The organism is Sphingomonas sp. P4_G2 (genome assembly GCF_056401155.1).
Window position 1 is genome coordinate 57,354 of record NZ_JBFUJY010000004.1, and the last position, 429,320, is coordinate 486,673.

General features: G+C 64.4%; 419 protein-coding genes and 5 tRNA genes (1 of these 424 only partly in view). 211 read left to right on the forward strand and 213 right to left on the reverse strand.

Annotation, left to right across the window (positions count from 1 at the left end; translation table 11 throughout):
- The 6 genes from AC1DRD_RS12360 to AC1DRD_RS12385 all read right to left on the reverse strand — a co-directional run.
- A protein-coding gene (locus AC1DRD_RS12360) for a class I SAM-dependent methyltransferase (RefSeq protein ID WP_478041592.1) crosses the window boundary here: on the reverse strand, positions 1-702 show its 5' portion. 525 nt of this gene lie to the left of the window's left edge; 702 of the gene's 1,227 nt are visible here — the first part of the coding sequence; its start codon is at positions 700-702; its stop codon lies off the left edge, out of view.
- 50 nt (positions 703-752) lie between these two features.
- Positions 753-2,126: a cryptochrome/photolyase family protein gene (locus AC1DRD_RS12365; RefSeq protein WP_478041593.1), complete on the reverse strand. Its 1,374-nt coding sequence runs from the start codon at positions 2,124-2,126 to the stop codon at positions 753-755.
- Between the two features lie 173 nt (positions 2,127-2,299).
- Positions 2,300-3,337, reverse strand: coding sequence for a 2-oxoacid:ferredoxin oxidoreductase subunit beta (locus tag AC1DRD_RS12370; RefSeq protein WP_478041594.1), 1,038 nt, complete (start codon positions 3,335-3,337; stop codon positions 2,300-2,302).
- Complete coding sequence (locus AC1DRD_RS12375) at positions 3,334-5,202, reverse strand: 2-oxoacid:acceptor oxidoreductase subunit alpha (RefSeq protein ID WP_478029078.1); 1,869 nt, start codon at positions 5,200-5,202, stop codon at positions 3,334-3,336. Before AC1DRD_RS12375 ends, AC1DRD_RS12370 begins: the two co-directional genes overlap by 4 nt.
- Before the next feature lie 175 nt (positions 5,203-5,377).
- On the reverse strand, positions 5,378-7,696 hold the full coding sequence (locus AC1DRD_RS12380) for a TonB-dependent receptor (protein ID WP_478041595.1): 2,319 nt from the start codon (positions 7,694-7,696) through the stop codon (positions 5,378-5,380).
- A 198-nt stretch (positions 7,697-7,894) separates the two neighbouring features.
- Entirely contained in the window at positions 7,895-8,821 is a 927-nt protein-coding gene (locus AC1DRD_RS12385) for a histone deacetylase family protein (RefSeq protein ID WP_478041596.1), read from the reverse strand.
- A gap of 52 nt (positions 8,822-8,873) precedes the next feature.
- Here AC1DRD_RS12385 and AC1DRD_RS12390 point away from each other — a divergent pair, with 52 nt between their 5' ends.
- From AC1DRD_RS12390 to AC1DRD_RS12415, 6 genes are all read left to right on the forward strand, one after another.
- Entirely contained in the window at positions 8,874-9,848 is a 975-nt protein-coding gene (locus tag AC1DRD_RS12390; protein ID WP_478041597.1) for an alpha/beta hydrolase, read from the forward strand.
- A gap of 31 nt (positions 9,849-9,879) precedes the next feature.
- A complete protein-coding gene (locus AC1DRD_RS12395) occupies positions 9,880-10,362 on the forward strand; it encodes an RNA pyrophosphohydrolase (protein WP_478041598.1) in 483 nt (160 codons plus the stop codon).
- A 79-nt stretch (positions 10,363-10,441) separates the two neighbouring features.
- Positions 10,442-11,338 (forward strand): DUF481 domain-containing protein, encoded by an 897-nt coding sequence (locus tag AC1DRD_RS12400; protein ID WP_478029083.1) that lies wholly within the window; start codon positions 10,442-10,444, stop codon positions 11,336-11,338.
- Between the two features lie 54 nt (positions 11,339-11,392).
- Positions 11,393-12,595 (forward strand): hydrolase, encoded by a 1,203-nt coding sequence (locus AC1DRD_RS12405; RefSeq protein WP_478029084.1) that lies wholly within the window; start codon positions 11,393-11,395, stop codon positions 12,593-12,595.
- Positions 12,592-13,608, forward strand: a complete 1,017-nt coding sequence (locus AC1DRD_RS12410) for an arginine N-succinyltransferase (RefSeq protein ID WP_478029085.1) — start codon at positions 12,592-12,594, stop codon at positions 13,606-13,608. The genes AC1DRD_RS12405 and AC1DRD_RS12410 overlap by 4 nt, the downstream gene beginning before the upstream one ends.
- Complete coding sequence (locus tag AC1DRD_RS12415) at positions 13,608-14,864, forward strand: N-succinylarginine dihydrolase (RefSeq protein ID WP_478029086.1); 1,257 nt, start codon at positions 13,608-13,610, stop codon at positions 14,862-14,864. Before AC1DRD_RS12410 ends, AC1DRD_RS12415 begins: the two co-directional genes overlap by 1 nt.
- A 9-nt stretch (positions 14,865-14,873) precedes the next feature.
- On the opposite strand, the gene AC1DRD_RS12420 is transcribed toward AC1DRD_RS12415, so the two are convergent.
- Positions 14,874-17,078, reverse strand: coding sequence for a S9 family peptidase (locus AC1DRD_RS12420; RefSeq protein ID WP_478029523.1), 2,205 nt, complete (start codon positions 17,076-17,078; stop codon positions 14,874-14,876).
- Between the two features lie 197 nt (positions 17,079-17,275).
- Between AC1DRD_RS12420 and AC1DRD_RS12425 the strand changes: the two genes are divergently transcribed.
- Positions 17,276-17,656 (forward strand): VOC family protein, encoded by a 381-nt coding sequence (locus AC1DRD_RS12425; protein WP_478029087.1) that lies wholly within the window; start codon positions 17,276-17,278, stop codon positions 17,654-17,656.
- A 49-nt stretch (positions 17,657-17,705) separates the two neighbouring features.
- Here the strand turns inward: AC1DRD_RS12425 and AC1DRD_RS12430 are convergent, their stop codons facing one another.
- A complete protein-coding gene (locus AC1DRD_RS12430; protein WP_478029088.1) occupies positions 17,706-18,257 on the reverse strand; it encodes a DNA-3-methyladenine glycosylase I in 552 nt (183 codons plus the stop codon).
- A 134-nt stretch (positions 18,258-18,391) separates the two neighbouring features.
- On the opposite strand from AC1DRD_RS12430, the gene AC1DRD_RS12435 reads away from it, so the two are divergent.
- The gene (locus AC1DRD_RS12435) at positions 18,392-19,600 is read left to right on the forward strand and encodes a serine hydrolase domain-containing protein (protein ID WP_478041599.1); all 1,209 of its coding nucleotides are present in this window, start codon (positions 18,392-18,394) and stop codon (positions 19,598-19,600) included.
- A gap of 143 nt (positions 19,601-19,743) precedes the next feature.
- Here AC1DRD_RS12435 and AC1DRD_RS12440 read toward each other — a convergent pair whose 3' ends face one another.
- The 4 genes from AC1DRD_RS12440 to AC1DRD_RS12455 form a co-directional block, all read right to left on the reverse strand.
- Positions 19,744-21,291 (reverse strand): N-acyl-D-amino-acid deacylase family protein, encoded by a 1,548-nt coding sequence (locus AC1DRD_RS12440; protein WP_478041600.1) that lies wholly within the window; start codon positions 21,289-21,291, stop codon positions 19,744-19,746.
- A gap of 191 nt (positions 21,292-21,482) precedes the next feature.
- On the reverse strand, positions 21,483-21,863 hold the full coding sequence (rplS, locus tag AC1DRD_RS12445; RefSeq protein WP_066806226.1) for a 50S ribosomal protein L19: 381 nt from the start codon (positions 21,861-21,863) through the stop codon (positions 21,483-21,485).
- Between the two features lies 1 nt (position 21,864).
- On the reverse strand, positions 21,865-22,596 hold the full coding sequence (gene trmD / locus AC1DRD_RS12450; RefSeq protein ID WP_478041601.1) for a tRNA (guanosine(37)-N1)-methyltransferase TrmD: 732 nt from the start codon (positions 22,594-22,596) through the stop codon (positions 21,865-21,867).
- Positions 22,593-23,321 carry a metallophosphoesterase family protein gene (locus AC1DRD_RS12455; RefSeq protein ID WP_478041602.1) on the reverse strand — a complete coding sequence of 243 codons (729 nt, stop codon included), beginning with the start codon at positions 23,319-23,321 and terminating at the stop codon, positions 22,593-22,595. Before AC1DRD_RS12455 ends, trmD begins: the two co-directional genes overlap by 4 nt.
- Before the next feature lie 197 nt (positions 23,322-23,518).
- Between AC1DRD_RS12455 and AC1DRD_RS12460 the strand changes: the two genes are divergently transcribed.
- Positions 23,519-24,814: an Hsp70 family protein gene (locus tag AC1DRD_RS12460; RefSeq protein WP_478041603.1), complete on the forward strand. Its 1,296-nt coding sequence runs from the start codon at positions 23,519-23,521 to the stop codon at positions 24,812-24,814.
- A 22-nt stretch (positions 24,815-24,836) separates the two neighbouring features.
- Here the strand turns inward: AC1DRD_RS12460 and rimM are convergent, their stop codons facing one another.
- From rimM to ffh, 3 genes are all read right to left on the reverse strand, one after another.
- Positions 24,837-25,376: a ribosome maturation factor RimM gene (gene rimM, locus AC1DRD_RS12465; protein WP_478041605.1), complete on the reverse strand. Its 540-nt coding sequence runs from the start codon at positions 25,374-25,376 to the stop codon at positions 24,837-24,839.
- A gap of 141 nt (positions 25,377-25,517) precedes the next feature.
- On the reverse strand, positions 25,518-26,171 hold the full coding sequence (rpsP, locus tag AC1DRD_RS12470) for a 30S ribosomal protein S16 (protein WP_478041606.1): 654 nt from the start codon (positions 26,169-26,171) through the stop codon (positions 25,518-25,520).
- A gap of 72 nt (positions 26,172-26,243) precedes the next feature.
- Complete coding sequence (gene ffh, locus AC1DRD_RS12475; RefSeq protein ID WP_478029095.1) at positions 26,244-27,749, reverse strand: signal recognition particle protein; 1,506 nt, start codon at positions 27,747-27,749, stop codon at positions 26,244-26,246.
- A 246-nt stretch (positions 27,750-27,995) separates the two neighbouring features.
- Between ffh and AC1DRD_RS12480 the strand changes: the two genes are divergently transcribed.
- Entirely contained in the window at positions 27,996-29,606 is a 1,611-nt protein-coding gene (locus AC1DRD_RS12480; protein WP_478041607.1) for a putative bifunctional diguanylate cyclase/phosphodiesterase, read from the forward strand.
- Here AC1DRD_RS12480 and AC1DRD_RS12485 read toward each other — a convergent pair.
- On the reverse strand, positions 29,581-30,159 hold the full coding sequence (locus AC1DRD_RS12485) for a DUF924 family protein (protein ID WP_478041608.1): 579 nt from the start codon (positions 30,157-30,159) through the stop codon (positions 29,581-29,583). The two genes, AC1DRD_RS12480 and AC1DRD_RS12485, sit on opposite strands and share 26 nt — an antisense overlap.
- On the opposite strand from AC1DRD_RS12485, the gene mtaB reads away from it, so the two are divergent.
- The 6 genes from mtaB to AC1DRD_RS12515 all read left to right on the forward strand — a co-directional run bounded on the left by mtaB (position 30,158) and on the right by AC1DRD_RS12515 (position 35,027).
- Positions 30,158-31,387, forward strand: a complete 1,230-nt coding sequence (mtaB, locus tag AC1DRD_RS12490; protein WP_478041609.1) for a tRNA (N(6)-L-threonylcarbamoyladenosine(37)-C(2))-methylthiotransferase MtaB — start codon at positions 30,158-30,160, stop codon at positions 31,385-31,387. The genes AC1DRD_RS12485 and mtaB overlap by 2 nt on opposite strands.
- Positions 31,384-32,319 (forward strand): signal recognition particle-docking protein FtsY, encoded by a 936-nt coding sequence (gene ftsY, locus AC1DRD_RS12495; RefSeq protein ID WP_478041610.1) that lies wholly within the window; start codon positions 31,384-31,386, stop codon positions 32,317-32,319. The genes mtaB and ftsY overlap by 4 nt, the downstream gene beginning before the upstream one ends.
- Positions 32,316-33,002, forward strand: coding sequence for an inner membrane-spanning protein YciB (locus AC1DRD_RS12500; protein ID WP_478041611.1), 687 nt, complete (start codon positions 32,316-32,318; stop codon positions 33,000-33,002). Before ftsY ends, AC1DRD_RS12500 begins: the two co-directional genes overlap by 4 nt.
- 135 nt (positions 33,003-33,137) lie before the next feature.
- Complete coding sequence (locus tag AC1DRD_RS12505) at positions 33,138-33,440, forward strand: hypothetical protein (protein ID WP_478029101.1); 303 nt, start codon at positions 33,138-33,140, stop codon at positions 33,438-33,440.
- 52 nt (positions 33,441-33,492) lie between these two features.
- A complete protein-coding gene (locus AC1DRD_RS12510; protein ID WP_478041612.1) occupies positions 33,493-34,431 on the forward strand; it encodes a cation diffusion facilitator family transporter in 939 nt (312 codons plus the stop codon).
- A 2-nt stretch (positions 34,432-34,433) separates the two neighbouring features.
- Complete coding sequence (locus AC1DRD_RS12515) at positions 34,434-35,027, forward strand: hypothetical protein (protein WP_478041613.1); 594 nt, start codon at positions 34,434-34,436, stop codon at positions 35,025-35,027.
- Between the two features lie 64 nt (positions 35,028-35,091).
- Here the strand turns inward: AC1DRD_RS12515 and AC1DRD_RS12520 are convergent, their stop codons facing one another.
- Entirely contained in the window at positions 35,092-35,703 is a 612-nt protein-coding gene (locus tag AC1DRD_RS12520; protein WP_478041614.1) for a superoxide dismutase, read from the reverse strand.
- Between the two features lie 121 nt (positions 35,704-35,824).
- Positions 35,825-36,832, reverse strand: a complete 1,008-nt coding sequence (gene pspF, locus AC1DRD_RS12525; RefSeq protein WP_478041615.1) for a phage shock protein operon transcriptional activator — start codon at positions 36,830-36,832, stop codon at positions 35,825-35,827.
- A 169-nt stretch (positions 36,833-37,001) separates the two neighbouring features.
- On the opposite strand from pspF, the gene AC1DRD_RS12530 reads away from it, so the two are divergent.
- The 12 genes from AC1DRD_RS12530 (at position 37,002) to AC1DRD_RS12585 (ending at position 41,092) form a co-directional block, all read left to right on the forward strand.
- Positions 37,002-37,151, forward strand: a complete 150-nt coding sequence (locus tag AC1DRD_RS12530) for a hypothetical protein (RefSeq protein ID WP_157093879.1) — start codon at positions 37,002-37,004, stop codon at positions 37,149-37,151.
- Between the two features lie 93 nt (positions 37,152-37,244).
- Positions 37,245-37,910 (forward strand): phage shock protein PspA, encoded by a 666-nt coding sequence (gene pspA, locus AC1DRD_RS12535; RefSeq protein WP_478029105.1) that lies wholly within the window; start codon positions 37,245-37,247, stop codon positions 37,908-37,910.
- 14 nt (positions 37,911-37,924) lie between these two features.
- Complete coding sequence (gene pspB / locus AC1DRD_RS12540; RefSeq protein WP_478029106.1) at positions 37,925-38,194, forward strand: envelope stress response membrane protein PspB; 270 nt, start codon at positions 37,925-37,927, stop codon at positions 38,192-38,194.
- Position 38,195: 1 nt separating this feature from the next.
- Positions 38,196-38,573 carry an envelope stress response membrane protein PspC gene (gene pspC / locus AC1DRD_RS12545; protein WP_478029107.1) on the forward strand — a complete coding sequence of 126 codons (378 nt, stop codon included), beginning with the start codon at positions 38,196-38,198 and terminating at the stop codon, positions 38,571-38,573.
- A gap of 28 nt (positions 38,574-38,601) precedes the next feature.
- Positions 38,602-38,919 carry a hypothetical protein gene (locus AC1DRD_RS12550; protein WP_439646753.1) on the forward strand — a complete coding sequence of 106 codons (318 nt, stop codon included), beginning with the start codon at positions 38,602-38,604 and terminating at the stop codon, positions 38,917-38,919.
- 104 nt (positions 38,920-39,023) lie between these two features.
- On the forward strand, positions 39,024-39,230 hold the full coding sequence (locus tag AC1DRD_RS12555; RefSeq protein WP_478029524.1) for a hypothetical protein: 207 nt from the start codon (positions 39,024-39,026) through the stop codon (positions 39,228-39,230).
- 12 nt (positions 39,231-39,242) lie between these two features.
- Positions 39,243-39,518, forward strand: coding sequence for a hypothetical protein (locus tag AC1DRD_RS12560; protein ID WP_066806263.1), 276 nt, complete (start codon positions 39,243-39,245; stop codon positions 39,516-39,518).
- 23 nt (positions 39,519-39,541) lie between these two features.
- Entirely contained in the window at positions 39,542-39,670 is a 129-nt protein-coding gene (locus AC1DRD_RS12565) for a hypothetical protein (protein ID WP_478029108.1), read from the forward strand.
- Positions 39,671-39,697: 27 nt separating this feature from the next.
- A complete protein-coding gene (locus AC1DRD_RS12570) occupies positions 39,698-39,988 on the forward strand; it encodes a hypothetical protein (RefSeq protein WP_478041616.1) in 291 nt (96 codons plus the stop codon).
- A gap of 34 nt (positions 39,989-40,022) precedes the next feature.
- A complete protein-coding gene (locus tag AC1DRD_RS12575; protein ID WP_478029110.1) occupies positions 40,023-40,271 on the forward strand; it encodes a hypothetical protein in 249 nt (82 codons plus the stop codon).
- Between the two features lie 146 nt (positions 40,272-40,417).
- Positions 40,418-40,825 carry a SufE family protein gene (locus AC1DRD_RS12580; protein WP_478041617.1) on the forward strand — a complete coding sequence of 136 codons (408 nt, stop codon included), beginning with the start codon at positions 40,418-40,420 and terminating at the stop codon, positions 40,823-40,825.
- Positions 40,826-40,918: 93 nt separating this feature from the next.
- Positions 40,919-41,092, forward strand: a complete 174-nt coding sequence (locus AC1DRD_RS12585) for a hypothetical protein (RefSeq protein WP_478029112.1) — start codon at positions 40,919-40,921, stop codon at positions 41,090-41,092.
- Positions 41,093-41,132: 40 nt separating this feature from the next.
- Here the strand turns inward: AC1DRD_RS12585 and AC1DRD_RS12590 are convergent, their stop codons facing one another.
- Positions 41,133-41,453, reverse strand: coding sequence for a DUF2218 domain-containing protein (locus tag AC1DRD_RS12590; RefSeq protein WP_478041618.1), 321 nt, complete (start codon positions 41,451-41,453; stop codon positions 41,133-41,135).
- 85 nt (positions 41,454-41,538) lie between these two features.
- Entirely contained in the window at positions 41,539-42,132 is a 594-nt protein-coding gene (locus AC1DRD_RS12595) for a PadR family transcriptional regulator (protein ID WP_478041620.1), read from the reverse strand.
- A gap of 195 nt (positions 42,133-42,327) precedes the next feature.
- On the opposite strand from AC1DRD_RS12595, the gene AC1DRD_RS12600 reads away from it, so the two are divergent.
- The 5 genes from AC1DRD_RS12600 (at position 42,328) to AC1DRD_RS12620 (ending at position 45,709) form a co-directional block, all read left to right on the forward strand.
- The gene (locus AC1DRD_RS12600) at positions 42,328-43,650 is read left to right on the forward strand and encodes a replication-associated recombination protein A (protein ID WP_478041621.1); all 1,323 of its coding nucleotides are present in this window, start codon (positions 42,328-42,330) and stop codon (positions 43,648-43,650) included.
- On the forward strand, positions 43,643-43,996 hold the full coding sequence (locus AC1DRD_RS12605; protein ID WP_478041622.1) for an MmcQ/YjbR family DNA-binding protein: 354 nt from the start codon (positions 43,643-43,645) through the stop codon (positions 43,994-43,996). The genes AC1DRD_RS12600 and AC1DRD_RS12605 overlap by 8 nt, the downstream gene beginning before the upstream one ends.
- Positions 43,986-44,858 carry a hypothetical protein gene (locus AC1DRD_RS12610; protein ID WP_478041890.1) on the forward strand — a complete coding sequence of 291 codons (873 nt, stop codon included), beginning with the start codon at positions 43,986-43,988 and terminating at the stop codon, positions 44,856-44,858. Before AC1DRD_RS12605 ends, AC1DRD_RS12610 begins: the two co-directional genes overlap by 11 nt.
- A gap of 44 nt (positions 44,859-44,902) precedes the next feature.
- Positions 44,903-44,978: transfer RNA gene (locus AC1DRD_RS12615), tRNA-Thr, on the forward strand.
- Between the two features lie 146 nt (positions 44,979-45,124).
- The gene (locus tag AC1DRD_RS12620) at positions 45,125-45,709 is read left to right on the forward strand and encodes a hypothetical protein (protein WP_478041623.1); all 585 of its coding nucleotides are present in this window, start codon (positions 45,125-45,127) and stop codon (positions 45,707-45,709) included.
- Positions 45,710-45,751: 42 nt separating this feature from the next.
- Here the strand turns inward: AC1DRD_RS12620 and AC1DRD_RS12625 are convergent, their stop codons facing one another.
- Together AC1DRD_RS12625 and AC1DRD_RS12630 are read right to left on the reverse strand one after the other, a co-directional pair.
- Positions 45,752-46,345: a hypothetical protein gene (locus AC1DRD_RS12625; RefSeq protein ID WP_478041624.1), complete on the reverse strand. Its 594-nt coding sequence runs from the start codon at positions 46,343-46,345 to the stop codon at positions 45,752-45,754.
- 117 nt (positions 46,346-46,462) lie between these two features.
- Positions 46,463-47,251, reverse strand: a complete 789-nt coding sequence (locus AC1DRD_RS12630; RefSeq protein ID WP_478041625.1) for a class I SAM-dependent methyltransferase — start codon at positions 47,249-47,251, stop codon at positions 46,463-46,465.
- Positions 47,252-47,380: 129 nt separating this feature from the next.
- On the opposite strand from AC1DRD_RS12630, the gene pdxR reads away from it, so the two are divergent.
- From pdxR to AC1DRD_RS12645, 3 genes are all read left to right on the forward strand, one after another.
- Positions 47,381-48,880, forward strand: a complete 1,500-nt coding sequence (gene pdxR, locus AC1DRD_RS12635; RefSeq protein WP_478041626.1) for a MocR-like pyridoxine biosynthesis transcription factor PdxR — start codon at positions 47,381-47,383, stop codon at positions 48,878-48,880.
- 206 nt (positions 48,881-49,086) lie between these two features.
- A complete protein-coding gene (locus AC1DRD_RS12640) occupies positions 49,087-49,869 on the forward strand; it encodes a DUF3108 domain-containing protein (RefSeq protein ID WP_478041627.1) in 783 nt (260 codons plus the stop codon).
- Positions 49,870-50,034: 165 nt separating this feature from the next.
- The gene (locus AC1DRD_RS12645; protein ID WP_478041628.1) at positions 50,035-52,104 is read left to right on the forward strand and encodes a S9 family peptidase; all 2,070 of its coding nucleotides are present in this window, start codon (positions 50,035-50,037) and stop codon (positions 52,102-52,104) included.
- 39 nt (positions 52,105-52,143) lie between these two features.
- Here AC1DRD_RS12645 and AC1DRD_RS12650 read toward each other — a convergent pair whose 3' ends face one another.
- The gene (locus AC1DRD_RS12650; RefSeq protein ID WP_478041629.1) at positions 52,144-54,537 is read right to left on the reverse strand and encodes a penicillin acylase family protein; all 2,394 of its coding nucleotides are present in this window, start codon (positions 54,535-54,537) and stop codon (positions 52,144-52,146) included.
- A 469-nt stretch (positions 54,538-55,006) separates the two neighbouring features.
- Between AC1DRD_RS12650 and AC1DRD_RS12655 the strand changes: the two genes are divergently transcribed.
- The 5 genes from AC1DRD_RS12655 (at position 55,007) to AC1DRD_RS12675 (ending at position 61,832) form a co-directional block, all read left to right on the forward strand.
- Positions 55,007-58,015 (forward strand): TonB-dependent receptor plug domain-containing protein, encoded by a 3,009-nt coding sequence (locus AC1DRD_RS12655; RefSeq protein ID WP_478041630.1) that lies wholly within the window; start codon positions 55,007-55,009, stop codon positions 58,013-58,015.
- Between the two features lie 227 nt (positions 58,016-58,242).
- Positions 58,243-59,127: a LysR family transcriptional regulator gene (locus AC1DRD_RS12660; RefSeq protein ID WP_066804118.1), complete on the forward strand. Its 885-nt coding sequence runs from the start codon at positions 58,243-58,245 to the stop codon at positions 59,125-59,127.
- Positions 59,128-59,221: 94 nt separating this feature from the next.
- Complete coding sequence (dgcN, locus tag AC1DRD_RS12665; protein ID WP_478041631.1) at positions 59,222-60,253, forward strand: N-acetyltransferase DgcN; 1,032 nt, start codon at positions 59,222-59,224, stop codon at positions 60,251-60,253.
- A gap of 8 nt (positions 60,254-60,261) precedes the next feature.
- Positions 60,262-61,254 (forward strand): N-acetyl-D-Glu racemase DgcA, encoded by a 993-nt coding sequence (gene dgcA, locus AC1DRD_RS12670; protein WP_478041632.1) that lies wholly within the window; start codon positions 60,262-60,264, stop codon positions 61,252-61,254.
- Between the two features lie 179 nt (positions 61,255-61,433).
- Positions 61,434-61,832, forward strand: a complete 399-nt coding sequence (locus tag AC1DRD_RS12675) for a response regulator (RefSeq protein WP_478041633.1) — start codon at positions 61,434-61,436, stop codon at positions 61,830-61,832.
- A 140-nt stretch (positions 61,833-61,972) separates the two neighbouring features.
- Here the strand turns inward: AC1DRD_RS12675 and AC1DRD_RS12680 are convergent, their stop codons facing one another.
- The 3 genes from AC1DRD_RS12680 to AC1DRD_RS12690 all read right to left on the reverse strand — a co-directional run bounded on the left by AC1DRD_RS12680 (position 61,973) and on the right by AC1DRD_RS12690 (position 63,464).
- Positions 61,973-62,548: a hypothetical protein gene (locus AC1DRD_RS12680; RefSeq protein ID WP_478041634.1), complete on the reverse strand. Its 576-nt coding sequence runs from the start codon at positions 62,546-62,548 to the stop codon at positions 61,973-61,975.
- Positions 62,549-62,773: 225 nt separating this feature from the next.
- Complete coding sequence (locus AC1DRD_RS12685) at positions 62,774-63,031, reverse strand: hypothetical protein (protein WP_478041637.1); 258 nt, start codon at positions 63,029-63,031, stop codon at positions 62,774-62,776.
- Between the two features lie 55 nt (positions 63,032-63,086).
- Positions 63,087-63,464 carry a ribose-phosphate pyrophosphokinase gene (locus AC1DRD_RS12690; RefSeq protein WP_478041638.1) on the reverse strand — a complete coding sequence of 126 codons (378 nt, stop codon included), beginning with the start codon at positions 63,462-63,464 and terminating at the stop codon, positions 63,087-63,089.
- Between the two features lie 354 nt (positions 63,465-63,818).
- Here AC1DRD_RS12690 and AC1DRD_RS12695 point away from each other — a divergent pair, with 354 nt between their 5' ends.
- Together AC1DRD_RS12695 and AC1DRD_RS12700 are read left to right on the forward strand one after the other, a co-directional pair.
- Positions 63,819-64,514, forward strand: coding sequence for an endonuclease/exonuclease/phosphatase family protein (locus tag AC1DRD_RS12695; protein WP_478041640.1), 696 nt, complete (start codon positions 63,819-63,821; stop codon positions 64,512-64,514).
- Positions 64,511-66,796 (forward strand): patatin-like protein, encoded by a 2,286-nt coding sequence (locus AC1DRD_RS12700; protein ID WP_478041641.1) that lies wholly within the window; start codon positions 64,511-64,513, stop codon positions 66,794-66,796. The genes AC1DRD_RS12695 and AC1DRD_RS12700 overlap by 4 nt, the downstream gene beginning before the upstream one ends.
- A gap of 55 nt (positions 66,797-66,851) precedes the next feature.
- Here the strand turns inward: AC1DRD_RS12700 and AC1DRD_RS12705 are convergent, their stop codons facing one another.
- The gene (locus AC1DRD_RS12705; RefSeq protein ID WP_478041642.1) at positions 66,852-67,013 is read right to left on the reverse strand and encodes a hypothetical protein; all 162 of its coding nucleotides are present in this window, start codon (positions 67,011-67,013) and stop codon (positions 66,852-66,854) included.
- Between the two features lie 5 nt (positions 67,014-67,018).
- The gene (locus AC1DRD_RS12710) at positions 67,019-68,029 is read right to left on the reverse strand and encodes a threonine ammonia-lyase (protein WP_478041643.1); all 1,011 of its coding nucleotides are present in this window, start codon (positions 68,027-68,029) and stop codon (positions 67,019-67,021) included.
- 150 nt (positions 68,030-68,179) lie between these two features.
- Between AC1DRD_RS12710 and AC1DRD_RS12715 the strand changes: the two genes are divergently transcribed.
- Both AC1DRD_RS12715 and AC1DRD_RS12720 read left to right on the forward strand, forming a co-directional pair.
- On the forward strand, positions 68,180-69,397 hold the full coding sequence (locus tag AC1DRD_RS12715; RefSeq protein WP_478029135.1) for a type III PLP-dependent enzyme domain-containing protein: 1,218 nt from the start codon (positions 68,180-68,182) through the stop codon (positions 69,395-69,397).
- A 154-nt stretch (positions 69,398-69,551) separates the two neighbouring features.
- Entirely contained in the window at positions 69,552-70,631 is a 1,080-nt protein-coding gene (locus AC1DRD_RS12720) for a 1,9-bis(guanidino)-5-aza-nonane synthase (protein WP_478041644.1), read from the forward strand.
- A 205-nt stretch (positions 70,632-70,836) separates the two neighbouring features.
- On the opposite strand, the gene AC1DRD_RS12725 is transcribed toward AC1DRD_RS12720, so the two are convergent.
- Positions 70,837-71,049 carry a tautomerase family protein gene (locus tag AC1DRD_RS12725; protein WP_478041646.1) on the reverse strand — a complete coding sequence of 71 codons (213 nt, stop codon included), beginning with the start codon at positions 71,047-71,049 and terminating at the stop codon, positions 70,837-70,839.
- A gap of 10 nt (positions 71,050-71,059) precedes the next feature.
- Positions 71,060-71,830 (reverse strand): SDR family oxidoreductase, encoded by a 771-nt coding sequence (locus AC1DRD_RS12730; protein WP_478041647.1) that lies wholly within the window; start codon positions 71,828-71,830, stop codon positions 71,060-71,062.
- Between the two features lie 104 nt (positions 71,831-71,934).
- Between AC1DRD_RS12730 and AC1DRD_RS12735 the strand changes: the two genes are divergently transcribed.
- The 3 genes from AC1DRD_RS12735 (at position 71,935) to AC1DRD_RS12745 (ending at position 73,012) form a co-directional block, all read left to right on the forward strand.
- A complete protein-coding gene (locus AC1DRD_RS12735; protein WP_478029139.1) occupies positions 71,935-72,333 on the forward strand; it encodes a winged helix-turn-helix transcriptional regulator in 399 nt (132 codons plus the stop codon).
- A 75-nt stretch (positions 72,334-72,408) separates the two neighbouring features.
- Entirely contained in the window at positions 72,409-72,840 is a 432-nt protein-coding gene (locus AC1DRD_RS12740) for an MAPEG family protein (protein ID WP_478041648.1), read from the forward strand.
- Positions 72,833-73,012 (forward strand): hypothetical protein, encoded by a 180-nt coding sequence (locus tag AC1DRD_RS12745; RefSeq protein ID WP_478041649.1) that lies wholly within the window; start codon positions 72,833-72,835, stop codon positions 73,010-73,012. The genes AC1DRD_RS12740 and AC1DRD_RS12745 overlap by 8 nt, the downstream gene beginning before the upstream one ends.
- Positions 73,013-73,129: 117 nt before the next feature.
- Here AC1DRD_RS12745 and AC1DRD_RS12750 read toward each other — a convergent pair whose 3' ends face one another.
- The 12 genes from AC1DRD_RS12750 to AC1DRD_RS12805 all read right to left on the reverse strand — a co-directional run bounded on the left by AC1DRD_RS12750 (position 73,130) and on the right by AC1DRD_RS12805 (position 88,560).
- On the reverse strand, positions 73,130-75,010 hold the full coding sequence (locus AC1DRD_RS12750) for an XrtA/PEP-CTERM system amidotransferase (protein WP_478041891.1): 1,881 nt from the start codon (positions 75,008-75,010) through the stop codon (positions 73,130-73,132).
- A 111-nt stretch (positions 75,011-75,121) separates the two neighbouring features.
- Positions 75,122-76,657: an exosortase A gene (gene xrtA, locus AC1DRD_RS12755; protein WP_478041650.1), complete on the reverse strand. Its 1,536-nt coding sequence runs from the start codon at positions 76,655-76,657 to the stop codon at positions 75,122-75,124.
- A complete protein-coding gene (locus tag AC1DRD_RS12760; protein ID WP_478041651.1) occupies positions 76,654-77,877 on the reverse strand; it encodes a TIGR03087 family PEP-CTERM/XrtA system glycosyltransferase in 1,224 nt (407 codons plus the stop codon). The genes xrtA and AC1DRD_RS12760 overlap by 4 nt, the downstream gene beginning before the upstream one ends.
- Positions 77,877-78,944, reverse strand: a complete 1,068-nt coding sequence (locus AC1DRD_RS12765; protein WP_478041892.1) for a FemAB family XrtA/PEP-CTERM system-associated protein — start codon at positions 78,942-78,944, stop codon at positions 77,877-77,879. Before AC1DRD_RS12765 ends, AC1DRD_RS12760 begins: the two co-directional genes overlap by 1 nt.
- Before the next feature lie 2 nt (positions 78,945-78,946).
- Positions 78,947-79,789, reverse strand: a complete 843-nt coding sequence (locus AC1DRD_RS12770) for an XrtA system polysaccharide deacetylase (protein ID WP_478041653.1) — start codon at positions 79,787-79,789, stop codon at positions 78,947-78,949.
- 20 nt (positions 79,790-79,809) lie between these two features.
- Positions 79,810-80,940, reverse strand: a complete 1,131-nt coding sequence (locus tag AC1DRD_RS12775) for an AAA family ATPase (protein WP_478029145.1) — start codon at positions 80,938-80,940, stop codon at positions 79,810-79,812.
- Positions 80,941-80,978: 38 nt separating this feature from the next.
- Positions 80,979-82,601 (reverse strand): hypothetical protein, encoded by a 1,623-nt coding sequence (locus AC1DRD_RS12780; protein WP_478041654.1) that lies wholly within the window; start codon positions 82,599-82,601, stop codon positions 80,979-80,981.
- Positions 82,601-83,605 carry an AAA family ATPase gene (locus tag AC1DRD_RS12785; RefSeq protein ID WP_478041656.1) on the reverse strand — a complete coding sequence of 335 codons (1,005 nt, stop codon included), beginning with the start codon at positions 83,603-83,605 and terminating at the stop codon, positions 82,601-82,603. Before AC1DRD_RS12785 ends, AC1DRD_RS12780 begins: the two co-directional genes overlap by 1 nt.
- Positions 83,602-85,122 (reverse strand): XrtA system polysaccharide chain length determinant, encoded by a 1,521-nt coding sequence (locus AC1DRD_RS12790; protein ID WP_478041657.1) that lies wholly within the window; start codon positions 85,120-85,122, stop codon positions 83,602-83,604. Before AC1DRD_RS12790 ends, AC1DRD_RS12785 begins: the two co-directional genes overlap by 4 nt.
- A 16-nt stretch (positions 85,123-85,138) precedes the next feature.
- Positions 85,139-85,780, reverse strand: a complete 642-nt coding sequence (locus AC1DRD_RS12795) for an XrtA/PEP-CTERM system exopolysaccharide export protein (protein WP_478041658.1) — start codon at positions 85,778-85,780, stop codon at positions 85,139-85,141.
- 111 nt (positions 85,781-85,891) lie between these two features.
- Entirely contained in the window at positions 85,892-87,079 is a 1,188-nt protein-coding gene (locus tag AC1DRD_RS12800; protein ID WP_478041659.1) for a pyridoxal-dependent decarboxylase, exosortase A system-associated, read from the reverse strand.
- Positions 87,076-88,560: an acyl-CoA ligase (AMP-forming), exosortase A system-associated gene (locus tag AC1DRD_RS12805; RefSeq protein ID WP_478041660.1), complete on the reverse strand. Its 1,485-nt coding sequence runs from the start codon at positions 88,558-88,560 to the stop codon at positions 87,076-87,078. The genes AC1DRD_RS12800 and AC1DRD_RS12805 overlap by 4 nt, the downstream gene beginning before the upstream one ends.
- 258 nt (positions 88,561-88,818) lie before the next feature.
- Here AC1DRD_RS12805 and AC1DRD_RS12810 point away from each other — a divergent pair, with 258 nt between their 5' ends.
- The 4 genes from AC1DRD_RS12810 to AC1DRD_RS12825 are packed head-to-tail and all read left to right on the forward strand — an operon-like array spanning position 88,819 to position 91,002.
- Positions 88,819-89,106, forward strand: coding sequence for an acyl carrier protein (locus AC1DRD_RS12810; RefSeq protein ID WP_478041661.1), 288 nt, complete (start codon positions 88,819-88,821; stop codon positions 89,104-89,106).
- Positions 89,103-89,801 carry a hypothetical protein gene (locus AC1DRD_RS12815; RefSeq protein WP_478041663.1) on the forward strand — a complete coding sequence of 233 codons (699 nt, stop codon included), beginning with the start codon at positions 89,103-89,105 and terminating at the stop codon, positions 89,799-89,801. Before AC1DRD_RS12810 ends, AC1DRD_RS12815 begins: the two co-directional genes overlap by 4 nt.
- The gene (locus tag AC1DRD_RS12820) at positions 89,789-90,559 is read left to right on the forward strand and encodes a hydrolase 1, exosortase A system-associated (protein ID WP_478041664.1); all 771 of its coding nucleotides are present in this window, start codon (positions 89,789-89,791) and stop codon (positions 90,557-90,559) included. Before AC1DRD_RS12815 ends, AC1DRD_RS12820 begins: the two co-directional genes overlap by 13 nt.
- A gap of 56 nt (positions 90,560-90,615) precedes the next feature.
- Positions 90,616-91,002 carry a nuclear transport factor 2 family protein gene (locus AC1DRD_RS12825; protein ID WP_478029155.1) on the forward strand — a complete coding sequence of 129 codons (387 nt, stop codon included), beginning with the start codon at positions 90,616-90,618 and terminating at the stop codon, positions 91,000-91,002.
- A gap of 2 nt (positions 91,003-91,004) precedes the next feature.
- Here the strand turns inward: AC1DRD_RS12825 and trxB are convergent, their stop codons facing one another.
- On the reverse strand, positions 91,005-91,973 hold the full coding sequence (trxB, locus tag AC1DRD_RS12830) for a thioredoxin-disulfide reductase (protein ID WP_478029156.1): 969 nt from the start codon (positions 91,971-91,973) through the stop codon (positions 91,005-91,007).
- A gap of 146 nt (positions 91,974-92,119) precedes the next feature.
- Here trxB and AC1DRD_RS12835 point away from each other — a divergent pair, with 146 nt between their 5' ends.
- A complete protein-coding gene (locus tag AC1DRD_RS12835; protein WP_478041666.1) occupies positions 92,120-93,121 on the forward strand; it encodes an alpha/beta hydrolase in 1,002 nt (333 codons plus the stop codon).
- A gap of 116 nt (positions 93,122-93,237) precedes the next feature.
- On the opposite strand, the gene AC1DRD_RS12840 is transcribed toward AC1DRD_RS12835, so the two are convergent.
- Positions 93,238-94,434: an acetyl-CoA C-acyltransferase gene (locus AC1DRD_RS12840; protein WP_478041668.1), complete on the reverse strand. Its 1,197-nt coding sequence runs from the start codon at positions 94,432-94,434 to the stop codon at positions 93,238-93,240.
- A 105-nt stretch (positions 94,435-94,539) separates the two neighbouring features.
- On the opposite strand from AC1DRD_RS12840, the gene AC1DRD_RS12845 reads away from it, so the two are divergent.
- On the forward strand, positions 94,540-95,412 hold the full coding sequence (locus AC1DRD_RS12845; RefSeq protein WP_478041669.1) for an HpcH/HpaI aldolase/citrate lyase family protein: 873 nt from the start codon (positions 94,540-94,542) through the stop codon (positions 95,410-95,412).
- Between the two features lie 44 nt (positions 95,413-95,456).
- On the opposite strand, the gene AC1DRD_RS12850 is transcribed toward AC1DRD_RS12845, so the two are convergent.
- The 4 genes from AC1DRD_RS12850 to AC1DRD_RS12865 all read right to left on the reverse strand — a co-directional run bounded on the left by AC1DRD_RS12850 (position 95,457) and on the right by AC1DRD_RS12865 (position 100,287).
- Positions 95,457-97,505 (reverse strand): S9 family peptidase, encoded by a 2,049-nt coding sequence (locus AC1DRD_RS12850; RefSeq protein WP_478041670.1) that lies wholly within the window; start codon positions 97,503-97,505, stop codon positions 95,457-95,459.
- Positions 97,506-97,576: 71 nt separating this feature from the next.
- The gene (locus AC1DRD_RS12855; protein ID WP_478041671.1) at positions 97,577-98,041 is read right to left on the reverse strand and encodes a DUF2497 domain-containing protein; all 465 of its coding nucleotides are present in this window, start codon (positions 98,039-98,041) and stop codon (positions 97,577-97,579) included.
- A 46-nt stretch (positions 98,042-98,087) separates the two neighbouring features.
- Positions 98,088-99,593 (reverse strand): TolC family outer membrane protein, encoded by a 1,506-nt coding sequence (locus tag AC1DRD_RS12860; protein WP_478041672.1) that lies wholly within the window; start codon positions 99,591-99,593, stop codon positions 98,088-98,090.
- Between the two features lie 34 nt (positions 99,594-99,627).
- The gene (locus AC1DRD_RS12865; RefSeq protein ID WP_478041673.1) at positions 99,628-100,287 is read right to left on the reverse strand and encodes a protein-L-isoaspartate O-methyltransferase family protein; all 660 of its coding nucleotides are present in this window, start codon (positions 100,285-100,287) and stop codon (positions 99,628-99,630) included.
- Between the two features lie 203 nt (positions 100,288-100,490).
- On the opposite strand from AC1DRD_RS12865, the gene AC1DRD_RS12870 reads away from it, so the two are divergent.
- Positions 100,491-100,564, forward strand: a tRNA-Cys gene (locus AC1DRD_RS12870).
- Positions 100,565-100,589: 25 nt separating this feature from the next.
- Here the strand turns inward: AC1DRD_RS12870 and AC1DRD_RS12875 are convergent.
- The 9 genes from AC1DRD_RS12875 to AC1DRD_RS12915 form a co-directional block, all read right to left on the reverse strand.
- Positions 100,590-101,405, reverse strand: coding sequence for an aldo/keto reductase (locus AC1DRD_RS12875; protein ID WP_478041674.1), 816 nt, complete (start codon positions 101,403-101,405; stop codon positions 100,590-100,592).
- A 114-nt stretch (positions 101,406-101,519) separates the two neighbouring features.
- On the reverse strand, positions 101,520-101,906 hold the full coding sequence (locus tag AC1DRD_RS12880) for a response regulator (RefSeq protein ID WP_478029166.1): 387 nt from the start codon (positions 101,904-101,906) through the stop codon (positions 101,520-101,522).
- A 66-nt stretch (positions 101,907-101,972) separates the two neighbouring features.
- Entirely contained in the window at positions 101,973-104,402 is a 2,430-nt protein-coding gene (locus AC1DRD_RS12885) for an ATP-binding protein (protein ID WP_478041675.1), read from the reverse strand.
- Positions 104,403-104,449: 47 nt separating this feature from the next.
- Complete coding sequence (locus AC1DRD_RS12890; RefSeq protein WP_478029168.1) at positions 104,450-105,655, reverse strand: EAL domain-containing protein; 1,206 nt, start codon at positions 105,653-105,655, stop codon at positions 104,450-104,452.
- 597 nt (positions 105,656-106,252) lie between these two features.
- Entirely contained in the window at positions 106,253-107,722 is a 1,470-nt protein-coding gene (locus AC1DRD_RS12895) for an efflux transporter outer membrane subunit (RefSeq protein WP_478029169.1), read from the reverse strand.
- Between the two features lie 2 nt (positions 107,723-107,724).
- Positions 107,725-109,350 (reverse strand): DHA2 family efflux MFS transporter permease subunit, encoded by a 1,626-nt coding sequence (locus tag AC1DRD_RS12900; RefSeq protein ID WP_478041676.1) that lies wholly within the window; start codon positions 109,348-109,350, stop codon positions 107,725-107,727.
- Between the two features lies 1 nt (position 109,351).
- The gene (locus AC1DRD_RS12905; protein ID WP_478029171.1) at positions 109,352-110,476 is read right to left on the reverse strand and encodes an HlyD family secretion protein; all 1,125 of its coding nucleotides are present in this window, start codon (positions 110,474-110,476) and stop codon (positions 109,352-109,354) included.
- Positions 110,473-111,105, reverse strand: a complete 633-nt coding sequence (locus AC1DRD_RS12910) for a CerR family C-terminal domain-containing protein (protein ID WP_478029172.1) — start codon at positions 111,103-111,105, stop codon at positions 110,473-110,475. Before AC1DRD_RS12910 ends, AC1DRD_RS12905 begins: the two co-directional genes overlap by 4 nt.
- Positions 111,106-111,198: 93 nt before the next feature.
- Positions 111,199-112,854, reverse strand: coding sequence for an inorganic phosphate transporter (locus AC1DRD_RS12915; RefSeq protein WP_478041677.1), 1,656 nt, complete (start codon positions 112,852-112,854; stop codon positions 111,199-111,201).
- A 131-nt stretch (positions 112,855-112,985) separates the two neighbouring features.
- On the opposite strand from AC1DRD_RS12915, the gene AC1DRD_RS12920 reads away from it, so the two are divergent.
- Positions 112,986-113,276 carry a hypothetical protein gene (locus tag AC1DRD_RS12920; RefSeq protein WP_478029174.1) on the forward strand — a complete coding sequence of 97 codons (291 nt, stop codon included), beginning with the start codon at positions 112,986-112,988 and terminating at the stop codon, positions 113,274-113,276.
- Here AC1DRD_RS12920 and AC1DRD_RS12925 read toward each other — a convergent pair whose 3' ends face one another.
- A complete protein-coding gene (locus tag AC1DRD_RS12925) occupies positions 113,277-114,524 on the reverse strand; it encodes an MFS transporter (RefSeq protein ID WP_478041678.1) in 1,248 nt (415 codons plus the stop codon). It abuts the gene before it with no gap.
- 237 nt (positions 114,525-114,761) lie between these two features.
- Positions 114,762-115,919 (reverse strand): aspartyl protease family protein, encoded by a 1,158-nt coding sequence (locus tag AC1DRD_RS12930; RefSeq protein ID WP_478041679.1) that lies wholly within the window; start codon positions 115,917-115,919, stop codon positions 114,762-114,764.
- Positions 115,920-116,234: 315 nt separating this feature from the next.
- On the opposite strand from AC1DRD_RS12930, the gene AC1DRD_RS12935 reads away from it, so the two are divergent.
- The 3 genes from AC1DRD_RS12935 to AC1DRD_RS12945 are packed head-to-tail and all read left to right on the forward strand — an operon-like array spanning position 116,235 to position 121,553.
- Positions 116,235-117,632 carry a class I SAM-dependent methyltransferase gene (locus AC1DRD_RS12935; RefSeq protein ID WP_478041680.1) on the forward strand — a complete coding sequence of 466 codons (1,398 nt, stop codon included), beginning with the start codon at positions 116,235-116,237 and terminating at the stop codon, positions 117,630-117,632.
- Between the two features lie 39 nt (positions 117,633-117,671).
- On the forward strand, positions 117,672-120,047 hold the full coding sequence (locus AC1DRD_RS12940) for an ATP-dependent helicase (RefSeq protein ID WP_478041681.1): 2,376 nt from the start codon (positions 117,672-117,674) through the stop codon (positions 120,045-120,047).
- 3 nt (positions 120,048-120,050) lie between these two features.
- Positions 120,051-121,553 carry a hypothetical protein gene (locus AC1DRD_RS12945; protein ID WP_478041682.1) on the forward strand — a complete coding sequence of 501 codons (1,503 nt, stop codon included), beginning with the start codon at positions 120,051-120,053 and terminating at the stop codon, positions 121,551-121,553.
- A 97-nt stretch (positions 121,554-121,650) separates the two neighbouring features.
- Here AC1DRD_RS12945 and AC1DRD_RS12950 read toward each other — a convergent pair whose 3' ends face one another.
- A complete protein-coding gene (locus tag AC1DRD_RS12950; protein ID WP_478041683.1) occupies positions 121,651-122,406 on the reverse strand; it encodes a phosphatase PAP2 family protein in 756 nt (251 codons plus the stop codon).
- A 218-nt stretch (positions 122,407-122,624) separates the two neighbouring features.
- Between AC1DRD_RS12950 and AC1DRD_RS12955 the strand changes: the two genes are divergently transcribed.
- Positions 122,625-122,981 carry a hypothetical protein gene (locus tag AC1DRD_RS12955; RefSeq protein WP_478029181.1) on the forward strand — a complete coding sequence of 119 codons (357 nt, stop codon included), beginning with the start codon at positions 122,625-122,627 and terminating at the stop codon, positions 122,979-122,981.
- A 42-nt stretch (positions 122,982-123,023) separates the two neighbouring features.
- Here AC1DRD_RS12955 and AC1DRD_RS12960 read toward each other — a convergent pair whose 3' ends face one another.
- From AC1DRD_RS12960 to AC1DRD_RS12980, 5 genes are all read right to left on the reverse strand, one after another.
- Positions 123,024-123,395, reverse strand: coding sequence for a GFA family protein (locus tag AC1DRD_RS12960; protein ID WP_478041684.1), 372 nt, complete (start codon positions 123,393-123,395; stop codon positions 123,024-123,026).
- Positions 123,396-123,474: 79 nt separating this feature from the next.
- Entirely contained in the window at positions 123,475-124,143 is a 669-nt protein-coding gene (locus AC1DRD_RS12965; protein ID WP_478041685.1) for a hypothetical protein, read from the reverse strand.
- Between the two features lie 84 nt (positions 124,144-124,227).
- Complete coding sequence (locus AC1DRD_RS12970; RefSeq protein WP_478041686.1) at positions 124,228-124,563, reverse strand: WYL domain-containing protein; 336 nt, start codon at positions 124,561-124,563, stop codon at positions 124,228-124,230.
- 77 nt (positions 124,564-124,640) lie between these two features.
- Entirely contained in the window at positions 124,641-125,027 is a 387-nt protein-coding gene (locus AC1DRD_RS12975) for a DUF427 domain-containing protein (RefSeq protein WP_478041688.1), read from the reverse strand.
- Positions 125,028-125,077: 50 nt separating this feature from the next.
- The gene (locus AC1DRD_RS12980) at positions 125,078-127,411 is read right to left on the reverse strand and encodes a GH92 family glycosyl hydrolase (RefSeq protein WP_478041689.1); all 2,334 of its coding nucleotides are present in this window, start codon (positions 127,409-127,411) and stop codon (positions 125,078-125,080) included.
- A gap of 293 nt (positions 127,412-127,704) precedes the next feature.
- Between AC1DRD_RS12980 and AC1DRD_RS12985 the strand changes: the two genes are divergently transcribed.
- The gene (locus tag AC1DRD_RS12985) at positions 127,705-128,103 is read left to right on the forward strand and encodes a cupin domain-containing protein (protein WP_478041691.1); all 399 of its coding nucleotides are present in this window, start codon (positions 127,705-127,707) and stop codon (positions 128,101-128,103) included.
- Positions 128,100-129,539, forward strand: a complete 1,440-nt coding sequence (locus AC1DRD_RS12990; RefSeq protein ID WP_478041693.1) for an MFS transporter — start codon at positions 128,100-128,102, stop codon at positions 129,537-129,539. The genes AC1DRD_RS12985 and AC1DRD_RS12990 overlap by 4 nt, the downstream gene beginning before the upstream one ends.
- A 157-nt stretch (positions 129,540-129,696) precedes the next feature.
- On the opposite strand, the gene AC1DRD_RS12995 is transcribed toward AC1DRD_RS12990, so the two are convergent.
- The 3 genes from AC1DRD_RS12995 to eno all read right to left on the reverse strand — a co-directional run bounded on the left by AC1DRD_RS12995 (position 129,697) and on the right by eno (position 133,370).
- Positions 129,697-131,466, reverse strand: a complete 1,770-nt coding sequence (locus tag AC1DRD_RS12995; protein ID WP_478041695.1) for a DUF885 domain-containing protein — start codon at positions 131,464-131,466, stop codon at positions 129,697-129,699.
- An 88-nt stretch (positions 131,467-131,554) separates the two neighbouring features.
- A complete protein-coding gene (locus AC1DRD_RS13000; protein ID WP_066827655.1) occupies positions 131,555-131,872 on the reverse strand; it encodes an FtsB family cell division protein in 318 nt (105 codons plus the stop codon).
- A gap of 217 nt (positions 131,873-132,089) precedes the next feature.
- A complete protein-coding gene (eno, locus tag AC1DRD_RS13005; RefSeq protein ID WP_478041697.1) occupies positions 132,090-133,370 on the reverse strand; it encodes a phosphopyruvate hydratase in 1,281 nt (426 codons plus the stop codon).
- 189 nt (positions 133,371-133,559) lie between these two features.
- Between eno and AC1DRD_RS13010 the strand changes: the two genes are divergently transcribed.
- From AC1DRD_RS13010 to AC1DRD_RS13030, 5 genes are read left to right on the forward strand one after another with little or no spacing between them, the layout of a single operon-like run.
- Entirely contained in the window at positions 133,560-134,033 is a 474-nt protein-coding gene (locus AC1DRD_RS13010) for a hypothetical protein (RefSeq protein WP_478041699.1), read from the forward strand.
- Between the two features lie 15 nt (positions 134,034-134,048).
- Complete coding sequence (locus AC1DRD_RS13015) at positions 134,049-134,405, forward strand: phage holin family protein (protein ID WP_478041701.1); 357 nt, start codon at positions 134,049-134,051, stop codon at positions 134,403-134,405.
- Positions 134,402-134,689: a DUF3618 domain-containing protein gene (locus AC1DRD_RS13020; RefSeq protein ID WP_478041703.1), complete on the forward strand. Its 288-nt coding sequence runs from the start codon at positions 134,402-134,404 to the stop codon at positions 134,687-134,689. Before AC1DRD_RS13015 ends, AC1DRD_RS13020 begins: the two co-directional genes overlap by 4 nt.
- Before the next feature lie 31 nt (positions 134,690-134,720).
- Positions 134,721-135,188, forward strand: coding sequence for a hypothetical protein (locus AC1DRD_RS13025; RefSeq protein ID WP_478029194.1), 468 nt, complete (start codon positions 134,721-134,723; stop codon positions 135,186-135,188).
- A 41-nt stretch (positions 135,189-135,229) separates the two neighbouring features.
- Positions 135,230-135,460 (forward strand): DUF4170 domain-containing protein, encoded by a 231-nt coding sequence (locus AC1DRD_RS13030; protein ID WP_066810542.1) that lies wholly within the window; start codon positions 135,230-135,232, stop codon positions 135,458-135,460.
- Positions 135,461-135,504: 44 nt separating this feature from the next.
- On the opposite strand, the gene AC1DRD_RS13035 is transcribed toward AC1DRD_RS13030, so the two are convergent.
- The 5 genes from AC1DRD_RS13035 to carA all read right to left on the reverse strand — a co-directional run bounded on the left by AC1DRD_RS13035 (position 135,505) and on the right by carA (position 141,551).
- The gene (locus AC1DRD_RS13035) at positions 135,505-136,140 is read right to left on the reverse strand and encodes a rhomboid family intramembrane serine protease (protein ID WP_478041704.1); all 636 of its coding nucleotides are present in this window, start codon (positions 136,138-136,140) and stop codon (positions 135,505-135,507) included.
- Between the two features lie 5 nt (positions 136,141-136,145).
- Positions 136,146-136,622, reverse strand: coding sequence for a transcription elongation factor GreA (gene greA / locus AC1DRD_RS13040; RefSeq protein ID WP_478029196.1), 477 nt, complete (start codon positions 136,620-136,622; stop codon positions 136,146-136,148).
- An 83-nt stretch (positions 136,623-136,705) separates the two neighbouring features.
- A complete protein-coding gene (carB, locus tag AC1DRD_RS13045; RefSeq protein ID WP_478041705.1) occupies positions 136,706-140,029 on the reverse strand; it encodes a carbamoyl-phosphate synthase large subunit in 3,324 nt (1,107 codons plus the stop codon).
- Positions 140,029-140,391, reverse strand: coding sequence for a hypothetical protein (locus AC1DRD_RS13050; RefSeq protein WP_478041706.1), 363 nt, complete (start codon positions 140,389-140,391; stop codon positions 140,029-140,031). The genes carB and AC1DRD_RS13050 overlap by 1 nt, the downstream gene beginning before the upstream one ends.
- On the reverse strand, positions 140,388-141,551 hold the full coding sequence (gene carA, locus AC1DRD_RS13055) for a glutamine-hydrolyzing carbamoyl-phosphate synthase small subunit (protein WP_478041707.1): 1,164 nt from the start codon (positions 141,549-141,551) through the stop codon (positions 140,388-140,390). The genes AC1DRD_RS13050 and carA overlap by 4 nt, the downstream gene beginning before the upstream one ends.
- A gap of 105 nt (positions 141,552-141,656) precedes the next feature.
- Between carA and AC1DRD_RS13060 the strand changes: the two genes are divergently transcribed.
- Complete coding sequence (locus AC1DRD_RS13060; protein WP_478029200.1) at positions 141,657-142,109, forward strand: GatB/YqeY domain-containing protein; 453 nt, start codon at positions 141,657-141,659, stop codon at positions 142,107-142,109.
- Positions 142,110-142,231: 122 nt separating this feature from the next.
- The gene (locus AC1DRD_RS13065; RefSeq protein ID WP_478029201.1) at positions 142,232-142,624 is read left to right on the forward strand and encodes an endonuclease domain-containing protein; all 393 of its coding nucleotides are present in this window, start codon (positions 142,232-142,234) and stop codon (positions 142,622-142,624) included.
- Between the two features lie 39 nt (positions 142,625-142,663).
- Here the strand turns inward: AC1DRD_RS13065 and AC1DRD_RS13070 are convergent, their stop codons facing one another.
- The 3 genes from AC1DRD_RS13070 to AC1DRD_RS13080 are packed head-to-tail and all read right to left on the reverse strand — an operon-like array spanning position 142,664 to position 144,094.
- The gene (locus tag AC1DRD_RS13070) at positions 142,664-143,290 is read right to left on the reverse strand and encodes an ATP-dependent Clp protease proteolytic subunit (RefSeq protein ID WP_478041708.1); all 627 of its coding nucleotides are present in this window, start codon (positions 143,288-143,290) and stop codon (positions 142,664-142,666) included.
- A gap of 46 nt (positions 143,291-143,336) precedes the next feature.
- On the reverse strand, positions 143,337-143,696 hold the full coding sequence (locus tag AC1DRD_RS13075; RefSeq protein ID WP_478041709.1) for an SRPBCC family protein: 360 nt from the start codon (positions 143,694-143,696) through the stop codon (positions 143,337-143,339).
- Positions 143,693-144,094 carry an ArsR/SmtB family transcription factor gene (locus AC1DRD_RS13080; protein ID WP_478041710.1) on the reverse strand — a complete coding sequence of 134 codons (402 nt, stop codon included), beginning with the start codon at positions 144,092-144,094 and terminating at the stop codon, positions 143,693-143,695. The genes AC1DRD_RS13075 and AC1DRD_RS13080 overlap by 4 nt, the downstream gene beginning before the upstream one ends.
- Positions 144,095-144,114: 20 nt before the next feature.
- On the opposite strand from AC1DRD_RS13080, the gene dnaG reads away from it, so the two are divergent.
- Together dnaG and rpoD are read left to right on the forward strand one after the other, a co-directional pair.
- The gene (gene dnaG / locus AC1DRD_RS13085) at positions 144,115-145,962 is read left to right on the forward strand and encodes a DNA primase (protein WP_478041711.1); all 1,848 of its coding nucleotides are present in this window, start codon (positions 144,115-144,117) and stop codon (positions 145,960-145,962) included.
- A 34-nt stretch (positions 145,963-145,996) separates the two neighbouring features.
- Positions 145,997-148,030, forward strand: coding sequence for an RNA polymerase sigma factor RpoD (gene rpoD / locus AC1DRD_RS13090; RefSeq protein ID WP_478029206.1), 2,034 nt, complete (start codon positions 145,997-145,999; stop codon positions 148,028-148,030).
- 293 nt (positions 148,031-148,323) lie between these two features.
- On the opposite strand, the gene AC1DRD_RS13095 is transcribed toward rpoD, so the two are convergent.
- From AC1DRD_RS13095 to AC1DRD_RS13110, 4 genes are all read right to left on the reverse strand, one after another.
- Positions 148,324-149,208, reverse strand: coding sequence for an AraC family transcriptional regulator (locus tag AC1DRD_RS13095; RefSeq protein ID WP_478041712.1), 885 nt, complete (start codon positions 149,206-149,208; stop codon positions 148,324-148,326).
- Positions 149,205-150,689 (reverse strand): DUF3443 family protein, encoded by a 1,485-nt coding sequence (locus AC1DRD_RS13100; RefSeq protein ID WP_478041713.1) that lies wholly within the window; start codon positions 150,687-150,689, stop codon positions 149,205-149,207. The genes AC1DRD_RS13095 and AC1DRD_RS13100 overlap by 4 nt, the downstream gene beginning before the upstream one ends.
- Positions 150,686-151,165 (reverse strand): DUF2844 domain-containing protein, encoded by a 480-nt coding sequence (locus tag AC1DRD_RS13105; RefSeq protein ID WP_478041714.1) that lies wholly within the window; start codon positions 151,163-151,165, stop codon positions 150,686-150,688. Before AC1DRD_RS13105 ends, AC1DRD_RS13100 begins: the two co-directional genes overlap by 4 nt.
- A 154-nt stretch (positions 151,166-151,319) precedes the next feature.
- The gene (locus tag AC1DRD_RS13110; protein WP_478029210.1) at positions 151,320-153,014 is read right to left on the reverse strand and encodes a M28 family peptidase; all 1,695 of its coding nucleotides are present in this window, start codon (positions 153,012-153,014) and stop codon (positions 151,320-151,322) included.
- Between the two features lie 214 nt (positions 153,015-153,228).
- Between AC1DRD_RS13110 and AC1DRD_RS13115 the strand changes: the two genes are divergently transcribed.
- The 5 genes from AC1DRD_RS13115 (at position 153,229) to AC1DRD_RS13135 (ending at position 157,744) form a co-directional block, all read left to right on the forward strand.
- Positions 153,229-153,894, forward strand: a complete 666-nt coding sequence (locus tag AC1DRD_RS13115) for a DUF6975 family protein (RefSeq protein ID WP_478029211.1) — start codon at positions 153,229-153,231, stop codon at positions 153,892-153,894.
- Between the two features lie 67 nt (positions 153,895-153,961).
- Positions 153,962-154,819 (forward strand): AAA family ATPase, encoded by an 858-nt coding sequence (locus AC1DRD_RS13120; RefSeq protein WP_478041893.1) that lies wholly within the window; start codon positions 153,962-153,964, stop codon positions 154,817-154,819.
- A 190-nt stretch (positions 154,820-155,009) separates the two neighbouring features.
- A complete protein-coding gene (locus tag AC1DRD_RS13125) occupies positions 155,010-155,885 on the forward strand; it encodes a DUF817 domain-containing protein (RefSeq protein ID WP_478041715.1) in 876 nt (291 codons plus the stop codon).
- A 50-nt stretch (positions 155,886-155,935) separates the two neighbouring features.
- The gene (locus tag AC1DRD_RS13130) at positions 155,936-156,505 is read left to right on the forward strand and encodes a CHAP domain-containing protein (RefSeq protein WP_478041716.1); all 570 of its coding nucleotides are present in this window, start codon (positions 155,936-155,938) and stop codon (positions 156,503-156,505) included.
- Between the two features lie 60 nt (positions 156,506-156,565).
- Positions 156,566-157,744 (forward strand): vWA domain-containing protein, encoded by a 1,179-nt coding sequence (locus tag AC1DRD_RS13135; RefSeq protein ID WP_478041717.1) that lies wholly within the window; start codon positions 156,566-156,568, stop codon positions 157,742-157,744.
- A 27-nt stretch (positions 157,745-157,771) separates the two neighbouring features.
- Here the strand turns inward: AC1DRD_RS13135 and AC1DRD_RS13140 are convergent, their stop codons facing one another.
- From AC1DRD_RS13140 to AC1DRD_RS13150, 3 genes are all read right to left on the reverse strand, one after another.
- The gene (locus AC1DRD_RS13140; RefSeq protein ID WP_478029215.1) at positions 157,772-157,984 is read right to left on the reverse strand and encodes a hypothetical protein; all 213 of its coding nucleotides are present in this window, start codon (positions 157,982-157,984) and stop codon (positions 157,772-157,774) included.
- A 72-nt stretch (positions 157,985-158,056) separates the two neighbouring features.
- Positions 158,057-159,253, reverse strand: coding sequence for an exo-beta-N-acetylmuramidase NamZ family protein (locus AC1DRD_RS13145; RefSeq protein WP_478029216.1), 1,197 nt, complete (start codon positions 159,251-159,253; stop codon positions 158,057-158,059).
- Positions 159,250-159,774 (reverse strand): DOMON-like domain-containing protein, encoded by a 525-nt coding sequence (locus tag AC1DRD_RS13150; RefSeq protein WP_478029217.1) that lies wholly within the window; start codon positions 159,772-159,774, stop codon positions 159,250-159,252. The genes AC1DRD_RS13145 and AC1DRD_RS13150 overlap by 4 nt, the downstream gene beginning before the upstream one ends.
- A gap of 98 nt (positions 159,775-159,872) precedes the next feature.
- Between AC1DRD_RS13150 and rimO the strand changes: the two genes are divergently transcribed.
- Positions 159,873-161,201, forward strand: coding sequence for a 30S ribosomal protein S12 methylthiotransferase RimO (gene rimO / locus AC1DRD_RS13155; RefSeq protein ID WP_478041718.1), 1,329 nt, complete (start codon positions 159,873-159,875; stop codon positions 161,199-161,201).
- Positions 161,202-161,263: 62 nt separating this feature from the next.
- Complete coding sequence (locus tag AC1DRD_RS13160) at positions 161,264-162,265, forward strand: hypothetical protein (RefSeq protein ID WP_478041719.1); 1,002 nt, start codon at positions 161,264-161,266, stop codon at positions 162,263-162,265.
- On the opposite strand, the gene AC1DRD_RS13165 is transcribed toward AC1DRD_RS13160, so the two are convergent.
- A complete protein-coding gene (locus AC1DRD_RS13165; RefSeq protein WP_478041720.1) occupies positions 162,262-163,104 on the reverse strand; it encodes a LysR family transcriptional regulator in 843 nt (280 codons plus the stop codon). The two genes, AC1DRD_RS13160 and AC1DRD_RS13165, sit on opposite strands and share 4 nt — an antisense overlap.
- Positions 163,105-163,189: 85 nt before the next feature.
- Here AC1DRD_RS13165 and AC1DRD_RS13170 point away from each other — a divergent pair, with 85 nt between their 5' ends.
- The 3 genes from AC1DRD_RS13170 to AC1DRD_RS13180 are packed head-to-tail and all read left to right on the forward strand — an operon-like array spanning position 163,190 to position 166,747.
- Positions 163,190-163,849 (forward strand): VOC family protein, encoded by a 660-nt coding sequence (locus AC1DRD_RS13170; RefSeq protein WP_478041721.1) that lies wholly within the window; start codon positions 163,190-163,192, stop codon positions 163,847-163,849.
- 59 nt (positions 163,850-163,908) lie between these two features.
- Positions 163,909-165,312: a serine hydrolase domain-containing protein gene (locus tag AC1DRD_RS13175; protein ID WP_478029222.1), complete on the forward strand. Its 1,404-nt coding sequence runs from the start codon at positions 163,909-163,911 to the stop codon at positions 165,310-165,312.
- A 46-nt stretch (positions 165,313-165,358) separates the two neighbouring features.
- A complete protein-coding gene (locus AC1DRD_RS13180) occupies positions 165,359-166,747 on the forward strand; it encodes a leucyl aminopeptidase family protein (protein ID WP_478041722.1) in 1,389 nt (462 codons plus the stop codon).
- A 134-nt stretch (positions 166,748-166,881) separates the two neighbouring features.
- Here the strand turns inward: AC1DRD_RS13180 and AC1DRD_RS13185 are convergent, their stop codons facing one another.
- The 3 genes from AC1DRD_RS13185 to tpiA all read right to left on the reverse strand — a co-directional run bounded on the left by AC1DRD_RS13185 (position 166,882) and on the right by tpiA (position 168,886).
- Complete coding sequence (locus AC1DRD_RS13185; RefSeq protein WP_478041723.1) at positions 166,882-167,514, reverse strand: DUF937 domain-containing protein; 633 nt, start codon at positions 167,512-167,514, stop codon at positions 166,882-166,884.
- Positions 167,515-167,579: 65 nt separating this feature from the next.
- On the reverse strand, positions 167,580-168,137 hold the full coding sequence (locus AC1DRD_RS13190; protein ID WP_478041724.1) for a cupin domain-containing protein: 558 nt from the start codon (positions 168,135-168,137) through the stop codon (positions 167,580-167,582).
- A complete protein-coding gene (gene tpiA, locus AC1DRD_RS13195) occupies positions 168,134-168,886 on the reverse strand; it encodes a triose-phosphate isomerase (protein WP_478029226.1) in 753 nt (250 codons plus the stop codon). Before tpiA ends, AC1DRD_RS13190 begins: the two co-directional genes overlap by 4 nt.
- Positions 168,887-169,007: 121 nt before the next feature.
- Between tpiA and AC1DRD_RS13200 the strand changes: the two genes are divergently transcribed.
- Positions 169,008-170,984, forward strand: coding sequence for a peptidylprolyl isomerase (locus AC1DRD_RS13200; protein ID WP_478041725.1), 1,977 nt, complete (start codon positions 169,008-169,010; stop codon positions 170,982-170,984).
- Positions 170,985-170,988: 4 nt separating this feature from the next.
- Complete coding sequence (locus AC1DRD_RS13205; RefSeq protein ID WP_478041726.1) at positions 170,989-172,497, forward strand: anthranilate synthase component I family protein; 1,509 nt, start codon at positions 170,989-170,991, stop codon at positions 172,495-172,497.
- 3 nt (positions 172,498-172,500) lie between these two features.
- Here AC1DRD_RS13205 and AC1DRD_RS13210 read toward each other — a convergent pair whose 3' ends face one another.
- Positions 172,501-172,923, reverse strand: a complete 423-nt coding sequence (locus tag AC1DRD_RS13210) for a hypothetical protein (protein ID WP_478029229.1) — start codon at positions 172,921-172,923, stop codon at positions 172,501-172,503.
- 143 nt (positions 172,924-173,066) lie between these two features.
- On the opposite strand from AC1DRD_RS13210, the gene AC1DRD_RS13215 reads away from it, so the two are divergent.
- The 4 genes from AC1DRD_RS13215 to moaC are packed head-to-tail and all read left to right on the forward strand — an operon-like array spanning position 173,067 to position 175,991.
- Positions 173,067-173,651: an anthranilate synthase component II gene (locus AC1DRD_RS13215; protein ID WP_066824862.1), complete on the forward strand. Its 585-nt coding sequence runs from the start codon at positions 173,067-173,069 to the stop codon at positions 173,649-173,651.
- Positions 173,648-174,643, forward strand: coding sequence for an anthranilate phosphoribosyltransferase (gene trpD, locus AC1DRD_RS13220; protein ID WP_478029230.1), 996 nt, complete (start codon positions 173,648-173,650; stop codon positions 174,641-174,643). Before AC1DRD_RS13215 ends, trpD begins: the two co-directional genes overlap by 4 nt.
- Entirely contained in the window at positions 174,640-175,428 is a 789-nt protein-coding gene (trpC, locus tag AC1DRD_RS13225) for an indole-3-glycerol phosphate synthase TrpC (RefSeq protein ID WP_478041727.1), read from the forward strand. Before trpD ends, trpC begins: the two co-directional genes overlap by 4 nt.
- Before the next feature lie 47 nt (positions 175,429-175,475).
- Positions 175,476-175,991: a cyclic pyranopterin monophosphate synthase MoaC gene (moaC, locus tag AC1DRD_RS13230; RefSeq protein WP_478041728.1), complete on the forward strand. Its 516-nt coding sequence runs from the start codon at positions 175,476-175,478 to the stop codon at positions 175,989-175,991.
- Here the strand turns inward: moaC and AC1DRD_RS13235 are convergent.
- Complete coding sequence (locus tag AC1DRD_RS13235; protein WP_478029232.1) at positions 175,988-176,413, reverse strand: hypothetical protein; 426 nt, start codon at positions 176,411-176,413, stop codon at positions 175,988-175,990. The two genes, moaC and AC1DRD_RS13235, sit on opposite strands and share 4 nt — an antisense overlap.
- A 196-nt stretch (positions 176,414-176,609) precedes the next feature.
- Between AC1DRD_RS13235 and AC1DRD_RS13240 the strand changes: the two genes are divergently transcribed.
- The 3 genes from AC1DRD_RS13240 (at position 176,610) to lexA (ending at position 179,067) form a co-directional block, all read left to right on the forward strand.
- Positions 176,610-177,089, forward strand: coding sequence for a hypothetical protein (locus tag AC1DRD_RS13240; RefSeq protein ID WP_478029233.1), 480 nt, complete (start codon positions 176,610-176,612; stop codon positions 177,087-177,089).
- Between the two features lie 62 nt (positions 177,090-177,151).
- Positions 177,152-178,339, forward strand: coding sequence for a molybdopterin molybdotransferase MoeA (locus tag AC1DRD_RS13245; protein WP_478041729.1), 1,188 nt, complete (start codon positions 177,152-177,154; stop codon positions 178,337-178,339).
- A 56-nt stretch (positions 178,340-178,395) separates the two neighbouring features.
- The gene (gene lexA / locus AC1DRD_RS13250; protein ID WP_084238460.1) at positions 178,396-179,067 is read left to right on the forward strand and encodes a transcriptional repressor LexA; all 672 of its coding nucleotides are present in this window, start codon (positions 178,396-178,398) and stop codon (positions 179,065-179,067) included.
- On the opposite strand, the gene AC1DRD_RS13255 is transcribed toward lexA, so the two are convergent.
- Complete coding sequence (locus AC1DRD_RS13255; protein ID WP_478041730.1) at positions 178,958-181,294, reverse strand: ComEC/Rec2 family competence protein; 2,337 nt, start codon at positions 181,292-181,294, stop codon at positions 178,958-178,960. The genes lexA and AC1DRD_RS13255 overlap by 110 nt on opposite strands.
- A 28-nt stretch (positions 181,295-181,322) precedes the next feature.
- On the opposite strand from AC1DRD_RS13255, the gene gltX reads away from it, so the two are divergent.
- The 3 genes from gltX to AC1DRD_RS13270 are packed head-to-tail and all read left to right on the forward strand — an operon-like array spanning position 181,323 to position 184,239.
- Positions 181,323-182,759 carry a glutamate--tRNA ligase gene (gene gltX, locus AC1DRD_RS13260; protein WP_478041731.1) on the forward strand — a complete coding sequence of 479 codons (1,437 nt, stop codon included), beginning with the start codon at positions 181,323-181,325 and terminating at the stop codon, positions 182,757-182,759.
- A gap of 17 nt (positions 182,760-182,776) precedes the next feature.
- On the forward strand, positions 182,777-184,054 hold the full coding sequence (locus AC1DRD_RS13265; RefSeq protein ID WP_478029237.1) for a citrate synthase: 1,278 nt from the start codon (positions 182,777-182,779) through the stop codon (positions 184,052-184,054).
- Entirely contained in the window at positions 184,054-184,239 is a 186-nt protein-coding gene (locus AC1DRD_RS13270; RefSeq protein ID WP_478041732.1) for a hypothetical protein, read from the forward strand. Before AC1DRD_RS13265 ends, AC1DRD_RS13270 begins: the two co-directional genes overlap by 1 nt.
- Positions 184,240-184,504: 265 nt before the next feature.
- Here the strand turns inward: AC1DRD_RS13270 and AC1DRD_RS13275 are convergent, their stop codons facing one another.
- The 4 genes from AC1DRD_RS13275 to AC1DRD_RS13290 form a co-directional block, all read right to left on the reverse strand.
- Positions 184,505-185,875, reverse strand: a complete 1,371-nt coding sequence (locus tag AC1DRD_RS13275) for a PAS domain-containing sensor histidine kinase (RefSeq protein WP_478041733.1) — start codon at positions 185,873-185,875, stop codon at positions 184,505-184,507.
- Complete coding sequence (locus tag AC1DRD_RS13280; protein WP_478041734.1) at positions 185,872-186,954, reverse strand: DUF2336 domain-containing protein; 1,083 nt, start codon at positions 186,952-186,954, stop codon at positions 185,872-185,874. The genes AC1DRD_RS13275 and AC1DRD_RS13280 overlap by 4 nt, the downstream gene beginning before the upstream one ends.
- Positions 186,955-187,020: 66 nt before the next feature.
- A complete protein-coding gene (locus AC1DRD_RS13285; RefSeq protein ID WP_478029241.1) occupies positions 187,021-188,199 on the reverse strand; it encodes a hypothetical protein in 1,179 nt (392 codons plus the stop codon).
- Positions 188,200-188,275: 76 nt separating this feature from the next.
- On the reverse strand, positions 188,276-188,566 hold the full coding sequence (locus AC1DRD_RS13290; RefSeq protein WP_478029242.1) for an Hpt domain-containing protein: 291 nt from the start codon (positions 188,564-188,566) through the stop codon (positions 188,276-188,278).
- A gap of 81 nt (positions 188,567-188,647) precedes the next feature.
- Between AC1DRD_RS13290 and AC1DRD_RS13295 the strand changes: the two genes are divergently transcribed.
- Positions 188,648-190,444: a coiled-coil domain-containing protein gene (locus AC1DRD_RS13295; protein ID WP_478029243.1), complete on the forward strand. Its 1,797-nt coding sequence runs from the start codon at positions 188,648-188,650 to the stop codon at positions 190,442-190,444.
- Between the two features lie 85 nt (positions 190,445-190,529).
- Here the strand turns inward: AC1DRD_RS13295 and secD are convergent, their stop codons facing one another.
- From secD to AC1DRD_RS13430, 27 genes are all read right to left on the reverse strand, one after another.
- Positions 190,530-193,028 (reverse strand): protein translocase subunit SecD, encoded by a 2,499-nt coding sequence (gene secD, locus AC1DRD_RS13300; protein ID WP_478041735.1) that lies wholly within the window; start codon positions 193,026-193,028, stop codon positions 190,530-190,532.
- A gap of 861 nt (positions 193,029-193,889) precedes the next feature.
- Positions 193,890-194,168, reverse strand: a complete 279-nt coding sequence (locus tag AC1DRD_RS13305; RefSeq protein ID WP_478029245.1) for a DUF1467 family protein — start codon at positions 194,166-194,168, stop codon at positions 193,890-193,892.
- Positions 194,169-194,177: 9 nt separating this feature from the next.
- Positions 194,178-195,818: a ribonuclease J gene (locus AC1DRD_RS13310; protein WP_478029246.1), complete on the reverse strand. Its 1,641-nt coding sequence runs from the start codon at positions 195,816-195,818 to the stop codon at positions 194,178-194,180.
- Positions 195,819-195,941: 123 nt separating this feature from the next.
- On the reverse strand, positions 195,942-196,718 hold the full coding sequence (locus AC1DRD_RS13315) for a type III pantothenate kinase (RefSeq protein WP_478029247.1): 777 nt from the start codon (positions 196,716-196,718) through the stop codon (positions 195,942-195,944).
- Between the two features lie 26 nt (positions 196,719-196,744).
- Positions 196,745-197,440: a biotin--[acetyl-CoA-carboxylase] ligase gene (locus AC1DRD_RS13320; RefSeq protein ID WP_478029530.1), complete on the reverse strand. Its 696-nt coding sequence runs from the start codon at positions 197,438-197,440 to the stop codon at positions 196,745-196,747.
- Between the two features lie 20 nt (positions 197,441-197,460).
- On the reverse strand, positions 197,461-198,918 hold the full coding sequence (gene nuoN / locus AC1DRD_RS13325) for an NADH-quinone oxidoreductase subunit NuoN (RefSeq protein WP_478041736.1): 1,458 nt from the start codon (positions 198,916-198,918) through the stop codon (positions 197,461-197,463).
- Positions 198,918-200,435, reverse strand: a complete 1,518-nt coding sequence (locus AC1DRD_RS13330) for an NADH-quinone oxidoreductase subunit M (RefSeq protein ID WP_478041737.1) — start codon at positions 200,433-200,435, stop codon at positions 198,918-198,920. Before AC1DRD_RS13330 ends, nuoN begins: the two co-directional genes overlap by 1 nt.
- Complete coding sequence (nuoL, locus tag AC1DRD_RS13335) at positions 200,432-202,480, reverse strand: NADH-quinone oxidoreductase subunit L (protein ID WP_478041738.1); 2,049 nt, start codon at positions 202,478-202,480, stop codon at positions 200,432-200,434. Before nuoL ends, AC1DRD_RS13330 begins: the two co-directional genes overlap by 4 nt.
- 106 nt (positions 202,481-202,586) lie before the next feature.
- Positions 202,587-202,892 carry an NADH-quinone oxidoreductase subunit NuoK gene (gene nuoK, locus AC1DRD_RS13340; protein WP_066592512.1) on the reverse strand — a complete coding sequence of 102 codons (306 nt, stop codon included), beginning with the start codon at positions 202,890-202,892 and terminating at the stop codon, positions 202,587-202,589.
- The gene (locus AC1DRD_RS13345; protein WP_478041739.1) at positions 202,889-203,500 is read right to left on the reverse strand and encodes an NADH-quinone oxidoreductase subunit J; all 612 of its coding nucleotides are present in this window, start codon (positions 203,498-203,500) and stop codon (positions 202,889-202,891) included. Before AC1DRD_RS13345 ends, nuoK begins: the two co-directional genes overlap by 4 nt.
- Before the next feature lie 132 nt (positions 203,501-203,632).
- Positions 203,633-204,118, reverse strand: coding sequence for an NADH-quinone oxidoreductase subunit NuoI (gene nuoI, locus AC1DRD_RS13350; protein ID WP_066804838.1), 486 nt, complete (start codon positions 204,116-204,118; stop codon positions 203,633-203,635).
- Positions 204,115-205,167 (reverse strand): NADH-quinone oxidoreductase subunit NuoH, encoded by a 1,053-nt coding sequence (nuoH, locus tag AC1DRD_RS13355; RefSeq protein ID WP_478041740.1) that lies wholly within the window; start codon positions 205,165-205,167, stop codon positions 204,115-204,117. Before nuoH ends, nuoI begins: the two co-directional genes overlap by 4 nt.
- Positions 205,164-205,442, reverse strand: a complete 279-nt coding sequence (locus AC1DRD_RS13360) for a hypothetical protein (RefSeq protein WP_478041741.1) — start codon at positions 205,440-205,442, stop codon at positions 205,164-205,166. Before AC1DRD_RS13360 ends, nuoH begins: the two co-directional genes overlap by 4 nt.
- Positions 205,439-207,439, reverse strand: a complete 2,001-nt coding sequence (nuoG, locus tag AC1DRD_RS13365; protein ID WP_478041742.1) for an NADH-quinone oxidoreductase subunit NuoG — start codon at positions 207,437-207,439, stop codon at positions 205,439-205,441. The genes AC1DRD_RS13360 and nuoG overlap by 4 nt, the downstream gene beginning before the upstream one ends.
- Before the next feature lie 9 nt (positions 207,440-207,448).
- The gene (locus tag AC1DRD_RS13370) at positions 207,449-208,054 is read right to left on the reverse strand and encodes a hypothetical protein (protein WP_478041743.1); all 606 of its coding nucleotides are present in this window, start codon (positions 208,052-208,054) and stop codon (positions 207,449-207,451) included.
- Complete coding sequence (nuoF, locus tag AC1DRD_RS13375; protein WP_478029257.1) at positions 208,051-209,355, reverse strand: NADH-quinone oxidoreductase subunit NuoF; 1,305 nt, start codon at positions 209,353-209,355, stop codon at positions 208,051-208,053. The genes AC1DRD_RS13370 and nuoF overlap by 4 nt, the downstream gene beginning before the upstream one ends.
- Before the next feature lie 99 nt (positions 209,356-209,454).
- Positions 209,455-209,625 (reverse strand): hypothetical protein, encoded by a 171-nt coding sequence (locus tag AC1DRD_RS13380; protein ID WP_157082223.1) that lies wholly within the window; start codon positions 209,623-209,625, stop codon positions 209,455-209,457.
- A complete protein-coding gene (locus AC1DRD_RS13385) occupies positions 209,625-210,290 on the reverse strand; it encodes a complex I 24 kDa subunit family protein (protein ID WP_478041744.1) in 666 nt (221 codons plus the stop codon). The genes AC1DRD_RS13380 and AC1DRD_RS13385 overlap by 1 nt, the downstream gene beginning before the upstream one ends.
- A 333-nt stretch (positions 210,291-210,623) precedes the next feature.
- Positions 210,624-211,859 carry an NADH-quinone oxidoreductase subunit D gene (locus AC1DRD_RS13390; protein ID WP_478041745.1) on the reverse strand — a complete coding sequence of 412 codons (1,236 nt, stop codon included), beginning with the start codon at positions 211,857-211,859 and terminating at the stop codon, positions 210,624-210,626.
- On the reverse strand, positions 211,852-212,778 hold the full coding sequence (locus tag AC1DRD_RS13395; RefSeq protein ID WP_478041746.1) for an NADH-quinone oxidoreductase subunit C: 927 nt from the start codon (positions 212,776-212,778) through the stop codon (positions 211,852-211,854). The genes AC1DRD_RS13390 and AC1DRD_RS13395 overlap by 8 nt, the downstream gene beginning before the upstream one ends.
- 9 nt (positions 212,779-212,787) lie before the next feature.
- Positions 212,788-213,315 (reverse strand): NuoB/complex I 20 kDa subunit family protein, encoded by a 528-nt coding sequence (locus AC1DRD_RS13400; protein ID WP_478029531.1) that lies wholly within the window; start codon positions 213,313-213,315, stop codon positions 212,788-212,790.
- A 41-nt stretch (positions 213,316-213,356) separates the two neighbouring features.
- A complete protein-coding gene (locus AC1DRD_RS13405) occupies positions 213,357-213,731 on the reverse strand; it encodes an NADH-quinone oxidoreductase subunit A (protein ID WP_066804807.1) in 375 nt (124 codons plus the stop codon).
- 102 nt (positions 213,732-213,833) lie between these two features.
- Positions 213,834-215,030 carry a GGDEF domain-containing protein gene (locus AC1DRD_RS13410; RefSeq protein ID WP_478041747.1) on the reverse strand — a complete coding sequence of 399 codons (1,197 nt, stop codon included), beginning with the start codon at positions 215,028-215,030 and terminating at the stop codon, positions 213,834-213,836.
- A gap of 133 nt (positions 215,031-215,163) precedes the next feature.
- On the reverse strand, positions 215,164-215,976 hold the full coding sequence (locus AC1DRD_RS13415; protein WP_478029263.1) for an inositol monophosphatase family protein: 813 nt from the start codon (positions 215,974-215,976) through the stop codon (positions 215,164-215,166).
- A gap of 162 nt (positions 215,977-216,138) precedes the next feature.
- Positions 216,139-216,702 (reverse strand): elongation factor P, encoded by a 564-nt coding sequence (gene efp, locus AC1DRD_RS13420; protein ID WP_478029264.1) that lies wholly within the window; start codon positions 216,700-216,702, stop codon positions 216,139-216,141.
- Between the two features lie 35 nt (positions 216,703-216,737).
- Complete coding sequence (gene thiE / locus AC1DRD_RS13425) at positions 216,738-217,436, reverse strand: thiamine phosphate synthase (protein WP_478041748.1); 699 nt, start codon at positions 217,434-217,436, stop codon at positions 216,738-216,740.
- Positions 217,437-217,489: 53 nt separating this feature from the next.
- The gene (locus AC1DRD_RS13430) at positions 217,490-218,173 is read right to left on the reverse strand and encodes an O-methyltransferase (protein WP_478029266.1); all 684 of its coding nucleotides are present in this window, start codon (positions 218,171-218,173) and stop codon (positions 217,490-217,492) included.
- 149 nt (positions 218,174-218,322) lie between these two features.
- Here AC1DRD_RS13430 and AC1DRD_RS13435 point away from each other — a divergent pair, with 149 nt between their 5' ends.
- Positions 218,323-218,796, forward strand: coding sequence for an SRPBCC domain-containing protein (locus AC1DRD_RS13435; RefSeq protein WP_478041749.1), 474 nt, complete (start codon positions 218,323-218,325; stop codon positions 218,794-218,796).
- A 4-nt stretch (positions 218,797-218,800) separates the two neighbouring features.
- Positions 218,801-219,118 carry an ArsR/SmtB family transcription factor gene (locus AC1DRD_RS13440; protein WP_478029268.1) on the forward strand — a complete coding sequence of 106 codons (318 nt, stop codon included), beginning with the start codon at positions 218,801-218,803 and terminating at the stop codon, positions 219,116-219,118.
- Here the strand turns inward: AC1DRD_RS13440 and AC1DRD_RS13445 are convergent.
- Positions 219,115-220,014: a fructose bisphosphate aldolase gene (locus AC1DRD_RS13445; RefSeq protein ID WP_478029269.1), complete on the reverse strand. Its 900-nt coding sequence runs from the start codon at positions 220,012-220,014 to the stop codon at positions 219,115-219,117. The genes AC1DRD_RS13440 and AC1DRD_RS13445 overlap by 4 nt on opposite strands.
- Before the next feature lie 245 nt (positions 220,015-220,259).
- Between AC1DRD_RS13445 and AC1DRD_RS13450 the strand changes: the two genes are divergently transcribed.
- A complete protein-coding gene (locus AC1DRD_RS13450) occupies positions 220,260-220,757 on the forward strand; it encodes a TlpA family protein disulfide reductase (protein ID WP_478041894.1) in 498 nt (165 codons plus the stop codon).
- Between the two features lies 1 nt (position 220,758).
- Positions 220,759-221,229: a TlpA family protein disulfide reductase gene (locus AC1DRD_RS13455; RefSeq protein ID WP_478041750.1), complete on the forward strand. Its 471-nt coding sequence runs from the start codon at positions 220,759-220,761 to the stop codon at positions 221,227-221,229.
- Here AC1DRD_RS13455 and AC1DRD_RS13460 read toward each other — a convergent pair.
- Positions 221,226-222,416 carry a phosphoglycerate kinase gene (locus AC1DRD_RS13460; RefSeq protein ID WP_478041751.1) on the reverse strand — a complete coding sequence of 397 codons (1,191 nt, stop codon included), beginning with the start codon at positions 222,414-222,416 and terminating at the stop codon, positions 221,226-221,228. The genes AC1DRD_RS13455 and AC1DRD_RS13460 overlap by 4 nt on opposite strands.
- A 150-nt stretch (positions 222,417-222,566) precedes the next feature.
- Positions 222,567-223,574 (reverse strand): type I glyceraldehyde-3-phosphate dehydrogenase, encoded by a 1,008-nt coding sequence (gene gap / locus AC1DRD_RS13465; RefSeq protein ID WP_478041752.1) that lies wholly within the window; start codon positions 223,572-223,574, stop codon positions 222,567-222,569.
- A gap of 267 nt (positions 223,575-223,841) precedes the next feature.
- On the opposite strand from gap, the gene AC1DRD_RS13470 reads away from it, so the two are divergent.
- The 6 genes from AC1DRD_RS13470 to AC1DRD_RS13495 all read left to right on the forward strand — a co-directional run bounded on the left by AC1DRD_RS13470 (position 223,842) and on the right by AC1DRD_RS13495 (position 225,727).
- Positions 223,842-224,015, forward strand: a complete 174-nt coding sequence (locus AC1DRD_RS13470) for a hypothetical protein (protein WP_169804179.1) — start codon at positions 223,842-223,844, stop codon at positions 224,013-224,015.
- Complete coding sequence (locus AC1DRD_RS13475) at positions 224,008-224,316, forward strand: cell division protein ZapA (protein ID WP_478041753.1); 309 nt, start codon at positions 224,008-224,010, stop codon at positions 224,314-224,316. Before AC1DRD_RS13470 ends, AC1DRD_RS13475 begins: the two co-directional genes overlap by 8 nt.
- A 180-nt stretch (positions 224,317-224,496) precedes the next feature.
- Positions 224,497-225,045, forward strand: coding sequence for a 5-formyltetrahydrofolate cyclo-ligase (locus AC1DRD_RS13480; RefSeq protein ID WP_478041754.1), 549 nt, complete (start codon positions 224,497-224,499; stop codon positions 225,043-225,045).
- On the forward strand, positions 225,042-225,266 hold the full coding sequence (locus AC1DRD_RS13485; RefSeq protein WP_478041755.1) for a DUF2842 domain-containing protein: 225 nt from the start codon (positions 225,042-225,044) through the stop codon (positions 225,264-225,266). The genes AC1DRD_RS13480 and AC1DRD_RS13485 overlap by 4 nt, the downstream gene beginning before the upstream one ends.
- 15 nt (positions 225,267-225,281) lie before the next feature.
- A complete protein-coding gene (locus AC1DRD_RS13490; RefSeq protein WP_478041756.1) occupies positions 225,282-225,470 on the forward strand; it encodes an antitoxin in 189 nt (62 codons plus the stop codon).
- Positions 225,458-225,727 (forward strand): type II toxin-antitoxin system RelE/ParE family toxin, encoded by a 270-nt coding sequence (locus AC1DRD_RS13495; RefSeq protein WP_478041757.1) that lies wholly within the window; start codon positions 225,458-225,460, stop codon positions 225,725-225,727. The genes AC1DRD_RS13490 and AC1DRD_RS13495 overlap by 13 nt, the downstream gene beginning before the upstream one ends.
- 21 nt (positions 225,728-225,748) lie before the next feature.
- Here the strand turns inward: AC1DRD_RS13495 and AC1DRD_RS13500 are convergent.
- Positions 225,749-225,825, reverse strand: a tRNA-Asp gene (locus AC1DRD_RS13500).
- 59 nt (positions 225,826-225,884) lie between these two features.
- Positions 225,885-227,117 carry an AI-2E family transporter gene (locus tag AC1DRD_RS13505; protein ID WP_478041758.1) on the reverse strand — a complete coding sequence of 411 codons (1,233 nt, stop codon included), beginning with the start codon at positions 227,115-227,117 and terminating at the stop codon, positions 225,885-225,887.
- Positions 227,118-227,170: 53 nt separating this feature from the next.
- Here AC1DRD_RS13505 and AC1DRD_RS13510 point away from each other — a divergent pair, with 53 nt between their 5' ends.
- The gene (locus AC1DRD_RS13510) at positions 227,171-228,655 is read left to right on the forward strand and encodes a glycerol kinase (RefSeq protein WP_478041759.1); all 1,485 of its coding nucleotides are present in this window, start codon (positions 227,171-227,173) and stop codon (positions 228,653-228,655) included.
- Between the two features lie 20 nt (positions 228,656-228,675).
- On the opposite strand, the gene AC1DRD_RS13515 is transcribed toward AC1DRD_RS13510, so the two are convergent.
- On the reverse strand, positions 228,676-229,401 hold the full coding sequence (locus AC1DRD_RS13515; protein WP_478029281.1) for a Crp/Fnr family transcriptional regulator: 726 nt from the start codon (positions 229,399-229,401) through the stop codon (positions 228,676-228,678).
- 81 nt (positions 229,402-229,482) lie between these two features.
- On the opposite strand from AC1DRD_RS13515, the gene AC1DRD_RS13520 reads away from it, so the two are divergent.
- Positions 229,483-230,172, forward strand: coding sequence for an aspartate/glutamate racemase family protein (locus tag AC1DRD_RS13520; protein ID WP_478041760.1), 690 nt, complete (start codon positions 229,483-229,485; stop codon positions 230,170-230,172).
- A 44-nt stretch (positions 230,173-230,216) separates the two neighbouring features.
- Here AC1DRD_RS13520 and AC1DRD_RS13525 read toward each other — a convergent pair whose 3' ends face one another.
- On the reverse strand, positions 230,217-231,752 hold the full coding sequence (locus AC1DRD_RS13525) for a hypothetical protein (protein ID WP_478041761.1): 1,536 nt from the start codon (positions 231,750-231,752) through the stop codon (positions 230,217-230,219).
- Between the two features lie 315 nt (positions 231,753-232,067).
- Here AC1DRD_RS13525 and AC1DRD_RS13530 point away from each other — a divergent pair, with 315 nt between their 5' ends.
- Together AC1DRD_RS13530 and AC1DRD_RS13535 are read left to right on the forward strand one after the other, a co-directional pair.
- The gene (locus tag AC1DRD_RS13530) at positions 232,068-233,573 is read left to right on the forward strand and encodes an MFS transporter (RefSeq protein WP_478041762.1); all 1,506 of its coding nucleotides are present in this window, start codon (positions 232,068-232,070) and stop codon (positions 233,571-233,573) included.
- A gap of 44 nt (positions 233,574-233,617) precedes the next feature.
- On the forward strand, positions 233,618-235,312 hold the full coding sequence (locus AC1DRD_RS13535; protein WP_478041763.1) for a hypothetical protein: 1,695 nt from the start codon (positions 233,618-233,620) through the stop codon (positions 235,310-235,312).
- Positions 235,313-235,338: 26 nt separating this feature from the next.
- Here the strand turns inward: AC1DRD_RS13535 and AC1DRD_RS13540 are convergent, their stop codons facing one another.
- Positions 235,339-237,093 (reverse strand): class I adenylate-forming enzyme family protein, encoded by a 1,755-nt coding sequence (locus AC1DRD_RS13540; RefSeq protein WP_478041764.1) that lies wholly within the window; start codon positions 237,091-237,093, stop codon positions 235,339-235,341.
- Positions 237,094-237,224: 131 nt separating this feature from the next.
- Between AC1DRD_RS13540 and AC1DRD_RS13545 the strand changes: the two genes are divergently transcribed.
- The 6 genes from AC1DRD_RS13545 to AC1DRD_RS13570 all read left to right on the forward strand — a co-directional run bounded on the left by AC1DRD_RS13545 (position 237,225) and on the right by AC1DRD_RS13570 (position 245,354).
- On the forward strand, positions 237,225-238,451 hold the full coding sequence (locus AC1DRD_RS13545) for a serine hydrolase domain-containing protein (RefSeq protein ID WP_478041765.1): 1,227 nt from the start codon (positions 237,225-237,227) through the stop codon (positions 238,449-238,451).
- 103 nt (positions 238,452-238,554) lie between these two features.
- The gene (locus AC1DRD_RS13550) at positions 238,555-240,591 is read left to right on the forward strand and encodes a 3-hydroxyacyl-CoA dehydrogenase NAD-binding domain-containing protein (RefSeq protein ID WP_478041766.1); all 2,037 of its coding nucleotides are present in this window, start codon (positions 238,555-238,557) and stop codon (positions 240,589-240,591) included.
- A gap of 112 nt (positions 240,592-240,703) precedes the next feature.
- The gene (locus AC1DRD_RS13555) at positions 240,704-242,038 is read left to right on the forward strand and encodes an amidase family protein (protein ID WP_478041767.1); all 1,335 of its coding nucleotides are present in this window, start codon (positions 240,704-240,706) and stop codon (positions 242,036-242,038) included.
- Positions 242,035-243,219, forward strand: coding sequence for an acyl-CoA dehydrogenase family protein (locus AC1DRD_RS13560; protein ID WP_478029290.1), 1,185 nt, complete (start codon positions 242,035-242,037; stop codon positions 243,217-243,219). Before AC1DRD_RS13555 ends, AC1DRD_RS13560 begins: the two co-directional genes overlap by 4 nt.
- A 96-nt stretch (positions 243,220-243,315) precedes the next feature.
- Positions 243,316-244,443: an acyl-CoA dehydrogenase family protein gene (locus AC1DRD_RS13565; RefSeq protein WP_478029291.1), complete on the forward strand. Its 1,128-nt coding sequence runs from the start codon at positions 243,316-243,318 to the stop codon at positions 244,441-244,443.
- Positions 244,443-245,354 carry an acyl-CoA thioesterase gene (locus AC1DRD_RS13570; protein WP_478041768.1) on the forward strand — a complete coding sequence of 304 codons (912 nt, stop codon included), beginning with the start codon at positions 244,443-244,445 and terminating at the stop codon, positions 245,352-245,354. The genes AC1DRD_RS13565 and AC1DRD_RS13570 overlap by 1 nt, the downstream gene beginning before the upstream one ends.
- A 3-nt stretch (positions 245,355-245,357) precedes the next feature.
- Here the strand turns inward: AC1DRD_RS13570 and AC1DRD_RS13575 are convergent, their stop codons facing one another.
- The 8 genes from AC1DRD_RS13575 to AC1DRD_RS13610 form a co-directional block, all read right to left on the reverse strand.
- Complete coding sequence (locus AC1DRD_RS13575; RefSeq protein ID WP_478041769.1) at positions 245,358-246,080, reverse strand: TonB-dependent receptor; 723 nt, start codon at positions 246,078-246,080, stop codon at positions 245,358-245,360.
- A 17-nt stretch (positions 246,081-246,097) separates the two neighbouring features.
- Positions 246,098-246,871 (reverse strand): hypothetical protein, encoded by a 774-nt coding sequence (locus AC1DRD_RS13580; protein WP_478041770.1) that lies wholly within the window; start codon positions 246,869-246,871, stop codon positions 246,098-246,100.
- Between the two features lie 60 nt (positions 246,872-246,931).
- On the reverse strand, positions 246,932-247,231 hold the full coding sequence (locus tag AC1DRD_RS13585) for a putative quinol monooxygenase (RefSeq protein ID WP_478041771.1): 300 nt from the start codon (positions 247,229-247,231) through the stop codon (positions 246,932-246,934).
- A 12-nt stretch (positions 247,232-247,243) separates the two neighbouring features.
- Positions 247,244-248,044, reverse strand: a complete 801-nt coding sequence (locus AC1DRD_RS13590) for an SDR family NAD(P)-dependent oxidoreductase (protein WP_478041772.1) — start codon at positions 248,042-248,044, stop codon at positions 247,244-247,246.
- Between the two features lie 91 nt (positions 248,045-248,135).
- On the reverse strand, positions 248,136-248,900 hold the full coding sequence (locus AC1DRD_RS13595) for an SDR family oxidoreductase (RefSeq protein WP_478029297.1): 765 nt from the start codon (positions 248,898-248,900) through the stop codon (positions 248,136-248,138).
- Positions 248,901-249,002: 102 nt separating this feature from the next.
- The gene (locus AC1DRD_RS13600; RefSeq protein ID WP_478041773.1) at positions 249,003-250,067 is read right to left on the reverse strand and encodes a phosphotransferase family protein; all 1,065 of its coding nucleotides are present in this window, start codon (positions 250,065-250,067) and stop codon (positions 249,003-249,005) included.
- A gap of 10 nt (positions 250,068-250,077) precedes the next feature.
- The gene (locus tag AC1DRD_RS13605) at positions 250,078-251,160 is read right to left on the reverse strand and encodes a Zn-dependent alcohol dehydrogenase (RefSeq protein ID WP_478041774.1); all 1,083 of its coding nucleotides are present in this window, start codon (positions 251,158-251,160) and stop codon (positions 250,078-250,080) included.
- Between the two features lie 90 nt (positions 251,161-251,250).
- On the reverse strand, positions 251,251-252,534 hold the full coding sequence (locus AC1DRD_RS13610) for an acyl-CoA dehydrogenase family protein (RefSeq protein WP_478029300.1): 1,284 nt from the start codon (positions 252,532-252,534) through the stop codon (positions 251,251-251,253).
- Between the two features lie 161 nt (positions 252,535-252,695).
- On the opposite strand from AC1DRD_RS13610, the gene AC1DRD_RS13615 reads away from it, so the two are divergent.
- Positions 252,696-253,943, forward strand: coding sequence for a TetR/AcrR family transcriptional regulator (locus tag AC1DRD_RS13615; protein ID WP_478041775.1), 1,248 nt, complete (start codon positions 252,696-252,698; stop codon positions 253,941-253,943).
- A 73-nt stretch (positions 253,944-254,016) separates the two neighbouring features.
- Here the strand turns inward: AC1DRD_RS13615 and AC1DRD_RS13620 are convergent, their stop codons facing one another.
- The 4 genes from AC1DRD_RS13620 to AC1DRD_RS13635 all read right to left on the reverse strand — a co-directional run bounded on the left by AC1DRD_RS13620 (position 254,017) and on the right by AC1DRD_RS13635 (position 261,180).
- Positions 254,017-255,339 (reverse strand): spinster family MFS transporter, encoded by a 1,323-nt coding sequence (locus tag AC1DRD_RS13620; protein WP_478041776.1) that lies wholly within the window; start codon positions 255,337-255,339, stop codon positions 254,017-254,019.
- 94 nt (positions 255,340-255,433) lie between these two features.
- Positions 255,434-258,523: a TonB-dependent receptor domain-containing protein gene (locus AC1DRD_RS13625; protein ID WP_478041777.1), complete on the reverse strand. Its 3,090-nt coding sequence runs from the start codon at positions 258,521-258,523 to the stop codon at positions 255,434-255,436.
- A gap of 203 nt (positions 258,524-258,726) precedes the next feature.
- Positions 258,727-259,800 (reverse strand): acyl-CoA dehydrogenase family protein, encoded by a 1,074-nt coding sequence (locus AC1DRD_RS13630; protein ID WP_478041778.1) that lies wholly within the window; start codon positions 259,798-259,800, stop codon positions 258,727-258,729.
- 165 nt (positions 259,801-259,965) lie between these two features.
- On the reverse strand, positions 259,966-261,180 hold the full coding sequence (locus AC1DRD_RS13635) for an acyl-CoA dehydrogenase family protein (protein ID WP_478041779.1): 1,215 nt from the start codon (positions 261,178-261,180) through the stop codon (positions 259,966-259,968).
- 48 nt (positions 261,181-261,228) lie between these two features.
- On the opposite strand from AC1DRD_RS13635, the gene AC1DRD_RS13640 reads away from it, so the two are divergent.
- From AC1DRD_RS13640 to AC1DRD_RS13660, 5 genes are all read left to right on the forward strand, one after another.
- Positions 261,229-261,948 carry a DNA alkylation repair protein gene (locus AC1DRD_RS13640; RefSeq protein WP_478041780.1) on the forward strand — a complete coding sequence of 240 codons (720 nt, stop codon included), beginning with the start codon at positions 261,229-261,231 and terminating at the stop codon, positions 261,946-261,948.
- Positions 261,945-262,352 (forward strand): GFA family protein, encoded by a 408-nt coding sequence (locus AC1DRD_RS13645; RefSeq protein WP_478041781.1) that lies wholly within the window; start codon positions 261,945-261,947, stop codon positions 262,350-262,352. The genes AC1DRD_RS13640 and AC1DRD_RS13645 overlap by 4 nt, the downstream gene beginning before the upstream one ends.
- 313 nt (positions 262,353-262,665) lie before the next feature.
- A complete protein-coding gene (locus AC1DRD_RS13650) occupies positions 262,666-263,001 on the forward strand; it encodes an ArsR/SmtB family transcription factor (protein ID WP_478041782.1) in 336 nt (111 codons plus the stop codon).
- Positions 263,002-263,460 (forward strand): SRPBCC family protein, encoded by a 459-nt coding sequence (locus tag AC1DRD_RS13655; RefSeq protein WP_478041783.1) that lies wholly within the window; start codon positions 263,002-263,004, stop codon positions 263,458-263,460. It abuts the gene before it with no gap.
- Positions 263,461-263,604: 144 nt separating this feature from the next.
- Positions 263,605-264,831, forward strand: coding sequence for an MFS transporter (locus AC1DRD_RS13660; protein ID WP_478041784.1), 1,227 nt, complete (start codon positions 263,605-263,607; stop codon positions 264,829-264,831).
- A 128-nt stretch (positions 264,832-264,959) separates the two neighbouring features.
- On the opposite strand, the gene AC1DRD_RS13665 is transcribed toward AC1DRD_RS13660, so the two are convergent.
- Both AC1DRD_RS13665 and AC1DRD_RS13670 read right to left on the reverse strand, forming a co-directional pair.
- Entirely contained in the window at positions 264,960-265,757 is a 798-nt protein-coding gene (locus AC1DRD_RS13665; RefSeq protein WP_478041785.1) for an SDR family NAD(P)-dependent oxidoreductase, read from the reverse strand.
- Positions 265,754-266,368, reverse strand: a complete 615-nt coding sequence (locus AC1DRD_RS13670) for a glutathione S-transferase family protein (protein ID WP_478041786.1) — start codon at positions 266,366-266,368, stop codon at positions 265,754-265,756. The genes AC1DRD_RS13665 and AC1DRD_RS13670 overlap by 4 nt, the downstream gene beginning before the upstream one ends.
- Before the next feature lie 91 nt (positions 266,369-266,459).
- On the opposite strand from AC1DRD_RS13670, the gene AC1DRD_RS13675 reads away from it, so the two are divergent.
- The 5 genes from AC1DRD_RS13675 (at position 266,460) to AC1DRD_RS13695 (ending at position 271,711) form a co-directional block, all read left to right on the forward strand.
- A complete protein-coding gene (locus tag AC1DRD_RS13675; protein ID WP_478041787.1) occupies positions 266,460-267,992 on the forward strand; it encodes a class I adenylate-forming enzyme family protein in 1,533 nt (510 codons plus the stop codon).
- Positions 267,993-268,021: 29 nt separating this feature from the next.
- The gene (locus AC1DRD_RS13680) at positions 268,022-268,798 is read left to right on the forward strand and encodes a thioesterase family protein (protein WP_478029314.1); all 777 of its coding nucleotides are present in this window, start codon (positions 268,022-268,024) and stop codon (positions 268,796-268,798) included.
- 133 nt (positions 268,799-268,931) lie between these two features.
- Positions 268,932-269,489, forward strand: a complete 558-nt coding sequence (locus AC1DRD_RS13685) for an EF-hand domain-containing protein (protein ID WP_478041788.1) — start codon at positions 268,932-268,934, stop codon at positions 269,487-269,489.
- A gap of 126 nt (positions 269,490-269,615) precedes the next feature.
- Positions 269,616-270,335, forward strand: coding sequence for a response regulator (locus AC1DRD_RS13690; protein ID WP_478029534.1), 720 nt, complete (start codon positions 269,616-269,618; stop codon positions 270,333-270,335).
- Positions 270,332-271,711 (forward strand): sensor histidine kinase, encoded by a 1,380-nt coding sequence (locus tag AC1DRD_RS13695; RefSeq protein ID WP_478041789.1) that lies wholly within the window; start codon positions 270,332-270,334, stop codon positions 271,709-271,711. The genes AC1DRD_RS13690 and AC1DRD_RS13695 overlap by 4 nt, the downstream gene beginning before the upstream one ends.
- Here the strand turns inward: AC1DRD_RS13695 and AC1DRD_RS13700 are convergent.
- A complete protein-coding gene (locus AC1DRD_RS13700; protein ID WP_478041790.1) occupies positions 271,695-273,191 on the reverse strand; it encodes an MFS transporter in 1,497 nt (498 codons plus the stop codon). The two genes, AC1DRD_RS13695 and AC1DRD_RS13700, sit on opposite strands and share 17 nt — an antisense overlap.
- The gene (locus tag AC1DRD_RS13705) at positions 273,188-274,249 is read right to left on the reverse strand and encodes a LacI family DNA-binding transcriptional regulator (RefSeq protein WP_478041895.1); all 1,062 of its coding nucleotides are present in this window, start codon (positions 274,247-274,249) and stop codon (positions 273,188-273,190) included. Before AC1DRD_RS13705 ends, AC1DRD_RS13700 begins: the two co-directional genes overlap by 4 nt.
- 569 nt (positions 274,250-274,818) lie before the next feature.
- Between AC1DRD_RS13705 and AC1DRD_RS13710 the strand changes: the two genes are divergently transcribed.
- From AC1DRD_RS13710 to AC1DRD_RS13755, 10 genes are all read left to right on the forward strand, one after another.
- Positions 274,819-277,524 carry a TonB-dependent receptor gene (locus AC1DRD_RS13710; RefSeq protein WP_478041791.1) on the forward strand — a complete coding sequence of 902 codons (2,706 nt, stop codon included), beginning with the start codon at positions 274,819-274,821 and terminating at the stop codon, positions 277,522-277,524.
- Between the two features lie 59 nt (positions 277,525-277,583).
- Complete coding sequence (locus AC1DRD_RS13715; RefSeq protein ID WP_478029319.1) at positions 277,584-279,101, forward strand: tryptophan halogenase family protein; 1,518 nt, start codon at positions 277,584-277,586, stop codon at positions 279,099-279,101.
- Entirely contained in the window at positions 279,098-280,933 is a 1,836-nt protein-coding gene (locus tag AC1DRD_RS13720) for an alpha-amylase family glycosyl hydrolase (RefSeq protein WP_478041792.1), read from the forward strand. The genes AC1DRD_RS13715 and AC1DRD_RS13720 overlap by 4 nt, the downstream gene beginning before the upstream one ends.
- Positions 280,930-282,549, forward strand: coding sequence for an alpha-glucosidase (locus AC1DRD_RS13725; protein WP_478041793.1), 1,620 nt, complete (start codon positions 280,930-280,932; stop codon positions 282,547-282,549). Before AC1DRD_RS13720 ends, AC1DRD_RS13725 begins: the two co-directional genes overlap by 4 nt.
- Before the next feature lie 638 nt (positions 282,550-283,187).
- Complete coding sequence (locus AC1DRD_RS13730; RefSeq protein WP_478029322.1) at positions 283,188-283,844, forward strand: hypothetical protein; 657 nt, start codon at positions 283,188-283,190, stop codon at positions 283,842-283,844.
- Between the two features lie 47 nt (positions 283,845-283,891).
- Complete coding sequence (locus AC1DRD_RS13735) at positions 283,892-284,554, forward strand: hypothetical protein (protein ID WP_478029323.1); 663 nt, start codon at positions 283,892-283,894, stop codon at positions 284,552-284,554.
- 61 nt (positions 284,555-284,615) lie between these two features.
- A complete protein-coding gene (locus AC1DRD_RS13740) occupies positions 284,616-285,050 on the forward strand; it encodes a MauE/DoxX family redox-associated membrane protein (protein WP_478041794.1) in 435 nt (144 codons plus the stop codon).
- Positions 285,051-285,406: 356 nt separating this feature from the next.
- Positions 285,407-286,069, forward strand: coding sequence for a hypothetical protein (locus AC1DRD_RS13745; protein WP_478041795.1), 663 nt, complete (start codon positions 285,407-285,409; stop codon positions 286,067-286,069).
- Positions 286,066-286,917, forward strand: a complete 852-nt coding sequence (locus AC1DRD_RS13750) for a glycosyltransferase family protein (protein WP_478041796.1) — start codon at positions 286,066-286,068, stop codon at positions 286,915-286,917. The genes AC1DRD_RS13745 and AC1DRD_RS13750 overlap by 4 nt, the downstream gene beginning before the upstream one ends.
- A gap of 1 nt (position 286,918) precedes the next feature.
- Positions 286,919-287,638: a class I SAM-dependent methyltransferase gene (locus AC1DRD_RS13755; protein WP_478029327.1), complete on the forward strand. Its 720-nt coding sequence runs from the start codon at positions 286,919-286,921 to the stop codon at positions 287,636-287,638.
- A 123-nt stretch (positions 287,639-287,761) separates the two neighbouring features.
- Here the strand turns inward: AC1DRD_RS13755 and AC1DRD_RS13760 are convergent.
- Together AC1DRD_RS13760 and AC1DRD_RS13765 are read right to left on the reverse strand one after the other, a co-directional pair.
- A tRNA-Leu gene (locus AC1DRD_RS13760) sits at positions 287,762-287,846 on the reverse strand.
- Positions 287,847-288,095: 249 nt separating this feature from the next.
- The gene (locus tag AC1DRD_RS13765; protein WP_478041797.1) at positions 288,096-289,172 is read right to left on the reverse strand and encodes an aldo/keto reductase; all 1,077 of its coding nucleotides are present in this window, start codon (positions 289,170-289,172) and stop codon (positions 288,096-288,098) included.
- A 116-nt stretch (positions 289,173-289,288) separates the two neighbouring features.
- Here AC1DRD_RS13765 and AC1DRD_RS13770 point away from each other — a divergent pair, with 116 nt between their 5' ends.
- Positions 289,289-290,185, forward strand: coding sequence for a LysR family transcriptional regulator (locus AC1DRD_RS13770; protein ID WP_478029329.1), 897 nt, complete (start codon positions 289,289-289,291; stop codon positions 290,183-290,185).
- A gap of 155 nt (positions 290,186-290,340) precedes the next feature.
- Here the strand turns inward: AC1DRD_RS13770 and AC1DRD_RS13775 are convergent, their stop codons facing one another.
- The 3 genes from AC1DRD_RS13775 to AC1DRD_RS13785 form a co-directional block, all read right to left on the reverse strand.
- A complete protein-coding gene (locus tag AC1DRD_RS13775; RefSeq protein WP_478029330.1) occupies positions 290,341-290,889 on the reverse strand; it encodes a DUF805 domain-containing protein in 549 nt (182 codons plus the stop codon).
- A gap of 45 nt (positions 290,890-290,934) precedes the next feature.
- Positions 290,935-291,348, reverse strand: a complete 414-nt coding sequence (locus AC1DRD_RS13780; RefSeq protein WP_478029331.1) for a DUF805 domain-containing protein — start codon at positions 291,346-291,348, stop codon at positions 290,935-290,937.
- Positions 291,349-291,581: 233 nt separating this feature from the next.
- Positions 291,582-293,090 carry a YifB family Mg chelatase-like AAA ATPase gene (locus AC1DRD_RS13785; RefSeq protein WP_478029332.1) on the reverse strand — a complete coding sequence of 503 codons (1,509 nt, stop codon included), beginning with the start codon at positions 293,088-293,090 and terminating at the stop codon, positions 291,582-291,584.
- A 229-nt stretch (positions 293,091-293,319) separates the two neighbouring features.
- Between AC1DRD_RS13785 and rpmH the strand changes: the two genes are divergently transcribed.
- From rpmH to AC1DRD_RS13820, 7 genes are all read left to right on the forward strand, one after another.
- Positions 293,320-293,454, forward strand: a complete 135-nt coding sequence (gene rpmH, locus AC1DRD_RS13790; protein ID WP_066589281.1) for a 50S ribosomal protein L34 — start codon at positions 293,320-293,322, stop codon at positions 293,452-293,454.
- A gap of 80 nt (positions 293,455-293,534) precedes the next feature.
- The gene (gene rnpA / locus AC1DRD_RS13795) at positions 293,535-293,858 is read left to right on the forward strand and encodes a ribonuclease P protein component (RefSeq protein ID WP_478041798.1); all 324 of its coding nucleotides are present in this window, start codon (positions 293,535-293,537) and stop codon (positions 293,856-293,858) included.
- Positions 293,855-294,067, forward strand: a complete 213-nt coding sequence (gene yidD, locus AC1DRD_RS13800) for a membrane protein insertion efficiency factor YidD (RefSeq protein ID WP_478029334.1) — start codon at positions 293,855-293,857, stop codon at positions 294,065-294,067. Before rnpA ends, yidD begins: the two co-directional genes overlap by 4 nt.
- 26 nt (positions 294,068-294,093) lie before the next feature.
- Positions 294,094-295,800 carry a membrane protein insertase YidC gene (yidC, locus tag AC1DRD_RS13805; RefSeq protein WP_478041799.1) on the forward strand — a complete coding sequence of 569 codons (1,707 nt, stop codon included), beginning with the start codon at positions 294,094-294,096 and terminating at the stop codon, positions 295,798-295,800.
- Position 295,801: 1 nt separating this feature from the next.
- A complete protein-coding gene (gene yihA / locus AC1DRD_RS13810) occupies positions 295,802-296,440 on the forward strand; it encodes a ribosome biogenesis GTP-binding protein YihA/YsxC (RefSeq protein WP_478029336.1) in 639 nt (212 codons plus the stop codon).
- A gap of 55 nt (positions 296,441-296,495) precedes the next feature.
- On the forward strand, positions 296,496-297,845 hold the full coding sequence (locus tag AC1DRD_RS13815; RefSeq protein ID WP_478041800.1) for a M28 family metallopeptidase: 1,350 nt from the start codon (positions 296,496-296,498) through the stop codon (positions 297,843-297,845).
- 65 nt (positions 297,846-297,910) lie between these two features.
- Positions 297,911-299,041 carry a zinc-binding dehydrogenase gene (locus tag AC1DRD_RS13820; protein ID WP_478041801.1) on the forward strand — a complete coding sequence of 377 codons (1,131 nt, stop codon included), beginning with the start codon at positions 297,911-297,913 and terminating at the stop codon, positions 299,039-299,041.
- Positions 299,042-299,048: 7 nt separating this feature from the next.
- Here AC1DRD_RS13820 and AC1DRD_RS13825 read toward each other — a convergent pair whose 3' ends face one another.
- Positions 299,049-299,681 (reverse strand): SH3 domain-containing protein, encoded by a 633-nt coding sequence (locus AC1DRD_RS13825; protein ID WP_478041802.1) that lies wholly within the window; start codon positions 299,679-299,681, stop codon positions 299,049-299,051.
- A 230-nt stretch (positions 299,682-299,911) separates the two neighbouring features.
- Here AC1DRD_RS13825 and AC1DRD_RS13830 point away from each other — a divergent pair, with 230 nt between their 5' ends.
- From AC1DRD_RS13830 to AC1DRD_RS13845, 4 genes are all read left to right on the forward strand, one after another.
- Complete coding sequence (locus AC1DRD_RS13830) at positions 299,912-301,393, forward strand: ATPase domain-containing protein (protein ID WP_478041803.1); 1,482 nt, start codon at positions 299,912-299,914, stop codon at positions 301,391-301,393.
- A gap of 7 nt (positions 301,394-301,400) precedes the next feature.
- On the forward strand, positions 301,401-303,923 hold the full coding sequence (locus AC1DRD_RS13835; RefSeq protein ID WP_478041804.1) for an ATP-binding protein: 2,523 nt from the start codon (positions 301,401-301,403) through the stop codon (positions 303,921-303,923).
- Between the two features lie 80 nt (positions 303,924-304,003).
- Positions 304,004-304,675: a glutathione S-transferase family protein gene (locus AC1DRD_RS13840; RefSeq protein ID WP_478041805.1), complete on the forward strand. Its 672-nt coding sequence runs from the start codon at positions 304,004-304,006 to the stop codon at positions 304,673-304,675.
- Between the two features lie 49 nt (positions 304,676-304,724).
- Positions 304,725-305,156 (forward strand): globin domain-containing protein, encoded by a 432-nt coding sequence (locus AC1DRD_RS13845; protein WP_478041806.1) that lies wholly within the window; start codon positions 304,725-304,727, stop codon positions 305,154-305,156.
- 14 nt (positions 305,157-305,170) lie between these two features.
- On the opposite strand, the gene AC1DRD_RS13850 is transcribed toward AC1DRD_RS13845, so the two are convergent.
- The 4 genes from AC1DRD_RS13850 to AC1DRD_RS13865 form a co-directional block, all read right to left on the reverse strand.
- Positions 305,171-306,184, reverse strand: a complete 1,014-nt coding sequence (locus AC1DRD_RS13850) for an inorganic phosphate transporter (RefSeq protein ID WP_478029344.1) — start codon at positions 306,182-306,184, stop codon at positions 305,171-305,173.
- 9 nt (positions 306,185-306,193) lie between these two features.
- Positions 306,194-307,297, reverse strand: a complete 1,104-nt coding sequence (locus AC1DRD_RS13855) for a DUF47 family protein (protein WP_478041896.1) — start codon at positions 307,295-307,297, stop codon at positions 306,194-306,196.
- Between the two features lie 126 nt (positions 307,298-307,423).
- Positions 307,424-307,873, reverse strand: a complete 450-nt coding sequence (locus AC1DRD_RS13860; protein ID WP_478029345.1) for a cupin domain-containing protein — start codon at positions 307,871-307,873, stop codon at positions 307,424-307,426.
- A 2-nt stretch (positions 307,874-307,875) separates the two neighbouring features.
- Positions 307,876-308,220, reverse strand: coding sequence for a hypothetical protein (locus tag AC1DRD_RS13865; protein ID WP_478041807.1), 345 nt, complete (start codon positions 308,218-308,220; stop codon positions 307,876-307,878).
- A gap of 89 nt (positions 308,221-308,309) precedes the next feature.
- On the opposite strand from AC1DRD_RS13865, the gene dapE reads away from it, so the two are divergent.
- Positions 308,310-309,422 (forward strand): succinyl-diaminopimelate desuccinylase, encoded by a 1,113-nt coding sequence (dapE, locus tag AC1DRD_RS13870; RefSeq protein WP_478041808.1) that lies wholly within the window; start codon positions 308,310-308,312, stop codon positions 309,420-309,422.
- A 178-nt stretch (positions 309,423-309,600) separates the two neighbouring features.
- Positions 309,601-310,344 (forward strand): helix-turn-helix domain-containing protein, encoded by a 744-nt coding sequence (locus AC1DRD_RS13875; protein ID WP_478029348.1) that lies wholly within the window; start codon positions 309,601-309,603, stop codon positions 310,342-310,344.
- Here the strand turns inward: AC1DRD_RS13875 and AC1DRD_RS13880 are convergent.
- Genes AC1DRD_RS13880 through glmU form a run of 7 tightly spaced genes read right to left on the reverse strand, consistent with a single transcriptional unit; the run spans position 310,341 to position 316,246 of the window.
- On the reverse strand, positions 310,341-311,711 hold the full coding sequence (locus AC1DRD_RS13880) for a cytochrome P450 (RefSeq protein ID WP_478041809.1): 1,371 nt from the start codon (positions 311,709-311,711) through the stop codon (positions 310,341-310,343). The genes AC1DRD_RS13875 and AC1DRD_RS13880 overlap by 4 nt on opposite strands.
- A gap of 56 nt (positions 311,712-311,767) precedes the next feature.
- Positions 311,768-311,959: a hypothetical protein gene (locus tag AC1DRD_RS13885; RefSeq protein WP_478029350.1), complete on the reverse strand. Its 192-nt coding sequence runs from the start codon at positions 311,957-311,959 to the stop codon at positions 311,768-311,770.
- Positions 311,956-313,779, reverse strand: a complete 1,824-nt coding sequence (glmS, locus tag AC1DRD_RS13890) for a glutamine--fructose-6-phosphate transaminase (isomerizing) (protein ID WP_478041810.1) — start codon at positions 313,777-313,779, stop codon at positions 311,956-311,958. Before glmS ends, AC1DRD_RS13885 begins: the two co-directional genes overlap by 4 nt.
- A 15-nt stretch (positions 313,780-313,794) precedes the next feature.
- Positions 313,795-314,175 (reverse strand): PIN domain-containing protein, encoded by a 381-nt coding sequence (locus AC1DRD_RS13895; protein ID WP_478041811.1) that lies wholly within the window; start codon positions 314,173-314,175, stop codon positions 313,795-313,797.
- The gene (locus tag AC1DRD_RS13900) at positions 314,172-314,549 is read right to left on the reverse strand and encodes a ribbon-helix-helix protein, CopG family (protein ID WP_478041812.1); all 378 of its coding nucleotides are present in this window, start codon (positions 314,547-314,549) and stop codon (positions 314,172-314,174) included. The genes AC1DRD_RS13895 and AC1DRD_RS13900 overlap by 4 nt, the downstream gene beginning before the upstream one ends.
- A 33-nt stretch (positions 314,550-314,582) precedes the next feature.
- The gene (locus AC1DRD_RS13905; RefSeq protein WP_478041813.1) at positions 314,583-314,897 is read right to left on the reverse strand and encodes a hypothetical protein; all 315 of its coding nucleotides are present in this window, start codon (positions 314,895-314,897) and stop codon (positions 314,583-314,585) included.
- Positions 314,894-316,246: a bifunctional UDP-N-acetylglucosamine diphosphorylase/glucosamine-1-phosphate N-acetyltransferase GlmU gene (glmU, locus tag AC1DRD_RS13910; protein WP_478041814.1), complete on the reverse strand. Its 1,353-nt coding sequence runs from the start codon at positions 316,244-316,246 to the stop codon at positions 314,894-314,896. The genes AC1DRD_RS13905 and glmU overlap by 4 nt, the downstream gene beginning before the upstream one ends.
- A gap of 77 nt (positions 316,247-316,323) precedes the next feature.
- Between glmU and AC1DRD_RS13915 the strand changes: the two genes are divergently transcribed.
- Positions 316,324-316,998 (forward strand): HAD hydrolase-like protein, encoded by a 675-nt coding sequence (locus AC1DRD_RS13915; protein ID WP_478041815.1) that lies wholly within the window; start codon positions 316,324-316,326, stop codon positions 316,996-316,998.
- Here the strand turns inward: AC1DRD_RS13915 and AC1DRD_RS13920 are convergent.
- From AC1DRD_RS13920 to AC1DRD_RS13945, 6 genes are read right to left on the reverse strand one after another with little or no spacing between them, the layout of a single operon-like run.
- On the reverse strand, positions 316,991-317,389 hold the full coding sequence (locus tag AC1DRD_RS13920; protein WP_478041816.1) for a hypothetical protein: 399 nt from the start codon (positions 317,387-317,389) through the stop codon (positions 316,991-316,993). The two genes, AC1DRD_RS13915 and AC1DRD_RS13920, sit on opposite strands and share 8 nt — an antisense overlap.
- A 53-nt stretch (positions 317,390-317,442) precedes the next feature.
- Positions 317,443-318,351, reverse strand: coding sequence for a tetratricopeptide repeat protein (locus AC1DRD_RS13925; protein WP_478029358.1), 909 nt, complete (start codon positions 318,349-318,351; stop codon positions 317,443-317,445).
- A gap of 49 nt (positions 318,352-318,400) precedes the next feature.
- Positions 318,401-319,411, reverse strand: a complete 1,011-nt coding sequence (locus AC1DRD_RS13930; RefSeq protein ID WP_478041817.1) for a nucleotidyltransferase domain-containing protein — start codon at positions 319,409-319,411, stop codon at positions 318,401-318,403.
- Positions 319,396-320,253, reverse strand: coding sequence for an HprK-related kinase A (locus tag AC1DRD_RS13935; protein ID WP_478041818.1), 858 nt, complete (start codon positions 320,251-320,253; stop codon positions 319,396-319,398). The genes AC1DRD_RS13930 and AC1DRD_RS13935 overlap by 16 nt, the downstream gene beginning before the upstream one ends.
- Positions 320,250-320,522: an HPr-rel-A system PqqD family peptide chaperone gene (locus tag AC1DRD_RS13940; protein WP_478041819.1), complete on the reverse strand. Its 273-nt coding sequence runs from the start codon at positions 320,520-320,522 to the stop codon at positions 320,250-320,252. The genes AC1DRD_RS13935 and AC1DRD_RS13940 overlap by 4 nt, the downstream gene beginning before the upstream one ends.
- A gap of 17 nt (positions 320,523-320,539) precedes the next feature.
- Entirely contained in the window at positions 320,540-320,944 is a 405-nt protein-coding gene (locus AC1DRD_RS13945) for a hypothetical protein (protein WP_478041820.1), read from the reverse strand.
- A 114-nt stretch (positions 320,945-321,058) separates the two neighbouring features.
- On the opposite strand from AC1DRD_RS13945, the gene AC1DRD_RS13950 reads away from it, so the two are divergent.
- From AC1DRD_RS13950 to AC1DRD_RS13990, 9 genes are all read left to right on the forward strand, one after another.
- Positions 321,059-322,309, forward strand: a complete 1,251-nt coding sequence (locus AC1DRD_RS13950) for an ATP-binding protein (protein WP_478041821.1) — start codon at positions 321,059-321,061, stop codon at positions 322,307-322,309.
- Positions 322,310-322,354: 45 nt separating this feature from the next.
- Positions 322,355-323,401, forward strand: a complete 1,047-nt coding sequence (locus AC1DRD_RS13955; protein ID WP_478041822.1) for a substrate-binding domain-containing protein — start codon at positions 322,355-322,357, stop codon at positions 323,399-323,401.
- Between the two features lie 4 nt (positions 323,402-323,405).
- The gene (pstC, locus tag AC1DRD_RS13960; RefSeq protein WP_478041823.1) at positions 323,406-324,782 is read left to right on the forward strand and encodes a phosphate ABC transporter permease subunit PstC; all 1,377 of its coding nucleotides are present in this window, start codon (positions 323,406-323,408) and stop codon (positions 324,780-324,782) included.
- On the forward strand, positions 324,775-326,052 hold the full coding sequence (gene pstA, locus AC1DRD_RS13965) for a phosphate ABC transporter permease PstA (protein WP_478041824.1): 1,278 nt from the start codon (positions 324,775-324,777) through the stop codon (positions 326,050-326,052). Before pstC ends, pstA begins: the two co-directional genes overlap by 8 nt.
- A 29-nt stretch (positions 326,053-326,081) precedes the next feature.
- Entirely contained in the window at positions 326,082-326,828 is a 747-nt protein-coding gene (pstB, locus tag AC1DRD_RS13970; protein ID WP_478029544.1) for a phosphate ABC transporter ATP-binding protein PstB, read from the forward strand.
- Between the two features lie 13 nt (positions 326,829-326,841).
- Positions 326,842-327,537 carry a phosphate signaling complex protein PhoU gene (phoU, locus tag AC1DRD_RS13975; RefSeq protein WP_478029367.1) on the forward strand — a complete coding sequence of 232 codons (696 nt, stop codon included), beginning with the start codon at positions 326,842-326,844 and terminating at the stop codon, positions 327,535-327,537.
- Positions 327,537-328,229 (forward strand): phosphate regulon transcriptional regulator PhoB, encoded by a 693-nt coding sequence (gene phoB / locus AC1DRD_RS13980; RefSeq protein ID WP_066809495.1) that lies wholly within the window; start codon positions 327,537-327,539, stop codon positions 328,227-328,229. Before phoU ends, phoB begins: the two co-directional genes overlap by 1 nt.
- 88 nt (positions 328,230-328,317) lie before the next feature.
- On the forward strand, positions 328,318-328,665 hold the full coding sequence (locus tag AC1DRD_RS13985; protein ID WP_478041825.1) for a hypothetical protein: 348 nt from the start codon (positions 328,318-328,320) through the stop codon (positions 328,663-328,665).
- Between the two features lie 487 nt (positions 328,666-329,152).
- Positions 329,153-330,052, forward strand: a complete 900-nt coding sequence (locus AC1DRD_RS13990) for an SDR family NAD(P)-dependent oxidoreductase (protein WP_478041826.1) — start codon at positions 329,153-329,155, stop codon at positions 330,050-330,052.
- A gap of 163 nt (positions 330,053-330,215) precedes the next feature.
- Here AC1DRD_RS13990 and AC1DRD_RS13995 read toward each other — a convergent pair whose 3' ends face one another.
- Positions 330,216-331,109 (reverse strand): LysR family transcriptional regulator, encoded by an 894-nt coding sequence (locus AC1DRD_RS13995; RefSeq protein ID WP_478041827.1) that lies wholly within the window; start codon positions 331,107-331,109, stop codon positions 330,216-330,218.
- Between the two features lie 73 nt (positions 331,110-331,182).
- Here AC1DRD_RS13995 and AC1DRD_RS14000 point away from each other — a divergent pair, with 73 nt between their 5' ends.
- The 7 genes from AC1DRD_RS14000 (at position 331,183) to AC1DRD_RS14030 (ending at position 341,135) form a co-directional block, all read left to right on the forward strand.
- Positions 331,183-331,623 carry a nuclear transport factor 2 family protein gene (locus tag AC1DRD_RS14000; protein ID WP_478041828.1) on the forward strand — a complete coding sequence of 147 codons (441 nt, stop codon included), beginning with the start codon at positions 331,183-331,185 and terminating at the stop codon, positions 331,621-331,623.
- Between the two features lie 68 nt (positions 331,624-331,691).
- Positions 331,692-332,723, forward strand: a complete 1,032-nt coding sequence (locus AC1DRD_RS14005; protein WP_478041829.1) for a hypothetical protein — start codon at positions 331,692-331,694, stop codon at positions 332,721-332,723.
- Positions 332,724-332,890: 167 nt separating this feature from the next.
- The gene (locus AC1DRD_RS14010) at positions 332,891-334,645 is read left to right on the forward strand and encodes an aspartyl protease family protein (protein WP_478041830.1); all 1,755 of its coding nucleotides are present in this window, start codon (positions 332,891-332,893) and stop codon (positions 334,643-334,645) included.
- A 98-nt stretch (positions 334,646-334,743) separates the two neighbouring features.
- Positions 334,744-335,097, forward strand: a complete 354-nt coding sequence (locus tag AC1DRD_RS14015; protein ID WP_478029375.1) for a YciI family protein — start codon at positions 334,744-334,746, stop codon at positions 335,095-335,097.
- The gene (locus AC1DRD_RS14020) at positions 335,097-336,305 is read left to right on the forward strand and encodes an RNA polymerase sigma factor (RefSeq protein WP_478041831.1); all 1,209 of its coding nucleotides are present in this window, start codon (positions 335,097-335,099) and stop codon (positions 336,303-336,305) included. Before AC1DRD_RS14015 ends, AC1DRD_RS14020 begins: the two co-directional genes overlap by 1 nt.
- 96 nt (positions 336,306-336,401) lie before the next feature.
- Positions 336,402-338,405 (forward strand): hybrid sensor histidine kinase/response regulator, encoded by a 2,004-nt coding sequence (locus tag AC1DRD_RS14025; protein ID WP_478041832.1) that lies wholly within the window; start codon positions 336,402-336,404, stop codon positions 338,403-338,405.
- A gap of 210 nt (positions 338,406-338,615) precedes the next feature.
- Entirely contained in the window at positions 338,616-341,135 is a 2,520-nt protein-coding gene (locus AC1DRD_RS14030; RefSeq protein WP_478041833.1) for a TonB-dependent receptor, read from the forward strand.
- An 85-nt stretch (positions 341,136-341,220) separates the two neighbouring features.
- On the opposite strand, the gene AC1DRD_RS14035 is transcribed toward AC1DRD_RS14030, so the two are convergent.
- From AC1DRD_RS14035 to AC1DRD_RS14050, 4 genes are all read right to left on the reverse strand, one after another.
- On the reverse strand, positions 341,221-342,249 hold the full coding sequence (locus AC1DRD_RS14035; protein ID WP_478041834.1) for a hypothetical protein: 1,029 nt from the start codon (positions 342,247-342,249) through the stop codon (positions 341,221-341,223).
- A gap of 432 nt (positions 342,250-342,681) precedes the next feature.
- Positions 342,682-344,094, reverse strand: a complete 1,413-nt coding sequence (locus tag AC1DRD_RS14040; protein WP_478041835.1) for a coniferyl aldehyde dehydrogenase — start codon at positions 344,092-344,094, stop codon at positions 342,682-342,684.
- A gap of 22 nt (positions 344,095-344,116) precedes the next feature.
- On the reverse strand, positions 344,117-344,611 hold the full coding sequence (locus tag AC1DRD_RS14045; RefSeq protein ID WP_478029381.1) for a hypothetical protein: 495 nt from the start codon (positions 344,609-344,611) through the stop codon (positions 344,117-344,119).
- Positions 344,612-344,661: 50 nt separating this feature from the next.
- Positions 344,662-344,916 (reverse strand): hypothetical protein, encoded by a 255-nt coding sequence (locus AC1DRD_RS14050; protein WP_478029382.1) that lies wholly within the window; start codon positions 344,914-344,916, stop codon positions 344,662-344,664.
- 115 nt (positions 344,917-345,031) lie between these two features.
- Here AC1DRD_RS14050 and AC1DRD_RS14055 point away from each other — a divergent pair, with 115 nt between their 5' ends.
- A complete protein-coding gene (locus AC1DRD_RS14055; RefSeq protein WP_478029383.1) occupies positions 345,032-346,219 on the forward strand; it encodes an acetyl-CoA C-acyltransferase in 1,188 nt (395 codons plus the stop codon).
- A gap of 42 nt (positions 346,220-346,261) precedes the next feature.
- Here AC1DRD_RS14055 and AC1DRD_RS14060 read toward each other — a convergent pair whose 3' ends face one another.
- From AC1DRD_RS14060 to AC1DRD_RS14080, 5 genes are all read right to left on the reverse strand, one after another.
- Positions 346,262-347,761, reverse strand: a complete 1,500-nt coding sequence (locus tag AC1DRD_RS14060; protein ID WP_478041897.1) for a tryptophan halogenase family protein — start codon at positions 347,759-347,761, stop codon at positions 346,262-346,264.
- A gap of 21 nt (positions 347,762-347,782) precedes the next feature.
- A complete protein-coding gene (locus AC1DRD_RS14065; RefSeq protein WP_478041836.1) occupies positions 347,783-349,825 on the reverse strand; it encodes a hypothetical protein in 2,043 nt (680 codons plus the stop codon).
- Between the two features lie 67 nt (positions 349,826-349,892).
- The gene (locus AC1DRD_RS14070; RefSeq protein ID WP_478041837.1) at positions 349,893-352,535 is read right to left on the reverse strand and encodes a TonB-dependent receptor domain-containing protein; all 2,643 of its coding nucleotides are present in this window, start codon (positions 352,533-352,535) and stop codon (positions 349,893-349,895) included.
- A gap of 334 nt (positions 352,536-352,869) precedes the next feature.
- Positions 352,870-353,325, reverse strand: coding sequence for a GNAT family N-acetyltransferase (locus AC1DRD_RS14075; RefSeq protein WP_478041838.1), 456 nt, complete (start codon positions 353,323-353,325; stop codon positions 352,870-352,872).
- Positions 353,325-353,825 carry an SH3 domain-containing protein gene (locus AC1DRD_RS14080; protein WP_478041839.1) on the reverse strand — a complete coding sequence of 167 codons (501 nt, stop codon included), beginning with the start codon at positions 353,823-353,825 and terminating at the stop codon, positions 353,325-353,327. Before AC1DRD_RS14080 ends, AC1DRD_RS14075 begins: the two co-directional genes overlap by 1 nt.
- A 102-nt stretch (positions 353,826-353,927) precedes the next feature.
- Between AC1DRD_RS14080 and AC1DRD_RS14085 the strand changes: the two genes are divergently transcribed.
- Positions 353,928-354,920 carry a 2-hydroxyacid dehydrogenase gene (locus tag AC1DRD_RS14085; protein ID WP_478041840.1) on the forward strand — a complete coding sequence of 331 codons (993 nt, stop codon included), beginning with the start codon at positions 353,928-353,930 and terminating at the stop codon, positions 354,918-354,920.
- A 212-nt stretch (positions 354,921-355,132) separates the two neighbouring features.
- Here AC1DRD_RS14085 and AC1DRD_RS14090 read toward each other — a convergent pair whose 3' ends face one another.
- The 6 genes from AC1DRD_RS14090 to AC1DRD_RS14115 form a co-directional block, all read right to left on the reverse strand.
- Positions 355,133-355,831, reverse strand: coding sequence for a glutamine amidotransferase (locus tag AC1DRD_RS14090; protein WP_478041841.1), 699 nt, complete (start codon positions 355,829-355,831; stop codon positions 355,133-355,135).
- Positions 355,832-355,906: 75 nt separating this feature from the next.
- Entirely contained in the window at positions 355,907-357,310 is a 1,404-nt protein-coding gene (locus AC1DRD_RS14095; protein ID WP_478029390.1) for an NAD(P)H-dependent flavin oxidoreductase, read from the reverse strand.
- Positions 357,311-357,377: 67 nt separating this feature from the next.
- Positions 357,378-358,514, reverse strand: coding sequence for a glycosyltransferase family 4 protein (locus AC1DRD_RS14100; RefSeq protein WP_478041842.1), 1,137 nt, complete (start codon positions 358,512-358,514; stop codon positions 357,378-357,380).
- A gap of 120 nt (positions 358,515-358,634) precedes the next feature.
- Positions 358,635-359,777 carry a glycoside hydrolase family 130 protein gene (locus AC1DRD_RS14105; RefSeq protein WP_478041843.1) on the reverse strand — a complete coding sequence of 381 codons (1,143 nt, stop codon included), beginning with the start codon at positions 359,775-359,777 and terminating at the stop codon, positions 358,635-358,637.
- The gene (locus AC1DRD_RS14110) at positions 359,774-360,565 is read right to left on the reverse strand and encodes an SDR family oxidoreductase (protein ID WP_478041844.1); all 792 of its coding nucleotides are present in this window, start codon (positions 360,563-360,565) and stop codon (positions 359,774-359,776) included. Before AC1DRD_RS14110 ends, AC1DRD_RS14105 begins: the two co-directional genes overlap by 4 nt.
- Positions 360,566-360,597: 32 nt before the next feature.
- Entirely contained in the window at positions 360,598-361,485 is an 888-nt protein-coding gene (locus AC1DRD_RS14115; RefSeq protein ID WP_478041845.1) for an alpha/beta fold hydrolase, read from the reverse strand.
- A 38-nt stretch (positions 361,486-361,523) separates the two neighbouring features.
- On the opposite strand from AC1DRD_RS14115, the gene AC1DRD_RS14120 reads away from it, so the two are divergent.
- The 3 genes from AC1DRD_RS14120 (at position 361,524) to AC1DRD_RS14130 (ending at position 365,134) form a co-directional block, all read left to right on the forward strand.
- Complete coding sequence (locus AC1DRD_RS14120; protein WP_478041846.1) at positions 361,524-362,921, forward strand: protein adenylyltransferase SelO; 1,398 nt, start codon at positions 361,524-361,526, stop codon at positions 362,919-362,921.
- A gap of 12 nt (positions 362,922-362,933) precedes the next feature.
- On the forward strand, positions 362,934-364,346 hold the full coding sequence (astD, locus tag AC1DRD_RS14125; RefSeq protein ID WP_478041847.1) for a succinylglutamate-semialdehyde dehydrogenase: 1,413 nt from the start codon (positions 362,934-362,936) through the stop codon (positions 364,344-364,346).
- Positions 364,347-364,489: 143 nt separating this feature from the next.
- Positions 364,490-365,134 carry an RHS repeat domain-containing protein gene (locus AC1DRD_RS14130; protein ID WP_478041848.1) on the forward strand — a complete coding sequence of 215 codons (645 nt, stop codon included), beginning with the start codon at positions 364,490-364,492 and terminating at the stop codon, positions 365,132-365,134.
- Positions 365,135-365,225: 91 nt separating this feature from the next.
- On the opposite strand, the gene AC1DRD_RS14135 is transcribed toward AC1DRD_RS14130, so the two are convergent.
- The 3 genes from AC1DRD_RS14135 to AC1DRD_RS14145 all read right to left on the reverse strand — a co-directional run bounded on the left by AC1DRD_RS14135 (position 365,226) and on the right by AC1DRD_RS14145 (position 370,765).
- Positions 365,226-365,897 carry an REP-associated tyrosine transposase gene (locus tag AC1DRD_RS14135; protein WP_478041849.1) on the reverse strand — a complete coding sequence of 224 codons (672 nt, stop codon included), beginning with the start codon at positions 365,895-365,897 and terminating at the stop codon, positions 365,226-365,228.
- A gap of 425 nt (positions 365,898-366,322) precedes the next feature.
- Positions 366,323-370,561: an RHS repeat domain-containing protein gene (locus AC1DRD_RS14140; protein WP_478041850.1), complete on the reverse strand. Its 4,239-nt coding sequence runs from the start codon at positions 370,559-370,561 to the stop codon at positions 366,323-366,325.
- A 45-nt stretch (positions 370,562-370,606) separates the two neighbouring features.
- Positions 370,607-370,765, reverse strand: a complete 159-nt coding sequence (locus AC1DRD_RS14145; RefSeq protein ID WP_478041851.1) for a hypothetical protein — start codon at positions 370,763-370,765, stop codon at positions 370,607-370,609.
- Between AC1DRD_RS14145 and AC1DRD_RS14150 the strand changes: the two genes are divergently transcribed.
- The 7 genes from AC1DRD_RS14150 to AC1DRD_RS14180 all read left to right on the forward strand — a co-directional run bounded on the left by AC1DRD_RS14150 (position 370,764) and on the right by AC1DRD_RS14180 (position 375,734).
- Positions 370,764-371,522 (forward strand): AAA family ATPase, encoded by a 759-nt coding sequence (locus AC1DRD_RS14150; protein WP_478041852.1) that lies wholly within the window; start codon positions 370,764-370,766, stop codon positions 371,520-371,522. The genes AC1DRD_RS14145 and AC1DRD_RS14150 overlap by 2 nt on opposite strands.
- 54 nt (positions 371,523-371,576) lie before the next feature.
- The gene (locus AC1DRD_RS14155; protein WP_478041853.1) at positions 371,577-371,765 is read left to right on the forward strand and encodes a hypothetical protein; all 189 of its coding nucleotides are present in this window, start codon (positions 371,577-371,579) and stop codon (positions 371,763-371,765) included.
- Between the two features lie 81 nt (positions 371,766-371,846).
- Positions 371,847-372,635: a uroporphyrinogen-III C-methyltransferase gene (gene cobA / locus AC1DRD_RS14160; RefSeq protein ID WP_478041854.1), complete on the forward strand. Its 789-nt coding sequence runs from the start codon at positions 371,847-371,849 to the stop codon at positions 372,633-372,635.
- A complete protein-coding gene (locus AC1DRD_RS14165) occupies positions 372,632-372,928 on the forward strand; it encodes a DUF2849 domain-containing protein (protein ID WP_478029403.1) in 297 nt (98 codons plus the stop codon). The genes cobA and AC1DRD_RS14165 overlap by 4 nt, the downstream gene beginning before the upstream one ends.
- On the forward strand, positions 372,928-374,559 hold the full coding sequence (locus tag AC1DRD_RS14170) for a nitrite/sulfite reductase (RefSeq protein ID WP_478041855.1): 1,632 nt from the start codon (positions 372,928-372,930) through the stop codon (positions 374,557-374,559). The genes AC1DRD_RS14165 and AC1DRD_RS14170 overlap by 1 nt, the downstream gene beginning before the upstream one ends.
- On the forward strand, positions 374,552-374,983 hold the full coding sequence (locus AC1DRD_RS14175; RefSeq protein ID WP_478041856.1) for a DUF934 domain-containing protein: 432 nt from the start codon (positions 374,552-374,554) through the stop codon (positions 374,981-374,983). The genes AC1DRD_RS14170 and AC1DRD_RS14175 overlap by 8 nt, the downstream gene beginning before the upstream one ends.
- Positions 374,976-375,734 (forward strand): phosphoadenylyl-sulfate reductase, encoded by a 759-nt coding sequence (locus AC1DRD_RS14180; protein ID WP_478029409.1) that lies wholly within the window; start codon positions 374,976-374,978, stop codon positions 375,732-375,734. The genes AC1DRD_RS14175 and AC1DRD_RS14180 overlap by 8 nt, the downstream gene beginning before the upstream one ends.
- Positions 375,735-375,920: 186 nt before the next feature.
- On the opposite strand, the gene AC1DRD_RS14185 is transcribed toward AC1DRD_RS14180, so the two are convergent.
- On the reverse strand, positions 375,921-377,429 hold the full coding sequence (locus tag AC1DRD_RS14185) for a replicative DNA helicase (protein ID WP_478029410.1): 1,509 nt from the start codon (positions 377,427-377,429) through the stop codon (positions 375,921-375,923).
- Between the two features lie 83 nt (positions 377,430-377,512).
- Here AC1DRD_RS14185 and AC1DRD_RS14190 point away from each other — a divergent pair, with 83 nt between their 5' ends.
- From AC1DRD_RS14190 to AC1DRD_RS14200, 3 genes are read left to right on the forward strand one after another with little or no spacing between them, the layout of a single operon-like run.
- On the forward strand, positions 377,513-377,995 hold the full coding sequence (locus AC1DRD_RS14190) for a UPF0262 family protein (protein WP_478029412.1): 483 nt from the start codon (positions 377,513-377,515) through the stop codon (positions 377,993-377,995).
- Positions 377,995-378,666 carry a GH25 family lysozyme gene (locus AC1DRD_RS14195; protein WP_478041898.1) on the forward strand — a complete coding sequence of 224 codons (672 nt, stop codon included), beginning with the start codon at positions 377,995-377,997 and terminating at the stop codon, positions 378,664-378,666. The genes AC1DRD_RS14190 and AC1DRD_RS14195 overlap by 1 nt, the downstream gene beginning before the upstream one ends.
- Positions 378,663-379,106: a cytidine deaminase gene (locus tag AC1DRD_RS14200; protein ID WP_478041857.1), complete on the forward strand. Its 444-nt coding sequence runs from the start codon at positions 378,663-378,665 to the stop codon at positions 379,104-379,106. The genes AC1DRD_RS14195 and AC1DRD_RS14200 overlap by 4 nt, the downstream gene beginning before the upstream one ends.
- 40 nt (positions 379,107-379,146) lie before the next feature.
- Here the strand turns inward: AC1DRD_RS14200 and AC1DRD_RS14205 are convergent, their stop codons facing one another.
- The gene (locus AC1DRD_RS14205) at positions 379,147-379,836 is read right to left on the reverse strand and encodes a hypothetical protein (RefSeq protein WP_478041858.1); all 690 of its coding nucleotides are present in this window, start codon (positions 379,834-379,836) and stop codon (positions 379,147-379,149) included.
- 96 nt (positions 379,837-379,932) lie between these two features.
- On the opposite strand from AC1DRD_RS14205, the gene dcd reads away from it, so the two are divergent.
- The 3 genes from dcd (at position 379,933) to AC1DRD_RS14220 (ending at position 381,652) form a co-directional block, all read left to right on the forward strand.
- Positions 379,933-380,487, forward strand: a complete 555-nt coding sequence (dcd, locus tag AC1DRD_RS14210) for a dCTP deaminase (RefSeq protein WP_066824368.1) — start codon at positions 379,933-379,935, stop codon at positions 380,485-380,487.
- Positions 380,488-380,597: 110 nt separating this feature from the next.
- On the forward strand, positions 380,598-381,371 hold the full coding sequence (locus AC1DRD_RS14215) for a nuclear transport factor 2 family protein (RefSeq protein ID WP_478041859.1): 774 nt from the start codon (positions 380,598-380,600) through the stop codon (positions 381,369-381,371).
- A 71-nt stretch (positions 381,372-381,442) separates the two neighbouring features.
- Positions 381,443-381,652, forward strand: a complete 210-nt coding sequence (locus AC1DRD_RS14220) for a hypothetical protein (RefSeq protein WP_478029419.1) — start codon at positions 381,443-381,445, stop codon at positions 381,650-381,652.
- A gap of 120 nt (positions 381,653-381,772) precedes the next feature.
- On the opposite strand, the gene AC1DRD_RS14225 is transcribed toward AC1DRD_RS14220, so the two are convergent.
- From AC1DRD_RS14225 to AC1DRD_RS14240, 4 genes are all read right to left on the reverse strand, one after another.
- Positions 381,773-382,201, reverse strand: coding sequence for an ExbD/TolR family protein (locus tag AC1DRD_RS14225; protein WP_066806755.1), 429 nt, complete (start codon positions 382,199-382,201; stop codon positions 381,773-381,775).
- 29 nt (positions 382,202-382,230) lie between these two features.
- Positions 382,231-382,716 (reverse strand): ExbD/TolR family protein, encoded by a 486-nt coding sequence (locus AC1DRD_RS14230; RefSeq protein ID WP_478029421.1) that lies wholly within the window; start codon positions 382,714-382,716, stop codon positions 382,231-382,233.
- An 89-nt stretch (positions 382,717-382,805) separates the two neighbouring features.
- A complete protein-coding gene (locus AC1DRD_RS14235; RefSeq protein ID WP_478029423.1) occupies positions 382,806-383,603 on the reverse strand; it encodes a MotA/TolQ/ExbB proton channel family protein in 798 nt (265 codons plus the stop codon).
- An 80-nt stretch (positions 383,604-383,683) separates the two neighbouring features.
- Positions 383,684-384,364, reverse strand: coding sequence for an energy transducer TonB (locus AC1DRD_RS14240; protein WP_478041860.1), 681 nt, complete (start codon positions 384,362-384,364; stop codon positions 383,684-383,686).
- A 371-nt stretch (positions 384,365-384,735) separates the two neighbouring features.
- On the opposite strand from AC1DRD_RS14240, the gene AC1DRD_RS14245 reads away from it, so the two are divergent.
- Entirely contained in the window at positions 384,736-385,431 is a 696-nt protein-coding gene (locus AC1DRD_RS14245) for a hypothetical protein (RefSeq protein ID WP_478029427.1), read from the forward strand.
- Positions 385,432-385,488: 57 nt separating this feature from the next.
- Here AC1DRD_RS14245 and AC1DRD_RS14250 read toward each other — a convergent pair whose 3' ends face one another.
- Positions 385,489-385,860: a dihydroneopterin aldolase gene (locus tag AC1DRD_RS14250; protein WP_478029429.1), complete on the reverse strand. Its 372-nt coding sequence runs from the start codon at positions 385,858-385,860 to the stop codon at positions 385,489-385,491.
- A 293-nt stretch (positions 385,861-386,153) separates the two neighbouring features.
- Between AC1DRD_RS14250 and AC1DRD_RS14255 the strand changes: the two genes are divergently transcribed.
- From AC1DRD_RS14255 to AC1DRD_RS14270, 4 genes are all read left to right on the forward strand, one after another.
- Entirely contained in the window at positions 386,154-386,666 is a 513-nt protein-coding gene (locus AC1DRD_RS14255; RefSeq protein ID WP_478029431.1) for a GNAT family N-acetyltransferase, read from the forward strand.
- Positions 386,667-386,884: 218 nt separating this feature from the next.
- Positions 386,885-387,451: a DUF1285 domain-containing protein gene (locus tag AC1DRD_RS14260; RefSeq protein WP_478029433.1), complete on the forward strand. Its 567-nt coding sequence runs from the start codon at positions 386,885-386,887 to the stop codon at positions 387,449-387,451.
- On the forward strand, positions 387,448-388,035 hold the full coding sequence (locus AC1DRD_RS14265) for a CoA pyrophosphatase (protein WP_478029434.1): 588 nt from the start codon (positions 387,448-387,450) through the stop codon (positions 388,033-388,035). Before AC1DRD_RS14260 ends, AC1DRD_RS14265 begins: the two co-directional genes overlap by 4 nt.
- Positions 388,023-389,222 (forward strand): CCA tRNA nucleotidyltransferase, encoded by a 1,200-nt coding sequence (locus AC1DRD_RS14270; protein ID WP_478041861.1) that lies wholly within the window; start codon positions 388,023-388,025, stop codon positions 389,220-389,222. The genes AC1DRD_RS14265 and AC1DRD_RS14270 overlap by 13 nt, the downstream gene beginning before the upstream one ends.
- Before the next feature lie 117 nt (positions 389,223-389,339).
- Here AC1DRD_RS14270 and AC1DRD_RS14275 read toward each other — a convergent pair whose 3' ends face one another.
- From AC1DRD_RS14275 to AC1DRD_RS14285, 3 genes are all read right to left on the reverse strand, one after another.
- Positions 389,340-391,049 (reverse strand): putative bifunctional diguanylate cyclase/phosphodiesterase, encoded by a 1,710-nt coding sequence (locus tag AC1DRD_RS14275; RefSeq protein ID WP_478029436.1) that lies wholly within the window; start codon positions 391,047-391,049, stop codon positions 389,340-389,342.
- A 237-nt stretch (positions 391,050-391,286) separates the two neighbouring features.
- The gene (gene parC, locus AC1DRD_RS14280) at positions 391,287-393,536 is read right to left on the reverse strand and encodes a DNA topoisomerase IV subunit A (RefSeq protein WP_478041862.1); all 2,250 of its coding nucleotides are present in this window, start codon (positions 393,534-393,536) and stop codon (positions 391,287-391,289) included.
- 76 nt (positions 393,537-393,612) lie between these two features.
- Positions 393,613-395,379, reverse strand: a complete 1,767-nt coding sequence (locus tag AC1DRD_RS14285; RefSeq protein WP_478041863.1) for a chloride channel protein — start codon at positions 395,377-395,379, stop codon at positions 393,613-393,615.
- A 75-nt stretch (positions 395,380-395,454) separates the two neighbouring features.
- On the opposite strand from AC1DRD_RS14285, the gene AC1DRD_RS14290 reads away from it, so the two are divergent.
- From AC1DRD_RS14290 to AC1DRD_RS14300, 3 genes are read left to right on the forward strand one after another with little or no spacing between them, the layout of a single operon-like run.
- On the forward strand, positions 395,455-395,865 hold the full coding sequence (locus AC1DRD_RS14290) for a MarR family winged helix-turn-helix transcriptional regulator (RefSeq protein WP_478029439.1): 411 nt from the start codon (positions 395,455-395,457) through the stop codon (positions 395,863-395,865).
- Positions 395,866-395,923: 58 nt separating this feature from the next.
- A complete protein-coding gene (locus tag AC1DRD_RS14295) occupies positions 395,924-396,232 on the forward strand; it encodes a hypothetical protein (protein ID WP_478029440.1) in 309 nt (102 codons plus the stop codon).
- Positions 396,233-396,433, forward strand: a complete 201-nt coding sequence (locus AC1DRD_RS14300) for a hypothetical protein (protein ID WP_478041864.1) — start codon at positions 396,233-396,235, stop codon at positions 396,431-396,433. It abuts the gene before it with no gap.
- Between the two features lie 27 nt (positions 396,434-396,460).
- Here the strand turns inward: AC1DRD_RS14300 and AC1DRD_RS14305 are convergent, their stop codons facing one another.
- Both AC1DRD_RS14305 and gcvA read right to left on the reverse strand, forming a co-directional pair.
- The gene (locus tag AC1DRD_RS14305; RefSeq protein WP_478041865.1) at positions 396,461-396,775 is read right to left on the reverse strand and encodes a hypothetical protein; all 315 of its coding nucleotides are present in this window, start codon (positions 396,773-396,775) and stop codon (positions 396,461-396,463) included.
- Between the two features lie 122 nt (positions 396,776-396,897).
- Positions 396,898-397,794, reverse strand: coding sequence for a transcriptional regulator GcvA (gene gcvA / locus AC1DRD_RS14310; RefSeq protein ID WP_478029445.1), 897 nt, complete (start codon positions 397,792-397,794; stop codon positions 396,898-396,900).
- 115 nt (positions 397,795-397,909) lie between these two features.
- Between gcvA and AC1DRD_RS14315 the strand changes: the two genes are divergently transcribed.
- Complete coding sequence (locus AC1DRD_RS14315; protein ID WP_478029447.1) at positions 397,910-398,095, forward strand: hypothetical protein; 186 nt, start codon at positions 397,910-397,912, stop codon at positions 398,093-398,095.
- A 142-nt stretch (positions 398,096-398,237) separates the two neighbouring features.
- Positions 398,238-399,083: an alpha/beta hydrolase gene (locus tag AC1DRD_RS14320; RefSeq protein WP_478041866.1), complete on the forward strand. Its 846-nt coding sequence runs from the start codon at positions 398,238-398,240 to the stop codon at positions 399,081-399,083.
- On the opposite strand, the gene AC1DRD_RS14325 is transcribed toward AC1DRD_RS14320, so the two are convergent.
- On the reverse strand, positions 399,080-400,003 hold the full coding sequence (locus AC1DRD_RS14325) for a LysR substrate-binding domain-containing protein (RefSeq protein WP_478041867.1): 924 nt from the start codon (positions 400,001-400,003) through the stop codon (positions 399,080-399,082). The genes AC1DRD_RS14320 and AC1DRD_RS14325 overlap by 4 nt on opposite strands.
- Before the next feature lie 111 nt (positions 400,004-400,114).
- Here AC1DRD_RS14325 and AC1DRD_RS14330 point away from each other — a divergent pair, with 111 nt between their 5' ends.
- The 3 genes from AC1DRD_RS14330 (at position 400,115) to purC (ending at position 402,429) form a co-directional block, all read left to right on the forward strand.
- Complete coding sequence (locus AC1DRD_RS14330; RefSeq protein WP_478041868.1) at positions 400,115-400,447, forward strand: UrcA family protein; 333 nt, start codon at positions 400,115-400,117, stop codon at positions 400,445-400,447.
- A 194-nt stretch (positions 400,448-400,641) separates the two neighbouring features.
- Positions 400,642-401,550 carry a DUF4349 domain-containing protein gene (locus AC1DRD_RS14335; protein WP_478041869.1) on the forward strand — a complete coding sequence of 303 codons (909 nt, stop codon included), beginning with the start codon at positions 400,642-400,644 and terminating at the stop codon, positions 401,548-401,550.
- Between the two features lie 99 nt (positions 401,551-401,649).
- Entirely contained in the window at positions 401,650-402,429 is a 780-nt protein-coding gene (gene purC / locus AC1DRD_RS14340) for a phosphoribosylaminoimidazolesuccinocarboxamide synthase (protein ID WP_478029454.1), read from the forward strand.
- A 65-nt stretch (positions 402,430-402,494) separates the two neighbouring features.
- Here the strand turns inward: purC and AC1DRD_RS14345 are convergent, their stop codons facing one another.
- Positions 402,495-402,761 (reverse strand): hypothetical protein, encoded by a 267-nt coding sequence (locus AC1DRD_RS14345; RefSeq protein WP_478041870.1) that lies wholly within the window; start codon positions 402,759-402,761, stop codon positions 402,495-402,497.
- A gap of 40 nt (positions 402,762-402,801) precedes the next feature.
- Between AC1DRD_RS14345 and purS the strand changes: the two genes are divergently transcribed.
- Together purS and purQ are read left to right on the forward strand one after the other, a co-directional pair.
- Positions 402,802-403,029, forward strand: coding sequence for a phosphoribosylformylglycinamidine synthase subunit PurS (gene purS, locus AC1DRD_RS14350; RefSeq protein ID WP_066824307.1), 228 nt, complete (start codon positions 402,802-402,804; stop codon positions 403,027-403,029).
- The gene (purQ, locus tag AC1DRD_RS14355; protein ID WP_478029457.1) at positions 403,026-403,694 is read left to right on the forward strand and encodes a phosphoribosylformylglycinamidine synthase subunit PurQ; all 669 of its coding nucleotides are present in this window, start codon (positions 403,026-403,028) and stop codon (positions 403,692-403,694) included. The genes purS and purQ overlap by 4 nt, the downstream gene beginning before the upstream one ends.
- A gap of 49 nt (positions 403,695-403,743) precedes the next feature.
- Here purQ and AC1DRD_RS14360 read toward each other — a convergent pair whose 3' ends face one another.
- The gene (locus tag AC1DRD_RS14360) at positions 403,744-404,508 is read right to left on the reverse strand and encodes a hypothetical protein (protein WP_478041871.1); all 765 of its coding nucleotides are present in this window, start codon (positions 404,506-404,508) and stop codon (positions 403,744-403,746) included.
- 140 nt (positions 404,509-404,648) lie between these two features.
- Positions 404,649-405,392 carry a queuosine precursor transporter gene (locus tag AC1DRD_RS14365; protein WP_478041872.1) on the reverse strand — a complete coding sequence of 248 codons (744 nt, stop codon included), beginning with the start codon at positions 405,390-405,392 and terminating at the stop codon, positions 404,649-404,651.
- A gap of 88 nt (positions 405,393-405,480) precedes the next feature.
- On the opposite strand from AC1DRD_RS14365, the gene AC1DRD_RS14370 reads away from it, so the two are divergent.
- From AC1DRD_RS14370 to AC1DRD_RS14390, 5 genes are all read left to right on the forward strand, one after another.
- Positions 405,481-405,557: transfer RNA gene (locus AC1DRD_RS14370), tRNA-Arg, on the forward strand.
- Between the two features lie 23 nt (positions 405,558-405,580).
- The gene (locus AC1DRD_RS14375; RefSeq protein ID WP_478041873.1) at positions 405,581-405,817 is read left to right on the forward strand and encodes a hypothetical protein; all 237 of its coding nucleotides are present in this window, start codon (positions 405,581-405,583) and stop codon (positions 405,815-405,817) included.
- Positions 405,818-405,896: 79 nt separating this feature from the next.
- Positions 405,897-407,777, forward strand: coding sequence for a M1 family metallopeptidase (locus AC1DRD_RS14380; RefSeq protein WP_478041874.1), 1,881 nt, complete (start codon positions 405,897-405,899; stop codon positions 407,775-407,777).
- 23 nt (positions 407,778-407,800) lie between these two features.
- Positions 407,801-408,019: a hypothetical protein gene (locus AC1DRD_RS14385; RefSeq protein WP_478041875.1), complete on the forward strand. Its 219-nt coding sequence runs from the start codon at positions 407,801-407,803 to the stop codon at positions 408,017-408,019.
- A gap of 50 nt (positions 408,020-408,069) precedes the next feature.
- The gene (locus AC1DRD_RS14390) at positions 408,070-409,149 is read left to right on the forward strand and encodes a PLP-dependent cysteine synthase family protein (RefSeq protein ID WP_478029516.1); all 1,080 of its coding nucleotides are present in this window, start codon (positions 408,070-408,072) and stop codon (positions 409,147-409,149) included.
- 10 nt (positions 409,150-409,159) lie between these two features.
- Here the strand turns inward: AC1DRD_RS14390 and AC1DRD_RS14395 are convergent, their stop codons facing one another.
- The 4 genes from AC1DRD_RS14395 to AC1DRD_RS14410 all read right to left on the reverse strand — a co-directional run bounded on the left by AC1DRD_RS14395 (position 409,160) and on the right by AC1DRD_RS14410 (position 413,548).
- On the reverse strand, positions 409,160-410,320 hold the full coding sequence (locus tag AC1DRD_RS14395) for an alpha-hydroxy-acid oxidizing protein (protein WP_478041876.1): 1,161 nt from the start codon (positions 410,318-410,320) through the stop codon (positions 409,160-409,162).
- Between the two features lie 22 nt (positions 410,321-410,342).
- Complete coding sequence (locus tag AC1DRD_RS14400; RefSeq protein WP_478041877.1) at positions 410,343-411,398, reverse strand: CaiB/BaiF CoA transferase family protein; 1,056 nt, start codon at positions 411,396-411,398, stop codon at positions 410,343-410,345.
- Between the two features lie 102 nt (positions 411,399-411,500).
- On the reverse strand, positions 411,501-412,283 hold the full coding sequence (locus AC1DRD_RS14405; protein ID WP_478041878.1) for an SDR family NAD(P)-dependent oxidoreductase: 783 nt from the start codon (positions 412,281-412,283) through the stop codon (positions 411,501-411,503).
- 89 nt (positions 412,284-412,372) lie between these two features.
- Entirely contained in the window at positions 412,373-413,548 is a 1,176-nt protein-coding gene (locus tag AC1DRD_RS14410) for an acetyl-CoA C-acetyltransferase (RefSeq protein WP_478041879.1), read from the reverse strand.
- Positions 413,549-413,680: 132 nt separating this feature from the next.
- Here AC1DRD_RS14410 and AC1DRD_RS14415 point away from each other — a divergent pair, with 132 nt between their 5' ends.
- The 5 genes from AC1DRD_RS14415 to AC1DRD_RS14435 all read left to right on the forward strand — a co-directional run bounded on the left by AC1DRD_RS14415 (position 413,681) and on the right by AC1DRD_RS14435 (position 422,512).
- Entirely contained in the window at positions 413,681-415,780 is a 2,100-nt protein-coding gene (locus AC1DRD_RS14415; protein WP_478041880.1) for a malate synthase G, read from the forward strand.
- Positions 415,781-416,010: 230 nt separating this feature from the next.
- Positions 416,011-416,349, forward strand: coding sequence for a hypothetical protein (locus AC1DRD_RS14420; protein ID WP_478032687.1), 339 nt, complete (start codon positions 416,011-416,013; stop codon positions 416,347-416,349).
- 147 nt (positions 416,350-416,496) lie between these two features.
- A complete protein-coding gene (locus AC1DRD_RS14425) occupies positions 416,497-417,222 on the forward strand; it encodes an ImuA family protein (RefSeq protein ID WP_478041881.1) in 726 nt (241 codons plus the stop codon).
- Positions 417,176-418,702, forward strand: a complete 1,527-nt coding sequence (locus AC1DRD_RS14430) for a Y-family DNA polymerase (protein ID WP_478032695.1) — start codon at positions 417,176-417,178, stop codon at positions 418,700-418,702. Before AC1DRD_RS14425 ends, AC1DRD_RS14430 begins: the two co-directional genes overlap by 47 nt.
- A 237-nt stretch (positions 418,703-418,939) precedes the next feature.
- On the forward strand, positions 418,940-422,512 hold the full coding sequence (locus AC1DRD_RS14435) for an error-prone DNA polymerase (RefSeq protein WP_478041882.1): 3,573 nt from the start codon (positions 418,940-418,942) through the stop codon (positions 422,510-422,512).
- A gap of 22 nt (positions 422,513-422,534) precedes the next feature.
- Here AC1DRD_RS14435 and AC1DRD_RS14440 read toward each other — a convergent pair whose 3' ends face one another.
- Both AC1DRD_RS14440 and AC1DRD_RS14445 read right to left on the reverse strand, forming a co-directional pair.
- Entirely contained in the window at positions 422,535-424,091 is a 1,557-nt protein-coding gene (locus AC1DRD_RS14440) for an alpha-amylase family glycosyl hydrolase (protein WP_478041883.1), read from the reverse strand.
- Positions 424,088-424,894 carry a phytanoyl-CoA dioxygenase family protein gene (locus tag AC1DRD_RS14445; protein ID WP_478041884.1) on the reverse strand — a complete coding sequence of 269 codons (807 nt, stop codon included), beginning with the start codon at positions 424,892-424,894 and terminating at the stop codon, positions 424,088-424,090. The genes AC1DRD_RS14440 and AC1DRD_RS14445 overlap by 4 nt, the downstream gene beginning before the upstream one ends.
- A 155-nt stretch (positions 424,895-425,049) precedes the next feature.
- On the opposite strand from AC1DRD_RS14445, the gene AC1DRD_RS14450 reads away from it, so the two are divergent.
- Both AC1DRD_RS14450 and AC1DRD_RS14455 read left to right on the forward strand, forming a co-directional pair.
- On the forward strand, positions 425,050-425,508 hold the full coding sequence (locus tag AC1DRD_RS14450; RefSeq protein ID WP_478041885.1) for an N-acetyltransferase family protein: 459 nt from the start codon (positions 425,050-425,052) through the stop codon (positions 425,506-425,508).
- Positions 425,508-425,960, forward strand: a complete 453-nt coding sequence (locus AC1DRD_RS14455; RefSeq protein WP_478041886.1) for a MaoC family dehydratase — start codon at positions 425,508-425,510, stop codon at positions 425,958-425,960. Before AC1DRD_RS14450 ends, AC1DRD_RS14455 begins: the two co-directional genes overlap by 1 nt.
- A gap of 240 nt (positions 425,961-426,200) precedes the next feature.
- Here AC1DRD_RS14455 and AC1DRD_RS14460 read toward each other — a convergent pair whose 3' ends face one another.
- The 4 genes from AC1DRD_RS14460 to AC1DRD_RS14475 form a co-directional block, all read right to left on the reverse strand.
- Complete coding sequence (locus AC1DRD_RS14460) at positions 426,201-426,554, reverse strand: HesB/IscA family protein (RefSeq protein WP_478041887.1); 354 nt, start codon at positions 426,552-426,554, stop codon at positions 426,201-426,203.
- Positions 426,555-426,668: 114 nt separating this feature from the next.
- A complete protein-coding gene (locus AC1DRD_RS14465) occupies positions 426,669-427,133 on the reverse strand; it encodes an SUF system Fe-S cluster assembly protein (RefSeq protein ID WP_478041888.1) in 465 nt (154 codons plus the stop codon).
- A gap of 10 nt (positions 427,134-427,143) precedes the next feature.
- Complete coding sequence (locus tag AC1DRD_RS14470; protein WP_478041899.1) at positions 427,144-428,301, reverse strand: cysteine desulfurase; 1,158 nt, start codon at positions 428,299-428,301, stop codon at positions 427,144-427,146.
- 188 nt (positions 428,302-428,489) lie between these two features.
- On the reverse strand, positions 428,490-429,242 hold the full coding sequence (locus tag AC1DRD_RS14475) for a SufD family Fe-S cluster assembly protein (RefSeq protein ID WP_478041889.1): 753 nt from the start codon (positions 429,240-429,242) through the stop codon (positions 428,490-428,492).
- Between the last annotated feature and the right edge of the window lie 78 nt (positions 429,243-429,320).

The window sequence follows — 429,320 nt, forward strand, 5'->3', positions numbered from 1 at the left end:
CATCCGCGCCTCGGCATAGGTCTTCTGCTCGGTTGACAGCGTGATGCCGTGGACGCCGATACCCGCTTTCGCCGCGGTCTCGGCGAACGATCCCCAGCCGCACCCGATCTCGAGGATGCGGTCGCCGGGATTGGTCGCGGTGCGATCGAGAATCGCCTTGAGCTTGACGTGTTGTGCGTCCTCGAGGCTTTGGCCAGGCGCGTCGAACATCGCGCTCGAATAGGTCATCGTCGGGTCGAGCCATAATTCGTAGAACTCGTTGCCCAGATCGTAATGCTCGTGGATGTTGCGCCGCGCGCCGGCGCGATCGTTGCGATGCGCCCTATGCCACAACCGGCGGAGCAGCCGCGACAGACCGTGCGCGCGCCCTGTGCCGGCAAGGCCATGGCGATTGAGCGAAAAGACCTCGAACAGCGCCACCGGGTCGGAGCTTTCCCATTCGCCGGCCGCCCAGGCCTCGTACCAGCCCGACGACCCGCCGGTCACCAGCCGCCACAGCGCCCGCCAGCTCGTGAGGATGACGACCGCCTCGGGCCCCGGCCTGCGGCCGCCAAGCCGCGTGGGTGCCCCGCCTTCGGGCAGCGAAACGGTGATCGCGCCCTGATCGAGGCACTTGTCGATATGCGCCAGCAAGGGCCGTCCGATCAAAGAGAACGGTTCCCTGCGGCTGCGCTGCCCCCGGTCAATTGTCGGCGCATCCATAGGCTATCTCAAAGCACGTCATGCGCGGTTCGCCAAGCGATTCGGGCAGATCATCGCACCTTTTTTCCCGCCGCCAGGGCCCGATCGCGCGCCTCGCGATGACCGATCAGCTTTGGGGGATAGCCGTTGGGGCGGCAGCCCGCCGCCTCGGGATCGTGGATCGCAGGATCGGGGATGCCGGTCAATTCGGGCACCCATTGGCGGATATAGGCACCCGCGTCGAACTTCTCCGATTGTACGAGCGGCGCCATGATCCGGCCCCACATATTGGCGTCGATTCCGGTGCCGGCGACCCATTGCCAATTGACCGAATTGTTGCCGTAATCGGCGTCGACCAGCGTGTCCCAGAACCAGCGCTCGCCCTCCCGCCAGTCGACCAGCAGATGTTTGATCAGGAATGAGGCCGCGATCATCCGCACGCGATTGTGCATCCACCCAGTTGCCCAAAGCTGACGCGTCCCGGCATCGACGATCGGATAGCCGGTTTCGCCGCGCTGCCATGCCCGCAGGTCCTCCTTGGCCGCCCTTCCCGAGCGCCAGGGAAGGTCATCGAACCGCTCACGCCCGTTCCTGGCACCGTAATCGGGCAATTGCAGGATCACGTTCTGGGCATAATCGCGCCAGGCAAGCTCGCTGAGGAAAACGTGGGTCGCCCCACCCTTCCCAGCCATGCGATGCCAGACATAGCCCGGCGACACCTCACCGAAATGCAGGTGCGGCGACAGCCGCGAACTGCCCTCGATCGACGGCAGGTTGCGCGTGTCGTCATAGCGCGCGACGTCATCGGCGAAATCGTCGACCCGATCGTGCGCGCCAGCCTCGCCCGGAGTCCATTCCTTCGCAAAACCCGTTGCCCAATCGGGCTTGGTCGGCAGCAAATCCCAGTCGGCCAGCGCCTCGCTTGCCGGCCAGGAAGCAGGCGCCGGAATCTCATGCGGTCGGGACAGCGGATGTGGTGGCGGCATGACGTCACGCAATGCGCGCCAGAACGGCGTGTAGATCTTATAAGACGCGCCGCTCCCGCTCGTGATCGATCCAGGCGGCGCGAGATAATTGCCGTCGTGGCAGACGAGATCGAGCCGCTTCGCCACCGCGCGCTCGGCGTTGCGCCACCATGGCTCGTAATGGCGAATAGCATGGACGGTGCCGGCGCCGACTTCTTGCGCGACCTTGGCCAGCTCCTCATCGCATTTTCCGCGCCGCAGGATCAGTCGCGCCCCCTTCTCGCGCAACGCTTCGTCAAGCGACTTCAAACTGTGATGCAGCCACCAGCGCGAGGCCGCGCCCATCCTGCGATGCTTGGGGGTTTCATCATCGAGCACATAGACGGGGATGACCGGCCCATCGCGCACCGCAGCGAACAGCGCTGGCTGATCTGTGAGCCTGAGGTCCCGGCGAAACCAAAGGATCGTTGGCGTGGTCACCGCAGCCAAGTCAGGATGTGGTTGTTCACGCGGAGGCGCGGAGGCGCGAAGTGCGTTTTACGGCGTAGCATGATCCAACAACGCCATCGTTCCAGCCGTGCCGAAGTAACCAACTAGGAGCGCGCGACCGCACCCCTTCTTCGCGCCTCCGCGCCTCCGCGCGAATCAACAAATCACTCCGGTCGCGGCTCTTTCTCGACCTGCCAGGTTTGCCCCTGGCTGAGCAGCTTCTGCAGGTCAGGCTTCTTGCCCTCGCTCGCTTGCTTGTTCTGCGCGATCACCGCGCTGTCGAAGGTCGGGGCGGGATCGTCGTAGAGCACGCCAAGCGCCATCGGGAACGGGCCGAACGGCATCTCGACCAACATGTGAGCCAGGCCGCGATTGGTCTGATCATGGACCGCGACATGCGCGCCTTGCCAGTCGCCATCGACGACATCGACCACCTTGAGCACCAGCCGGTCGATATCCATGGTCAGGCCCTTGGTCCCGCCCGCGAACAGTAGCGGCTGGCCGTGCTCGACCCACAATTGGTTGCCCGAGGCGTTGGCCTTTTCGGTGAACGACGCGAACACGTCGTCATTGTAGACGATGCAATTCTGGAAGATTTCGACGAATGCCGCGCCCTGATGCGCATAAGCCGCCTTGAACACCGACGGCAGGTTCTTGTGCACGTCGATCCCGCGTGCAACGAACCGCGCGCCCGACCCCAGTGCGAAGGCGCACGGCTGCGCCGGGCGGTCGACCGAGCCGAACGGCGTCGAGGGGCTGCGCGTCCCGACGCGGCTGGTCGGCGAATATTGGCCCTTGGTCAGGCCGTAGATCTCGTTGTTGAACAGCAGCACCTGGCAATTCAGGTTACGGCGCAGCAAGTGCATCGTGTGGTTGCCGCCGATCGACAGCGCATCACCGTCGCCGGTGATGATCCACACGTCGAGCTCGGGATTGGCGAGCTTGACCCCTGTCGCCACCGCCGGCGCACGGCCGTGGATCGTGTGGAAGCCATAGGTTTCCATGTAATAGGGAAAACGCGACGAGCAGCCGATGCCACTGACGAACACGGTGTTTTCGGGCCGCGCGCCGATTTCCGGCATGGTCCGCTGCACGGCTTTGAGGATCGCATAGTCGCCGCAGCCTGGGCACCAGCGCACTTCCTGGTCGGTTTCCCAGTCTTTGGGCGAGCTCTTCACCACTTGGGGCGTCATGTCGTTCATGCGAGAATTCCTTCGATCGCCGCCTCGATCTCCGCGATACGGAAAGGCTGGCCCGACACTTTGTTGAGCGGCTTGGCATCGACCAGATACTGGTCGCGCAGCACCGTCTTGAGCTGGCCGGTGTTCATCTCTGGTACGAGGATCTTTTCGTAACCCTTGAGCAACGCACCAAGATTTGCTGGCATCGGCCAGATGTGGCGCAGATGAATGTGGCTGACGTCGAGCCCCTTGCGGCGCGCGCGCCTCACCGCCTGGTGGATCGGGCCAAAGGTCGATCCCCAGCCGACCACGACCAGCTTGCCGCCCGGATTGCCCAGCTCGATCGCCTGGTCGGGGATTTTAATCCCGTCGACCTTGGCCTTGCGGATGTCGGTCATCGCCTGGTGGTTGGCGGGGCCGTAATCGATATTGCCGGTGCCCTGCTGCTTCTCGATCCCGCCGATGCGGTGGAGCAAGCCCGGCGTGCCCGGCTTGACCCAGGGACGCGCGAGCTTTTCGTCGCGGGCATAGGCCTGGAACCCGCCCTCCGGCACCGTATCGAGATATTCGACCGGGAACGGCGCATAGTCGCTGACCTCGGGCACTTTCCACGGCTCGGCGGCATTGGCGATATAGCCGTCGGTCAGCACCATCACCGGCGTCATATATTGCGTGGCGATCCGCACCGCCTCGATCGCGACCTCGAACGCGTCCGACGGGCTGCGCGCGGCGATCACCGGCATCGGCGCGTCGCCATTGCGGCCATAGACCGCCTGATAGAGGTCCGATTGCTCGGTTTTGGTTGGCAGTCCGGTCGAGGGTCCGCCGCGCTGAGAATTGATGATCACCAGCGGCAGCTCGGTCATGATCGCAAGCCCCATCGCCTCTCCCTTGAGCGCGATGCCCGGCCCCGACGAGGAAGTGACACCAAGCTGGCCGGCATAAGACGCGCCGATCGCGCTGGCGATCGCGGCGATCTCATCCTCGGCCTGGAAGGTGGTGATGCCGAACTCCTTGAGCCGACTGAGATGGTGCAGGATCGCCGAGGCGGGCGTGATCGGATAGCCGCCGAAGAACATCGGAATGTTGGCGAGCTGCGCACCCGCGACCAGGCCCATCGAAATCGCCTCCGCACCTGTCACGGTGCGGTACAGGCCCGGTTCGGCTGGGGCTGCGGGGACATGATGCTGCTTGAGCGGACCCGAAATCTCCGCGGTCTCGCCGTAAGCATGCCCCGCGTTGAGCGCGGCGATATTGGCTTCCGCCAGTGCCGGAGCCTTGGCGAACTTGTTCTTGAGCCAATCGACCAGCGGCTGGCGGTCGCGGTCGAACATCCAGAGCGCGAGGCCCAGGGTCCACATGTTCTTGCAGCGCAAAGCTTCCTTGTTGCCCAGCCCGAACGGTTTCACCGCCGCCACTGTCAGCGCGGAAATGTCGAAGGCCAGCACTTGCCATTTGGCGAGGCTGCCATCCTCGATCGGGTTGGACTCGTACTTCGCCTTGGCGAGGTTGCGCTCGGTGAATTCGCCGGTGTCAGCTATGATCAGCCCGCCGGTCTTGAGCTCGTTGACATTGGTCTTGAGCGCCGCCGGGTTCATCGCGACCAGCACGTCGAGCGCGTCGCCCGCGGTCTCGATCGAGGTCGACCCGAAATTGATCTGGAACGCCGACACGCCGAACAGCGTGCCCAAGGGCGCGCGGATCTCAGCCGGGAAATCGGGAAAAGTCGACAGATCGTTGCCGGCCAGCGCGGTCGACAGCGTGAACTGTCCCCCGGTCAGCTGCATGCCGTCGCCGGAATCCCCGGCGAAACGGACAACGATCGATTCTGCTTGTGGGTGGGCCGACGCCTCGGTGGGCGTCACTTCGTGGACGGCGGTCGCCATGTCAGCACTAAATCCTGCGGTCTTGTTCGGAGGTCTCTCTAGGCTCGGGGACCCCTTATGGCCAACGTAGATCGGTTACGCTTCCGTGAAAACCGTTCTTTAGCATACCCGCGATGCGAAAACGGCCCGGCGTGCCCTTGGCAGCCGGGTCGTATCGTATCGGATCGGGAATGGCTTAACGGAATTTGCCGCTCAGCTGGATGCCGACGATGCGCGGTTCGTTGAACACCGCCGCCATATAGTTCTCGATCACGCCCTTCAGATTACGCTCGTCGGTCAGGTTGCGCGCGAACACCGCAATCTCCCATTTGTCGCCGGGCGCGGCATAGCCGAGCTTGGCGCCAAGTTCGAAATTACCGTTCGAAGTGAATTCCTTGGTCCGATAGAGCACATACTGAGTGTAGCCCTGGATGTTGAAATCGCCCGCCAGAAACACCTTGCCGTCGCCGACCGGCTGGTCGTAGCGCGCGGTCAGGTTGATATTGTACTGCGGGGCGTTCGGCAGCGGCTCACCGTTGATCTGCGCGAAATAGTTCGCTCCGATCTTGGTCAGCGGATCCTCGACCGTGCAGACCACCACGCCGTTGAGCGCGCAGACCTGTGCATAGACGCGCTTGTCCTTGATCTCGCTGTGCAGCAGGCTGAGGCCCGCCGAGAGCGTCAGGTTGCGCACCGGGCGCCAATCGGCCTCGAACTCGGCGCCATAGGCGACCGCCTTGTCAGCGTTGAACAGCACGCCGTTGCCGTTCGAGTCGTTGCCGTTGAGCTGGATGTCATGCATCCGCCAGGCGAACACCGAGCCGTTGAAGCGCAAAGTGTCGTTGAACAGGCTGGTCTTGAAGCCGACTTCGCCCGAAAGGATCTTCTCCGAGTTCGCCGTGGTGAAGTCCGAGTTGAACACCGCTGAGCGGCCCTGGATGGTCGGGCCACGGAAGCCGGTCGCGACGCGGGCGTAGAAGCTCACGTCGTTGCTGGCTTCGTATAGAGCCGACACATCGAAGCTCGGCTGCGTGTCCGCCAGGCGGACGCGGCGGCGACCGGTATAGGTGCTCACATTCGCGATCGTGTTGGCGGTCTTGAGCAGACGGGTCGTCTTGGTATCGTTGCTCAGTCGGCCGCCCAGCGTGAAGGTCAACTTCGGCGCGACCTTGTAGCTGACCTGGCCGAACACGCCCCAGGACGTGTTGAGATTGCGCAAGCGGACCCAGTTGTTCGGGTTCTGCGCCGCGGTCTTCAAGAAGAAGGCGCGCTGGTAGAAATCGGTCGTATCGGCCGAGTTGAAATAGAGGCCACCGACCTGCCACTTGAAATCGCCGCTATTGGCGCTGGCCAGGCGAAGCTCCTCGGTGAACTGGTCGAGATCGCGGACCTGACCCTGCGATTCGCCGAATCCGTTGGGAACGCCGTTGACCGGGAAATTGGCCGCGGCGCCGCCGTCGGTTTCGCCCCTGCTATAGCCGAACAGCGATTCATAGCCGGAGATCGAGGTCAGCGTGACGCCCCCGAAATCATAGGCCATGTTCACCGACCCGCCATAGGTGGTGTATTCCTGCGGGTTGTTGGCGCCCTCGTCATACGCAACCTGGCTGCGCTTCACGCTGTCGATGATCTGGTTCGATCCCTTCACCAGAGCGGCGCGGCGGAACAGGGTCGCGGTGCCGTCATAGGCGCGGACATGAGCCGAGGTCAGGATCGAGAAGTTGCTCGACGGCTGGAACAGCAACTGCGCGCGGACGTCGCGCTCGTTAAAGCCACCCATCGCCTTCTTCTTGGGCGTGATCGTGCCGTCGGCGCTGGTGCCGGCAAAGGTATTGTCGACCCAATCGTCGCGGTGCTGGTACAGCGCCGACAAGCGGAACGCGACCTTGTCACCGATCAGCGGACCGCCCACGCCGCCGTCGAACGTGACGGTGTTGTAGCTGCCATATGACGCCGAGGCGCGGCCGTTGAAATCGAACGACGGCTTGATCGAGTCGAACTTGATGATACCCGCCGGGGTATTACGTCCGAACAAGGTGCCCTGCGGACCGCGCAGCACTTCGATCTGCGCGTTGTCGAACACCGGGTTCGACTTCATCACGACATGCTCGAGCACGATGTCGTCCTGGATGATCGACACCGGCTGCGACGCGCCGAGATAGAAATCGATATTGCCGAGACCGCGGATATAGAAACGCGGGAAGATGCGGCCCGTCGTGCTTTCGGCGTAGACGCCGGGCACACGGCCAGAGATCGACAGGATGTCGTCGCCGCCAGCCTGGACCGAGCGGAACGCATCGCCATCGACCACGGCGACCGAGACCGGGACCTTGAGCTGGTTTTCCTGGCGGCGGTTGGCGGTGACGACGATCTCGCCGAGCCCGTCATCCTGGGAAGCACTCGCCGCGGTCGGCGCGGCGGGCGTTTCCTGTGCCGCGGCGGCGCCGCTCCACATCGCGCCCAGCGCAACGCCGGCCAGCAACATTGTGGTCTTGGTCAATCGATTCACGAGCATATCCCCATGCTGAAAATTGGATTCCTCCCCGTCGGACGCACGGCAACACGCGGCGCTCGCAGTGGAGGCCGTGCCGAGGGTGATTATTGGTGCGGGCTGAGTGTCCGACTCCCGCGCCGGTACGGGCGCATTATTTCGCCTTTGTGACGAAAGCACCCCCTGCCGGTCGCGTAATCGCGGCGCCGGTCGAAAAGCCGCTCAGCGTTGCCCGAAAGCCTCACTCTCACGGGCCGCGCCCGCAAACGCCCTGCCCAAGGTGATAATCGCGGCGACGTGGCGGCGCGCGATCGCCAGCACATCGTCGCCATAGCCGCCGCCGACCGTGCTCGCGAGCGGCAGGCCGCGCTCGATCGCCAGTCGCGCGACGAGCTGTTCGCGACGCATCAGGCCCTCATCGCTTAGGTCGAGCCGGCCGAGCCGGTCGCCACCGAACGGATCGACGCCTGCCTGATAAAGGATCATATCGGGCCGCTCGGTATCGAGCATCGGCGCCAGCGTCTCCTCCAGCGCCGCGAGATAGGCATCGTCGCCCACGCCGTCGGCCAGTGCCACGTCGAGCGTCGAGCGCGCTTTGCGTGCCGGAAAATTCTTCTCGGCATGGATCGAATAGGTCGCGATATCCGGGTGACCGGCGGTCAGCGCGGCGGTGCCGTCGCCCTGGTGCACGTCGCAATCGACGATCAGCACGCGGCGACCCTCGTCCGCCAGCCTGATCGCCGCAATGGCGAGATCGTTGAACACGCAATAGCCCGCGCCGGTATCCGCCAGCGCATGATGGCTGCCGCCCGCGCTGTTGGCGGCGAACCCGCGCTCTAGCGCGAGTTGCGCCGCAAGATAGGTGCCGCCGGGCACGATCTGGGCGCGACGTGCGACAGTCGCATTGACCGGGAACCCGATCCGCCGCTCCTTGGCGCGCGGTACGCGTGCCTCGATCACCTCGGCGACATAATCGGGATCGTGCGCCGCCTCGATCCAGTGCCGCGGCATCGCTTCGGGCTCGAACCAGGCGATCGCATCGCCAGCTTGATGGAGCAAGTCGCGGATCGCGCCGTTCTTGTTCCACTGATAGCCCGATTTGGGCTGTCCCGGCGCAACATAGTCGGGATGATGGACGACCGCGATCATAGGTTTTAGTTAAGGACTGAAATCGACAGAGACCAGTGAGAGGAATAACTGAATGACCGAGCCTTTCGTCCGCCCCGACGTTCGCGGATTCCTCGATTTTCTCAACAATATGCCCGGGCCGAAGATGCACGAGCTCGACGCGGCGACCGCGCGCCAGATGTTCCTGGCAATGAAGGATGTCGGCGATCCGGCCGTGGGCGAACTCGGCACGCTGCTCGACCTCTCCATCCCCGGCCCGGCCGGCGATATCCCGGCGCGCCTCTATGACCCGCGCGCCAGCCGCGAGCCGGGGCCGGCGGTGGTGTTCTTCCATGGTGGAGGGTTCGTGATCGGCGATCTCGATAGCCATGGCAGCTTTACGGCCGAAATGGCGCGTATGCTCGATTTGCCGGTGATCGCGGTCGACTATCGCCTCGCCCCCGAATTCCCCTGGCCCGCCGCGCCGGACGATTGCGAAGCGGCGGCGCGATGGGTCGCGAGCAGCCCAACCGAGCTGGGCCGCTCGATCACGTCGCTGATCTTGTCTGGCGACAGCGCCGGCGGCAATCTGACGATCGTCACCGCCGCCGCGCTGCGCGACCAGGCCGCCAAGGTCCCGGCAATCGCGCAATTGCCCTTCTATCCCGCGACCGACGCCAGCAAGGAATATCCGTCCTATTCCGAATTCTCCGAAGGCTATCTGCTGACGCGGGACAGTATGGAATGGTTCATGGCGGCCTATAAGAGCGAGGCCGACCATATCCGCAGCTCGCCGTTGCTCGGCGACCTGGCCGGCATGCCGCCCGCTGTGGTGGTGACTGCCAGCCTCGATCCGATCCGCGACCAGGGCCGCGCTTATGCCGCCGCACTGGCGCTGGCCGGGGTGCCGGTGGTGTTCCGCGAGGCCAAGGGCAATATCCACGGCTTCATCACCCTGAGGAAAGCGATTCCGTCGAGCGTCGGCGACGTGATGGGCGCGTTCGCAGCACTGAAGGACATTATCACGGAAGCTGAAGGCGAACGCACGATGGCGCAGGCGGCGGAATGAATGGTCGAGACCGTGCGTTGAGCAATTTCTTATGAGCGCCAAGGCCGACCTCCCCTACCGCCCCTGCGCGGGTGTCATGCTGCTCAACCGCGACGGGCTGGCGTTTGCGGGGCAACGGATCGATACGACGATGGAAGCCTGGCAGATGCCGCAGGGCGGGATCGATCCCGGCGAGACCGCGGGACAGGCAGCGATTCGCGAACTCGGCGAAGAGATCGGCGTCGGGCACGACAAGGTCGAGCTGATCGCCCAGACGCCAGGCGAATTCTATTACGATCTGCCCGACGATCTGGTCGGCAAGGTATGGAAAGGCAAATGGCGCGGGCAACGCCAGACCTGGTTCCTGTATCGCTTCCTGGGCGAGGATCTGGATATCAACCTAGCGACCGAGCACCCCGAGTTCAGCACCTGGCGCTGGGTCGACCCGCACGAGCTTCCCGCGCTGATCGTGCCGTTCAAGCGCAAGCTGTACGAGGACGTAATCGCCGCATTCTCGCCCCATCTGAAGCGCTAGGAACCGTTTCGCAACAATCCCTCAACGGATCGTCGCGTAACGGTTTTAATGGCAGGATCGCTGTATTATGGGGCGCGCCATGCGCCTCCCCCTGCTTCTCGCCACAGCAGCGCCGATGCTGCTCGCCAACACCGACCCGGCCTCTATACCCCCGCAGATCAAGACGATGATCGACGCGGCGATCGCGTCTGGCAACGAAAGCGAAGTGGCGACGATCGTCAAATATGCCGGCACCGCCGCGCCCGACAGCAAGGAAGCGATCGCCAAGCTGGTCGATGACTGGAAAAGAAAGCGTAGCGACGAAAAGACTGCGAAACTGCAAAATGCCAGCTTCTTCGACTTATGGTCGGGGCGCGCCGAGCTTGGCGGGTACATCTCCACCGGCAACAGCAATAGCGAAGGCATTTCGGCTTCGCTTGCGCTGACCCGCGATGGGCTCGATTGGCGTCAGAAATTCAAGGCTCAGCTCGACTATCAGCGCAGCCTGGGCGTCACCTCGCGCGAACATTATCTGGCGGCGTGGGAGCCCAATTGGAAACTCGACGACCGGTCATACATTTACGGATCGGCACAGTTCGAAAGTGACCGCTTCCTCGGTTACACTACTCGCTATTCCGTATCGACCGGAGCGGGCTATAGCGCGCTCAAGGGCAACAGGCTGAAGCTCGATCTCGAACTCGGCCCGGCCTATCGCTCGACCAGCTTCACCGACGGCGAAACCGAACGCAGCATCGCCGCCCGCGGCAGTGTCGATTTCGCCTGGAAACTCTCGCACGGGCTGCAATTGACGCAGAATGCGTCGGCCTATGTCGAGCGCTACAATTCGACGGTTACTGGGACGACCGCGCTCAATGCCAAGGTGCTGGGCCCGCTATCGGCGCAGTTTTCCTACAACGTCCAATATGAAAGCATGCCGCCGGAAGGCCGCGTGACGACCGACCAGATCAGCCGGGCCGGATTGGTCTACGCTTTCTGATCCGTTCCCGGGTCACGGCTTCACCAATCGATCGCGACCGCCTAGAGCGGTGGCATGACGGAGACGACAGAGGCCGCGATCCTCGAGCGCGTGCGCGACGAGCCGATGCTCGATCACACAAGTGCCTGGGCCGCGATCAATAGCGGGACGCGCAATCTCGCAGGCCTGAAGACGATGGCAGCGACGCTGGCTGATGCATATTCGGCGCTGCCCGGAGAGGTGGCGTTGATCGACCCCGCTCCCGCCACCAGCGTCGCTTCGGACGGCAATGTCAGCACGCTCGACCATGGCCGGCATCTCGTCGTCCGCGTACGGCCTGACGCCCCGGTCAGGATGCTGTTCACCGGGCATATGGATACGGTCTATCCGGTCGATCACCCATTCCAGAATCAGACGTTCCTCGATCCCAATACGCTCAACGGCCCCGGCGTCGCCGATATGAAGGGTGGGTTGGCGTTGCTGCTCGCGGCGTTGAAGGCGGTCGAGATATCGCCGCTGGCGAGCCGGATCGGCTATGACGTGATGATCAATTCGGACGAGGAGACCGGGTCGTTCTCGTCCTCCGCGCTGATCGCCGATCTGGCGCACGGCAAGGTCGCCGCCTTGACCTATGAGCCCGCGCTGGCTGACGGCACGCTGGCCGGCGCGCGCGGTGGCACCGGCAATTTCTCGCTCGTCGTCCATGGCAAGAGCGCGCATGCCGGGCGCAATCCCGACGATGGCCGCAATGCGATCGTCGCGGCGAGCGACCTCGCGGTGCGCCTATTCGCGGCGAAGGAAGAAGGGTTGGCGGTCAATCCCGCGCGGATCGAGGGCGGCGGCCCCAACAATGTCGTTCCCGACCTCGCCATCCTGCGGATCAATTTCCGGCCGTCCTCGCCCGAGGCGATCGCCCGCGCGCAGGCCGCGATCGACGCCGCCGTCGCCGAGGTCGGCACTGCGCGCGACGTGAGGATCGAGGCGCATGGCAGCTTCAACCGCCCGCCCAAACCGATCGACGACGGCGCCGCCAAATTGTTCGACCTGGTCAAGCAGGTCGGCGCCGGGCTCGGGCTCGCGATCGGTTGGAAAGCGACCGGTGGCGTGTGCGACGGCAATAACATCGCCGCCGCCGGCGTGCCCGTGGTCGATACGATGGGCGCACGCGGCGGCGCGATCCATTCGGCGGACGAATTCCTGCTGGTCGACAGCCTGGCCGAACGCGCGGCCTTGTCCGCGCTCACCATCATGCGCATCGCCGAAAAGGGGGGATTGTGAATTTCCGTATCCGAGCCGCGAACGACGAGGATCTCGACCATCTCTATGAGATGGCGAAACTGACCGGCGGCGGGTTCACCAACCTGCCCGCCGACCGCCGCGCGCTGCGCCGCCGCCTTGCCCAGAGCAGCACCGCTTTTGGCCGCGCCGATGAGACGCTAGGCGACGATATCTTCGTGTTGATGCTCGAAAATGTCGAGACCGGCGAGGTCCGTGGCACGTGCCAGATGTTCAGCCAAGTCGGGCAGCATCACCCCTTTTACAGCTATCGTATCGGCACGCTGTCGCAGAAGAGCGAGGAGCTCGACCGCACCTTCCGCGCCGAGATGCTGACGCTGTCGACCGACCTGGAAGGTGCAAGCGAAGTCGGCGGGCTGTTCCTTCATCCCGGCGAACGTGCCGGGGGCCTGGGCATGCTGCTCGCACGCAGCCGTTATCTGTTCATCGCGATGCACCGCCCGCGCTTCGCCGACCGCATCCTGGCCGAATTGCGCGGGATCATCGACGAAGCCGGCGGATCGCCCTTCTGGGACGGGCTGGCGGGTCGTTTCTTCGGAATGAATTTCCAGGATGCCGACCGCTTCAACGCCACCCATGGTCACCAATTCATCGCCGACCTCTTCCCCAAGCATCCGATCTATGTCGCGATGCTGACCGAGAGCGCGCGAAGCGTGATCGGGCTGCCCCACCCGTCGGGCCGTGCGGCGATGCGAATGCTGGAAAATGAAGGGTTTGCATTCGAGAATTACATCGACATCTTCGATGGAGGGCCGACCATGACCGCGCGTACCGACAAGGTGCGAAGCATCGCCGAAGCGGTGACGAGCAAGGTGGTCGCGATCGATGACGATGGCGGCGAACGCGCGCTCGCGGCCGCCGGGCATTTGTCGAGCTTCCGCTGCGCCTTCGCTCAATTGCGCACCGCCGCCGGCGGAATCGTGATCGACCGCGCCGGGGCCGCCGCGCTCGGCGTCGGCGAGGGCGACAACGTCACGCATATCGGCCGCTTCTGATGCCGCTGGTCGAGATCAATTTCGATGGCGTGGTCGGCCCGAGCCACAATTATGCCGGCTTGAGCCTGGGCAATCTCGCCGCGACCGGCAATGCCGGCCTGACTTCGCGCCCGCGCGAGGCGGCGCTCGAAGGCGTGGAGAAAATGCGCGCCAATCTCCGGCTCGGTTTGACCCAGGGGCTTCTGCCGCCGCACGACCGGCCCGACGATCGCTGGCTAGCCGCGCTGGCGACCGATTATGCCGCGGCGGCAACCCATTTGAAGGCGCAGGCCTTATCGGCCTCGCCGATGTGGGCGGCGAATGCGGCAACCGTGTCCCCTGCCCCCGACGCGGCTGATGGCCTATGCCATCTGACCGTCGCCAATCTGGTGACGATGGCGCATCGCAGCCATGAATGGCCAGAGACACTGGCGCAGCTCCGCCTCGCCTTCGCCGATCCGGCATTCTCGGTGCACCCGCCCGTCCCCGCTCCGTTCGGCGACGAGGGCGCGGCCAACCATGTGCGGCTGTGCGAGCAACATGGCGCGCCGGGCGTCGAGATCTTCGTCTACGGCGAAAGCGGCGGACCCTTTCCCGCTCGCCAGCGCCGCGAAGCGTCGGAGGCGGTTGCGCGCGCGCATCGCCTCGATCCGGCGCGGACCATCTTCGCCCAGCAATCGGTCGAAGCGATCGCCGCCGGCGCCTTTCACAACGACGTCGTCGCGGTCGCCAATCAACGCGTGCTGTTCGCGCACGAACTCGCGTTCGAAGACAAAGCCGGCCTATATGCGGAGATCGCCTCAAAAGCGCCCTGGGCCGAGATCGTCGAGGTGCCGGCGCATCGTGTCAGCCTTTCCGACGCGATCCAATCCTATCTGTTCAACGCGCAGCTGGTGACGCTGCCCGATGGCACGATGGCGCTGATCCTGCCCGGCGAGGCGCGTGGCAATGCCGCGGTCTGGTCCTGGCTCGGCGAGATGATCGCCGGCAACGGGCCGATCCGGCGCCTCGAAGTAGTCGATGTCCGCCAGTCGATGCGCAACGGCGGTGGCCCGGCCTGCCTCAGGCTGCGCGTGGTCTGCGACCCCGCGACGGTCGATCCCCGTTTCCTGGTCGACGAGGCGAAGCTCGATCGCATCGCCGCCGTGATCGAAGCCCATTGGCCCGAGGAAATCGCGATCGCCGAGATCGGCGAGCCGGCATTGCTCGATCGCATTCGCACCGCGCGCCGCGCCTTGCTCTATGCGCTCGGCCTGATCGAGCTTATCGACCGGTAAACCGGCCGCCTACTGGGCCGGCCGGTTCTTCACCACGCGATCGAAATAATTGAAGATCGTCGTCCAGACATGGATATCCTTGCCCGCGGCATGGGTCTTGCCGGGGTAGAACATCATTTCGAACGGGCGATTGGTCGCCTGCATCCTCGCGGCGAACGCAGTCGAGTTTTCGAACACGACATTATCGTCGGACATTCCGTGGACCAGCAACAGCGGGTCGTTGATCTTCGGCGCATCGTCGATCGCGTCCGAGGTCGCATAGGCTTTGGCGTCCGCCTTGGGGTTGCCCATGTAACGCTCGGTATAGTGCGTGTCGTAGAGTTCCCACTTAGTCACCGGCGCGCCGGCGACACCGCCAGCATAGACGCCGGGATTGGCCTCCAGCATTTTGAGCGTCATGTAACCGCCATAGGACCAGCCATAGATGCCGATCCGGTCGGGATCGACATAGGCCTGCTGCTTGAGCCATTTGGCCCCAGCCAGTTGATCCTGCACCTCGATCGATCCCATCGCGCGATAGATCTTGTCCTCGAACGCCTTGCCGCGATTGGGCGAGCCGCGATTGTCGAGCTGGAAGAAGATATAGCCCTTGCCGACGATCAATTGCTCGAGCGGGCTTTCCCAGCCACGCGTCACGGTCTGGCTGTGCGGCCCGCCATAATGCTGGAAGAACACGGGATAGCGTTTGCCCGGTTCCATCTGCGGAGTGATCATCTCGTAATAGAGATCGGTGCCGTCGGCCGCCTTGATCGTGCCGAACGTGCGCTGCCGATGTGCGCCGAGATAGGGGTAATAAGGATGCCCCGGCTTGACCGCATTTTCGTTGATCCAGCCGAGCCTCTTGCCGCTGGTGTCGGCGAGATAGGACTGCGGCGGCTGGTTCGGGTTGGAGCGTGTGACGATCAGCCGCGTCGCGGCGTCATCCATCACCGCCTTGTTGGTCCAGCCGCGTTCGGTCAGCCGTGTCACCGCATTGGGATGGGCGATATCGACCGCATAGAGCTGTTGCTCCAGCACATCGTCCTTGTTCGCCATGAAATAGAGCCGCCCGCGCGCTTCATCGACGCCGACCAGGTCGGTGACTTGCCACGCCCCCTTGGTCAGCTGCGTCCACTTGCCCTTGGCGAAGCGATAGAGATGGCCGAAGCCGTCGCGCTCGGACCACCAGATCAGGCTGCCGTCCTTCATCGCGTGGTAATTGTCGCTGAGATTGACCCAGGAGTCCGGGCCGGACTTCTCGCTGAACCAGGTTTTGGCTTTGCCCGTCGCCGGATCGACCGCGAGCATGTCGAGCTCGGTCTGTGCGCGGTTCTGGCGCTGGACGAGCAGGGTCTTGCCGTCGGGCGTCCAGTCTACCCGGGTGAGATAAATGTCTGGATCGCTGCCCAGGTCGACCTTGACCTTGCCACCCGTTGCCGGGTCGATGACATAGAGCTCGACCGTGACGTTGGGCGTGCCGGCAGACGGGTAGCGCTGGTCGAACACCTTGGTGCCCTCGGCGCCGATCGCGGCACGGGTGACGACGCCGACCGGCGCCTCATCGAACCGTTCGACCGCCACCAGCCGGTCGCCCGGCGCCCACCAATAGCCGGTGTCGCGGTCCATTTCCTCCTGCGCGACGAACTCGGCTTCGCCCCAATGGACGGTACCGCCGCCGTCCGAGGTCAACGCCTTGGCCGCACCGCCACCGAGCGGCTGGGCGAACAGATTCTGGTCGCGGACAAAGCTGACGAAACCGCCCGCCGGGCTGATCACCGGGTTGAGCTCGCCGCCCGGGGTGTTGGTCAGGCGCTCGACCTTGCCATCCAGGTGCGCGAGATAGAGGTCGCCGTCGAGCGGGACCAGGATCGACTTGCCGTCGGGCGCCCAGTCATAAGCGACGATGCCCTTGTCGCCGGCGATGCGCGCGCGTTCGCGCTGCATCTTCTCCGCCTCGGACAATTCCGCACCGGTGCCGACTTTCTTCGAATCGACCAGCATCCGTTCCTCGCCGGTCGTGGTATCACGCGCCCAGAGGTCGAAACGGTTCTTCTCGTCGGCCCTGGGCTTGAGCAACGTCAGCAATTTGCCGTCGGGCGAGAGCTTCATCGCACGCGGCTGCGATCCGGACAGATCGGGGCTAGCGAACACCCGATCGAGCGTCAGCGTGCGCTGCGCATCGTCAGCAGCCATGGCATGCGTCCCGATCGCGAGCGCCGCCGCCAGCCCGATCATTCCACCGGTCAACCATGTCCGCATGTCCTTCGCGACTCCCGCATCACCCGGCTGATCGCGGGCGTTGCCGCGGCTTATCGCGGGACCGGAACGTTCCGTAAAGGGCTGCGCGTCGATCGATATCCCTCTTGACCTCAACTATAGTTGAGGAACTATCTCTCCGCGCAGGGAGCAAATTCAGTCGAAAGGACATATCCATGCCCGGCGCTTTCATCGAGCACGTCAACATCACCGTTCGGGATCCGGCGCGCAGCGCGAAGCTGATGCACGATCTGTTCGGCTGGAACATTCGCTGGCAGGGCCCGTCGCTCAATGGCGGCCACACGATCCATGTCGGCGACGACCAATTCTACCTGGCGTTATACACCAGCCAGGGCGCGGAAACGCCCGACGACGCCTTTCGCAAGGGCCGCCCGCTCAACCATGTCGGCATCGTCGTCGACGATCTCGACGATGCCGAACGCCGCGTCGTCGCCGCAGGGCTCGAGCCGTTCAATCACGGCGATTACGATCCCGGCCGGCGGTTCTATTTCTTCGATTTCGACGGCACCGAGTTCGAGTTGGTCAGCTACGGCTGACGCCGACGCGCCTCCCGCCTCCCCGGTCTTCGCCGCGGAGGTGGGAAAATTACGAAGCGCTCCAGCGGAAACAGCCCTTCAAATGGTCGTCGACCAGCCCACAGGCTTGCATCCAGGCATAGACGATCACCGGGCCGACGAACTTGAACCCGCGTTTGCGGAGTTGCTTCGAGACTTCCTCGGATAATTCGGTCTTCGCCGGCAGGTGCACACCATCGCCCTTGAGCGGCACGCCATCGACGAACGACCAGCAGAAGTCGGCGAAGTCCTCGCCGGCGTCGCGCATCGCCAGATAGGCGCGCGCATTGCCGATCGTCGCCTCGATCTTGGCGCGCGAGCGGATGATCCGGGCGTCGCCGAGCAGCCGCTCGACATCGGATGCGTCGAACCGGGCGACCTTCTCCGGGTCGAAGCCGGCGAACACCTCGCGAAACGCCTCGCGCTTCTTGAGGATGGTCGACCAGGACAGGCCCGCCTGGAAGCCGTCGAGCTGCAGCTTTTCCCATAAGGCCCGACCGTCGCGTTCGGGCACGCCCCATTCGGTGTCATGATAGGCTTGCATCTGCGGGTCGGCGCCCGCCCAGGGACAACGGTTGGTCATTCACGCGAGATAGCGCGCGACGACGCGCTTAGCGATCCCGCAAGCTATACCGGCCGCAACCCATTTGCATTGCGCTATCGAAAACCGGCCAGCAGGATCGGCGTCGTTCGCGCGAAAGAGCAAGGAAGATCGCCATGTCCCGCTGGATCCCCGCTTGTCTACTGCTCGCCATCTCCGCGGCCGTCAGCCCGGCGGCGGCTAGCGAGCGCGCGTTCGACAAGGCGTTGACCGACTTTCGTGCGCTCCACCGAGCCGAAATCAAGCGCGCGGGCATCGTCGGCAGCAGCTTCTACGTCGTGCGCGACGGTCGTGTCGTCGTTGCCGATCATCTCGGCGATCAGGACGCCGATGCCAAGGTACCGGTGGACGCGCAGACCATCTATCATTGGGCGTCGATCACCAAAACGATGACCGGAATCGCGATTATGCAATTGCGCGATCGCGGCTTGCTCAGGCTCGACGACCCGATCGTCCGCTACGTCCCCGAGCTTGCCGGCGTGCACAATCCGTTCGGCGATACCGGCGCGATCACCATCCGCGAGCTGATGAGCCACAGCGCCGGGTTCGGCGGCGCGACCTGGCGCTGGCGCGACCGCGACTGGCAGCCGTTCGAGCCGCCGCGCTGGGAACAACTCAAGGCGATGATCCCCTATACCGAGGTGAAGTTCAAACCCGGCAGCCGGTTCAGCTATTCCAATCCCGGCATCGTCTATCTCGGCCAGGTGATCGAGCGGCTCTCGGGCGAGGATTTCGAAGTCTATATCGACAAGAACATCCTCCGGCCGCTCGGCATGTTTTCGAGCTATTTCGACCGCACGCCGCTTTATCTGCTGCCGCACCGGACGCACAGTTATTACATCCGCAATGGCAAGCGGGTCGAGGCGCCGTTCGACGTCGATACCGGCGTGACCGTATCCAATGGCGGGCTCAATTCGCCGCTGCCCGATATGGCGAAATATGTCGCCTTCCTGCTCGGCGATCCGGCGCGCCAGGGCGAATATGATGTGGTGCTCAAGCGGTCCTCGCTCGAGGAAATGTGGAAGCCGCAAATCTCGGCGGGCGAGGATTATACCCAGGGGCGGATGGCCAAGACGACCTGGAGCGGGCTGTCCTTCTTTCTCGACCAGACCGACGGTATCCGCATCGTCGGCCATAATGGCGACCAGAATGGGTTTCGCGCTTATCTGAGCCTGTGCCCCGACCAGCACATGGGAAGCTTGCTCACGTTCAATACTGAGACGCGTGAGGTGGAGAACGATCCCGGCAATCGTGACATGCCGGAATCGCGGATTGCGCTGGCGACGGACAGTCTGTGCAAGGCTGTGGCAGCGGCGGGTCGTTAAATCCTCCCCGTTTACGGGGAGGGGGACCAAGACGCGCAGCGGCTTGGTGGAGCGGGCGCGCCACAAGCGATATAGGTGCGGAGGGCCCCCTCCACCACCGCCTTCGGCGGCGGTCCCCCTCCCCGTGCCGGGGAGGATTTTGCCTATCGCGCCCTCAACAGCTTCCCCGAAAACCCAACCCTTTTCCCGCCCTCGAACGCCCGCTGGCCGTTCACCATCACCAGGTCGAACCCCTCGGCCATCGCGAAGGGATCGACATAGGTCGATCGCGCTTTGACCTTATTCGGATCGAACAGGACGAGATCGGCCTTCGCCCCAGCCCGCACCACGCCGCGATCTGACAGGCGCAGCGTCTGGGCGGGAAAGCCGGTTGCCTTGCGGACCATTTCCTCGATCGTCAGTTTCTTGTCGCGAACGACATATTCCTCGACCAATTTGGCGTAGGTGCCGGTCGCGCGCGGGTGCCGCATGCCAGGGCCGCCATCGGTCGAGAACGAGACGTTAGGATCGACCAGCAAGGTATCCTGCAACACCTTGTCCATCGTGAAATGCGCGCCTGATCCGCCGTCCGGCCCGAGTTTGATGAGCAGGTCGGCGTAGTGCATCCCCTCCCGCTGCGCCGCCTGGGCCAGGGTCCTGCCGGCATATGGCGCGGTGCCGATCAGCAACGCCTCCGGTCCGCCGCGCCGCGTCATCCGAGCGATCAGATAATCACGCAATTCCTGCCGTCGCCGTGCCAGAACAGCGGCATAATCGGTCGGCGGCAGCGCCCATTTCGGAAACAGGATCGCGATCCCGGTATAGCCGGCCTCATAAGGATATTCGTCGGCGGTGAGATCGATCCCGCGGCGGCGGAAATCGGCGACGAACGCGAGCAACTCGCGGCCGCGCTTCTCGCCTTTGCCGAACACCGACTTGAAGTGCGAGATATGCGGCCGCGCGGGCAGCGACGAGGCAACCAGTTCGTTGATCGACGCCTCGATCTCGTCATCATTCTCCGACCGCATATGGCTCATGCAGACGCCGCCATAGCGCGCGACGACCTTGCCGAGATTGCTTAGCTCGGGCGTCTCCGAATAGATTCCGGGCACATATTCAAGGCCGTAGGAAATTCCGAACGCGCCCATCCGCAGTTCGGAATCGAGTTGCGCCGCCATCCGATCGAGTCCGGCCGCATCGGGACGGCGCACCGAATCCGCCACACCGGCCGCGCGTCGTAATGTGCCATGGCCGGCCAGCAGCGCGACGTTGATATCGATCCGAGCGCTATCGACGGCCTGCATCCAGCTTCTAGGGTCGAGGTCCTTGCCGACCCTGGGGCCTTCGCCGTCTTGGCCGAGGGTAACGGTGGTGACGCCCATCGCCAGGAACGTCTCGTAGGAATCGTGCAGCGGATCGCCATGGCTGTGCATGTCGATAAACCCGGGGGCGAGCACCCTGCCCTCGCCCGCGACAACCTGCGCTTTCGACCCAAGCGCTTTACCGCTCGCCGGCAGGATCCGCGCGATCCGGTCGCCGGTTACGAGCACATTGGCGAGACGCCCCGGTGCCCCGGTCCCATCGACCAGCATGACCTCGCGAAACAGCGTCGCTGGTTCATCCAGAGCTGCGGCGCAAACCGCCCAGTTCGCCAATCCTCCGGCCGCGACCGCTCCGCCGATCAGCTGCCGCCGCGTCAGGCGCTGGGACATGGGCTCTCCCTCTCTCATTCTCGATCCCGAGAGGGCAGACTAATCGCGATCTCCTCGTTTCCGCCATAGATTGAAAGGGAGCAGCCATAGCCCGCCGGCATAGGCGTTAGACCGCCTCGCCGCGCGTCAGCGCAAAAAAGGCGCGGAGGATGACCTCCGCGCCCTTTCTGTTTCTCGCGAGACTTCGTCGCTTACGCGGCGTTGTCGCCACGCGTGTCGCGGCGCTCGGCGATACGCGCCGACTTGCCGGTACGACCGCGCAGATAATAGAGCTTGGCACGACGCACCGCGCCCTTGCGGACCACTTCGATGCTGTCGATGTTCGGCGAATAGAGCGGGAAGACGCGCTCGACGCCCTCACCGAACGAAATCTTGCGCACGGTGAAGTTGCTGCCCATGCCCTTGTTCGAACGCGCGATGCACACGCCTTCGTAATTCTGGACGCGGGTGCGTTCGCCTTCGACCACCTTCACGCCGACCCGCAGCGTGTCGCCGGGGCGGAATTCCGGAATCTTCTTGGCCTCTACGAACTTCGCAATGTTCTCGGCCTCGAGTTGCTGGATGATGTTCATCTCAGTCGTCCTTCTTTCGTCGCCGCGCGCCAGAGGGAGGCTGGACCCGAGCGCCCTCGTGGCGCTCCCAAAGATCCGGTCTCCGTAACCGTGTATCTGCCTCGGCCATCGACTTTCGCCAGGCCGCGATCTTCGCATGATCCCCCGATCGCAGCACTTCGGGGATCGTGCGCCCTTCCCATTCAACAGGTCGGGTATAATGCGGATATTCGAGAAGGCCGCTTTCGAAGCTCTCTTCATCTCCGCTGGAAGGCGCGCCCATTACGCCGGGAAGCAGCCGAATGCAAGCGTCCAGCAGCACCAGCGCCGCCATCTCTCCGCCCGACAGGACATAGTCGCCGATCGACACCTGTTCGACTGGCCGTGCGTCGAACAATCGTTCGTCGAATCCCTCGAACCGCCCGCACAGCACGATGGCGCCGGGACCGGCCGCAAGATCGCGAACACGCTCTTGAGTGAGCGGCCTCCCCCGCGGCGTCATCGCCAGGATCGGCCGCCCGTCCGCCACGCTGTCCAACGCGCTCGCCACCACATCGACGCGGAGCACCATCCCCGCACCGCCACCGGCCGGCGTTTCGTCCACCGTACGATGCTTGTCGATTGCGAAGTCGCGAATGTTGACCGCGTCGAGGCTCCATTTTCCCTCGCCCAGCGCGCGTCCCGCCAGCGACGTGCCGAGCGGGCCCGGGAACATGTCAGGATAGAGAGTGAGGACGGTGGCGGCGAACGTCATGCCATCCGCCCCGTTCTGAGCGCGATGGCCCAATCGTAGCTGCCGTTCATTTCCGCGCGCCGGGCGGCGCCCTCGTGATCATAGTCAATCGCCCGGAGCGTTACCGCCGTTCGATCGACAATGGCATAGCGCGCGCAAGGATCGCCTACCTCCACGCGATAGGCGACCGGATGATCATCATCATAGGCCTGCAGCCCGACCGAGCCGGGATTGGCGATGGTCCGGCCGTCTTCCAACGTCACGATACGTGGCACGTGGGTATGCCCGCACAGGATCAACGCTTCGCCGCGATCCGCCGCTCGCTCCGATGTCTCTGCCTCGGTCGCTTCGCGGGCCGCGCCGCCATCGACGGTATGGAGGAAATGTTCGACGTCATCGGTCGGTGTGCCGTGGCACAGCAGCACATCCGGCGACAATTGCAGCGTCGGCGGCAGGCTTGCCAGCCATTGGAGGTGCCGGTCGTTCAGGGCATCGCTGGCAAAAGCGTCGCTCGCGCCCATCCGCGCGCGGTCGATGGTCAGCAATTGGCGCTCATGATTGCCTGCGATCGTCGGCCAGACACGCTCGATCAGGAGATCGGCGGTTTCCGCTGGCCAGAGCGGCCCGGACAGAGAGTCGCCGAGATTGACGAATCCGGTGCAGCCTTGCGCCTCGGCATCGGCGATCACAGCCTCCAATGCGGCCAGATTGCCATGGATATCAGTCAGCACCGCCAGCCGGGTCATGCGCACCTCGCGTAACCGAAGGTAGCAGGCGTAAAGAGAGGAAAATCGGCGAGCGTCATCTATCGACCATTGCCTGCGCCGTCCGAGACGGCAAGGGGCGCCTCATCCGCCGGCACGAAAAGGGCTGCGTACAGAAATGCGTGATCACGTCTTCCCTTTTGCCGCTCGCCGTCATCCCGGCTAGAGGCGCGCGCGCCATGAGTGACGCTGCCTTCTCCGCGCTGGGATTCGATTTCGGCACCACCAATACTGTAATCGCCGCAGCACAGGCCGATACCGCCGAGCTGGTGATGCTCGACGGGCCCGAAGGCCGCGATGCGGTGTTCCGTTCGGCCTTGTGCTTCTGGGAAGAGGGCGATGCTCGGGTCGCACTCGGTGCCGATGCCGGCCCTTGGGCGATCCGCGACTATCTCGATTTCCCGCAAGGCAGCCGCTTCATCCAATCGTTCAAGTCGGTCGCGGCGAGTACGAGCTTCGAGCACGCCACCATCTTCGAACGCCGCATGCGGTTCGAGGATCTCGGCCAGTTGTTCCTGCGCAAGCTGGCCGCGCGATCGGACGGGCGATTGGCGCAGACCGCATCGCGCGTCGTCGTGGGACGGCCGGTCGAATTCGCCGGCAGCCGACCCGATGAGGCACTCGCCAGGCAACGTTACGACTTGATGTTCGCCGCCCTCGGCACCGATATCCATTATGTATACGAGCCGCTCGGCGCCGCATTCAGTTATGCATCGCGGGTCACCGACCCAGCCACGATTCTGGTCGCCGATTTCGGCGGCGGCACCAGCGATTTCTCGGTAGTGCGGATCGAGGCGCCGGGCGCGCCGCGCCGCTGCACCCCGCTGGGTCATGCTGGTGTCGGCATCGCCGGCGACCGGTTCGATGCGCGGATCATCGACAATCTGGTGATGCCATTACTCGGCAAGGGCGGGTCCTACCGATCGTTCGACAAAATCCTCGATATTCCCGGTGGTTATTTCAGCGACTTCGCGGATTGGTCGAAACTGGCGCTGATGCGCAATCGGCGCACCCTGGCGGATCTCGAAAAGCTTCGCCGCGCCGCGCTCGATCCCGCCGCGATCGGTCGGATGATCGCGGTGATCGACCAGGAACTCGGCTATCAATTGTACGATGCTGTCGGCCAGCTCAAGCGCGCGCTGTCGGCATCCGACCATGCCCATTTCCATTTTGCCGGCGCCGGTCTTGCGATCGAGGCCGACGTCACGCGCGACGCGTTCGAGACCTGGATCGCACCCGATATCGCGCGGATCGAAGCCGCCGCCGATCGCGCGCTAGCGGCCGCCGATATCGCCCCGGCCGATGTCGATCGCGTCTTCCTGACCGGCGGCACCTCATTGACCCCGCGCATCCGGCGCTTGTTCGCAGACCGTTTCGGCGAGGAGCGGATCGCGTCAGGCGGCGAGCTGACCTCGATCGCGCATGGATTGGCGTTGATCGGGCAACAGGAGGATCTCGCCGCCTGGGCAGCGTGAGCCGTGGAATGCCAAGCCGGCGTCAGCCCTGATCGACGAACGCCGCGGCGACGACCAGCCGCTCGCTATCCCATTCGGGAACCGCCTCGGGGCGCATCGGCACCATGAAGCGCTTGCCGGGTTTGCCGCCCTCGGCCGGCCGCTCGATCTCGATCACATCGCCGGCACCGAAATTCTCGATCAGCACGACGCGCCCAAGCGGCTCTCCGGCATCGGACACCACCGCCAGGCCGAGCAGATCGGCGTGGTAATATTCGCCCTCGCCCAGCGGCGGCAGCGCCGACCGCGGTACGGTGAGCTCGGTGCCGCGCAGTTTCTCGGCGGCAGTGCGATCAGGGATTTCGGTGAAACGCGCGATCGCGCCCTGCGGCGTGATGCGCAGCGCCTTCAGCGTCAACGCCCCGGCGTTGAAGCTTTTGTGCGGCTTCAGGTCCTCGGCGAAGACCTTAAGGCGGACTTCCCCCGTCACGCCATGCGCGCCGGTGACGACCGCGAGCGTGACGGGTAAGTCTCCCCTCCCGTTTACGGGAGGGGTCGGGGGAGGGTCTGTTTTTTGCGGCATCGCTGTCGACATGCCCTCCCAGTGACCATCGTGCAATCGGGTCGAAATGCGCCCCGCGCATTTCTCAATCATGCCGGGGGCATGATTGACCCGATCGCGCGATGTCACTCCCCTCCCGCAAGCGGGAGGGGAAAATAGGCATCAGCCCTCGGCGGGAGCCTGAGCGCTCTTGGCCTCGTCGGCGCCGGTATCGCCGGCGTCGCTGTCGGGTGTCGCTTCGTTGGCGGGCGCTTCCTCGGCAGCGGCTTCGACCGCGGGAGCCTCCTCCGCCGCGGGAGCTTCCTCAGCGGCAGGAGCCTCTTCAGCAACCGGCGCTTCAACCGGCGGCGTTTCTTCGGCGACCGCCTCGGCAACGGCTTCGGCCTCGGGCGTCGGTTCTTCGGTCGCGGCTTCGACCTCGGCGGCAATCACGGCCTCGGCTTCGTTCTGCTTGGCGGTTTCCGCGGCCTCGGCGGCTTCGGCGGCCTTCGACGCACGCTCTTCGACGCGCTCCTTGGCCTTCTCGCCCGGCTCACCCTTCTTCGGGTTGTTGCGGGCAGCGCGCTCCTTGACGCCGGCGACGTCGAGGAAGCGGGCAACGCGGTCGGTCGGCTGCGCGCCGACACCCAACCAATGCTTGGCGCGATCGGCGTCGAGGACGACGCGCTTCTCGTCGTCCTTGGCGAGCAGCGGATTGTAATTGCCGATCTTCTCGATGAACTTGCCATCACGCGGGCTGCGTGCGTCGGCAACGACGATACGGTAATACGGACGCTTCTTTGAACCGCCGCGCGAAAGACGAATGCTTAGTGCCATTTTAGTTCAACTTCCTTCTTCAGATTCTTTGATAACTGGATCCCGGCCTGCGCCGGGATGACGGCTTCGCCGTCACTTCTTTTTCACGTTCATGAAATTCTGGAACCCGGGCGGCAGCTTGGCCCCCGTGCCGGGCAGGCCGGGAAGCCCGCCCATCTGGTTCATCGCATCACCGAGCTCGGGCCCGCCCATCGCGTTGCCGAGCCCACCGAGGCCGCCGCCTGGGCCGCCTTTGCCGAGCATCGCCATCATGCCCTTCAGCCCGCCCATCTTCTTGATGCGCTTCATGGCGGTGGCCATTTCCTGGTGCATCTTGATCAGCTTGTTGACGTCCTGAACGGTCGTTCCCGATCCGTTGGCGACGCGGATCTTGCGCTTGGCGTTGAGCAGTTCGGGCTTGGTCCGCTCCTTTGGCGTCATCGAGGTGATGATCGCGTCCATCCGCAGCAGGATGCGGTCGTCCATACCGGATTGCGACATCGCGGCTTGCGCTTTCTTCATACCGGGGATCATCCCCGCCAGCGCGCCGATGCCGCCCATCTTCTTCATCTGCTGCAACTGGCTGCGCAGGTCATTCATGTCGAACTGACCCTTGGACAGCCGCTGCGCCATGCGCTCGGCATCTTCCTGCTGGATCGATTCGGCGGCGCGCTCGACCAGGCTGACGACGTCGCCCATACCGAGGATGCGGCCGGCAACGCGGCTGGGGTGGAAACCCTCGATCGCGTCGAGCTTTTCGCCGGTGCCGGCGAACTTGATCGGCTTGCCGGTGACCGCCCGCATCGACAAAGCGGCGCCGCCACGGGCATCGCCGTCCATGCGGGTGAGCACGACACCAGTCAGCGGCACCTGGTCGGAGAAAGCACGCGCGACGTTGACCGCGTCCTGACCGGTCAGACTGTCGACGACGAGCAGGATTTCCTGCGGCTTGGCGATGTCGGCGACCGCCTTCATCTCGTCCATCAGGCCCTGATCGACGTGCAGACGGCCCGCCGTGTCGAGCATCAGTACGTCGAAGCCCTGCAGCTTCGCCGCCTGGATCGCGCGCCGGGCGATATCGACCGGCTGCTGCCCCTGAACGATCGGCAGAGTCGCAACCTCGGTCTGCTCGCCGAGAATCGCCAGCTGTTCCTGCGCGGCCGGACGATTGACGTCGAGCGACGCCATCAGCACCTTCTTGCGATCGCGCCCGCCCTGGCCGCTGGTCAGCCGCTTGGCGATCTTGGCGGTGGTCGTGGTCTTGCCCGAGCCTTGCAGGCCGACCATCATCACGACGGCGGGCGGCGTGACGCCGAGATTGAGCTCGCTCTCGTCGGCGCCGAGCATTTCGACCAGGCCGTCATGGACGATCTTGACGACCTGCTGTCCCGGCGTGATCGAGCGCAGGACTTGCTGGCCGACCGCTTGCTCGGTGATCTTGTCGACGAAATCGCGCGCCACCGGCAGAGCGACGTCCGCCTCGAGCAGCGCAACGCGCACTTCGCGCATCGCCGCGCGCACATCCGCCTCGGTCAGCGCGCCACGGCCACGCAACCGGTCGAATACACCGCCAAGACGATCGCTCAGGCTGTCGAACATAAACAAATCACTCCCATCCGAACCCTAAAACGCACAAAGCGCCGGCGGACGAAACCTCGTCGGCCGGCGTCACCACATGGGTGCTCCTTGTCGCGTTCGCAAAGGGAACGGTGCCGGCCCGATAGCGACACCTCGCGAAAAACGCAACCCGGCGCCGGCCCCTTAACATCTTCTTGACCTCGCGGTGCGATCAGCAGGGCTGGACAGAGCCGCGGACGCGCGGTTTCGAAGAAGGGGATACGGGGCATGAGCGAACCGGCCGCAGCCCGGCGCGATCTGTTGAGCGGCGCGATCACCGTCGCCGCGATCCTGATGTTCATCGGCACCGGCAGCCAGGTGCTGTCGATGGTCCTGAGCAACTGGATGCACCATGACGGTGGCACCGACCAGACGCTGATCATCGCCCTGCTCCTCAATGTCGCCCTGATCCTGTTCGGCTGGCGTCGTCATCGCGATCTGGCCAACGAAGTCACGGTGCGCACCGCGGCCGAGGAACGTGCCAACGTCCTCGCCTCCAGGGACCCGCTCACCGGCTTCCTCAATCGCCGCAGCCTGGCCGAGGAAGGCGCCGCGATGCTGGTTCGCGCCGACCGCCGCCATAAGGCGATGGCGCTGATGATGCTCGATCTCGACCATTTCAAGACGATCAACGACATGCATGGCCATACCGTCGGTGACGCGCTGTTGCGCGCCGTGGCTGACGAAATGGCGACCGCATTGCCCGAAAGTGCGCTGCTCGCGCGGTTCGGCGGCGACGAATTCGCCTGCGCGATGCTGTTCGATCCGGAAAATCCCGACAGCGTCGAGCGCGTCGCCGAACGGCTGGTGTCGCGGATGAGCCAGCCCTTTCACGTCGAAGGGCTCAACCTTCATGTCACCTGCTCGATCGGCATCGCCCGCAGCGATCGCGACGCGGCGACGATCGACGCTTTGCTGCGCTCGGGCGATATCGCGATGTACGCGGCCAAGAACGCTGGGCGGAATCGCCATGCCTGGTTCGACGTCTCGATGGAGCGCGAGCTCCAGTCGCGCAACGAGCTCGAGAGTTCACTCCGCGTCGCCATTCCGCGCGGCGAGATCGTCCCTTATTTCGAGCAGCAGATCGACTTGGTCACCGGACGTCTGACCGGCTTCGAGGTGTTGGCGCGCTGGGAGCATCCGCAGCGCGGGGTGATGATCCCCGACCAGTTCATCCCGATCGCCGAGGAAACCGGCATGATCGCGGATTTGTCGCTGTCCTTGATGCGCCAGGCCTTCCTGTCGGCACGCGACTGGCATCCGCAGCTGCAATTGTCGGTCAACATCTCGCCGTGGCAGCTCAAGGATCCCTGGCTGGCGCAAAAGATCATCAAACTGCTCACCGAAACCGGCTTTGCGCCGAGCCGGCTCGAAATCGAGATCACCGAAAGCTCGCTGTTCGACAATCTGGCGATGGCGCAGTCGATCGTCGCCAGCCTGAAGAACCAGGGTATCAAGCTTGCGCTAGACGATTTCGGCACCGGCTATTCCAGCCTCGCCCACCTTCGCGCGCTGCCGTTCGACCGTATCAAGATCGACCGCAGCTTCGTCATGTCGGTCAACCAGAATCCGGAGAGCGCCGCGATCGTCAACGCGATCGTCGGCCTTGGCGAAAGCCTCAATCTGCCGATCACCGCGGAAGGGATCGAGGACAAGGCAATTGAAGAGCGCCTGCGTGGCCTGGGTTGCGCGCGCGGCCAGGGCTATGTCTATGGCCGCCCGCTGACCGCCGGCAATGCTCGCCGCCTGCTCGCCGAGCGCCGCTTGCTGATCGCGCCCGACGCGGTTGACGCCCTCTCAGATTCCGATCCCGCTACCAGCCGACGCCTGGCTGGCTGAGATATTCGCGCTCGATCACGGTAGAGCGCCGACCCAATGCACGATTACGCGACGGGAACCGTCCGAATCGCTCGATCACCGCTGCGTGATCGTGCGCGAACCCCAGATTCTGCTCGTCGCCGAGCGCGGTGAAGCGCTCGACGCTGAGTTGCTGCAGCTCCGGATCCTCGGCATGCATCAACGGCATATAGAGGAACGCGCAGCGCTCCGCCGGCAGCTTGCGGTCGAACCCGCGTAACAATCCATACAAAGTCAGTTCGCGCGCCAGCCCGTCATGTTCGAATGCCGCGCCCTCGTCGCGGAACATATTGCGCGAGAATTGGTCGATCAGGATGGTAGCTGCAAGCAAGGTGTCGGGCGTGCTGCGCCACCCCCAGGCCGCGCTCTCGACCACTTTCAACCTCAGCGGTCCGAACCGTTCGGCGATCGCCTCGTCGAGCGTGATCGACTTGACCCAATGCTGCTCCTCGCTCAGCTCCTCGAACCAGAAGTGCAACACGCGCGCCGCCTCGTCGTGGACTTCCCCGCGCTTCGCTCCTAGATCGTCGCCCATGTCATCCCTTCCGCAGCCCGAGGTAATCAGTCTCGGGTGCCGCCTCAACATCGCAGAGAGCGAGACGATCCAGCGCATGCTGGACGGCCGCGATGTCGTCGTGATCAATAGCTGCGCCGTAACCAATAGCGCGGTCAAGCAGACCCGCACCGCGATCCGCCGCGCCCGCCGTGCCCGCCCCGGGGCGATGCTCGCGGTGACTGGCTGCGCTGCGCAGATCGACCCGGCGAGTTTCGCGGCCATGCCCGAAGTCGATCGTGTGATCGGCAATGGCGAGAAATTGCTGCCCGAGGCCTGGGCATCAAACGACGCGCTGATCGTCGGCGACATGACGCGCGTGACCGAAATCGCGCCGCACCTCGCCATTGCGGTCGATCAGGCGCGCGCGTTCGTCGAGGTGCAAAACGGATGCGACCATCGCTGCACCTTCTGCGCGATCCCGTTCGGACGCGGACCGAGCCGCTCGGCGCCCGCCGGAGCCGTGATCGAAGCGATTGAGCGCGTCGTCGCGGCAGGCAAGAACGAGGTCGTGCTGACCGGAGTCGACTTGACCAGTTACGGCCACGATCTGCCGGGCAGCCCGACGCTGGGCAGCCTGGTCGAGCGTATCCTGACGCGTGTTCCCGCCCTTCCCCGCCTGCGCCTGTCCTCGATCGATGCGCCGGAGATTGATGACCGCCTGTTCGAGTTGCTGACGCAGGAAGCGCGCGTGATGCCGCATCTCCATCTCTCGCTCCAGGCCGGTGACGACATGATCCTCAAGCGGATGAAGCGCCGCCACTCGCGCGCGGATGCGGTACGGCTGGTCGAGCGGCTCAAGACGGCACGGCCCGACATCGCGATCGGCGCCGACCTGATCGCGGGCTTCCCGACCGAGGACGAGCCAATGGCGGCGAACAGCCTTGCGCTGATCGACGATTGCGACATCGTCCACGCCCATATCTTTCCTTACAGCCCGCGCGCCGGGACGCCGGCGGCTCGGATGCCGCAGGTTGACCTCGAGTTGCGCCGCGAGCGTGCGGCCAGGCTTCGTTCGGCCTCGGCGCGGCACAAGGCGGTTTGGCTGGACCGCTTAGTCGGAACCGAACAACAGATCTTGGTCGAGGCACCTGGGAACCGCGGGCATTCGACAGGTTTTGCCGACTTCCGGCTGGACCAAAACCATCGCACAGGCGACATCATCTCCGTGACCATCACCAAGGACCATTTTTTCGGACGCGCCGCATGAGCACCACCCCATCCTGGCATCAGCGCCTGCTCGGCGGGTTCAAGCGGACGTCCGACCGCCTGGTCGGCAACCTCGCCGGTCTCGGCACCGCGCGGCTCGACGATGCGACGCTCGACGATATCGAGGAAGCGCTGATCGCGTCCGACCTTGGCCCCGCCACTGCCAAACGCATCCGCGACCGGCTGGCCGAAGGCAGCTTCGAGCGCGGCATGGAGGAGCTCGGCATTCGTCTGGTTGTCGCCGAGGAGATCGAGAAGGTCCTCGAAAAGGTCGCCAAGCCGCTCGAGATCGAAGCGTTTCCCCGGCCACAGGTCATCCTGGTGATCGGCGTCAACGGATCGGGCAAGACCACCACCATCGCCAAGCTCGCGCATTGGCTGGTCGAACAGGATTACGGCGTCATGCTGGCGGCGGGCGATACGTTCCGCGCGGCGGCGATCGGCCAGCTCGCGACCTGGGCCGAGCGTGTCGGGGTACCGATCGTCAAAGGTGCCGAGGGCGGTGACGCCGCGGGGATCGTGTTCGAAGGGGTCAAGCAGGCGACCGATAAGGGTATCGATGCGCTGATCGTCGACACTGCCGGGCGCCTGCAGAACAAGCGCGAGCTGATGGACGAGCTCGCCAAGATCCGTCGCGTGCTCGGGCGCATCAACCCGGCGTCGCCGCATGACGTGATCCTGGTGCTCGACGCCACCACTGGCCAGAACGCGCTCAGCCAGATCGAGGTATTCAAGGAAGTCGCGGGCGTGACCGGGTTGGTGATGACCAAGCTCGACGGCACCGCGCGCGGCGGCGTGCTGGTCGCGGCCGCCGAGCAATTCGGCCTGCCGATCCATGCCATCGGAGTGGGCGAGACGCTGAGCGACTTGCGCCCGTTCGACCCCAAGGAAGTTGCCCGGATCATCGCGGGCGTCGAGGAGCTGGTGCGATGAGCGCGACGAGCAAGAACGGAACCGCCGGCCTGCGCCTGGCGATAGATTATGCGCCGCTGATGATCTTTTTCCTCGTCAATTTCCTCGCGCCCCAGGCGCTGACGATGAAGCTTGTATCGAGCTTCAGCCACTCGCTGTCGGACCTCGACCAGATGTCGGCGCTGGTAGTGTCACGCGCCATCGTCGCGACGTCCGCCTTCATGCTGGCGACGGTGATCGCGCTGGTGGTGTCGCGGATCAAGCTGGGCAGCATCTCGCCGATGCTATGGATTTCGGGCGCATTGGTGCTCGTGTTCGGCGGGCTGACCATCTATTTTCACGATCCCAAATTCATCCAGATGAAGCCGACCTTCGTCTATGCGGTGTTCGCCGCGATCCTGGGGTTCGGCTTGCTGACCGGCAAACCGCTGCTCGAGCAATTGCTCGGCACCGCTTATCCCGGTCTGTCGCCGCTTGGCTGGCAGAAGGTGACGCGCAACTGGGCGCTGTTCTTCCTCGGCATGGCGATCCTCAACGAACTGGTGTGGCGCAACACCAGCTTCGATTTCTGGACTGCGTTCAAATTGTGGGGCGCGATCCCGATGACCTTCATCTTCGCGCTCGCCAACGTGCCGATGATGATGAAACACGGCCTGATGAGCGAGGTCGGCGACGCGGCGGCGAAAGAACTGCCGCCGGAATGAATATCACGGCGATTTAGTGTTTTTCGGCAGGAACGTTGGCGCGCGTCGCGCCGTTCTAGGACGACCTTGAGCCGCCATCATGCCCATTGGAGCGCGACGCGATATGATACACCCCAACCTGCCGACTAAATCCTCTTGAGTGCGCGGTCGCCGATAGCGGCATGGAGCGGGCTGGCGTTCGATAGCTGGGCTTTGGCCTGGGAAGCGTCGGCCGTGGTCGGCTTGCGTCTTGCAGAAATCGCACGCGGCGACGGCACATTGGCGGAAGCCTCGCTGATGACGTCCGAAAAGATTGCCGCCGCGATCGAACTGCAGGCGTCCTTGGTCGCCGGCGGGCTGACCATGACTCCGTTGCAGGGCGCCGAACGTGCCGTGCGACTTTACCGCCGAAAGGTCCGGGCCAATCGTCGCCGATTGAATGCCTCCGCGCGGAAATAGAAGCGCTCTCCAGGACTAGCCCGACCGACCGCTTCATGCTTAGGCGCAGTTCATGAAAGCCGATAACAACCGGGTCTTGATCATCGCATTGGCCGCCAATGTCGGCATCGCGGTCGCCAAGTTCGTCGCGGCGGCGATCACCGGATCGTCGGCGATGCTGACCGAAGGCGTGCACAGCCTGGTCGATTCGACCAACCAATTGCTGCTGATGTACGGCCAGAAGCGCGCCGCCAAGCCGGCCGACGCGCTCCATCCCGCGGGATATGGCCGCGAACTCTATTTCTGGAGTTTCGTCGTCGCTCTGCTGGTGTTCGCGCTGGGCGCGGGCGTGTCGGTCTACGAAGGCGTGCTGCACTTCCTCGAGCCGGAGCCGGCGGTGTCGCCGCTGATCGCTTATGGCGTGCTGGCGATCGCGTTCGCGCTGGAAGGCGGCTCGACGATCGCGGCGTTTCGCGAATTCAACGCAGCGCGCGGCGGTCAGTCGTGGCTGCGGGCGCTGACCTCGACCAAGGACGCGACCACCGTGATCGTGCTGCTGGAGAATGGCGCGGCGATGGCAGGTATCCTTATCGCGGCGGTTGGACTGGCGCTGTCGCAAGTGACCGGCGACCCGCGCTTCGATGGCATCGCGTCGGTCCTGATCGGCCTGTTGCTCGGCGTCGTCGCGATCTTCCTCGCGCGCGAGGCGAAGGGCCTGCTGATCGGCGAAGCCGCCGATCCCGAACTCATCGCCGGCATTCGTCGCGCGGCGACGCGCGAGGGCATCATGGGCGTGGGCGAGATCATGACGATCCACAACGCCCCGACCCAGATCGTCGCGGCGGTCAATGTGGATTTCGACAACCGGCTGAGCGCGGGCGATGTCGAGCGGATCGTCGATGCGATCGAACGCGATTTGCAGGCCGAGTTTCCCAGCATCCATCGAGTCTATGTACGGCCGCACGAGGATGCCGGGATGAAATTGGACGCGCGTGGGCTGATCAGGACGTGACGGTGTACGACCATCGCGCCGACCCCGGCCGAGCGATGACCGAAGAGATGCGGCACGCATCCTCGACCCTGTTCCGCGGCGCGACCTTCCTTGGCGCGTGCCTGCGGACGCCGATCGCGCACGATGTCGAAAGCGGATTGCCCGCGATCGTCGGCCGCCACCGCGCGAAGGTGATCGGCAACGGGCTGCGCGAACTCGACCGCTTCCTCAACCTGTTGATTGACGCCGCTTCGACCGCGGAGGGGCTGCCCGTCCACCCCGGCCAACGCAACACGGCGAACAAGCTATCCGCATATCGCGCTGCAAAATCGCTCCCTAACGATGACGACGCGCGGTTGCGCGCGCTGGGGCGATCGCGCGACTGCCTGTTCCACTGCGGCGGGCGCGTCCGTCGCGGCGATCGTCGCGACGCGCTAGCGATGACCGTGGGATGGCCCGCACGGGCCGGATACGGCGCGCCGCTCGATCGCGTGATGGTGGGCCAGGATTTGCACGTGACGCGCAGCGATCTCGACGATGTCTGTCTTTTTTATCGCGAGATCGCGCGCGATCTGTGCAGCGGGGTTGGTCGAGTGCCAGTCGCGGCGTTGCGCTGAGGTTCTCCCAACGAAAAAGGGCCCCGCCAACGCGGAGCCCTTCGTTATTCGATCGTAGCGGGGATCAGCCGGCGACGCTGTCGTAGATCCGCCCGGCTTCGTCCCAGTTCACCACGTCCCACCAGGCCTTGAGATAGCCGGGACGGTCGTTCTTGTAGGTGAGGTAATAAGCGTGTTCCCACACGTCGTTACCCAGGATCGGCGTGCCCTTGTCCTTGGCATCGTCCATCAGCGGATTGTCCTGGTTGGGGGTCGAGACGACCTTCAGCGCGCCCGACGAATCCGCGATCACCCAGGCCCAGCCCGAGCCGAACTGGCCCGCGCCCTTGCCATTGAAGTCTTCCTTGAGCTTGTCGAGCCCGCCATAAGCATCGATCGCCGCGGCGAGCTTGCCCGACGGCTGGGTGGTGCCGGCCGGCGCCATGATCCGCCAGAAGAAGGCGTGGTTCCAGAACCCGCCGCCGTTGTTGCGGACCAGCGGCGGCTGCGACGAGATCACGCCGAGGATTTCCTCGATCGTCTTGCCTTCCAGCTTGGGATCGGCGGCGACGCCCTCATTGAGCTTGGCGGTATAGGCCGCGTGATGCTTGTCGTGGTGGAACGTCATCGTCTCCTTGGAGATGGTCGGCTCCAGGGCGTCATAAGCGTAAGGCAGCGGGGGGAGTTCGAAAGCCATGGGGAAGCTCCTTCTTCTATGAACGGCTTTTAAGAGAACGTCGCGAAGCGAACGCCCATGCCCGCCAAATGGGTCCGCGCTTGTCGTTGCGCAAGCGATTCCATCGCTCTCGCGGCGCTTTCTATCCCGGCAACAGGTCGTGGCGCCTGAGCGCATGGCGCAACTGGTCGTAACTCAACCCCAACGCGTCCGCGGTCTGGCGCTGATTGAAACGGTTGGCGGCGAGCGCCTTGGTCAGCACGTCGCGTTCGAACCGCGCCACCCGGCTCTTGAAATCGCCCGGCTCGTTTTCGCCCGGCGGCGGTGGCGGGGCGGCGACATGGTCGACCATCGGCGCGGGCTGCGTGCTGGCACCCGGACGATGCGGTGACTGGAACGGATCGAACTCGATATGCGCGATCGGCACATCCTGTTCCCAGCGATAGACCGCGCGCTCGATCACGTTGCGCAGTTCGCGAACGTTGCCGGGCCAACGATAGTCGATCAGCGAATCTAGCGCTTCGGGCGAGAAGCCATGCCAGTCACGGTTCATTTCCGCCGCCATGCGCCGTCCGAAATGGTCGGCGAGCACCGGGACGTCCCCTGGCCGTGCGCGTAACGGCGGCAAGGTCACCACCTCGAAGCTCAACCGGTCGAGCAAGTCGGCGCGAAACTGGTGCCGCTCGACCTTTTCGGGAAGATGTTCGTTCGTCGCCGCGACGATGCGGACGTCGACGCGGATCGGGTGCGACGAGCCGATCCTCGTGACTTCGCCATATTCGACCGCGCGAAGCAATCGCTCCTGGGCCGCCATGCTGAGCGTGCCGAGTTCGTCGAGGAACAAGGTGCCGCCATCGGCTTCCTCGAACCGCCCCGCCCTCGCCTTGGTCGCGCCGGTGAACGCGCCCGCTTCATGGCCAAACAATTCCGCTTCGATCAGCGTCTCGGGCAGTGCCGCGCAATTCATGATGATCAGCGCCTGGTCCCAGCGCGGACTGAGGCGATGGAGACGCTCCGCAACCAGCTCCTTGCCGGTCCCGCGCTCACCGATCACCAGCACGGGACGGTCTAGCGCGGCGGCGCGGCTAGCGCGCTCCAGCGCGTCGAGAAAGGGTCCCGATTGCCCGATGACCTGCGTCGTCCGTTCCATGCCCACGACTTGGTGTATTTTGCCAATGTTTGGCAAGTGTAAATCGCTAAACGACCTCCACTTCCGAGCAGAAACGGCAGATTTCCGCCGTTTTTAGGAATTGGCACGGCATCTGCAATTGAGTTGGCATCGCCGGATGTCCGGCACGAAACACTAGGGAGTAAGAACAATGCAGTCGGTTTCAAATGGTCTGGGTCGCACTTTGGTGGTGGTCGCCAGCACCTTCGTTTGCGGTTCGGCGCTGATGCTCGCGGCCGTTGGCCCGGGCCTGGCGCAGGCCAATCCGGCTCCGCAGGTTCCCGTCGCGCTGAAGGCGTGACGGCCAACCGCCGGGGCGGGTTTCCCCCTTGCTTCCCGCCCCGGCGGTCCCACCAATCCGAGTAAAGCGTAAAATCCGAGGAGTAATTTCAACATGGGCATTTTTTCGCGCACCCGCGACATCATCGCCGCCAACTTCACCGACCTTTTGGACAAGGCGGAAGATCCGGCGAAGATGATCCGCATGATCATCCTGGAGATGGAAGAGACGCTGGTCGAGGTTCGTGCCTCCGCCGCGCGCACCATCGCCGACCAGAAGGAAATGCGTCGCCATATCGCCAAGCTCAGCCAGCTCGAGGAAAGCTGGACCGAGAAGGCGGAACTGGCGCTGTCGAAGGATCGCGAGGATTTGGCCAAAGCGGCCCTGGTCGAGCGCCAGAAGGCGACCGACATGGTCGTCGAGCTGAGCCAGCAGATCAGCGTGCTCGACGAGGCGCTCCGGGGTTCGGAAGAGGATATCGCCAAGCTTCAAAAGAAGCTGAGCGAGGCGCGCAACCGCCAATCCTCGATCGCCACCCGCCTGGAAAGCGCGAACAACAAGTTTAAGATCCGCGAGGTCTATTCGGCCGGCCGCACCCAGGACGCCTTCTCGCGGTTCGACGTGCTCGAACGCCGCGTCGATCTGGCCGAGGGCCGCGCCGAAGCGCTCAACCTGGGCGGCGAGCCCAAGACCCTTGAGGAAGAGATCGCCGAACTGAAAGCGTCCGAAAAGGTCGACGCCGAACTCGAAGCGCTCAAAGCTCGCCTCGGCAAGAAATAGGGAAGGACTGAAACATGGAAGACGTCCTTGTCCCGATCATGATCGTGGGGATGCTCTTTATCGGGCTCCCGTGGATCATCCTCCACTACGTGACCAGATGGCGCCAGGCGCCGAAGATCACCAACGAGGACGAGAAACTGCTGGATGAGCTCTACTCGCTCGCCCGCCGCCTCGAGGATCGCGTTTCGACGGTCGAGCGCATCGTCGCTGCCGACCACCCAGACTGGAAAGCGAGCATGCCGCTCGCCGAACCGGCCGACCAAATCGCTTCACGGAGCAACTGACATGTCCGCAAGCCGCACCAAATTCTACCTGGACAAGCAGAACAAGAAGTTCCTGGGTGTCTGTGCCGGTGTCGCCGACTATACCGGGATCGACGTCACCGTTGTCCGGGTCGGCACGGTAATCCTCGCGCTGATAACCTCGGGCTGGGTCATTCCCGCTTATTTCATCACCGCCTGGCTGGCGCCGAGCAAGCCGTTCGGCCTGTATGACGACGCCGAGGATGCCAAGTTCTGGCAAGGCGTGCGATCGAACCCGAGCCGCTCGGCTTCCGAGGTCCGCTCGAAGTTCCGCGACCTCGACCGCCGGCTCGCCGACATCGAGACGCTCTACACCAGCCGCAACACCCGCCTGGCCGACGAGATCGACGCACTGCGCTGATCCGGCCGAACGATAGGGGAGAATTTACGTGGATAAAGGTCAGATCTTCGTCCTGATGATCATCGCAATCGCGACGATCGGCGGCATCATCAAGATGTCGATCAAGGCAAAGCACGGCTATCCGCTGGAAGACCGCAATAACCGCCGCGCCATGCGCCGGGGTTTCGTGGATACCAGCGGCGACCTGGAAGCGCAGCGCAAGATCGAGTTGCTGTCGAACGAGAATGACAAGCTCGTCAGCCAGATCGGCCGCCTGGAGGAGCGCCTGCGCGTCCTCGAACGCATCGCAACCGATCCCGGCGAGCGTGTCGCTCGCGAGATCGACGAACTTCGCAACCGCGACTGAGGAAGCACGAGATGACCGAGTTTTTTGCCACCAACGGCTTCACCATCTTCATGCTTGCCCTGGTGGTCGTGGGTATCCCCGCCGCGCTCGGCATCGGCAGTGAGATGCTCAAGACTTGGGCCCAGCACCGCGAAAAAATGGCGGAGACACTGAACGCCCAGGCCGCCGAGAAGGCCGCGCAATACGCCGCCCATACCGAGCGGCTCGAGCAGCGGATGCGCGTCATGGAGCGGATCGTCACCGACCGCGGCCTGGATGTCGCGGAAGAGATCGAAAAGCTGCGCGACGCCCCGTCGCAGCCGCTGAACTAAGGAACCAATGCGGTGATCAACCCTCTGCTCATTCCGATCCTGGGCATCAGCTGCGGCCTGCTCGCGATCTTCGGCGGCGTCTTCGTCAAGCCCTGGCTCAAGCTACGCGAACGCCAGCTCGAACTCGAAGCCGACAAGGTGGCCGAAAAGGCAGCACAATATGCCGCCCAGACCGAACGCCTGGAGCAACGGGTGCGGGTGCTGGAGCGGATCGTGACCGACCGCGGCATCGCAGTCGCCGACGAAATCGACAAGCTGCGGGGCGACGAGCCCCAGCCGCTGAACTGAACAGAAGAGATAGGATAAGAACAATGATCGGCTTAGCAATCTTCGTCGTGATCCTGGCGATCCCCACCGGCCTCGGTGTCTGGCTCGCCGAGCGGGTCGACCGGCCACGCCGCCGCGCCATGCGCGAGGCCGGCCTGCAGCCCGCCGAATAATCCAACGCCTGACAGGAGCCTCCCCAGATGAACCCCTTTGAAATGGTCATCGGCATCGTCCTGATCGTCACGGTCGGCAGCATCATCCGCGCTCGGATGGGCGTCACCCGTGCAAGACTGGGCGTCGGCCGCGACATGATGGGCAACGACATACCCCTGCGCGATCCAGCCCTTGGCGAGGAAAATCGCCAGCTTCGCCAGGAGATCACTGGCTTGAAGGACCGCATCGCCGTCCTCGAGCGGGTGATCACCGACACCAACAGCAGCAGTGCCAACCTCGACCGCGAGATCGAGTCGCTGCGCAACCGCGACCGCTGAGGGCGGCCGGGATAATCGAATGGAGACGTCAATCATGACCGACCCCAATCTCTATTTCACCATGGCGGGTGCCGGCCTGGCCGGTCTGGGTATGATCTGCATGGCCTCGCTCGCCGGTTGGCGCGGGTGGCTGGCGCTCAAGGAGCGCGAGATCAACGCTTATGCCGATCATGCCGGGCATGACGGCCCCACGCTTCCCAATGCCAGCGCGCGGATCGAGATCGCGGACCTCAAGGAGCGGATCCGCAAGCTCGAGGCGATCGCGTCCGGGGTGGATCTCTGAGGTCCGCCCCGCCGGCCCCCTGAGCTTGTCTCAGGGCCCGGGTCCGATGGAGATCGCCGCGGCGCGGTCGCGGCGAAGGACCCGGACCTTGAAACAAGTTCAGGGCGACGGTTGGATTGAGTGGCAGGAGCGCTATAGCGCGGACCATGCCGAGTCTTTCCGACCTGCACGACGAATATGAATTCCTCGACGCCGACGATCGCTATCGCCTGCTGATCGATCTCGGCCGCGCGCTCGAACCGATGCCCGACCCGCTCAAGACGGATGCTACGCTGGTGCGGGGATGTTCGGCGTCGGTATGGGTCTATCCTACCATCCGCGACGATGGCGCGCTGCACTTCCTCGCGGATTCGAACGCGGCGATCACCAAGGGCATCATCGCGCTGGTGCTGCTGACCGTGCAGGACCGCCAGCCCGCCGACATCCTGGCGATCGATATCGATGCCGCGCTGGCGCCGTTCGATCTGCGCAACCAGCTCAGCTCGAATCGCACGCAAGGGATCCCGAACATGATCGCGCTGATCAAGGCGACGGCGGAACGGTACGCGGGTTGAACGCGGCAGACCGACGTCGGCTCACGCCGGGATTCTCGTGATGGATTTTCAATGAAGACGATCTAGGGAGCCCGGGAACCCGGGAGATCCATCGTGAAATTCATTCTGCTCAAGTCACGCGGCGGCGACTATCTCGTGGTCGCGGCCAACATTGCCTATCTGCGTGCCGATGAGAACGGCCAAACCAAAGTCGGCATGGTCGGCGGTGACTCGCTACTCGTCGTCGGCAGCATCGAGGAAGTGGCGGAGAAGATCTTGGCGGGCTGATAAAAAAGTCCTCCCCGTCCCGGGGAGGACTTTTGGAACCTCACGCCGCCTGCCAGTCGAAACTCAACGGCGCTTCGCGGAAGGCGAAGCGATCGAGATGGCGTGCGACGGCGCCCTTCAACCCTTCAAGCTGGCCATCGACGCTGGCATCGATGCGGACGTCGAGCGCATCGGCCGATGCATCGAACGTGACCAGCGCATCGCCCGGCCAGTCGGCGCCGCGAGCATCTTTGGGAAAAGTCACGGTGCCGTGATCGGCAGTGAATTCAACCGTCAGATTGTGCTGCCAATGTTTGCACAATTGCTGGAGATATTTGTTGGCGCTCGCGGTCGGCACCTTGACGGTCGCGGAAACGGTCATGGGAGTCTTTCGATAAGGGGCCGGCGGCCGGGTCGATGCCCAGCCGCCGGCGGAGGATCTGCAAGCGGGTAATGCCGCTCACGCCTTACAGCCGCTCGATCTTCTGCGCCGCCTCGTCGAGCAAGGCGACGACCTGGTGCAAGACCTCGTCATCGACCTCGCCAGAGTCGAGGCGGTTGACCAGCACCTCGCGAAGATTGCCCATGGCGCGGCGGATCGAGGTGGCGTCGACCTTCTGCCGCTCTTCGCCGATCGCGCTCAGCCGGGCGATCAGCGCCGCAACCTGCTCGGCATTGGCCTCGAGCTCGGCAGTGCCGGCCTCGGTGACCGCGAACAGCTTCTTGGCGCCCTCGCTTTGTTGCGCCTCGATCAGACCCATATCGTCGAGCAGGGTGATGGTCGGATAGACCACGCCTGGGCTCGGCGCATAGGCACCGCCGGTCAACTCTTCGACCTGGCGGATCAGGTCATAGCCATGGCGCGGCTCGTCGGCGATCAGCTTGAGCAGGACGAGACGAAGCTCGCCGCCGTCGAACATGCGCCGCGAGCGGCCTTCGCCGCGACCCTCACGGCCGCCGCCGAAACCGCGGCCATGCCAGCCGCGATGCCCCCAGCCACCGCGCATTGCGTGATGTCCGGGATGGCAGCCGCGGCCGCCGTGATGATGATGGAAAAACATGGATTCTTGATTCCTTGGGTGTTTCATGATGAACTCAAGATATATCTTAAGCAGAATACGTCAAGATATATCTTAGAAATTATTCTGCTCGACGGCTTTATGCGCCCTCGATCGTCAGGCCGGCCTCGTGCCGTATCCCCCTGCTGGCTTGCCGAAGCACTGGGATTTCCGTCCGTCCCGCCCTATGTTCCCGTTATGGCCGATCTCTTCGCTGGCTTCGAACCCGAAGCCTCTTCCCAGGATATTCCGAGCGAGAACGCGCCGCTCGCCGACCGGCTGCGCCCGCGCCGCCTTGAGGATGTCGTCGGCCAGGAGCATCTGACCGGGCCAGAAGGCGCGATCGGGCGAATGGTCGCCGCCGGCCGACTGTCGTCGATGATCCTGTGGGGGCCACCCGGCACCGGCAAGACGACGATCGCGCGGTTGCTGGCGGACGCGGTCGGCTTGCGCTTCGTCGCGATCTCCGCGGTATTCTCTGGCGTCGCCGACCTCAAGAAAGCCTTCGCCGAAGCGCGCGAGCATGCCCGGATCGGCAAGCGCACCTTGCTGTTCGTTGACGAGATCCACCGCTTCAACCGCGCGCAGCAGGACGGCTTCCTGCCTTATGTAGAGGACGGCACGGTTACATTGGTCGGCGCGACCACCGAAAATCCCAGCTTCGAACTCAATGCCGCGGTGCTCAGCCGCGCGCAGGTGCTGATCCTCCATCGCCTCGATGCCACGGCGCTCGGCAAATTGCTCGATCGCGCCGACGAGCTGATGGAGCGCCCCCTCCCTCTCACCCCCGATGCGCGCGCGGCGATGATCGCCAGCGCCGATGGCGACGGGCGCTTTCTGCTCAACCAGGCCGAGACGCTCTATTCGGTCGATCTTCCCGAACCGCTCGACCCCGCCGGACTGTCGGCGTTCCTGCAGCGTCGCGTCGCGGTGTACGACAAGGATCGCGAGGGCCATTACAATCTGATCTCGGCACTGCACAAAGCGGTGCGCGGCAGCGATCCCCAGGCGTCGCTTTATTATCTCGCGCGGATGCTCACTGCAGGCGAAGAACCGCTCTACCTGCTGCGCCGGCTGGTGCGCATGGCGATCGAGGATATCGGCCTCGCCGATCCGCAAGCGCTGGTCCAATGCATCGCCGCCAAGGATACTTACGATTTCCTCGGCTCGCCCGAGGGCGAACTCGCGCTGGTGCAGGCGTGCCTCTATCTGGCGACCGCGCCCAAGTCGAACGCCTCGTACAAGGCGATGGGTGCGGCGTGGCGGTCGGCGAAGGAAACCGGCTCGCTGATGCCGCCACAGAACATCCTCAACGCGCCGACGAAGCTGATGAAGGATATCGGCTACGGCAAAGGCTATGCCTATGACCATGACACCGAAGAAGGTTTCTCGGGGTCGAACTATTGGCCCGAGGAAATGAGCCCGCAGACCTTCTATACGCCGACCGATCGTGGGTTCGAAAAGCGGATTCAGGAGCGGCTCGACTATTGGGACAGCCTGAGGCGCAAGAACGATGGCTGAGAGCCTCGACAACTGGGATGAGGTCGTCGCCTTCGCGCTGACGCTGCCCGACAGCTACATGGAAAGCTTCTACGGCACTCCCAGCCCCAAGGTGAACAAGAAGGCGTTCGTCTCGCTTTCGCGCGAGGCGGACAGCTTTCACGTGATGAGTCCGCACGACGAAAAGGCGGTGTTGCTCGACACCGACCCGGACACGTTCTGGCAGACACCGCATTACGAAGGCTGGCCGGGCTTGCTCGTGCGCTACGGGTCGAACGATCCCGAGCGTGTCCGCACCGTGATCACCCGCGCCTGGTGGGATCGCGCGAGCAAGGCGCAGCGAGCGGGTTTTGGCGATCGTCCCTGATCATTTCCGTCATTTCGCCGCGATCGACTGGTCGGGCGCGGTCGGCCCGGTGCAGCGCGGCATCGCGGTGGCGATCTGCGCTCGCAATGGCGGTGCCCCGGAGCTGATCGCGGCGCCGGGTGGCTGGTCGCGAACCGCCGTCCTCCATTGGCTGCGCGGCGAGATGCCCGACGGGACACTGGTCGGGCTCGATCTCGGCCTGTCGCTGCCGTTCGCCGATCGCGGCGCGTTTTTCCCCGGTTGGGAGGAAAGCCCGGCGGATGCGCGGGCTTTGTGGGCATTGGTCGACCGCATATCGGCCGACGACCCGCATCTGGCAGCCTCGACCTTTGTCGATCACCCCCAGGCGTCGCGCCATTTCCGCCGGCATGGCGGGCGCGAGGGCGACCAATATGGCGGCGGCCGTGGCCGGCTGCGCCTCAGCGAGGTCGAGCAGCGGCTTCAGGGACTGAACCCGTACAGCAACCTCAACCTGGTCGGCGCGGCGCAAGTCGGGAAGTCGAGCCTGACGGGGATGCGCGTGATGCACCAGCTAGCAGGAAAGCTTCCGATCTGGCCGTTCGACGCGGCACCGGCACAAGGATCGCTGATCGTCGAAATCTACACCAGCCTGGCCGCGATCGCCGCCGGGCGGGCGAAGGGACGTACCAAGATGGCGTCGATCGAGGCGCTCAACACCGCGCTGGAGGCAATCGGCAGTGCTTCGGTGGCGGGGAGCGGCGCGATCGACGACCATAGCGCCGACGCGCTGCTGACCGCGGCATGGCTGCGCGCCTACGCGCCTCGCCCGGAATTATGGTCGCCCGCCGGACTGACTCCCGAGATCGCGCGAACAGAGGGCTGGACCTTCGGCATCACCTGACGCATGGGAGCGCGCAGCTGATTTGTCGGGGTCGCGCCCCGAGGGCCGGTTTAGCTCAGCTGGTAGAGCAGCGGTTTTGTAAACCGAAGGTCGCGGGTTCGATTCCTGCAACCGGCACCATCCCAACCTACGTCACGACCAAGCCGACACGGCGTACCCGTGGGCGCGAGCCTTCCGATGGGTGGCCCAGGCAGATTTCCCGCAAGCGGCTCTTCGAAATCCCGACGGGCGCGGCGTAATCGCGCTCGCACTTGGGAGATGGTTTCATGAACATTCGCGCTCTGCTGGCCCTCGGCCTGGCCCTGACGCTCGGCGGTTTGCCGATCGACGCCGGCCGCGCCGCCGACATTGTCGTCGCGCCACCTGCACCGCACGACGGAACGCGCGACTTCGATTTCCACATGGGCGTGTGGAAGACGCATATCTCGCGGCTGATCCATCCGTTGAGCGGGTCGTCGGAGTGGACGGCCTATGATGGCGTGTCGACGGTCCGGTCGGTGTGGAACGGCAAGGCCAGCCTGTTCGAGCTCGAGGCGAGCGGACCGGCCGGACATCTCGAAGGCGTGGGTCTCCGCCTCTATGATCCCACCGCGCGCCAGTGGAACCTCAACTGGACGAACAGTAGTACCGGAAAGCTCGACGCCCCTATGGTCGGCGAATTCCGCGACGGCCGGGGCGAGTTTTACGGGCCGGACACGCTCAACGGACGGACGATCCTCGTGCGCAACGGCTTTTACGACATCAAAGCGAACTCGTCGCGCTTCGAGCAGGCCTTTTCCGCCGATGGCGGCAAGACCTGGGAAACCAACTGGATCATGACCTTCGATCGCGCGACGCCGGCGGACAAATGACACGGCGGCCGCACAATGCCCACCGCGCCAGCGGAGCCGAGGTCAGGAAGCCGTCCGCGTGTCGTCGGCGATCCAGTTCACTTCCCAGGTCTTGCCGCCGTCGGCGGAAAAGGCCTGTTCGAAATGGATCGCGTCCTTCGATCTTATGGTGATGACGAAGCGCACGAAAATCGCGCGGCCGCCCAGCGTATCCTGCTGGTAGAATTCGCCGCGACCGTCGCGGAAACCACCCACCGTCGGTGCGACCATCTGACCGTCGGCCCGGTTGGAAAAGTTCAACCCCCATTGCCGGGTCTGCGGGTTGTAGAGGCGCAACGACAGCCCCTCGAAATGGCCGGCCGGCCCATCGGCCACCAGCTCGACCAGATTGGCCGCGCCGCCCCAGACCGGCCGGACAGTCGTCGTGCCGTCATAATCGACCCAGGTCTGCGACCCGGTCAGCGGGCGAAGGCGGCGAGTCAGATGCGTCTTCCACACGCCAATTTCGAAGTCGAAATCGTGTTCGCCCGCGGTCAGCACCGCCGCGGTCACCGCCGGCGGCCGCGTATCGGACTCGCCAGTAGCATCGGCAGGTGACGCATAACCCGGCGTCGCGGCGCAGAGCATCGCGGCGACACCTATTCCAAGCTTCGACATCGACCTCTCCTCGCTGATCACGCCACCGAATCCGCTCTCGCTCGGCGTTTATCCCTGACATCATGGGAGAAATTATGCCGGATGCCCAGATGCCTATGGCTGCCAAACCAGCTCCCGTCAGCGCAGTGGGCGCCTGAACTTGAAGATGAACTGATCGGTGTGCCCGCGGATGGCCGCGTTGAACGGGCCGGCGGTATGCGGATCGGCGGGATTGGCGAGCAGGTCGCTGCTCCCAACGAATTCGAAGCCGGCGCCTTCGACTTCACGCCGCACCGTGGATGGCTCGATACGATGCAGCGTGTCGGTGACATTGGCCGGCGATCCCGTCGCGGCGACATGATCGAGCACGATATAGACACCGCCGGGCTTGAGCGCGGCATACACCGCGCGGTTGAACGCCTTCATGTCGACGGGGCCCATGAAGGAGTCGTGGAGATCGTGATAGTTTTGCGAAATCCAGAACAGGTCGAGCTTCTCTGGATAGCGCGCCACGTCGATCGCCGATCCCGCCGTCACCGAGACGTTGGGATGCGTCACGATATAGGCCTGGATATCGGCAATCCCTTTGACGATATTTTCATATTGGAAAAGGCTGGCCGGCACGCTCGCATATACATGCCCCTGCGCGCCCACGACCCCGCAAAACAGCCGGGTGAAATAGCCATTGCCCGCGGCATAGTCCGCTACCCGATCGCCAGGCTTGACCCCGGCAAAGGCGAGCACCTCTCCTGGCTTGCGGTTCGCGTCGCGGTCGACATCGGCCGCCGGGCGCGCAGGGTCGGCGACCGCTGTAGCGATATAGGCCGGCGGCCCGCCACCTTCACGTGCGTCGACCGCAGCAGCGGAAGCGATCATCACCGCGAGTCCGGCGGCGAATCCAATTCGCCGAACAACTTGCACCAACATCCGGAAATTCTCCGATCGATTGTCTTCGAGTATCTCGCCCAAGCCTCTATGCCGCCGGCGCATCGGAATTGAGGGCCGGTCGGGACAAAATTGGTTGGTCCACTTGGCCAAGTCCGGCAAAAGGCTGCAATGAATCCATTGTTTGAGCTGCGGCTCGAACGTGTCGGTGACGGCACGCGCAATTCGGCCCGCAGCATCTACGCGCAATTGAAGACCGCGATCGTCGAGGGCCGGCTCGCGCTGGGCGCGCGGCTGCCAGGCACCCGGCAATCGAGCGAGTTTTTCGGTGTTTCGCGCAATACAGCGACCGACATTTACGAACGGCTGATCAACGATGGCTATGCGATCAGCCGGCTGGGCTCGGGAACCTATGTCGTCGACGCCTTGCCGCAGGCGGTCCCCTCCGACCAGGACGAGGATATCCCGACCGACGATCCGAGGCTCAACGGCTTCTGGCTAAGCGAGGAGACCCGCGCGGCAATCGGATTTTGGCGCGACCAACCCGCCACCGGCAAGCGTGCCAGCAAGGGCATCGCCGTGGATTTTCGTCCTGCGATGATCGACACACGGCTCTTCCCGATGGATCTGTTCCGACAGATCAGCGTCAAGCAACTGCGGCAGCTCGAGACCCAGCCGCCGAGCTTCAAGAGCGCGCAAGGCAACCAGGGAAACTTCCGGCTTCGCGAAGCCATCGTCCGCCACATCGCGCTGACCCGGGCGGTGCCATGCCGACCGCAGGACGCGCTCGTCACGTCGGGCGCACAACAGGCGTTCGATATCCTGGCCCGGACGCTGGTCACGCCGGGCAAGACCGTCGTGGCGATCGAAGATCCCGGCTATCCGCCGATGCGCGTTGCGTTTGCCGCGGCCGGCGCGACGATCGTTCCGGTCGAGGTCGATGACGAAGGGCTGGTCGTCGATCAGCTGCCGGCGAACACCAACATCATCTGCGTCTGCCCGTCGCATCAATTCCCGATCGGCGTGACGATGTCGGCACAGCGCCGCACGGATCTGGTGGCGTTTGCACGCGCCAATGGCGCGGTAATTGTCGAGGACGATTACGATGGCGAATTCCGCTACGAAGGCAGCCCGCTCGAGGCGCTGAGGACCGCCGATGCCGCCGACCTCGTCTTCTATGTCGGCACCTTTTCGAAATGCATGCTGCCCTCGCTGCGGCTGGGCTTCATCGTCGCGCCGCCCTGGGCGATGCAGACTCTCATCGCAGCCAAGAACTGTCTCGATTGGCATTGCCCGATACCCACCCAGTTGGGTGTCTCAGGGTTCATTGCCGAAGGGCACCTGACGCGCCACGTGCGCAAGATGCGCGGCGTGTACGACCGCCGGCGACGACTGATCATGTCATTCCTGACCCAGCATCTCGGCGAATGGCTCGACCCCATCCCGCCACCTTACGGCATGCACATCGCGGCACTGGCGAGCGATACCACCGATCTGGAGGCGGTGACCGCCAGCCTGCTGACGAGCGACGTCAAGATACACACGCTCCACCGCTATCACCTTGGGCAGCCCAAGCGGCGCGGGATCGTGCTTGGCTATGGCGTGGTCGACCTTCCCGAGATCGAGCGCGGGCTGTCGCTCCTGCATAACGCGCTGCTCCGGTCGCACTAGGCGCGAGCAGCGACAAGGCCGATCGCGACAAGCGGCCCAGCGCACTTTCCCGCAACCCGCGCTGGGCATCGTCGCGCGGGCCTCGCGAGCCTTCACTCATCCCATTCGATTTCATCGCGAATATCTTGACACGGACGCAATGTCTTGGTGGTGTACCACCTCTATACAACACCCCTCCCAACTGCGGAAAGGCCTATATGCGCGCGATGAAAGCTCTCACCATCCTTGTCATGAGCTCGGCCTTCTCGGTGCCGGCGCACGCCGACACGATGCGCCTCAAGGTCGGCGAGCCGCTCGCCCGTTTCGCCAAGCTGCGTCCCGGTGTGCATCGCTACGTGCGCTATATGGTCGGCGCGGATGGCAGTCGTAAAGCGATCGATATCTGGCAGCGCACGGTCAGCTTCGGCCCCGACGCGCAAGGCCGGCCCAACGCACTGCACATCGCGCAGCGCTGGGATCGGGCCGATGGCAGCAGGGTATTGATCCAGGACAGCTGGTTCGACGCACGCACCTTCACGCCGAGCACCCACGTCCGTCACACCGTACAGGACGGCAAGGACGACTATGCCGGGTACCGGTTCGACACCGCTCAGGTGGTCGGCATGGCGGACCTCGCCAATAACAACCGCAAGGACTTCGTCATGGCGCTGCCCGAGCCCTCGTACAATTTCGAAACCGACATGGAGTTGTTTCAGACGCTTCCGATGGCGAGCGGACGGACGTTCAACATGCCCTTCTACGATGCCGGTATCGGTAAACCCGGCCGCTACAATTTCGTCGTGGCGGGGTCGGAGACGATTCCTGGGCCCGATGGGCGTCCGATCGACTGCTGGCTGGTCACCGCCGACTATAACACGGGCAAGATCGGTGCGCGCTTCTGGTTCGCCAAGTCGAACCAGCTGCTGATCCATGAAGAGGCGCCGATGGATGGCGGCGCGACCCTGGTCAAAACATTGCTCCCGCAGGAGGCAGGAGACGCAAAGTCCTAACCGCACCAATACCCGCGATATCGAGGCGAGCTGCTCGTCGATTGAACGAGTCCGCTTGGTGACAACATCGCGGGTATGCGTCGGGGAAGAAGAGCCATAACCGCTTGGCATAAGCGCCGAATCGAATGCTTGCCCGGCGCGCTTTTCTGTTTCTAGCCTGTGCACATGACGCTGCATCCCGCCTGGCTGGCCTCCGCGCTGCTCGCTCTTTCCCTAGCCGGTGCGCCGGCACTTGGCGGGCCATCCTCTCCAAGCTCCGGCGACAGCCGGCCGGCCGACGCGCTGGCCGCCAACCTCGCGCTGCCGTTCGCCAGCGATCTTACCGGCGCTCGCCAGGCCCGGCTGTTCGCCTGGATCGAGGATGAAGCCGGTTCACGCAATGTCTGGGTAGCCGGACCGGGTGTCCCGGCTCACGCGCGCACCGCCTTTACCGGCGACGACGGCGTCGAACTCTCCGAGCCGCAGCTGAGCCAGGACGGCCGTCGGCTGCTGTTCGTGCGCGGCGGAGACGCCGAGTTTCCCGAAGCGAACGCGCCCAATACCGGGATCGCGCTCGAAGCGCCCGAGCAGGCGCTGTTCGTCGCCGACGTCGCGGGATCGCGGGCGCCAGTCAAGATCGGGCTCGGCCATGGCGCGGCGTTCAGCCAGGACGGCATGCGCGTCGCATATACGCGCAAGGGCGAGATCTGGCTGTGGAGCGGCGATGCTGCCTCACGTCGGCTCGCCACCGTCGCCGGCTCGGTGGAGGATTTACAATGGTCGCCGGATGGTGGGCAATTGCTGTTCACCGAACAGCGCAAGGGCCATAGCTTTATCGGCCTGCTCGATATCGCGCGGCGCTCGTTGCGCTATCTCGGGCCGACTTTGGGCCAATCGAGCGATCCGATCTTCTCGACCGACGCCCGGCAAGTCGCGTTCCTGCAATTCCGCAATCCGCCTGCGGACGTGCCGGACAGCAGCGCCTCGTTCTGGTCCGTGCGCATCGCCGATCTGACCAGCGGCGTCACCCGCACGATCTGGTCGGCGCCCAGCGGTGAAGGTGGGCAGTTCGCGGGGACGCGCGGGCGCAATCTATTCTGGACCGCGTCCGGCCATCTGCTGTTCCCATGGGAACGCACCGGCTGGATGCACATCTATGCGTTGCCGGTTGCGACCGGCGGCACGCCGCGCGACCTGACCCCCGACGCCAATGAGGTCGAGACGTTCACGCCAACGCCGGACGGCCAGGCGATCGTCTATGCCGCCAATGCCGGCAACCTCGATACGCGCCAACTCTGGCGCGCGGAGATTGCGAGCGGCAAGCCCATCCGGCTGACGCAGGATGACACCTTCGTTTTTCGCCCGGTGTTCGGCGGCGACCGGTTGGCGGCTACAGCGACCGATGCCCAGCGTCCGGCGCATATGGTGCTCGTCGAAGGCATGGAACCGCTAGGCCCGGTGGCGATCGCGTCCTCTTATTCCAAACCCGAGACGATCGTCTTCACCGCCACGGACGGCATGCAGGTCCATGGCCAGTTGTTCCGCGGCAAGGGATCCGGCCCCCACCCTGCCCTGATCTTCGTCCATGGCGGACCTCGCCGCCAGATGCTGCCGGCGTTCAACCCGATGCATTATTATTCAAACGCTTATGTCCGCAATCAGCGGTTCGCGACGCTGGGCTATACGGTGCTGTCGGTCAATTATCGCAGCGGCACCAATTATGGCCGGGCCTTCCGCGAAGCACCCGAAACCGGGCGTGACGGCGCCTCCGAATATCGTGACGTGCTGGCCGGCGGGCGTTGGCTGGCGAAGCAGCCGGACGTCGATCCCAAGAGGATCGGCATCTGGGGCGGAAGCTGGGGTGGATATCTCACCGCGCTGGCGCTGGCGCGCGACAGCGACCTGTTCGCCGCGGGTGCCGATTTTCACGGGGTTCACACCTTGGTTCGGCCTGGCGATGCGTCGCTGTCGCCCGATGCCGAGATCAAGGCACGCGAGCTGCAATGGCAGTCGTCGCCGATGGGATCGATCTCGCGCTGGCGCTCGCCCGTGCTCATCGTCCATGGCGACGACGACAAGAATGTCGATCATGACCAGTCGCTGCTGCTCGCCCGCGAGCTGACCGCGCGCGGCGTGCCGTTCGAGGAATTGAGCCTGCCCAACGAGCGGCACGATTTCTTCCGCTATGGCGACTGGCTGGCGAGCTATCGCGCGACCGAGGCGTTCTTTGCGCGGACGTTGAAGGGCGGGAAGTAGAGGGGCTGACCTAAATCCTCCCCGTGCCGGGGAGGATTTTTACCCTTTGGCCGGCGCGATCATCGTCCGTGTCGCGGCGTGCGCATCGACCGCGGCTTTGCTGAACCATAGAGGTTGCGTGTTGGCCGTCAGCCACTCCTGATACCAGTCGCGATAATGCGGCGAACGTGGGTCGCCGGATTGGCCCGGCAGCAGCAGAACGCGCGAGTTATCCCAGGCGCCGACGTCCGCCACGAGCAGATAGCTCGCGCCGTGCATCACGTTGAAGGTCTTGCGCCCCAGGTTCACGCCGCGCGCCATGACGGTGTAGCCGTCGCCGCCCGACCTCCCGCCATCGATCCTGGGGAACGCCGCGGCGATCGCAGGCGAGGCCGATAGCGGGTGCGCGATCGATACCTGATGCAGATCGCCCCAGCGCCATTGCGCCGGATCGGGGCCGGCAAGCTTGACCGCTTTGGCCCATCCTGCCGCCAACGCCTTGTCGAGCAGTGCGTCACGCGCCGCGATCGGATTGTCGCCGAGATAATGGTCGGGATTGGCCAGCAGGCGCATCATCTCCGACAGGTTCATCGTCTTGAGGAGATCGCGCGCGGCCTTGGGAATGACCAGGTCGCGGAACGCCGAGGACAGTTCCGGCATGATCTGCTCATACAGCAAGGCTGCCGCGCTATCCGCCGCTATCCCGCAATTCCATTGCCGCAACAGCGCCGCTGCCGGAGCCGCTTCGGGCGACAGGGTCGCGGGCAGCAGCTTAACCAGCGCGCGCGCCGGCAAAGATTGCACGTCATGCTGGAGCGCGACACTATCCTCGACGCGGTGCTTGGACTGGCTGCTCAGCACCTCGGCGATGCGATCGTAGCGATAAGAATCGCTCCAGCTGAAGCTGATCTTGCGATCCTTGTATGGGTAGTCGGATGGCAGATTCATCTGGTTAGCCGAGGCGAACCAGCCGGCTTTGGGATTGTAGCTGTTGGGCATTTCCTCGACCTTGAGGATTCCCGTCCAGTCGTAGCTGCCGTCGCCCGGTGCCGGGAACAGACCGTCATGCTTGGGCCGCTTGGGGGTGAACCCGCTCGCCTGCCACCCGGTATTGCCATGCACGTCGGCGTAATGATGATTGGTCGGCGAGACGTGGATCTTGAGCGCCTGACGCAGCGACGCCCAATCGTGCGCCAGATTAATCGCGATGATCGCGAACCGCATGTTCGCGCCGGGCAACAGCGCCACGCTGGCCTGGACGACTGCGCGGTGACGCGCCGGATCCTGCGAGATGACGGGCCGGCCTTGCGAATAACGCAAAGTCACACGCTCGGAGGGGCCGGCCTTGACCGCGATCTCCTCCTCGACCGTCTCAAAGCGCTTCCACTGGCCGTTATGCCAATATTGCTCGGGATCGTCCTCGCGCGTCTTGAGGATGAACAAGTCGGTCTGGTCGATATGGAAGTTGGTCCGGCCGAACGCGAAGCGGTCGGTATGGCCTTGCATGATCCCGGGCAGTCCGGGATCGCCGCCGCCAATCACGTCGAGGCCCGGCGCGGTCAGGTGCGCGATGTGCCGCGGGCTGAGCCCGCCGATCCCGAGATGCGGATCGTTGGCCAGGATCGGGCGGCCGGTTGCTGTACGACTGCCGGCGACGGTCCAGGCGTTGCTGCCTTGCGCGATGCGATCGATACGATCGAGGTCGCGGTCATAGGCCGCGATCTTCTGGCCGAACGGCAGTGGCGTCGATCCTTCGAGCAGGATGCCGAGATCGGCATCGCTGACCGCCGCGCAATCGAGCCCGTCGGGTACGGTGAATTGCCACGCCGGGCGCAGCGGATCCATGAACCGGTCGAATTCGAGCAGCCCGCGCGCCTGGAGCTGAGCGTGGCGCACTTCGTCATCGGCATCCCCGATCCCGCCGCCGCGCATGCGGACGAGATCGCGCACATCCCAGCGCAGCGGTGTGATGCCCAATATGCCATATTCGAGCGGCAACTGGCTGGGATCAGCCTCGAGCTCGTCGATCCGCGCGTTGATCCCGGCGACATAACCGCGCGCGCAATCGAGCACTTCGGGCGGCAGCGAGCTGAGTTCGGCGTCCACATCGCCGCGATAGAGGAACAGCCGCGCCGCGCTATCGGCAGACACGAAGCGCGAGCCGAACACTTCCGCCATGCGTCCTAGCTCGCGGCGATAGTCCCAATCGATCTGGAACATCCGGTCGCGCGCGACGACGTAACCCTGGCCAAAGAACGCGTCATGCTTGGATTTCGCGCGGATATGCGGGACGCCCATGGCGTCCTCGAGAATCTCGATCGGCGCCCGCGCCCCTGCCAGGCGAATGGTGCGGCCCCGGCCGGGGCTGGACCTACTCACCTCCGCGGCCAAACTCGTGCCCGGCAAGGCGAGCATCGCGACCGAGCTCAACAGGAACGCGCGACGCTGAATCATCAAGGGCCCCAATCGTTATCACCCAATCGTCATCCCAATGAATCGAGACCCTATCGCAGTGGGTTGAGCAAGGCTGCATAGCAAGCCGGGCGTCCCCTATAGCCATGAGTTATCGGCGCATGCGCAACTGAGCGCCGATACCCTCACCGCGAACCCTATTCCCTCAGGCTATACCCAAGCAAAATCATAGTAACCCCGCTTCTATTGACCCCCTTTAGGCGCCCTGTAACCTCCCGTCTCGGAAGTGACATGTTTCCGCAACACAGCGGGCAGTCGCCCTTCCAAAAAGGCAGGGATGGCGGGAGCAAGCCAATCGGCACTCCGGTACGTTCCGCCGACATTGCAGGTGGGACACATGGGCTGGTCGGCAGCCACATGGTCCAAGCTACGAAATCGGGTCTCGACGCGCCATGCACGTCGGAGGAGTTCCTCCATATCGGCCCGATCGCAAGCCAAAGGGGTTGTTTGAATGTCTATTTTCGGGCGTATTAATCCGCGGATCGACCGCCGTTACGCGGCGGGTCTGGCCATGACGGCGCTGGCCATCGTCCATAGCGCGCCGGCCTTCGCGCAAGCGAGCCCGGCCGCGCCGCAGGACGCCCAGGCGACGCCGCAAAATGCGCCAGCCGCGGCGCCGACCGACGATTCGGATATCGTGGTCACAGGCTCGCGCATCGTGCGCAGCGGATTTCAGTCGCCACAGCCGCTGACCGTACTGACGCAGAAAGAGATCGAGACGCAGTCGCCGACCAACAACTTGGCCGACTTCGTCAACAGCCTCCCCGCGCTTGCGGGCTCGACCCGGCCTGCGAATTCGCGGCTCAACCTTTCGAGCGGCCAGGCGGGCATCAACGCGCTCAACCTGCGCAATCTCGATAACCAGTCGACCGGCACGCGAACACTGGTGCTGATCGACGGCCATCGCTCGGTCGGCTCGACGGTCAACGACATCGTCGATATCAACACCATCCCGCAAGGTCTGGTGAAGAGCGTCGAAATCGTCACCGGCGGCGCCTCGGCGGCCTATGGCTCCGACGCGGTCGCCGGCGTGGTCAACTTCATCCTCGACAAGAAGTATGAAGGCCTCAAGGTCTCGGCCGATAGCGGCGTCACGACTTATGGCGACGGCAGCAATTACAGGTTCACCATCACCGCCGGCACGTCGTTCGCGGGCGGCCGCGGCCATGTCGTCGTAAACGGCGAGCTCGCTCACCAGGATGGCATCTTCAGCGTCGATCGCGCCTGGAACGCCACCGGCTATGTCCGCATCACCAACCCTGCTTGGTCGACCAACAGCACCACGGCACCGCAATTTCTCACCACGTTGCGGCAGGTCGGCGCCTCGAACTCGACGCCGGGTGGCCTAATTACCGGGTCGTCCTTCGGCGGCGTCGCGACGAACACTCTCCGTGGCATCTATTTCGGCCAGGGTGGGTCGGTGAACCACTTCAACTTCGGCACGTACACTTTCCCGGCGGTAACGGGGGCGTCCGGGCCTTCGCTCACCCAGGGCGGAGACTGGCGGGTCAACGATTCGGGCCGCCGCATCGGCCTGATGCCCGAAGAGAACCGGTACGGCGTCTTCGGCCGGTTGAGCTACGACATCACGGACAATGCCGAGATCTACTTCGAGGGATCGTACAATCGCGGCAAGTCGGTATTCAACGCCGGCCCGAACCTGTCCACCGGCATCAACTATAAGCCGGATAACGCCTATCTGATCCAGGCACTCGGCGCGGCACAGCTTGCGGGCATCACCAGCGTGACGGTCGCTACGACCGCTGTCGACTTGCCCTATCGCGGCGTCAACAACGAGCGGAAGGTCCAGCGTTACGTGATCGGCGCTGACGGCAAGTTCCAGGCATTCGGCAAGGACGCGCACTGGGATGTCTACGCCCAGTACGGCCGCACCGACATGCGTGAACAGCTGACCAACATCATGAACACGCAGAACATGCTGAATGCGACCGATGCGGTGTTCGCACCCGCCGGCAACGCGCTCGGCGTAGCGGCGGGCACGATCGTGTGCCGTTCATCGCTGACCAGTCCGACCAACGGCTGCATCCCGCTCAACCGCCTGGGTATTGGTGTCGCCAACCCGGCCGCCTTCGCTTATGTGCTCGGCAATCCCGAGCGCAACGAAATCGCCGAGCAGAAGGTCGCTGGCGCCAACCTGGCGCTGACCCCGTTCGCCACTTGGGCGGGTGATGTCAGCGTGTCGGTCGGCGCCGAATGGCGGGAAGAAAGCATCAAGGGATCCGTGCCGGCACAATTCCAGCCGATCATCAACCTCGACGCGAACGGGCACGCAATCTCCACGACGAACCGCTGGTCCGTCGGCAATTACCTGCCGACCAACGGCCGGTACAACGTGAAGGAAGCCTATCTCGAAACCGTCGTGCCGCTCGGGCTGGGGCTCGAATTCAACGGCGCGGTGCGGGCGACCGATTATTCGACCGCAGGCTACGTCACGACCTGGAAGGCAGGCGCGACCTGGCAACCGATCAGGGACATCCGTTTCCGCGTGACGCGGTCGCGCGATATCCGGGCACCCAACCTCAGCGACCTCTACCAGGCTGGCGGCTCGAACAGCGATTCGGTGCGTAACCCGTTCTACGATGCCAACGACCCGTCGAAGGGGCCGGCCTCCTATTCCTATTCGGCAACGGTCATCGGCAATCCCAATCTGAAGCCCGAAAAGTCGGATTCGTGGAATATCGGCGCGGTCATCACGCCTCGGTTCCTCCCGGGTTTCAACGCCTCGATCGATTACTTCCGAATCGAGATCAAGGATGCGATCGGATCGTTCGGCGCGCAGGACATCATCAACCTGTGCTCGCTCGGCAATCAGGACTTCTGTTCGAGCTATACGGTCGATCCGACAAATGCTTCGAAGCTGTTATTCCGCAGCCAGCCGTTCAACTTCTCGCGGCAACTCGTCCGCGGCATCGATTTCGAAGCCGCATATCGCGTGCCTCTGGGCAATGCGAGCAGCTTCACCCTGCGTGGCACAGCGACCAACTATCTCGACAATTTGCTTTACGCAGGCGTCCAGGGATCGGTCGCCGTCAACACCGCGGGCGTGAACGGTGGCCAGGGCAGCACGCCGAGCTGGATATTCCACTTCAGCGGCACGCTCGATTTCCCGACCACGTCGATCACCGCGGTGGCGCGTGGCGTGAGCTCGGGCAAATACGCCTCCAACGGCATCGAGTGCTCGACCAGTTGTCCGGTCTCGACCACGAATTTCCCGACCTACGACAACAACCATGTGTCGGGGCTGTTCTACGTCGATCTCAACCTGACGCAGCGGGTGAAGATCAACAACACGTCCGACGCCGAGTTCTTCGTCAACGTGACTAACATCTTCAACCGTTGGCCGCTGCTGGTCCCCGAAACCGGGCTTGCCGCCAACACCACCTATTCCGACATGCTCGGACGTACTTTCCGCGTCGGCGTTCGCATCAAGCTGCGCTGATCCAGAGTCCCTCCCCTGGGGCGTCGCGTGGCCGAAAGCCGTGCGGCGCCCTCCCCTTTTCGGGCCGGACTTCCGAGCGGACTTTGCAATCCATAGCTTTAGGGAATAGGTACGAGAAACCGCTCCATTCCCAGCTCGTTAGCGTCCGTCATCGACGCCATGATGGGCAATTCAGAGCGCCGTTCGATGACCGGGCGTTTCGGCGCGGCTATCAAGAGGGCCAAGACATGAACCTGCGCCAGCTCGAAGTCTTCCACGCTGTCTATCTGCACGGCACCGTCAGCGCGGCGGCGCGCTCGCTCAACGTCTCGCAACCCTCTGTCACCAAGGTGCTCCGGCACGCCGAAGATTCGATCGGGCTGCCGCTGTTCGAGCGCGCCCGCGGGCGGCTGATCCCGACCCAGGATGCGCGTGCCCTGTTCGGCGAAGTGTCGGAAATCCAGGACCGCGTGCGATCGCTGCGTCAGGCGTGCCACAATATGCGGCTCGGACGGGGCAGTCTGTTACGCATCTCCGCGCTCCCGTCACTCGGGCTCGGCGCCATTCCCGACGCGGTCGCCGAATTCCTGCGCGGGCATGAGGACATCTTGTTCGACCTGCAGACGCTGCATCATGACGAGATGGTGCGCAAATTGTACGAGCGCGAGACGGATATCGCGATCAGCTACGAAGTGCCGCCTGCCGCGCCCGTGGGGCATCAGGTGATCGGCGAAGGCGAATTGGTCGTGCTCTATCGCGAGCAGGATTTCCCGGACGCACCGTCACGCATCCATCTTACCGATTTGCGCGAGCACAAGTTCATCAGCCCGGTCCAGTCGGGGCCGATCGGGCGCATGTTGTCGAGCGAACTCAACCAATTGGGCGTGGTGCTCGACGAAGTGGTGTCGGCGCGCACTTATTATGTCGCCGCCGCGTTGGTCCGCGCCGGCGTCGGCATGGCGATCGTCGACAATTTCACCGCGCAGGCATCGGTAGCAACGGGGCTGGCGTCACGCCCACTCCAGCCGGCGATCACCTTCGACATCAACGCGGTCTATATGCAGGACCGCCCGCCAACCCATACCGCCTCCGAGTTTCTCGACCTTCTGGCGGACGTGATCGATAAGCTATAGCCTTACGCTATAGGGGCCGTGGTGTTAAATATTGGGGCTCCTCCGGGCGCGGCGATACAGTTTGGCTTCCCTGGAAATTTGCAGCCGAACCGACATGATCGCCACGCCTTATCTTCTGTATCTCGGTCACTCGAACGACCATGCCGGCATCAAGACGTCGCGCGGGCTGGCCGTGTTCCGGCCGGAAGTGTGCGTCGGCGAATTCCGCCACGACGATTGCCGGCTCACGCTCGACCTGCCGCGGATGGATTTCGCGACCGCGGTGGCGGCCGGCGCCAGGACGCTGATCCTGGGCGTCGCCAATGCCGGCGGCACGCTGGGCAAGGACATGGTCGCCGACGCGATCGCGGCGATGGAAGCGGGGCTCGACATCGCCTCGGGTCTGCACCAGCGCTTGAAGGACGAACCGCGGCTGGTCGAGGCGGCGAGCCTGCTCGGCCGCGCATTGCACGACGTGCGCGACCCGCAACCGGGCATCCCGGTCGGCAACGGCAAGCCGCGCGCGGGCAATCGCCTGCTGACCGTCGGCACCGATTGCTCGGTCGGCAAGATGTACACCACCTTGTGCCTGACACGCGGGCTGACCCAGCGCGGCGTCAAGGCGGATTTCCGCGCGACCGGCCAGACCGGCATCCTGGTAGCGGGAAGCGGCGTGCCGCTCGATGCGGTGATCGCCGACTTCATCTCGGGCGCGATCGAGCAATTGTCGCCCGCGCGGAGCGACGACGGCTGGGATCTGATCGAAGGTCAGGGATCCTTGTTCCACCCGTCCTTCGCCGGGGTTTCCACCGGCTTACTGCACGGCGCCCAGCCGGACGCGATCGTGATGTGCCATGACCCGGTGCGCAAGCACATGCGCGGTCTGCCGCATTTCGGCCTGCCTGGGATCGCCGAATGTCTGGAAGCCAATCTCCAGGTAGCCCGGCTGACCAATCCCAAGGTGCGGGCAGTCGGCATCGCGCTCAACACCTCCGCCATGCCCGAGGATGAGGCACGCGCGCTCTGCACCCGGACTTCGGACGAAATGGGCCTGCCCTGCTCCGATCCGTTCCGGTTTGGAGCCGACGCCATTCTCGACACATTGCTCGGCGAGCCCGCCCGCGCCGGCGCCAGACAAGTCGCCTGATCGCCGCCATGCGCCGCACGATATCGATCCAGCCCGAAACCTTTCCGCTCAGCACGCCGTTCCGCATCTCGCGAGGGACCAAGACCGCCGCCGAGGTCGTGACCGTCCGGATCGAACAGGATGGCGTGGCCGGGCGCGGCGAATGCGTTCCCTATCCGCGCTATGGCGAGACGATCGACAGCACGATCGCCGCAATCGGCGCGGCACGCGACGCCCTTGAAAGCGGTACGGGACGCGAGGAGCTGTTGCGGCTGATGCCGGCTGGTGCCGCACGCAACGCCGTGGATTGTGCGCTATGGGATCTGGAGGCACGGCTCGCGGGCAGCGACGTCGCAACGATGATCGGCCTCAAGCAACCGATCGGCCCCATGCCGACGGCCATGACCGTCGGGCTTGACACGCCAGACCGCATGCGCGTGGCGGCGGCGGCGCTGGCCGATGTGCCGCTGATCAAGGTCAAGGTCGACCGCAGCGATCCCGCCACACAATTGCGCGCCGTCCGCGACACGGCGCCCCTGCCTCGCCTGATCGTCGATCCCAATGAGAGCTGGACGATCGACGAGGTGAGCTCGCTCCAGCAATTGCTGATCGAGCTGAGGGTCGACCTGCTCGAGCAACCGCTACCGGCGGCTGACGATGTCGCGCTGGCTGGGTTCGTCTCGGCGATTCCCATCGCCGCCGATGAATCGGTGCATGAAGCATCGAATCTCGCGGCGTTGCCCGACGGCTATGCCGTGGTGAACATCAAGCTCGACAAGGCCGGCGGCCTGACCGCCGCGCTCGACCTGGCGAAGGAAGCGCGCCGGCGCGGGCTGGGCGTGATGACTGGCTGCATGATCTGCTCTTCGCTGTCGATCGCGCCAGCCCTGATGGTCGCCGTCAACAGCATTTTCGCCGATCTCGATGGCCCCTTATGGCTGGCGAATGATCGGGAAGGCGGAGTCGAATGCGTCGGCGGGATGCTGAGCGCGCCACGGCGGGGATTTTGGGGCGACCGCTAGAGGCGCGCGCGATCAAGTCTGAAAAGGTGGCTATTATCGCTACGGCGGCGATGCACCTAGAATAGTTTTCGGTCGATCCATCACCGTACCCCACGGCAGATGCCGCAGAAGGCGCGACAGTGCGCCACTCATTCCGAACTAAAGCGTTGTCCCTTCCGTGCCGGTCAAGGGAGAAGGTCATGTTCAATGTACTTGTCATCGACGACTCGCTCACTGTGAGGGCGATCATCGAGCAATTACTGGAAGGTGAGAAAGATTTCCGGGTCGTGGGATCCGCCGACAGCGTGATTGCGGCGCGAGAGATGATCGAGAAGTTCGTGCCGAGCGTCATCATACTTGACCTCGCTATGCCAGGTGTTGACGGCTTCACCTTCCTCGATGAGCTGGCTGGCCATCCGCACGCACCCGTACTTGTGGTATCGTCGCACACCACATGGGGATCGGCCGCCGAGACCGAGGCGATCGAGCGCGGCGCCAAGGCGTGCTTCGACAAGGCTCAGTTGGTACGCCACGGAAAGAGCTTCGTCGCGTTGGTCAGGAAAGCAGTGAGCAGCACGGCAACATTGGATAGAGCGTAGCGAACCCCAGCCCTCCGGGCGTCGTTGATCACAAGGAACGGTGGCTCGGATCGGCGGCCATGGAATTATGGTGACCGCTGCAACAACTCCGGAATTTAGCTTCGGGGTTGATGCGCCCGTCCCCGTAAACCCCAGTCGACCTACTTCACGCGGGTCAGATAGGCCTTGAAGACGGCAGCCCAAGTGCGCCCGCCGTCCTGCGAGTAAAAGATTTCATAGCGGTGCGAATCTGCCGTGATGTCCGACCAAACCCCACGCACCATGACGCTGCGCCCCTTGTATTTCTGGGTCGCGTAAAACTCACCCCGCCCGTCCTTGAATTCACCAATGCCTGGCGTGTCTACCTCGCCGGTTTCGCTGTCGATATATGACTGGCTCCATTGGCGGGCCTTCGCGTTGTAGAGAAAGACCGTCGCTCCTTGCCAATGTCCGTCCTGGCCATCGACATCGAGCTCCTCGATCCAGCCGCGGCCACCCCAGATCGGCGTAGCGGTCTTGGTGCCGTCGGAAGTGGTGATATGGGTTCCGCCGTCGAACGGATCGAGCACACGGGTGATATGCGTGTGCCAGACGCCGCGCGCGAAATCGAAATCATGCGACCCGTCATGCAGCATCTGAGGCACAGCATTGGTGTCGGCGGCGCGGCCGATGCCGACCGGTAGACCGAACGCGAGGGTCAAGGCTAAACCGAAGGCCAGTGGGGCGCGAATGTTCATCCGTACATCTCCGAGAGCATCATCGCGGCACATGTGATCGGACATGCAGTCGGATCGAAGTGCCGGTTGCCGGAAATCTTTCTGGTCCACTCCACCAGATGCTTCACTCGACCGGCGCGCCCGCGCGGGTGGACACGATCCGGAGCGTGGCGTCGATTTTGCCGATGGCATGGTAAGCGCGCCGCGGCGGGGTTCTGGGGCGGAAATTAGGCCCCGGATCGAAGTCTAGAAACATCGTCCGAAAAGCGAAATTCTTCGATGCATCTCCTCTTTTAACGCTGGCTGAGCTGCTTCGATCGGAGTCACCAGCGTATCCATTATATCGAAGATGACGGCTGCGGCCGCTTGGGCCACATCTTTATGTCTATCTTTCGTTTCGTCGTCGATGCCGGCGATGTCGATGATGCCCTGCAACTCGCGGATCGCCCTCATGGCGGAAGCGATTGCCAGCACTGAGAAGTCCTTACCGTCTTGATCGTTCATCTGAAGGTGCCTTGATTGAATAGGAATTCGTGGGTCGACGCCTCATCCGTGATTATCAGTCCCGACCGCGCCAATAGTCGAACGCGATCTGTTGCTGCTCGCGAACCAGCTTCATCGCCATGGGCCCTGTCCACGGCCCGTCATACCCCAGCACGAATGCTCTCGCTCCGCCCCACCAGCCCTGGCCCGGCAACCCGTCCGATTCGCGGACGACAAGCACGGCGAGTTCGGGTTCACCAGCGACGACGGCTGCCTGGTCGATCACGTCGAGCGTCTTGCACACCGCGCGCATCTTGGGGCGGGTGAAGCGGTGCCCCAATTGGGCCAGCAGGTGCGAATAGCTGATCGCCTCGCCCGCCTTCGCCGCCTCGATCAGCAGCGCGCGGACGCGGGCGACATCGGCGATCGAATTGGCGGAGTTCTGGTCGATCATGACGCCTTCGGGATGACACGCACCGGTCAATTGGGCTAGTCCGCTGCAACTCGCACCATGTCAGGGGCGTTGCGGAACCCTAGGGTGCAGACCCGCTACTAATGAGGATCGAGACAGCCATGTCCGGGATGCTGTGGGAGGAGGAGTGCGAAGAACGGGGGGGTTCCCCGGTTCAAGCGTTCCGACGCGCCACAGCGCCCGGACATGGCTGCCGCGAAGCGGTGGGACGAAAAAGGCCGCTGGAGCGGTCGGACGCTTGCCAGATAGACACCGCTATCTGGCGGCGCGCCCTCTCTCCCAGCAGCCTTTTTCGTCTCCATCTCGACCTCACTAGTAGCGGGTCTGCCCCCTAAAATGATCAAGGTCGCGAGCTACAATATTCGCAAAGGGGTCGGCACCGATCGCATCCGCAGTCCGGAGCGGATCATGGCGGTGCTGCACGAAATCGATGCCGACATGATCGCCCTGCAGGAGGCCGATCGCCGGTTCGGCCGGCGCGCGGCGATCCTGGGACCCGATCATTTGTCCGATCACGGCGCGTGGAAGGCGCTGCCATTCGGATCGCGGCCGTTGTCGAGCGGATGGCATGGCAATGTCCTGCTGGTCCGGCGCGACGTGCAAGTGGTCGATTGCGAGGCGATCCATTTGCCGACGCTGGAGCCGCGCGGCGCGGTGATGGCCGATCTGCGCATCCGCGGCCAGGCGATCCGCGTGGTGGGCATGCATCTCGATCTGTCGGGACTGATGCGGCGGCGCCAGGCCGACGCGATCCTGGCGCATCTCGACGCCAGCACGCAGCAATTGCCGACGGTAATGATGGGCGACCTCAACGAATGGACCCGCGCCTCGGGTTGTCTCAAGGACTTCGGCGCGCGCTTCCACTTCGCGGCGACCGGACCCAGCTTTCACGCGCGGCGGCCGGTCGGGCGGCTCGACCGCATCATGGCCTCGCCCGACCTCGCGATCACCGATTGCGGTGTGCATGTCAGCCACGCATCGCGCTGGGCATCCGACCATCTGCCGATCTGGGCCAAGGTCGCGACGGCATGACGCGCGAAAAGGAACTGCGCATGGCGCTGGTCTGCTACGGCGGGATCAGCCTGGCGGTCTATATGCACGGCATCACCAAGGAGATCTGGCGCCTGGCCCGCGCCAGCCGCGCTTATCATTCCGGGCAGGCGCCAAGTGTCGAGTCGACCGAACACATTTATTGCGGCCTGTTGAGCGAGATCGAGAAGGAAGCCGAGGTGCGGCTGCGCGTGCTGCCGGATATCATCGCGGGCGCCAGCGCGGGCGGGATCAACGGCGTGTTCCTGGCGCAGGCGATTGCGACCGGGCAGAGCCTGGAGCCCTTGACCCAATTGTGGCTCGACGTCGCCGATATCGAAGCGTTGCTCGATCCAAAGGCAGCCCCGTCGCATCGGTTCGCCAAGGCCTGGGCATTGCCGATCGCCTGGATGGCGCAACGGCGCGGCGCGGTGCGGGTCGACGAATTGGTCGAGGCCGGAGCACGCGCCGAGGTCGAGCGGAAATTGTCGCATTTCGTCCGCTCGCGCTGGTTCGAGCCGCCGTTCGGGGGAGAGCGTTTCACCAATCTGGTGCTCGACGCGCTGGCGGCGATGGCTGCGGGCGGCGGCGACGGGCGATTGCTGCCCGCCGGGCAGCCGCTCGACCTGTTCGTCACCGTCACCGATTTCCGCGGCCATCCCGAGCGGCTCGAACTCAATTCCCCGCCCGAAGTGCTGGAAACCGAGCATCGCCTGGTCATCCCGTTTACCGACCACGGCACGGGCTGGTTCGCCGACCCTGCCGAGCTCGTTTTCGCCGCGCGCGCGACATCGAGCTTCCCCGGCGCGTTCCCGCCCTTCACCGTCGCCGAGCTCGACAAGGTGCTGGCCGACCGGGAAATGACCTGGCCGACGCGCGAGACATTCCTCGAACGCGCACTGCCGCGGCAATATGCCGTGAATGCGATCGACAGCGCCGTGCTGATCGACGGGTCAGTGCTGGTCAACGCGCCGTTCCGACCGGCGATCGACGCGCTGCGCGAACGCCCGGCGCGGCGCGAGATCGACCGGCGGTTCATCTATATCGACCCCTCGCCCGGCGCCGGTTTCCATTTCGGCACGACCGCGGCGCCCTCGCCGGGCTTTTTCCAGACGATCATCGGCGCGATCTCCGAAATCCCCCGGCAGCAACCGATCCGCGACAATCTCGAGGAAATCCAGGAACGCAGCCAGCGGATCGAGAATATGCGCGCGATCACGCGATCGATCCGACCGGAGGTCGAGACGCAGATCGAAAGCCTGTTCGACTATACGTTGTTCATGGACTCGCCGACCGCGACCCGACTCAAGAACTGGCGCGCCAAGGCGCAGAATGCCGCCGCGGCGAAATCGGGCTACGCTAATGCGGCCTACGGTCATCTCAAGGTGGCGGGCGTCATCGACCTGATCAGTAACCTGCTCCAAGCGGTCGGCGGAGAGCCCGGGGCCGATCGACTGACGCGCATCCGCCAGGCCGTCGAAGCCGCGGTGCAGGCCAGCGACGGCGGACTGACCTTCGCCGGCAAGGCTAGCGAATCGGCGATCCTGTTCCTGCGCTCGTTCGACCTCGGCTTCCGTATCCGCAGGCTGCGGCTAGTCGCCCGCCGGCTCGCCGAGCTGGAAGACGTTCTGTCAGAGGAGCAGCTCACCGCCGCACGCGATGCGATCTACGATGCGCTGGCCGCTTATCTCGAGGCCAAGCGGACGGACACCCATCTCGCCTTGCGCCGCGATGTGCGCAGTTTGTACAATGACGCCGCGCCATTGCTCGAAAAGCTGGCGGCATCGCTCAACCTTAAAGAACTCGACGACGACACCGACGCCAAGCTCGCCGACGCCTTTGCCGGCATGGCGAAGGATGTGAAGCGGCCGCTCTTGCTCAGTTATCTCGGCTTTCCGTTTTTCGACGTCGCCACCTTGCCGCTGCTCCAGGGCGAAGGGCTCGACGAATTCGACCCGATCAAGGTCGACCGCATCGCACCGGAAGACGCCACAGCGATTCGCACCGGCGGCGCTGAAGCGACGTTGAAAGGCATTCAGTTCAACAGCTTCGGCGCGTTCTTCAGTCGCGCCTATCGCGAGAACGATTATCTCTGGGGCCGGCTGCACGGCGCCGAGCGGATGATCGACATCATCGTGTCCGCGCTCCCGCCGCGCGTGCGGATGAAGCCGGGACGCGTCGCCGCGATCAAGCGCAATGCGTTCCATGCGATCCTGAACGAAGAGGAAGCGCGGCTGACCGCGGTTCCGGGCATGATCGACGCGCTCAGGCGGGAAGTGGGTTAGGATTACAACCTAGACCCGCTTGGCTAGGCTGAGCGTTGTCCGTCTCAAATGGGCTCTACAGCGTCGTCGCAATCAGCACGTTCCCGACGAGGACAGCGGCCATGACGACCATCAACACGCCCTTGAGCCGCGTATCCGGTCGGCGGCACAGCCGTACCCCGAAATAGACGAGGATCGCCGCCGCGATCATCGCTACGGCATAGATCATCTCCAACATCGCGCTCAGGACTCGCTTTCGCTCAGCGCCGGGAAAGCCGGCGCCTCGGCCGGTTCGGGGGCCAGTGCCTTGGCATAAGCGTCGATATCGACATTGCCGCCCGACAGTATGACCAGCATTCCCGCCTCGGCGGCGACCTTGCCTGCGAGTAGCGCCGCCAGCCCGACCGCGCCGCCTGGCTCGACCACAAGATGCAGTTTCGCCGCAGCCCAACGCTGCGCCGCGCGAACCTCGACCTCGCTGACCGCCACACCTTTGGCATCGCGCCGCGCCAGCACCTCGAAGGTCAACGGCGAGACGACCGGCGTCTGCAGCGCATCGCACGCGGTCGGCGGCGGGTTGGGGCCGACGGGCTCGATCCAGCTTGCCTCGAGGCTGTGGCGCATATCATCCCAGCCTTCGGGCTCGACCACGGTGATCCTGGCCTCGGTCAGGCCAAGCGCGATTCCCGCAGCGAGTCCGCCGCCGCCACAAGGGATCACGACATGGGTCGGTTCGCCCAGCCCGATCGCCTCCATCTGCCGCCGCGCCTCGATTCCCGCGCTGCCCTGACCCTCGATGATCCAGGGGTCGTCGAAGCTCGGCACCAGCACCGCGCCGCGCGCTTCGGCCAGCTCGGCGGCGATTCGCACCCGGTCCTCGGTCATGCGATCATAGGGAACGACTTCCGCCCCGAGCGCGAGCGTGCCGTCGCGCTTCGCCTTGGGTGCATCCGACGGCATTACGATCGTCGCCGGAATGCCCAACCGCTTCGCCGCCCAGGCGACTCCCTGGGCGTGATTACCCGATGAGAAAGCGACCACGCCTTTCGTGCGCTGATGATCGTCCAATGCGGTCAGCCGATGCCACGCGCCGCGCAGCTTGAACGCGCCGATCGGCTGCAGCGATTCGGCCTTGAAGGCGATCGTCACGCCATTGATTTCGTGAGTGAAAAGCGGCGATGGCGCCAGGATCGCCGTGATCTTCGCCGCTGCGTCCCTGACCCCTGCCCGTGTCGGCTGTCTTACGATCGTCACTTTTCGCCTCCGCTCACCAAATTCGGTTCCAAAAAGTCTTTACTTGGTAACCTTTGGACCTTATCTGCCCGCTTCCCGCTGCCCCATGGGACTTCCAACCGCAAGGCAGCATTTCACCGTACGGCGCAAGCCACTTGGAGGTCCCTTGAGTTGCACAAGCATCATAGCGCGCTGGGGCTAGCGAAAGCCCCTGGTAATTCCGCCCGCGGAATTGCTCTTGATCAGCGGCCGGTTGCTCCGGTCACGCTCATTCGCCCGCATGCGGCAGCCCGCGCCGCCCGATTCTTCGTCGAGAAGTTTCCGGGCCGCTCGATGTATGCCGTCAAAGCGAATCCATCGCCCGAGTTGATCCAGATCCTCTGGGACAACGGCATCACGCATTACGACGTCGCCTCGATCGCCGAGGTGCGGCTGGTGCGGCGCACGTTGCCCGACGCGACCCTGTGCTTCATGCACCCGGTCAAGGCCGAGGAAGCGATCCACGAGGCGTATTTCAAGCACGGCTGCAAGACGTTCAGCCTCGATTCGATCGAGGAACTGGACAAGATCGTCCGCGCCACGCACGGCGCGAGCGACCTGACGTTGTGCGTCCGCCTGCGCGTGTCGTCAGAGCATTCCAAGCTCAGCCTCGCGTCGAAATTCGGCGTGGCGCCGGGCGAATCGAAGGAACTGCTGTTCCAGGCGCGGCAGATCGCCGACGCTTTGGGCATCTGCTTCCATGTCGGCAGCCAGGCGATGACGCCCGCGGCTTATGCCGAGGCGATGGAGCGCGTGCGGCAGGCGATCGTCGAGGCCGGCGTGACCGTCGATGTGGTCGATGTCGGTGGCGGCTTTCCGTCGACCTATCCCGGCATGGAGCCCCCGCCGCTCGAACATTATTTCGAGACGATCCATCGCGCGTTCGAGAGCCTGCCGATTTCCTATTCGGCGGAACTCTGGGCCGAACCGGGTCGCGCGCTGTGCGCCGAGTACAGCTCGATCATCGTGCGCGTCGAAAAGCGCCGCGGCGACGAATTGTACATCAACGACGGTGCCTATGGCGCGCTGTTCGACGCCGCGCACATCGCCTGGCGGTTTCCGGTCACGTTGCTGCGCGAGCCCGACAGCCACGCCAAGGACATGGCGTACAGCTTCTACGGCCCGACCTGCGACGATCTCGACCATATGCGCGGGCCGTTCATGCTGCCGGCGGATGTGCGCGCGGGCGATTATCTCGAGATCGGGATGCTTGGCGCCTATGGCTCGGCGATGCGGACCGCGTTCAATGGTTTCGGATCGGACGAGACGGTGATCGTCGACGACGAGCCGATGGCGTCGCTTTACCTGAGCGAGGACCGCGAGGTCGCGTCGAACGTCGTAAAGCTGTAATGACAACCATTCAAAGCCGTCATGCCAGCGAAAGCTGGTATCTCGGGCGGTATTCGTGCTGCCTGAGACCCCAGCTTTCGCTGGGGTGACGGCTGTTTTTACGGGTTTCCGCGTCCCCATAATGACGGCGGCATGAGAAAACGGGAACAGACCCATGACCGACACCCTGACCAAGACCGCGGCCGCCAACGCGCCGATCAACGACACCCGCAAGGCGGAATTGCTGTCGAAGACGGTCAAGCATATCGACATCAAGTCGTTCGACGCGCGCCCGATCGTCGATGCGATGAGCGACATGAGCTTCACCAGCCGCGACCTCGGCCGCGCGACCAAGATCTACAACCAGATGTTGGCGGACAAGGATTGCACCGTCGTCCTGGTGATCGCCGGCTCGACCTCGGCCGGCGGCTGCATGGACCTCTATGCTGAGCTGATCCGCAACAACATGGTCGACGTGGTCGTCGCGACCGGCGCGACGATCGTCGACATGGATTTCTTCGAAGGTCTTGGCCACAAGCACTATCAAGCGCTTGAAATTCCTGACGACGATACGCTGCGCTCGCTCTATATCGACCGCATCTACGACACCTATATCGACGAGGAGCAGCTTCAGGATTGCGACCACACGATCCTGCAGATCGCCGACAGCCTGGAGGCCAAGCCCTATTCGAGCCGCGCCTTCATCCGCGAGATGGGCAAGTATCTCGCCGAGCATGGCAAGAAGGACAACAGCCTGGTCAAGCTCGCCTATGAGCATGACGTGCCGATCTTCTGCCCGGCGTTCGTCGACTCGTCGGCGGGATTCGGCCTGGTCAAGCATCAGGTCGACCGCGCCAAGGCCGGCCAGCCCTATATGGTGCTCGACGCCATCGCCGATTTCCGCGAGCTGACCGAGATCAAGATCCAGGCCGGGACCACCGGCCTGCTGATGATCGGCGGCGGCGTGCCCAAGAATTTCGTCCAGGACACCGTCGTCTGCGCCGAAATCCTCGGTCACGAGGATGTCGAGGTGCACAAATATGCGGTGCAGATCACGGTTGCCGACGTGCGCGACGGCGCCTGCTCGTCCTCGACGCTGCAAGAGGCGGCCAGCTGGGGCAAGGTCAACACCGGCATCGAGCAGATGGTGTTCGCCGAAGCCGGCTCGGTGATGCCGCTGTTGGCGAGCGACGCCTATCACCGGGGCTTGTGGAAGGACCGGCCGGAGCGTCGTTGGGCGAAGCTTTTCGCGTAAGCGCTGAAGCCTGTCGAGATAACAAAGCGGCGTCCGGTCCATCGGGCGCCGCTTTTCTTTTCTCCTTCTCCCCTTGTGGGAGAAGGAAGGGGCCCACTCGCGCAGCGAGTGGGAAGGATGAGGGGCAGCGCTCATGCCTCCCCCTCACCCTTCCGCCGATTGCATCGGCTCCCTCCCTCTCCCACAAGGGGAGAGGGAGATCGAATTAGTCCCTAACCCGATAAGCCTCGGGCACGACGAACACCTCGTCGGCGCGGGTATAGCCGCCATCCCGCACCTCCTCGATCAGCACCATCGTATGCGCCCGCGCGCCTTCGCCGAAATATTCGACGAGCAGGTCGGTCGTGCGATGTGCGAGGTCGGCCTTTTGCGCCTTCGAGAGCGCGGCTTCGGGGAGCTTGAAATTCGCGAATGGCATGTTGGCGTCCTTAATTCTGATTGCCGCGCGCCTGGCGGGCGAACTGGTTGAGTTGTTGGAAAGTCTCATCGAACCGGCCTTCGCGCTCGGCATTGCGAAGGAAGGCCACGCGCTGGACCAGTATCTCCGGCGGCGTGGGCTGCTGGGCGAACAATGCCATCACTTCGTCGGCGAATTCGTCGAGCGGTTGATAGCCTTCACGCGATTCCTGCCCGGGGGTCAGCCCCGTCTGCACCGCGGGCGGCGCGAGTTCGATCACCTCGACCTTGCCGTTGAGCGCGTCGCGCATCGCGACGGTGTAGGAATGGATCGCCGCCTTGGTCGCATTGTAGGTCGGCGTATCGACTAGCGGCACGAACGCCAGCCCCGAGGTCACGTTGACGATCGCCGCGTCGGGCTGCGCGACAAGATGATCGATCAGCGCATTGGTCAGCCGGATCGGGCCAAGCAGGTTGGTGGTGATCGTCGCCTCGGCATCCGACAGATCGCGGGCATGATCGAGCGCCTCGAACCGCATGATTCCGGCATTGTTGATCAGCACGTTGAGCGCCGGGAAACTCGCGAGGACGCGCGCCGCGAAATCGGCCACGCCTTCGGCGCTTTCGACATCGAGCGTCACCGTATGGATATTCGGCCGGCCCGCCGCCGCCGCGTCGAGCGCGTCCTGGCGGCGGCCTGCGATGATGACGACATTGCCGGCGTCGTGGAACCGGTGCGCCAGCGCTTCGCCGATGCCCGACCCGCCGCCGGTGATGAGGATGGTGTTGCCGCTGCTTTTCATCGGATCGCTCCTACCTGGGGTTGATGGCCGCGATGTACGCTCCTACTCTCCATATGAAAGAAGGCACCGAAAAGATTTATACTTACCCGAAAGAGAGTGACGGCATGAACGCCCCTGCCCCCAATCATCTGCCCTGGCCGACCGACATAGATCCGCGCGTCGAGGCGCTGGTCACCGAGGTGATCGGCCGGGTGGCGGACAAATGGACGATGCTGATCCTCGATGTCCTCGCCGAGCGGGGCGAGTTGCGATTCACCCAGGTCGGCCGTGAGGTACCCGGGATCAGCCAGAAGATGCTGACCCAGACGCTGCGCCAGATGGAACGCGACGGGTTGGTCGTGCGCACTGTCCATCCGGTGATCCCGCCGCGGGTCGAGTACCGCCTGACCGATCTCGGCTTCTCGCTCGGCGAAGCGTTTTGCGGCGTGTGGATCTGGGCGAAGGACAATCTCGAGCGTATCGACGCCGCGCGCGCGTCCTTCGATTCCCGACGGCCGGGCTGAGCGCCGCGCAATCCGTTGCAATCGCGGACCGGTTGATGCAGCGTCCCCGGCATAGCAGTCTGGGGGAGGCTCTTCATGCATAGCGAGATCCTGAAACCGGTCGTCGTTCTGATCGCCTGGACATTGGTGATGTTCGTCTGGATGATCGCGGTGCGCTTGCCGGCGATGAAGGCCGCCGGAATCGATATAACCAAGCTGAGGGGCGGCAAGGGCAGCGACGCCGACGGCGTGCTTCCTGCCAAGGCGCAATGGAAAGCGCATAATTACAATCACTTGCTTGAGCAGCCGACGTGCTTTTACGCCGTATCTTTCGTGATCGCCTTCACCGGCACCGGTGACGGGATCAATGCCTGGATCGCCTGGGCCTATGTCGCGCTGCGCATCGTACACAGCCTGTGGCAGGCGACGGTCAACAAGGTCTCGATCCGCTTCACGATCTTCATCCTGGCCACCCTTTGCCTGATAGCGCTTACTCTGCATGCCGCGATGGCGGTGTTCCATGGCTGAGAAATTCGAGCGCCATCGTCAGCCCTGGCGGCAGGACGAAATCCAGAAGCTCCACACGCTGGCCAAGAAGGGCATGGCGCTGAAGGCGATCGCCAAGGCGCTGACGCGGAGTGAGGAATCGGTCAAGCAGCGCGCGAAGGAAGACGGGTTGGCGATTGCGAAATTGCGGTGAGCGTTACTCCCCTCCCGCTTGCGGGAGGGGTTGGGGGAGGGCCTGTTATGTGGAGAGCGCTGTCTTCCGACACGCCCTCCCCTAGCCCCTCCCGCAAGCGGGAGGGGAATCCACCGCCTACCCGAACAATCTCGCCAAACTCCGGTCGAGCGTCACCAGCTGCCACAAGGTCCGCCCATGCTCCGCACGGCCCGCTTTGTGTTCCGCCGCGATCCGTTCGATCGCGGGCCCATCGAACCATTGCAGCAGCCGCGGTGAGCGCGCCAAGTCGGCCGCCTCGTCGGCTAGCGCGCCGCGGAACCAGGCGCTGATCGGGGTGACGAACCCCATTTTCGGGCGATAGAGGATGTCGTCGGGCAGATAACGCTGCATCGCCTTCTTCATCAGCCATTTGCCCTGGCCGCGCCGCAACCGCATCGACACCGGCAAGGTCGCGGCGAATTCCATCAACCTATAGTCGAGCAGCGGCTCGCGCGCTTCCAGGCTGACCGCCATGCTGGTACGGTCGACCTTGGTCAGGATGTCGCCGGTCAGCCAATGCTGGATATCGGCATATTGCGCGCGATCGAGTGCGTCGCGCGCCGGCGCGTCACGCATCGTCGCGATATAGCGATTCTCGGCGCGGTGACCGCCAAGCTGGCGCCAAGCCTCGGCGGTGAACAATTTCTCGCGCAACCCGGGCGTGGTCACCCCGACCGAGCGTGCATAGGCGGTCGCGCCATCCTCGGCGAGCGCAAGCAAGGTCGTCTTGGCGCGTAGCGGACGCGGTGCCCAGTCGGCCTTGGGATAGAACCGCCCGAGCGTGCGGAACACATTGGCCGACATATCGCGCGGCAAGAGCGAACGGATGCGCTCCTCGGCCGCCTGGAACTTGTATCGGCGATAGCCGGCAAACGCCTCGTCCGCGCCATCGCCGGACAAGGCCACTGTCACCTGTTCGCGCGCCAGCTCGCAGACACGAAACGTCGCCAGCGCCGAAGCATCGGCGAAAGGCTCGTCGAAGGCGCTGGTCAGCCGGTCGATCAGCGCGAAATCGTCGGCGGCGACGACGCGTTCGCGATGATCGGTATGATAGCGCGCGGCGATAGCGTCGGCATAAGCGCGCTCGTCATGCCCGGTTTCCTGGAAGCCAATCGTGCACGTCTTGACCGCGCCTTTCGACAATTCGGCCATCAGCGCAACCACCGCCGAGCTATCGACGCCACCCGACAGGAACGCGCCGAGCGGCACGTCGGACACCATGCGCAGCTTCACCGCGGCACGCATGCGGTCGACCAATTCGGCCTCGAGATCCTTGAGGGACCCGCTCGCGCGGTTGGTGAAGTCGAGATCCCACCAGCGGCGCGGCATCGGCACCGGCCGCCCACGCTCGAGCATCAGATAATGCGCGGCGGGCAGCTTCTTCACGCCGGCGACGACGCAGGCATCGTCGGGGACGTAGCCCAGCCCCATGAAATCCTCGATCGCGGCGAGATCGGGCGCGCGGCGGAGCAGCGGATGCGCGAGCAGCCCCTTCAGCTCGGAGGCGAACGCGACCGATCCGTCCGACAGCACGACGTAATGGAGCGGCTTCACCCCGAGCCGGTCGCGCGCCAGGAACAGGCATTGCCGCCCCGCATCGTGCAGCGCGAAGGCGAACATGCCGTTGAGGCGATCGAGCATCGCTGGACCCCATTGCCGCCAGCCATGGAGCAGCACTTCGGTATCGCCATTGGTGACGAACTTCGCGCCCATCGCTTGAAGCTCGGCGCGGACCTCGGCGAAATTGTAAATCTCGCCATTATAGGTGACCGTCAGGTCGCCATCGTGCATCGGCTGCGGGCTGCCCGCGACGTCGATGATCGCCAGGCGGCGATGCGACAGGCCGACACCCGACGCGGTCCACACGCCGGCGCCGTCGGGGCCGCGATGCGCCTGGGCATCGGCCATCGCCAGCACGCGGGCGCGATCGACCGGCTTGGGAGTTCCGGGATGATAGATCCCGGCGATGCCGCACATATTATTGACCAACCCCCGTGTTCGTGCTCGTCACCCCAGCGCAAGCCGGGGTCTCAGGCAATGTCGCCATAACTCTAGAGATCCCAGCTTTCGCTGGGATGACGGGAGTTGTCACCGGATCATCCCCGCCGAACGATCGGCCAAAACGTCGAGCGACCCCAAAGCCGCGAGGAATTTCGCCATCGCCGCGCGCGAGTCGTGGCCGGGCAGCGTTTCAGCTGAAACATGGATCGCAACCGCACGCTGCGGCCCGCCCAGCAGCTTGGCCTTGAGCGTTTCGAGCTTCACGATTTTGGGGTCGGATGTGAGGACATTGCCGATCCGGTACCACGTCGCGACCTGACGCTCCACCGGCCCCGGCACGGTGATGCGCATGACCGTACCGCCGTTGAGATCGTCGAGATCCTCGACCCGCACCCAGCGGTCATCCTGTTGCATGACGCCGATCCCGAAGCCCACCATCTCCTTGCCCTGATGCTGGCTGCCATAGACCGCGATCGCGAGATCGACGGCGTTACCCGCATCATCGACATAGCGGCCGAATAACTGATGATCGGCGCCTGGATAGGTCGGCATCCAGGGCGCACGCGTGCTGACCGGCGCGCGGGTCCAACCGGCGACCTGCGGCAAATCGATATGCTGCGGCAATGCCTGCGCGCGACCGGCGATCGCCGCCGACCACCCGGGGAACGCCGCCGCGACAGCGAGCACCAGCAACGCCGCGACGATCGTGTCGAGCGGCCAGCGAACCGGGCCTTGCAACCGCGCCGGATCGAACGCCGGCGCATCGGGCGCGCGGTCGAACCATTTCCAGCCGATCGCCAGCACCGCCGCCATTACCAACCCGAAGAACACCCAGCCGAACACGATATGATCGTAGCCGGTCGCCTGTTCGACGCTGGTCAGCACCGCGGCATAGATCGTCCCGAACGCGCGAACGCCATTGGCCAGCACCGGCACGATGATCGCCATCGTCATGAAGGCGATGCGCCGCGGCCAGGTGCGGTAGCAGAGGTTGGCGACCAGCACGCCATAAGCGATCATCGCGATGACGAACTTGGAGCCCGAGCACGCCTCCGCCACTTCGAAATACTTATCGCCCGCGGTGATCAGCACGCCGTCGACCGTCGCCGCGACGCCGACCAGATGGAGCAGATGCATCGTGATCCACACGGTGATCGTCTGGAGCGGCGGCTCGAGGAATTCGCCGAACGGCACCAGGAACAGCGCATAGGCGATCGGGAAGAGCAGCCCGCGCGCGACATTGGGCCCGAATATCGTCACCACCGCGCCCTGCAGCATCATCACCACGCCGAGATGCCGCGCGAACGATACCCCCCCGGCATCGCCGAGCAGCCAGCCGAATCCGCCCGCCGCAACCAGCGTGAGCCCGGGCGCCCAGGCTTGGGGAGTCAGTTGCGCCAACTCGCTCCGCCTGATCCATACCAGCCAGCCGACCACCGGAGCGATGAACAGGCAATGCCCGAAGGTAGTGTTGGTCCAATAGAGCTCTGCCAATGCCGCAACGTCCCGCCGGAACATCAGCAAGATCATCGCCATCGCCGCGGCAAGCGCCACCACCGGGCGGCGCCAGGCAGGAGCGATGGCGAGATCGGGACGAGGCGCGGAACCGGCAACGCTGGTCATGCCGCGGCCCGTCCCTTCGCCTTTGGCGGCACACCCTTCGCACCCCAGCCGATCAAGGCATCGAGCGGCGCCAGCCTGGCGTTCCAACCATAGCGCGCCTGGACCCGCTCGCGTGCCTTGCGCCCCATCGCCGCTGCGCCCTGTACGTCCGAAAGCAACCCGTTCACCGCGTCCGAAACTTCCGCCACGGTGTCGCCGCTCAGGATCGTGCCGTCATGGTCGATTCCCTCGGCGGCAGGCCTACTCGCGACGACCGGGCGCGCCATCGCCATCGCTTCGAGCACCTTGTTCTGGATACCGCGCGCGATCTTCAGCGGTGCGACCACGCAGGCCGCCGCCTCGATCCACGGCCGTACGTCCGCGACTTCGCCAGTCACCCGCACGCCATCCTGCTTCGCCAGTGCGGTAACCGCGTCGGTCGGGTTGCGTCCGACGATGACGAAGACCGCATCGGGATGAACGACGCGGATATGCGGCAGCACCGTTTCGGCGAACCAGGTCACCGCCTCGACATTGGGACGATAGTCCATCTGGCCGGTGAACACGATCAGCTTGCCGGTCGTATCGATGCGACGAAACGACGCGGCGGGATCGAAGAAGTCGGTATCGATTCCATTCTCGACCACCTGCACATTGACGGAGCCGGTGCGCTTGCGGAACAGATCGGCTTCGGCCTCGCTGACGAACACGCTGGCATCGACGCGCCGCGCGATTTGCCGTTCGAATTGGAACAACAGATTCGCCTCGCGCCGCATCAGCCAGCGCATCGGTCCGCGCGAGCCCTTTGCGTAATCCGCGAACTTGAGCGAATCCATATCGCAAAAGTCCATGATCACGCGAGCGCGAGTCTTGGCGGGCAGATATTGCGCCATCTGACCCGAAAAGACGTAGATCGTGTCGATCGAGCGGCGCTCCAACAGGTCGGCGATGACCTCGCGCATCGCGTGATTGTCGAACGCGGTCAGCGATGCCGGCCTGCGCTGGACCAGCGCCTCGACGAGCGCGCGCCGTCGCGATTTGCCGCGCCACAGGATCGACCGGCTGGCGGTGAATGGCACTAGCCCCTTCTTCGCCTTGAGGTCGCGGGGATCGTCGGCGAAGGCGACGAGATGCACGCGATGTCGCGCGGCAAGATGTTTAAGCACGTTGAACGCGCGGATCTTGTCGCCGCGATCGGGTGGAAAGGGCGATCGATGCGCGAGGAACAGGATATCCGCCATCAGCCGAGGCCTTTGGCGATCACCGGTCCCATCGCATTGGCGAGCCACAAGGGCAGTTTCTTCCACACCGCTACTTGCAGCCGATATTTCGGGCTCATCGGGTTCATCTCGCGCGGCGTTTCGCCAGCGGCGACACGCTTGGCGTAGCGCAGCGGGACGCCCTCGAATCCCCAATTCTTCTTGAACGCGGCGACTCCCGTCCCCGCTTTCGAGCGGCCAAAATCGTAGCGCGTGCACCCGCGTCCACGCGCATGGCGCATCAGTTCGTAATAAAGCCGGTCATTGGCCTTGAGCGCCCTCGCCTCCCGCGTGCCGCCGCCCCAGAACGGATAGACGGTGCCGTTGAGGTAGAGGCTGAACACGCTGGCATGCGGCTTGCCGTCTTTGGATACCGTCACGACGTCGGCATGCTCGCCCAACTCGGTGGCGACCGCGCGAAACAGCTTGGCGGGGAATACCGGCGTGCCGAGGTTGCGGACGGACTCCGAGAACACCGCGTAATGCATCGCCAGATCTTGCGGCGTGCTGCCGATCGCGATGTCCAAATCGGCGTCGAGCGACTTGCGGACATCGGCGCGCTGCTTGCGCGGGATCGCGAGCAGTTCGGCTTCGTCGTCCTTGGCGAGATCGCGCGAGAAACCGAGATAGGTCGTCTCGTCGACGATCCATCCCTCGCCCGGCGCCGGTCCGCCACGCAGTTCGAGGCTGGGACAGCCCAGCCGTTCGGCCATCGCCCAGGCCGACGCGGCGAGAGCGTCGGCAATCGCGTCGCGGCTCGTCAGGATACCGCCATCGACGGCGAACCCGGCCGAGACCAAAGCCTTGCCGAACAGCGGTGAGCGGATTTCGGTCAGTGGCAACACGCCGGCGAGCGTGCCATCGGCGTGCTCGGCGATCAGGCAATGCGCGGTCTGACCGCAGGCGAGCGCGACCGCGACGTTCCAGCCGGTCAGGTGGAACGGCGTGGCATCAGGATGCGCGCGGACATAGGAATCGATCCGCGCGCGCTCGCTCGGATTGCCCAAGTCTGCGGCGTTGATCGCCACCGGGGTCGAGACCAAAGGCATCGTCACTGCAGGCGCTCCGCTTCGATGGCGACGACGGCGTCGACGCGGCCCCAGTCGTGGCGCTTGACCAGCCCGCGCAATTTGCCCGCCATCGCGCCGAGCCGGCTATAATGGCGCAGCCGCGACTTGAGCGGCGCGCGCGCGACGCGCGGCTGGTCGGGGTCGACTTCCCAGGGATGGAAATAGAAGACCGCCGGGCGATGCTCGTCGCGATTGGCGCGCGCCACCGCCCGATCGGTGATCGCCGCCGGGAACAACCGGAAGAATCCGCCGCCGGTGGTGATCTTGCGCCCCGCGACCTCGGCGAGCGTGATCGGCAGTTCGATCAGGTCCGATCCGGCCACCGGACGATAAGCGTATTTGGGCGCGTCGGCCCAGCCATAATGGTCGTGGACGAGCGGCGCGACGCTCGACGAATAGGCATAACCTTCCTCGGCTAGCACCTGATGCGCCCAGGGTGTGCGCTGGTCGATCGAAAAGCTCGGTGCGCGATAACCGGTCACGCGCTGGCCCGATGCATCTTCCAGCGCGATGCGCGCTCGCTTGAGGTCGGCGCGGAACGCGTCGGGGGTCATCGTGAAGACGCGATCGTGGTCCCAGCCATGGCTCGCGACCTCATGGCCCTCATCAGCGATGCGGCGGATCAGCGCAGGGTTTCGCTCGGCCACCCAACCCAAGGTGAAGAAGGTCGCCTTGACCCCTGTCTCCCCGAACAGGTCGAGCACCATGTCGGTATTGTAAGCGACGCGGCTGTCCAGGCCGTCCCAATCGGCCTTGGCGATCACGCGTTCAAAGGCGCCGACCTGGAACCACTCCTCGACGTCGACGGACAGGCCGTTGCGCATGATGCCGCTCCCGTCGCGCGTCAGGCCGCGCGGCCACCGCGCGCTGCCGCGGCCTCGTTACCTTCGACCCAATCGACCAGCAATGCCAGCACGCGGCGCAACGCCGCATCTTGTTCCTCGAGCCGCGCCTCGATCGCCGCGAAGCGATCATGCGCAATCTCGATCGGCGCGGGCCTGGGGTCGTTCGCTGGTGCCGCAGGTTCCACCGCCGCGAGCGGTTCGCGCGTTGCGACCGGCTCAGGGGCCTTGATCGGCTCCGGCACCGCGAAGATTTCGGGCTCGGGCTTGGGTTCGGGCGCAGCAACGACCGGCCGCGGCGCGGGCGCGCTTGGGGCGGGCATGTCGCCGGTGATATCGGCGATCACTGCATCGACCACCTTGGCGTCGATCACGTCGACCTGCTCGATCGCGCCGAACAGCAACACGCGTCCCGCCAGCTGGTTGAGCCGGCGCGGCACGCCGTCCGACCCGCGATAGAGCGCAGCAAAGGCGTCGGGCGTGAATTTGGGACGGCCGTTCCAGCCGACCAGCGACATGCGGTGCAGCACATAGGGCTCGACCTCTTCGGCGCCCATCGGATCGAGATGATGCATCGCGATCACGCGCTGGCGGAGCTGTTCGAGCCGGTCGCTGCCATGCAGCGCAGCGCGGAATTCGGGCTGGCCGAGCAGGAATATCTGCAGCAGTGCGTGGCCGCCGGCCTGGAAATTGGACAACATGCGCAATTCTTCGAGCGCGCCAGTGTGCAGTGCCTGCGCCTCGTCGACGATCAGCAAGGTGCGGCGACCCGCGCGTGCGATCGAATGCAGGCCGCGTTCGATCGCGACGAGCAATTGCGCCTTCATCAGGCCCGCGGTCTCGACCCCCAGGCCAGTCGCGACGATGCGCAACAAATCGTCGCCATCGACCTGGCTCGACACCAATTTGATCACGTGCAGCCGCTCGCGGTCGATCGTCGCCATCAGATGGCCGACAAGCGTGGTCTTGCCCGCGCCGACATCGCCGGTGATGACGATGAAGCCCTCGCCCTGGCTCAGGCCATAGCCGAGATACGCCATCGCCTTGCGGTGGGTGGCGGTATCGAACCAGAATTTCGGATCGGGCGTCAGCGCGAACGGGCGTCCGCTCAATCCGTAATGGTCGTCATACATCGTCTTCGTCTCCGGGCGGGGAACCCCCGCCTCTCCGGTCAGAACTGGTAACGTGCTCCCAACGACGCCTGCGCGCTCGTCTGGTCCTCTTGCCCCTTCTGGCTGAAGGTATAGGCCCCGACCGAGACGGTCGTGCCGAGGCGGCCAAAGCTGCGCGAGACCGATCCGGTCGCGCCCAGACTGTAGATGCCCGGCGCAAGGCCGCTGTCGTAATAATTGGCGAACAGGTCGGCGTTGAACGACGTGTGCTCGCCGATCGAGGTCGAGTAGAAGAGCTGTGCGTAATAGCTCTCGTCGCTGGTGCCGATGATCACCACGCCCGGGCTGTTGGGCGCATAGAATTTGCGATTCGAATAACCCACGCCGAAGCCGAGCGTTGACGTGCCGCGAGTCAGCGTGGCCACCGCATCGACGCCGCGTGAGCGATAGGTCGCGGTCGACACCGACTGGAACACCGAATTCATGCACGCGCCCGCGGCGCCGCCGCCGGTCGTGCCGAAGGTGCATCCGGAGAATTGCTGAGCGAGCAAGTCGCGCGTCGCGGTGAACTGGGCGGGGAGCCCGCGCAAGCTGCGCTGCAACTGGCCGCCGAAGGTCTCGACCGTATCATAGACGCCGACCTGAACGCCGACGCTTCTGCTCGGGGCGTAGCTGAGCGAGCCGGTATAGCTCCACGACCCGTAACGGCGGCCGACATGCGCCTCGACCGCAGTGCGCGGGCTCGGACGCCAAATGACGCCGGCATCCCAATAGATGCCGTCGGTCTGATAGGCGATGCGGCGCGGCGAATTGGGATCGGTCACGAACCGCCCACGGCTGTCGGTGACCGGCACGCCGGCCGTGTCGAGCAACGGATCGCGTGCGCTCGAGGTCAGCTTTTCATAACCGACGCCGCCGACGACCGCGACATTGCCCGACAGCGGCATCACCGCGTCGACGCGGCCATAGAGATCGTCGAACCGGTTGCCGAGCTGGCTCTGGTCGTCGCGCGTCCAGCCGCCACTTGCGGTCAGGCCGACCGGGAGCACGGTGCCCGATTTGAAGCCAACCGAGGCGGTCGCGATCTGCGTCTTCGAATCGTCGAAATAATCGAGCCGCGGGCTGCCCGGGGCGACCCCGGTCGGACCCGGCTCGGTCACCTTGGTATAAGCGAAGCGATAGGCCGCATTGATCGCGACCGGACCGCTGCCGGTAGAGAGCGTCGGACCGACATAGCCCGAATAAACGTTGCTGACATTGTCACGGTCGTTGCCGAAGAACACGGGCGCCGCGCCGCGAATGTCGTTGCGCGAGCGCGTGGCGATACCGCCCGCGTCTAGCGACAGCCCGCGCGCGACGCGGACCTGCGCATTGGCCAGGCCAGTGACGACATCCGCGTCGCCGCTATTCTTGTCCCAGGCGAACTGATGCTCGTAGCGCGCCGATACATTGATCGACACGCGCCGCGTCTCGACCGACGCGTCGATCCCGGCCGCGGCCGAGCTATAGGTCAGCACGTCGCCAGACTGGACGTCGGCGGTGAGCACCTGGCTTAACTCGATATACGGCGCGATCGAGACCTTGCGGTCCCTGCCTCGACTCTTACCGCCATCGTCCTGCGCCGCTGCCGGCATTGCTGCCAGCAGCGTCGCAAGCGCGACCCCCGCGGAAAAAACGCGCATCATTGGCCCTCGTCCTCCTGGCCGTAATAACTGCCGAAACGAGCCCCCCCCGGGGCGAACGCAACGCTGTTCAACAAAAGCTGGATGTGCTCGCAGCCTTCCAGTCGCTGCACGGTGTCGCGGATCTCGCCTTCCGTCGTCTTGTCGGCGCGGACCACGAGCATGACTTGGCCGACATGCAGCGCCAGCACCGAAGCGGGCGACGCCGACAAAGCAGGCGGAGAATCGAAGATCACCATGCGATCCGGATCGGCAGCGAGCAGCCGCGCGATCAGATCGGGGGTGCGGCCGCTGGCGACCAGCTCGGTATCCGAAATGGTCTGGGTGCCGGCGGGCAGCAGACTGAGATTGGGAATATCGGTGCCGACCACGCATTTCTCGATGTCGATCGAGGGATCGTTCAGTGCATCGAGCAGCCCCGGACCATCCTCGACGCCAAGCCGGCTCATGATCGCCGGCTGAGCGAAATCGGCATCGACCAGCAGCACGCGGGTGTCGCGCTCCGCCGCCATCGAGATCGCCAGGTTGATCGCGCAATAGGTCTTGCCGTCGCCGGGCTTGGCCGAGCAGACCAGGATCGTCCGCGCCTTGTCGGGCTCGTGCTTGTTGAGCTGGCGCGCGGTGAGCAGCAGGTGGCGTTTGGCGAGGCGGAATTCCTCGGCGAGCACGCCGATCGCCGCACCCGGGATGAGCAACTGGTTTTCCACCAGCAGATCGCGGTCGACTTTGGCCTGGCGGCCCGCCACGGGCAGAGCCGCCGGCGGTACCGGCGTCGGCCGAGCGACGGGCGCGGCGGGTGTTTCCGCCGGCGCCGCAACCGCCAGGGGCGTTTCCGCCGGCTTCGGTGCCTCGGCGACGGGCACAGGCGCGACCGGCTTGAGAACCGGCGGTGCCTGCAAGTCGCTTTCGGGAATCGCGCGGGCGTTCAAGCGGGCCGAAAAGTCGTAGACTTCGGCAGCACGCTCGAGCAGCGATCCCTTGTTGGTGATGATCGGCTTGTTCATGCCGCGAGCCCCCGCATCAGCATTTCGACGCCAAGCAGGCCGACGAACGCCACCGGCAATGCGGCCGCCGCGCCCGCGAACATGCGCAGCTTGCGTTTCCTGAATTCGACTTCGACCCTGGACACGCGCTCGCTGATCGACCCGATCACCGGCAGTCCGGTCGCCTTTTCGAGGCGTCCGGCAGTGGCAAAGGTCGCTTTGAGCTGTGACAGCGCGAACGCACCGCCGACGCCGGCGAAGATCGCCGCGAGCAGCACCCCGGTCAGCAACAACGGCCGGTTGGGCGCGGTCGGCGCACGCGGCGCCACCGGCGGATCGATGACCTTGAACTTGATCGAGTCGGTCTGCGCCTGCGCCTGCGCCCGGACGCGAACGTCCTCGCGGTCGCTCAGCAATTTGTCATATTGGTCCTTGAGCACCTGGTAATCGCGGTCGATCTGGCTCTGCTCGTTGGCCGCCGCGGGATCGCCGTTCAGCTTGCTGGTGATCGCGTCCATGTCGTGCTGCAGCTGTTGCTTGCGCGCCGACAAAGCCGCGACTTGGGACTGCTTATCGACCTGCATCGACTTGAGCGAGAGATATTGCGGGTTGGGCTGGCCGTTGCCGGCAAAGCTGCCGACCGCCGGCTCACGCGCCGCCGCCGCACGCGCGGCACCGAGTTGGCTGTTGAGCGCGATCACGTCGGGATGCCTGTCGGTATAGCCCTTGGCCCGGGCATCGGCGAGCTGCCCCTCGATCGCGGCAAGGCGCGCGCGCGCTGGCCCGGCGCTGCCGGCACCGCCAACCCCTGGAATGCTCACGGCGGTTCCCGACATCTGGCCGTTGATCGACGCCAGGCTGGTCTGCGCGGCGGCGAGGTCGCCATCGATCTGCGCCATTTGCGTGCGCGCCGCCGACATGCGGTCGGACAGCGAGCCGGTACCGGGCAGCGATCCGAGATATTGCGTCTGGAACTGTGCGCGCTTGGCATCTGCATCGCCCAGCCTGCGCTGCAGATCCTCGACCTGGCTGTCGAGGAAACGCAACGTGCTCTGAGTGTCATTGCGGCTATCGGCCAGGTTCTGGTCGACGAAGATCGAGATCAATTTCTGGTTGATCTGCGCGGCGAGCTTGGGGCTCGACGAGGTCACGCTGATCTCGAACAGATTGTTCTGTTGAGCGACGATCTTGACGGCCTGCTGCAGGCCGGCGACGCGGTCGGCGATCTCCTGCGGCGTCGAGACGGTGTTGGCCAGGTCGGTGCCCCGCACGACCTTTTCCAGATTGACTGCGCTGGTCAGCGTCTGGCGGATCGTATCGACATCGTTCTGCTGCTCGGCCGCGCTGATGCCGATCTTCGACGGCAGCACCTGGCCCATCTGGACGAACACGCGCGCTTTCGATTCGTAGCGATTGGGCATCTGGCTGACCGCCAGCCAGCCCAGAATCGCGACGGCCCAGGCCGCCGCCAGGGCAATCCAGCGGCGGTTCCAGATCGCGTGGAGCGCGACGCGAAATTCGTCATAAAGGCCGTTCACGGTTTCAGGGCCTCCGTCAGAACATCGATTCGGGGATGATGATCACGTCGCCCGGCTCGAGCTTGACGTTCGCCGACGGGTCGCCGTCCTTGAGCAGCTTGCCGAGCTTGACGTTATACTGGCGCTGCTGGCCGGTATTGCGGTCCTGGCGCACCAGCCGCGCGCGGTTGCCCGCGGCATATTGGTTGAGCCCGCCGACCGCGATCATCGCGTCGAGCAGGGTCATGTTGGCGCGATACGGGATCGATGCCGGCTTTTCAGTCGCACCGACGATGCGGATTGACTGGCTGTACGTGCTCTGCGGGCTCTCGACGATGACCGAGACGATCGGGTCCTTGATATAGGTGCCCAGCGCGATCTTCATGTCGTCGGCGAGCATCGCCGGGGTCTTGCCGACCGCGGGCATATCGTTGACCAGGGGTGTGGTGATGCGGCCATCGGGGCGCACCTGAACCTTCGCCGACAATTCGGGGTTGCGCCAAACGAAGATGTTGAGCTGGTCCATCGGACCGATCACATATTCCTCGCTCGGCTGTTCGCGCGTTCCGACGAACGACGCGGGCGGCAATTGCGCACCGCCGCCGCCGGCACATCCCGTCAGCACGCTGGCGCTCGCACCGACGAGCATCAAGGCATTGGAAAACTTCACGAAACTCATAATCAGCCTCCCGTCTGCGCACGGCTGGACCGGTGACGTCACTCCGGCACGCGCAGACTTCGGGCTTGGCTATGGGGTCGAGGGGGTAAAGATTGCGTTAGGAGTAATCGGTCACACCAGTATTTCCCCGGGTCTGGGGTGGCCCAGGAATTCCCAGGGACTGGCGGTAAGTCCATATGCTCCCGCTATGAAGATCGCGATGACGTCACCCGGACCGGCCCGCGGCAGTTCGACCTGGTCGGCGAGGCGATCGAGCGGGGTGCACAGCGGACCGACCACGCTCACTGTTTCGCGCGGCGCGTCGGCCGACGCCGTGGCGACGGCAAGGGGATAGTTGCGACGCACGACGGTGCCGAGATTACCGGTGGCGGCGAGTTGATGGTTGAGGCCGCCGTCGCACACCAGGAAGGTCTCGCCCCGGCTTTCCTTGCGATCGATGATGCGGGTCAGATAGACGCCCGCTTCACCCACCAGCCAGCGCCCGAGTTCGATCGCGAATCGCGTGTCGGGGAGCGCCTTCAGCCTGAGCGTCAGCGCGGCACCAATCGCTTCGATATCAAGCACCTGCTCGCCCGGGAAATAGGGAATGCCGAACCCGCCGCCGAGATTGACGAGTGGCGGCGTTGCCCCCGCTGCCTCGGCCAGCCGGGCTGCAAGGTCGAGCGTATGCGCCTGGCTGTCGATGATCGCCGCGGGATCGAGCGCCTGCGACCCCGCGAAGATGTGGAATCCGCGCCAATCGGCGCCGGCCTTCAGGAGTCGTTTCACCAGCGCCGGGACGCGTTCGGCATCGACCCCGAAGGGCGAGGCGCGCCCACCCATCCGCATCCCCGACCCCCGCAGCTCGAATTCGGGGTTTACGCGCACCGCGAGGCGCGGTGCCGCACCCCGCCGATCAGCGATAGCCAACGCACGATCGGCTTCGTTTTCGCTCTCCAGATTGATCGTGACCTCGGCTGCAATGGCGGCGTCGAGCTCGGCATCGGTTTTTCCCGGCCCGGCGAAGCTGACTGCTTTGCCAAGCGTGGCAACCCGCGCCAGCTCGCCTGCGGATGCGACGTCGAACCCGTCGACCAGCGGAACCATCGCGGCGAGCAACGGTGCGAAAGGATTGGCCTTAACCGCGTAATGGAGGTCGATGCCCGGAAAAGCTGCGCGGAACCGCGTGATCCGGCTTCGGATCACTGCTGAATCGTAGACGAATAGCGGCGAGGAGCTGAGCAATTCTTCCACCGACCGGCCGCCGATCGTCAGCGGAAGCGACTGAAATTCCAGAGGGATCGCGCCCATCGGCTTCATGACGTCATCCCCCTCAATCCCGCGCGATCGAGCTTGCCGTTGGCATTGCGCGGCAGCTCGGCCAGCCAGATATAGCGCGCCGGATGCATGAAATTGGGTAGATCGCGGCGCAGACGCTCCCGCAAGACCGGTTCGGCGGAGCCGTCACCCTTCGCCACCACCACGATCGCCTGGCCTTGGCGTTCGTCGGGCACGCCGATGGCGACCGCCTCGCTGGTCTCGCCACCGGCGGTGATCGCTTCCTCGATTTCGTTGGGGCTGATGCGGTTGCCGGCCGATTTGATCATCTCGTCATCGCGGCCGACGAAGCGCAGCAGCCCGACGGCGTCGCGTACCGCCGTATCGCCGGACCATACCGCCATGCCGCCCGCTTGCGACCAAGCCGGTGCCGGGCGGAAGCGCGCCGCGGTCCGTTCGGGGTCCTGCCAATAGCCTTGGGCGACGAGCGGTCCGGCATGGACCAGTTCGCCCGGCTCATCGACGGCAGCCTCGGTCCCGTCGGGCCGCACGATCATGATTTCGGCGAAGGGAATCGCTCGACCGATAGAGTCCGGGTGGTCGGCGACCAAGGCGGGATCGAGATAGGTCGAACGAAACGCCTCGGTCAGCCCGTACATCGGATAGATATCGGTCTGCGGGAAATGCTCGCGCAGTCCGCCGATCAGCCGCCGGGTCAGAGTGCCTCCTGAATTCGTAATTCTTTTCAAAGATCTCGTGTCTATTTCCTGAGGATCGATATCAAGTAACTGCGCCCAGAGTGGCGGCACGCCGGCCAGCGTCGTGATCCGCTCGCGCTCGATCGCGCGGTAGACGTCGCGCGGCAGCAGATAGTCAAACGGCACGACACACGCCCCCGCCGCCCAGGTCGAGAACAGCTGGTTCTGGCCGTAATCGAAGCTGAGCGGCAGCACGCCGAGCACGCGGTCGGCAGGAGCGAGCCCGAGATAATGCGCCACGCTGATCGCCCCGAGCCACAAATTGGCGTGGCTGAGCATCACCCCCTTGGGCCGCCCGGTCGATCCCGAGGTGTAAAGAAGCGCCGCCAAGGCGTCCGGGTCGGCGTCCGAGGGCGGCAGGACCGGTCCGTCGAGCGGCGGATCGTCGGTCACGATCCTCGCACTCTCCGCATCGAGCGTCTCGGCGCGCGCCCTTTGCGTGATTAACAAGCGCGCGCCGCTATCGGCAAGAATATGCTGCACTTGTAAATGTTTGAGCTGTGGATTTACAGGAACATGGACGAAACCAGCACGCGCCGCCGCTAATGGCATCAGGCACGTGGTGCGCGTCTTGGGCAGCCAGGTCGCGACGCGATCACCCAGGGCCAGCCCCTGCCCCGCAAGCCATCCGGCCAGCGTTCCAACCGCCGCTTCCAGGCCAGCGAAATCGAGCATGCCATCGCGCGTCGCCAGCGCCGGATCGCCAGCGCGCCCACGCAACGTCAGGTGATCGAGCGGCCGCGGCACTGGATCGAGTGGGATCATGGGACCTTGATAGCGAGGCGCGACGCTTCCCCCAAGACTGGACTACCCTCGCAGCTGAAGCTCAACTCCCAACATCACTCCGGCCTCGTGCCGGAGTCCGCCTTGCGACGACGGAAGCCGTGACCCGTTACGCGGCGGACGCGCCCGGCATGACGAACTGAATGTATCGTGCTGAGGCATCGGCTTAGCCACAACGGCGAAGCGCACCGCCCCGACACCCTTCCCAACGCGCTTCCCTATCGGTAACGCGCCGAAACGATGACCACGCACCACGCTCCGTCGACGGTCGGCCAGACCGTGCGCGCCGTTCTCAAGGATATCCTGGCGCTCGACGCCGATCGCGTCGCCGCGTTCGACGACGATACGGCGCTGTTCGGCGCCCTGCCCGAACTCGATTCGATGGCGGTCGCCGGCGTGCTGACCGAGATCGAGGATCGGCTGCACATCCTGATCGAGGATGACGAGGTGGATGGCGAGATGCTCGAAAGCTTCGGCGCGCTTCGCCGCTTTGCCGAGGCCAAGGTCGCGGCAAGGGATTCCGCATGATCGATCACTACGACTGGGCCGGTGGGCGCGAGGCGATGATGCGCTTCGGCCCCGCCACCGGCCCGGTCGTGGTCGCGATGCTGCCGCTGTTCGAGGAAGCCAATCGCACGCGCACGTTCCTGAGCGGCGTGTTGCGCCGGCTTGCCGAGCGCCATATCGCAAGCGCACTCCCCGACCTTCCCGGTCAAGGCGAGAGCCTGGTGCCGACCGAAAATGCCATGCTCGCCGGCTGGCGCACCGCGCTGGCGTCCGCCGCAAGCGCTGCCGCGGGCGAGCGTCCTATTCATATTTTATCCTGTCGCGGCGGGGCGTTAGTCGATCATGACGTCAAGGCGGTATCGCGCTGGCAACTCGCGCCCGCCAAAGGCGAGGCGCTGGTCCGCGAGCTGCTCCGCACCAGCGCTGCCGCGGGCGAGCGGATCGAAATCGACCTCGGCAATTACAACGACGAGGGCAATCCGGTGACGATCGCCGGCAATGCATTGTCGCGCACGTTGCTCCGCGATCTCAACGCCGCCGATTGCGTGCGCGACGGCGCCGTCCGCGTCGTCCGGCTCGAGACCGACCCCGCTGTCGCCGATCGCAAGGTCGCCGGCGCACCGCTCTGGCGCCAGAGTGAACCAGGCGACGATCCCGCGCTCGCCGACGTGCTCGCGGACGATATCGCCGACTGGATCGCGCGATGCGCGAGCTGACCAATTTTCCCTGCGATGGCGACGCGCTGATCGGCACGCTCGATGACGCGCCGGGGACGACCGGCCTGTTGATCGTATCGGGCGGCAACGAACTGCGCTGCGGCGCGCATCGCGGCATGGCGCTGCTGGCCGCCGATCTCGCCGCCGCCAGCATTCCGGTGTTCCGCTTCGACCGGCGCGGGATCGGCGATTCGGACGGTACTAATCACGGCTATCAGGATAGCGGGCCGGACATCGCTGCCGCAGTTCGCGCTTTCCGCACGCTGGCACCGCAACTGACTCGCGTCGTCGGCTTCGGCAATTGCGATGCCGCCACCGCGCTCGCCTTGTTCCATCGCGGTGCCGGGATCGATGCGCTGGTGCTCGCCAACCCCTGGGTCGGCGACGAAGACGATTCTTTGCCCCCCGCCGCCGCCATCCGGTCGCATTATGCCGATCGCGTGCGCGATCCGCGCGCATGGCTTCGCGCCTTGTCGGGAGGGATCAATATAGGAAAAGCGATCAAGGGGTTACGCAAGGCTTCTTCCAAATCGAAAGAAGCTACAAATCCGATCGCCGCACGGATGGCGGTGGCGATGGTCGATACGCCACGCACCATCCTGCTCGCCCAGCGCGACAATACCGCGATCCGCTTCCAGCATGCGTGGCGCGAGTCGGATACGATCCGTCGCCGCGAAACCGACAGCCACAGTTTCGCGCGGCCGGGCGATGGCGACTGGCTGCGCGAGCAGATTCTGGTGGCGATCCGGAGCGCCTGACGCGGGAACGCCCCGCTCGCCTTCGCGTTTAGCCGTGACGTGACGGGAGCTACCGCATGTTTTCCAACCAAGATGTCGTCCGCGGAGCGCTGCAAGCTTATGTCGACAAGGACCGCGAGGCGATCGAGCAGTTGATCGCTGAAGACTTCCACTTCTCCAGCCCGCTCGACAACCGGATCGACCGCGACACCTATTTTCGCCTCTGCTGGCCCAACAGCGGCAACATGGAGGATTTCAAGATCGTGCGCATGGCGACCGACGGGGACGCGGTGTTCGTCACCTATATCGGCACGGTCAGCGGCAGGCGTTTCCGCAACACCGAAGTCCATACCGTACGCGACAGCAAGATCGTCGAGGTCGAGGTCTATTTCGGCTGGAACGTCCCCCATGACGTCGCCGAAGGCGAGCATGCCGACCCGAAGGCCGAGCCGGCAACCGCCTGACCTCACTCGGCCGCTTCGGCGACCTTCTCGAAATCCGCCTCTGCCAGGAACCGCTCGGCGTCGAGCGCGGCCATGCAGCCGGTCCCCGCGGCGGTGACCGCCTGGCGATAGACCTTGTCCATCACGTCGCCGCAAGCGAACACGCCGGGGACGCTGGTCCGCGTCGTGCCGGTTTCGACCTTAATATAATGGTCGGCGTCGAGTTCGAGATGTCCGCGGAACAATTCGGTCGCCGGATGATGCCCGATCGCGACAAACCCGCCCTCGACATCGAGCCGCGACAATTCGCCGGTCACCGTATCGCGCAATTCGAGCGCAACCAGCCCGGATGTGCCGCCGCCGTCGACAAAGGTCTCTACTTCCTTGTTCCACAGCACCTTGATCCGCTCATTGGCAAACAGCCGCTGTTGGAGGATTTTCTCTGCCCGGAACGAATCGCGGCGGTGGATCAAGGTCACGTCGGGCGAGTGGTTGGTCAGGTAGAGCGCTTCCTCGACCGCGGTGTTGCCGCCGCCGATCACCGCGACCTTCTTGCCGCGATAGAAGAAGCCGTCGCACGTGGCGCAGGCGCTGACGCCTTTGCCCTTCAACGCTTCCTCACTGTCGAGCCCCAGCCATTTGGCCTGCGCGCCGGTCGCGATCACCAGCACGTCGCCGACATAGACGTCGCCGCTATCGCCGATCAGCCGGAACGGACGCCGGGTCAGGTCGACCTCGACGATCGTGTCCCACATCATCCGCGTGCCGACATGCTCGGCCTGCGCCTGCATCTCCTGCATCAGCCAGGGGCCCTGGATCACCTCGCGGAAGCCGGGATAATTCTCGACATCGGTGGTCGTGGTCAGCTGGCCACCGGGCTGGATGCCCTGGACGACGATCGGCTCCATCCCGGCGCGCGCGCCATAGATCGCGGCAGACAGGCCGGCCGGGCCCGAGCCGAGGATGAGCATGCGAGTGGTATGCGTAGTCATGCGGGACGTCCTAAGGGCGAAGGGCCCTTTCGCGCAAACATGGGTTGAGATTTATCCACAACAAGCTGCGTGGAGACGGAGAAAAGCTTGCACCTGCCCAAGTGCGGCAGGATGCTGGGCCGATCAATTTTCGAGCAAGGAATGCGATGGTGCGACGTCTCGGATCGCCGATTCTCTGTGCGTTGACCCTGACCAGCCTCGCTTGTAGCGCGCAGAGTATATCGCAGTCGGACAAACAGCCCGCCCCCGCCAAGAGCGCGCCGCCGGTGCGCACCATCGGAGTCTGGCAACCCGCGGCAGGGCAAACCCAGTTGCCAATCTGGCCCGGCAGCCCACCCGATGGCACGCTCAGGCCACAGCCGCCCGAAAGCGTGAATACCTACAAGGAACCGCTCGAATTCGGCGGCAAGTCCGAAGCGGTGCTCGACATCGCGATCCCGACGATGACGATCATCCCGCCCAAAGGACGCAGCAACGGCACCGCCGTCATCGTCTTCCCCGGCGGCGGGTTTCAGATGGTGTTCGTCACGCTCGAGGGCACCGAGATCTGCGACTGGCTGGTCACCAAAGGCATCACCTGCATCGTCTCGAAATATCGCGCGCCCGGTGGCAATGAATATTGGGACGACGGGCTTCAACGTCACATCACGCCCAAGATCATGCGCGCGTTGCAGGACGCGCAGCGGACGATCCGGCTGGTTCGCTCCAAGGCGAAAGAGCTGCACATCGACCCCAACAAGATCGGCGTGATGGGCTTTTCGGCGGGCGGCTATCTGGTCGCGCAGACCAGCAATATTCTGACGCCCGCGTACAAGCCGGTCGATGCGATCGATCGCATCAGCAGCCGACCCGACTTCGCCGTCGCACTCTATCCCGGCCATATCTGCCGCGACGGTAAGTTCGACCCCACGCTGCCGATCATCAAGACTGCGCCGCCCACCTTCATCGCGCAGGCCTGGAACGATCCGATCGACCCGGTCTGCAATAGCTTGATGTACGCCAGCGCGCTCGACAAAGCCGGCGTGTCGACAGAACTGCACCTGTTCGCGAAAGGCGGCCACGCTTTCGGACTACGCAAGAAGAATGAACCGGTCGGGGTCTGGCCGCAATTGGTCGAGCGCTGGATGACGCAGATCGGGATGCTGTAGGCGAGCATCCAACCCATATCGTCACCCCGGCCTTGTGCCGGGGTCTACCGTCCCCCAAGCTGAGGCGCCAGCGGCTCCGTGGATGCCGGCACAAGGCCGGCATGATGGAGGTAGCTTCACGGAATCTCGAACAGCCCCGCCGCGCCCATGCCGCCGGCGGTGCACATCGACACGACGACATATTTCACGCCGCGCTTACGCCCCTCGATCAGGGCATGGCCGGTCAGGCGCGACCCGGTCATCCCGAACGGATGCCCGACAGCGATGGCGCCGCCATTGACGTTGAGCTTGTCGGGATCGATCCCCAGCGTATCGCGGCAATAGAGGCATTGCGACGCGAATGCTTCGTTGATCTCCCACAGGCCGATATCCTCGATCTTGAGCCCGGTCCGCTTGAGCAGCTTGGGGATCGCGAAGACCGGGCCGATGCCCATTTCGTCGGGCTCGCACCCCGCGACCTGGAAGCCGCGATAGATGCCGAGAATATCCTTGCCTTCGGCCTCGGCCGCCTTGCGCTCCATCAGGATCTGCGCCGCCGCGCCGTCCGAGAGCTGCGAGGCATTGCCGGCGGTGATGTACTTGCCTTCCTTGATCACCATGCCGTCCTTGAACACGGTGCGCAGCCCCGACAGGATTTCCGCCGTCGTGCCGCCGCGAATGCCCTCGTCCTGGGTGACAGTGACCTGTTCGGTGCCGGTCTGGTTGCCTTCCTTGTCGAACACTGCTTTTTCGACCATGATCGGCACGATCTCTTCGGCAAAGGCGCCTTTCTGCAGGCCATCATAGGCACGCTGCTGGCTCATCGCGCCGAACTCGTCCTGTGCCTGGCGAGAGATGCCATAACGTTCGGCAACGACCTCGGCGGTCTCGATCATCGGCATATAAGCATAAGGCTTCTTCGCGATCACCGACTGGTTCTGGAACGGCTTGCCTGCCTGTTTCGCGGTCAAGGTGATCGATTCCATCCCGCCGGCGAGCGCGACGTCGAGCTCGTCGCACATGATCCCGCGCGCGGCGAGGGCGATCGCGGTCAGGCCCGATCCACATTTGCGATCGAGCGTGAAGGCCGGGACGCTGGTCGGCAAGCCGGCGGCAAAGATCGTGTTGCGCGCAACGTTGTAGCCCTGCGTCCCCCATTCGTTGCCCGCGCCGTAGAACACGTCGTCGATCCGCGCCGGGTCGATGCCGCCGCGTTCGACCGCGGCGTTCATGACATGCGCGCCGATCACCGGCGCCTCGGTGATGTTGAAATAGCCCCGATTGGCCTTGCCGATGCCGGTGCGGGCGGTGGAGACGATGACGGCTTCGCGCATGTTCTATCCTCTCATTTATCGAATATCGGGTATGGCGCTTAATCTGGCCGCGCGGGAAAAGCGAGAGGGCTGGCGCACGCCCCTCACCTGCGCCAGAACGCCGCCATGACGATCATCCCACTTGCCGCACGCTCCTTGCTGTTTGCTCCTGGCGATTCGCCCCGCAAGCTTGAGAAAGCCGGCCTGAGCGCCGCCGACCTGGTGATTATCGACCTGGAGGACGCCGTCGCCGAAAGCGCCAAGCCTGACGCGCGCAAGGCAGTCGCCAGCCACCTCAAGACGACGCATCGCCGCCAACCGCATTGGGTACGGATCAATCCGCTCGATACGCCCCACGCGCTGCCCGATCTCGCCGCGATCGTGCCCGCCCGTCCCGACGGCATTGTCTTACCCAAGGCGACGCGCGCCGACGCCGAGCGGCTGAACAATTATCTGTCGGCGCTGGAGACCGCCGCCGGCCTTCCGCTCGGCGATATTCCGGTGTTCGTGCTCGCGACCGAGACCGCGGCGGGCGTGTTTGACGTCGGCAATTACGCCGGCTGCCCGCGCCTGGCCGCATTGAGTTGGGGCGCCGAGGACAGCGCCACGGCGCTCGGCGCGACCAGCAACCGCGACGACAATGGCGATTACGACTTCCCCTATCAGCTATTCCGCGCGCTCTGCCTGACCGGCGCCGCCGCCGCCTCGGTCAGCGCGATCGAGACGATCCATGGCGATTTCCGCGATGCCGAAGGACTCGACAAGATGGCCCGCCGCGCGCGCCGCGCCGGCTTTCGCGGCATGCTCGCGATCCACCCCGACCAGGTCCCGGTGATCAACGCTGCCTTCACCCCTTCGCCCGACGAAATCGCCCATGCGGAGAAAGTCCTGGCCGCATTCGATGCCAATCCCGGCGCCGGCACGGTGGGCCTCGACGGTGCGATGCTCGACATGCCGCATCTGAAGCGCGCGCAAGCGTTGCTGGCGATGAAGCGATAGCGCAACTCGGTCTTGATCCGCCGCTAGGGAGGATAAAAAGGGGCCTAGTTCGCGCCCTTCCCCGTCCACTTGCCCATCCAGCCAAGCACCTCGCGATACCATTGGCGACTTTCCTTGGGATTGAGCACCCAGTGGCTGCCGCCCGGGAAGACGATCAGGCGCGACGGGATGTCGCGGCGCTGGAGCGCGGTGAAGGCGGCGATACCCTGGGTATAGGGAATGCGGTAATCGCCCTCGCTGGTGATCACCAGTTGCGGCGTCTTCCACTTGTCGACCAGATTGACCGGGTTCCATTTCTCGAACGCGGCCGGATCCTCGTAATAAGGATGCCCGCCATGCTCCCATTCGTCGAACCAGAGTTCTTCGGTTTCGTAGGCCATGGCGCGGGCGTCGAACACGCCGTCATGCTGGACGATGCACTTGAAGCGATCCGGCCAATTGCCCTCGATCCAGTTCATCATATAGCCGCCATAGGACGCGCCAAGCGCGCAGGCATTGTTGCCGTCGAGCCAGGTTAACTTGGTCGTCGCAGCGTCGAGGCCTTTCTTCAGGTCCTCGAGCGGCCAGCCACCCCAATTGTTGCGGATCGCGTCGCTGAAGCCCTGGCCGTACCCGGTCGACCCATGGAAATCGACCGCGACCAGGCCATAACCCGCGCCGGCGAACAAAGCGGGGTTCCAGCGGTAGGACCAGCTGTTGTTGCTCGATCCCTGCGGCCCACCATGCACCATTAAGGCAACCGGCGCCTTGGCGCCCGTAGCGAGCCCGGCTGGCTTGACCGCATAGCCCCACACCTTGTCGTTATTGGCGCCGGTGAAGCTGAAGCGCGTGACCGTCGGCATGTCGATCCCGGCGAACTTGTCGGCATTGACGCTGGTCAGCCGGGCGCTCTTCTTGCCCGCCAGCCAGTAGAAATCGTCGGGCGCGGTCAGCGAGTTCATCGCATAGACCAAGCCCTTGGCGGTCGGCACCACCGCGGAGACCGACCCTTCCTGGGTCAGCCGAGTCGGCTTGCCCGACTTGAGGTCGACCGCGAAGATCGGCACTTCCTGCGTATCCTCGGCAGTGACGTAGACCGTCTTGCTGTCCTCGCTCCACGCGATCGAGCCGACCGAGCGGTCCCAGCTTTCGGTCAGCGCGCGCACCTGCCCGCTTGCCAGATCGCGAACCATCAGCACCTGACGGTCGGCTTCGTAGCCCGGACGCTTCATCGCGAACCAGGCGAGATATTTGCCGTCGGGCGACGCGGTGGGCAAATTGTCCATGCCGTCATTGGCGTCGGTCAGATTGATCGGCGCGGCGGATCCGTCCGCAGGCGCGGCGAAGATGTCGAGATTGGTCGATAGCGGTTCGGTCCGCCCTGCCTCGCGCAGCGCGAAGAACACCGTCTTGCCGTCCGCCGACCACGATACTTCCTCGCCACCACCGAACGGCTTCGAGGGAGAATCGCCGACCAGCCCGCCTTCGATCGCCTTGCCGTAACCGCTCGCCTTGCCGTTCGCCATCGGCAGCACGAACAGCTGCGACCGTGTCCCGTCCGACCAGCTTGCCCAATGGCGGATGAACATCTGATCGAAGGTGCGGCCATTGCCGGCATCGTCGCGCTTCTTGACCATCGCCGGCTCGCTCGACGGCGCGCCGGGCAGGCGATCGGCCCAGATCAGCATATTGTCCTCGGTCGGCGCGACCTTGAACCCGCCGATCCCGCCTTTGAGGTCGGTGACCTGGGTCGGGGCGCCGCCGGTGACGGCGATCGCCCAGACATTGTCCTCGCCGCCCTTGTCGGACTGGAACCAGATGGTCTTGCCGTCATGCGAGAATTGCGGGCTGGTCTCGTTGACCGCCCATTCGCCGATCAGCTTTTCGGGTTTGGCGCCCTTGGTGGTCAGGTCGAGCCGCCACAGATCGTAGCGGCCCTTGTCGCCCGCCAGATCGGTCTCACGCTGCTGCCAGACCAACCAATGCCCGTCGGGCGACACGGCCGGCGACGAGACGCGGCTGAGCATCGTCACATCCTCGATGGTCAGTTGGCGCGCGGTAGCAGGAAAGGCGAATGAAACGAGCGCGACGCTCGCGAGGAGGAGCTTCTTCATGCAGCGAGATAGAGCAGAAGGTGGTTGCCCGAGCAACTACCCGTCGCACCGAAAACTCGCTTCGTCCCGGATCAGCGCTGGCCGGTGATCCGCGCGATTTCCTTGGCGACCATCGCTTCGACCAGATCGGGCAGGTTCGCGTCGAGCCAGTCGCGCAGCATCGGCTTCAGCATCTCGCGGACCAGCCCTTCCAGCGTGTCGCTTCCCGCGACTTCGGGCTTGATGACGAGCCGCGACAGGCTGGCGAGCCTCGCGCGGCTGGCTTCCGCGGCCTCATCGGAGATGATCTTTTCGGCGGGCGTGGCCGGCGCAGGTGCCGCGGCAGCGGGCGCCGCCATCGACGGTGCTTCCGAATCGGGCATGGCTTCGCTCAATTCGAGCACGTCGTCCTCTTCGGCGACCTGGGCCGGAGTCGGCTGCGACGTCGGGCGACGGCGCGCGCGCGATACCCCGCCGGTCTCGACATCCTCGGCGATGATCCGTTTGATCGAGGACAGGATGTCCTCCATCGACGGTTCGGCGCTTACATCCCCCATAGGCGGCCTGCTTCCTGACGACGCACGAACCCGCGCAAATCGCGAGTTATTTGGTCTCGTTTGCGGGACGATCGGGGGCCGTGTCAACCGGGGCGTTCAACTGAGGGTCGAGCGGACGCTTCTGCGACGAGTCCTGCGGGGGCGTATCGCGCGTGCTGGTACCGGTCGGTTTGTAGGCCGGATCCACATCCCAATCGCTCCACTTGCCCTTGACGCGGTTGTAATTGGTCAACGGATCGTAGAGCGCGCCGCCCTCAAGTCCGAGGTCGCGCGCCTCGGCCTGCCCCATCGCCGCGAGCAGCGCGAAACCGGCGACATAAGCGTCGCGCTGCGCGGTCACCAAGGTCACCTGGCTGTTGAGCAATTCCTGCTCGGCGTTGAGGATGTCGAGGATCGTGCGGTTGCCGACGCTATTCTCGGCGCGCACGCCCTCGAGGCTCAGTTTGTTGGCCTCGACCGCGCGCTGCGACGAGGCGATCACCTCGAGCGAGGACTTCCAGATGGCATAAGCCGAGCGGGTCTGCGCGATCACGCCGCGTTCGGTATCCGTCGTCTGTTCGAGCGCCTGGGCGCGGCGCGCCTGCGCCTGGCGCACCTGCGCCGACGGGCCGCCGCCCTGATAAAGCGGGACCGAGAATTGCAGACCGACGGTGCCCGCCGACCCGGTCTGGCCCGGCTTGGGGCTGGTACCGGCGCCGTAGGAACCGAGATAGTTGAAGTAATTGCCGCCGACGACGCCGCTCAATGTCGGCAGCCGCGCGCCCTTGGCCGCATCGATGTCGAAACGCGTCGCGTCGCTGTTCCGCTGTGCCGCGAGCAGCACCGGGTTGTTCTTGAGCGCCACGTCGACCGCGTCGTCGGGCGCATTGGGCAGGTTCGGCAAAGCGGGCGGATCTTCCAACTGCCCCGGAGGCGAACCGACCACCCGAATGTAGCTTTCCTTGCTCGAGATGAGCTGCGCCTGGGCCTGTTCGAGTTGGCCGCGCGCGACGGACAGACGCGCGTCGGACTGCGCGACGTCGGTGCGCGTCAGGTCGCCGACCTGGAAACGATCCTTGGCCGCCTGGAGATTGACCTCCAGCACCTTAACGTTTTCCTTGTTCAGCCCGACGATCGCCTCGTCGCGGATCACGTCCATATAGGCGCCGACCACACCAACGAAGGTATCCGATTCGGTGCCGCGCAATTGCATCCGGCTCGCATCGACCCGCGTTTCGGCGCCCTTGATCGAGTTGCGGACGCGACCGCCGCTATACACCGGAACCGCGAGTTGCGCGCTCGCCTGAAGCTGGCGGTCAGGCGACAGCAAGCTGTTCTGGCTGCTGTTGAGTGCGTTCTCGGTATAATTGCCGGTGACGCCGACATTGGGACGACCCTGCGCCTTGGCGATCGGAACGTTCTCGTCGGACGCGCGAACATTGGCGCGCTCGGCGGCCAATCCCGGATTGGTGTTGTACGCTTTGACGAGCGCGTCGCGTAGTGTGTCGGCTGCTGCCGGCACAGCCGCGACGGCGACCATGGCGACACCAGCGAGTAGGACGGAAACGCGCATCAAATCCCCATTTCTTTTAAAACGCCCATTGCTTTCAAAAGACGAAGCTCCGCGGCGCCGCAAAACCTGGCAGCGCGACGCAATCCACATCGGCGAAAGCGCGCAGCCCGAACGCCCCCTTGATCGTGCGCCCCGACGCGAGGCGCGATACGCCACGTTCGCGCAGCCCCGTCACGACACGCCCTCCAGGAGCAATTTGGCCGACCAGCGATTCGGACAGCGCTTCGACGCAGCCATCGACGACCAGCACGTCGTAAGGCGCGCCCGCTTGATGGCCCTGATCGAGCGGTCCCTCCACCATCTCGACATTGCCGCAACCCACCAGCGCCGCGCGGGCGTGCGCGGCAAGGTCGGTATCGCTTTCGACCGCGACGACCGAGCGGACCAAACCGGACAGCACCGCCGCTGTATAGCCGCCGGCGGCGCCGATCAGCAGCACCTTGTCGGTCGGCTCCAGATAGGCCTCGGTCAATAGCTTGCCGGTCGCGATCGGCAGGTTGAGGTACCGGCCATTGCCGATCGCCACGGCGGTGTCGCGATAAGCCAGACGACGCGCGCCTTCGGGAACGAACTGCTCGCGTGGGACCCTGGCCATTGCGGTCACCACCCGCGGGTCGTTGACCGCGTTGGTGCGCAGCTGGCTCTGCACCATGGCATGGCGCATCGCCTCGAAGCTGATGTCGTCGCCGATCATGTCTGGCGCCAAATTGTTCATAGCCCGCCCAATCGCATAACTGTTTTACGTATGCAACACACTTCATGCCGCTCGGCTGCTATATGGTGCGCCGCGCCGCACGCCAACCCGCAATAGCGCATTAAATTATAGGCATCATATAAAGCCGCTGTTGACTTGGGGCGGTCCGATGCGCAAAGCCCCGCGCCTTACCACGCCTACGAGGCCCGTTGGCGGAGTGGTTACGCACCGGACTGCAAATCCGTTTACGCCGGTTCGATTCCGGCACGGGCCTCCATCGTCGCGCCTTTGCGGCCGCGCGGTCAGGGTAGTTTTTTTCCCATCGATGCCTGCAGGACGGCGTACCATTCGGCGCGCGTCCATTCGACCTTGAAGGCATCGCGCGCCTCGCGAATTCGCTCGACGCGCTGACTGCCGACGATCGGGATGACCCGCGCCGGATGCGCCATCAGCCACGCATAGGCCGCCGCCGCTGCGGAGACGCCGTAGTGAGCGCCCTTCCCCGCCAGCAGCGCGGCAACCGGCCCATCCTGGCCCACCCGCCCTCCGCCCAGCGGCGACCAGGCAAGGACCGCGTGATCGCGTGCCATCGCCAGGTCGAGCGTGCCGTCCCACAGGGGATCGGTGTGGAGCGGCGAGAATTCGGGCTGCGTGCTTGCCAACGGAACCGTGAGGAAGCTTTCCAACGCCGCGACCTGCGCCGGCGTGAAGTTGGACACACCGATCGCGCGCGTCTTCCCGCTGGCGATCATCTTCTCGAGCGTCGCCGCGAGCTCCTGCGGATGTGCGAGCAAATCGGGACGATGGACCTGCCAGAGATCGACCTGTTCGACGCCCAGACGTCGTAGCGACGCATCGAGCGCGCGATCGAGATAGCCGGGGCTCGAATCGTACGGCACGCCAGGGATGATCCCTCCCTTGGTTGCCACCACCATATGCGCGCGCAATTCGGGCGCCTCGCCCAACACGCAGCCGAGCGCCGCTTCGGCATCGCCAAATCCGTCGGCGCCGTTGAAGCCATAGATATCGGCTGTATCGAACAACGTGATCCCGCTGTCGAGCGCCGCCTCGATCAGCGCCCGGGCGCCGATGACGTCGGCGCCACGCAGCCGCCACATGCCCCAGGCAATGGGTGAGACAAGGATGCCACTTTTACCAAGCGGGCGTGATTCAACGGAAAGATGTTCGATCATGGCAGCGCTCTTGCCACGGCTATGGGCCAGCTGAAATGGCTAAAGGATCACGTCGCCTTCGCCACCGGCGAGAATGCGCCCCATCGCCTCGAACAGAGCGTCCATCGCCACCGGCTTGAACAATACCTCGTTGGCGCCCGCTGCGATGCAGCGTTCGCGAAGGTCGATCGCGGTATCGGCGGTGACCACGATGATCGGCAGCTTGGCCTTGGCATCGGGACGTGCGCGAATGCGCCGAATCGCGGTGATGCCGTCCATCCCCGGCATGCGCAGGTCGACCAACGCCATGTCGAAATCGCGCTCTTCGATCAGTTTGAGACCGATCTCGGCGCTTTCCGCCTCGGTCATTGCCGCCCCGGCCACGTCGAGCATGTCGGCGACGACCCGCCGATTCATCGGATCGTCCTCGATGAAAAGCACATTCATCGCAGCGACCCCATCCGGACCGTCGGGCAAAGCATATCAGATAGCATGGTTGGTCCCCCTATCCGCCTATGCAGCCCGACTATCAACATCTTCATTTTGCGCTACCGAAACGATCGTCTGGACCAGTGTCGCCCCGGCAATCGGCTTGGCAATCAGTTGATCTACGCCCGCCGCGGTTAACCGGGTGCGGTCAGCCGCATCCGGGTTTGTCCATAGCAACGACACCGGCGCGCCGGCGAGGCGCCCGATCGCGGCGTCCACGTCCCCGTCCATGGCAATCGTCGCTTCATCGGTGACGATCCGCTGGACGCCGCCCGCTGCGATCATCTCCGCCGCTTCGTCGATCGAGCCGGCCGCGATCAGCGTCGGGAAACGCGGCGCGAACAAGGTCTTCAGCATCGCGCGGCTGATTGGGTTCTTGTCGACGATGAGCAGTGCCTTGCCATGCTCGTGCTCGACCGCCGCGGCTTGATCCTCCTCGACGCGAACCAGCGGGACGGCCAGGGTAAAGGTCGATCCCTCACCCGGAACACTCGCCACCGTGACGTCGCCGCCCATCGCCCGTGCGATGTTGCGGCAGATCGCCAAGCCCAGACCGGTGCCGCCGAACTGACGCGTGGTGCCGGCGTCAGCCTGACGGAACGACTCGAAGATGAGTTCGAGCTTGTCCGGCGGGATGCCAATCCCAGTATCGTGGATTTCGATGGTCACGAGTTCGTCGTCGGCCCCCTGAATCACCCCCGACCGGACGTGAATATGTCCATTCTGGGTGAATTTCAGTGCATTGGAAAGTAGGTTGAATACAATTTGTCGCAAACGCGCCGGATCGCTTTCGATCAGTGGTGGTGCCTCGCTGACGTCGAGTTCGAATTCGACACCCTTCGCGGCGGCCTGATCCTGCCACATGCGAGACACGTCGCGCAGCATCGCCGCCAGATCGACGGGTGCGCGTTCGATCGTCAGATTGCCCGTCTCCATCTTGGCGACGTCGAGAATGTCGTCGACCAGTGCGCGCATCGACACTCCGGCACCGTGCACCACGCCGATCCGGTCGCGCATCGCGGGATCGAGCCGTCGGTCGGCCAGCATCACCTGAGTCATCCCCAAAATGCCATTGAGCGGGGTGCGAATCTCATGACTGGTGGTGGCCAGGAATTCGGTCTTGGCGGCCAGCGCCTTGCCCAAGGCCGCATTGCTCGCTTCGAGATCGATGTTCGCCGCGCGAACCTCGTTCCGACTGCGACGGATCGTGACGAGGCCAAAGCCGAGCATCCCAACGATCACCACCGCGGTCACGCCCGATCCGATGAAAATCCAGAATTGTGTATTGGCCCGCGCCTTTTCGTATTCCGCGCGCCGGTTGGCTTCGTCACGCTGCAGCTTGGCGATCTTGAGGCTTTGATTGGCCGAATCGAATCGCGCCGCCATCAGCGCCGTTGAGTGCGACGACACCAGCTTGGCATTATCGTCGTCGAGCTTCTTCAACGCCACCAGGTGGATCAGCGCGTGCTGCGAATCGCCCAAGCGCTCGTAGATCGCAAACGCGGTTTTATGCGCGCGCCACCAGACCATGGTCGGGTTGCCGATATCAACCCCGGCAAAGGCACGCTCGATCATCGTTCGCGCCTGATCGACTTTGCCGCGTTGCAGCGCTGCTTGCGCCGCCACCGCCCAGAATTGTGCGGCGGACCCGTCGCTATCGCCCTTGCGCAACAACTGAAATCCCTGGGCGATCGTGCGATCGGCGGCATCCAGGTCGCCGGCGAGCAATTCGTTGCGCGCCGCGTTGCGGAGGATCTGTGCTTCGAGCACCGGGCTGTCCATCGTCTCGGCAAGCTTGTAGGCGGCGCGGAAATCGCGTTCGGCATCGGGATAGCGCGCCAATTCCATCAACGCGTCGGCGCGATTGTTGTAGATCGATACCAGCAGTTGCGGATCGCCCTGATAGATATCGAGCGCCTGCCCGTAATATTTGAGCGCCGTATTATAGTCGTTCGCCTCCTGATAGAGCGCGGCGATGCTCAGCAGTGCGATCGATTGGCTGCGCGTGTCGTCAATCGTGCGATAGATCAGGAACGCTGATTGATAGTCAGCCAACGCCGTGGCCACGCTAGCCGACGCAGCGTGATAGCCTGCGCGCGACCGCAACACGTCGCCCTTGAGCTTGCTGGCCTTCGCGTCCTTGAGCGCGGCGAACGCGGCGTCGAGCAGCGGCCCCGCCGTCACGATATCATTCAGGCGAAGGTGCGCCTCACCTTCCAGCCATTGCGCGGTGGCGATATCGATCACACGATCCTGCCCGGTGAGCCGTTCGGCTATCGCCCGCGCTTGCTTGGCTTTGGCGATGGTCTTCGCCGGATCGGTGAGCATCGTCGCCTTGGCGTCGCCGATAGCGCTGTCGAATTGTGCGGCCGGATCTCCTTGCGCGAACGCGGAGACGGGCATCGCCAGAAAGGCGACGATGACCAACAAAAGTGCGGCAAACCGACGAGTCATGACGCGGCAGTAATGACCTCCGCAGCGTTAAAACGGCTTTAAGCGCGTCACGCCAGGCGGCGGAACGCGGTCGCGCGGAAACTGGCGCGCGCCGAATCGACCAAGGCGGCATCCTTATGGTCCCGCAGGAACTGGCGGAACGCCTCGATCTCGATGGGACGGCTGATCAGATAGCCCTGGATGATGTCGCATCCCATCACGCTGAGCAGCGCCAACGCTGCCGGCGTCTCGACCCCCTCAGCAGTCACCTCCATCTCCAGCGCGTGCGCGAGGTCGATGGTCGACCGAACGATCAGCGGGTCGCGGTTGCTGCTGGTCAGCTGGAGGACAAACATTTTATCGATCTTGAGCTCTCGCGCCGGAAGCTGCTTGAGATAGGCGAGGCTCGACAGGCCGGCGCCGTAATCGTCGATCGCGATCGCAATGCCGTGGTCGGCAAAGATATTCAAATTGGCGATCGCGCTGACCGGGTCGCGAATCACCGAGGTCTCGGTGATCTCGAAGCCGAGCGGGACGCCCCCCTTGCTGACCATCTCGCACGCGCGTTTCACGAACGAGGCATTGCTCAGCAATTGGCCGGAGATGTTGACGAAAATCGTGATCTCCTGCCCATCGGCCCGGAGATAATGCTGGTCGGTGATGACCTGTTCGATCGTCCACAGCGTCAGCCGGTCGATGTCGCGCGACGTTTCGGCCAGAGGGATGAAGTCGCTCGGCAGGATCAATCCGCGCGTGGGGTGACGCCAGCGCACCAACGCCTCCGCGCTCGCAATCTCCTGGCGGCGGACATGCACCTTGGGTTGATATTGCAGGAACAGCTCGCCGCGATCGATCGCGCCCTTCAGCTCGCGCTTCAGCGTGATTTTGTCGACCATCGGATCGACCAGCGACAAATCGCGCAATACTAACTGGCTCTCATTACGCGACTGGACCAGCGCATCCTCGGCCTCCTCCGCCAGACGGACATCGTCCAGCGTCCCTGGCGGCCCGGCGGCGATACCGATCGCGAGATCGATGTGATGCCGTTCGCCGTCCAGGTCGAACGGGTCCGCCAGCGCCGCGGTGAGGCTGTCCGAGAATTGCTGAAGTTCGGCCGCGTCGGCAACGCAGGTTTCCACTTCGACCGTCCAGCGGCCGATCACCGTCGCCACGACGCCGGGCATTGCACCCGCGATTCGGTCGGCGATGTCGAAGGCGATGTCGTTCGACCGCGCGACGCCAAGGTGCCGGCGCAGGAATGCCTGATTGGTCATTTGCGCAAGCGCCTGAACGGCCCAGGGTTTCGTGGGGGAAACCTGCGCGAACGGCGTCGCGGCGCCGCGCATACGGCTCCGCGATGTCGACGAAAGGCCGGTTTGGCCAACCGGTTCTTCGACCGGGCTGATCGGGGTGTGGTCGCGCGCCATCATCGCCCTGCTACCCCAAGGGCCTGAAAGAACTCTTAAGCTCGCAAGCCTGAAGCTCAGGGAAAACACGTAACTGCCCGGAATCGCGATTGCTTTTGAGTTAAAAAACTATTAAGAATTCGCTCGTGCCCGGGGTGGGCGCATTAGGAGTAAATCAATGCTCGCGTTTCTCATTGCGCTCGTCCACGGCGAACTCATTCGTCCCTGGTAAAGCGATTTTAGACGGCCCGCTTCCCACCGATTAATTTGTTGATTCAACAAGTTGACGGTGGAAGCGGGTCGCTCTGTATCTGGCCGGTTCGCTCTCTTGCGCCGCCGCCATCGCGACCGAAAATCGCGCTAAATTAACCTTTTATTAACTTTTCCGAATCGGGCGCTAACCATTACGCGCCGTGGCAACCCCCTGCGCGAAAAAAATGGCCTGCCTGTTGCGCAACGCGCTCGTTAGCCGGCGCTCGGCGCACCTTCCGACCATCCGCCACCAATCGCCTTGAACAAGGCAACCGACAGCTGTCGCAGCTGTGCATCGCTGTCCGCCAGGTTTTCTCGCGCGCGTAAGACGTCAACCTGCGTGTTGATGACCGTATCCTGAGCGACCAAGCCTGCCTGGTACCGCGCCAGATCGGCGGCGGCGGTGCGGTCGGCGTCGGCCAACGCCTGACGCAGCAGAGCATTGCGACGGCGCTCGGCATCGATCCGGCTCAACGGATCCTCGACGTCGCGTAGCGCCCGCAGCACCGTCAGGCGATAATCCTGATAGGCTTGCTCGCGCTGCTCCTTGCGGATGTTCACCGTCGCCTTGCGCTTTCCCCAATCCAACAGCGGAAAGGTCGCCTGTCCGGTGCCGGTCAACTGCAGGCTATCGCCCGCAAACAGGCTGCCCAGCGAGGTGGAAATGAGCTGTGCCATCCCGGTCAGGCTGAACTTCGGGTAGAGATCGGCGACGGCAACGCCGATATCGGCGGTCGACGCGGCAAGGTTGCGTTCGGCGGCGCGAATGTCCGGGCGGCGGCGTAGCAGGTCGCTGGGCAATCCGGCTGGAATTTCCGGGGTGGGAACCAGCGCAGGCAACGGCCCGGACAGTTCCGCCATCAAAGCCTCTGGCGGTTGTCCGACGAGGACACCGAGCGCGTGCTTGCGCACGTCGAGATCGGCCTTGAGCGGTTCCAATCGCGCGCGTGTCGCAGTGATGTTGCCGTTCTGCCGGGTGACGTCGATCGATGGCGTCAGCCCGACCTTGGCGATGTTCGAGGCGATCTGTAGCGCCCTGCTCTGCCGTTCGACCTCGCTCTCAATCACGGCGATCTGTTCCTGATCGAGGCGAAGCGCGAAATAGGCGTCGGCGACTTCGGCCGCGAGCGTCACCGCGGCGTCGCGCCCGTTCCACTCGGCTGCCTCCGTTCGCGCCAGCGCCGCCTCGACGCCGCGACGGCCGCCACCGAACACGTCAAGCTCCCAGCTCGCGTCGAAACCGACCGCGAAGGTCTTGATACTGTCGCCGGGCAAAGCGACGCCGGAAGGCGGTCCGCTATTGCCGCCTCCCGAAAAGGCCCGCGCTAGCGTCGCGAAGCCGGCATTCTTGCTGAACTTGACGTCGGTCGCGTTGGCGTCGGCGTTGACCACCGGCTTGTACTGCGCGCGCGCCTGGATTTCGCCCAACCGCGCCTGACGCACGCGGCTGGCCGCGGACGCCATGTCCGGATTGTCCTTCAGCGCGCGATCGATCAAGTCGGTCAGTTTGGGATCGTTGAACGCCTCCCACCAATGCCCCGGATCGATCGCCTGGCCGGGAGGCGGCGCGCCTTGCGGGCCGGCATAGGTCGCAGGGGCTGCCAGATCGGGCTTGGTATAGTTCGGACCGACGGTGCAGGCGGCAAGCGCCAGCATGGAGACGAGCAAAATCGGTTTCTTCATCATCAATGTCCCATTCCGCCGCTCGCGCCCTTGCCCGAGTTCATGAAGATGATCACCGGCAGCAAGATCAGGATCAGCACCATCAGCGACCGGAAGACGTCGAGGAACCCGAGCATCGCCGCCTGCCGCTGCACTTGTTGATAGAGGATCGCCTGGGGCAGCGTGGTCGGATCGCCCAAGCCGGCGAACGCGCCCTGCGCCCTAGCCAGCCAGTCGGTGTAATTGGGATCGAGCGGATTGAGTTTCTGGACCAGCTCTGTCTGGTGCCGCTGCATCGAACCGGCGAGCATCGATTGCGCCGCCGAGATACCGATCGACCCGCCAAGGTTGCGCGCGACGTTGAGCAGGCTCGACGCTTGCGCGGTCTTGTTGCGCGGCAGCCCCTGATAGGCGACCGCGTTGATCGGCACGAACAGGAATGGCAGCGCCATCGCCTGATAAAGCCGCCCCATCGCGGCATCGGCGAAGCTGATATCGACACTGAAATGCGACATGTTCCACAGCGCCGCCGCTTGCACGAGCAAGGCCCCGCCGAGCAGAATCCGGGCGTCGACCTTGCCGACCATTCGGCCCGCGAACGGCACGGCGACCAATGTCGCGAGACCGCCGAGCGTCAGCGCCAGCCCGGCGTCGAACGAGCTGTAGCCCATCACCTGCTGCAACATCTGCGGGATCAGCTGAGTCGTACCGAACAGGATCAGGCCGGTGATGCCCATGATCAGCGTGGTGATCGCGAAACTTCGATTCTTGAACAATTTGAGGTCGACCACTGGGTCCTTGTGGTTGAGTTCCCAGAAGACCAGCGCGACCAGCGATACCGCCGATATCGTCGCGGTGGCGACGATCAGCCCGCTGGCGAACCAGTCCTCGCGTTCACCGCGGTCGAGCGTCAGTTCGAAAAAACCGAGGCCAAGCGCGACCAGGATCACGCCGATATAATCGATGCGAAGCCCGCCCTCGAGCCGCTTGGCGCGATCGTCCTTCACTTGCTTGGGCTCGTCGACGAACAAATCGGCCAGGATCCAAGCGCCAATACCGATCGGGACGTTGATCAGGAACACCCAATGCCAGCTCGACGTTTCGGTGATCCAACCACCGAGCGTCGGTCCAAGCACCGGACCGACCACGACGACGATAGCGAAGGCCGCCATCGCCATGCCGCGCTGCCTGGGCGGGAAAGTGTCGACCAACATCGATTGCTCGACCGGCGCCAGCCCGCCGCCGCCTATCCCCTGGAAGACGCGCGCGATGACTAAGGTCGTAAGATTGGGCGCGATCCCGCAAACGAACGACGAGATCGTGAACAAGGCGATCGAGATCAGGAAATAGCGTTTGCGCCCGATCGCGTCGGACAGCCAGCCCGAGATCGGGATGACGATGGCGTTGGCGACCAGATAGCTGGTCAGCACCCAGGTCGCCTGATCAATGGTGATCGACAGGCCGCCGGCGATATGGTCGAGGCTGACGTTGGCGATCGAGGTGTCGAGCACCTCCATGAAGGTCGGCAGTGAGATGATCGCGACGATCAGCCAGGGATTGAACCGCCCCGCCGCCGACCTGCCGTCATCCCAGCCATCCTCGCTCGGCGCGGGTTTCGCCGCGCCGGCCGGAGCCGCGGCACTCGCCATCTCAGCGGACCTTGACCGACGGGGTCACCGACATGCCGGGGCCGATCGGGTAATTGCGCGGATCTGGATTGCCGTTGCCGGTGATGAAGTTGATCCGCACCGGCACGCGCTGGACCACTTTGACGTAATTGCCGGTCGCGTTCTGCGGCGGCAGGATGGCGAAGGCCTGACCGGCGCCGCGCTGGATCGAATCGACCCGCCCCTTGAACTCGACATCAGGATAGGCGTCGACCTTGATCGTCACCGGCTGCCCGATCCGCATGTTCTTGAGCTGGGTTTCCTTGAAGTTCGCGGTGACCCACATCGTATCGGGCACGATCGCCAGCAACTGGCTGCCCGGCGCGACGTACGAGCCCTTGTTGACCTGGCGATTGACCACCTGGCCCGAGACCGGCGCGACGAGGCGGAGATTGCCCAAGGTGACATTGGCCTGCGCGACCTGCGCACGCTTGGCGGCGATGACCGCGCCGGCGGCATCGACCTGCCTGCGCGCGACGGCGATCTGCGCGTCCGAGCTCGCGATCTGGCGCTGGGCAGCATCGGCCTGCGCCCGGGTCGAATTGGCGTTGGCGCGCGCCTGGTCGAGCTGGGTCGAGGCGACCGCCGAGCGATCGATCCTCGCCAGATTCTGATAGCGGGCGAGATCCTGTGCCGCCTTGACCGCGGCGGCCATTGGGGCTTGCGCTTCCGCCGCCGACTGGTTGCGCGTGGCGATCGCGCTGCTGACCTGCGCCTGCGCCTGTTGCAGCTGCGCGAGGGCCTGATCGACCCCGGCGCGGGCTTCGTCGAGCTGCGCTTCGGGACCCGTGGGCTTGATCACCGCCAGCAACTGGCCGGCATTGACGTGGCGATTGTCTAAATCGGCGACATCGATCAGCGTTCCGGCCACTTCGGGTGCGATGCGGACGATGTGCGCGTCGACGAACGCGTCATCGGTCGCTTCGAACTGACGCGAGTGCAGATAATAGAGCGTGCCGCCAATGACCGCGACCCCTGCCACCAGGATCAATACCCAGAAGAACGGCCGGCGATAGATCGGGGTCGTGTCCTTAGCGTTCTTGCCATCGTCGTGCGCGCCGGCGTCGGGCTGATCGGCTGCGGGCTCGGGCTTGGTATCGTCGCTCATCGGCTTTCCTTTGCTTCCGCCGTCAGGGCATCGAGAATGGCGTTGGTGTTGATCCGGATTCGCGCGCGGATTCGTTCGGCGAGCGCTGCATCAATCACCTCGACGTCGAGCACACGCAGCACTGAGGCGCGTGCCGATCGCACGACCAACACCTGGCCGAACAACGTCATCGTCGCGATTCGTGCCGCCTCGCTGTCGTCGATCCCGGCCGCGGTGCAGACGAACCGCACCAGCCTCCGCAGCATCTGGCCCATCGGTCCGTCGAACAGCCGGGCAAAGGCGGCGGTTGGGTGCATCTGCTCCCGCACGATGAACAGGCTCCAGTTCCGGACCTGCTGGTCGAGCATCTTGTCGAGCAACGCGCCCAGCACACGGTGAATGGCCTCGCGCGCCGCGACCTGATCTCCGTCGGCCACTTCTATCGCGAACGCGGGCGACATCGTCTCACCCATTTGCTGCGCGATATAATCGGCTGCGGCCAGATAAAGCCCCTCCTTGCCACCGTAATGATAGGTGATCGAAGACATCGCCGTCCCGGCGGCCGCGGCGATTTCGCGCGTGCTGGCCCCTTCCAGCCCATGCCTTCCGAAGGCATCGACCGCGATATCGAGGAGTCGCTGCTGGACCATGTGCCGCCCATTAGTTCGTTCGAACGAACAAGCAACCTTTAAATGAAAGGAGAGAGCAAAATCCGCTCTCCCCTCCCCGCGATCAGATGGTCGTCAGCTGACGAATTGCAACAGGATCCAATATAGGCCGCCCGACAGGATCATTGCCGCCGGCAGCGTCAACACCCAAGCAAGCACCATGTTCCGTATCGTGCGGAATTGCAGCCCGGCGCGATTGGCGAGGCTGGCTCCGGCGACGCCCGACGTCAGGATGTGCGTGGTCGACACCGGCACCGCCATTCTGTCCGCGAACGCGATTGTAACGCCGGCGACCAGTTCCGCCGCCGCGCCCATGCCATAGGTCAGATGCGTCTTGCCGATCCGCTCGCCCACCGTCTTCACGATGCGCCGCCAGCCGACCATCGTGCCAAGTCCGAGCGCGATCGCCACCGCCAGCTTCACCCAGATCGGGATATAGCGCGTGCCCTGTTCGAGGTTCTTCTGATAACCGTCGATCGCCTTGAGTTCGTCTGGGCGGAACCGCGAGCCGGCGTCCTTCGCCTTGGTGATCAGCTTCGACGTGTCGAGCACGAGGTACATGTCGTTGCGCAGGTTTCCGGTCGCCGCCGCGGGAACGTTGGAAATCGTGCCATAGCCCTGGATGCGCTGGCTGATGTCGCCCGACAGCGTGGTGATTGCGCCATAGACGCGAGCATCGTCTGCCTTGCGTTGTTGCAGCGCGGCGACCAAGGTCGCGCGGGCATTGTCGGCATTCGGATCCGCGGCACCGGCGCGTGCCGCGAACGGCGCCACCCCGCTCTTCGCAGTCTCAATGAACGCCGCGCTGGCGCTGGCCGGCATCGTCCGATTGAGCGCATAAGCGGTCGGCGCGCAGCCGATCAGGATGAGCATGATCAGGCCCATGCCCTTTTGCCCGTCATTCGAGCCGTGGAAGAAGCTGACGAGCGTACAGGTAAAGATCAGCAACGCGCGGATCGGCCCCGGCGGCGGCGCGTCACCCTGGGGCGCCTCGTAGAGGCTGGGCGTACGGATCACCTTTTTCATCAGCGAGAGCAGAAGGAACGCGCAGGCGAATCCGATCAACGGGCTCCAGAACAGGCCGGACAGCACGCCATAGGCCTGGCTCCAATCCACCCCCGCGGTGCCGCCCTTCGAGCCCGAGGAGATCAACTGATTGGCGAGACCGACGCCGAGCACCGACCCGATCAGCGTGTGGCTCGACGAATTGGGCAGCCCGACATACCAGGTCGCCAGGTTCCACAGCACCGCCGCCAGCAACAAGGCGAAGATCATCGCATAGCCGGCATTGGATCCGACATGCAGGACCAGGTCGACCGGCAACAATGTAACGATCGTATAGGCAACCGCGCCCGAAGACAGCAGCACGCCGAGGAAGTTGAACGCCCCCGACCACATCACCGCGAGTGGCGCCGGCATCGAATTGGTATAGATGACCGTCGCCACCGCATTGGCGGTGTCGTGAAAGCCATTCACGAATTCGAAGCCTAGCGCGATCACCAAGGCAACGATCAGGAACGCAAAGACGTGCGTCGCCATCTGTTCGCCGACATGGTTAGTGTCGACCAGGATCGAATAGCCGGCATAGCCCAGCGCGCCGATGATCAGCGCGACGAACACGAATTTCGCGATCGGATGGTTCGGCTGATCGAGTCGTGGGCCTCGCACATCCTGGCCGGACTCGGCCGCGAGAAGCACTTGGCCTGAATCAGCCGTCAAATCGGTAGCCATGCCGCCGCCCTGCACGGATCGTGTGACAGGCTTGTTACAGCCCTGTCCCAACGCGGGGCGGCATTGCCGATTTCTTCATAGTCGCGCGGCTAAGCCGCCTCCGATCGACATCGATTCGCCAAGGGACGCGCATGAAGGAGAATAGGTCATTCGTGATCACGCTGGCGCTTGCGATAATGTCGGGCGCGATGATCGGATTGTTCGCGTTCGGCGTTAGCGGCAAGGGCGCTCAGCCGGCCCCCGCGATAGAGGCCTCCCCGGATGCCAATGTCAACGCCAGCGCGGCGCCTTCAGCGCCTTCGCCTTCGAGCCCTACGCCCGAATCGATGGCGCCGGTCCAATATGACGATCCCAATGCCGGCGGCACTCCCGCAGCGACGCCGACGCAAGAGTCTCCGGTCCGCCGCCCCGTCTTGTTGTGATCAGCGGCGGCGCGACGCGGCCAGCCCGATCCAGCTCAGCACTCCCGCCGCCGCCAGATACAGACCGACCCAACCGAGCCCGCGCGCCGACAATGCCTGCGCCGCAAATGGGGTCAGCGCGCCTCCAATCACGCCGCCGACATTGAACGCGATCGACGCCCCGGTATAGCGCACGCGCGCCGGGAATTGATCGGGCAGCCATGCGCCGACGGGCCCATAGACGAACCCCATCACGAACAGCGCCAAGGCGAGAAACACACCTGCCAGTAGCAGCGGCCCCGCCATCAGCGGCGCGAGCAAGATGCCCGCGACGACCGTCCCGGCGCATCCCCACATCAACACTGCGCGCGGGCTCGACCGGTCGCTCCACCAGCCGGCGATCGCGATGCCCGCGGCCATGAACAGGATCGCGACGAGCTGGACGCCGAGAAACGCCTGTTTGGGGTGGCCGAGCTTGGTCGTGCCGTAGCCCAATGCGAACGCGGTCGCGATGTAGAAGATCGCGAAACACGCCACCACCGCCAGCGTCCCGCGCGCGACTGCGCCGAGATGCTCGCGCGCCATTTCGCCCAGCGGAACGCTCGGCGGCGGCCCTTCCGCGAGGACGCGCTTGAACGCCGGCGTCTCGCTCACCTTGAGCCGCACCCACAGCCCGAGCCCGACCAGGATCGCGCTCGCCAAGAACGGCAGCCGCCATCCCCAGTCGCGAAACTGCTCGGGCGTCAACGTCACGCCGAGGATCAGGAACAGGCCGTTCGCCGCGATGAACCCGATCGGCGCGCCCATTTGCGGCGCGGTGCCGAACCTGCCACGCCATCCCTCCGGCGCATTCTCGACCGCGAGCAAGGCCGCTCCGCCCCACTCGCCGCCCAGCCCGAACCCCTGGCCGAACCGCAGCACGCACAGCAATAACGGCGCCCACCAGCCGATCTGCTGATAGGTCGGCAGGAACGCGATCAGCAATGTCGACGCGCCCATCAGCATCAGGCTGGCGACCAGCGTCGACTTGCGGCCGATGCGATCGCCGAAATGGCCGAACACAGCGGCCCCTACCGGGCGCGCGACGAAGGCGAGCCCGAAACTGGCATAAGCCGACAGCAATTGCGCGGTGTCGGAGGTCGACGGAAAAAACAGCGGCCCGAGCACCAGGGCGGCGGCGGTCGCGTAGATATAGAAATCGTAAAACTCGACCGAGGTGCCGACGAGCGCGGCGAGCAGGATACGGCGATTGGCAATGATCGGGTGCATGCGCCCACTGCACGCAGCCTGAGACAATTTGCAACAATTGCGACATTGCGCTGCGACAAAGTGCGCCTACCTATGCGTTGCCGCGGAGAGTTCTTCCCCTTGCTTGCCGCGGTTTGTACCGGTCGCCTCCCCTGTCGGCCGGTCCTCCCTGAACTACGGGGCGGTTCCACCTGCGAACCGCCCCCTTTTTTGCCTAGGGAAGCTTCGCCACGCTCCTCATGCGCGGCTGCCGGCCGCTCACAGAAAATCGCTGAGCGTGAACGCAACATCCAGCGATTGCCCGCCTCGCTCTATCTTCAGCACAACGCGACTGCCGACCGATGAACTGATCGTCCTCAGTACATCGCTCCATTCTCCGACGACGCGGTCGCCCGGCTGGATGCCTGCTTTGGCCGCGGGACTGCCATTGCCCACCGACGCGACAAGGATCCGCGAACCGGCGCGATCGAGCCAGAGACCCGACGGGCCATAGCGGTCGGGCGGCGAAACCTGGCGGCTGGGCTTGATCCACAATCTGCGACCGCGGGAATCGATCGACGTGTTGAACAGCCGGATGAACGACAAGCCGACAATGCCGTCCAGATCGCTGTCAAGATCGTTGCCGAGCAACGAAATCAGCGGGCGATCGAGCCGCACGTCGCCGAGCGTCATCTCGTCGACCCGCACCGTCCGCGCGATCGGCCCGGCCCCGCCGATGCCGTTGGGGCGGCTGGGAGCGAACGGGCGATTGTCCCACAACCCGAGGCGTCGCGCCGCCGCTTGGTAGAGCGACAGCGTGTTGGGAGACCCGGTGTCGAGCGCGCAACGCAGCGGACGGCCGTTAACGAGGATCGTCGCGACTATCTTGCGCGAACCTCGGTCGGGCTGGTTCGCGCGGGGAATTTCCGAGTCGACCGCGACATAGCCGGCCCGGTCGCCGCGGCCATCGGGATAGATGCGCAACTCGCCCGCATCGAAATCGAGATCGGTGTCGCTCGCAGTCAAGATCCCCGCGGCCAGCGCCCCGTATATGTCCTGCTGATAGCCGAACCTGAACGAATCCTCGAGCACCACCGACGATTGGCGAATCCCGCCGCCGATAATGAAATCGCGCGCGAGATAGATTGCGTACCGGTCGCCCTTACCGCCGATCCCGCGCGAGGCTTCATAGCCCTGAACCGGCAAGTTGAGTTTCTTGGCAAGATCGGGGCGGACAATGCTCACATACGTGCCGGTATCGATCATGAAGATGAACGGCCCCTGCCCGTTCATCCCCACGGCGATCAGCACGCGGTTACCCTCGAGCGAGATGCTCGCCTTGAACACCCGCCCTTGCGCTGCGAATGCGGGCAGCGATCCGACCATGATTCCGCCGGCCACCGTCGCGATCGCAGTCCGCCTGTCAAACTCGACCATGCCTGATTCCCCGCTTCTCGCCGCATCCTATCGGGCACGGTAGTGGAGGAAAACCGTTTGCCGAAAAATCAGTCGCTTGCGACATTTTGATACAGCCGTGACACGCGCGTGCGACAAATGGCGCTCAGAGCGCCGCTCGCGGTAGGCCCCTTGCGTGCCGCGAGCGCCGGTCCATCCCCATGTGCCGGCTCTTCCCGAACTGCGGGGCGGTTCTTCCCCGAACCGCCCCGATTTTTCGGCGGCGATATCGCGGCCAGGTCATAGCGCCGCTCCGCCGGCTTGCCGCTCCGCGGCCGCCACGCCATGGTCGCGGCGATGACCGATACACCCTCCGTCAAGCGCCTCGCCGCCGCGGCCAGCGCCTGGCGAGCGTCCCCCGATGATGCGGCCGCGCGTACCCGACTGGCGGCGCAGCTGTCGCGCCGGCCCGATCTGGCCGATGCGTCGCACCTGACGGCAATTGCAGCGATGATCCGCGATCCGGGGATCGATCCCGCCCAGTTCGAACGTTCAGGCTGGATTGCGCTAGGCTCCGCCCTGCCCGACCCCGGCGATCCGCAGGCCGCTGCGCGCTGGCTCGACCGCGACGATCTCGCGATCGCGCTGGTCGAGGAAACCCAGGTCGCCGATGCCGCCGCCGAGCGCGTGTTGAGCGCGGTGCGCCGCTGGCTGCTGCTCGACCGCAAGACTGCCGCTTTTCCTCGCCTCACGGCGGCGTTGCTCCGGCAAGCGACGATCAATGGTGGTGCCTGGCCGTTCGATGCCGAAGAGCGAGCGGCGCTCTCCACGGCGCCCGATTTCCGCTCCGCCTATTTGCCCGAACCACCGGCCGCCATCGGCGCGGACTTCGCCGCGCCAGTGACGCGCGCGGTGGCGGCGCAATATGGTCGCTGGCCCTATCCGGTGTGGCAACGACCGAACGCCGTCACGCTACGATCGCTTGCCGACACGTTGCGCACGTGCGGCCCGGACGCACCGATCCTGCCCGAGCGGCCCAATATCCTGGTCGCCGGGTGCGGCACGGGACGCGAAGCGATGAGTCTCGCTCGCCTGGCGCCCGATGCGGCGGTGACGGCGATCGAGCTCAGTGAGACCTCGCTGGCCGTCGCGCGGGCGCGTTGCGCCGGGCAAGCCAATTTGCGGTTGCTGCGCCACGATCTCCATGCCGTCGCCGAGCTTGGCCAGCGGTTCGACTATATCGTCTGCTCCGGCGTGCTTCATCATCTGCCCGATCCTGAAGCCGGCTGGGCGGCGCTGGTCGGCGTATTGGCGCCCAGCGGCGCGATGCAGGTCGCGCTGTACAGCCGGATCGCGCGGTTGTCGGTCGCCGCCGCGCGGATGCGGCTCGGCGCGCTGATGCGCGAGCCGGTCAGCGACGACCTGATCCGCGAGGCACGGCGCCGGCTGATCGCCGCGCCGGTGCCCGGCGTCACCAACTCGCGCGATTTCTTCAGCACAGCGGGCGTCCACGATTTGCTGTTCCACGTTCATGAGGATTGCTTCGACGTGCCGAGGATCGAGCGGGCGATCGATGCGCTGAGGCTGAAATTGCTGCGCTTCGGGCTGCCGGCGCCGGAGGACGCTACGCGGTATCGCAAAATGGCGCCGCACGACCCGCTGCACCGCGATCTCGCTGCCTGGCATGCTTATGAAATGCGCAATCCGTCGACCTTCGCGGCTATGTACAAGATGACGCTCGCCCGCGCGTCCTGACGGTTGCCCCGCCGGGCGCCGTTCCCTAAGTGTTCACGCGTGACCGACCCTGCCCCCGCCTCTCTTCCCGACGATCCGCCCTATCTGCGCGGCCTCAATCCGCCGCAGCGTGAAGCGGTGCTGACCACCGACGGCCCGGTGTTGGTGCTGGCCGGTGCGGGCACCGGCAAGACCGCGGCGCTGACCGCGCGGCTCGCGCATCTGTTGTGGACGCGCAAAGCCTATCCGTCGGAGATCCTCAGCGTCACTTTCACCAACCGCGCCGCGCGCGAGATGAAGGAGCGCGTCGGCCGGCTGGTCGGCGACGCGGTCGAGGGGATGCCGTGGCTCGGCACCTTCCACGCGATCGGCGCCAAGATGCTGCGGCGCCATGCCGAACTGGTCGGATTGCATCCCAATTTCACCATCCTCGACACCGACGACCAGCTCCGCCTGCTCAAGCAATTGATCCAGGCCGAGGATCTCGACGAGAAACGCTGGCCGGCGCGCCAATTGGGCGGCCTGATCGACGAGTGGAAGAATAAGGGCCTGACCCCCAAGGACGTCGATGCCGGCGAGGGCGAGCGCTACGCCAATGGCCGCGGCGCGCAGCTTTATGCCGCCTATCAGGACCGGTTGCGCGCGCTCAACGCCTGCGATTTCGGCGACTTGCTGCTCCACATGCTGACCATCCTGAAGACCGATCGCGAGGTGCTGCAGCTTTATCAGCAGCGCTTCCGCTACATCATGGTCGACGAATATCAGGACACCAACAGCGTCCAATATCTCTGGCTGCGGCTGCTGGCGCAAGAGCGCAAGAACATCTGCTGCGTCGGCGACGACGATCAGTCGATCTATTCGTGGCGCGGCGCCCAGGTCGAGAACATCCTGAAGTTCGAGAAGGACTTCCCCGGCGCCAAGGTGATCCGGCTCGAACAGAATTATCGCTCCACCCCACACATCCTCGCCGCCGCGTCGGGGGTGATCGCCAACAATTCGGGCCGGCTCGGCAAGACCTTGTGGACCGAGCATAATGACGGCGAGAAGGTCAAGGTACTCGGCGTCTGGGACGGGCCCGAGGAAGCGCGCCGCGTCGGCGACGAGATCGAGGCCGCGCAACAGATCCGCAAGGGCAGCCTGGACGACATCGCCATCCTGGTCCGCGCGCAGCACCAGACGCGCGAGTTCGAAGACCGCTTCATCTCGATCGGCATGCCCTATCGCATCGTCGGCGGTTTTCGCTTCTACGAGCGGCAGGAAATCCGCGACGCGCTCGCCTATCTCCGCGTCGTCGCCCAGCCGGCCGACGATCTGGCGTTCGAGCGCATCGTCAATACCCCCAAACGCGGCCTGGGCGACAAGGCGCTGGCCAAGGTCCACCAGCTCGCCCGCGCCGAACAGGTGCCGCTGACGACCGCGGCAGCGCGCATCCTCGACACCGACGAACTCACCCCGCAAGCCCGCCGCGCGCTCGGCAACCTCGTCATCGACATCGCCCGATGGCGAGACATGCTGAACTCCTCCGCGCTTCGCGGCGAGGGCGACCAGTTAGCGGAGCTAACTGGTGGAGGGGGCGTGCCGCACTCGGAACTCGCCAGAGTGATCCTCGACGAATCCGGCTACACCGCCATGTGGCAAGCGGAGAAATCCGCCGACGCCGCCGGCCGCCTCGAAAACCTGAGCGAACTCGTCCGCGCGATGGAGGAATATGAAACGCTCGGCGCGTTCCTCGAACATGTCAGCCTCGTCATGGACAATGAGGCCCAGGCCGACGAGGCCAAGGTCACGATCATGACCATCCACGCCGCCAAGGGGCTCGAATTCGACACCGTGTTCCTGGTTGGCTGGGAAGAAGGCCTGTTCCCCTCGCAACGCGCGCTCGACGAAGGCGGGCTAACCAGCCTCGAGGAGGAACGCCGCCTCGCTTATGTCGCGATCACCCGCGCGCGGCGCCGCGCGATCATCATCCACGCCGCCAACCGCCGCATCTACGGCCAATGGACGTCGAGCATCCCCAGCCGCTTCGTCGCCGAACTGCCCGACGCGCATATCGAGAGCGAAAGCAGCATGTCGGGCGGCGAAAGCCTGTGGCGCGCGAACTGGAGCGAGCGCGCGGATCCGTTCGCGGATGTCGGGCGCGGGACCGGGCGTGGGCCTGGGTGGCAGCGGGCCGCAGGGACGCTCAACGCGGCCAAGCCGGGTGGGGAATGGCAGAGCCGGACGTTCACGCGCGAACCGGCGCGGGTGGTGGAGAGCCGCGCGAGTGCGGTGAGTTTGGGGAATAAGGGTCGGTCCGATTTGAACATAGGAATGCGAGTATTCCATCAGAAGTTCGGTTACGGACTGATTGCTGAGATCGAAGGGAATAAGCTCGAGATTGATTTTGAGCAGGCTGGGCGGAAGCGTGTAATGGATAGTTTTGTGACAGTGGGGTAAATAGTGCCGAGCACAGTTTTTTGGTCATGGCAGAGCGATCGTCCGGCCCGCGTAACGCGAGATGTAATCCGTGACGCTCTGTGTATAGCCATAGGAAGGTTAGCTGCTGATTTCGATGAGGCGGAACGCCCAGAGATAGATCACGACACTTTAAATACCCCAGGGTCGCCAGAAATAGTGGCTACGATATTCGAGAAGATCGACGAATCATCGGTCTTCGTCGCCGACGTAACTCCGATAGCCGTCAGTGCGGAGGGCAAGCATATCGCCAACCCCAATGTTCTCATCGAACTCGGATACGCAAAAAAATCACTTGGACCTGAGCGCGTTGTATTGGTTTGGAATCCGACATTTACGAGCGCCGAACCCGAAGACTTGCCGTTCGACATGCGACATCGGCGCGCACCGATAAAGTTGAACCTCGCTGAGGACGCATCAAGATCCGCGTTACGCCAAGCGCGAGAGAATTTAACAGAGAAACTAGAAGAAGCGCTAAGGTTATGTATTGATAATGCGCCTCTCCGCCCTAAAGAATCCCAGAAATCCGAACGCCAACGAACTGCTCGCCCAGAAATAGTTGCAAACTTTGTATCTGAGGACGGAGACATCCTCGACAAGCTCGATTTTGAGCGAATCGTTTTTGAGCCTCTATCCGTTGGAGAAATTGATGCGTTCGTCGAACGGATTCGGGAGGCCTTTCCTATCGAAACCGATTTTGGCACTGCCGCTTCAACGTCACGGCCACCAATTCCCCAGGACGCCATAGGCCGTCCGTTCATTAGTGAATTTATATCGGCGAAAGATACCGAAATATCGACCTATCGCGAGAAATCCTATCCCGATTGGCTAGAAGAGTGCAGGAAATACTTTTCCGAACTAGCCGGCCGAATAACATTTTTGAAATTTTGCCCGACATTGCGCGTTAGAGTTCAAAACATTGGCACCCAACCCGCCACAAATACCCTTGTTCGATTCTCCAGTAGCTCTATGGTTTTTTTACCCTCAGAACCCGGCACGCCCCTATTGAAATTGGCCCACACTGACCAAGAAATAGCTGCGGCTTTGCCGCCGCTTCCGGATCGCCCCAAAGCACCCCGGGGATATTGGAAAACTAGTAGGTTTAGTGATCTCACTCCGCTCTTTAGCGGTCCGCTCAGTCCAGCCTTCGACCCTTCTCGCAATGTGAGGGATTATTCTGAACTTTTAAGCAAGAGAGATCCCGACAGATTCTACTGGAAGGACGACAAGCCGATAACACCATCAAATAATATGGCCATGACTTGCGGCAATTGGCGGCACGGCGTAGATGAAAAATTTTTTCAGTTTAGATTATTTCCGCGAGTATCGACGGACAATATATACGACGAGATGGTCTGTCGTATTCATGCTGACAATCTTACCGAGTCCATAACAATATCATGCCCGGTGTTAGTCGAAAATACTCCCCATTCTACAAAAGATATTGCTGAATATCTGTTAAATTCTCTACTAAAAAACATAAACTAGAACGCGATCTATTTATGGGCGATCCAGAATAAACTGATGCGCGATCTCGTTATTTCAATTTAATGATTCGCCGCCGTCGTAAATAGAAATCACCGAATTAGGATGACCTGGATACATCACTACTGGCGGAACGTTTGACCCTCACCCGCCGCCCCAACCACCGATCCCCCATCCACACCAGCAACGCCCAGGCCGTCCCGAAACACCAGCCCGCCAGCACATCGCTCGGCCAATGCACGCCGAGATACACCCGGCTCATCCCGATCAGCACCGCGAGCAGGCTGAAGAACGCGACCACCGCGACGCGCCCCGCTCTGCCCCGCCAGCCGTCGCGCGGCATGCCCTCGGCCAGCATCAGCGCCAGCGTCAAATAGACCGCGGATGAGATCATCGCGTGGCCGCTGGGGAAGCTGGCATTGGTCACCTGAACCAGATGCGGGACGAGATCGGGCCGCGGGCGGGCGATCCAGCTCTTGAGCAGGCCGTCGATCACCGAACTGCCGATCAGCGACAGCGCGATCCCCGCCGCCTCCGACCTTTTACCCGCGCCGATCAGCCAGGCGATGCCGGCGACGCCGAACAGCCACAGCAAGGTGTAGCCGCCGAGCGCGCTGATATCGACCGCCGACTGCAACAGCCAGGACGGCCCGATCGGCGTCTGCGGATGGCCAGGCACGCGGAGAGCGAGCAGCAAGCGGGTGTCGAACGAGAAGCCCTCGCCCTCGATCAGCTCGTCGGCAAGATGGACGCCGAGCAATATCAGCGAGACGGCGAACAAGGCGAGCGCGGGCCACGCCCAGCTGCCACGCCGGGCGGGGGCGGTTACCCGTTCGATATCGTCCGCTTCGGCCATCGCTCCTCCAACGCGCGAACTCTCGCACGGTCCTGGCTTGTGGACCAGACGAAGGGTGCTCTCCGCTCCCCTCCCGTTTTACGGGAGGGGAACATCTGCGCGATCGCGCCTCCAGCACTGAAGCCAATGTGAACCTGCCAGAGACGGGTCGTTCAGGAACCATAACGGCTGCGAATCGTATCGTTCGGAACGGCTCATATCGGGCCAGGAGAGGTTACATGAAGACGTTCCTGATAGCGGCTGGCCTGATGGCCACCATGCTGGGCGTTACGCCAGCGGTCGCGGCGCCTGTTGCCGGCAACGCGCCGGGGATCGAAGCACCGCAGTCGCGTGGCGACGTGCGTGACGATCGCCGCGATGATCGCGGGATGGATCGGCGCGATGATCGCGGCGACCGCCGGATGGACCGTCGCGACGATCGTCGTGGCGATCGCTGGGACAATGGCCGTCGCGACGGTCGCCAGGATCGTTGGAACAACGGTCGCGGCAATCGCTGGGGCTGGAACAGCCGCCGTTGCCACAATGAGCGCCGTCATCACCGTTGGGTGCGCGTCTGCGGTCGCAACTGGCGCTGAACGAACAAAAGAGGGGCGGCCGGTCGGTCGCCCCTTTTCATGTCACCACAAATTCTTGCCGTCCAACACCGTCACTGGCCAGTCGGCCGCTTCGAAATCGTCGAACAGCCGCGCGTTGACCGCGATCCGCCGCGTCTTGCCGTCCCAGCTGCCGTCGCGCTGGAAATCCGGGCTGTCGGCGTAGAGATCGCACCCGCACGCCGAGCAGAAGTGATTGTGCACCATGCGGCTGTTCCAGCGATAGATCGCATCGCCGTCCGCCTGCGTGACCTTGAACTGCTCGGGCGGATAATAGGCGTAGAGATGCCCGCGCTTCGAGCAGAACGAGCAGGTGCAGCGGGTCAGCTTTTCGGGTAGGTCGCCATCGACCTCGAACGCATTGCGCCCGCAATGGCATCGGCCGGTCAGTGTCATCAATGCTCTCCCTTCCGATACTAGCTACGCTCGACTGCGTGGGAGGTTGCTGCCTCCGCCCGCGGACGCGCTCAACCGCTCAGGAAAACAGCGCCGCCACGAGCGTGACCAGCGCCAGCGATTGGATCATCGCGATATTGGCTTCCCACCAGCCGCGCAGCAGGGAAACGCCGAGGTGTCGCGCGAACCAGCGCGTCTGCAGCAATCCATACCACAGCAAGGCAATCGCCCCGAGCACGAGCCCCGCTACCCCGCACCATAAAGGCTTGAGGGTGAGGAGGATCCCCGCAATGCCGAGCACCAGGGCGAACGGCGCGGTGACATAGCATTGGCTGTAAAATGGTGGCCTGAGCGTATCGCGGTCGAGTCGTTGCTTCTGCTGCCGCACCAGCCGCGCCGCCATGATCAGCGGAAAGACGCTGAACGTCGCCAGCCGCAGCACCAGCAGATTGGTATCGTCGCCGACCACCGCATCGAGCCCGACCTTGCTCGCGACGATCGGGCTCTGCCCCACGGTCGCGAGTTCGATGCCGTGGCTGAGGATCAAGGTCAGCAGCAGGAATAGCGGCGGCGTGAGCGTGTCAGTATATTGCTGGTCGGGCCGGTCGCCGAGCTCGATATCGGCGTAGTTCATCATCTCCTGCGGCCGCGCCACCGAGCGCCACAAGGTGACCGGATAGAAGATCAGCCACGACATCACTTCGTAGAGAAGCTCGTCGAGCGACTTCAGCAGCGTGAAGAACCCCATGGCCGACCCCCTGTCAGGCGACCGGGGGAGTTGAGCATGAAAAAGCGTTTCAGGCCAGCGCGATGGCGCGGGCGATGCGGTGGATCAGCCCTCTACCGCCATCAGCGTCGAGCCGACGAAGCGCTCGTCCTCGGGCTCGTAGACCGAGCTGGTCACGAAATCGCGCTCGTCGAGCCGCAGCCCGACCAGCCCGTCGAGCTTGAACAGCCCGACTTTCTCCTCACGCGGGCGCTGCCCGTCGCGCTCGATCGTCACCGCGGCGACGTAAAGCGCGCCGTTCTTGGTGAACAAGGCGTGCGGCGCCAGGATCACCGCCATGCGGTTATAGGTCGCCGCAACGCACTTCTTGCGGACGATCCCTTCCAGGATGACGGGGGCACCGCCATTCGGCGCGGGATCGGTTTTCTCAGCGAGGTACATGACTCGGGTTATAGCGTATATGCTGCATTGCAGCAAGAACGTCGGGCCGAAATGTGCTCGCCCATCGGTCAGCCGCGTCAGTCGTCGCGCTGTTCGATCGTCACGCGGTCTGGATAGAAAGCGAGGTGATCGCGGATGTCGGCGACCGCCTCGTGCGGCTGCTCATAGGTCCAGATCCCATTCTCGCCGCGCTCGATCCCGGGAATCGAGAAATAGGACGCCTCGCCTTTATACGGGCACCAGCTGTGGTGATCGGTCCGCTCGAGCGCCGCCAGATCGGCATCGGCGCGCGGAATATATTGCACCGCGGGGTAGCTCGCTTCCTGCAAGATCAGAGCGCTGCGCGTGTCGGCGAGCACCTTGTCGCCCGCCATTACAACGACGCGCTTGGCGTTGGGCGTCACGGTAATCGGATGGTCGGGACCCGGTATCAGCGTAGGGCGGGCGGTGGCGGTATCGGACATGGCGATCCTCCTTGGGACTGCCAGTCAGATGGGTCCGCCCCCTGCCCTACTCAATAGCCGCTCATCGAATAAGGCCGCGACGCGATGCTCGCCCCCCACGTCTTGTTGGGCGTCGCCGTCATCGTGAACCGCAACGTGCCGCCGCGCATGATCTCGTCATGCCCGATCCACACACGGTCGAGCGGTTTGCCGTTGAGCGTCACCGCACCGACATAGCGGTTGGCGGCCGACAGACTGTCGGCGAGGATGGTGAAGCGCTTGCCATTGGGCAGGTTGAGCGTCGCGCGGTCGACGAACGGCCGGCCGATGACATATTGCCCGCTGCCCGGCGCGACCGGATAGAAACCGAGCGACGTGAACCCCAGCCAGGCCGACATCTGACCGAGATCGTCATTGCCCGCCAGGCCGTCCGGCGTCGGCTTATACTGGCTGTCGACGATCTGCTTGAGCCGCTCCTGGGTGCGCCACGGCGCGCCGGCATAGGCATAGAGATAGGCGACGTGGTGGCTTGGCTCGTTGCCATGGATATATTGGCCGATCAGCCCGGCAATGTCCTCGGCATGACTGTAATCGACCTTCGAATTGTCGAAATCGAACATCGCGTCGAGCTTCTTGACGGTCGCCGTGTCGCCGCCGAGCAGCTTGATCAGCCCGCCCTGGTCGTGCGGCATGAACCACGAATATTGCCAGGCATTGCCCTCGGTATAATCCGATCCGTAGTTGATCGCGGTCGGGTCGAACGGCGTGCGATAGCTGCCGTCGGCCTTGCGCGCGCGCAGCCAGCCGGTCCGGGTATCGAAGCTGTTGCGCCAGAAGGCGGCGCGCTTCTCGAACGTCTCGGCGACATCGTTGCGGCCGAGCTTCCGCGCCATCCGCGCAATCGTCCAGTCGTCGAACGCATATTCGACCGTCTTCGATGCCGCCTCGGGCTCGCGGTCGATCGGGACGTAGCCGAGCTTCATATAGTCGCCGAGCCCGCCATACGGCGCATAGGTCGCGCTCGCGACCATGGCGTCGAGCGCCTTGTTGGCGTCGAACCCCTTGATGCCCTTCAGATACGCGTCGGCGATGACCGGCACGGCGTGATAGCCGATCATGCACCAGGTCTCCTGCCCCTGGAACTGCCAGATCGGGAGAATACCGTATGGGCTCTGGTCACGGCTCACCATCAGCGAGCGGACGACATCGGTCGAGGTCTGTTGCGGCTGGACGATCGTCAGCAGCGGATGTTCGGCGCGGAACGTGTCCCAGAGCGAAAAGGTCGAGCGGAAAGTGAAGCCCTCCGCCTTGTGAACCTGATCGTCGGGCCCGCGATAGCGGCCATCGGCATCGCCGGCGATGCTCGGCGCCATCATCGAATGATAGAGCGCGGTATAGACCGACTTGCGGATCCCCGGCTCGGCCTGGATGTCGATGGCGCCCAGCGCCTTCGCCCAGGCCGCCTCGGTCTTTGCCCGGATCGCGTCGAACCCGCCGGGCTCGCTGTCGAGGTTGCGGATCGCGCCGTCCTCGTCGACGCTGGATATCGCCACCCTGACCTCGAGCGGCGCGTCGAGCCGGCCGAAATCGAGCCGCGCGACCAATGCCCTGCCCTTGATCTCGGCGATGTCGCTGCCGGTGCGGCCCGGGCCCTTGAAGCCCTTGTACGGAATGTCGGTCTCGCGATTGACGAACTCATGGCCGGCGAGCGGTCGCGAGAAGCGCATCGCGAAGAACAATTTGCGCCCCGGCGCCCAGCCGCGCGTCTCGCGACCCCCGGTCAGGGTGCCGTCCGCGCGCAGGCGGACCGACGACCAGGAGACCTTGCCTGGGTAATTGTAGAGGCTCGACCGTAGGTCGAACACGAGATGCGCGGGCTTGCCGCCCGCGAACGTATAGCGATGGACGCCGATCCGCGTGCCCGCGGTCAATTCGGCGCGGACGCCGGCGTCGGTCAGGTTGACGGCATAATAGCCGGGCGACGCGACCTCGCCCTGATGGGTGAAGCGCGAGCGGTAGCCGCTGCCGGGTTTGGCGGGATCGCCCGGCTCGAGCGGCACCGCGTCGCCCGCCACCGGCATGACCAGGAAATCGCCGAGGTCCGAATGGCCCGAGCCCGAGAAATGCGTCTGGCTGAAGCCCTGGATTGTGGGATCGTCATAGCGATAACCGGCGGCATGGCCGTAACAGGTGCGGATCACGCAAGTCGCGTCGGTGTCGGGTGACACCTGCATCATCCCGAACGGCGACACCGCGCCGGGGAAAGTATGCCCTTCTCCGCCGGTGCCGATGAACGGATCGACCGAAGCGACGGCGCCCGACGGCGCGGCCTGGGCGATCGGCGAGAGGACCAGCCCGCATACGGCGAGTAGGGCGGGAAGGCGGCGCGGGGGGAGGATCGGCATATTGTGCTTCAAGCACAGCGGGGGCCTTGCGCCAAGGTTGTCGGCGAAATCAGCTCATTAGAACTCCCCTCTCCCGCTTGCGGGAGAGGGAGGGGCCCGCGCAGCGGGAGGGTGAGGGTCTTTTTTTCTTTTTGGCTTCGGCCGCTCGGAAGAAGGAAGAAGACCCTCACCCTCCCACCGCTTCGCGGCGGGTCCCTCCCTCTCCCGCAAGCGGGAGAGGGCTAGCGATGTTCGTGACTAAGTCCCTATTTTGGGGTTGTCCTCCCCTGATTCCCGGGAGCATGAGCCTCCCCATGCCGCATCCGCTCGTCGCTCGCCTGAACCTCGCCCCGCATCCCGAGGGCGGGTGGTTCAGGGAAACGATGCGCACCCCCGACCCGCGCGGCGGCCGCGATCTCGCCACCGCGATCCTGTTCCTGCTCGATGTCGGCGAGCGATCGCACTGGCATCGCGTCGATGCCGCCGAATTGTGGATCTGGAACGATGGCCATCCGCTCACCTTGCTGATCCATGAAGACGGCGAGACGCGCGACCATCGCCTGGGTCCGGACAACCCGCAGGTGCTGGTCCCGGCGGGCGCTTGGCAAGCGGCCGAACCGCGCGACGGCTGGACCTTGGTCAGTTGCGTGGTGACGCCGGGCTTCGATTTCGCCGGCTTCGAACTGGCGGCGCCAGGATGGAGCCCGGCATGAGCGCCGACCATCACCTCGAACCGGAAATCGAACCGGCGCGCAGCGATGGCCTGCCGCTGCCCAAGCGCTACCTCGCGATCGGTGCGCTGTGCGCCGGCACGGCCCTGGTCATCATCGACGGCGGCATCGCCAATGTCGCGCTGCCGTCGATCGCGCGCGACCTGAAGGTCGATTCGAGCTCGGTCGTCGCGATCGTCACCGTCTATCAGTTGATGCTCGTCATGCTGCTCCTGCCCTTTGCCGGGCTCGGCGAGCGGATCGGGCTGAAGCGAATGTACCAGGTCGGGCAGATGATCTTCACCGTCGCGACCCTGCTGTGCTTCTTCGCCAAGAGCCTGCCGTTCCTGCTGGTCGTCCGCGCGGCGCAGGCGATCGGTGCGGCGGGCGCGCTCAGCGTGTCGTCGGCGCTGATCCGCTCGACCTATCCGTCGAAGCAATTGGGCCGCGGATTAGGGATCAACTCGGTGATCGTGTCGAGCTCGGCCGCCGCCGCACCGACGATCGGCGGCCTGGTGCTGGCGATCGCGCCCTGGCCCTGGGTCTTCGCTTGCGCCATTCCCTTTGCGTTGCTCAGCCTGGTGCTCGGTCGTGCATTGCCCGACCCCAAGCCACGCCATGCGCATTTCGACCTGCTCGGCGCCGTCATGTGCGCGGCGATGTTCGGGCTGGTGATCGGCGGCGCGGAAAGCGCGGTCCATGGCAATAGCCCGGTTGTCTCGGCGGCGATCGTCGCGACCGGTGCGTTGATCGGTTATTATTTCGTCCGTCGCGAACGGGGCGACGCCAACCCGATCCTGCCGCTCGATCTGCTCGAACGCCCCGTCATCGCGCTGTCGGTGATCGGCGCTTATACCGCATTCATCGCGTCGATGACGTTGCTGCTGTCGACCCCGTTCCGACTGACCCAGGAATTCGGCTTCAGCGCGGCGATGGTCGGCGCAGCGATCGCACCCTGGCCGCTGACCAACATGATCGTCGCGCCGATGGCCGGCTGGCTGTCCGACCGCATTCCGGCGGGTCTGCTCGGCGGGATCGGTATGTGTGTCAGCATCGTCGCGCTGCTGCTGATCGCGTTCCTGCCCGATCACCCGACCTATTTCGACATCGCCTGGCGGATGGCGCTGTGCGGATCGGGCTTCGGCACCTTCCTGCCGCCCAATGCCCGCCTGATCATCGGCAGCGCCCCGCGCGACCGCGCCGCGGCGGCGGGCGGGCTGATCTCGACCGTGCGCCTAACGGGGCAGACTACCGGTGCGACCGTCGTGGCGCTGTTGCTCGCGCTCGGTATCGGCGCTGGGCGCGTGCCGCCGCTGGTGTCGGTTGGATTGGCGGTCGTCGCCGGCCTGTGTAGCATCGCTCGCCTGCGTCCGTCGATCCGCAATCCCACGCGGACCGAGGTTCAAGGGGACGTGCCGACGCTCAAGACGACGCGGTAGTTTTTAGCCCTCTCCCGCAAGCGGGAGAGGGTTAGGTGAGGGTCTTCTTTCTTCTTCGAAGCGGCGAGTACCAAAAAGAAGAAAGAAGACCCTCACCCTCCCACCGCCTTCGGCGGCGGGCCCCTCCCTCTCCCGCATGCGGGAGAGGGATAACGGCTCAAAACACCGACTTCGACTCTGTCCCCATCATCGCCCCACGCACCAGCGGGATCGGCGGGCCGCCATAGGACAGGAACTGGTCGTGGAACTGCTTCCACGCCTTGCGTCCGCCGCGGGTCGTGGTCCAGTCGTCGCGCAGCTTGCGGATCATCAGCTTGCCGAGCGTGTAGTTGAGATAGGCCGGATCATAGGTCCCGCGCGCCGCTTGCTGGTCCGAATTGCCTTCGTCCTGATAGCATTGCTCGCGGAACATCTTGAACGAGTCCGCCTGAGTCATGCCGCGCGCATGCATGCCGATCGCCGACAGGAAGCGGCAATCGCGCAGCAAGGCGTTGGACAGTTCGCCGATATGCGTCTCGGGATCGCCATTCCCCAGCCCGGCATCCCACATCATCTCCTCGGCATAATGCGCCCAGCCCTCGGCATAGGCATAGCCGACGAACAACTGGCCGAAGAGCGAGGGCGAGCGGTTGGCGTGGAGGAACTGGACGAAATGCCCCGGCATCACTTCGTGCACCGAAGTGAAGAGCAGGTCCATCTTGCCCGGCACGAAGCCGAGTTGCTTGGCCTTGGGCCAGCTCGGGTCGGGCGGCGAGATGTAATAGACCGATGGGATGCCTTTATCGAACGGCCCCGGCGGATCGATATAGGCCGAATTCTGCCGGTTATAGGGCGGACTTTCCTCGACCAAAGCCTGTTCGGTGCCGGGGATCGAGACGATGTCGTGCGACACCACGAACTGGCGCAGCATCGGGATCTGGCGCCGCGCCTCGGCGACCGGATCGTTGCCGGCGGGCTTGTTGGCGGACATCTTGTCCATGCACGCCTGGATTGTCTTCTTCGGCGCATATTTGGCGCAGGCTTGCTTGAGCGCCTCCTGGTTCTTGGCCAGGTCCGCCTTGCCCGCGGCCTCGAGCTGATCGAGCGGGGTATCGACGCCCTCCGTTTCGGCGAGCATGCGCTGGAACTTCTCCGGCCCCAGCGCGAAATCCTTGGTCGCGGTCTTCTTCTGATTGCCGAGCCATTTGGCCAGGTCGCCCGTCACCACCGCGGCGGCTTCGGAGGCGTCCTTCAGATCCTTCTGCATCTTCTTGTCGTGGACGCTCGCAAACGCTTTACGCGCGTCGCCGCGATAATAGTCCGCGAATCCGCTGAACGCCGCGACGCCGTATTTGATGAAGCTCTCGGGCATCGGCGTGCGCAGATTGGTTCGGATGTTCCACACCGCCGACGGCACCTGGCGGAAGAACTTGATCAGCGCTTCCATCCGCACTTTCGCTGGCGCGTAAGGCCGCGCGATATAGGTGTTGGGATCGAGGCCGTTGCCGACATAATAAGCCGGGTTGGTGTGCGGCTGATCGGCATCCTCCAGCCAGAACAGCTTGCCGCGCGCGACCTGGACCAGATAGTCGCGCTCGAACGCATCCTCCTTGGACAGCTTGGCCTTGTCGAACGCTTGGGCGTCGGTGATCGCCTTGTGCAGGAAGTCTGCCTGTGCCTTCAGCCCCGACGGGCTCCAGTCGGGCATCACGCCGTCAAATTCATGCTTGCCCTGATAGACCGCAAACGCGGGGTCGAGCTTGAACCAGCCGTTGATGAAGCCGTCGCGGAATTGTGCCCATTGCGGCGAGGGGGCCGTAGGCACTGCCGTCGTGTTGACGACACTGGTTTCGTTGACGTTGGTCGCGTTGACATTGGTGGAGTTGGTGGACGAATGACACGACGCCAGCGCGATGCAGGCGACCGCGCCCAGCAGCTTGAACTTCATTGGACTCTCCGAACCTTATCGGTGGGAGTGCTGCCAGATTGCGCGGCGCGACGCCAGTGCGCTTGCTCCACATCAACCCCGCGGGCGCTTATTTGAGCGGAACGACGACCTCGTTGGGATTAACCACGTTAAGCTGCTTGCGCGTCAGTTCGTCGGCCATGTCCGGATCGACCTTGTTTGGGTCGAGCAACTGGACGCGGTTGGCGAGCACCGTCTGCTTCTGCTTGAGCTCGGCAAGCTGCTGCTGCTTCTTGGCGAGCAGGCGCTGGTAGTCGCCATAGGCCAGCGCGCCATTGCTGCCGACGACCGCATAGGTGCCGAAAAACGCCATGATCCCCAGCGCGAGCGCGGGAAAGGCGGCACGACGAAAAACGGAACCGAAGGTGGTGCGGCGGCGGGACGACATCTTGGGATAGCCTTGTCGCTCACCACGACTCGCGGATCAAGCTAGTATTTAACCATAAATCGCCGAATCGAATCGGATTGGCGATGAATTGAATCGCGAGTGGCTGGCGAGCAACAGGCCAAGTCGTCACGCCGCTCTTTCCGGCTCCAACCCCACAACGGAACATAGCCGTCGCCGCAAGTTGGATGCCGACGAGCCCGGCATGACGACGCAGGTCTTACTTCCCGCGGATCACACTCCGCCCCGCAAACACCGCGACGTCGCCCAGTTCCTCTTCGATCCGGATCAGCTGGTTGTACTTGGCCAACCGGTCCGACCGCGCCAGGCTGCCGGTCTTGATCTGTCCGCAATTGGTGGCGACCGCGAGGTCGGCGATCGTCGAATCCTCGGTCTCGCCCGAGCGGTGCGACATCACCGCGGTGTAGGAATTGCGCTGCGCCATCGACACCGCCACCAGGGTTTCGGTCAGCGTGCCGATCTGGTTGACCTTGACCAGGATCGAATTGGCGAGGCCGCGCTCGATCCCGTCCGCCAGCCGCTTGGGATTGGTCACGAACAGATCGTCGCCAACCAATTGGACCTTGTCGCCGACCATGTCGGTCAGCGCCTTCCAGCCCTCGAAATCGTCCTCGGCCATGCCGTCCTCGATCGAGATGATCGGGTATTTGGCGACCAGGTCGGCATAATAGCCGGCCATCTCCGCCGGGGTCAGCACCTTGCCCTCGGCCGAGATGTGATATTTGCCGTCCTTGAAGAACTCGGTCGAAGCCGGATCGAGCGCCAGCATGACGTCGTCGCCGGGCGTGTACCCTGCCCCTTCGATCGCCCGCATGATGAAGTCGAGCGCGTCGGTCGTGTTGGCGATGTCGGGCGCGAAGCCGCCTTCGTCGCCGACTCCGGTCGACAGGCCCTTTTCGTGAAGCATCTTCTTGAGCGTGTGGAAGATTTCCGACCCGGTGCGCACCGCCTCGAACAGCGACGAAGCGCCGACCGGCATGATCATGAATTCCTGGAAGTCGATCGGGTTGTCGGCATGCTCGCCGCCATTGATGATGTTCATCATCGGCACCGGCAGGACATGCGCGTTGACGCCGCCGACATAGCGATAGAGCGGCAGCCCGCGCGCATCGGCCGCGGCCTTGGCGGTCGCCAGGCTGACGCCCAGGATCGCGTTGGCGCCGAGCCGGGCCTTGTTGGGCGTTCCGTCGAGCGCGATCATCGCGGCGTCGACCTCGGCCTGATCCTCGGCATCGAACCCGAGCAACGTGTCGGCGATCTCGTTATTGACTGCGTCGACTGCTTTCTGGACGCCCTTGCCCGACCAGCGGCTCTTGTCGCCGTCGCGCAGTTCGACCGCCTCGTGCGCGCCGGTCGAGGCGCCCGAGGGCACTGCCGCGCGACCGAACGACCCGTCCTCGAGCATCACTTCGACCTCGACCGTGGGATTGCCGCGGCTGTCGATGATCTGGCGGCCGTGAATGTCGATGATTGCGGTCATGGAACGGTCTTCCTAGATTGGGGGTAATAGGAATTGGATTGGGGCGTCGCGGCGGCGCTCTAACGGCTTCGCGCGCGGGCGGCAAATCGCTTGTCCCGCCTGACGGAACCGGCAAGCGTCGCCTTGGTTGTCGATATGGAACAAGGATTGTCGACGTCCGTCGACAACGAACCAGTAAGGAAGAGTACCATGGCCGATACCGCATCGAACGAGACGCCGAACGGGACCGCCGGCGGGACGACTGGTGACAAGCCCAACGCGACCCAGGCACTCAAGGACAATGTGATCAAGTTCGCCAACGACGCGGGCGAAAAGGCGAAAGGCTATGCCGAGGATGGCAAAAGCCGCGCCGGCACCGCGCTCGACGAGCTGGCGAAGATGCTCCAGGAGGCCGCGGGCACGGTCGATGAGAAGGTCGGCGAGCAATATGGCCAATATGCCCGCTCCGCCGCCGACGCGGTCGCCAATTTCTCCGGCGCGCTCAAGGAAAAGCAGGTCGACGACATTATCGACGATGCGCGCGAATTCGTGAAGAAGAGCCCGGCGGTCGCGATCGGCACCGCCGCCGCGATCGGTTTTGTCCTGGCACGGTTGGTCAAGGCAGGGCTCGACGGCCAGGCCGACAAAGCGTCGGACAAGCCGTCGAACGACACCAAAGCCTGATTCGAGCGGCCGCGCGTGGAGGGGGAACCGCAGCCCGACGACAGCATCACGTCGCTGGTCAGCCGACTGATCGACGATGGCGAGAATTTCGTTCGGGCGGAGGTCAAACTCTATCGCGCGCGGCTGTTCTCGCGGCTGGACGAGGCGCGCAACGCGATCCTGCTCGGGATCGGCGCGCTGGTGCTGGCCCAGGCGGTGCTGGTGGCAGCGCTGGTCGGGTTGCTGATGACTCTGCGCTGGCTGGTCGGCCCCGGCTGGGCGACGTTGATCGTCGTCGGTGGCGGCGCGCTGGTCACCGCGATCATGGCCTGGAGCGCCTGGCTGCTGGTCAAGAAGGCGACCGAGATCAAGGACAAGGACGAGCGGCCGTGAATTTGATCGACGACGAACTGGTGAAGGCGGAGGCCAATTCCATCGATGCGCGGCGTCAGCTCGCCCAAACGGTCGTCGCGCTGCAATCCAGACTCAAGCCCAGCGCCCTTGCACGCGACGCGGTCGAGGAACTGAAAGAAGTCGGTGGCGAAATGGCGCGGTCCGGAATCGAGTCGGTGAAGCGCAATCCCCTGCCCGCCGTCGGCGTCGCCGCGCTGTTGACCGCATTTTTCGCGCGCAAACCGCTCGCACGGCTGCTCCGAAGGCAACCGACCGACGCATGAAGAGTTCGACCCCATTGAGAGGGACATGACTATGACCGAGACAGCAGAACCGCAGGGCACAGTGAACAAGCAAGGTGGCCGTATGGAAAATGCATTGGCGACGGCACGTGGCGCGACCAACGACGCGCTCCATGAAACGCGCAAGGCCGCAGAACGCGCCGGCAAGGCGATCGAGGCCAACCCGCTGGCGGTGATCGCCGGCGGGATCGCGATTGGCCTGGCGGCGGGCGCGTTGCTGCCCAAGACCAAACGCGAGACCGAGTTGCTCGGCTCCGTCGGCAAGCGCCTGACCGGTGTCGCGGCCGGCGCCGCCGAAGCCGCGCGCGACGCGGCCAAGGCAGAGCTCGGCTCGCTGCCGCTCAGTAAGGACGCGGCAAAAGCGCAGGTTTCGAAGCTGATCGACCAGGTGGCCAAAGCGGTGTCGAGCGCGGGAGAAGCGGCGCTCAACGGCAGCCCTGTCGCGGCCGCGGAGATCAAGCCGGCGAAGAAGTCCAAATAGGCGCTTCAACGCTGCAGCGCAGCGCGTTATGGGGTGGAGCCATGAGCAAGCTCCACCTCGTGTTCGGCGGTCGCGTCAAGGATCCGCGAACGCTCGACTTCGATCAAACGACCGTCGAGGTCGTCGGCATCTTTCCCGATTACGCCAGCGCCGAAAAAGCTTGGCGCGCCGCCGCGCAGCGGACGGTCGACGATGCCGAAATGAAGTTCGTGGTCGTCCACCTCCACCGCTTGCTCGAGCCCGATCCAGAGTTGCAGGCGCCGCACGCTTAAGAACGATTGCCAGATGTTATCGGCTTCTAGCTGAGGTTGCCCCCTTACGCCTTGCGATATCGCCACAGCAGCAACGGGCGCGCCAGAATCAGGCCGACGATGAACCCGCCGATATGCGCGCCGATCGCAACCGGCTGGCCCATCATGGTGGTGAACCCGATCAGCAGATTGATGCCCGTCCAGGCCACTCCGAGCCACAAAGCATGGATCAGGCCGGCAGGTAGCGGGCCGACGCCTGGCGTGCGGCTCCCGCCGTACAGCATCGCATAGGCCGCCACGAGCGCGGAGATTGCTCCGCTCGCGCCGATCATCGGCATGACCGCGCCCGGATCCTGCGCCCATTGCCCCGCCGCTGCGGCATAGGCGCCGATCACATAGAGCGCCGCAACGCTGACCGATCCAAGCGCACGCTCAGCCTCGCGTCCGCAATAGACCAGCATCACCATGTTGAAGAACAGATGCATCCACCCGCCATGCAGTAAGGTGGCGCTGAGCGGAGTCAGCCAGACGGGCACGAGCCAGCCGGCATAATTGGCGATCGGCACGTCGGGAACGCGGCCGGGAATGAACCCGCCAGTCACCGCCGCCACGTCGGGCGCGACGAACAGGATCGCGCACACCGACACGGCGACGGTCAGGATCGCGATCCCGTGCGTCGCCGGCGCGTCGCGGAATTGCATCTGGTTTAGATGAACTCGATCTTGGCGACGACGTAATAGCGGTCGCCGGCCGGCACCGATACTTCGACCTCGTCATCGACCTTGCGGCCGATCAGCGCGCGGCCGAGCGGCGAATTGTACGAGATGCGGCCACTCTTGGCGTCCGCCTCGGTCTGGCCGACGATCTGGTACTTAACCGGCTTCTCGTCGTCGTCGAGCAACGTCACCGTCGCGCCGAACACGACCTTGTCGCCCGACAATTCGGTCGGATCGATGATCTGCGCGCGGCTAAGCTTGTCCTCGATATCGGCGATCGATGCCTCGATCTGGCCCTGCCGCTCCTTGGCGGCATGGTATTCGGCGTTTTCCGACAGGTCGCCGTGCGCACGCGCTTCCTCGATCGCATCCACGATGTGGGGGCGTTCGTCTTTGAGACGGCGCAGATCCGCAGTGAGCTTTTCATAGCCCTCTTGCAGCATCGGCATCTTCTCAACAGTCGCCATAACCCCTGGTCCCTCGTTCCAAATATCCATCCCCAAGCGACCCCTTCCCGGAACCGCCCGCACCTGTTTCTCTTGTGAGGGGATCAATTGTGCGAGTGCGAATGATAGGATTGCAACGGCCGAACTTCAAGTGACCGTGTTGCAAGCGCGACAATAGCCTTCGCAGCTTCGACCGATGCCGAGGCCGTGGTGAAGTGCGGAATCTTCTGCGCGACCGCCGCCTGGCGGATCGGCTGCGAGTCCTTGAGCGACTGCCAGCCCTCGGTCGTGTTGAAGATCATGTCGATCCCGCCGTCCTTGATCCGGTCGACGATATGCGGACGTCCCTGCGCGACTTTGTTGACGCGCTCGACCGGCACGCCATGCTCGCTGAGATAATCGGCCGTGCCGCCGGTCGCGACGACGGTGAAGCCGAAATCGGCCAGCGCACGGGCGCCCGGCAGGATGACCGGCTTGTCGCTGTCCTTGACGCTGATGAACACCGTACCGCTCTCGGGCAGGATGGTTCCTGCGCCGAGCTCGGCCTTGCCGAACGCCGCGGTGAAATCCTGATCGATTCCCATGACTTCGCCGGTAGACTTCATTTCCGGTGAGAGGACTGGATCGATCCCCTGGAAGCGATTGAACGGGAACACGGCTTCCTTGACCGCGAAATAGCCGATGTTGCGATCGATTACCGGCAGGTCCTTGAGTTTCTCGCCCGCCATCACCCGGCTGGCGATCTTGGCGATCGGCGATCCGATCGCCTTGGCGACGAACGGCACGGTGCGGCTGGCGCGCGGATTGACCTCGATCAGATAGACTTTGCCGTCCTTGACCGCGAACTGGATATTCATCAGGCCGACGACGTTGAGCGCGCGCGCCAGCAGGTCGGTCTGGCGCTCGATCTCGGCGATGATGTCCGCGGGCAGGCTATAGGGCGGGATCGAGCAGGCGCTGTCGCCCGAATGGACCCCGGCTTCCTCGATATGCTGGAGCACGCCGGCGACCACGACGTCGGTGCCGTCGCAAATCGCATCGACATCGACCTCGATCGCGTCGCGCAGATATTGGTCGATCAGCACCGGCGAATCGCCCGATACCTGGACCGCGGTCTGGATGTAATCGTCGAGCTGCTGGGTGCCGTCGACGATCTCCATCGCGCGGCCGCCGAGGACATAGCTCGGGCGCATGAGCACCGGATAGCCAATGCGTTCCGCCACCGCGACCGCCTCGTCGCGGCTGCGCGCGATGCCGTTGGCGGGCTGGTGCAGGCCAAGCTTGTTGACCAGGGCGGCGAAGCGCTCGCGGTCCTCGGCCAGGTCGATCGCGTCTGGGCTGGTGCCGAGGATCGGGATGCCGGCCTTTTCCAGCGCGCGCGCCAGGTTGAGCGGGGTCTGCCCGCCGAACTGGACGATCACGCCGACCAGTTCGCCCACCTGCTGCTCGGTATAGAGGATCTCGAGCACGTCCTCGGCGGTCAGCGGCTCGAAATAGAGCCGGTCCGAGGTGTCGTAATCGGTCGACACCGTCTCCGGGTTGCAATTGATCATGATTGTCTCGAACCCGGCATCGGCCAGCGCGAAACAGGCATGGCAACAGCAATAGTCGAACTCGATCCCCTGCCCGATCCGGTTCGGACCGCCGCCCAGGATGACGATCTTGCGCCGCGTCGACGGCTGGCTCTCATCCTCGGGCTCACCGAAGCTCGGCGCCTCATAGGTGGAGTACATGTACGGCGTCTTGGCGTCGAACTCGGCCGCGCAAGTGTCGATGCGCTTGAACACCGGGCGCACGCCCAAGCGATGGCGCAGCGCCCTCACCTCGTCTTCGTTGACCCCGCCGGCCATCGCCTTGACTGCTTCGTGGATCAGCCCGCTGCGCGCCGGGAAACGGTCGCGTAAACCCACCGACTGCACAGCGAGATAGGCGAGCCGCTTGTCGCTGAAGCCCATCGACTTGAGCCGGCGCATGCCTGGCGCGTCCTGCGGTAGGCCGTTGGCGATCACTTCGCTTTCGGCGGCAATGATTTCTTCGATCCGTTCGAGGAACCAGGGATCGTATTTGGCGATCGCGTGGATCTCGGCGACGGTGAAGCCTTCGCGCAGTGCCTGCGCCGCGACCAGCAGCCGGTCCGGAGTCGCGACCGCCAGCGCCGCCTCGATCTCGTCGCGCGGCGCACCGATCAGCCGGTCGACGGTGTTGAACCCCGACAGCCCGGTCTCGAGCCCACGCAATGCCTTTTGCAGCGATTCGTGGATGTTGCGGCCGATTGCCATCACTTCGCCGACCGACTTCATCGCGGTCGACAGCACGGCTTCGGCGCCCTTGAACTTCTCGAAGGCGAAACGCGGGATCTTGGTGACGATATAGTCGATCGTCGGCTCGAAGCTGGCCGGGGTCGCCCCGGTGATGTCGTTGATGATCTCGTCGAGCGTATAGCCGACCGCCAGCTTGGCCGCGACCTTGGCGATCGGGAAGCCGGTCGCCTTCGACGCCAGCGCCGACGAGCGCGACACGCGCGGATTCATCTCGATGACGACGAGGCGGCCGTCCTTCGGATTTACTGCGAACTGAACGTTGGAACCACCTGTTTCAACACCGATTTCACGCAGCGTCGCGATCGACGCGTTGCGCATGATCTGATATTCCTTGTCGGTCAGCGTCAGTGCGGGCGCGACGGTGATCGAGTCGCCGGTGTGGACGCCCATCGGATCGATATTCTCGATCGAGCAGACGATGATGGCATTGTCCTTGCGGTCGCGAACGACCTCCATCTCGTACTCTTTCCAGCCGAGCAACGATTCCTCGATCAGCACCTCGGTGGTCGGGCTGGCGTCGAGCCCCTTACGGACGATGTCGATGAACTCGTCCTTGTTGTAGGCGACGCCGCCGCCAGTGCCGCCTAGCGTGAAGCTCGGGCGAATGATCGCCGGCAGACCGACTTTCTCCAGCCCTTCCAGCGCCTCGGCTTCCGAATGCGCGATCGCCGAACGCGCGCTTTCGAGACCGATCTTGGTCATCGCGTCCTTGAACTTGAGCCGGTCCTCGGCCTTGTCGATCGCCTCGGCATCGGCGCCGATCATGATCACGCCGAATTTCTCGAGCGTGCCGTCCTGCGCGAGCGCCAGCGCGGTGTTGAGCGCGGTCTGCCCACCCATCGTCGGCAGCACCGCGTCGGGCCGCTCCTTCTCGATGATCTTGGCGACGACGCCAGGCGTGATCGGCTCGATATAGGTCGCATCGGCCAGATCGGGATCGGTCATGATCGTCGCCGGGTTCGAATTGACCAGGACGATGCGATAGCCCTCTTCGCGCAGCGCCTTGATCGCCTGTGTGCCCGAATAATCGAACTCGCACGCCTGGCCGATGACGATCGGCCCGGCGCCGATGACGAGGATCGAGGAAATGTCAGTGCGTTTGGGCATTAGTGAGCGAACTCGATAAGGGTCTGAAAGGCTGAGCCACCGACGTTCGAACTTGTGTCCAGGTCGACGTGGAGCATCTCGATCGATCTAGGTTCGCACACGGAGCGGAGGTCCTCGATCTGCCGGGCAATATCGTCGGATTTCGGAATGCACGCCTGCTTCGGGTAGAGAAAGCCGCTCTCCCAGCCGTCTAGGTTGACATATCCGTGCTTGCCGAGAGTGCCCGCGAGTTCGCGCAACGCCGTAGGCGCACCGTTCAGATAATAGGTCAACCACAAGCTTGCGCTGGAGAAATCCGGTTTTTCCAAGGACACCGCCAGCTCCTGCTCAATTTTGGAGTGCTGGGCGGCATCAAGGGTCACTTCAGTCCCCCGACAAACTTCTCGAACAGATAGAAGCTGTCCTGCGGCCCCGGGCTCGCCTCGGGGTGGTATTGCACGCTGAACGCCGGGTGGTCGGTCAGTTCGAGCCCAGCATTCGAGCCGTCGAACAGCGACACATGCGTCTCGCGGGCATTGGCCGGCAGGCTGTCACGTTCGACCGCGAAGCCGTGGTTCATGCTGGTGATCTCGACCCGGCCGTCGCTGAGGCGCTTGACCGGATGGTTGGCGCCGCGATGGCCCTGGAACATCTTGGTCGTGCTCGCGCCCACGGCTAGCCCGAGCAATTGGTGGCCGAGGCAGATACCGAACAGCGGGATGTTGGTTTCGAGCAATTGCTGGATCACCGGCACGGCGTACTCGCCGGTCGCGGCGGGATCGCCCGGGCCGTTCGACAGGAACAGGCCGTCGGGCTTGAGCGCCATCACCTGATCGAACGTCGCGGTGGCGGGGACGACGCTGACCTTGGCGCCGGCCTTGACCAAATTGCGGTAGATGTTGCGCTTGGCGCCGTAATCGATCGCGACGACGTGGGGGCGGTCATCCTCGCGTCCTTCGTCGCCATAGCCGAATCCCAACCGCCAGACGCCGCCTTCCCAGCCGTAATCCATCTCGGTGGTGACCGCGATCGCGAGGTCCATGCCCTCAAGCCCAGGCCAGGCGCGCGCCATGTCGAGCAGCAAGGGCACGTCGAACTTGCCGTCGGCAGCATGCGCGATGACGCCGTTGGGCGCGCCACCGGTGCGGATCCGCTTGGTCAGCGCGCGCGTGTCGATCCCCGACAGACCGACCCGCGCATGGCGCTTCATCCAGTCATCGAGCCGCTCGACCGAGCGGAAGTTCGACGGCGCGGTGACATCCTCGCGCACGATCATGCCGAGCGCGTGGGGCATGTCCGCCTCGATATCGTCGGGATTGGCGCCGACATTGCCGATATGCGGGAAGGTGAAGGTGATGATCTGACCGGCGAAGCTCGGGTCGGTCATGATCTCCTGATAGCCGGTCATCGCGGTGTGGAAACACACTTCGCCGACCGCCTGTCCCTCGGCACCGAAGCCGCGGCCCCACACTATTTCCCCGGACGCCAGAACTAGGCATCCAGTCGCTCCTGCGGGCACGTCGAAAGGCTTGGCGTCGGCCATTGCGGGCGGGCACTCCGTTTGGTTTGGGCAGCGATGTCGCTAAGGCCCGGCAGCTAGACCCCCCACCCCCTCGCGTCAACCGGCTCGCGTCGCTATGTGGGCTCCATGATAAGAGATGACATCAAAACAGCGCTGATCACCGCCATGAAAAGCGGCGACAAGCAGGGCACAGCGGCGATCCGCCTGATCCAGAGCGCGATCAAGAACCGCGACATCGAGGAGCGCGTCAAAGCGCAACCGACCGAGGACGACACACTCGTCACCGAAGTCCTGCAGAAAATGGTCAAGCAGCGCCGCGAATCGATCGAGATGTACGTGAAGGGCGGTCGCCAGGAACTCGCCGATGTCGAGCAAGGCGAGATCGACATGATCGAGCGGTTCCTGCCCGCGCAGATGAGCGAGGCGGAGACCAGCGCGGCGATCGAGGCGATCAAGGCCGAGCTGGGCGCGTCGGGCATGAAGGACATGGGCCGCGTGATGGCGGAGCTTAAGGCTCGGCATGCACAGAATCTGGATATGTCCAAGGCGAGTGGGCTGGTGAAGGCGGCGCTGTCGTAACTAGCTCCAATTTGGAGACATCCCCTCCCCTAGCCCCTCCCGCAAGCGGGAGGGGAATAGTAGGTTAGCGGCCTGGGAAAACTTAACTCCCCTCCCGCCTGCGGGAGGGGTTGGGGGAGGGCATGTCGGACAAAAACTATCAACGTCCCACGCGACGGTCGCGCGAACTCCGCGCCAATATGACGCCCGCGGAACGCAAGCTTTGGGCGCGGCTTAGCGCCCGCAAGGTCGCCGGCGTCCGCTTCAACAGGCAGTTCCCGATCGGCGAGTTCATCTGCGATTTTGTGTCCCGGGGCGCCAAGCTTGTGATTGAAGTCGATGGCGCCACCCACGGGGAAAGCGAGCGAGCGGACGCCGAGCGAACCCGCTTCATCGAAGGACACGGCTATCGCGTGATTCGGTTCTGGAACAACGAGGTCATGGGCAACGTCGAAGGAGTCGTTTCTGAGATCGAGCAAGTCCTTCGTGACATGCCCTCCCCTAACCCCTCCCGCAAGCGGGAGGGGAATTGCTAGCGCCGCCCTCCACAACGACCCGCACGCCAATCCCGCAATTCAGACACCTCCATCGCCCCCCATCGTACCCGCCTCCCGTTCGGTCAGGATGCGGTCGATCAGGCCCCATTGCATCGCTTCTTCCGCCGTCATGAAGCGATCTCGGTCCATCGCGGCCTCGAACTCCTCATAGGTCCGACCGCAATGCTCGGCATAGAGCCGGGTCATGCGCTGCTTGGTGCGAAAGATTTCCTCGGCGTGGATCAGCATGTCCGACGCCTGTCCCTGGAAGCCGCCCGACGGCTGGTGGATGAGGATACTGGCATTGGGCAAGGCGGCGCGTTCGCCGGGTTCGCCGGCCATCAGCAGAAACGAGCCCATCGATCGCGCCGTCCCCATGCAGAGCGTGTGAACCGGTGCGCGGATATATTGCATGGTATCGTACATCGCGAGGCCGCTGGTCACCACGCCGCCGGGTGAATTGATGTAGAGCTGGATCGGCTTCCGGGGGTTTTCGGCCTCCAGGAACAGCAATTGCGCGCAGACGAGCGCGGCCACGGCGTCGTTCACTTCCCCGTTGAGGAAGATGATCCGCTCGCGCAGCAGGCGTGAATAGATATCGAACGAGCGTTCGCCGCGACTGGATTGCTCGATGACCATGGGGACGAGTTGCATCGCTTCGCGCATCGGCGAACTCCTAAATGCTGGAATTTTTTGCTGGCGGGCCGAGGCGTCAGGCGGCGAGCATCATCAAAGGGCCGTTATTGTTCGCCGCCGGCACCTTGCGTGGCGCCAACCGCGCATCCGTCAGGCCGTGAACCACCCTGAGGATCGAGCCGCCGTCCGTGCCGGGCCTGACGTGGAAGGTGACAATGCTTTCGAGGAACGGCGGTTCGCCGTCGCGAATCGCATAGCGGATTTCCTCGCCAGGGGCGGTGGAGACCGGATCGGCATCGGCCAGATCCTCCTCGGGCAGCCATTTGTCCCGAAAGCCGGGGATACTGATCGCTCGCCAGACCTTTTCGGGCGGAGCATCGAGTTCGTATTCGAACACCAGAATCTCGGCCTGCTTTTCGGGCTCGGTACCGCTCATTGATCCATGTCCTTCAGCAAGATCTTCAACGCATCGATCCGCGCGGGCCAATAAGCGCGGTATTTGGTCAACCATGTAGCGATCAGCGCCAGCCCCTCCGGGTCGACCTCATAGTTCACGAAACGCCCCCGCCGCTCTTCGCGAACGAGCCGTGCGGTGCGCAGCACGGCAAGGTGCTGGGACATTGCCGGCTGGCTGATCTTCATGCCGTCCCGCAAGGCGCTGGCGTTCATGCTGCCGCTCGCCAGCTTCTCGAAGATCGCGCGGCGGGTAGGGTCGGCCAGAGCCTTGAACAGCTCATTCTCAATCATGTCGACAGATAAGCGCATACTTATCTGATTGGCAATGCCGAAATCGAGATTTCGCCGCAGTTGCCAAACCCCACGGCTATGCGCCAATAGCGTGATATAATGCGCGGGTGAGTCTTACCCCCGCCTTTCTCGACGAACTCCGCGCGCGAACCCTGCTGTCCGCGCTGGTCGGAAAGACCGTCAAGCTCACCAAGGCGGGTCGCGAGTTCAAGGGCTGCTGCCCGTTCCACAGCGAAAAGACGCCGAGCTTCTACGTCAACGACGACAAGAGCTTCTATCACTGCTTCGGCTGCTCGGCGCATGGCGATGCGATCCGCTGGATGACCGAACAGCAGGGGCTGCCGTTCATCGATGCCGTCAAGGAACTCGCCCAGGCCGCCGGCATGGAAATGCCCGCGCAGGACCGCCAGTCGGTCGAACGCGCCGAGCGCGCCAAGGGCCTGCACGACCTGATGGCCGACGCCGCGCAATTCTTCACCGACCAATTGAACGGCATCGCCGGTGCGGAAGCGCGGTCGGTATTGGAGAAGCGCGGCATCAAGGCGGAGACCGCGCGCACCTTCGGCATGGGCTATTCGCCCGATTCGCGGGGCAAGCTGCGCGAGGAGCTCAAGAGCTATGGCGACCCCGCGCTGATCGAATCGGGTATGTTGATCAAGGTCGACGACAAGGAGCCGTACGATCGTTTCCGCGGGCGATTGATGATCCCGATCCGCGACGCGCGCGGGCGCGTGATCGCGTTCGGCGGGCGCGTGATTGGCCAGGGCGAGCCCAAATATCTCAATTCCCCCGACACGCCGCTCTTCGACAAGGGCCGCACGCTCTACAATCTCGACCGCGCCGCACCCGCCAGCCGCAAGTCCGGCCGGATCATCGTGGTCGAGGGCTATATGGACGTGATCGCGCTCGCCCAGGCCGGGTTCGGCGAAGCGGTGGCGCCGCTCGGCACCGCGCTGACCGAGCACCAGTTGGAGCGGCTGTGGCGGCTGGCTGACGTGCCGATCCTCTGCTTCGACGGCGATTCGGCCGGGCAGAAGGCCGCGATCCGCGCGGCGTTGCGCGCCCTGCCCGGCCTCGCCCCCGGACGCAGCCTGCGATTCGTGACCTTGCCCGAGGGACAGGATCCGGACGACCTGGTCCGCGCTCGCGGTCCCGCGGCGTTCGAGGCGTTGCTGGAAAAACCCGAGTCGCTGGTCGACCGATTGTGGGCGCACGAACATGCCGCCGAGCCGCTCGACACGCCCGAACAACGCGCAGGGCTCAAGCGCCGGCTGATGACTCATGCCGAGACGATCGCCGATCCCGACGTGCGCCACGAATATCAGGCCGAATTCCGCCGCCGCATCGATGACCTGTTCGCCCGCCCGCAACGCGATTTCACCCCGCGCCAGTTCACGCCACGCAAGCCAGGCACCAAATGGGTGCCTCCCTTGCCCCCGGCCACATCCCAGGCCAAGGCGGTGCGTGCCGCCGGGATCGACCGGCTGCTGGCCAAGGCCGTACTCGCGGGATTGATCCGCCATCCCACGGAAATCGCTCGCCATATGGAAGTGCTCGGCAGCCTGAAACTGGCCGACGGCGCACTTGGACGATTGTTCGAAGCCGTGGTCGATCTGGCGCTCGAGGACCGAGCGCTTGATAGCCAGCGCCTGATCACCATATTGGGCTCATCAGGACTTGGTCAGATAACCACAGATCTGCTGAGAGCCGATGCCACTCCCTATTCGTTTACCCAGGATGGTGCAGAGCCCGAACGGGCCAGCGCCGATCTTGACGAGGCGATAGCGATCATGGTGGCGCGGCCCGAAGTCGATGCGGCGCTGGCGCAGGCGACATCCGAACTGGAAATTTCCGCGTCGGATGAAGCTTTCCAACGGCAAATGGAACTGTTGCGCGAGCAACGAGCTTTGGAACTGCGGCTTGCAAATCTGATACAAGCGAACAATGACGCGTAAAATTACGCATCGAGCGTAAAACCGAGGGCATTTGATGGTGAAGACGACTATGGCGGAAGCGGCAGAACCGGCTGAGACGGGCGACGCTCCGCTGATCGATCTCAACGATGCGGAAATCAAGAAGCTGGTCGCCCGCGCCAAAAAGCGCGGGTACATAACCGTCGACCAGCTCAACGAGATGTTGCCGCAGGACCAGATGTCCTCCGAGCAGATCGAGGACGTGATGTCCGCGCTCAACGAAATGGGCGTCAACGTCGTCGAGAATGACGAGGGCGGCGAGGACGGCGAGGATCAGAAGGACGAGGACGAAGATATCGATCCGGTCGATTCGTCCGAGGAAAACGCCCCCGCGCTCGAGACCAAGAAAAAGGAAACGATCGACCGCACCGATGACCCGGTGCGGATGTACCTGCGCGAGATGGGCGCGGTCGAATTGCTCAGCCGTGAGGGTGAGATCGCAATCGCCAAGCGGATCGAGGCCGGCCGCGACACGATGATTCTCGGCCTGTGCGAATCGCCGATCACGTTCAACGCGATCATCGACTGGTCGACCGCGCTCAACGAAGGCACGATGCAGTTGCGCGAGATCCTCGATCTCGACGCGATGCTGTCCAAGGGCCCGTCGGCCGAGCAGGTCGAAAGCGCCGAGGACGACGATTCGGGCGAGATCAGCGAGAAGACCGCCGGCGCCAGCTTCAAGGAAGAGGAAGAGCCCGAGGAGGTCCAGGCGGCCGACGAGGACGAGGACGACATGACCGAGCGTCGTGCGCCGCGCATCTCGGACGACGAGGAAGAGGACAACACGCTCAGCCTCGCCCAGATGGAAGAACAGCTCAAGCCATTGGCGCTCGAGCGGTTCGCCAACATCACCTCGATCTACAAGAAATTCTCCAAGATGCAGGGGCAGCGCCTCGACGCGATGGGCGCCGGTGGCGAACTGTCGGCAGCCGAGGAGCGCAAGTACCAGAAGCTGCGCGAGGACCTCACCGCCGAAGTCGAGAGCGTCCAGTTCCACCAGGCGAAGATCGAATATCTGGTCGACCAGCTCTACAGCTTCAACCGGCGCCTGACTGCGCTGGGCGGGCAGATGCTGCGTCTGGCCGAGCGCCACAAGGTCGCCCGCGCCGATTTCCTCAATCGCTATCAGGGTCACGAGCTCGACGATTCGTGGCTGACGACGGTGGGCAGCCTCGACAAGAAGTGGACCGCCTTCGCTACGAACGAGGTCGGCGCGGTCGATCGCATCCGCGGCGAGATTTCGGAAATCTCGCAGCAGACCGGCATGGCGCTTCCCGAGTTCCGCCGCATCGTCAACATGGTGCAAAAGGGCGAGCGCGAGGCGCGGATCGCGAAGAAGGAGATGGTCGAGGCCAATCTCCGCCTCGTGATCTCGATCGCCAAGAAATACACCAACCGCGGGCTGCAATTCCTGGATTTGATCCAGGAAGGCAATATCGGTCTGATGAAGGCGGTCGATAAGTTCGAATATCGCCGTGGTTACAAATTCTCGACCTATGCGACCTGGTGGATCCGCCAGGCGATCACCCGCTCGATCGCCGACCAGGCGCGGACCATCCGCATCCCGGTCCATATGATCGAGACGATCAACAAGCTGGTGCGGACCAGCCGCCAGTTCCTCCACGAGCAGGGCCGCGAGCCGACGCCCGAGGAAATGGCCGAGCGCCTGTCGATGCCGCTCGAAAAGGTCCGCAAGGTGATGAAGATCGCCAAGGAACCGATCAGCCTCGAGACGCCGATCGGCGACGAAGAGGATTCGCATTTGGGCGATTTCATCGAGGACAAGAATGCGGTCATCCCGGTCGATGCCGCGATCCAGGCCAACCTCAAGGAAACGGTGACCCGCGTGCTCGCATCGCTCACCCCGCGCGAGGAACGCGTGCTGCGCATGCGCTTCGGCATCGGGATGAACACCGACCACACGCTCGAGGAAGTCGGCCAGCAGTTCAGCGTGACCCGCGAACGTATCCGCCAGATCGAGGCGAAGGCGCTGCGCAAGCTCAAGCACCCGAGCCGGTCGCGCAAGATGCGGAGTTTCTTGGACCAGTAAGTTCAAGCACCGAACGAAAAAGAGGCCGCGACGGGAAACCGCCGCGGCCTTTTTATTGGCCGTTATCGCTCAAAACCCCTCTCCCGCTCGCGGGAGAGGGAGGGGCCCGCCGCCGAAGGCGGTGGGAGGGTGAGGGTCTTCTTACTTCTTCTGTCCCGGCACCCGCGCCTCGAAGAAGAAAGAAGACCCTCACCCAACCTGCACCGGGTGAACAGCGCCCCGCGCTGTTCAGGTCATGCCGGGGGCATGACCGACCCGGTACACCCGAAAGCGGGAGAAGGCTATGAGCCCCACTATTTCAACGGCAGGAACAGCTCCGCGACCGCGTCGTGGACCGGCTCGTCCGGAGAAAAGGTAAGATACCGCCGGCAATAGATCGGAAAGTCCCGCACGTCCTCGCCACTCGCCGGCAACCAATCGCGATAAAGGAACAGCGCGGCGGGCTCCATATTGTTCGTGGCGCCGACGACGCGCAGCACCGCGCAACGTCCGCCGGGGATCACACCGGCCTTCATCCCCTCATCATTCGGCGCGATCGGCTGGTCGGTTCCGACACACAGATCCATGCTGTAATCGGCCGCGACCGCGGGCGTTCGCTCGGACCGGAAGACGTTGATGGTCGGGCTGGTCGCGGGCGACAGGCCGGCGGCTTTACGCCAGGCGATGAACCGCTGGATGGTGTCGCCCAGCGTCGCCCGGTCGCCCCGGTGCTCCATGATCGCCACCGGCATCGGCGGCACATCGCGGATCGTCACGTCGTCATGGGTAAAACTATGTTGCATGAGCTTGCTCCTCGCATTGTCGAGAGGCCCGAAGGCCGCAAGCCACGGCTCCCAATCGGGAGATTTCCGGAACGACGATGGCGATTGCCCGAACCGTTGCCGAAAGGCGCGGGCAAAGGCGTCGGGCGCGTCATAGCCGGCGTCCATCGCGATGTCCGTGACGCTGTCCGCACTGCAATGGGCGAGTTGGTGCGATGCACGCTTCATCCGGGCAAGCTGGACATAGCGATGCAGGGACAGTTCGAACGTCGCCATGAACTGACGGTGGAAATGGAATTTCGAGAAAGCCGCGACGCGGCTCACCGTTTCCAGATCGAGATCCCCGTCGAGATGCTGGTCGATATAGTCCAGCACGCGCTGCATCCGGTCCTGATAATTCTGAAGCGCCGCCTTCATCGTCCTTCCTCCGTGGCGGCACCAGCTAGTCGCTCATGGCTCTCGCTTGCTCGACCGATCTTGCGGTTCGGGATGGATCGATCGCAAGTGCGTAACGCGCCCGGGGCGCTCGCGATCACGCCCGCTTCAAAACGCCACGTATGGTCCGCCAACGCCTCCGGCGGGCCGGCCCTCGATCGCGGTATAGACCGTTCGTCCAAAGAAGAACGGCACGCCGAAATCGAAGCTGTTGGCGAACGGGAGCGGCGGTTTGACCAGCGTCGGATTGACGCCGAGCCCGGGGCGACGGTCGATGACCCGGACACGTTCAGCGGGCTGTACAGCTCGAACGCCCCACTCGCGGTCACGCCGTTGGTCGCGGTCAGCAAAGGCGACAGCGGCGTCGGCATCGGCGGACAGTAAAAGGCGATCAGGCCAGCGTCGGTGCAGGGGTTCAGGCTGGTGTCGATGAAATAATAATCGTTGCTGCCGCTGTCGACGAAGCTCTGAGTCAGCTTCTTGCCATTATAGGTTGCGGCGAGCGTCCCCGGCCCCAGCTGGCTCGTCGAGGTAGTCAACGGCAACACATTGGCCGCGCTCAAGCTGTTATCGGCCTGCGTTCCGATGCCGAAGGTCACAGTGCCGGTCAGCGAGGTCGCGCCGGACTGCGCCACCGCCGGCAGCGATATGATCGTTCCGTTATTGTCGGAGGCGAAAGCCGCGACCGGATTGGGCAATTGCTGGAACGGCGCGGCAGCGTTCGCCGCGCGCGCGATCACGCTGCTGCAGCCACTGCTTGGGCAATCATAATAGATCGCGCCCGACGAGCCGCCATTGACCGTGCAAAAGCTGCCGCAATCGGTGGTGGTCGTACCGACGCCGATAATCCCGTTGGCGCCGAAATCCTGCACCGTCTGGATCGCGGTGCCGCCACCCGAGGAGCAGCTCGAGGGCACGCTGGCGAAGGTCCCGCTGTCGCCGATCGCCTGAAACGGCATGTTGGCGACCTTCTCCCCCGCGATCGAGAAATCGGCCGTTCGCACCGAGCCGAAGGCATAGGAATTCACGTACTGATAGCATTCGCCGACCGGATTGCTCGACGCGTCGGTTTCGGTCGGCAGCGCGGCGAGCAGGCCCGCGTTGAGCACGGGCTTGATGATACGCAAGCCGACCGAGCCGGTGTCGAGGATGACATGGTCGATCGTCTGGCAATTGATCGTCGAGCCCGGTGCACAGATGGTGACCGAGACATAGGGCTCGTTGAACGCGGTATACGCGCCGGTCCCGGTATTGAGCGCGGCCGGACCCGCATCCAGCGTGACCGTGGCGGTGTTGGCCGTGGGAGTCGGTGTCGGCGTGGGAGTCGGCGTTGGTGTGGGTGACGGCGTGGGGCTCGGCGTCGGCGCGGCGGCGATGGGCGTCGAGGATCCGGTGCCTCCCCCGCCGCACCCGACGAGCGCCAATGCGATCATCAGCCCGCCGAGATGTTTGCGGACCTTCACGGTTGTGTCGCCAGATCGTCGATTGAGAAGCCGGCCGGCGCCAGCGAGGGCACGAACGCCACTCCGTGGAACCAGCCCATATGGCCGCCGGCCTGGATCTGCAGATCGCGCTGCGCGACCTGCGGAGGACGGCGCAGCGAGTGCATTTGTCGCGCCGTCGCGACGCTATTAGACTGGAAGGTCGAGAAATACGGTCCGAACAGAGTCTTGAGATCGGGCTTGCCCGGGCCGGACCAGGTCACCGCGAAGACCGTTCCGGCGGCATTGGTGAACTCGCGCACCGAACCGCCATTCGGACGCGTCATTTCATGGCGCGTGTAGCGACCCATAGCGACCGACTTCATGCTGACGGCCATTCGCCCGCGATCCTCGGTGACGCTGGACATCGCGCCCCCGAGCTTCGCCGATGCAGCGGTGGAGAGAAACAGGCAGCTTGCCGCGAGGCCGAGGGCACCAACGCGATGGATCAGAGACACGGTCGAACAACCCTCCAAACGCAACATCGCTGCGCACGTTGATCTCGCCGCGAACGATCGGCAGCGTATTCCTCGCCGGTGGCGAGTCAACGTCCATTTGGGTGGCGAATCTCGGCCGCCGCCCAAGCCAGGAGGCTGTTGTTTTCTGCCGGTCTTATGTCTTCACGTCGCTGTACACCGCGACGCTTGGCGCCACCGGGTCGAGCAGTATCCATAGAGCGATACCGGTCGCAACGACCAGCAATGCCGCCACCATCGTCAGCGCGCGTCGCGGTTCGGGCATCAGCGGCAAGAGCAACACCGCGCTGATCGCTAGCGGAATCGCGGCAACCATCGGCATGCCAGGACCCACCGCCTGCAGCAGGAAGAATCCGAACCCGAGCATATAGCCGACACCCAGCGTCGCCGCGACGATCGTCGCAGCGATGCCAACGCTCCTTCCAGCGTAACGATCGATCGCCAGCGCCATCCCGCCAAGCATCAAGGGCATCGCGAAGGGGTAGGATGCCGTGGGCGCCAACGCCTGCATGACGACGCCGAGCGCCAGCAACGGAATCGCCGCCCCGGCGATGCTCCCCACCCCCGACGGAAGCCAATGGCGGATTGTCAGGAATGTGGCGAGACAGACGAGCAAGGCCTGAACCTGAAGCCGGGGAATCGCCGCGAGCCTGTCGTAATAATGGTTGTTTGCGCCGAACCCGATCGACACCATGTTGACGAGATACAACCACGCCATCGCGATAACGATCAGCGCGAGCAGCATACCCGTCCCCTTGGCGACCTCTCCGATCGTCGCACGCCGCCACGCTGCCGCGCCATAACCCAGCCCGCCGATCCCCAGGAACACCCAGCCCAGCGCCGCCGGATAGCTGACGAAGAACAGGCCGTAAGCGTCGAAGAACGTGCGGTCGGCCGCCCTGCCCGGCAGCACCGGCGCATCGGCCAGCGCGCGCGTCAAATCGAGCGTCTGGCGTCCCATGTCCTGCAACGCACCCTGGTCAAGCGCGTCGGGAGTTGCCAGCGGCGAATGATAGAGACCCGCGCGGCCGATGAACGCGAAATTGAATCCCGGATAGCCGAGTTTCTTGGCCACGGTCAGGTCGGTCGAATTGGGCAGTTTCTTGTAGATGAACACGCTGAGCGACGTCGCCACCGGCCGGCGCACAGCCTGTCCGAACAGGTCCATCATCGCGCCATTGTCGCTGCCCGTCTCGAACATCGATGCGCGCCCGCCGCCTCCGCGCGTCTCGAGATTGACGATCACGCCGACATGCGCGCGGCGCGAATCGGTGGCGAAGAACGCTTTCGCGCCTTCCAGCCCGAGTTCCTCGCCGTCGGTCAGCAGCACCATCACGTCTCGGCGCGGCTGGCCGCCCGCCTTGATCGCACGAATCGTCTCCAGCACCGATGCCACGCCCGCGCCGTCATCGGCAGCGGCGGGCGATCCCCAGACGCTGTCGTGATGGGCCATCAACAGGACCGCGGGTTGCGCGCGATCGCGACCGGGCAGGATCGCGATGATATTGGTAAGCGGCGGCGCGGGCGCGACTGCCTTGCTCCAACCATCGAGGCGCTTTTTGGCCGCGGTGCTCATCGTGCCGGTGGCGGTGGCGACTTCCAGGCCCATGCCTTTAAGACGTGCGACCAAATAGGCACGGACTTGCGCGTCCTCGGCGCTGCCAGTCGGATGCGGCGCGCGGCCGATCACGCGAACGTCCGTCATTGCCCGAATCGCCGAGAAAAGTGTGGTGGGCGCATCGGCGGGCACCGGCCCCGGCGGCGTTGTCGCCACGATCGCCAGGATCACCGCACCGGCCAGCGCGATCACCGCCGCCCACCATCTCGTCATGGCGTTCCTCCCCCGTCTCGACGCAATTGCTACAGGCGACCGGCGGGACCGGCAAGAATGCGCGCCGGCAAAGGGGCTGCCAAGGGGCTGCGCCGAAGTGCCCCGCTCCTGCGGCGGTTGCGACATACTTAAGGGCACATAAACCGCGTCTTTACGTGGTTCGGTATATCCCTCTGCCCCAAGAGTGCGCGGAGCCACATTGCATTGGGGAACCATGTCAGTCGAAACACTATCATTTGATCGTCGCGGTGGCGGGTGGAGCGTGCTCGCCGCGCTCGCCGATGCCGACGGCAGCGCGCGCCACCCGTTCATTCGCGCCATATGTGCGCCGGGTGCCGCGACGCGCGACCTCGCTGACGCGATCCACTTGCTGTGCGCATTGCACGGGCGCCATCCCGGGGTAATCGATCATGCGGTCGGCCATGGGCACAGCCAGACGGCCCAGCCGTGGCTGGAAGCCGCGGCCGAATCATTCGCCGACGAACGCGCCTTGCTCGCGCGCCTGACCGCCGCGGCCGGACCGATCCCCTCCACGCCGGGCCAGGCCGAATCGGAAGCCGCCGTCAATGCGCAGCGCCACGCGCTCGACATGCTGGCGCAGTCCGACCGCGCCGGGTGCGCGGTAGGCGCCTCGATCGCCCTGGTGCTCGACTGGCACGCGGTGCGCGCGCTGATGAGTGCCGCCGCCGATCGCGCGGGGTTCGCGCCGCTGCCGTCCAACCTGCCGATCGATGCCGAGACGCAGACGATCGCGGTGACATTGGCCTCCGAAGCGCCGGTCGAGCGCGCGATGAGCTTTGGCGCCCAACAGCTGCTCGCCCAGCATCGCGCACTTTGGGATCTGGCCGAAGCCCGCAAGAGCGCGCGCGACCGGAGCTGAGCTTGCGTTTTCCCTTTGGGCAGTTCTAAGCAAACCCGAGTTTCGAAAAAATTCGGGGACAGCAATGATTCGCTTCGAAGGCACCCAGAGCTATGTCGCGACCGATGACCTGAAGGTCGCGGTCAATGCCGCGGTGACCCTTCGCCGTCCGCTACTGGTCAAGGGCGAGCCCGGTACCGGCAAGACCGTTCTGGCCTATGAGATCGCCAAGGCGGTCAACGCGCCGCTGATCGAGTGGAACGTCAAATCGACCACCAAGGCGCAGCAGGGCTTGTACGAATATGACGCAGTCGCCCGCCTGCGCGACGGCCAGTTGGGCGACGAGCGCGTCCACGACATCTCCAACTATATCCGCAAGGGCAAATTGTGGGAGGCGTTCACAGCGCCCGAGGTCCCCGTCCTGCTGATCGACGAGATCGACAAGGCCGATATCGAATTCCCCAACGACCTGCTCCAGGAACTCGATCGCATGGAATTCCATGTCTACGAGACCAAGGAGACGGTGCGCGCGGCCGAGCGGCCGATCGTCGTCATCACCTCGAACAACGAGAAGGAATTGCCCGACGCATTCCTGCGCCGCTGCTTTTTCCATTATATCAAATTCCCCGACCGCGACACGATGCAGGCGATCGTCGACGTCCACTTCCCCGGCATCCAGAAGATCCTGGTGTCGAAAGCGATGGACATTTTCTACGACGTCCGCGACGTCCCCGGCCTCAAGAAGAAGCCGTCGACCAGCGAGTTGCTCGATTGGCTGAAGCTGCTGCTCCACGAGGACATGCCGCTCGACGTGCTGCAGAATCGCGACCCGACGAAGGCGATCCCGCCGCTCCACGGCGCCTTGCTCAAGAACGAGCAGGACGTGATGCTGTTCGAGCGGCTGGCGTTCATGGCCAAGCGTCAGCAGGGCGGCGGCCCGCGCTGATTGCGGCAGCAGATGGCGGCCCGCCCTACCGCTCTGAACGACAAGCGCCTCAGATCAAATACCGTCACCCCAGCGCAAGCTGGGGTCTCAAGCCTCTTGAGATGAGCATCTGGTCGGATCGTCCCCCGGACGATCCTTAAGCATGCGGGGCATGCTTAACCTGATGCTCTTTCGCTGGCATGACGGGTAGATGAGCGATCATCCCTTGCAGCCCGGCGCCACCCGCTTCGCCCGCGTCCGCGCCAAGCTCGAGGCGGCGCAGCCGAGCAGCGGGTGGAAGTCGTGGGTCTACGAATTCCTGCTGTTCGGCTTCAAGCAAGGCTGGGCGTGTCTGTTCGGCGCGCTGATGCTCGTGCTGCTGCTCGGCGCGCACCTCTTCTACCCCGATGACGCGCCACTCGCTCGTAACGACTTCGTGACCTTGACGGCGATCGCGATCCAAATCGGCATGCTCGCCTTCCGGCTGGAGAATTGGGAAGAGGCTAGGGTTATCCTGGCGTTCCACGTCACCGGTACGATCATGGAGCAGTTTAAGACACAGGCCGGCTCGTGGAATTATCCGGCCGGCGGCGTGCTCCATATCGGGCTGGTCCCGCTCTATTCCGGATTCATGTACGCCGCGGTGGGCAGCTATATCGCGCGCATCTGGCGCATCTTCGGGATTCATTTCGATCATTGGCCGTCCCGGCGCGCGCTGATCGCGCTTGCCGTCGCGATCTACGTCAATTTCTTCTCCCATCACTGGCTTCCCGATATCCGCTGGCTCTTGTTTGCGATCATCGCGCTGATGTTCTGGCGCTCGCGCTTCTATTTCACGCCGTTCCGCCGCGAACGCTGGATGCCGGTGCTGCTCGGCTTCTTTCTGGTCGCCCTGTTCATCTGGTTTGCCGAGAATCTGGCTACCTTCGCCCATGCCTGGTCCTACCCCAACCAGCGTCACGGCTGGGCGATGGTGAGCCCCGCCAAGCTCGGTTCCTGGTATCTGCTGATGATCATATCGGTCGTGATGGTGTCGCTGATCCATCACGACGATCGCGAAATGAATTTACGGTCACCAGCTAATTAACCCCGTCCGCCAACCATCCGGTCAGTCCACACTCCCTATGGCAGGCGGGCATGAGGAGATATCCCCCCCATCTCCGCGTGCTGGCGGCTGCTCTTTCCCTGTTGGCGGGAATAGCCGCCCCAGCGCGCGCCGGAACATTGCTCGACTATGTCGGGCAGTGCGTGCCGTTCGCACGAGCGGCGTCCGGCATCCAGATCTATGGCGACGCCTGGACCTGGTGGGATCAAGCCGAAGGTCGATATCGCCGCGGCCAGACCCCGCGCGCTGGAGCGGTCGTCGTCTTCCGCAAGACCGCGCGGCTGCCGCTCGGCCATGTCGCGGTGATCAGCCGGGTGGTCGACAGCCGGGTGGCGATGGTCACCCACGCCAATTGGTCGCGGATGAACGGCGAGCGCGGCCATGCCGAGCAGGACGTCACGCTGACCGATGTCAGCCCCGACAATGACTGGAGTGAAGTGCGCGTCTGGTATCGCGACGCCGAAGGGCTCGGATCGACCACTTTCCCACTTTACGGCTTCATCTATCCCTTGGCGCTGGACGGCCATAAGGCGAAGCCCGCGCCCGAATTGACCGGCCGCGATCCGGATTATGTCGGCGCGCTGATCGACGCCTATCGCTGAAACCTGGTCACGGCCCGGTGCTATTGAGTACAGGCCCTTGGCTGCGTTAAGACCATACCCATGTTTCTGAACTTCCTCGACGAGCTTCGTGCCGCTGGCATTCCTGCGAGCATGAAGGAGCATCTCATCCTGCTCGAGGCGCTCGACAAGAACGTGATCGATCGCACGCCGGAGGATTTCTATTATCTCAGCCGCGCCGTGTACGTGAAGGACGAAGGCCTGCTCGATCGCTTCGACCAGGTGTTCGCCAAGGTCTTCAAGGGGATCGCCACAACTTATGGCACCCAGCCTGCGGAAATCCCCGCAGACTGGCTGAAGGCGATCGCCGAGAAATATCTCTCGCCCGAGGAAATGGAGCAGATCAAGTCGCTCGGCTCGTGGGACGAGATCATGGAAACGCTCAAGAAGCGTCTGGAGGAGCAGGAAAAGCGCCATCAGGGCGGCAACAAGTGGATCGGCACGGGCGGCACGAGTCCGTACGGCAATTCGGGCTACAATCCCGAAGGTGTGCGGATCGGCGGCGAATCCAAGCATGGCCGCGCGATCAAGGTGTGGGATCAGCGCGAGTTCAAGAATCTCGACAGCACGCGCGAGCTCGGTACCCGCAACATCAAGATCGCGCTCCGCCGCCTGCGCCGCTTCGCGCGCGAAGGCTCGGCCGACGAACTCGATCTCGACGCGACGATCGAGGGCACGGCGCGCCAGGGCTGGCTCGACATCCATATGCGCCCCGAGCGGCATAATGCGGTCAAATTGCTGCTGTTCCTCGACGTCGGCGGATCGATGGATCCCTGGGTCAAGCTCTGCGAAGAATTGTTCTCGGCGGCGACGTCAGAGTTCAAGAACATGGAGTTCTTCTATTTCCACAACTGCCCGTATGAAGGCGTGTGGAAGGACAATCGCCGCCGCTTCACCGAGCGCACGCCCACCTGGGACGTGCTTCGTAAGTTTGGCCACGATTATAAGCTGGTGATCGTCGGTGACGGATCGATGAGCCCCTACGAGATCACGCACCCGGGCGGTTCGGTCGAACATTTCAACGAGGAATCGGGGGCGGTGTGGCTGCACCGGATGACGACCACTTACCCCGCCGCGGTCTGGCTCAACCCGATCAAGGAAGAGCAATGGGGCTATTCGCAATCGATCAAGATCGTCCGCGAGCTGATGAACGACCGCATGTACCCGCTGACGCTGGCGGGGCTTGATGACGCGATGCGCGAGCTGACGCGCAAAAGGTGAGGGTCAAGCTCTAGAAGAAGTCGAGCTTCAGCACGCCTCTAACTGCGTGAGTTTTTCCTGAAACTTCTCGGCGAGTTCGAGCCGTCGTGCGCGCGCTTCCGCTGTCACGGCGTTCTTCGCGGCGATGCGCTCCTGGGCGACCCGGCGCGCATAAAAACGAATATCTGATTCCATAGCTGCGATCCCGATCCCCGCGATTCGGTTATCCACAGACCATGTCACGCTGATGACGCGATGCATCCCTTTTGGGATCAAAGGGGAGCGACTCGCGATAGAATGCGGGTTTCGCGTCGTTTTCGGCCAATCCAACGGTCAATAGAGCAAATGCGGCCGCCGTACCTCCGCCCAAACAGCCTCATCGGGAACGGTCAGCGAATCGAGATCGCCCGGCAGGGCGGCCGCATCGTCGACCCATTCACGCAGGTCCGTGCCGCCATTGATGACGTCGATCGCCAGTTTGTCGAAGACATATTCATAGGCGAAATCGCGCCATAGGTCGTAGTCGCCATAAATCGTGCGAACCGCCTTGAACGCCAGCGCCTGAAGCCGCCACGGGCGAAACGCGTCATGGTCATAGGCAGCGCCCTCGGCATGGATGAACACGCCGTTGCACAACCGCCCGACATGCTTGTGAAAGGTCGGCTGGAACCAGAGATCGCGCAGCGTGCAGCCGTCGAGCCATCGCGGTGCGATCCGCCTCATCTCGGCGATGACCGCGCGCGCGTCGATATCGGGGGCGCCGAACAGTTCGAGCGGGCGCGTCGTCCCGCGTCCCTCGCTCAAATTCGTGCCTTCGAGCATCACCGTCCCGGCATAAGCGCGCGCCATATTGATGTTGGCGGCATTGGGACTGGGATTGATCCAGGGGCGTTCGGGCGGCCAGCCGAAGCCGGGCGCCGCGTCGGGTTGCCATCCCTCCATCGCGATCACCCGATAATCGACGTCGAGCTTGTAATGATCGATGAACCAATGCCCCATCTCGCCCAGGGTCATGCCGTGCCGCATCGGCATCGGCCCCGCGCCGACAAAGCTTTCCCAACCGGGGCGCAAGGTTAGCCCTTCGATCGGCCGTCCCGCGGGGTTGGGTCGATCGAGCACCCACACCGACTTGCCGTGCGCCGCCGCCGCTTCGAGCACGTAGAGCAATGTCGTGACGAAGGTATAGATGCGGCAGCCGACGTCCTGAAGGTCGATCAGAATCGTGTCGAACGTGCCCATCGACTGGCCGGTCGGACGCCGCACTTCGCCGTACAGACTGAACACCGGCATGCCGTAGGTCGGATCGGTGAAGTCGGGCGACTCCATCATATTATCCTGCAGATCGCCGCGCACACCGTGCTGCGGACCGAACACCGCGGAGACGTTGAGCCCCGTCGCGACCAATGCGTCGATCGAATGCGTCAGGTCCGCGGTGACCGAGGCCGGGTGCGCGAGCAACGCGACACGCTTGCTCTCGAGCGGTTTCCTCAGGTCTGGCTCGTCGAGGAGCCGGTCGATACCGAATTTCATGCGCGATCAGGTGCCGGGAGCCGCGCGACAAAGCAATCCGCGTTGTGAAAATCGGGCGGCCCGGCGGGGTGTTCCAGCGCCCAAAAGCTCTTCGACCCGTCGACCGCTTCGATCACGGCGGTAAGGCCGAGCCGCCAGTCCATGTCGGCGATATCGCCCAGGTCAATCCTGGCGGTGAGCGCGGGCGATCGCCATGACAGATCGGGAACCGCCGCAGCGTTGCGCATGCCGACGCGGTGCCCATCGAAGTGATAGGTCGCCCAGCGCCCCGAGGGCGACAGGTTGAGCTCGGTATAGCCCGCCTCCCCCGTCGGCTGGACGAACGCTTCTAAACAGGTGTGCGTCCATAATTCATCGGTCCGAGCCGATGCCATCGGCTCGGGCCAGAGGACGCGATCCAGCGCACCTTCAACCGAGTAGCGCAAGGACAGACGAGCGCCATCACGGGCGATCGCGACGTTGATCGCGATGACTGCCGTGCTCTTGAAATCGGGATGCGGCCGCAGCCAATAATCGGGCAAATCGACCTCTCTCGCTCAGTAGCGCTCGACGGCGAAGGATAGGCGCGCAGCCCTACCCTGTTCAAGCGGCACCAAAACGCTTATGTGCGCGCGCAATCATGGCAACCAAACTTCCCGAACCGCCCCGCGTGGGTATGGTGTCCTTGGGCTGTCCCAAGAACCTGGTCGACAGCGAGCGCATCCTGACCAAGCTGCGGTCGGACGGCTATCAGCTGTCGCCCGATTATGCCGGCGCGGACGTCGTGCTGGTCAATACCTGCGGCTTTCTCGACTCCGCCAAGGAGGAAAGCCTGGAGGCTATCGGCGAGGCGATCGCCGAGAATGGCCGCGTCATCGTCACCGGTTGCATGGGTAAGGAAGCCCAGGTCATCCGCGACCGCTTCCCGGCCGTGCTCGCGATCACCGGCGCGCATGAATATGAGCAGGTCGTCGGCGCGGTGCACGAGGCGGCGCCGATGCCGCCCAACGCGTTCCTCAACCTTGTGCCCGAAAGCGGGCTCAAGCTGACCCCGCGCCATTACAGCTATTTGAAGATTTCGGAGGGCTGCAACCACCGCTGCGCTTTCTGCATCATCCCAAGCTTGCGCGGCGACCTGGTCAGCCGCCGCCCCGACGCGATTCTACGCGAGGCGGAAAAGCTGGTCGAAGCGGGCACCAAGGAACTGCTGGTCATCAGTCAGGATACGTCGGCCTATGGTGTCGATATCAAGCATTTCCCACGCATGTGGCACGGCAACGAAGTCCGCGCCCACATGACCGACCTGGCGCGCGAACTCGGCAAGATCGCGCCCTGGGTCCGGCTCCATTACGTCTACCCCTATCCGCATGTCGATCAGGTCATCCCGCTGATGGCGGAGGGGTTGGTGCTCCCCTATCTCGACATTCCGTTCCAGCACGCGAGCCGCAACGTGCTCAAGCTGATGCGCCGCCCGGCCAACGAGGCGAAGGTACTTGAGCGCATCAAGTCATGGCGCTCGATCGCGCCCGATATTGCAATCCGCTCGACCTTCGTGGTCGGCTTCCCCGGCGAAACCGAGGAGGATTTCGAATATCTGCTCGACTGGCTCGACGAGGCCCAGCTCGACCGCGTCGGCGCCTTCCGCTTCGAACCGGTAGAGGGCGCGGCGGCGAACGCTTTACCCAACCATGTGCCGGAAGACGTCAAGGAAGAGCGCTACGCCCGGATCATGGAAAAGACCGCAGCGATCAGCGCGGCCAAGCTTCAGGCCAAGATCGGCCGCACACTGCCGGTGATCATCGACGCGGTCGACGAGGACGGCGGCGCCACCGGGCGCAGCCAGGCCGACGCGCCCGAGATCGACGGAGAGGTATTCCTGCGCGATGCCGGTCACCTGACAGTCGGCGACATCACGCCGGTGCTCATCGAAGACGCCGACGAGCACGATTTGTTCGGTGTCCCCGCCTGATCTGTCCCGATCTCGGACAGCACTATTGCCAGACGCCGCGCGCCACCTAACAGAGTGGCGTCATGAAAATATGGGCGATCGTTCTGGGGCTGACCGTGGCGCTAATCGCGCCTGCAGCGTCGGCGCAGATCGTGTCCGCGCCGCTACAGAAGATCGTCACGCCGGTCGATCCGATGGTGATGGCGACCGACGATTTCACGCGCCTCGCCAATCCCGCAATCTGGGACGGATTGTCGGTCAATCGGATCGAATTCCGCGAAGATCGCGCCTTTTGGCGTCTCTATCGCATCGTCAATCTGCGTCATCCCGGCGGGCCATTATGGTTCGTGCCGCACGATAACGAGAATGCCGCATTCCAGGCCGCGATATTCGCGGTGCGATCCTATGGCGGCGTGGTGATCGCGATCGAGGAAGCGCGCTCGATCGATGGGCCCGACAGCCGGATGAACCCCGACGTCGCTTATGGCCGTTCGATCGACCCCAATCGCAATTTTCGCGACGATACGCCCAATTACGCCGCGACGGTGCTGGCGGATCTGGGCAGTCCGACGCGGCTGATCGTGGCGCTGCACACCAACGAGCCCGGCTATAGCGCCTCGGAATCGACCTGCACGCCGCCCGATGCCGGCTATACCGGCAAGGGCGAGATTTCGGTGCTGTTGTGCAGCGACCTCTATTCGCCGCGCCCGTCGATCCGCGCGGCCTGGCCCTATGACGACACCGACAGCGTCGCGATCGTCTCCTATCTCGGCGACCGCAGCCCGGCGAGCGGCTTTTGCGCGCGGCCGCTGTCCGATGCCGACATGAACATCATGTTCGAGCATGTCGTGACTAGCGACGGGTCGCTGTCGAATTATGCGCTGTTCCGCGGATTGCCTTATGTGAATCTGGAAACGCAGGATCGCGGCACCGACCCGATCGGGCTCGGCAATGCGCGATCGCGGCTGCTGGCGATGATCGGCACGGTGATGACGCGCTGTGCGCCGGTCGAAGGCATTGCGCTGCGACCACCAGCAGTTCCGGTCCGCACGCCGGCACCGGCCAAGCGCAAGAAACGCCGTTAGGCGAGCAATTCCCGGATCTGCGCTGCCTCGGGCGAAGTCAGCGCTCCTCCGATCCCGCAGAGATACAGCGTGTTGGGCGCGCGTCCCGCCGTCGCCGGTTCGAGGCCGGCCGCAAGGCAGGCATCGAGCGGCGCGATCGTCGCACCGCGCCCGGCGCGGACGCTGATCAGCGCCTCTTCGAGTTCGGTGCAATGGTCATGACGGATCAACGACGCCGGTTGGCGGCCGAACACGCGATCGAACCAATGGCCGAACACATAGTCATATTCGTCATAGGTGATGAAACGCAGCCGCTCGATCGCATCGAGACTGCCGACATCGCCGATGGCGCCCACCAGCACCGCTTCTTCGCCCGCCAATTCGACCGATTCGACCGGCACCGCGGTCACCGCGCGATAGGTCACGGCCAGATCGATCTCCCCTGCCAGCAACGCCGCGAGCAGGTCTTCGTGCGATCCGGTGCGAAACAGGATCGGCCGCGCATCCGGCATGCTCGCGAACAGAAGTGGCGCGAGCCGGTAGCGGCCGAACCCAGTCACCGCACCGATCCTGAGCGGCGTGACGAACCCGTCGTCGCGATTGAGATAGACGCGCACCCGGTCGATCTCGTCGAGCGCGCGGCCGATCGTATCGAACAGCACCCGTCCTTGCGGAGTCAGCCGAAGCGCCCGGCCCGATCGCTCCATCAAGGTCACGCCGACATCGCGCTCGAACCGTCGAAGATCCGCATGGACCGCTGGCGCCGATTTGCCGATCACCCGTGCCGCCGCGGCGATGCCGCCGGCCCGCGCGACCGCGTGGAATATAGCCGCCCGCCGCAGGTCCGCACCCTCAAACATTCTGCATTGCCTAACGATTCCATTCCAACTTCCGAATTACGGAATTACCGACGCGAGTCTAGAGTGCGAGTGAAGGAGAAATCCGATGCTTGTCCGACTGTTGCTCGCCTGCCTGCCGATTGTCGTTCCCGCCGTCGCGACCGCGCAATCCGGCGGCACCGCCCATCTCTATGCCTACACGGTGAAGGACCGAGCCGCGTTCGAAGCCGGCTATCGTCAGCATTTGCGCTGGCATGCTGCTCATGCCGACAAGCTCGCCTGGTTCGCCTGGTACGTGACGAGCGGCAACCGCGCGGGCGCCTTTGTCGATGGGACGTTCGGGACGACACCCGACGGGCTGGCGGGTCGTCCCGATCCCAAGGGCGACGGCGCCGACTTCCGCGCCAATGCCGGGCCCTATGTCTCCGCGATCGGCGACGAAGGTTGGGAATTGTGGCGCGAAGCGAGCCGCGCGACGCCGCTCGAACAGCGGCGACCGGGAACCTATCTACGCGTCTATGCGATGGCCGCGGACGATACAGCCGCGTTCGAGGCCGCCATCGCCGCTCGGCGGCTGCAGGGCGCGATCTGGTATCGCAGCCTCGACGGAGCGCCCGGACGCTATCTGCTGATGCTCCCCGCGCGGTCGCCCAACGCTCCGGCGCCTATATCGCTGAGCGCCGGACCGATACGCACGCTGCGTGCCGAAACCTGGCGCTACGCCCCGCGCATGGCGCTCATGCCCGGTGTACCGCTGGCCCGCTGATTGCGCGCGGCGAATGGCAGCTTATAGCGAGCGGGCATTTCTTTCGGAGCCGCCCGCCGATGCGCTTTCTGCCGCTTGCCCTGCTTCTCGTCGCCACGCCAGCGCTCGCGCAGGATCTGACTCCCGCCGAAACCACCAAGGTCGACTCGATCGTCACCGACACGCTGGCGCGCAACGGCGTGCCGTCGGCGTCGATCGCGATCGTGCGCGACGGCAAGATCGTGTTCGCCAAAGCCTATGGCAAACAGTCCGAGACGATCGCGACTCCGCGCAGCGACGCCCCGTATCAGATCGCCTCGATCTCCAAGCAATTCACCGCCGCCGCGATCCTGATGCTCGAAGATGAGGGCAAACTCAGCCTCGATGACACGGTGGCCAAGTGGCTGCCTGGCATCACCGACGGCGACAAGATCACCATCCGCCAGCTGCTTAGCCACACGTCGGGCCTGCAGGACTATTGGCCCCAGGATTACAGTTTCGCGGCGATGGAAAAGCCGATCACGCCGCAGCAGATCGTCGATCGTTGGGCGAAGAAGCCGCTCGATTTCGCGCCCGGCACACAATGGCAATATTCGAACACCGGCTATGTCGTCGCCGGGATGATCGTCGAAAAGGCCGCGGGCAAGCCGCTGCTCGCCTATCTGCAGGACAAGGTATTCAAGCCGCTGGGGATGAAGGTGATCGATCAGGATCTCGCGGTCGGCAAAGGCTTTCCGCAAGGCTATCATCGCTATGCGCTCGGCCCGGTGCGGGTCGAGAAGCCGGCGGCGCGGGGCTGGCTGTTCGCGGCGGGCGAACTCGCCATGTCGGCGAGCGATCTCGCCAAATGGGACATCGCCCGGCTCAACCGCAGCGTGATGCCCGCTGACGACTGGCAGGTGCAAGAAACCCCGATCCTGCTGACCAACGGCAAGTCGACCAATTACGGCCTGGGGGTCTTCACTGGCACCGCCAAGGGGCATCGCTACGTCGAACATAGCGGCGAGGCCGTCGGATTCCTGTCCGAGAATATCGTCTATCCCGATGACAAGGCCGCCGTCGTGGTGCTGGTCAATTCGGACTTCTCCGACGCCTTTACCGGCATTGCCGGCCAGATTTCCGAGCTGATTTTGCCGCCTGCCACCGAGCCGGCTGCTGCCGGCGACGCCGAAACGGCGAAGACCGCGCAGGCGCGCGCGATTTTCGACCAGTTGCGCGCGGGCAAGCTCGATCGCGCGACGATGACAGAGGACGCCAATTACTATTTCGACGCGACGGCGATCGGCGATTATCGCGACAGCCTGGCCAAGCTCGGTGACCCGGCGTCGTTCACCTTGACGCGGCCCGCGCGGCTGCGCGGCGGGTTCGTCAACCGCAACTATACCGTAACCTATGCGAACGGCACCAAGCTAGCCGTGGTGACCTACGCCGAGCCCGACGGCGCCGGCCGCTACGAACAATTCATCGTGATGCCCGCCGAGTGACCGGCGCTCTTGACCAGATGATCCGCTTTCCCGACGAGACCGCCACATGACCGACTTCGCCGCCCTCCTCCAGCCCGATCGCGGCCAGTCCGCCCGCGCGATCGAGGTCGTCCATCCCGACGGGTTCGCCGATTGGCTGGCCGCGCAACCGCCGCGCGTGCGGGCGATGCTCACCGCTGCCCGGGCGACCGGTAAGGCTGGGAACAAGGCGATCCTTCCCGGCGAGGGCGCCGAGGATTGGTCGGTACTGCATGTCTGCGACGAAGCTGGGACGTCGCCATGGCGCATCGCGTCGCAGCCCGATTTCCTGCCCGAAGGCACGTATCGGCTGAAAAGCGGTGATCTGGGTGCAGCGGGCCTAGGCTGGCTCCTCGCACAGCATCGCTTCGACAAATATACCAAGCCCGACAAGGACAGCGGGCCGCGCGTCCTGCTGACCAGCGATCCGGCAGCGATCGACGAGACCGTCAGACTGGCACAGGCGACCGCGTTGGTCCGCGATCTGGTCAATCTCGGCTCGTCCGACATGGGCCCGGCCGAGCTCGAGGCCGAGGCGGCGAAGCTTGCCAAGGCGTTCGATGCGACGTTGACGGTCACGCGCGGCGACGCGCTGACGACGGGCTATCCGATGATCGACGCCGTCGGCCGCGCCGCCGCCAAGCATCGCGCGCCGCGCTTGATCGAGATCGAATGGGGCAATCCCAAACATCCGCGCGTCGCCGTGCTGGGCAAAGGCGTTTGCTTTGATTCGGGCGGCCTCGACATCAAGCCGGCGAGCGGCATGCGGCTGATGAAGAAGGATATGGGCGGGGCGGCGCATGCGCTGGCGCTGGCCAATCTGATCATGGGCGCACGACTGCCCATTCGCCTGCATGTGCTGATCCCCGCGGTTGAGAACGCGATTTCGGCCGATGCTTTCCGCCCGGGCGACGTGCTCAAGACGCGCAAGGGACTGACGGTCGAGAATACCAACACCGATGCCGAAGGGCGGCTGGTGCTCGGCGATGCGTTGACCAAGGCCGGCGAAGCGAAGCCCGAACTGGTGATCGACTATGCTACGCTGACCGGCGCGGCGCGCGTCGCGCTCGGTCCCGATCTGCCCGCCACCTTCATCAGCGACGAGGTGCTGGCCGCCGATCTGATCGAGGCGGGCACGGCAGTCCACGATCCGTTGTGGCGGTTGCCGCTATGGGACGGTTATGACGAATATCTGAAGTCCGACATCGCCGACCTGATCAACGCACCCGACAATGGCTATGCCGGCGCGGTCACTGCTGCCTTGTTCCTGCGTCGCTTCGCGCCCGAGGCGGTGCCCTGGGCGCACCTCGACACCTTCGCCTGGCGCCCGACCGCCAAGCCGGGACGTCCCAAGGGCGGCGATGCCCTGGGCGTGCGCGCCGCCTGGGCGATGCTCAAGAAACGCTACGGAGGCTAATGTCGTTTCTACGCTTCCCCGGCGAAGGCCGGGGTCCAGCGTCACCGCGACCAATTGGCTAGGCGGCACCTATCCAACATAAGGCGTTGCAACTGGCCCCCGCCTTCGCCGGGGAGGCGTGAATAGAGAATCCGTCAGGCCGGCCGCCCCCCGCCGCGCACCATGCCCAGGATATCGTCGAGCGGATTGCCGTCGTGATTGGCATCGAGCATCGATGCCAGCCCGCCGAGACTGCCGAAGATGCCGCCGGCCGGCGCCGCGGCGGGTGCCGCCGGGATAGCGGGAGCAGCACTCCCGCCGCCGCCCGCGATCATCGACGTGAGGACGCTGGCGGCGATCCCGCCCATCACGCCACCGCCCATCTTCTTCGATACTTGTTGCGCGACCAGCCCGGCGACGATCGGCAGCATCGCCTTCATGATCGTGTCGCTGATCCCGGTTTGCGCCGAGGCGGCGGTCGCGACCGAGCGACTGACGTCCTTCGATCCGAAAATCTGGCCGAGCACGGCATTGCCGGCATCGGTGTCGGTTGCCGGCGATGTGGTCGCGCCGGCAATGTCGGCGACTGAGCCGAGCCCGCCGCCCTGTTCGACCTTCTTCAATCCGCCGAGGACCGCCGGCAACAAGGCGCCGACCGCCGCATTGGCCTGGTCGGGGGTCAGCCCGAATTGCTGCGCGAGCGCGCCGACATCGACTTGTGGTGCCGCGCCGGCGTCACCGCCGGTTGCGCCTGTCGCCTGCTGTAGAAGCTGTCCGAGAATATCCATTGCCGCGACTCCTTGAAGAGGAAGGTCACCAAGCTAGTTCGGATTCCGACGCAAACCTACCGCAATCAGGCGGTGGCGGAGCGTACCGCGTCGATCAATACGAAAGCAATGCGCGCGAGGTGGTCCGACCTGTTTTCCCACCCATGCGGCGTCCCGCGCTGGATCAGGATGTCGCCCGCGCGCAAGATCGTCTCGTCGCGGTCCATCACCGCGACGATCTCACCCTGCAGCACGATCGCGTAATCGACCGTATCGGTCGTGTGCATGCTCGCCGAGCGCGTGCTGCCTTCGTGGTGATCGGCATCGGGATAGAGCGCGGCGAACACCGCCTTTACCATCGCAGCGCGCTGCTCCGGCGTCGCGTCGCCGATCGGCGGGAAGTCGATCACGCGCAGCACTGTACCACTGCTCGGCGGCAGCACGCCGCGATGCTCGGCAATGTCATCTGGCGCGTCGATCGCGCCCGGTGCCGTATGCGTCCGCCACATATTCGTGCTGCGATAGGTCGAGCCGGGCAAGACGAATTCGGCTGGGCTGGCGCCGTCCTCGGCGATGTACGAGCGCCCGTCCGCGTCAATCGCGGTGACAACGCGGCGTGGCGCCGGTAGCGGCGTATCGCTCATGCTGACAGAGCCTTGGCGGCCTGGATGATCGGGACGAACTTGTCCGCGGTCAGGCTGGCGCCTCCGACCAGGGCGCCATCGACATTGTCGAGCGCGAGGATCTCGCCGGCATTCGTTCCGGTCACCGATCCCCCGTAGAGAATCCGTACGTCGAGCGCCGGGTCGCCGATCATCTGGCGCAACTTGGCTCGCGCGATCGCATGCATCGCCGCGATCTCCTCCATCGTCGGCGTGCGGCCGGTACCGATCGCCCAACGCGGTTCATAGGCAAGCGTCAGCCAGTCGGCACGCGCATCGTCGGGCAAGGATTTCTCGATCTGCGCTTGGACCACGCGTTCGGCGCGGCCCGCGTCACGCTCGGCCTGGGTTTCGCCGACGCAGAGGATGACGCCCAATCCGTGACGGTGCGCCGCCGACGACTTCATATAGGCGTCGTGGCTGGTCTCGTGCTGGTCACCGCGGCGTTCGGAATGGCCGACAATGGTGAAGACAGCGCCGGCTTCCTTGACCATCGGGGCTGAGATGCAGCCAGTATGCGCGCCGCTATCCGCCTCGTGCACGTCCTCCGCCCCGATCGCGAGGGAAGGCAGGCGCGCATGCGCCGGCGCGATCAGGGTCGCCGGGACGGCAACCGCAACATCCACTCCCGGCGCCGCGGCGGCGGCGGCCGCGATGCCGTCGAGCTCGGCGAGCGTCGCCAGGCTGCCGTTCATTTTCCAATTGCCCGCGATCAGCTTGCGCCGTGTCATGTTTCCTCCCACTTTCGCTTCCCGATAGCGCTCGCGGTGGCACGTGCAAGCGTTGCGCTTGATGCATGGCTCGGCGGACCCTAAAGCGGCGGCTCGTTTTCAGGACCAACGATCGGCCCCCATGCTCACTTTCATTCGCAAGATCATCTTTTCGCGCATCGGCGCGCTCGTCACGCTGATCATCGTCGGCCTGATCGGCGTGGCGTTCGGGCTGGGCGACGTCACCGGCCTGCGGTCGAACGCGCTGGGCGGGCAAAACGCCGCGACCGCCGCGACCGTTGGCAACGATACTGTCTCGGTGACCGATCTGCGCAATGCCACCGACGGCATGCTCAACATGTACCGCAATCAGGCGCCGCAGCTCACCATGGCGGAGTTCATCAGCCGCGGCGGATTCGATGGCCCGCTCGAAAGCCGGCTGACCTCGATGGCGATGGAACAGTTCGGCCACAGCCAGGGCATCCGCGTCGGCAAGTCGTTGATCGACAATCAGATCGCGAATATCCCCGGCGTACGCGGGCTCGACGGCAAGTTCGACAAGGACAATTACAACCGCTTGCTGGCGATGCTGAAATCCAACGACCAGCAATTCCACGATCAGATGGGCCACGACCTGATGACCCAATTGATGCTCGGTCCGATCGCAGCGAACGCGACCGACAAGCTGAAGGGTCCCGCGGGCGTCGCAACCTCCTACGCGTCGATGCTGCTCGAAAAGCGCAACGGCACCGTCGCCTTCGTCGACACCAAGAAGATGCCCGCCGGCGCGCCGGTCACCGACGCCGAGGCCAACGCTTATTACACCCGCAACCTTGCGCGCTATACGATCCCCGAGCGCCGCTCGGCCCGCTATGCGCTGATCACGCTCGACGAACTCAAGAAGCGCGCCACCCCGACCGACGACGAGATCGCCAAGGCCTATCAGGCGCAAAAGGCGAAGTTCGATGCGGGTGAAAACCGGTCGCTCAAGCAAGTCGTGTTGCAGGACCAGAAAGCTGCCACCGATCTCGCGGCGAAAGTCCGCGGCGGCACGGCGATCGAGGCTGCGGCCAAGGCGCTGGGGCTTGAGGCCGCAGCGATCAACGACGTCAACAAGACCGCTTATGCCGGCCAGGCGACGCCAGCCCTGGCCGACCAGGTGTTCGGTGCAGCGCAGGGCGCGGTGATCGGTCCGGTCAAGACGCCGCTCGGCTGGGTGGTCGCGCATCTCGACAAGATCACCAAGGTCGCGGGCAAAACCCTCGACCAGGCCAAGCCCGAGCTGGTCAAAGAACTGACCGACCAGAAACTGGCGGCCATCGCGCAGACCCTGCGCGACCAGATCGAGGATGCGATCACCAATCGCCAGACGCTCGACCAGATCGCGGCCAAGCTCAACCTGACGGTCCAGGCGACCACGCCACTGACCGCCAACGGTACCGATCCGACGTCGGCGACCCCGGTCAAGCCCGATCCCAACCAGACGACGCTCTATCAGCTCGCCTTCCAGTCCGAGACCGATGATGATCCCCAGTTGGTGCCGTACGGCCAGGACGGCAGCTTCGCGGTCGCCAAGCTCGACAAGGTCATTCCGGCCGCCCCACAGCCGCTGGCGACGATTGCCGACCAGGTGAAGAAGGACGTCGTCATCGACCGCCAGGTCAAGGCGGCGCGCGACGTCGCCAACGCGATCACCGGCAAAGTCAACAAAGGCGTCCCGCTCGCCCAGGCGATGGCCGAATCGGGCATCAAGCTCGATGCGACCAAGCCGATGTCGGCCAATCGCGCCCAGCTGTTCGCGACCAAGCAGCCGCCTGCCCCGCTCGTCTTGCTGTTCAGCAAGCCCAAGGGCAGCGCGTCGCTGGTCGAGGCGCCGTACAAGGGTGGCTGGTTCGTCATCGTCGTCGACTCGATCGACAAGGGCAATGCCGCCGGCAACGCCCAGTTGATCGACAAGATGCGCGGCGATCTCGGCGCGAGCATGGGCGACGAATATCGCCAGCAATTCGCCAGCGCTGTGCGCAACAAGGTCGGCGTAAAGAAGAACGACGCCGCAATTACCGCGCTGCGCCGCGACCTGCTCGGTCAGGGCAGCGACGGCGGCGACCAGCCGCAATAAGGCGATGATCGAAGGAGCCGATGCCGCGCTGACCGCGCTCGCGGCCGAACGTCCGGCCCTCGTCTGGCGGCGTCAGGTCGCTGACACCGAGACGCCGGTCGCCGCGGCACTCAAGCTGATCGAGCCCGGGCGGGGCGACTTTCTGCTCGAATCGGTCGAGGGCGGCGCGGTGCGCGGACGTCACAGCCTGTTGGGTCTCGCGCCCGATCTGGTGTTCCGCGCGGACGGCGAGCGCGCGGCGATCAACCGCCATTGGCTGACCGATCGCGCCGCGTTCGAGCCCTGCGCGGATCCCACGCTGGCGGCGTTCCGCTCACTCGTCGCCTCGTGCCGGATGGAAGACGTTCCGCCCGAACTGCCGCGCGCGCTCGCCTGTCTGGTCGGCTATTTCGGCTATGAGACCGTTGGACTGGTCGAGGACTTGCCCCGCCCCGCAGATCCCGGGCTCGGCCTGCCCGATATGATCTTCGTGCGGCCGACCACGGTGCTGATCTTCGACCGGCTGGCCGATCAATTGTTTCTGGTTGCGCCGCTCTGGCCCGATAGCGGGCTCACGCCCGAGGCAGCGCTGGCTCTTGCCGAGGAGCGGATCGATGGCGTCGCCGCCAAGCTGGCGAACGCACCGATCCCGGCGGCGCCGCGCGGCGACCCGAGTGATGTCGCGCTGACCCCGGTGCTGCCGGACGGCGCGTATCGCGACATGGTATTGAAGGCGAAGGATTATATCGCGGCGGGCGATATCTTTCAGGTCGTCCTGGCGCAGCGTTTCACCGCGCCCTTCGCACTGCCACCGATCGAGCTCTATCGCGCGCTGCGACGCGTGAACCCCTCGCCGTTCCTCTATTTCCTCGATTTGCCCGACTTCGCGTTGTCGGGCTCCAGTCCCGAGATATTGGTGCGCGTACGCGACGGCGAAGTGACGATCCGCCCGATCGCGGGGACGCGCCCGCGCGGCAAATCTGCCACCGAAGACGAGGAAAACCGCCGCTCGCTGCTCGCCGATCCCAAGGAACGCGCCGAGCATCTGATGCTGCTCGATCTCGGCCGCAACGATGCTGGCCGTGTCGCCGCACCTGGCTCGGTCAAGGTCACCGACAGCTATACGATCGAGATGTACAGCCATGTGATGCACATCGTCTCGAACGTGGTCGCCGAACTCGACGGTAGCAAGGACGCGGTCGATGCGCTGTTCGCGGGGTTCCCCGCCGGGACGGTATCAGGCGCGCCCAAGGTTCGCGCTTGCCAGGTCATCGCCGAGCTCGAGCACGAGGCGCGCGGCGCTTATGCCGGCGGGGTCGGCTATTTCTCGCCCGACGGATCGATGGATTCGTGCATCGTGCTGAGGACGGCGGTGGTCAAGGACGGCGTCATGCATGTCCAGGCCGGTGCCGGCATCGTCGCCGACAGCGATCCGGTCTACGAACAGCGCGAGTGCGAGGCGAAAGCGGGCGCGCTGCTCGCCGCCGCCCGCGAGGCGATCGCCCGGGCGGGCGACGCTCGCTTTGGGCAATAGGCTCTACTGGTCGTCCGACTGGCCGTTGGCCTTGGCGCGGCGCTCGGCCGCCCAGGCCCGCGCTGCCGACCGCGCGCAGCCAGTTTGACCGCCCGACCCGACCGGCGAGCAGGTATCGGGCAGGCCCGCGGCCTCGCGGCTGGTCTGCTCATCGGCCGCAACGCGATTGACCCAACTCTGCCGCGCGGGCGGGATCGGTCCGGCGCCGCGCAGCGCCTTGGGGATGCGATAGGGATCGTCGACCGTCGTGCACACGACGATCTCGTCTCCGGTAGACGGCGGACATTTCTGGTCGGGTTCCACGACCACCGAGCGAATCCGTTTGACGGGCTGGCCGGTATCGGCCTGCTTATCGGACTTGTCCTGCGCCATTGCGCCCATGGGCACGGCAAGCAAGGCCAGGGCTGCGAACGCGGTACGGATCATCGGTGCGACCTTTCTTTGGGCACTTCAACGCCCCCCAGATAGGATCGATCCCGTATCATTCCAGCGCTTGGCAGGCCGAAACACGGCGAAACGAGGGCGCAACGACGATTGTCGCGGTGCAGCGAACGCGCTAGCGGGCGGCAATGATTTTGGTGATCGACAATTACGACAGCTTCACCTGGAACCTGGTCCATTATCTGATGGAACTCGGACAGGATGTTCAGGTCGTGCGCAACGACGCGTTGACCGCGCGCGACGCCTTGGCAAGCAACGCCGAGGCGTTCCTGATCTCGCCCGGCCCCTGCACGCCCAACGAAGCGGGAGTCAGCCTGGATCTGGTCGCCGCCGCCGCCGACGCCGGACGGCCGCTGCTCGGCGTGTGCCTGGGGCATCAGTCGATCGGCCAGCATTTCGGCGGGCATGTCGTTCGCGGCGGGCTGATGCACGGCAAGACGTCGGCGATCACCCATGACGGGACCGGGTTGTTCAAGGGCGTGCCCTCGCCATTCCAGGCGACCCGCTATCATTCGCTGGTGGTCGAGGATGTCCCGGCCGAACTGATCGTCAATGCCCGCGCCGAGGATGGCTTCGTGATGGGGTTCCGTCACGCAACCTTGCCAATCCATGGCGTGCAATTCCATCCCGAGAGCATCGCCACCGAACATGGGCATCAACTTCTCGCCAATTTCCTCGAGCTTGCCGGGCTGAAGGCGAAGGCGCTGGCGTGACCAGCTTTGTGCCGCTGCCCGATCCATCGGCTCCGTTGTCGCGCGAATCGGCGGCACAGGCATTCGCCGACATTCTCGACGCCAAGACGTCCGAAGACGCGATCGCCGAGTTCTTGATCGCACTGACCGACCGTGGCGAGACTAGCATCGAGATCGCCGAGGCCGCGCGTGCCCTGCGTGCCCGGCTGATCCCGATCGACGCGCCGACCAATGCGATCGACGTCTGCGGCACCGGCGGCGATGGCCATCACACGCTCAACGTCTCGACCGCCGTCAGCTTAGTGGTCGCTGCCAGCGGTGTACCCGTCGCCAAACACGGCAACCGTGCCGCCAGCTCCAAGGCAGGCGCCGCCGACACGCTGGAGGTGCTGGGGCTCGACATGGAACGTGCCGGGGCGCTCGCCCAGGCGACGCTCAACGATCTCGGCATCTGCTTCCTGTTCGCCGCCAACCATCATCCGGCGATGAAGCGCATCACCCCGATCCGCCGCCGGATCGGACGGCGCACGATCTTCAACCTGATGGGTCCGCTCGCCAACCCGGCGCACGTCACGCGCCAGCTGATCGGCATCGCGCGGCCCGATTACACCGACACCTATGCCGAGGCGCTCGAGCAGCTCGGCACCGAAGCGGCGCTGGTCGTGTCGGGCGAGGAAGGGCTGGACGAGGTGTCCGGCGCCGGTCCGACCGTCGCGGTCAGCGTCGGCCGATTGTCGTTGCCCGCGCATATCACCCCCGAGGATGCCGGCCTGCCGCGCCATCCAATCGCGGCGATCCATGGCGGCGACCCCGCCTATAACGCCGCGGCGCTGCGCCGATTGCTCCAGGGCGAGCACGGCGCGTATCGCGACGCGGTGCTGATCAACGCCGCTGCCGCGTTGGTCGTCGCAGGCGCCGCCGACACGCTCACCGAAGGCGCCGAGGAAGCTGCGGAGACGATCGACAAGGGTCTTGCCAACGCGCTGCTCGATTGCTGGATCGCCTATAAATGACCAATATCCTCGACCGTATTCTCGAAACCAAGCGCGCCGAAGTGGCGGCGAAGAAAGCGACCACCTCGCTCGCCAGCCTGGAAGCGATGATCAGCCGCCGCGACACGCCGCGCGGGTTCAGAAAGGCGCTCGACAAGAAGGCGAAGAGCGGCCCGGCATTGATCGCCGAGGTCAAGAAAGCGAGCCCGTCCAAGGGCGTGATCCGTGAGGACTTCGATCCGCCGGCACACGCGCTCGCCTATCTCAAGGGCGGTGCCACTTGCCTGTCGGTGCTGACCGACGAGCAATATTTCCAGGGCGACGATTCCTATCTCGCATTGATCCACGAGACCGTGCCGCTGCCGCTGCTGCGCAAGGACTTCATGATCGATCCGTGGCAGGCGCATGAAAGCCGTGCGCTCGGCGCCGACGCGATCCTGATCATCGTCGCCGCGCTCGACGATGCGCGGATGGCCGAGATCGAGGCCGCGGCGATCGATTGCGGGCTCGACGTTCTGGTCGAGGTCCATGACGAGAAGGAACTCGATCGCGCGCTCAAGCTCAAGTCGCGGCTGATCGGCGTGAACAATCGCGACCTGCGCGATTTCTCGATCAGCTTCGCCGGTACCTATGACTTGATCGGCAAGGCGCCGGCGGGATGCACCTTCGTCGCCGAAAGCGGCCTCACCTCGCGCGCCGATCTCGAAGCGATGCGCGCGCATGGTGTGAACTGCTTCCTGGTCGGCGAAAGCCTGATGCGGGCGGAGAATATCGCCGCGGCAACCAAAGAATTGCTGGGTAGTTAGCTCCCCTCCCGCTTGCGGGAGGGGTCGGGGGAGGGCATGTCTTTTTCATGTCCCAAAGCGACACCCCCTCCCCTAACCCCTCCCGCGAGCGGGAGGGGAATTTGACGCACCTCGACGAGACGGGTGCCGCGCGGATGGTCGACGTGTCCGCCAAGCCGGAAACCGAGCGCCGTGCGGTCGCGACCGGACGCATATCGATGTCTCGTGAAGCGGCTGCAGCGATCGGGACAGGCGATGTGCCGAAGGGCGACGTGCTCGCCGCTGCACGGATCGCCGGGATCATGGCCGCCAAGCGCACCGGCGAGCTGATCCCGCTGTGCCACCCACTCCCGATCACCAGCGCCGCCATCGACCTTTCGGTCGACAGCGACGGCGTGACCGCAACCGCGACGATCACCACCACCGGCCGCACAGGAGTCGAGATGGAGGCGATGACCGCCGTCTCGGTCGCCCTGCTGACGATCTACGACATGGCCAAAGCGATCGACAAGGCGATGACGATCGACTCGATCCGTCTGCTGTCGAAGACCGGTGGCAAGTCGGGCGACTGGCAGGCGCCCTAGTCGAGCGGCATCGTTATCGCGATCCAGGCGATATAGCCGGCCACCACGACGAACATCAGCCCGCAGCATCCGCCTTTGACGTCGCGCGGCGTGTCCTTCGCATCCGCCGCGCGCGCGCCGAAGAACTCGAGCCCGACCGAGAACAGGACCAGACCGCACAACCCCAATACCGCGCCCCAAAACAGGCGCCACAGCCAGCCGCCGATCCAGTTCAATGTCGCGCCATGCGCATCGAACCACGCGCTCAACTCGGACGGCGAGATGCCGAACATCCAGGCGACGGCGAAGACGATGCAGAGCAGAAGGAACAGGAACGTCCACAACGTCCCCGCGCCGCGGAACATCTGCCCCGAGCCGGCGAACGGCCAGACGATCCGCGCCAATGTCCAAAGCCACCGGAAAAAACCCGCGATGAAGCCCATCAGCCAAATCCCCCATCCTGTGTCATAGCACGAAAGGCCAGCCGGCCTGCTCTCCGAGACTCGCGGCAAGTCGGGGTGACCGGCGGAAGCCCTGAACGACCGGACTATTCCGGAAGATCACAGCGTCTTGTCCGGCGCGCGTTGACCACCCGTCTCGCCAGGCTCACGCTTGCGTGCATTCCGAGGGGGGAAGCCAATGAAAAAACTGTTTCTGCTGCCGCTTGCGGTATTGTTGATCGCGCCGATTACGGCCGCCGCGCCCGCCGCCGATAGCGAACTGACCAAACCGATTCGTCAGTTCATCGACGGCTTCAACACCGGCGACACCAAATCGGCTTATGCCGCTTACGTGCAGGGCGACGTGTCGATCATCGACGAATTCGCGCCGCACCTCTGGATTGGCCCCAAGGCGCCGCAGCTATGGGCGGCCGATTACGACAAGCACGCGAAAGCGACCGGAATATCCGACGGATCGGTCAAATATGGCGCCCCGACACGCCGCGAAATCGACGGTGCCAGGGCCTATGTCATCATTCCGACGGTCTATGCCTACCGGGAAAAGGGCGCGCGGATTGCCGAGGAAGGCGAGATGACCTTCGTGCTGTCAAAGGGCAAAGCGGGCTGGAAGATCAAGGCCTGGACCTGGTCGGGCGTCAAGCCGCATCCGGCGGGCTGACGGGGTTCGCCGCGCGGCGAACCGCTGGCGAAAGCGCCACGGGCTGTGGCATGGCGTCAAGGATGACCTCGCTGCTTCTCGTCGCCGATGCCCAGGCGCGCCTGTTTGCGATGGCACCACGCGTCGCGACCGAGCGTATGCCACTGACCTCGGCAGCCGGGCGTTGGACCGCCGAGCCCGTCATCGCCCTGCGTGCGCAGCCCGGCGCCGATCTGTCGTCGATGGATGGTTATGCGATCCGGTTCGACGACTTGCCCGGCCCCTGGCGCGTGATCGGCGAAAGCGCGGCGGGGCGCGCCTTTGGCGGTGCGACGGAGCGCGGCGAGGCGGTGCGGATATTCACCGGCGCGGCGATGCCCGCGGGCGCCGACAGCGTGCTTGTCCAGGAAGAGGCCGAGCGCGCCGGCGGCAAGCTGCTCCTCGCCGGCGAGGGACCACCGCGCCGCGGCATGAGCGTGCGGCGCAAGGGTCTCGATTTCGAGCGGGGCGCGGTGCTGATCGGCGCCGGTATGCGCCTGACACCGGCCGCCATCGCGCTCGCGGCGACCGGCGGGCATGGTGCGCTCAACATCAATCGCCGCCTGCGCATCGCCATCCTGGCGACGGGCGACGAGCTCATTGCGCCCGGCACGGCCAGCGACGATCCGCTGGCACTCCCTGAAGGCAATAGCGCGATGCTGGCGGCGATGCTCGCCGATCTGCCGATCGACGTGACTGTAGCAGGGATCCTCCCCGACCGGCTCGACGCGCTCGTCGCGGCGTTCTCCGGCGCGAATGCCGATATTATCGTCACGACTGGCGGCGCCTCGGTCGGCGATCACGATCTGGTACGCCCGGCGCTCGAAGCGGCAGGTGGAGAGGTGGATTTCTGGCGCATCGCGATCCGGCCGGGCAAGCCGATGCTCGCGGGGCGCCTCGGCGAGGCGATAATGCTGGGTCTGCCAGGCAACCCCGTATCGGCATTCGTCACCGCCACCTTGTTCCTGCGGCCATTGATCGCCGCGATGGCCGGCGCGGCGAATCCGTTGCCGCGGATGCTCCGCGCGGAACTCGCCGACCCGCTTCCCGCCAACGACCACCGCCAGGATTATCTGCGCGGAACGTTAGTCGACGGCCGCGTCTCGGCCGCCGCCATGCAGGACAGTTCGATGCTCGCCACACTGGCGCGCGCGACGTGTCTGATCGTGCGGCCGCCGCACGCGCCGCCAGCCGCGATCGGCGATACTGTGGACATCTTGCCGCTCGCTTGACTTGATCCGCAACGTTCCGTAAAAGTTCCGCGTCTGTTCTGGACGGAGGAACGTCGATGCTCACCAAGAAGCAGCATGAGCTGATCTGCTTCATCAACGATCGCTTGAACGAAACCGGCGTGTCGCCGTCGTTCGAGGAGATGAAGGAGGCGCTCGACCTCAAGTCGAAGTCCGGCGTGCATCGCCTGATCTCGGCGCTCGAGGAGCGGCAGTTCCTACGGCGCCTGCCCAATCGGGCACGCGCACTCGAAGTGCTCAAGATGCCGGAACGTGCCGACAGCAAGCGTGCCGTGGCCGCCCAGCCCAAGCCGAACAATTTCCGACCCGCTCCCGAACCCGCCAACGACGTGATCGAGATCCCGTTGCACGGCCGGATCGCGGCCGGCGTGCCGATCGAAGCGTTCGAGGGATCGTCGATGCTCCCCGTCCCCGCCGCCTTGCTCGGCAGCGGCGAGCATTACGCGCTGGAAGTCGCCGGTGACTCGATGGTCGAGGCCGGCATTCTCGACGGCGATTACGCGCTGATCCGCCGCACCGACGTGGCACGCGACGGGGAAATCGTCGTCGCGCTGATCGAGGAAAGCGAAGCGACACTCAAATATTTCCGCCGCGAAGGTGCTATGGTGCGGCTCGATCCGGCCAATCGCGCTTACGATCCGCAGCGTTACGCTCCTCAGCAGGTGCGGATCCAGGGCCGCCTCGCCGGCCTGTTGCGCCGTTACGATTAGAACGCGAACCCGACATAACCCAAGGGTGACGATCACCAGGCTGGCGGACGGTGACGATCCGTCCGCTGGCCAGGCTGATCGCCATTCCGCCAGTGCGGCGCAGGAACGGCGCATCGAGCTTGAGCCAAATCGGCCGGCACGCTGAGGGCAACCGCCGGTCGCTGACGACGATGTCCGCCGCGCGGCACGCGGCGATCAACTGGTCGGACGGCAATTGGTACAGGCTGCGCGTCGCGAGGACGCGGAATATCCGTCCTCCGGATTGCACCAGAGCGAGGCAGGCGTCCGGCGTGCATTGGGCGAAGGGCTGATCGGACAGCAGCATCGCCTCCCCATCCACCCCGGCATTCTGAGTCATCGTGTCGCGCGTATAATCCCCTGCCTTGTCGCGCAGGATCGCGACGCCGCCATTGGGCGTGCGCACCGCGAGATGCTGGCCGTCGCCCGAGATCAGCAGATCGGGTGCCGGGATCGCCAGCGCCCAGGCCGCGCCCATCGCCATCGGCGCAAGACCGGCAAGACGGATTCGCGAGCGCCACAGCATCAGCCATAACAATCCCAGGATCATCAGCCCGAACGCGCCGGCCGGCATGCCGGGCAGCATCGCCACCGACCCCGGCGCTTTGGCCGCAGTACGCGCGATCCACAGCAAGAGGTTGAGCGCGTGCGTGGTCACCCACCAGAACGGCGCGCCCAGGCCGATCGCGTCGGCCGCCAGCGCCAGCGCCTCGGCCGGCATGATGACGAAGGTGGTCAGCGGGATCGCGACGATATTGGCGACGACGCCATACATGCCCTCTTTGTGGAAATGGTACAGCGCGATCGGCGCCAGCGCGGCTTCGATCACCAGGCCGGTCAGCAGCAACGATCCGATTTCGCGCGCGATACGGCGCCACCAGGCCTGGTCGCGTTTCTCGAATAATTGCTTGACGCGCGGTTGCTCGTGGAACGCGATCAGCGATCCGACCGCGGCGAAGCTGAGCTGGAAGCTCGGCCCCGCCAGCGCCTCGGGCCAGAGTAGCAGGACGATGAAGGCGCCGGCCGCGACCAGCCGCAAGGTGATCGCCTCGCGGCCCATGGCAAGCGCCGCCAACACCAGCAACGCGGCGATGCACGATCGCGCGGTCGGAACCTGGCTGCCCGTAAGCAGAGTGTATCCAATCGCCGCGACCGCACCGGCCCCCGCAGCGACCACCGGGATCCGCACCCGCAGCGCCAGCCATGGCCATAAGGCGAGCAGTCGCGTGACCGCCCAGATCGTCGCGACGACCACTGCGGTAATATGCAGACCACTCACTGACAGGAGATGCGCGAGCCCCGACCGCCGCATCGCGTCGGCATCGTCCAGCGAGATCGCGCCCTCGTCGCCCGCGGCCAGTGCAGCGGCGATCCCGCCCGCGCTACCTTCGACCTTGCTCTGGATATGCGCCGCCAGTGCCGCGCGCAGGCCGTTCGATTCCCTGCCCGGTTCGATCACCTTGACCGGCGCGTTTCCCTTGCCCGTCGCGCCAAGTCCGGCGAACCACGCCACTTGCCGGAAATCGTAGGCGCCAGGCACCGTAGCCTCGTTTGGCGGCATCAACCGGGTCTGCAGCTTGATGATCGCGCCAGGTCCAAGGCCGGCGGGCACATCGGTGTTCGCGATATTCACTCGGACGTGCGGCGGCAGTACGAGCGGCGGCCTCGGCCGATCGTCGCATCCCCGCCCTCCGGCACCATAAGGCGCGCCGCCTTTCCTGCTGCAGTTCGGACGTTTCGGGCTGGCGACCGCCTGCGCCGCGATCGGCGTCAAGCTCACCCGGACGAGGTCGCGCGCCGGCAACGGCTCGATACTCTCGACTCGCGCGGTCAGCATGACAATCGCCGGCCGCGCCAGCACCGGTTGCGTAACATAGGAAGCGCGCCACCACGCCAGCCCCAGTCCCAACGCCGCCAAACCCGCGGCCAACGCCACAGCGCGGCTGGCGCGCCCGCTTTGCCCGATCGCGATTGCCGCCATCGCGATGCCGGCCAGCGCGAGCATCGCTGCGATCCATTGCATCGGATCGTCGAGCACGAACCACAAAGCAATGCCGCCGCCCAAGGCCACCGGCAGCCACAAGGGAAGTTGATCGCGCTCGGCCTCCAATCCATGTTCGAGTGCACGGCGCGCACGCGTGCATCGTGCCGCCAGCGTTTGAAGCGGTCGGAACCGCGTGCTAGGGCGCGCGGCGGCGACGGTCGCCATCAGTCATCCAGCCTGGGAGCATGCGCGGTTGAGCGCCAGTTCTGACTCCGGGGCGCCAACATCCGGCGCACCCGTCACCAACGTCGTCACCCGGTTCGCGCCTTCGCCGACCGGCTTTCTGCATATTGGCGGCGCGCGCACCGCGTTGTTCAATCTGCTGTTCGCGCGACATCACGGGGGCAAATTCCTCCTACGCATCGAGGATACCGATCGCGCGCGATCGACGCAGCCCGCAATTGACGCCATTTTGGCGGGGATGCGCTGGCTCGACCTAGAATGGGACGGGCCCGAAATCTATCAATTCTCGCGCGCCGCACGTCACGCCGAGGTCGCGTATGAGATGGTCGAAAAGGGCGCGGCCTATCGCTGCTATCTGACCCAGGACGAGCTCGCCCAGATGCGCGCCGAGGCGGAAGCGGCGAAGAAGCCGCTCCGGATCCGCTCGCCGTGGCGCGATCGCATGCCCAACGACCCGCAGGCGCCGCACGTCATCCGCCTGAAGGCGCCGATAGAGGGAGCGACGACGATCCACGATCGCGTCCAGGGCGAGGTCACCGTCCAGAACAGCGAGATCGACGATCTCGTCCTGCTGCGGTCGGACGGTACGCCCACCTATATGCTGGCGGTGGTGGTCGACGATCACGACATGGGCGTGACTCACGTCATCCGCGGCGACGACCATCTCAACAACGCATTTCGCCAGTTGCCGATCTATCGCGCGATGGGCTGGCCGGAACCGGTCTATGCTCATATCCCACTGATTCACGGATCGGATGGCGCCAAACTGTCTAAGCGCCATGGCGCACTGGGCGTCGACGCCTATCGCGACGAGATGGGCCTGCTGCCCGAAGCGGTCGACAATTACCTGTTGCGGCTTGGCTGGGGGCATGGCGATGACGAGATCATCAGCCGCGCCCAGGCGATCGAATGGTTCGACCTCGACGGCGTCGGAAAATCACCAAGTCGGTTCGATTTGAAGAAGCTCGAGAACCTGAACGGCCATTATATCCGCGAGGCAGATGATGCTCGTCTCGCCGACCTCGTCGCCCCGCGAATCCCGCTGGAATTGACCCCGCCGCAGCGCGAACTGTTGCGCCGCACCATGCCGTTTCTCAAGCCGCGCGCCGCCAACCTGATTGAGTTGGCCGAGGGCAGCATGTTCCTTTTCCACGCCCGACCGCTGCCGATGGACGCAGATGCAGCATTGCTGCTTCAGGGTGAGGCACCCACCTTGCTCGCGCGCCTTCACACGGCGCTTGACGCCGTCGTGGACTGGGATACGGAGGCGCTCGAAAACGCGGTTCGGCAAGTCGCCGAAGACGCCGGGGTCAAGCTCGGCCAGGTCGCGCAGCCGCTTCGCGCGGCGCTGACCGGCAAGCGCACTTCCCCCGGCATTTTCGACGTACTCGCCGTCCTCGGCCGCGAAGAAAGCCTGGGCCGCATATCCGACCGGATGGCAGCCTGAATTCGAAGGAACGTTATATGGCCGACACGAACACCCTCAAGTTCGGGAATCACGACTATCCGGTGATGTCCGGTTCGGTCGGCCCCCAGGTGGTCGATATCCGCAAGCTGTACAGCGAAACGGGTATGTTCACTTATGACCCGGGCTTCACCTCGACTGCCAGCTGCGAATCGGCGCTGACCTATATCGATGGTGATGAGGGCATTTTGCTCCACCGCGGCTATCCGATCGGCCAGCTGGCCGAACAGTCGAGCTTCATGGAAGTGAGCTATCTGCTCCTCAACGGCGAGTTGCCGTCGAAGGACGAGCTCAACGAATTCACCCACACGATCACGCGCCACACCATGCTGCACGAGCAGCTCGCGACCTTCTATCGCGGGTTCCGCCGCGACGCGCATCCGATGGCGATCATGTGCGGGGTGGTCGGCGCGCTGTCGGCTTTCTATCACGATTCGACCGACATCAACGATCCGCACCAGCGGATGATCGCGTCGCACCGCCTGATCGCCAAGATGCCGACGATCGCGGCGATGGCGTACAAATACAGCGTCGGGCAGCCGTTCCTCTATCCCGATAACTCTTTGAGCTATACGGGTAATTTCCTGCGCATGACGTTCGGCGTGCCGGCAGAGCCCTATGAGGTGAATCCGATCGTCGAGCGCGCGCTCGACCGCATCTTCATCCTCCATGCCGACCACGAGCAGAATGCATCGACTTCGACCGTCCGGCTCGCCGGCTCGTCGGGCGCCAATCCGTTCGCATGCATCGCGGCCGGCATCGCCTGCCTGTGGGGCCCTGCGCATGGTGGTGCCAACGAGGCCGCGCTCAACATGTTGCGCGAGATCGGGACGCCCGATCGCATTCCCGAATTCATCGCCCGCGCGAAGGACAAGAACGACCCGTTCCGCCTGATGGGCTTCGGCCATCGCGTCTACAAGAATTACGACCCGCGCGCGACGGTGATGCAGAAGACGGTGCGGGAGGTATTTGACGCGCTCAAGGTCAGCGATCCCGTGTTCGAGGTCGCGCTGCAGCTCGAGCATATGGCGCTCAACGATCCTTATTTCGTCGAGAAGAAGCTATTCCCGAACGTCGATTTCTATTCGGGCGTTATCCTGTCGGCGATCGGTTTCCCGACGACGATGTTCACCGCGTTGTTCGCGCTCGCCCGCACCGTCGGCTGGGTCGCACAGTGGAACGAGATGATCAGCGATCCGGCGCAGAAGATCGGCCGTCCCCGCCAGCTCTACACCGGCCCGACGCAGCGCGATTATACCCCTATCGGCCAGCGCTGATGCGCTTGCTGCTCCAAGTCTTCGGTGCGCTGTGCATCGCGATGGGGCTGCTGTGGGTGGGCCAGGGCCTCGGCCTGGTCCACTGGCCGGCATCGAGCTTCATGCTCGACATGCGCATCTGGGCGCTCTGGGGGGCGCTGCTCGCGGCGGGTGGTATCGTGCTGGTATGGATCGGGCGGCGCTAGAATCGCGCCTGCTCAGTTCGTCCGCGAGAGCTGGTCGGTAAGAGTTCTCGCACAAAGACACCAAGGCACGAAGATTTGGTTCGCACAGAGGCGCAGAGGACGCTGAGGTGTATCGCACGGCCGCGTCAGCAGCCTTTCATTCCCCGGCAACGAGAAAGCGCGCTTTAGCGCCCATAATCTCCGCGCACTCTGCGCCTCTGCGCGAAATTACTCTTCCTTGCGCCTTTGTGGCTTCGTGCGAGCAAATCTTTCGCGCCTCCGCGCGCTAGGCACCAGCCCCAGGCAGGGTCAGCATGAAGCGCGCGCCCTGCCCCAGCGCCGAATCGACCGTCAGATCGCCGCCCATCGCGCGCGCCAGCCGCCGCGCGATATAGAGACCCAGCCCGCTCCCGCCCGGCTCACTGGGATCGACTCGTTCGAATTTTTCGAAGATGCGCGCCTGATCCTCGGGGGCGATACCCTTGCCCTGATCGGCGACGATGATCACCGCCGCGCCGCGATCGCGATGGGTGCGAATCCAGACCATGCCGCCATCGGGCGAATAGCGCACCGCATTGCCGATCAGATTGACCAGGATCTGCAACACGCGCTTGAACTCGCCGGTCGCGGGCGCGCGGTCGATGTCCTGCGGCGCGTCGATCTTGACGCCGCGTTCCGCCGCGCGGACGCCGAGCAAGCCGGCCGCGCGCCGCCCGATATCGGCGAGGTCGATCGGTTCCGCCGCTGGGGCGAAGTCGGGCCGCTCGACCGCCTGCAGATCGACCAGATCGTCGACCAGCCCGAGCAGATGCCGTCCGGCGCTGGCGATGTCCGACGCATAATCCGCATAATCGCGCCGGATCGGCCCCTCCGTCTGGGCATGGATGCTGTCGGCATTGGCGATGATGCGCCCGAGCGGCGTGCGCAATGCGCGATCGAGCCGCGCGCTGAACGCATCGAGCGGATCGCTGGCACGATCGTCCGCCGGTTGCGGCAGCTCGCGCGTTTCCACCCTGACCGCGCCGATATAGCCCGCGAACAGGCCCTCCGCGTTGAGCGTGGGATTAGCTGACAAGGTCACGGTTTGCCCGGTCGCGCGCACCGTCGCCGCCTGCCCCTCGAACGGCTGATGCACCGTCAGCACACCGAGCATCGGCATCGCGCCTTCGGCATCCATCTCCAGCGCGAACAAGGACGCGAGCGGCTTGCCGAGTGCGCTTTCAGGCGTCACCCCGAACCGCTCGGCCCCCGCGGCTACTGTCGTCAACCGCAAGGTCGCATCGGTTTCCCACCACCAATCGGCGCCTTGCAGCAACAGATCGCGGTCGCGCCGCGCCGGGTCCACCGGCGGTGTCCAAGGCGCGCGCAGCTTCCAGCCACTCAGCTCCAGGCGCACGCCGTCGTCGACCGGATCGGCGCGCACCCACAATTCGACCTCATCGGGTCCGTCGGCGACCAGCACGTGGCGCGCGACCGTGATCCCCAACCGCTGGGCCAGCCGCGCGAGCATGGCGACCTGCGGCACGGCGAACGGTTCCCCGAGCGCACCGCCGGCACGAATGTTGAGATCGCCGAGTCGCGGCCCGGCGTCTACCAGGCGGCCATCGCGATCGACGAAGCCGTGAACGGGCGGCAAGCCTGCGTCGACCGCGCTCATCGACGCTTCTCCAGATCTGCCATCGCCGTGCGAAAATCGGGATGGAGCCGGAGCGGCGCAAGCGCTCCACGCGCCTCGTCGGGCGTGACTGCAGCGATCGCTGCCAATTGATCGGCAAAGGCTTCGACGTCGCGGCGCGGGTCGGCTTCGCACAGGCTGAGACCGATCCGGGCGACCGTCGCCCGGTCGAGCCCGGCCCCGCGTAGCACCAGCCATAATTGCTCGCCGCCATCCAGCAGGATCTGCCGCATCGTCGCATAGTCGATGCCCAGGGTATGCCCGAGCAATGCGATGACCAGCGCCACTCGCCGATCCCCCAGCGCATGCCTCAGCACCGTCGCCAGCTCCGCGGGTTGCGGATCGATCGTGGCGGCAAGCCGCATCGCCGCGCTTTCCAGACGGTCGCCTTCGTCATGGTCGGCGAGCGCATGCAACGCCGCCTCGACGATCATGCGATCTGCATTGCTCGGCCCCAATTGTTCGCGAATCGCCGCCGCTACCCACCAGACCAACCTGTGATGCAGCTCGGCCGGAAGTTCGGTCCGCTCCAGCCGATTGCTGTCGATCAGCCCGCGACGCCGGCTTTCGGCGGCCATCATGGTCAGCGCCGCATCCGCGACCCAGGCGTCGGCACTTCCGGCCAACCGCGCGAGCAGGCTGGCCGAGCCGATCTCATCGGGCGGCAAGGCAGGCAACAGGTCCACCAGCAGATCCTGCCGGGTCCGCGCGATCAATTCGCGCATCAGGTCGAAATCGCGCAGCAATCCGCTGCCGACCAGGCGGTCGAGCACCGGCGCACCACTGTTGATCCGCTGGATCAATGCCGGATCCACGCCGGCTAAGAGTGTGGCAGCGCGCTGGCGGAGATCGTGTTCGACCACCGCGACCATCGCAGTCAGCGTCGCCGCGAGCGCCGCGCGCGTCCGGTCGTCGAGCCGCGAATCGTCGGGAAGGAAGAAGTCGTCAATTGCCTCGGCCAGGCGGCGGTCGACATGACGCGCCGCTGCCGCCGCGCGCGCAAGCAGCGTGCTGGCGCTCGCACGGGCGCCATCGTCCCAATCGCCTTGGTCGATCGACATGATTTTGTTGTACGATTGTGTCGTTAAAGCGAGGTTAGCCAGAACTCACCGATTTCGCAGGCGGAATTAACCGCCGATACGCGAGCGTAAAGCTTCTACCGCGAAGCCGAGCGTGACCCCGGCATAGCTCGCGGCCGCCGCCAATCCCCAGACCGGATATCCGATCAGCACCGCCGGCAGCAGGATCAGCGGATAGGCAGCCGGGACTGCCCACCACCACGGTCTGGTCACCACTCCTGCCGCGCGTTCCGCCAGCGCTCCGGCCAGAACCGTCGTCAACGCGAGCAGCGGTGGCGTTGCGCTGGCGGCGAGAAACCCGACCCGCTGCCCCAACAGCAAGGTCGCCAATGCGACCGCCGCGGGCGTGCTCCAGCGCAATATCCTGCCGAGCGCCCGCTCGTCGCGCAGCCATGCCAGCACATCGGCGAGCGCGAGAAGCGCGAGGGCCAGCACGATCGCCGCCATGCCCGAGGCCGTCCAGCCGATCGCGATCGCGGCAAGTCCGCCGACGCCGAACACGCCGCCCACTCCCGCCAGCGCGACCGGAGGCACGCCGCGCGCAACCAACGGTGGCAGCGCCAGTTTGGCGAGCGGCGCGACCAGGAAGCGGTCGACCCAGTTCGTCCGGGTGCCGAGCGCCGCGACCAGCGCGGCCCGGCCCTTCGCCGCCAGTGCACGCGAATCGCGCTGGACGCCATGGCCCTCGCGCACCGCCGTTTCGGGCAATGGCAATTGCTCGGCGCCGCGTTGCGCGATCACCCGCAAGAGCGAAGAGGCGAAATCATAGTCCGCAGGCAACTTCACGACATCGGCGATGCGCTGGGGATCGATCGTGGCGATTCCCGCCCACACCGCGCTGGGACCGATCCGTTCGAGTTCGTCACCCGTCGAGGCCACCAGCAACGTGTCGCGATCGCGATCGCGCATCGCCTCGACCATGACGCTGGTCGTCATCAACCCATCCGCCAGCCACATCACGCGCGCAAGCGGATGCAACTTGGCGAGCACTTCGGCGGGGCCGCGCACCGCGTCGACCGCGATGCCGCGCCGGCCGAGGCGATTGATCGCGCCGAGCAATTCGGGAGTCAGGCGCGAAACGACGACGATGATCTGCGACGCCCCAGCGGCGATCAGCAGCCGCGCCTGGAATTCGATCAGCGTCACGCCCCCGACCGGCAGCGTCGCCGCCAGCGTATCGTGGCGATCGGACGCGTCGGCTGTGGCAAACAGGAGCCCGGCAAGCATCCGGGGCTGTTAAGCCTCGCACTCGGGTATCGCAAGGATCGTGATTGCCCGCCGGATTTGGCGGCGGGCCGTACGGCTAGAGCCGAGCCACCGCGCGCCGCAAAGTTCGCACGACATCGGCATTGCCGGGCGCGCTTGCCGCTTCGGACGCCAGGCTCATCAGGCGCACCGCGCCGAAACTCGCCGCCAGTCCCTTGAGACGCGCAGTCGCGAGGCGCCAGGCATCGTCGCTTTCGGCCGCCTGGATCGCGTCGATCGTCTTTTCCGCGCTGTCGACAAATGCTGCACGCAATTCGGCAATCAGCCCCGGTTCGTCACCGACTGCCGCAGCAAGGGTCGCATCGATTGCACCGGGATCATAAGCCATGACCCAACCTAGCCCTAAGGGCTTTAACGGAACGTTGCGCAATCGCTTTGAAATGGTCGGTTTTATGATAAACAAAGCGTCATGAACGGGGGGTCCAAGATCATCGACTTGCACGTCAGCGACGTTGAATACGCCGCGGCGGATGAGCCGTTGCAGCTGACCGAGCCTTACGAAGGCGAGGTTTTCGAGCAACCTGAGGAACTGGAGGAGCGGTCGGGAGCGACAAAGTGGCGCATCCTGGCTGGCCTGGCGTTCGTGTCGGCGGCAGCATGGATCGGCTTCTTCGCTTGGTATGCCTGGCCCGCCATGCAGGCTGCACCCTCGCCGACCGTGCTGGCCGAACTGGCTACCGGCCTGACCGCACCGTTGGCGCTGATCGCAATTCTCTGGCTGGTCGCGCGGCGTTCAAGCCGGATCGAAGCGCGCCGCTTCAACGACACGGCGCGATCGATGCGCGCCGAGGCAGAGCACCTCCAGGCCGTCATCGACGTCATGGCGCAGACGATCGACTCCAATCGCGAGAAGCTGGCCGACCAGGTCACGGTGATGATGGCGACCGCCAGCGCGGCGTCGGATCGCCTGAGCGAAGCGTCGTCAGTGCTCGACAGCCACTTTTCCAAGGCCGAGACCGATGCTGCCCGCATCGACAAGGCGGCCGCCAATCTGGAGGCCAATCTCCAGATCATGCTGGCGACGCTCCCCCACGCCCATGACCAGACCACGACGCTGGCTGGCCAGATCGAAACGATCGGCCTGACCGCAAGCGAGCGCGCGGCAGCGCTCGATGCCCAGGTCGTCGCACTCGGCGAACGTGCGCGCGAAGTCGACAGCCATACCAGCGGCGCGGCGGAACGCTTGTCCGCGCATATCGCGCGCATGGAAGCGACCAGCGAGACGGCAGGGACCCGGCTCGAACAAGTCACCAGCGCGATGTCCGAAGCGGTCGACGGCCTGCTCGATCGCACCGCCAGCGCAGTGGATGAGGCGCGCAAGGGCATCGCCGCCCAGGGCGACGCCATGCTCGCGATGCTGTCCACCAATCAGGCCGCGCTCGATCGCACCGCCACCGACAGCACCACCGCGCTGGCCGATCGCATCGCCGGGATCGAAGCGGTGGCCAATCACGTTGCCGCGACTCTTGCCGCCGGACAGGAGCAGGTCGACGCGCTGACCCGATCGATCGATGACACCAGCGGCGCCGCGCATCGTTTCGCCGGAGAGGCGGCACCGCAATTGCTCGAAACGCTGATGCGCATCCGCGACACCGCCAATGCCGCCGCCGAGCATGCGCGCGAGGCGATGGCCCGAATCGCGCCCGACGCCGCCGACGCGCTGGAAGCGGCGGCATCGCAGGCCGTCGAGCGCGGCCTGGCAACAATCGCGCAAGCCACCGAGACAGCCGCGGCATCGGCGACCGACGCGTCGGACAAGCTCAACCGCCAGATGCTGGCGATCGCCGAGGCGTCGAGCCTGATCGAGGCGCGGCTGGCGGATACCGAGGAAGCGAACGGTTTCGCGCGACGCGTGTCGCTGTTGATCGAATCGCTCAACTCGGCAGCGATCGACCTCACCAGCATCTATTCGTCCGAAGTCCCCGATTCGTCCTGGATGGCCTATCTCAAGGGCAATCGCGGTGCGTTCGCGCGGCGCGCGGTCAAGCTGCTCGATGCCGGCGAGATGCGGGCGGTACTCGAGGCCTATGACAATGACGACACGGTGCGCGAGCAGGTCAATCGCTACATCCACGATTTCGAAGCAATGCTGCGTGGCATCCTGGCGCAACGCGACGGCGCGGCGATCGGCGTGACGCTATTGTCGTCGGACATGGGCAAGCTCTACGTCGCGCTGGCTCAGGCGATCGAGCGGCTACGGACTTAAATCAGTCGCGGCCCCTTTCTGGGAGGGGAGACCCAGCACAGGCCTAGCCGGGAGCGGTACGGCTCCCGGCTGGCTCATTCTAAACCTACGTCGAGGCAGACGTGTTGCTGGTGTTCGGGCGCTTCGCCCACTTGTCTCGCTGTTCCGATAAAGTGAGCAGTAGCGGTGCGGCGATGAAGATGGACGAGCTTGTCGCCAGAAAAAGCCCGAACAGGAGCGTCATTGCGAATTGCTGGAGTGCTGGCCCGCCAAACACAGCCAATGGCGCCGTTGCCAGGAATAGCGCCAGCGACGTTCCGATCGTGCGGGACAGTGTCTCATTGATCGAGAGGTCAACGATCTCCCGAAGCGGCCTGTGCCGCATAGCGCGCATGTTCTCGCGGACCCGATCATAGACAACCACCTTGTCGTTGATCGAGAAGCCCATGATCGTCAGAATGGCCGCGATCGAGGTCATGTTGAACTCGAAGCCGGTTAGCGCGAAGAAGCCGATTGTCTTAGTAAGGTCCAAGAACATCGTCGCGACCGCGCCTAGTGCGAACGGCCATTCGAAGCGGACCGCAATATAGGCGAACATTGCGATTGCGGCGATGCCGAGCCCCCAGATGGCGCTGCTGAACAGCTCGTTTCCAATCGTGGCACCCACCACGTCAACCTTACGAACCTCGGCGCCCGGCGCAACTTGCCCGAGCATATGCTCGACCTTGGCGACTGCGGCCGCCTCCGCCTTAGGCCCTCCTTCTTGGCTTCCGAGGCGAAGAAGAACGTCATTGGGTCCGCCGAAGGATTGTACCTGGACCGGTCCAAGGCCCAGCTCGCTGGCTTGGCTACGCAACCCGGCTAAGTCAGCCTCGCCCGGCATCCGCGCCTCGACCGCGACGCCGCCGGAGAAGTCGATCCCCATCTTCAGCCCCGGCGAGACAGCTAGCGCGACAGAAGCCAGGCTGATCAGCGCCGACGCGATGAGCCCCGCGTGGCGCGCACGCATGAACGCAAAACGCGTCTTACTTGGCAGAAAGTGGAGCCGCGTGCCCATCCTTAGCCGCTTCGGTCGCACTCGATCGAGGTGGCGCGCGGTCAGGTACCGCACGAATACGAGCGCGGTGAACATCGAAATGAGGATGCCGAGGCTTATGGTGATCGCGAAGCCCTTGATCGCACCCGCGCCCAGCCCGAGCAGCACAAGCATCTTGAGAAGAGTTGTCAGGTTCGCGTCGAGCACGGTCGTATAAGCACGCCGAAACCCGCCTTCGATCGAAGCGCGCGCGCTCTTGCCTTTCGCCAGTTCCTCGCGCGTGCGTTCGTTCACCAGAATGTTGGCGTCCACGGCCATGCCGAGCGCCAGCAACAGGCCAGCGATGCCAGGCAGCGTTAGAGTAGCGTTCATCAACGCCAAGCCGGCAATAGTGAGTGCGAGGTTGGCGATAAGCGCCGCCGCCGCGTACACGCCGAACCGACCATAGAGCGCGATTACAAAGCTGATCACGAGCGACAAGCCGACCACGATGGAGATAAGGCCCGCGTGGACTGCGTCCGCTCCCAGGCTGGCGCCCACCGATCGCTCCTCAATCACAGCGAGCGGTGCCGGCAGCGCGCCCGCACGGAGCAGCACTGCCAGGTCCTTGGCTCCTTCAGCGTCAAAGCCACCGCTGATTTGACCCCGTCCGCCGATAATAGGCTCTCGGATTACCGGCGCACTGATCACCTTATCGTCGAGCACGATCGCAAATGGCTCCCCGACGTGTCTGGTGCTGGTTCGGGCGAACTGGCGCGCGCCAACACCGTCGAGCGCGAAGTCGACCGCCCACCCGCCCGTCTGCTGGTCAGGGCGTGGTGTAGCGTCAACGAGGTTGGCACCGTCGACTTCGACATGGTTGAGAACAGGGACGGTAGCACCGGCATTGTCCATCATCGGAAGGCGGCGTACGCCGGCACTGGCGGCTTCCGCCCCGTTCGCTACCAGGCGGAACGTCATTTTCGCGGTCGAGCCGAGCAGCGTACGCAGGCGGCCGGGATTGCTGACCCCCGGCAGCTCTACGAGAATGCGGGCCACGCCCTGCTTCGCGACAACCGGTTCGTTGGTGCCCGTCTCGTCGATGCGACGGCGAATGATCGCGATCGCCTGTTCGACGGCCTTCGATAGGAGCGTTGCCTGGCCCGTGTCGGTGTAAGAGACGGCGAGGCCGCCAGGCACATTGGCAAGTTGGAGCGCGGGGCGGCCTGCAGAGTCGGTGCCAAACTCAGCCACGGTGTCGGCCAGCGCTCTGGCACCGGTGTCCGGTGTGGCGAGGTCAATCAAGACGCGGCCGCCTGTCACCTTGGTGCTTGCCACAACGCCGGCTTTCTTGAGCGCCGCGGCGGCCTGTTCGCGGACGCTCTCGAGCCTCTCGTTGATCAGAGCGGCGCGGTCGAGTTCGAGAAGCATGTAGGATCCGCCCTGGAGGTCCAGGCCGAGGTTTACATGAGGTTGCGGGTACCAGGCTGGCAGGCGGCCAGCAGGAGTAAAGCTGGGGATGCTGAGCAAAATGCCAATAAGGCAAATGCACAGGATTACCCCCGCCTTCAGACGGGAGAAATGTAGCATTGTCGATCCTCGTTTGCAGTCGTGAAGAGACAGGCGCGCAAGCACGGGCGCACCTTCAGGCTGCGCATCTCAGGCGCAGCGAGGCTGCTTCAGACTAACGGAGGGCCGGTAGCGGGGTGAGCGCGGACTGAGCGCTTCGCGAAGCCTAGTACGGCGAGCGGAACGGGGGAGAGGCGCGACGGCTCTGGGTTGCCGGGACGCGCCAGCTCGGCCGGCGGTAGCGCGCTCCCCCCGCCCTGGTGCGGGTCGGAACGATCGGCTTCCTCATTGGGGGCAAGCGCACGGTCACTGAGCGTGAAAGGTCTCGCCGCGGCCTCGCGAACGGCGAGACCCTGCCCATGTCCGTGCGCCGAGCTTGGTCCGCCGAGCGCGCCCAAGCTCAGCAACGCCGCGAACAGCGTTTGCAGAACGGCCAGGACGACGGACGGCGAGATCAGATTTGGGCACCCCTGCACGTGCGCTGACGTGAGTCGCGGCGCACACTCGTCCGGAAAAATTGAAGCCTATAGCCGCATTTCAACGAGAACAAGGCGAAGGTCGCAAGCCTCCTGATTGCGGACATGAGCTTAGGGTCCGCAACCGCCCAAGCCGTTCCAACTAGCATGAGCGTAGCACGGCTGCCGAATTAAAGGGCTTACGGCAAGCAATTCTGGCTTTTGCGCTGACGGCGGTTCGCGGGTTCAGCTTTCCCGAAACGTATTCCCAATTGCCCTTTCCAGAAATTTCCGTTCGAAGATAGAAAGGCGGGAAAGTTCGCGCTGAACGAATGGCTGCGTCCCCATTGCTCGGTTTGCTCACCTGAACGTCGGGAAATGGGGCGCTTGCCGACGGACCGCTATTTCATGAGCCTAAGGCCTTAGCTCAGCTCATTCTGTTCGACGGATTGACGAAGTCGAGCATGTCCGGCGTGACCCAGCCGTAGATGTAATTGAGCACGAACAGCGCCCACAGGATTGTCGCCACGATCGTGACGCGCAACGCGAGGCGCTTGATGCTGAATTCGTGCGGCGCGCTTTCGGCCTGACCGGGGACGTAGTCGCCGCCGGCCTCCTGCGTGGTGCGCACCCCGAACGGCAAGACGAGGAACACCGAAAACGCCCAGAACAGGAAATAGATCGCGAGCAGCGAGGTCCAACGCATATCAGATCCTTACGCCTCGATCACCAGAACATCGACGACCGGCTTCTTGCCGGTCCAACGCGTCGCCACGCGGCGGACGCCGAGACGGAGACTTTCGCGCAATGTCGGCAGGTCGCCGCGATGCTTTTTCACCACTTCAGCGGCGGCATCGATCGCCTCGTCGATGAACGCCTCGCGATCCTCTTCGACGGGAATGCCCTGCAGCCCGACTCGTGGCACGCCGATCAAGCGATTCCTGCCGTCGATTGCGACCGCGACCGACATCTGGCCATAGGTCGCGACGCGGCGGCGCTCGTTCATCGTCGCGCCGTCGGCGGGCAGAATGACATCGCCGTCGAGCATCAGCCGGCCGACCGTGGCATGACCCAGCTTTTCGGGCTTGCCGGGCGCGAGGCGAACGATGTCGCCGTCGCTCTGGACCAGCGCCTGCGGGATGCCCTTGGACAGGCCGAACCGCGCCTGCTCCATCATATGGCGCATCTCGCCATGGACGGGCACGAGCAATTGCGGACGGATCCAGCCGTACATCGCCTCGAGCTCCGGGCGTCCCGGATGGCCGGAGACATGGACATGCTCCTGCCGCTCGGTGACCATTTCGACGCCAGCAGCGGCGAGCTGGTTCTGGATGCGGCCGATCGCGAGTTCGTTGCCCGGGATCTGCTTGGACGAGAAGACGACGGTGTCGCCCGCGACGAGCTTGATCGGGTGGTTGCCGTCGGCGATGCGGCCGAGCGCGGCGCGCGGTTCGCCTTGCCCGCCGGTCGCCACCACCAGAACATCGCGGCCGGGCAGCGCCATCGCGGCTTCGGGCGAGATCGGATCGGGGAAACTCTTGAGATAACCGTTAGCGCGCGCCACGGTCAGGATGCGGTCGAGCGAGCGGCCCTGGACGCAAATCTTGCGCCTCGTCGCCTTGGCCACTTCGCCTAAAGTCTGGAGGCGCGCGGCGTTCGACGCAAAGGTTGTGACGACCACCCTGCCCCTCGCCTTCTTGACCGCGTCGATCAGCCCGTCGCGCACGCTTGATTCGGTACCCGACGCCTGCGGGTTGAAGACATTGGTCGAATCGCAGACGAGCGCGAGCACGCCCTCGTCGCCAACCGCAGCAAGCTGTTCGGGAGTAGACGGCCTGCCGAGCACCGCATCGCTGCTGTCGAGCTTCCAGTCGCCGGTGTGGAATATCTTGCCGTATGGCGTCTCGATCAGCAGCGCGCTTGCTTCGGGGATCGAATGCGCGAGCGGGACGAAGCGGAACTTGAACGGCCCGATCTCGACCACCTTGTTCGGATCCACCACGTTGAGCTCGACGCGGTCCTGGACGCCTTCTTCCTCGAGCTTGCCGCGGATCAGCCCGGCGGTGAACTTGCTGGCAAAGAGCGGCGCGCCGAGATCGTCGGCGAGATAGGGCAGAGCACCGATATGATCCTCATGCCCGTGCGTCAGCACGACGCCGACCAGGTTGGCGCGCTGTTCCTCGATGAACTGGAGATCGGGCAGAATGATCTCGACGCCCGGATAAGCGGGGTCGGCGAAGGTCACCCCCATGTCGACCATCAGCCATTTGCCCTGACAACCATAGAGGTTGACGTTCATGCCGATTTCGCCCGATCCGCCGAGCGCGACGAAGAGCAGTTCCTTACCTGGTGTCACTTCAATTCCTAATCGTTATTCATTCTAGTCATCCCAGCGAAAGCCGGGATCTCAAGCCTTGTCGCGCCTTCGCCTAAGATCCCGGCCTTCGCCGGGATGACGGATAAGATCGCAAGGTGACGGCTATCGCTGCGCCCGTTCCCACATCATCGCTAGCCCCTGGATGGTCAGATCAGGCTCGATTACGTCGAACACATTGGTATGCTGCTCGAACAGCAGCGCGAGCCCACCTGTCGCGATCACCTTGGCCGGGCGGCCGATCTCCGCCTTCATCCGCGCGACCAGCCCTTCGATCATCGCGATATAGCCCCAATAGATGCCGATATTCATCTGGCTGACGGTATCGCGTCCGATCACGGTCGGATCGGCCGGCGCCTCGATCGCGATCCGCGGCAGCTTGGCGGCGGCGCTGACCAGCGCATCGAGCGACAGATTGATACCCGGTGCGATGATCCCGCCCTTGTACGCGCCGCGAAAATCGATCCAGTCGATCGTGCTGGCGGTGCCGAAATCGATCACGATCAGATCGCCTTCATGCAGCGCATGCGCCGCGATGGCGTTGACCGCGCGGTCGGCGCCCAGGCTCTGCGGCTCCTGCACGTCGATCGCCATACCCCATTCGACCGGTTTCTGCCCGGCGATCAGTGCATCGGTCTTGAAATATTTCTCCGCCAGCCATTGCAGATTATGCGTCGCGCGCGGCACCACGGTCGAGATGATCACGCCGTCGACCTGGCTGCGGTCATAGCCTTCGATGCTCAGCAACTGGGTCAGCCACACGGCATATTCGTCGGCGGTACGGCGGGGGTCGGTGGCGATGCGCCATCGGCCTTTCACCTCGCGGCCATCGAGCAGCGCGAAAACGACATTGGTGTTGCCGGCGTCAATCGCGAGCAGCATGGAATTCAAGCTCCCATCCGGAGAAATCACAGCAGGAACACGTCCGCCGCGTGAATGACACGCCGCGTGCCGTCCGCCAAGCGAAGGATGAGCGCGCCGTCAGGATCGAGACCGTCGAACAGCCCATCGATCGCCTCGCCGTCGGGCAAACGAACGTTGAGCGGCGTGCCGGTCGGATGCGCGTGGGCAACCCAACGGCGACGGATCATGTCAATCCCCTGCCCGCGCCAGCATTCGACCCAACGCGCGAACGCCTCGGCCAGCGTCTCGATAAAGTCTTCCGGTGCGACGGCGGCATTATGAGCAGCGAGGCTGGTTGCGCGGCGATCGGTATCGGTCGGGTAATGCGCCAGATTGACTCCGATCCCGACCACCACGGCATCGACCGCGCGCTCGAGCAGGATGCCCGACACTTTGGCGCCATGGATCAACAGATCGTTGGGCCATTTGAGCAGCGCCACGCCGGGAGCGTAAGCCGAAACGGTTTCTTCGAGAGCGACTGCCGCGACCAAAGTGAGCGTTGCGGTCGGCGGATCGCTCGGGCGGACGCGGACCAGCGTGCTCGCATAGAGATTGCCTGGCGGTGAGATCCAGGACCGACCCATCCGCCCGCGCCCGCCTGTCTGGCGCTCGGCACGCAGCCACACACCCTCTTCCAAGCCGGACGCCGCCAGCGCGATCATGTCGGCGTTGGTCGAGCCGGTTCCCGCCACGGTGCGGATACGGCCGCTTGTATCGGCGATCAGAACAGCGCCTTCGCCGCCGCCATCGTCGCGACACCGAGCGGCTTGAGCGCGAACCAGCCAACCGGCGAGATGAACAGCGCCAGTAGCGTGATCAGACCATATTCGACCAGCGCGTTGCTGCGCTGGAAGGCCGGCGCCGGGCTGTCGAAATACATCACCTTGATGATCCGCAGGTAATAATAGGCACCGATCACAGAGGCCACGAAGCCGACAACCGCCAGCGGGTACAGGCCCGCGCTTATAGCGGCATTGAACACCGCCAACTTGGCGAAGAAGCCGAGCATCGGCGGAATACCTGCGAGGGAGAACATGAAGACCAACATGGCGAAGGCTAGGCCGGGATGGGATTCCGACATGCCCGCCAGACTATCGATCGTCTCGACCGGATTGCCTTCCGCATCGCGCATCTGGAGCACGATCAGGAATCCGCCAAGCGTCATAGCGATATAGACTGTCAGGTAGAACAGCACCGCCGCCACGCCGGCCTGCGTTCCCGCCGCCAAGCCAACAAGCAGGAAGCCGACATTGTTGATCGACGAATAAGCCAACAGACGCTTGACGTTCTTCTGGCCGATCGCGGCAACCGCGCCGAAGATGATCGAGGCAAGGCTGGCGAAGATCACGATCTGGCGCCATTCGCCGATCGCCGGCCCCATCGCCTCGATCGCGACGCGTACGCCGAGCGCCACCGCGGCAACCTTGGGCGCCGAGGCGAAGAAGGTCGTTACCGGCGTCGGCGCGCCTTCATAAACGTCCGGCGTCCACATGTGGAACGGCACTGCCGACATCTTGAACGCCAGGCCGGCGAACACGAACACCAGGCCGAAGGTCAGCCCGAAATGATGCTGGCCGGGCACAATCGCGCCGTAGCTCTGGGCGATATCGGTGAACAGCGTCGTGCCCGAAAAGCCGTAAACCAGGCTGATCCCGTACAGCAGGATGCCCGAAGCGAGCGCGCCCAGCACGAAATATTTGAGACCGGCTTCGGCCGAACGCTGGTCGCGGCGCATGAAGCTCGCGAGCACATAGGCCGCGAGGCTCTGCAGCTCTAGGCCGACATAGAGCGTCAGCAAGTCCCCCGCCGACACCATCATCCCCATGCCCGCCGCCGACAACAGGATCAGCACCGGATATTCGGGATGCAGGCTGTCGCCGTCGCCGCGCGCGAAGAAGCGCGGCGCGATCACGATCGAGACGGCGGCGGCGACGTAGATCAGCACCTTGGCGAACGCGGCAAAGGCATCGGCACGATACAGGCCGTCGAACACGACACCAGCATAGGAAGCCGGCCCGGCAAGCGCGATGCCCGCGCCGATCAGCACCGCCACCGCGGTCCAGCTGACCGCGCGGGTCGAGCCCTGCCCGCCCCAGGCGGCGACCAGCATCAGCGCCAGCGCGCCGACCGACAGGACCAATTCGGGAAGCGTCGCCTGAAGCGAAGCGATCCAATCCATTACGCGTGGCCCTCCCCGGCCTTGACCTGAGGATTTGTGGGCGGCGTCGGCCGAGCATCGCCGGCCGGCCTGGCGCGATCGATCCGCTGGAGCAGAATCTTCACGTCGCTGCGCATCGGCGCGAGGAAGCTCTCGGGATAGACGCCCATCCACAGCACCGCCGCGGCGATCGGCACCAACAGTGTGAGTTCGCGTGGGCTGAGATCGGTCATCGCCCGGACGTCATCGAACTTGATCTCGCCGAACACGACGCGGCGATAGAGGTACAGCATATAGGCCGCGCCCAGGATGATGCCGGTGGTGCACAGCAAGGTGATCGTCGTCGACACCTTGTAGACGCCGACCAGGCTGAGGAATTCGCCGACGAAGTTGCTGGTGCCTGGCAAGCCGACCGACGCCATGGTGAACACCATGAACAGCACGGCATAGCGCGGCATGTTGTTGGCGAGCCCGCCATAGCGCGCGATCTCGCGGGTATGCAGCCGGTCGTAAATCACCCCGACGCACAGGAACAACGCGCCCGACACCAGGCCATGGCCCAGCATCACCATCATCCCGCCTTCGATACCCTGCTGGTTGAAGGCGAACAGGCCGATCGTCACGATCGCCATGTGCGCGACCGACGAATAAGCGATCAGCTTCTTCATGTCGGACTGCACCAGCGCGACCAGCGAGGTGTAGATCACCGCCACCGCCGACAGGCCGAACACCAGCCAGGTCAGCGAAGCCGAAGCTTCGGGGAACATCGGCACCGAGAAGCGCAGGAAGCCGTAACCACCGAGCTTCAGCAGCACACCGGCCAGGATGACCGACCCCGCCGTCGGCGCCTGGACGTGCGCGTCGGGAAGCCAGGTGTGGACCGGCCACATCGGCATCTTGACCGCGAACGAGGCGAAGAAGGCCAGCCACAGCCAGGTCTGCGCATGGACCGGGAAATCGTGGTTGAGCAGCAGCGGGATGCTGGTCGTGTGCGCCTCGTTGACCATCCACAGCATCGCCACCAGCATCAAGAGCGAGCCGAGCAACGTGTAGAGGAAGAATTTGTACGCCGCGTAGATGCGGTTGGCGCCGCCCCAGATACCGATGATCAGGAACATCGGGATCAGGCCACCTTCGAAGAAGATGTAGAACAGGAACAGATCCTGCGCCGCGAAGGTGCCGATCATCAGCACTTCGGTCAGCAGCATCGCCGCCATATATTCGGGCACGCGCTTCTGGATCGCTTCCCAGCTGGCGCCGATGCAGATCGGCATCAGGAACACCGACAGCTCGATCAGCAGCAGCGCGAAGCCGTCGATCCCGAGCGACCAATTGAAACTGCCGAACAACTGCCGATTCTCGACGAACTGCCATTGCGGCCCGCCGATCTGGAACTGGCTCCACAACAAAGCGCCGAGCGCGAGGTCGATCAGCGTGGCGATCAACGCCAGCCAGCGCGCGTTGTTCGCGCTCAGGAACAGACACGCTACCGCCGCCACGGCGGGAATGGCGAGCATCAGGGACAGGATGCCGCTCATTGCGCGATCGCCCAGGTAACGGCGGCGGTCAGGCCGATCAGCATGACGAAGGCATAAGTGTAGACATATCCGGTTTGCAGGCGCCCGGTGACACGGCTGCCCAAGGCCACCACCCAGGCCGAGCCATTCGGCCCAAAGCGGTCGATCAGGCCCTCGTCGCCGGCCTTCCAGAACAGGCGGCCGAACGCGAAGGCGGGGCGGACGAACAGCAGGTCGTAGAGCTCGTCGAAATACCATTTGTTGTAGACGAAGTCGTACAGCAGGCGGAACGTGCTCGTGAACCGCGCCGGGATATCGGTGCGCCAGATATAGGCCATCCACGCGCCGGCCAGGCCGAGCAGCATCACGAACGTCGCCGACAGCTTCACCCAGACGGGCACCTCGTGCGCCGAGTGGTAGAGATGCTCGTTGAACGCGATCGCGCCGCGCCAGAAGCGCTCGCCCGAATCCGGCTCGATGAACCAGCTGTGGAAGATGTATCCCGCCAGCACCGCTCCGGTCGCCAGCAGAATCAGCGGGATCAGCATCGACCACGGGCTCTCGTGCGGATGATAGCCGCCGGTGCCGTCGCCATGCGCATGGTCGTGATGATCATCATGGGCATGAGCATGGGCGTCATGGCCGTGGCCGTGATCGTCATGCAACGAATGCTGGATATGCTCCGACTGCGCCCAACGCGGCTTGCCCCAGAAAGTCAGGAACATCAGCCGCCACGAATAGAAGCTGGTCAGCAATGCCGCCAGGATACCGACCCAGAAGGCACCGGTGCCGCGGCCCGAGGCATAAGCCAGCTCGAGGATACCGTCCTTCGAGTGGAAGCCGGCGAACCCGATCGGCTGCATGCCGAAGACGCCCGGGATGCCGACGCCGGTGATTGCTAGCGTGCCCAGCAACATCACCCAGAAAGTGACCGGGATCTTCTTCCGCAGGCCGCCATAGAAACGCATATCCTGCTCATGGTGCATCGCATGGATCACCGAGCCGGCGCCAAGGAACAGCAGCGCCTTGAAGAAAGCGTGCGTGAACAGGTGGAACATCGCCGCGCCGTACGCGCCGCTGCCGGCTGCGAAGAACATATAGCCGAGCTGCGAGCAGGTCGAATAAGCGATCACGCGCTTGATGTCGTTCTGACACGTGCCGATCGTCGCGGCGAAGATGCAGGTCGCGGCGCCGATGAAGACCACGAAGTCGAGCGCGACCTCACTGGTCTCGAACATCGGCGACAGGCGGCAGACCATGAACACGCCGGCGGTGACCATCGTCGCGGCGTGGATCAGCGCCGACACCGGGGTCGGACCCTCCATCGCGTCGGGCAACCAGGTGTGGAGGCCGAGCTGCGCTGATTTGCCCATCGCGCCGACGAACAGGCACAGGCACAGCACCGTCATCGTGTCGAAACGATAGCCGAGGAAGCCGATCGTCGAACCCGCCATGTGCGGCGCCTGCGCCAGGATCTCGGGAATCGAGACGGTGCCGAACACCAGGAAGGTGCCGAAGATGCCGAGCATGAAGCCCAGGTCGCCGACGCGGTTGACGACGAACGCCTTGATCGCGGCGGCGTTGGCGCTCGGCTTCTTGAACCAGAATCCGATCAGCAGATAGCTGGCAAGACCGACGCCTTCCCAGCCGAAGAACATCTGGACCAAATTGTTAGCGGTCACCAGCATCAGCATCGCGAAGGTGAACAGCGACAAATAGGCGAAGAAGCGCGGCTGATCCGGATCCTCGTCCATATACCCCCAGGAATAGAGGTGAACGAGCGCCGAGACGCTGGTGATCACCACCAGCATCACCGCGGTCAGTGCGTCGACACGCAGTGCCCAGGAGACGTCGAGGTCGCCCGACTTCATCCAGGTGAAGACCTGGGTCACGGGATAGGGATCGCCGCCGGTCAGATAATGGATGAAGATCGGCCAGCTGAGCGCGCACGACGCGAACAACGCGCCGGTCGTCAGCACCTTGGCCGGCACATTGCCGATCGCGCGATTGCCGAGCCCGGCAATGATGGCAGCCAGCAGCGGCAGGAAAACGATGAGCTGGATCATGACGCGATACCCGTCACCCCAGCGAAAGCTGGGGTATCAAGCGGCGATGGCACGCCAGACAACAGGGAGATGCCAGCTTTCGCTGGCATGACGAAATAGGCCACCATCACCCCTTCATCCGGTTGGCATCGTCGACCGCAATGGTCCCGCGCCCGCGGAAATAGATCACCAGAATGGCAAGCCCGATCGCTGCCTCGCCGGCGGCGACGGTCAGCACGAACATCGCGAATACCTGGCCGACCAGATCGTGCAGATAGGCCGAAAAGGCGACGAAATTGAGATTCACCGCGAGCAGGATGAGCTCGATCGACATCAGCATGATGATCAGATTCTTGCGGTTGGCGATCAAGCCGAGCACGCCCATCCCGAACAGGATCGCGGCGACGACCAGATAATGCGTCAGGCCGATCACAATTCCACCCCCTGGCCGACCGGCGGCTGCATGTTGCGCGTCGCGTCCTGCGGCCGGCGCGCGACCTGGCGGCTGATCTTCTGGCCCTTGACCCCGCCACGCGTGCGGTGCGTCAGCACGATCGCGCCGATCATCGCGACCAGCAGCACCAGCCCGGCGGCTTCGAACACGAACAGATAATGCGAATAGAGCAAATGCCCGATCGCTTCGATATTGGGGACCTTGTCCGGCGTCGGCGCGATACGCCGATCGAGTTCCAGCCCGCCGGCTGACCACCCCAGCAGGGCGACGACGACCTCTGCCGCGAGCAGAATCGCGAAAGCCAACCCGATCAAGGCATAGCGGACGAACCCGGCGCGCATCTCGGCGAAATCGATGTCGAGCATCATCACCACGAACAGGAACAGCACCGCGACCGCGCCGACATAGACGATGATCAGCAGCATCGCGATGAACTCGGCGCCGCACAACAGCATCAGCCCGGCAGCGTTGAAGAACGCCATGATCAGCCACAGCACCGAATGAACCGGGTTGCGCGACGTGATCGTCATGAACCCGGAGATCAGCACCACCGCGGCGAAGAGGTAAAAGGCGATTGCCTGGATCATTACTGCACCGACACCCCAGCGAAAGCTGGGGTCTTGTGCAGGATCGCGGGACAAGAGCCGCTTGAGATCCCAGCTTTCGCTGGGATGACGGAAAGGGGGTGAATCATGGTGCGTCCCACTGTTGCGGCGCGCTTAACGATACGGTGCATCGGCGGCAAGGTTCGCGGCGATCGCGCGTTCCCAGCGGTCACCATTGTCGAGCAGCTTGGCCTTGTCGTAGATCAGCTCCTCGCGCGTTTCGGTCGCGAATTCGAAATTCGGACCCTCGACGATGGCATCGACCGGGCAGGCTTCCTGGCACAGGCCGCAATAGATGCACTTGGTCATGTCGATGTCGTAGCGCGTGGTGCGCCTGCTGCCGTCGTCGCGCGGCTCGGCCTCGATCGTGATCGCCAGCGCCGGACAGATCGCCTCGCACAATTTGCACGCGATGCAGCGCTCTTCGCCATTGGGATAACGGCGCAGCGCATGCTCCCCGCGAAAACGCGGCGAGATCGGGTTCTTCTCGAACGGATAATTGATCGTCGCCTTGGCCTTCCACATGTAGCGGAAGGTCAGCGCGTGGGCCTTGATGAATTCCCACAAGGTGAACGACTTGATGATCTGTGCGACGCTCATGACCCAACTCCCACACGCGTCAGCATCAGATAGCCAGACACCAGGAACACCCAGAACAGCGACAGCGGCAGGAAGATCTTCCAGCCCAGCCGCATCAGCTGGTCGTAACGGTACCTGGGCACCGTCGCCTTCACCCAGCTGAACAGGAAGAAGAACACCAGGATCTTGAGGAACAGCCAGAGGATCCCCGGCGCCGCATACATCCAGCCGACGTTGAGCGGCGGCAGATAGCCGCCCCAGAACAGCACGGCATTGAGCGCGCACATCAGGATCACATTGGCATATTCGCCGAGCCAGTAGAGCGCGAAGCTCATTGACGAATATTCGGTCTGATACCCGGCAACGAGTTCCGATTCCGCCTCGGTCAGGTCGAATGGCGCGCGCTGGGTTTCGGCGAGCGACGAGATGAAGAACACGACCGCCATCGGGAACAGCAACGGATTGATGAAATTGCCGTTGACCCAGCCCCAGGCGAAGCCCTTCTGCGCCTCGACGATCGCGGTGAGGTTGAAGCTGTTCGCCCACAACACGACCGAGATCAGCACGAAGCCGATCGAGACTTCGTAGCTCACCATCTGGGCCGCGGCACGAAGCGCCGAATAGAACGGATATTTCGAGTTAGACGCCCAGCCGGCGATGATGATGCCGTAGACGCCGAGGCTCGACGCCGCGAGGACGTAGAGCAGACCGACGTTGATGTTGGCGAGCACCACGCCCGCCTGGAACGGCACCACTGCCCAGACGATCAGCGCCACCGTGAAGGTGATGATCGGCGCGAGCAGGAACAGTCCCTTGTTCGCCGCCGAAGGGATGATCGTTTCCTGCAGGAAGACCTTGAGGCCGTCGGCGAACGATTGCAGCAGGCCGAGCGGACCGACCACGTTGGGACCGCGGCGCAGCGCCATCGCCGCCCAGATCTTGCGATCGGCATAGATGATCATCGCCACCGCCAGCATCAGCGGCAGCGCGATCACCAGGATGTCGATGATCGTGGCGATGAACCAGGCCCAGCCATAGTCCATACCGAGATAAGTGAACCAGGAGGTCATGCTGCCGTCTCCGCAAGGCGCGCCGCCCACCAGCGGTCGAACCGCCACAGAGCCGCGGCGCCGGCCGCCAGCAGCAACGCCGGGACAAGCGGTTGAAAGAAAATGAGGACCACGGCCCGGTGCTTGGCAACGAACGGCACGTAATCGTCGGTGAGCGACCGGATCGCCTCATTGGCTGCAACCGAGCTGATCACGCTCGAAAGATAAAACAATACGGCGCAGACCACCATGATCTGGGGCATCCGGCGCATCAACCAATCGAACGACGCAGTCATTCCGCGGCCTCCGCAAAGGTCTGGCCGTGGAGCAACTCAGCCGAGCATTGCTGCATCGTCGGGCTGGCGCGGCAGATCGCGTTGGTCAGGTAGAAGTCCTTGATCGGATAGTCGACTTCGCCAGCGCCCTTGGCGTCGAGCGACGGCGGATTCCAGTCGAAGCTGACGAGCCCGGTCTGACCGAGCGCGGGAACATCGAGCGCCATCTGCGCGCGCAGTTCCTCGAAAGTGTCGAACGGCAGCGTCTGGCCGAGCTTCTCCGACAGCGCGCGAAGGATCGTCCAATCCTCACGCGCATCGCCCGGCGGGAACACCGCCCGCTCGCCGCGCTGCACGCGGCCTTCGAGATTGACGAAGGTGCTGGCCTTTTCGGCATAGCTCGCGCCCGGCAGAACGACGTCGGCGGCCGCCGCGCCCTTGTCGCCATGATGGCCGATATAGACCTTGAAGCTCTTGGAAAGCTTCGAGAAATCGACCTCATCCGCACCGAGCAGGAAGACCAGCTTCGGATTTGCCGCGACCACGTCGGCGATCCCGCCCTTTTGCGCATAGCCGAGCATCAGCCCGCCCATCCGCGCGGCGGAGAAGTGCACGACGTTGAAGCCGTTCCACCCGTCCTTCACGACGCCAAGCGTCTTGGCGAGCGCCAGCGCCGCGCCATGAGCACCCTTGAGCGCCGCGCCGCCGACGACGATCATCGGGCGCTCCGCACTCTTGAGCGCATCGGCTGCCGCCTGGGGCAGGTTGCCGAGCAGCGACAGATCGTTGCCGAGCCACTCGACCTTGTAGGTCAAATCGGTCTCGAGCCCGATCGCGAAGACCTTGGCGCCCTTCTTGATCGCTTTGCGGATGCGCGTGTTCACCAGCGGCGCTTCCCAGCGCAGATTGGTGCCGACCAGCAGGATCGCATCGGCCGTCTCGGCGCCGGCGATCGTCGTGTTGAAATTGACCGCGGCCAGATTCGATACGTCGTAATCCATGCCGGTCTGGCGGCCTTCGAGCAGCGAGCCGCCCATCGCCTTGACCAGTGCCTTGGCCGCGAACATCGTCTCGCAATCGACCAGATCGCCGGCGATCGCCGCGACGCTCTTACCGGCCTTCACCGCCGCGATCGCCGCGAATGCCTCATCCCAGGTCGCCGCGACCAGCTTGCCCTGCTTGCGGACATACGGCTTGTCGAGACGCTGGCGGACCAGGCCATCGACCGCGTGACGAGTCTTGTCGGTCGCCCATTCCTCGTTGACGTCGTCATTGACCCGCGGCAGCGCGCGCAGCACCTGGCGCCCGCGGCTGTCGAGGCGGATGTTGGTGCCGACCGCGTCCATCACGTCGATCGACAGTGTCTTCTTGAGCTCCCACGGCCGCGCCTCGAACGCGTACGGCTTCGAGGTCAGCGCGCCGACCGGGCACAAGTCCACGACATTGCCCGACAATTCGCTCGTCACCGCCTGTTCGAGGTACGAGGTGATCTGCATGTCCTCGCCGCGATAGATCGCGCCGATTTCCTCGACGCCGGCGACTTCCTCGGCGAACCGGATGCAGCGGGTGCACTGGATACACCGGGTCATGACCGTCTTGACGATCGGACCCATATACTTCTCGGTCACCGCGCGCTTGTTCTCGGTGTAGCGCGAATTGCCGCGGCCATAAGCGATCGACTGATCCTGCAGATCGCACTCGCCGCCCCGATCGCAGATCGGGCAATCGAGCGGATGGTTGATCAACAGGAATTCCATCACGCCTTCGCGCGCGTTCTTCACCATCGGCGTGTTGGTGAAAATCTCCTGGTTGTCCGCCGCCGGCAGCGCGCACGACGCCTGGGGCTTGGGCGGCCCCGGCTTCACTTCGACCAGGCACATCCGGCAATTGCCGGCGATCGACAGCCGCTCGTGATAACAGAAACGCGGGATTTCCTTGCCGGCCGCCTCGCACGCCTGGAGCACCGTGGCGCCGGCGGGGACTTCGACCTCGATCCCGTCTACTTTGAGTTTAGGCATGAGCGCCGTTTACCTCGACAACAGGTGATAGAGCGGCTCGGCGACGACCAGTCGCAGATCCTGCCGCTTGAGCTTGAGCGTCTGCCCGGCGGGCAGGCACGCCGCCAGATTTCCGGACAGCTCATTGACCGCCGCCGTTTCGCCCGCGCTGCCCCGAGCGGTGCGCGCCAACGCGAGCGCGCCCTGCGGATTGGCGCGTACGATGCAGTCGCCCAGCGTCCGTACACCGACATTGACCGGATCATAGTCGACCGACGCCTTGCTGCTCGACGGCAGAGCGAGGCCCCAACCTTCCTGCCCTACGGCCGCGACGATATCGGGACCCTTACGATCGAGCGTGCCGGCCAAGGCGGCCTCGGCGATCTCCGCACGCTCCCGCCAGGAAAAAGTGCCGGTTGCCCGCTGGTTATTGCTGCACCCGCCATAGAAGACGAGCACTTTTTCGATCACCTTCGCCTCGGCAGGCGAGCCCGGAACGGTTTTCAGCAGAACGCGGACGTCCGCCTTGTCGTTGTCGACTACGCATTCGGCGATCTCGGGACCTGAAGGTGTGTCGACAATCGGCTGCGGAGCAATGACGGCTCCGACCATCAGCGTTGCGAGCAGAACGATCATTCCGCAGCCTCCTGCATCGACGCCAGATCGCCCCCGTTGCGCTCGGCGATACGGCGCTCGAGTTCGGGGCGGAAATGACGGATCAGGCCCTGGATCGGCCAGGCCGCGGCATCGCCGAGCGCGCAGATGGTGTGGCCTTCGACCTGCTTGGTGACGTTGAACAACGTGTCGATCTCGCCGACATCGGCATCGCCGGTCCGCAGCCGCTCCATCACGCGCCACATCCAGCCGGTGCCTTCGCGGCACGGCGTGCATTGGCCGCAGCTCTCATGCTTGTAGAAATAGCTGATGCGGCTGATCGCGCGGACGATGTCGGTCGACTTGTCCATGACGATGACCGCCGCGGTGCCGAGGCCCGAACCCACTGCCTTGAGTCCGTCGAAATCCATCGGGCAGTCCATGATCTGCGCCGCCGGCACCAGCGGCACCGACGATCCGCCCGGGATCACCGCAAGCAGATTGTCCCAGCCGCCGCGAATGCCGCCGCAATGTTCCTCGATCAACTGGCGGAACGGGATCGACATGGCGTCCTCGACCACGCACGGCTTGTTCACATGGCCGCTGATCTGGAACAGCTTGGTGCCGCGGTTATTCTCGGCGCCGAAGCTCGCGAACCATTCGGGGCCGCGGCGCAGGATGGTCGGCGCCACCGCGATCGATTCGACGTTATTGACCGTGGTCGGGCAGCCATAGAGGCCGGCGCCGGCCGGGAATGGCGGCTTGAGGCGCGGCTGGCCCTTCTTGCCCTCCAGGCTTTCGAGCATCGCGGTCTCTTCGCCACAGATATACGCGCCGGCACCGCGATGGACGAAGACGTCGAAATCATAGCCCGACCCGCAGGCATTCTTGCCGATCAGCCCGGCGTCATAGGCCTCGGCGACGGCAGCGAAGAGCGTCTCCGCCTCGCGGATATATTCGCCGCGGATATAGATGTACGCGGCGCGCGCGCGCATCGCGAAGCCGGCGACCAAAGCGCCCTCGATCAGCTTGTGCGGATCGTGGCGGATGATCTCGCGGTCCTTGCACGAGCCGGGCTCGGATTCGTCGGCATTGATCACCAGGAAGTTGGGACGGTCAGGCCGCGGCTCCTTGGGCATGAAGCCCCATTTGGTGCCGGTCGGGAACCCTGCCCCGCCGCGCCCGCGCAGGCCCGACGCCTTCATCCGGTCGATGATCGTATCGGCGCCGATCTCGAGCAGTTTCTTGGTATTGTCCCAATCGCCTCGCGCCTGCGCCGCCTTCAGCCCCCAGGGCTGGAAGCCGTAGACGTTGGTGAAGATGCGATCCTTGTCAGCTAACAACGCGCACCTCCGTCGCCCCAGCGAAAGCTGGGGCCTCAAGCAATGACGCGACACGCATGCCGCACGAGATGCCAGCTTTCGCTGGCATGACGGATAGGGTCACGGCCTTTTCCCCATGGCATTCTGGACGAAATAGAAGATCACCAGCACCGCGCCGACGACGAGCGCGAGCCCGATCAGCGCGAACGCGACGCGCAGCACTAGGCCCAGGATCACCAGCGCGCCGATGATGGCGAAGACGGCGATGATCGGATTGACGTTACCGCGCATCACCATTGCCCCCGGTAATCGTGGTTCTCGCTGACCATTTCCTTGAGCGTGGTCGGCCCGCCTTCGGGGCAGCTGGCACGGCGGCCGATCTGCGACCCGACCTGCGGCTGTTCGCCCTTGGCCAGCGCCTCGAGCACCGCGATCGTGCGGTCGTAATCGAGGTCCTCGTAATTGTCGTCGTTGATCTGGACCATCGGCGCGTTGGCGCAAACGCCCAGGCATTCGACTTCGCTCAACGTGAAAAGCCCATCGGCGGTGGTGTGACCCTTGGTCATCCCCTTCGCCTTGCACGCCTTGAGCACGTCGTCCGAGCCCGCCAGCATGCACGGCGTCGTGCCGCAGACCTGGACGTGATAGCGCCCGACCGGCGCCATGTTGAACATCGTGTAGAAGGTCGCGACTTCGTAGACGCGCATGTAAGGCACGCCGATCTCGCGCGCGACAAACTCGATCACCGGGACCGGGAGCCAACCCTGGGTCTTGGTGTCGGCGCCGACCTGGCGCTGGGCGAGATCGAGCAGCGGCAGTGACGCCGATTGCTCGCGGCCCGGCGGATAGCGGCCGATGATTTCCTTCGCCTTGGCGGCGTTTTCCGCCGTCCACGCGAAATCGCCCCAGCGCGCGCGGGTTTCTGCCTCGTCGGGGATTTGGGGTGCGTCAGCCATTTCAGGAGCCTGTAGTCGGTCGCGCAACGACCTCAAATGTTTCGACGTGTGCGACCTTACCGCCGCTGATCGTCAAGCGCATACCCAACGCGCCGCCACCGCATACCCAGACGACGGTATAGTCGCCGGCCGGCTGCTTCCTCAGGCCCGTTGCGTCGCACGTTCGTACGCGGGCCAGCGACGCGGCTTCGCGCTCGCTCACGACCCCGGGATAGCCAGAGACGAGATCGTCGCCCTGCTTCACCGATTTGATGAACGCTTTTGCGGTATCGGTATCGGGGCTAGCCCACGCAGTCGCAGGCGCCAACGCGAGACCTAGGATCAGAGCCGCTCTCACCGGTCGCACTCCCCGAACACGATATCGAGTGCGCCCAGGATCGCGGTGGTGTCGGCGAGCATGTGGCCCTTCGACATGAAGTCCATCGCCTGCAAATGGCTGAACGCGGTCGGGCGGATCTTGCAGCGGTACGGCTTGTTCGATCCGTCGGCGACCAGGTACACGCCGAACTCGCCCTTGGGGCTTTCGGTCGCGACGTAAACGTCGCCGGCGGGGACGCGATAGCCTTCGGTGAACAGCTTGAAGTGATGGATCAGCGCTTCCATCGACTGCTTCATCTCGGCGCGCTTGGGCGGTACCACCTTGCGGTCGTCACTGGCGATCGGGCCGTTCGGCATTTCGTTCAGGCACTGCTTCATGATCCGCGCCGATTGGCGGACCTCTTCGACGCGCACCATGAAGCGGTCGTAGCAGTCGCCGCGCGTGCCGACAGGAACGTCGAAGTCCATCTTGGCATAGGCGTCATAGGGCTGCGACTTGCGCAAATCCCAAGGAATGCCCGAGCCGCGGATCATCGGACCGGAGAAGCCCCAGCGCACCGCATCCTCGCGGCTGACGACGGCGATATCGACGTTGCGCTGCTTGAAGATGCGGTTGTCGGCGACCAGGCTGATCGCATCCTCGAACAAGCGCGGCAGGCGCGTGTCGAGCCAGTCGGCGATATCGGTCAGCAGCTTGAGCGGCACGTCCTGATGGACGCCGCCGACGCGGAAATAGTTGGAGTGCATCCGCGCGCCCGAGGCACGCTCGAAGAAATTGAGGCAATCCTCGCGGATCTCGAACAGCCACAGGTTCGGCGTCATCGCGCCTACATCCATCACATGCGACCCGAGGTTGAGCATGTGGTTGGAAATGCGGGTCAATTCGGCGAAGAACACGCGCAGATATTGCGCCCTGATCGGCACTTCGAGGTCGAGCAGCTTTTCCGCCGCGAGCACGAAACTGTGCTCCATGCACAGCGGCGAGCAATAGTCGAGCCGGTCGAAATAGGGCAGCGCCTGAGCGTAGGTCTTGTACTCGATCAGCTTTTCGGTGCCGCGATGGAGCAGACCGATATGCGGATCGACGCGCTCGATGATCTCGCCGTCGAGCTCCATCACCAGGCGCAACACACCGTGCGCCGCCGGGTGCTGCGGCCCGAAATTGATCGTGTAATTCTGGATCGTGACGTCGCCGACCGTCGGGTCCTCGGCGTCGGTCTTGCCCAGCATCTTGTCGAGCTGATCAACCATTGTTCGGCTCCGGCTTCTTCTTGGCGCGGCTCGGCTTGGCCGGCGCGTCGGCGGTCGGCGCATCCGGCTTCACGCGCGGCTTGGCGGCGACCTTGCGGGTCGACGGCGCCTTGGCGGCCTCGGGCGCGGCGGCGACGTCAGCCTTCTTCGCACGCGGCTTGGCTGCAGACTTGGGCTTGGCGTCGGCTTCAGCCTTTCCGGCACCGGTGTCGGCAGTGCTCTCGCTGACCTTGGGCTGCGCAGGGACAGCGGTCGGTGCAGGAGGTGGCGGCGGAGGCGCTGGAGGTGGCGGAGGTGGCGCAGCGGCCGCCTTCTCGTCACCCGGCAGGATATACTCGGCGCCTTCCCACGGGCTCATGAAATCGAACGTGCGAAAATCCTGCGCCAGCTTGACCGGCTCATAGACGACGCGTTTGGACTCTTCCGAATAGCGCAGCTCGACATAACCGGTCAGCGGGAAGTCCTTGCGCTGCGGATGACCAACGAAACCATAGTCGGTCAGGATGCGGCGCAGGTCGGGATTGCCCTCGAACAGCACGCCGTACATGTCGTAGACTTCGCGCTCGAGCCAGCCGGCGACCGGCCAGATTCCCGTCACCGACGGGACCGGCTTGACCTCGTCGGTCTGGACATGGACGCGAATGCGGTGGTTGCGAGTCAGCGAGAGCAGGCAATAGACCACCTCGAACCGGTCGGGCCGGTCGGGATAGTCGACCCCGGCGATCTCCATCAGCTGCTGATATTCGAGGCCGGGCGTGTCGCGCAGCAGGGTCATCGTCTCGACCAGGCTGTCGCGATCGACGGTGAACGATACTTCGTACGCGGCTTCGAGGCTCGACAGTATACGGCCGCCGAGCGTTTTCTCGGCCGCGTCGATCACGCCATCATTGGGCGCATAAGCGGGAGCGGAAGACTTCACGTCAGCCCCTCACCGCTCGATCGTGCCGGCGCGGCGGATCTTCCGCTGCAGCTGCATGATGCCGTAGAGCAAGGCCTCGGCGGTCGGCGGGCAGCCAGGCACATAGATGTCGACCGGCACGATGCGGTCGCAACCGCGCACGACGCTGTAGCTATAATGATAATAGCCACCGCCATTGGCGCAGCTGCCCATCGAGATGACGTATTTGGGCTCCGACATCTGGTCGTAGACCTTACGCAACGCCGGGGCCATCTTGTTGCACAAGGTACCGGCGACGATCATCACGTCCGACTGACGCGGGCTCGCGCGCGGCGCGGCGCCGAAGCGCTCGAGGTCGTAGCGCGGCATGTTGACGTGGATCATCTCGACCGCGCAGCACGCCAGGCCGAACGTCATCCACCACAGCGAGCCGGTGCGCGCCCATTGGAACAGCTCTTCGGCGCCGACGACGAGGAAGCCCTTGTCCTGCAGCTCGCCGTTCAGGCCGTCGAAGAAACCCTGGTCGGGCGGAATGACCGCCTGACCGCTGGTGCTCATCGGCAGCTCGACCGGGCCCGAATGTCCGATAATCGAAGGGGTCATTCCCAATCCAACGCTCCCTTCTTCCAGGCATAGACAAGGCCAAGCGCGAGTTCGGCGATGAAGATCATCATGCTGATCCACGCGGTCCAGCCGAGCGAGAACACGCTCACTGCCCAGGGGTAAATGAACGCCGCTTCCAGATCGAACACGATGAACAGGATGGCGATCAGGTAGAACCGGACGTCGAACTGGCTGCGCGGGTCCTCGAACGCGGGGAAGCCGCATTCATACTCGCTGAGCTTTTCCGGATTCGGCTGGTGCGTGCCGGTAAAACGGGACGCGATCATCGGCAGGAACACGAACGCGCTGGACAGCGCGATCGCGACGCCGAGGAACAGCAGGATCGGCAGATATTGTGACAGATCGACCACTATTGTCTCTCGCAGGTGCGAAACGTTGCGGCGTCTCTAGGACGGCACCTAGAGTCGGGCAAGGCCTCGAACCCGTGAGAATGATTCGCAATTAGCGGGAGATTAGGCGGCGGCGGCGACGCTGTCGGCCGCGGCGAGCTCGTAACGGTTTCGTCCGGCCATTTTCGCGCGATACAGTGCGGCGTCGGCGGCGATGGTCAGTTCGTGGATTGAGCGGCCGGGCGCCGGATGGATCGCCGCGACGCCAAGGCTGATCGTGACCTTTTCGGGCAGCGCGAAGCCGGGATCGTCGCTGCACGTCGCGACCATCACGCGGACGCGTTCGGCGATCGAAGCGGCACCGGCGCGATCGACCCCAGGCAGGATCAGCATGAATTCCTCACCGCCATGGCGCGCGGCGAGGTCGATCGGGCCGCGAAGGCCCGCCTGGAGCATCTCGGCAACCGCCTTCAGGCAGCGATCGCCTTCGCTATGGCCGTGCGCGTCGTTGAAGCACTTGAAGTGATCGACGTCGATCGCGACGACCGCCAGCGGCCCGCCGGACCGCAGCGCCCGCTCCCATTCGTCGGCGAGCCGGCTGTCGCGCTGACGGCGATTGGCCAGACCGGTCAGTGGATCGGTGCGGCTGACGCGTTCGAGCGCGTCGCACGCCTGTTCGAGCGCCTTGCCGCGCGCGCCGAGCGATTCGACCAGCGCCTGGTTGGCGGCTGCTAGGCGATGCGCGTGGAGTACTTGTCCCGCGAGCCGGCGGCTGACGCTGAGCAGCACGACCGTCATCACCGTGGCGGCGCCGGCCAGCGGCCAATGGCCGGGCCGATCGCCGGCGACGAATCCCAGCGCCGCGGCGACCATCACCGGTATCTCGAATGCGGCGTACATCGGCCAATAAGCGACATGCGCGATCGACAGCGTCAGGCCGCTCAGCGCAACGCAAACCGCGAACATGACCTCACTATCGGTGCCGGTCGCGACGATCAGTCCCAGCGCGCCACCCCATAGCAGTCCCGATGCCGCGGAGAACACGGTGAGCGACCTCGCCCAGTGCCGACTGGGGACATTGGCAAAACGGCCCGATTTATAGGCCATGGTCGCGGCGGTTCGCGCCCCGATGACGACCACGCTGGCGAGCACCCAGATCAGCAGCCAAATCGTATTGCCCTGCTGCCAGAAAAGGCCGGCCATCATCGTCGAGCCGAGCAGGTCCATGCCGATCATCGCCACCGCGATCGAATAGATCGCCTCGATCCGCGTCTTCAGGAATACGTCGTCCCTGGACGTCGAAGAGGGCGTCGAAACCATGCGCTCGCATAGTCCCGCTGTCGTTAAGGTCAGGTTATGTAATTTGCCGAGATACTCATAATGGAACCGAAACAATCGGTGCGAGCAGTGACCGGCGCGGCTGCCGCGAACAGCAGGATCGCCGGCCAGCGCATCAGCGCAAGGCGCCGGCGACCAGCTTGTGCAGTTTGGAATGAAGCACGTCATTGCCGGCGAGGAACTCGTTGCGCTCCATCGTGCGGTCACCACCGCGGAAATCGGTGACGAAGCCGCCGGCTTCCTTGACCAGCAACACGCCCGCCGCGACGTCCCAGGGCTGCAGGTCGGATTCCCAGAACCCGTCGAACCGTCCCGCCGCGACCCAGGCGAGATCGAGCGCGGCCGAGCCGAGCCGGCGAATGCCGGCGACTTCGGGCGCCACCGCGCCGAAGATGCGGCTCCACTGCGCGAAATTGCCATGGCCCAGGAATGGGATGCCGGTCGCGATCAGCGCGTCGGGCAGATCGCGTCGCGACGAGACGCGCAACCGGGCATCCTGCAGCCAGGCGCCCTTGCCCTTTTCCGCCCAGAAGCTCTCGTCGGTCAGCGGCTGATAGACCAGAGCGGTCGTGATCTCACGCTTGCCGTTCGCCATCGGCTCCTCGACCGCGATCGAGATCGCGAAATGCGGGATGCCGTGGAGGAAGTTCGAGGTGCCGTCGAGTGGATCGATGATGAAGCGCGGCTTGTTCGGATCGCCGGCGATCTCGCCGCCTTCCTCGGCCAGGATCGACCAGTCAGGCCGCGCCCTGCGCAGTTCCTCGACCAATGTCTCCTCGGCGCGCTTGTCGGCCATCGACACGAAATCGGCCGGCCCCTTGCGGCTGACCTGGAGGTGCTGGACCTCGTTGAAGTCGCGACGCAGACGCGGCGCCGCCTTGCGCGCGGCGCGCTCGATGACGGTGAAAATGCCGGAATGGGAAGGCAATCTATCGCTCCAAAATCACTCCTCTCCCGCTTGCGGGAGAGGGAGGGGCCCGCCGCCGGAGGCGGTGGGAGGGTGAGGGTCTTCTTTCTTCGACGTCAGGACTGAAGAAGGAAGAAGACCCTCACCCAACCCTCTCCCGCAAGCGGGAGAGGGCTTACAATATCAGTCCGCCCGGCGAACGTAGGTCTGCTCATACACATCGACAACGATCCGCGTCCCCGCGGCAATATGCGGCGGGACCATGATGCGGACGCCGTTGTCGAGGATCGCCGGCTTGTAGCTCGACGATGCGGTCTGGCCCTTCACCACCGCATCGGCCTCGACGATCGTCGCCTCGATCGTGTCGGGCAGCTGGACGCTGATCGGATCGTCGTCGTGCAGTTCCATCACCACGTCCATGCCGTCCTGCAGGAACGCGGCGGCGTCGCCCAGCAGGTCGCGCGGCAAGGTGGTCTGCTCGTAGGTGTCCTTATCCATGAACACCAGGCTGTCGCCCTCGGCGAACAGGAACTGGAAGTCCTTCGTATCGAGACGGACGCGCTCGACGGTCTCGGCCGAACGGAAGCGGACATTGTTCTTGCGGCCATCGCGCAGGTTCTTCAGCTCGACCTGCATATACGCCCCACCCTTGCCGGGCTGGGTGTGCTGAATCTTGACGGCGCGCCAGATGCCGCCTTCATATTCGATGATATTGCCGGGACGAATGTCCACGCCACTGATCTTCATGCGATGTACCTGCTGGAAAGAGCGAAACCGCGCCTTTAGCCAGCCGGCCCCGATCCGGCAAGCACCGCGCCGAACGCGCGCACCGCCGCCGCCTCGTCTTCGCTCCATATCGCGCTCGATACCGCGAGGAAATCGGCGCCCGCCGCCACCAGCGGCGCGGCGTTTTCGGGGGTGATCCCGCCGATCGCGACGCAGGGCAATTCGAACAGGGCCGACCACCAGCTGAGGATCACCGGTTCGGGCCGATGCTTCACGTCCTTGGTCGGGGTCGGATAGAAGGCACCGAACGCGACATAGTCCGCACCCGCATCCCCCGCTTCCATCGCCAAATGCCGGCTGTCGTGGCACGTCACGCCGATCTGGACATCCGGGCCGAGCACCGACCGCGCCTCGCGCGGATCGCCATCTTCCTGGCCGAGATGGACGCCATCAGCGCCCAACCGCTTGGCCAGCGAGACGCTGTCATTGACGATGAACGCGACCTCGCGATCGGCGCAGATGCGCTGGAGCGGCTCAGCCAGCCTGGCAGCCTCGTGCTGGTCGACGTCTTTCACGCGAAACTGGAACGCCGCCACCGGCCCGGCATCAAGCGCGCGCGCCAGGCGGTCCGGAAACGCGCCGCCGACGTCGAGCGGCGAAATCAGATAGAGCTGGCAAGGCGGCCGTCGCACATCACGTTTGAACGAGGTGGCGAAATTCGGATCGAGCGGGCCGAGCGGGTCTTCAGTGTCCATCCGCCGCCCCTAAGCCGTGTCCTTCCGACCGGCAACCACTCCCCTTCTCAGTTTCAATCGACCACCGCGATCAGGAAGCCGTCCCATTTCTTGATGCCGACCGTCTGCACCGCGGTCGCGGTCAGTCGCGGTTCGCGACCGACCTCCTCGAACAGTCTGCGCGTTCCCTGGATGCGCTCGTCGCCGCTCGCCGCATCGAGCACCCCGCCCTCGCGGATCACGTTGTCGACCACGATCGTGGTGCCGGGGCGCGACATGGCGAGCGCGGCGCGGACATAAGCGGGGTTGTTCTGCTTGTCGGCATCGATGAACACGAAATCGAACGGAGCCTCGTTGGCCGCGATCATCGCCTGGAGCGAGTCGAGCGCCGGACCGGTGCGGATATCGACACGGTCGCCGAGCCCAGCTTTGGCAACGTTATTGCGCGCAACGTCCGCATGATGCGGATCGATCTCCAGCGAGATCAGCTTGCCATCCGCGGGCAGCGCCCGCGCCAATTCGATCGTCGAATAGCCGCCGAGCGTGCCGATTTCGAGAATGCGCCGCGCGCCCGCCATCCGCGCGAACAGATGGAGCATCCGGCCCTGCGCGGGCGACACATCGATGTCCGGCAATCCGCCGGCAGCATTGGCCGCGAGCGCCGCCGAAAGCGCGGGGTCGTCGCCGAGCAGACGATCCGCGATAAAGGCGTCGACGGCGCTCCAGCCCGGATTTTGCTCTCCGACTCGCTCGACCATGGCAATCCTCCCGACTGAGGCGGCGCTTACCGCGCTGCGCCCTTTTCTCCCTCGGCCATGCTGCGTCAATGCGACAATAGTGAAGTCATGACTTGACTAATTATCGGCAGGCGAATATTGAAGCAACGACTTCACTAAAGGAGCGAGTTATGCCGGACGGACATGTCACTCACGCCACCTTCACGATCGAGCGCAGCTACAAGGCGGACCCCGCGAGGGTGTTCGAAGCGCTCAGCGATCCTGCCATCAAGCGCCAATGGTATGCAGCGAACGATCAATCCGAACTCGTCGCCTTCGGGAGCGACTTCCGCCCCGGCGGGGCGCAACATCTCGGCTACAGATTTGGCGACAACAGCCCCTTTCCCGGCGTGTCGCTAACCGACGACAGCATTTTCCAGGCGATCGTCCCAGGCAGCCGGATCGTCACGACCGGCATGATGGCGATCGGCGGGGCGCCGATGTCGGTGTCGCTGACGACGTTCGAGCTCATCCCCAATGGCGAGGGCACCGATCTGGTCTGCACCAATCAGGTAGCCTTCTTCGAAAATGCCGACGGCCCGGTGATGCGCGAGCATGGCTGGCGCGTCCTGCTCGACAAATTGGGCGAGGTGATCGAAGGCTGAGCGGGTGACGCCCGATCTCGACCGATTGTTCCAGGCTCTGGGGGACCCGACCCGCCGCGCGATCGTCGATCGCCTGGCGGAAGGGCCGGCATCGGTCTCTCGGCTCGCCGAGCCATTGAGCGTCACGGTAACCGCGATCGCCCAGCATTTGCAGGTGCTCGAGCAATGCGGCGTGGTGCGCACCGAAAAGGTCGGGCGCGTGCGGACGGCATCTTTGGTGCCGGACGGCCTGACGCCGGTCGAACGCTGGGCGCGCGAGCGGCGGTCGATGCTCGAAAAACGGCTCGATCGTCTCGCCGAGATCCTCGGCGAAGGCGATTAGGCCGCGACTTTGTCGACCGATGCGTCGTAAATCTCGTCGATCGCCTCGGCCAGCGCGCGGTCGAATTCCTCGTCGCTCATCTGGTGACGCAAATCCTCGAGCAGCGCGCGGCTGAAGCTCGCGATAATGCCCCGATTCTTCGCCAGCTCGGCGCAGGCATCGGTCCGGTTATACCCGCCCGACAGCGCGACAACGTGCAGCACCCGCTGATGCTCGACCAACGGCAGGAACAGGCCGGGTTCGGCGGGCAGCGACAGCTTGAGCATTACCTTGTCGTCGCCCGGCATGGCGTCGAGCGCCTTGAGAATCTCCTCGAGCAGGATCGCATCGGCCTCCGCACGCTCCGGGCTCTTGATGTTCACCTCGGGCTCGATGATCGGCATCAGGCCGTGGCTCAGCACTTGCCGCGCGATCTCGAACTGCTGTGCGACGATCGCGGCAATGCCTTCGCGGTTGGCGAGATTGACGACCGACCGCTCCTTGGTCCCGAACATGCCGAGCCCGCGCGCACGCTCGAGCAAAGCGTCAAGCCCCGGCATCGGCTTCATCAGCTGGACGCCATTGACCTCCGCCTCCAGGCCCTTGTCGATCTTGATGAACGGCACGACGCCAATATCGTGGAGCGCCTGGGGCACCGGCTTGCCATTGGCCTGGCCATCCATGGTGCGCTCGAACAGGATCGCGGCGATCACCTTTCCGCTGGCAAAGGCCGGCGCGGTGATGATCCGCACGCGCATCTGGTGGATCAGATCGAACATCTCTTCATCGCTCGACCACGCGCCTTCCTCGATGCCATAGCCTTTGAGCGCCTTGGGGGTCGACCCGCCGCTCTGGTCGAGCGCGGCGATGAAGCCGTGTCCGGTGGCAATCTTGGCGGTCATTTCAGCGGTCTGCATGGTCGTTTCCCGTCTGTGCATACGTATGTGTGGCGGCTGTTAGACAGCGTCCGGCGGCTCCGCAATGGGCCGATGATCGCTGTAACCGGTTAGATGCCTTCCACCCGTCCAAAGCCGTCCTGATGCGCCCAAACAATGTCTCCTTTTTGGAGCTTTCGCCCGATTGACCTACTGCGGCGGCGCGCTCACGCTGATATCAGGTCGACAAGGGGGTAGTTGTGGGGCGGATCGCAAGCACAGCAAGGATGATCGTCGCGGCGGCGGCGCTCGCCACTGCGACAATCGGCATGCCGGTTGCCGCGGGCGAGAAAATGAAGGTCGGCGAGCCCGCTCCCGATTTCACGCTTACCTTGATCGACGGGACCAAGGTCACGCGCGACGAGCTCCGCGGGAAGGTCGTCGTGCTTAATTTCTGGGCGACGTGGTGCGTGCCGTGCCGCACCGAATTGCCGACGCTCGATGCCTATTACTACCAGCGCAAGGAGGCGGGGCTCCGCGTATTCGCGGTGACGACCGAGGATTCGCTTCCCACCTATCAGCTCAAACAGCTGTTCTCGGTTATGCACATCCAGCCGGTCCGCAAGGTCAAGGGACCGTATGACGTGATCGGCAACGGCGTCCCGACCAATATCGTCATCGGGCGCGACGGCCGCGTGCGCTACGCCAAGGCCGGCGCTTTCGATCTCGACATGCTGAACCAGCTCCTCGTGCCGCTGCTGCGCGAGCCCGCGCCCGCGACCTGACATGCGCCTGTTCCGACAGATATCCACGCTGTTCGCGGCCGCAGCGCTGGCGACGCCCGCGATCGCCGGGGCACCCGGCCTGCCCGGCGCGATGACGCTGACCGGCGGGCAGCGCATGACGCTCGGCGACTTGCGCGGACGCGTGGTGGTGATCAATTATTGGGCGAGCTGGTGCGTACCCTGCCGGACCGAGATCCCTCTCCTCGCCCGCTATTATCGCCAGCATCTGTCGCAGGGCCTGGTCGTCATCGGCATTTCAGTCGATCCCGGCGCCAACGGCAAGGGTCAGGCGACCGCGACCTCGATCCCCTACCCTCAGGCAACCTGGGTCGGGGGCACCGACATCGCGGTGTCGGCGGTGCCGATGAGCTATGTGATCGATCGTCACGGGCGCGTCCGCTACCAGAAAGCCGAGGCTTTTACCGCGAAGAGCCTCGACGCCGTCGTCCGTCCGCTACTTGCCGAGCGTTAAGAGCTTAGCGCCTTAACACCCGGAAGTTCCTTGCCTTCCATCCACTCGAGAAAGGCCCCGCCCGCGGTCGACACAAAGGTCATGTCGTCGGCGACACCTGCCTGGTTGAGCGCGGCGACGGTATCGCCGCCCCCCGCCACCGACACCAGCGAACCTTCGCGGGTCAGCGCCGCGACCGTCCTGGCTAGACTCATCGTCGCGACATCGAACGGTGGCGTCTCGAACGCGCCAAGCGGACCGTTCCACACCAGCGTGCGGCAGTTCTTGAGCACATCGCCCAACGCCTCGGTCGCGGCCGGCCCGATGTCGAGGATCATCTCGTCGGGCTGAACTTCATGGACGTTGACCGTGCGCGTTTCAGGGTTCGGCCTGAATTCCTTCGCGACCACCGCGTCATAGGGCAGATGGATCGTGCAACCGGCGGTCTCAGCCGCGTCGAAAATCTCTTCCGCCGTGCCAGTCAGATCATGCTCGGCCAGGCTCTTGCCGACATCGACGCCGCGCGCGGCGAGAAACGTATTGGCCATGCCGCCGCCGATGATCAGATGATCGACTTTGGTGACCAGATGCTTGAGCACGTCGAGCTTGCTCGAAACCTTGGCCCCGCCGACCACGGCTGCGACCGGATGCTCGGGATCGCCCAGTGCCTTGTCGAGCGCGTCGAGCTCGGCTTCCATCTGTCGGCCCGCGAATGACGGCAACCGGTGCGCCAGCCCTTCGGTCGAGGCGTGCGCGCGGTGTGCGGCGGAGAAGGCGTCGTTGACGTAATAATCGCCGAGCGCGGCCAGCCGCTCGATCGTCTCGGGCGCGTTCTTTTCCTCGCCTGGATCGAAGCGCGTATTCTCGAGGATCGCAACATCGCCGTCTTTGAGCGTCGCGATCGCCTCGGCCGCGCCCTCGTCGTCGATGAAGCGCACCGGCCGGCCGAGCACTTGCTCGAACGGGCGGGTGACGAGCGCCAGACTCATCCCGGGATTACGCTGGCCCTTGGGCCGCCCGAAATGCGCGAGGATCAGGACCTTGGCGCCCTTGTCGGCGAGCTCGGCAACGGTCGGCACCGCGGCGCGCAGCCGGGTATCGTCGGTGACCTGGCCGTCGGCCATTGGCACGTTGAGATCCTCGCGGACCAGCACACGCTTGCCCGCGATGCCACCCATGTCGTCAAGCGTCTTGAAGTTGCGCGCCATTTATACCTCCGTCACCCCAGCGAAAGAACATCGGGTTGAGCATGCCCCACATGCTCAAGGATCGTCCGGGGGACGATCCGACCCGATGTTGGTCTCTGGCCGTATTTCCTACCACGAGATGCCAGCTTTCGCTGGCATAACGCTGATTTCTCAGATCAACGCCGCCATCGCCTTGGCGGTGTCGACCATGCGGTTCGAGAAGCCCCATTCGTTGTCGTACCAGCTGAGGACGCGAACCAGCTTGCCTTCGAGCACCGTGGTTTCGAGGCTGTCGACGGTCGACGAAGCGGGCGAGCCCATCAGGTCGATCGAGACGAGCGGCTCGTCGGTGTAATCGAGCACGCCCTTGAGCTTGCCTTGCGACGCTGCCTTCAGCGCGGCGTTGATCTCTTCCTTGGTCACGTCGCGCTTCGGCGTGAAGGTCAGGTCGATCAGCGACACGTCGGGAACAGGTACGCGGATCGCCGAGCCGTCGAGCTTGCCCTTCAATTCGGGCAGCACCTCAGCGACCGCGCGGGCGGCGCCCGTGGTGGTCGGGATCATCGACATCGCCGCCGCCCGCGCACGGCGCAGGTCGGAATGGATCTGATCGAGGATCTTCTGATCGTTGGTATAAGCGTGAACCGTGGTCATCAGGCCGCGCTCGATGCCGAATTCGTCATTGAGCACCTTGGCGACCGGCGCCAGACAATTGGTCGTGCACGACGCGTTCGACACGATATTGTGGTCGGCGGTCAGCTTGTCGTGATTGACGCCATAGACGACGGTCAGGTCGACATTCTTGCCGGGCGCCGAGATCAGCACCTTCTTGGCGCCGGCATCGATATGCTTCTGGCAAGCGTCACGATCGGTGAAGAAGCCGGTGCATTCGAGCACCAGGTCGACGCCCAGTTCCTTGTGCGGCAAATTGCCCGGATCGCGCTCGGCGGTGACGCGGATGCGCTTGCCGTCGATCACCATGTCCTGGCCTTCGGCATGAACTTCGCCGGGCCATTTGCCGTGGACCGAGTCGCGCTTGAACAGCCAGGCATTGGCCTTGGCGTCGCCCAGATCGTTGATCGCCACCAGGTCGAGACCGGTATCGCCTTGCGCGAGCATCGCGCGCGCTACCAGACGCCCAATCCGTCCGAACCCGTTGATCGCAACCTTCACCGCCATGTTGTTTCGCTCCTTGAGCTGCTGATGCCGGCACGCGCGAATGGGGCCGGTCGGTCGCGGCTGCCTTTGGGGATGCCGGGGCGGCGCGTCAACCGTCAGGGCCGCGTATTTGCTCCCGGATCGGCCGCAATGGCGCCGATCACAACGTCATCGACTAGCTCGTCGCGGTGCGACGCATTGGCTTGAGGCGATCGCTGGCGGCGAGCCCGAGCCCTTTGCGCGGCGAAACGATCTTGTCGCGCCCCCCCGCCGTGCTATCTCCCCCCGATGGCAGACGCTTCCCCGACCGATCGGATCGACGCCGCGCTCGCCCGCATCGAACGCGCCGTCGCGGCGCGCGACAGGAGCGCGCAGGACCTGAAGACACGACACGAATCGCTGCGCGCCCGCGTCGGCGAAGCGATCGCCGCGCTCGATGCGCTGGGCGCGCGAAATGGCTGAGGTCACGCTGACGATCGGCGACCGCCGCCACAACGTCGCTTGCCGTGACGGCGAGGAAGCCCAGCTTCGCCGATTGGGAGAAATGCTTGACCAGCGCTGGGCGATGGCCAACCGCGCCTCGGGCGGTCTCAACGCCGAACGCACCATGCTGCTGATCGCGCTGATGCTCGCCGACAGCCTCGATCAGGCGGAAAACCGCCCCTCGGCGGATGGCGGCCCTAGCCCCGCTTTTCTCAACCGCCTCGCCGATCGTCTGGAAGCGCTTGCCGAGACCCTTGAGAAACCGGCACCGAGCGCCTAGATTCATGGCCGGCGGGTACTGCCCGATACGAGCCTTTATTATCCCTGAGGCTATTCATCATCCATGGGGGCTGTCCCTGTCCGGATCCTGGTCCGACGCATATGGCCCCCACCTGACGTACCGTGCGTCAGAGGATAACCCGGCAAACGGTCTACGGTGGTCCCGCCACTCCATCGGATCATGACAATCAGCAACAAACAGGCATTGCGGGCGCGCCTCCGCGCCGCGCGCGACGCCTTCGTCGCCGGCAAGCCGTCGCCGATCGCGGTACCGGACGCCTTCCACGCGCGGCTCGATCGCGGTCTGACCGTCACTTCCTATGTCCCGATCGGCAGCGAAGCCGATCCCTCGCCGCTCGCGCTCGCCGCGGTCGAGGCGGGATGCGTTCTTGCCCTCCCCCATGTCACGGTGCGCAGCGAACCGATGCGCTTCCTGGCCTGGGAAACCGAGGCGGCGCTCGAGGCCGGTCCGTTCGGCCTCAGCCAGCCCACGGCGCTGGCTGCCGAATTGCGCCCCGACATCATCCTGACCCCGATGCTCGCGTTCGACGCAAAGCTCGATCGACTGGGTCAGGGTGCAGGCTATTATGACGGCGCGTTCGCACGCTTCCCCGATGCCTGGCGCGTCGGCGTCGCCTGGAGCGTCCAATTGGTAGAGGATTTGCCGGTCGATCCATGGGATATGGCGCTCCACGCCGTCGTTACCGAACAGGGATGGATTACACGATGAACCCGCCGCCGACACCGCGCTGGCAAAAGCCGGTGGGCATGCTCGCCATCCTGGTGCTGATCGCGATCTGGTGCATCGCGGTGGTCAGTCTGTCGCCCTGGGTTGGGCGCTGGCCGGCACTGGCGCAATTGCTGTTCTACGTCGTGACCGGGATCGTGTGGCTGTGGCTGCTGCCGATGCGGCGCATGCTGCGCTGGATGGAAACCGGGGTGTGGAAGTAGCGCCGTATTCGCGCTATGTTTCCCATCATGAACGTGGAACGCGATCTCTTTGAGATGAGCCCCGAAGCCGAAGCGGCCGCTGACGCAAAGGCGTTGGCCGATATCGCGGCGGGCAAGGGCGTTCCGCACGAGAAGGTCGTTGCCTGGCTCAAGACCTGGGGTACACCCCAGGAGGGACCGCCGCCCACGGAATGGTTCGAATAATCTGGCTCGAGGATGCGATCGTCTCGCTAGAGGCGATCCGCGGATATCTTCGTCAGTTCAATCCGGAGGCTGCTGATCGCTTCGTTCAGCGACTGATAGATGCCGGCAACAGTCTTGCCGACTTCCCAAATCGCGGGTGTCTCACCGTCGACGGCTTCCGCGAACTCGTTTCTACCCCACCCTACGTGCTGCGCTATTGGGTAGCAGACGAGGTCGTCTACATAGTGCGCATCAAACATGGACGGCAGCAGCGCTGAGCCATTTCGGTTCACCGAAAATGGCGCGAGTGACGGGGCTCGAACCCGCGACCTCCGGCGTGACAGGCCGGCGCTCTAACCAACTGAGCTACACCCGCTTGGAAGCGTGAGGCGCGGCCACTAAGCGAGCGGCCCCCCAGTGTCAACAGCGGTCAAATCAGTTTTGTCGCACGCCCCAGCGGCCGCGCTTGCGCTCGCTGACCAAGGTGCCGTGCTCGAACAGGAAACCGGCGATGTCGGGCTTGCCCGCTGCTCCGATCACAGTCTGCATGATGATCAAGAGCGGCACCGCGAGCAACGCGCCCGGCGTTCCCCACACCCAGCTCCAGAAGCTCAACGAGATCAGGATCAGCACCGGGCTGATCGTCAGGCGATGACCGACGATGAACGGCGTGACCGCATTGGCCTCGAGCAAGTGGCAACCGATCATGATGCCGGCAGGCATCAGCGCCACCCAGATGTCGGGAAAGGTCATCAACCCGCCGACCGCGAGTAGCAACGCCGCGACGATCGGCCCGAAATAGGGAATATAATTGAGCAAGGTGACGATGCCGCCCCACATCAGCGGATAGGGCATGCCGATCAGCCACAAGGCGCCCGAGACGATCAGCCCGAGCACGATGTTGATCGCGGTGATCGTGCCGAGATAAGCGGAGACGTCGTCGACCACGTCCTGGATCACGCGCGCGGTCGCCATCGCGCCGCCGAAGCTCGCGCGGCTGGTGATCGTCCGGCGCCGCGTCCGCGTCCAACCGGCGAGGAAGAAGAACACCACCAGCACCCCGAAGAATATCTGCACCAGTGCGGTCGGCGCGGAGGTGGCGATGAGATCGAGCAGCGAACTCGGCGGCGACACCGAGGTCGTGGCGCGGACCTTGGGGATGGTGGCGATATGCGCCGCCGCCTTGTTGATGTATTTTTCGAGGCTCGCATAGAGATCGAGCACCGGCGCCAGATTGGCCTGGATCCGGTCGATCCGCTCGGGCAAGCGGCGGAAGAACTCGATCGCCGGGACGACGATCGCAGCCAGCGCCACGTTCGCCGCGGCCAGGAACGTCAGCACGCAGATCAGCGCCGCGAGCCAGGACGGCAGCCGCCGCCGCTCGAGCCATTCGAGCACCGGGATCAGCGCGATCGAGATGACCAAAGCGATCGTGATCGGCAGGAAGAATTCGGCGCCGGCCTTGAGCGCGAACGGCAGGCCGATCACCAGCCCGACGCCAGCGATCAGCGTCAGCGCAGCGAGCAGGCGATCGCGCCTGGGGTCGATTACCGGCGGCGGACTATCGTCGGTCGACGCCGGCGTCTCGGGCGCGCTCGGCGCAACGGCAGCGGCGCCCCCAATCGTCGCCGACAAACTCGCCCCCGTGCCGCTCTCGCCATTACTCATAGCGCTTCCGTAGCGCCATTGGCGGGCAAAGTAATCCCGGCTAGCGTCAGGAGATGAGCGAGAAGCTGCTGATCATCGACGAAGGCACCACTTCCACCCGTGCGATGCTGTTCGCGCCCGACGGCCAATGCCTGGGCAGCGAATCGGCCGACCTGACGCAGCATTACCCCTCCCCCGGACTGGTCGAGCACGATGCGGCCGAAATCTGGGATCGGACCTTCGCCTGCGCACGGAAAATGGTCGAGCTGGCGGGCGGAGCCGAGGCGGTAGCGGCGATCGGCATCACCAACCAGCGCGAGACGGTGGTGTTCTGGGACAAACAGACCGGCGAACCGCTGGCGCGGGCGATCGTCTGGCAGGACCGGCGCACGGCGTCATGGTGCCGCGAGCTCAAGGAGGCCGGGCACGAGCCGACGGTCCAGGCCCGCACCGGGTTGCTGCTCGACCCCTATTTCTCGGGATCCAAGATCGGCTGGGCGATGGCCAATTGGCCGCAGCTCAAGGCCGCGGGCGACCGACTGGCGGTCGGCACGATCGATTCGTGGCTGGTGTGGAAACTGACCGCGACCAAGGGCCGAGGCGGGCTGCACATCACCGATGCGACCAATGCCAGCCGCACGGCGCTGATGGCGATCGGCAGCGGGCATTGGGACGACGGGCTGATCGAGCTGTTCGACGCGCCGCGCCAGGCGCTTCCAGAAATCGTCGATTGCGCGGGCAATTATGGCACCACGAGCCTGTTCGGCGCGCCGATTCCGATCTGCGGCATGGCCGGCGATCAGCAGGCGGCGACGATCGGCCAGGCCTGCCTGACGCCGGGCGACACCAAGGCGACGTTCGGCACCGGCGCGTTCGTGCTGACGCAATATGGCGCGCACCAGCCGACGTCGAAGAACCGGCTGCTGGCGACGGTGGCGTGGCAACTCGGCGGCCGGCGCGCTTATGCGCTGGAAGGATCGGTGTTCGTCGCCGGTAGCCTGGTCCAATGGCTGCGCGATTCGCTCAAGCTGATCGCCGCCGCCGACGAAACCGAGGCGTTGGCGCGGTCGGTCGCGGACAATGCCGGGGTCTATCTGGTCCCCGCCCTGTCCGGCCTGGGCGCACCATGGTGGGAAGCAGAGGCGCGCGGCAGCATGTCGGGGCTCAGCTTCACTGCCACGCGCGCGCATATCGTCCGCGCCGCGCTGGAGGCGATGGCGCACCAGGCCAATGACCTGAAGACCGCTTTCGCCGCCGATGGCGCCGACTGGACGACGCTCAGGATCGACGGCGGCATGGTCGCCAATGATTGGATCGCACAGGATCTCGCCGACATGCTCGAGGTCGAGGTGGAGCGGCCGGTCTTCGCCGAAACCACCGCGCTCGGCGCGGCGATGCTGGCGGGCGTCGGCATCGGCTTGTTCAAGGATCTGAAGGCGGCGTCAGCCATGCGCGGCAAGCTGGACGCTTTTCATTCCGCTTTGGCCCCCGACGCCCGGCAGACCCGGCTCGATGGCTGGGCAGCGGCGGTCAAATCGGTGATCGCCGCCGCGCACTGACGCCATGCCTGATCGCGCGCTTATGGCGTGCGGGTATGATTGTCGAAATAGAGGTAATCGGACTGAAATTCGCCGGTCGAGGCGAGGCGATCGAAATCCAGCATCGTGACGATGCGATCCGATACCTCGACCATGCCCGCCTCACGCAGCACGCGTAGAGTGCGATTGACGTGGACCGAGGTCAGTCCGCATGCCTCGCCGAGGTCCTGCTGGGTCAATGGCCAGGCGAAAGCGTTATCCTCGACCAGCCCGACCGCATCGAGCCGCGTATAGGTTTCGCACAACATGTGCGCGACGCGGCCCACAGCGTCGAGCCGGCCCAGCCGGAAAATCCATTCGCGATGCATGGCGGCATCGAGCAGGGTCGAGAACCACAACACGCGTCCCAGATGTGGCAGGCGCTCGATGATCTGCGTCAGCTTGTCGTGCGGCGCATAGGCGACGGTGCACTCGCTCAACGTCGCGATATCGTGATCGAGCCGTTGCAGCGGATAACCATGCAGATCGACGAAATCGCCCGGCGTCTGGATGCTGACGAGCTGCCGGTGGCCGTCCGACCCGTCCATATAGCGGCACATGAACCCCGAGATGAGAAAGGTCGACCGCGTGACGACATCGCCCCGGCTAGTCACCACCTTGCGCCGCGGCAGCGTCACCGGCGCGGTCAGGACGCTCTCGATTGCCTCCTTTTCGTCATCACTCAACTCGCGGCGACGGCGGCCGCGCAGGAAATTGTCTGTCAGCATGATCGTTTTCGAACCTCTTCGCTTGCGTAACGATCGTGCGCGCGCCTTGGTTTCGTCATGAGAAAAAGCGATAGCGGCACGATGAAGACGATTGGCCTGATCGGCGGCATGAGCTGGGAAAGCTCGGCACAATATTATGCGATCATCAATCGCGCCGTTCGCGACCGGCTCGGGGGTTCGCATTCGGCCAAGATCCTGATGCACTCGCTCGATTTCGGCGAAATCGAACGACTTCAGCACGATGGCGATTGGTCCTCGCTAACCGTCCAAATGGTGGATGTCGCAAAACGCATTCAGGCCGGTGGCGCCGATTTCGTCCTGATCTGCAGCAACACGATGCATCTGATGGCCGACGCCATGGCAGCCGAAATCGATATTCCCTTGCTCCATGTCGTCGATCAGACATCGGCGGCCATCGTCAAAGCGGGGCTGAAGCGCGTCGGACTGCTCGGTACCGCCTTCACGATGGAAAGGCCGTTCTATCGCGACCGGCTCGCCGCGGCGGGGCTCGAGGTGCTTATCCCCAGCGACGCGGATCGGCGCGATGTCCATCGCGTGATCTATGAGGAATTGGTCGCGGGTAAGTTCGAGCCAGTTTCGCGCCAGATCTATCGCGAGGTGATCGCGCGGCTCGTCGAACGCGGCGCCCAGGCGATCGTGCTGGGCTGCACCGAAATCATGCTGCTGGTGGACCAGTCGGACAGCGCGGTGCCGTTGTTCGATACGACCAGCCTTCATGCGCTCGCGGCGGTCGACCTGGCGCTCGGCTGATAACCGGGGGCAGTCGCCTGCCCCCGGCCCCGCCGAATGGCCGTCTATTTGCGGGCTGCGACTGCTTCCGTCCGCTGGTCGGGCGCCAGCGCGCGGTCGCTGATCGACCATAAAGCATCGACGCCGATCTTGCCGTTCAGCACGGCATTGTTGAGCGCGAAGATGTCGAGCGCGCTCGGACCGCCGGGCGCTTCATATTCGGTGCTCGACGCCGGCCACGCCGCGCGGTGATGGCAATTCATGCAATTGGTCTTGATCGGATGGTCGGCGGCGAGTTCGATATAGGGATTGAACGCCACCGGCCATTGGTTGCTGCCCGAACTCGCGGGAATGCCATAGGTCGCCGCCATCAGATAATTGCGCCACGGCCCCGGCGCGTCGACCGACGACAGGTTCGGCCGGTCGGCAGCATGGGGATTGATGCCGGGCGAATCGTTCCACCACACCGATTGGAACGTCCAGGCCGGCTGTTCCTTGGTCATGATGTGCATTGCCACCAGGATCAGATAGTCGCCCTGCTGGAACATCCGGCCATAAGCATAATAAGCCGAGGCATCGAGTATCGCGCGATCGCATTGCGCCATTGTCGAGAGATCGGGTTTGTAATTGTAGAAGCGGTCGACCCCGACCACGCGCGGCTTGGCATAGGTGTTGGGCCCGAGCGGCTTGCCGTTCATCGTCACGCCGTGGAGGAAACTGACCGAGGACGGGATGACTTGCGCCGCCGGCGTCGTGGTCACCGCCACCGCTTTCGGCCATTTCTTCTGGATTTCGAAGCCGGCATAGACACCGTCGTCCGACGCCGGATCGTCCCAGATCGGCAGCGCGGTGAACTGGCCCGCCGCCACCGGCCACATCATCGGCTTGAGCACGATCGAGCCATCGGGCATCGCCGCCATCTGCTTGGTCTGGTTGGCCGGCGGGATCAGCCCGTTGAGCGTCGACTGCAGATAAAGCTTGTTGTTGCGGATCCAGTCGAAGGCGGGCTGGTTGTAGATGACCCCCGCCACCATCACGTCGCCGTTATTCTGCAAGGTCGGGCCGTTCGCCAGAGCGTAGTCGGCGGGCGTCGTTCCCTGCAGACACGGCGTGCCCGTGTAGCGATCGACCACCGGCTGCGGCACGGCATAGGTCGGCGAGACAGGGAAGTTGATCGGGTCGGTCCCAGTACTCGCTCCGTTGTTGAGCTTGAACTTGCGCATCGGGACGGTAGCGACCGCCGGCTGGGTCTTGGCGAGCTTGGCGGTGACCGCGGGGTCGGGCGCGAATGCCTGGGTTTCGGTGCACCAGCTTTGCCAGATCGGCTTGCCGCCGGCCATCGTGTTGAGCGCTGCCCAGACGTTCCAGCCGTGCTGGCGTGTGCGGGCGACGTCGCCGCTCGTCACCCAGCCTTCGACCGTGGCGGCCTTTTGCGGATAGTCGAACCCCGACGGGATATTCCGCGGCGTCGGGCAAGTGGCGTTGGCCATATTCGTCGCGGGCTTGGTAGACGACGTCTTCATCGTGCACGCAGCGGCGAAGACCAGCATCGCGCCGATCAAGGCGGCCGATTGGAATGGGCGGCGAACAGCGAAGCGCATCATGGCATCCCCCCGTATTTATGGGAGAATGTTACGCCTTCGGTCGCCGGCAAGCCAGCAAGGAAGCCACCATTCCGGACGGATTCCGTTGGAGCGCCCCCCCGCGCACGCTTGTGGTGAGCACCGTCGCACGCGGCGTCGAACGGGCCGGCTTGAGGCCTCGGATTGACTTCCAACTCGCGCCCAGCCCTATTGTCAGCCGTTCGGGACAGCGTCGTCGGGCGCCTATAGCCTGCGTGCATCGAACCCCAACGGACCGCGATTGACTCGCGGCACCCGACATCGCTTGATGTAGCGGACGAGCTGGGGAGCACGATGACCACTAATACGGCGCCGCCGCGGGTCACCGCTTCCCAAGTCGTGGGAGTCACGCTCGGCAACGCACTCGAATTCTACGATTTCCTGATCTTCACCTTCTTCGCGGTCGAGATAGGCCACACCTTCTTCCCGGCCACCGACCCGCAGTCGAGCTTGCTCGCGGCGTTGGCTACGTTCGGCGCGGGGTTCCTGACGCGACCGCTTGGCGGGCTGGTGATCGGCGTGCTTGGTGATCGGCTCGGGCGCCGGCCGATGATGCTGTTGTCGTTCGCGCTGATCGGTGTCGCCAGCCTGGGCGTGGCGCTGACGCCCTCCTACGCCGCCATCGGCATCGCCGCGCCGCTCCTGGTGCTGTTCTGGCGCCTGGTCCAGGGATTCGCGCTGGGCGGAGAGGTCGGCCCAAGCACTGCGTTCCTGGCGGAAGCGGCACCGCCGCATCGCCGCGGCCTGTACGTCTCGATGCAGATGTTCGGGCAGAATGTAGCGGTCCTGGTCGCCGGACTGATCGGACTCGCGCTGGCGCAAGTGATGGACGATGCAACGCTCGCCAGCTGGGGATGGCGGATCGCACTGGCGCTCGGCGTTGGCGTTGTCCCGATCGGGCTCATGCTCCGGCGGACATTGCCCGAGACCCTCCCCAGCGACGCTCCGGCACCGCGGCTTCGCGACTATCGCCGCATCGCCATCATCGCTTTCGTGGCGCTGCTGTCCGGGGCGGTCATGGCCTATATCACTAATTATTTGACCACTTTCGCTACAACCACGCTCCACTTGCCGCCGAGTACTGCTTTCTGGGCGACGATCGTGGTGGGGATCGGCGTCGGTGTTGCCACGATCGGGCTTATGCGTCGGCGGACATCGCCCGAGACCCTACCCGGCGATACCTCCGCGACGGGGGGGCCGCTGTTTCGCGACTATCGCCGTACCGCCATTATCGCCTTCGTGGCGCTGCTGTCGGGGACGATCATGACCTATGTCACCAATTATTTGACGACCTTCGCCAAGACGACGCTGCACTTGCCGTCCGGCACGGCCTTCTGGGCGACAATCGCGGTGGGGATCGGCGGGACGATCGGCGCGCCGATCGGCGGCTGGCTGGCCGATCGCTACGGCCGGCGGCCGGCGATGATCTTGCCGATGCTGTTCGTCTGCCTGATCACCCTGCCCGCTTTCTGGTTGCTGACCATTGCGCCCGGCAAAGCGAGCCTGTTTCTGGTGGGATGCATATTGCGGCTGTCGATCGGCATCGCGTTGAGCGCGGTGCTGGTCCACATCACCGAGGACTTCCCCGCGCGCATCCGCTCGGGCGCGCTGGCGATCGTCTATGCGCTGGCGATCTCGATCTTTGGCGGATCGACCCAGTTCATGGTCGCCTGGCTGACCGGGATCACGAGCAACCCACTGGCGCCTGCCTGGTACATGGCCGGCGCGGCGCTGATCGGGGTTGTCGCGATGGCCTTCGCGCGTGAGACCGCCCCGTCAAAGGCGCCAGCCGCGCGCTGAGCACCTGCCCGGTCGTATTCGTCCTATATGGCCAGGCGAGCGCAATGGCAGGATGCATCGCGTCGCACTCACTCGGGACAACGCTGATGATCCGTGCCGCGCTCGTCGCCATCGCGCTGTTCGCCGGCGCGTTCCTTGTCTGGCCGCAGCGCGTGCGCGCCGAATTGCCGGGCTCGTGCCGCAGCGAAGGCTATCTCGCGCGCTTCGACCCCCGCCTGGGACCGCAGGATTGTGTGGTAATCGCCACCGCCGAGATCAATTGGCGCGGCGGCCATGCAACCTTGCGGGCGATCCGCCTGAGATCGACGACCATGCCCGACGAGGCGCAGGCCGCCGCCGACATGCGAGACGCCGCCGGGCGGATCGGCGGCGCGATGGACCGCATGGGCGGCGGCATGCAACTCGACGACGTCACCGTCCTGTTCAGCAATTATGCGTCGCCGCCGACGACATCGGGCGATCAGCAACTGGTCAAGGGCGCCTATATCGCCGCGGCCGGCCGGCCCTATGCCAACGAGTGCGCGGTCGGCTATTTCAAGGCAGGGCGCGCGCACGATTCGAACGATCTGGTCTTCACCGTGGCGCACGAAGTGTTTCATTGCATCCAGTGGAAGACCTGGCCCACTTCGCGCGAGGATGGCTGGCTGATCGAGGGATCGGCGGAATATTTCGGCTACCTCGCCAAGCCGGACTTCGGCGCTGGCTTCATTCCGCAGTTCGACGCGCACATCCAGCGCCACGCGCTGAACGAGATGGATTATCCCGCGGTGGTCTATTTCCTATGGCTCGGCGACAAGAACGGGCCGCGAGCGGTACGCGATTTCATCCCCGGCTATGATCTCGACATGGAATCGGCGCTTCCCGCCGACACCTGGCTGCGGTTCGGACAGGATTATTTCGACGGCAACATCAAGATGCCCGACCACAGGCTGTCGCTACCGTCGAGCCCTCAGATCACGACCACGCGATCGATCAACGCGACGACGCGGATCGCCTCTCCCGCTTACCCACCCTACTCGCTCAACGAGGAAATCTGGGCCTTCGCCGCCAACAAAAGATACGATCTGACCTATTCGCCACGCCCCGCTGACACGCGGATCACCTGGCGCAAGGACCAGGGTGGCGGCTGGGTACAACCGCTGACCAATTTATCGACCTGCGGCAACGAGCAGCGCTATCGCATGCTCTACGTCAGCACCAACAGCTACGGCTACGGCAACACCAATGTCCGCGCGCAGCCGGCATCGGGCACCACCTGTTCATGCCCGATCGGGACTTGGGAGGAGACATCGGAGTCGCTGCACCATTATTTCGAGCAGACGTCGATGCCGGGCGGCGCGCCGCCCGAATATATATCGGGCGGGCGGCGGCTGACGCTCAATGCCGATCATACCGGATCGCTGGCCTATGAAGGCGTGATCACCGAGACGCACAGGGCGGCCGATTTCTGGCTGCGCCAGACCAAGACGGGCGGCACCCGATTCACGTGGAAGGTGCTCGACGGCAAGCTGCTGACCGTCCTGCAGCCCGGCGGCAACCTGCTCACCCTGTACAATGAATTACACTCGCCCGGCGGGACGACGATCGAAAACCGCCGCGCCGGCGCGCAATCGATCGGCCACAGCTTCTTCTGTGACGCATTGGGGCTTCACCTGCGCCAATTGCCCCGGCCGCCGAGCCCGATCCCGGGGATGCAAACCAATTTCAACGTCGACATGGATTTCGCCCCGGCGGGCTAAACGCCGACACCAACGCCGGTATCAACTCAAGCCGCTTGGCTCGCGCGATCCTCGAACAGCACCTTCAAATCCTTCTTCAGGATCTTGCCATTGGCGTTGCGTGGCAGCGTCTCGTAGACGAAGCGGATCGCCACCGGCGTCTTGAACGCCGCCAGTCGCTCACGCACCCAGGCCTGCAATTCCGCCTCGGTCGCGGTGGTGCCCGGGGCGAGATGGACCACCGCCGCCGGCTCCTCGCCCAACGTCCGGTGCGGGATGCCGATCACCGCGGCGTCAGTCACCGCGGGATGCTCGTAGAGCGCGTTCTCGACCTCGGACGAATAGATATTCTCGCCACCGCGGATGACCATGTCCTTGGCGCGGTCGACGATGAACAGGAAGCCCTCCTCATCGAGCCGCGCGAGGTCGCCGGTGCGCACCCAACCGTCGACAAAGGTCTCCGCGCTCGCTTCGGGCTTGTTCCAATAGCCCTTCACGATCATCGGACCGCGCGCCCAAAGCTCACCCACTTCCCCGGGCGGCAACACCGTGACCCCGTCCTCGGCACGAATTTCGAGGTCGGCGGTCGCTACCGGCGGACCGGCGCTGGTCGGGCGGTTGAGATAATCCTCGCTCGAATGGCTGGTGACGGTCGCCATCGTCTCGGTCATGCCCCAGCCATTGCCGGGGAGCGCACCGAATTCCTCGTAGATCTTCTTGACCAATTCGGGCGCCGAAGGGGCGCCGCCATAAGCAATCGCTTCGATCGAGGAGAGATCATATTTGTGGCGATCGGGATGTTCGAGCAATTGCCAGGCGATGGTCGGCACGCCGCCGGTCATGTTGACCTTTTCGCGCTCGATGATCTCCATCGCCTTCACGGTGTCCCATTTGCGCATGAAGATAGTGGTGCTGCCGCTGGCCATCGTCCCCATCAGCCCGGCCGAGCAGGCGGTGACGTGGAACATCGGGATTACCGTCAGGCTGGTGCGCGGAATCGGGTCGGGAATCGGTTCGCCGCGGCGGACGAAGCTGCGCGCTGCCGAAAATCCGCCGGACATGATGTTGGTGACCAGATTGCGGTGCGTGCCCAGCGCGCCCTTGGGATTGCCGGTGGTACCGCTGGTGTAGAAGATCGTCGCGTCATCATCGCTATCGATCTCGACCCGCGGACGATCGTCTGCGGGCAGGTCCGCCCAGCTTTTCGCGCCGCCGATAATGTTTTCGAGCGCGGTGGTGCCCGCGATCGGCGCTGGCGAGCGGGCAATGATCAGATGCTCGACGTTGGTCAGGGCTGAAAGATGCGGTCTGATCCGCTCGTACCGTTCGACGTCGACCAGCAGCACCTTCGCGCCCGAATCGTTGACGCCATATTCGAGTTCGGCACCCGTCCACCAGGCGTTGAGCGGCACCGCGATCGCGCCGAGCGTCGTGATCGCGAAGAAGATCACCGGCCATTCGGGCAGGTTGCGAGTCGCAAAGGCGACGCGATCGCCTTTGCCGACGCCCATATCCTGAAAGGCGCGGGCGAGCACTGCCGTCGCGCGGTAATTCGCCTCGTAACTGACGCGTTCGTCCTCGAGGATAGTGAATAGTCGCTTGCCATGCGTGCGCGACAGATCAAGCAGGACGCCCAGATCGTGCGGCGCGTGTTTCCATATGCGCGTCGGCACGCCGCGAATCTCGATCGTCTCCATCTCGAACTTGCTGCCCGGTGCGGTCAGCGCGGCGGTCGCGTCCTTCAGCGAAACCCTGGGCCATGCCGGATCGAGGGCGATAACGGGTTCGGGTGCGCCATTCATTGACAAGGATCCGCTCTCCAGCTTCGGCCATCGCAGGTCTTCGCCTGCGCGATTTCGCAACGTTAGAGTTGATTCGGGCGTCGCTCAAGGCAATAGAGAGTCGGAATTTGAAATAGGGGTATGGAAGAGCGATGCTGATGAAAGCGCCCGAAAAGCATGGCTTCGACGCCGCCCGCCTCAACCGCATTCCGGCATTCCTGAAGGAACGGTACCTCGATTCGGGCAAATTGCCGAACGCGCAGATACTGATTAGTCGCGACGGTGAGATCGTCCATTTCTCGAGCCAGGGCGCGGCGATCGAAGGCTCCGACAAGGCGATCGACGAGGGCTCGATCTTCCGCATCGCCAGCATGACCAAGCCGATCACCTCGGTCGGCTTCATGATGCTGGTCGAGGACGGCAAGGTCGCGGTCGACACGCCGGTCCATCACATCTTGCCCGAGTTCAAGGGGATCGGCGTCTATAATGGCGGCGGCGGAGGCGTCCCGTTCCTGCCGGTGACGCCGACCGCCGAGCCGATGCGGATGCTCGACCTGCTGCGCCACACCTCGGGGCTGACCTATGGTTTCCAGAACCGCACCAACGTCGATGCCGCCTATCGCGAGGGCAAGATCGACAATTGGCATGGCGGCAACGACCTCGACGGGTTGGTCGCGGCACTGGGCCAGCTCCCGCTCGAATTCTCGCCCGGCACGGCATGGAATTATTCGGTGTCGACCGACGTACTGGGCGCGGTGATCCAGCGCGTATCGGGCATGCCGCTCGACCAATATTTCGCGGAGAAGATCTTCAAGCCGCTCAAGATGGACGATACCGGCTTCGTGGTATCCGACGGCAAGGTCGACCGGCTGACCGATTGCTACACCTTCGTCGCGGACAAAGGTCGCGTCATGTACGATCGTGCGAGCGAAAGCCTGTGGCGGCGCCAGCCCAAATTGCTCTCGGGTGGCGGCGGATTGGTCTCGACCGCACTCGACTATCACCGCTTCTGCCAGATGTGCGCCAATGGCGGCGATCTCGACGGGGTCCGCCTGCTCGGACGCAAGACGTTAGACCTGATGACGATGAACCATCTGCCGGGCAAGTCGGACCTGTCGACACTGTCGCGCTCGCTGTTCAGCGAGACGCAAAATGCCGGCACCGGCTTCGGCCTCGGCTTTGCCGTTACCGAGGACGTCGCCAAGACGATGATTCCGGGGTCGGCGGGCGAATATTATTGGGGCGGGATGTTCTCGACCGCGTTCTTCATCGATCCGGTCGAGCGGCTGCACATGGTATTCATGACCCAGCTCAGCCCGTCGGGGCTGTATCCGATCCGCCGCGAACTCAAGACGCTGATCTATTCGTCGCTGACCTAATCCGTCGCCCCGGCGGAGGCCGGGGCCGCCGGCCGCATCGCCGGCACGGGCCAGAACATAGCTGCCCCGGCCTCCGCCGGGGTGACGATTTCAGGAGAGAAGAATGTCCGATACGCCCGCCTCGCCGATCCGCACCGAACGCCATGGCGACGTCCTCGTGATCATCTCGAACAACCCGCCGGTCAACGCGCTGGGTGCGGCGGTGCGCGAGGGGCTCGAAGCGGGGATCAAGCAGGCTGAGGCCGATGCGACGATCAAGGCGGTGGTGATCCGTTGCGACGGCCGCACCTTCTTCGCCGGTGCCGACATCACCGAGTTCGGCAAGCCGATGAAGGGGCCGGGCCTCGGCACGGTGATCGACATGATCGAAGCGCTCGACAAGCCGGTGATCGCCGCGATCCACGGCACCGCGCTCGGCGGCGGCTGCGAGGTCACGCTGGGCTGCCACTATCGCATCGCGGTGCCCTCGGCGAAGATCGGAACCCCCGAGGTCAAGCTCGGCCTGTTACCGGGGGCCGGCGGGACACAGCGCATTCCGCGCATCGCAGGGGTCAAGCTCGCGCTCGAAATGACCGCGATCGGCGATCCGATTTCCGCCAAGAAGGCGCAGGAGGCCGGGCTGATCGATCGCCTGGCGGGCGAGGACAGCCTGGAGGCCGATGCGATCGCCTTCGCCAACGAGATCGCCAGTAAGCGCCCCCTGCCCCGCGCGTCGGAAAAGACCGCGACCGCCGACCCCGAAGCGGTCGAGGCGTTCAAGAAAGCCAATGCCCGCAAGTTCCGCGGCTTCGATGCGCCCGCCGCCAATATACGCTGCGTCGAGGCGTCGACGCATGGCACCTTCGCCGAGGGCATCGCCGTCGAGCGCGAGGAATTCATGAAGCTGATGATGGGCACGCAATCCGCTGCCCAGCGCTACATGTTCTTCGCCGAACGCCAGGCCGCCAAGGTCGACGGTATTCCGGCCGACGTGCAGTTGCGCCCGATCAAGAAGGTCGGCGTGGTCGGCGCCGGCACGATGGGCGGCGGCATCAGCATGAATTTCCTGACCGCCGGCATCCCGGTGACGATCGTCGAAACGGCGCAGGAAGCGCTCGACCGCGGCGTCGGCGTGATCCGCAAGAATTACGAGAATTCAGCCAAGCGCGGCCGCTTCACGACCGAAAGGGTCGAGGCGATGATGGGGATTCTGACCCCGACATTGAGCCTCGACGACCTCAAGGAGTGCGACCTCGTCATCGAGGCGATCTATGAGAATATGGAGGTCAAGAAGGAGCTGTTCGGCAAGCTCGACAAAATCGTCAAACCCGGCGCGATCCTGGCGTCGAACACGTCCTACCTCAATGTCGACGAGATCGCCTCTGCGACCGGCCGTCCGCAGGACGTGTTGGGCATGCACTTCTTCTCGCCGGCCAATGTCATGAAGCTGCTCGAAGTGGTGCGCGGCGCCAAGACCGCGCCGGACGTGCTGGCGACGGTGATGGCGCTGGCCAAGCCGATCGGCAAGGTCGCAGTGGTGTCGGGCGTGTGCCCGGGCTTCATCGGCAACCGCATGCTGTCGGCGCGCAACGCCCCCGCCAATTCCATGCTGATGCAAGGCGCGCGGCCCGAACAGATCGACAAGGCGCTGGTCGATTTCGGTTTCCCGATGGGCGTGTTCCAGATGGGCGACCTGGCCGGCGTCGATATCGGCTGGCATCGCGATCCTACCAAGCAGGACACGATCCGCGACGTGCTGTGCGCGCGCGGCCGCTGGGGACAAAAGACCGGCAAGGGCTGGTACGATTATGACGAGAACCGCAACCCGACGCCATCGGCCGAGGTCGCGGAGATTATCGAGGATTTCCGCAGCCGGTCGAACCAGGCCAGGCACGATTTCACCGACGAGGATATCATCGCCGCGACCATCTATCCGATGGTCAACGAAGGCGCGAAGATCCTCGACGAAGGCATGGCACAGCGCGCGTCCGATATCGATGTGGTGTGGATCTACGGTTACGGCTGGCCGGTCTATCGCGGCGGTCCGATGTTCTGGGGCAATACCGTTGGTTTGGATAAGGTCGTAGCCGGACTGGAGAAGAACGGCGTCGAGGTATCGCCGCTGCTGAGGGCCAAGGCCAAGGCTGGCGAGAAGTTCTGAGCATGAAGTTGCGTCGCCCCGGCGAAGGCCGGGGCCGGCCCGTTTGGCGCACCGACCGGGCCAAGTTTCCAGCGGCCCCGGCCTCCGCCGGGGCAACGAGATGAGGTCGACTATGACGGACGTTCTGGACCGCGTGACCGAAAAATCGGCGATCGAAACCGCCAAGGCGATCCGCTCCGGCGAGACCAGTGCGTTGCTCGAATGCGAAGCCGCGATAGCACGGATCGAAGCGCGCGACGGGCCGATCAATGCCGTCGTCGTCCGCGATTTCGACCGCGCCAGGCATCAGGCGCATGAGATGGATCAACGTCTCGCCGCCGGCGAACGCGCACCCCTGCTCGGCGTGCCGATGACGGTCAAGGAAAGCTTCGATATCGCCGGACTCAAGACCAGCTGGGGCATGGAAGCGGCGCGGGACTTCACCGCGCAGGATGACGCGCTCGCCGTGAAGCGGCTCAAGTCGGCCGGCGCGGTGATCCTGGGCAAGACCAACGTCCCGCCGATGCTGGCCGACCTCCAGTCCGACAATCCGATCTACGGTCGCACCAGCAACCCGCACAATCACGACCGCGTCGCGGGTGGATCGTCGGGTGGGGCCGCCGCCGCGCTCGCCGCCGGCATGGTGCCGCTCGAACTGGGCAGCGATATCGGCGGCTCGATCCGGGTGCCCGCCGCGTTCAACGGCGTCTGGGGCCACAAGCCAACTTTCGGCGCGCTCAGTCGGGACGGTCATTACTTTCCAGGCACCGACGGCGCGCCCGGCGAATTGTCGGTGATAGGGCCGATGGCGCGCAACCCCGACGACCTCGCGCTCGCGCTCGACATCCTGTCGGACCATCCGCTCAAACAGGCCGATAATCGTCCGGCGAACGAATATCGCGTGCTGGTGCTCAATTCGCATCCGCATGCAAGGGTCGCCGCGCCGATCGCCGACGCGCTCGATCGATTGGCCGACGCGCTCCACGATCTCGGCGTGTCGGTCGATCGCAAGAGCGACCTGCTTCCCGATCTCGAAGCGCAGCAGCGCGCCTATATGAAGATGCTCAACATCACGATCGCACGCGGCGTGCCGCAGGATGGATCGGCGGCGACCACCTTGGTCCAATGGTTCGACCTGCGCGACGAACAGGCGCGTAACGCGCGCGCCTGGAACCGCCTGCTCGCGAGCTACGACGCGGTGATCGCGCCGACCTTGGGCGTCACTGCTTTCCCACACGATCCGACGCCCTTACCCAAGCGTGTGCTCGACATCGACGGCGAGCCCACGCCATTCGGCCTGCAATTCGCCTTTCCGGGGCTCGCGACTTTTCCGATGCTGCCCGCGACCAGCTTCCCGATCGGCGTCGACCCTGATGGCATGCCGATCGGCGTGCAGGCGATCGCCGACACCTATCTCGACCACAAAGCCATCGCCGTTGCCCGGCTGGCGCATGGAGCCATCCAATGACCGAAGACCTCGAAACTTTCCGCGCCGAAACCCGCGCCTGGCTCGAAGCCAATTGCCCGGCCGAGATGCGTGAGCCGGTGCGGTCCGATGCCGATGTCGTTTGGGGCGGACGCGACCAGTCGAAGATGACGCCGGCGCAGAAGCAATGGATGGGCGCAATGGGCGCGAGGGGTTGGACCGTACCCGACTGGCCCAAGGAATATGGCGGCGGCGGTCTGTCGCCGGCCGAAACCAAGATCCTGCGCGAGGAAATGGCGCGGCTCAAATGCCGCAACCCACTCAATTCTTTCGGTATCTCGATGCTTGGGCCGGCGCTGCTCAAATACGGCACCGAGGCGCAGAAAATCGAGCATCTGACCAAGATCGCGCGCGGCGAGATCCGCTGGTGCCAGGGCTATTCCGAGCCCGGCGCCGGATCCGACCTGGCCAGTTTGCAGGCCTCTGCGGAAGACAAAGGCGATCACTATCTGGTCAACGGACAGAAGGTCTGGACCAGCTATGCCAATTACGCCGACTGGATCTTCTGCCTGGTGCGCACCGACAAGACGGTCAAGCAAGGCGGCATCAGTTTCCTGCTGTTCGACATGGCGACGCCGGGCGTGTCGACCAAGCCGATCCTGCTGATCTCGGGCTATTCGCCGTTCTGCGAAACCTTCTTCGACAATGTGAAGGTCCCCAAGGAAAACCTTGTTCACGAAGTGAATAAGGGTTGGGACGTCGCCAAATACCTACTCGGTCACGAACGCGAGATGATCAGCGGCATGGGGCTGGGATCGAGCGGCGGCAACCCGCTGGTCGATGGCGCCAAGCGGACTGTCGGCCTGACCGACGACGGCACCCTCGCCGATCCGGTGCTGCGCGCGCAGATGGCGCTGTTCGAGGTGCGCGCCAAGGCGTTCACTGCCATGTCGGAGAAGTTCATCGACGAATTAAAAGCCGGCAAGGCGCACCCTGCCCAGCCGTCGATGATGAAATATTACGGCACCGAGCTCAACAAGTCGCGCCACGAACTGATGATGGCGGCGGGTGGCTCCGATGCGCTCGAATGGGAAAGCCAGGAGTCGAACACCGGCGCTGCGCCGCGGGCGTGGCTCAGGACCAAGGCCAATTCGATCGAGGGCGGCACCAGCGAGGTGCAGCTCAACATCATCTCGAAGCGGATTTTGGAATTGCCATCTTAGTCGTCATCCCAGCGAAAGCTGGGATCTCGTGCCGCAAGCACACGCCAAGATCGACAAGATCCCAGCTTTCGCTGGGATGACGAAAGCGAGTAAAGAATGCCCCTCTATCTCAACGACGAACAATCCATGCTCGCGGATACCGCGAAGGACTTCGTGCGCGAACATGCCCCGGTCAAACACCTCCGCGAGCTCCGCGATACCAACAATGCCGACGGCTTCAGCCGCGACTTGTGGAAGTCGTTCGCCGAGATGGGCTTCACCGGCATCCTGATCGGCGAGGATCAAGGCGGGCTCGGGCTCGGCCATGTCGAGGCTGGCGTCGTGCTCGAGGAGATCGGTCGCAACCTGTCGCCCTCCCCGTTTCTCGCCACTGCCGTCGCCGCGATCGAAGCGCTCAGGGGCAGCGCACTCGCCGGCAAATTCTACCCCGGCATTCTGGCCGGCGAGACCGTCGCCGCGCTGGCGATCGACGAGCAGGCCAAGTTTCGCGACAGCGTCGGGATGAAGGCCGAACGGTCGGGCAACGGCTTCCGCCTGTCGGGCAAGAAGCAGTTCGTCACTCATGGCCATGTCGCCGACCTGATCATCGTTGCCGCGCGCACATCCGGGTCGGATGCGGATGAGAACGGCGTAACGTTGTTCGCGATCGACAAGGGCGCTGCCGGCCTGACCGCGACGCCAGAGCGGCTCGCGGATTCGAGCATCGCCGCGCGGCTCGACTTCGACAATGTCGAGGTCACCGCTGATGCGGTGATCGGCGAGGTCGATGCCGGCCGCGATCCGCTCAATCGCCTGCTTCGCGCCGGCCGCACCGGCGCCTCGGCCGAGATGCTCGGCGTCGGCGCAGGGGCGACGGACATGACCGTCGATTATCTCAAGCAGCGCAAGCAGTTCGGCGTCGTGATCGGCACGTTCCAGGCGCTCCAACACCGCGCCGCGCACCTCTATTCGGAAATGGAAGTGGCCCGCGCCGCCACGCTCCGCGCGCAGCAGATGCTCGACAGCGGCGCAGAGCGCGCGGACGAAGCCGTCTCGGTCGCCAAGGCACAGACCGGGCTCGCCTCGATGCTCGCGGTGCAGGAAGCCGTGCAGATGCATGGCGGCATCGGCATGACCGACGAATATGACATCGGCTTCTACATGAAGCGCCAGCGCGTGCTGGCCGAGATGTTCGGCGACGCCAACTTCCATGCCGACAAAATCGCGCGTAACGCCGGTTATTGATGGCCGAAGAAGACCCCAATTCGCGCCCCAAGCGCACCCCCGAACAGCTGATCGAGGGGCTCGTCGCGTTGCTCGATGTCGAGGAACTCGATGCCGATCTCTATCGCGGCATGAAGGTCCCCGGTGGCCAGGGCCGCGTGTTCGGCGGTCAGGTGATCGGCCAGGCGCTGCAAGCGGCGCAACGATCGGCGGAAGGCAAGGACGCGCACTCGCTGCACGCTTATTTCATGCGCGCCGGGGACGACGCGCTGCCGATCATCTATCGCGTCGTGCGCGATTTCGACGGCAAGAGTTTCGCCACCAGGCGCGTGATCGCGACGCAGAACGGCCAGCCGATCCTCAATATGGCCGCATCGTTCCAGGTACCCGAAGGCGGGCTGCATCATCAGGATGCGTTCCCCGTCGACATTCCGCCGCCCGAAGACCTCAAATCCGAAAGCGAGCTGCGCGTCGAGGCGGCGCAGCACATGCCCGAAGAACATCGCGCGCGTTTCCTCCGCTGGGCGAGCCCGATCGACGTTCGCCCGCTCTACCCGCGCAACTGGTTCTCGCCCGCCGCGCGCGAACCGATCAACTATAGCTGGATCCGTGCCGTTGCCCCGCTCGGCGACGATACGGCGATGCACCGCGCAATCCTGGCCTATGCCAGCGACATGGGGCTGATGGCGACGAGCATGATGCCGCACGGCGTCAATTGGATGACGCCCGGCATGCAGACCGCGAGCCTCGACCACGCGATGTGGTTCCATGAGGCATTCCGCGCCGACGAATGGATGCTCTACGCGATGGACAGCCCGTGGGCCGGGCACGGCCGCGGCATGAACCGCGGCAGCATCTTCACTCGCGACGGCCGCCTGGTGGCGAGCGTCGCGCAGGAAGGCCTGATCCGCAAGCGCGAGCCTAGGAGCTGAGCCCTACTTCCTTGTGACGGTATAAGTAGAGGGAAGGTACAGGACCACGTCGATCGGCCCCGCCCGCGCCCATTCGACCGGCCGATCGAGTCCACTGACGTTGACGCCGTAATCGGGCCCGAACTTCACTTTCATCGTCGCGGCGTCGGCGGCGATCAGATCGGCGATCTGCCCACGATATTGGTCCGGATTGACGACCGACAAAGTCGGCTCGCCCATCACGGTCAATGTCGACCGCCCGGCCTTGGCTACGGCATCGACAAAGCGGCCGATTTGCGTCTTGGCCGCGGCGATATCCATGTCGGGCGTGAGCTTCACCTTGACGAGGAAGGTCGTGGTTGAGGTGTCGGGCCGGCCATCGCCGCCATAAGTGAGGTTCCGATAATTGGTCGTCGTGAGCGGTTCCACGATATAGTCGCCCGTCGCCAATTCCACGCCGGCCTTGGGCGCCCCGGCGATCATCGTGCGCAACGTCGCGTTGATGTCGTTCATCCGCACCGTCGCATCTCGGGTGTCGCCGGTCAGTCGCACGCTCTGCACGACATAATCGGCTTTGCGTTTGAGGTTGATGATCGACCGCTGGGTGGCGACGATGCCATTGGCATAGCCGCCATTATAATCGCTCGGCGATCGGCGTTGCGCGGTGACGATGACTTCCTGCGCGAATAGCGGCGTGACGCTCGCGACCGCGGCAAGGATGGTCAGACTGCCGGCGATGATCCGCATTGCTCTCCTCCTTGCGTTCAGTTGCGCGGCCGGATGGTGCTGTTCGCGGGCAGGAATAGCTGCACCTCGGTCAGCCCCGCGCGTTTCCATTGCACCGGTTTGTCGAGTCCCGTGACTTCGACGCCATAGCCGGCTCCGAATTTCGCGCTGGTCCCCCCCGTGTCCTTGGCGACCAAGTCGATGATCGCGCCGCGATATTGCTCGGGATTGACCACGCTCAGCGTCAGGTCGCCATATGGTTTCATTTCAGCGCGACCGACTTGCGGCACTTTCTTGATGAACTGATCGATCTTGGCCAACGCCGTCTTGGCATCGACGCCGGGCGCGAGCGGTACCTTGACCAGGAACTTGACGAATTGCCCGTCGATAGTGTCGTCCGGATCATTGTCGTCCTCGTCGCCATCGAGGACCTTGAGATCGGTATAATTGCCGACGGTCAGCGGTTCGACCACGATGTCGCCGCTCGCGACGAGCACGCCCGAGGCGCCGGCGGAATCGACCGCCTTGCGGACCATAGCCAGCACTTCCTTCTTGGCCTCATCGTCACCGACAGTGTCGCTCGCAATCACGACCTGTTGAATGGCGAAGTCGGCCGTGCGGCGCAGCATCTGCACCGCGGCGGGCGGGATTACGGGCCTGGGCTGGTCGTCATTATTGTTGCGCTTGCGGATCAGCGAGCCGGTGACGATGATTTCCGCGGTGCCGTCACTGGCGCCGTTGTCCTGAGCAACGGCAGGTGTCGCGCCGGCAAACGTGACGACCACTGCCAAGCCCGTGAGAAACTTGCGCATCTCAACCCTCCCCCTGCTTGTCATCGCAGGGTGCGGCGTTGCGGCGAGTCTGTCAAACCGTCAGAGCGGCGTGCCCTCGTCGGCGTTATAGAGTTTCAGGTCACGGTCGTGCAGCCCGAGCTCGGCGCCCTGTACGCGCCATTCGGCCATGTGCGCCGATGCGCCATGCGCCTTGAGCGCGTCACGATCGCGCCAGCGTTCGACGACATGGATCAGCGTTGGATCGAGTACATCCTGGCCATAGGCATAAGTGAAGCAGCCGTCCTCGGCACGGCTCGCGGTCACCATTGCCTCCATCGCCGCCCGCGCGCGATCGAGCCCGCCTGCCGGCAACCGCACCGTGCCCATAATCAACAGCATCTCTTCTACTCCTCAAACGGCAGGCTTGCCGAACTCCTGCCGCGTGACCGGGTGGCTCGACGACAGGCCGCCGTCGACTGCCCAGGCCTGGCCGTTGACGTAGCTCGCATCGTCGCTCGCTAGGAACAAGGCGACCCGCGCAATTTCTTCCGGAACGCCGGCGCGTTTGAGCGGATTGAGGCGGCCGACCTTGTCCATCTTGTCGTTGGCGCGGGCATATTCGAACACGCGCGCCGTCATACCGGTCTCGATCAGCCCCGGACAGATCGCGTTGACGCGGACATTGGTGCCGGTCAGCTGCTGCGCGGCAGTGGCGACGAGATTGATGACGCCCGCCTTGGACGCCGAATAGGCTGGTCCGCCCGCGCCCGAGCGGATGCCGGCAACCGACGCGGTGCAGACGATCGCGCCTTTGCCGCGCTTGATGATTTCCGGCGCGCCATGCTTGATCGCCAGGAACGGCCCGATCAGGTTCACCCGCAATACTTCGGTCCAAAGCTCGACTGGCGTGTCGAGGATGCCGGTGATCCCGCCCGATATCCCGGCATTGGCGTAGATGATGTCGAGGCCGCCATGTTCGGCCACGGCGAGCGCCACCGTGCGTTCCACATCGCCCTCATCGCCCGCATCCATCTGGATCGCCTTGGCCGTGCCACCTGCTTTTAGGATCGCCTCGACCGTGTCGTGCACTGCCTCGCTCTTGTCGGCCGCGATGACGCTGCCGCCTTCCGCCGCGAACAGGGTCGCGGAGGCCCGGCCGATGCCCGATCCAGCGCCGGTGACGATGATCGATTTGCCGGTAAAACGTGCCATTCTTTCCTCCGTCGCCCCGGCGGAGGCCGGGGCCGCTATGTTGTCGTTTCTAAACCCAGCGGCCCCGGCCTCCGCCGGGGCGACGCGAGGATTAGATCGTCACTCCACCATCCATCACGATCGTCTGACCCGTCGTGAACGCGGCAGCCTTCGACGCGAGGAACACCACGCCGCCCGCAATATCCTCCGGCTCGCCGATCCGGCGCAGCGGTACCGAACTATTCGCCGCCTTTTGCCGCTCCGGATCCTCCCACAGTGCCCGTGCGAAATCGGTCTTCACCAAGCCCGGCGCGATGCAGTTCACCCGCACATTGTCCGGCCCATATTCGTGCGCCAGGTTGCGCGCGAGTTGCATATCGGCCGCCTTGGAGATGCAATAGGCGCCGATCGCGGTCGATCCGCGCAGGCCGCCGATCGATGAGATGATGATGATCGCGCCGTCCTTGCGCGCGCGCATCTCGGGCACGACCATCGAGATCAGCCAGTGGTTGGATACGATATTGTTGTCGAGGATCTTGCGGAATTGCTCGTCGCTGATGTCCGCCTGTGGCCCGTAATAGGGATTGGACGCGGCGTTGCAGACCAGGATGTCGATCTTGCCGAATGCCCGGCGGCTCTCGTCGACCAGATGCTGCAGACCCTCCTTGTCGGAGATATTCGCGGCGACCGCGATGGCGGTGCCGTCACCGTATTTGGCGTTGATTTCGGCGGCGACCTCATCGCAGGCATCCTGCTTGCGGCTCGAGACGACGACCTTCGCGCCATGTTCGGCAAGTTCGAACACGCTCGCCTTGCCAATCCCGCGCGACGATCCGGTGATGACCGCGACCTTTCCGGTCAGGTCGAATAGCGACATTGTCCTCTCCTTTTTCTAGTCGTCGCCCCGGCGGAGGCCGGGGCCGTTGGCAACGGCGCGACACGGCCAGCGACCCCGGCCTCCGCCGGGGCGACGAGCTATCTACGCCCCCGCCTTCTGCGCAAAGTCCCAGGCCGCGTCCGCGAGGCGATACACTCCCGCCGCCGACTTCTCGGCCTGCGCCGATGACGCCGTGCCCTCGACGATCCGCTTCTTGATGCCCTGGACGATACCGGTCAGGCGGAACAGATTGTACGCGAAATACCAGTTGAGGTCGGGCACGCCGTCGCGCCCGGTGGCCGCGCAATAACGCTCGATCATGTCCTCCAGCGTCGGAATGCCGCTGTCGCCGCCGGCCTTGCCCATCACGCCCGAACGACCTTCGGGCGCGGTCACCCAGCTCATCAGGAAATAGCTGAAATCGGCGAGCGGATCGCCGAGCGTCGACAATTCCCAGTCGAGCAAGGCGATGACGCGCGGCTCGGTGGCGTGAAAGATCATGTTGTCGATGCGGTAATCGCCATGGACCACGGAGGTCCGCATCTGCGGCGGAATGGTGCGCGGCAGATATTCGATCAGCTTCTCCACCGCGGGCATGTGCTCGGTTTCGGCCATGCGATATTGCTTGGTCCAGCGGCCGACCTGGCGCTCGAAATAATTGCCCGGCTTGCCATAATCGCCCAGGCCCGCTTTCTCGTAATCGGTATTGTGCAGCGCCGCCAAGGTGTCGCACATCGCGTTGTAGACCCCGGTGCGCTCGTCGGGCGCATAGTCGGGCATCGTGCCGTCCCAGATGTTGCGCCCATCGGCGAACCCCATGATGTAGAAATCGGTGCCGATCACCTCGGGGTCGGTGCACAGCCCATATGGCCGCGCCACTGGAAAGCCGGTCGGATAAAGCCCGGCAATCACGCGATATTCGCGATCGACCGCATGCGCCGAGGGCAGCAAATTGCCGAACGGCTTGCGGCGCAGGACGTACTCGCCCGATGCCGCCTGGAGCTTGTAGGTCGGGTTAGACTGTCCACCGGCGAACTTGGTGTAGTCGAGCGGACCCGCGAATCCCTCGACATTGGCCTGCATCCAGGCGCTCAGCCTGGTTAGGTCGAGGCGATCCTTTTCCGCGACTTCGATCGTCTTTGGTGCGTCGTCGGGATGTGCGCTCATCAACCTGTCCCTACCCGAACGTGATCACCGAGCGCGCGGTATCGCCCTTGCGCAATTCGTCGAAGGCGTCGTTGATCCGCTCGATCGGCATGCGATCGGCGATGATCGTGTCGAGATCGAGCAGCCCGCGCAGGTAGAAATCGACCAGCCGCGGGATATCGACCGGGAAGCGATTGCCGCCCATCAATCCGCCCTGCAATCGCTTGCTGCCCAGCAGGTCGAATGCCGACAGGCCGACGCTGCTGCCGATCGGCATCATGCCAAGGATGGTCGCGGTGCCGCCGCGCCGAAGCACCTTGACCGCGGTCTGCGCCGACGCTTCGCGCCCGACCGCTTCGATCGCGTGGTGCACCCCGCCCTTGGTCAATTCGACCACCTCGGCGACCGTGCCTTCCGCCGTCGCGTCGAAACTGTGCGTCGCGCCGAGCTTTTCCGCCAAAGCGCGCTTTTCCGGAACCGGGTCGAGCGCGATGATCTTGCCCGCACCGGCGATCTTGGCCGCATTGACCGCGGCCAGCCCGATGCCGCCGCAACCTACCACGCACACCGTTTCGCCCGGCGTGACCGGGCTGGCGTTGAACACCGCCCCCGCGCCTGTCGTCACCGCGCAGCCGAGCAGGGCCGCGCGGTCGAGCGGCATGTCGGGGTCGATCGCGACGCAGGCATGTTCGTGCACCAGCATCATCTCGGCATAAGCCGACAGGTTGAGCATCTGGTGCACCGGCTCGCCATTCAGCGTGAGCCGCGGCGCCGCATCGCGCGCGCGCTTGGTATCGTTGCTGACGCACAGCGACATCCGCCCTGACACGCAGAATTCGCAATGGCCACAGAAAGCCGACAGGCAGGTGACGACGGCGTCGCCGACCTTGACCGTGCGCACCTCGCTGCCGACCGCCTCGACGATACCCGCGGCCTCGTGGCCGGGGATCGCCGGAAACGGCGTGGGATAGGCGCCATCGACGAAATGCAGATCCGACCGGCACACGCCGCAGGCCGCGGTACGGATCAGCACCTCGTGCGGGCCCGGATTGTCGATCGTCACGTCGCAGATTTCGAGCGGCTTCTTCGCTTCGAACAGAACGGCTGCCTTCATTTTATCTCCGTCGCCCCGGCGCAGGCCGGGGCCGCTAAGTTTTGGTCCCTGCAACACGGCGGCCCCGGCCTCCGCCGGAGCGACGACTACTTACCGGCTGACTCCGATGTCCCCGCTCGACACGATATCGGCCTTGTAGTCGGCATATTTGCCGAACTCGTTGCGGGCGATCGCGCGATTGTGGACCTCATCGGGACCGTCGGCGAAGCGCAGTGTCCGCATCGCCGCCCATTGATGCGCCAGCGGGAAGTCGTCCGACACGCCGCCGCCGCCATGCGCCTGGATCGCGTCGTCGAGGATCTGCAGCGCCATGTTGGGCGCCTGGACCTTGATCATCGCGATCTCGAGCTGGGCGGATTTGTTGCCGGCCTTGTCCATCATGTCCGCGGCCTTGAGGCACAACAGCCGCGTCATCTCGATATCGATGCGGGCCCGCGCGATGCGCTGTTCCCAGATCGAATGGTCGGCGATGCGCTTGCCGAACGCGACGCGGCTGAGCAGGCGCTTGGCCATGGCCTCGATCCCGGTTTCGGCAACGCCGATCGTGCGCATGCAATGGTGGATACGGCCCGGCCCGAGCCGGCCCTGCGCGATCTCGAAACCACGTCCTTCGCCAAGCAGCAGATTGTCGACCGGCACGCGGACATTCTCGAGCAACACCTGGCCGTGGCCGTGCGGGGCGTGATCATACCCGTAAACCGAAAGCATCCGCTCGATCTTGACGCCCGGCGCATCGAGCGGGACCAGAATCTGGCTCTGCTGGGCGTGGCGCTTGGCGTCCGGGTTGGTCTTGCCCATCACGATCGCGACGGCGCAGCGAGGATCGCCGACGCCCGATGACCACCATTTGCGGCCGTTGATGACATAATGGTCGCCCTCGCGCACCATCGAGGTTTCGATGTTGGTGGCGTCGGATGAGGCGACCGCCGGCTCGGTCATCAGGAAAGCGGAGCGAATCTTGCCTTCCATCAGGGGCCGCAGCCACCGCTCTTTCTGCTCGAGCGTGCCGTAACGATGGAAGACTTCCATGTTGCCGGTGTCGGGCGCCGAGCAGTTAAAGCATTCCGAAGCCCAGCCGATCTTGCCCATTTCCTCGGCGCATAGAGCATATTCGAGATTGGAAAGCTGGGTTCCTTCGAACTCGAAACTGTCATCAACATGGGTCTGGCCCGAATGCGGCGGCATGAAGAAGTTCCATAAGCCCTGCGCCTTGGCGATCTCCTTCACATCCTCGATCACCTGGATCACCTTCCAGCGCTCGCCCTCGTGCGACTGCTTGTGATATTCGGCGTTTCGGGGTGCGATCTCCTTGTCGATAAAGGCCCGCACACGGTCCCGGAAATAGGTTTCGCGATCGCTCAGCGTAAAGTCCATGATGCTTCTCTCCTATGGCTGTCGCTATCTCGACTAAACCGTACCGAGTTTTCGGTAAAGCCGTTGAATCCTCTTTTTCCGAGGGGTTCCGAACAACGAAAAAGCGAAATGGCGCTGCGGAATCCGCTGGCCCCGTGTGACGGAAATGTTAAGCTGGACGGATGGGGCAAACCGATACTGCAGAACTGGACGAGGTTACGGGAACGAAACGTTTCAAGGCGAAACGTAATGCGATCCTGGCCGCCGCTTCCGAAGCGATTAACGAACAGAGCGCGAAGGGCATGACCTTCGCCGATGTTGCGCGCCGCGTTGGGCTCAACACGACGAGCGTGACCTATTATTTCAAGCGCAAGGAAGATCTCGCCCAGGCGTGTTTCGAGCACACGCTCGAAACCTTGGGCGAGATGCTCGACATCGCCCAGATGGAGGCAACGCCGGAGGCTCGGGTCGCCCGCTATCTGTCGCTCAACATGGAGCGGTTTGCGCGTATCCGCGAAAACGAGGAGCGCGCGCTGGCGACGCTGAGCGATTTGCGCGCGATGGAGGATCCGATGCTCGGCCGGCTGATGGCGGCCTGGCGCGAGATTTTCCGCAAAACGCGTGCTTTATGGGGCGAGGAACCCGAGAATCGCCGTCTCAAGGATTTGTTTGGCGCGCGCGCGCACGTGCTGCTCGAGAACACCTTCTGGATCCCCGCCTGGATCGCGCGCTACGATCTCGACCAGTTCGACCGGGTCGAGGCGCGGTTGATGGACATGTTTCGCTACGGCATCGCGGTCCCGGGCGCCAAATGGGAGCCGGCGATCCTCGATATCGAGCATGAGGAAGCGGAGCCTGGCCGCGAGGCGTTCCTGCGCGCGGCCACCCGGCTGATCAACGAACTCGGCTATCGCGGCGCCTCGGTGCAGCGCATCGCGTCGGAGCTCAATGTCACCAAGGGCAGCTTCTACCATCATCTCGATGCCAAGGACGATCTGGTCATCGAATGCTACAAGCGCAGCTTCGACACGATCACCGAAACGATCCAGGTCGGCGAGAACAGCAGTGGCGACTGGTGGCATCGATTGTCGAGCATCATCGCGACCTTGCTCGACGTGCAATTCTCGGAACGTGGACCTTTGCTGCGCACGACCGCGCTGACCGGCCTGCCGCGCCATGTGCGCCAGGCGATGATCGACCGCTCGAACCGCATCGCGCGGCGCTATGCTGGCATGCTGTCCGACGGCGCGGCCGAGGGATCGGTCCGCCCGGTCGATGCGCTGATCGTCAGCCAGTCGCTGATGGCGCTGCAGAATGCGGCGTTCGACATGCGCAAATGGGCATCGACAATGCCGCGCGAGCGTGCGGTGGCGATGTATGCCTCCACCCTCGCCTTCGGCCTGTTCGACGACCGCGCAGTGGATAGTTGAGCCGCCTGCCGGAGCGTGCTGCGAATAGGTGGAATCCGGCTATTCGCGATAAAGCACGCGACCACAAGGAATCTCAGACGGCAATCGCGTCCTGCGCTGCCTTACGCTCGATCGCCTTGCGCTTGAGCAGCACGCCCGCGCGCCAATAATGGAAGATCGCCCAGGGGGTGATCGCGGCGAAGACGAACATCGAATAGCGCAGGGATTCAGCGCCGTAGGTCGGCTTGAGTGCATCGCTGAGCATGCCGACCAGAAATGGCCCCAGTCCTAGCCCGATCATGTTGTTGACCAGCAAGGTGATCGCCGCCCAGGTCGCCCGCAGGCGGATCGGCGCCTCGGACTGGATCAGCGCGAAGGTCACGCCGAGATAGGCGGTCGAAAACAGGATCGACAGGAAATAGGCGCCGACCCCGAAAGTCGGGTTGGTCGCGGTATAGACGCATAGGGCCAGCGGCAGCCCGATCGTCTTGAAGACCACCACCATGAATGACTGGCTGTACTGGCCGTAGCGGCGTGTCAGCCGATCGGCGATCCGTCCGCTGGCGATGGCCGCGACGGCGACGATGACCGCGCCGGCGGGTGCTACCTTGAGCGCGATGTCGAGCTTCGTGAAGCCGAACGACCGCTGCATGAAACTCGGACCGAAGGCGGTGAGGCCGTATCCGATCATCGAGGTCAGGGTGAAACCGGCGACGAGGTGAAGCGCGGCGCGGTTGGCGAACAAGGTGGTGAAACCGTCGATCAGTGACGGCCTGGCCGAATCCATCGCGATCTGCGCGTCGGACAGGCCGCGCTTGGGCTCGGGCACGACTGCCCAGATGATCGCCGCGAGCAGCAATCCGGGCAGGCCGATCACGTACATCGCGACGCGCCAGCCATAATAAGTCGCGACGACGCCGCCGATGATCGTGCCGAACGCCGCCCCCAGCCCGACGCCGAGCGAATAGATCGACAGGGCCGACGCGCGTTTGTCCGGCGGATAGAGGTCGGCAATGATCGAATGGCTGGGGGGACTCGATCCCGCCTCGCCGATGCCGACGCCGATGCGCGCGCCGAGCAACAGCCAAAAATTGCCGGCAAGTCCGCCCAAGGCGGTGAACCCGCTCCAGATCGCAAGTGCGCCAGCGATGATCCGCACGCGGTTGCTGCGGTCCGCGAGCCAGGCGACGGGAATGCCGAGCCCGGCATAGAAGATCGCGAACGCCATGCCGCTCAGGATTGCCATCTGGGTGTCGGAGAGATGCAGATCCTTGATGATGTCTTCCTGCAGGATCGCCAGGATCTGCCGGTCCATATAGCTGAAGAAATAGGCGAAGGTCAGCAGCAGCAGGGTCAGCGCGCGGCGCTTGGGGACGAACGTCGCCTCGATTTCGGGAAGATGCGTGGGGGAGGACACGGGAGGGGCGACCTTTCTTTTCGTTGCAAAACAACGGCCCCGCCGCGCTGGTCTGGCGCGGCGAGGCCGGAGAGAGAAAGCTAGGGTGCCAAAGTCAGAACTTGGTCGACAGGCCGAGCTTGAACATCCGGCCGTAGGGATTCCCGACGAACGGCTCGTAATTGTAATCCTCGCGCGCGAAGGGCGGCGATGCGTCGAAGATGTTGAACACCGTGCCGGTGAGGACGATGTTCTTCCACGGCAGCTTGACCTGGACGTTGAGGTCCGCGGAGATGAAGTCGTCGAGATCGGCTCCGGTCAGGATGCTCGCGGCGTTGGGCGTCAGCCCAGAGTCGACGCAGGCGCCGGTCGCTCCCGGTTTCAGGCCCAGCGCGCAGTTGGGCGCGAATGGTCCGGTCTTGGTATCGTAACGCTGGTCATGCAGTCCGTCGGTATAGTTGACCGTCAACCGGGCATCGACCGGGCCGGCGCCAAGGTCGAGATACGCCTGCCCCTTCCATTTCGGCACCGGATACAATGTCGATTGATAATTGAGCAGCCCGACGCCATCGAACGCGTCCTGAACCTTAGTTCCCGCCACGATGATCGCGCTGATCCGGTTGTGCAGCGTCCGCGTGGCGTCCGCGCCGACGCCGAAGCGGATAGCGGAGCCGAGGAACTGGTTCGACCGATAGTTGACGCTGAAGTCGAGCCCATCGTTACGCTGGGTCGCGCCGTTTTGGTACATCGTCTTGACGCGCGCGATGTTGGCGACCGTCGTCGCCCCGGTGCACGCGCCGGTCGAGAAGGTGAACCGGGCGGCAAGGCCCGCGTTCGCGGCGCATGTGTTGGGCATTCCGGTCGGGAACAATGTCGCGACCATCGCGCTCAGCGGATCGCTGACGATGACGTCGGTCAGATTGTAGCGGAAATAGTCGACGCTGGCATTGAATCCGCCGAACTTTAGCAGAATGCCGGCCGAGTAGTTTTCGGAGCTTTCGGGCTTGAGCGCCGGGTTGCCATAGACGTCGACCGGTTTGAACGTCGTGCCGATCAGCTGGAGCGCGGTCACGAAATTGTTGGTGATGTTCGCCAGCGTCGGGCCGCGGAACGTCGTTCCATATCCCCCGCGGATGGCGAGCCAGTCCGTAACCTGCCACCGCGCGCGGACCTGGGGATCGACGGTCGAACCGACTGAGCCACCATAATCCTCATATCGCACGGCTGCCTGGATATTGAAGCTGTCGAACACCGGGAGCTGCAATTCGGTGAACACGGCCTTGACGCCGCCCTTCAGGAAGCTGTCGCGGTTGGTACCCAGGAACGCCAGCGCGCCGGTCGCGGGGCTCGGGGTTACGCCCGAGGTCGGGGCGCAGGCCGCCGGATTTGTGTTGCCGGTGATCGGCGTGTCGCGGCACGGATTGACCGCCAGGTTGTTGTTCGCGGCATATTTGGTGTCGAACCAATTATAGCGATATTGCGCGCCGACGCCGAACTGGATGTCGCCGCCCGGCAGCTTGATGCCGGTCGAGCCACTGATATTGCCGTCGAGCACGAACAATTGTGAATCGACCGCGGTCGACGACCGCACGAAGAACCAATCGGTCAGTGCCTTGGTATTGGCCAAAGCGGCATTGCCTTGCGGGTTGGTCGTGCCATTGATCGCGCCGGCGGTTACCGCGTTGCCGAACGGATTGAGCCACATGCAGCCGTTCGCGCCGGGCACGTTGCCGGTGCAATTCGGGCCGCCCAACCCGCGCAACGCGAGCTGGATGCGGTCGCCGAATGAGTCGTAGCCGTCGATGTAACGATAATATTGGTGATAGGTCGCCGACAGGCTGTAATCGAGCTTCGGCGCCAGTTTGCCGCTGAATTCGGCCGTGAAACGGATCGATTCCGACTTGCGCATGCCGCGGGCCGAACCGGTCTCACCCGAATCCCCGAGCGTAGAGGGATTGCCGCCGGCCATGTACGGACGGAATAGCAGCAGCGGGAAGACGGCTCCGCTTGCGGGCAATGGATTGCCCGTTACCGGATTGATGAAAAGCGACGGGTTGGCGGCCTTGTAGGCGATGAACCCCGGATTGTTCGCCGGCACATAGAAACCGAGCCCGAGACTGGTGTTCGCTACCGAACCGCCCAGCGACACCGTCGAGGGCAACTGCGTCAGCAGATAGGACGGCGAGGTCAGATAGTGCGGGACCGTCGTGCGTCCATAAAGCGCGGTGACCTCGAATTTGTGACTGCCGCCGAGATCGACCTCGACATCGGTGAAGGCGGTGATGCGCTTCTCAAGGTCTACCAGCGTGTCGAACCCGGTATATTGAGTCGAGCAGCGGCCGTTCGCGCCAAGATACCCGCCCAGGGGAACGCAGCTCGTATCGGCCACGACCCCCGTATAGGGGGTAACGACGCCAGGGGTGGCACTTGGACCAACCAGCAGGAAGTTGGCGGGGTTACCACCACCGGTCCAGCCGCCCTGTGGATTGTTGAGAAAGGGTTGGACCGCGAATGCACGGTCGCGCGCGAGCAATTGACCGCGCTTATTGAAGCCGACCGCGGCAAGCATTCTGAAGCCATTGCCGACATGGCCGTAGCTCAGCGACGCGTCGATATCGCCGTCGGTGTCCTTGACCCAACGATAGGCGGCCGAGGCGCGAAACCCTTCCTGGTCGGTACGGGTGATGAAATTGACCACGCCCGCGACCGCGTCCGATCCGTAGGTCGCCGCCGCGCCATCCTTGAGCACTTCGATGCGGCCGATCGCCGCGGACGGAATCAGGTTGATATCGACTGCGGGGACGCCGTTGCCGGCCGTGACCAAGCGCCGATTGTTGAGCAGCACCAGGGTCCGTTGCGGCGACAGGCCGCGGAGGTTGGCGGTGGCGATGCCTTCCGCGCCCTGCGAACGGCTGTCGAACTGGTTCGAGTCGCCGAGCACCGCGCTCGATGTCGGCAGCGCCTTGAGCAATTCGACCGCGGAAGGGGAGCCCTGCTTCTGGAGTTCATCGGCGCCGATGACGTTGACCGGCAATGCCGCGTCCTCCGGCGTACCCCTGATGATCGAACCGGTGATGATGATGTCCGGCGTGCCGCCAGTGTCCTGCGGATCCGCGGCCGGCGCCGATTGGGCAGCCGCCGACGACACCGCGCATACCGCAAACACGGAAATAGCGCAGGCGCAAAGCAACCTTGTCTTGGTCATATGCCTCTCCCCAAACGAGCTGGAGCACCTTGATCGGCTCCATACCCATTACTCGAATAGGCACTATGGGTGACCCTACGTCAAGCGTTAGTCGCGTTGCAAATCGCTATGGATTCTCGGTTCGGCGCGGAATGGGCACGGGCGCATGGCTCCGAAGCCGGGCAAACCGGATTCCGGAAACATGGCCAGAAAAGGTGTTGAGTTCAGTAGCCGCCGAGCCGCGCGAACCGGTCGCGCAGATAGGCGGTGTTTCCCCATACCGCTTCCAGCACCCGCATGCGCTTGAGGTAGAATCCGGCATCATATTCGTCGGTCATGCCGATCCCGCCATGGAGCTGGATCATCTCGCGGCTCATCGCGTGGCCAACCTCGTTCGCCTTTGTCTTGGCGAGCAAGGCTGCCTGTCGCGTATCGCCGCCGGCATCGATCGCCGCGAGTCCCGCTTCGACTGCAGAGCGCATCAACTCGATATCGCTGAACAGACCGGCCATGCGGTGCTGCAGTGCCTGGAAGGTGGACAGCACCTGGTCGAACTGGCGGCGTTGCTTGAGATAATCGAGCGTCGTCTCGAACGCCTGTTGCGCCATGCCGAGCATCTCGGCCGAGGCTACCACGCGTGCGCGATCGAGCACCTGGTCGAGCAATTTGTCGCCACCGTTCGCCAGCTTGTCGGCTTCGACCGCGTCGAACGTGACGTCGGCGTGACTGCGGAAATCGGTCAAGTGACGACGCGACCGCGATATGCCGGCCTGGTTCCCGTCGACCAGATAAAGCCCGTCCGTCGCCGCGACGACGAACAGGCCGGCGCTGTCGCCTTCCGCCACGAACGCCTTGGCCCCGCTGAGCTTGCCGCCCGCGACTGCTGTCTTGATATTCTCAGGATCATGACGCGGCCCTTCATCGAGCGCGAAGGTCGCGACCAGCTCACCGCTCGCGATCTTGGGCAGCCAGGCATCCTTCTGCGCGTCGCTGCCACCAAGCACGATCGCGGAAGCCGCCACGGCACTTGCCGATAGCGGGCTCGCAGTCACCGTGCGGCCGAGTTCCTCGATCACTAGCCCCAGGCTGAGCCAGCCGAAATCGGAGCCACCCTGGGCTTCGGGAATGACGATCCCCGCCCAACCCATCTGCGCCATCTCGTTATAAACATTGGGATCGTAGCCGGTCGCGGTATCGGCATCGCGTACCTTGCGCCACTCGGTCACCGGACTTTCATTGCGAGTCCATTCGCGCGCCATGTCGCGCAGCATCGTCTGTTCTTCGTTGAGGACGGCCATGTCTAAACTCCTTCGCCTTTTTCCCCTCTCCCGCCTGCGGGAGAGGGAGGGACCCGCCGCGCAGCGGTGGGAGGGTGAGGGTCTTCTTTCTTCTTCGACCGCACAAAAAAAGAAGAAAGAAGACCCTCACCCAACCCTCTCCCGCAAGCGGGAGAGGGCTATGATTTACTGATGATCCAGCATCCCCAGGATGCGCTTGGCGATCACGTTGTTCTGGATCTCGGTCGAGCCGCCATAGATCGTCGTCGCCTTGCCGAAGAGCCAGGCGCGGACGCCGTGCAGCTCGGCTTCGCTGAAGCCCTCGCCTTCCCAGCCCAGGCCCTGCAGCCCCTGGATTTCGATGGTCAGCTCGGCGCGTTCCTGGCCGAGCTTGGTGCCGATCGTCTTGAGGATCGACGACACTTCGGACACGCCGCCCTTTGCCTTGGATTCGGCCTGGATCCGCATCGCGGTCAGCAGGAAGGCGCGCCAGTCCATCTCGAACTTGGCGATCCGCGCGCGCAGATCGGGATCGGCGATCCGCCCTTCGGCATCCACGCCGACATATTTCTTGGCGACGTCTGGCAGGCCCGGTCCGCTCGGCATCAGCCGCGACCCGCCGCCCGACAAATTGGTCCGCTCGTGCTGGAGCAAGCGCTTACCGATCGTCCAGCCCTGCCCTTCCTCGCCGACCAGATTCTCTTTCGGCACCTTCACGTCGGTGAAGAAGGTCTCGCAGAACGGCGACATGCCGCTGATCATCTTGATCGGCTTCACCTCGACGCCCGGCGCGGTCATGTCGATCAGCAGGAAGCTGATTCCCTTATGCTTTTCCGTTTTGTCGGTGCGGACGAGGCAGAAGCATTTGTCCGCCCATTGCCCGCCCGAGGTCCAGGTCTTCTGGCCATTGACGACATAATGATCGCCTTTGTCCTCGGCGAAAGTCTGGAGATTGGCGAGGTCCGATCCGGCATTGGGCTCGGAATAGCCCTGGCACCAGCGCACCTCGCCTTTGGCGATCGCCGGGATATGCTCGCGCTTCTGCGCCTCATTGCCATATTCAAGCAATGTCGGGCCGAACATCATCACGCCCATGCCGCCGATCGGGTTCCACGCATCGACGCGCGCCATCTCGTCCGCCAGCACCCTGGCCTCTGCACGGCTGAGCCCGCCGCCGCCATATTCCTTCGGCCAGGTCGGCACGCCCCAACCCTTTTCGCCCATCGCCTGGCGCCAGGTCGTCATTTCGGGCGTTTCCTGGGTCGGCCCCTCGACGCTGGCGAGCGCATTGCCCTTGCCCTTGAGCGATGCCGGAAAATTGGCGGCGAGCCAGTCGCGCACTTCGGCACGGAAATTCTCGAGTGCGTCGGACGGACGATCGAGTTCGGCGGCGGATGCCATTCAAACCTCTCCTCTTCACCGAATCTGAATATCGGGTATGGTCCGGAGATGACACATTCCAAGCCGGCGGGAAAGCCCCTGACGACGCAGGTCCGCGAAGCGCTGGAGGCCGTAGCGGAACCGGCAAGCGCACCAGCGATGCAGGCGTACATGAAATCGGCGATGCCCTATCTCGGCGCTTCGACCGTGCCGCGCCGCGCCGTACTGAAGTCGGTCTTCGCCGGAATCGACTGGCGCGACAGCGCGGCGTGGCAAGCGGATGTGCTCGCTTTGTGGCGCGGCGCTACCCATCGCGAGGAGCGGTATGCGGCGATCGAGCTCGCTGCAGTGAAGTCAGCGCGGCGGTTTCAGCGGATCGACGCGCTGCCGATGTACGAGGAGATGATCGTCACCGGCGCGTGGTGGGACTATGTCGATGAGATCGCCGGGCATCGGCTATGGACCTTGCTGCAGAACGATCGCGCCGCGATGCGCGAGACGATGCTGGCCTGGTCGACCGACGCGGATATGTGGAAGCGGAGAAGCGCGATCCTCTGTCAATTGCCCGCCAAGCGCGAGACGGACCTCGATCTGCTCTACGCCTGTATCGAACCGTCGATCGCATCGAGCGAATTCTTCCTGCGCAAGGCGATCGGCTGGGCGTTGCGCCAATATGCCTGGACAGATCCGGACGAAATCGCGCGTTATGTCGCAGCAAACGAGGATCGATTGAGCGGCCTGAGCAAACGCGAAGCGCTCAAGAATAGCGGCAAACGGAGAAGCGGATGACGACGATCGCCGGTGGATGCCTGTGCGGGCAATTGCGTTACGAAGCGCAAGGAGCGCCGGACGGCATGGGCTTCTGCTATTGCGCCGATTGCCGCAAGGCGTCGGGATCGGGCTTCATCCCGTTCATGGGCTTTGCCGCAAGCGCGCTGACGATCACGGGGCGCACGCATCAATTCCATTCCCCGGCAATGCGCGGCGGCAGCGCCACGCGCAATTCCTGCCCCGAGTGTGGCGGGCTGGTGTTCGGCGGCATCCATGGCGTGCATGACAGCCACACCGTCTATGCCGGTTCGCTCGACGAGCCGACGCATTTCAAGCCGACGCTCGCGATCTTCGTCCGCGACAAACCCGATTGGGTCGCCATGCCGGAGGGGCTGACCGTGTTTGAGACGATGCCGGACTAGGGTCGATCGACCTCTAAATCTCCCCCTCCCTGCAAGGGAGGGGCGCTTACGAGATAGGCAGGTCGAAATGCCCCCCGGGCACTTCTAAATCATGCCGGGGGCATGATTTACCTGCCAATCTCGTAAACGGGGGTGGGTGTAGCACTGGGCGAGGCTCGATGCCTCGTCCGGCGCTGTTTTGACGAAAAGCCAATGAGTCTTTGTAAGCGCGCAGACGCGCGCACCCACCCCCAACCCCTCCCTGCAAGCAGGGAGGGGAGTCCATAAGAGGGCAAGATTTGACTCTTAAATAGCCATTTGGCTATATAGCCATATGGCTATCGAATCACTTCATCTCGACGCGACCTTCGCCGCGCTCAGCGACCCCACGCGCCGTGCGATCCTTGCCCGGCTCGCGCTGGGCGAGGCGACGGTGTCTGAACTCATGCAGCCCTTCGCGCTCAGCCAGCCGACCATTTCGAAGCATTTGAAAGTGCTCGAACATGCCGGGCTGATCGAGGGCGAGCGCGACGCGCAACGCCGCCCGCGGCGGTTGCGCGCCGAGGCGATGAAGGACGCCGCCGACTGGATCGAGCGGTTCCGCGACCAATGGGACCGCCGCTTCGACAATCTCGACCGCCACCTCGCTAGCACCAAGAAGGAGAGTTGAATGCCTGCCCCCGCCATCGCCGCCGACGCGCCCGGTTTCACGATCGACCGCGCCGCTCACGCCATCCGCTTCGTCCGCGATTTCACCGCTTCGCCCGACGCCGTTTTCAGCGCCTGGACCACACCCGAGAGCATGCGTCTCTGGTGGGACGCCGGCGGCAAGCCGTTGTCGCGCTGCGAGATCGACCTGCGCATCGGCGGCGAGTTCGTCTTCGTTTCGCCCAGCCATGCGCATATGCCGTTCACCGGCACCTATCGTCGGATCGAACCGCCGCATCTGCTCGAGTTCGAAGCGATGGACGCGATCGGTCGCGTGATGCTCGCCGATCATGACGGCGGCACTCGCATGACGGTCGAGATCGTGTGCCGATCCGACGAGCATCTCGACGACTATATCAGGCTCGGCGTCGCCAACGGCACGAGCCAGACCCTCGACAATCTCGTCGCCCATCTCGCCTGACCCCCCGGCCGCGCCGCCCCTTGCCCCGGGGGCGGCGCTTTTTGCGATGTTGGAACAAGTCGGGCAGAACGCACACAAGTAGCTGAATTGCCGCGTCCGCGCGGTTCGGGCATTGCGGATTTATAATACCGCCGGGAGGAATTGATGCGCTTCGACAATCGCGCCGTGCCGATCGCGCTCGCGGCGGTGCTGATCGACACGATCGGCTTCGGGATCGTCATGCCGGTCTTCCCCAAGCTGATCACGCAGCTCGGCCATATCGACCTGGAGCAGGCCACGCGCGTCGCGGGCTATATGCTCGTCGTCTTCTCGGTCATGCAGTTCTTCGCCGGGCCGGTGCTCGGCAATCTGTCCGACCGGTTCGGACGGCGGCCGATATTGCTGACCTCGATGCTGTGCTTCGGGATGGATTATGCTTTGATGGCCTGGGCGCCGACGCTCGGCTGGCTGTTCCTGGGCCGTGCGATCGCCGGTGCGGCGGGCGCGGTCTACGGGCCGGCCGGATCGGTCATTGCCGACGTCACCCCGCCCGAGAAGCGCAGCGCGACCTTCGGGCTGATCGGGGCGGCCTTCGGCATTGGTTTCATCCTCGGGCCGGCGCTCGGCGGCCTGCTGTCGAGCTTCGGTCCGCGCGCACCGTTCGTCGCGGCCGCGGCGCTGGCACTGCTCAATGCGGCGACGATGTTCTTGTTCATGCCGGAGACGCTGAAGCCCGAGAATCGCCGTCCATTCCACCTGCGCGACGCGCATATCGTTGGCGCTTTCCGCCCCCTGTTCCACGCCGGCAACGCCGCACCTCTTCTGCTCGCCTGGTTCATCTGGCAGCTGGCTCACATGGTCTATCCCTCGACCTGGTCGTTCTGGGCGACGATGCGGTTCGGCTGGGATGCGCGCGCGATCGGCTGGAGCCTGGCGTTCGTCGGCTTCATCATGGCGTGCGTGCAGGCCGGCCTGACCGGCCCGGTGATCAAGCGCATCGGTGAGCGCAAGGCGATGGTGGTGGGCATGTGCTCCGCCGGCATCGCCTTTTACCTTTTCGCGTTCGCCACCAGCGGCTGGCAGGCTTATGTCCTGATGACGATCAGCGCGTTCCAGGGGTTCGTCTTCCCCGCCTTCAACGGCCTGTTATCCCGCATGGTCGATGCAACGCGCCAGGGGCAATTGCAGGGCGGGATCGGCAGCATGGGCAGCGTATCGTCGATCCTGGGGCCGCTCGTCCTGACCCAGGCCTTGGCTACGGGGGATCATCACGGCTTCACCGGCGCGAATTTCCTGGTCGCGGCGGTGCTGGTGACGATCGCGCTCGGCATCATCCTGTGGAGAGTGCTCGATCGCGTGCCGGCGGCACCGGTCGCGGTCGCCGAAGGCTGACCCCCACTCGTCATCCCAGCGTCTTACCCGTCATCCCAGCGAAAGCTGGGATCTCAGGCGACATGCGATACTGCACGAGGCCCCAGCTTTCGCTGGGGCGACGGGTTACCCATCGCTGGGGTGACGGACTAGCCTTCCTTCCCCGGCCGCCGCGTCAGCGCGACGTCGAGATGCCCACCGGCATCGAGCAACGTCACCTCGCCAGTGATCACCCGCGCGATTGGATCGAGCAATTGCACGATCGGCCCGGCAATGTCGTCGGGACCCGCGGCAAACCCCATCGGCACGCGGCTGGCGATATTCTGGTTGAGTCGTTCGAATCCTTCCGCCCCCAGCCTCTTCTCGAACCAGCCCGTCCCGACATAGCCAGGCGCGACGGCGTTGACCCGGATTTGCGGCGCCAGCACGCGTGCCAGGCTCTTGGTCATGGTGATCAGCGCGCCTTTGGACGCGGCATAGGCGACCGAGGATCCCATGCCGAACACACCCGCCACGCTAGCGACATTGACCACCGCCGACGCATCCTGCGCGCGCATCGCCGGCGCGCAGGCGCGCACCATCTGGAACGCGGCGACGGTATTGAGCCGGTAGATGTCGACGAAGTCCTCGGCGTCGAGCGCGTCGAGATCCTCGTGATTGGCGAACTTGGTGCGCCCGGCATTGTTGACCAGGAAATCGATCCGCCCGAACGCATCGAGCGCGGCCTGGGCTAGCGCGCGGCAAGCAGCGTCGTCGACGATATCGGCCTGGACCGCGATCGAGCCATTGCCGACCTCGGCCATCACCGCTTCGGCATCTTCCCGGCTCGACGCGTAATTGACGATGCAGCGCACGCCTCGCGCCGCAAGCATCCTCACGGTGGAGGCTCCGATTCCCGTCCCGCCGCCGGTGACGATCGCGACCCGCCCGTCCATTCCTGCGCTCATGCCGCCGCACTCGGACGCGCGGCGACGCGGTCGTACCAGGCTCTCAGCGCCGTTGCGTCCTCGGGCATCTCGACGCCGATGAATTTGCCGAAATCGATCGTCGTCTGCAGCACGATGTCGGCCATCGAATATCCCCTTCCGTCGAGAAACTGGCGTTCGGTCAGCACCGTGTCGAACTCGCGCATCACCGTATCGATCCGCGGACGGTTGCTCTCGCCGAACTCGGTATATTGCTTGGGCACGACGCGCGCGGTGTAGGGATGCGTGTGCACCCACACCATCGCGATCGGGGTCATCAGGCGAAGTTCGACGCGGCGGGTCAGCATGTCGACTTCCGCCTGGCCCTGCGCGCCTATGCCGAACAAGGGCGGCTCGGGATTGAGCGCCTCGAAATAGCGGCAGATCGCCACGCTCTCGGTGATGACGGTGCCGTCATCCAGTTTCAGGCACGGCACCTGGCCGAGCGGATTGACCGCGCGATATGCTTCTCCCTTATGCTCACCGCGCGGGATCGAGACCAGTTCGCTAGCGACGGTCAGCCCTTTTTCGGCGAGATAGATCCGCACCCGCCGCGGGTTGGGCGCAGGATTTACCGCATCGTAGAACAGCATCGACTCCCCCTTGATTCCATTTTTCGAATATCGCGTATGGCATTTCACGGCGGCTTCGCCTAGCGATTCGCAGCAAGTTTGAGGAGAGATCATGAGCGCCGACGCCTTGCTCAGCAGTGACTTCGCCACCCTGCCCGACATCATCAGCGAACATGCCAGAGAGCGCGGCGATAAGACGGCGGTGGCCGACACTGAGGGCAGCTTCTCCTATGCCGAGCTCGACGCGATGATGGATCGGGTCGCGGCGGCACTGGAGCAGGACGGAGTCGAGCAGGGGCAGTCGGTGGCGATCATCTCTACCTCCTCGATCGCCTATGCGGCGGTGTTCCTGGGAACGTTGCGTGCCGGCTGCGTCGCGGCGCCGCTCGCGCCATCCTCGACCCCGGAGGCGCTTGCCGCGATGATCGCCGATTGCGGCGCGCCGATCGTCTTCGTCGACGGCGACAATCAGGCCGCCATCGCCGACCAGCGCGTTGCGGCGAAGCAGATCCGCCTCGACACCGCAGAGTTCGAGGCATGGCTGGCGCCGTCGGGGACGAAACCCCGCCCGGTCACGATCACCCCCGCCGATGGCTTCAATATCATCTATTCGTCCGGGACGACGGGTACGCCGAAAGGCATCGTCCAGTCGCACGGCATGCGCTGGTCGCATATCGGTCGCAATTCGGCCGGGGGCTATGGCGACGCGGTGACGATGAATTCGACGCCGCTCTATTCGAACACGACATTGGTCAGTTTCCTCCCCACGCTGGGCTGGGGCGGCACCGTCGTGCTGATGAAGAAATTCGACGCGCGCGCTTTCCTCGAGCTTGCCGAGAAACACCGCGTGACGCACGCGATGTTGGTCCCGATCCAATATCAGCGGATCATGGCGGTGCCCGATTTCGACCGGTTCGATTTGTCGGCGTTCAGGTTCAAGACCTCGACCAGCGCACCTTTTTCGCCCACGCTCAAGGCCGACATCTTGGCGCGCTGGCCGGGTCGGCTGGTTGAATTCTACGGCATGACCGAAGGCGGCGCCTCGACCGGGCTCGACTGTACTGCCTTCCCCGACAAGCTTCACACAGTGGGACAACCGCTACCCGGCCACGACATGCGGCTGATCGACGATGACGGAAACGAAGTTCCGCAAGGCGAGACGGGCGAAGTCGTCGGCCGGTCGCCGGCGATGATGACCGGCTATCACGGCCGGAAGCAGGCGACGGCCGAGGCCGAATGGTACGACAAGGACGGCAATCGCTTCATCCGCCATGGCGATATCGGCCGGTTCGACCAGGATGGCTTCCTGATCCTGATGGACCGCAAGAAGGACCTGATCATCTCGGGCGGCTTCAATATCTATCCGGTCGATATCGAGGTCGTGCTCGAACAGCATCCGGCGGTTCAGGAATGTACCGTGATCGGCGTGCCGTCGGAAAAATGGGGCGAGACGCCGGTCGGCTTTTACGTCCCCAATAGCGGCGTCGATGCTTCGGCCGACGAGATCATGGCGTGGACCAATAACCAGCTCGGCAAGACGCAGCGCCTGTCGACGCTCCATCCGATCGACGAACTGCCGCGAAGCGCGATCGGCAAGGTGCTCAAGCGCGAATTGCGCGACCGCCTGGCCGTGCAGCCGGCATAATCGCAAGAACACAAGAACAAGGGAAATTCATGCCGGGTTTGAAGCAGATCATCGACGCGCTCGAACCGATCGAGGGCGGCTGGCGGAGCAGCATCCCCGATAGCTGGCTGCAGGGGCGCACCAGTTATGGCGGACTGTCGGCGGCGCTCGCGCTCCATGCGGCGCAGCAGTCGGACACCGACCTGCCGCCGCTGCGATCCGCGCTGGTCGCGTTCATCGGGCCCTTGTCCGGCGACGTCGTGATCCGCGCGAGCCGGCTGCGTCGTGGCCGCAACGCCGCCTTCATCCAGGCCGATGTCGAGAGCGAGGCCGGGCTCGGACTGCGCGCGACGTTCGTGTTCATGAGCGCGGTCGACTCCAAGCTCGATCATCAGGTCGGCACCGCCCCCGACTTTCCGCGCCCGCAGGCCGGCGACACGACCTTCAAGGGCAATTCGGCGGTCTCCTTCGCGCAGAATTTCGAGCTACTCGACCGGCGCGACGCGACGGTCGGTCCGGCCGAGTGGTTGCGCTGGGTGCGGCTGAACGAGCGCGAGGGACTCGATCCGATGGTTGAGCTGATCGCGGTGGCCGATTGCCTGCCGCCCGCCGCGCTCAAGCTGATCGGCGGACCCGCGCCATGCAGCTCGATGACCTGGCAGCTCAACCTGCTCGGCGCGCAGCCGCGAACCACTGACGGCTGGTGGCTGCTCAGGACCAATGCCGATTACGCCAAGGCGGGAAGCTCGAGCCAGGAAATGATGATCTGGAACGCCGATGGCGAGCCCGTCGCCGAGCAAATGCAAAGCGTCGCCATCTTCGCCTGACGCGGGGGTTTTTCACTTATCGCGCGACAATTTGCGACAATTTCGCCGTGGACTGACATGCGCGGGAGACACAGAGGTACCACAAGTCCTCGGACGGCAGGGAATGACCCTTCGCCCGATCGAGGACAACGGGATGAATCGAGTGTTTCTTGCCGCGGCGCTCGCGAGCGCAAGCTTCATGGCGGTAGCGCTGGTCGGGCCGACCGCGGCGCAGACCACCCCGGCCGCCAGAGGCGATGCCAATGGCGACGGCGTGCTCTCGCGCGACGAAGCCATGGCACAGGCCGATGCGCGGTTCGATCGCATGGACGCGAACAAGGACGGCAAGCTGACGCCCGACGAAATGCAGCCGCGCAGGCCGATGGGCGGAGCCGAGGCGCCGCCGCCTCCCCCGCCGCCGGCTGATGGCGCGTCTCCTCCGCCGCCTCAGGCCGGCCCAGCCGGCCGCGGCTTCGGTGGGCGGATGTTCGCCCGGCTGGATACCAACGGCGACGGCGTGATCGATCGCGAGGAATATCGCGCGCTGGCTGCGCAGCGCTTCGACCGCATGGATACCAACAAGGACGGAAAGGTCGATGCCGCCGAGCGCCAAGCGGCGCGCGACGCAATGGAACAGATGCGCGGTCGGCGCGGCAACGGCGGAGACGCACCGCCCCCGCCCCCCGCATCAACGGACAAGCCCGGGCAGTAATCCCCATATGCCCAGGCTGCCGGGCGGGTGCCCCTCCTCACCCGCCCGGCCCTCCACCCTTTCCTCATTGGGCCTTTTCGCCATCAGGGCTTTTCAGGGGGACGATTGATGCTTAGCGAAGTGCCGATGGGCGGCATTCCCCACATCCTTCTGGTCGACGACGAGCGCTCGATCCGTGAACCGCTCGCCCAGTATCTGACCAAGCAGGGCTTTCGCGTCACCCAGGCGGGCGATGCCGAAAGCGCGCGCACGCGGATGGCGGCCTATGCCATCGACCTGGTCATCCTCGACATCATGATGCCGGGCGAGGACGGGTTGAGCCTGTGTCGCCATATCCGCGCGACCGGCGATATTCCCGTGGTCCTGTTGACCGCCAAGAGCGAGGAGACCGACCGCATCGTCGGGCTCGAAATGGGTGCCGACGATTATGTCGTCAAACCCTTCTCGCCTCGCGAACTGGCGACGCGCGCCCGCGTCATCCTCCGCCGCGCAGCCGGCAGCGGTGCACGTCAGCACGCGCCCGAAAGCGGATCCTACGCCTTTGCCGGCTGGGTATTGAAGTCCGGCGAACGCGCGCTGGTCGATCGCGAAGGCGTGTCGGTGCCGTTGTCGACCGGCGAATATAATCTGCTGCTGGCGCTGGTGCTGCGCCCGCGCCAGGTCCTCACGCGCGACCAGTTGCTCGATCTGACCCAGGGGCGCGAGGCGATGGCGTTCGATCGTGCGATCGATAACCAGGTCAGCCGGCTGCGGCGCAAGATCGAGCCCGATCCCAAGAACCCGACCGTGATCAAGACGGTATGGGGCGGCGGCTACACGCTTGCCGCGGAAGTCACGCGACTATGAGGTTGTGGCCGCGCAATCTCCCGGGCCAGATGGCGGTACTGGTCGCCATCGCCTTGTTCACTGCGCAAGCCGTCAATTTCGGGCTGAGCTTGCGTGATCGCCAGGCATTCCGGCTTGAACAGACGGTTGGGCCCGTCGCAGCACGGATCGTCGACGCGTCGCAGGGACCCCGCAACCGGCATGACCAGCCACTCGACATCGCGGCCGCCCCTCCGGTCGGCGACGAGACGCCTTGGGACCGGTTCCGCTCGCGCCCCTGGCCGTCCAATCCGGTCGAAGGCGGGCTGCGGCGGCGACCCGATATCGAGGAAGCGTTGCGCGCGCGCCTCAACGAGGCGGGAGTTCCGGTTGGCCAGATAGTGACAGGAATCCGTCCGCTGCGGTCCGACGACCCACGTTTCGGCAAGATGTCGCGCGTCCGGGCGCAGCGCTATCGCTTCGTACGGCACGAGCTATTGATCGCCGTTGAACAACCCAAGGTCGGCTGGTGGGCGGCCTCGGTGCCCTGGCAGGATTCGGAATGGCCGTTCCTGTCGCGGCTAATCGGCCAGACATTGGTACTCTACGCGATTGTGTTGCTGCCGGTGTTGCTGGCGACGCGTCGTATCGCCCAGCCGCTGAGGTCGCTGGCCAAGGCGGCGCAGCGTTTCCATCCCGGCGAAGCCGATGGCCCGATCGCCGAGAGCGGGCCGCATGACGTCCGCACGCTGATCAGCGCGTTCAACGACCTGCGCACGCGCGTGAGCGCGATGCTCGAGGAAAAGGACCGCATGCTGGGCGCGATCGGACACGATCTGCGCACGCCGCTGGCCGCGCTCCGCGTCCGCATCGAATCGGTCGAGGATGACGACGACCGCGCGCGCATGGCGGACACGATCGACGAGATGAATCGCACACTCGACGACATCCTGTCGCTGGCGCGGTTGGGGCGGCCGAGCGAGCAGGCGACCGAAGTCGACCTCGCCGCTTTGGTCGATGCGGTGGTCGAGGATTTCCGCGACCTCGGCATGCCGGTCGAGTTCACCGAGGTCGAACGGTTGACGATGCATTTGCGGCCATCGCTGATGCGGCGCGCGATCCGCAATTTGATCGAGAACGCAGTCAAATATGGTGGCGGCGCCGAGGTGTTCCTGCGATCCGACGCCAAGGCGGTCGAGATCGTGGTGTGCGACAAGGGCCCGGGCATCCCGCCCGATCGCATCCCCGAGGTGTTCGAGGCGTTCACGCGGATCGAGGGATCGCGCAACAAGGAAACCGGCGGCATCGGCCTTGGCCTGGCGCTGGCCCGGGCGATCGTCCGCGAGGCGCGCGGCGACATCCGGCTGGAAAACCGCGCCGAAGGCGGCCTCGCGGCGACGATCACGCTGCCGCGTTAGGCTCCGCGCCCGTCTTCACCCGCAGCATCGACGCCGCCGCGAGTACCAGCACGATCGCACCGCACGCCATCGTCCAGACCGGCTCGGTCGGAAAGAAAGTGCGGATGATCGCGCCCATCACCGTCGCGACCAGCAGCTGCGGCAGCACGATGAAGAAGTTGAAGATACCCATGTAGATACCGAGTTTGTGCTGCGGCAGCACGCCGGCGAGGATGACGTAGGGCATCGTCAGGATCGACGCCCAGGTGAAGCCGATCCCGATCATCGGCAGCAGCAACAATTGCTGATCGCGAATGACCAGCAGCGAGGCGAAGCTGACGGCGCCGATCAACAGGCACAGCATATGAGTCTTCTGCGCCCCGATCCGCTTGGCCAGCAACGGCAATACGAACGCGGCGAGCGCAGCGACACCGTTATAGACCGAGAACAGCACCCCGACCCAATCGGCGCCGTCGTTATACGCCTTCGCCGTCGTGTCGGTGGAATGGAACACATACTGCGCCACCACCGGCGTGGTGTAGATCCACATGATGAACAGCGCGACCCAGGAGAAGAACTGGACCAGCGCCAGCCGCTTCATCTGGTCGGGCATCCGCGACAGATCGCTCATGATCTGCACCAGCGCGCTATCGCCGCCACCGCGCACCATCATCGCGGCGATCAGGCCAAGAATGCCGAACGCCGCGAGCGCCCCACCAAGCACGTAGAGATCGCGCTCGAGCGCGAACCGCCAGACGCCCGCGACGACCACCAAGCCGGCCAGCAACCACCACCAACCGCCACGCGGAGCGATCGGCGTTTCATGCTCTGCCCCGGCGTCGACCGCATCGAAACCACGCATCTGTTCGGGCGAATATTCGCGCGTCGTCAGCACGGTCCACAACACCGCCGCGAAGATCATCACCGCGCCCAGATAGAAAGCGTAGCGGACCGAAGATGGAATCTCCCCCGCCGCCGCCACATTGCTGACGCCCAACTTCGCCATCGCGAATGGCGCAAGGCTGCCGATCACCGCGCCCGCACCGATGAAGCCTGTTTGGAACGCATAGCCTGCGGTCCGCTGCGACGGCGCGACCATGTCGCCGACGAACGCACGGAATGGCTCCATCGACACGTTGATCGAGGCATCGAGCATCCACAGCAACAAAGCCGCGGCGAGCAAGGTCGTCGCATTCGGCATGCCGAGTAGCGCAAGCGCTGCCAGCACCGCGCCTACCAGGAAATAAGGTCGCCGACGCCCGAACCGCCCCCAGGTCCGATCGCTGAAATGGCCGATCAGCGGCTGCACGACCAACCCGGTGACCGGCGCCGCTATCGCCAACAGCGCCAGGCTGCCGACATCGCTACCCAGGGTCTGGAAAATACGACTGATGTTCGCATTCTGCAGCCCGAACGCGATCTGAATGCCGAAAAAGCCGAACGAAATGTTCCACAGCCCGCGCCAGGTCTGGCGCGGCTTCTCCGCCGAAAGTGTGCTCATGCCCGGGGCGCCGTCGAGCGTCGAACGACCAACCGTGGCGGCAGCATCGCCGCCTCGACCGGCTGCGCGCGAATCTGGCGCAGCAGGGTATCGACCAACATCGCGCCCGCCTTGGCGTAATCCTGCGCGATCGTGGTCAGCGGCGGATGCGACAAGCTCGCCGCCGGAATATCGTCGAAGCCGACGATCGACACGTCGCCCGGCACGCTGAGCCCTGCTCCCTCGAATGCCCGCATCGCGCCGATCGCGATGAGGTCGCTGCCCGCGAAGACCGCATCGAACGCGACGCCGCGCCGCAACAGCTCGATCGCCGCTTCGTACCCCGACGCCTCGGTGGTGATCGCGTCGACCTGAAGCGCCGGATCGGGGTCGATCCCCGCTTCGAGCATTGCCGAACACGCGCCACGATAGCGATCGGCGAGTTCGGGCGAATGGCTCGACACCTGTCCAAGGAAGGCGATCCGGCGGCGCCCCAACCCGATCAGATGCGCGCCCGCATCGCGCCCGCCGCGCACATTGTCGCAGCCGATCGTCGTCCCCGGTTGACCGGTCTGGACCGATCCCCAGCGCACGAAATGCGTGCCTTGCGCCTCGAGCTGTTCGAGCCGCGCGCGATACGTTTCGTAATCGCCATAGCCGAGCAGGATGATACCGTCGGCCTTGTGGCTGTCCTCATAATCGACATGCCAGTTCGATGAGAGCTGCTGGAACGAGGTAAGCAGGTCATAGCCGCGCAGCGCGCAGGTTCGCGCGATCGACCCCAGCATGGAGAGGAAGAACGGGTTGATCAGCGAATCGTCGGGGGTCGGATCCTCGAAGAACAACAGCGCCAGCGTGTTGGTGTGGCGGCTGCGCAGCGAGGACGCGTTCTTGTCGACCTTGTAATTGAGCTGCGCCGCGATCGCCTCGATCCGCTTGCGCGTTGCTTCGCTGACCGTCGGATCGCCACGTAGCGCACGCGACACGGTCGGTTGGGATACGCCCGCGCGTTGCGCGATATCGAAGGACGTCGGTTTGTCGGTTAGCATCGCCCGACGGCTTCTCCCGCTGCCGGCCATCGCCTGCGGCCGGTTGGGGGCGAGTGTAGCGGGCAGCGCGGCGGCGCGATAGAGCCCGCGCGCATAACGAGTGTCCGGCAAATCGTCCCTCCCCAACCGCCCTCTGTCCTGGGGCGATCGTTGGAGCCTAGGCGAGCGGCGCGAGGGTCGGAACGCCATCACATACGTATTCAGCCGGCAGTGTCGGTGCGCGTGGGACCGCGCGGAGAAACGTCGGCCGTGATGAGGTAAGCCCTCTCCCGCCTGCGGGAGAGGGAGGGGCCCGCCGCCATCAGGCGGTGGGAGGGTGAGGGTCTTCTTTCTTGTTCTCGTCCAGACCGCCTGGAAGAAGGAAGAAGACCCTCACCCAACCCTCTCCCGCTTGCGGGAGAGGGCTATAGAAAGGGAGGCCAGAACCTGATCCCCAGCGATGCAGCGGGGCAACACCGCCTTACGCATAATCCTGAATACGTATGTGGCCAACTTGGCCCCATCCCCGCTGCAACATAAGCGCAGCATATCTGCACGCGCCATGTGGGCCGCGTTGATGCCGCCAGCCAAATATGGTGCGGCCGCAAGGGGAGGAATTGATGACTGCTTTCCGTTCGAACCGTCGTACCCAGCTTGCCCTGCGCGCAAGCGGCATCGCGCTTGCCGGCGCGCTGACGGTGATCGCGTCGCCGGCACTCGCGCAGACTGCGCCCACGGCGGCGGCTCCGCAGGCCGACGATCAGGCAAACGCCGATACGTCGCAGGACATCGTCGTCAGCGGCTTCCGCGCAGCATTGGCCAGCGCGACCGCCAAGAAGCGGAATTCGGAACAGATCGTCGAATCGGTGTCGTCGGAAGATATCGGCAAGCTGCCCGATAACGGCATCGGCGAGTCGATCGCGCGCCTGCCCGGTATCTCCGCGCAGCGCAGCGCCGGACGCGCCAACATCATCTCGATCCGCGGTTTCGGCCCGGACTTCTCGACGACGACGCTCAACGGCCGTCAACAGACCACGACCAATGACAGCCGCGCCGTCGAATTCGATCAATATCCGTCGGAAGTCCTGGCGGGCGTCGACGTCTACAAATCGTCGGAAGCGGATCTCACCGCCGGCGGGCTGGTCGGCAGCATCAACCTGCGCACCATCCGTCCGCTCGACGTCAGCAAGCGCATCCTCGCGATCGGCGCGCGCGGCACCTATGTCGACCAGAAGCTGCAGCCGGGAACGAGTGACCTGGGCTATCGCGTCTATGGCACGTTCGTCGACAAGTTCGCCGACGATCGGATCGGTATCGCGCTGTCGGCCGCTTACACCGACGAGCCTTATCAGACGCGCGACTGGAACGCCTGGGGATACGGCGCTTACGGGCCGAACCAATATGGCATGAACGGCGTCAAGACCTGGTCCGAGTCGGACAAGCTGAAGCGGTTCGGGGCCAATGGCACGATCCAGGTGAAGGCAAGCGATGACCTGATGCTGACGGTCGACGGCTTCTATTCTCGTTTCGTCGACCGGATCGATCAGCGCGGCATCGAAATGCCGTTCAACTGCGGCGGTGGCTGCGGGCACGATCAGATTCTGAGCTACACCGCGGATTCGCGCGGGCTCGTGACGTCGGCGACGATCAAGGGAACGCCGGTCATCGAGAATTATGCGAATGACCGCGTGGCCAGCACCTACTCGCTCGCCGGCAACCTGAAGTGGGACAATGGCGGGTCGACACGCGCCCTGTTCGACGCGAGCTGGTCGCGCACGGATCGCAGGGACGACCGGCTGGAAACCACCGCCGGTCTTGGCCGCGCACTGCCGAACCCGACGGCGACAGTGAGCTATAAGCTGACCGACAAGGGGCCGGTCTTTACCAGCGACTATAACGGCGCCAGCTCCGCATTGGTGCTGACCGACGTCGAAGGCTGGTCGGGCACGCCCGTCCAGGCAGGCTATGACAAAATTCGTAAGAGCAAGGACGATCTGATCGAGCTGCGTGGCGAGATCGAGCAGGACATCGGCAACTTCGTCAAATCGATCAAGGTCGGTGTCGACTATACCTATCGCACCAAGGTGCTGACCCAGGATGAGGCGTTTCTGTCACCACCGGGCGGCGCGACGACCGCTGCGATCCCGTCGAATCTGATCCTTAGCCCGGTACAGCTGGACCGGGGGTTCGGGCCGATCTTGGCTTACGATCCGCGAACCCTGGTTGCGAACAATGTGCTCGTCTACGTGCCCAATACCTCCGGCGCGTCGCAGGCCTATGACGTGACCGAAGAGGTCTGGACCCCATACGCCATGGCCAATCTGAACGCCGATCTCGGAGCAGTAAAACTCACCGGCAATATCGGCGTGCAGGGAATTCGCACAGCGCTCACGTCGAAGGGTGCGACCAAGCCGACCGTCAGGGATTCCTATTGGATCGTGCTGCCCAGTATGAATCTCAACTTCCGTTTTCCGAACGACTTCGTGATCCGGTTCGCCGCGTCGCAGCAGATCATGCGCCCCCGTATGGATCAGCTGACCAATATCGTGAACTTCGGCATCGATAATACCCGTACGCCACCGATCTATGTCGGCAGCGGCGGCAACGCGCTGTTGCGCCCATATAAGGCGACGGCGTTCGATCTCAACTTCGAGAAATACTTCGGGTCGAAGGGCTATATCGCGCTCCAGACCTTCTACAAGCACATCAATACCTATATTGACCCCAGCGCGTTCGATCTCAACTTCGATTATTCGGGTTTCCCCACTCCCCCCGGCAATGTGCCGTCTTCGCCCATTGGCCAGTTCAGCGGCCCGGTGAATACGCATGGCGGGCACATTTACGGTATCGAGGCCGCCGGCACGCTGCCATTCGACCTGTTCACCAAGGCGCTTTCCGGCTTCGGCCTGACCGGCGGTTTCGGTTATACCGAAACGAAGGTGAAGGACTTTGCCGGTCGGGTCACGGTCATCCCCGGCTATTCGAAATATGTCGGCAATTTGACGGTCTATTACGAAGCCGACGGGTTCAGTCTGCGCGGCAGCATGCGGTATCGCTCCGGCTTCCTCGGCGATTTCTCGCTGTTCAGCGGCGGTCTTGATCGTCAGCAAGTGCTGGCGGAAACCGTCTATGACGCACAGGTCGGCTACGATTTCCCCGCGACATCCGCATTGCATGGGCTCTCGTTGTACGTTCAGGGCCAAAATCTGACCGACACGCGGTCGGCGACGGTTGCCGACGTGAATGGCGCAGCATTCCCCGGCGCCTGGCTCAAATATCAGACCTATGGCCGCCGCGTCGTCGGAGGCTTCACTTTAAAGTTCTGATACACGAACAGCCTCGCCGGTTCCGGCCGGCGAGGCACATTCGATGGTGAAGGCCTGACATGACTGAACCCACGTCGCTCGACATCGTCATCGCCGGCGGCGGGACGGCGGGATGGACGGCCGCGGCCATCCTCGCCCGCTTCCTCGGCAATCGCGCGACGATCACCCTGGTCGAATCCGATGCGATCGGCACGGTCGGTGTCGGCGAGGCAACGATCCCCCAGATCCACAATCTGATCATCGGACTGGGGCTCGACCAGGCCGAGTTCCTGCGGCGGACCAACGCGACCTTCAAGCTGGGGATCGAGTTCAGCGACTGGCTGCGTCCCGGCCATCGCTACATCCACAGCTTCGGCCAGGTCGGGCGCGGCGTCGGGCTGATTCCGTTCCGCCAGCTCTGGCTGCGCGGCCGGCATCTCGACGTCGCGGGTGATTATGGCGATTACAGCTATAACGTCGCCGCCACGCGGCTGGGGCGGTTCGCTACTACCGAGGGGCGCGACGGCAAACCGACCGAGCTTGCTTATGCCTATCATTTCGATGCAGCGCTGTTCGCGCAGATGCTGCGCGACTATGCCGAGGAACGCGGCGTCCGACGGGTCGAAGGGCTGATCGAAAAGGTCGAGCGCGACGCCGAAACGGGCGATATCCGCGCACTGCGGCTCGACCGCGACCGCGAGATCGCAGGTTCGTTCTTCATCGATTGCACCGGTTTCCGCAGCCTGTTGCTCGGCGATGCGCTCGGCGTTCCGTTCGTCGACTGGCGCCGCTTCCTGCCCTGCGACACGGCCTTGGCTGTGCCGAGCGAAACGCGCCCCGAGCTGCGCCCCTACACCCAGTCGATGGCGCGCCCCGCCGGCTGGCAATGGCGCATCCCGCTGCAGCATCGCACCGGCAACGGCCATGTCTTCTGCTCCGACTTCATGTCGGTCGATGAGGCAAGCGAATTGCTGCTCGCCAATGTCGAGGGCAAGGCGCTTGCCGATCCCCGCCCGATCCGATTCACCAGCGGGCATCGGCAGGATTTCTGGTCGCATAATTGCGTCGCTTTGGGCCTTGCCGCGGGCTTTATGGAGCCGCTCGAATCGACCAGCATCCATCTCGTCCAGTCGGGTCTCGGGCGCCTGCTCACTCTGCTGTCGGGCGACTTGTCGAACGTCGCTATCGCGCGCGACACGTTCAACCGCCTGTCGACCATCGAGTGGCAGCGCATCCGCGACTTCATCGTCCTGCATTACATCGCCAACGACCGAATCGGCGAGCCGTTCTGGGATCATTGCCGGGCGATCGAGCTGCCGGCGACGCTGGCGGAAAAGATCGCCCTGTTCCGCGAAGCCGGCGCGTTCGTCCGCGAGGAGGACGAGCTCTTTCTCGACGACAGCTGGGGTCAGGTGATGATCGGCCAGGGCATCATGCCGCGCAGCTGGTCGCCGCTCGCCGACAACGTTCCCGGGCAGGATGTCGGGCCGTTCCTCGACACGCTCGCCAAGTCCTATCGCGTCAAAGCGGAGACGCTGCCCAGCCATCGCGACTTCGTCACGTCGTTGACGGGCGACGCTCTGGAGAAACAAACATGATCCGCCGCTCGTTGCTCACCGCCTTGCTCGCGACCGCGCTCGTGCAACCGGCGCTGGCGTCGCCGGAAACCGCCCCGGCAACGGCGCCGGCCACCAACTATCGCGACCGCCTGCCCGAGGACGAGGTGATCTATTTCGTCCTGCCCGACCGGTTCGAGAATGGCGATCCGAAGAACGACACCGGCAGCCTCAAGGGCGATCGGCTCGTCACCGGTTTCGATCCGACCGCCAAGGGCTTCTATCATGGCGGCGACCTCAAGGGCCTGCTCAAGCGGATCGACTATATCCAGGCGCTGGGCGCGACCGCGATCTGGGTCGGCCCGATCTTCAAGAACAAGGCAGTGCAAGGCCCTAGGGGCAACGAATCCGCCGGCTATCACGGCTATTGGATCACCGATTTCACCCAGGTCGATCCGCATTTCGGCACCAATGCCGACTTCAAGGCGCTGGTCGACGCGGCGCATGCGCGCGGGATGAAGGTCTATATGGACATCATCGCCAACCACACCGCGGACGTGATCAAATATCGCGAGTGCGAGGCGGACAAACCCTGTGCGTACCGCAGCCGTGCCGACTATCCGTACACGCGCAAAGGCGGCGTGAGCGGCCCGGCGATCAATCCCGGCTTCCTGGGCGACGGCGTCGCCACGTCGGAGAATTTCGCCAGGCTAACCGATCCGAGTTGGGCCTACACCCCTTACCTCCCCAAGGGGGAGGAGAAGGCCAAGGTTCCGGCCTGGCTCAACGACCCGATCTATTACCACAATCGCGGCGATTCGACCTTCTCGACCGAAGATTCGCAGCTCGGCGACTTCTCCGGGCTCGACGATCTGATGACCGAAAATCCGCGCGTGATCGCGGGCATGATCGACATTTTCGGCAAGTGGATCGACGATTTCGGGATCGACGGTTACCGCATCGATACCGCGCAGCACGTCGACCCCGCCTTCTGGCGGGCGTTCGTCCCCGCGATGCTCGCCCGGGCCAAGGCGAAGGGCATTCCCAACTTCCACATCTTCGGCGAAGTCTTCACCGGCGACCTCGACGTCGCGCGGCTCGCCGCGCACACCCGCGTCGACAAATTACCGGCCGTGCTCGACTTCGCGTTCGAGCGCGCGGTGGCCGACACCGTCGCGCGCGGCGCGCCGACCAGCGAACTGTTCCACATGTTCTTCGGCGACCCCGCTTATGCGAATGGCGAGGCGACCGCGCGGACATTGCCGACCTTTCTCGGCAATCACGACATGGGCCGCTTCTCGATGTTCGTGAAGGCGGGCATGCCGCAGGCGAGCGACGACGAAGTGCTCAAGCGGGTCATTCTTGGCCATGCCATGTTGCTGACGCTGCGCGGGGTGCCGACGATCTATTATGGCGACGAGCAGGGTTTCGTCAGCAAGGGCAACGACCAGCTGGCGCGCGAGGACATGTTCGCCAGCAAAGTCGCGGTGTATAACGACACCAAGCTGCTCGGCACGACCAAGACCACGGCCACTCCGAGCTTCGGCACCGACAATCCCATCTTCAAGACGATCGCCGAACTCGCGCGCATCCGCACCAGCCACCACGCGCTGACCCGGGGGCGCCAGGTGCCGCGCGCCTGGGGCGACAAGCCTGGTCTGTTCGCGGTGTCGCGGTTCGATCCCGACACCGGCAAGGAAGTGCTGATCGCGTTCAACACCTCCGCCGCGCCGCTTAACGCCAACGTGCTGGTCGACGACACATCCACTGCTTTCACCGCGCTGCATGGCGCGTGCGAAGCCAAAGCCGCCGCGCCGGGTAGCCTCAAGGTCAGCCTCGCTCCTCTCGACTTCATCATTTGCGAGGCCCAGTGAACGACGCCGCCCGCTTGCCCTCCGTCCAGACCGCGCGCGAATGGTGGCGTGGGGCGGCGATCTATCAGATCTATCCGCGCAGCTTCGCCGACACCAATGGCGACGGCATCGGCGACTTGCCCGGCATCGCCGCGCATCTCGACCATGTCGCCAGCCTGGGCGTCGACGCGATCTGGCTGTCGCCCTTCTTCACCTCGCCGATGCTTGATTTCGGCTATGACGTGGCCGATTATTGCGACGTCGATCCGATCTTCGGCACGCTGGCCGATTTCGACGCGTTGGTCGCCCGCGCCCATGCGCTGGGGCTCAAGGTGCTGATCGACCAGGTCTATTCGCACAGCAGCGACCGCCACCCCTGGTTCCTGGAAAGCCGCGCCGATCGCACCAACCCCAAAGCGGACTGGTATGTCTGGGCCGATGCCCGGGCCGACGGTTCGCCGCCGAACAATTGGCAGTCGGTGTTCGGCGGCCCCGCCTGGACCTGGAGCGCGCCGCGGCGGCAATATTACATGCACAATTTCCTGCCCGAACAGCCGCAGCTCCATATGCATTTGCCGGCCGTGCAGGACGCGATGCTCGAGGTGGCGAAATTCTGGCTCGACCGCGGCGTCGATGGCTTCCGCATCGATGCGATCAACTTTTCGATGCACGACCCCGCGTTGACCGACAATCCGCCGGCGCCTCCGGGTCCGCGCACGCGCTCGTTCGATTTCCAGCTCCACGTCCACAATCAGAGCCAACCGGAAATCCCGACATTCCTCGAGCGGCTCCGCGCCTTGCTCGACCGCTACGGCGCGACCTTCACCGTCGCGGAGGTCGGCGGCCCGAGCCCCGAGGCCGAGATGCACGCCTTCACCCAGGGCGATCAGCGCCTCAATTCGGCCTACGGCTTCAATTTCCTCTACGCCGACAGCCTGACGCCCGCTTTGGTGCGCGACGCGCTCGCGCAATGGCCCGATACGCCCGGGACCGGCTGGCCAAGCTGGGCGTTCGAGAATCACGATGCGCCGCGCGCCATCTCGCGCTGGGCCACGCCCGAACATCGCGACGCCTTCGCGCGGATGAAGCTGATGCTGCTCATCTCGCTGCGCGGCAATGTCTTCCTCTACAATGGCGAAGAGCTGGGCCTCACTCAGGTCGACATCCCGTTCGAGGCGCTGCGCGATCCCGAAGCGATCGCCAACTGGCCGCTGACCTTGTCGCGCGACGGCGCGCGCACGCCGATGCCCTGGCGCGCCGACGCCAACGACCATGCCGGGTTCAGTTCGAGCACGCCATGGTTGCCGATTGGCACAGATCATCTGGCGCTGGCGGTCGATCGCCAGAATCAGGATCCGAACTCTTTGCTCAACCTGACGCGCCATCTGCTCGCGTTCCGGCACGCCAGCGAGGCATTGATGCGCGGCGATGCGCGCGTAATCGAAGCGAGCGAGACGATCCTGGCGATCGAACGGTCGGCGGACGACGAGACCATGCTGTGCGTGTTCAACCTGTCACCCCGACCGGCCGAATGGCGCCCTGCCCAACCCGATCGCTGGCATGCCGAGGAAACCGTCGGCCAAGTGACCGACTGGCGATTTGTCGGCTACGCGGCGGTAATCGCGCGGCGGATATAAGCGAGCCGGAGCGACCAACCGCTGCGCGGCCAACAGCAGTTACTAACCGCGGTCGGCCTGACGCCCAAAATAGCGTTTGGCTTCCCAATCACATCGTAATCGCTTGCTTGCTTTGCTTTTTTCGGGCGAGCGACTCGCGGCGCGCAATCATTAGCCGACGCGGACTGTCTCATAAAAAGGGCGCTTCATGCTCAAAATAAAGGGAAATAGGTGATTAACGACATCGGGTCGTGGACAGCAAAAGCGCAGAAGAGTAGATTTCCGGAATACCCCCAAAATAATAATTCGGGTCGCACCGCTGATTTTGGCAGGAGGATGAATTCCTTCATAGCCGAAGGAAGGAGTGTGACAGAATTTATCTTGCCATACGGCGCAACTCGCCGGGTAATCTCTCACCTATCGGGTAGAGCGTCGGCAATATATCAAACTTTCCAACATATCTAGATTGCATGTGAGCATCACACAATCATGATGCTGCGCGCCTTTCTCCGAAAGACGCCCCTGTACGCGTGAATACGACGCATACGAGTCGCCGAACAATTATAATCAGATCGTAATGACGCACTTCGTCTGACGAATTGCGACGGGTTCTCTGCGTCATTGCAAATTTTCAAAAAGTACAATGTCAGGAGAAAGTCATGCCTCAGATAACATTGGCCCAACGACTGAAGAGCTTCAACCTGGACCTAGGCACTGCGAATCCGGCCGACATCGACGTTCCGGCCAACCAGGAGCTGGTGCTGGACGCGTCCAACACCAAGCTCAAGGCGAACCTGAAATATCTGGAGCCGAAGAGCCTCGATGACGTGAAGAAGTGGCTCGGCAATCCAGACGACGCCCTTGCCAAGCCGACGGTTGGTGTCCGCACGATCGCCTCGGCGCTCAGCATCGCGCCATCGCGCTCGGTGGCGACATCAATGCTGCCGTCGGCGATCATTCCGGTCCAGCCCAGCTACACCCAGGCGGAATCGGACGACCTCCACTTGTTGGCAGGCGCCTATGTTTACGGCCACAGCGCGAGCGTCGATGTGAAGCAGAAGCCGGCGCTGGACGCCTGGATCGCCAACCTCAAGGTCAGGATCCCGGTGTTCGTCTTCAACAACATCAACGTGGCCGCGGGCGCGACGCTGCACGTCAATATCAGCGCGCTGTTCGCCAATTACATCACCGTCGAGAATACCGGCCGGATCAAGCTGCGCGGCGGCAGCAAGACCTCGATTCACGCCGCCGGATTCACCGGCAAGGGGCGCCAGATCGTGCTGCACCCGGGCGACGTGATCCGTCGGCCGCACTGACACGAACCACCTTTAGACGATTGCATTTTTCGCGGGAAGGATTTGAAATGGCGTATAATATATTCATCAACGGCGACAATGGCACACCCGGCAGCAACGGGACGCCGGGCCATGACGGCGGCACCGGCGCCGAGGGCCAGAACGCGGTTTGCCATTGGGACGGCGACGACGCCGGCAAGCCTGGCGGCCCTGGCAACGGCGGCACCAACGGTTCGAGCGGGACTAACGGCTTTGCCGGACAGGATGGCGGTTCGCTGACTGTCTCGGTTACCGAGTTCATCACTGGCTTCAACGTCAACGGGCGTGGCGGCAATGGCGGTAATGGCGGCTCGGGCGGCAGTGGCGGGTCCGGCGGCTCAGGTGGCCCAGGCGGCAATGGCAAGGGCTGCGAGGACGACCAGGACGGCGGCATCGGCGGCGATGGCGGCAATGGCGGTCGTGGCGGTGACGGCGGCCGTGGCGGCAATGGCGGCAACGTCGTGATCAGATATTCGGCCGGCATACCGACTCCCGAATATACTGCCGATATGGGCGGCGGTCAGGGCGGCACCGGCGGCACCGCCGGCGGCGGCGGCGCGCCTGGGCCGGGTGGACGTCGCGGCGGCGACAGCAATGCCAACGCGCAAGGGCATCCGGGGAATACGGGTGCGACCGGCATGAATGGCGGGAATGGCGATCTGGGGACCGCCATCCTGTACCAGGTGCCCTGAGGCGGAGCGGACGAGCGATCGGGGACGGCATCACCGTTCCCGATCGCCACCGCGACCAACCATGCCCGATCCGATCACCCTCTTCGCCACATCGATCCGGCTGTGCCTCGGCTTGGTGTTCGTCATGTCGGGGGCATCGAAGCTGCTGCGCCAATCCTCGATCCGCCACGTGATCGCGCAATATCGGCTGCTACCTCACGATGCGGTTGCGCCGGCCGCGCGGGGACTGGCGATCGGCGAGATTGGCGTCGGACTTCTGCTGATGCTGTCGTTCCTGCCGCCGCTCGCCGCGCCGGCGATCGTATCGGCGGCGGCGCTGTTGTGCCTGTTCAGCGTGGCGGTGGCGTCAGCGCTGGTTCGGGGAATCGTCGTTCCTTGCGGATGCTCGCTGATCCTGAACGGCCATGTCGTGACCTGGGCGACCTTCGCCCGCAACCAGGCGCTGCTGGCGTTGCTGCTGGCTGATCGCCTGATCCAATCAGGAGCGGTTTCGTGACGGCATTGGCCCCCTCTTCCCTTTCCCGCGACGATCCACTCGCCGGCTTTATCCGAAGCGCCGCGTTTCTCTCCGGCACGGAAGAGGAGAGGATCGACCGTCTTTCCGCTCGGATCGGCGTTCCGCGCGACCCCGCCGGCTGGCGATCGACGCTGAACAACGACGGTTCGCCGATCCAGATTTGCCTTGGCCTTCGTCCGGACTCCGCGGAACCGAACCTACGCCTCATCGCCGACCCGCATCTCGGCGGACGAGATGCTCGGTTGCGGAGCAGCCAATCCCGACGAGCTCTGGCGCAACTCGACGAATGGCATGCGCCCGACATGGCCAGTCTATGCACGTCCGTACTGGAGCACATGGCCCCCTCTGGATGCGGTATTCCTTATTTGCGCAACGGCGGCGACGCCTGGCTGGCGGCAGGGATAGACGGACGCGGCGTGGCGATCTACGCGACCGCGCGGTGGGGCGATCCCGCATCGCGCTGGGCGCGCGCTTTAGCGTGGCTGGTCGACCTCTCCCCCGCGGCGGCACAAGCGGCCGCGGCGCTGACGGATCTCTCCGAGCACAGCACCCTGATCAGCGTGGGCGTGGAGGGCAGCAGCGCGCGCGACGCACGGGCGAAATTCTACTGGCGGCCCAACGGATCGGCGCCGCTGTCCGAGCTGGGGGTTTCGCTGCTGAGGCACGAGGCGCTCCCCGCGTTTCTATCGGATGCAACCGAGGGGATGGCGACTCCGGTCTCGGCGATCGTCGGCAGTGTCGGCGTGAGCGTCGCGACCGGCGCCCTCGCCGACGTCAAGCTGGACCTTTGCGGCCATTGCGTCCCTCGTAGCCGGACTGACTGGGCGCACCGGATCGAGGGGTATGCGCGACGCCACCGGCTGACCGCGCCGCCATTCTTTGCGCTGGAGCCCGACGCGCCGGTCGAGATCGCCTTTGTCGGACTGGGCATCGACCGCGATTCGCAGCCGCGCCTCAACATCTATCTCAAGCCAATGGTCCCCGGAGGTCACCGATGAGCCTTCCTGTCTCCGATATCGCGATGATCACGTTCAACGACGTACCGGCGATCAACACCAGTCTCAAATACGAAGTGCTGGGCGTGCTCGCCGTTGAGAACCATCGGCAATATTGTTCGCGCCACGGCTATGATTTCATCTCGGAAGTGCCGATCGCGCGCGACCGTCCAGCCTGCTGGGCAAAGATTCCGGCCATCCTGGCGGCGTTCCAGGATCATGAATGGGTGTTATGGGCGGACAGCGACACGCTGATCTTCGACCAGCGGCCGCTCGACCGGTTCCTCGACACCGCGCATGACATGATCGTGCAGTCCCATGACGCGTTCTTCCGCCTGATCGGCGTGCCGATCGAGAGCGGCATGGCGCGGATGCCGATCAATACCGGCGTGTTCCTGATGCGCCGGTCGGCCTGGTCGCGCGGCTTCCTGGAACGGGCCTATGCGCAAACCGGGTTCGTCTCGCACGGCGCCATATGGGACGGGATCGGCGAGCAGGAAGCGATGATCGCGGTCCTCAATGAAGCGCCGTCGGACCGCGTACGGATCGGCCATGTCGACGGCCTCCAGAACCATCCCCTGCTCTATCGGCCAGGCGACATGTTCGTCCACTTCTACGGCAATCATGCGCGCCATCGGATCCCTTCCGATCAGTCCACCGAGATCGTCTCGCGATGGCGAGACGCAGTGATGCACAGCCACGCATTGCCTCGCGACATTGCCCGCTTTCACTGGTGCTGCATCCAGAATGCCAGTCCCGACGAGCCGATGGTGCGCGGAGACCTCGATCATTTCCTCTACCGGCCGGAAGACATTGTCGGCGCGGCCGCCGAACCTGCGATGGAGTGTTGATATGCCTCAAGCCGCAATCCAGCCGACATCGACTTATCGGGAGCGCGTGCCGGCGCTGTACGGTCCTTCCTATGCCCGTGGCTATCCGGAGTTGTATCTGACCGCCTGGCCAGCCAAACATGCGCTGAACCTCGAGGTGCTCGGCAGGTTGCTTGGCGCGCTTGGGCCTGACCCGCGGTGGATCGACATCGCTTGTGGTCAGGGATGGCATTTCTCGCAATTTCCCGGGCAAGCCCGCATGACCGGTCTCGACCTCAGCGAGGCGCAACTGGCGCGCGCTCGCGCCGCGACGCCCGACGCCGACTTCATCTGCGGCGACATGGCGGAGACGCAATTCGCACCGGCGTCGTTCGACCTGCTGACGAATTTTTGGGGCGGTTATTGCTATCTCGCCGACCGCGAGGCGATCGCCGCGTTGTGGCGCCGGGTCGTCGGCTGGATCGCCCCGGGCGGGGCGCTTTATGTCGAATTGCTGCTTGCCGAGGATCTGGCGAGCTTCAACCGGTCGGCCTACGCGGCGAAGACCGGTTTCTCGGTCATGTCACGCGGTTCTGATTTCATCGAATGGGGATATCAAGACAGCGCCGGCATGCACATCATGACCAGCCCGCCGCTCTCAGAAGCGCTCGACATCTTCACGCCGGCATTCCGCAGCGTCGATGTTCACCACGACGGCAGGTTTATGACTCACGTCGCGGCGCAGGGCCGGCTGGGCGAATAGCCGGTGTCCGCTGCGCCGCTTCCGGTTCGAAGGTCGTCAGTCTTACCGGCGGCATTATAGCCGCCCTTCCCCAATCCAGGCAGGATCCGTCGCCTGATCGTGCAACCTATGGTAGCTTGAAGATGGTGCGGGCGGTGGGAATCGAACCCACACTCCTCTCGGAACCGGATTTTGAGTCCGGCGCGTCTACCAGTTCCACCACGCCCGCGTGTCGACGAGGCACATCAGGGGCCACTGATCGACGATTTGAGGGTCTATAAGCGAGCGCTTTTGGGATTTCCATACCGGAATTAGCTGTTTCCAATCGTGCGGGCCTGGTTTCATTCCGGCTGCAATGATCTTTGGGCTCGAGGTCAAACAAGCAGCTGGCGTTGAGCTGACAGCCGTCCATCGGTCGTGCGCGCGCCGCGTAGGTGTACAGACGAAGAGGGCGCCCCTCGGGCGCCCTCTTTAAAAATCAGCTTCGCCGGCGGCGCCGCACCTGGGTCTCTCCGAAAATGACCTGCTGGACCATCGGCAGGCGCATCATCACGTGCGGAAAGCCGGGATCGATGGCGCTCACCGCGTCGAGCCGTGCGCGTTGCTCATCGCTGAACTCGACATCGAGCGCACCGAGATTGTCCTCCAGCTGGTGGAGCGTACGGGCACCGATGATCGGCGAGGTGACCGCAGGGTTGAGCAGGGTCCAGGCGAGGGCCACCTGCGCGCGCGACCTACCCAGTTCTTCGGCGATCTCGCCGACCTCGTCCGCGATGGTGAGGTTGCGCTCGGTAAGCATGTTGTGCGCGAGCACCACGTTGTGGCGGGTGCCCGTCGGGTTTGCCGACGCCTCGGCTTCGAGATCCGAGCGCTTGTACTTGCCGGTCAGTACTCCGCCGGCAAGCGGCGACCACGGGATAACCCCCAGCCCCATCTCCTCGGACATCGGCGCGAGGTCGCGTTCGACGGTGCGCTCGGCGAGACTGTATTCGACCTGCAATGCGACCAGTGGCGACCAGCCGCGAAGATCCGCGATCGCTTGCATCCGCGAAACCTGCCAGGCGGGAGTGTCGGAGATTCCGAGATAAAGGACCTTGCCTTGGCGCACGAGGTCGTCGAGCCCGCGCAGGATTTCCTCGACCGGCGTCGTAAAGTCCCAGACGTGCAGGTACAGCAGGTCGATATAGTCGGTACCGAGTTTCCTGAGGCTCTCCTCGACCGAACGGACCATCGACTTGCGGTGGTTGCCCCCGGCATTGGGGTCGTCCGGTCGGCGGCTCATCGTATATTTGGTGGCGATAACGAGTTGCTCGCGCTTATCGGCCATGAACGTACCGAGCAGGCGCTCGGATGACCCGCCCGTATACATGCTCGCGGTGTCGATGAAATTCCCCCCGCGATCGACATAGGTATCGAACAGGCGGCGTGCCTCGTCCTCGTCGGCACCCCAGCCCCAGTCGGATCCGAACGTCATCGTGCCCAATGAGAGCGGCGAAACGCGTAAGCCCGAGCGGCCGAGCAAACGGTAGGATTGAAGGGTCAAACTATTGGTCATTGTCCATTCTCCCACGAACGCGGCGATGCGTCCTCGTGCGAGGGGCGATATGGCTCCTGACCAACAGTTAGATTATCCGCTAGAATACACCTTCTCTATTAAGTTGGTGGTGGATAATGCGCGGCACGGATTTTGCGAACCTCAACGCTTTCGCTGCAGTGGCGGAGCATCGCAGTTTCGTCCGCGCAGCGGCGCATCTGGGTATCACGCCCTCGGCGCTCAGCCAGACTATTCGCCAGCTCGAGGAACGGCTTGGCGTTCGCCTGCTCAATCGGACGACGCGAAGCGTGGCTCCGACGACGGCCGGCGAACGCCTCTATCAAAGGCTTCGTCCCGCCGTGGACGAACTCGACGCGGCCGTCGCGGAGGCGGCTTCAACGCGCGAACGTCCGGCGGGCATGTTGCGGATCAACGCGCCGCGAACGGCCGCGATAAGGCTGATCGCGCCCCGATTGGGCCGCTTCCATCGCGACAATCCCGGCGTGATACTCGACGTCACGGTGGACGATGCGCTGACGGACATCGTCGCAGGCCGCTTCGACGCCGGAATCCGGCTTGGCGAGCTGCTCGAGAAGGACATGATCGCGGTGCGCCTGACCGGTGAATTGGAGATGATGGCGGTCGCTTCGCCGGATTATCTCGCACGTCATGGCACGCCCGAAACCCCGGACGAGCTCCATAACCATGCCTGCCTCAACTGGCGCTGGCCGACCGACGGCAGCCTTTATCGCTGGGAATTCGAAGAAGACGGCAGGGAATTCGAGATTGCGGTGCAAGGGCCGATCATCGCAAACGATATCGAAGTGGTTTTGCAGGCCGCGCTCCAGGGCCTCGGGATCGCCTATGCTTCCCACGAATGGATGGAAGGGTGGCTGAAAGAAGGCAAGTTGGTCCGCGTGCTCGAGCGTTATTCACCTAAATTTCCCGGCGTCTACCTGTACCATCCCAGTCGGCGGCAGCAGCCGCCGGCGTTGCGCGCGTTCATCGACTGCCTGTTGGACCGGCAAGGCTGAGCGTGGCGACGAAGTCGGGCGATGGCAGGAAGCCGCGCACACCAGAGTCTTGTCGAAGTGCGACGCGCGTCGCGCGCAGCTTTACCGTAAGGTGATCGGCAGGCCGACGGCTTGCCTGGACGAGCGATTTCGTCCGGGCAAGCCGCCGCGCAGGGTTATTGGAAGGTCTGCGACAGATTGCCGATACCGCCCAGCGGATCAGGACCGAAGCGGTTCGGCCCACTGGTACCTGGAAGGCACCAGAAGACGAGCAGAACGATCCCGCCGATCCACGACACGAGCGAGAAGATCACGCCGATTCCCGATATGCCGGCGCTCTGGTTGACGGCGCCGCCGACACTAAGCGCCAACGCCAGCAGGTACGGACCCCAGTACAGAAACAGCCACCAGCCCGCCCGATCGGTATCGTGGAGACGCCGCACTTGCACCGCGATAATTGGGATCAGCAAGGCGAGCCAGACGATCCCCAGGATGATGGCGATGATGCCCATGGAGGCGAACATACCCACCATGCCACCGAGCCTTGGCGTGCCATCGGAACTGGTGCCGGCCATGCTCATCGCGCTGCCCGCGATCACTACGATGGTAACGAGCGCAACCAGCCAGATGATGGCCAGCAGCAGCATGAACATCCAGAATTCCTGCCGACGCGAGCGCCCCGAAAATTCGGCATAACGCTTCAACGGCATAAACATCCATTCCATGGAATGTCTCTCCTTGCTCTCGTCTCGATCGACTAACGCAGCCCCCTACTGGAAGGTCTGCCCCAAATTGCCCGCACCGCCCAGAGGATCGGGGCCATATTTGTTCGGGCCCGGCGTACCAGGCAGACAATAGAAGATCAGGTTTGCGATCGGGATCAGAATGAACCAGCCCGATTTATCCTGGTCGTGCATGCGGCGGACTCCAACGGCGATGCTCGGGACGAGAATAGCCAGATAGAAGACCCAGATGATGACGGCGAATATTCCGGCGCCCCCACCACCGGTTACCACGCCCGTCTGGGGATCGACCGACATGGACGACGCGAACATGATACCCATCAGGATCTGAAGGACGACCATCACGATCGTCACGAACAGAGCGAACATCCAGAACTCCATCCGGGTCGAGCGGCCTTGAAAATCCGCATACCGTTTCAGCGGCATAAGCATCCATTGCATCAAACGTCTCCCTGTTAGCCTAGCGTGGGTTTTGCGATCCGTTTCATGACAATTTTCATCCGGCAGAAACGCCGGTGTGCGCCCTTGCGCCATGGTGGAGGAGTTGAAAGCGAAGGATCCCCAGCGTCTTAGCAGCCGCAGTCGATCCGTTCATCGTGATACTCCCCCGAGTCGCGAGGGTAACCTGATCCTATCCCGGTACGATTACAACCAACTCTCGCCGTATCTGTCCCTCAGCTGGACGGCGCACGCCGGCGATAGCTCAGCGCCTCGGCGACATGGACGCGCCCGACATCGGCCGCACCGGCAAGATCGGCGATCGTCCGCGCGACCCTGAGCACGCGGGTATAGCCCCGCGCCGACAGCCGCATCGCTTCGGAGGCCTGGGCCAGCAAGGTGCGTCCGGCATCATCAGGCGTCGCCACCGCTTCGAGCAGGTCGCCATCGGCTTCGGCATTGGTGCGGGCGGTTTCGTCGGCATAACGCCGCGCCTGGACCTGTCGCGCCGCCATCACGCGCCGCGCGACCTCCGCCGATCCCTCGGCCGGCGGCGGCAGGACGAGATCGGCGGCGCTGACCGACTGGACTTCGACGTGCAGGTCGATGCGATCGAGCAGCGGTCCCGACACTTTGGCCTGATAATCGGCGGCGCATCTCGGCGCGCGAGCACAGGCGAGAGACGCATCGCCGAGATGGCCGCAACGGCAAGGATTCATCGCTGCGACGAGCTGCACCCGCGCCGGGAAGGTAACATGTGCATTGGCACGCGCGACGCTGACCGTCCCGGTCTCGAGCGGCTGGCGCAACGAATCGAGCACGCCGCGCTGAAACTCAGGGAGTTCGTCGAGGAACAGCACGCCGAGATGCGCCATACTGACTTCGCCCGGACGCACCTTGAGGCCGCCGCCAACCAACGCCGCCATCGACGCCGAATGATGCGGCGCGCGATAGGGCCTCGCCCGGGTGATCCGCCCGCCGTCGAGCGTGCCGGCGACCGACTGGACCATCGACACTTCGAGCGCTTCGCCGGCATCAAGCGGCGGCAGGATGCCCGGCAGGCACGACGCCATGAGCGATTTGCCCGCGCCCGGCGGCCCGATCATCAACAGATTGTGCGCGCCCGCGGCGGCGATTTCGAGCGCGCGCTTGGCGGTTTCCTGACCCTTCACTTGCCGGAGATCGGGGCCGGCAGCCGGTTCCACGGCCTCGCCGGGCTGCGGCGGACCGATCAACTGATTGCCCTTGAGGTGATTGAGCAGGCCAATCAGGTCAGGCGCGGCGATGACGTCGATCGACCCAGCCCAGGCCGCTTCGGCGCCTTGGGCGGCCGGGCAAACCAGCCCCTTCCCTTCGCTCGACGCATGGAGCGCGGCGAGCAGAACGCCCGGCGACGGCGCGATTCGGCCGTTCAACCCAAGTTCGCCGACCACGACCAGCTCGCTCAGCGTCTCGGCGTCGACCACGCCCATCGCGCCGAGCAGGCCAAGCGCGATCGGCAGGTCGAAATGCGTGCCTTCCTTGGGCAGATCGGCCGGCGACAGGTTCACGACGATGTGTTTGGGCGGCATCGACAGCCCCATCGCCGCGATCGCGCCGCGCACGCGCTCCCGGCTCTCCGCCACCGCCTTGTCGGCGAGTCCGACGACGATAAACTTGGGCAAACCGGGAATCAGCTGCACCTGCACTTCGACCGCGCGTGCTTCCAGTCCGAGATAGGCGACGGTGGAAACGATGGTGGTCATTGATGCTCCCTGACCCCTACTTACCCTGCTATCCCGCCGGCGCGATTGGCTTTAACGCCATTTTGGCGCCATCTCATGTGTCTTGTATCGCCAAGACACCGCCCCCATCTGTCGACAATGCCGGCTGACCGTTCCGCGTTGACTTCGGCCGCGCTCTCGCTTAAGCGCGCTCCCCACAAGGCCGTCCCCGTGGCGGCCCTTTTCAATTTCGACGTACAGGGAATGAACGATGAAGCGGACCTTTCAGCCGAGCAACCTGGTGCGTGCGCGCCGGCACGGCTTCCGCGCACGGATGGCGACGGTGGGCGGACGCAATGTGATCCGTGCGCGTCGCAATCGCGGCCGCAAGAAGCTGTCGGCGTAACACCCGACCCTGCTTTGCAAGATGATTCGGCCAGCCCGCCTCCTTCGGGAGCGCGGGCTGGTGCCGTTTCTGCGTCCGTGGTGACGCTGACCAAGCGGCGCGATTTCCTGGCGGCCAATGCCGGCAAACGCGCGCCGATGCCCGCCTTCGTCCTGCTGGTCCGCCGTCGCGACGACAAAGATGCGACGATGCGCGTCGGCTATACGGTCACCAAGAAGATCGGCAATGCGGTGGTTCGCAACCGCATCAAGCGGCGTTTCCGGGCGTTGGCGCATGATGTGCTGAGCGTCAGTGGCGTCGCCGGCGCGGATCATGTGCTGATCGGACGCGCCGACGCGCTGACTCGCGACTTTGTCCAGCTGAAGGCCGATCTGATCAAGGCGCTGGCGAAGGTTTCGCGATGATCGCCAAAATGCTGATCGCACTGGTTCGCCTGTGGCAAATCGGCCCTTCGGCGATAATGCCGCCGACCTGTCGCTATCAGCCTTCGTGTTCGGCCTATGCAATCACCGCGCTTCGCCGCTATGGCGCGCTGAAGGGCGGGTGGTTGGCAATGAAGCGCATCGCCCGGTGCCATCCCTGGGGCGGGTACGGGCCCGACCCCGTTCCCTGATTTTCTGATCGAAGGTTCCTGAGCGCGTGAAGAACGACAATCGCAATTTTATCATGTTCGCGGTGCTCGCGGTGCTGCTGCTGTTCGCATGGCCGCTGGTCGTGAACCGGATCATGCCGCCGGCAAACCCGCCGGTCACCAAGATCGAGGGCGGCAAGACCCAGGTCCAGCCCAATCCCGCCGCGCCGACCACCGCGAACCCGGACGCGGTGCGCGATACCAAGGTCGTGCTGAGCGAGACCGCGGCGCAGCGCGTGCCGATCGACACGCCGACGCTCAAGGGCTCGATCAACCTCAAGGGCGCGCGGATCGATGACCTGCTGCTGACCGAGTATAAGGACACGATCGAGAAGAATTCGCCGCCGATCCGCTTGTTGTCGCCGGCAGGCACAGCCGGCGCCTATTTCGCGGAATTCGGCTGGCAGGATACCGGCATCAAGTCGCCGACTCCCGACACCGTCTGGACCGCGACCGGCAGCGTGCTCGCGCCGGGCAAGCCGGTCACGCTGACCGCCGCCAACGACGCGGGCCAGCGCTTCCAGATCGATCTCGCCGTCGACCAGGATTACATGTTCACCGTTCGCCAGAGCGTCATCAATGGCGCCGCGCAGCCGATCAAAGTCGCGCCCTACGGCCTAGTCAACCGCGCCGAGGCGTCGAAGGACCTCGACAGCTGGTCGATTCAGGTCGGTCCGATGTCGGTCCACAACGGAGCAGCCGACTATGATGTCAACTGGAAGGACGTCGACAAGGCGCCGCAAAAGTTTTCGACCACCGGCGGCTGGCTCGGCTTCACCGACAAATATTGGCTGACGGCCCTGGTCCCCGATCAGGAGGCGGCCTTCGCCGGCGAGTTCCAGTCGACCGGCAAAGGCGGGTACCAGGCCGATTACGCCCGCGTCGCAAAGGAGGTCGCGCCCGGCCAACAATTGTCCCAGACAAGCCGGTTCTTCGCGGGTGCGAAGGAAGTACGGTTGCTAGACCGCTATACCGACAAGGAAGGCATCGCGCTGTTCGATCACGCCGTCGATTGGGGCTGGTTTCGGTACATCGAAAAGCCGATCTTCTATTATCTCGACTGGCTGTTCCGCATGGTCGGCAATTTCGGCGTGGCGATCATGCTGCTGACCCTGACGATCCGCTTGCTGATCTTCCCGATCGCGCAACGCCAGTTCGCCTCGATGGCGCAGATGCGCGCGATCCAGCCCAAGATGAAGGCGCTGCAGGAAAAGCATAAGGACGACAAGCAACGCCAGCAGCAGGAAGTGATGGCGCTGTACAAGACCGAGGGCGTCAATCCGCTCGCCGGCTGTCTGCCGACCTTCCTCCAGATCCCGATCATGTATTCGCTATACAAGGTGCTGATGCTGACGATCGAAATGCGGCACCAGCCGTTCGTCGCCTGGATCAAGGATCTGTCGGCGCCCGATCCGCTGACCCCGCTCAATTTGTTCGGCATCCTGCACTTCACCCCACCGCACATGATCGCGATCGGCGTGGTGCCGATCCTGCTCGGCATCTCGATGTGGCTGCAGTTCAAGATGAACCCGCAGCCGATGGACGACGCGCAGAAGCAGGTCTTTGCGCTGATGCCCTGGGTGTTGATGTTCGTGATGGCGCCGTTCGCGGTCGGCCTTCAGGTCTACTGGATCACCAGCAACCTGCTGACCGTGCTGCAGCAGCGGATCCTCTACGCGCGGCACCCTGCCCTCAAGCAACCGGTGGTCAAATAACGTGAGCGAATTCGATGAGGACGCGATCGAGGCGGCGCGTAAGATTTTCGCCGGGCCGGTCGCGTTCCTCAAATCCGCCCCTGCGCTCGAGCATCTGCCCGATCCCGTGGTCCCAGAAGTCGCGTTTGCCGGCCGGTCGAACGTCGGCAAGTCGTCGCTGCTCAACAAGCTGACCAATCGCAACTCGCTGGCGCGCACGTCGAACACACCGGGACGGACGCAGGAGCTCAACTTCTTCGACGTGGGCGAGCCCCTCGCCTTCCGGCTGGTCGACATGCCGGGCTATGGCTTCGCCAAGGCGCCGAAGGATGTCGTCAGGAAATGGCGGTACCTGGTCAACGACTTCCTGCGCGGGCGTGACGTGCTCAAGCGCACGCTCGTGCTGATCGATGCGCGGCATGGCATCAAGGATGTCGATCGCGAGATCATGGAGATGCTCGACAAGGCAGCGGTCAGCTATCGCCTGGTCCTGACCAAGGCCGACAAGATCAAGCCGACCGAACTCGACAAAGTCGCGGCCGAGACTGCGGAAGAGGCGCGCAAGCGCCCCGCCGCGCATCCCGACATCCTGTCGACCTCGAGCGAGACCGGGCTCGGCATGCCAGAATTGCGCGCCGCGGTGATCGAGGCGCTCGGCTAGATTTCGTCGGCAGCTCTACCTAAGGGTCGCGCAAACCGACCCCAGGGGAGCTTGCATGAAAAATATCGGCCTTGTCGCGGCGCTGGCGCTCATGGCGTTGCCGGCGATTCCTGCGGCATCGCGCGACAAGGCGTCGCCGACGATCGACCGCGACAAAGTCCTTGCCGAAGAAATTCTTCTCGCCGGACCGGGTTTGCGCGGTCGCGGCAGTGCCACTGCCGACGAGGCCATCGCCGCCGGTTATGTCGCTTCGTTGTTCCGCGATTCCGGCCTGCGCCATGCGCCCGGCATGGAATCCTATCTCCAGACGGCGCCGCTGACCCGGCGCTCTATCGCCGGGCCGCCGGTCCTGACGATCGACGGCAAGCCGGTAGCAGGCGCGACGCTGTTGTTGACGGGCGGCGGGACGGCCGGCGGCAAGGCCGTCATCGTGACCCGCCCCGATGGCGACATCCCCTCCGCCGACGTCGTCGTCTATACCGGCCCTGCCGACAGCCTGATGACCTTTGCCCGCAAGCTGCGCGGCAAGGGAATCAAGCTGGTGCTGGCCGCGGAGAGCGACGCCAGTCGCAAGTTCCTGGATATGATCGGCGGCAAGCCATCGCTGCCTACGACGATCGAGGGCACGCCCAGCCGCCGCCCGCCGATGACGGTCGCGACGATTCCCACCGAGACGCTGGCCGGCATCGCGGCGGGCGCCGATGTGTCGATCCAGGTCCCGATCGCAACCACCAGGGCGACCACCACCAATGCGATCGGCTATCTGCCGGGCACCGATCCCAAGGCAGGCGTGATCCTGCTGTCGGCGCATCTCGATCACCTCGGCGTGCGGTCGGACGGCACCGTCATGCCCGGCGCCAATGACGATGCTTCCGGCACGGTCGCCGTCATCGAACTCGCCCGCGCCTTTGCCGCGATGGGCCGGCAGAAGCGCGGTATTCTGTTCGTCGCTTATGGCAGCGAAGAGATTGGCGGTCTCGGCTCGACCTGGTTCGGCGAGCATCCGCCGGTGCCGCTCACCGATCTCGTCGCCAATATCGAGTTCGAGATGATCGGCGCGCAGGATCCCAAATTGCCCAAGGGCGCGCTGATGATGACCGGTTCGGAGCGTTCCAATCTGTTCGACATGATGAAGAGCCAGGGTGCGCTGATCGCTGCCGATCCTTATCCGGAGCAGAGCTTTTTCGAGCGATCGGACAATTATTCGCTCGCCCTCAAGGGGATCGTCGCCCACACCCTGTCGGGCTGGGCGGTGGTGCCGACCTATCACCAGCCGACCGACACGGTCGAGAATCTCGATATCGATTATATGACGAAGGCGATCCGCTCGCTGGTCGCACCGGTCCGCCTTCTGGCGTCTGGCGGGTTCAAGCCGGAGTGGAAAGCCAACGGCCGGCCGAAATGATGAGGACTTGAACCGATCGCTCCCCAAGCTACATACCGAACAATCGAAAAATAAGGGAGGATCGAATGACCACACCGACCAAGGGCCTCGAACTGCGTTCGCTGGTGTCCGACGGCAAGCTCGAATTGTCGCTGGTCGAGGTCGAATTGTCGCCTCCCGGCCCGGGCGAAGTGATCGTTCGGATCGAGGCGGCGCCGCTCAATCCATCCGACCTCGGCCTGCTGACCGGCCCCGCCGATCTCGCCACACTTGATCAGCGCGGCACGGCTGACCGTCCGCTGCTGACCGCCGAGATTCCCGAGCAGCGCATGCCGATGGTGCGCGCGCGGCTCAATGAATCGATGCCAGTCGGCAACGAAGGCGCCGGAACGGTGGTCGCCGCCGGCGATGGCGCCGAGGAGTTGATCGGCAAGACCGTCGCGGTGATCGGCGGCGGCATGTACACCCAGTACCGCAAGGCGCGATTGAGCGACCTGCTCCCCTTCCCCGACGGTGTCACCGCACGCGAAGGCGCGTCGGCCTTCGTCAATCCGCTGACCGCGCTGGCGATGGTCGAGACGATGCGCGCCGAGGGACATAAGGCCCTGGTCCATACCGCCGCGGCGTCGAACCTCGGCCAGATGCTCAACCGCATCTGCATTGCCGATGGCGTGAGCCTGGTGAACATCGTCCGCTCGGCCGAGCAGGCCAGGATCCTGCACGATATTGGCGCCAAATATGTTGTCGATTCGACCTCGGACAATTTCCGCGACGAACTGGTCGACGCGCTCGCCGAGACCGGCGCGACAATTGCGTTCGACGCGATCGGCGGCGGCAAGCTGGCCGGTCAGATCCTCGCGGCGATGGAAGTCGCCGCCAATCGCAACGCGACGACCTATAGCCGCTACGGATCGAACACCTACAAGCAGGTCTATATCTATGGCGCGCTCGATCTCGGGCCGACCTTGATCGGCCGCGATGTCGGATTTTCCTGGGGTGTCGGCGGCTTCCTGTTGACCCCGTTCCTGATGAAGGCGGGCGCCGAGGTGGTCGGCCGCATGCGCGCGCGTGTCGCCGCCGAAATCCGCACGACCTTCGCCAGCCATTACACCGCCAACATCTCACTGGCCGAGGCGCTCGATAAGGACACGCTGCTCGCCTACAGCGCGAAGAAGACCGGCGAGAAGTATCTGATCGTGCCGTCCGCGAGCGGCTGATCCGCCATCAATCGCCGTTGATGAAAATCGCCATCATCCACTTGCCGTCGCGCTTTCGAAAGATCGCGCGATAGGCGAGCGGGTTGCGCAGGAAATCGACGCGGACATAACCTTCCTTGCCCCCGTCAGTCTTCACGTGCGTCCATGCGCTGTCCTTCTCGTCGATGACGGTCAGGATGTCCCAGTCGAGCAACGCCACGACCGGGCTGTCGGTATTCGGGCTGGCGCGCAGATTGACCCGCGGCCGGCTAGGCATGGTGGTCGCGAAGACGTCGCGCGACTGCGGCAGGCGCGCATACATATAAGGAATGCTCGCCTCGCCCCGATCGAGCGCGCAGCCGAGCGACAATGCCAGATCGAGCTCAACCCACAGGTTCGATGACGCGGGGTGGACGAGATCCCATTCCTTCGCGAACCCCGCTTTGCCCGGGATGCCGACATCGAGCGAATATTCGATGTCCGGCGTGGTCAGCGCCAGCAGCGCCTTCGCATCCTTGCGCGCGACGACGCCCTTCAATGTCGTGCGGAACGCGGCGAACGACGCATCCGCCGCGCATTCGTCGCGTGGCGGCAGCTTGTCCGCGCGCGCCGTGGCGGGAAGGGTCATGGCGGCCAGCGCCGCGAGCAGGGCGATCTTCATGCGCCACAAGGCATCATGCGTGGGCACCCAAGTCAATCGCCGCGCTCGAGAGCGACTACACAACTGAAATCATTCACATAAACGATCATTTCGGACCATTCCGGGCAGCAGAAAGGCGCCGCCGCGACAAGCTGCGGGGGATCGAAATCGCCGGTCCGGCATTGAGCAACATCAAGTCGTAACGGACGCGATACCGTTAACGTTGGATGTTTGCAGAAGATGGAGTTCGGATGGGAAATTGTGCAACCGGGGTCGCCGGGCTGGATGAAATCCTCGCCGGTGGTCTAGCGAAGGGCAGGTTGTTTCTTGTCGAAGGCAGCCCAGGCACCGGCAAGACGACGATCGCCAGCCAGTTCCTTATGTCCGGCGCGGAAAACGGCGAACGGGTACTCTATATCACCTTGTCCGAAACCGAGGAGGAACTGCGCGACGGCGCGGCGTCGCATGGATGGAAATTCCCGGACAATTTCGAAATCTTCGAGCTCGTCCCGCCCGAAAGCCTGCTCAACGACGAACAACAGCAGAGCCTGCTTTACTCATCCGACCTCGAACTGGGTGAAACGACGAAGCGGATATTCGAAGCTTTCGAGCGCGCCAAGCCGGCGCGCGTGGTGCTCGACAGCCTGTCCGAAATCCGTCTGCTCGCGCAAAGTTCGCTGCGCTATCGCCGCCAGATCCTGGCGCTGAAACACTATTTTTCGCACAATGACGCAACCGTGCTGATGCTCGACGATCTGACCGCGGATGTGATGGACAAGACCGTGCACAGCGTCGCGCATGCCGTGATCCGGCTGGAGGAATTGTCGCCCAATTATGGAGCGGAGCGGCGGCGAATGCGCGTGATCAAATATCGCGGCCGCCGCTATCGCGGCGGGTACCACGACTTCGTCATCGAGACGGGTGGCGTCCGCGCGTTCCCACGGCTGGTGTCGGCCGAACATCGGGCCGATTTCAAGCGCGAGACGGTGCCGATCGACAATAAGCGTCTCAACGAACTGCTCGGCGGCGGATTCGAGCGCGGCGCCAGCAATCTGATCCTGGGACCCGCCGGCACCGGCAAGTCGCTGCTCACGCTCAGCTTCGTCCAATCGGCGATCATGCGCGGCGAAAGCGCGGCGATGTTCATTTTCGACGAGGAACTCGGGCTGCTGTTCGAGCGCTCCAAGGGGTTGGGCATCGATCTTCCGGCGATGGTCGACACCGGAAGGTTGGTGATCGAACAGATCGACGCCGCAGAACTGACCCCCGGGGAATTCTCCGAGCGCGTGCGCGTTTGCGTCGAAACGCATGGCGCGCGGACCGTCGTGATCGACAGCCTCAACGGCTATCAGGCGGCAATGCCCGAAGAGCAGGCGTTGATCCTGCATATGCACGAGCTGCTGCAATATCTGAACCGCCAAGGCGCGACGACCTTCCTCACGGTCGCGCAGCACGGCCTTGTCGGCGACATGAAGTCGCCGGTCGATGTGACCTACCTGGCCGACACGGTCATCCTGTTGCGCTATTTCGAGGCGTTAGGACGGGTCCGGCGCGCAATGTCGGTCGTTAAGAAACGCACCGGCTTTCACGAGGATACGATCAGGGAGTTCATGATCGACAAAAATGGCATCACGCTCGGAGAACCGCTCACTGCCTTCCAGGGCGTGCTGCGCGGCGTGCCGAGCCTCGTCGGCGATGACAGCGCCAGCCTCCTCGAGGTCAAGCGCGGGTGAGCCTCCCTTGAATCGTACCATCGACGAAGGCGCCGTCATCCTGGCGCCGCACGGGCGCGACGCCATCGTAGCCGAAGCGATGTTGCGCGAGGCGGGTCTCGAGGCAGCCGCCCTTCCCGATCTTCCTGCGTTCGTCCGCGCGTTACGGAGCGGTGCCGGCTTCGCGATCGTGACCGAAGAAACGCTGCGCAGCGCCGATCTGCGCGACCTAGCAGGTTTCATTGCCGATCAGGCCGAATGGTCCGACTTTCCCTTCATCGTTCTGACCGCGCGCGGCGGTGGGCTCGAGCGCAATCCAGGTGCGGTGCGGTTGCTCGAGACGCTGGGCAACGTCACCTTCCTCGAACGTCCCTTCCACCCCACGACGCTGATCAGTCTGGCGCGAGCGGCGCGACGCGCGCGACGGCGGCAATATGAGGCAAGAACGCGGCTCGAGGACATCCGCGCGGGCCAGGAACGTCTGCGCGTCGCGCTGAACGCGGGCGGGCTCGGCGCCTGGACGATGGAGCTCAGGACCAACACGCTGCACGCATCGCCCGACTGCAAGGCACATTACGGCCGGCGCGCGGACGAGTCGTTTGACTATGATCAACTGATTGCCGCGGTCCATCCCGACGACCGCGAGCGAATGCGCGCGGCGGCCGATCGTTCGATAGAAACGGGTGCCCATTTCGACGTCGAATATCGCACCTTGTGGCCCGACGGCTCGCTCCATTGGGTTCAGGTCAATGGGCGGCTCGAGCGTGACGACCGTGGCAGGATCGAGCAGATGGTCGGCGTGTCGCAGGACATCACGGCACGTCGCCGCACGGAAAGCCATCAAGCCGCACTGATTGCGCTTGGTGATGGCCTACGCCAGATGACCGACCCGACCGCGATGTCGTTCCTGGCGGCGCAAATCCTGGGGTCGACGCTCGGCGTCAGCCGGGCGGGATATGGCATCATCGATCCGGTGGCGGAAACCGTCACGATCGAGCGCGACTGGAACAGCGCGGGGACCGAGAGCCTGGCGGGCGTGCTCCACTTTCGCCACTATGGATCTTATATCGAGGACTTGAAGCGCGGCGAATTGGTGGCGATCGCCGATGCCCGCGAGGACCCGCGCACGGCCTCCACTGCGACGGCGCTGGAAGCGATCCACGCGCGCGCGGTGCTCAATATGCCGTTGGTCGATCATAACAACTTCGTCGCCTTGCTCTATCTCAACGACAAGGGTCCGCGCGCGTGGATCGCGGAAGACGTGGCGTTCGTCCGCGACGTCGCCGATCGTACGCAGACAGCAATCGAGCGGCGCCAGGCCGAAATCGCACTAGCAGCGCTGGCGGAGTCGCTCGAGCGCCAGGTCGAGGAGCGCACGCGCGAAAGCGAGGCCGCGCAGGAGCAATTACGCCAAGCACAGAAAATGGAGGCGGTCGGTCAGCTGACCGGCGGATTGGCGCACGATTTCAACAATCTCCTCACCGGCATTTCCGGCGGGCTCGAGTTGATCGAGATGCGCATCAAGCAGGGCCGGACCGCGGAGATCGACAAATATGTCGAGATGGCGCGCAGCGCGACCAAACGCGCGGCCGCGCTCACGCATCGGCTGCTCGCTTTCTCGCGGCGCCAAACGCTCGACCCACGGCCCACCGACGTCAACCGGCTGATCGCCAATATGGAAGAATTCCTACGGCGCTCGGTCGGCCCGGAGATCGAGCTCGAAGTGGTCGGTGCGGGAGGGTTGTGGACGACCTTGATCGATCCCAACCAGCTCGAGAATGCGCTGCTCAATCTCTGCATCAATGCGCGCGACGCGATGCCCGACGGTGGCCGCATCACGATCGAAACCGCAAACAAATGGCTCGACCATGCCAGCGCGCGCGAGCGCGATTTGCCACCCGGCCAATATATCTCGCTATGCGTGACCGACACCGGCACCGGCATGTCCGCTGAGACGATCGAACGCGCGTTCGACCCGTTCTACACGACCAAGCCGCTGGGCGAGGGAACCGGGCTCGGCCTGTCGATGATCTATGGCTTCGTCCGCCAGTCCGGCGGCCAGGTGCGGATCTATTCCGAACTTGGCCAGGGCACGACGATGTGCCTGTATTTTCCGCGGGTGCATTCGCGCGAGGATGCGGAGCAGGAATCGCCCCTTCATGCGCTGCCGACGCCGTCCTCTGGCGGCGAAACCGTGTTGGTGGTCGACGACGAGCCCGCAATCCGCGCGCTGATCGCCGATGCCCTCGCCGATTTGGGCTATACCGCGATCGAAGCGGGAGACGGGGCTTCGGGGCTGGCGATGCTCCAGGCCAACCCCGCAATCCAGCTGCTGGTCACCGATGTCGGCCTGCCGCGCGGAATGAATGGCCGTCAATTGGCCGATGCGGCACGAGTCGAACGCCCCGATCTCAAGGTGCTGTTCATCACCGGCTATGCCGAGAATGCGGTGATCGGCAACGGCCAACTCGAGCGCGGGATGCACGTCCTGACCAAGCCGTTCGCGATGGACGCGCTGACCAGCAGGATTCGCGAGGTCATCGGCGACTGAGCAATAGCCGATCCGTCGATCGATCGAGTGTGCATTCACCCGCTTGCCGCGCCCTACCCGTCTCTCTATCCCGCAACGCCATGCTCAAGCTCATCATCGGCAACAAAGCCTATTCAAGTTGGTCGCTGCGCGGCTGGCTGGCGTGCAAACAATCGGGACTGGCGTTCGAGGAAGTCGTCGTGCCGCTCTACGACGCCGACTGGGACAAGCGCCGCCAGGGTGACGAGTTCGCGCCGTCATCGGGCAAGGTGCCGATCCTGTGGGACGGCGACATCGTTGTTTGGGACAGCCTGGCGATCGTCGAATTCCTCAACGACAAAACCGGCGGCGACAAATTCTGGCCCAAGGACGAAGCCGCGCGCGCGATGGCGCGGTCGATGGCGGCGGAAATGCATTCGGGCTTCGCGGCGCTGCGCAACAAACACGGCATGAATATCCGCCAAGTCTATCCGCCCCGACAGCCGGATGACGACGTGGTCGCCGAACTGACCCGGCTGATGGAGATCTGGGCGCAAGCCCGCGCACGGTTCGGCGGGACCGGGCCGTTCCTGTTCGGCGAATTCGGCGCAGCGGACATCATGTACGCGCCCGTCTGTACGCGCATCGTGACCTATCAATTGCCGGTCGCGCGGTTCGCAGCGGCCTATGTCGAGGCCGTGCTGACGCACCCATTCATGCAGGACTGGATAGCCGGTGCGCAGGAAGAAGAATGGGTGATCGAGAAATTCGAACACGCCGCGGCGAATAGCTAGGTGCGGATGATGCAGTGCCATTGCCCGCGATCCGGATGACCGCCGAGCGATGGAGACCGACCAAGTCAATCTCGTCCGAGACAGTTTTGTCCAGATCGTGCTCGACTCCGATGCTGCCGCGCGGTCATTCTATGACCGCCTGTTCGAACTCGCCCCTGAAACCCGTCCGCTGTTCAGGAATGAAATGATCACACAGGGCCGGCATCTGATCGAGGCGCTGGGCAGGATCGTCACAGGGCTGAGCAAGCTGGACGACATGCGGCCCGGCCTACGCAAGCTGGCGGAGCGGCATGTCGATTACGGGGTGGAGGACCGCCATTATGCGGTCGCCGGCAACGCGTTGATGTACATGATTACCGTGCATGGCGGCTCTGCACTCGACAGCGCGACGATCGAGGCCTGGAAGACGGCCTACGCGCTGATCGCGGAAGTCATGATCGCTGCCAGCAACGACTATCGCGGATTGCGTACGCCGCCCTGACGGCCGGCCGCGGGTCAGAACAATGTCGTCAGCAAGTAGAACAGCGCGCCGACCGCTGCCGATGCCGGGATCGTGACGATCCAGGCGACGACGACATCGCCCGCGACACCCCAGCGTACCGCGCTCGCGCGCTTGGCGACGCCGGCACCGATGACGCAGCCGGTGATCGTATGCGTGGTCGATACCGGGATGCCGAGCAGCGACGCGGTGAACACCATGATCGTCCCGCCGGCCGAGGCGCTGAATCCCTGATGCTGCGATAATTTGGTGATGCGGCTGCCCATCGTTTCGATGATCTTCCACCCGCCCATCAACGTGCCCAGGCCCATCGCGATATAGCAGCTGATCGCCACCCAATGCGGCACCTCGAACTTGCCGTGGAGATAGCCGGTCGAGAACAACAGCACGGTGATGACGCCCATCGTCTTCTGCGCGTCGTTGAGGCCGTGGCTGAGCGAATAGGTGCCAGACGAGATCAGGTGGAGCACGCGGAAGCTGCGTTCCGCGCCGCGGTTGCTGGCACGCGAGAACATCCAACTCGTCGCCAGCATGATCAGCATCGACAGGATCATGCCGAGCACCGGCGACAGCACGATCGCGATCAGCGTCTTGTTGAGCCCATTCCACTGAATGCCGGTCATGCCGGCATGCGCGACGCCCGCCCCGATGATCCCGCCGACCAAAGCGTGGCTCGAGGATGACGGAATGCCCTTCAGCCAGGTCACGATGTTCCAGAACATCGCGCCGATCAGCGCGCCGAAAACGACCCCCGGCGTCACCAGATTCTTGTCGATCAGCCCCTGCCCGATCGTCGACGCGACCTTGTGCAGACTGGGGAAAGTGATGGTCAGGAAATAGGCGGCGAAGTTGAACACGCCAGCGAAGAGCACCGCATGCACCGGTTTCAACAGCCTGGTCGATACCACTGTCGCGATCGAGTTGGCGGCGTCGTGCAGGCCGTTCAGGAAGTCGAACGCCAGCGCGACGAGGATCAGGCCGACTAACAGCGGAAAGGCAAGGTCATGCATCGACTGGGCTCAGGCGTGATCGATGACGATGCCGTCGATCTCGTTGGCGACATCCTCGAACGCGTCGACGATCCGTTCGAGATGCTTGTAGACTTCGCGCGCGACGATGAATCGCAGCGTATCGTCGCGGCCATGTTCGACGAAGCTCCGCTTCACCCCGGCGCGGTGGATGTCGTCGGCATGGCCTTCCATCCGGACCAGGCGCTCGGTCAGTTCATGCAGGCGCCCGGCGTTGCGGCCGACATCGCGCAGTAGCGGCATCGCCTCGGCGGTCAGCCGTGCGGCGTCGACGATGATGCCCGCCATGTCCTTCATTTCCTGTTCGAACTCGCGAACCTCGTACAGGTCGATCGCCTGCACTGCGGCCTGCATCTCATCGATCGCATCGTCCATCGAGCCGATCAGGCTGGTGATGGTACCGCGGTCGAACGGCGTCAGGAAGGTTTCGCGCACGGTCTTGAGCACCGCGCGGGTGATCTCGTCGGCGTCGTTCTCACGCTCGATCACTTCGCGAATATGGTCGGACGCCGCGCCCGTTCCATCCTGAAGCAGCCGCGACAGTGCGTCGGCGGCGGCGGTGACCGTCAACGAGTGCGCCTCGAACATCTCGAAGAAGTTGCCGGTCTTGGGCAACAGGCGCTGAAACCAGGCGAACATGGGACTGATCCTCGATTTGGTAGCGGCGGCAAAGCCGGTGCGGCGCGCGGCCGCCTTGAATTCGGACGGGCCGAACGAACGGATGAGGTCGCTGAGATCGGGCTCGTCGACCATCGACGCCGCTTCGGGAAGGCTGACCCAGCGGCGCTCGCGCTCGCCTTGTTCCTTCCACGCCGTCAGCTCGCGATTGACCGCGAGCGGAAAGACCTCGACGTCGATCATCAGCGACGCGCCGTTCTTTTGCCGTTTGCGATAGCGATAGGTGCCGAGCGGTGTCGGACAGACGAGCCCCTGCACCCCCGCTTCCTCCTCGGCCTCGATCGCGGCCGCGGCATGAGCGACCACTCCCGAAGACGGATTGCCCTTGGGAATGACCCAGCGACGGTTTTCGCGCGAGGTGACGAGCAGGATGCGGATCGGAGCGTCGCTGGCGGCGCCTTCGGTCCGGTACGGCAAAGCCGCGATCTGGCGAATTGTCAGAACTCCCTCATTGGCGGCCACGCAAGCGACAACCGGCCGATCGTTCCGCTAGCATCCGGTGCGGCCGCGCGCCATCACAAAACCGCCAAAACGGTCTGCCGATCAGAACCTGCCCCCATCCTTTCGCCGTTGCTCGCCGACCGCCCCAGCCAGATGCATGTCGATATCGGGATAATGGCAATCGCTCGCTCCCCGACCGCCGACTGCGATGAACACGCAGTCGCTCGCCGACCGGTTCTGCAGCACATGGCCGTTGCCGTCACCCTTCGGGAAGGCGGCGATGTCGCCCGCGCGCATGGGAGTTTCGCCCTCGTCGTCGACCAGCACCGCTTCGCCCGATAGCATGACGACGAACTCGTCCTCACCTTCGTGCCAATGGCGCTGCGACGACCAGGCGCCGGGCTTGAGCGTCACATGGCTGAACCCAAAATCGGTGATGCCGCTGGCCGGAGCGAGACGCCGATACCAGCGCTCCTTCACCACGTCAGCATAGATCGGCGGATAGCCGGTGGCATTGGTTTGGGGGATCGCGTCGAGATCGATCTTGGGCATGGCTATTTTCCCCTGGGAGGATTCGCCGTCAGGCATTGTTCGGCGAATGGCATCGCGTCGCCCCCCGAAATGTCGTCGCGATCGTCATCCGTCGCGACGACCTTCGGGAAGCGCGTTCTGATCGCCGCGGCCACCGCCTGCGCCCGCGCAATGCGCGCCTCGGTCGGCGTCCGGTCGGGCCCTCCGGCCGCGCTTTTGCTGTCGAGCATGTCGCGCGCCAGGCGGACGGCGTCGTCGAGCCGGTCGGCAGCGGCGACGCAATGGCCGGGGGTGATGTCGACAGGCGCGTTATCGTCGGATTGCTGCGGCAAGAGCGATGCGGCGGCGAGAAGGAAGAGGATAGGCATTGGTGATTCTCCGCACCCCCGTACGCGCGGACCTTTCCCTTCCCGTCGTTGCAAGGCAAGAGGCGGAGCGTGTCCAACCGGGGAATGCCGTGCCTAACGTCGTCGAACTCACCAAGGCGTTGATCGCCGCCGAAAGCGTGACGCCCGCCCAGGGTGAAGTGTTCGATGTGCTTGCCCAGGCGCTGAGTGTGATCGGGTTCGAGATCGATCGCTTCACCGTCGGCGAGGAACCCGACGGCCCGGTCGAGAACATGATCGCGATCCGCCACGGCAGGGGCCCGCATTTCGCCTTTGCCGGGCATCTCGACGTCGTGCCGCCGGGCGACAATTGGACCAGCGCTGCGTTCGCCCCGGAGGTTCGCGGCGAGCTGCTCTACGGCCGCGGCGCGGTCGACATGAAGGGCGCCATCGCCGCTTTCGTCACGGCAGCGGCGCGGGCCGAAGGGCCGACGCTCAGCCTGTTGATCACCGGCGACGAGGAAGGTCCCGCCATTTACGGCACGCGCGCAATCCTCGACCGGATGGCCGCGCGCGGACTGACGCCCGATTACTGCCTGGTCGGCGAGCCCACCTCGACCGCGCGGCTCGGCGATATGATCAAGATCGGGCGGCGCGGGTCAGTCAATATCTGGGTCGACGTACCGGGGCGCCAGGGCCATGTCGCCTATCCGCATCTCGCCGATAATCCGATCCCCAAGCTGGTCGCGGCGTTGGCGGCGATCGACGCGATCGAGCTCGACCGGGGCAACCATTGGTTCCAGCCGTCGAATATCGAAGTGACCGACGTGACCGTCGGCAACCCGGCGACCAACGTCATCCCCGCCAAGGCGTCGGCCAGGATGTCGATCCGGTTCAACGACGAGCAGAACGGCGAGGATCTGGTCGCGTTGATCGAACGGACAGTGAAGACGCACGCCCCAGACGCGCAGGTGATCGCGCGCATTTCCGGCGAGGCGTTCTTGACCCAGCCGGGCGAACTCTCGGCACTGGTCACGCGCGCGATCGAGAAGGTCGCGGGCGTCGTGCCGGCCTTGTCGACCACCGGCGGGACGAGCGACGCACGCTTCCTGTCGCAACTCTGCCCCACGGTCGAGTTCGGGCTGGTCAACGCGACGATGCACAAGACCGACGAGGCCGTCGCGCTGGCCGATCTCGCCGATTTGGTCGACATTTATGCGGAAATCATCGCGGCCATCAGGTGATCGGCCTTGAGCTTCGAGAAGGTCCGCCGCGGCCGCAAATCGGCGTGTGGTGCGTGACACGCTCGGCTAAGCTGTTCGGAAATTCCTGAACATAGGACGATTCGTGGCCAGCTCACCGATAGCGCCCCAACTTTCTCCAGTCGGCGAGATATTGCGCGAATGGCGCGGCGCGCGGCGCATGAGCCAGCTCGACCTTTCGCTCGATACCGGGATTTCGACGCGGCATCTGAGCTGTATCGAGACCGGCAAGGCCCGTGCAAGCCGCGAAATGGTGGCGCGCCTGGCCGATGCGCTCGACATGCCGCTGCGCGACCGCAATGCGCTGCTCCGCGCCGCCGGCTATGCCGCGATCCATCCCGAAAGCGAGCTCGCCGCCCCCGCGCTCGACCGCGTGCGCCAGGCGATCGACCTGATTCTGGCGCACCAGGAACCCTATCCCGCTTTCGTCATCAGCCGGCATTGGGAAGTGCTGGAGGTCAATCAGGCGGCGATCCGGATGAACAAGCTGCTGCTCGGCGATTGGCAAAGCGCGCACAGCAATCTGATCCACCAATTGTTCGATCCCCATGACTTCCGTCAGGTCATCCTCAACTGGCCCGAGGTCGCGCGGCGGTTCGTCCGGCATCTGCACGACGACCTCGCCGCCAACCCGACCGACCGCCGCTCGCGCGCGCTGCTCGATGCCGCTTTGTCCTATCCGGGCGTGCCCCAGCGTTGGCAACTTGGCGATGCCGACGATGATGGCGACCCGATCGTCACCTTCACCTTCGCCAGCCCGCGCGGCGAGCTACGCTTCTTCGAGACAATCACCACCTTCGCCGCGCCGCACGATGTGACGCTCGACGAAATCCGCATCGACTGCACCTTCCCCGCCGACGATCATACCGCCGCGGTGTGCGCCGAACTGGCGCGGGCGGGTTAGGCGGGAATCAACCTGATCGGCAGGCCATCCCTGGGGCGCGGGATCGGGAACATCTGCCAGGCATCGCCGGCACCCGGATCGATTTCGATCCGATAGCGCGTCAACAGGTGCGCGATCAGCAGCTTCATCTGCATCTGCGCGAAATGCAGGCCCAGGCACATATGCGCACCGCCGCCATAGGGCACCCAGGCGAAGCGATGCCGGCCTTTCGACGCCTCGGGCGTGAAGCGCATCGGGTCGAACCGCAGCGGATCGGGCCAGATGTCGGCCATGCGGTGCGTCCAGGTGACGCCGATTCCGACATTGGTGCCAGCCGGAATGTCGAAGCCGCCAAAGCTGAAATCGCGCAGCGCGCGACGCGGCAGTGAGGGTACCGGCGGCATCAACCGGAGCGCCTCGCGGAAAGCGTAATCGGTCAAGGTCAGACGATCGAGTTGCTCGGTCAGTGGCAATTGCGCGTCGAGGCCGGCAATTTCCTCGCGCAACCGTTGCTGCCAATCGGGATTGCGCGCGAGCAGCATGACCAGGGTCGTCGTCGACGAGGTGATCGTGTCGTGCGCGGCCATCATCAGGAAGTTCATGTGATCGGCAATCGCGGCCGCCGACAGCTCCTGCCCGTCCTCGTCGGTCGCGCGGCAGAATTGCGAGAAGAAGTCCTCGCCATTGCCGCCCCGCGAGTCTCGCCGCCGCGCCGGGATCTCGCGTTCGAACCAGTCGATCAGATAGGCGCGAGCTTTGACGCCCCGCCGCATCATCGTACCGGGCAGCGGCGAGCGGATCGGCGCGACGCTCGCCTGGACCTCGTCGACGAATGCCTGGTTGATGCGATCGGCTTCGGCCCCGAGCGACACGCCGAGAAAGCTCGTCGCGGCGAGATCGAGCGTCAGCTTCTTGATCGCGTCGTAGAAGCGTAGGCTGCCGCCCCATTCGCCGATCCGCGCGGCGATCCCGGCATCGAGCTGGGTGGCGTAATGCCGCATCGGCTCAGGCTTGAACGCGACCGACAGCGTCTTGCGGTCGGCGCGATGCTTGTCGAAATCCATCAGCATCAGCCCGCGCGGGAACAGCAGATTGAGCAAGGGGCCCCAACCCTGCTCGGAGGAGAACAAGCGGTCGCGATCGAACAGGACGAGTTCGTTGGCATCGGGGCCGAGCAGAGTTACGCTGGTGCTGCCGAGCGCGCGATTGCGATAGACCGGTCCGAAGCGCTCGAACATCTCGCGCCCGAACTTGACCGGATCGGCCAGCAGGCGAAGCGAATTACCGAGGATCGGCAGGCCATCGTCGCCGGGGATATGCGCCAGCGACCGCGCCGGGTTACGCGGCAGCCAATGCGGATTGGCGCCAAACGTGTGGGCGTAGGCCATGTTGTTGGTTACCGCAGCCGAGCCTCAATAGCCAATCGCCCGGTCGCCCGAAACGCTTAGTGGCCGCTGCCATGATGTCCGCCACCATAATCGCCAGCGCCCCCGTCGCCTCCGGAATACCAATTGTCGTGATCGCCGCCGCTAGCTATGCCGCCCTTGGGTGGCGGCATCTTGACGACGATCGCAATGACCAGAGCAATCAGGCCAACGCCCGTGATGACACCGCCGGCGGCGACGACCCAGATCACTCGACCGTGACAGACTTCGCGAGGTTGCGCGGCTGATCCACATCGGTCCCCTTCACCACGGCCACATGATAGGCCAGCAACTGCACCGGCACCGCATACACCAAGGGCGCGATCAGCGGGTGGACTTTCGGCATCTCGATCGTCGCCAGGCAGCCATCGCCCGCTTCGGCCAGGCCCTCGGCGTCGGAGATCAGCACGATCTTGCCGCCGCGCGCCTGGCTTTCCTGCATGTTACTGACGGTTTTCTCGAACAGCGGCCCGGACGGCGCGATGACGATGATCGGCACATTTTCGTCGATCAAGGCGATCGGCCCGTGCTTCATCTCACCCGCGGCATAACCTTCGGCATGGATGTAGCTGATTTCCTTTAGCTTCAGCGCGCCTTCCAACGCCAGCGGGTAATCAGGGCCGCGGCCGAGATAGAGCACGTCGCGCGCGGGCGCGATCAAATGCGCCATGGCCGCGATCGCATCGTCATAAGCGAGCGCGGCGTTGAGTGCGGCAGGCGCCTCGATCAGGTGGCGGACAACCTGGACCTCTTCCTCGCGGCTCATCTTGCCCTTGACCACCGCCAGATGCGCGGCGAGCGCGGCGAGTACCGCGAGCTGGCAAGAGAATGCCTTGGTCGAGGCGACGCCGATCTCCGGCCCGGCATGCGTCGGCAACAACAGATCGGCTTCACGTGCCATCGTGCTGGTCGGCACGTTGACGACGACGGCGATCTTCTGCCCGGCTTTCTTGGCATGGCGGAGCGCCGCAAGCGTGTCGGCGGTCTCGCCCGACTGACTGATGAATAACGCCAAGCCGCCATCCTCGAACACCGGATCGCGGTAGCGGAACTCGCTCGCGACATCGATATCGACAGGCACACGCGCGAAGCTCTCGAACCAATATTTGGCGACGAGCCCGGCATAGAAGCTGGTGCCGCAGGCGACGATGGTGATGCGCTTCACCGTTGACAGGTCGAAATCCATCTGCGGCAGCGCGACGGTCTGCTCGACGCCGCGGATGTACGAGCGCAAGGTCTGCGCGACGACGATCGGCTGCTCGTGGATCTCCTTGAGCATGAAGTGACGGTAATTGCCCTTCTCGATCATCGCGCCGGTCGCGCCCGAAATGGTGATCTCGCGTTCGACCGGATTGTTCTCGGCGTCGAAGATTTGCGCGCCCTCGCGGGTGATGACGACCCAGTCGCCCTCATCGAGATAGGCGATACGCTGGGTCAGCCCGGCCAGCGCCAGCGCGTCCGAGCCGAGATAGGTTTCGCCCTCGCCATAGCCGACCACCAGCGGCGAGCCGAGCCGCGCACCGATCAGCATCTCGGGATGCTCGCGGAAGGCGATCGCCAGCGCGAAGGCACCACGCAATTGCGGCAGAACCTGCTGGACCGCCTCCTGTGGCGATTTGCCCGCCTCGACCTGCTCGCTGACTAGATGCGCGACGACTTCGGTATCGGTCTCGCTCTCGAACACGCGGCCGCGCGCCTGGAGCGCTTCGCGCAGCGGCTTGAAATTCTCGATGATGCCGTTGTGGACGAGCGCGACTTCCTTCGTCGCGTGCGGGTGGGCGTTCGACGTGGTCGGTGCCCCATGTGTCGCCCAGCGGGTATGCGCGATGCCGGTCGTGCCGGGCGCCGGATCGGCGGCGAGCACCGCCTCGAGATTCTTGAGCTTGCCCTCGGCGCGGCGGCGGATCAGTTGGCCGTCCTGGACGGTGCAGACGCCGGCCGAATCATAGCCGCGATATTCCATCCGCCGCAGTCCTTCGACCAGCCGACCCGCAACCTGTTCCTTGCCAACAATTCCGATGATTCCGCACATGGTTAGGGCGCCTTCTTACAAAACATAGGGAACACGGATACCAGGCATATTGGCCGGGAAATCCTTGGTATTGCGGGTGACGAGGACACGCCCGCGCACCATTGCGCTGGCGAGAATGATAGCGTCGGGTGATTTGAGGCGCGGACGCTCGCGGCGCAAGGCGGCGGCACGCGATGCTATCTCGGCGTCGATTTCGTCGACCCCGAACCCGGAAAGGAACGCCTCGACATCGCGCAGCATCGCGCCCGACCCTTTCGACAGCACTTCTACCCATACCATCCGGCTGATCCAGACGCGCGCGCCCAGACCGATTGCCCGGCGAATTTCGGCGCGCGCCGGATCATAGCCGACGAGCGCGTCGGTCACGATATTGGCGTCGAATGAGTAACCGCTCACTTGATGAGCGGCTTCTTGGGATCGGGATAGCGCCCCGCGAGCATATCGAGATGGATCTGGCGCTGACGATCGTCCTCGGCATCGAACAAATCGGGGAATTCCGCCCTGACCTCTTCGTAATCGTCATCCCAAGGACGCGTCGACGCGGCGCGTTCTCGCCGCTGCCACTCGACCGCGTCGCCGATATCGTCCCGGTCCTTCCATGCGCCGAACCCGCGCTCGATCCACTCAGTACCGTTCGCAGGCTGCGAGTGCGCTTTGTAGGTTGCGACCGCATCACGCAGCACCGACGCGCGCGATCTCCCCAACTCGGCCGCGCGCTGGTCGAGCCATTTCAGGTCTTCATCAGGCAGGTCGGCGAGGATACGCGTCATAACGATATCTAGATATCATATCATGATATCATGTCAACCGGTCGGAAAGTTAGTATCAACGAATTGCCGAGAAAATTCGGCCGGATCTGGCTGCGTTCCATAGGCTTGAACGAACGGCTCACGACCCTTTTCCCAAATCTCGCGGATCCGGCCAGGGAGCGCCGATGGGAACTCCATTTGCTGCGCAACGATTTCGTCCCAGCTCCCTTCGAAGCCAAGGGTCTGGCGAAGCTTTGGCTCCATGGCGGTTAACGTTTCGGCGACTCCCTGATCGAGCTCGCCAATCGCGTGCAATACGTAGCAATCGAGAAATCGGAGGAACGGCTTGCCGATGTAGCGATCGCTCATTTCGCAGCCTTCTTCGCCGCCATCATCTCGCGGAACCGCTTCGCCCAGCCCGGCTTGGTCTGCTGGTCGGGGCGAACGAGGCGCAACGCATCGGCCTCGACATCCTTCGTCACCGTCGACCCCGCGCCGACTATCGCGCCCGCGCCGATCGTCACCGGCGCGACCAGCGCCGAGTTGGAGCCGATGAACGCGCCCTCCCCGATCACCGTCTTGTACTTGAAGAAGCCATCGTAATTGCAGGTGATCGTGCCCGCGCCGATGTTCGCGCCCGCACCGATTTCGGCGTCGCCGAGGTAGGTCAGATGGTTGGCCTTGGCGCCCTTGCCGAGCACAGCCTTCTTCACCTCGACGAAATTGCCGACCTTGGATTTCTCGCCCAGCACCGCGCCGGGGCGTAACCGGGCATAGGGGCCGACCTCGGCGCCGCTGCCGATCGTCGCGCCCTCGATATGGCTGAAGCCGCGGATGGTCGCACCGTCCGCAACCGCGACGCCGGGGCCGAAAAAGACATTGGGCTCGATCAGCACGTCGCGGCCGATTTGCGTGTCGAAGCTGAACCAGACGGTCGCGGGATCGACTAGGGTCGCACCGTCGGCCATTGCCTGGACGCGGCGCCTGGCCTGCCAGCTGGCATCGACCGCGGCGAGTTCGGCCCGGCTGTTTACCCCGGCGACTTCCTCGGCATCGGTCTCGACCACTACCGCGCCGCGACCATCCCGGACCGCCAGCTCGGCAAGGTCGGTAAGATAATATTCTCCCGCGGCATTGTCGTTGGTAACCTGCGCGAGCAGCCGGAACAGATCGGTCGAGCGCACCGCCATCAGGCCCGAATTGCACAGGGTCACCGCGCGCTCGTCGGGCGAGGCGTCCTTATATTCGACGATCTTCGCGATGCGGCCATCGGCGTCTGCAATGACGCGGCCATAAGCGGCGGCATCGGCGGGACGGAAGCCGAGCACGACGACGCTCGGGTCACCCTCGCCGTGGAGCCGCTCGGTCATCCGCGCCATCGTGGCGGTGGAGACCAGGGGCACGTCACCGTACAGGATCAGCACGTCTCCGTCGAAGCCGGAGAGCGCCGCCTCGGCCTGGCGCACGGCGTGGCCAGTACCGAGTTGCTCGGCCTGGATCGCGACCTCGACCCCGAGCGGGGTCACCGCCGCCTCGACCTGTTCGCGACGCGCGCCCGCCACGACGACGATCCGTTCAGGATCGAGCACTTGCACATTGTCGATCAGGTGAAGCAGCATCGGCCGCCCCGCGATCGGGTGAAGCACCTTGTGCAAGTCGGATTTCATCCGCGTGCCCATGCCGGCGGCAAGGATGATCGCGGCGATTGGATTGGTCATGACAGGGGTCTCCGTGGCCCGCGCCCTGCCACGAACATATTGCCTTTTCCATAGCGTTGCTGGCAGGCGGCGTCGGGATGAACGATTTCCCCTTTGGCCTGGTCGGCTTCGACCTCGATGGCACGCTGGTCGACAGTGTCGCCGACCTGGCAGCGGCAGTGAACCATGCACTGGCCGAGATCGGGCGGGCGCCGCTGGCAATCGACCAGGTGCGGCCGATGATCGGGGGTGGGTCTGGAGTGATGCTGCAGCGGGCGCTGATCGCGACGGGCGGAGACGAGCAACTCGACGCCCTGCTTCCCGGAATGCTTGCCTTTTATGCCGCGCATATCGTCGACCATACGCGCCCATTTCCGGGCGTGGTCGAGGCACTGGATGCGCTGCGAAAGCTGGGGGTGACCTTGGCCGTGGTGACCAACAAGCGCGAACACTTCTCCTTCGCACTGCTCGATGCCCTGGGCCTTACCGATCGCTTCGCGTGCATCATCGGCGGCGACACGCCGGGCCTCGTCGCGATGAAACCGGACCGCGCGCCGATCGACCTCATGCTGCGCAACTGCCGCGATGCCCGGCCAGCGGTATTTGTCGGGGACTCGATCTATGACGTGGGCGCGGCGCGCGCCGCCGGTATCCCGGTCGCGTTGTTCGCTCCAGACGGCGGCGGCATCCCGAGCGCCAACGCGATCTTCACCGACTATCGCGATCTGCTGCCGACGCTCGCGCGTATGGCTGAGACCCAGCCAGCTATTTGAGCAAAGCCGCCGATTCGACGTGATAGCCGATCAGCACGGGCTTTCCGCTGTTCAACCGATAAACGAAATTCTCGCTCGCGGGTCCGCTCGAATAGACGCTGGCATAGCTGGCCGTGAAGGTGTGATCGCCATTGTTGATATTGTCGTTGAACCCCTGCCGCGCGGTTGACCGGAAGGTGCCGAGCTTGGCGTGGATCTTTTCGATAAAGACAGGAAAGTCGACGCTGCCATTCTTCATTTCCGGCCCGGCTGCGGCGGCGATCGCCGCGAACTGACCGTTGTTCAGCTTGGCGTGGAAATCGGCCACCGCGGAATCGGTGGCGGACATGTCCTGCCCCATCGAACAGCCCGCCAGCGCCGCCGCGGCGGCCAGCACTATCGCGAAACGCATCGTCGCCCTCCTGTCCCTATCGCGATCAGTCTGCCGCAGCGCAGGCGGCGCGGCTAGCGCGGATTGCCTGGCCGCCGCGCCCGCTCTTCGTCATCGGCACGCGCGATCATCAGGCGAGCGATGCGATCCGCCGACTCCGCCATCTCGCTCGACCGTTTCGGCAAGGCGGCCTGCGCCGAGCGATAGAAGCTCTGGGCGTCGGCATAACTGCCCGCCGCTTCCGCGCACACGCCGAGATTGTAGAGCACCGACGGATGATTGGGCAGGCGGCCGTTTAGCTCCGCCCATTGCCGGCACGCCGAGGTCACATCCCTGTTGGACAGCTTCACGATCCCCTTGAACTCGTTGCCGATATCCTTGGGCATGCCGTCGCGGTCCTCGCGAAAGCGGACCTTGTAGGTTTCCACGCGCGGCCGCACGTCGAGGCGGATTTTCTGCGCCAGGTCGGTGATCATCGCCGATACCGCTTCCTCGGTGGTGCGCCATGGCGCCTTGCCCTGGCACCAGGTCGTTTCGTCCCGCGACGGCTTGTTGTCCGACCAGACCGGCATGGTGTCGGCGACGCGGAGCAAGCGGACACTGACCGTCAGGTTGATGACGCGACGGAAGCATGGGAGGTCGACCTTGGCCCGCTTGGTGCACTTTCCGTCCTGCTTGCCGTCCTTCCATTCGACGCAGCGTTCCTCATTGCCCTGATACTTGCTTTCCTCGACCCCGGTGGTGACGCCGCCAGAAAGCACGCCGTCGGGCCGGCCGGCGGGGACGCCGATCGCCTGTTCCAGCGCCGCCTCGAACTGGCGCGCATCGCGGCCGTTGAAGCGATCGACCACGACGTTTTCGAGCAAATCCGCCTCGCGGACATTAGCCGGAAACTTGCCGCGCATCTGCGCGCTTTCGGCCCAAGCTGCGCTGCTGCCTACGCACAGGCCGGCGAGCGCCAGCGCGATCCACATTCTGGTCATGATGATCTCCCCCGAATCGCCGCTTCATATCATCGCGATCCGGTGGTCGTCAGCCCGCCTCTTTGCGCCATTTGGTCCAGAGGTGCCGCGCCAGCATCAGCGGCGGCATGCGCAGCCAGTGCGAGCGCGCATAGAAGCCGAGCCGGGTGACCGGACGGGTCTGCCGCCCCCAACCGTCACGCGCCGTCAGCCTGCGCAGATAAAGCTCGTCGTCGCTTCCCGAGCGCGCCCAGCCGTCGGGTAATTGGGTATCGTACAGCGCATGACAAAGCCGCAGGGCGCGGCGCACCGCCGGAGCCAAGCCGTGTCGCCGCGCGCGTTCGGCCAGGCCAGCGACGCCGAAGTCGTCGACCAGGCAGTGGATGTCCCACAGATTGCGCATCCCGCCCGACAGGTCGCCGTCCGCGAACAGATGCGCGGCGGCGTGACAGATCATGTCGTCGGAATTGAGCATGCGCAGCCCGTTCGGTAACGCGATGCTGTCGGCGATCAGTGCATCGGCATCGGGCGTCGGGCGCGCGGTCAGCGGCAGGATCGTGTGGTGCACGTCGATCATGCGATCACGCTCGCGATGGATCAGCGGCGGCAATTCGTGCATCCAGCGACGATAATAGGCATCGTCGTAAGGGTCGGGCTTGACCCATTCCCACCCGGCACCGAGCAACGCCGCTTCGACGCGATCGAGGTCGGCGCGCGGCACCAGAATGTCGAGATCGCCGACGAATCGCCCCCGCCCCGCCGCCAGGCCCGCGGCGATGAACGCGCTGCCCTTGAGCAGCACCACCGGCACGCCGAGATCACCGAGCGCGCGGCGCGCCATCTCGACTTCCCACAGGGCGACGAGCCGCCCCTGCGCACACGACGCCTTGGCGTCGTCGAGGAAACGCTGCGCCGCCGCCGGCTTGGCGATGCCATCGAGCCGATGCGCCAGCGTCGCGCTCAGCAATTCGGCGCGCGCCATGGTCAGCAATGCTTGCCAACCTGGGCCATTTAGCTCCGCGACGGAGGCAGGGTCGGCCAGTGCCCGCGCCAGGAGACGACCGTCTACAGCGACGCCCATAACGCCTCGACCTGCGCGATCGCGCTTTCGGTATCGGGATAGTCGATCGCGCGCGCCGGCGTCTCGACGACTAATTGCGTCAGCGCCGTGAAGCCGCGTTCGGCAAGCGCGACGTAGTTGGTCGACGCCTGGGTGAGGCGGACGAATACTTCGCTGGGCGCGACCTCGCGAGTCGCGGCGTCATGTCCGAAGGTGGGAAACAGGATCAGCGCCGGTCGCGCGGGCTCGAGCATCGCGGCAACCGATCGCGTATCGGGAACCAGGTGGCGGATCGCGCCCTTCGGCGTATCGGCGAGTAGCGGACCGAACATGCCCGGTGCAGCCGACTCCATCACCGCGATGGCTTCGTTCTTCAGGCTGATCAGACGCGGAAAGGCATGGATCAGGCCAGTCGCCGGATCGAGCAACGCGAATTCGTCCCCCATCAGCCGCCAACCGCGCGTCATCAGCAATGCCGCGAGCGTCGATTTGCCCGCCCCCGACAGGCCGGTCATCACCAGCGCCTTGCCATCGCGCTCGACCGCCGAAGCGTGCAGCAGCAGATACCGCCGCTGGCCGAGCGCCATCTGTAGGTTCATCGCCATCTCGGCGGCGAGCAGCCCGTGCTCGAGGCTGAGCGGCGCGGCTTCGGGCAGAACAAAGTCGCCGCCGATCATCACTTTGGGTCTGAAGAGGCGTCGCCACGGCCGATCGGCGAACAGCCGCACGGTGAAATCCGCGATGCCGTCCTGTGGCTTGGGGTAGCTCGCATAGAGCTGTTCGAGCGCCGCGATCGGCCCACGCCAATCCGACCCGACGCGGAATCCGACCGGGCCGATCGCGACCGAGAAAACGTGCCTCATCGCCGCTCGACGAGCCCCGTTTCGACCAGCTCGTCCAACCGCGCCGCTAGCGCGGCAGGATCGGCGTCAACCAGGTCATAATCTGCACGAAGTTTCACCAGCAACGCCGCGGCGTCGAGCGGTGCTTCGGTCAGTGCCTCGAGGATTTCGGGTGCGGGTGACGCCATCAAATGCGTCTGCCCCGAAGCGCGATGATAGATGGCGGTCAGCAGATCAACCGGCACGACGATCAGGCTGTCGGGCGATGCGGCGCGATAAAGGGTCGCCATCTCCCGCGTCCGGCGGCTCAGCCGCGCGGCATCTGCAGCGAGGCGAAGCAGGTGAAGCCGGCGGTGCCATGCTGCAGGCGGCGGATATAGGCGGTATAAGCGCGGCTCTGCTCGTCCGTCGTGCCGGGCAAGGTGCCACCGTTGAGCGCGGTGCGGACGTCTTCCGCCTTGAACGGCTTGGTCGCGCCGGGAAAGGCGTCCTTGGTGCCGTTGGGGACAAGCGATCCGTCGGCTGAGACATACATGCCGGCGCGACCGGGATCGGGGACCGGAATCTCGCAGGTCAGTACCGAGGCACTGGTCTGCGCGAGCGCGGGACGGATCGAGATAACCACCGACGCGGTCGCGGCGCCGAGCATCAGCGCGCGGCGGCGCGTCGGCTGCGGTTCGTTCGCCTGACGATCGGTCGTGTTCTCGTCCATGGTTGAGACGCCTTTCACATTAGCACGCGACTGGCAAGCCGATGAAATGGTTACCGCGCGCGGAGGGCACGGGCATTGCCGCTGACTGGCGCACGCCCTAGGAACCACCGGGCAATGACGACCCGCTTCGGCCCTCGCTTCATGCTCGGCATGCTCGCCGCTCTGGTGGCGGCGATCGGCGTGTTCGTCCTGTCGGGCGACGTGGCGAGCGCGCTGGTGACTTTGGTCGGTGCGATCATAGCCGCGCTCGTGACGCTAGGCGTCGATCCCAGCCCGGCGGCATCAGCCGAACCCGACATCGGCACCGCACCCGCGCCGGCACGATTGGGCTCGGTGCTCGAGGCGATCGTCGAGCCCGTGCTGGTGATCGCCGGAGGCCGGGTCGAGGAAGCCAATGGCGCCGCCCGCGACGTGCTCGGCAACCACATCACCGGCCAGGACGTGCGGCTCGCGATCCGCCACCCGGCCGCCGCCGAGCGACTGACCGCACCAGTTGGTGAGGGATCGTCCGAGGCGATCAATCTGGTCGGCCTGGGAACGCTCGACCAACGTTGGGAATTGCGCGTCACCGATCTGCCCGACGGGCGGCGGGTCGCGCATCTGATCGACCAGACGCGCAGCTATGCCGCCGAGCGGATGCGAGTCGATTTCGTCGCCAATGCCAGCCACGAATTGCGCACCCCGCTCGCGTCGATCCTGGGTTTCGCCGAGACGCTGGCCGATGGCGCCGGCGAAGACCCGGCGATGCGCGATCGCTTCCTCAAGGTCATGGCCGACGAAGCCCGGCGGATGCAGCGGCTGGTCGAGGACCTCATCTCATTGAGCCGGATCGAGGCGGAAAAATACCGCCTGCCCGATGCCTCGGTCGATCTCGCCGACCTTGTTTCGGAAGTTCATTCGGAGATGATGGACAGCGCGGATGGACGCGCGGCGGAGATCGTCACTGATATCGCCGCGGACGTGCCCCCGGTCGGCGGCGACCGCATCCAGCTGAGCCAGGCGCTGCACAACCTCATCGGCAACGCGATGAAATATGGCCGCGCCGGAACGCCGGTGACGGTCAAGCTGTCGCGCGATGCCAGCAACATGGTCCGCTTGTCGGTCGGCGACGAAGGCGACGGCATTCCGCCCGAACATATCCCGCGGTTGACCGAGCGATTCTATCGCGTCGATTCGGGACGCAGCCGTGCGCTTGGCGGCACGGGTCTGGGCCTCGCGATCGTCAAGCACATCGTCGAACGCCACCGCGGACGGCTGGATATCGCGAGCCAGGTGGGGCGCGGGACGGTGGTGACGATCCTGTTACCGGCCGCGTTGTCATCAAAAGGTAACGCGACTGTCACAGAGGGCCCGAAACCGGCGTGATAGCGCGCCGGTAAGGGGCGAGTCGCCCCGGCGGGAAGGCCCATCATGATTCGCACGATCGCGCTGCTCGGCGCGACATCCCTGTTTCTAGCGGCGTGTCAGGACCAGGCGGCGCTGGCGGGGGCCGGGCGCGACCGGATCAGCGTCGTCGGATCGTCTACCGTCTATCCCTTCACCACTCTGGTCGCCGAGCAATTCGTCGCGGCCAATCCGGGAGTACCGGCACCGGTGATCGAATCGACCGGCACCGGCGGTGGGCTGAACCTGTTCTGCAAGGGATTGGGCGGCCAATATCCCGATATTGCCGACGCCAGCCGGCGGATCAAGGCAAGCGAATACCGGACCTGCGCGGCGAACGGCGCAGGCGACTTGCTGGAAATCCAGATCGGGCTGGACGGCGTCGCCTTCGCAGAGGCCAATGAAGGCCCCAAGCTGCAACTGACTCCGGTCGACCTCTACAAGGCGCTGGCGGCCGAACCCGGCGGCCATCCCAACCGTGCGAAGACCTGGCACGACGTCAATCCGGCGCTACCGGCGATCGCCATCCAGGTCTATGGCCCGCCCTCGACCAGTGGCACGCGCGACGCAGTCGCCGAGCTGATCCTGGCGCGCGGCTGCGCACAAATGATGCCGGACATGGCGGCGACCCGTGAGACGCACCCGGACGATTTCGCCAAAACCTGCACCCGGGTGCGCGACGACGGCCCCTATATCGACGCGGGCGAGAACGACAATCTGATCGTCCAGAAGCTCCAGGCCAATCCCAACGCGATCGGCATTTTCGGCTATTCCTATCTGGAAGAGAATAAGGACCGCCTGAACGGCGTTCCGCTCAACGGCATCGAGCCGACCTACGAGACGATCGCGAGCGGTCGCTATCCCGGATCGCGCCCGCTGTTCCTCTACGTCAAGAAGGCGCATCTCAGCGCCATCCCCAACCTGAAGGCATTCCTCAATGCCTATACACAGGCCTGGGCGCCCAACGGACCGCTGGTTCGCCGCGGGCTGATCTCGGCACCCGCCGATGTGCGTGCGCGCTCGGCGGCGATCGTGCAGCGCCAGACCCTGCTCGACCCGAAGACGTTGAGCTGACGACTTGCCGACGCTCGCGCTCCTTTTTCTCGTCGCCGGACTCGGGCTGATCGCCTGGTTGTCGGGGCGCGTCCGCGCGATCGCGTTCCGTAAGGCGCCGGGGCAGCGTTTCTCGTCGCTGCCGCGCCATCACGGCTCGTTTGCTGCGATGTGGACCATATTGCCCCCCTTGCTGTTCCTCGCTGTGTGGGGAGCGTGCGCGCCAGGCCTGGCGACGGACGCCGTGCTCAAGACGCCAGCGGCGGCGCAGCTTCCGCCGCCCGGTTTCGAGCGCGCGGCGATCCTGTCGGAGGCGCGCGCGATCGCCAGCGACCGCCATCGCACCCCGCTCAATCCGCTCGCGACCCAGCTCGCACCGGCTTATGCTTTGGAGCAGGCCCGCTATGGCTGGATCGGCGGAGCGACCGCTTTACTGCTCGGCCTTGCCGGCGGGGCCTTCGCTTTCCTGCGCATCCGCCCCGGCTTCAACGCACGGACCAGGATCGAGCGGATCGTGATGGCCGGCCTGCTCGCCGCCTCGCTCATCGCGATCCTGACGACGATCGGCATCGTCGCCTCTCTATTGGTAGAGAGCGCACGCTTCTTCGGCACGGTGCCCATCACCGATTTCCTGTTCGGTACGCATTGGAGTCCGCAGGTCGTCGATCCCAGGAATCCTGGCGCGAGCCTGGGCGCGGTGCCGCTATTCTGGGGAACCTTCTTCATCGGCGCGGTCATCGCGATGCTGGTGGCGATCCCGTTCGGCCTGATGAGCGCGATCTATCTGACGCAATATGCCTCGCCTCGCCTGCGCAGGTGGATGAAGCCGACGCTGGAGATCCTCGCGGGCGTGCCGACCGTGGTCTATGGCTATTTCGCCGCGCTGATCGTCGGGCCGGCACTGCGCCAATTGGGGGTCGCGATCGGAATTCCCGGCGCCACATCGGAAAGCGCGCTGGCCGCGGGGCTCGTGATGGGCGTGATGATCATCCCGTTCGTCTCGTCGATGGCCGATGACGCGATCGCCGCGGTGCCGGCGGCGATGCGCGACGGCAGCCTGGCGATGGGCGCGACGCCGAGCGAGACGATCAGTCGCGTCCTGCTGCCAGCCGCTCTGCCCGGCGTGGTCGGCGGCGTCCTGCTGGCGATCAGCCGCGCGATCGGCGAGACGATGATCGTCGTGATGGCCGCCTCGGGCGCCGCGACGATCAGTCTCAACCCATTCAATTCGGCGACCACGGTCACCAAGCAGATCGTCGACCTGCTGACCGGCGAAGCGAGCTTCGACAGCCCCAAGACGTTGGCCGCGTTCGCGTTGGGGATGACCCTCTTCGTCATCACCTTGCTGCTCAACATCATCGCGCTCACCGTCGTGAAACGGTATCGGGAAGCCTATGAATAGGCCGCTCGATCCCGCCGCGGTCGAACGCGTGCCGACCGACTGGAAGAATCCGCAGATGGAGCGGCGCGTCCGTCGCCGCTATGCCGCCGAGCGCCGCTTCCGGCTGTTCGGGCTGGCGGCGATCGTGCTGTCGGTGAGTTTCCTGCTGTTCCTGCTCGTGACGATGGTGGCCAACGGCGCGCGCGGCTTCGTGACGACAGAGGTCGCGCTGACGATCGATTTTCCGGCCGCCGGACTCGGCCTGACGCCGGATCGGATCAAGGGGCCGGGTGCCGATCTCGCGCTCGCCGGCGCGGAGCTCGACGCGGTCGTCGATCGGGCCGCAGCCGCGCAATATGGCACCGAGGGGCCGGCGTTGTTTTCAGACGGCGCCGACACGATCGTCCGCCGGGCGCTCAAGGCCGATCCTCGACTGGCGGTCGGCCGGGCTAGATTGTGGTTGCCCGCCGCCAGCGACATCGACACCGCGGCCAAGGCAGATGGCACGCCGCTGGCCGAGAAGCGCGCGCAGGTGCTGACCGACGCCGGACAATTGCGCACCGGGTTCAATTGGGGCTTCCTGTCGGGATCGGATTCGACCGATCCCACCGCGGTCGGCATCTGGGGCGCGCTCAAGGGATCGCTGTTGACGATGCTGGTGACCTTGGTGCTCGCCTTCCCGATCGGCGTGCTCTCCGCGCTCTATCTCGAAGAATATGCGCCGCGGAACCGCTGGACCGATTTGATCGAGGTATCGATCAACAACCTCGCCGCGGTGCCGTCGATCATCTTCGGCCTGCTCGGCCTCGCGGTGTTCCTCAACACCTTCCAGCTGCCGCGCTCCGCGGCCTTGGTCGGGGGGCTGACGCTTGCGCTGATGACGATGCCGGTGATCGTCATTGCCAGCCGCAACGCGATCAAGGCGGTGCCGCCCTCCATCCGCGACGCCGCGCTCGCGCTCGGCGCCAGCCCGGTCCAGGTCGTCTTCCACCACGTCCTGCCGCTCGCGTTGCCGGGCATCTTGACCGGTACGATCATCGGCATGGCGCGCGCGCTCGGCGAAACCGCGCCGCTGCTGATGATCGGCATGCGCGCGTTCATCGCGACCCCGCCGGGCAAGTTGACCGATCCGTCGACCGTGCTGCCGGTCCAGATCTTCCTGTGGTCGGACGAAGTCAGTCGCGGCTTCATTGAAAAGACTTCGGCAGCGATCATCGTCCTGCTCGTGTTCCTACTGGCGATGAACGGCGTCGCCATCTACCTTCGTAACCGTTTCGAGACCCGCTGGTGACCGACAACAAGACTCCCTCTGATCACAAGATGACCGCGCACAATGTCAGCGTCTGGTACGGCGCGGCGCAAGCGATCAGCGATGTGTCGATCGATATCGACCAGGACAAGGTGACCGCGTTCATCGGCCCGTCGGGCTGCGGCAAATCGACTTTCCTGCGCACGCTCAACCGGATGAACGACACGATCGCCTCGGCGCGGGTCGAAGGCGATATCCGGCTCGACGGCGAAGACGTCTATGCGCGCGAAATGGACGTGGTTCAGTTGCGCGCACGCGTCGGCATGGTGTTCCAGAAGCCCAACCCCTTCCCCAAGTCGATCTACGAGAATGTCGCCTATGGTCCGCGCATCCATGGCCTGGCGTCGTCCAAGGCCGACATGGATCGCATCGTCGAACGCTCGCTGGCGCGCGCCGGCCTGTGGGGCGAGGTAAAGGATCGGCTGTCGGATAGCGGCACCGCTCTGTCGGGCGGCCAGCAGCAGCGTTTGTGCATCGCGCGCGCGATCGCGGTCGATCCCGAAGTGATCCTGATGGACGAGCCGTGCTCGGCGCTCGACCCGATCGCCACCGCCAAGATCGAGGAACTTATCCACGAATTGAAGGGCCGCTACGCGATCGTCGTCGTCACCCACAACATGCAGCAAGCCGCGCGCGTGTCGCAGCGCACCGCCTTCTTTCACCTCGGCCAGCTGGTCGAATACGGTCAGACGTCGGACATCTTCACCAACCCGCGCGAAGAGCGGACGCGCGATTACATCACCGGCCGTTATGGCTGAGGAGTTTGAGCGAATGGCAACGGGCCAGGAACATACGGTCAAGGTGTTCGACGACGAGATCGGTCAACTGCGCGGCCTGATCAGCCAGATGGGCGGTCTGGCCGAGCGCGCGATCCACGACGCGATGAATGCGTTGCAGCGGGTCGATCTCGACCTGGCGCAGCAAGTCCGCCTCGCCGACAAGCAGATAGACGTGATCGAGGCCGAAGTGGAAACGCTGGCTGTCCGCATCATCGCGCTGCGCGCCCCGATGGCCAACGACCTGCGCGAAGTCGTCGCCGCCTTGAAGATCGCCGGCGTGATCGAGCGGATCGGCGATTACGCCAAGAATATCGCCAAGCGGGTGCCGATGATCGAGAGCGAGCATCGTATCGAGCCGATCTCGGTCATCCCGGCGATGGGCAAGATGGCCGCCGAAATGGTGCACGACGCGCTCGACGCCTTCGCCGCGCGAGACGCGCGGGCCGCGGTGGATGTCTGCATGCGCGACCAGGCGCTCGACGATTTCTACGACAGCATCTTCCGCATGCTGGTGACCTATATGGTCGAAAATCCCGCGACGATCGGTCAGGTCGCCCACCTGCTGTTCGTCGCCAAGAATCTGGAGAGGATCGGCGACCACGCTACGAACGTCGCCGAGATGATTTATTTCGCCGCTACCGGCACGCAAATGACCGAGCGTGAGCGCGGCAAATCAGGGGAAATGTGATGGCACGCGCCAAGATGTTGCTGGTTGAAGACGACGCCGCGCTGGCGGAATTGCTGGTCTACCATTTCAAACGCGAGGATTTCGAGGTCGCGCACACGCCCGACGGCGAAGAGGCGTTGCTGCTCGCCAAGGAAGCGACTCCCGACATCGTCCTGCTCGACTGGATGGTCGAGGGATTATCGGGAATTGAGGTGTGCCGGCGTCTCCGCCGCATGCCCGAGACCGCGAACATCCCGATCATCATGCTGACCGCGCGCGGTGAAGAAGAGGATCGCGTCCGCGGGCTCGAGACCGGCGCCGACGATTACGTCACCAAGCCTTTTTCTCCCCGCGAACTGGTCGCGCGGGTCGGCGCGGTGCTGCGCCGCGTGCGCCCGGCGCTGGCCGGCGAGCAGCTGACTTATGGCGATATCGAGATGGACACGGTCGGGCATAAAGTGCGCCGCAGCGGCGAAGTCGTGCCGCTTGGCCCGACCGAATTCCGCCTGCTCAAGCATTTCCTCGAACATCCCGGCTGGGTGTTCAGCCGTGAGCGCCTGCTCGACGCGGTATGGGGACATGATAGCGACATCGAGAGCCGCACGGTCGACGTCCACATTCGACGGCTGCGCAAGGCGATCAATCGCGGCGACAGACCCGACGTCATCCGGACGGTGCGATCGGCGGGCTATGCCCTCGATTCGGGGGCGTAAAGAATCGCATCCGAAACGAGGGAGCAAATTCGGGTGTGGCGCGTTTGGCCCCTGTCACGCTGAGATCGTGCAGAACCAGGAGAGTCGCATGAAGTTGATACTCGTTGCGGCGGCCGCCATGATCGCGATGCCCGCCATTGCGCAGAATACGCCCGCGCCGCCACCTGCCCCCGATCCCCAGACCGCGCCGGCTCCTGTCGACCCAACTCCGCCGCCGCCAGCGCCGATGCCCGCACCGCCGGGACCGCCCGCTGGCGCTGCAACCATGACTATGGGACCGCCGGCGCCTGTCGTGCAGCCGCTGCCTGACGCTGCTGCCCCCGCTACCGGTGCTGACGTGCCGTGGTGCACCAAGACCGTCGTCGATCATTGCAAGGAGCATTCGGCGCCGAACGGCGCGCGCCTGCACACGACACCCCGCCCACCGGGGAAATGACCGCTCTGATCGCCTGAATGAAGCGGAGCCGGTCGACGCCCGGCTCCGCCGTACCGGAGGAGGTCGGGATGAGATTGATCCTTTTGGCCGCCATCGCTGTGACGATGCCTGCATTGGCGCAGGAGAATCCGGCGTCGACCCAGCCGCCCCCCGCGCAAAGCGCGGGCGCCCCCCCGAGGGGCTATGCCCCGCCGCCGGCGCCCCCACCCCCTCCTGGCGCGACAATCGTGTTTCAGCCGGCGCCACCGCCCGACGTGGCGTTTCCGCCGCCAGCACCACTGGCAAGCTACCCGCCCTGCAAGCGCGGTCAGTTCGACAAGTGCATCCAGCGTAACGATCCCAAGTAACGACAAGAAACGGGTCGTAAGCTCCCTCTCCCGGCGCGGGTCGGCACGCCCGCGCCGGGTTTTTCGTGTCTGCGGTATGGCGGGCTTGCACGGCGCGTACCTTTGGCTAGGAAGCGCTCAAACCATTTAGGGAGCACTTCATGACCATCCGTTTCGACGACAAGGTAGCTATCGTGACCGGCGCGGGCGGGGGCCTGGGCCGCGAATATGCACTGGCGCTGGCGGCGCGCGGCGCGAAGGTCGTCGTCAACGACTTGGGCGGCGCGCGCGACGGCACCGGTCATTCGGACGCCGCGCTCAAGGTCGTCGAGGAGATCAAGGCCGCGGGCGGCGAGGCGATGTCGAACGGCGGCAGCGTCACCGAATATGAGCAGATGGTCGAGATGGTCGCCAAGGCCAAGGAAGCCTGGGGCGGCGTCCACATCCTGATCAACAATGCCGGCGTGCTGCGCGACAAGAGCTTCGCCAAGATGGAGCCGGCCGATTTCAAGTTCGTCGTCGACGTCCACCTCAACGGATCGGCCAATTGCACCAAGGCGGTATGGGAGACGATGCGCGAACAGGCCTATGGCCGCATCCTGATGACGGCGTCGTCGACCGGGCTGTTCGGCAATTTCGGTCAGGCCAATTACGGCGCCGCCAAACTCGGCCTCGCCGGGCTGACCAAGACGCTCTACCTCGAAGGCGCGAAGTACAACATCAAGGTCAACACGATCGCCCCGACCGCCGGCACACGGATGACCGAGGATCTGTTCCCGGCCGAGGCGTTCAAGGCATTCGCGCCGGAGAAGGTCGCCCCTGCCGCACTCTATCTGGTCAGCGAGGACGCGCCGACCAACGCGATCGTCGGCGCCGGCGCCGGCGTGTTCCAGGCAGCGTACGTCACGCTGACCCAGGGCAAGCTGCTGACCGGCGACGAGCTGTCGCCCGAAGGCGTCGCGGCGCATTGGGCCGAGATCACCGACCGCACCGGCGAGCTCACCCCGCAATCGGGCAACGAACAGTCGATGTCGATCATGAAGAAACTGACCGGGGGTTGAGGCGACCCTCAAATCCTCCCCGGCACGGGGAGGGGGACCATTGCGCAGCAATGGTGGAGGGGGCCCGCGACAAACCAACAACAGGCCTGGAAGTCAGCGGTGGAGGGCCCCCTCCACCACCGCCTTCAGCGGCGGTCCCCCTCCCCGTGCCGGGGAGGAATTTTTATTCCCCCACCGTCCGCTGAATCAAATCCCTCAGCCACACCGACGCCGCGTCGGCGTCGCGTTCGACCGGGTGGAACAGGAAATGCCGATCGATGCTCTGCTCGATCGGCAGCTCGACCCCGCGCACGTCGAGCTTCGGCCCATAAGCGGCGATCAGCCGCGACGGCAGGATGGCGACGAGATCGGTCCGCGCGACCGCCATCAGCGCCTGCAGATAATGCGGCACCACCGCGGCGATGCGACGGTGCAGGCCCTGGGCCGCCAACCAATCGTCGACCGGGTCGCTCGTCGCCCCGGCCCCGACCACCGCGACATGCGGCGCATCGAGCATTTCGAGCACCTGCCGCCAGGTTGCCGGCTGCCCGACATGGACAGCGAGCAGATCATGGTCGTCGAACAAGGGCGCCATGCGCAGCCCGGCGAACAAGCCAGTGTCGGTACTGATCGCGAAATCGAGCGTGGCGATCACCGGATCGTTCGGCCGTGGCCAGGGAATGAGGTCGATCCGGCAGCCGGGCGCCTCGCGCGCCATTGCCTCGATCAATGGTGCGAGCACCGTCGCGGCGACGACGTCGGGGATCGCCGCCCGGAACACGCGCTGCGCTCCTGCCGGGTCGAACGCTTCGCCCTCGTACAAGGCGGCCGCTTGCTTGAGCAACGCCCGGACGGGATCGGCGAGTGCCTCGGCACGCGGCGTGCGCTTCATCCCCGCTCCGCTGCGCACCAGCAGCGGGTCGCCAAAATCCTCGCGCAGCCGAGCGAGAATGCGGCTCATCGCGGGTTGCGACACCGATATTATCTGCGCAGCCCGGGTAACGCTGCCGCTTTCGATCATCGCCAACAGGGCACGCAACAAGTTCAGGTCGTAGCGACCGATATCCAATTCCGACATGCGCAATATCAGAACTATTCATTTTCAGGATAGTCAACCCAAGCCCATGACGTTGCGGGATAAGGAGAAAGTCATGAGCGCCGAGCGGAACAAGCAAGTGATCGAACGCATCTATGCCGCCATGGCGCAGGGCGACCGCAGTGTCTTCGCGGCATCGGTCCATCCGGATTATGTCTGGCGTTTTCCCGGTCATTGCAGCTGGTCGCGACGGTTCGATGGCCAGGAGGCGATCCATCGCGACTTGCTGCGCCCCCTCTTCGGCTTGTTCGCGACCGACTATACCGCACATGCGATCAATCTGGTGGCCGAAGGCGAGATGGTGGTTGCGGAAGTGCGCGGCGACGTGATGCTCAAATCCGGCGAGCGGTACGACAACCATTATTGCTTCATCTTCCACTTCCGCGACGGCAAGATCGCCGAAGTGGTCGAATATTGCGACACCGACCTCGAGGAGCGAGTGCTCGGCAATTACGATATTGTGTTGGCCGCGTACCGGGCCAGCGGACCGCATTGAACCGCCCCTTTGGTGTATTGCTACACTAAATCACCTATGGTACATGATCTCCTCAGAGGAGGAGTGCCATGTATAGTGAAAGCGATCTGGAGGGCGCGGTGGCGGCGGGTGTGATCCCGCAATCGACCGCTGACGCTTTCCGCCAGCATACCGCCGCAATGCGCGCGTCGCCTGCGGTCGACGAGGAAAGCTTCCGGTTGTTGACCGGGTTCAACGATATATTCGTCGCCATCGCCATCGCGCTGTTGCTGACGTCGATCGGCTGGCTCGGCGGTTGGGTAAAGACGGGCTTGGGTGGGCTTGGGGTCACCATCGCGGCCTGGGCGTTGGCCGAATATTTCACCCGCGTCCGGCGCATGGCACTCCCCAGCATCATTCTGCTGCTCGCGTTCGCCGGCGGCGTCGCGGCGACGATGGTCGGCACCTTGGTCGACATCAACCCGGACTGGAGCGACCAGACGAATGCACTCATCGCGACCGGTATCGCATTGGTGACCGGTGGTGCGACCTGGCTGCACTGGAAGCGGTTCATGGTGCCGATCACCGTCGCCGTGGGCGCAGCAAGCGGCGTCGCTGCCCTGGTCGCGCTGTATGTCGCGGTAACGCATGTCAACGAGGATGGCATTTTCCCGCTGGTGTTGGTCGGCGGCATCGGCACCTTCGCGCTGGCGATGTGGTGGGACGGATCGGACCTGACCCGCACGACGCGGCGCAGCGACGTCGCCTTCTGGTTGCACCTCGCCGCCGCGCCGATGATCGCTCATTCGGTGTTCCACATGCTCGGCGTGTTCCAGGGCCAGATCGGGGTTGCCCAAGCACTGATCGTGATGGCGCTATACCTTGTGTTCGCCTTCATCGCGCTGGCGATCGATCGCCGCGCATTGCTGGTATCGAGCCTGGCCTATGTTCTCTACGCCCTGTCGATGCTGTTCCAGCAGGCGGGTGCGGTCGAACTGTCGATGGCCTTTACCGCGTTCGTGATCGGATCGGCGCTGCTCACGCTCTCCGCCTTCTGGCACCCGATGCGGCGTGCGGTGATCGGCACGTTGGGCAATCTCGGCAACCGCCTGCCGCCGGTGCAGATGCCCGTCGCGGCCTGACGCTCAACGCTTGCGCGCCCCTTGTCATCAGGCGCGAACCTACCCGGCGGCCCACCCGGCCGCCGGGCTTTTTCTTGTCCGGCATATCGATCGATCCGCGGGCCCCTATCTTGCTAAGCGAATTGGAAATTTGGCATAGCTTGCACGCAACGTGCTGGGGGGTTCTGATGGGCGCGACGAGTCTGATTGCATTGTTGGGCGCGCTGGCCGCCCCAATCCCGCCCGCCAGCAAGTGCCAAGCGGCAAAGATCGCCGAATTCCCGATCACGATGACGGGGCGCTCGCCGATCGTCGATGCCCGCTTCGGTGACAAGACCGCGCGCTTCATCCTCGACAGCGGCGCGTTCTACAGCACCATCTCGCGAGCAAGTGCTGCCGAATTCGGGCTGAAAGTGTCGGCGGCACCACCCTGGTTCAGGCTGAGAGGAATTGGCGGGGACACGTCGGCAGGCATCGCGGAAACCGACACTTTCTCGCTGGCTGGGATCAAGCTTCCGAAAGTCGAATTCGTCGTGGGCGGCAGCGATATGGGATCGACCGGCCTGATCGGGCAGAACATCCTCGGCCTCGCCGATGTCGAATATGATCTGCCGCACGGCGCGGTGCGGCTGATGAAGACCAATGGCTGCGGTCGCACGGGTCTCGCCTATTGGGCCGGTGATAAGCCGTATACGATGCTGGATCTCGAGGGAAATCCGGACGGTATGTTCCGCCCCCACACGATCGCCACCGTCATGCTCAACGGCGTCAAGATCAAAGCCCTGTTCGATTCCGGAGCACAGAGCTCGCTCCTGTCGTTGGCGACTGCCAAGCGACTGGGCGTCACGCCGGACACGCCGGGCGTGGAATTCGTCGGCAATGGCGGCGGACTTGGCACGCGCAAGGTGCCGACCTGGCTCGCCACGTTCGACAAGATCGATATCGGCGGCGAGGCGATCAACAAGCCCAGGATTCGCATATCGCAACTCGATCTCGGCAATGCGGACATGCTGATCGGGGTCGACTTCTTCCTGACCCACCGGATGTTCGTGTCGAACGCGACCCACAGGATGTTCGTCACCTATGAAGGCGGCCCGGTGTTCGGCCTGTCGCCCAAAGGCGCGCGGTCGGTCGACGGCAAGCCGCTCGACCTTACCGACAAGGCCGCCGACCCGACGACGGCGGAGGAATTCTCGCGGCGCGGCGCGACCTATGCTTCCAACCATAAGCTGACCGAGGCACTGGCCGATTTCGACAAGGCGATCGCGCTTGCCCCTAATGAGAGCCGCTATTTCTATCAGCGCGCCGAGGCCCGCTTCGCGAATGGCAACCGCGCCGGCTCGCTCGCCGATCTCGACCGCTCGATCAGCCTTTCTCCCGATTATGCCGATGCGCGGCTGCAGCGCGCGCAATTCCGGCTGCGCGGTGGCAACGAGGCCGGCGCGCTGGAGGACGTGAAGGCAGCCGACAGCGCCCTCGCCCCCTCATCCGATAAGCGTCTGGCCGTTGCGTCGTTATACGATCGCCTCGGCGCGCCCGACGCCGCGCTGCCCAGTTTCGACTCGTGGCTCAAGAGCCACCCTGAAGACAGCAGCCGGGGAATCGCGCTCAACGGCCGTTGCTGGGTACGCGGTCTGCTCAATCGCGACCTCGACAAGGCGATGGACGATTGCAATGCCGCGCTCCGGGCGCTGCCGCGCGACGCCTCCATCCTTGACAGCCGCGCGCTGATCCGGGTGCGTCGCGGCGAATGGAAACAAGCGCTGGCGGATTATAACGCAGCGCTGACGATCAACCCGCGCAGCGCCTGGTCGCTCTATATGCGTGGGCTGGTCGAAGCGAAATCGGGTCAGGACGGCCAGGCCAAGGCCGATCGCGCCGCGGCGATCGCCATCGATCCCAAAGTAGCCGACCGCGCAAAGAAATACGGCCTCGAGGGATAGCGGCGCCAATCGAAAAATTTTCCGGCGCCTGTCGAATCCGCTCCCCCTTGCGCGTCTCCGCGGTACGATCGCATTCCGGCGGTCGCGGGAGATATAAGATGCATTACATGATCCTGATCTACGAGGACGAGAGCGTCTATGGCGACAAGAACGATACGCCAGAGATGCAGGCGATCGTCGCCAAGCACTGGGACCTCGTCAGCGACCTGGGCGACCAGTATAAGACCGGCGCCGGGTTGGCGATGACCTCCTCTGCGACCACGGTCCGCACCGTTAACGGCAAGCAGACGATCCATGACGGCCCCTTCGCCGAAACGCGCGAACAGCTCGGCGGTTATTACGTGATCGAGGCGGACAATCTGGACGACGCGATCGCGGTCGCGCGCCGCGTGCCCGTCCGCTTCGACGGCTCGATCGAAATCCGGCCGTTGCTCCACCCGCCGGGCAAGTGATGATCGAGCCGGTGCTGCGGGCGGACGGCGGGCGGATCACTGCCGCGCTCGCCGCCCGCTTCCGCGACCTCGACCTTGCCGAGGAAGCGCTGGCGGAGGCGTGCGCCCGGGCGCTTTCCGCCTGGGCCGACGCCCCGCCGGCCAATCCGGCGGGCTGGCTCTATCGTGTCGCGACCCGTGTCGCGCTCGATAGCTTGCGGCGCAGCGCGGTACGCCATGCGACCGCCCTGCCAGAGCCGGAGCCCGAACCGACCGTGGAGGAGTTGATGACCGCCGCACCGCTGATCCCTGACGAACGGTTGCGGCTGATCTTCGTCTGCTGCCACCCCGCCATCCATCCCGACGCGCGCGCCGCGCTCACGCTCAGGCTGGTGTGCGGCCTGTCGGCGCAGGAGATCGCGCGCGCTTTCCTGATCGCCGAACCCGCGTTGCTGCAGCGGCTGACTCGCGCCAAGCGCAAGATCGCCGATGCTGGCGTTCCGTTCGAGGTGCCCGGCCCCGATCACTGGAGCGAGCGGCTCGATGCCGTGCTGTCGACACTGGAAGTCGCCTATGCCCATGCGCACGCCGACGGCGCCGGAACCGGACGCCATGCCGGTTATGCCGAAGAGATGCTGGGGATCACGGCGGCACTCGCGGCGATGCTCCCGACCGAACCGGAAGTGCAGGCGCTCGCTGCGACTGTCCGCTTCGCCGAAGCGCGCCGGCCGGCACGGGTCGATGCTGATGGCATGATGGTGCCACTCGCCGAACAGGATCCGATGTTGTGGGATACCTCGCTAATCACCGAAGGTCGCCGCTATCTCGCCCGCATCCTGACGCATCCACTTCCAGCGCGCGGCGTGCAGGCGCTGATCCATGCTGAATGGTGTGCAAGAGGGTCGCTCGCCGATGCGCCGCCCTGGCCCGCGATTCTGACCCTTTATGACGCGCTGCTCGCTTGCCGAGACGATCCCGTTACGCGCCTCAACCGCGCAGTAGCATTGGCCGAAGTGCGTGGACCGGCGATTGCGTTCGAGGAGGTCGACGCGCTCAGCCACGCCGGCCTGGCTGATTACCTTCCCTATCACGCGTTGCGCGCCGACCTGTTGGCGCGGCTCGGACTCGCCGATGCCGCGCGCCGGGCCTATGACGCCGCTCTCGCCCTCGCACCGGCAGGCGCGGAGCGCCGCTGGCTCGAGCGCGGCCGGTCCGAATGCCTGGATTGAGGCGGCTTTCGCGATGAAGGGACCCGGAACCTTTGGCGTGCCACGCGGTTGAATCTGGCTAACGTGTCAGCGGCACGGCACGACGAAGGGGACCGAGTGGATCGCGAACTACGTCACACCGACACGAAGTCGGAAAACGATCGATACCGCCTGCTGGTCGATGCGATCACCGACTATGCGATCTACATGCTCGACCCAGACGGGATCGTCACCAACTGGAATGCGGGCGCGCAACGCTTCAAAGGCTACACCGCCGATGAAATCATCGGCCAGCATTTTTCGCGTTTCTATTCGCCGGAAGATCGCAGCGACGGATTGCCGGCGCGGGCGCTGGCCATAGCCCGCACCGAAGGCAAGTTCGAACAGGAAGGCTGGCGGATCCGCAAGGATGGCGAACGTTTCTGGGCGCATGTCGTCATCGACCCGATCTGGGCGAAGGACGGCGCGCTGATCGGTTTCGCCAAGATCACCCGAGACTTGACCGAACGCCAGGCCGCCGCGGAATCCTTGCGCCAGAGCGAGGAGCAATTCCGGCTGCTGGTCCAGAGCGTGACCGATTATGCGATCTATCGCCTCGATCCCGAAGGCCATATCGTCAGCTGGAATTCGGGTGCCGAACGAATCAAGGGCTATACGCCCGCCGAGGCCATTGGCGCCCATTTCTCGCGCTTCTATACGGAAGAGGATCGCCTGGCCGGCGAGCCCCAACGCGCTCTGTCGATCGCGCGCGAGCAGGGCCGCTTCGCCGCGGAGGGTTGGCGCGTTCGCAAGGACGGCAGCCGGTTTCGCGCCAGCGTGGTGCTCGACCCTATCCTAGGCGACAAAGGCGAGCTCATCGGTTACGCGAAGGTGACGCGCGACGTGACCGAACGCGACGATGCGCAGCGCAAGCTCGACCTCGCGCGCGAGGCGCTGTTCCAGTCGCAGAAGATGGAAGCGATCGGTCAACTGACCGGCGGTGTGGCGCATGATTTCAACAATTTGCTGATGGCCATCCTCAGCAGCCTGACGCTCCTCGAACGGCGCGTCTCGGGCGACGCTTCCGCGCAACGGCTGATCGACAATGCCCGGCAAGGCGCCGAACGCGGCGCCGCGCTCACGCAGCGCATGCTCGCCTTCGCGCGCCGCCAGGAACTCAATCCGGAGCCGGTCGACGTGCCCGGACTCGTCCGCGGCATGAGCGATCTGCTCCAGCGCACGCTCGGCCCTTCGCACCCGATCGGGCTGAAATTTCCGCTGTCGCTCCCGCCGGTGCTCGCCGATGCCAATCAGCTCGAAATGGCGCTGATGAACCTCGCGGTCAACGCGCGCGATGCAATGCCCGACGGTGGCGCGATCACGGTTGCCGCAAGCGAAGTCACGGTGCGCGACAGGGAGGTCGATGGCCTCGATCCCGGGGGTTACGTCAAGCTCGCCGTCGTCGATACAGGGTCCGGCATGGACGCCGAGACGCTGGCGCGCGCGACCGAGCCGTTCTTCACGACCAAGGGAGTCGGCAAGGGCACCGGGCTGGGCCTGTCGATGATCCATGGCCTTGCCGAGCAAATGAAAGGCGGACTGGCCCTGCACAGCGTCGTCGGACGCGGCACCACCGCCGAACTGTGGCTGCCGGTTACGAATGAATGCGATAAAGCCGTGCCTGAGCCGACGGCACCGGCCGCGATCGTCGACCAACAGCGCAACCTCCGCATCCTGGTGGTGGACGATGACAGCCTCGTGCTGATGAACACCGCCGCCTTGCTCGAGGATATGGGGCATGTCGCGATCGAAGCCAGCTCGGCGGCGGAGGCACTGGCGGTGCTCCGCGGGGGAGCGGCGATCGATCTGCTGATCACCGATCAGGCAATGCCGGGCATGACCGGCGCGCAATTGATCGAGCAGGCGCACGAATTGGTCGGCGACCTGCCGATCATCCTGGCATCGGGCTATGGCGAACTGCCCGAAATGGCATTTCAGAGCATCGTCAAACTCGGCAAGCCGTTCGGTCAGGCGCAACTCGCCGCCGCGATCCGCAAGGTAGCAGTCGAACGACAGGCTCGAACAGGCGCCGATCATGCGCCAGCGCCCGCCTTGAAAGCCGAGGTCGTTGGCCATGCATGACAGCGCCAGCCAATTTCCTCAATAGACGCAACTATCCGACAATATATATCGATAGTTATAACAGACCCGAATTTGGATTTACGTAGTAAACCCTGGCCTGTTATTTTCTAAATCTCGATGTTACCAATATTCATGGGGAGAACTTCGAGCATATTTTATAGTAGCTGCGTGCTGTGTTTCGCTTGTGCCGGTGCGACAGGTGCGCGTGCCATGGACGAGCCATTCCTGTTCGCGGCCCTTCAGCCGGAAAAGGCGGACCAGACCGCTGGTCCTCAGGATCAGCAGCCTGGAACTGCGGATGACATCATCATTTACGCATCCCGACAGGGCGTGTTGCCGGGTGTCGCACCGGAAAACGAGCTCAACGAAGAAGATATTGCCGCATACGGCGCCAACAGCGTCGGCGACCTACTCGATGACGTGGGCGGCGCGGCCGATTCGTCAGGTGAAGGCCCGGTGATCCTGATCAATGGTCGGGAAACCACCGGGCTGAACACGGTGAACGACCTTCCGACCGAAGCGATCCGCAAGATCCAGGTATTACCGCAACGTGTTGCCGGTCGGCTGGGTGAACGCCCAACCCGGCGGGTGATCAATGTGGTGCTCAAGAATAACCACCGACAACTCACCGGAAACGCCGAAGGCACGTTCGCAACCGCTGGTGCGGGACGAAGTTACAAGGGCGAGATCAACTTGTTGCGGCTGAAGGACGGCAATCGCGACAGCCTGGTCCTACGCGCCGAGCGGGTCGACCCGCTGTTCGAAAGCGACCGCAACATCGTCAGCGAGCCGCTGACGGCACCCTATGATACACGCGGCAATATTTTCGCCTCTACGATCTTTGGCGCGGAGATCGACCCGGCGTTGAGTGCGCTCGCGGGACAAATGGTCGCTGTCGCACCGGTTCCAGCCGGCAATGCGGCGCCGACATTGGGTGCGTTGGCAGCCAATGCCAACAAACCCAATTTTACCGATGTTCGTGATTTTCGCACGCTTACTGCTGGCAAGCGCACCTTCTCGGTGAACGGCAACATTGCGCGGCAATGGGGCAAGACAGCGCTCTCGCTCAATGCGCGCGCGGAATGGGTGAGCACGGACTCGCAGTCGGGCCTTGCCGGCGTGTCGCTATTGCTGCCGGCCGGTACCCCATTTTCGCCGTTCACGCGCGATGTCAGGATCGCTCGATACGTCGGCGATGCGCTGCGCCAGCAGGGGCACAACGCCAATCTCGAGCTTGGCGGCGATTTCACGACGCCGGTCGGGAACTGGAACCTGCGCGTTGCCGGGAATTGGCAACACCTGGCCGCCAGGACCGACAGCCAGGCAGCCTTCGATCCGACCCTGCTCCAGGCCGCGATCAGCGCCGGGACGGTGAACCCGTTCGGAGCGCTGCCCGCCGACCTGACGGCGCTCCGCTACAATTTTTCGCGTTCGCGCAGCGACAATGCGTCGTTGCGGGCGACGCTTTCCGGTCGGGTGTTGAAATTGCCGGCGGGTCCGGTGCGAGCCGCAGTGACAGCGACGGTGCGAACCGACCGACTCAATGGACGGTGGGAATTCCTGTCGGTGCCGAACGTGACGAAGTTTACGCAAAACGAAGCGGCACTTTCGGGCAACCTTCAGGTTCCCCTCCTCGGCGACAAGTCGCCGATCGGCAATTTGGAGCTCGACCTCAATGGAGCGATCCGCAGGCTCAACCGGATCGGGACGGTCGAGGATTTCGGCGCCGGCCTGGCGTGGCAACCGGCCAGGTCACTGAATGTCCGCGGCTCGTTCGACCTGCAGCGGCAAGCGCCTTCGGCCCAGACGCTCAGCGACCCGCAGATCGTCTACGATAATTATCGTATTTTCGACTTTGTCACCGGACAGACGGTCCAGGTCCGCTATATTACCGGGGGTAATCCCAACCTGCCCGTCGCCAGGCGGAGAATCTGGTCGGTCGGGGCCACTTATCTGCCGTTCAGTAACGCGAATCTCATCCTGTCCACCGAATATTCCAGGCGGCGAACCACCAATCTTCAGTCGACACTCCCCCCTGTCAACGCGCAGGTCCAGGCGGCATTTCCCGATCGCTTCGTGCGCGACGCCAACGGCGTTCTGACGCTGGTCGACAGCCGGCCGGTCGCCTTTGCGTACGACAATAGCGACCAGTTGCACTCGCGGATCGACTTTCACGGTTCGCTCGGAAAGCCGAGCCGGAAACGCGCGGCTGGCCCGGGGAGCGATCCCGACGGAGCTTTTTCGTTCGACGGCCGACCACGCTTCAATTTCAGTATCGAGCACAATTGGATCCTCCGCAGCGTGCGTCGGGCCCAGCTTGGCCTGCCCGAGGTCGACCTGCTGGCCGGGGGCGCGACTGGATATGGCGGGGGCTTGGCTCGGCACACCGTCCGGGTTTCGGCCAACCTCGCGGCTCGGGGTGTGGGGATGCAGCTTTCCGGCATCTGGCGCAGCGCAACGCTGATCAAATCCGCCGATACGCCCTCGCCAAGCGACCTCTTTTTTTCGGCGCAGACCAGCGTCGATATGCGGCTTTTCGCTGATCTTGGCACCCTGGCACGGGGCAGCAGCGTGTTGAAAGGAGCGCGCTTGTCGTTGTCGGTCACCAATCTGCTGGATTCCAAGCAACGGGTTCGTGACGGCAACGGACTGACGCCGACACGATATCAGCCCTATCTGCTGAACCCGCTCGGGCGCGCGATCACGATCGGCCTTCGCAAGGCATTTTGAGCCGGCGCAGCTCACCGCCGCCGGGAATCAAAAGCCCCGCCAGTGTCAGCTGGCGAGGCTTTTTGAAGTTCAGCTAGCTGGCAAATCAGATCACCGGAACCGTGACCCAATTGTGGCTGCCGTCATTGAGGTTCGGGACGCCGACAGTCGCACCACCATTGTACCAGACAGTCGTGCACTTGTCGCCGGTATAGCCGTTCTGCTTGCTCCAGGCACCCGGCAACTTCGTGCCCGTCTTGCTCGGCGAGATGCAGACAACGACCTGGCCGATGATCAGCGTCGCACTGGTGTCGAAGCCTTCGCCAGCATCCTCGTGGGCGCGGAGCGCATTGGTCTGGTCGACGTTGACCGCAGTCTGCGCTTCGTTGCCCTGCAACGTCGCCGGATCGTTATAGGCATCATGGTGTTCGGTGTAAGCGGCGGTGCCCTGGAACTTGCAGTGCGGATTGGCGTCGCTGCCGCCATGGAACGGGTCGCCCCACCAGCTCGGGAGGTTCAGCGGATCCGAGCCTTGTGCGGTGAAGGCGGCGCAATTGCCCCGAACCGCATCCTCGGAATCGCCGAAGTCACCGTTGATGACGTAGATGCCGACCGCCGGATGGTAAATGTCCACGGCGGGATGATAGACCGCCTTGAGGATGTCGCAGCTGAACGCATGGGCGTACGTCGTCTTGAACGTTCCCATGAAATCATAGGTGCTGGCGCTGTAATGGCCCCCGACGGCCTGCTTGATCCCGAACATGTTGACGCTGCCGCCGTTGCGATACGGGTCGCCAAGAATTTCGACATGCGCCGGGGTAAAGGTACCGGCGCCGACCAGGGTGCCGGGAATTGCGTCGGTAATCGAATGGGTGCCGGTTTCGACAGGTCCAGCCGCCAGCGTCACTGGGCCGAGGACCACTTGGCCGGTCCAGATGTCGCCGCCCGCACCATCGGTGTCGTGCACCAATGCCGCCGCGTCACAGGTCGCCTGCATTCCGGGAAGAACAACCTGCCCGGGATCGGCTGCCGGCGTCGGATCGACAAGGGTGACCGCGGCGAATGCCGGAATCGGGGCGACGGAGACTGCGAGCGCGACAATCGCACTCGCAGAGGCTCGAAAGGTCGAGATCATGGTCTACTCCTAATTTATTCCGCGAATTCATCATCTCCCGTCGACGACTCGCTGTTCAATCGGGATCTGTGGGAATTTTGTAGGTAGTAGTAGCTATAGTAAATAGGACGTTTACGTCTTTATGGTAAAAATATGGCCTAATACGACACCAAAGATATAAGATGTTATTCAAGTATAACTTTGGTTATATTAATCAAAATTAGCTCTTTCTGTCTTCAGCATTAGAACTTCTTCTTTTCTTCCAGACACTCCCTTCCGCCGAATATACCGATCTTCAGAGCGGCATAAGCTATGTCCTAAGCTCGAAATGGGTATGAGCAAACGCGTCAGCGGATTGCGAATCGTTAGGTTTCCGACCATATCGGCCGCACTGCTTTGGCAAACAGCAGCATCACTTGGGGCCGCCTTCGGGCGGCCCCTGCTTTGTCCGGCCTATTTCATCTGCCGCCTGGCAGAGGCCATCGTCGCCTTGCCATATGGCGGCTTGAGGCCAGCGAGCTTGGCGATATCGAAGCGCGACTGGCGGTACACCGCCTTGGCGTGGCTGAACGTCCTGAACCCGTCATGCCCGTGATACGCACCCATCCCCGACGGGCCGATGCCGCCAAACGGCAACTCCTCGTTGGAGATGTGGAAGATCACGTCGTCCAAGGTCACGCCGCCCGAGATCGTGCGATCGAGCACGCGGCGGCGCTCCCTGTCATCGCTGCCGAAATAATAGAGCCCCAGCGGCCTGTCGCGCCGGTTCACCTCGGCGATCGCGGCATCGATATCGTCATAGCGCCGCACCGGCAGGATCGGCCCGAAAATCTCTTCCTGCATCACCGTCATGTCGTCGGTGGCGTCGCGGATGATGTGGAGCGGCATCTTGCGGCTGTTCGACGCGGCGAAATCCTCGTTCGCCGGGTTGACCGTCTCGATCGTCGCCCCCTTGGCGCGGGCATCCTCCAGCCAGTCCTGCAGCCGCTGGTGATGGCGATCGTTGATGATCGAGGTGTAGTCAGGATTGGCGAGCAAGGTCGGGTACATCGCCGACACCGATTGCTTCAGGCCATCGACCACCGCTTGTTCCTGATCCGCGGGCACCAGCATGTAATCGGGCGCCAGGCAGATCTGACCGGCATTGAGCATCTTGCCGATCGCGACGCGTTCGGTGCCCCGTTTGACGTCAGCCGAGCGTCCGAAGATCACCGGCGACTTGCCGCCGAGTTCGAGCGTCACCGGCGTCAGATTGTCTGCCGCGGCGTGGAGGATGTGCCGGCCGATCCCGGTGGCGCCGGTGAAGATCAGGTGATCGAACGTCAGCCCCGAAAACTCCTTGCCGACCTCCGGCCCACCCGACACGAAGGCGAGCTCGTCCGCGGCGAAATAGCTGGGGCAGATTTCCTCGAACAAGGCGGCGACGCGCGGCGTGAACTCGCTGGTCTTGACCATCGCGCGATTGCCCGCCGCGAAGACGCCGGCCAGCGGCGCCATGATCAGGTTGACCGGAAAATTCCACGGCGAGATCACGCCGACCACGCCCTTGGGCTGGAATTCGATCCAGCCCTTGGCGCCGAGCAGCCCGAGCGGTGCGGTCACCGGCCGGCGCTCTGGGCGCGACCAGCTGCCCACGTGCTTCAGCGCATGTTTGAGCGGCGCGACCGAAGCGGCGATATCGGTCAGCATCGACTGTTCGCGGCTGCGATGCCCGAAATCCTCGCTCAGCGCGTCGCACAAACGGTCGGCATTGTCGGCGATCATCGCGGCGGCGCGCTTCAAGCGATCCTTGCGCACACTGAGGCTGACCGGCAATTCGGCCATGAACGCCGCGCGCTGCGCCGCCAGGATGTCGTGCATCGTCATCGCTTCGTTCCTCTCCGATTGTTCAGGCGCAGCCGATCGCCCCGGCGACCGGTATGATGACGCTGGCTTGGCCCGTGCGGTCGATGCGGAGCGTCGCATCGGAAATCGACCCGCTTTTCGGCGCACTGGCGTCGGTCTTCACAGCGACTTGCAAGGTCGCCGTCGCGCCGCCGCCTTTATATTCGGTGATCTGCGAGTAACCGAGGCCGCCGATTCCGTTCTGCGCGCTGATCGCAAGATCCGCCACCTTGCCGTCGATCGTTACCCGCAACGCCGCGGGATCGGTGGTTGCCATCGCCACCAGCGCCATGCTCGGCGTCCGCGTCCACAGAAATGCCGCACAGCCTTTGGCCGGCAATCGCTGCGCGGGCAGCGCGCTGATCGGCAGTCCATCGACCGAAGACACCAGCGGATCGATAACCTGCGGTGCGGGCGGCGCTACTGGAAGTGTTTTGATCGGCGGCGCGTCCTGCCCCGGCGCGGGCGCGGCAATCAACAACAGAGCGAGCGGCAACATCCTCATCGCCGTGCTTGCTATCACGCGTTGACGTTAAGGGTAAGCGGGGATCAGCTGGGCGCCTTCTTGCGGATCAGATAGCGATAGACGCCGAACGCGTTGATCCCGAGCAGCACGCCATTCTGCGTGCCCAGCGCCCCGTCGCGCGCCAGCACCGCGCCGGCGATCCAGCAGAGGGCGGACCCGACGAAGATCACGAACCCCCAGCCGGTCACCCGCCGCCCCGAATCGAGCGACACCATCAACGCTGCGATGATCCCGCTGCCGGAAGCAGTCCATTTGAGCACCGTGGTCAGCGTTTCCATCATCATCTCTTAGCGAACGAACGGCATCGCCGAATTGCCGCAAAGCAAGCCGCGCAATTTGAATTCGCCGCCACCCGAGCCTAGATCGCGCCCAGCATCCTTTCCGGAGTTTCTCATGACCGCCGATCCCATCGTCATCCTGTCCTATGCCCGCACCCCGATGGGGAGCTTTCAGGGGACGCTGACCGGTGCAAGCGCGACCCAACTCGGCGCGACCGCGGTCAAGGGTGCGGTCGACCGCGCCGGCGTCGACCCCAAGCAGATCGAGCGCATCTATATGGGCTGCGTACTGCCTGCCGGGCTCGGCCAGGCGCCCGCGCGCCAGGCAGCGATTAACGCCGGTCTGGGCGATCATGTCGAGGCGACAACGGTCAACAAGATGTGCGGGTCGGGCATGCAGGCGACGATCATGGGTAGCGAGGCGCTCGCCGCCGGCTCGGTCGACCTCATCGTCGTGGGCGGCATGGAGAGCATGACCAACGCGCCGTACCTCTCGCTGCGCCATCGTGGCGGCGCGCGGATCGGGCACGACGTGCTCAAGGACCACATGTATCTCGATGGGCTCGAGGACGCGTATGAGCCCGGCAAGCTGATGGGCGCCTTTGCCGAGGAAACCGCGCAGGAATATCAGTTCACCCGCGCCGCGCAGGACGATTACGCGATCGCCAGCCTCGAGCGCGCGCAGGCCGCGCAGAAATCGGGCGCGTTCGAGCGTGAAATCGTCGCGGTCGAAGTGGTCGGCCGCAAGGGCACCGACACCGTCACGCTCGACGAACAGCCGGCGAAGGGCGATGCGTCGAAAATCCCGACGCTCAAACCCGCCTTCGCCAAGGACGGCACGATCACCGCGGCCAACGCCTCGTCGATCTCCGACGGCGCCGCCGCCTTGGTGCTGACGCGCGCCTCGGTCGCCGGCAAGCTCGGCAAGAAACCCGTGGCTCGGATCGTGGCGCAAGCCGCGCATGCCCACGCCCCGGCCAAGTTCACCACCGCTCCCGTCGCAGCGATGCAGAAGGCGCTCGACAAGGCCGGCTGGACCGTCGCGGATGTCGACCTGTTCGAGGTCAACGAGGCGTTCGCGATCGTCGCGATGATCGCGATGCACGACCTCGGCATCCCGCATGACAAGATCAACGTCAATGGCGGCGCCTGCGCGCTCGGCCACCCGATTGGCGCCAGCGGTGCGCGCATCCTGACCACATTGGTGTCCGCACTTCAGACGCGCGGTCTCAAGCGCGGGATGGCGTCTTTGTGTATCGGCGGTGGCGAGGCCACGGCGGTGGCGGTCGAACTGATCGACTGATCGGCCACGCGGCGGTCATAATGGCCGCCGCGCATGACTGCGTCAGGCCTTACTCATATCCAACGGCAGCGGCAGCATCGGCAATTGCGCCACCGCCAGGGCGATCGCCGCGCGCACCGCCTCGACATGACGCCGATTGTCGGCCTCGCTCATCGTTTCGATCATCGGGTTATAGTCGGCCGGCCGGATTCCCTGCCCGTCCATCACCGCGAACCAGCTGGCGTCGCGGAACAATTCATCGGTCGACAGAACAAGCCGGCCCGACGCCCGGAACTGATCGATGCGATACGCAAGCGTGTCGGGGATCGGCATGTCCTGGCAATAGCGCCACAGTGGCTCGTCACGACCCCCCGTCATCTTGTAATGCAGCACCAGGAAGTCGCGGACGTCGAGCATTTCCTGCCCGAATACGCGGTCGAATTGTTCAGCGACCAACGCGTCGTCGCCGCGGCGCGGAAACAAAGCGAGCAGCTTGGCGATGCCGCTCTGGATCAGGTGGATGCTGGTCGATTCAAGCGGTTCGAGGAACCCACTCGACAGGCCGATCGCAACCACGTTCTTGACCCAGCAGCGCTTGCGCTTGCCTGGCAGGAAGCGGATCAAGCGCGGCTCGGCGATCGGCTCCTCGCCCAGCGCATCGAGCAGCGATTGGCGCGCGGCGTCATCCTCCTGGAACCGGCTCGAATAGACATAGCCATTGCCGGTGCGGTGCTGGAGCGGGATGCGCCAGCGCCAGCCCGCTTCCGCGGTGGTGGCGCGCGTATAGGGGATGACTTCGGTCTCAACAGCGCTGGGCGCCGCCCAGGCGCGATCGCAGGGCAGCCAGGCGCTCCAATCCTCGAACCCCGCGCCCAAAGTCTGTTCGATCAGCAGCCCGCGCAGCCCCGAACAGTCGATGAAGAGTTCGCCGACCACTTCGTCTCCACGCTCGGTGACAAGGCGGGTGATGCAGCCGCTTTCTGGATCCTGGTCGACCCGTGCGACCTTACCTTCGACCCGCGCGACGCCGCGTGCCTCGGCATGGCGGCGCAGATAGCGCGCATAGAGTCCGGCGTCGAAATGGTAGGCATAGCCCAGGGTCGAGCGCAGCGATCGCGGATCGCCGACCGGCGTCGCGAACCTGCCTGCGCGCGCAGCTTGCGCCGTCAGCGAGAAATCCTCGGTCGCCGCCGCCATCCCACCCAGCCGTGCGCGGATCAGTCGGTGAAGGAACATCACTCCGTCGCCGGGTGGGCCGAAGGTGCCGAACGGATGGAGATAGGTGCTGCTGTCGCCGCTCCAGCCGGTGAACTGAATGCCGAGCTTGTAGGTCGCCTTGGTCTCGCGAATGAACTCGGCTTCGTCGAGCCCGACGATCTGGTTGAACCAGTGGATCGTCGGGATCGTCGCCTCGCCCACGCCGATCGTCCCGATCTCTTCGGATTCGATCAGAGTGATGGTGCGGCCCGATCCCTGTAGCGCGCGGCTCAATGCCGCGGCCGTCATCCAGCCGGCGGTGCCGCCACCCAGGATGACGATATGCTTGATGCCGGCCTCGTCCATGTCAGCGACTCTAGCCAAGCCTCAATTGCCTGGACAGGCCGCGCGGCCATCGGGCTCGGGGCGCTTAAGCGCAAGATAGACCGTGCTCCACAATTGCGCGGCGTTGGATTCGTCGACGTCGCTCCCGCTCGCACCAAACGCGGCCACTTGGTATCGACCGCTAGCGTAACGCCACGACCATAGTTCGGAGCTCTGGACTTGGCGGGTGGCGGCGATGGCGCGCCACAAGCATTGCTGCGTCGCTCTGAGCTTCGCGCGGACCGCCGGCGACACGTCGCTCCGCGCCAATTGACGCTCGAGCCCGGCGGCGGCGAGCGCCTGTTGCCACGACCAGATCACGGTGCCGTGATAGGCATTGGGGCCGAATTTGGCGGCGAGCGAGCCTGGCGCGAAGGCTGGGTTGGCGACCAGCATGCCGGCCCCGGTCATCAACCCCGCCGGGAACGGCTTGCCGATCACGTCCGCGGCTGTCGTCAGCGCAGCATCGTCGGGGCTGCCGAACAACAAGGCAAAACCCTCGTCCGAATTCTCGATCGGTACGGGCGCGCCTTGCGCGTCGAGCGCGATCGCGTTGAAGCGCAAACCGGCCTGTCCAACCGCCTGCAACGCCGTCGTCGCGGGTACACCGGCCTGGGCAGCATAGGCCACGATCGCGGCGCGGGCACGCGCAGCCGGGATCGTCATCGCGAACAGCCCCGGCGCGCGAGCTCGCCAGGTCGCCTCGATCTCCGGCAGCCTGGCGAACGCCGCGCGGTCATCGGACGTCATATAGGGTGCGAGCAGGCCGGCGCGATTCATCGCCGCCGCCGCGTCCAGCGCCGCGGGCACGAAGATCGCGTTGACGTCATAGGGAAAGCGACCGCCGCCCAGCCCGTCATTGCTGTCGCGCCACTCGCCGGCGTCCATGCCCGGATTGAGCGATATCAGACTGGTCGGCACCGGGTTTTCCGCAAAGGGCCGCGCGCGGCGCAGGACATAGCGCAGGTTGCGCATCAGCGCGTCGCCCGCACGCTCTCTGCCGTGCCGCTGCCCCAGGAAGGCGGCTGCCCGGGCCCGCCCGCGTGGATCGTCGATCAGCCAGGCGCGCGCGACCGGCGCGAGCATGAAGTCGCCGTCGATCATGTTGTAATTATAGGTTGGCGCGTCGGACTTGCTGCCGTCGCTCTTCATATGATCAAGGATCGCGAACTCGCCGATATCCTCCTCATGCGCGACTTGCCCCTTGTCGGACAGCCGCTCAAGCACCGAACTCAGGCCCGTCTCGACCCCGGCGGGTTGCAGCACGGGCATCAGCAGCCGCACCGACATCAAGGTGTCGCGCCCGAAATAGGTGTTGAAGCGCCACGACCCGGCGAGGAACTTCTCGCGATAGCTCAGGAATTCCAGCGCGCGACGCGCCCCGGCGTCGGGATTGGCCTGCGGGGTGAGCAGGCCGGCGATCGGCACCGGGGCCAGCGGCGTCTCGCCGGACAAAGCGGTGATCGCGAGCGTTATCCGGCCATCCGCTTCGGCGACGATGCTCCGTCCGTCCAATCGGCCACGCACGACGCGGACGCTCAAACGATAGCCGGGCGCTCCATCGAGCCGATCGCGGGCCCAGGTCAACGTGTCGCCACTTACCGTCATGCGCGTAAGTATTTCGGCCGGCGCAGTGCCCAGCGCCTGATAATCGCGCAGCACTCGCACGCTCGACAATACCGCCTGCTTGGCTGTGAGGCGCGGCGTCGCGATCCGGGCCGTGAAGGAAACGCCGTGGAGCGGCCGTCCCTTGGCATCCGGCATTGTCAGTGGCGTGGCCGGCAGCATCATCGTCCATTGCGCCGCGCCCGGGATGTGGTCGAACCACAGGCCGACACCGCTATTCCCGGCGGGAAAGGCAACGATCAGGCGCGGATCGCTTCCCGAGCGCAACACGATATGCGCGGCGACCGGTCCTTTGCGCACGAAGCTGTTGAGGTTCAGCCCTTCCTTCTGGACGAAAGCGGGATCCGCACAGGGCGTCGTGCGGGCGCCCAGCGCGGTGCCACAGGCCAGCGCCAGGAGCAGAATCGATCGGAGCCGCATCGCCTGTCCTTCATGCAAGATCACGCCAGCCCGGGAGCGCCCCGGGCCGGCGCGCTCCCTTTTCCTATCAGAACTTCGCCGTGATGCTGGCGAGAACGTTGCGCCCGACGATGCCGCGGCCATAGAAATAGCCGTTGACGATCGACTGCGTCTGGCCCTGGCGCGGATTGCCCTCGGTATAGCCGCGCGCATTGGTCAGATTGTCGACGCTGACATTGAGGTTGATCTTGGACGACAGATTGATCGAGCCGCCGACGCTGAACACGCCATAAGCGGGCAGCGCGACACCATTGCCGGCGTCGGCGAAGATCTTGCCGATATATTTGTACCGGCCGTAAATCTCGCCCAGCCCGCCCGGCAGGATGAATTGCGGCGTGACCGTCAGCAATTCCTTGGGCGTCCGTTCGGGCGTGTTGCCGGTATATTGCGGCTGCGGCGTGCCTTCGAAGCGAAGATTCTGCAGTTTCGGATCCTGGTACACGCCTGACACCGACAGCTTGAAGAAGTCGACCGGTTTCAGGTCGAAATCGAGCTGGATACCCTTGATGTTATCGTCGGCAAGCGCGTTGGAAACCTGGGTGGGGTCGCTGGGATCGAGGAACGTATAACCCTGGTTGCGGAACTCGGTCTTGAACGCGACCAGCGATCCGACCAATATCCGCGATTGGAACCGCACGCCCGCCTCGTACAACGTCAGATTGGCGGGCGGGTGGATACCGCCATTGTCGCCGGCGCTGGTCTGGAAGCCGCGAGCATAGCGAGCGTATAGCGAGAAATTGCGCGTCAGCGTGTAGTTGATGCCCGCCGTCGCCGCGAGGTGGTCATAGCTACCCTCCTTGCGGTCATAGGTGCCGTCGAACGACTGCCCGAGGGTCGGGATGATACCCGGTGTGCCCGCGGGCACGGGCGGGTTGACCGCCGCAGGGTTGCCGATGTCGACACGGTCCTTCACGTGCTCATACCGTGCACCGAAGTCGATGTGGAGATTATCGCCGATCTTCAGCTCGTCGTTGAAATAGGCCGAGATCGACTCGAGCTTGTCCTTGAAGATGCCCTGGCCCCAATCACCATAGCTGACCATGCCGTTGTTGGTCAGCTGACCGATAACATTGTTCTGGGCGTTGAGCGCGACGACATCGTAAATGTTCGACCCGTTGGTCACGTCATTGATCAGCGACGCGGTCGCGGACTGATCGTTATATTTGGTGACGTTGTAATACATGCCGCCGATCGTCAGCGAATTGTCGATCGCGCCCCCGCCGAAATCGAACTTCACGCCGAAATCGCTGCCGAAATCCTTGCTGTCGAGCCGTTGGTGGTTGAGCACCGTTTGCTGCAGCAGGCCATTGCCGTTGAGCGCATTGAGCGTCGCCGTGTCGCTGACCGGAATCACCTGCCCCGTCACAACGTTGCGGATGCCGAAATTGGTCGTGCCATAGGCCGTCGTCCCAAGCGCGAGCAGGCTAGAAATCGGCGACGCGCCAGGGGTTAGATACGTGACCGCCGAGGCCGGCGGTTGCCCGTTCGATCCGGGGAAGATGCCGTTGAAGTCGAACGACGACTTCAGATAGCGCGCACGGGCGAAGACGCTGATTTTGTCGGTGATCGGCTTTTCGAGATCGATGCGATATTGCGTCGTCTGGGTATGGATACCGTCGCTCAGGCTAAACGGGCGGAGGCACGTGCCGGTCGCGCACGAATCGGGCACCAGTATCTGGCCGAACGCGCGGCCGGCGATATTGTCGCGCAGCCCATTGAGCCCCGGAACGTCACCGATCTTGCCGCCGTTCGAGGTGAACGGCATGTCGGCGTAATAAGCGTCGTGCTGGTCGCCCTTCTTGAACGTGAAGCGCAGGAAACCGCCGCCGGCAAACTTGGTCTCCAGCATCGCTTTCAGATGATAGGTCGTATAATCGAAGTCGGAGCGGCGGAATCCGGGGTTCGACGTCACATAACCGCCGACCGAGAAAGCGATATTGTCGGTAATCGGTGCCGAAAAATACCCGTCGGTGCGCAATTCGCCATAGCTGGTGCCGGTGAACCGCGCCATCGCAGTGGCGCGATCATAGCTTGGCTTGAGCGAGATGAAGTTGATCGTCGCCGCAGCGCCGTTGACCGCCAGCACGCCCGACGTACCACCTTCGACCGCTTCGAGCCGATCGATTGTGATGTCGTTCTGGAAATATTCGTCGGCGCCGCCACCGCCATAGATGATCGGCATGCCGTCTTCTTCGAGCTGAATGAAGGTCTGGGCACCGCCACGCAGACCGCGCACCGAATAATTGTTGGAGACCGCGCCTGCGGTCCCCTCCACGAAGATGCCGGGCACCAGTTCGAGCGCTTCGGCGGTCGAGCGCGGCGCCTTGCGCTGGATATCGGCGGCATTGGCCAGCGTGACGTCCGACGACGAGTTGAACAAGGTACGCTTGCCGGACGTGTTGCCGACCACGACGATGTCGTTGAGCGTCTGATCCCCCGACTGCGCATCGGTGTTGGGGGTCGCGGTCGGCGCGGCCGTTTGCGGCGCCGGCTGCGTGGTGTCCGGCGTTTGCGGCGGCGTCTGCTGCGCCATCGCGCCGGTCGCTGGGAGGACGGCCGAACCGACCAGCAGCGCGGCCTTGAACCCGAGTCGGAGGCGCCCGCTGCCCGTCGTTTCGCGCGGCTCAGCCGTTACGGGCGCCGGCACGAGGCGATTGAAAACTCCAGACATGACATCCTCCCTTACGCATTACGCTGTTAAGGCGGCGGCGCTATCCGTTTCTGAAATTCATTTCAATAGCAGATATTCTAGTGATTTGACGCTACGGAATCAGCCGATGGCAGCGGCAATCGCACTGCAACGATTGCCGGCAGGAACGAACCGCGAGGGCGGCGGCGCCGGCGTCAGGCCAGACGGACGGCTGCGCACCAAATCCCACGGGTAAAATCTGCCTCTTTGAAAAAGTTCCCCGATTTGAGACGAGTGGAACTAAATGCGCGGACTGCCGGCGCGCCCGCGGAATGTCGGCCTAACAGCGCCCGTCACCGAACGCCGATCGTTCGGATCAAAGATCGATGCTGAAATACCGGCTGAAACGGATATCTGTATAAGGTCCAAACGGCACACACGGCACGAACCCGGCACGTTCGTACAACGCCCAGGCTGGCGCGAACGGCGCATTACTGCCCGTTTCCAGGCTGAGACGACGATAGCCCCTCGCCCGCGCCTCGCGCAGGATATGGTCGAGCATCGCGCGCGCCACGCCACGCCGGGCCGCGTTCGGCACGGTGCGCATCGATTTGATCTCGCCATGCTCGCGGTCGAGTTGCTTCAATCCGCCCATGCCGAGCAGATCGTCGCCGTCCCACGCGGTCCAGAACGTCACACTCGGATGCTTCAGCCCCGACAAATCGAGCGCAAACACGCTGTCGGGTGGCGAAATCTCGTGCATCGAGCGGAGATGATATTCGACCAGCGCGACCACCTCCGGCCGCGAGACATCGTCCAGCTCGATCCGCATCACTCGATCGTTTCGGCCGAATCGACGCCCCATAGGTGGCTGATCTCGACGAAACCGCCGCGGCCGGTGACGTCGAAATAGCACCAGCCATCGCCGCACTTGCTGACGCGGCCGATCACGCCCGGCTCCGCCCGCCAATTGATCTTGCCGGCGAAGCGCGGCGAATCGCGCAATTCGGCGATATCACCCATCACCATCGCGGTGCGCTGGTCGCTGATCAAATTGGCCTGCATCCAGCCCTGCGTCCCGCCCGGATCCTCGACCTTGCGCCAATAGGCGCCGCCGCCCTTTTCCTTGTAATTCTCGATCACTTTCACCGGCAGGCCCTGGCGCTGATATTTCCAGCTGACCGGATAGATCCGGCTCGGGCCGGTGCGCATGAACGCCGATTTGGCGTTGATCGATGCGAAATAAGGCGGTTTCTTTTCCACCAGCGCGGCAATCGCCGGCACCGCAATCGCAGCCGCCGCGATTCCCGACAACCCCCAGCCGATACGCATGGCCATCCCCTTTTACGCCACAATCGATTCGTACCTATTGCGCAGGCGCCGCGGTGCATCAACCGCATTGACCAAAACCCGTGAAGCCGCCAAGCCGAGCGCATGGCCGGGTCCAAGCGCAAACCTCGGGTGATCGTGACGCGCGAGCTGAGCGATGCGGTGATGGACCGCATGGCGCAATTGTTCGACACGCGCCTCAATCGCCAGGACATCGCGATGACCCGCGACGAACTCGTCGCCGCGGTCCAGGATGCCGACGTGCTGGTCCCGACCGTCACCGACACGATCGACGCCGACCTGATCGAAGCCGCCGGCGAACGGCTCAAACTGATCGCCAATTTCGGTAATGGCGTCGACCATATCGACCTGAAGGCGGCGCGTGCGCGCGGCATCCTGGTGACCAATACGCCCGGCGTGCTGACCGAGGACACCGCCGACATGACGATGGCGCTGATCCTGTCGGTGCCTCGCCGCCTGGCCGAAGGCGAAAAGCTCGCGCGGTCGGGCCAGTGGAGCGGCTGGAGCCCCGGCGCGATGCTCGGCCACCGGATCGGCGGTAAGACACTCGGCATTGTCGGCATGGGGCGGATCGGTCAGGCAGTCGCGGTGCGTGCGCGCGGCTTTGGTCTCACCGTCCATTACCACAATCGCCATCGCCTGCCCGAGAGCGTCGAGCATGAACTCGCCGCGACCTGGCACGCCGATCTCGACGAGATGCTGGCCGGGTCTGACTTAATCTCGATCCACACACCGCACACCGATCAGACCGAGCAATTGATCGACGCGCGCCGCCTGTCGCTGCTCAAGCCCCAGGCTTATATCGTCAACACCTCGCGTGGCTCGGCGATCGACGAAACCGCTCTGATCGACGCGCTCGAACGCGGCAAGATCGCTGGTGCCGGACTCGATGTGTTCGCGCATGAGCCGGCGATCGACCTACGCCTGCTCGCGCTGCCAAACGTCGTGCTGCTGCCACATATGGGATCGGCGACGTTCGAGGCGCGCGCGGCGACGGGTGAGCGGGTCATCAGCAATATCCAGCACTGGGCAGACGGCCATCGCCCGCCCGATCAGGTGCTCGAGGGGTGGATCTGACCTAGGCTGGGGACTCATATTCCTGTCCTCATCCCAGCGCACCTCCCGTCACCCCAGCGAAAGAACATCGGGTTGAGCATGCCCCGCATGCTCAAGGATCGTCCAGGGGACGATCCGACCCGATGTTGGTCTCTGGCGGTGGCGCGATGCCGCTTGAGATCCCAGCTTTCGCTGGGATGACGAGTTTTGGAGGTTCCCCTGCCGAGCCTCGATCAGCTACCGAGTCCCGCCAGCCATTCGGCGATCATCGCCCGCCCCGCCACGACCGCAGGCGGACCCAGCCGGTCGTGCGCCGCCCGCAAAACCTCCGGCGTCGAACCGACTTCGGCGATATCGGCGCCGTCATTGGCGAGCCAATGCTCGAACCGTTCATCCTCGCCCATCTCGGCATGGAATTGGAGCGCGAGCAGGTTACGACCGCGTGCGAAGGCTTGGGCGTAAGGTGTCGTCATCGCAAGCAATTCTGTACCATCTGGTAGGTCGAACGTGTCGCCATGCCAATGCAGCAGATCGATGCCGTCGAGGTGACGCAATGGGCCCGCTTTGCCCGCATCGGTGAGCGCGACAGGCGCGAATCCGATCTCTCGCACCGGCCCTTTGCGCACTTCCGCACCAAGGGCAGCAGCGATCAACTGGCTGCCCAAACACACGCCAAGCGTCGGCAGGTCCGCCGCCAGGCGCCGGCGGATCACCGCGATCTCCTCGCTCAGCCAGGGATAGCGGTCGGTGTCGTAGACGCCCATCGGGCCGCCCATCACTACCAGCAGATCGGGTGACATGGTGTCGAGCCGCGCGCACCCTGCGTGATGCGCGGCGACGCGTTCGATCGCATAGCCTGCGGCCTCGATCGGCTCGCGATACCCGGCAATGCCTTCATGCTCGACATGTCGGAGAACAAGTGCACTCTTCATCGCCGCTACAGGTAGCGGATCAGAATTGCCCGGCAATGAACCTTCTTTTGGCCGTTCCAAAGCCGGGCTGCGTCGTCAGTCCCCGGTCAGGATACGATCGACCAATTGCTTAACCGTCGGCACGAAGCCGTTCGAATAGAACGGATCCCTCTTGAAATTATACGCGCCATGCCCGGCGAACATCAGATTCTGGTCGACATCGCCGCCATGCGCGATGTCCTGCAGGGTCTTCTGGATACAGAAGCTGCGCGGGTCGGCCAACCGCCCGGTCGAATTGGTCTCGCTGTCGGCCCAGCTCGAGAACAGGCACTGCGACAGGCAGCCCATGCAGTCCGCCTGATCCTTGCGGATTTCCGCCTTTTCGGTCGGCGACACGAACACCAGCGTGTTGTCGGGGGTCTTGAGCGCCTCGGTGAAGCCATGGCCGAACCATTCGCGCGCGCGGAGCAGATCGTTCCTGGTCACCCAGAAATTCTTGCCCTTCACTCCGACGTCGAGCTGGAAAGTGTGATCGCCGGCTTCCTGGGTGGAAAAGGCGATCTGGCGCTCCGACCGTGCCTCAAGCGCGCGCAGGAACGGATTGCGGACGGCTGAGGAATAAAAGCCGGTCGGCGAGAAACGGTGCAGCAACACGGCGCCTTCCTCGATCTGCGTCAGCCTGGCCTTCCAGGCCTCGGGGATCGGGCTTTCCTGGGTCAGCAGCGGCCGCGTCCCGAACTGGAATGCGATCTTGCCGAGTTCGGGATTGTCGATCCAATCGTTCCAGTCGCGCAGGAACCACACGCCGCCCGCCATGACGATCGGCACGTCGTCGGAAATGCCACCCTCGCGCATCGTCTCGCGCAATTCCTTGACGCGCGGATAGGGGTCCTGCGGCTCGAGCGGATTTTCGGCGTTGGACAGGCCGTTATGACCGCCCGCCAACCAGGGATCCTCATAGACCACCGCGGCGAGCCATTCCGCCGCCTTCGAATAAGCCCGCTTCCACAAGGCGCGAAATGCGCGTCCGGAGCTGACGATCGGCAGGTAATTGACGTTGTACGACGCCGCGATCTCGCTGAGCTTGTAGGGCATGCCAGCGCCGCAGGTGACACCCGCGACCAGGCCGCGCGTGCGTTCGAGCACCCCGTGCAGCACCCGCTGCGCGCCGCCCATTTCCCACAGCACGTTGATGTTGATCGCGCCCTTGCCGCCGGCGATTTCGAATGCGCGCTTGACCTGCTGGACCGCGCCTTCGATCGCATATTCGACCAGTTCCTCATGGCGCTCGCGGCGAGTCAGCGCCTTATACACCTGAGGAATGATCTTGCCCTCGGGATCGTAGCTGTCGGCATTGACCGCGGAGACCGTACCGATACCGCCAGCAGCCGCCCAGGCGCCAGCGCTGGCATGGTTGGTCGCGGCGACGCCCTTGCCGCCTTCCACCAGCGGCCATACCTCGCGGCCATTATAGACGATAGGCGTCAAGCCCTTGAACACGTAACTCTCCTGCGACCAATAACGCAGCCTATAGCGTTTCGCTGCCTGGAGGCGAGCAAAATACTCGTCAGGACAGGGCGCCTGCCCTGCCCAATGCCTGCTCGTATAAATCCGCATAGGCGGCGATCATCGCCTTGTCATCATACTCGGCGATCGCCTTGGCGCGGTTGGCCTTGCCCACGGTCGCGCGCAGCTTGGCATCGGCCGCCAGCGTCTGGATCGCGTCGCGCAAATCGACCTCGCCCGAATGCGGCGTGATGTAGGGGCGGTTCTCTTCGCTCACCATGTGCGGGATGTCCCCGGCTGGGACGGAGGCAATCGGCAACCCGGCAGCCATTGCTTCGACCACCGAGATCGGGAATTGCTCGCTCAGCGACGATAGCGCCATGATGTCGAACAGCCCGACATAGGTGTGCGGATCGGGCAGGAAGCCGGGCAGCAGCACCTTGTCCTGCATTTCGAGCGCGCGCGCCGCCATCTCGATCTTCGCGCGCTCGGGCCCCTCGCCGACGATCACCAGCCGCACGCGCGCCGAGCAGCCGGCGGTCGCGCGCACCAATGCCGGCAGGTTCTTGACCTCACGCAACCCGGCCAGCGCGCCGACGATCACTTCGCCGGGCTTGCGGACCAGTCCGGGAATCGCCTTGGGATTGGGTTTCTTGGCATAGAGCGCGGTGTCGATCCCGTTGGGAATCCGGCGCAACCGCGGCGCCGTTTGCTTCCAGACATTGGTCGCCACCCATTCGAGCGTCATCGACGGCACGACCACGGCATAAGCGGCGGGAAACGCCATCCGGCGATAGACCGCCCGCTGCGGCTTGAGCTTCATCGCTTCGTCGGCGTTGAAGCCGTCTTCGTGATGGACGATCGGCGGCATGGTCTTGGGAAAGACGCGCTTGGCCATCACGGCGTCGATCGCGCCCCAATTATAGCTCAGCACCAGGTCGAACCGGCGCATATATTTGGCGATCGCCTCGTACCGGCCGACCGACGGTCGCCCCGTCAGCGGCGGCGGGTTTTGCGCGATTTCATAGCTGATTCCCTGCGCGATCGCATCGCGCGCCGAATATTGGTCGGGCATGCCCGACACGATCGTGTGCCGCGCGCGATCGCCGAACGCGTTGATCAACTGAACCGTGCGCGCTTCCTTGCCGCCCAGGTTGAACGAGGAATGCATGTGCAGGATATTGAGGGGTGCGGGCAAAACTTGGCCTCTATTCCGTCATGCCGGACTTGTTCCGGCATCCACCGTGGTATGAAACAGTTCGTGTCGGGCTCTAGCCGCACGGTGGACCCCGGAACAAGTCCGGGGTGACGGTAGGAATTACAGACCAAAGACGCTCTTCGGGATGTGCGTGATGCGGCACGCCAGATCAGCTTCGCCGCTCGCGATGACGAAATGATCGCCGGCGTCGGCAATACCGGTCGTGAAGACGACATTGTCGAGATACATCAAGTCCTTGATCGGATCGGTCAGATGCGGCGCGGGCTCGAGCAACGGCAGATCGCTGGTCGCGATGGTGACCGACGGATCGCGCGCGTCGAGCAGCGACCAATAAGTACGATAGATGCCGACGACGCCATAAGGCTCGACCCCGTGCCACAAGGAAAGCCAGCCGCGATCGGTCAGCACCGGCGGCGCCCCCCCGCCCATTCGCGCGGTCGCCAGCGTCGCGGCATGCGGCCGAATGCCGGGTTTGTCGTGTGGCTTCCAATGGAGCGCGTCGGGCGAGGTGGCGAGGTTGATCGACGGACCGGCGCGCCACTCGCTGCCCGGCGGATAGGCGAAATAGAGGTCGCCCAATGGACGCGTCTGCGCCCAGTAATTGGCGCCGATCCGGTCCTCGAAGATCAGCATGTCCTTGTTCTGGTGATCGAGCACGATCCCTTCGAGCAGCCAGTCGCGCGCGTCGTTCGACGAATAGAGCGTGGTCGAATGCCGCTCCGGGCTGACCGAACAGGTCGTCATCAGCCAGCGATTGCCGATCCGGCTGATCCGGGCATCCTCGACGCCATAGCATTGGTAGGAGGCGCGCGGCGCGATCGCGTCGCGATAACGGACATCCACCACCGACCGTCCCTCGGCATCGAGTTCGACCGGCAGCAACCACGACAGGCTGGTCAGCGCCATGACTTTCCACCCACCGCCGCGCATCATGAATTTTCGCGGATCGGCGGTATCGACCATCTCCAACGGCCAGGGATCGAGGCAATATCTGCCGGCATCGGGCGCCGTGCCGTCGCTGGGTACCCAGCGGAGCGAATGGATCTTCTGGTCGACGATCGGCGTCTTGAGTGCCTCGGCGATCCGCACCATCATCAACAGATTGCCGTTGGGCAGTCGCGTCATCCCGGGGTTGAACGCGCCCAGGCAATAGGTCTCGGCATCGATCCGCCCGGCCAGAGGCCCTTTCGACAGGTCGACATCGAGCGGGCTGAAAACAAGCTGGTCGAACGGATAGCTCATTCGTCATCCTTGCGCAGGGGTGCGATGGTGATCTGCTGCACGACCGCGCGGCGCGGCTGGGTCAGCGCGTAATGGACGGCGACGGCAATATCCTCCGATCGCAGCATCTTCTCTGCCTTGACCATCTGCTTCTGCTGTTCGGCGTCGATATCGGGATAATGGAAGTCGGCCTGGGTAAAGCCGGGTTCGATCAGGCTGACCTTGATGTCGCGGCTGCCCAATTCCTTGCGCAACGCCTCGGCAAACGCCGCGATGCCGGCTTTCATCCCCGCATAAACCGTCGAGCTCGGGCCAAGGATGTGCGCCGACATTGACCCGATCAGCACGATATCGCCGCCCTTCCCCATCGCTTCGACCGCCTCGTGCGCGCTCATCAGATAGGCGGTGAAATCGGTCGCGATCGCATAGCGCAGGTCGCGCGCGCTCATCTCGCTCAAGCCGCCGGCCGGGATCGCGGCGTTGATCACCACTATGTCGAGGCCGCCCAGCCGCGCCGTCGCGTCGGCGAAATAGCGTTCGACATTGTCCTGATCGGCCAAGTCTATCGCGCTGCCCTGGGCCGTGCCGACCTGCCCGATCGCTTCCAGCGCGTCGTTCAGATGTTGCTCGGTGCGGCCGCAGATATCGACGATCGCCCCCTCGCTCGCCAGCAGGACGGCGATCGCGCGGCCGATTCCGGTGGTGCCGCCGGTGACGATCGCGCGTTTGCCGTTCAGGCTCGGCCTATCGGTATGGGTATCGGAAACGGCGCCGGGCCGATCGACCAGGCTGTCGGCGGTGTCGGACACGATCGCTCTCCCTGTTGCGCGGGAAAGACGCGTCACGCCGTGACCGGTTCCTTGGCGACGCGATCGAGCAGGCGGTCGATCGCCGCCACCGCTTCTGGCTCCATCAGGGTCGGCGTGTGCCCGACATCGGGCACCGTCACCAGGTCCGCGCGATCGAGCCGCGCCGCCATCTTTTCGGCGGTTGCCGCCGACAGGACGTCCGAACGGGCGCCGCGCAGGATCAGCGCCGGCACGTCTTTCAGCGCGTCGAGCGCTCGCCACATATCGGGGCCGGCCTCGTTCCCCGGCACGCGGAACGGTTCGGCGATCTTCATGTCGTAATCGAGCACGATCCGCCCCGAGCTGTTCAGGCGGTACAGCCGTTTGGCCATCGCCAGCCATTCCTCGATGCCATAATGCGGATAGACGTCGGCATTGGCTTCCTGAACCCCGCGCGCCGCATGCATCCAGGTCGGCCAGGTATTGGCGCGGCCGACATAGGATCGGATCCGCCCCAATCCCGCCGGCTCGATCTCCGGCCCGACATCGTTGAGCAGCACCCCGGCCAATTTCTCGCGCCCGGTGCCGGCCAGGAGCATGGTGACGATCCCGCCCAGCGACGTGCCGAACGCGACATAGCGGTCGATCGCCAGCTCGCTCAGCAGCGCCTCGACATCCTGGACGTAGGTCAGCGGGACATAGGACATCGGGTCCTTGGCATAACCGCTCTCGCCGCGTCCCCTGAGGTTGACGAGGATTACTCGCCAATGAGGCGACAGCCGCTCAGCGAGATCCTCGAAATCGCGCGCGTTGCGAGTCAGGCCGGGGATGCAGACGATCGGCGGACGTCCGTCACGGCCGGTGTCGGGGCCGGGATAGTCGCGGCAATGCAGCCGCACCTCGTCGTTGGACCACCAGTAGCGATTTTCATAAGCTGACAATGGTTGCGTCCCCGCGGCCGGTCCACCCATATTGCCGCATGACCGCGCGACCGCAAGCTTATCGCCCCGAAACAGCAATCCTCGATCTCGGGGATGCCTTTTACGATCGCGTCGCCGCGGCCGATTTTCCGCAGACGATCCTGCGCTATCGCAACGATCGCGCCGCGGCCGAGGTCGGGCTGGACACGCTGAGCGATGAGGAGTGGATCGCACATTTCGGGCGGTTCGCGCCCTTGTCGGGCTCACTGCCCGAGCCGCTGGCACTGCGCTATCACGGCCACCAGTTCCGCACCTACAATCCGGATATCGGCGACGGCCGCGGGTTCCTGTTCGCGCAGATGCTGGCCACGGACGGCCGGTTGATGGACCTGGGCACCAAGGGATCGGGCCAGACGCCGTATAGCCGGTTCGGCGACGGACGCCTGACGCTCAAGGGCGGGATTCGCGAAATCCTGGCGACCGAGATGCTGGAGGCCTTGGGCGTGCCAACCTCACGCACGTTCTCGCTGATCGAGACCGGCGAAGCGCTCGAACGCAACGACGAGCCTTCCCCGACGCGGTCGGCGGTGTTGGTGCGGCTCAGCCACAGCCATGTCCGCATCGGCACCTTCCAGCGGCTCGCTTATTTCCGCGACGAAGCGGCATTGCGCGCGCTGACCGATTATGCGCTGCAACGGCTATATGGCGAAAAGCCAGGAGAAGATGCGCCGGCACGTCTGCTCGACTTGGTGGTCGGCCGCACCGCGATCCTCGCCGGCAAATATATGGCCGCCGGCTTCGTCCATGGCGTGCTCAATTCGGACAATATCAACGTCACTGGCGAGAGCTTCGATTACGGCCCATGGCGCTTCACCCCGACCTGGGACCCGGCCTTCACCGCCGCCTATTTCGATCATGCCGGGCTCTATGCCTTCGGCCGCCAGCCAGAGGCGATCCATTGGGACGCGATGCAGCTTGCGGTCGCGCTCCGCCCGATCTGCGAGGCCGAGCCGCTGATCGCGATCCTCGACACGTTCGGAGACCGCTATCAGCGCGCGGTCAGCGACGCGATCCTGTGGCGGCTGGGCCTGACCCCGCGCGATCCCGACAGCGACCGCGCGCTGGTCCAGACGATCGAGCCGATATTGCGCGGCACCGCGACCGGGATCGACCGCTTCTTCTTCGACGCCTTCGGCGGTCAATTGCCCGACGCTTATGGCGAGCCATGGCAGGAGGTGCGCAAGGCACTCGCCGCCCACGCACCCCGCGCCGACCGCTCCCATCCTTATTGGTCGGGCGAGCCCTGCTCGATGCTGATCGACGAGGTCGAGGCGATCTGGTCGGCGGTCGACGAGCGCGACGACTGGGCACCGCTCCACGCCAAGGTCGCGGCGATACGCGAAATGGGTCAGGCGCTGGCCGGCGAGCCGCTGGCGGCAGCGGCGGCGAACGGCTAGGGACCGTGATCGATGTCGGATGAACTTCTTTCCTACGAACCGGCGACCGGCGCCTTGCTGTGGCGCCATGCGATCGGCGATGCCGATAGCGAAGTCGCGGCCGCGCGAGAAAGCTGGGCCGAATGGGCGGCCAAGCCGGTCACCTTCCGTATCGAGACCTTGCGCCGCTATGCCAATGTCGTCCGCGCGCGCAGCGATGCCTTCACCGACCTGATCGCGCGCGAGACCGGCAAGCCGTTATGGGAAGCAAAGACCGAAGTCGATTCGGTGATCGCCAAGGTCGACATTTCGGCTGGCGCCTTTGCCGAGCGCACCGGCCAGCGCCAGCTCGATTCCCCGATGGGCAGCCGCATGGCGCTGCGCCACAAGCCGCACGGCGTGCTGGCGGTACTGGGACCGTATAATTTCCCCGCGCACCTGCCCAACGGCCACATCGTCCCTGCGTTGATCGCGGGAAATGCGGTAGTGTTCAAGCCGTCCGAAAAGACCCCCGCGACCGGCGCGTTCATGATCGATTGTCTGCACGAGGCTGGCGTGCCCCAGGGCTGCGCGCGATTGCTGATCGGCGGCCCGGCCGAGGGCAAGGCGCTCGCCGGGCATGACGGCATCGACGGCCTGCTGTTCACCGGGTCGGCGCGCACCGGCATCGCGCTCAACCGTCAATTCGCCGACCGCCCCGAAAAGATCCTGGCGCTCGAAATGGGCGGCAACAACCCGATCATCGTGTGGGACACGCCCGATCTCCACGCCGCGGCGATCGTGATCATCCAGTCCGCCTTCACCACCGCGGGTCAACGCTGCACTGCCGCCCGCCGGCTGATCGTCGACGAGGCTTTGTACGAGCCGCTGATGGCCGAGCTGCTCAAGCTCACCAGCCGGCTGATCGTCGGCGATCCGCACGCCGACCCGCAGCCCTTCATGGGCCCCGTGATCGACAATGAGGTCGCCGACCTGCTGACCGAAAGCTTTCTAGAACTGATGATGCGCGGCGGTCGCCCCTTGCGCCATATGGAGCGGCCGTTCGACGACAAGCCGTTCCTGACCCCCGGCATCCTCGACGCGACCGACATGGCCGACCGCCCCGACATCGAATTGTTCGGCCCGATCCTCCAGGTCATCCGCGCGACCGATTTCGACGAGGCGATCGCCGAGGCCAACAACACCCGCTACGGCCTGTCGGCCAGCCTGATCAGCCAGACGCCCGACCTCTATAACCGCTTCTGGGCCAATGCCCGCGCGGGGATCGTGAACTGGAACCGCCCGACCAATGGCGCGAGTTCAGCGGCGCCGTTCGGCGGCGTGGGGTGGAGCGGCAACCACCGGCCGAGCGCGTACTATGCGGCGGATTATTGCGCCTATCCGGTGGTGTCGAACGAGGCGGATCAGGCGCGCGCGTCTATCGCGGTGGGGCTGCGGGAGAGGTAAGCCGGCCGGTTGGTTTCGGCCTGTACTCCCGAGGATGCCTACCTACAATAAATTAGCACCAATATTGACCGATAAGTCACTTGCATTGATCGATTTTTCCTGGCCTGTTGCTGCTATTGCGGAGTCAACGGTCGGGGGGATTCATGGCACAGATGAAGGCGTCTCCAGTCGGCGCGGTAGCTGGTTTCCTGGCGCTGAGCCTTGCCGCGAGCATCGCTGCGCCGCCGGCCTACGGCCAATCGTCTGCGACCACATATCAATATGATGCGCTAGGCCGGCTAACGACTGTCCAAACCGGCGACGGAGTAAAGTCGACCTACTCGTTCGACCCTGCCGACAATCGTGCCAACGTTACCGTACAGCGCCAGACCGACACCAATTCTTCTCAGGAAAAATGGGAAGCGGAAGCCCTCCCCCACGCGACCGGCTATGCCGAATATTCTGGCTGGGCCGCCAATACAGGCCAACCCGTCACTGCAATGGTCTATGGCCCCTACACGAACGGCGTCCCGGCGGGAGGTCACACCGCCGTCTGGCGGATAATGATCGACAACAATTCTAACCCCAGCCCCGGTGCTGTGGTGGTGCTGGACGTTAACGATGCGGATGCGAACCAGGTCCTTGCTAGCCGCGCATTAACATGGACCTCGTTCGCAGCGCCCATGGCCTATCAAGTCTTCGAGCTACCCTTCACGGTAGATTCTACGCGTGTGGGCCATCATCTGGAATTCCGAGTTTGGTATGAGCGCAAGGCGTATATCAACGTCGACTGGGTAGCGCGCATCTAAGCCCGGAAGTTTCGATCAGCGCGCGCGTCTCTCTCGTGATCGATCGGTTGCCCAAACGAACGGGCATTACGGGAATTACGGTTCCACTTTACTAAATGCACGAAGCTTTTGGCTTCGGGCCGCGCTTCTGCGGCGCGAGTGTCCGACCGGTTCGTTTCTCGATCTCCTCGATCCAATCGCGCGCGCCGATCGGCCGGCCGCTTGTCTCCGACTTTCGCAGCGCTTGCCAAGCCTCTGTATAGTCTGCGGGCGTACCCAAAAAGGCGGCGAAATCGTCATATCGGTCCAGCGCCGGTCGGACGGTGACCAATGCATCGTCCACGCCCGCGAAATGCGCGCGGACGCTCGACCACGGCCAATCTTCCGCGCGATCGACCAATCGTGCCCGCACCGGGTTGAGCGCGACATAGCGCATCGCGTGGCCAAGATGCTCCTCATCCATCACCACCGCCCCGAACCGACCTTGCCACAAATGCCCGGTCCAGCGTTGGCGCGCATTGATGAAGCCGGTATAGCGGCGATGCGCATCGGCGAACGTACGACGCAGGCCGTCCTCGTCTGATGGTACCACGATGACATGGACGTGATTGGGCATCAGGCAATAAGCCCATATTTGAGCGCCCGCGCGTCGCGCAGCCTCAGCCAGGAGGTCGCGGTAGAGTACGTAGTCGGCATCCCCGAGGAACACCTGTTGCCGGCGATTGCCGCGCTGCGTCACGTGATATGGATAGCCGGGCAGCACGAGGCGAGGGAGACGAGGCATGGCGCGGCGATAGCCCATGCCGGCCACGCACGGCGGCGAACTGGCTCCAATTTGGTGCTTTTAGTAAACTGGAACCGTAATTCGAACCGTAATTCCCAGCATCTTAAATGGTGGCTTTTTAACCTCTTATTCCCAATCTTTTACGAGCATATATTAAAAATAGAAGAGATATACCGAATACCCCAGCCCCACCATCTCCTCCGTAAGATAAAATATTTATGCGCTGGGCATCCGTTCGACTAAGACAGATTTTCTCTCCTTTTATCTCCAGTACAGAAAGATTATCATGACGCTTTTTACATAGCGTCAAATCATATCTCGGCACCTTCTGTAAGGTCCTATTGAAAAGAATAGCGCATCCAAAAAATATAATGAAAGACACTGGCAGTAAAAACTTGGCAATCCGTGAAATTACGAGCGACATATTATTGGCATCCTATCAAGGACATGAGATTAATACTTCTCGACAAAAACGTGTCTGTCGCTCCGACGCCGCCAGATGCTCCCGTTCCGCCGCCTAGCGTTGTAGACATACCACTGACGGGCTTCCCATCTGCACCCGTGCCTTGAAAAGTTTCGACATTAGCTGGCCCTAAATTCCCAGTCTGTGACGAGAAGAGGCCGCGCATGTCGGCGACTGATCGCGCGTTGTTTGAACCTAACGCTGTCAGGCCACCGTTCGCACTCCCCGTGCCGATGGAACTGTACCCCCCGGCGGTGAAGTATGCGGCAATGTTCCACTTGCCATCAATAAGAAGGCCGCCCGACACGCTTCCAGAAAAGCCTCTCCGAGTACCCGGAATTGATGGAGTACTTCCAGATGCTGATGCACCAATTCCAGCCACTCCAGATCCGTTTCTAAAAAGCTTGCAATAAAATGGCTTCGCCGTTCGCCCACCTGCTTTGGGTTGAGGCTTTGGTTTGGTTTGATGTCCTGTAACGATGATATCGGGCTCATCGGGTTGTTCACCCGCTTCCGGTGTAAAGATCGCCCCCGGCACGCCATTAACGAAAGCGTCCCAGCTGTTGAAGCTTACCCAACCACCACCAGCGTCGCCGTGAATAACAGCAGTATCAGTGAGCATCCCCGATGGATCAGACGCATTCACCGGATCCCCACCCACATAATTATACCAATTCATCCCATCGCCATAGCCGATCGGATCGGTCTGCATGAACCGTCCGAGCGTCGGCGAGTATATCCGCGCTTTGTAGTAATACATGCCAAGCTCGGGCAGCCAGACTTGCCCGGTATACTGACGCCGAAGCGTGTTGCTGACGCCCGGAATGCCATATTCGTCATAGGCGTTGATGCCGACGCTATTGCCCGACGCATCGGTTCCGCCGATCACCGAACCGCGTTCGTCGGCCACCGCCCAGGTCTTGGCACCCGCCGCGGTAATCTCGAGCAACTCCTCATCCGCTCCCGGGCCCAGGATATAGCGTTGCGTCAAGGCGCCGGACGAGGCGAGGTACGAAGCGATCAGTTGGTCACCGTCATAGAGATAGTTGCTCGCGGCGACCGTAGCACTGCCCGACTGATAGAGGCGCATCAACGGATCGTAGGTCAGGCTCGCCGAACTCGGCCCGGTCAGCAGCAGATTCTCCGTGCTGTAGGTATAGGTGTTGCTGCCCGAGCTGGTCAGGTTGCCGCGCGCATCATAGCCGAAAGTCGTGCTGGTGGCGGCGCTATACTGGTTGAGCCCGTTCGACGTGTAGTTGCGCGCGACGTTGGCCGCGCCGGTCCACGAGTAGGCATTGTTGGATCGCGTCGTCGATGTGATCTGCGAGGCCGGATTGTAGTTGAAGCCTAGCGTAAGGTCGTTGGTCGTGCCGGTAAGGTCCGAGGCCAGCGACGACAGGCGGGAGACAGGATCGAACGAATAGGTAGTGACCACGCCATTGCCGCGGGTCAGCGTCTTCCTCCGACCAAGATCGTCATATACATAGGTCCCCAACGTGGTCGTGCCGTTCTCCTTAATCGTCGTCATCTCGCCGGTGACCTGGTAATCGTAGGTCACATAATAAGCGTCCGGCCAAGTCAGTCGTGTCCGCCTGCCGGCAGCATCGTATTGATAACCGACGGTCCCTAGCGGTCCGCCCTGGGTGAGATTGCGGCCGAGCGCGTCATAGGAAAAGGTCAGTGTCTGCGTATATTTGATTACCGTCAGCAGGCGCCCCAGCAAGTCATAGGTATAGGCGGCATCCGGATCGCCGGGCGGCAGGTCCTTGTAGGTCACCCGGTTGAGATTGTCGTAGGCAAAGTTGATCGGCGTTCCGCCGCGCAGCAAGCGCGTGGTGACGTTGCCGTTGGCGTCGTACGTCAACTGCTCGTAATCGGTCGTGGAACTCGTGCCCGACCCCTTCGTGGTCGACGGATAGTTCGTCTTCCACAGCCGGTCGAAGCCGTCATAGGTATAGCTGGTCTTGTTGCCATTGGCGTCGGTCGCCGTCGCGACCTGCCCGTTGTCGCTATAGGTTGCCGCCGCCTCGTCCGACGCGTCCGCAGTCCCATAGGCCGAGGTCGTCTTGGTGACGCGGTCGGCATTGTCATAGGTCATCTTGGTGATGCGATCGGCATCACCAGTACCCGTCGTCGGCGTGCAGGCTGAGGGCAGCGAGCCGTAAGTGCTCGGCTTCATCCGCACGGCGCTGCAATCGAGCCGGCCGTCGGTGTCGTAACTATACTGAGTCAGCGCATAGGTCGTGCCGCCAGCGGTCACTGCAACCTGCGCCTTGCGGTCAGCGGCATCGAGCGTGGTGGCGACCTGTTGCAGTGAACTGAAGGCCGACCAGTCCGTATCGGCAGTGCCGTTGACCGTTCCCGCCTCGACGAGAGTCGCGATGCCGCGGTCGTTATACGTCGTCCGTACCGCGCGGCGCTTGAGCGCGCCCGCACCATCGGGATCGGCGCTGACGACGCCCACCTGTTCGCGATCGGCATCGTAGCGATAGGTCGTCGTGTCCGCCGTCCCGGCAAGCGGGCCGTCGACGGTCTGGACGTTGCCGACATCGTCATAGCCGATCGTGGTGGTCGCCGTCACGCTGCCGTCGCCGGCAGCCTTGGTCACCGTGTTGGGCAACAGATTGCTGTTATAGCCGATCGTCGTCTTCACCTCGTCGGCCGTGCCGACGCAAGATGCGGTCGTCTGGCAGGTCGAGGTGCCCGTCAGCAACTGGACGCCGCTGGTCGCGGTATAACTGTAGGTCGCCTTCGGCCGCGTCCCGCCGGCAGTCGCTGCGGGCGATGTCACGGTCAGCAGATTGCCGGTGGTCGGATCATAGGTGTAGTCGGTCTGGTTGCCCTTGGCGTCCTTGGTCCAATTGGGCTGATTGCAGGTGGCGGCATTGCTGCAGGTCGCGTCATAGTTCGCGGTCGTGACGATGTCTGACAGACCCGACCCGCTCTTCGCGACGTTACGCGTCTCGGAGACGTTGCCGCGCGCATCATAGGTGTATTGGGTGTAATTGCCCTCGGGCGCCGTCGCGCGTGTGACGCGGCCGTTCGCGTCATATTGCCAGCTCGTCGTCTTGCTCAGCGGATTGGTCATGCTGAGCCTGCGGTTGGACGCGATGTCGAACGTGTAGACGGTCGCATGGCCGCCGGGATCGGTCACGGTCGTGGTGCGAACACCAGCAGCGTCCGCATAGCCATAAGTCGTCGTTCCGACCGGATTGGTCACGCTCGATACCCGACCCGACCCGTCATAGCCGATCGTGATATCCTCGGCCGCTTTGCCAGGCCGCTTGATCCCGGCGACGATCAGCCCACCAGCGGTCGAATTGTAATTCTCGCGATAGGTGGTCGAGCGACCCATCGCATCCGCTATGGTGAGGTAGCTGTTGGATCCGGAACTCGAAGGAGTGAAACTCTGGGTGCGGACCGAAGCTCCCGTTACCGCCAAATTGGTAACCGACACGCCGGTGGCATCTCCCCAGCCCGGTGGCTCGCTATAAGCCACATTGGGGTCGATCGCGTCGGGATCCCAATTACCGTATTGAAACGTCAGCCGATATTGGGAGTTAGCAACCGTGCTTATTCGATAGGCGGTGGTGTGTTGAACACACACTTCACCATCGCCGACGATTTTTGTCTTCGAACAAAACGAATAATTATCGTATGAATAAGAAAATACCGTCCCATCCGGCTTGGTGACGCTAACGACATTCCCCTGAATATTCCCGTAAGGGTAGAAGCCGACATACACAGTCGAAAACAGCGTTACTGTCCCATCAGCGGCCGTATAGGTGTAATTGGACCCGCTTGACGTCAGCGTGGCGCCGTCGCCTTCGGTCGATGTATAGACACCGCCCGAGTTCGTGAATCTGTCGGTGACGCTTCCGAATGATACATAGACCGTTGTGCCGCTGACAGTCAGCGTCGCCGTGAGCGAGTCACCCCATCCCTTTGCGCCGCGAACGAACTTCCGCCAGGTGATCCCATGTTTCTGGCCATCGCCGACCGACAGCGTCGGACCATCGACATTTGCCGTACCCAAGAACAGATCGACGCCATTGGCATCGATGTCGCTACGGACGGGAGATGGGGCGGCGACCTGGGCATAGGCCGGAACCGCCAGCCCCGAACAAAGTATCGTCGACACCGCCAGCAACGCGCGACGCGCGCGCAACCGCGCACGTTCGACATGGGTCGAGTTCGTCATGGTGAAACCCCTGCAGGAAATGGAAAAGCGAGAAAAATGACTGCCCTACGGCGCGCCGGTCACGTTCACGTTGACGCGGTTGTCCGCCTTGTCGAAGCTGTAGTTCGACACGACGTTGTTGTTGACGGTGCCCGTATGAGCGACCTTCACCAGTCGCCCCTTGGCATCATAAGTGTAATTGACCGTCTCGGATGCCCCGGCCATGCCGGTCGCCATTGCGGCGAGCATTATCGAACCGGCGCAGACAGTCAGCGCCGTAGCTAATCGAGCCATTATTTGCCCCCTGATTCGGAACACGGCAGAGGCTGTTTCACAATCTCCAACTTGGCAATGGAAACTATTTGATAAACCAACAAATCGTGTCCGTTCTGGACAAGAAGGTGAGTCGCGCCGCGACTTCTTCATCGCTCCACTTTGGCGTGAGCGCATGAGCGACTTCTTCGTCATTTCGGGTTGCTCAGGCGGTGGGAAGTCAAGCGTGCTCGCCGAACTCGCCCGGCGCGGCTTCGCCACGATCGAGGAGCCGGGCCGACGTGTGGTTCGCGAAGAGCTCGCGTCGGGCGGCGAAGCCGTGCCGTGGATCGACGGCATCGCCTTTGCGCGCCGGATCAGTGCACTGGCCAGGCAGGATCATGAAGCGGCGCGAGCCCTGCCCGGCCCCGTCTTCTTCGACCGCGGGCTCATAGACGCCGCGGTCGCGCTTGAGCACTTGACGGGTGAAGTGGTGCTGGCCGATCTTGCCGCGCGCTACCGTTATTCCAGCCAGGTCTTCCTTGCCCCGCCCTGGCCCGAATTGTTCGTCTCCGACGCCGAGCGGCGGCACGATTTCGCCTCGGCGGTCGCCGAATATGATCGGCTTGCGATCGCCTATCCGGCGCTCGGATACGACGTGATCCTGCTGCCGAAGGTCAGCGTCGCCGAACGTCTTGCCTTCATCCTCGAACGGGTCGGGACGAACTGAATCAAGTTGCGATGAGATGTGGAACCCGTCCGCGATTCGTGAATTAGCCGGGATGTGAAGCCTGCCAACGACCTGTCCATTCCCGCCCGCGCGCTCCGTCTCAAAACCGAAGCCGGCAATTGCCTGACCATTGCGGTGGGCAAGTCCGATCCGGTGTTCGCCGGCGAGTTGATCGACGAAGCCATGCGCCTGATGCGTCGCGCGCAGGAGCTCGCTAGCCGCGCATCGGGCGGTAAGGACTGACGCGCCGCAAAGTTTCGCTATTCCAGCCAGTAGCAAGCGTCGGTTGCCCGTGCCGCGTCCGCGGCCCATCTGCCCTGCATCATGGCGACACTTCTCGATCCGCACGCGCGTGGACGCGTCATCCTGGTCGGTGCCGGCCCCGGCGACCCCGGCCTGCTCACCGTGCGCGCGGTTGAGGCGCTCAAGAGCGCCGACGTCGTCGTGCATGACGGGCTGATCGACCCGGCGGTGCTCGACATCGCGCCGGCCGACGCGCACCGCATCTCGGTCGCCAAGCGGCGTAGCAAGCACACTTTGTCGCAAGACGCGATCAACGCGCTGATCGTCGCGCATGTGAAGGCCGGCTCGATCGTCGTGCGGCTGAAGGGCGGCGATCCGTTCATCTTCGGCCGCGGCGGCGAAGAGGTGGAAGCGGTGCGCGCCGCCGGCCTGCCGGTCGAGGTCATTCCCGGCGTGTCGGCTGCGCTCGGTTGCGCGGCGGAAGCGATGCTACCCCTCACCCATCGCGATCATTCGTCCGCGGTCAGCTTCGTCGCCGGCCAGTGCAAGGGCCTGGCCGATCAGAATTGGTCGGGGCTAGCTGGCAAAGGCCGTACGCTCGTCATCTATATGGGCGTCGCGACCTGCCCGGATATCGCCGACAAGTTGATGGCCGATGGCGTCGCGCCCGATATGCCGGTCGCGGTGCTGGAGCGCGGGACGCTGGTCGGGCATCGCGCGATCAAGACATTGCTCGCCGACCTTGGCCCGATGGTCGAGCGCGAGAAGGTGCAGAGCCCGGCGATCATTGTCGTCGGTGAAGTCGTCGAGCTGTCCGATGCGGAGGACAAGCTCGCACGCTGGGCGAAGATGGCGGAGGCAGCGGCGTGAAGATCTTGACGGGCAACGATCTGCCGACCGGCGACGTGATCTGGTGGACCGGCAGCGGCTGGTCGCGCCATATCGAGGATGCCGCCGATGTTGGCGATCAGGGCGACGCGATCCTGCAGGCCGAGGACGGCGCACGCCGCGTCAACGGCGGCTATATCATCGACGCCACTCCAACATCGGAAGGACCCCGCCCCGCGCATATCAAGGACCGCATTCGCGCCCTGGGCCCGACCGTGCGGCCCGATCTGACGCTTAAGCCAAGCGATCCCAACGCCGGTAACTGGGTTATCTGATGTACAAATACGACCAATTTGACCAGGCGATCGTCGATGCGCGGGTCGACGAATTCCGCGATCAGGTGCGCCGCCGTCTCGCCGGGCAGATCACCGAGGACCAGTTCAAGCCGCTGCGGTTGATGAACGGCCTCTATCTCCAGCTCCACGCCTATATGCTGCGCGTAGCGGTGCCCTATGGCACGCTCGACGGCCGTCAGATGCGAATGCTCGGGCATATCGCGCGCAAATACGATCGCGGTTACGGCCATTTCACCACGCGTCAGAACATCCAGTACAATTGGATCAAGCTGGAGGACGCGCCGGATATCCTCGCCGACCTCGCGACGGTCGAGATGCACGCGATCCAGACCAGCGGCAATTGCATCCGCAATATCTCGTCGGACCAGTTCGCCGGGGCCGCCGCGGACGAGATCGCCGACCCACGCCCCTGGGCCGAATTGCTCCGCCAGTGGAGCAGTTTCCACCCCGAATTCAGCTATCTGCCGCGCAAGTTCAAGATCGCTGTGATCGCGGCGCCGGAAGATCGGGCGGCGATGCGGCTGCACGATATCGGCATCGAGCTGGTCAGGCGCGACGGTGCGCTCGGCGCCCGCATCTTCGTCGGTGGCGGCATGGGCCGCACCCCGATGATCGCTCCCGAAATCAAGGACTTCGTCGCCGCCGACGATCTGATGAGCTATCTCGAGGCGTGCCTGCGCGTCTACAATCGCTACGGCCGGCGCGACAATATCTACAAGGCGCGTATCAAGATCCTGATCCACGAACTCGGTGCGGACGAGTATCGACGCCAGGTCGAGCAGGAGTTCGCATTGGTCAAGGCGCTGGGCATCGATCCGCCCGCAGCCGAACTCGAGCGCATCACCGCCTTTTTCGCGCCGCCGGCGTTCGAAGCTGGCGCCAGCGACGCCATCGACCGCAGCGACCCCGATTTCGCGGTCTGGCTCGACCAGAACGTCAAGCCGCACAAGCAGCCGGGCTATGCAATCGTCAATATCAGCCTGAAGCCGGTCGGCGGCATTCCCGGCGACGCCTCGGCCGACCAGATCGACGTCATGGCCGATCTCGCCGAGCGTTATTCGTTCGACGAGCTACGCGTCACCCACGCGCAGAACATCGTCCTGCCGCACGTCCGCAAGGCCGACCTCTATACGGTGTGGCAGAGACTGTCCGACGCCAAGCTTGCCGACGCCAATCTCGATTTGATCAGCGACATCATTGCCTGCCCCGGCCTCGATTATTGCAGCCTGGCCAATGCGCGCTCGATCCCGGTCGCACAGAAAATCGCGACGCGTTTCGCCGATCTCGGTCGCCAGCGCGAACTGGGCGAATTGAAGCTCAAGATCTCTGGCTGCATCAATGCCTGCGGGCACCATCATGCCGGGCACATCGGCATATTGGGCGTCGATAAGAAAGGCACTGAGAATTATCAGCTTTTGCTGGGCGGATCGGGCGCCGAAGACGCAAGCCTGGGTAAGATCACCGGTCCCGGCTTCAGCGAGGACGGCATCGTCGATGCGGTCGAGCGCGTGACCGACAAATATCTGCAAGTGCGCGAGGACGGGGAGCGCTTCCTCGATACCTACCGTCGCGTCGGCATCGACCCATTCAAGGAAGCGATCTATGGCTGACGACCTGCTGCGCTTCCGCGACGACGAAGCACATGACGAGCCGGCGGTGACGCTCGATTCGTTCCTTGCCGATCAGACCAACGCGACCGCGGTGCGGCTCGAATCGGGCGATGACGCGCGCGCGCTGATTCCCTTTCTCGATCGCCTGTCGCTGATCGAGGTATCCTTTCCCGTCTATCGCGACGGTCGCGGCTATTCGTCGGCACGAGTCCTGCGCGAGGCTGGCTATGTCGGCGAGTTGCGCGCCGCCGGCGACGTGCTGGTCGACCAGGTGCCGTTCATGCGTCGCTGCGGCTTCGACAGCTTCGCACCCGAAGCGCCGATCGATCCTGCGGTTCTCAAGGCGTCGCTCGATCGCTACGAATACCATTATCAGGCCGCCGCCGACGGCGCGGCACCCGTGTGGAAACTCCGGCATGGGTGAAGCATTGCGCAAGATCGACGTGATCGACACTTCCCCGGCCTTTACCCAGGCCGATGCGGACGCGCTCAACGCGCGGTTCGCCGGGGTCGACACGCTCGACATGCTGAAAGTGTTGTTTGCCGAGGGGATCCTTGGCAACACGGCCGTGGTGTCGTCGTTCGGCACCGAAAGCGCGGTGCTGCTCCACCTCATCGCGCGGGCTAATCCGGCGACGCCGGTAGTGTTCGTCGACACGCTCAAGATGTTCCCGGAAACCCTCGACTATCGCGATCTCCTGATGGAGACGTTCGGGCTGTCCGACAGCCGCACGGTCAAGCCCGACCCGGTCGTGCTCGCCGCCAGGGACGCGCAGGAATTGCGCTGGTCCTACGATCCCGACGGCTGCTGCGAGATCCGCAAGGTCGAGCCGCTGAAGCGCGCCAAGGCCGGGCTCGACAGCTGGATTTCAGGCCGCAAGGCGTTCCAGTCGCAAACCCGCCAGAACATCGCGCGGTTCGAGATCGAGGACGGCCGGCTCAAGGTCAATCCGCTCGGCGATTGGGTGAAGGCCGATCTCGACGCCTATTTCGCCGAATACGATCTGCCCCGCCACCCGCTCGAGGCGGACGGCTATCCGTCGATCGGCTGCCAGCCCTGCACGTCGAAAGTGCTGCCGGGCGAGGATCCGCGCGCGGGCCGCTGGCGCGGCTGGGAAAAGACCGAATGCGGGATCCACGTGCCCGAAAAGCCAGGCGAAGAGCCGGTTTTCTAAAGCTCATCACCGAGCCGGTTTTCTAAATATCGTCACCCCAGCGAAAGCTGGGGTCTCCAGCCGTATCGCGATACCGTTTGAGATCCCAGCTTTCGCTGGGATGACGGTTATGGGGCGAAAGCGCAATATTGCCCGAGACCGCAGCTTTCGCTGGGGTGACGAGCTGGCTTTCGCTGGGCTTACGGACTATTCATAATCCGGGCTGGCATAGTCCCCGGCGTAGTCGCTGAACAACGTATATTGAGGTTCGAACCGCAGGATGACCTTGCCGGTCGATCCGTGACGCTGCTTCGCGACGATCAGTTCGGCCAGTCCATGGACGCGCTCCATTTCCTGGCCCCATTTCGTATAGTCCTCGAACACCTTGGCGTCGTCGCCATCGACCGGTCTCTTGGGCTCCCGCGCGGCGACGTAATAATCCTCGCGATAAACGAACAGCACGACGTCGGCGTCCTGCTCGATCGACCCCGACTCGCGAAGGTCGGAGAGCTGCGGGCGCTTGTCCTCGCGGCTTTCGACCTGACGACTGAGCTGCGACAGCGCCAGTACAGGCACGTTAAGATCCTTCGCCAAGGTCTTCAACCCGCGGCTGATCTCCGAAATCTCCTGCACGCGATTGTCGCTCGCGCGCGAACCGCTGCCCGACAGCAGCTGGAGATAGTCGACTACCACCATCCCGATGCCATTTTCGCCGTGGCGCCGCTGCAATCGTCGCATCCGCGTATGAAGTTGCCCGATCGTCAGGCCGGCGGTGTCGTCGATCACGAATGGCAGGTTCTGCAATTCGCCGGCGGTCACTACCAACCGATCCATGTCCGCCTGGCTGATCTTGCCCATGCGCAGTTCCTGGCTCGAGATGCGCGACTGTTCAGCCAGCACGCGCGTCGCGAGCTGATCGGCCGACATTTCGAGGCTGAAGAACGCTACCTTGGCACCGATCCGTTGCTTGGGATCGATCCCGTCCTGCTCGTCCTGCATGTAGCGCTGCGCCGCGTTGAACGCGATATTAGTGGCTAGCGACGTTTTGCCCATGCCCGGTCGCCCCGCCAGAATGATCAAGTCGGAGCGATGGAAGCCACCCATCTTGCCGTTGACCGAGCTTAGGCCGGTGGTGACCCCCGACACGCCGCCGCCCGAATTGAGCGCGCGGTCGGCCATCGCCACCGCCAATGTGGAGGCCTGGGCAAAGGTCTTGACCGATGCTTCGCTGCCGCCGTCGCCGGCGACCTTGAACAATTCCTCTTCGGCTGCTTCGATCTGCGCGCGCGGATTGACCTCTTGCGACGTGTCCATCGCCTTGTCGACCAGCTCGCGACCGACCCCGACCAAGGTGCGCAGCAGCGCCAAGTCATAGATTTGCTGGGCGAATTGCCGCGCGCCGATCAACCCCGCACCCGACCCAGTCAGCCGCGCCAGATAGCCCGGCCCACCCAATTCCTTCATCGCCGGATCGGCTTCGAACATCGGCCGCAGGCTGACCGGCGTCGCCGGCATCTGGGCATCGACCATCTTCTTGATCGCGCCGAAAATCCGCCCGTGCAGCGGCTCGAAGAAATGATCGGGCGTCAGCTTGTCGATTTCCTCGGCAATGCGGTTGTCGATCATCATCGCGCCGAGCAAGGCGGCCTCCGCCTCGACGTTCTGCGGAAGCGAGGGCGTCTCCGCCCCCGGCAAGGAATGAATCGCTGTCGCCATGGCGCCCTTCTACGCCACTCCCCCGCCGGGACAAAGCCAGCAGCGCTGTGGATAATCGCATTGGATGGGGATAAGCGCGGTCCGTGGCGGATCATCGCATCAAGGACATCACGCTCGACGACCGCACGATCGTGTGGCGCAGCGCGGACGTCGAACAGGAACGCCGCATCGCGATCTTCGACCTGCTCGAGGACAATGCCTTCCGCCCGTTGCGCGACTATCCCGACGGCTATGCCGGTCCCTATGTCCTCCATCTCGGGGTCGAGGAAGGCCGACTCGTGCTCGCGCTGTCACGCAAGGACGGCTCGCCGCTCGAAACATTGATCCTCTCGCTCGGCACGCTCAGACGGCCGATCAAGGATTATTTCGCGATCTGCGACAGTTATTACGAAGCGATCCGCAACGCCACGCCGCAGCAGATCGAGACGGTAGACATGGCCCGACGCGGCATCCACAATGATGCCGCCGAGCTCTTGAAGGAGCGGCTGGGGGGCAAGATCGACGTCGATTTCAACACCGCGCGGCGGCTGTTCACGCTGATCTGCGTGCTGCACATCCGCGCGTGATGCGGCGCCTGGCATTGCCGGTCGGCCTGGCGGTCGCGATGCTCGCGCTGGCCGGCGCGCTGTATCTGGTCGCGCGCGACTGGCGTCCATCGGCCAGCGACTATCAGTTTCAGGGCGTCGACGTGTCGGACGCCAATGGCGCGGTCGACTGGAACGCGGTCAAGGCGGCCGGCGCCGATTTCGGCTATGCCCGCGCGACCCAGGGCGGCGACCGCGACGCGCGGTTCGAGGACAATTGGCGCGGCATCGCGGACGCCGGCATGCGCCGCGGCGCGATCCACGCCTGGTCGCTGTGCCGGCTCGCCGCCGACCAGGCGAATAACTTCAACACCACCGTGCCCAAAGCGGACGACGCCTTGCCGCCGGCGCTCGAGGTGGATTTCATCGACGGGTGCAACGACCGGCCGTCGCGCGATGTCGTGCTGGAAGAACTCAAACGCTTCATCATCATGGTCGAAGCGCATACCGAGCGCCCCGTGCTGCTACTCGTATCGAAGCGGTTCGAAGCGAATTACGACGTGACGTCGGCGCTCGACCGCCCCATCTGGAGTGCACAGAACTTCTTTCCGCCGGATTATGCCGCGCGGCCATGGCGGATGTGGCGGGCGAGCGATATGCGGCGCATCGATGGGGTCGAAGGGCCGGTCAGTTGGGACGTGGTGACGAAATGAACGATACGGATATGGCCGAACGCCTGATCGAGGCGGCGCGCGGCGCGGCGGCGAATGCCTGGGCACCCTATTCGCGCTTCTCGGTCGGCGCCGCGCTACTGATGGTCGACGGCAGCATCGTCACCGGCGCCAATGTCGAGAATTCGAGCTACGGCCTGTCGCTCTGCGCCGAGACGGTGGCGGTGGCGAAAGCCAGTGCCGACGGACGGATGCGCGACGTCGTCGCGGTCGGCATCGTCGGCGGCATGACCGGCCAGGAGGGGGTCGAGCCGATCCTGCCCTGCGGCCGTTGCCGCCAAGTGCTCAACGAAGCCGCGCAGGCGGGCCGGCGCGATCTAGCAATCTGGTGCTCGGGGCTGACCGGCGGTCCGATTGCCAGCTACACGCTGGCAGAATTGCTGCCGCACGCATTCGGGCCCGCCAATCTCGGCATTGCCTGAGCAGGACACCCCTCCCTGCCAGGGAGGGGACATCTGCGTCCTACCGTACCGTCCGCGTGACCTTGCCGGCGGCGTCGCGCAACTCGACGCTCGGCGTGCCGTCTTTCCCGACCCCGAGCGTCAGGCGCGGCCTGCCCTGCGGATCGCTCAGCACAAGCGCGACCGTGCCGTCCGCCGATCGGCCGAGCCATGCCCGCCGTGCGTTGCTGAACCCCGCTTTGGCGAGCAGTGCGTCGCGATCCGGCCCCGCCACCATGGTCCGGGCCTTGAGCCCCGCCGCAACATCCATCGGCGCATCGGGACGGTCGTTGATCGCGAGTCCGACATGACGGTCCTTGCCGTCCTCTATACTGATCAATTGCAGCGTCTGATCCTGATGATAGCGATCGAAGGTGAAGCTGCCGCCATTGGTCGGTTTTCCGTCCTTCAACCCGCCGTCGAACACCAGCCCGCCATTCTCGTCGCCCTGGTCGTTGTAGAAGATCATCCCGGCTTCGGGCCGATTGGGATGCGGATATTCCTTGCCACCATAGATGAGGCCGGGGATCAGCGCGTGGTTGGAGATGGCGAGCCGCAGGGTCCCGTCGGGCTCGCGCACATTGATCCGCTCGACGTCGATCGTATCGAACTTGGCCGCCGCGGGTGCCACCGCCGCCAATGCCAGCCACGCCGTCGCCAGGGTCATCACCGCGGCATAGCCGCCAATCGCGCGCGAGGGATCGATCCGCATTCTGTCGTCTCCGTGGATTTCGCCAGCGCTGGGTACCGCGCCTCTTGCCCGATCGCTTTATTGCCGCGAAAGCTGCTGGCGAACAGGGAGTAGAGAATGGCGATCCTTTCCGACCGTTGGATTCGCGAGCAGGCGACGCAGCACGGCATGATCGAGCCGTTCGTCGAAGCACAGCGGCGCGAGGGATGCATCAGCTACGGCCTGTCCTCTTATGGCTATGACGCGCGCGTCGCCGACGAATTCAAGATCTTCACCAACGTCGATTCGGCGACGGTCGATCCCAAGGATTTCGCCGCGAACAGCTTTGTCGACCGCAAGACCGATTGCTGCATCATCCCGCCGAATAGTTTCGCCCTGGCGCGAACCGTCGAATATTTCCGCGTACCGCGCGACGTGCTGGTGATCTGCCTGGGCAAGTCGACCTATGCGCGATGCGGCATCATCGTGAACGTCACCCCGCTAGAGCCGGAATGGGAAGGCCATGTGACGCTCGAATTCTCCAACACCACCCCGCTGCCGGCCAAGATATACGCCAATGAGGGCGCGTGCCAGTTCCTGTTCCTGCAGGGCAACGAGCCCTGCGAGACGAGCTATGCCGACCGCGCGGGCAAATATATGGGGCAACGCGGGGTGACTTTGCCGCGGCTCTGAGCGCGGATAAGACATCCGCCAATCCTTAGCGGGCGTAAAGTGTTGAAGCCCGTGGCAAAGCCTGCTGTATGCGTGTATTGCTATAGCAATACACAAAGGAGAGCGCGACGATGTTGCGGCGCCTGAGCTTGTCGATCGCCGTTGCCGGCGCAACGGTCGCGATCGCCCCTGTTGCTGCACAATCGACGTCATCCCCAATGTCGCCGGACGAGCGAGCCGTACGCGAGGCCGATGATGCCTTCTGGCGCGCCTTCAACGCCTGCGACGCCGCCGCCATGACCCCATTTCTCGCGAACGATGTTGAATTCTATCATGACATGACCGGTCTGACCCGCTCGCGCGAAGCGGTTGCCGCCTCTTTGATGAAGGGACCGTGCGGTACTCCCCACCTGCGCATGCGTCGGGAGCTGGTTGCACCAAGCCTGCTTTATCAGGCGATACCGGGCTATGGCGCCATGCTGGCCGGCGAGCATCTCTTTTATGCAAAGCAAGGAGATGCGCCCGAGAAGGCCGCGACCAATGCGCGGTTTCTGGTGATCTGGAAGCTTCAGTCCGGCCGTTGGCTGATGACGCGAATCGTCAGCTACGACCACCGCCCTGTGCCCTATCGCCCAGCGGCAACGGCGCTCTCGATTCCGCCCGATGTGTTGAAACGCTATGTCGGTCGCTACCGCACCGGGGCTGGCGATGTGGACGTCGCCGTCGAGAATGATCGGCTCGTGCTCCGGTCCGGCGGTCTTCGGGTTACGCTTGCCGCCAGTGCGCCCAACCGATTCTTCGCGCTGGAGCGCGATCTACGTATCGTTTTTGCGGACACGGACGCGCCTGCGATCAAGATCGAGGAGAACGGCGCCGTCGTCGCAGAGGGCCCGCGCTACCCCTGACCAAGGAACCGGCGCCGATTATCGCACCGAACTCCGCGTGTCCGGCATCAAGCGCCGAATGCGATGGGATCATGATCGATTCGCGCCTAAGCGAGTTCATGTCCGAACCACTAACGACGATCGAACGCGCCATCCAATTGGCGCAGTCAGGTGACTGCAGCTCCGTGAACGACGTGCGCCAACGGTTGCGGCGCGAAGGCTATATCGGCATCGGAGCCGAACTGGCGGGCGTCGCGATCAACCGCGAGTTGGTCGACTATCTCCATGCTGCGCGGCATTAGGCCCGATCGGATTATCAGCCCGCATCCTAAATCGAACAGGCCAGCACAGTTCACCGGCCAACGAAAAGGGGCGACCGCTTGCGCGGCCGCCCCTTTCGACGAAATCGATGCCCTGAAGCGTCAGAATTCGTTCGCGTATTGCTCGTTGCCGATGAAGCCGAGCTTACTGATCCCGGAGCGCTTGATGACCGCCAGGACCTTGTCGACCTTCTCGTAGCGCGCGTCCGGAAGCGGCTGGAAGTGCAGCTCCGGTTCGGGCTGGATCTGCAGGGTCGCCTGTAGATATTGGTCGAGCTGTTCGTCGCTCGTCACCGGCGTACCGTTCCACGTCACATTGTCGTTCGCGTCGATGATGATCTTGTTCTTCTGCGCGTCGACCGGCGGCGGGTTGTTCGCCTGGTTGACGGGAAGGTCGACCTTCACCGCGTGCGTCTGGACCGGGATGGTGATGATGAACATGATGAGGAGCACGAGCAAGACGTCGATCAACGGCGTCATGTTCATATCCATCATCGGCGCGCCATCATCCCTGCCGCCACTCATTGCCATGATTCAAAACTCCTGAGCTAGCGAGACGGTTAGGACGCCGCGGCGGACCCGTCCTTGGGGGGAGGCTGCGAGATGAAGCCGACCTTGATGAAGCCCGAGGACTGCATCGTGTAGATCGCCGCGCCGATGCACTTGTACGGGACATTGACGTCGCCGCGGATGTGCACTTCGGGGATCTTCTCGGGGTCGATCGGACCGGCCGCCCTGAGACGTTCGATATCGGCCTGCATTTTCTTCGTCGCCCTTTCGAGCAGCTCTTTGTGCGTCATCCGGGTCATGCCCCAATAGATGCCGCACTGACCCGCGTCGTCGGACACGATCGAAAGGTTGACGTTTTCCGGCTTCGTCTGCGTCACATCGTACTTAACTTCTGGCAGCTTCAGCTTCACATTTTGCACCACGACCGGAACCGTGATGATGAAGATGATCAGAAGCACCAGCATGACGTCGACGAGCGGCGTCGTGTTGATGTCCGACATCGGCGTTTCGGAGGAGCCTCCGGTGCTAATAGCCATTAAGCATTCCTATCCTTACTTCGTGCGTCCGGGCCATGGCCCGGACGTCTGGCGGAACAGGGCACCGCGCCCGTTCCGCCATCACGTGCTTACGGCTTGGTGGTAACGCCACCCGCCTGACCGGCGGTGGTCGTCACCGGCTTGGCCGGTGTCGTCGCGGCGGCGGCCGGCTTGCGAACCGCGGCGCTGGGCTTCACCGCGCCGTTCGACGCGAGGTAGCCGAGGACGTCGTTCGCGAACGCGCTGAGCGCTTCCTGGATCGCCTTGTTGCGGCGCTGCAGGAAGTTGTAGCCGAGCACCGCGGGAACCGCGACGACCAGACCGAAGGCAGTCATGATCAGCGCCTCACCGACCGGGCCGGCGACCTTGTCGATCGAGGCCTGACCAGCAGCAGCGATGCCGAGCAGCGCCTTGTAGATGCCGACCACGGTACCGAACAGCCCGATGAACGGCGCCGTCGCGCCGACCGTCGCGAGGAAGGCGAGACCGCCGCCGAGCGCCGAGTTGATCGCATCCTCCGAGCGCTGCAGCGAGCCGTGCAGCCAGTCGTGCGCCTCGACCGGATCGGTCAGCCTTGCATGCTGTTCCTGCGCGGCCAGGCCGTCATCGACCAGCTGCTTGTAAGCCGAGTTCTTCTCGAGCTTGGCGGCACCTTCGCGCAGCGAGTTCGAGTTCCAGAACGTGGCGCGCACGCGGCGGCCCTGGTTGATGATCTTCTGCTGCTCGAACACCTTGGTGAAGAAAATGTAGAGCGTGAAGAACAGCATGATCAGCAGAATGCCCGCGGTGGCATAGGAAATGGCGCCGCCTTCGTGCAGCGCGTTCCAGAAGCCGAACTGTTCCTGGGCGGCACCGGCCGCACCAGCGTTAAGGATGGAGATGCTCATTCGGATGCTTCCTCTAAAAATATCGTCTCAAGATACAACCCGGCCGGCGCCCGGGTTTCCGGGCGCCGGCGTGAAAAAAGTCATTCGTCCTTCAGCGTCCAGCGGATGCCGGGCAACGTATAGCTGTAAGGCTGAGCGTTACCTTCCGTATCCTTCTGCACGGTGAAGCGGCCACGACGCTGCGCGAGACGGCAGGTCGCGTCGTCGAGCGACGAGTTGCCGCTCGATGCGGTGACGCGACATCCGGCAACCTTGCCCGACGTATCGATGCTGAGCAGCACCGAAACACGGCCCGAGGCGCCAGCGCGCTTGGCGTCGGCAGGATAATCGTCGTCGGTAAACCAGCTACCGGGATTGCCCCTCGGCCCGCCTTTTACGGCGACGGGTTTGGGTGCAGGCGGCGCGGGTGGCTGCGGCGGCACGACCGGGGCCGGCGGCGTCACCGGGGGCGGCGGCTGCGGCACGTTGGTCGTCGCGATGTTGACCGGCGACTGCACCGGCGGCGTGATCGGCGGGATCACGACCTGAGTCGGCGGCGGCGRCAGATTCGGCTGGTCCGGCGGCGGGGGCGGCGGCTTGTCTGGCGGCGGCGGCGGTGGCGGCGGTGCCACGTCGAACGCGTTCAGTTTTTCAGCGGCCTTCTTGGCGAAATCTACCGCCAAGCCGGTCACGAAAGCATAACCGAATCCCGCAACGATCAGCGAAACAATGATAATCGCTACGATACGGCTGCCGGTTGTATCACGATCAGCGTATGACATTCAGAAACTCAACTCCTTCGTGTCCGACCCGCGAATGTCGCCAGACGTTAATCGTTCGGCAACGAACCCTTCGGCTAGCGCCAGATCGGGCAGAGCGCGAGTCTCTATCGTTACCCCTGCGACGACGCAAACGCTTTGTCGGGCGCAACAAACGTACAATCGCAGCATGGCAGAATTATTTCTGTAAAGGAACGTTCTGATCGCCTAACTCATTCGATATGTCACGCGTTCCCATGGCTCGATTCCTCTCTGTCCTGTTCATTGCGGGCGCCGCTCCGATGATACCGGTGTCAGCAACCAAAGTGCTCCCGCCGCCGCCTGTTTATCGTTATGCCGATATGGCTGATCTGGCGACGAAGGCGCCGGTGGTCGTGGACGCCACTATCACCGATGCCGCGAAGATCAAGCCGGCGGAGGCTACCGGGCTCGCGCCGGGGCAAATACGCTATTATCTCACGGTCACGATCAACGCGCTGATCCGCGCGCCGGGGGCGTTGCCGCCACAGATCGGCTATCTATACGACGCCCCGCTCGACGCCGCCGGCCGGCCACCCAAGTTGAAGAAAATGCGCGTGATTATCTTCGCGCGCGCGGTCGCTAACAGCCCCGACCAGCTTCAATTGGTGACCCCCGGCGCGCAGTTGCAATGGTCGCCGCAGACCGATGCAACGGTACGCAGACTGTCCGCCGATCTGGTTTCGCCAAAGGCGCCGCCCGCGATCGTCGGCATCTCCAACGCCTTCCATGCGGCAGGCACTCTTCCCGGCGAAGGAGAGACGCAGATCTTCCTCAAGACCACCGGACATCCGATCTCGCTCGGCATCCAGCGCAAACAGAATCAGGCGCCGGTATGGACGGTATCGCTGAGCGAAGTAGTGGAGGATGCCTTGCCGCCACCACAGCGTAACACATTCCTGTGGTACCGTCTGGCCTGCGGCCTGCCGGTCGAAATACCAGCCGACACGTTGACCGGACTCGACCCGGCCGACGCCGCGGCGATCCAGCAGGACTATGCGCTGGTCAAGCAAGGGCTCGGTCCCTGCCGAGCCGGAGCGAATCCGTCCTGACGGATTCGCTCCGCGATTTCCGAGCCGCCGATTGTTCCGATCGACTTGAAATCGCTCCTAGCGGCGATGGCGGACCAGGGTAATCCCGATCGATTCGCCGCCTTCGGAGATCGCCAGCTTGACGATCTTCACCTCGACGCGGGCGACGCGCTTGTCCTGCAGGAACAATGTCTCGCAAATGTGATCGGCGACGCCCTCGATCAGCGTGAAATGCACGCCCTCCGGCAGCGATCTGGTCGCAGCGTGTTTCAAATCGAGATAATTTTTCGACATGGAAAGCGGCGATTCGGGACCGAATCGACCCGGCAGGTCGAGATCGACCGTGATCGAGATGCGCAACGGCTGGGGAAGATGCGTTTCCTCGGAATAGATGCCGGTCAGCACCATTACCTCGATATCGTGCACTTCGAGTTGCAGCCGGTCTTCCAAGTCGCGTGATCCATTTAATTTGGTTTCAGCAAGCTGAAACGGTTACGGCGCCGGCCCGCTCCCCCACCCGACCGCCCAACAAGGTATTCTATGGGCGGTCGGGTGGGGGAGCGGGCCGGCGCCGACTCAGCGCAGCTGAAAACAACGCAGGAGCGCGCCCCTGCCCGTCCCGGGGCCCGCGATCAACCCCTTGTGGCGCCGCGGCCTGCGCATTCGCCTTGTATTCAGCCGGGATGCCGATAAAGCGCCCGCCCCCGGGCGTATTGCCCGAGCGTTCGAGGAGACTCCGCCAAGTGACCGATTTCGTGCCGATCAACGCCATCGATCCCGCCGCCGTCGAGGCGTTGCTGGACCGTGCGTTCGGCCGAGACCGTCACGGCCGCACTGCCTATCGCCTGCGCGACGGCGTCGAATCGATTCCCGATCTCAGCTTCGCGGCGATCGAGGACGGCATGCTCGTCGGCACCATCCAATGCTGGCCGATTGCGCTCCGTGGCGACGACGGCAGCATTCACCCACTCGTCCTGGTCGGCCCGGTCGCGGTCGAGCCGTCGCGCCAACGCGGTGGACTGGGCAAGGAACTGGTCCACCAGGCGCTCGACGCCGCGCTCGAGCTCGATCTTGACGGCGCGATGATGCTGATCGGCGATCCGGAATATTATGGCCGCTTCTGGGGATTTTCCGCCGCAGCGACTGCGGGGTGGCGCCTGCCGGGGCCCGTGGAGGCGCATAGATTGCTCGCGCGCGGGTCAAACGTGCCCGCCATCGCGGGAGAGTTGGGGTCGCGCGTCAGCGTCGCGGTCTGACGTAGCGGGAAAACAGCCGTCGCCAGCCGGTCGTCACCCCCGGCTTGTTCCGGGGGCCAACGGGCGGCTGAGCGAAGGGCAAGAGACTAAAAGTCCGGTGCTCGCGGCACCTTGGGCCCCGGCACAAGGCCGGGGTGACGTGGGAGGAGTCATCATCCCGACCGCCATATGCCGGCTCGCGGTTGCAGCCCGATCTTCCCTGCCCTAGCGGTCATCGCATGCCGATGGCCCCGCCTCCCGATCTTGCCAGCCTGTCGCTCACAGACGTGGCGCGGCTCGTGGCGGAGAAGCGCCTGCCTCCGGTCGAGCAATGGAATCCCAGCCATTGCGGTAACAGCGACATGCGGATCGCGCGCGACGGAACCTGGTTCCACATGGGATCGCCGATCGGCCGGCAGGAAATGGTTCGGCTGTTTGCCACCATCCTGCGGCGCGAATCCGATGGCGGTTACGTGCTGGTCACGCCAGTCGAGAAGCTCGACATCGAGGTCGAGGACGCTCCCTTCCTCGCGGTCGAGATGAAGGCCGAAGGCGAAGGGCGCGACGCGGCGCTCGCTTTTCGCCTCAACACTGGCGAATTGGTCACCGCCGACGCCGGTCACGCGCTGCGATTCGAGCAGGGTGAAGACGGACCGCGCCCCTATCTCCACGTTCGTGGCGGGCTCGAGGCGCTGGTCGCGCGATCGGTCTATTACGATATCGCCGAGCGGGCGCTGTCGGGCGACGACGATCCGCCGGGCGTGTGGAGCAACGGCGCCTTCTTCGCGCTGGAGTCCGACGCATGACGACGCTCGCCGAACGGCTGCGCCTCGCGCTCGACCATGTCCATCAGCCCGAATTGCTCCCCGGCGATCATCCCGGGATCGGGAGCACGCGCATGCCGGCCGCGGTGCTGGTCGCGGTGACCGATCGGCCCGAGCCCGGGCTGATCCTGACCCAGCGCACCGAAAGCCTGCGCCGCCATGCCGGACAGGTCGCCTTTCCCGGTGGCCGGATCGATCCTGGTGACCTCGACGCAGCCGATGCCGCATTGCGCGAGGCAGAGGAGGAAATCGCCTTGCCCCGCGCCGCCGTCACCTTGATCGGCGAGGCGGATCGCTACCTCACGGTCACCGGATTCGAGGTGATCCCAGTGGTCGGTGTGGTCCCGCCCGATCTCGATTATCACCCTAACGAGGCCGAAGTCGCCGACGTGTTCGAAGTGCCGCTGGCGTTCGTGCTCGATCCCGCCAATCAACTTCGCGCCAGTGCGGAATGGCAGGGCCGGACACGCTATTTCTACGAAATCCGCTGGGGCGAACGCCGCATCTGGGGCGCGACGGCGGCGATGCTGGTCAATCTGTCACGGCGGCTGCGATGGGCGGCATGACGTTGCTTCCTCCGGCAGAGTGGCGCGATCGCCCCGGTCTCGCTCGGTTGGTCGCGGCGCTCGGCGCCGACAATGCGCGGATCGTCGGCGGCGCGGTGCGCGACACGCTATTGGGAATCGAGACCGCCGATATCGACCTCGCCACTCCGCATGACCCGCGCATGGTAATCCAATTGCTCGAAGCCGCCGGAATCAAGGCGGTTCCGACCGGGATCGACCATGGCACGATCACTGCGGTGTCGCGCAATGAAGTGTACGAAGTGACCACCTTGCGGCGCGACGTCACCACCGACGGCCGGCGTGCGACGGTCGCCTTTACCGACGATTGGCGCGAGGACGCGGCACGGCGCGATTTCACGATCAACGCGCTCTATGCCGATCCCGCAACCGGCGAGATCCACGATTATTTCGGCGGGATCGCCGATCTCGAAGCGCGCCACGTCCGCTTCATCGGCGACCCCTACCGCCGCATCGCCGAGGATCATCTGCGCATCCTGCGCTTCTTCCGCTTCCTCGCGCGGTTCGGCGATATCGCCGACCCCGACGGTTTGCAGGCCTGTACCGAGCGCGCCAATGACCTGATGGCGCTGTCCCGCGAACGCATCGCCAACGAATTGCTGCGCTTGCTCGTGGCACCGCGCGCGGTCGAGGTCATCACGCTGATGATCGAGCGCGCCGTGTTCGTCCCCGTCTTGCCAGAAATCGCAAGTATCGCGCGTCTTGCCGATCTGGCGAGACAAGAAGCCGATAGCGGAATCGCTCCCGATCCGATCCGCCGGCTGGCCGCATTGCTGCCCGCCGATACCGCCGTCGCGGCGAGCGTCGGAGCGCGGCTGAAGCTATCAAACAAGCAACGCCAGCGGCTGGAAAGCGCAACACTGCCGGTCGATGCCGATCCGCACGCGCTGGCCTATCGGCTGGGCACCGAGTTCGCGATCGACCGGCTATTGCTGTCGGGTGGCGACGCTGCGGCGATCCGCGACTGGGCACGGCCGAGGCTGCCCATGTCGGGCGGACAGCTCGTCGCCAAGGGGCTGAAAGCCGGACCCGATGTGGCGAAGACCTTGCGGGCAATCGAGGATCGCTGGATCGCCGAGCACTTCCCCGATGCCGCGCGTGTCGCCGCGATCACCGACGAAGAAGTCGCTCAGAGTCTGTTTGAAAACTCGCGAAAGAGCGAGTTTTGAGACCGCACCAGCCCGCTCCCCCACCCGACCTCCCAATCAGGGTATTCTATGGGAGGTCGGGTGGGGGAGCGGGCTGGTGCCGCGAAACGCGCCCTCAGCGCGTTTTCAAACAGACTCTCAGGCCCTCGACGCGACCAGATAGGCATAGGCCTCGTCGGCCTCGAGCGGCTTGGCGTAGACGAATCCCTGGCCATAGGTGCAGCCCAATGCCGCCAAGGTCTGCGCCAGCTCGTTGGTCTCGATCCCTTCCGCGGTGGTTTCCTTGCCGAGCGCCTGGGCCAGGCTGAGGATCGCGCGAACGATCGCCACCTTGTCGCGGTCGGCGAGCATCCCGGTCACGAAACTGCGGTCCATCTTGAGCACGTCGATCGGCAGTTTCTGAAGATAGGCCAGGTTCGAATAGCCCGTGCCGAAATCGTCCATCGCCAGGGTCGCGCCCAGGCTCTTGAGCTGATGCATGGTCTCAGCGACGCGCTCGGGATCGGAGATCAGCGCGCTTTCGGTGAGCTCGAGCGTGAAGCGGCTGCCGGTCAGCTGATTGCGCAGCAGCGCCTGCTCGACCGCCGGCGCGATATCGTCGCGCTGCAGCTGGATCGCCGACAGATTGACCGCGACGCGCACGCCGCAGTCGCCGCCCGCGCGGATATCCCATGACCGGAGCGTCCGCGCCGCCTCCTCGATCGCCCAGCGGCCGAGCGGAACGATCAGTCCCGATTCCTCGGCGACCGGAATGAAGTCGGCGGGCGAATGTTCATGGCCGTGTTCGTCGGTCCAGCGCGCGAGCGATTCGAACGCAACGACCTGGCCGGTCGCGAGATCGCAAATCGGATGATAGGTCAGCCGCATCGCGCCATTTTCGATCGCGCGGCGCAGCTCGGTCTCGATGCCGAATTGCTCGCGCGCGATATCTAGCGCCTGGGTCTGGTAATATTCGGCCTGGCCCGACGTCTTGGAGCGTTTGACGGCGAAATGGGCGTGGCGGATCAGATCCTCTGAATCCTCCACCGCATCCGACCCGAACGCGATGCCGATCGAGCACGACACGCGGATTTCGAAGTCCGACATACGGAACGGCGTCGCCAGCGTCTCCTGAATCCGACGAACGACCTGTTCGGCTTCCGCCTCGCTCTCTTCGAGCGCGAGCAGGATGCCGAATTCGTCGCCGCCGGTGCGCGCCAGCATGTCCGACGCCCGCAACGCGCCCTTGAGGCGCCGCGCGAGTGTGATCAGCAATTCGTCGCCTGCCATCGACCCCATACAGGCATTGACCCGGCTGAATCGGTCTAGGTCGATGATCAACACCGCGTAGCGCGCGCCACCGCCCTCGGCGATCCGCTCCTCAAGCAATTCGCTGAAGCCGCTGCGATTGGGCAGACCGGTCAGGCTGTCGGTGATCATCTCGCGGCGCAAATTGCGCGCGGTCCGCAATTCGCCGGTATGGTCGACCAGGGTGGCGAAGCAATAAGACGATGCCGACGAGCGCCGCGCCAGGGTGACGCGGAAATGGCGGCAATCGACCGCGTCGCCGAATTCCCAGGTGAACTCGTCGTTCACGGCCTCCCCCGCCAGGAACGTCGCGATCCGCTCGCCCAAGGCGGCGATCAGCGGCGCTTCACCCGCGGTATTGCCCAGTCCGGCGGCGCGAAAGGCGCGGTTCGCGGCGGCCACGATAACAGCATTGTCGGGGCGCCCGACAAGAGCCAACGGCACCGGGATCAGTTCGATCGATGCGGCGATTCCGGCGATCTCGTCGGGGCGCAGCACGACCGCCGCCGATTCGACGGGCACGGCTTTAGCGGCCTTCGCGCGAGACAATCCGAGCGCCATTGCGACCCGCTTAGGCGGGATTGGTTAAAGCGCGCTGAAGCTTGCCCCGGTTTCAGCCACTTGGGGGTGGCTGGCGGAGCGACATTCTAGCCCTCTCCCGTTTACGGGAGAGGGTTGGGTGAGGGTCTTCTTTCTTCTTCCAAGCGATTAGCGTCCCAAGAAAAGAAAGAAGACCCTCACCCTCCCACCGCTGCGCGGCGGGCCCCTCCCTCTCCCGCAAGCGGGAGAGGGGTTAAATCAAAACCTGTTGTCGCGCGGGAACCCTGTCGGTGGCATTCGCCCCGCAGCGCCGCGCGCGGTGCGCCACGGCTGCAGGTCGGTTTCGGTGCGCGTGCGGCCGCTTTCGCCGCCCATCGCCCAGCTCAGCCCCTCGGCGAACTTGAATGTGACCGCGTCCGACAGCCCGCCGTCGCGATAGCGCTGCAGCTGGACGCCTTGCCCCTTGGCTAGTTCGGCGACTTCCGACAGCGGGAATACCAGCATCTTGCGGTTGTCGCCGATCGCCGCGACGTAATCGTCCTCGCCGGCGATCGGCCGGACGATCTTGAGCTTGGCGCCGGCGCGCGGCGTCACCACCGCCTTGCCCTTGCGCGTCTCGGCAATCGCGTCAGCCGCCTTCAACACGAAGCCGCGTCCATCGGACGCCGCGACCAGCAATTTCTCCGCCTCGCTTGCGCGCAGCAATGCAGCAATCCCGGCCTCTCCATCGAGATCAATCATCAGCCGCACCGGTTCGCCGAAGCCGCGGCCGCCGGGCAGCCTGTCGGCGGCGAGCGTGTAGAAGCGCCCCGTTTCGGCGGCGAGCAGCAATTTGTCGGTTGTCTGGGCGTGGAAGGCGAAGCGCGGGCCGTCGCCTTCCTTGAACTTCATCGCATCGGCCGAGGCGAGCTCGACATGGCCCTTCATCGCGCGGATCCAGCCGCGCTGCGACAGGATCACGGTGATCGGCTCGCGCTCGATCATCGCCTCGAGCGGGATTTCGCGTGCCGGCGCCGCTTCCTCGATCTTTGTGCGTCGGCGACCGAGTACAGTCTCCGGGCCATAGCGGTCGCGGACCTTGCCGAGGTCGCGCTTCAACCGCGTGCGCTGCCGTGCGTCGGACGAGAGCAACAAGTCGAGCTCGGCCTTTTCCTTCTCGAGCCCCTCGCGCTCCTTGCGCAGCTCCATTTCCTCGAGCTTGCGCAAGCTGCGCAGCCGCATGTTGAGGATCGCTTCGGCCTGACGGTCGGTCAGCTCGAACTCGGCGATCATCACCGGCTTGGGCTCGTCTTCGGTGCGGATGATCTCGATCACGCGGTCGAGGTTGAGATAGGCGATGATATAGCCGTCGAGCAGTTCGAGCCGGTCGGCAATCTTGTCGAGCCGATGCTGCGAGCGGCGGCGCAGCACGATGAACTGGTGATCGACCCAGGATTGTAGCGCTTCCTTGAGGCTCATCACGCGTGGCGTTCGCGTTGCGTCGAGGACGTTCAAATTGAGCGGTATGCGCGTTTCGAGATCGGACAGCCGGTACAGGCTTTCGATCAACGTGTCGGAATCGACGGTACGGCTGCGCGGTTCGAGCACGATGCGCAAATCCTCGGCGGATTCGTCGCGGACATCGGCCAGGATCGGCAAGCGCTTGTCGTTGACCAGGTCGGCGATGCCCTCGATCAACTTGCCCTTGGACACGCCGTACGGAATTTCGGTCACGACGAGATGCCAGCCGCCACCCTTTTCATTGACCCGCTCGATCGTCGCGCGCGTCCGGAACGAGCCGCGGCCCGTCGCATAGGCCTCGGCGATCGCCGCAGGGCTGTCGACGATGGCGCCACCGGTCGGCAAATCGGGGCCCTTCACATAGTCGAGTACGTTGGCGTCGGCATTGTCGATCAGCGCGATCGACGCATCGAGCAATTCGGCGGCGTTATGCGGCGGGATGCTGGTCGCCATGCCAACCGCGATGCCGGCGGCGCCATTGGCGAGCAGATTGGGGAAAGCGCCCGGCATCAGCTCGGGCTCATGGTCCTCGCCGTTATAGGTTGGGCGGAAACCGACCGCATCCTCGTCGAGGCCGTCCATCAGGTCGGTAGCGACCTGGGTCAGGCGGGCTTCGGTGTAGCGATAGGCGGCGGCGTTATCGCCATCGATATTGCCGAAATTGCCCTGACCGTCGACCAGCGGGTAGCGCAGCGAGAAATCCTGCGCGAGCCGGACCATCGCGTCATAGACCGAGGCATCGCCATGTGGATGGTATTTGCCGATGACGTCGCCGACCACGCGCGCCGATTTCTTGTAGGCGCTGTTGGGATCCATCTTGAGCGTCCGCATCGCCCAAAGCAGGCGGCGGTGCACCGGCTTCAGCCCGTCGCGGACGTCGGGCAGCGAGCGCGCGGTGATCGTCGACAGCGCGTAGACGAGGTAGCGTTCGCTGAGCGCGCTATCGAACGGCGCGTCGAACACGCCCACGGAAGGATTGTCGGGAAGGTCGGTCGTCTCGGCTGCCATCCGAAAGCGGTTAGAGCCTATTTGCCCGAGAGGAAATATCGGGAACGAAGAAGGTGTGGATGGGTCCAGCCTCTAATTATGAGGCGGCCCCGCCCCGCGCCCGTTCGAACTCGGCGCGGCGGCGCTCGCCGCGCGCCTTTAGCAGATCGTGGCGCGATAAGATGCCCACCACCTTGCCGCTGGCGGGATCGACGATCGGCACGCGGCCAATTCCGGTTTCGACCATCAGATCGGCGACCTCTCCGATTGGCGAATGGCGATAGGCCATCGGTTGCGAGGCATCGGACAATTCGTCGGCGAGTGGCGTGTCGTCCTGACTACGCTCGACCTGCCAGCGCAAGGCGTCTGAGCGCGACACCAATCCGAGCAGCCGGTCGTCCTTCCCCACCACCGGATAGGAACGGTGCGTCGCATGATCGGCGAAGAACGCGACGACGTCACAGATCGGCATGTCGCCCGGCAAGGTCTCAGGATCCCGCGTCATCACTTGTTCCGCCTGGAGGAAATCGAGGGGGTCGACGGTATATTCCTGCAGGATATGGCGCCCGCGGCGTGCGATCTTCTCGGTCAGGATCGAACGGCGCATGATCAAGACGCTGACCGCATAGGCGCCGACCGAGGCAGCCGTCATTGCAGGCAGATCGGTAAAATGCCCGGTCACCTCGACCGCGAAGAAGGCGCCGGTCAGCGGCGCGCGCATCGCGCCGCTCATGATCCCGGCCATTCCTGCCATTGCCCAGAACCCCGCCGGCCCCGGCAGGAACTGTCCGAGTGCGACCCCGAGCGCGCCGCCCAAGATCAGCAACGGCGCGAGCACGCCGCCCGACGTTCCCGACCCAAGAGCGATCAGCCAGACCACAGCTTTGACCACCAGCAAGGCAAGCACGATGCGCAAGGTCATCGATCCGTCGAGCAAGGCCTGGATATTCGAATAGCCGGCGCCGAGCACATGCGCGTCGATCAGCCCACCCAGCCCGACGACGATACCGCCAAGCGCGGGCCACCAGAACCAGTGAACCGGCAGGCGGTGGAACAGATCCTCGACCTTGTAGAGCGCGACCGAGAGCAACGCCGCTTCGAGCCCGGCGAGAATTCCTGTGGCGAACGACCCCGACGCCGCATGCCACCAGTCGAGCGTGACCGCCGGGAACGGGAAGAGCGCGCCCGAACCGAGCAGCATCGGGCGGCAGGCGAAGGAAACCAGCACCGCGGTCACCACCGGCACGAAACTGCGCGGCTTCCATTCGAACAGCAGCACCTCGATCGCCAGCAGAATGGCGGCGAGCGGCGTGCCGAAAATGCCGGTCATGCCCGCCGCGGCGCCCGCCACCAGCAATGTCTTGCGCTCGGCGGCGCTCAGCCGGAAACGCTGCGCGAACAATGAGCCGATCGCCCCGCCGGTCATGATGATCGGCCCTTCGGCGCCGAATGGACCGCCGCTGCCGATCGAGATCGCCGAGGACAATGGCTTGAGCAACGCTACCTTCAGCGACAATCGGCTTTCGCCATAAAGGATCGCCTCGATCGCTTCGGGAATGCCATGGCCCTTGATCTTCTCCGATCCGAACCGTGCCATCAGCCCGATCAAGAGCCCGCCGATCACCGGGATCGCCACCGTCAACAGGCCGAGATGCGCGCTGGTGATATCCGTCGGGCTCGCCGACAATCGGCCGAACCAGAACAGGTTGGTCGCGATCGCGATCAGGCGGATCAACAGCCATGCCCCCAGCGCCGCGCCGATCCCGACCGGGATCGCAGCGGCGGTCAGCATGATCATGCGCAAATCGGCGCTGTGATCGCCTAAAGGACGCGCCTTGTCGGCGGACGTGAAATGGAGTGACATGGCGTCCTGTTTTGTAGGGAGACGCCGCGCAACTATATCGCGGCGCGACATAGTTCAATCGAGGATGACGAAACAATGTCGAGCGGGCACGAGTTGACCGACGCCGAATATGCCGCGCTGGCCGATTTTCGCCGCACGTTGCGCCAGTTCCAGGCGTTCAGCGAAGAGCGGGCAGCCGATTTCGGGCTGACGCCGCAACAGCATCAGGTGCTGCTCACCATCCGCGGCGCTTCCCCACGACCGGTCAGCATCGGCTATGTCGCCGAACGCCTGTTCGTGAAGCCGCATAGTGCGTCCGGGCTGATCGTGCGGCTGGAAACCTTGGGACTGATCGCACGCCGGCCATCACCGCATGACGGCCGTCAGGCCTTGCTCGAGTTGACCCCAAAGGCCCGCGAAATCCTCGAACGCTTATCGACGGTGCACCGCGACGAGATCGTCCGGATGCGGCCGATGCTGAAGCAGTTGCTCGATACGATCGCCTGACGCGCACCCTTGATTTATATCGCAATACGATATAAATTCCGACCAGGAGGATGGCCGGATGCAAATCTTGTTGGTGATCGTCGAATCGATAGGCCTGATCGTCGGCAGCGTCGCCGCCGCGATCCTGCTGTGCTGGTCGCTATGGCGCGCCTTCCGGCTGATCCGCCACCCCGCTTGGGGTCCCCCGATCGTCGTCGTGCCCGTCATCTTGTGGGCGGCCAACATGCTGCCGCGCAGCGAATTCCTGCGCATGACGTTGGTATTCGCGTTGCTGGCGGCCATTCCCTTCTGGATCGAGGGCCGCGCCTGGCGCCTGGCGTGGATCGAACGGCAACACCCCGGCGTCGACGATCCCCTGCACGGGTGAATGTTCGCGGAATATCGCTTGCTCTACCCAGTGCTTGCCGCCTGCATCGCACAGGATCGTGCACCACGACCGGGCGAACTGGAGCACGTCGCGCAACGGATCATGCGCGAAGGGTCGGTCGGCACGCCTGGCGCGCTTCTGGATCGCCGCATGGCGACCCGCGCGGCGCGCACCGCGCTGATCGGCGCGTCGAAGAGTTGACGCGAAGGAGAGGTCAGCGGATCGCGGCTACCATTTGATCTGGTTGCTCGACGGCGCTTTCCATTGATTGCTCGAAGGCGCTTTCAACTGCGTACTGACCGGGCCCTCGCCCTTGATCTGGCTGCTCGAGGGCGACTTCCACTGGTTGCTGACCGGTGCCTGACCCTTGACCTGTTCGCTCTTGATCTGGGTGCTGTCCGGCTTGTCCAGCCCGATCAGGACGCCTTGCGTCTCGCCCGCCGGCACGCCGGGCTGCTTTTGCGCCGCCGCGTCGGTTACGCCCAGCGACAAGCCCAGCATCGATACCGCCGCCGCCAGCGCAGGTTTCATGAGATCGGCCATGCCATCCTCCCTGCAAAGCGAGAGCGCACTCCGGGAGCGGAGAGCGGCTCTCGACCCTTGGAGAGATAGGCCCATGCCCTCCGACCGTATTGGCGGAATGCGACATGCCCCACGCGACGCGATCAGACCGGGCTCGGCATATCGCGGGCGAGTTCGTCGAGCAGCCATTCCCGGAAGCGACGGATCTTGGCGACGCCGCGCCGCGCTTCGGGATAGCAGAGCCAATAAGCGTAGCCGCGGGTCGAGACTTGATCGAACGGCCGCACCAATCGTCCGTCGGCCAAGTCGTTGCGCCAGAAGAAGGGCGTCAGCATCGCCATTCCCTGCCCCGCCATCGCGGCATGTCCTTCATGCGCCTGGCTGTCGAGGCGGACGCCGACGCGTGGCGGGCCATCGGGCACTTCCACCCCGGCCTCGCGTAGCCAGAACGGCCACCACGGATCGTGCGGGCTGATTTGCGGGATGCGCAGCATGTCCTCGACCGTGAACGGTCCGTGGCGCTTGAGGAATCCAGGCGAGCACATCGGCGTGAAATCGATCCGCACGAGCAACTCCTCGTGCAGCCCGTCCCATCCGCCCAGGCCGGCACGGATCGCGACATCGACGTCGTCGCTGGCAAAGTCCGCCAGCGCGTCGCTGGTCAGCAGGCGCACCGCCATTTCCGGATGGTTCATCTGGAAACTGCCGAGCCGCCAGGCGAGCCAGGTATTGGCGAAGGTGTTCGAGGTCGACACGGTCAGCACCGCCGCATCGTCCGCACGGATCGCGCCGAACGCGGCGTCGATCGCGTCGAAGGCGCGCGTGATCTGGGGCGCTGCCTTGCGGCCCGCATCGGTCAACACCACGCGGCGCTTTTCGCGGCGGAACAGCGGCGCGCCGAGCCGCTCTTCGAGCAATTTTACCTGATAGCTGACCGCTGCCTGGGTCATGCCGAGCTCATTCGCGGCGGCGGTGAAATTCTCGTGCCGCGCGGCGGCTTCGAACACGCGAACGGCGGCAAGGGGCGGCAGGCGGCGCATGAAACTTGATAAGCATGGCTTGTCGATTATGTCCAACGATTTGTTGGCGAAGCGACGCCGATACGAGCATATCCACCTCATCGCCAACGCCGGATTTTATGAGGAGGATTGAGCCATGCGCGATGATTTCCTGAGCGGCGACTGGGCCGCGAACAAACACCGCCTGACAGCGGACGTCGATAAGCTGGGCCATGATCTGGCCGAGAAGGTCAGCGACAGTTTCGAAGCGCTCAACCGGGCGCAGTTCGACGCGCCGTGGCACCGCGTTTGGCGCAAGGTCCGCATCTCCGGGCTGCGGTGAGCCGCGCCAGCCCCAGGACCGGGACGCGTGCCCCCATGCGCGCCCGGCCCTTTCCGGACCTACGCTTCTCCGGCGGCGTCGATCGGACGGCAGGACCCGCTTCCTCCTTGCCTTCCGCGCGCCGCCGGTCTTTTCCCTTCACATGAGCGACGATTTCGAGCCGCTGACCTGGGCAGACCTGACCGCGCGCCCACGTCCCGAACCGCAAGCGGCGATCGCCTATGGCGACGATCCCTGGCAACGCGTCGATCTCTGGCTGCCCGATGGCGCCGGCCCTTTCCCTGTCGTGTTGATGGTCCATGGCGGATGCTGGACGACCAGCATTGCGGATCGCACGCTGATGAATTGGGTCGCCGAGGATCTGCGCCGCGACGGCTTTGCGGTTTGGAACCTGGATTATCGCGGCGTCGACCGCCCCGGCGGCGGCTATCCGGGCACCTTTCGCGACGCCGCGGCGGCGGCCGATGCGTTGCGCGGCTATGCCCCCAAATACGGGCTCGACCTGCGCCGCATCGTCGCCACCGGGCATTCGGCGGGCGGACATCTGGCTTTGTGGCTGGCCGGGCGGCGGCGACTGCCGTTCGACAGTCCGCTGTGGTGCGCGACGCCGTTGGCGATCGCGCATGTCGTCGCCTGCGGCGCGCTGCCCGACCTTGAGGCAGTGGCGGCGAGCCCCGACAATGGCTGCGGCATCGACGTCATCCGCGATCTGGTCGGCGCGCCGGGCAGCGATGGGCGCGATGTCTATGCCGATACCTCGATCCCGCCGCTGTTGCCGATCGGCGTGCGCCACGATCTGGTCAATGGCCGCGAGGACCGCATCGTGCCCTATCGGCTGGCGACGGATTATGCCGCCAAAGCGGGCGAGGAAGCTGTCCTGCACACCGTGCCGGATACCGGGCATGTCGAGCTGGTGACGCCAGGCACCGCTGCTTGGACAGCCACCAAGCATCTGATCGTCGCAGCTTTCGCGGCAACCGGTTGTTAGACCGGCGCCGGCACCAGCGCCCCGAACGGATCGTCGTGCAGCGACGCCCTCACTTCAGCAAGCAGCCAGCTACGAAACGCCGCGACCTTGCGCTGCCGCTTGCGATGCGCCGGATAGACCAGCCAGAAGCTGTTGCGCCAATAGGCGATGCGCTTGATCGGCTGGACGAGCTGCCCGGCATCGATCGCGCGTTGCCACATTGGCGGGCTGAGCACCGCGACACCGTGCCCCGCAATCGCCGCCTGCCCCTGCAGCACTTGCGATTCGAGCTGCACACTGGGGGGCGACTCGTCGGATTGATCTCCCGACACGCTCCCCAACCACAACCGCCACCAGCCATCCCCCGGCGACAGCCGCGGCAGCGCCAGCAAATCATCGATCGTTGCGACCGGCGGATGGGCGGCGAGCAGCGCCGGGCTCGCCAGCGGCGTGAACGGCATCCGCATCAGGAAGTCCGCTTCCAGCCCCGGCCATGGCGCCGGCGCCCCACGGATCGCGACATCGATCTCACCGCGATCGAACTCGGTCAGCGCGTCCGACACGCGGAGCCGCACCGCCAGATCGGGCCGGGCAAGCTGGAAGTCGCCGATGCGCGACGACAGCCAATTGGTCGCGAAGGTCGACGGCGCGCTCACCGTCAGCATCGTCTCGTTATCGCTGCGCGCGGCACGGAACGCCTCGTCGAGCTTCTCGAACGCGCTGGTCACTTGCGGCGCGATCAATTGGCCGAGTTCGGTCAGTTCGACTCCGCGCCCCTTGCGGGCGAATAGCGGCGCGCCGACCCGTTCCTCGATCACCTTGATCTGATAGCTCACCGCCGCCTGGGTCGTGCCGAGTTCCTCGGCGGCCCGCGTGAAATTGCCGAGCCGCGCCGCGGCCTCGAACACGCGCACCGCGCCGAGCGGAGGAATAGACGTCATTCAAGACATAAAGCAGATTTATGGCTTGCTCTCAACGTTCGATTGGAGCTGCGACGCGGCCCGCGGCATATCGGTGTCGTCGCCACCCCCGGCGACGACAGGAGAAAGAAGATGTTCAAGCCCTTGATGATGACCGCTCTGCTGGTCGCAGCAGTCCCTGCATTTGCCGGCGACAAGCCGGTTCCGCCAACCGCCCGAGTCACGACCGCCGACCTCGATCTGTCGACCGCAAACGGCCGCCGGACACTCGACCGCCGCCTGCGCGCAGCGATCGATCAGGTATGCGCCGCCGCCGATGCCGCACCGCGTACCGGTATCCTCTCGAACGACCGCTGCCGGTCGGTCGCCGCGACCTCTGCCCGGCGTCAGCGCAACGTCCTGCTCGCCACCGTCGACGCGGGTAAGACCCGCAAAGCGGGCGTCGAAGTTGCTATGGCCAAATGACCCAGACGCAGCACTTGACCAATTAAGCGATCTGATGGGTTGCCTACGCCGGCAGGCATCCATCAGGCGCAATCCCTACCCCTTCGTGGCCGTTCCAATCTGGGCACACACTCCAATTCATCGCTATTCTGACACGCCTTGACGCAATACCCGATCAATGAGATTGTGTATCAAGATTGTCGGGAGAGAGCGTTATGCGGATCGTTCTGATGTCGATCATTCTGTGTTTCGTCCTCGCCGGATGTAACCAGGTGTCGAGTCTCAAATCGGCCGAAAAGCTCAATGCCTATGATGTCGCCCCAGCCGCGCCGCCGGGCGATGCCTCCAATGGAGGCAAGGGTGACGAGACGGCGGCCACGCCGCTGACAGTGACGCTCCCTCAGATCGCCTATGACTATAAGTACAGCTTTCGGCTCCCCGCCGATCGGGTAGCGTCGACCCAGCAGGCGCATATCGCGGCTTGCGACAAACTGGGGCTGGCGCGATGCCAACTGGTCTCATCCGAAAGTAGCAGCGGGAATGGCAGCGCCGCCTCGTTAAAGCTCCGCGTCGCCAGCGACATCGCGCGGCGGTTCAGTGCGACCCTGGTCGATTCGGTCGCCAGGGCCGGCGGGCGAGCGGTGGACCAGTCGATCAGCGCCGAGGACGTATCGAAAGAGATTTCCGACACCAGCGCGCGAATCCGCCAGCGTGAGCTGCTGGTCCAACGGCTGACCCAGATTCTTCAGTCGCGCACCGGCAAGGTGAGCGAATTGGTCGAGGCCGAACGCAGTGTGGCTGCCGCGCAAGAGGAACTTGATCAGGCCAAGGCATGGCTGACCCAATTGCAGGGCCGGGTGGCTATGTCCGATGTAGAGATCGACTATGCCGCCGCAGTCGTCGGCACCGCCGACCAAGGCCCGCTGGGCGAGACGGTCGGCCAATCCTGGTGGTTCTTCGGCGCCGCACTCTATGCGATCTTGCGCTTGGCGATCTTCCTCGCGCCGTGGGCGGCAGTGGGGATCGGCATCTTCTTCACCGTTCGCGTAGCAAGGCGGCGCTGGGGAGGCCCCGCGACGGACGTCGAGCCGCTGCCATCCAACGATACCCCGCCCCCCGCCTGATTGCACCCGAGCAGTCGTTCCGGTATAGGCCATTGCTTCCCGCCCCGGCGCGCTATCCGCGTTGCCGGGGCGCTCATTTTACAAAGGTAAGCGCCGAAGATGGCACGCCGCCGCCAGATCTACGAAGGCAAAGCCAAGATCCTCTATGAGGGCCCCGAACCAGGCACGCTGATCCAGTATTTCAAGGACGACGCGACCGCGTTCAACGCGCAGAAAAAGGGCACGATCAGCGGCAAGGGCGTGCTCAACAACCGGATTTCCGAGCACATTTTCACTTTGCTCGGGATGATCGGAGTACCGACGCACTTCATCCGCCGCCTCAACATGCGCGAGCAGCTGATCCGCCAGGTCGAGATCGTGCCGATCGAGGTGGTGATGCGCAACGTCGCCGCTGGGTCGCTGTCGAAGCGGCTGGGGATCGAGGAAGGCGTCCAGCTGCCGCGCACGATCATCGAATATTATTACAAGGACGACGCGCTCGGCGATCCGATGATCACCGACGAGCATATCGCGGCGTTCGGCTGGGCCAGCCAGGAAGAGATGCACGATATCGCCGACCTGGCGATCCGCACCAACGATTTCCTGTGCGGCCTGTTCGCCGGGATCGGCATTCGCCTGGTCGACTTCAAGATGGAGTTCGGGCGGATTTGGGACAATGATTACAGCCGCATCATTCTGGCGGACGAGATCAGCCCCGATGGTTGCCGGCTGTGGGACATGGTGACCAACGAGAAGCTCGATAAGGACCGGTTCCGCCGCGACCTGGGCGGCGAGGTCGAAGCCTATCAGGAAGTCGCACGGAGGCTGGGGCTGTTGCCCGAAGGCGCCGATGGTGCGGTGCTCGACCTCGAAACGCATCGCCAGAACCGGGGCAAATAAGCGCGTTTTGCAGCTTCGCTGTTACGGCGCCGGCCCGTTTCAGCCTGGCTGAAAACGGAAAGGACTCAGTCCTTGACCCGGAATCCGCAGATGATTCCGAAGATGAACGACGAGACCAGCGACAGCTGAATCCAGCCCCCGGCATCGGTCCAGCCGAAATACTGTCCACCGAAGGTGAACAGCGCGATGAACATCACCATTGCCAGTCCGGCCATGTCCGAACCCCCTAAACCGGCGAGCGCGACCCCTTGGCGAGTCGCCCGCTGGACGAAACGCTGCGCTTCGCGGGTAAACGAAGCGTAAAACTTGCGGCGAACCGCCGGCGCGGCCATAGGGACGCCGACTCCGTTTCAGCCAGGAAAGCGCCGCTCCATGAAGGTTCGCATCGTCGTCACCCTCAAGCCGGGAGTGCTCGACCCGCAAGGCAAGGCGATCCACAAGTCACTCGAAGGTCTGGGCTTTGGCGGCATCAACGACATCCGCGCCGGCAAGGTGATCGAGCTCGACGTCGCCGACTCGGTGACCGACGAAGACCTTGACGGGATGTGCCGCAAGTTGATCGCCAATACGGTGATCGAAAATTACAGGATCGAGCGATGACCGCGGCGGTCGTCGTTTTCCCGGGCTCCAATTGCGACCGCGACCTCGCGGTGGCGATCGAGTCGATCATGGGGCGGAAGCCCAACATGGTGTGGCACGGCGAGACCGATCTGCCTGCCGGCACCGACCTGATCGCGTTGCCGGGCGGGTTTTCGTACGGCGATTATCTGCGCTCGGGCGCGATGGCGGCGCGGTCGCCGGTCATGCGCGCCGTGGTCGACGCCGCCGAGCGCGGCGTGCCGGTGCTCGGCGTGTGCAATGGCTTCCAGGTGCTGACCGAAGCGGGGCTGCTGCCCGGTGCGCTGATGCGCAATGCCGGCCTCAATTTCGTCTGCCGCGATGTCGAACTGTCGGTCGAGAATGCGCAATCGGCGTTCACCAGCCGTTATGCCGCTGGCGAGACGATCCTGATCCCCGTCGCGCATCATGACGGCAATTACACCGCCGATGCCGAGACGCTCGACCGGCTCGAAGGCGAAGGCCGGGTCGCGTTCCGCTACACCGGTAACGTCAACGGATCGTCGCGCCAGATCGCCGGCGTGCTCAACGCCGCGGGCAACGTGCTCGGCCTGATGCCGCATCCCGAACGCAAGATCGAAGCGGCGCATGGCGGCGACGACGGTCGCCGGCTGTTCGAAGGACTGATGGAGCTAGTCTCGGCCTGACAGTCAGATTGCCATCTACCAAAACGTAAAACTGTCGATCTTGAATATGCTACTCGAAATAGCGGGCGGGACGACCGCCGTGGCCCGGCCACTCCAACCGGCTGATATTTTCTATACCATTTCGAAGCTGCTCTAAATCTTCTTGTACATAATGGCGGACGGTATCGGTCAGACGCACCATGGCCAAAAGGTCCGCACGCGGGGGCCTACGCTTCGGATCAATCTGACGTCTTACTTCCAGTCCCTCATTCCACGCCAAAAAATCCGCTGGATGTAGCCCGGGCGTCGCTTTGGGAACGAAGGCATGCTCGGCGTAGCCATATCTATTCCTCTCTTCGCGCGTCCCAAAGATCCATGTGAGAAAGTTATGTGCATCGCCTGAATGCTTATGCCCCTCCTCGAAAAAGAATGACGTTGGTCCTTGCGCGTGGTTTGACTCCTTCCAATCCCGAACCATTCCGATGCATGATTGAAGCGCGAATCCGTAAGCGCTAGGCATGCCCAAAGGACGAAGGATACGGTTATAGTCCTCCTCATTGATGGTGACGGCGAAGCCATAGGCGGAAAGTTCACGAGTAAGCTCAATCAGCTTCGCCGCGACCTCGATAGTGTCCGCTCGTCCTTTGAAAACACCTCTTCTGTGAGCGCATTCACTCATGTGGAAATAGGGCAGCCCCTTAGCCTTGAGGTAGGTGCTCCATTCTTTCGCGAATTGGCGTGCTCGCATTTTGCGAAAGACATACCCCGCTAAGCACAATATCGGCGGTCCTCGGTCGTCGTAGCTCTCGTCGATGTAGGCTTCGGTTATCGTCACCACACGGCTCCGTTTTGACGGGTAAATCGCGAGGACGGGGTTCGTTTACTGAGCGTACGCTGCCTTCTAGCCGAATTTGAATATACCAATCCGTAGGCGTCCGACGTCCGCCAACATATCCGCCATCGATCGTCCGCCGCCTAAACCTTCGCCTTGAACGGCGAGAAGTCGGTGCCTTCGTCGAACACATCGACCCCCTCGGCACGTTTGAGCGCGCCGACGACGATATAGGTGACCGGCGTCAGCAGCACTTCCCACGCCACTTTCAGGAACCATTGCGTGAACAACACGGTGATGACGAGGTTGGTCGTCCAGCCCACCGCCCCAAGGAACGCGAGCGGGTAGAAGATCAGGCTGTCGATCCCCTCCCCCGCGATGGTCGAGCCGATCGTGCGCGTCCACAGATGCTTGCCGCGCGTCATGATCTTCATCTTGGCGAGCACGAACGAATTGACGAACTCGCCCGCCCAGAACGCGGCGCAGCTGGCCAGCACGATGCGCGGTACCTGGCCGAAGATCGTCTCGTACGCCGCCTGGTTCTTCCAGTCGGGCGCGGGCGGCAGCGCCACCACGACCCAGCTCATGAACGCCATGAACAGCACCGCGCCGAAGCCGGCCCAGATGACGCGGCGAGCCCGCGCATAGCCATAGACCTCGGTCAGGACGTCGCCGATCACATAGGAGATCGGGAAGAACAGGATCCCGGCGCCGAACGGCCAATAGCCGACCCCCGGCAGCCAGACCTGCGCGACCTTGCCCGCGCCCAGTACGTTGGACAGCAACAGGATCGCGACGAACGCCGCCATGACGAAGTCGTAATAGCGGAAATGGTGGACAGTGTTGGCCGTCACGGCGCGCAGCGCGGTCGATTCCCCCTCGGTCATGGCGACCGTTATGATCAAGCTTGCGTTCGCCCGCAATCCGCGTCGAGGGCGTTGCCGCTCGCGCGCAAACGCCCTAGGCGGAAATCGGGCGCCCGTAGTTCAACTGGATAGAGCACGAGCCTTCTAAGCTTGGAGTTGCAGGTTCGAGTCCTGCCGGGCGCGCCATTCCTCGACCGCTGGCGCTCGACATGCATCCGATCGGCGATCGGCGCGTTGTGTTCGACATGACCGATCTCGATCGCGGCGACGCGCCTTTTCTGTTCGATCCCGAACGCCGCTTGCGGTGCTATATCGCGCATGAGCGCGATATAGCGTCGACGCAAGACGACCCGGCTCGCCGAGCACGCCACCTTTCCCGTGCGCGCGCCTTGTCCGCCCGGCTCCCCCAATCGGCGTGCGAACGGCTGCTGCTCATCATGGGCTGAAGGGTGACGCCGCTCGCCTTGTAACCGCAGGCTGATTGGTGGAGAGCGCAGGATAATCCACCATGCCGGAAAGTCCGCGATGCGCCTCCCTTTCGTCACCTCCGCTTTGTTGATCGCCTCGGCGGCGATCGCGCCCGCCGCGACTGCCGCCCCCGACGCGCCGTCGCCGATCCTGACCAGCCCAGACGCGAAGGACGTGCTCAGCTATGCGCGGCCCGAGATCGCCCGCGTCACCCATGTCGATCTCGACCTGACCGCCGACTTCAAAACGCACATCATGCGCGGCACCGCGACGCTGGACATCCTTGCCCGGCCCGACGCGCGGGAGATCGTCCTCGACGACAAGGACCTGGTCATCTCGCGGATCACCGACGCGCGCGGGCGTCCGCTCAAATGGGCAGTCGGCGCGAGCGACGATTACAAGGGCGCGCCGCTGACGATCGAGATCGGTACCGCGCGGCGGATCGTCATCACCTATCGGTCCGATCCCAAGGCACGCGCGCTCGGCTGGCTGGCGCCGGCGCTGACTGCGGGAAAAAAGAAGCCCTATCTCTTCAGCCAGGGCGAAAGCATCAACAATCGCAGCTGGATCCCGACCCAGGACAGCCCCGGCATCCGCCAGAGCTGGTCGGCCAAGATCACCGTCCCGTCCGACCTGGTCGCGACGATGAGCGCCGAGCGGCTGACCCCAGCCGGCATTCCCGCCGCGCGCGGCTGGCGCAGCTATCGCTTCCGCATGGACCACAATGTCCCGCCCTATCTGATCGCGCTGGCGGTCGGTGACCTCCGCTTCCAGGCGATCGATGCGCGCTCCGGAATCTATAGCGAGCCAAGTGTGCTGGCGAAGGCCGCGGCCGAATTGTCCGACACCGGCAAGATGGTGACCACCGCCGAGAGCCTCTACGGCAAATATCGCTGGGGCCGCTACGACGTGCTGGTGCTGCCGCCGTCCTTCCCGTTCGGCGGGATGGAGAACCCCACCCTCACCTTCGCGACGCCGACGATCATCACCGGCGACAAGTCGAACGTCGACGTCATCGCGCACGAACTGGCGCATAGCTGGTCAGGCAATCTCGTCACCAACGCGACCTGGTCGGATTCGTGGCTCAACGAGGGGTTCACGACCTATTTCGAGAACCGGATCGATGAAGCGCTATACGGCAAGGAGCGCGCGGCGACCTTGGCGGATTTGTCATGGGACGACCTTCAGCGCGACCTGAAGGCGGCGCCCGACGCCAAGGCGACGCGACTGCATGGCGATCCCGAAGGCGTGTACGGCGAGCTCGATTACACCAAGGGTTCGACCTTTCTGCGCACGATCGAATATACTGTCGGCCGAGCGCACTGGGACGCCTATCTGCGGTCCTATTTCGATCGCCACGCCTTCCAGCCGCAGACGACCGCCGGCTTTCTCGCCGACCTGCGCACCAATCTGATCAAGGGCGATCAGGCGCTCGAGGCGAAGCTGCAGCTCGACCAGTGGGCGTACGGAACCGGCCTGCCGGACAATGCGGTCCATGTCCGCTCGGCGACGTTGGCCAGGATCGACCAGACCTTGGCCTCGGTCGCGGCCGGTGCGCCGATCCATTCGATCGATGCGTCGCGTTGGTCGACCCAGGAATGGCTGCGGTTCTTGAACGGCCTGCCGCGCCGGCAATCGGCGGAGCGACTGGCCGAGCTCGATCGCTCGCTGGGACTCTCGACGTCGAGCAATGCCTATATCCGCTCCGCCTGGCTCGTGCTCGCGATCGGCAATCGCTACGAGCCCGCGGTCCCGTCGATCGCACAATATCTGCCCAGCGTCGGGCGCGGCCTGCTGATCCTGCCGGTCTATGCCGCGCTCAAGGCACAGGGCGACTGGGGGTTGCCGATCGCGCGCAAAGTCTATGCGACCGCGCGCCAGGGATATCATCCGACAATTGCCGCCGCGATCGACAAGATGCTCGGCCCGAAAGCGTAGCCCTTCTCCGACGAATCCCGATGATGGAACGAGAGATTTCCCGTACGCGCAGCGTCGGTGACGACGGGTCGCCGCTGGTCGTGATCGAGTATCAGCATGTCGAACGCCGCCAGACCGATAGCGGCGAGCGCAGCTATCCGGGCGCGCGGCGATGGGCGCTCGCCAGCGGCGAACCGGTGCGGCCGCTGGGCGACGGCGTTTGGGAAGTGATTGCCACGAGCGAAGTGGTGAGGCGGGTATGATCGTCTCGCCAACGGTTGACGCGGGCGCGCCATGCGTCGATCGCGCGGGCATGACGTCCAATCACGCTCCCCATGACCGCGCCTGGGCCGACGAAGCGGTCCGGCTGATCGAGGCCGACTATAATCGCTCGGCCGACACGCATCTCATCCCGATCCCGCTGCCGCGGTTTCCGGGCGTCCAGCTCTATCTGAAGGATGAATCGAGTCATCCGACGGGGAGCCTGAAGCATCGCCTGGCGCGCTCATTGTTCCTTTATGCTTTGTGCAACGGCCGGGTCGGCCCCGACACCACGATCGTCGAGGCGTCGAGCGGATCGACCGCGGTGTCGGAGGCCTATTTCGCCCGCATGCTCGGGCTCGATTTCATCGCAGTGGTGCCGCGCGCCACCTCGGCGGAGAAGATCGCCGAGATCGAATTCTATGGCGGCCGGCCGCATTTCGTCGAGCAGGCGGTCGAGGCTGCCGGCGAGGCCGCGCGGCTCGCGAACGAGCTGGGCGGCGTGTTCATGGATCAGTTCACCTTCGCCGAACGCGCCACCGACTGGCGCGGCAACAACAATATCGCCGAATCGATCTTCGCCCAAATGGCACTCGAACAGCATCCGATCCCGCACTGGATCGTGTGCGGCGCAGGCACCGGCGGCACCTCGGCGACGATCGGCCGCTATGGCCGCTACCGCCGGCTCGCGACCCGGATCTGCGTCGCCGATCCCGAAGGATCGGTGTTCCACCGCCATTGGGCCGACCGCAATGTTGCCAAGCTCGATCGCTGCGCCAGCCGGATCGAGGGGATCGGCCGCGCGCATGTCGAGCCGTCGTTCGTGCCGGAGGTGATCGATCGGATGGAGATCGTGTCCGACGCGCGCAGCATCGCCGCGGCGCGGTTGCTCAGCGAGCGGCTTGGACGGCGCTGCGGCGGGTCGACGGGCACCAATTTATGGGCCTGCGCGACCTTGGCCGAGGAGATGGCGGCCGCGGGTGTCGAGGGATCGATCGTCACCATATTGTGCGACGACGGCAATCGCTATGCGTCGACCTATTTCGACGATGCGTGGCTCGACCAGTGCGGGATCGACTGGAAACCCGAGGCGCGCGATCTCGCGGACCGGCTGGGCTGGAACGGCGGCTGAACCGCAGTGTCTACAGCCGCGTCGCCCCAGCCGCGCGGACATGGTCGAGCGTCGGCATGCCGTTGACCGCCATCATCAGATCGGCCTCGGCCAGGATGCATTTGAGGACGTGCGCCGCGCCTTCGGCGCCGTCGAGCGCCAAGCCGTAGATGAACGGCCGTCCTACCCCGACCGCGCGCGCCCCCATCGCCAGCGCCTTGATCACGTCACTGCCCGAGCGGATGCCGGAATCGAACCACACCGGCACTTCCCCCGCTGCCCCGACCACACCCGGCAACATGTCGATCGCGGCGATCCCGCCATTGGCCTGGCGTCCGCCGTGGTTCGAACAGAAGATCGCATCGGCGCCCATGTCCACGGCTTTGCGCGCATCCTCGGGATGGCAGATGCCCTTGAGCACGATCGGCATCTTGGTGACCGACTTGAACCAGGCCATGTCGTCCCAGGTGAGCGGCCGCGCGAACAGCGAGCCCCATAGCATGACGGCTTCAGGCAGCGCGTGAGCGGGGTCCTTGCCCAGCAGCTTGCGGAAGACCGGATCGACGAAATAGTTGGTTAGGACATGGCCGCGCAGTTGCGGGAAATTGCCGGCGTTGAGGTCGCGCGGGCGCCAACCGGTTACCCAGGTGTCGAGCGTCACCACCAAAGCGCGATAGCCCGCTGCTTCGGCCCGACGGATCAGGCTCTCGGCCAGATCCCTGTCGCGCGGCGTGTAGAGTTGAAAGAAACCCGGCGTGTCGCCGAGATGCGTCGCCACGTCTTCCAGCGTGTCATTGCCCAAGGTCGAGACGGTCATCGGCACGCCGGTCATCGCCGATGCTTTGGCGGCGGCGATATCGCCATGCTGGTCCTGGCCGCAAATGCCGGTCACGCCGATCGGGCTCATAAACAACGGGCTGTGATAATTGTGGCCGAGTATCTCGGTCGACAGATCGCGGCTGGTCGTGCCGACCATCATCCGCGGCACCATGCCCCAATGATGGAACGCAGCGGCGTTCTGGTCCTGGGTCCATTCGTCGCCGCAGCCGCCCTGGACATAATTGAGCACGTGCGGCGGCATCGCCGCGGTCGCGCGCTGGACGAGCGTGGCATAATCGACCGGCACTTTCGGCAGCACCCCGCGCAGGCCGGCGCCGTAGATTTCGTTCTGATAATCGCCGAAATGCGGCATCGTCCTTCTCCCGTTCAGCGTCTTATCGCGGCGGATCGCATGGCGTCGCCGAATAGCGTGGCGCCGGCGCCGGTTGCATCACGCCGTTGACCTCGACGAACGTTCCGCGCGCCTTGTTGTGGGGATGGTCCGCCACTTCGTCCCAGGCGAGGACCGGTGCGAAGCAGATGTCGCTCGCCTCCATCGACGCGCACCATTCGTCACGCGTCTTCGTCCGGAATATTTCGGCCAGCCGCGCCTTTTGCACGGGCCATTGCGAGCGATCATATTGGCTATCGAACAGCGGATCGCCGGCCAGTCCGAGCGCCTCGCGGAGCAGCGCGTAGAATTGCCCCTCGATCGACCCGATCGCGACGAACTTGCCGTCGGCGGTCTCGTACGTGTCATAGAACGGCGCTCCGGTATCGAGCAGGTTGGTGCCGCGCGTGTCGCCCCAGATTCCCTGGGCGCGGAATCCCCACATCATCGACATGAGCAACGCCGACCCGTCGGTCATCGCGCAGTCGATCACTTGCCCGGGCGCGCCGTTCTTCACCGCCAGCAACGCGCTGACCATGCCGAAGGCGAGCATCATCGCTCCGCCGCCGAAATCACCGACCAGGTTGATCGGCGGCGTCGGCTTTTCCCCCGCGCGGCCGAGCGCGCCGAGAACTCCTGACAAGGCGATATAGTTGATGTCGTGCCCGGCAGCCGCGGCATAGGGTCCGTCCTGGCCCCAGCCGGTCATCCGGCCGATCACCAGCTTGGGATTGTCGGCGAGCAGGATATCGGGACCGATCCCCAGCCGCTCGATCACGCCGGGCCGGAATCCCTCGATCATCCCGTCGGCGGTCTTGAGCAAGTCGCGGAGCGTCGCGATGTCGTCAGGCGATTTGAGGTCGAGTGTTTCGATTGTCCGCGACCGCAGCAGCGGATCACCGCCATGGCGCGCGGTCGGCCCGCGGGGGTCGCCGTCCGGCGCCGGCCGATCGATACGGATCACTTCCGCACCGTGGTCAGCAAGCATCATGCCGCAGAACGGTCCGGGGCCGATCCCGGCGAGTTCGACGATGCGGATGCCAGCGAGTGGACCGGGCATGGGTTCTCCTGCTTCTTACACGTCACCCCGGCCTCCCGTTGGACCCCGGCACAAGGCCGGGGTGACGGTTGAGCGTGAGGCTCGGCTGTCCTCCTTATCACCTCACCGCGGCGCCATGCGGATGGCGCCGTCGAGGCGAACATCCTCGCCGTTGAAGTACGAATTCTCGATCATCGTCAGCGCGAGCTGCGCATATTCGGGCGGATTGCCCAGCCGCTTGGGGAACGGCACCGATGCGGCGAGCGCGTCCTTCACATTCTGCGGCGCGCCCTGCATCAGCGGCGTCTCGAAAATGCCCGGCAGGATCGTGTTGATGCGGATGCCCTCGTTCATCAGGTCGCGCGCGATCGGAAGGGTCATGCCGACGACCCCGCCCTTCGATGCCGAATAAGCCGCCTGGCCGATCTGGCCGTCCTCGGCAGCCACCGACGCGGTCATCACCATCGCCCCGCGCTCGCCATCCACACCGGGCTCGAGCGTCAGCATGCCCGCGGCCGACTTGGCGACGCAGCGGAAAGTGCCGATCAGGTTGATCTGGATGAGCCAGTTGAACGCTTCCAGCGGGAAATGCTTGATCGATCCGTCTTCCTTCGATCGGCTGGCGGTCTTGACCGCATTGCCGGTGCCCGCGCAGCAGACCAAAACGCGCTCCTGGCCATGGGCGGCACGTGCCTTGGCGAAGCCGGCGTCGACGCTGTCGTCGCTGGTCACATTGACCTCGCAGAACACGCCGCCGATCTCACTGGCGAGCGCTTCGCCTTTCTCCGCCTGCAGGTCGAAGATCGCGACCTTGACGCCTTTTGCGGCGAGCGCCCGCGCGGTCGCCGCGCCAAGCCCCGAGGCGCCGCCGGTGACGACCGCGGCTACCGAATTATCGAGCTTCATTCTTCTCTCCCGTCGCCCCGGCGAAGGCCGGGGCCGCTATGTTGTAAAGTGCCGCCGGCGGCCCCGGCCTTCGCCGGGGCGACGCGGGACTACAATCGCTCGATGATCGTCACATTGGCGATGCCGCCCCCCTCGCACATCGTCTGCAACCCCCATTTCTTGTCGCGCGCCTTCAGCGCATGGAGCAACGTCGTCATCAGCTTGGTGCCCGACGCCCCCAACGGATGGCCGAGCGCGATCGCGCCGCCATTGACGTTGAGCCGCGCATGGTCGCCGCCCAGCACCTGGAGCCAGGCGAGCGGCACCGGCGCGAACGCCTCGTTGACTTCGTACAGATCGATATCCTCGATCTTCATGCCAGCTCGGGCCAGCGCCCGCTGCGTCGCGGGCAACGGTTCTTCGAGCATGATCACCGGATCGCCGGCGGTGACGGTCAAATTGTGGATCCGGGCCAAGGGGGTCAGGCCGTGATCCTTGAGTGCGCGTTCGCTGACGATCAGCACGCCCGAGGCGCCGTCGCAGATCTGGCTGGCCGAGGCCGCGGTCAGCACGCCGCCTTCCTGGAGCAATTTCACGCTCGCCATCGATTCGGCCGTCGCGTCGTAGCGGATGCCCTCGTCATGGACGTGGAGGACGGTGTTCCCCTCCTCATCGACGATCTCGATCGGCACGATCTCGGCGTCGAACGCGCCCGCTTGCGTGGCGGCGGCGGCACGTCTGTGGCTTTCGAGCGAGAAGGCGTCGAGCTGCTCGCGGCTGAAGCCGTATTTCTGCGCGATCATCGCGGCGCCGATGAACTGGCTGAACCCCTGAACGCCGTAGCGGTCCTTGATCTTCTGAGACCACGGCCCAATCCCGATGCCGAGCTGCGCGGGCGCCGAGCTGGCGAGGCCCATCGGCACGCGCGTCATGCTCTCGACCCCGGCGGCAAGGACGATGTCCTGCGTACCCGACATCACCGCTTGCGCGGCGAACTGGATCGCCTGTTGTGAGGAACCGCATTGGCGGTCGATCGAGACGGCGGGAACGCTGTCGGGAAGCGACGAGGCCATCACCGCGCTGCGGCCGATATGCGCCGATTGCTCGCCCACTTGCATGACGCAGCCCAGGATGACGTCCTCGACCGCGGCGCCATCGATACCGGCGCGCTCGACCACTGCATCGAGCACCTTGCCCGCGAGGTCGGCCGGGTGCCAGTCCTTGAGCTTGCCGCCGCGCCGCCCGCCCGCGGTCCGCGCCGCCGACACGATATATGCCTCCGCCATCCTCACACTCCTCATTATCCGTTTCAGTTAGCCACTGGTTTACGCATGCGGCAAGCGCATTTTCGTGTGGACGGTATGTCCCTTACGTGTATTGGCACCGTTCCTCCCCTCATCATTTTGATGGAGCAGCACATGCCCGGAGGCACCATGATCGATCGCAACGGCCTGAAGATCGCGAGCGAACTCGTCGAGTTCGTGGAGGCGCGCGCATTGCCGGGCACGGGGATCGATGCCGATGCTTTCTGGAGAGGCGTCGCGGCGATGTTCGCGGATCTCGCTCCGGTCAATGCGGCGCTGCTGACCAAGCGCGACCTGATCCAGGCGGAGATCGACGGCTGGCTGGCCGAGCGCGCCGGCGAACCGATCGACCAGGCCGACTATCAGCCGTTCCTCAAATCGATCGGCTATCTGGTCGATGAGCCGGCGCCGTTCGCGGTGACGACGCAGAATGTCGATGCCGAAGTCGCGACGATGGCCGGCCCGCAATTGGTCGTTCCGGTGCTCAACGCGCGCTTCGTGCTCAACGCCGCCAATGCGCGTTGGGGTAGCCTGTACGATGCGCTTTACGGTACCGACGCGATCCCGGGCGCGGCCAGGCCGGGCGGCTATGATCCCGAACGCGGGAGCCAGGTGATTGCCTGGGCGAAGGGGTTCCTCGACAAAGCGGTGCCGCTGGCGAGCGGAAGTTGGGTTGATCTGTCCGGCGAGCCGGTCATAGCTGACCCGGCGCTGCTCGTCGGGCGCGCCGGCGATAATTATCTGTTCCGCCACAACGGTCTGCACATCGAAGTGGTGATCGACCGCGAGCATCCGATCGGCAAAACCGACCCCGCCGGAATCGCCGACGTCATCCTGGAAAGCGCGATCACGACGATCGTCGACCTCGAGGATTCGATCGCCGCGGTCGATGCCGAGGACAAGGTAGCGGCCTATGCCAACTGGCTCGGCCTGATGCGCGGCGACCTGGAGGATACGTTCGAGAAAGGTGGCCGGACGCTGACTCGCCGCCTCAATGACGACCGCCGCTACGTCGCACCCGACGGCAGCGAATTGGTGTTGCGCGGCCGCAGTCTATTGTTCGTGCGTAATGTCGGCCATCTGATGACCACGCCGGCAGTAATCCTGGCGGACGGCGGCGAAGCACCCGAAGGTATTCTCGACGCGATCATGACCAGCCTGATCGGGCTGCATGACGTGAAAGGCCTGGGCCGCTTCCGCAACAGTCGGGCGGGGTCGATCTATATCGTCAAACCCAAGATGCATGGGCCGGACGAAGCCGCCTTCACCAACCGGCTGTTCGACGCGGTCGAGGATCTGCTCGGCCTGCCTCGCCACACGATCAAAGTCGGGGTGATGGATGAAGAGCGCCGTACCTCGGCCAATCTCGCCGCCTGCATTCATGCGGTGAAGGATCGCATCGTCTTCATCAACACCGGCTTCCTCGATCGCACCGGCGACGAGATCCACACCAGCATGCAGGCCGGGCCGATGGTGCCCAAGGGCGAGATGAAGACCTCGGCCTGGATCAAGGCCTATGAGGACCGCAACGTCCAGATCGGGCTCGCCTGCGGCCTCAGCGGCAAGGCGCAAATCGGCAAGGGGATGTGGGCGGCGCCCGACCGCATGGCCGACATGCTCGAGCAGAAGATCGCCCATCCAATGACCGGCGCGACCACTGCCTGGGTACCCTCCCCCACCGCGGCGACCTTGCATGCGACGCATTACCATCCGGTCGACGTGTTCGCGCGCCAGAAGGAACGCGCGGCGGAGCCGATCGCGAGCCTGAACGACTTGCTCTCGGTGCCGCTCGCGCTCGGCCGCAACTGGACGCCCGACGAAGTTCGCGCCGAACTCGACAACAATGCCCAGGGCATATTGGGCTATGTCGTGCGCTGGATCGATCAGGGCGTCGGCTGTTCCAAGGTGCCCGACATCCACGATATCGGGCTGATGGAAGACCGCGCCACCTTGCGCATCTCGAGCCAGGCGCTGGCCAATTGGCTGCTCCACGGCGTGTGCACGCCTGAAGAGGTCGAGGCGGCGTTCGGGCGCATGGCGGCCAAGGTCGACACGCAGAACTCAGGCGATCCCGCCTATCGTTCGTTGGTCGCCAATCCTGCCGGCGCGGCTTTCCAGGCGGCGCGCGCGCTGGTGTTCGAGGGAACTGTTCAGCCCAACGGCTATACCGAGCCCCTTCTTCATCGTTTTAGATTGCAGAAAAAAGCGTCGTGAGATCGAACTATTATAAATTGTACAAAAGAGACACTGCAATACATACCGTTGCGCGTGAGACATTACGCAAAACTTGATGCGCTTTTCTCAGACAAGAATGCGACAAGTGCTTGATCCGCGACCGATCTTGTCTGGAAATAACTTAATACGTGCAAGATAGTCCCAATTATATTAGGTGGGTCGCACCGGATTCATCCGGTGCGTTCAACCTACGTTTGGGGGTTACGGGGATGATACAGGCAATCAAGGCTGGCACGGCGATTGCCGTGCTCATTGCTGGCATCGTGGCGGCGCCGGCGATTGCGGACGCGGGCCGCAATTTCACCGTTTATAATGGCAATGCCGACGTGTCGGTGCAGCGGGTCTGGACGGCCCGCTCCGGGGAGTCGAAGGACCCCTGGCATGAGGTCGACATGAAATATGCGATCAAGCCGAAAAGCTCGTCCAACTTCACGCTCGGAACGGGCGATGTCTGCCTCTACGACATCAAGATCCAGTTCTCGGACGAGGTCACGCAGCAGTTCGACAACATCAATGTCTGCAAGGGCCAGACCGTCAACGCGACCTGACGCGAGCGATTGAAGGGGGAATGGTGGCGGCGGACCAGGGTTCGCCGCCGCTTTCGTTTGTGCGTGCTCGGCGGATTCAATTGCAATTTCGTCAGTAGAACATATCATGAACACCTTATGCCCGAGTCGTCTGCTTCACTGAGTCGATTGCGCCGCCGTGTCGCACGCATCGAAGGCGCGCGTGTATCGGGCGGCCCGGCGCGGTTCGCCACCGGGCATGCGGCGATCGATGCCTGGCTGGGTGGCGGGCTCGCGCGCGGACGCTTGCACGAAGTGATGGCGGACGACAGCGAGGATGCCGGCAGCCTGTCGGGATTCGCCGCGATGCTGGCGCTGCGCATCGATGCCGGAAAACCTTTATTATGGCTCAGGACCGAGGCGGCGGAACGGCGAGCGGGCAAGCTTTACGCCAGCGGACTGGGTGAAATCGGCCTTCATGGCGGTGACCTCATCCTCGGACTGCTCGGCAACGACGCGGCATTGCTCAAGGCCGCGAACGACGCCGCGCGCTGTGCCGGGCTCGGCGCATTGGTGGTCGAGAGCTGGGGCGAGTCCAAACCGCTCGATTTGACCGCGACGCGCCGGCTGATGCTGGCGGCGGAGGCATCGGGCGTGACTGTCCTGCTGCTTCGCGGCGAGGCGCGCGAAAGCCCCAGCGTCGCCGATACCCGCTGGCGGGTCTCCCCTGCTCCCTCGATCGCGCTTGCCGCCGATGCGCCGGGGCCGCCCGCCTTCGACCTCGAATTGTTGCGCCGTCGCGCCGGCCCCGCCGGACGTCGCTGGCGCGTGGAGTGGAATCGTGAACGACGTGCCTTCCAGCCCCTTGATGGGCAGGCGCTATCTGGCGCTGTTCTTCCCCTGGCTGCCGGCTGAGCGCATCCGCATCACGCGCCCGCATCTGTTCGCGGGTCGTGCCGGTGCGCCTTATGCGCTGACCGAGAAGGTCAAGGGCGCGCTGCGCGTATATGCGATCGATCAGGAAGCCGCGCGGCTAGGGATCGAGCGCGGCATGACCCTGGCGGATGCCCGCGCGCGGCTGCCCGAACTCGAAGCGTTCGACCATGTCCCGCACGACGATCATTTGTGGCTCGAGCGGCTCGCCGATGGCTGCGCCCGCTATACGCCCTGGGTGATGCTCGACGCGCCCGATGGGCTGGTGCTCGATGTGACTGGTTGCGCCCATCTCATCGGCAGCGAAACGGCGCTCGCCACCGATGCGCTGGCAAGACTCGACCGGTTGGGCGTCACCGCGCAACACGCCTTTGCCGCCAATCCCGACGCCGCCCGCGCGATGGCGCGATGGCGCAGCGTCGGCGCCAATGAGGATGAAGCGGTCCGACGCTTGCCCGTCGTAGCACTCGGGCTCGAAGACGAAGCGACGACCGCTTTGAAACGCGCCGGGCTCAAGACCGTCGGCGACGTCGTGGCGCGTCCCTTGTCGGCGATCGCCGCGCGGTTCGGCAGCGATGCCGCAACCCAGGTCCGACGGATCATCGGCGAAGCGGATAGCCCGTTGACCCCGCGCATCGTCGCTCAGCCTTTGGTCGTCGAGCGGCGCTTTGCCGAACCCGTCGCGCGCACCGAATTCGCGTTGACCGTATTGGGGGAATTGATCGCCGATGCGGCTGCCCGGCTCGATCAGACGCATGAAGGCGGACGCCGGTTCGAGGCGCGCTTCTTCCGCACCGACGGGCTGGTGCAGCGGATAGCGGTCGAGACAGGCCGGCCGACCCGCGACGTGGCCGCGGTATTGCGGCTGTTCCGCGAACGGATCGAGACGCTGGCCGATCCGATCGATCCCGGCTTCGGTTTCGATCTGATCCGGCTCGACGTGCCGGTGGCGGAGCGGCTCGATGCGGCACAGTTGCGGCTCGAAGGGGGTGCGGTCGGCGAAGCCGAGCTGGCGCAATTGATCGACCGGCTGTCGACCCGGGTCGGGCGCGGACGCGTGCGCCGGTTCGCGCCACGCGACCGCCATTTGCCCGAACAGGCCGAACTGATGCTGCCTGCCACCGATCCGGTTCCGCCGGGCGACTGGCCCGAACTCGAAACCGGCGAGCCGCCGTTGCGCCCAATCCACTTGTTCGACCCACCGCAATTGATCGACTCGATAGCCAGCGAAGTCCCCGACGGCCCGCCGCGCCAATTCCGCTGGCGGCGTGTCCTGCACGACGTCGCCCGGGTCGAGGGACCCGAGCGCATCGCGACTCCCTGGTGGGGTAGCCGCCAGGCGCCGACACGCGATTATTACCGCGTCGAAGACCGCCGCGGCCGCCGCTTCTGGATCTTCCGCCATGGCCTGTACGGCGAGGTCGCCGAGCCCGGCTGGTACATTCACGGGCTGTTCGCATGAAGAGACTCGCACAAAGACACGAAGCCACGAAGAAATTTTGTTCGTGCAGAGACGTAGAGCATTGCCCCAGTCTCGCGTCAGCGAGACCTTCATTCCCCTTTGCCATTAGCGACGACGGAGCCGCTCCCGCGGCTCGATTTTTATCTCCGCGACCTCTGCGCCTCTGCGCGAACGTATTCCTTCTTCTTCGCGCCTTCGTGTCTTCGTGCGAGCAAAATTCCAGACCGGCGGACCGGTATGGCTGAGCCTGTCCACTTCGCCGAGCTCGTCGCCGCGACCAACTTCTCGTTCCTGCGCGGCGCGTCGCACCCGAGCGACATGGTCGCCGAGGCGATTGCGCTGGGCATGCGCGCCATCGGTATCGCCGACCGCAACACGGTCGCCGGCGTGGTCCGCGCGCATGTTGCGCTGAGGCAAGCGCGCGAGCAATGGAACCCCGCCTGGGCCAAAGCCAAGGCGCGGCATGAGGCCGACCGGCCGTGGGAAGACTTTCCCGACCTGCCCGATCTGCCCTCTCCCGCTCCCGATTTCCGCCTGATCGTCGGAGCGCGGCTGGTCTTTGCCGACGGCACGCCCGACATCGTCGCCTATCCCGCGACGCGATATGGCTGGGGCCGGCTGACCCGGTTGTTGTCGCTCGGCAATCGCCGCGCGACCAAGGGCGGCTGTTTGATCGGGATCGGCGACCTGATCGCGCATCATCAGGATCTGATGCTGATCGTGCTGCCCGAGAGCAGCTTCGACGAGGAGGAGAATGAGGCGCTGCCGGAAAAAAGGCGGATCGACCAGGATCAGGATCGTGGTTTCCTGCGACTAGGCGAGGATGAGGTGGAAACGACCAATGTCGTCCCTTTCCTCCCTCGTCATGCCGGCCTTGTGCCGGCATCCACAGAGCCGCAAACCCCAGGCCAAGTGGTGGAGTGGACCCCGGCACAAGGCCGGGGTGACGGGTCGCTTGAGGGTACGCTTTCCCGTCTCAAACGCGTCGTCGGCGATCGGCTCTGGCTCGGCGCCTCGATGCCCCGCGCGGGCCGCGACAAACGCCGCCTCGCCAAGCTAGCCGTCATAGCCCGCGCCGCACGCGTCCCGTTGCTCGCGACCAACGACGCGCTCTATGCCACCCCCGAGCAACGCCCGCTGCACGACGTCGTCATCTGCATCCGCAAAGGCACGCATGTGAAGGCCGCGGGCAAGCTGCTCGAAGCCAATGCCGAACGCCATCTCAAGCCGCCGGAGGAAATGGCGCGGCTGTTTCGCGACTATCCCGAAGCGGTAGCGGAAACCGACATCCTGCTCTCGCGCATCGGCTTCACGCTCGACCAATTGAGCTACGATTATCCCCACGAGCCCGTGCCAGCGGGTTGGGACGCGCAGGAATGGCTCGAGCATCTCGTCTGGCAGACCGCGCTCGAACGCTATGATTATCGCGTCCCCGACAAGCTCTATGCGTTGCTCTACGAGGAATTCACGCTGATCCGCGAGCGCGGTTATGCCCCCTATTTCCTGACCGTCCACGACATCGTGAATTTCGCCAAAAGCTGCGATCCGCCAATCCTGTGCCAGGGACGGGGATCGGCGGCGAATTCGGTGGTGTGTTTCCTGCTCGGCGTGACCTCGGTCGATCCGATGCAGCATGATCTGCTGTTCTCGCGCTTCGTCTCGGCCGAGCGCGACGAGCCTCCCGATATCGACGTCGATTTCGAACACGAACGGCGCGAAGAAGTGATGCAGTACGTCTATCGCCGCTATGGTCGTCATCGCGCCGCGATCGCCGCGACGGTGATCCATTATCGATCGCGCAGCACGGTGCGCGAAGTCGGCAAGGCGCTGGGCATGACCGAGGACGTGACCTCGCGCCTCGCGAGCACCGTCTGGGGCAGCTATTCGAGCCATTTCGAGGAAGAGCGCGTGTCGCAGTCCGGGTTCGACCTGGCCAATCCCGACATCGCGCGCCTCAAGTCGCTGGTCGACCAATTGCTCGAATTCCCGCGCCATTTGTCGCAGCATGTCGGCGGGTTCGTGCTGACCCAGGACCGGCTCGACGAGACGGTGCCGATCCATAATGCAGCGATGGAGGACCGCACCTTCATCGAATGGGACAAGGACGATATCGACGCGCTGCAATTGATGAAGGTCGACGTGCTCGCGCTCGGCATGCTGACCTGCATCAAGAAGGCGTTCGACCTGATCGAGGCGACCGGCGGCGAGCGGCACACGCTCGATACCATCCCGGGCGAGGTGCCGGCAGTCTATGACATGCTGTGCGAGGGCAATAGCCTGGGCCTGTTCCAGGTCGAAAGCCGCGCGCAGATGAGCATGTTGCCGCGTCTCAAGCCCCGCATCTTCTACGATCTGGTGGTGCAGGTCGCGATCGTCCGACCGGGGCCGATCCAGGGCAATATGGTCCATCCCTATCTGCGCCGGCGGTCGGGCAAGGAGAAGGTCGACTTCCCCGCCCCGGCGGCGCGCTTCGGCCGTCCCGATGAGTTGGAAGAGGTGCTAGGCAAGACGATGGGCGTGCCCTTGTTCCAGGAACAGGCGATGAAGCTGGCGATCGTCGCCGCCAAATTCTCGCCCGAGGACGCCAATCGCCTGCGCCGCGCGATGGCGACGTTCCGCAATGTCGGCACGATCCACCATTTCGAGGCAAAGATGGTCGAAGGCATGGTGAAGCGCGGGTACGAACGCGACTTCGCGCAGCGCTGCTACGATCAGATCAAGGGGTTCGGCAGCTATGGCTTTCCCGAAAGCCATGCGCTGGCGTTCGCGCGATTGGTCTATGTCTCGGCCTGGCTCAAATGCTTCCACCCCGCGGTGTTCGCCTGCGCGCTGCTCAACTCGCAGCCGATGGGATTCTACGCGCCGGCGCAGATCGTCCGCGACGTGCAGGAAAAACATGGTGTCGCCGTGCGGCCGATCGACATCAATGCGAGCGGCTGGGACAATAGCCTCGAACGCGACGGACCGGATCTCGTGCTGCGATTGGGCTTCCGTCAGGTCGATGGTTTCCGCGAGGAATGGGCCGAACGGCTGGTCGAAGCGCGTGCCGCGGCACCCTTCACCTCGATCGAAGAACTCGCCCGTCGCGCCAACCTTCCCTCGCGCGGGCTTCGCCTGCTCGCCGACGCCGATGCCTGGGGATCGATCGGCCAGGGACGACGCGATGCCTTGTGGGAAGTACGCCGCACGCCGTCGGATGAACTGCCCCTGTTCGCCGCCGCCGGCGCGCGGGAACTCGGGCAGGAAATGGATGCCGCGCTGCCGGCGATGCCCTTGAGCGAGGAAGTCGTCGCCGATTACGAACTCACCCGGCTGTCGCTCAAGGGCCATCCGATGCAGTTCCTGCGGCCGATGTTCCGCTCGGAAGGGGTGCTGAGCTGCGCGGAAGTGAGCAAGGCACGCAACGGATCGCGCGCTACCGTCGCCGGCGTGGTACTGGTCCGCCAGCGCCCCGGCACCGGCAATGCCATCTTCATCACGCTGGAGGACGAGACCGGCATCACCAACGCTTTGTTATGGGCGCGCGTGTTCGAAACGCAGCGGTTGCAAGTGATGGGATCGCGGCTGATGACGATCGAGGGCGAGGTCCAGCGCAGCGCACCAAGCGAGGGCAGCGTCGTCCATTTGATCGGCGCACGCGTGATCGATCGTACCGCCGACCTCGCCCGATTGTCCGAAGATCATGTCGCGCCGCCGCCAACCGCCCACGTGGACTTCGAACTGTCCCCCGACCCGCGCTATACCGCCGACGCGCATGGCCGCCATCCACGCAACGTACGCATCCTGCCCAAGTCGCGCGATTTCCATTGAGGCGAAGCCGCGGCTTGCCCGGTCAGCGCGTGCCCAGCACCCGCAAGCCGTAGGGCGGCAGCTCGATCGTCGCGGGATGGGCCGCACGATTGCCGCCGAGCAAGTCGACCCACCCCTGCCCCATCGCCGGCAAGGCCGGACGTACCGCAGCCGCGCCGCTATTGGCCAGGACAAGCACCTTGCGACCGTCCATGCTGCGCAGCACGCACACCGCGGCCGAACCATCGTCGCACAGCAATCGCTGATCCCCCTGGCGCAGTTCGGGCCGCGCCGCGCGCAATGCCAACAGCGTGCGGTAGAAGGTGTAGAGCGAGTCCGACTTGTCCCGCTCTTCGGCGAGCGACACACCGTCGTTGCTGCGGTTGAAGCGGTTACCCCAAGCGGTAGCGTTCCCGCGATACCAGGTCGCCGACCCCGGCGCGTCGAGGTCGGCGCTCCAGCGATAGGCCTCGCGCAAGCCGATATGCGCGCCGTCGCTCTTGACCCTGGGATCGATCCGGCCGCGCATGCCCAGTTCCTGGCCGTAATAGATCGACGGCGTGCCGCGCATCAGCAAGGTCATTGCCGCGCCGATCCGCGCCTTGCGCTGGTCGCCGCCGACCACCGACATGAAACGGTCCATGTCATGATTCTCGAGAAACAGGATGCGGCTCTTGCCCGCGGGCGCCTCCCCGCTCTCGCCCAGCGCCTTGACGATCGCCACCTTGTCCATCTTCTCGAGCGCGAAGCGCAGCGGGAAGGCGAACACCATGTCGGTGCCGCCCTTGGTCAGCCAGGCATCGCCCGCGCCCCAATCGGACTGCTCGGCGATGATCCGCACCGACGGATTGCGCGCGCGGATCGCGGTGAAGATCGGCTCCCAGAAATCGGCAAACAAATTGGTCAGGCGATGCTTGTTGTCGAGATCGTCCATCATATGGTCGATGCGGAAGCCGTCGACGCCATCGCGCAGCGAGCCGTCGCCATGCGGATCGATCCAATGGACCAGCAGCCGCGTGAAATAGCCGCGCACCGTCGGCGACTTCAGATTGACCATCGAGATGCCGGTCCAGCGCCCGTCATAGCCTGGCCAGGCGGGCACGCCGAGGAACGGCTCGGGCTCTTCGTTGCTCTTCGGCCGATCGTAGAGGATGTAAGGCCCGAACTTCGCCCCCGGGCGACCGCGCGAGCTGGTCAGCCACGGATGTCCTTCCGCGACGTACTGGAATTCCTCGTCGAGATAGACGCGCAGGCCGAGCGAATGCGCCGCGCGGATGAAGGCGAAATAGTCGGCCATCGTGCCATAAGCTGGGTCGATGCCCTCGAAATCGGTCGCGAAGTAATTGTGATAATAAGGCGACGGCTGGAGCGGGGTGAGCAGCAGCGACGTGACGCCGAGCGCCTTGAGATCGCCGAGGCTTGCGGTCAGGCCCTTGAGGTCACCGATCCGGTCGCCGTTCGAATCGCGAAAGCTGCGGAAGAAGATGTGGTAGATCACCTCATCGCGCATCGCCGCCGAGGTTGTCTTTTCCGGCGGTGCCGCCTTGGCCGGCGCCGCGAGCAGTAGCGCCGCGAACGCCAGGCCGATCGCGCGGATCACGCCTCGAACAGAACGGGATTGAGCGGGGTGTCGATCACCTGCCCCACAGCTGCGCCCGGGCACCAGCGATCCCAGTCGTCCTGTTGCTGCATGTTCTCGGGCGCCTTCAGCACCATGTCGCGGTCCATGTAGATCACCGTCATCACCGAGCGCGGATTGTGTGACCGGTTCGGCCCGGCACGGTGAAAGGTCCAGCCGAGATGAAAGCTGACCTCGCCCAGCTCGAACGGCCCGTCGACGATCGGGAAGCCGTGATGCTCCATGTCGGCGGTGATCTTCGCCTCGCTCTCGTCCGAAATGCCGAGGTCGCGCCCGAACTCGACATGCTGGCTGCCCGAGAAGAAGGCGAGCGGTCCCATGTCCTGCGGCACGGCCTGAAGCGGTACCCAAGCGGTGATCGTGCGATCACTCGCCACCGGCCAATAATATTGATCGGCATGCGCCGGCGTGATGCCGCCGCCCGGTTCCTTGTAGAGCGACTGGTCGTGATAGAGCCGGACGCCCTCGACCTGCAGCAATGCCGCAGCAATTCCCGCCAGCCGCCTACCGAACACGAATTCGCGCGGCAGCCCGCCTTGCTCCCACAGGTTCATCACCTGGAGGAACGCTCTGTCATAGGTCGAGCGTTCTTCGAGCGGCAGCGTCTGGGTGTTGAGCGCAATGGTCTGCCCGGTGATCGCACGCCCATAATGATCGAGCGTCTCGGCATCGAACACGTTCTTCAGCCGGATGAAGCCATCGCGGGCGAACCGCGCGACCTGGTCGCCGCTGACCGGATAGGGGCTGTCGATATCCACGCTCATACGCTCATCAAGTCCCTGGGATCGAACAACGATCCTTTTCTAGCCGAGCGAACGGAAGGACGTCCACCATTTGCCTATGCTGCGCAGCATGACGCCCGGACAGCATTTTCACCCTGCCTCGGTCGATTGGAATGGCGTAACGCCTGAGCGCCATGATGTTTCGCGATGCAACTCCCGCCGATCTGCCGACGATCGTCGCGATGCTTGCCGAGGAGCAGATCGGCGGCCGCGCCGACGACCCGTCCGAGCCGCTCGATCCCGCCTATCTCGCCGCGTTCGAGGCGATCGATCGCGATCCCAACCAGCGCCTGATCGTCGCCGAATTGGACGGCGCCATTGTCGGCACGATGCAATTGAGCTGGCTTCCCGGCCTGATCAATCGCGGCGCCTGGCGCGGCCAGATCGAGGCGGTGAGGATCGCTAAAGACAAGCGCTCGCTGGGCCTCGGCGCGACGATGATCACCTGGGCGGTCGAGCGCTTCCGCGAGCGCGGCTGCTTCATGGCGCAATTGACGTCGAACAACGACCGCGTCGCCGCGCATCGTTTCTACGAACGGCTCGGCTGGAAAAAGAGCCATAGCGGGTTCAAGCTTATGCTGACGAAAGGCGACTGATGCCGGGCAAATATTTCGATGAATGGCGGATCGGCGAGACGATCGAGCATCCGCTCCGCCGCACGGTGACCGAGACCGATAACCTGCTGTGGTCGACCATGACCCACAACCCGCAACCGCTCCACCTCGACGCCGAGGCGGCCAAGGCGAGCGAGTTCGGCCGCATCCTGGTCAACGGCACTTTCACGTTCAGCCTGATGGTCGGGATTACCGTTGCCGAGACGACGATGGGCACTTTGGTCGCGAACCTGGGCTACGACAAATTGGTGATGCCAAAGCCGGTGTTCATCGGCGACACGCTGCGCGCGACCAGCGAAGTGACCGAGTTGCGCGAGAGCAAGTCGCGGCCCAATGCCGGGCTGGTGACGTGGAAACACCGCATGCTCAACCAGCGCAACGAGGTGGTGTGCGAGTGTTTGCGGACGGCGTTGTTGCTGAAGGTCACAAGCTAGTGGAGGAGTTGTGGGGGCGACTGTTCGAACGGCGAGGCTCAATCAAGCTGGAACAGATGCCAGGAGTCACAATCGAGAATATTCGCAGGCTTTCCACCCATGACATTCTGGAACTGATACGTTCAGAAGGCGACCGAAGTGTCAGAGGCCTTCTCGCGCAAATGGAGAAGAAGCGCCGAGAAGATTGGGCAGGCAGAGCGGCGCTAGTCGTATCGATCCTCGCTCTAATTGTGGCCGCGTTCAGACCGTAAAGCTCTCCCCGCACCCGCAAGCGCCCTTGGCATTGGGGTTTTCAAACACGAAGCCGGCGGCGAAATCGTCCTCGACCCAGTCCATCGTCGAGCCGATCAGATAGAGCACCGACGCGCCGTCGACGAAGAAGGTGCCACCGGGGGTCTCGATCCGCTCGTCCATCGGGTTGGCGGCGGTGACGTAATCGACCGAATAGGCCAGCCCCGAACAGCCACGCTTCGGCGTCGACAGCTTGACGCCGATCGCGCCCTCCGGCGCCTTCGACATCAGCTCGGCCACCCGCGCCTCGGCGCGTTCGGTCAATATCACGGCAGCCGGGCGCTGCCTCAGGGTCGTTGCCACGTCTTCACTCCTTCTCTCCCCTCCCGCCTGCGGGAGGGGTCGGGGGAGGGCTTGTCATGTTCGCTCGACCGACATGCCCTCCCCTAGCCCCTCCCGCGAGCGGGAGGGGAATAATTACAGCATTCCCAGTTCCAATTTCGCATCGTCGGACATCTTCTGCGGATCCCAGGGCGGGTCCCAGACCAGATTGACGTCGGCGACGGCGACTCCCGGCACGCTGCCGACCCGCAACTCGACCTCGGCCGGCATCGATTCCGCGACCGGGCAATGCGGCGTGGTCAAGGTCATCGTGACCGCGGCATGACCCTCGTCGGTCACTTCGACATTATAGATCAGTCCGAGGTCGTAGATGTTGACCGGAATCTCGGGGTCGTAAATCTCCTTGAGCGCGTCGACCACCGCCTCATACAGCGCGCCACCCGGCTCGCCGCCCGACAGCGGCTCGGGCTTTTGCGACAGGAACCCGGCGAGATAGTCGCGCTTGCGCTCGAACGTCTCGGCCGGCGCCTCGACGCGCGCCTTGGGCGGCGCTTCCACCGATGTCACTTCGTCCACTTCGATCTTCCGTTCTTCGTTCATCCGAAGATTCCTACCCAAAAATCCGCGTCACACGTTCGACTGCTTCACCCAGCGCCTCGACATCGCCCATCGACGAATAGACGCCGAAGCTCGCCCGCGCCGTCGCCGGCACGCCCAGCGCCTCCATCAACGGCTGCGCGCAATGATGCCCGGCACGGATCGCCACCTTGCTCTCGTCCAAGATGGTGGCGACGTCGTGCGGATGCACCCCCTCGACCGCGAAACTGACGATACCGGCGGAGTCTTCCGGCCCGAACAGCCGCACCGAATTGATCCGCGACAACCGCTCTCGTGCCGCCGCGACCAGCGCTGTTTCGTGGGCGTGGATGCGCTCCAGGCCAATGCTCTCGACATAATCGATCGCCGCATGCAGCCCGATCACGCCGACGATATGCGGCGTCCCCGCCTCGAACCGGCCCGGCGCCGGGGCGTAGGTCGTCTTGGCGAAGGTCACCCGATCGATCATCGACCCACCGCCCTGATACGGCGGCATCGCGTTGAGCAGATCGTAGCGACCCCACAACACGCCGATCCCGGTCGGGCCGTAGAGCTTGTGGCCAGAGAAGACGTAGAAGTCGCAGCCGATCTCGGCGACGTCGACCGGCATGCGCGGCACCGCCTGGCAGCCGTCGAGCAGGATCTTCGCCCCGACCGAATGCGCGATCTCGGTCGCGCGCTTGGCGTCGAGCACCGAGCCCAGCACGTTGGACACGTGCGCGAGCGCAACCAATTTGTGCGCCGGCGTGATCATCGCCGCCATCGCGTCGAGATCGATGCGGCCGTCGTCAGTCAGCGGCACGACGTCGATCTCGGCCCCGATCTTCTCGGCGACCAGCTGCCACGGCACGATGTTGGAGTGATGTTCGAGCGTGGACAGCAGGATGCGGTCGCCCGCTTTGAGCTGCTCGCCCGCCCAGCTATGCGCAACGAGATTGATCGCCTCGGTCGCGCCGCGGACGAAGACGATTTCCTCGGACTTGCCGTTGACGAACTCCGCGACCCGCTTGCGCGCCGCTTCATAGGCGAGCGTCATGTCGGCCGAGCGCTGGTACACGCCGCGATGAACGGCGGCATAGTCTTGGGCGTAGCCGCGCTCGATCGCGTCGATCACCATGCGCGGTTTCTGGGCGGAGACGGCGCTGTCGAGATAATGCCAGCCCGCCGGGATCGCCGGGAAATCGTCGACGACGTCGAGAGGGGCAAAATCCTCCCCGGCACGGGGAGGGGGACCGCGACGCGAAGCGTCGTGGTGGAGGGGGCCCGCCGCAAACGAATCGCTAGATTGCGGGCCCCCTCCACCATCGGCTCCGCCGATGGTCCCCCWCCCCGTCCCGGGGAGGATTTTTGCCGTCTCGTTCATAGCATCCGCTCCAGCGCAGCCTGCGCCGCCGCTTCGACCCGCGTCCGTTCGCCTTCATCTGCGATATCGTCGAACACGCTGCCGACGAATGCCCTCAACAACAGCTTCTTCGCATCAGCCGGCGCGATCCCGCGGCTTTCGAGATAGAACAGCGCTTGTCCGTCCAGCTCGCCCACGGTCGCGCCGTGAGCGCACTTCACGTCGTCGGCGAAAATCTCCAGCTCGGGCTTGGCGTTGGCGGTCGCGGTGCGCGCGAGCAGCATCGCCTTCACCGACTGGCTGGCGTCGGTCTTCTGCGCATCGCGCGCGACCGCGACCTTGCCGAGATAGCTGCCGGTCGCCTTGCCGCCGAGTACCGAGCGCACGACCTGGTTCGAGGTCGCGTTGGGCTCGATATGGTTGAGCGTGGTGACGATCTCCAGCGTCTGCTCACCACCGCCGAGCATCGCCGCACCGAGCTCGAAATGTGCGCCGTCGTGCAAGGTCACGTCGATCGATACGCGGCCCAGTTTGCCGCCGATATTGAGCACGTGGAAGGTCGCCCGCGCGCCCTTTTCGAGCACGATCGCGATCTCCTTGATCGCCACCGATCCGGGCGGCGAGTCCTGCACCACGACACGCGCAATCTCCTCGCCCGCAGCGACGCGGATCGTCTCGGGCGGATTGAGCGGCCACGCCTCAGCAAGTGCGTCGAGGTCGCTATAGCGCCACGCCTCATCGCGGCGGGTGGGGAGCGCGAGCAGGGTCAAAACCCTTCTCCCCTTGTGGGAGAAGGAGGGGCCCATTGCGTCAGCAATGGGAGGATGAGGGGAGCGACCGCGTAGCGG

Coding starts and splice junctions, on each gene's coding strand:
- AC1DRD_RS12370 (WP_478041594.1), bottom strand. CDS start 3,337: ATGAACGACATGACGCCCCAAGTGGTGAAGAGCTCGCCCAAAGACTGG.
- AC1DRD_RS12375 (WP_478029078.1), bottom strand. CDS start 5,202: ATGGCGACCGCCGTCCACGAAGTGACGCCCACCGAGGCGTCGGCCCAC.
- AC1DRD_RS12380 (WP_478041595.1), bottom strand. CDS start 7,696: ATGCTCGTGAATCGATTGACCAAGACCACAATGTTGCTGGCCGGCGTT.
- AC1DRD_RS12385 (WP_478041596.1), bottom strand. CDS start 8,821: ATGATCGCGGTCGTCCATCATCCCGACTATGTTGCGCCGGGACAGCCC.
- AC1DRD_RS12390 (WP_478041597.1), top strand. CDS start 8,874: ATGACCGAGCCTTTCGTCCGCCCCGACGTTCGCGGATTCCTCGATTTT.
- AC1DRD_RS12395 (WP_478041598.1), top strand. CDS start 9,880: ATGAGCGCCAAGGCCGACCTCCCCTACCGCCCCTGCGCGGGTGTCATG.
- AC1DRD_RS12400 (WP_478029083.1), top strand. CDS start 10,442: ATGCGCCTCCCCCTGCTTCTCGCCACAGCAGCGCCGATGCTGCTCGCC.
- AC1DRD_RS12405 (WP_478029084.1), top strand. CDS start 11,393: ATGACGGAGACGACAGAGGCCGCGATCCTCGAGCGCGTGCGCGACGAG.
- AC1DRD_RS12415 (WP_478029086.1), top strand. CDS start 13,608: ATGCCGCTGGTCGAGATCAATTTCGATGGCGTGGTCGGCCCGAGCCAC.
- AC1DRD_RS12420 (WP_478029523.1), bottom strand. CDS start 17,078: ATGATCGGGCTGGCGGCGGCGCTCGCGATCGGGACGCATGCCATGGCT.
- AC1DRD_RS12425 (WP_478029087.1), top strand. CDS start 17,276: ATGCCCGGCGCTTTCATCGAGCACGTCAACATCACCGTTCGGGATCCG.
- AC1DRD_RS12430 (WP_478029088.1), bottom strand. CDS start 18,257: ATGACCAACCGTTGTCCCTGGGCGGGCGCCGACCCGCAGATGCAAGCC.
- AC1DRD_RS12435 (WP_478041599.1), top strand. CDS start 18,392: ATGTCCCGCTGGATCCCCGCTTGTCTACTGCTCGCCATCTCCGCGGCC.
- AC1DRD_RS12440 (WP_478041600.1), bottom strand. CDS start 21,291: ATGTCCCAGCGCCTGACGCGGCGGCAGCTGATCGGCGGAGCGGTCGCG.
- rplS (WP_066806226.1), bottom strand. CDS start 21,863: ATGAACATCATCCAGCAACTCGAGGCCGAGAACATTGCGAAGTTCGTA.
- trmD (WP_478041601.1), bottom strand. CDS start 22,596: ATGACGTTCGCCGCCACCGTCCTCACTCTCTATCCTGACATGTTCCCG.
- AC1DRD_RS12455 (WP_478041602.1), bottom strand. CDS start 23,321: ATGACCCGGCTGGCGGTGCTGACTGATATCCATGGCAATCTGGCCGCA.
- AC1DRD_RS12460 (WP_478041603.1), top strand. CDS start 23,519: ATGAGTGACGCTGCCTTCTCCGCGCTGGGATTCGATTTCGGCACCACC.
- rimM (WP_478041605.1), bottom strand. CDS start 25,376: ATGCCGCAAAAAACAGACCCTCCCCCGACCCCTCCCGTAAACGGGAGG.
- rpsP (WP_478041606.1), bottom strand. CDS start 26,171: ATGGCACTAAGCATTCGTCTTTCGCGCGGCGGTTCAAAGAAGCGTCCG.
- ffh (WP_478029095.1), bottom strand. CDS start 27,749: ATGTTCGACAGCCTGAGCGATCGTCTTGGCGGTGTATTCGACCGGTTG.
- AC1DRD_RS12480 (WP_478041607.1), top strand. CDS start 27,996: ATGAGCGAACCGGCCGCAGCCCGGCGCGATCTGTTGAGCGGCGCGATC.
- mtaB (WP_478041609.1), top strand. CDS start 30,158: ATGTCATCCCTTCCGCAGCCCGAGGTAATCAGTCTCGGGTGCCGCCTC.
- AC1DRD_RS12485 (WP_478041608.1), bottom strand. CDS start 30,159: ATGGGCGACGATCTAGGAGCGAAGCGCGGGGAAGTCCACGACGAGGCG.
- ftsY (WP_478041610.1), top strand. CDS start 31,384: ATGAGCACCACCCCATCCTGGCATCAGCGCCTGCTCGGCGGGTTCAAG.
- AC1DRD_RS12500 (WP_478041611.1), top strand. CDS start 32,316: ATGAGCGCGACGAGCAAGAACGGAACCGCCGGCCTGCGCCTGGCGATA.
- AC1DRD_RS12510 (WP_478041612.1), top strand. CDS start 33,493: ATGAAAGCCGATAACAACCGGGTCTTGATCATCGCATTGGCCGCCAAT.
- AC1DRD_RS12520 (WP_478041614.1), bottom strand. CDS start 35,703: ATGGCTTTCGAACTCCCCCCGCTGCCTTACGCTTATGACGCCCTGGAG.
- pspF (WP_478041615.1), bottom strand. CDS start 36,832: ATGGAACGGACGACGCAGGTCATCGGGCAATCGGGACCCTTTCTCGAC.
- AC1DRD_RS12530 (WP_157093879.1), top strand. CDS start 37,002: ATGCAGTCGGTTTCAAATGGTCTGGGTCGCACTTTGGTGGTGGTCGCC.
- pspA (WP_478029105.1), top strand. CDS start 37,245: ATGGGCATTTTTTCGCGCACCCGCGACATCATCGCCGCCAACTTCACC.
- pspB (WP_478029106.1), top strand. CDS start 37,925: ATGGAAGACGTCCTTGTCCCGATCATGATCGTGGGGATGCTCTTTATC.
- pspC (WP_478029107.1), top strand. CDS start 38,196: ATGTCCGCAAGCCGCACCAAATTCTACCTGGACAAGCAGAACAAGAAG.
- AC1DRD_RS12555 (WP_478029524.1), top strand. CDS start 39,024: ATGCTCAAGACTTGGGCCCAGCACCGCGAAAAAATGGCGGAGACACTG.
- AC1DRD_RS12565 (WP_478029108.1), top strand. CDS start 39,542: ATGATCGGCTTAGCAATCTTCGTCGTGATCCTGGCGATCCCCACCGGC.
- AC1DRD_RS12570 (WP_478041616.1), top strand. CDS start 39,698: ATGAACCCCTTTGAAATGGTCATCGGCATCGTCCTGATCGTCACGGTC.
- AC1DRD_RS12575 (WP_478029110.1), top strand. CDS start 40,023: ATGACCGACCCCAATCTCTATTTCACCATGGCGGGTGCCGGCCTGGCC.
- AC1DRD_RS12580 (WP_478041617.1), top strand. CDS start 40,418: ATGCCGAGTCTTTCCGACCTGCACGACGAATATGAATTCCTCGACGCC.
- AC1DRD_RS12590 (WP_478041618.1), bottom strand. CDS start 41,453: ATGACCGTTTCCGCGACCGTCAAGGTGCCGACCGCGAGCGCCAACAAA.
- AC1DRD_RS12595 (WP_478041620.1), bottom strand. CDS start 42,132: ATGTTTTTCCATCATCATCACGGCGGCCGCGGCTGCCATCCCGGACAT.
- AC1DRD_RS12600 (WP_478041621.1), top strand. CDS start 42,328: ATGGCCGATCTCTTCGCTGGCTTCGAACCCGAAGCCTCTTCCCAGGAT.
- AC1DRD_RS12605 (WP_478041622.1), top strand. CDS start 43,643: ATGGCTGAGAGCCTCGACAACTGGGATGAGGTCGTCGCCTTCGCGCTG.
- AC1DRD_RS12620 (WP_478041623.1), top strand. CDS start 45,125: ATGAACATTCGCGCTCTGCTGGCCCTCGGCCTGGCCCTGACGCTCGGC.
- AC1DRD_RS12625 (WP_478041624.1), bottom strand. CDS start 46,345: ATGTCGAAGCTTGGAATAGGTGTCGCCGCGATGCTCTGCGCCGCGACG.
- AC1DRD_RS12630 (WP_478041625.1), bottom strand. CDS start 47,251: ATGTTGGTGCAAGTTGTTCGGCGAATTGGATTCGCCGCCGGACTCGCG.
- pdxR (WP_478041626.1), top strand. CDS start 47,381: ATGAATCCATTGTTTGAGCTGCGGCTCGAACGTGTCGGTGACGGCACG.
- AC1DRD_RS12640 (WP_478041627.1), top strand. CDS start 49,087: ATGAAAGCTCTCACCATCCTTGTCATGAGCTCGGCCTTCTCGGTGCCG.
- AC1DRD_RS12645 (WP_478041628.1), top strand. CDS start 50,035: ATGACGCTGCATCCCGCCTGGCTGGCCTCCGCGCTGCTCGCTCTTTCC.
- AC1DRD_RS12650 (WP_478041629.1), bottom strand. CDS start 54,537: ATGATTCAGCGTCGCGCGTTCCTGTTGAGCTCGGTCGCGATGCTCGCC.
- AC1DRD_RS12655 (WP_478041630.1), top strand. CDS start 55,007: ATGTCTATTTTCGGGCGTATTAATCCGCGGATCGACCGCCGTTACGCG.
- AC1DRD_RS12660 (WP_066804118.1), top strand. CDS start 58,243: ATGAACCTGCGCCAGCTCGAAGTCTTCCACGCTGTCTATCTGCACGGC.
- dgcN (WP_478041631.1), top strand. CDS start 59,222: ATGATCGCCACGCCTTATCTTCTGTATCTCGGTCACTCGAACGACCAT.
- dgcA (WP_478041632.1), top strand. CDS start 60,262: ATGCGCCGCACGATATCGATCCAGCCCGAAACCTTTCCGCTCAGCACG.
- AC1DRD_RS12675 (WP_478041633.1), top strand. CDS start 61,434: ATGTTCAATGTACTTGTCATCGACGACTCGCTCACTGTGAGGGCGATC.
- AC1DRD_RS12680 (WP_478041634.1), bottom strand. CDS start 62,548: ATGAACATTCGCGCCCCACTGGCCTTCGGTTTAGCCTTGACCCTCGCG.
- AC1DRD_RS12685 (WP_478041637.1), bottom strand. CDS start 63,031: ATGAACGATCAAGACGGTAAGGACTTCTCAGTGCTGGCAATCGCTTCC.
- AC1DRD_RS12690 (WP_478041638.1), bottom strand. CDS start 63,464: ATGATCGACCAGAACTCCGCCAATTCGATCGCCGATGTCGCCCGCGTC.
- AC1DRD_RS12695 (WP_478041640.1), top strand. CDS start 63,819: ATGATCAAGGTCGCGAGCTACAATATTCGCAAAGGGGTCGGCACCGAT.
- AC1DRD_RS12700 (WP_478041641.1), top strand. CDS start 64,511: ATGACGCGCGAAAAGGAACTGCGCATGGCGCTGGTCTGCTACGGCGGG.
- AC1DRD_RS12705 (WP_478041642.1), bottom strand. CDS start 67,013: ATGTTGGAGATGATCTATGCCGTAGCGATGATCGCGGCGGCGATCCTC.
- AC1DRD_RS12720 (WP_478041644.1), top strand. CDS start 69,552: ATGACCGACACCCTGACCAAGACCGCGGCCGCCAACGCGCCGATCAAC.
- AC1DRD_RS12725 (WP_478041646.1), bottom strand. CDS start 71,049: ATGCCATTCGCGAATTTCAAGCTCCCCGAAGCCGCGCTCTCGAAGGCG.
- AC1DRD_RS12730 (WP_478041647.1), bottom strand. CDS start 71,830: ATGAAAAGCAGCGGCAACACCATCCTCATCACCGGCGGCGGGTCGGGC.
- AC1DRD_RS12735 (WP_478029139.1), top strand. CDS start 71,935: ATGAACGCCCCTGCCCCCAATCATCTGCCCTGGCCGACCGACATAGAT.
- AC1DRD_RS12740 (WP_478041648.1), top strand. CDS start 72,409: ATGCATAGCGAGATCCTGAAACCGGTCGTCGTTCTGATCGCCTGGACA.
- AC1DRD_RS12745 (WP_478041649.1), top strand. CDS start 72,833: ATGGCTGAGAAATTCGAGCGCCATCGTCAGCCCTGGCGGCAGGACGAA.
- AC1DRD_RS12750 (WP_478041891.1), bottom strand. CDS start 75,010: ATGTGCGGCATCGCCGGGATCTATCATCCCGGAACTCCCAAGCCGGTC.
- xrtA (WP_478041650.1), bottom strand. CDS start 76,657: ATGACCAGCGTTGCCGGTTCCGCGCCTCGTCCCGATCTCGCCATCGCT.
- AC1DRD_RS12760 (WP_478041651.1), bottom strand. CDS start 77,877: ATGGCGGATATCCTGTTCCTCGCGCATCGATCGCCCTTTCCACCCGAT.
- AC1DRD_RS12765 (WP_478041892.1), bottom strand. CDS start 78,944: ATGCCTTTGGTCTCGACCCCGGTGGCGATCAACGCCGCAGACTTGGGC.
- AC1DRD_RS12770 (WP_478041653.1), bottom strand. CDS start 79,789: ATGCGCAACGGCCTGTCCGTCGACGTCGAGGAGTGGTTCCAGGTCGGC.
- AC1DRD_RS12775 (WP_478029145.1), bottom strand. CDS start 80,940: ATGTATGACGACCATTACGGATTGAGCGGACGCCCGTTCGCGCTGACG.
- AC1DRD_RS12780 (WP_478041654.1), bottom strand. CDS start 82,601: ATGCGCGTTTTTTCCGCGGGGGTCGCGCTTGCGACGCTGCTGGCAGCA.
- AC1DRD_RS12785 (WP_478041656.1), bottom strand. CDS start 83,605: ATGAACAAGCCGATCATCACCAACAAGGGATCGCTGCTCGAGCGTGCT.
- AC1DRD_RS12795 (WP_478041658.1), bottom strand. CDS start 85,780: ATGAGTTTCGTGAAGTTTTCCAATGCCTTGATGCTCGTCGGTGCGAGC.
- AC1DRD_RS12800 (WP_478041659.1), bottom strand. CDS start 87,079: ATGAAGCCGATGGGCGCGATCCCTCTGGAATTTCAGTCGCTTCCGCTG.
- AC1DRD_RS12805 (WP_478041660.1), bottom strand. CDS start 88,560: ATGATCCCACTCGATCCAGTGCCGCGGCCGCTCGATCACCTGACGTTG.
- AC1DRD_RS12810 (WP_478041661.1), top strand. CDS start 88,819: ATGACCACGCACCACGCTCCGTCGACGGTCGGCCAGACCGTGCGCGCC.
- AC1DRD_RS12815 (WP_478041663.1), top strand. CDS start 89,103: ATGATCGATCACTACGACTGGGCCGGTGGGCGCGAGGCGATGATGCGC.
- AC1DRD_RS12820 (WP_478041664.1), top strand. CDS start 89,789: ATGCGCGAGCTGACCAATTTTCCCTGCGATGGCGACGCGCTGATCGGC.
- AC1DRD_RS12825 (WP_478029155.1), top strand. CDS start 90,616: ATGTTTTCCAACCAAGATGTCGTCCGCGGAGCGCTGCAAGCTTATGTC.
- trxB (WP_478029156.1), bottom strand. CDS start 91,973: ATGACTACGCATACCACTCGCATGCTCATCCTCGGCTCGGGCCCGGCC.
- AC1DRD_RS12835 (WP_478041666.1), top strand. CDS start 92,120: ATGGTGCGACGTCTCGGATCGCCGATTCTCTGTGCGTTGACCCTGACC.
- AC1DRD_RS12840 (WP_478041668.1), bottom strand. CDS start 94,434: ATGCGCGAAGCCGTCATCGTCTCCACCGCCCGCACCGGCATCGGCAAG.
- AC1DRD_RS12845 (WP_478041669.1), top strand. CDS start 94,540: ATGACGATCATCCCACTTGCCGCACGCTCCTTGCTGTTTGCTCCTGGC.
- AC1DRD_RS12850 (WP_478041670.1), bottom strand. CDS start 97,505: ATGAAGAAGCTCCTCCTCGCGAGCGTCGCGCTCGTTTCATTCGCCTTT.
- AC1DRD_RS12855 (WP_478041671.1), bottom strand. CDS start 98,041: ATGGGGGATGTAAGCGCCGAACCGTCGATGGAGGACATCCTGTCCTCG.
- AC1DRD_RS12860 (WP_478041672.1), bottom strand. CDS start 99,593: ATGCGCGTTTCCGTCCTACTCGCTGGTGTCGCCATGGTCGCCGTCGCG.
- AC1DRD_RS12865 (WP_478041673.1), bottom strand. CDS start 100,287: ATGATCGGCGACGACATCAGCTTCGAGGCGATGCGCCATGCCATGGTG.
- AC1DRD_RS12875 (WP_478041674.1), bottom strand. CDS start 101,405: ATGTGGCGGCTGCGTGGCGCCGACGTCATCGGCGCCCGGGCGCTGATC.
- AC1DRD_RS12880 (WP_478029166.1), bottom strand. CDS start 101,906: ATGAATGTGCTTTTCATCGAGGACGATCCGATGAATCGGCGGGTCGTC.
- AC1DRD_RS12885 (WP_478041675.1), bottom strand. CDS start 104,402: ATGACTCGTCGGTTTGCCGCACTTTTGTTGGTCATCGTCGCCTTTCTG.
- AC1DRD_RS12890 (WP_478029168.1), bottom strand. CDS start 105,655: ATGACCAATCAGGCATTCCTGCGCCGGCACCTTGGCGTCGCGCGGTCG.
- AC1DRD_RS12895 (WP_478029169.1), bottom strand. CDS start 107,722: ATGAAGAAACCGATTTTGCTCGTCTCCATGCTGGCGCTTGCCGCCTGC.
- AC1DRD_RS12900 (WP_478041676.1), bottom strand. CDS start 109,350: ATGGCGAGTGCCGCGGCTCCGGCCGGCGCGGCGAAACCCGCGCCGAGC.
- AC1DRD_RS12905 (WP_478029171.1), bottom strand. CDS start 110,476: ATGAGCGACGATACCAAGCCCGAGCCCGCAGCCGATCAGCCCGACGCC.
- AC1DRD_RS12910 (WP_478029172.1), bottom strand. CDS start 111,105: ATGGTCCAGCAGCGACTCCTCGATATCGCGGTCGATGCCTTCGGAAGG.
- AC1DRD_RS12915 (WP_478041677.1), bottom strand. CDS start 112,854: ATGGCTACCGATTTGACGGCTGATTCAGGCCAAGTGCTTCTCGCGGCC.
- AC1DRD_RS12920 (WP_478029174.1), top strand. CDS start 112,986: ATGAAGGAGAATAGGTCATTCGTGATCACGCTGGCGCTTGCGATAATG.
- AC1DRD_RS12925 (WP_478041678.1), bottom strand. CDS start 114,524: ATGCACCCGATCATTGCCAATCGCCGTATCCTGCTCGCCGCGCTCGTC.
- AC1DRD_RS12930 (WP_478041679.1), bottom strand. CDS start 115,919: ATGGTCGAGTTTGACAGGCGGACTGCGATCGCGACGGTGGCCGGCGGA.
- AC1DRD_RS12935 (WP_478041680.1), top strand. CDS start 116,235: ATGACCGATACACCCTCCGTCAAGCGCCTCGCCGCCGCGGCCAGCGCC.
- AC1DRD_RS12950 (WP_478041683.1), bottom strand. CDS start 122,406: ATGGCCGAAGCGGACGATATCGAACGGGTAACCGCCCCCGCCCGGCGT.
- AC1DRD_RS12955 (WP_478029181.1), top strand. CDS start 122,625: ATGAAGACGTTCCTGATAGCGGCTGGCCTGATGGCCACCATGCTGGGC.
- AC1DRD_RS12960 (WP_478041684.1), bottom strand. CDS start 123,395: ATGACACTGACCGGCCGATGCCATTGCGGGCGCAATGCGTTCGAGGTC.
- AC1DRD_RS12965 (WP_478041685.1), bottom strand. CDS start 124,143: ATGGGGTTCTTCACGCTGCTGAAGTCGCTCGACGAGCTTCTCTACGAA.
- AC1DRD_RS12970 (WP_478041686.1), bottom strand. CDS start 124,563: ATGTACCTCGCTGAGAAAACCGATCCCGCGCCGAATGGCGGTGCCCCC.
- AC1DRD_RS12975 (WP_478041688.1), bottom strand. CDS start 125,027: ATGTCCGATACCGCCACCGCCCGCCCTACGCTGATACCGGGTCCCGAC.
- AC1DRD_RS12980 (WP_478041689.1), bottom strand. CDS start 127,411: ATGCCGATCCTCCCCCCGCGCCGCCTTCCCGCCCTACTCGCCGTATGC.
- AC1DRD_RS12985 (WP_478041691.1), top strand. CDS start 127,705: ATGCCGCATCCGCTCGTCGCTCGCCTGAACCTCGCCCCGCATCCCGAG.
- AC1DRD_RS12990 (WP_478041693.1), top strand. CDS start 128,100: ATGAGCGCCGACCATCACCTCGAACCGGAAATCGAACCGGCGCGCAGC.
- AC1DRD_RS12995 (WP_478041695.1), bottom strand. CDS start 131,466: ATGAAGTTCAAGCTGCTGGGCGCGGTCGCCTGCATCGCGCTGGCGTCG.
- AC1DRD_RS13000 (WP_066827655.1), bottom strand. CDS start 131,872: ATGTCGTCCCGCCGCCGCACCACCTTCGGTTCCGTTTTTCGTCGTGCC.
- eno (WP_478041697.1), bottom strand. CDS start 133,370: ATGACCGCAATCATCGACATTCACGGCCGCCAGATCATCGACAGCCGC.
- AC1DRD_RS13010 (WP_478041699.1), top strand. CDS start 133,560: ATGGCCGATACCGCATCGAACGAGACGCCGAACGGGACCGCCGGCGGG.
- AC1DRD_RS13025 (WP_478029194.1), top strand. CDS start 134,721: ATGACCGAGACAGCAGAACCGCAGGGCACAGTGAACAAGCAAGGTGGC.
- AC1DRD_RS13030 (WP_066810542.1), top strand. CDS start 135,230: ATGAGCAAGCTCCACCTCGTGTTCGGCGGTCGCGTCAAGGATCCGCGA.
- AC1DRD_RS13035 (WP_478041704.1), bottom strand. CDS start 136,140: ATGCAATTCCGCGACGCGCCGGCGACGCACGGGATCGCGATCCTGACC.
- greA (WP_478029196.1), bottom strand. CDS start 136,622: ATGGCGACTGTTGAGAAGATGCCGATGCTGCAAGAGGGCTATGAAAAG.
- carB (WP_478041705.1), bottom strand. CDS start 140,029: ATGCCCAAACGCACTGACATTTCCTCGATCCTCGTCATCGGCGCCGGG.
- carA (WP_478041707.1), bottom strand. CDS start 141,551: ATGGCCGACGCCAAGCCTTTCGACGTGCCCGCAGGAGCGACTGGATGC.
- AC1DRD_RS13060 (WP_478029200.1), top strand. CDS start 141,657: ATGATAAGAGATGACATCAAAACAGCGCTGATCACCGCCATGAAAAGC.
- AC1DRD_RS13065 (WP_478029201.1), top strand. CDS start 142,232: ATGTCGGACAAAAACTATCAACGTCCCACGCGACGGTCGCGCGAACTC.
- AC1DRD_RS13070 (WP_478041708.1), bottom strand. CDS start 143,290: ATGCGCGAAGCGATGCAACTCGTCCCCATGGTCATCGAGCAATCCAGT.
- AC1DRD_RS13075 (WP_478041709.1), bottom strand. CDS start 143,696: ATGAGCGGTACCGAGCCCGAAAAGCAGGCCGAGATTCTGGTGTTCGAA.
- rpoD (WP_478029206.1), top strand. CDS start 145,997: ATGGTGAAGACGACTATGGCGGAAGCGGCAGAACCGGCTGAGACGGGC.
- AC1DRD_RS13095 (WP_478041712.1), bottom strand. CDS start 149,208: ATGAAGGCGGCGCTTCAGAATTATCAGGACCGGATGCAGCGCGTGCTG.
- AC1DRD_RS13110 (WP_478029210.1), bottom strand. CDS start 153,014: ATGACGAGATGGTGGGCGGCGGTGATCGCGCTGGCCGGTGCGGTGATC.
- AC1DRD_RS13115 (WP_478029211.1), top strand. CDS start 153,229: ATGTCAGTCGAAACACTATCATTTGATCGTCGCGGTGGCGGGTGGAGC.
- AC1DRD_RS13125 (WP_478041715.1), top strand. CDS start 155,010: ATGAGCGATCATCCCTTGCAGCCCGGCGCCACCCGCTTCGCCCGCGTC.
- AC1DRD_RS13130 (WP_478041716.1), top strand. CDS start 155,936: ATGAGGAGATATCCCCCCCATCTCCGCGTGCTGGCGGCTGCTCTTTCC.
- AC1DRD_RS13135 (WP_478041717.1), top strand. CDS start 156,566: ATGTTTCTGAACTTCCTCGACGAGCTTCGTGCCGCTGGCATTCCTGCG.
- AC1DRD_RS13140 (WP_478029215.1), bottom strand. CDS start 157,984: ATGCATCGCGTCATCAGCGTGACATGGTCTGTGGATAACCGAATCGCG.
- AC1DRD_RS13145 (WP_478029216.1), bottom strand. CDS start 159,253: ATGAAATTCGGTATCGACCGGCTCCTCGACGAGCCAGACCTGAGGAAA.
- rimO (WP_478041718.1), top strand. CDS start 159,873: ATGGCAACCAAACTTCCCGAACCGCCCCGCGTGGGTATGGTGTCCTTG.
- AC1DRD_RS13160 (WP_478041719.1), top strand. CDS start 161,264: ATGAAAATATGGGCGATCGTTCTGGGGCTGACCGTGGCGCTAATCGCG.
- AC1DRD_RS13165 (WP_478041720.1), bottom strand. CDS start 163,104: ATGTTTGAGGGTGCGGACCTGCGGCGGGCGGCTATATTCCACGCGGTC.
- AC1DRD_RS13170 (WP_478041721.1), top strand. CDS start 163,190: ATGCTTGTCCGACTGTTGCTCGCCTGCCTGCCGATTGTCGTTCCCGCC.
- AC1DRD_RS13175 (WP_478029222.1), top strand. CDS start 163,909: ATGCGCTTTCTGCCGCTTGCCCTGCTTCTCGTCGCCACGCCAGCGCTC.
- AC1DRD_RS13180 (WP_478041722.1), top strand. CDS start 165,359: ATGACCGACTTCGCCGCCCTCCTCCAGCCCGATCGCGGCCAGTCCGCC.
- AC1DRD_RS13185 (WP_478041723.1), bottom strand. CDS start 167,514: ATGGATATTCTCGGACAGCTTCTACAGCAGGCGACAGGCGCAACCGGC.
- AC1DRD_RS13190 (WP_478041724.1), bottom strand. CDS start 168,137: ATGAGCGATACGCCGCTACCGGCGCCACGCCGCGTTGTCACCGCGATT.
- tpiA (WP_478029226.1), bottom strand. CDS start 168,886: ATGACACGGCGCAAGCTGATCGCGGGCAATTGGAAAATGAACGGCAGC.
- AC1DRD_RS13200 (WP_478041725.1), top strand. CDS start 169,008: ATGCTCACTTTCATTCGCAAGATCATCTTTTCGCGCATCGGCGCGCTC.
- AC1DRD_RS13205 (WP_478041726.1), top strand. CDS start 170,989: ATGATCGAAGGAGCCGATGCCGCGCTGACCGCGCTCGCGGCCGAACGT.
- AC1DRD_RS13210 (WP_478029229.1), bottom strand. CDS start 172,923: ATGATCCGTACCGCGTTCGCAGCCCTGGCCTTGCTTGCCGTGCCCATG.
- AC1DRD_RS13215 (WP_066824862.1), top strand. CDS start 173,067: ATGATTTTGGTGATCGACAATTACGACAGCTTCACCTGGAACCTGGTC.
- trpC (WP_478041727.1), top strand. CDS start 174,640: ATGACCAATATCCTCGACCGTATTCTCGAAACCAAGCGCGCCGAAGTG.
- moaC (WP_478041728.1), top strand. CDS start 175,476: ATGTCCCAAAGCGACACCCCCTCCCCTAACCCCTCCCGCGAGCGGGAG.
- AC1DRD_RS13235 (WP_478029232.1), bottom strand. CDS start 176,413: ATGGGCTTCATCGCGGGTTTTTTCCGGTGGCTTTGGACATTGGCGCGG.
- AC1DRD_RS13240 (WP_478029233.1), top strand. CDS start 176,610: ATGAAAAAACTGTTTCTGCTGCCGCTTGCGGTATTGTTGATCGCGCCG.
- AC1DRD_RS13245 (WP_478041729.1), top strand. CDS start 177,152: ATGACCTCGCTGCTTCTCGTCGCCGATGCCCAGGCGCGCCTGTTTGCG.
- lexA (WP_084238460.1), top strand. CDS start 178,396: ATGCTCACCAAGAAGCAGCATGAGCTGATCTGCTTCATCAACGATCGC.
- AC1DRD_RS13255 (WP_478041730.1), bottom strand. CDS start 181,294: ATGGCGACCGTCGCCGCCGCGCGCCCTAGCACGCGGTTCCGACCGCTT.
- AC1DRD_RS13265 (WP_478029237.1), top strand. CDS start 182,777: ATGGCCGACACGAACACCCTCAAGTTCGGGAATCACGACTATCCGGTG.
- AC1DRD_RS13270 (WP_478041732.1), top strand. CDS start 184,054: ATGCGCTTGCTGCTCCAAGTCTTCGGTGCGCTGTGCATCGCGATGGGG.
- AC1DRD_RS13275 (WP_478041733.1), bottom strand. CDS start 185,875: ATGAGCGCGGTCGACGCAGGCTTGCCGCCCGTTCACGGCTTCGTCGAT.
- AC1DRD_RS13280 (WP_478041734.1), bottom strand. CDS start 186,954: ATGTCGATCGACCAAGGCGATTGGGACGATGGCGCCCGTGCGAGCGCC.
- AC1DRD_RS13285 (WP_478029241.1), bottom strand. CDS start 188,199: ATGCTTGCCGGGCTCCTGTTTGCCACAGCCGACGCGTCCGATCGCCAC.
- AC1DRD_RS13290 (WP_478029242.1), bottom strand. CDS start 188,566: ATGGCTTATGATCCCGGTGCAATCGATGCGACCCTTGCTGCGGCAGTC.
- AC1DRD_RS13295 (WP_478029243.1), top strand. CDS start 188,648: ATGAACGGGGGGTCCAAGATCATCGACTTGCACGTCAGCGACGTTGAA.
- secD (WP_478041735.1), bottom strand. CDS start 193,028: ATGCTACATTTCTCCCGTCTGAAGGCGGGGGTAATCCTGTGCATTTGC.
- AC1DRD_RS13305 (WP_478029245.1), bottom strand. CDS start 194,168: ATGCGTTGGACCTCGCTGCTCGCGATCTATTTCCTGTTCTGGGCGTTT.
- AC1DRD_RS13315 (WP_478029247.1), bottom strand. CDS start 196,718: ATGCTGCTCGCGATTGACGCCGGCAACACCAATGTCGTTTTCGCGCTG.
- nuoN (WP_478041736.1), bottom strand. CDS start 198,918: ATGGATTGGATCGCTTCGCTTCAGGCGACGCTTCCCGAATTGGTCCTG.
- AC1DRD_RS13330 (WP_478041737.1), bottom strand. CDS start 200,435: ATGAGCGGCATCCTGTCCCTGATGCTCGCCATTCCCGCCGTGGCGGCG.
- nuoL (WP_478041738.1), bottom strand. CDS start 202,480: ATGATCCAGCTCATCGTTTTCCTGCCGCTGCTGGCTGCCATCATTGCC.
- AC1DRD_RS13345 (WP_478041739.1), bottom strand. CDS start 203,500: ATGATCCAGGCAATCGCCTTTTACCTCTTCGCCGCGGTGGTGCTGATC.
- nuoI (WP_066804838.1), bottom strand. CDS start 204,118: ATGAGCGTCGCACAGATCATCAAGTCGTTCACCTTGTGGGAATTCATC.
- nuoH (WP_478041740.1), bottom strand. CDS start 205,167: ATGACCTCCTGGTTCACTTATCTCGGTATGGACTATGGCTGGGCCTGG.
- AC1DRD_RS13360 (WP_478041741.1), bottom strand. CDS start 205,442: ATGACTGCGTCGTTCGATTGGTTGATGCGCCGGATGCCCCAGATCATG.
- nuoG (WP_478041742.1), bottom strand. CDS start 207,439: ATGCCTAAACTCAAAGTAGACGGGATCGAGGTCGAAGTCCCCGCCGGC.
- AC1DRD_RS13370 (WP_478041743.1), bottom strand. CDS start 208,054: ATGATCGTTCTGCTCGCAACGCTGATGGTCGGAGCCGTCATTGCTCCG.
- AC1DRD_RS13380 (WP_157082223.1), bottom strand. CDS start 209,625: ATGCGCGGTAACGTCAATCCGATCATCGCCGTCTTCGCCATCATCGGC.
- AC1DRD_RS13385 (WP_478041744.1), bottom strand. CDS start 210,290: ATGGCTGACGCACCCCAAATCCCCGACGAGGCAGAAACCCGCGCGCGC.
- AC1DRD_RS13390 (WP_478041745.1), bottom strand. CDS start 211,859: ATGGTTGATCAGCTCGACAAGATGCTGGGCAAGACCGACGCCGAGGAC.
- AC1DRD_RS13400 (WP_478029531.1), bottom strand. CDS start 213,315: ATGAGCACCAGCGGTCAGGCGGTCATTCCGCCCGACCAGGGTTTCTTC.
- AC1DRD_RS13410 (WP_478041747.1), bottom strand. CDS start 215,030: ATGGTTTCGACGCCCTCTTCGACGTCCAGGGACGACGTATTCCTGAAG.
- efp (WP_478029264.1), bottom strand. CDS start 216,702: ATGAAGATCAGTGGCGTGGACATTCGTCCCGGCAATATCATCGAATAT.
- thiE (WP_478041748.1), bottom strand. CDS start 217,436: ATGGACACTGAAGACCCGCTCGGCCCGCTCGATCCGAATTTCGCCACC.
- AC1DRD_RS13430 (WP_478029266.1), bottom strand. CDS start 218,173: ATGGTCGAGCGAGTCGGAGAGCAAAATCCGGGCTGGAGCGCCGTCGAC.
- AC1DRD_RS13435 (WP_478041749.1), top strand. CDS start 218,323: ATGCCGGACGGACATGTCACTCACGCCACCTTCACGATCGAGCGCAGC.
- AC1DRD_RS13445 (WP_478029269.1), bottom strand. CDS start 220,014: ATGCAGACCGCTGAAATGACCGCCAAGATTGCCACCGGACACGGCTTC.
- AC1DRD_RS13450 (WP_478041894.1), top strand. CDS start 220,260: ATGATCGTCGCGGCGGCGGCGCTCGCCACTGCGACAATCGGCATGCCG.
- AC1DRD_RS13455 (WP_478041750.1), top strand. CDS start 220,759: ATGCGCCTGTTCCGACAGATATCCACGCTGTTCGCGGCCGCAGCGCTG.
- AC1DRD_RS13460 (WP_478041751.1), bottom strand. CDS start 222,416: ATGGCGCGCAACTTCAAGACGCTTGACGACATGGGTGGCATCGCGGGC.
- gap (WP_478041752.1), bottom strand. CDS start 223,574: ATGGCGGTGAAGGTTGCGATCAACGGGTTCGGACGGATTGGGCGTCTG.
- AC1DRD_RS13470 (WP_169804179.1), top strand. CDS start 223,842: ATGGCAGACGCTTCCCCGACCGATCGGATCGACGCCGCGCTCGCCCGC.
- AC1DRD_RS13475 (WP_478041753.1), top strand. CDS start 224,008: ATGGCTGAGGTCACGCTGACGATCGGCGACCGCCGCCACAACGTCGCT.
- AC1DRD_RS13480 (WP_478041754.1), top strand. CDS start 224,497: ATGACAATCAGCAACAAACAGGCATTGCGGGCGCGCCTCCGCGCCGCG.
- AC1DRD_RS13485 (WP_478041755.1), top strand. CDS start 225,042: ATGAACCCGCCGCCGACACCGCGCTGGCAAAAGCCGGTGGGCATGCTC.
- AC1DRD_RS13490 (WP_478041756.1), top strand. CDS start 225,282: ATGTTTCCCATCATGAACGTGGAACGCGATCTCTTTGAGATGAGCCCC.
- AC1DRD_RS13495 (WP_478041757.1), top strand. CDS start 225,458: ATGGTTCGAATAATCTGGCTCGAGGATGCGATCGTCTCGCTAGAGGCG.
- AC1DRD_RS13505 (WP_478041758.1), bottom strand. CDS start 227,117: ATGAGTAATGGCGAGAGCGGCACGGGGGCGAGTTTGTCGGCGACGATT.
- AC1DRD_RS13510 (WP_478041759.1), top strand. CDS start 227,171: ATGAGCGAGAAGCTGCTGATCATCGACGAAGGCACCACTTCCACCCGT.
- AC1DRD_RS13515 (WP_478029281.1), bottom strand. CDS start 229,401: ATGCTGACAGACAATTTCCTGCGCGGCCGCCGTCGCCGCGAGTTGAGT.
- AC1DRD_RS13520 (WP_478041760.1), top strand. CDS start 229,483: ATGAAGACGATTGGCCTGATCGGCGGCATGAGCTGGGAAAGCTCGGCA.
- AC1DRD_RS13525 (WP_478041761.1), bottom strand. CDS start 231,752: ATGCGCTTCGCTGTTCGCCGCCCATTCCAATCGGCCGCCTTGATCGGC.
- AC1DRD_RS13530 (WP_478041762.1), top strand. CDS start 232,068: ATGACCACTAATACGGCGCCGCCGCGGGTCACCGCTTCCCAAGTCGTG.
- AC1DRD_RS13535 (WP_478041763.1), top strand. CDS start 233,618: ATGGCAGGATGCATCGCGTCGCACTCACTCGGGACAACGCTGATGATC.
- AC1DRD_RS13540 (WP_478041764.1), bottom strand. CDS start 237,093: ATGAATGGCGCACCCGAACCCGTTATCGCCCTCGATCCGGCATGGCCC.
- AC1DRD_RS13545 (WP_478041765.1), top strand. CDS start 237,225: ATGCTGATGAAAGCGCCCGAAAAGCATGGCTTCGACGCCGCCCGCCTC.
- AC1DRD_RS13550 (WP_478041766.1), top strand. CDS start 238,555: ATGTCCGATACGCCCGCCTCGCCGATCCGCACCGAACGCCATGGCGAC.
- AC1DRD_RS13555 (WP_478041767.1), top strand. CDS start 240,704: ATGACGGACGTTCTGGACCGCGTGACCGAAAAATCGGCGATCGAAACC.
- AC1DRD_RS13560 (WP_478029290.1), top strand. CDS start 242,035: ATGACCGAAGACCTCGAAACTTTCCGCGCCGAAACCCGCGCCTGGCTC.
- AC1DRD_RS13565 (WP_478029291.1), top strand. CDS start 243,316: ATGCCCCTCTATCTCAACGACGAACAATCCATGCTCGCGGATACCGCG.
- AC1DRD_RS13570 (WP_478041768.1), top strand. CDS start 244,443: ATGGCCGAAGAAGACCCCAATTCGCGCCCCAAGCGCACCCCCGAACAG.
- AC1DRD_RS13575 (WP_478041769.1), bottom strand. CDS start 246,080: ATGCGGATCATCGCCGGCAGTCTGACCATCCTTGCCGCGGTCGCGAGC.
- AC1DRD_RS13580 (WP_478041770.1), bottom strand. CDS start 246,871: ATGCGCAAGTTTCTCACGGGCTTGGCAGTGGTCGTCACGTTTGCCGGC.
- AC1DRD_RS13585 (WP_478041771.1), bottom strand. CDS start 247,231: ATGCTGTTGATTATGGGCACGGTGCGGTTGCCGGCAGGCGGGCTCGAT.
- AC1DRD_RS13590 (WP_478041772.1), bottom strand. CDS start 248,044: ATGGCACGTTTTACCGGCAAATCGATCATCGTCACCGGCGCTGGATCG.
- AC1DRD_RS13595 (WP_478029297.1), bottom strand. CDS start 248,900: ATGTCGCTATTCGACCTGACCGGAAAGGTCGCGGTCATCACCGGATCG.
- AC1DRD_RS13600 (WP_478041773.1), bottom strand. CDS start 250,067: ATGAGCGCACATCCCGACGACGCACCAAAGACGATCGAAGTCGCGGAA.
- AC1DRD_RS13605 (WP_478041774.1), bottom strand. CDS start 251,160: ATGAAGGCAGCCGTTCTGTTCGAAGCGAAGAAGCCGCTCGAAATCTGC.
- AC1DRD_RS13610 (WP_478029300.1), bottom strand. CDS start 252,534: ATGGACTTTACGCTGAGCGATCGCGAAACCTATTTCCGGGACCGTGTG.
- AC1DRD_RS13615 (WP_478041775.1), top strand. CDS start 252,696: ATGGGGCAAACCGATACTGCAGAACTGGACGAGGTTACGGGAACGAAA.
- AC1DRD_RS13625 (WP_478041777.1), bottom strand. CDS start 258,523: ATGACCAAGACAAGGTTGCTTTGCGCCTGCGCTATTTCCGTGTTTGCG.
- AC1DRD_RS13630 (WP_478041778.1), bottom strand. CDS start 259,800: ATGGCCGTCCTCAACGAAGAACAGACGATGCTGCGCGACATGGCGCGC.
- AC1DRD_RS13635 (WP_478041779.1), bottom strand. CDS start 261,180: ATGGCATCCGCCGCCGAACTCGATCGTCCGTCCGACGCACTCGAGAAT.
- AC1DRD_RS13640 (WP_478041780.1), top strand. CDS start 261,229: ATGACACATTCCAAGCCGGCGGGAAAGCCCCTGACGACGCAGGTCCGC.
- AC1DRD_RS13645 (WP_478041781.1), top strand. CDS start 261,945: ATGACGACGATCGCCGGTGGATGCCTGTGCGGGCAATTGCGTTACGAA.
- AC1DRD_RS13650 (WP_478041782.1), top strand. CDS start 262,666: ATGGCTATCGAATCACTTCATCTCGACGCGACCTTCGCCGCGCTCAGC.
- AC1DRD_RS13655 (WP_478041783.1), top strand. CDS start 263,002: ATGCCTGCCCCCGCCATCGCCGCCGACGCGCCCGGTTTCACGATCGAC.
- AC1DRD_RS13660 (WP_478041784.1), top strand. CDS start 263,605: ATGCGCTTCGACAATCGCGCCGTGCCGATCGCGCTCGCGGCGGTGCTG.
- AC1DRD_RS13665 (WP_478041785.1), bottom strand. CDS start 265,757: ATGAGCGCAGGAATGGACGGGCGGGTCGCGATCGTCACCGGCGGCGGG.
- AC1DRD_RS13670 (WP_478041786.1), bottom strand. CDS start 266,368: ATGCTGTTCTACGATGCGGTAAATCCTGCGCCCAACCCGCGGCGGGTG.
- AC1DRD_RS13675 (WP_478041787.1), top strand. CDS start 266,460: ATGAGCGCCGACGCCTTGCTCAGCAGTGACTTCGCCACCCTGCCCGAC.
- AC1DRD_RS13680 (WP_478029314.1), top strand. CDS start 268,022: ATGCCGGGTTTGAAGCAGATCATCGACGCGCTCGAACCGATCGAGGGC.
- AC1DRD_RS13685 (WP_478041788.1), top strand. CDS start 268,932: ATGAATCGAGTGTTTCTTGCCGCGGCGCTCGCGAGCGCAAGCTTCATG.
- AC1DRD_RS13690 (WP_478029534.1), top strand. CDS start 269,616: ATGGGCGGCATTCCCCACATCCTTCTGGTCGACGACGAGCGCTCGATC.
- AC1DRD_RS13695 (WP_478041789.1), top strand. CDS start 270,332: ATGAGGTTGTGGCCGCGCAATCTCCCGGGCCAGATGGCGGTACTGGTC.
- AC1DRD_RS13700 (WP_478041790.1), bottom strand. CDS start 273,191: ATGAGCACACTTTCGGCGGAGAAGCCGCGCCAGACCTGGCGCGGGCTG.
- AC1DRD_RS13705 (WP_478041895.1), bottom strand. CDS start 274,249: ATGGCCGGCAGCGGGAGAAGCCGTCGGGCGATGCTAACCGACAAACCG.
- AC1DRD_RS13710 (WP_478041791.1), top strand. CDS start 274,819: ATGACTGCTTTCCGTTCGAACCGTCGTACCCAGCTTGCCCTGCGCGCA.
- AC1DRD_RS13715 (WP_478029319.1), top strand. CDS start 277,584: ATGACTGAACCCACGTCGCTCGACATCGTCATCGCCGGCGGCGGGACG.
- AC1DRD_RS13720 (WP_478041792.1), top strand. CDS start 279,098: ATGATCCGCCGCTCGTTGCTCACCGCCTTGCTCGCGACCGCGCTCGTG.
- AC1DRD_RS13730 (WP_478029322.1), top strand. CDS start 283,188: ATGCCTCAGATAACATTGGCCCAACGACTGAAGAGCTTCAACCTGGAC.
- AC1DRD_RS13735 (WP_478029323.1), top strand. CDS start 283,892: ATGGCGTATAATATATTCATCAACGGCGACAATGGCACACCCGGCAGC.
- AC1DRD_RS13740 (WP_478041794.1), top strand. CDS start 284,616: ATGCCCGATCCGATCACCCTCTTCGCCACATCGATCCGGCTGTGCCTC.
- AC1DRD_RS13745 (WP_478041795.1), top strand. CDS start 285,407: ATGGCCCCCTCTGGATGCGGTATTCCTTATTTGCGCAACGGCGGCGAC.
- AC1DRD_RS13750 (WP_478041796.1), top strand. CDS start 286,066: ATGAGCCTTCCTGTCTCCGATATCGCGATGATCACGTTCAACGACGTA.
- AC1DRD_RS13755 (WP_478029327.1), top strand. CDS start 286,919: ATGCCTCAAGCCGCAATCCAGCCGACATCGACTTATCGGGAGCGCGTG.
- AC1DRD_RS13765 (WP_478041797.1), bottom strand. CDS start 289,172: ATGACCAATAGTTTGACCCTTCAATCCTACCGTTTGCTCGGCCGCTCG.
- AC1DRD_RS13770 (WP_478029329.1), top strand. CDS start 289,289: ATGCGCGGCACGGATTTTGCGAACCTCAACGCTTTCGCTGCAGTGGCG.
- AC1DRD_RS13775 (WP_478029330.1), bottom strand. CDS start 290,889: ATGGAATGGATGTTTATGCCGTTGAAGCGTTATGCCGAATTTTCGGGG.
- AC1DRD_RS13780 (WP_478029331.1), bottom strand. CDS start 291,348: ATGCAATGGATGCTTATGCCGCTGAAACGGTATGCGGATTTTCAAGGC.
- AC1DRD_RS13785 (WP_478029332.1), bottom strand. CDS start 293,090: ATGACCACCATCGTTTCCACCGTCGCCTATCTCGGACTGGAAGCACGC.
- rpmH (WP_066589281.1), top strand. CDS start 293,320: ATGAAGCGGACCTTTCAGCCGAGCAACCTGGTGCGTGCGCGCCGGCAC.
- yidD (WP_478029334.1), top strand. CDS start 293,855: ATGATCGCCAAAATGCTGATCGCACTGGTTCGCCTGTGGCAAATCGGC.
- AC1DRD_RS13815 (WP_478041800.1), top strand. CDS start 296,496: ATGAAAAATATCGGCCTTGTCGCGGCGCTGGCGCTCATGGCGTTGCCG.
- AC1DRD_RS13820 (WP_478041801.1), top strand. CDS start 297,911: ATGACCACACCGACCAAGGGCCTCGAACTGCGTTCGCTGGTGTCCGAC.
- AC1DRD_RS13825 (WP_478041802.1), bottom strand. CDS start 299,681: ATGAAGATCGCCCTGCTCGCGGCGCTGGCCGCCATGACCCTTCCCGCC.
- AC1DRD_RS13830 (WP_478041803.1), top strand. CDS start 299,912: ATGGGAAATTGTGCAACCGGGGTCGCCGGGCTGGATGAAATCCTCGCC.
- AC1DRD_RS13840 (WP_478041805.1), top strand. CDS start 304,004: ATGCTCAAGCTCATCATCGGCAACAAAGCCTATTCAAGTTGGTCGCTG.
- AC1DRD_RS13845 (WP_478041806.1), top strand. CDS start 304,725: ATGGAGACCGACCAAGTCAATCTCGTCCGAGACAGTTTTGTCCAGATC.
- AC1DRD_RS13850 (WP_478029344.1), bottom strand. CDS start 306,184: ATGCATGACCTTGCCTTTCCGCTGTTAGTCGGCCTGATCCTCGTCGCG.
- AC1DRD_RS13860 (WP_478029345.1), bottom strand. CDS start 307,873: ATGCCCAAGATCGATCTCGACGCGATCCCCCAAACCAATGCCACCGGC.
- AC1DRD_RS13865 (WP_478041807.1), bottom strand. CDS start 308,220: ATGCCTATCCTCTTCCTTCTCGCCGCCGCATCGCTCTTGCCGCAGCAA.
- AC1DRD_RS13875 (WP_478029348.1), top strand. CDS start 309,601: ATGAGCCAGCTCGACCTTTCGCTCGATACCGGGATTTCGACGCGGCAT.
- AC1DRD_RS13880 (WP_478041809.1), bottom strand. CDS start 311,711: ATGGCCTACGCCCACACGTTTGGCGCCAATCCGCATTGGCTGCCGCGT.
- glmS (WP_478041810.1), bottom strand. CDS start 313,779: ATGTGCGGAATCATCGGAATTGTTGGCAAGGAACAGGTTGCGGGTCGG.
- AC1DRD_RS13900 (WP_478041812.1), bottom strand. CDS start 314,549: ATGACGCGTATCCTCGCCGACCTGCCTGATGAAGACCTGAAATGGCTC.
- AC1DRD_RS13905 (WP_478041813.1), bottom strand. CDS start 314,897: ATGAGCGATCGCTACATCGGCAAGCCGTTCCTCCGATTTCTCGATTGC.
- glmU (WP_478041814.1), bottom strand. CDS start 316,246: ATGACCAATCCAATCGCCGCGATCATCCTTGCCGCCGGCATGGGCACG.
- AC1DRD_RS13915 (WP_478041815.1), top strand. CDS start 316,324: ATGAACGATTTCCCCTTTGGCCTGGTCGGCTTCGACCTCGATGGCACG.
- AC1DRD_RS13920 (WP_478041816.1), bottom strand. CDS start 317,389: ATGCGTTTCGCGATAGTGCTGGCCGCCGCGGCGGCGCTGGCGGGCTGT.
- AC1DRD_RS13925 (WP_478029358.1), bottom strand. CDS start 318,351: ATGACCAGAATGTGGATCGCGCTGGCGCTCGCCGGCCTGTGCGTAGGC.
- AC1DRD_RS13930 (WP_478041817.1), bottom strand. CDS start 319,411: ATGGGCGTCGCTGTAGACGGTCGTCTCCTGGCGCGGGCACTGGCCGAC.
- AC1DRD_RS13935 (WP_478041818.1), bottom strand. CDS start 320,253: ATGAGGCACGTTTTCTCGGTCGCGATCGGCCCGGTCGGATTCCGCGTC.
- AC1DRD_RS13940 (WP_478041819.1), bottom strand. CDS start 320,522: ATGGCGACCCTTTATCGCGCCGCATCGCCCGACAGCCTGATCGTCGTG.
- AC1DRD_RS13945 (WP_478041820.1), bottom strand. CDS start 320,944: ATGGACGAGAACACGACCGATCGTCAGGCGAACGAACCGCAGCCGACG.
- AC1DRD_RS13950 (WP_478041821.1), top strand. CDS start 321,059: ATGACGACCCGCTTCGGCCCTCGCTTCATGCTCGGCATGCTCGCCGCT.
- AC1DRD_RS13955 (WP_478041822.1), top strand. CDS start 322,355: ATGATTCGCACGATCGCGCTGCTCGGCGCGACATCCCTGTTTCTAGCG.
- pstA (WP_478041824.1), top strand. CDS start 324,775: ATGAATAGGCCGCTCGATCCCGCCGCGGTCGAACGCGTGCCGACCGAC.
- pstB (WP_478029544.1), top strand. CDS start 326,082: ATGACCGCGCACAATGTCAGCGTCTGGTACGGCGCGGCGCAAGCGATC.
- phoU (WP_478029367.1), top strand. CDS start 326,842: ATGGCAACGGGCCAGGAACATACGGTCAAGGTGTTCGACGACGAGATC.
- phoB (WP_066809495.1), top strand. CDS start 327,537: ATGGCACGCGCCAAGATGTTGCTGGTTGAAGACGACGCCGCGCTGGCG.
- AC1DRD_RS13985 (WP_478041825.1), top strand. CDS start 328,318: ATGAAGTTGATACTCGTTGCGGCGGCCGCCATGATCGCGATGCCCGCC.
- AC1DRD_RS13990 (WP_478041826.1), top strand. CDS start 329,153: ATGACCATCCGTTTCGACGACAAGGTAGCTATCGTGACCGGCGCGGGC.
- AC1DRD_RS13995 (WP_478041827.1), bottom strand. CDS start 331,109: ATGTCGGAATTGGATATCGGTCGCTACGACCTGAACTTGTTGCGTGCC.
- AC1DRD_RS14000 (WP_478041828.1), top strand. CDS start 331,183: ATGAGCGCCGAGCGGAACAAGCAAGTGATCGAACGCATCTATGCCGCC.
- AC1DRD_RS14005 (WP_478041829.1), top strand. CDS start 331,692: ATGTATAGTGAAAGCGATCTGGAGGGCGCGGTGGCGGCGGGTGTGATC.
- AC1DRD_RS14010 (WP_478041830.1), top strand. CDS start 332,891: ATGGGCGCGACGAGTCTGATTGCATTGTTGGGCGCGCTGGCCGCCCCA.
- AC1DRD_RS14015 (WP_478029375.1), top strand. CDS start 334,744: ATGCATTACATGATCCTGATCTACGAGGACGAGAGCGTCTATGGCGAC.
- AC1DRD_RS14020 (WP_478041831.1), top strand. CDS start 335,097: ATGATCGAGCCGGTGCTGCGGGCGGACGGCGGGCGGATCACTGCCGCG.
- AC1DRD_RS14030 (WP_478041833.1), top strand. CDS start 338,616: ATGGACGAGCCATTCCTGTTCGCGGCCCTTCAGCCGGAAAAGGCGGAC.
- AC1DRD_RS14035 (WP_478041834.1), bottom strand. CDS start 342,249: ATGATCTCGACCTTTCGAGCCTCTGCGAGTGCGATTGTCGCGCTCGCA.
- AC1DRD_RS14040 (WP_478041835.1), bottom strand. CDS start 344,094: ATGACGATGCACGACATCCTGGCGGCGCAGCGCGCGGCGTTCATGGCC.
- AC1DRD_RS14045 (WP_478029381.1), bottom strand. CDS start 344,611: ATGTTGCCGCTCGCTCTGTTGTTGATTGCCGCGCCCGCGCCGGGGCAG.
- AC1DRD_RS14050 (WP_478029382.1), bottom strand. CDS start 344,916: ATGGAAACGCTGACCACGGTGCTCAAATGGACTGCTTCCGGCAGCGGG.
- AC1DRD_RS14055 (WP_478029383.1), top strand. CDS start 345,032: ATGACCGCCGATCCCATCGTCATCCTGTCCTATGCCCGCACCCCGATG.
- AC1DRD_RS14060 (WP_478041897.1), bottom strand. CDS start 347,761: ATGGACGAGGCCGGCATCAAGCATATCGTCATCCTGGGTGGCGGCACC.
- AC1DRD_RS14065 (WP_478041836.1), bottom strand. CDS start 349,825: ATGCGGCTCCGATCGATTCTGCTCCTGGCGCTGGCCTGTGGCACCGCG.
- AC1DRD_RS14070 (WP_478041837.1), bottom strand. CDS start 352,535: ATGTCTGGAGTTTTCAATCGCCTCGTGCCGGCGCCCGTAACGGCTGAG.
- AC1DRD_RS14075 (WP_478041838.1), bottom strand. CDS start 353,325: ATGCGGATCGAGCTGGACGATGTCTCGCGGCCGGAGGTGGTCGCGCTG.
- AC1DRD_RS14080 (WP_478041839.1), bottom strand. CDS start 353,825: ATGCGTATCGGCTGGGGGTTGTCGGGAATCGCGGCGGCTGCGATTGCG.
- AC1DRD_RS14085 (WP_478041840.1), top strand. CDS start 353,928: ATGGCCGGGTCCAAGCGCAAACCTCGGGTGATCGTGACGCGCGAGCTG.
- AC1DRD_RS14090 (WP_478041841.1), bottom strand. CDS start 355,831: ATGAAGAGTGCACTTGTTCTCCGACATGTCGAGCATGAAGGCATTGCC.
- AC1DRD_RS14105 (WP_478041843.1), bottom strand. CDS start 359,777: ATGAGCTATCCGTTCGACCAGCTTGTTTTCAGCCCGCTCGATGTCGAC.
- AC1DRD_RS14120 (WP_478041846.1), top strand. CDS start 361,524: ATGACCGCGCGACCGCAAGCTTATCGCCCCGAAACAGCAATCCTCGAT.
- astD (WP_478041847.1), top strand. CDS start 362,934: ATGTCGGATGAACTTCTTTCCTACGAACCGGCGACCGGCGCCTTGCTG.
- AC1DRD_RS14130 (WP_478041848.1), top strand. CDS start 364,490: ATGGCACAGATGAAGGCGTCTCCAGTCGGCGCGGTAGCTGGTTTCCTG.
- AC1DRD_RS14135 (WP_478041849.1), bottom strand. CDS start 365,897: ATGCCTCGTCTCCCTCGCCTCGTGCTGCCCGGCTATCCATATCACGTG.
- AC1DRD_RS14140 (WP_478041850.1), bottom strand. CDS start 370,561: ATGACGAACTCGACCCATGTCGAACGTGCGCGGTTGCGCGCGCGTCGC.
- AC1DRD_RS14150 (WP_478041852.1), top strand. CDS start 370,764: ATGCCGGTCGCCATTGCGGCGAGCATTATCGAACCGGCGCAGACAGTC.
- AC1DRD_RS14145 (WP_478041851.1), bottom strand. CDS start 370,765: ATGGCCGGGGCATCCGAGACGGTCAATTACACTTATGATGCCAAGGGG.
- cobA (WP_478041854.1), top strand. CDS start 371,847: ATGGCGACACTTCTCGATCCGCACGCGCGTGGACGCGTCATCCTGGTC.
- AC1DRD_RS14170 (WP_478041855.1), top strand. CDS start 372,928: ATGTACAAATACGACCAATTTGACCAGGCGATCGTCGATGCGCGGGTC.
- AC1DRD_RS14175 (WP_478041856.1), top strand. CDS start 374,552: ATGGCTGACGACCTGCTGCGCTTCCGCGACGACGAAGCACATGACGAG.
- AC1DRD_RS14180 (WP_478029409.1), top strand. CDS start 374,976: ATGGGTGAAGCATTGCGCAAGATCGACGTGATCGACACTTCCCCGGCC.
- AC1DRD_RS14185 (WP_478029410.1), bottom strand. CDS start 377,429: ATGGCGACAGCGATTCATTCCTTGCCGGGGGCGGAGACGCCCTCGCTT.
- AC1DRD_RS14195 (WP_478041898.1), top strand. CDS start 377,995: ATGCGGCGCCTGGCATTGCCGGTCGGCCTGGCGGTCGCGATGCTCGCG.
- AC1DRD_RS14200 (WP_478041857.1), top strand. CDS start 378,663: ATGAACGATACGGATATGGCCGAACGCCTGATCGAGGCGGCGCGCGGC.
- AC1DRD_RS14205 (WP_478041858.1), bottom strand. CDS start 379,836: ATGCGGATCGATCCCTCGCGCGCGATTGGCGGCTATGCCGCGGTGATG.
- dcd (WP_066824368.1), top strand. CDS start 379,933: ATGGCGATCCTTTCCGACCGTTGGATTCGCGAGCAGGCGACGCAGCAC.
- AC1DRD_RS14215 (WP_478041859.1), top strand. CDS start 380,598: ATGTTGCGGCGCCTGAGCTTGTCGATCGCCGTTGCCGGCGCAACGGTC.
- AC1DRD_RS14220 (WP_478029419.1), top strand. CDS start 381,443: ATGATCGATTCGCGCCTAAGCGAGTTCATGTCCGAACCACTAACGACG.
- AC1DRD_RS14225 (WP_066806755.1), bottom strand. CDS start 382,201: ATGGCAATGAGTGGCGGCAGGGATGATGGCGCGCCGATGATGGATATG.
- AC1DRD_RS14230 (WP_478029421.1), bottom strand. CDS start 382,716: ATGGCTATTAGCACCGGAGGCTCCTCCGAAACGCCGATGTCGGACATC.
- AC1DRD_RS14235 (WP_478029423.1), bottom strand. CDS start 383,603: ATGAGCATCTCCATCCTTAACGCTGGTGCGGCCGGTGCCGCCCAGGAA.
- AC1DRD_RS14260 (WP_478029433.1), top strand. CDS start 386,885: ATGCCGATGGCCCCGCCTCCCGATCTTGCCAGCCTGTCGCTCACAGAC.
- AC1DRD_RS14265 (WP_478029434.1), top strand. CDS start 387,448: ATGACGACGCTCGCCGAACGGCTGCGCCTCGCGCTCGACCATGTCCAT.
- AC1DRD_RS14270 (WP_478041861.1), top strand. CDS start 388,023: ATGGGCGGCATGACGTTGCTTCCTCCGGCAGAGTGGCGCGATCGCCCC.
- AC1DRD_RS14275 (WP_478029436.1), bottom strand. CDS start 391,049: ATGGCGCTCGGATTGTCTCGCGCGAAGGCCGCTAAAGCCGTGCCCGTC.
- parC (WP_478041862.1), bottom strand. CDS start 393,536: ATGGCAGCCGAGACGACCGACCTTCCCGACAATCCTTCCGTGGGCGTG.
- AC1DRD_RS14285 (WP_478041863.1), bottom strand. CDS start 395,379: ATGTCACTCCATTTCACGTCCGCCGACAAGGCGCGTCCTTTAGGCGAT.
- AC1DRD_RS14290 (WP_478029439.1), top strand. CDS start 395,455: ATGTCGAGCGGGCACGAGTTGACCGACGCCGAATATGCCGCGCTGGCC.
- AC1DRD_RS14295 (WP_478029440.1), top strand. CDS start 395,924: ATGCAAATCTTGTTGGTGATCGTCGAATCGATAGGCCTGATCGTCGGC.
- AC1DRD_RS14300 (WP_478041864.1), top strand. CDS start 396,233: ATGTTCGCGGAATATCGCTTGCTCTACCCAGTGCTTGCCGCCTGCATC.
- AC1DRD_RS14305 (WP_478041865.1), bottom strand. CDS start 396,775: ATGGCCGATCTCATGAAACCTGCGCTGGCGGCGGCGGTATCGATGCTG.
- gcvA (WP_478029445.1), bottom strand. CDS start 397,794: ATGCGCCGCCTGCCGCCCCTTGCCGCCGTTCGCGTGTTCGAAGCCGCC.
- AC1DRD_RS14315 (WP_478029447.1), top strand. CDS start 397,910: ATGCGCGATGATTTCCTGAGCGGCGACTGGGCCGCGAACAAACACCGC.
- AC1DRD_RS14320 (WP_478041866.1), top strand. CDS start 398,238: ATGAGCGACGATTTCGAGCCGCTGACCTGGGCAGACCTGACCGCGCGC.
- AC1DRD_RS14325 (WP_478041867.1), bottom strand. CDS start 400,003: ATGACGTCTATTCCTCCGCTCGGCGCGGTGCGCGTGTTCGAGGCCGCG.
- AC1DRD_RS14330 (WP_478041868.1), top strand. CDS start 400,115: ATGTTCAAGCCCTTGATGATGACCGCTCTGCTGGTCGCAGCAGTCCCT.
- AC1DRD_RS14335 (WP_478041869.1), top strand. CDS start 400,642: ATGCGGATCGTTCTGATGTCGATCATTCTGTGTTTCGTCCTCGCCGGA.
- purC (WP_478029454.1), top strand. CDS start 401,650: ATGGCACGCCGCCGCCAGATCTACGAAGGCAAAGCCAAGATCCTCTAT.
- AC1DRD_RS14345 (WP_478041870.1), bottom strand. CDS start 402,761: ATGGCCGCGCCGGCGGTTCGCCGCAAGTTTTACGCTTCGTTTACCCGC.
- purS (WP_066824307.1), top strand. CDS start 402,802: ATGAAGGTTCGCATCGTCGTCACCCTCAAGCCGGGAGTGCTCGACCCG.
- purQ (WP_478029457.1), top strand. CDS start 403,026: ATGACCGCGGCGGTCGTCGTTTTCCCGGGCTCCAATTGCGACCGCGAC.
- AC1DRD_RS14365 (WP_478041872.1), bottom strand. CDS start 405,392: ATGACCGAGGGGGAATCGACCGCGCTGCGCGCCGTGACGGCCAACACT.
- AC1DRD_RS14375 (WP_478041873.1), top strand. CDS start 405,581: ATGCATCCGATCGGCGATCGGCGCGTTGTGTTCGACATGACCGATCTC.
- AC1DRD_RS14380 (WP_478041874.1), top strand. CDS start 405,897: ATGCGCCTCCCTTTCGTCACCTCCGCTTTGTTGATCGCCTCGGCGGCG.
- AC1DRD_RS14385 (WP_478041875.1), top strand. CDS start 407,801: ATGGAACGAGAGATTTCCCGTACGCGCAGCGTCGGTGACGACGGGTCG.
- AC1DRD_RS14390 (WP_478029516.1), top strand. CDS start 408,070: ATGACGTCCAATCACGCTCCCCATGACCGCGCCTGGGCCGACGAAGCG.
- AC1DRD_RS14395 (WP_478041876.1), bottom strand. CDS start 410,320: ATGCCGCATTTCGGCGATTATCAGAACGAAATCTACGGCGCCGGCCTG.
- AC1DRD_RS14400 (WP_478041877.1), bottom strand. CDS start 411,398: ATGCCCGGTCCACTCGCTGGCATCCGCATCGTCGAACTCGCCGGGATC.
- AC1DRD_RS14405 (WP_478041878.1), bottom strand. CDS start 412,283: ATGAAGCTCGATAATTCGGTAGCCGCGGTCGTCACCGGCGGCGCCTCG.
- AC1DRD_RS14410 (WP_478041879.1), bottom strand. CDS start 413,548: ATGGCGGAGGCATATATCGTGTCGGCGGCGCGGACCGCGGGCGGGCGG.
- AC1DRD_RS14415 (WP_478041880.1), top strand. CDS start 413,681: ATGCCCGGAGGCACCATGATCGATCGCAACGGCCTGAAGATCGCGAGC.
- AC1DRD_RS14420 (WP_478032687.1), top strand. CDS start 416,011: ATGATACAGGCAATCAAGGCTGGCACGGCGATTGCCGTGCTCATTGCT.
- AC1DRD_RS14430 (WP_478032695.1), top strand. CDS start 417,176: ATGGGCAGGCGCTATCTGGCGCTGTTCTTCCCCTGGCTGCCGGCTGAG.
- AC1DRD_RS14435 (WP_478041882.1), top strand. CDS start 418,940: ATGGCTGAGCCTGTCCACTTCGCCGAGCTCGTCGCCGCGACCAACTTC.
- AC1DRD_RS14445 (WP_478041884.1), bottom strand. CDS start 424,894: ATGAGCGTGGATATCGACAGCCCCTATCCGGTCAGCGGCGACCAGGTC.
- AC1DRD_RS14450 (WP_478041885.1), top strand. CDS start 425,050: ATGTTTCGCGATGCAACTCCCGCCGATCTGCCGACGATCGTCGCGATG.
- AC1DRD_RS14455 (WP_478041886.1), top strand. CDS start 425,508: ATGCCGGGCAAATATTTCGATGAATGGCGGATCGGCGAGACGATCGAG.
- AC1DRD_RS14465 (WP_478041888.1), bottom strand. CDS start 427,133: ATGAACGAAGAACGGAAGATCGAAGTGGACGAAGTGACATCGGTGGAA.